General features: G+C 71.2%; 393 protein-coding genes, 3 rRNA genes, 17 pseudogenes and 3 riboswitches (1 of these 416 cut by a window edge). Of the genes and pseudogenes, 219 read left to right on the forward strand and 194 right to left on the reverse strand.

The features are described from left to right. Window positions 1–117: 117 nt before the first annotated feature. The 6 genes from OIB37_RS04785 (at window position 118) to OIB37_RS04810 (ending at window position 6748) form a co-directional block, all read left to right on the forward strand. Window positions 118–708: a hypothetical protein gene (locus OIB37_RS04785; RefSeq protein WP_330456254.1), complete on the forward strand. Its 591-nt coding sequence runs from the start codon at window positions 118–120 to the stop codon at window positions 706–708. A gap of 98 nt (window positions 709–806) precedes the next feature. Further along, window positions 807–2159, forward strand: coding sequence for a Dyp-type peroxidase (locus OIB37_RS04790; protein ID WP_330456255.1), 1353 nt, complete (start codon window positions 807–809; stop codon window positions 2157–2159). Window positions 2160–2211: 52 nt separating this feature from the next. Then, window positions 2212–3348, forward strand: a complete 1137-nt coding sequence (locus OIB37_RS04795; RefSeq protein ID WP_330456256.1) for a catalase family protein — start codon at window positions 2212–2214, stop codon at window positions 3346–3348. A 361-nt stretch (window positions 3349–3709) separates the two neighbouring features. Beyond that, window positions 3710–4897 (forward strand): cytochrome P450, encoded by a 1188-nt coding sequence (locus tag OIB37_RS04800; RefSeq protein ID WP_330456257.1) that lies wholly within the window; start codon window positions 3710–3712, stop codon window positions 4895–4897. 39 nt (window positions 4898–4936) lie between these two features. Next, window positions 4937–5695, forward strand: a complete 759-nt coding sequence (locus OIB37_RS04805) for a crotonase/enoyl-CoA hydratase family protein (RefSeq protein WP_330456258.1) — start codon at window positions 4937–4939, stop codon at window positions 5693–5695. Between the two features lie 159 nt (window positions 5696–5854). Next, window positions 5855–6748, forward strand: a complete 894-nt coding sequence (locus tag OIB37_RS04810) for a phosphorothioated DNA-binding restriction endonuclease (RefSeq protein WP_330456259.1) — start codon at window positions 5855–5857, stop codon at window positions 6746–6748. Window positions 6749–6807: 59 nt separating this feature from the next. On the opposite strand, the pseudogene OIB37_RS04815 reads toward OIB37_RS04810, so the two are convergent. Together OIB37_RS04815 and OIB37_RS04820 are read right to left on the reverse strand one after the other, a co-directional pair. Continuing rightward, window positions 6808–7014 (reverse strand): annotated as a pseudogene (locus tag OIB37_RS04815) (hypothetical protein); the annotation flags it as partial. A 25-nt stretch (window positions 7015–7039) separates the two neighbouring features. Next, window positions 7040–9280 (reverse strand): serine/threonine-protein kinase, encoded by a 2241-nt coding sequence (locus OIB37_RS04820; protein WP_330456260.1) that lies wholly within the window; start codon window positions 9278–9280, stop codon window positions 7040–7042. A 353-nt stretch (window positions 9281–9633) separates the two neighbouring features. Between OIB37_RS04820 and OIB37_RS04825 the strand changes: the two genes are divergently transcribed. The 3 genes from OIB37_RS04825 (at window position 9634) to OIB37_RS04835 (ending at window position 13257) form a co-directional block, all read left to right on the forward strand. Beyond that, window positions 9634–10053 carry a hypothetical protein gene (locus OIB37_RS04825; RefSeq protein ID WP_330456261.1) on the forward strand — a complete coding sequence of 140 codons (420 nt, stop codon included), beginning with the start codon at window positions 9634–9636 and terminating at the stop codon, window positions 10051–10053. Further along, a complete protein-coding gene (fxsT, locus tag OIB37_RS04830; protein ID WP_330456262.1) occupies window positions 10050–12416 on the forward strand; it encodes an FxSxx-COOH system tetratricopeptide repeat protein in 2367 nt (788 codons plus the stop codon). The genes OIB37_RS04825 and fxsT overlap by 4 nt, the downstream gene beginning before the upstream one ends. Before the next feature lie 412 nt (window positions 12417–12828). Continuing rightward, window positions 12829–13257 carry a VOC family protein gene (locus OIB37_RS04835; protein WP_330456263.1) on the forward strand — a complete coding sequence of 143 codons (429 nt, stop codon included), beginning with the start codon at window positions 12829–12831 and terminating at the stop codon, window positions 13255–13257. Between the two features lie 233 nt (window positions 13258–13490). Here OIB37_RS04835 and OIB37_RS04840 read toward each other — a convergent pair whose 3' ends face one another. The 4 genes from OIB37_RS04840 to OIB37_RS04855 form a co-directional block, all read right to left on the reverse strand. Further along, complete coding sequence (locus OIB37_RS04840; RefSeq protein WP_330456264.1) at window positions 13491–14174, reverse strand: class I SAM-dependent methyltransferase; 684 nt, start codon at window positions 14172–14174, stop codon at window positions 13491–13493. A 12-nt stretch (window positions 14175–14186) separates the two neighbouring features. Beyond that, on the reverse strand, window positions 14187–15311 hold the full coding sequence (locus OIB37_RS04845; protein WP_330456265.1) for a hypothetical protein: 1125 nt from the start codon (window positions 15309–15311) through the stop codon (window positions 14187–14189). A gap of 92 nt (window positions 15312–15403) precedes the next feature. Next, window positions 15404–15571, reverse strand: a complete 168-nt coding sequence (locus OIB37_RS04850) for a hypothetical protein (protein ID WP_330456266.1) — start codon at window positions 15569–15571, stop codon at window positions 15404–15406. A gap of 163 nt (window positions 15572–15734) precedes the next feature. Then, complete coding sequence (locus OIB37_RS04855) at window positions 15735–16982, reverse strand: MFS transporter (RefSeq protein WP_330456267.1); 1248 nt, start codon at window positions 16980–16982, stop codon at window positions 15735–15737. A gap of 80 nt (window positions 16983–17062) precedes the next feature. Here OIB37_RS04855 and OIB37_RS04860 point away from each other — a divergent pair, with 80 nt between their 5' ends. After that, on the forward strand, window positions 17063–18052 hold the full coding sequence (locus OIB37_RS04860) for an ArsR/SmtB family transcription factor (RefSeq protein ID WP_330456268.1): 990 nt from the start codon (window positions 17063–17065) through the stop codon (window positions 18050–18052). A gap of 33 nt (window positions 18053–18085) precedes the next feature. Here the strand turns inward: OIB37_RS04860 and OIB37_RS04865 are convergent, their stop codons facing one another. Both OIB37_RS04865 and OIB37_RS04870 read right to left on the reverse strand, forming a co-directional pair. Then, window positions 18086–18370 carry a hypothetical protein gene (locus OIB37_RS04865; protein WP_330456269.1) on the reverse strand — a complete coding sequence of 95 codons (285 nt, stop codon included), beginning with the start codon at window positions 18368–18370 and terminating at the stop codon, window positions 18086–18088. Between the two features lie 343 nt (window positions 18371–18713). Beyond that, entirely contained in the window at window positions 18714–18941 is a 228-nt protein-coding gene (locus tag OIB37_RS04870; protein ID WP_330456270.1) for a hypothetical protein, read from the reverse strand. A 186-nt stretch (window positions 18942–19127) separates the two neighbouring features. On the opposite strand from OIB37_RS04870, the pseudogene OIB37_RS04875 reads away from it, so the two are divergent. Then, window positions 19128–19869 (forward strand): annotated as a pseudogene (locus OIB37_RS04875) (IS5 family transposase); the annotation flags it as partial. Between the two features lie 16 nt (window positions 19870–19885). On the opposite strand, the gene OIB37_RS04880 reads toward OIB37_RS04875, so the two are convergent. From OIB37_RS04880 to OIB37_RS04910, 8 genes are all read right to left on the reverse strand, one after another. Further along, entirely contained in the window at window positions 19886–20437 is a 552-nt protein-coding gene (locus OIB37_RS04880; RefSeq protein WP_330456271.1) for a hypothetical protein, read from the reverse strand. Window positions 20438–20447: 10 nt separating this feature from the next. Beyond that, entirely contained in the window at window positions 20448–20792 is a 345-nt protein-coding gene (locus tag OIB37_RS36260) for a polymorphic toxin type 17 domain-containing protein (protein WP_443058112.1), read from the reverse strand. A gap of 308 nt (window positions 20793–21100) precedes the next feature. Continuing rightward, window positions 21101–21760 carry a histidine phosphatase family protein gene (locus OIB37_RS04885; protein ID WP_330456272.1) on the reverse strand — a complete coding sequence of 220 codons (660 nt, stop codon included), beginning with the start codon at window positions 21758–21760 and terminating at the stop codon, window positions 21101–21103. 17 nt (window positions 21761–21777) lie between these two features. Further along, on the reverse strand, window positions 21778–22872 hold the full coding sequence (locus OIB37_RS04890) for a phosphotransferase family protein (RefSeq protein WP_330456273.1): 1095 nt from the start codon (window positions 22870–22872) through the stop codon (window positions 21778–21780). Continuing rightward, entirely contained in the window at window positions 22872–23630 is a 759-nt protein-coding gene (locus OIB37_RS04895) for an SDR family oxidoreductase (protein WP_330456274.1), read from the reverse strand. Before OIB37_RS04895 ends, OIB37_RS04890 begins: the two co-directional genes overlap by 1 nt. Beyond that, on the reverse strand, window positions 23627–24463 hold the full coding sequence (locus OIB37_RS04900; protein ID WP_330456275.1) for an SDR family oxidoreductase: 837 nt from the start codon (window positions 24461–24463) through the stop codon (window positions 23627–23629). Before OIB37_RS04900 ends, OIB37_RS04895 begins: the two co-directional genes overlap by 4 nt. Continuing rightward, entirely contained in the window at window positions 24460–25683 is a 1224-nt protein-coding gene (locus OIB37_RS04905) for an acyl-CoA dehydrogenase family protein (protein ID WP_330456276.1), read from the reverse strand. The genes OIB37_RS04900 and OIB37_RS04905 overlap by 4 nt, the downstream gene beginning before the upstream one ends. Before the next feature lie 72 nt (window positions 25684–25755). Beyond that, complete coding sequence (locus tag OIB37_RS04910) at window positions 25756–26355, reverse strand: TetR/AcrR family transcriptional regulator (protein WP_330456277.1); 600 nt, start codon at window positions 26353–26355, stop codon at window positions 25756–25758. Between the two features lie 117 nt (window positions 26356–26472). Between OIB37_RS04910 and OIB37_RS04915 the strand changes: the two genes are divergently transcribed. Together OIB37_RS04915 and OIB37_RS04920 are read left to right on the forward strand one after the other, a co-directional pair. Next, window positions 26473–27297, forward strand: a complete 825-nt coding sequence (locus tag OIB37_RS04915; RefSeq protein WP_330456278.1) for an alpha/beta fold hydrolase — start codon at window positions 26473–26475, stop codon at window positions 27295–27297. A gap of 921 nt (window positions 27298–28218) precedes the next feature. Next, complete coding sequence (locus OIB37_RS04920) at window positions 28219–29472, forward strand: hypothetical protein (RefSeq protein WP_330456279.1); 1254 nt, start codon at window positions 28219–28221, stop codon at window positions 29470–29472. Here the strand turns inward: OIB37_RS04920 and OIB37_RS04925 are convergent. Next, window positions 29402–30244: a PE-PGRS family protein gene (locus OIB37_RS04925; RefSeq protein WP_330456280.1), complete on the reverse strand. Its 843-nt coding sequence runs from the start codon at window positions 30242–30244 to the stop codon at window positions 29402–29404. The genes OIB37_RS04920 and OIB37_RS04925 overlap by 71 nt on opposite strands. Before the next feature lie 622 nt (window positions 30245–30866). Between OIB37_RS04925 and OIB37_RS04930 the strand changes: the two genes are divergently transcribed. The 8 genes and pseudogenes from OIB37_RS04930 to OIB37_RS04965 all read left to right on the forward strand — a co-directional run bounded on the left by OIB37_RS04930 (window position 30867) and on the right by OIB37_RS04965 (window position 43795). Continuing rightward, entirely contained in the window at window positions 30867–32315 is a 1449-nt protein-coding gene (locus OIB37_RS04930; RefSeq protein ID WP_330456281.1) for a DUF4041 domain-containing protein, read from the forward strand. Between the two features lie 31 nt (window positions 32316–32346). Continuing rightward, a pseudogene (locus tag OIB37_RS04935) lies at window positions 32347–32847 on the forward strand (phosphorothioated DNA-binding restriction endonuclease); the annotation flags it as partial. Between the two features lie 173 nt (window positions 32848–33020). Further along, window positions 33021–34661, forward strand: a complete 1641-nt coding sequence (locus OIB37_RS04940; protein ID WP_330456282.1) for a TIGR02677 family protein — start codon at window positions 33021–33023, stop codon at window positions 34659–34661. Next, window positions 34658–35983 (forward strand): TIGR02678 family protein, encoded by a 1326-nt coding sequence (locus tag OIB37_RS04945; protein WP_330456283.1) that lies wholly within the window; start codon window positions 34658–34660, stop codon window positions 35981–35983. Before OIB37_RS04940 ends, OIB37_RS04945 begins: the two co-directional genes overlap by 4 nt. Beyond that, complete coding sequence (locus OIB37_RS04950) at window positions 35980–40218, forward strand: TIGR02680 family protein (protein WP_330456284.1); 4239 nt, start codon at window positions 35980–35982, stop codon at window positions 40216–40218. The genes OIB37_RS04945 and OIB37_RS04950 overlap by 4 nt, the downstream gene beginning before the upstream one ends. Continuing rightward, window positions 40215–41486, forward strand: a complete 1272-nt coding sequence (locus OIB37_RS04955; RefSeq protein ID WP_330456285.1) for a TIGR02679 family protein — start codon at window positions 40215–40217, stop codon at window positions 41484–41486. Before OIB37_RS04950 ends, OIB37_RS04955 begins: the two co-directional genes overlap by 4 nt. Before the next feature lie 276 nt (window positions 41487–41762). Beyond that, complete coding sequence (locus tag OIB37_RS04960; RefSeq protein WP_330456286.1) at window positions 41763–43640, forward strand: hypothetical protein; 1878 nt, start codon at window positions 41763–41765, stop codon at window positions 43638–43640. Between the two features lie 8 nt (window positions 43641–43648). Further along, window positions 43649–43795 (forward strand): hypothetical protein, encoded by a 147-nt coding sequence (locus OIB37_RS04965; protein WP_330456287.1) that lies wholly within the window; start codon window positions 43649–43651, stop codon window positions 43793–43795. Window positions 43796–44579: 784 nt separating this feature from the next. Here OIB37_RS04965 and OIB37_RS04970 read toward each other — a convergent pair. Together OIB37_RS04970 and OIB37_RS04975 are read right to left on the reverse strand one after the other, a co-directional pair. Continuing rightward, window positions 44580–45071 carry a hypothetical protein gene (locus OIB37_RS04970; protein ID WP_330456288.1) on the reverse strand — a complete coding sequence of 164 codons (492 nt, stop codon included), beginning with the start codon at window positions 45069–45071 and terminating at the stop codon, window positions 44580–44582. Continuing rightward, on the reverse strand, window positions 45059–45565 hold the full coding sequence (locus OIB37_RS04975) for an RNA polymerase sigma factor (RefSeq protein ID WP_330456289.1): 507 nt from the start codon (window positions 45563–45565) through the stop codon (window positions 45059–45061). The genes OIB37_RS04970 and OIB37_RS04975 overlap by 13 nt, the downstream gene beginning before the upstream one ends. Window positions 45566–45736: 171 nt before the next feature. Here OIB37_RS04975 and OIB37_RS04980 point away from each other — a divergent pair, with 171 nt between their 5' ends. Further along, window positions 45737–46237 carry a DUF3995 domain-containing protein gene (locus OIB37_RS04980; protein ID WP_330456290.1) on the forward strand — a complete coding sequence of 167 codons (501 nt, stop codon included), beginning with the start codon at window positions 45737–45739 and terminating at the stop codon, window positions 46235–46237. Between the two features lie 347 nt (window positions 46238–46584). Here the strand turns inward: OIB37_RS04980 and OIB37_RS04985 are convergent, their stop codons facing one another. Beyond that, on the reverse strand, window positions 46585–47214 hold the full coding sequence (locus OIB37_RS04985) for a TetR/AcrR family transcriptional regulator (protein ID WP_330456291.1): 630 nt from the start codon (window positions 47212–47214) through the stop codon (window positions 46585–46587). A 90-nt stretch (window positions 47215–47304) separates the two neighbouring features. Between OIB37_RS04985 and OIB37_RS04990 the strand changes: the two genes are divergently transcribed. Continuing rightward, entirely contained in the window at window positions 47305–47718 is a 414-nt protein-coding gene (locus OIB37_RS04990; RefSeq protein WP_330456292.1) for a DUF4345 domain-containing protein, read from the forward strand. A 111-nt stretch (window positions 47719–47829) separates the two neighbouring features. Next, window positions 47830–48084: pseudogene (locus OIB37_RS04995) on the forward strand (transposase); the annotation flags it as partial. Between the two features lie 94 nt (window positions 48085–48178). Here OIB37_RS04995 and OIB37_RS05000 read toward each other — a convergent pair. From OIB37_RS05000 to OIB37_RS05010, 3 genes are all read right to left on the reverse strand, one after another. Next, complete coding sequence (locus OIB37_RS05000) at window positions 48179–48601, reverse strand: hypothetical protein (RefSeq protein ID WP_330456293.1); 423 nt, start codon at window positions 48599–48601, stop codon at window positions 48179–48181. Between the two features lie 128 nt (window positions 48602–48729). Further along, entirely contained in the window at window positions 48730–49074 is a 345-nt protein-coding gene (locus OIB37_RS05005; RefSeq protein WP_330456294.1) for a recombinase family protein, read from the reverse strand. A 147-nt stretch (window positions 49075–49221) separates the two neighbouring features. Then, window positions 49222–49644: a YjbQ family protein gene (locus OIB37_RS05010; protein WP_330456295.1), complete on the reverse strand. Its 423-nt coding sequence runs from the start codon at window positions 49642–49644 to the stop codon at window positions 49222–49224. Window positions 49645–49767: 123 nt separating this feature from the next. Between OIB37_RS05010 and OIB37_RS36265 the strand changes: the two genes are divergently transcribed. The 5 genes from OIB37_RS36265 to OIB37_RS05030 all read left to right on the forward strand — a co-directional run bounded on the left by OIB37_RS36265 (window position 49768) and on the right by OIB37_RS05030 (window position 53912). After that, window positions 49768–49851, forward strand: a complete 84-nt coding sequence (locus tag OIB37_RS36265; RefSeq protein ID WP_313884353.1) for a putative leader peptide — start codon at window positions 49768–49770, stop codon at window positions 49849–49851. A 148-nt stretch (window positions 49852–49999) separates the two neighbouring features. Beyond that, entirely contained in the window at window positions 50000–50902 is a 903-nt protein-coding gene (locus OIB37_RS05015) for an ABC transporter permease (RefSeq protein WP_330456296.1), read from the forward strand. Continuing rightward, window positions 50875–51630: an ABC transporter ATP-binding protein gene (locus tag OIB37_RS05020; RefSeq protein ID WP_330456297.1), complete on the forward strand. Its 756-nt coding sequence runs from the start codon at window positions 50875–50877 to the stop codon at window positions 51628–51630. Before OIB37_RS05015 ends, OIB37_RS05020 begins: the two co-directional genes overlap by 28 nt. 76 nt (window positions 51631–51706) lie before the next feature. Continuing rightward, window positions 51707–52720, forward strand: coding sequence for an ABC transporter substrate-binding protein (locus OIB37_RS05025; protein ID WP_330456298.1), 1014 nt, complete (start codon window positions 51707–51709; stop codon window positions 52718–52720). Window positions 52721–52793: 73 nt separating this feature from the next. Then, window positions 52794–53912: an NAD(P)-binding domain-containing protein gene (locus OIB37_RS05030; RefSeq protein ID WP_330456299.1), complete on the forward strand. Its 1119-nt coding sequence runs from the start codon at window positions 52794–52796 to the stop codon at window positions 53910–53912. 42 nt (window positions 53913–53954) lie between these two features. Here the strand turns inward: OIB37_RS05030 and mltG are convergent, their stop codons facing one another. Together mltG and OIB37_RS05040 are read right to left on the reverse strand one after the other, a co-directional pair. Continuing rightward, window positions 53955–54929: an endolytic transglycosylase MltG gene (gene mltG / locus OIB37_RS05035; RefSeq protein WP_330456300.1), complete on the reverse strand. Its 975-nt coding sequence runs from the start codon at window positions 54927–54929 to the stop codon at window positions 53955–53957. Between the two features lie 68 nt (window positions 54930–54997). Next, complete coding sequence (locus tag OIB37_RS05040; protein ID WP_443058113.1) at window positions 54998–56800, reverse strand: ABC transporter ATP-binding protein; 1803 nt, start codon at window positions 56798–56800, stop codon at window positions 54998–55000. 114 nt (window positions 56801–56914) lie between these two features. On the opposite strand from OIB37_RS05040, the gene OIB37_RS05045 reads away from it, so the two are divergent. Beyond that, a complete protein-coding gene (locus OIB37_RS05045) occupies window positions 56915–57370 on the forward strand; it encodes a MarR family winged helix-turn-helix transcriptional regulator (protein WP_330456301.1) in 456 nt (151 codons plus the stop codon). A 219-nt stretch (window positions 57371–57589) separates the two neighbouring features. Here OIB37_RS05045 and OIB37_RS05050 read toward each other — a convergent pair whose 3' ends face one another. Then, window positions 57590–59215 carry a peptide-N4-asparagine amidase gene (locus OIB37_RS05050; RefSeq protein ID WP_330456302.1) on the reverse strand — a complete coding sequence of 542 codons (1626 nt, stop codon included), beginning with the start codon at window positions 59213–59215 and terminating at the stop codon, window positions 57590–57592. 50 nt (window positions 59216–59265) lie between these two features. Beyond that, window positions 59266–59973: a hypothetical protein gene (locus OIB37_RS05055; RefSeq protein WP_443058114.1), complete on the reverse strand. Its 708-nt coding sequence runs from the start codon at window positions 59971–59973 to the stop codon at window positions 59266–59268. A gap of 387 nt (window positions 59974–60360) precedes the next feature. Between OIB37_RS05055 and OIB37_RS05060 the strand changes: the two genes are divergently transcribed. The 4 genes from OIB37_RS05060 to OIB37_RS05075 all read left to right on the forward strand — a co-directional run bounded on the left by OIB37_RS05060 (window position 60361) and on the right by OIB37_RS05075 (window position 65507). Next, on the forward strand, window positions 60361–62544 hold the full coding sequence (locus tag OIB37_RS05060; protein WP_330456304.1) for an ABC transporter ATP-binding protein: 2184 nt from the start codon (window positions 60361–60363) through the stop codon (window positions 62542–62544). Next, window positions 62541–64358: an ABC transporter ATP-binding protein gene (locus OIB37_RS05065; protein ID WP_330456305.1), complete on the forward strand. Its 1818-nt coding sequence runs from the start codon at window positions 62541–62543 to the stop codon at window positions 64356–64358. The genes OIB37_RS05060 and OIB37_RS05065 overlap by 4 nt, the downstream gene beginning before the upstream one ends. A gap of 284 nt (window positions 64359–64642) precedes the next feature. Continuing rightward, window positions 64643–65113: a DUF5709 domain-containing protein gene (locus OIB37_RS05070; protein WP_330456306.1), complete on the forward strand. Its 471-nt coding sequence runs from the start codon at window positions 64643–64645 to the stop codon at window positions 65111–65113. Between the two features lie 85 nt (window positions 65114–65198). Next, window positions 65199–65507 carry a type B 50S ribosomal protein L31 gene (locus tag OIB37_RS05075; RefSeq protein ID WP_330456307.1) on the forward strand — a complete coding sequence of 103 codons (309 nt, stop codon included), beginning with the start codon at window positions 65199–65201 and terminating at the stop codon, window positions 65505–65507. A gap of 142 nt (window positions 65508–65649) precedes the next feature. On the opposite strand, the gene OIB37_RS05080 is transcribed toward OIB37_RS05075, so the two are convergent. Further along, window positions 65650–66444 (reverse strand): metal-dependent hydrolase, encoded by a 795-nt coding sequence (locus tag OIB37_RS05080; protein ID WP_330456308.1) that lies wholly within the window; start codon window positions 66442–66444, stop codon window positions 65650–65652. A gap of 145 nt (window positions 66445–66589) precedes the next feature. On the opposite strand from OIB37_RS05080, the gene OIB37_RS05085 reads away from it, so the two are divergent. Continuing rightward, window positions 66590–69103 carry a DEAD/DEAH box helicase gene (locus tag OIB37_RS05085; protein ID WP_330456309.1) on the forward strand — a complete coding sequence of 838 codons (2514 nt, stop codon included), beginning with the start codon at window positions 66590–66592 and terminating at the stop codon, window positions 69101–69103. A 20-nt stretch (window positions 69104–69123) separates the two neighbouring features. Next, a complete protein-coding gene (locus OIB37_RS05090; protein ID WP_330456310.1) occupies window positions 69124–69993 on the forward strand; it encodes an acyl-CoA thioesterase in 870 nt (289 codons plus the stop codon). Window positions 69994–70156: 163 nt separating this feature from the next. Here the strand turns inward: OIB37_RS05090 and OIB37_RS05095 are convergent, their stop codons facing one another. Together OIB37_RS05095 and OIB37_RS05100 are read right to left on the reverse strand one after the other, a co-directional pair. Next, window positions 70157–70813, reverse strand: a complete 657-nt coding sequence (locus OIB37_RS05095; RefSeq protein ID WP_330456311.1) for a maleylpyruvate isomerase N-terminal domain-containing protein — start codon at window positions 70811–70813, stop codon at window positions 70157–70159. A 109-nt stretch (window positions 70814–70922) separates the two neighbouring features. Next, window positions 70923–71108, reverse strand: coding sequence for a hypothetical protein (locus OIB37_RS05100; RefSeq protein ID WP_330456312.1), 186 nt, complete (start codon window positions 71106–71108; stop codon window positions 70923–70925). Window positions 71109–71146: 38 nt separating this feature from the next. Here OIB37_RS05100 and OIB37_RS05105 point away from each other — a divergent pair, with 38 nt between their 5' ends. Continuing rightward, the gene (locus OIB37_RS05105) at window positions 71147–71464 is read left to right on the forward strand and encodes a hypothetical protein (protein WP_330456313.1); all 318 of its coding nucleotides are present in this window, start codon (window positions 71147–71149) and stop codon (window positions 71462–71464) included. Window positions 71465–71600: 136 nt separating this feature from the next. Here the strand turns inward: OIB37_RS05105 and OIB37_RS05110 are convergent. Next, window positions 71601–72542, reverse strand: a pseudogene (locus tag OIB37_RS05110) (DUF6397 family protein); the annotation flags it as partial. A 273-nt stretch (window positions 72543–72815) separates the two neighbouring features. Continuing rightward, window positions 72816–73229: a roadblock/LC7 domain-containing protein gene (locus OIB37_RS05115; protein ID WP_330456314.1), complete on the reverse strand. Its 414-nt coding sequence runs from the start codon at window positions 73227–73229 to the stop codon at window positions 72816–72818. A 92-nt stretch (window positions 73230–73321) separates the two neighbouring features. Between OIB37_RS05115 and OIB37_RS05120 the strand changes: the two genes are divergently transcribed. Continuing rightward, the gene (locus tag OIB37_RS05120; protein WP_330456315.1) at window positions 73322–73750 is read left to right on the forward strand and encodes a PPOX class F420-dependent oxidoreductase; all 429 of its coding nucleotides are present in this window, start codon (window positions 73322–73324) and stop codon (window positions 73748–73750) included. Window positions 73751–73760: 10 nt separating this feature from the next. Here the strand turns inward: OIB37_RS05120 and OIB37_RS05125 are convergent, their stop codons facing one another. The 5 genes from OIB37_RS05125 to OIB37_RS05145 form a co-directional block, all read right to left on the reverse strand. Then, complete coding sequence (locus OIB37_RS05125; protein ID WP_330456316.1) at window positions 73761–74363, reverse strand: GTP-binding protein; 603 nt, start codon at window positions 74361–74363, stop codon at window positions 73761–73763. Window positions 74364–74553: 190 nt separating this feature from the next. Next, window positions 74554–74967 carry a DUF742 domain-containing protein gene (locus OIB37_RS05130; RefSeq protein WP_330456317.1) on the reverse strand — a complete coding sequence of 138 codons (414 nt, stop codon included), beginning with the start codon at window positions 74965–74967 and terminating at the stop codon, window positions 74554–74556. Window positions 74968–74987: 20 nt separating this feature from the next. Further along, complete coding sequence (locus OIB37_RS05135; protein ID WP_330456318.1) at window positions 74988–75425, reverse strand: roadblock/LC7 domain-containing protein; 438 nt, start codon at window positions 75423–75425, stop codon at window positions 74988–74990. Beyond that, on the reverse strand, window positions 75422–77971 hold the full coding sequence (locus OIB37_RS05140) for a sensor histidine kinase (protein WP_330456319.1): 2550 nt from the start codon (window positions 77969–77971) through the stop codon (window positions 75422–75424). The genes OIB37_RS05135 and OIB37_RS05140 overlap by 4 nt, the downstream gene beginning before the upstream one ends. 48 nt (window positions 77972–78019) lie before the next feature. Further along, window positions 78020–78793, reverse strand: a complete 774-nt coding sequence (locus OIB37_RS05145) for an MHYT domain-containing protein (protein WP_330456320.1) — start codon at window positions 78791–78793, stop codon at window positions 78020–78022. 152 nt (window positions 78794–78945) lie between these two features. On the opposite strand from OIB37_RS05145, the gene OIB37_RS05150 reads away from it, so the two are divergent. Continuing rightward, window positions 78946–79545 carry a class I SAM-dependent methyltransferase gene (locus OIB37_RS05150; RefSeq protein WP_330456321.1) on the forward strand — a complete coding sequence of 200 codons (600 nt, stop codon included), beginning with the start codon at window positions 78946–78948 and terminating at the stop codon, window positions 79543–79545. A 62-nt stretch (window positions 79546–79607) separates the two neighbouring features. On the opposite strand, the gene OIB37_RS05155 is transcribed toward OIB37_RS05150, so the two are convergent. Continuing rightward, window positions 79608–80363 (reverse strand): alpha/beta fold hydrolase, encoded by a 756-nt coding sequence (locus OIB37_RS05155; protein ID WP_330456322.1) that lies wholly within the window; start codon window positions 80361–80363, stop codon window positions 79608–79610. A 117-nt stretch (window positions 80364–80480) separates the two neighbouring features. Here OIB37_RS05155 and OIB37_RS05160 point away from each other — a divergent pair, with 117 nt between their 5' ends. Next, window positions 80481–81017 (forward strand): PadR family transcriptional regulator, encoded by a 537-nt coding sequence (locus OIB37_RS05160; RefSeq protein ID WP_330456323.1) that lies wholly within the window; start codon window positions 80481–80483, stop codon window positions 81015–81017. Here the strand turns inward: OIB37_RS05160 and OIB37_RS05165 are convergent. Beyond that, window positions 80994–81899 carry an oxygenase MpaB family protein gene (locus OIB37_RS05165; protein ID WP_330456324.1) on the reverse strand — a complete coding sequence of 302 codons (906 nt, stop codon included), beginning with the start codon at window positions 81897–81899 and terminating at the stop codon, window positions 80994–80996. The two genes, OIB37_RS05160 and OIB37_RS05165, sit on opposite strands and share 24 nt — an antisense overlap. 98 nt (window positions 81900–81997) lie before the next feature. On the opposite strand from OIB37_RS05165, the gene OIB37_RS05170 reads away from it, so the two are divergent. Together OIB37_RS05170 and OIB37_RS05175 are read left to right on the forward strand one after the other, a co-directional pair. Next, a complete protein-coding gene (locus OIB37_RS05170) occupies window positions 81998–82294 on the forward strand; it encodes a hypothetical protein (RefSeq protein WP_330456325.1) in 297 nt (98 codons plus the stop codon). 142 nt (window positions 82295–82436) lie between these two features. Beyond that, window positions 82437–83444: a hypothetical protein gene (locus OIB37_RS05175; protein WP_330456326.1), complete on the forward strand. Its 1008-nt coding sequence runs from the start codon at window positions 82437–82439 to the stop codon at window positions 83442–83444. 92 nt (window positions 83445–83536) lie between these two features. On the opposite strand, the gene OIB37_RS05180 is transcribed toward OIB37_RS05175, so the two are convergent. From OIB37_RS05180 to xylA, 3 genes are all read right to left on the reverse strand, one after another. Beyond that, on the reverse strand, window positions 83537–83719 hold the full coding sequence (locus tag OIB37_RS05180) for a hypothetical protein (RefSeq protein WP_330456327.1): 183 nt from the start codon (window positions 83717–83719) through the stop codon (window positions 83537–83539). A 287-nt stretch (window positions 83720–84006) separates the two neighbouring features. Next, entirely contained in the window at window positions 84007–84387 is a 381-nt protein-coding gene (locus OIB37_RS05185; protein ID WP_330456328.1) for a hypothetical protein, read from the reverse strand. Between the two features lie 277 nt (window positions 84388–84664). Next, window positions 84665–85831, reverse strand: a complete 1167-nt coding sequence (xylA, locus tag OIB37_RS05190) for a xylose isomerase (RefSeq protein WP_330456329.1) — start codon at window positions 85829–85831, stop codon at window positions 84665–84667. A 145-nt stretch (window positions 85832–85976) separates the two neighbouring features. On the opposite strand from xylA, the gene xylB reads away from it, so the two are divergent. The 7 genes from xylB (at window position 85977) to exaC (ending at window position 95493) form a co-directional block, all read left to right on the forward strand. Then, the gene (gene xylB / locus OIB37_RS05195) at window positions 85977–87422 is read left to right on the forward strand and encodes a xylulokinase (RefSeq protein WP_330456330.1); all 1446 of its coding nucleotides are present in this window, start codon (window positions 85977–85979) and stop codon (window positions 87420–87422) included. 244 nt (window positions 87423–87666) lie between these two features. Next, window positions 87667–88875 carry an ROK family transcriptional regulator gene (locus OIB37_RS05200; protein WP_330456331.1) on the forward strand — a complete coding sequence of 403 codons (1209 nt, stop codon included), beginning with the start codon at window positions 87667–87669 and terminating at the stop codon, window positions 88873–88875. Between the two features lie 338 nt (window positions 88876–89213). Beyond that, window positions 89214–90698, forward strand: coding sequence for an APC family permease (locus OIB37_RS05205; RefSeq protein WP_330456332.1), 1485 nt, complete (start codon window positions 89214–89216; stop codon window positions 90696–90698). A gap of 122 nt (window positions 90699–90820) precedes the next feature. Beyond that, complete coding sequence (locus OIB37_RS05210) at window positions 90821–91834, forward strand: acetamidase/formamidase family protein (RefSeq protein WP_330456333.1); 1014 nt, start codon at window positions 90821–90823, stop codon at window positions 91832–91834. Window positions 91835–91895: 61 nt separating this feature from the next. Further along, a complete protein-coding gene (locus tag OIB37_RS05215) occupies window positions 91896–92498 on the forward strand; it encodes an N-acetylmuramoyl-L-alanine amidase (RefSeq protein ID WP_330456334.1) in 603 nt (200 codons plus the stop codon). A gap of 79 nt (window positions 92499–92577) precedes the next feature. Then, on the forward strand, window positions 92578–93912 hold the full coding sequence (locus OIB37_RS05220) for a GAF domain-containing protein (RefSeq protein ID WP_330456335.1): 1335 nt from the start codon (window positions 92578–92580) through the stop codon (window positions 93910–93912). Between the two features lie 57 nt (window positions 93913–93969). Next, window positions 93970–95493 carry an acetaldehyde dehydrogenase ExaC gene (gene exaC, locus OIB37_RS05225; protein WP_330456336.1) on the forward strand — a complete coding sequence of 508 codons (1524 nt, stop codon included), beginning with the start codon at window positions 93970–93972 and terminating at the stop codon, window positions 95491–95493. Window positions 95494–95554: 61 nt separating this feature from the next. Here the strand turns inward: exaC and OIB37_RS05230 are convergent, their stop codons facing one another. Next, window positions 95555–96238 (reverse strand): hypothetical protein, encoded by a 684-nt coding sequence (locus OIB37_RS05230; RefSeq protein WP_330456337.1) that lies wholly within the window; start codon window positions 96236–96238, stop codon window positions 95555–95557. Continuing rightward, window positions 96220–97095 carry a hypothetical protein gene (locus OIB37_RS05235; protein WP_330456338.1) on the reverse strand — a complete coding sequence of 292 codons (876 nt, stop codon included), beginning with the start codon at window positions 97093–97095 and terminating at the stop codon, window positions 96220–96222. The genes OIB37_RS05230 and OIB37_RS05235 overlap by 19 nt, the downstream gene beginning before the upstream one ends. A gap of 145 nt (window positions 97096–97240) precedes the next feature. Here OIB37_RS05235 and OIB37_RS05240 point away from each other — a divergent pair, with 145 nt between their 5' ends. Next, the gene (locus OIB37_RS05240) at window positions 97241–98665 is read left to right on the forward strand and encodes an IS701 family transposase (RefSeq protein WP_330456339.1); all 1425 of its coding nucleotides are present in this window, start codon (window positions 97241–97243) and stop codon (window positions 98663–98665) included. Between the two features lie 2673 nt (window positions 98666–101338). Here OIB37_RS05240 and OIB37_RS05245 read toward each other — a convergent pair. Both OIB37_RS05245 and OIB37_RS05250 read right to left on the reverse strand, forming a co-directional pair. After that, the gene (locus OIB37_RS05245) at window positions 101339–101902 is read right to left on the reverse strand and encodes a hemerythrin domain-containing protein (RefSeq protein WP_330461770.1); all 564 of its coding nucleotides are present in this window, start codon (window positions 101900–101902) and stop codon (window positions 101339–101341) included. Window positions 101903–102208: 306 nt separating this feature from the next. Next, a complete protein-coding gene (locus tag OIB37_RS05250; RefSeq protein ID WP_330456340.1) occupies window positions 102209–103000 on the reverse strand; it encodes a hypothetical protein in 792 nt (263 codons plus the stop codon). 825 nt (window positions 103001–103825) lie between these two features. On the opposite strand from OIB37_RS05250, the gene OIB37_RS05255 reads away from it, so the two are divergent. Then, window positions 103826–104020, forward strand: coding sequence for a CsbD family protein (locus OIB37_RS05255; protein ID WP_330456341.1), 195 nt, complete (start codon window positions 103826–103828; stop codon window positions 104018–104020). A 241-nt stretch (window positions 104021–104261) separates the two neighbouring features. On the opposite strand, the gene OIB37_RS05260 is transcribed toward OIB37_RS05255, so the two are convergent. The 8 genes from OIB37_RS05260 to OIB37_RS05295 are packed head-to-tail and all read right to left on the reverse strand — an operon-like array spanning window position 104262 to window position 108004. Further along, window positions 104262–104669: a gas vesicle protein K gene (locus OIB37_RS05260; protein WP_330456342.1), complete on the reverse strand. Its 408-nt coding sequence runs from the start codon at window positions 104667–104669 to the stop codon at window positions 104262–104264. Window positions 104670–104671: 2 nt separating this feature from the next. Continuing rightward, window positions 104672–104896 carry a gas vesicle protein gene (locus OIB37_RS05265; RefSeq protein WP_330456343.1) on the reverse strand — a complete coding sequence of 75 codons (225 nt, stop codon included), beginning with the start codon at window positions 104894–104896 and terminating at the stop codon, window positions 104672–104674. Continuing rightward, window positions 104893–105693, reverse strand: coding sequence for a GvpL/GvpF family gas vesicle protein (locus OIB37_RS05270; RefSeq protein WP_330456344.1), 801 nt, complete (start codon window positions 105691–105693; stop codon window positions 104893–104895). The genes OIB37_RS05265 and OIB37_RS05270 overlap by 4 nt, the downstream gene beginning before the upstream one ends. Window positions 105694–105697: 4 nt before the next feature. Further along, window positions 105698–106099 (reverse strand): gas vesicle protein, encoded by a 402-nt coding sequence (gvpJ, locus tag OIB37_RS05275; RefSeq protein ID WP_330456345.1) that lies wholly within the window; start codon window positions 106097–106099, stop codon window positions 105698–105700. Window positions 106100–106129: 30 nt separating this feature from the next. Beyond that, window positions 106130–106381 (reverse strand): gas vesicle protein GvpG, encoded by a 252-nt coding sequence (locus tag OIB37_RS05280; RefSeq protein ID WP_330456346.1) that lies wholly within the window; start codon window positions 106379–106381, stop codon window positions 106130–106132. Window positions 106382–106400: 19 nt separating this feature from the next. Further along, a complete protein-coding gene (locus tag OIB37_RS05285; protein WP_330456347.1) occupies window positions 106401–107114 on the reverse strand; it encodes a GvpL/GvpF family gas vesicle protein in 714 nt (237 codons plus the stop codon). 3 nt (window positions 107115–107117) lie between these two features. Further along, window positions 107118–107615 carry a gas vesicle protein GvpJ gene (gene gvpJ, locus OIB37_RS05290; RefSeq protein ID WP_330456348.1) on the reverse strand — a complete coding sequence of 166 codons (498 nt, stop codon included), beginning with the start codon at window positions 107613–107615 and terminating at the stop codon, window positions 107118–107120. A 35-nt stretch (window positions 107616–107650) separates the two neighbouring features. Next, on the reverse strand, window positions 107651–108004 hold the full coding sequence (locus OIB37_RS05295; protein ID WP_330456349.1) for a gas vesicle protein GvpO: 354 nt from the start codon (window positions 108002–108004) through the stop codon (window positions 107651–107653). Between the two features lie 248 nt (window positions 108005–108252). Between OIB37_RS05295 and OIB37_RS05300 the strand changes: the two genes are divergently transcribed. The 13 genes and pseudogenes from OIB37_RS05300 to OIB37_RS05360 all read left to right on the forward strand — a co-directional run. Then, window positions 108253–109077, forward strand: coding sequence for a histone protein (locus tag OIB37_RS05300; RefSeq protein WP_330456350.1), 825 nt, complete (start codon window positions 108253–108255; stop codon window positions 109075–109077). A 3-nt stretch (window positions 109078–109080) separates the two neighbouring features. Then, window positions 109081–110049, forward strand: a complete 969-nt coding sequence (locus OIB37_RS05305) for an SRPBCC family protein (protein WP_330456351.1) — start codon at window positions 109081–109083, stop codon at window positions 110047–110049. 102 nt (window positions 110050–110151) lie between these two features. Continuing rightward, window positions 110152–110367, forward strand: a complete 216-nt coding sequence (locus tag OIB37_RS05310; protein ID WP_330456352.1) for a hypothetical protein — start codon at window positions 110152–110154, stop codon at window positions 110365–110367. 293 nt (window positions 110368–110660) lie between these two features. Next, on the forward strand, window positions 110661–111167 hold the full coding sequence (locus OIB37_RS05315; RefSeq protein ID WP_443058115.1) for a methyltransferase: 507 nt from the start codon (window positions 110661–110663) through the stop codon (window positions 111165–111167). Then, window positions 111050–111484: pseudogene (locus OIB37_RS05320) on the forward strand (hypothetical protein); the annotation flags it as partial. The gene OIB37_RS05315 and the pseudogene OIB37_RS05320, both read left to right, overlap by 118 nt. Before the next feature lie 694 nt (window positions 111485–112178). Then, entirely contained in the window at window positions 112179–112655 is a 477-nt protein-coding gene (locus tag OIB37_RS05325; protein WP_330456353.1) for an Asp23/Gls24 family envelope stress response protein, read from the forward strand. 74 nt (window positions 112656–112729) lie between these two features. Beyond that, complete coding sequence (locus tag OIB37_RS05330) at window positions 112730–112897, forward strand: hypothetical protein (RefSeq protein ID WP_330456354.1); 168 nt, start codon at window positions 112730–112732, stop codon at window positions 112895–112897. After that, a complete protein-coding gene (locus OIB37_RS05335; RefSeq protein ID WP_330456355.1) occupies window positions 112894–113313 on the forward strand; it encodes an Asp23/Gls24 family envelope stress response protein in 420 nt (139 codons plus the stop codon). Before OIB37_RS05330 ends, OIB37_RS05335 begins: the two co-directional genes overlap by 4 nt. Window positions 113314–113566: 253 nt before the next feature. Continuing rightward, window positions 113567–114070, forward strand: coding sequence for a DUF6286 domain-containing protein (locus OIB37_RS05340; protein WP_330456356.1), 504 nt, complete (start codon window positions 113567–113569; stop codon window positions 114068–114070). A gap of 97 nt (window positions 114071–114167) precedes the next feature. Then, window positions 114168–114776 carry an alkaline shock response membrane anchor protein AmaP gene (locus tag OIB37_RS05345; RefSeq protein ID WP_330456357.1) on the forward strand — a complete coding sequence of 203 codons (609 nt, stop codon included), beginning with the start codon at window positions 114168–114170 and terminating at the stop codon, window positions 114774–114776. A gap of 721 nt (window positions 114777–115497) precedes the next feature. Further along, complete coding sequence (locus tag OIB37_RS05350) at window positions 115498–116016, forward strand: SRPBCC family protein (protein ID WP_330456358.1); 519 nt, start codon at window positions 115498–115500, stop codon at window positions 116014–116016. A 3-nt stretch (window positions 116017–116019) separates the two neighbouring features. After that, the gene (locus tag OIB37_RS05355) at window positions 116020–117624 is read left to right on the forward strand and encodes a phytoene desaturase family protein (RefSeq protein ID WP_330456359.1); all 1605 of its coding nucleotides are present in this window, start codon (window positions 116020–116022) and stop codon (window positions 117622–117624) included. Window positions 117625–118017: 393 nt separating this feature from the next. Next, a pseudogene (locus OIB37_RS05360) lies at window positions 118018–118497 on the forward strand (O-methyltransferase); the annotation flags it as partial. A gap of 231 nt (window positions 118498–118728) precedes the next feature. Here OIB37_RS05360 and OIB37_RS05365 read toward each other — a convergent pair. Next, window positions 118729–119523 (reverse strand): SGNH/GDSL hydrolase family protein, encoded by a 795-nt coding sequence (locus tag OIB37_RS05365; RefSeq protein WP_443058116.1) that lies wholly within the window; start codon window positions 119521–119523, stop codon window positions 118729–118731. A 1324-nt stretch (window positions 119524–120847) separates the two neighbouring features. Here OIB37_RS05365 and OIB37_RS05370 point away from each other — a divergent pair. Continuing rightward, a pseudogene (locus tag OIB37_RS05370) lies at window positions 120848–120970 on the forward strand (ATP-binding protein); the annotation flags it as partial. A 1-nt stretch (window position 120971) separates the two neighbouring features. On the opposite strand, the gene OIB37_RS05375 reads toward OIB37_RS05370, so the two are convergent. Further along, entirely contained in the window at window positions 120972–121100 is a 129-nt protein-coding gene (locus OIB37_RS05375; protein ID WP_330456361.1) for a hypothetical protein, read from the reverse strand. Between the two features lie 111 nt (window positions 121101–121211). Continuing rightward, window positions 121212–121700, reverse strand: a complete 489-nt coding sequence (locus OIB37_RS05380) for a GNAT family N-acetyltransferase (RefSeq protein WP_330456362.1) — start codon at window positions 121698–121700, stop codon at window positions 121212–121214. Between the two features lie 263 nt (window positions 121701–121963). Between OIB37_RS05380 and OIB37_RS05385 the strand changes: the two are divergent. The 3 genes and pseudogenes from OIB37_RS05385 to OIB37_RS05395 form a co-directional block, all read left to right on the forward strand. Further along, window positions 121964–122221: pseudogene (locus OIB37_RS05385) on the forward strand (DNA cytosine methyltransferase); the annotation flags it as partial. Window positions 122222–122332: 111 nt separating this feature from the next. Further along, the gene (locus OIB37_RS05390; RefSeq protein ID WP_443058254.1) at window positions 122333–122812 is read left to right on the forward strand and encodes an IS3 family transposase; all 480 of its coding nucleotides are present in this window, start codon (window positions 122333–122335) and stop codon (window positions 122810–122812) included. A 516-nt stretch (window positions 122813–123328) separates the two neighbouring features. After that, window positions 123329–124162 carry a PIG-L family deacetylase gene (locus OIB37_RS05395; protein WP_330456363.1) on the forward strand — a complete coding sequence of 278 codons (834 nt, stop codon included), beginning with the start codon at window positions 123329–123331 and terminating at the stop codon, window positions 124160–124162. Between the two features lie 753 nt (window positions 124163–124915). On the opposite strand, the pseudogene OIB37_RS05400 reads toward OIB37_RS05395, so the two are convergent. Beyond that, window positions 124916–125128: pseudogene (locus OIB37_RS05400) on the reverse strand (barstar family protein); the annotation flags it as partial. 306 nt (window positions 125129–125434) lie between these two features. Here OIB37_RS05400 and OIB37_RS05405 point away from each other — a divergent pair. Further along, complete coding sequence (locus OIB37_RS05405; protein ID WP_330456364.1) at window positions 125435–126886, forward strand: amidase; 1452 nt, start codon at window positions 125435–125437, stop codon at window positions 126884–126886. A 447-nt stretch (window positions 126887–127333) separates the two neighbouring features. Next, complete coding sequence (locus OIB37_RS05410) at window positions 127334–128251, forward strand: NADP-dependent oxidoreductase (protein ID WP_330456365.1); 918 nt, start codon at window positions 127334–127336, stop codon at window positions 128249–128251. A gap of 194 nt (window positions 128252–128445) precedes the next feature. Here OIB37_RS05410 and OIB37_RS05415 read toward each other — a convergent pair whose 3' ends face one another. After that, a complete protein-coding gene (locus OIB37_RS05415) occupies window positions 128446–129066 on the reverse strand; it encodes a restriction endonuclease (protein ID WP_330456366.1) in 621 nt (206 codons plus the stop codon). 321 nt (window positions 129067–129387) lie between these two features. Further along, window positions 129388–130284 (reverse strand): UbiA family prenyltransferase, encoded by an 897-nt coding sequence (locus tag OIB37_RS05420; protein WP_330456367.1) that lies wholly within the window; start codon window positions 130282–130284, stop codon window positions 129388–129390. A 144-nt stretch (window positions 130285–130428) separates the two neighbouring features. Between OIB37_RS05420 and OIB37_RS05425 the strand changes: the two genes are divergently transcribed. From OIB37_RS05425 to OIB37_RS05455, 6 genes are all read left to right on the forward strand, one after another. Continuing rightward, window positions 130429–131499 (forward strand): type III polyketide synthase, encoded by a 1071-nt coding sequence (locus OIB37_RS05425; protein ID WP_330456368.1) that lies wholly within the window; start codon window positions 130429–130431, stop codon window positions 131497–131499. 95 nt (window positions 131500–131594) lie between these two features. Beyond that, the gene (locus OIB37_RS05430) at window positions 131595–132152 is read left to right on the forward strand and encodes an isoprenylcysteine carboxyl methyltransferase family protein (protein WP_330456369.1); all 558 of its coding nucleotides are present in this window, start codon (window positions 131595–131597) and stop codon (window positions 132150–132152) included. Next, window positions 132149–133162, forward strand: a complete 1014-nt coding sequence (locus OIB37_RS05435; RefSeq protein ID WP_330456370.1) for an NAD(P)/FAD-dependent oxidoreductase — start codon at window positions 132149–132151, stop codon at window positions 133160–133162. Before OIB37_RS05430 ends, OIB37_RS05435 begins: the two co-directional genes overlap by 4 nt. Before the next feature lie 453 nt (window positions 133163–133615). Next, the gene (locus tag OIB37_RS05440) at window positions 133616–134278 is read left to right on the forward strand and encodes a deoxynucleoside kinase (protein ID WP_330456371.1); all 663 of its coding nucleotides are present in this window, start codon (window positions 133616–133618) and stop codon (window positions 134276–134278) included. Between the two features lie 583 nt (window positions 134279–134861). Beyond that, complete coding sequence (locus OIB37_RS05450) at window positions 134862–135851, forward strand: NADP-dependent oxidoreductase (RefSeq protein ID WP_330456372.1); 990 nt, start codon at window positions 134862–134864, stop codon at window positions 135849–135851. After that, the gene (locus OIB37_RS05455; protein ID WP_330456373.1) at window positions 135848–136972 is read left to right on the forward strand and encodes a winged helix DNA-binding domain-containing protein; all 1125 of its coding nucleotides are present in this window, start codon (window positions 135848–135850) and stop codon (window positions 136970–136972) included. Before OIB37_RS05450 ends, OIB37_RS05455 begins: the two co-directional genes overlap by 4 nt. A gap of 167 nt (window positions 136973–137139) precedes the next feature. Here the strand turns inward: OIB37_RS05455 and OIB37_RS05460 are convergent, their stop codons facing one another. The 3 genes from OIB37_RS05460 to OIB37_RS05470 form a co-directional block, all read right to left on the reverse strand. Further along, window positions 137140–138201 carry a threonine aldolase family protein gene (locus tag OIB37_RS05460; RefSeq protein ID WP_330456374.1) on the reverse strand — a complete coding sequence of 354 codons (1062 nt, stop codon included), beginning with the start codon at window positions 138199–138201 and terminating at the stop codon, window positions 137140–137142. Between the two features lie 21 nt (window positions 138202–138222). Beyond that, complete coding sequence (locus tag OIB37_RS05465; protein WP_330456375.1) at window positions 138223–138798, reverse strand: helix-turn-helix domain-containing protein; 576 nt, start codon at window positions 138796–138798, stop codon at window positions 138223–138225. 246 nt (window positions 138799–139044) lie between these two features. Further along, window positions 139045–140361 (reverse strand): cation:proton antiporter, encoded by a 1317-nt coding sequence (locus OIB37_RS05470; protein WP_330456376.1) that lies wholly within the window; start codon window positions 140359–140361, stop codon window positions 139045–139047. Between the two features lie 240 nt (window positions 140362–140601). On the opposite strand from OIB37_RS05470, the gene OIB37_RS05475 reads away from it, so the two are divergent. Then, a complete protein-coding gene (locus OIB37_RS05475) occupies window positions 140602–141093 on the forward strand; it encodes a VOC family protein (protein WP_330456377.1) in 492 nt (163 codons plus the stop codon). Window positions 141094–141388: 295 nt separating this feature from the next. On the opposite strand, the gene OIB37_RS05480 is transcribed toward OIB37_RS05475, so the two are convergent. Next, window positions 141389–143482: a radical SAM protein gene (locus tag OIB37_RS05480; protein ID WP_330456378.1), complete on the reverse strand. Its 2094-nt coding sequence runs from the start codon at window positions 143480–143482 to the stop codon at window positions 141389–141391. Window positions 143483–143490: 8 nt separating this feature from the next. After that, window positions 143491–145044 (reverse strand): NAD(P)/FAD-dependent oxidoreductase, encoded by a 1554-nt coding sequence (locus OIB37_RS05485; protein WP_330456379.1) that lies wholly within the window; start codon window positions 145042–145044, stop codon window positions 143491–143493. Between the two features lie 331 nt (window positions 145045–145375). On the opposite strand from OIB37_RS05485, the gene OIB37_RS05490 reads away from it, so the two are divergent. Then, window positions 145376–145837, forward strand: a complete 462-nt coding sequence (locus OIB37_RS05490; protein ID WP_330456380.1) for a hypothetical protein — start codon at window positions 145376–145378, stop codon at window positions 145835–145837. A gap of 242 nt (window positions 145838–146079) precedes the next feature. Here the strand turns inward: OIB37_RS05490 and OIB37_RS05495 are convergent, their stop codons facing one another. From OIB37_RS05495 to OIB37_RS05520, 6 genes are all read right to left on the reverse strand, one after another. Beyond that, window positions 146080–146787, reverse strand: a complete 708-nt coding sequence (locus OIB37_RS05495) for a class I SAM-dependent methyltransferase (RefSeq protein WP_330456381.1) — start codon at window positions 146785–146787, stop codon at window positions 146080–146082. 84 nt (window positions 146788–146871) lie between these two features. Further along, window positions 146872–147621: a thioesterase II family protein gene (locus tag OIB37_RS05500; RefSeq protein ID WP_330456382.1), complete on the reverse strand. Its 750-nt coding sequence runs from the start codon at window positions 147619–147621 to the stop codon at window positions 146872–146874. A 46-nt stretch (window positions 147622–147667) separates the two neighbouring features. Next, window positions 147668–148819, reverse strand: coding sequence for a Gfo/Idh/MocA family oxidoreductase (locus tag OIB37_RS05505; protein WP_330456383.1), 1152 nt, complete (start codon window positions 148817–148819; stop codon window positions 147668–147670). Further along, window positions 148816–150111: a saccharopine dehydrogenase NADP-binding domain-containing protein gene (locus tag OIB37_RS05510; RefSeq protein ID WP_330456384.1), complete on the reverse strand. Its 1296-nt coding sequence runs from the start codon at window positions 150109–150111 to the stop codon at window positions 148816–148818. The genes OIB37_RS05505 and OIB37_RS05510 overlap by 4 nt, the downstream gene beginning before the upstream one ends. Further along, on the reverse strand, window positions 150108–155690 hold the full coding sequence (locus OIB37_RS05515; RefSeq protein WP_330456385.1) for a non-ribosomal peptide synthetase: 5583 nt from the start codon (window positions 155688–155690) through the stop codon (window positions 150108–150110). The genes OIB37_RS05510 and OIB37_RS05515 overlap by 4 nt, the downstream gene beginning before the upstream one ends. Next, window positions 155687–166786 carry an amino acid adenylation domain-containing protein gene (locus OIB37_RS05520; RefSeq protein ID WP_330456386.1) on the reverse strand — a complete coding sequence of 3700 codons (11100 nt, stop codon included), beginning with the start codon at window positions 166784–166786 and terminating at the stop codon, window positions 155687–155689. Before OIB37_RS05520 ends, OIB37_RS05515 begins: the two co-directional genes overlap by 4 nt. Before the next feature lie 281 nt (window positions 166787–167067). Here OIB37_RS05520 and OIB37_RS05525 point away from each other — a divergent pair, with 281 nt between their 5' ends. The 4 genes from OIB37_RS05525 to OIB37_RS05540 all read left to right on the forward strand — a co-directional run bounded on the left by OIB37_RS05525 (window position 167068) and on the right by OIB37_RS05540 (window position 172645). Next, the gene (locus OIB37_RS05525; protein WP_330456387.1) at window positions 167068–168717 is read left to right on the forward strand and encodes a (2,3-dihydroxybenzoyl)adenylate synthase; all 1650 of its coding nucleotides are present in this window, start codon (window positions 167068–167070) and stop codon (window positions 168715–168717) included. An 18-nt stretch (window positions 168718–168735) separates the two neighbouring features. Then, on the forward strand, window positions 168736–170106 hold the full coding sequence (locus tag OIB37_RS05530) for a salicylate synthase (protein ID WP_330456388.1): 1371 nt from the start codon (window positions 168736–168738) through the stop codon (window positions 170104–170106). Window positions 170107–170401: 295 nt separating this feature from the next. Beyond that, complete coding sequence (locus OIB37_RS05535; RefSeq protein WP_330456389.1) at window positions 170402–170662, forward strand: hypothetical protein; 261 nt, start codon at window positions 170402–170404, stop codon at window positions 170660–170662. 171 nt (window positions 170663–170833) lie between these two features. After that, entirely contained in the window at window positions 170834–172645 is a 1812-nt protein-coding gene (locus tag OIB37_RS05540; RefSeq protein ID WP_330456390.1) for an L-lactate permease, read from the forward strand. A gap of 190 nt (window positions 172646–172835) precedes the next feature. On the opposite strand, the gene pdxR is transcribed toward OIB37_RS05540, so the two are convergent. Next, complete coding sequence (pdxR, locus tag OIB37_RS05545) at window positions 172836–174263, reverse strand: MocR-like pyridoxine biosynthesis transcription factor PdxR (RefSeq protein WP_330456391.1); 1428 nt, start codon at window positions 174261–174263, stop codon at window positions 172836–172838. Between the two features lie 242 nt (window positions 174264–174505). Here pdxR and OIB37_RS05550 point away from each other — a divergent pair, with 242 nt between their 5' ends. Further along, window positions 174506–175261, forward strand: a complete 756-nt coding sequence (locus OIB37_RS05550; protein ID WP_330456392.1) for a metallophosphoesterase — start codon at window positions 174506–174508, stop codon at window positions 175259–175261. 106 nt (window positions 175262–175367) lie between these two features. On the opposite strand, the gene OIB37_RS05555 is transcribed toward OIB37_RS05550, so the two are convergent. Further along, on the reverse strand, window positions 175368–175994 hold the full coding sequence (locus OIB37_RS05555) for an SMI1/KNR4 family protein (RefSeq protein ID WP_330456393.1): 627 nt from the start codon (window positions 175992–175994) through the stop codon (window positions 175368–175370). Window positions 175995–176546: 552 nt separating this feature from the next. On the opposite strand from OIB37_RS05555, the gene OIB37_RS05560 reads away from it, so the two are divergent. Next, window positions 176547–177419: an LLM class F420-dependent oxidoreductase gene (locus tag OIB37_RS05560; RefSeq protein ID WP_330456394.1), complete on the forward strand. Its 873-nt coding sequence runs from the start codon at window positions 176547–176549 to the stop codon at window positions 177417–177419. 156 nt (window positions 177420–177575) lie between these two features. Here the strand turns inward: OIB37_RS05560 and OIB37_RS05565 are convergent, their stop codons facing one another. From OIB37_RS05565 to OIB37_RS05580, 4 genes are all read right to left on the reverse strand, one after another. Next, window positions 177576–179150, reverse strand: a complete 1575-nt coding sequence (locus tag OIB37_RS05565) for an N-acetylmuramoyl-L-alanine amidase (protein ID WP_330456395.1) — start codon at window positions 179148–179150, stop codon at window positions 177576–177578. A 222-nt stretch (window positions 179151–179372) separates the two neighbouring features. Further along, a complete protein-coding gene (locus tag OIB37_RS05570; protein WP_330456396.1) occupies window positions 179373–180113 on the reverse strand; it encodes a D-Ala-D-Ala carboxypeptidase family metallohydrolase in 741 nt (246 codons plus the stop codon). 45 nt (window positions 180114–180158) lie between these two features. Beyond that, the gene (locus tag OIB37_RS05575) at window positions 180159–180578 is read right to left on the reverse strand and encodes a hypothetical protein (protein WP_330456397.1); all 420 of its coding nucleotides are present in this window, start codon (window positions 180576–180578) and stop codon (window positions 180159–180161) included. A 69-nt stretch (window positions 180579–180647) separates the two neighbouring features. After that, window positions 180648–181067: a hypothetical protein gene (locus tag OIB37_RS05580; RefSeq protein ID WP_330456398.1), complete on the reverse strand. Its 420-nt coding sequence runs from the start codon at window positions 181065–181067 to the stop codon at window positions 180648–180650. 207 nt (window positions 181068–181274) lie between these two features. Here OIB37_RS05580 and OIB37_RS05585 point away from each other — a divergent pair, with 207 nt between their 5' ends. Continuing rightward, window positions 181275–182291: a helix-turn-helix domain-containing protein gene (locus OIB37_RS05585; RefSeq protein WP_330456399.1), complete on the forward strand. Its 1017-nt coding sequence runs from the start codon at window positions 181275–181277 to the stop codon at window positions 182289–182291. 65 nt (window positions 182292–182356) lie between these two features. Here the strand turns inward: OIB37_RS05585 and OIB37_RS05590 are convergent, their stop codons facing one another. Next, window positions 182357–182926, reverse strand: a complete 570-nt coding sequence (locus tag OIB37_RS05590; protein WP_330456400.1) for a suppressor of fused domain protein — start codon at window positions 182924–182926, stop codon at window positions 182357–182359. Window positions 182927–183299: 373 nt separating this feature from the next. Here OIB37_RS05590 and OIB37_RS05595 point away from each other — a divergent pair, with 373 nt between their 5' ends. From OIB37_RS05595 to OIB37_RS05630, 8 genes are all read left to right on the forward strand, one after another. Further along, window positions 183300–184643, forward strand: a complete 1344-nt coding sequence (locus OIB37_RS05595; protein WP_330456401.1) for an alpha/beta hydrolase family protein — start codon at window positions 183300–183302, stop codon at window positions 184641–184643. Window positions 184644–184881: 238 nt separating this feature from the next. Further along, a complete protein-coding gene (locus OIB37_RS05600) occupies window positions 184882–187155 on the forward strand; it encodes a cache and HAMP domain-containing protein (protein ID WP_330456402.1) in 2274 nt (757 codons plus the stop codon). Between the two features lie 15 nt (window positions 187156–187170). Further along, window positions 187171–188628: a poly-gamma-glutamate synthase PgsB gene (pgsB, locus tag OIB37_RS05605; protein WP_330456403.1), complete on the forward strand. Its 1458-nt coding sequence runs from the start codon at window positions 187171–187173 to the stop codon at window positions 188626–188628. Then, window positions 188628–189110, forward strand: a complete 483-nt coding sequence (locus OIB37_RS05610) for a poly-gamma-glutamate biosynthesis protein PgsC/CapC (RefSeq protein ID WP_330456404.1) — start codon at window positions 188628–188630, stop codon at window positions 189108–189110. The genes pgsB and OIB37_RS05610 overlap by 1 nt, the downstream gene beginning before the upstream one ends. Window positions 189111–189154: 44 nt before the next feature. Beyond that, a complete protein-coding gene (locus OIB37_RS05615; protein WP_330456405.1) occupies window positions 189155–190234 on the forward strand; it encodes an NlpC/P60 family protein in 1080 nt (359 codons plus the stop codon). A gap of 41 nt (window positions 190235–190275) precedes the next feature. Continuing rightward, complete coding sequence (locus OIB37_RS05620) at window positions 190276–192180, forward strand: ArnT family glycosyltransferase (protein WP_330456406.1); 1905 nt, start codon at window positions 190276–190278, stop codon at window positions 192178–192180. A 1044-nt stretch (window positions 192181–193224) separates the two neighbouring features. Further along, window positions 193225–193656, forward strand: coding sequence for a DUF485 domain-containing protein (locus OIB37_RS05625; protein WP_330456407.1), 432 nt, complete (start codon window positions 193225–193227; stop codon window positions 193654–193656). Continuing rightward, window positions 193653–195269, forward strand: a complete 1617-nt coding sequence (locus tag OIB37_RS05630; protein WP_330456408.1) for a sodium/solute symporter — start codon at window positions 193653–193655, stop codon at window positions 195267–195269. Before OIB37_RS05625 ends, OIB37_RS05630 begins: the two co-directional genes overlap by 4 nt. 69 nt (window positions 195270–195338) lie before the next feature. Here OIB37_RS05630 and OIB37_RS05635 read toward each other — a convergent pair whose 3' ends face one another. The 4 genes from OIB37_RS05635 to OIB37_RS05650 form a co-directional block, all read right to left on the reverse strand. Beyond that, a complete protein-coding gene (locus OIB37_RS05635) occupies window positions 195339–196076 on the reverse strand; it encodes a flavodoxin family protein (RefSeq protein WP_443058117.1) in 738 nt (245 codons plus the stop codon). A gap of 151 nt (window positions 196077–196227) precedes the next feature. After that, a complete protein-coding gene (locus OIB37_RS05640; RefSeq protein ID WP_330456409.1) occupies window positions 196228–196905 on the reverse strand; it encodes a methyltransferase domain-containing protein in 678 nt (225 codons plus the stop codon). Window positions 196906–197248: 343 nt separating this feature from the next. Next, entirely contained in the window at window positions 197249–197626 is a 378-nt protein-coding gene (locus OIB37_RS05645; RefSeq protein ID WP_330456410.1) for an SRPBCC family protein, read from the reverse strand. A gap of 263 nt (window positions 197627–197889) precedes the next feature. Continuing rightward, window positions 197890–200304: a GH32 C-terminal domain-containing protein gene (locus OIB37_RS05650; protein ID WP_330456411.1), complete on the reverse strand. Its 2415-nt coding sequence runs from the start codon at window positions 200302–200304 to the stop codon at window positions 197890–197892. Between the two features lie 717 nt (window positions 200305–201021). Here OIB37_RS05650 and OIB37_RS05655 point away from each other — a divergent pair. After that, the gene (locus tag OIB37_RS05655) at window positions 201022–205011 is read left to right on the forward strand and encodes a DNRLRE domain-containing protein (protein ID WP_330456412.1); all 3990 of its coding nucleotides are present in this window, start codon (window positions 201022–201024) and stop codon (window positions 205009–205011) included. 1 nt (window position 205012) lies between these two features. Beyond that, entirely contained in the window at window positions 205013–205483 is a 471-nt protein-coding gene (locus tag OIB37_RS05660) for a hypothetical protein (RefSeq protein ID WP_330456413.1), read from the forward strand. 124 nt (window positions 205484–205607) lie between these two features. Here OIB37_RS05660 and OIB37_RS05665 read toward each other — a convergent pair whose 3' ends face one another. After that, window positions 205608–206990 carry a purine-cytosine permease family protein gene (locus OIB37_RS05665; RefSeq protein WP_330456414.1) on the reverse strand — a complete coding sequence of 461 codons (1383 nt, stop codon included), beginning with the start codon at window positions 206988–206990 and terminating at the stop codon, window positions 205608–205610. A 177-nt stretch (window positions 206991–207167) separates the two neighbouring features. Then, a riboswitch (TPP riboswitch) is annotated at window positions 207168–207262 on the forward strand. Here OIB37_RS05665 and thiM point away from each other — a divergent pair. Further along, on the forward strand, window positions 207254–208078 hold the full coding sequence (thiM, locus tag OIB37_RS05670; RefSeq protein WP_330456415.1) for a hydroxyethylthiazole kinase: 825 nt from the start codon (window positions 207254–207256) through the stop codon (window positions 208076–208078). Its footprint overlaps the riboswitch before it by 9 nt. After that, complete coding sequence (gene thiE / locus OIB37_RS05675; protein ID WP_330456416.1) at window positions 208075–208752, forward strand: thiamine phosphate synthase; 678 nt, start codon at window positions 208075–208077, stop codon at window positions 208750–208752. Before thiM ends, thiE begins: the two co-directional genes overlap by 4 nt. A 12-nt stretch (window positions 208753–208764) precedes the next feature. Here thiE and OIB37_RS05680 read toward each other — a convergent pair whose 3' ends face one another. Then, window positions 208765–209937, reverse strand: coding sequence for a SpoIIE family protein phosphatase (locus OIB37_RS05680; protein ID WP_330456417.1), 1173 nt, complete (start codon window positions 209935–209937; stop codon window positions 208765–208767). Between the two features lie 251 nt (window positions 209938–210188). Here OIB37_RS05680 and OIB37_RS05685 point away from each other — a divergent pair, with 251 nt between their 5' ends. Next, the gene (locus OIB37_RS05685; RefSeq protein WP_330461773.1) at window positions 210189–210503 is read left to right on the forward strand and encodes a hypothetical protein; all 315 of its coding nucleotides are present in this window, start codon (window positions 210189–210191) and stop codon (window positions 210501–210503) included. Window positions 210504–210751: 248 nt separating this feature from the next. Then, a complete protein-coding gene (locus OIB37_RS05690; RefSeq protein ID WP_330456418.1) occupies window positions 210752–211309 on the forward strand; it encodes a hypothetical protein in 558 nt (185 codons plus the stop codon). Window positions 211310–211327: 18 nt separating this feature from the next. Here OIB37_RS05690 and dhaK read toward each other — a convergent pair whose 3' ends face one another. The 4 genes from dhaK to OIB37_RS05710 form a co-directional block, all read right to left on the reverse strand. Beyond that, window positions 211328–212323 carry a dihydroxyacetone kinase subunit DhaK gene (dhaK, locus tag OIB37_RS05695; protein ID WP_330456419.1) on the reverse strand — a complete coding sequence of 332 codons (996 nt, stop codon included), beginning with the start codon at window positions 212321–212323 and terminating at the stop codon, window positions 211328–211330. A 69-nt stretch (window positions 212324–212392) separates the two neighbouring features. Then, window positions 212393–213049, reverse strand: a complete 657-nt coding sequence (gene dhaL, locus OIB37_RS05700; protein ID WP_330456420.1) for a dihydroxyacetone kinase subunit DhaL — start codon at window positions 213047–213049, stop codon at window positions 212393–212395. A gap of 22 nt (window positions 213050–213071) precedes the next feature. Continuing rightward, the gene (locus OIB37_RS05705) at window positions 213072–213983 is read right to left on the reverse strand and encodes an HAD-IA family hydrolase (RefSeq protein WP_330456421.1); all 912 of its coding nucleotides are present in this window, start codon (window positions 213981–213983) and stop codon (window positions 213072–213074) included. Window positions 213984–213987: 4 nt separating this feature from the next. Beyond that, the gene (locus tag OIB37_RS05710) at window positions 213988–214848 is read right to left on the reverse strand and encodes a class II fructose-bisphosphate aldolase (protein ID WP_330456422.1); all 861 of its coding nucleotides are present in this window, start codon (window positions 214846–214848) and stop codon (window positions 213988–213990) included. Window positions 214849–215091: 243 nt separating this feature from the next. Between OIB37_RS05710 and OIB37_RS05715 the strand changes: the two genes are divergently transcribed. Further along, complete coding sequence (locus tag OIB37_RS05715) at window positions 215092–216579, forward strand: bifunctional phosphatase PAP2/diacylglycerol kinase family protein (RefSeq protein ID WP_330456423.1); 1488 nt, start codon at window positions 215092–215094, stop codon at window positions 216577–216579. Window positions 216580–216773: 194 nt separating this feature from the next. On the opposite strand, the gene OIB37_RS05720 is transcribed toward OIB37_RS05715, so the two are convergent. Continuing rightward, window positions 216774–216929 carry a DUF6131 family protein gene (locus OIB37_RS05720; RefSeq protein WP_330456424.1) on the reverse strand — a complete coding sequence of 52 codons (156 nt, stop codon included), beginning with the start codon at window positions 216927–216929 and terminating at the stop codon, window positions 216774–216776. Between the two features lie 445 nt (window positions 216930–217374). On the opposite strand from OIB37_RS05720, the gene OIB37_RS05725 reads away from it, so the two are divergent. The 3 genes from OIB37_RS05725 to OIB37_RS05735 are packed head-to-tail and all read left to right on the forward strand — an operon-like array spanning window position 217375 to window position 221219. Next, the gene (locus tag OIB37_RS05725; protein WP_330456425.1) at window positions 217375–218664 is read left to right on the forward strand and encodes an esterase/lipase family protein; all 1290 of its coding nucleotides are present in this window, start codon (window positions 217375–217377) and stop codon (window positions 218662–218664) included. Window positions 218665–218679: 15 nt separating this feature from the next. Beyond that, window positions 218680–219768, forward strand: a complete 1089-nt coding sequence (locus OIB37_RS05730) for an alpha/beta fold hydrolase (RefSeq protein WP_330456426.1) — start codon at window positions 218680–218682, stop codon at window positions 219766–219768. Next, on the forward strand, window positions 219765–221219 hold the full coding sequence (locus OIB37_RS05735; RefSeq protein WP_330456427.1) for a carboxylesterase/lipase family protein: 1455 nt from the start codon (window positions 219765–219767) through the stop codon (window positions 221217–221219). The genes OIB37_RS05730 and OIB37_RS05735 overlap by 4 nt, the downstream gene beginning before the upstream one ends. Before the next feature lie 61 nt (window positions 221220–221280). Here the strand turns inward: OIB37_RS05735 and OIB37_RS05740 are convergent, their stop codons facing one another. Continuing rightward, window positions 221281–222156 carry a universal stress protein gene (locus tag OIB37_RS05740; RefSeq protein ID WP_330456428.1) on the reverse strand — a complete coding sequence of 292 codons (876 nt, stop codon included), beginning with the start codon at window positions 222154–222156 and terminating at the stop codon, window positions 221281–221283. Window positions 222157–222306: 150 nt separating this feature from the next. Between OIB37_RS05740 and OIB37_RS05745 the strand changes: the two genes are divergently transcribed. The 5 genes from OIB37_RS05745 (at window position 222307) to OIB37_RS05765 (ending at window position 229638) form a co-directional block, all read left to right on the forward strand. Then, the gene (locus OIB37_RS05745) at window positions 222307–223896 is read left to right on the forward strand and encodes a M1 family metallopeptidase (RefSeq protein ID WP_330456429.1); all 1590 of its coding nucleotides are present in this window, start codon (window positions 222307–222309) and stop codon (window positions 223894–223896) included. 195 nt (window positions 223897–224091) lie between these two features. Further along, entirely contained in the window at window positions 224092–226089 is a 1998-nt protein-coding gene (locus OIB37_RS05750; RefSeq protein WP_330456430.1) for an N-acetylmuramoyl-L-alanine amidase, read from the forward strand. Between the two features lie 145 nt (window positions 226090–226234). Then, window positions 226235–226594: a DUF779 domain-containing protein gene (locus OIB37_RS05755; protein ID WP_330456431.1), complete on the forward strand. Its 360-nt coding sequence runs from the start codon at window positions 226235–226237 to the stop codon at window positions 226592–226594. Window positions 226595–226669: 75 nt separating this feature from the next. Then, entirely contained in the window at window positions 226670–227908 is a 1239-nt protein-coding gene (locus OIB37_RS05760; RefSeq protein ID WP_330456432.1) for a phosphodiester glycosidase family protein, read from the forward strand. Window positions 227909–228483: 575 nt separating this feature from the next. Beyond that, entirely contained in the window at window positions 228484–229638 is a 1155-nt protein-coding gene (locus OIB37_RS05765) for a hypothetical protein (RefSeq protein WP_330456433.1), read from the forward strand. Window positions 229639–229966: 328 nt separating this feature from the next. Here the strand turns inward: OIB37_RS05765 and OIB37_RS05770 are convergent, their stop codons facing one another. Continuing rightward, window positions 229967–231307, reverse strand: a complete 1341-nt coding sequence (locus OIB37_RS05770) for a hypothetical protein (RefSeq protein ID WP_330456434.1) — start codon at window positions 231305–231307, stop codon at window positions 229967–229969. 285 nt (window positions 231308–231592) lie between these two features. Between OIB37_RS05770 and OIB37_RS05775 the strand changes: the two genes are divergently transcribed. Further along, window positions 231593–231745 carry a hypothetical protein gene (locus OIB37_RS05775; protein ID WP_330456435.1) on the forward strand — a complete coding sequence of 51 codons (153 nt, stop codon included), beginning with the start codon at window positions 231593–231595 and terminating at the stop codon, window positions 231743–231745. A gap of 42 nt (window positions 231746–231787) precedes the next feature. Here the strand turns inward: OIB37_RS05775 and OIB37_RS05780 are convergent, their stop codons facing one another. The 7 genes from OIB37_RS05780 to OIB37_RS05810 all read right to left on the reverse strand — a co-directional run bounded on the left by OIB37_RS05780 (window position 231788) and on the right by OIB37_RS05810 (window position 237878). After that, window positions 231788–232414, reverse strand: coding sequence for a response regulator transcription factor (locus OIB37_RS05780; RefSeq protein ID WP_330456436.1), 627 nt, complete (start codon window positions 232412–232414; stop codon window positions 231788–231790). A 152-nt stretch (window positions 232415–232566) separates the two neighbouring features. After that, the gene (locus OIB37_RS05785) at window positions 232567–232761 is read right to left on the reverse strand and encodes a hypothetical protein (RefSeq protein WP_330456437.1); all 195 of its coding nucleotides are present in this window, start codon (window positions 232759–232761) and stop codon (window positions 232567–232569) included. Between the two features lie 103 nt (window positions 232762–232864). Next, a complete protein-coding gene (locus tag OIB37_RS05790) occupies window positions 232865–233728 on the reverse strand; it encodes a phosphatidylinositol-specific phospholipase C/glycerophosphodiester phosphodiesterase family protein (RefSeq protein WP_330456438.1) in 864 nt (287 codons plus the stop codon). 172 nt (window positions 233729–233900) lie between these two features. Continuing rightward, window positions 233901–235040 carry an acyl-CoA dehydrogenase family protein gene (locus OIB37_RS05795; RefSeq protein WP_330456439.1) on the reverse strand — a complete coding sequence of 380 codons (1140 nt, stop codon included), beginning with the start codon at window positions 235038–235040 and terminating at the stop codon, window positions 233901–233903. Further along, window positions 235037–236218: an acyl-CoA dehydrogenase family protein gene (locus OIB37_RS05800; RefSeq protein ID WP_330456440.1), complete on the reverse strand. Its 1182-nt coding sequence runs from the start codon at window positions 236216–236218 to the stop codon at window positions 235037–235039. Before OIB37_RS05800 ends, OIB37_RS05795 begins: the two co-directional genes overlap by 4 nt. Continuing rightward, window positions 236215–237186, reverse strand: coding sequence for an NADPH:quinone oxidoreductase family protein (locus OIB37_RS05805; protein WP_330456441.1), 972 nt, complete (start codon window positions 237184–237186; stop codon window positions 236215–236217). The genes OIB37_RS05800 and OIB37_RS05805 overlap by 4 nt, the downstream gene beginning before the upstream one ends. An 83-nt stretch (window positions 237187–237269) precedes the next feature. After that, window positions 237270–237878, reverse strand: coding sequence for a helix-turn-helix domain-containing protein (locus tag OIB37_RS05810; RefSeq protein ID WP_330456442.1), 609 nt, complete (start codon window positions 237876–237878; stop codon window positions 237270–237272). Between the two features lie 63 nt (window positions 237879–237941). On the opposite strand from OIB37_RS05810, the pseudogene OIB37_RS05815 reads away from it, so the two are divergent. The 8 genes and pseudogenes from OIB37_RS05815 to OIB37_RS05850 form a co-directional block, all read left to right on the forward strand. After that, window positions 237942–238253: pseudogene (locus tag OIB37_RS05815) on the forward strand (FAD-binding protein); the annotation flags it as partial. A gap of 52 nt (window positions 238254–238305) precedes the next feature. Beyond that, on the forward strand, window positions 238306–239844 hold the full coding sequence (locus OIB37_RS05820; protein WP_330456443.1) for an ATP-dependent DNA ligase: 1539 nt from the start codon (window positions 238306–238308) through the stop codon (window positions 239842–239844). Next, window positions 239841–240314, forward strand: a complete 474-nt coding sequence (locus OIB37_RS05825; RefSeq protein WP_330456444.1) for an NUDIX domain-containing protein — start codon at window positions 239841–239843, stop codon at window positions 240312–240314. The genes OIB37_RS05820 and OIB37_RS05825 overlap by 4 nt, the downstream gene beginning before the upstream one ends. Window positions 240315–240411: 97 nt before the next feature. Continuing rightward, window positions 240412–241797, forward strand: a complete 1386-nt coding sequence (locus tag OIB37_RS05830; protein WP_330456445.1) for an NADP-dependent succinic semialdehyde dehydrogenase — start codon at window positions 240412–240414, stop codon at window positions 241795–241797. Between the two features lie 102 nt (window positions 241798–241899). Next, window positions 241900–242133 carry a DUF6213 family protein gene (locus OIB37_RS05835; protein ID WP_330456446.1) on the forward strand — a complete coding sequence of 78 codons (234 nt, stop codon included), beginning with the start codon at window positions 241900–241902 and terminating at the stop codon, window positions 242131–242133. 269 nt (window positions 242134–242402) lie between these two features. Next, a complete protein-coding gene (locus tag OIB37_RS05840; RefSeq protein ID WP_330456447.1) occupies window positions 242403–243455 on the forward strand; it encodes a type III polyketide synthase in 1053 nt (350 codons plus the stop codon). A 9-nt stretch (window positions 243456–243464) separates the two neighbouring features. Then, a complete protein-coding gene (locus tag OIB37_RS05845; RefSeq protein WP_330456448.1) occupies window positions 243465–244679 on the forward strand; it encodes a cytochrome P450 in 1215 nt (404 codons plus the stop codon). Between the two features lie 7 nt (window positions 244680–244686). Beyond that, entirely contained in the window at window positions 244687–245208 is a 522-nt protein-coding gene (locus tag OIB37_RS05850; RefSeq protein ID WP_330456449.1) for a cupin domain-containing protein, read from the forward strand. An 84-nt stretch (window positions 245209–245292) separates the two neighbouring features. Here OIB37_RS05850 and OIB37_RS05855 read toward each other — a convergent pair whose 3' ends face one another. Then, a complete protein-coding gene (locus OIB37_RS05855; protein WP_330456450.1) occupies window positions 245293–246522 on the reverse strand; it encodes an acyl-CoA dehydrogenase family protein in 1230 nt (409 codons plus the stop codon). Window positions 246523–246692: 170 nt separating this feature from the next. Here OIB37_RS05855 and OIB37_RS05860 point away from each other — a divergent pair, with 170 nt between their 5' ends. Continuing rightward, window positions 246693–247337 (forward strand): TetR family transcriptional regulator, encoded by a 645-nt coding sequence (locus OIB37_RS05860; RefSeq protein WP_330456451.1) that lies wholly within the window; start codon window positions 246693–246695, stop codon window positions 247335–247337. Between the two features lie 77 nt (window positions 247338–247414). Here the strand turns inward: OIB37_RS05860 and def are convergent, their stop codons facing one another. Continuing rightward, the gene (def, locus tag OIB37_RS05865; RefSeq protein WP_330456452.1) at window positions 247415–247969 is read right to left on the reverse strand and encodes a peptide deformylase; all 555 of its coding nucleotides are present in this window, start codon (window positions 247967–247969) and stop codon (window positions 247415–247417) included. A gap of 151 nt (window positions 247970–248120) precedes the next feature. On the opposite strand from def, the gene OIB37_RS05870 reads away from it, so the two are divergent. The 15 genes from OIB37_RS05870 to OIB37_RS05940 all read left to right on the forward strand — a co-directional run bounded on the left by OIB37_RS05870 (window position 248121) and on the right by OIB37_RS05940 (window position 264313). After that, entirely contained in the window at window positions 248121–249359 is a 1239-nt protein-coding gene (locus OIB37_RS05870; RefSeq protein WP_330456453.1) for a MurT ligase domain-containing protein, read from the forward strand. Window positions 249360–249379: 20 nt separating this feature from the next. Beyond that, entirely contained in the window at window positions 249380–250108 is a 729-nt protein-coding gene (locus OIB37_RS05875) for a type 1 glutamine amidotransferase (protein WP_330456454.1), read from the forward strand. Between the two features lie 200 nt (window positions 250109–250308). Then, window positions 250309–251334 (forward strand): 6-phosphofructokinase, encoded by a 1026-nt coding sequence (locus tag OIB37_RS05880; RefSeq protein WP_330456455.1) that lies wholly within the window; start codon window positions 250309–250311, stop codon window positions 251332–251334. A gap of 123 nt (window positions 251335–251457) precedes the next feature. Then, window positions 251458–252408 (forward strand): cytochrome c oxidase assembly protein, encoded by a 951-nt coding sequence (locus tag OIB37_RS05885; protein WP_330456456.1) that lies wholly within the window; start codon window positions 251458–251460, stop codon window positions 252406–252408. A gap of 136 nt (window positions 252409–252544) precedes the next feature. Beyond that, window positions 252545–252712 carry a hypothetical protein gene (locus OIB37_RS05890; protein WP_330456457.1) on the forward strand — a complete coding sequence of 56 codons (168 nt, stop codon included), beginning with the start codon at window positions 252545–252547 and terminating at the stop codon, window positions 252710–252712. A gap of 90 nt (window positions 252713–252802) precedes the next feature. After that, window positions 252803–253288, forward strand: coding sequence for an Lrp/AsnC family transcriptional regulator (locus tag OIB37_RS05895; protein WP_330456458.1), 486 nt, complete (start codon window positions 252803–252805; stop codon window positions 253286–253288). A 163-nt stretch (window positions 253289–253451) separates the two neighbouring features. After that, entirely contained in the window at window positions 253452–254264 is an 813-nt protein-coding gene (gene ddaH, locus OIB37_RS05900) for a dimethylargininase (RefSeq protein WP_330456459.1), read from the forward strand. Beyond that, window positions 254261–255487 (forward strand): ornithine--oxo-acid transaminase, encoded by a 1227-nt coding sequence (gene rocD, locus OIB37_RS05905; protein ID WP_330456460.1) that lies wholly within the window; start codon window positions 254261–254263, stop codon window positions 255485–255487. The genes ddaH and rocD overlap by 4 nt, the downstream gene beginning before the upstream one ends. 236 nt (window positions 255488–255723) lie before the next feature. Continuing rightward, window positions 255724–256944 (forward strand): MFS transporter, encoded by a 1221-nt coding sequence (locus OIB37_RS05910; protein WP_330456461.1) that lies wholly within the window; start codon window positions 255724–255726, stop codon window positions 256942–256944. 540 nt (window positions 256945–257484) lie between these two features. Then, window positions 257485–258759 (forward strand): ice-binding family protein, encoded by a 1275-nt coding sequence (locus OIB37_RS05915; protein WP_330456462.1) that lies wholly within the window; start codon window positions 257485–257487, stop codon window positions 258757–258759. 299 nt (window positions 258760–259058) lie between these two features. Then, the gene (locus tag OIB37_RS05920) at window positions 259059–259613 is read left to right on the forward strand and encodes a DUF5819 family protein (RefSeq protein WP_330456463.1); all 555 of its coding nucleotides are present in this window, start codon (window positions 259059–259061) and stop codon (window positions 259611–259613) included. Then, window positions 259603–260781 (forward strand): HTTM domain-containing protein, encoded by a 1179-nt coding sequence (locus OIB37_RS05925; protein WP_330456464.1) that lies wholly within the window; start codon window positions 259603–259605, stop codon window positions 260779–260781. Before OIB37_RS05920 ends, OIB37_RS05925 begins: the two co-directional genes overlap by 11 nt. Before the next feature lie 288 nt (window positions 260782–261069). Further along, window positions 261070–261939, forward strand: coding sequence for a slipin family protein (locus tag OIB37_RS05930; RefSeq protein WP_330456465.1), 870 nt, complete (start codon window positions 261070–261072; stop codon window positions 261937–261939). Between the two features lie 561 nt (window positions 261940–262500). Beyond that, a complete protein-coding gene (locus OIB37_RS05935) occupies window positions 262501–263226 on the forward strand; it encodes a lysophospholipid acyltransferase family protein (protein ID WP_330456466.1) in 726 nt (241 codons plus the stop codon). A gap of 70 nt (window positions 263227–263296) precedes the next feature. Further along, a complete protein-coding gene (locus OIB37_RS05940; protein ID WP_330461774.1) occupies window positions 263297–264313 on the forward strand; it encodes an NAD-dependent epimerase/dehydratase family protein in 1017 nt (338 codons plus the stop codon). Window positions 264314–264387: 74 nt separating this feature from the next. On the opposite strand, the gene OIB37_RS05945 is transcribed toward OIB37_RS05940, so the two are convergent. The 8 genes from OIB37_RS05945 to OIB37_RS05980 form a co-directional block, all read right to left on the reverse strand. Continuing rightward, on the reverse strand, window positions 264388–265983 hold the full coding sequence (locus OIB37_RS05945; protein ID WP_330456467.1) for an alpha/beta hydrolase: 1596 nt from the start codon (window positions 265981–265983) through the stop codon (window positions 264388–264390). 151 nt (window positions 265984–266134) lie between these two features. Beyond that, complete coding sequence (locus OIB37_RS05950) at window positions 266135–266911, reverse strand: urease accessory protein UreD (protein WP_443058255.1); 777 nt, start codon at window positions 266909–266911, stop codon at window positions 266135–266137. After that, window positions 266908–267594, reverse strand: a complete 687-nt coding sequence (gene ureG, locus OIB37_RS05955) for an urease accessory protein UreG (RefSeq protein ID WP_330456469.1) — start codon at window positions 267592–267594, stop codon at window positions 266908–266910. The genes OIB37_RS05950 and ureG overlap by 4 nt, the downstream gene beginning before the upstream one ends. Before the next feature lie 197 nt (window positions 267595–267791). Beyond that, window positions 267792–268466 (reverse strand): urease accessory protein UreF, encoded by a 675-nt coding sequence (locus tag OIB37_RS05960; RefSeq protein ID WP_330456470.1) that lies wholly within the window; start codon window positions 268464–268466, stop codon window positions 267792–267794. Then, a complete protein-coding gene (locus tag OIB37_RS05965) occupies window positions 268466–270187 on the reverse strand; it encodes an urease subunit alpha (protein ID WP_330456471.1) in 1722 nt (573 codons plus the stop codon). The genes OIB37_RS05960 and OIB37_RS05965 overlap by 1 nt, the downstream gene beginning before the upstream one ends. Beyond that, window positions 270180–270491, reverse strand: a complete 312-nt coding sequence (locus tag OIB37_RS05970; RefSeq protein ID WP_330456472.1) for an urease subunit beta — start codon at window positions 270489–270491, stop codon at window positions 270180–270182. The genes OIB37_RS05965 and OIB37_RS05970 overlap by 8 nt, the downstream gene beginning before the upstream one ends. Window positions 270492–270501: 10 nt before the next feature. Further along, entirely contained in the window at window positions 270502–270804 is a 303-nt protein-coding gene (locus OIB37_RS05975; protein ID WP_330456473.1) for an urease subunit gamma, read from the reverse strand. A gap of 299 nt (window positions 270805–271103) precedes the next feature. Beyond that, window positions 271104–271361, reverse strand: a complete 258-nt coding sequence (locus tag OIB37_RS05980) for a type II toxin-antitoxin system Phd/YefM family antitoxin (protein ID WP_330456474.1) — start codon at window positions 271359–271361, stop codon at window positions 271104–271106. An 86-nt stretch (window positions 271362–271447) separates the two neighbouring features. Here OIB37_RS05980 and OIB37_RS05985 point away from each other — a divergent pair, with 86 nt between their 5' ends. The 3 genes and pseudogenes from OIB37_RS05985 (at window position 271448) to OIB37_RS05995 (ending at window position 273647) form a co-directional block, all read left to right on the forward strand. Then, the gene (locus tag OIB37_RS05985; RefSeq protein ID WP_330456475.1) at window positions 271448–272125 is read left to right on the forward strand and encodes an ATP-dependent Clp protease proteolytic subunit; all 678 of its coding nucleotides are present in this window, start codon (window positions 271448–271450) and stop codon (window positions 272123–272125) included. A gap of 246 nt (window positions 272126–272371) precedes the next feature. Continuing rightward, window positions 272372–272590, forward strand: a pseudogene (locus OIB37_RS05990) (hypothetical protein); the annotation flags it as partial. Window positions 272591–273039: 449 nt separating this feature from the next. After that, a riboswitch (cyclic di-AMP (ydaO/yuaA leader) is annotated at window positions 273040–273170 on the forward strand. Window positions 273171–273173: 3 nt separating this feature from the next. Next, complete coding sequence (locus OIB37_RS05995) at window positions 273174–273647, forward strand: C40 family peptidase (RefSeq protein ID WP_330456476.1); 474 nt, start codon at window positions 273174–273176, stop codon at window positions 273645–273647. A 228-nt stretch (window positions 273648–273875) separates the two neighbouring features. On the opposite strand, the gene OIB37_RS06000 is transcribed toward OIB37_RS05995, so the two are convergent. Next, on the reverse strand, window positions 273876–274334 hold the full coding sequence (locus OIB37_RS06000; RefSeq protein WP_330456477.1) for an ATP-binding protein: 459 nt from the start codon (window positions 274332–274334) through the stop codon (window positions 273876–273878). A gap of 215 nt (window positions 274335–274549) precedes the next feature. Here OIB37_RS06000 and OIB37_RS06005 point away from each other — a divergent pair, with 215 nt between their 5' ends. Together OIB37_RS06005 and OIB37_RS06010 are read left to right on the forward strand one after the other, a co-directional pair. Further along, window positions 274550–275410, forward strand: a complete 861-nt coding sequence (locus OIB37_RS06005) for a helix-turn-helix domain-containing protein (protein WP_330456478.1) — start codon at window positions 274550–274552, stop codon at window positions 275408–275410. A 9-nt stretch (window positions 275411–275419) separates the two neighbouring features. After that, window positions 275420–275644, forward strand: coding sequence for a DUF397 domain-containing protein (locus OIB37_RS06010; RefSeq protein ID WP_330456479.1), 225 nt, complete (start codon window positions 275420–275422; stop codon window positions 275642–275644). Between the two features lie 141 nt (window positions 275645–275785). Here OIB37_RS06010 and OIB37_RS06015 read toward each other — a convergent pair whose 3' ends face one another. Continuing rightward, on the reverse strand, window positions 275786–276913 hold the full coding sequence (locus OIB37_RS06015) for an 8-amino-7-oxononanoate synthase (RefSeq protein WP_330456480.1): 1128 nt from the start codon (window positions 276911–276913) through the stop codon (window positions 275786–275788). A gap of 148 nt (window positions 276914–277061) precedes the next feature. Here OIB37_RS06015 and bioB point away from each other — a divergent pair, with 148 nt between their 5' ends. The 11 genes from bioB to OIB37_RS06070 all read left to right on the forward strand — a co-directional run bounded on the left by bioB (window position 277062) and on the right by OIB37_RS06070 (window position 291497). After that, window positions 277062–278303: a biotin synthase BioB gene (gene bioB, locus OIB37_RS06020; protein ID WP_330456481.1), complete on the forward strand. Its 1242-nt coding sequence runs from the start codon at window positions 277062–277064 to the stop codon at window positions 278301–278303. After that, a complete protein-coding gene (locus tag OIB37_RS06025; protein ID WP_330456482.1) occupies window positions 278296–279585 on the forward strand; it encodes an adenosylmethionine--8-amino-7-oxononanoate transaminase in 1290 nt (429 codons plus the stop codon). The genes bioB and OIB37_RS06025 overlap by 8 nt, the downstream gene beginning before the upstream one ends. 1 nt (window position 279586) lies before the next feature. Then, entirely contained in the window at window positions 279587–280303 is a 717-nt protein-coding gene (bioD, locus tag OIB37_RS06030; protein WP_330456483.1) for a dethiobiotin synthase, read from the forward strand. 254 nt (window positions 280304–280557) lie between these two features. Continuing rightward, a complete protein-coding gene (locus OIB37_RS06035; RefSeq protein WP_443058118.1) occupies window positions 280558–281547 on the forward strand; it encodes an ABC transporter ATP-binding protein in 990 nt (329 codons plus the stop codon). A gap of 4 nt (window positions 281548–281551) precedes the next feature. Beyond that, window positions 281552–284125: an ABC transporter permease gene (locus OIB37_RS06040; protein WP_330456485.1), complete on the forward strand. Its 2574-nt coding sequence runs from the start codon at window positions 281552–281554 to the stop codon at window positions 284123–284125. 56 nt (window positions 284126–284181) lie between these two features. Beyond that, window positions 284182–285114, forward strand: a complete 933-nt coding sequence (locus OIB37_RS06045; RefSeq protein WP_330456486.1) for an LLM class F420-dependent oxidoreductase — start codon at window positions 284182–284184, stop codon at window positions 285112–285114. A gap of 383 nt (window positions 285115–285497) precedes the next feature. After that, entirely contained in the window at window positions 285498–287186 is a 1689-nt protein-coding gene (locus OIB37_RS06050) for a DEAD/DEAH box helicase (RefSeq protein WP_330456487.1), read from the forward strand. Window positions 287187–287417: 231 nt separating this feature from the next. Then, window positions 287418–287873 carry a GNAT family N-acetyltransferase gene (locus OIB37_RS06055; RefSeq protein WP_330456488.1) on the forward strand — a complete coding sequence of 152 codons (456 nt, stop codon included), beginning with the start codon at window positions 287418–287420 and terminating at the stop codon, window positions 287871–287873. A gap of 165 nt (window positions 287874–288038) precedes the next feature. Continuing rightward, window positions 288039–289520, forward strand: a complete 1482-nt coding sequence (locus OIB37_RS06060; RefSeq protein ID WP_330456489.1) for a hemolysin family protein — start codon at window positions 288039–288041, stop codon at window positions 289518–289520. After that, a complete protein-coding gene (locus OIB37_RS06065; RefSeq protein WP_330456490.1) occupies window positions 289517–290530 on the forward strand; it encodes a hemolysin family protein in 1014 nt (337 codons plus the stop codon). Before OIB37_RS06060 ends, OIB37_RS06065 begins: the two co-directional genes overlap by 4 nt. 118 nt (window positions 290531–290648) lie before the next feature. Continuing rightward, complete coding sequence (locus tag OIB37_RS06070; RefSeq protein WP_330456491.1) at window positions 290649–291497, forward strand: SGNH/GDSL hydrolase family protein; 849 nt, start codon at window positions 290649–290651, stop codon at window positions 291495–291497. Window positions 291498–291696: 199 nt separating this feature from the next. Here OIB37_RS06070 and OIB37_RS06075 read toward each other — a convergent pair whose 3' ends face one another. Then, a complete protein-coding gene (locus tag OIB37_RS06075; protein ID WP_330456492.1) occupies window positions 291697–292182 on the reverse strand; it encodes a hypothetical protein in 486 nt (161 codons plus the stop codon). Between the two features lie 284 nt (window positions 292183–292466). On the opposite strand from OIB37_RS06075, the gene OIB37_RS06080 reads away from it, so the two are divergent. Together OIB37_RS06080 and OIB37_RS06085 are read left to right on the forward strand one after the other, a co-directional pair. Next, window positions 292467–292682 carry a hypothetical protein gene (locus tag OIB37_RS06080; RefSeq protein WP_330456493.1) on the forward strand — a complete coding sequence of 72 codons (216 nt, stop codon included), beginning with the start codon at window positions 292467–292469 and terminating at the stop codon, window positions 292680–292682. Window positions 292683–292717: 35 nt separating this feature from the next. Continuing rightward, complete coding sequence (locus tag OIB37_RS06085; RefSeq protein WP_330456494.1) at window positions 292718–293851, forward strand: UbiA prenyltransferase family protein; 1134 nt, start codon at window positions 292718–292720, stop codon at window positions 293849–293851. Window positions 293852–294026: 175 nt separating this feature from the next. On the opposite strand, the gene OIB37_RS06090 is transcribed toward OIB37_RS06085, so the two are convergent. Both OIB37_RS06090 and OIB37_RS06095 read right to left on the reverse strand, forming a co-directional pair. After that, a complete protein-coding gene (locus tag OIB37_RS06090; protein WP_330456495.1) occupies window positions 294027–294893 on the reverse strand; it encodes an AraC family transcriptional regulator in 867 nt (288 codons plus the stop codon). A 130-nt stretch (window positions 294894–295023) separates the two neighbouring features. Next, window positions 295024–296847: a hypothetical protein gene (locus tag OIB37_RS06095; protein ID WP_330456496.1), complete on the reverse strand. Its 1824-nt coding sequence runs from the start codon at window positions 296845–296847 to the stop codon at window positions 295024–295026. Window positions 296848–297305: 458 nt separating this feature from the next. Here OIB37_RS06095 and purB point away from each other — a divergent pair, with 458 nt between their 5' ends. Beyond that, the gene (gene purB / locus OIB37_RS06100) at window positions 297306–298748 is read left to right on the forward strand and encodes an adenylosuccinate lyase (protein ID WP_330456497.1); all 1443 of its coding nucleotides are present in this window, start codon (window positions 297306–297308) and stop codon (window positions 298746–298748) included. Between the two features lie 20 nt (window positions 298749–298768). Beyond that, a complete protein-coding gene (mug, locus tag OIB37_RS06105; protein WP_330456498.1) occupies window positions 298769–299332 on the forward strand; it encodes a G/U mismatch-specific DNA glycosylase in 564 nt (187 codons plus the stop codon). Here mug and OIB37_RS06110 read toward each other — a convergent pair. The 3 genes and pseudogenes from OIB37_RS06110 to OIB37_RS06120 form a co-directional block, all read right to left on the reverse strand. Beyond that, complete coding sequence (locus tag OIB37_RS06110; protein ID WP_330456499.1) at window positions 299293–299736, reverse strand: hypothetical protein; 444 nt, start codon at window positions 299734–299736, stop codon at window positions 299293–299295. The genes mug and OIB37_RS06110 overlap by 40 nt on opposite strands. Before the next feature lie 41 nt (window positions 299737–299777). Continuing rightward, entirely contained in the window at window positions 299778–300488 is a 711-nt protein-coding gene (locus OIB37_RS06115; RefSeq protein WP_330456500.1) for an ABC transporter permease, read from the reverse strand. Between the two features lie 2 nt (window positions 300489–300490). Beyond that, window positions 300491–301416: pseudogene (locus OIB37_RS06120) on the reverse strand (ABC transporter ATP-binding protein). A gap of 108 nt (window positions 301417–301524) precedes the next feature. Here OIB37_RS06120 and OIB37_RS06125 point away from each other — a divergent pair. The 3 genes from OIB37_RS06125 (at window position 301525) to OIB37_RS06135 (ending at window position 304636) form a co-directional block, all read left to right on the forward strand. Then, window positions 301525–302691: a sensor histidine kinase gene (locus OIB37_RS06125; RefSeq protein ID WP_330456501.1), complete on the forward strand. Its 1167-nt coding sequence runs from the start codon at window positions 301525–301527 to the stop codon at window positions 302689–302691. A gap of 14 nt (window positions 302692–302705) precedes the next feature. Then, window positions 302706–303377 carry a response regulator transcription factor gene (locus OIB37_RS06130; RefSeq protein WP_330456502.1) on the forward strand — a complete coding sequence of 224 codons (672 nt, stop codon included), beginning with the start codon at window positions 302706–302708 and terminating at the stop codon, window positions 303375–303377. 101 nt (window positions 303378–303478) lie between these two features. Beyond that, window positions 303479–304636 carry an ROK family transcriptional regulator gene (locus OIB37_RS06135; RefSeq protein ID WP_330456503.1) on the forward strand — a complete coding sequence of 386 codons (1158 nt, stop codon included), beginning with the start codon at window positions 303479–303481 and terminating at the stop codon, window positions 304634–304636. A gap of 393 nt (window positions 304637–305029) precedes the next feature. Here the strand turns inward: OIB37_RS06135 and OIB37_RS06140 are convergent, their stop codons facing one another. Both OIB37_RS06140 and OIB37_RS06145 read right to left on the reverse strand, forming a co-directional pair. Further along, window positions 305030–305788, reverse strand: a complete 759-nt coding sequence (locus OIB37_RS06140; RefSeq protein ID WP_330456504.1) for a GntR family transcriptional regulator — start codon at window positions 305786–305788, stop codon at window positions 305030–305032. Between the two features lie 266 nt (window positions 305789–306054). Beyond that, window positions 306055–306939, reverse strand: coding sequence for an RNA polymerase sigma-70 factor (locus tag OIB37_RS06145; RefSeq protein WP_330456505.1), 885 nt, complete (start codon window positions 306937–306939; stop codon window positions 306055–306057). Between the two features lie 344 nt (window positions 306940–307283). Here OIB37_RS06145 and OIB37_RS06150 point away from each other — a divergent pair, with 344 nt between their 5' ends. From OIB37_RS06150 to OIB37_RS06165, 4 genes and pseudogenes are all read left to right on the forward strand, one after another. Further along, the gene (locus OIB37_RS06150; RefSeq protein WP_330456506.1) at window positions 307284–308114 is read left to right on the forward strand and encodes an alpha/beta fold hydrolase; all 831 of its coding nucleotides are present in this window, start codon (window positions 307284–307286) and stop codon (window positions 308112–308114) included. Window positions 308115–308443: 329 nt separating this feature from the next. Further along, window positions 308444–309840, forward strand: a pseudogene (locus OIB37_RS06155) (SWIM zinc finger family protein). Then, window positions 309837–312617, forward strand: coding sequence for a DUF7825 domain-containing protein (locus OIB37_RS06160; RefSeq protein WP_330456507.1), 2781 nt, complete (start codon window positions 309837–309839; stop codon window positions 312615–312617). Before OIB37_RS06155 ends, OIB37_RS06160 begins: the two are co-directional and overlap by 4 nt. Before the next feature lie 168 nt (window positions 312618–312785). Continuing rightward, complete coding sequence (locus OIB37_RS06165) at window positions 312786–314261, forward strand: GNAT family N-acetyltransferase (RefSeq protein ID WP_330456508.1); 1476 nt, start codon at window positions 312786–312788, stop codon at window positions 314259–314261. Between the two features lie 33 nt (window positions 314262–314294). Here the strand turns inward: OIB37_RS06165 and OIB37_RS06170 are convergent, their stop codons facing one another. Next, the gene (locus OIB37_RS06170) at window positions 314295–315542 is read right to left on the reverse strand and encodes a trans-sulfuration enzyme family protein (RefSeq protein ID WP_330456509.1); all 1248 of its coding nucleotides are present in this window, start codon (window positions 315540–315542) and stop codon (window positions 314295–314297) included. 60 nt (window positions 315543–315602) lie between these two features. On the opposite strand from OIB37_RS06170, the gene OIB37_RS06175 reads away from it, so the two are divergent. After that, window positions 315603–316106, forward strand: a complete 504-nt coding sequence (locus OIB37_RS06175) for an Lrp/AsnC family transcriptional regulator (RefSeq protein WP_330456510.1) — start codon at window positions 315603–315605, stop codon at window positions 316104–316106. A gap of 33 nt (window positions 316107–316139) precedes the next feature. Further along, entirely contained in the window at window positions 316140–317831 is a 1692-nt protein-coding gene (locus OIB37_RS06180; RefSeq protein ID WP_330456511.1) for a DUF885 domain-containing protein, read from the forward strand. A gap of 194 nt (window positions 317832–318025) precedes the next feature. Here OIB37_RS06180 and OIB37_RS06185 read toward each other — a convergent pair whose 3' ends face one another. Further along, entirely contained in the window at window positions 318026–318868 is an 843-nt protein-coding gene (locus OIB37_RS06185; RefSeq protein WP_330456512.1) for an SDR family oxidoreductase, read from the reverse strand. 238 nt (window positions 318869–319106) lie between these two features. Between OIB37_RS06185 and OIB37_RS06190 the strand changes: the two genes are divergently transcribed. The 4 genes from OIB37_RS06190 to OIB37_RS06205 all read left to right on the forward strand — a co-directional run bounded on the left by OIB37_RS06190 (window position 319107) and on the right by OIB37_RS06205 (window position 322958). Then, window positions 319107–319784 carry a hypothetical protein gene (locus tag OIB37_RS06190; protein WP_330456513.1) on the forward strand — a complete coding sequence of 226 codons (678 nt, stop codon included), beginning with the start codon at window positions 319107–319109 and terminating at the stop codon, window positions 319782–319784. A gap of 255 nt (window positions 319785–320039) precedes the next feature. Beyond that, a complete protein-coding gene (locus tag OIB37_RS06195; protein WP_330456514.1) occupies window positions 320040–320303 on the forward strand; it encodes a ferredoxin in 264 nt (87 codons plus the stop codon). Further along, complete coding sequence (locus OIB37_RS06200) at window positions 320293–321684, forward strand: NAD(P)/FAD-dependent oxidoreductase (RefSeq protein ID WP_330456515.1); 1392 nt, start codon at window positions 320293–320295, stop codon at window positions 321682–321684. Before OIB37_RS06195 ends, OIB37_RS06200 begins: the two co-directional genes overlap by 11 nt. A gap of 35 nt (window positions 321685–321719) precedes the next feature. Next, window positions 321720–322958, forward strand: a complete 1239-nt coding sequence (locus tag OIB37_RS06205; RefSeq protein WP_330456516.1) for a cytochrome P450 — start codon at window positions 321720–321722, stop codon at window positions 322956–322958. A 22-nt stretch (window positions 322959–322980) separates the two neighbouring features. On the opposite strand, the gene OIB37_RS06210 is transcribed toward OIB37_RS06205, so the two are convergent. The 6 genes from OIB37_RS06210 to OIB37_RS06235 all read right to left on the reverse strand — a co-directional run bounded on the left by OIB37_RS06210 (window position 322981) and on the right by OIB37_RS06235 (window position 331500). After that, window positions 322981–323496: an immunity 21 family protein gene (locus tag OIB37_RS06210; RefSeq protein ID WP_330456517.1), complete on the reverse strand. Its 516-nt coding sequence runs from the start codon at window positions 323494–323496 to the stop codon at window positions 322981–322983. Between the two features lie 171 nt (window positions 323497–323667). Next, window positions 323668–326658, reverse strand: coding sequence for an SMC family ATPase (locus OIB37_RS06215; protein WP_330456518.1), 2991 nt, complete (start codon window positions 326656–326658; stop codon window positions 323668–323670). Then, window positions 326655–327818: an exonuclease SbcCD subunit D gene (locus OIB37_RS06220; protein ID WP_330456519.1), complete on the reverse strand. Its 1164-nt coding sequence runs from the start codon at window positions 327816–327818 to the stop codon at window positions 326655–326657. The genes OIB37_RS06215 and OIB37_RS06220 overlap by 4 nt, the downstream gene beginning before the upstream one ends. A gap of 270 nt (window positions 327819–328088) precedes the next feature. After that, window positions 328089–328883, reverse strand: a complete 795-nt coding sequence (locus OIB37_RS06225; protein ID WP_443058119.1) for a phosphatidate cytidylyltransferase — start codon at window positions 328881–328883, stop codon at window positions 328089–328091. Between the two features lie 5 nt (window positions 328884–328888). Beyond that, a complete protein-coding gene (locus OIB37_RS06230) occupies window positions 328889–330676 on the reverse strand; it encodes a histidinol-phosphate aminotransferase family protein (RefSeq protein ID WP_330456521.1) in 1788 nt (595 codons plus the stop codon). 197 nt (window positions 330677–330873) lie between these two features. Further along, the gene (locus OIB37_RS06235; protein WP_330456522.1) at window positions 330874–331500 is read right to left on the reverse strand and encodes a YigZ family protein; all 627 of its coding nucleotides are present in this window, start codon (window positions 331498–331500) and stop codon (window positions 330874–330876) included. Window positions 331501–331743: 243 nt separating this feature from the next. Between OIB37_RS06235 and OIB37_RS06240 the strand changes: the two genes are divergently transcribed. Continuing rightward, window positions 331744–333726 (forward strand): amino acid transporter, encoded by a 1983-nt coding sequence (locus OIB37_RS06240; RefSeq protein WP_330456523.1) that lies wholly within the window; start codon window positions 331744–331746, stop codon window positions 333724–333726. A 10-nt stretch (window positions 333727–333736) separates the two neighbouring features. Here OIB37_RS06240 and OIB37_RS06245 read toward each other — a convergent pair whose 3' ends face one another. Together OIB37_RS06245 and OIB37_RS06250 are read right to left on the reverse strand one after the other, a co-directional pair. After that, the gene (locus OIB37_RS06245) at window positions 333737–334282 is read right to left on the reverse strand and encodes a SixA phosphatase family protein (protein WP_330456524.1); all 546 of its coding nucleotides are present in this window, start codon (window positions 334280–334282) and stop codon (window positions 333737–333739) included. Beyond that, window positions 334279–335049, reverse strand: a complete 771-nt coding sequence (locus tag OIB37_RS06250) for a hypothetical protein (protein ID WP_330456525.1) — start codon at window positions 335047–335049, stop codon at window positions 334279–334281. The genes OIB37_RS06245 and OIB37_RS06250 overlap by 4 nt, the downstream gene beginning before the upstream one ends. 170 nt (window positions 335050–335219) lie before the next feature. Here OIB37_RS06250 and OIB37_RS06255 point away from each other — a divergent pair, with 170 nt between their 5' ends. From OIB37_RS06255 to OIB37_RS06265, 3 genes and pseudogenes are all read left to right on the forward strand, one after another. Further along, complete coding sequence (locus OIB37_RS06255; protein WP_330456526.1) at window positions 335220–335654, forward strand: CoA-binding protein; 435 nt, start codon at window positions 335220–335222, stop codon at window positions 335652–335654. 39 nt (window positions 335655–335693) lie between these two features. After that, window positions 335694–336146, forward strand: a pseudogene (locus tag OIB37_RS06260) (APC family permease); the annotation flags it as partial. 78 nt (window positions 336147–336224) lie between these two features. Beyond that, window positions 336225–337448, forward strand: a complete 1224-nt coding sequence (locus OIB37_RS06265) for a 4-hydroxybenzoate 3-monooxygenase (RefSeq protein WP_330456527.1) — start codon at window positions 336225–336227, stop codon at window positions 337446–337448. A gap of 45 nt (window positions 337449–337493) precedes the next feature. Here OIB37_RS06265 and OIB37_RS06270 read toward each other — a convergent pair whose 3' ends face one another. After that, entirely contained in the window at window positions 337494–337847 is a 354-nt protein-coding gene (locus OIB37_RS06270) for an ArsR/SmtB family transcription factor (RefSeq protein WP_330456528.1), read from the reverse strand. Window positions 337848–337919: 72 nt separating this feature from the next. Here OIB37_RS06270 and OIB37_RS06275 point away from each other — a divergent pair, with 72 nt between their 5' ends. Next, window positions 337920–339122, forward strand: a complete 1203-nt coding sequence (locus tag OIB37_RS06275; protein ID WP_330456529.1) for a cation diffusion facilitator family transporter — start codon at window positions 337920–337922, stop codon at window positions 339120–339122. A 24-nt stretch (window positions 339123–339146) separates the two neighbouring features. Here OIB37_RS06275 and OIB37_RS06280 read toward each other — a convergent pair whose 3' ends face one another. Continuing rightward, on the reverse strand, window positions 339147–339704 hold the full coding sequence (locus tag OIB37_RS06280) for a YbaK/EbsC family protein (RefSeq protein ID WP_330456530.1): 558 nt from the start codon (window positions 339702–339704) through the stop codon (window positions 339147–339149). A 42-nt stretch (window positions 339705–339746) separates the two neighbouring features. Next, window positions 339747–340319, reverse strand: coding sequence for a helix-turn-helix domain-containing protein (locus tag OIB37_RS06285; protein ID WP_330456531.1), 573 nt, complete (start codon window positions 340317–340319; stop codon window positions 339747–339749). A 105-nt stretch (window positions 340320–340424) separates the two neighbouring features. On the opposite strand from OIB37_RS06285, the pseudogene OIB37_RS06290 reads away from it, so the two are divergent. After that, window positions 340425–340646: pseudogene (locus OIB37_RS06290) on the forward strand (hypothetical protein); the annotation flags it as partial. A 123-nt stretch (window positions 340647–340769) separates the two neighbouring features. Here OIB37_RS06290 and OIB37_RS06295 read toward each other — a convergent pair. Beyond that, on the reverse strand, window positions 340770–341534 hold the full coding sequence (locus OIB37_RS06295; protein ID WP_330456532.1) for an acyltransferase: 765 nt from the start codon (window positions 341532–341534) through the stop codon (window positions 340770–340772). Between the two features lie 107 nt (window positions 341535–341641). Here OIB37_RS06295 and OIB37_RS06300 point away from each other — a divergent pair, with 107 nt between their 5' ends. Continuing rightward, window positions 341642–342169 carry a gamma carbonic anhydrase family protein gene (locus OIB37_RS06300; protein WP_330456533.1) on the forward strand — a complete coding sequence of 176 codons (528 nt, stop codon included), beginning with the start codon at window positions 341642–341644 and terminating at the stop codon, window positions 342167–342169. An 88-nt stretch (window positions 342170–342257) separates the two neighbouring features. On the opposite strand, the gene OIB37_RS06305 is transcribed toward OIB37_RS06300, so the two are convergent. Beyond that, entirely contained in the window at window positions 342258–342902 is a 645-nt protein-coding gene (locus OIB37_RS06305; RefSeq protein ID WP_330456534.1) for a DedA family protein, read from the reverse strand. 526 nt (window positions 342903–343428) lie between these two features. Here OIB37_RS06305 and OIB37_RS06310 point away from each other — a divergent pair. After that, window positions 343429–344361 (forward strand): lysylphosphatidylglycerol synthase transmembrane domain-containing protein, encoded by a 933-nt coding sequence (locus OIB37_RS06310; RefSeq protein ID WP_330456535.1) that lies wholly within the window; start codon window positions 343429–343431, stop codon window positions 344359–344361. Here the strand turns inward: OIB37_RS06310 and OIB37_RS06315 are convergent. Continuing rightward, entirely contained in the window at window positions 344280–346322 is a 2043-nt protein-coding gene (locus OIB37_RS06315) for a ricin-type beta-trefoil lectin domain protein (protein ID WP_330456536.1), read from the reverse strand. The two genes, OIB37_RS06310 and OIB37_RS06315, sit on opposite strands and share 82 nt — an antisense overlap. Before the next feature lie 234 nt (window positions 346323–346556). Continuing rightward, window positions 346557–347009, reverse strand: coding sequence for a DUF4442 domain-containing protein (locus tag OIB37_RS06320; RefSeq protein ID WP_330456537.1), 453 nt, complete (start codon window positions 347007–347009; stop codon window positions 346557–346559). Between the two features lie 117 nt (window positions 347010–347126). Here OIB37_RS06320 and OIB37_RS06325 point away from each other — a divergent pair, with 117 nt between their 5' ends. From OIB37_RS06325 to OIB37_RS06335, 3 genes are read left to right on the forward strand one after another with little or no spacing between them, the layout of a single operon-like run. Beyond that, the gene (locus OIB37_RS06325; protein ID WP_330456538.1) at window positions 347127–348164 is read left to right on the forward strand and encodes a hypothetical protein; all 1038 of its coding nucleotides are present in this window, start codon (window positions 347127–347129) and stop codon (window positions 348162–348164) included. A gap of 53 nt (window positions 348165–348217) precedes the next feature. Further along, window positions 348218–348532 carry a hypothetical protein gene (locus tag OIB37_RS06330; protein ID WP_330456539.1) on the forward strand — a complete coding sequence of 105 codons (315 nt, stop codon included), beginning with the start codon at window positions 348218–348220 and terminating at the stop codon, window positions 348530–348532. A 57-nt stretch (window positions 348533–348589) separates the two neighbouring features. Further along, window positions 348590–349885, forward strand: a complete 1296-nt coding sequence (locus OIB37_RS06335) for an MFS transporter (RefSeq protein WP_330456540.1) — start codon at window positions 348590–348592, stop codon at window positions 349883–349885. A gap of 81 nt (window positions 349886–349966) precedes the next feature. Here the strand turns inward: OIB37_RS06335 and OIB37_RS06340 are convergent, their stop codons facing one another. The 3 genes from OIB37_RS06340 to tuf form a co-directional block, all read right to left on the reverse strand. After that, on the reverse strand, window positions 349967–350497 hold the full coding sequence (locus OIB37_RS06340; RefSeq protein WP_330456541.1) for a hypothetical protein: 531 nt from the start codon (window positions 350495–350497) through the stop codon (window positions 349967–349969). A 206-nt stretch (window positions 350498–350703) separates the two neighbouring features. Continuing rightward, entirely contained in the window at window positions 350704–351549 is an 846-nt protein-coding gene (locus tag OIB37_RS06345; protein WP_330456542.1) for a spermidine synthase, read from the reverse strand. Window positions 351550–351680: 131 nt separating this feature from the next. Beyond that, window positions 351681–352859, reverse strand: coding sequence for an elongation factor Tu (gene tuf / locus OIB37_RS06350; protein WP_330456543.1), 1179 nt, complete (start codon window positions 352857–352859; stop codon window positions 351681–351683). 317 nt (window positions 352860–353176) lie between these two features. On the opposite strand from tuf, the gene OIB37_RS06355 reads away from it, so the two are divergent. Then, window positions 353177–353956, forward strand: a complete 780-nt coding sequence (locus tag OIB37_RS06355) for a TVP38/TMEM64 family protein (RefSeq protein ID WP_330456544.1) — start codon at window positions 353177–353179, stop codon at window positions 353954–353956. A gap of 33 nt (window positions 353957–353989) precedes the next feature. Here OIB37_RS06355 and OIB37_RS06360 read toward each other — a convergent pair whose 3' ends face one another. Further along, window positions 353990–355159 (reverse strand): thiolase family protein, encoded by a 1170-nt coding sequence (locus OIB37_RS06360; RefSeq protein ID WP_330456545.1) that lies wholly within the window; start codon window positions 355157–355159, stop codon window positions 353990–353992. 95 nt (window positions 355160–355254) lie between these two features. Between OIB37_RS06360 and OIB37_RS06365 the strand changes: the two genes are divergently transcribed. The 3 genes from OIB37_RS06365 to OIB37_RS06375 all read left to right on the forward strand — a co-directional run bounded on the left by OIB37_RS06365 (window position 355255) and on the right by OIB37_RS06375 (window position 357700). Continuing rightward, on the forward strand, window positions 355255–355719 hold the full coding sequence (locus OIB37_RS06365; protein WP_330456546.1) for a winged helix-turn-helix transcriptional regulator: 465 nt from the start codon (window positions 355255–355257) through the stop codon (window positions 355717–355719). A 431-nt stretch (window positions 355720–356150) separates the two neighbouring features. Next, on the forward strand, window positions 356151–357029 hold the full coding sequence (locus OIB37_RS06370; RefSeq protein WP_330456547.1) for an undecaprenyl-diphosphate phosphatase: 879 nt from the start codon (window positions 356151–356153) through the stop codon (window positions 357027–357029). A gap of 491 nt (window positions 357030–357520) precedes the next feature. Continuing rightward, entirely contained in the window at window positions 357521–357700 is a 180-nt protein-coding gene (locus OIB37_RS06375) for a hypothetical protein (protein WP_330456548.1), read from the forward strand. Between the two features lie 137 nt (window positions 357701–357837). Here OIB37_RS06375 and OIB37_RS06380 read toward each other — a convergent pair whose 3' ends face one another. From OIB37_RS06380 to OIB37_RS06390, 3 genes are all read right to left on the reverse strand, one after another. Continuing rightward, the gene (locus tag OIB37_RS06380; RefSeq protein ID WP_330456549.1) at window positions 357838–358578 is read right to left on the reverse strand and encodes an SDR family NAD(P)-dependent oxidoreductase; all 741 of its coding nucleotides are present in this window, start codon (window positions 358576–358578) and stop codon (window positions 357838–357840) included. Window positions 358579–358620: 42 nt separating this feature from the next. Further along, a complete protein-coding gene (locus OIB37_RS06385) occupies window positions 358621–359274 on the reverse strand; it encodes a hypothetical protein (protein WP_330456550.1) in 654 nt (217 codons plus the stop codon). A 141-nt stretch (window positions 359275–359415) separates the two neighbouring features. Next, window positions 359416–359724, reverse strand: coding sequence for a hypothetical protein (locus tag OIB37_RS06390; protein WP_330456551.1), 309 nt, complete (start codon window positions 359722–359724; stop codon window positions 359416–359418). Window positions 359725–359941: 217 nt separating this feature from the next. On the opposite strand from OIB37_RS06390, the gene OIB37_RS06395 reads away from it, so the two are divergent. Both OIB37_RS06395 and lnt read left to right on the forward strand, forming a co-directional pair. Beyond that, entirely contained in the window at window positions 359942–360412 is a 471-nt protein-coding gene (locus OIB37_RS06395) for a nuclear transport factor 2 family protein (protein ID WP_330456552.1), read from the forward strand. An 82-nt stretch (window positions 360413–360494) separates the two neighbouring features. After that, the gene (gene lnt / locus OIB37_RS06400) at window positions 360495–362069 is read left to right on the forward strand and encodes an apolipoprotein N-acyltransferase (protein ID WP_330456553.1); all 1575 of its coding nucleotides are present in this window, start codon (window positions 360495–360497) and stop codon (window positions 362067–362069) included. Here lnt and OIB37_RS06405 read toward each other — a convergent pair. Beyond that, a complete protein-coding gene (locus OIB37_RS06405) occupies window positions 361987–362898 on the reverse strand; it encodes a Gfo/Idh/MocA family protein (RefSeq protein WP_330456554.1) in 912 nt (303 codons plus the stop codon). The genes lnt and OIB37_RS06405 overlap by 83 nt on opposite strands. A 364-nt stretch (window positions 362899–363262) precedes the next feature. Then, complete coding sequence (locus tag OIB37_RS06410; protein WP_330455968.1) at window positions 363263–364720, reverse strand: NF041680 family putative transposase; 1458 nt, start codon at window positions 364718–364720, stop codon at window positions 363263–363265. 218 nt (window positions 364721–364938) lie between these two features. Between OIB37_RS06410 and OIB37_RS06415 the strand changes: the two genes are divergently transcribed. Continuing rightward, a complete protein-coding gene (locus tag OIB37_RS06415) occupies window positions 364939–365451 on the forward strand; it encodes a DinB family protein (protein ID WP_330456555.1) in 513 nt (170 codons plus the stop codon). A gap of 115 nt (window positions 365452–365566) precedes the next feature. Further along, the gene (locus OIB37_RS06420) at window positions 365567–366043 is read left to right on the forward strand and encodes a hypothetical protein (RefSeq protein ID WP_330456556.1); all 477 of its coding nucleotides are present in this window, start codon (window positions 365567–365569) and stop codon (window positions 366041–366043) included. A 324-nt stretch (window positions 366044–366367) separates the two neighbouring features. Here OIB37_RS06420 and OIB37_RS06425 read toward each other — a convergent pair whose 3' ends face one another. The 7 genes from OIB37_RS06425 to OIB37_RS06455 form a co-directional block, all read right to left on the reverse strand. After that, the gene (locus tag OIB37_RS06425; protein ID WP_330461775.1) at window positions 366368–366892 is read right to left on the reverse strand and encodes a hypothetical protein; all 525 of its coding nucleotides are present in this window, start codon (window positions 366890–366892) and stop codon (window positions 366368–366370) included. 216 nt (window positions 366893–367108) lie between these two features. After that, the gene (gene ung / locus OIB37_RS06430; RefSeq protein WP_330461776.1) at window positions 367109–367792 is read right to left on the reverse strand and encodes a uracil-DNA glycosylase; all 684 of its coding nucleotides are present in this window, start codon (window positions 367790–367792) and stop codon (window positions 367109–367111) included. Window positions 367793–367874: 82 nt separating this feature from the next. Beyond that, complete coding sequence (locus tag OIB37_RS06435; protein ID WP_330456557.1) at window positions 367875–369449, reverse strand: ABC transporter substrate-binding protein; 1575 nt, start codon at window positions 369447–369449, stop codon at window positions 367875–367877. Between the two features lie 218 nt (window positions 369450–369667). After that, window positions 369668–370429 (reverse strand): SDR family oxidoreductase, encoded by a 762-nt coding sequence (locus OIB37_RS06440; protein ID WP_330456558.1) that lies wholly within the window; start codon window positions 370427–370429, stop codon window positions 369668–369670. A 37-nt stretch (window positions 370430–370466) separates the two neighbouring features. Next, a complete protein-coding gene (gene fabG, locus OIB37_RS06445; protein WP_330456559.1) occupies window positions 370467–371228 on the reverse strand; it encodes a 3-oxoacyl-ACP reductase FabG in 762 nt (253 codons plus the stop codon). 125 nt (window positions 371229–371353) lie between these two features. Further along, the gene (locus OIB37_RS06450; RefSeq protein ID WP_330456560.1) at window positions 371354–371803 is read right to left on the reverse strand and encodes a DUF3037 domain-containing protein; all 450 of its coding nucleotides are present in this window, start codon (window positions 371801–371803) and stop codon (window positions 371354–371356) included. Then, window positions 371800–372564, reverse strand: coding sequence for a HipA family kinase (locus OIB37_RS06455; RefSeq protein WP_330456561.1), 765 nt, complete (start codon window positions 372562–372564; stop codon window positions 371800–371802). The genes OIB37_RS06450 and OIB37_RS06455 overlap by 4 nt, the downstream gene beginning before the upstream one ends. 719 nt (window positions 372565–373283) lie before the next feature. Here OIB37_RS06455 and OIB37_RS06460 point away from each other — a divergent pair. The 4 genes from OIB37_RS06460 to OIB37_RS06475 all read left to right on the forward strand — a co-directional run bounded on the left by OIB37_RS06460 (window position 373284) and on the right by OIB37_RS06475 (window position 377268). Next, window positions 373284–375278, forward strand: a complete 1995-nt coding sequence (locus tag OIB37_RS06460) for an ATP-binding cassette domain-containing protein (protein ID WP_330456562.1) — start codon at window positions 373284–373286, stop codon at window positions 375276–375278. A 382-nt stretch (window positions 375279–375660) separates the two neighbouring features. Next, window positions 375661–375969: a DUF7677 family protein gene (locus tag OIB37_RS06465; protein ID WP_330456563.1), complete on the forward strand. Its 309-nt coding sequence runs from the start codon at window positions 375661–375663 to the stop codon at window positions 375967–375969. 134 nt (window positions 375970–376103) lie between these two features. After that, window positions 376104–376547 carry a Rieske (2Fe-2S) protein gene (locus tag OIB37_RS06470; RefSeq protein WP_330456564.1) on the forward strand — a complete coding sequence of 148 codons (444 nt, stop codon included), beginning with the start codon at window positions 376104–376106 and terminating at the stop codon, window positions 376545–376547. 250 nt (window positions 376548–376797) lie between these two features. Next, a complete protein-coding gene (locus tag OIB37_RS06475; protein WP_330456565.1) occupies window positions 376798–377268 on the forward strand; it encodes a pyridoxamine 5'-phosphate oxidase family protein in 471 nt (156 codons plus the stop codon). 71 nt (window positions 377269–377339) lie between these two features. Here OIB37_RS06475 and OIB37_RS06480 read toward each other — a convergent pair whose 3' ends face one another. Beyond that, a complete protein-coding gene (locus tag OIB37_RS06480) occupies window positions 377340–378248 on the reverse strand; it encodes a LysR family transcriptional regulator (RefSeq protein WP_330456566.1) in 909 nt (302 codons plus the stop codon). 74 nt (window positions 378249–378322) lie between these two features. Between OIB37_RS06480 and OIB37_RS06485 the strand changes: the two genes are divergently transcribed. Continuing rightward, the gene (locus OIB37_RS06485; RefSeq protein WP_330456567.1) at window positions 378323–379333 is read left to right on the forward strand and encodes a DMT family transporter; all 1011 of its coding nucleotides are present in this window, start codon (window positions 378323–378325) and stop codon (window positions 379331–379333) included. A 504-nt stretch (window positions 379334–379837) separates the two neighbouring features. On the opposite strand, the gene OIB37_RS06490 is transcribed toward OIB37_RS06485, so the two are convergent. Continuing rightward, the gene (locus OIB37_RS06490; RefSeq protein WP_330456568.1) at window positions 379838–381169 is read right to left on the reverse strand and encodes an aminotransferase class I/II-fold pyridoxal phosphate-dependent enzyme; all 1332 of its coding nucleotides are present in this window, start codon (window positions 381167–381169) and stop codon (window positions 379838–379840) included. Window positions 381170–381232: 63 nt separating this feature from the next. On the opposite strand from OIB37_RS06490, the gene OIB37_RS06495 reads away from it, so the two are divergent. Next, window positions 381233–381913 (forward strand): pyridoxamine 5'-phosphate oxidase family protein, encoded by a 681-nt coding sequence (locus OIB37_RS06495; protein WP_330456569.1) that lies wholly within the window; start codon window positions 381233–381235, stop codon window positions 381911–381913. A gap of 18 nt (window positions 381914–381931) precedes the next feature. Here OIB37_RS06495 and OIB37_RS06500 read toward each other — a convergent pair whose 3' ends face one another. Then, complete coding sequence (locus OIB37_RS06500) at window positions 381932–382876, reverse strand: DMT family transporter (protein ID WP_330456570.1); 945 nt, start codon at window positions 382874–382876, stop codon at window positions 381932–381934. A gap of 195 nt (window positions 382877–383071) precedes the next feature. Continuing rightward, window positions 383072–384076 carry an EamA family transporter gene (locus OIB37_RS06505; RefSeq protein ID WP_443058120.1) on the reverse strand — a complete coding sequence of 335 codons (1005 nt, stop codon included), beginning with the start codon at window positions 384074–384076 and terminating at the stop codon, window positions 383072–383074. A gap of 221 nt (window positions 384077–384297) precedes the next feature. On the opposite strand from OIB37_RS06505, the gene OIB37_RS06510 reads away from it, so the two are divergent. Next, window positions 384298–384573: a hypothetical protein gene (locus tag OIB37_RS06510; protein WP_330456571.1), complete on the forward strand. Its 276-nt coding sequence runs from the start codon at window positions 384298–384300 to the stop codon at window positions 384571–384573. A 222-nt stretch (window positions 384574–384795) separates the two neighbouring features. On the opposite strand, the gene OIB37_RS06515 is transcribed toward OIB37_RS06510, so the two are convergent. The 4 genes from OIB37_RS06515 to OIB37_RS06530 form a co-directional block, all read right to left on the reverse strand. Continuing rightward, window positions 384796–385221: a DUF4267 domain-containing protein gene (locus tag OIB37_RS06515; protein ID WP_330456572.1), complete on the reverse strand. Its 426-nt coding sequence runs from the start codon at window positions 385219–385221 to the stop codon at window positions 384796–384798. Window positions 385222–385283: 62 nt separating this feature from the next. After that, the gene (locus tag OIB37_RS06520) at window positions 385284–385457 is read right to left on the reverse strand and encodes a hypothetical protein (RefSeq protein ID WP_330456573.1); all 174 of its coding nucleotides are present in this window, start codon (window positions 385455–385457) and stop codon (window positions 385284–385286) included. 132 nt (window positions 385458–385589) lie between these two features. Then, window positions 385590–385940 (reverse strand): antibiotic biosynthesis monooxygenase family protein, encoded by a 351-nt coding sequence (locus OIB37_RS06525; protein WP_330456574.1) that lies wholly within the window; start codon window positions 385938–385940, stop codon window positions 385590–385592. Between the two features lie 45 nt (window positions 385941–385985). Further along, window positions 385986–386432, reverse strand: a complete 447-nt coding sequence (locus tag OIB37_RS06530) for a DUF1772 domain-containing protein (protein ID WP_330456575.1) — start codon at window positions 386430–386432, stop codon at window positions 385986–385988. A gap of 90 nt (window positions 386433–386522) precedes the next feature. Here OIB37_RS06530 and OIB37_RS06535 point away from each other — a divergent pair, with 90 nt between their 5' ends. Beyond that, entirely contained in the window at window positions 386523–387101 is a 579-nt protein-coding gene (locus OIB37_RS06535; protein WP_330456576.1) for a TetR/AcrR family transcriptional regulator, read from the forward strand. 630 nt (window positions 387102–387731) lie between these two features. Here the strand turns inward: OIB37_RS06535 and OIB37_RS06540 are convergent. Then, window positions 387732–388316: a Clp protease N-terminal domain-containing protein gene (locus tag OIB37_RS06540; protein ID WP_330456577.1), complete on the reverse strand. Its 585-nt coding sequence runs from the start codon at window positions 388314–388316 to the stop codon at window positions 387732–387734. A gap of 199 nt (window positions 388317–388515) precedes the next feature. On the opposite strand from OIB37_RS06540, the gene OIB37_RS06545 reads away from it, so the two are divergent. Next, window positions 388516–388719 carry a hypothetical protein gene (locus OIB37_RS06545; RefSeq protein ID WP_330462096.1) on the forward strand — a complete coding sequence of 68 codons (204 nt, stop codon included), beginning with the start codon at window positions 388516–388518 and terminating at the stop codon, window positions 388717–388719. 171 nt (window positions 388720–388890) lie between these two features. Here OIB37_RS06545 and OIB37_RS06550 read toward each other — a convergent pair whose 3' ends face one another. Next, window positions 388891–389556: a PadR family transcriptional regulator gene (locus OIB37_RS06550; RefSeq protein WP_330456578.1), complete on the reverse strand. Its 666-nt coding sequence runs from the start codon at window positions 389554–389556 to the stop codon at window positions 388891–388893. A gap of 194 nt (window positions 389557–389750) precedes the next feature. On the opposite strand from OIB37_RS06550, the gene OIB37_RS06555 reads away from it, so the two are divergent. Continuing rightward, complete coding sequence (locus OIB37_RS06555; protein WP_330456579.1) at window positions 389751–390218, forward strand: hypothetical protein; 468 nt, start codon at window positions 389751–389753, stop codon at window positions 390216–390218. A gap of 218 nt (window positions 390219–390436) precedes the next feature. Here the strand turns inward: OIB37_RS06555 and OIB37_RS06560 are convergent, their stop codons facing one another. Together OIB37_RS06560 and OIB37_RS06565 are read right to left on the reverse strand one after the other, a co-directional pair. Continuing rightward, complete coding sequence (locus OIB37_RS06560) at window positions 390437–390865, reverse strand: VOC family protein (protein WP_330456580.1); 429 nt, start codon at window positions 390863–390865, stop codon at window positions 390437–390439. Window positions 390866–391065: 200 nt separating this feature from the next. After that, on the reverse strand, window positions 391066–391632 hold the full coding sequence (locus OIB37_RS06565) for a TetR/AcrR family transcriptional regulator (protein ID WP_330456581.1): 567 nt from the start codon (window positions 391630–391632) through the stop codon (window positions 391066–391068). A 101-nt stretch (window positions 391633–391733) separates the two neighbouring features. Between OIB37_RS06565 and OIB37_RS06570 the strand changes: the two genes are divergently transcribed. Together OIB37_RS06570 and OIB37_RS06575 are read left to right on the forward strand one after the other, a co-directional pair. Beyond that, window positions 391734–392165: a nuclear transport factor 2 family protein gene (locus tag OIB37_RS06570; RefSeq protein WP_330456582.1), complete on the forward strand. Its 432-nt coding sequence runs from the start codon at window positions 391734–391736 to the stop codon at window positions 392163–392165. Window positions 392166–392338: 173 nt separating this feature from the next. Next, window positions 392339–393151 carry a PhzF family phenazine biosynthesis protein gene (locus OIB37_RS06575; RefSeq protein ID WP_330456583.1) on the forward strand — a complete coding sequence of 271 codons (813 nt, stop codon included), beginning with the start codon at window positions 392339–392341 and terminating at the stop codon, window positions 393149–393151. 80 nt (window positions 393152–393231) lie between these two features. Here OIB37_RS06575 and OIB37_RS06580 read toward each other — a convergent pair whose 3' ends face one another. Continuing rightward, window positions 393232–394059, reverse strand: a complete 828-nt coding sequence (locus tag OIB37_RS06580) for a CPBP family intramembrane glutamic endopeptidase (RefSeq protein ID WP_443058121.1) — start codon at window positions 394057–394059, stop codon at window positions 393232–393234. Window positions 394060–394254: 195 nt separating this feature from the next. Next, on the reverse strand, window positions 394255–395772 hold the full coding sequence (locus OIB37_RS06585) for a glutamate--cysteine ligase (RefSeq protein ID WP_330456584.1): 1518 nt from the start codon (window positions 395770–395772) through the stop codon (window positions 394255–394257). Window positions 395773–396353: 581 nt separating this feature from the next. On the opposite strand from OIB37_RS06585, the gene OIB37_RS06590 reads away from it, so the two are divergent. Beyond that, window positions 396354–396938: a hypothetical protein gene (locus tag OIB37_RS06590; RefSeq protein WP_330456585.1), complete on the forward strand. Its 585-nt coding sequence runs from the start codon at window positions 396354–396356 to the stop codon at window positions 396936–396938. 411 nt (window positions 396939–397349) lie between these two features. Continuing rightward, the gene (locus OIB37_RS06595; protein WP_330461779.1) at window positions 397350–397556 is read left to right on the forward strand and encodes a DUF5999 family protein; all 207 of its coding nucleotides are present in this window, start codon (window positions 397350–397352) and stop codon (window positions 397554–397556) included. 149 nt (window positions 397557–397705) lie between these two features. Here the strand turns inward: OIB37_RS06595 and OIB37_RS06600 are convergent, their stop codons facing one another. From OIB37_RS06600 to OIB37_RS06610, 3 genes are all read right to left on the reverse strand, one after another. Next, window positions 397706–398470, reverse strand: a complete 765-nt coding sequence (locus tag OIB37_RS06600) for a carbohydrate ABC transporter permease (RefSeq protein WP_330461780.1) — start codon at window positions 398468–398470, stop codon at window positions 397706–397708. 128 nt (window positions 398471–398598) lie between these two features. Next, window positions 398599–399660 (reverse strand): carbohydrate ABC transporter permease, encoded by a 1062-nt coding sequence (locus OIB37_RS06605; protein ID WP_330456586.1) that lies wholly within the window; start codon window positions 399658–399660, stop codon window positions 398599–398601. Window positions 399661–399668: 8 nt separating this feature from the next. Then, the gene (locus OIB37_RS06610) at window positions 399669–400961 is read right to left on the reverse strand and encodes an extracellular solute-binding protein (protein ID WP_330456587.1); all 1293 of its coding nucleotides are present in this window, start codon (window positions 400959–400961) and stop codon (window positions 399669–399671) included. Between the two features lie 441 nt (window positions 400962–401402). Between OIB37_RS06610 and OIB37_RS06615 the strand changes: the two genes are divergently transcribed. The 4 genes from OIB37_RS06615 to OIB37_RS06630 all read left to right on the forward strand — a co-directional run bounded on the left by OIB37_RS06615 (window position 401403) and on the right by OIB37_RS06630 (window position 405514). Continuing rightward, window positions 401403–401930: a universal stress protein gene (locus OIB37_RS06615; RefSeq protein ID WP_330456588.1), complete on the forward strand. Its 528-nt coding sequence runs from the start codon at window positions 401403–401405 to the stop codon at window positions 401928–401930. Between the two features lie 109 nt (window positions 401931–402039). Next, window positions 402040–402597 carry a hypothetical protein gene (locus tag OIB37_RS06620; protein ID WP_330456589.1) on the forward strand — a complete coding sequence of 186 codons (558 nt, stop codon included), beginning with the start codon at window positions 402040–402042 and terminating at the stop codon, window positions 402595–402597. 432 nt (window positions 402598–403029) lie between these two features. Further along, on the forward strand, window positions 403030–404982 hold the full coding sequence (locus tag OIB37_RS06625; RefSeq protein ID WP_330456590.1) for an APC family permease: 1953 nt from the start codon (window positions 403030–403032) through the stop codon (window positions 404980–404982). A 136-nt stretch (window positions 404983–405118) separates the two neighbouring features. Beyond that, complete coding sequence (locus OIB37_RS06630; protein ID WP_330456591.1) at window positions 405119–405514, forward strand: TOBE domain-containing protein; 396 nt, start codon at window positions 405119–405121, stop codon at window positions 405512–405514. A gap of 685 nt (window positions 405515–406199) precedes the next feature. On the opposite strand, the pseudogene OIB37_RS06635 reads toward OIB37_RS06630, so the two are convergent. Continuing rightward, window positions 406200–406685, reverse strand: a pseudogene (locus tag OIB37_RS06635) (hypothetical protein); the annotation flags it as partial. Between the two features lie 150 nt (window positions 406686–406835). On the opposite strand from OIB37_RS06635, the gene modA reads away from it, so the two are divergent. Genes modA through OIB37_RS06655 form a run of 4 tightly spaced genes read left to right on the forward strand, consistent with a single transcriptional unit; the run spans window position 406836 to window position 410126 of the window. After that, window positions 406836–407669, forward strand: a complete 834-nt coding sequence (modA, locus tag OIB37_RS06640) for a molybdate ABC transporter substrate-binding protein (RefSeq protein ID WP_330456592.1) — start codon at window positions 406836–406838, stop codon at window positions 407667–407669. Continuing rightward, entirely contained in the window at window positions 407666–408523 is an 858-nt protein-coding gene (locus tag OIB37_RS06645) for an ABC transporter permease (RefSeq protein WP_330456593.1), read from the forward strand. Before modA ends, OIB37_RS06645 begins: the two co-directional genes overlap by 4 nt. A 59-nt stretch (window positions 408524–408582) precedes the next feature. After that, a complete protein-coding gene (locus tag OIB37_RS06650) occupies window positions 408583–409668 on the forward strand; it encodes an ABC transporter ATP-binding protein (RefSeq protein WP_330456594.1) in 1086 nt (361 codons plus the stop codon). 38 nt (window positions 409669–409706) lie between these two features. Further along, entirely contained in the window at window positions 409707–410126 is a 420-nt protein-coding gene (locus tag OIB37_RS06655) for a TOBE domain-containing protein (protein ID WP_330456595.1), read from the forward strand. Between the two features lie 109 nt (window positions 410127–410235). On the opposite strand, the gene gcvP is transcribed toward OIB37_RS06655, so the two are convergent. Beyond that, window positions 410236–413121, reverse strand: coding sequence for an aminomethyl-transferring glycine dehydrogenase (gcvP, locus tag OIB37_RS06660; RefSeq protein ID WP_330456596.1), 2886 nt, complete (start codon window positions 413119–413121; stop codon window positions 410236–410238). Between the two features lie 176 nt (window positions 413122–413297). Further along, window positions 413298–413391, reverse strand: a riboswitch (glycine riboswitch). A gap of 119 nt (window positions 413392–413510) precedes the next feature. Between gcvP and OIB37_RS06665 the strand changes: the two genes are divergently transcribed. Beyond that, a complete protein-coding gene (locus OIB37_RS06665) occupies window positions 413511–413882 on the forward strand; it encodes a PRC-barrel domain-containing protein (protein ID WP_330456597.1) in 372 nt (123 codons plus the stop codon). A 160-nt stretch (window positions 413883–414042) separates the two neighbouring features. Here the strand turns inward: OIB37_RS06665 and OIB37_RS06670 are convergent, their stop codons facing one another. The 13 genes from OIB37_RS06670 to OIB37_RS06730 form a co-directional block, all read right to left on the reverse strand. Continuing rightward, window positions 414043–415398, reverse strand: a complete 1356-nt coding sequence (locus tag OIB37_RS06670) for a DNA polymerase IV (RefSeq protein ID WP_330456598.1) — start codon at window positions 415396–415398, stop codon at window positions 414043–414045. Between the two features lie 189 nt (window positions 415399–415587). Beyond that, window positions 415588–416232 carry a MerR family transcriptional regulator gene (locus OIB37_RS06675; RefSeq protein ID WP_330456599.1) on the reverse strand — a complete coding sequence of 215 codons (645 nt, stop codon included), beginning with the start codon at window positions 416230–416232 and terminating at the stop codon, window positions 415588–415590. A 283-nt stretch (window positions 416233–416515) separates the two neighbouring features. Beyond that, window positions 416516–416989: a bifunctional nuclease family protein gene (locus OIB37_RS06680; protein ID WP_037684412.1), complete on the reverse strand. Its 474-nt coding sequence runs from the start codon at window positions 416987–416989 to the stop codon at window positions 416516–416518. 85 nt (window positions 416990–417074) lie between these two features. Beyond that, window positions 417075–417815, reverse strand: coding sequence for a transcriptional regulator FtsR (gene ftsR, locus OIB37_RS06685; RefSeq protein WP_330456600.1), 741 nt, complete (start codon window positions 417813–417815; stop codon window positions 417075–417077). Window positions 417816–417854: 39 nt separating this feature from the next. Beyond that, window positions 417855–418685: an FHA domain-containing protein gene (locus OIB37_RS06690; RefSeq protein ID WP_330456601.1), complete on the reverse strand. Its 831-nt coding sequence runs from the start codon at window positions 418683–418685 to the stop codon at window positions 417855–417857. 190 nt (window positions 418686–418875) lie between these two features. Continuing rightward, window positions 418876–419727, reverse strand: a complete 852-nt coding sequence (locus OIB37_RS06695) for a DUF881 domain-containing protein (protein ID WP_330456602.1) — start codon at window positions 419725–419727, stop codon at window positions 418876–418878. A gap of 5 nt (window positions 419728–419732) precedes the next feature. Further along, complete coding sequence (locus tag OIB37_RS06700; RefSeq protein WP_116152339.1) at window positions 419733–420065, reverse strand: small basic family protein; 333 nt, start codon at window positions 420063–420065, stop codon at window positions 419733–419735. Continuing rightward, entirely contained in the window at window positions 420062–421006 is a 945-nt protein-coding gene (locus tag OIB37_RS06705) for a DUF881 domain-containing protein (RefSeq protein ID WP_443058122.1), read from the reverse strand. Before OIB37_RS06705 ends, OIB37_RS06700 begins: the two co-directional genes overlap by 4 nt. A gap of 223 nt (window positions 421007–421229) precedes the next feature. Beyond that, entirely contained in the window at window positions 421230–423725 is a 2496-nt protein-coding gene (locus OIB37_RS06710; protein WP_330461781.1) for a mannose-1-phosphate guanyltransferase, read from the reverse strand. Between the two features lie 114 nt (window positions 423726–423839). After that, on the reverse strand, window positions 423840–424448 hold the full coding sequence (locus tag OIB37_RS06715; RefSeq protein WP_330456604.1) for a CDP-alcohol phosphatidyltransferase family protein: 609 nt from the start codon (window positions 424446–424448) through the stop codon (window positions 423840–423842). 111 nt (window positions 424449–424559) lie between these two features. Continuing rightward, window positions 424560–424676 (reverse strand): 5S ribosomal RNA (gene rrf, locus OIB37_RS06720). 87 nt (window positions 424677–424763) lie between these two features. Beyond that, window positions 424764–427900: ribosomal RNA gene (locus tag OIB37_RS06725) — 23S ribosomal RNA — on the reverse strand. A gap of 312 nt (window positions 427901–428212) precedes the next feature. Next, window positions 428213–429738, reverse strand: a 16S ribosomal RNA gene (locus OIB37_RS06730). The 16S, 23S and 5S rRNA genes sit together here, the layout of an rRNA operon. A 750-nt stretch (window positions 429739–430488) precedes the next feature. Here OIB37_RS06730 and OIB37_RS06735 point away from each other — a divergent pair. Then, window positions 430489–430938, forward strand: a complete 450-nt coding sequence (locus OIB37_RS06735; RefSeq protein WP_330456605.1) for a PTS sugar transporter subunit IIA — start codon at window positions 430489–430491, stop codon at window positions 430936–430938. An 86-nt stretch (window positions 430939–431024) separates the two neighbouring features. Beyond that, window positions 431025–432695: a phosphoenolpyruvate--protein phosphotransferase gene (gene ptsP, locus OIB37_RS06740; RefSeq protein ID WP_330456606.1), complete on the forward strand. Its 1671-nt coding sequence runs from the start codon at window positions 431025–431027 to the stop codon at window positions 432693–432695. An 86-nt stretch (window positions 432696–432781) separates the two neighbouring features. Here ptsP and OIB37_RS06745 read toward each other — a convergent pair whose 3' ends face one another. Then, entirely contained in the window at window positions 432782–433675 is an 894-nt protein-coding gene (locus tag OIB37_RS06745; RefSeq protein WP_330456607.1) for a hypothetical protein, read from the reverse strand. Between the two features lie 22 nt (window positions 433676–433697). Next, window positions 433698–434906, reverse strand: a complete 1209-nt coding sequence (locus OIB37_RS06750) for an MFS transporter (RefSeq protein WP_330456608.1) — start codon at window positions 434904–434906, stop codon at window positions 433698–433700. A 130-nt stretch (window positions 434907–435036) separates the two neighbouring features. Here OIB37_RS06750 and OIB37_RS06755 point away from each other — a divergent pair, with 130 nt between their 5' ends. Next, a complete protein-coding gene (locus OIB37_RS06755) occupies window positions 435037–436356 on the forward strand; it encodes an aminotransferase class I/II-fold pyridoxal phosphate-dependent enzyme (protein ID WP_330456609.1) in 1320 nt (439 codons plus the stop codon). 12 nt (window positions 436357–436368) lie between these two features. Here the strand turns inward: OIB37_RS06755 and OIB37_RS06760 are convergent, their stop codons facing one another. Further along, window positions 436369–438336 (reverse strand): acetoacetate--CoA ligase, encoded by a 1968-nt coding sequence (locus tag OIB37_RS06760; protein WP_330456610.1) that lies wholly within the window; start codon window positions 438334–438336, stop codon window positions 436369–436371. A gap of 213 nt (window positions 438337–438549) precedes the next feature. Between OIB37_RS06760 and OIB37_RS06765 the strand changes: the two genes are divergently transcribed. Continuing rightward, window positions 438550–440913 carry a glycoside hydrolase family 31 protein gene (locus OIB37_RS06765; protein ID WP_330456611.1) on the forward strand — a complete coding sequence of 788 codons (2364 nt, stop codon included), beginning with the start codon at window positions 438550–438552 and terminating at the stop codon, window positions 440911–440913. Between the two features lie 9 nt (window positions 440914–440922). Here OIB37_RS06765 and OIB37_RS06770 read toward each other — a convergent pair whose 3' ends face one another. After that, window positions 440923–441459: an NUDIX domain-containing protein gene (locus OIB37_RS06770; protein WP_330456612.1), complete on the reverse strand. Its 537-nt coding sequence runs from the start codon at window positions 441457–441459 to the stop codon at window positions 440923–440925. Between the two features lie 628 nt (window positions 441460–442087). Between OIB37_RS06770 and OIB37_RS06775 the strand changes: the two genes are divergently transcribed. Both OIB37_RS06775 and glpK read left to right on the forward strand, forming a co-directional pair. Continuing rightward, on the forward strand, window positions 442088–442837 hold the full coding sequence (locus OIB37_RS06775) for an MIP/aquaporin family protein (RefSeq protein ID WP_330456613.1): 750 nt from the start codon (window positions 442088–442090) through the stop codon (window positions 442835–442837). Between the two features lie 124 nt (window positions 442838–442961). Next, on the forward strand, window positions 442962–444482 hold the full coding sequence (gene glpK / locus OIB37_RS06780) for a glycerol kinase GlpK (RefSeq protein WP_330456614.1): 1521 nt from the start codon (window positions 442962–442964) through the stop codon (window positions 444480–444482). A gap of 142 nt (window positions 444483–444624) precedes the next feature. Here the strand turns inward: glpK and OIB37_RS06785 are convergent, their stop codons facing one another. Genes OIB37_RS06785 through OIB37_RS06805 form a run of 5 tightly spaced genes read right to left on the reverse strand, consistent with a single transcriptional unit; the run spans window position 444625 to window position 452583 of the window. Then, window positions 444625–445230, reverse strand: a complete 606-nt coding sequence (locus OIB37_RS06785) for a GTP-binding protein (RefSeq protein WP_330456615.1) — start codon at window positions 445228–445230, stop codon at window positions 444625–444627. Further along, complete coding sequence (locus OIB37_RS06790; RefSeq protein ID WP_330456616.1) at window positions 445211–448846, reverse strand: hydantoinase B/oxoprolinase family protein; 3636 nt, start codon at window positions 448844–448846, stop codon at window positions 445211–445213. Before OIB37_RS06790 ends, OIB37_RS06785 begins: the two co-directional genes overlap by 20 nt. Window positions 448847–448870: 24 nt before the next feature. Continuing rightward, complete coding sequence (locus OIB37_RS06795; RefSeq protein ID WP_330456617.1) at window positions 448871–449266, reverse strand: DUF742 domain-containing protein; 396 nt, start codon at window positions 449264–449266, stop codon at window positions 448871–448873. 9 nt (window positions 449267–449275) lie between these two features. Next, a complete protein-coding gene (locus tag OIB37_RS06800; RefSeq protein ID WP_330456618.1) occupies window positions 449276–449710 on the reverse strand; it encodes a roadblock/LC7 domain-containing protein in 435 nt (144 codons plus the stop codon). Further along, window positions 449707–452583, reverse strand: a complete 2877-nt coding sequence (locus OIB37_RS06805; protein WP_330456619.1) for a sensor histidine kinase — start codon at window positions 452581–452583, stop codon at window positions 449707–449709. Before OIB37_RS06805 ends, OIB37_RS06800 begins: the two co-directional genes overlap by 4 nt. A 420-nt stretch (window positions 452584–453003) precedes the next feature. Between OIB37_RS06805 and OIB37_RS06810 the strand changes: the two genes are divergently transcribed. Then, entirely contained in the window at window positions 453004–453534 is a 531-nt protein-coding gene (locus OIB37_RS06810; RefSeq protein WP_330456620.1) for a hypothetical protein, read from the forward strand. Between the two features lie 123 nt (window positions 453535–453657). Here the strand turns inward: OIB37_RS06810 and OIB37_RS06815 are convergent, their stop codons facing one another. Beyond that, window positions 453658–454842, reverse strand: a complete 1185-nt coding sequence (locus OIB37_RS06815; RefSeq protein ID WP_330456621.1) for an NAD(P)/FAD-dependent oxidoreductase — start codon at window positions 454840–454842, stop codon at window positions 453658–453660. A 226-nt stretch (window positions 454843–455068) separates the two neighbouring features. After that, window positions 455069–455392, reverse strand: a complete 324-nt coding sequence (locus OIB37_RS06820; RefSeq protein ID WP_330456622.1) for a bifunctional 3-phenylpropionate/cinnamic acid dioxygenase ferredoxin subunit — start codon at window positions 455390–455392, stop codon at window positions 455069–455071. Between the two features lie 315 nt (window positions 455393–455707). Between OIB37_RS06820 and OIB37_RS06825 the strand changes: the two genes are divergently transcribed. The 4 genes from OIB37_RS06825 to solA form a co-directional block, all read left to right on the forward strand. Continuing rightward, window positions 455708–456547: an IclR family transcriptional regulator gene (locus OIB37_RS06825; RefSeq protein ID WP_443058123.1), complete on the forward strand. Its 840-nt coding sequence runs from the start codon at window positions 455708–455710 to the stop codon at window positions 456545–456547. Window positions 456548–456784: 237 nt separating this feature from the next. Then, complete coding sequence (locus tag OIB37_RS06830; protein WP_330456623.1) at window positions 456785–457870, forward strand: S-(hydroxymethyl)mycothiol dehydrogenase; 1086 nt, start codon at window positions 456785–456787, stop codon at window positions 457868–457870. Window positions 457871–458076: 206 nt separating this feature from the next. Next, window positions 458077–460656: a GcvT family protein gene (locus OIB37_RS06835; protein ID WP_330456624.1), complete on the forward strand. Its 2580-nt coding sequence runs from the start codon at window positions 458077–458079 to the stop codon at window positions 460654–460656. Window positions 460657–460678: 22 nt separating this feature from the next. Next, a protein-coding gene (gene solA / locus OIB37_RS06840; RefSeq protein WP_330456625.1) for an N-methyl-L-tryptophan oxidase crosses the window boundary here: on the forward strand, window positions 460679–461373 show its 5' portion. The gene runs 478 nt beyond the window's last position; the window shows 695 of its 1173 coding nt (coding positions 1–695); the start codon lies at window positions 460679–460681; its stop codon lies off the right edge, out of view.

A 461373-nucleotide genomic window follows, 5' to 3' on the forward strand; every position in this document is an offset into this window, starting at 1 on the left:
CTGACCGGGGATGCGAGGCGGCGCGTATGCGGCCAAGATGAAGAGGTGAGGGCGATGGCGCCCCATGTCGGGGCGCTTGGCGCCCCTCGCACTGATCCGTGGCAGGGGAATCTCACGATGACCGCAACGACAGGTGCACCCCAGTCGACTCCCCCCGAGCGCCCGGGCAGGTCGGACGGGGTCTGTAACGAATTCACCGTCTTCACCGAGATCAAGCCGGGCCATGCCGACGCGCTGCGTGAGGATCTCGCCGCGATGGCCGACGCGGAGGCTGCCGAGAACGTTCACGCGGCGGTGCGCCAGATCGGCACCCTCCATGACGCCCGGCACGTGATCTTCGACAACGACACCCGGTTCATGTTCGCCAGCGTCTTCGACGGCTCCTGGGACGCCTACATCGACGACTTCGCCCAGACGGTGGTCGGGGAGCGCTTCGACAAGGTCTTCTCGCACAGCAAAGGGTTCCCCGGCGTCAAGGATCCGAACGCGAAGGAGTGGTTCGTCGCCCACCAGGAGCCCGCGGGCGTCTTCGTCAGCGCCTATCCCGATCTGACCGTTCAGCAGATCTACAAGGACCAGCGCGTGGACGACGCGTTCCAAGAGGTCCTGGACACCGACGAGTTCCGGGCGGCGCTGGACGATCCGGCCAACGCGGGGCTGGTGGCCACGCCGGCCTTCCAGAGGCTGCTGGAGGAAGCCTCGGCGTAGGCCCTGTCGTCAAACTCCCGCCTGCCTCCGGGCGGACGACGGGAGTTTGACGACAGGACCTGGACGCCGGGCACAGCCGACCTGGAGGCAGAGCGCCTATGAACACGACGGCAAGCGGCGGCACGGCCGACGTGCACGTCGAGATCGACGACGTCCAGAGCGGGGCACTGCGTCCCCGACCGGTGCCGTACGAGGGGAAGTTCATCTTCCTGCACGTCGACGACCGCCACGCCGGACGCGCCCTGCTGCGACGGCTGCTCCCGTTGACCTCGGGTGGTCTGCCCGACGTGGATCCGGGTCAGGACGCCTGGGTCGCTGTGGCGTTCACCTACCAGGGGCTGCGGGCCCTGGGGGTGCCTCAGGAGTCGCTGGACAGCTTTCCGCAGGCATTCCGTGAGGGCATGGCCGCTCGGGCGGAGCGGATCGGTGACGTGGGCGCGAGCGGACCGGACCGCTGGGAGACGCCGTTCGGCACAGGCGACGTCCATATCGCGCTCAGCGCCCTGTCCTCCGACGCGGCGCAGCTGGAGAAGGAGCTGGAGCGGGCCCGCGTCGTCCTCCGGGACACCCCCGGTGTCCGGGTGATCTGGGAGCAGGACGTCCACCAGCTGCCGACCGGCCGCACCACCTTCGGCTTCCGCGACGGCATCAGCCATCCGAACATCGAGGGCGTCGGACTGCCCGGCTCCAACCCGCAAGAAGCCCCCATCAAGGCCGGCGAGTTCATCCTCGGCTACCCCGACGAAACCGGCGGCGTGCCGCCCATGCCCAGTCCCGACGTGCTGGGACGCAACGGCACCTACGTGGCCGTACGCAAGGTCCACACCGACGTGGCGGCCTGGCGCCGGTTCCTGCGCGCGAACAGCTCCGGCGCCGAGGAGGAGGAACTCCTGGCGGCGAAGATGGTCGGACGCTGGCCCAGCGGAGCCCCGCTGGAGCTGGCGCCGGAGCACGACGATCCGGAGCTGGCGGCCGATCCGCACCGCGTCAACGACTTCCTGTACCGGGAGAACGACGACCGGGGCCTCCGCTGCCCCGCCGGTGCGCACATCCGGCGCACCAACCCCCGCGACGCCACCATCGTCGGCGACGCACGGATGCACCGCCTCATCCGGCGCGGCACCACCTACGGCCCGCCGCTGCCCGAGGGGGTGCTGGAGGACGACGGCGCCGACCGGGGTCTGGTCGGAGTCTTCATCGGAGCCCATCTGGAGCGGCAGTTCGAGTTCATCAAGGCGCAGTGGGTCAACGACGGCAACTTCATCGGATACCCCGGCGAGCAGGACCCGGTGGCCGGGCATCACGACGGAACCGGCAGCATCACCATCCCGGAGAAGCCGGTCCGGCGCCGCCTGCGGAACCTGCCCAGCTTCGTGGCCACCCGCGGCGGTGAGTACTGCTTCCTGCCGGGCCTGCGCGCCCTGCGCTGGCTCGCGGAACTGGAGGACTGACGGCAGCTTCCGCCCCCGAGTCCGTCACGCTCTCCGAGGAGAGGTCGAAGTCATGGCAGCGCAGTTCGTCCCCTACACGCCGGACGTCGAAGTCGACGACCCGCACTTCGACCAGAACCTGCGGACGGTGATCGAGAAGACCGAGCGCTACATCGCCGAGTCGGTCCAGGCCGGCGGCACCGGCCAGGCCCTCCGCGACGCCCACGCCAAGGGCTACGGACTGGTCCGGGGGGAAGTGGAGATCCTGGACGGCCTTCCCCCCGAGTACGCCCAGGGCATCTACGCGACTCCGGGAACCCACGACGCGCTCATCCGCTTCTCCAACGGCTCGCCGCACGCCGGAGCCGACGCACGACTGGGCGCCGCCACCGGACTGGCCCTGAAGATGTTCGGCATCGACGGTCCGACCCTGCTGGAGGACGAACCGGACACCGGCACCTTCGACTACGCCAACATCAACGCACCGGTCTTCTTCTGCAACACGGTCGAGCACTACCTGTTCATCCAGGAGCTGTTCCTGGACGCCCCGGCCTACTTCGCCCAGGGCCGCCCCGGCGCACACCGTTTCTACGCCGACTTCGTGACCGGAAAGGGCACGCTGGGCCAGGACGACTGGGCGTGGGACGAGTTCCTCGCCTTCGTCCGCCTGTCGAAGATTCCCCCGGTCAACATACTGCTGTCGAGCTACTGGACCATGGGCGCGGTCCGGCACGGGGACTACATCGCCAAGGTGCGCATCACCCCCGACCCGGACTGCGCAGCCGCGGTGGTCCGGCGCGTCATCGACCCGGCTTCCGCGCCGGAGGTCTTCCGGCCGGCCCTGCAGGCCGAGCTGCAGGAGCGCCCCTACGCCTTCGACATCCAGATCCAGCTCTGCACCGACCTGGAGCGCATGCCAGTGGAGGACACCACCGTGGAGTGGCCCGAGCAACTGTCGCCGCCGGTCACCGTAGCCAGGCTGCGGCTGCCGCAGCAGGACATCTCCGGCCCGGAGAACCTGGAGAAGATGGACGCGCTGTCCTTCACGCCCTGGCGGGTCACCGCCGAGCACGCGCCCCTGGGCAACATCATGCGGGCCCGCAAGGAGGTCTACCGGCACTCCTCCATCGAGCGCCACAAGCTCAACCAGCAGCCACGCACTGAGCCGCGCAGCGCCGACGAGGTGTTCGGCCCAGCCCCACCACAGTGACGGTGCGTCGACCGACCCGACGGGTCGCCCAGCCCCCGGCCCCCGTCCAGCGTCCTGCGTCCTGCGCGTCGGAACCGGCGTGATGAGGGCATGTCGTCCCGGTAGCTGTGCTCCAGGTAGCCCGCACCACGTGGGACGCGGCACTCGCCGACTGCGAAGTGTTCCGCCCCGCCGTCAGCGCGCGAGGTGCACAGCGGAGCCTGGAAGCCGAGCCGTCCCGTACGCCGCGACACACGAACACCACAGCGCCACAGCACCACCCCGCACGAGGCGGCACACCGTTTGCCGCAGTGATCCGCATCCTCGCCCACGGTGGGTCGTTGACGCGGTGTCCGCCCCGCCGCCCGACCGGAGTTCCGCTGTGCCCACCGATGTCGTCTCCGGCCCGCCGGCCGGTCTCGTGCGCGCTCGCGTGCACGATCCCTACCCCTACTTCGCGTGGCTGCGCCGCAACGCACCGGCCTTCGAGGAGCGCAGGCCCGGCCGGCCGAGCGTGTGGCAGATCTCCCGTTACGACGACGTGCGCTCCCTGCTCGCCGACCCGCGGCTGAGCAAGGACCCCGCCCGGGTACCCGGCTACGTTCCCGGGCCCGCCGGACTCAACCGGCACCTGGTGCACGCCGACCCGCCCGATCACACCCGGCTGCGGACCCTGGTCAACGCGGCGTTCATCCCCCGGCGCATCGCCGGACTGGCCCCGGTCGTCACCGACACCGCCACCCGCCTGCTCGACGAGCTGGAAGCGGCCGCGCACATCGACGTGATCGCGGACTTCGCCGCGCCTTTGACCTTCCGCCTGATCTGCACCATCCTCGGCGTCCCCGACCACCTGGACACCGCCGCCACCCGCGACACCCTCATGGCCTCTCTCACGCACGACACGCGCGGCCACGAGGGCGACCTGCATCCGCTGCTGGACGCGCTGATCACGGACAAGCGCGCCCACGGCCCGACGGAGGGCTCCGACCTGCTCGGCGCGCTCGTCCACGCCCGCGACCACGGCAGCGCGATGACCGAGGAGGAACTGCGCTCCACCGCCTACCTCCTGCTGCTGGTCGGCCACGACACCACGATGAACCTCATCGGCAACGGCACCCTGGCGCTGCTGCGACACCCGGACCAGCTCGATCGCCTCGCCGCCGACCCCGCCCTCACCACCACCGCCGTCGAGGAACTCCTGCGCTACGACTCACCGGTGCGCGACGCCACCTTCCGCTGCGCCGCCGAACCGATCCGCCTCCACGGGCGGACCATCGCCGTGGGCGACATCGTCAGCCTGCTGATCGGCTCGGCGAACCGGGACGAAGCCCGGTTCCCCGACGCCGACCGCCTTGACCTGGCACGGCGCCCCAACGAGCATCTCGCGCTCGGCTACGGCCCGCACTTCTGTATCGGCGCGGCGCTGGCCCGCCTCGAAGCAGCACTCGCCCTGCCCCTGCTGATCGAACGTCTGGGGCCGGTCCGGCTCGCCAAGCCGCTCGACGAACTTCCCTGGCGCCCGGCCCGGGTGATGCGCGGCCTGGCCGCACTGCCCGTCGTCCGCTGCTGACCGTCCGCCACATTCGCCCCACCCCCCGAGGAGCCCAGCATGGACGTGGTTCTGACCGAACGACGCGCCGGTGTCCTGGTCATCACCCTGAACCGGCCCGAGGTCCGCAACGCCATCGACCGGCGCCTGGCCACCGCCCTGGACGACGCGGTGACCACCCTGGAGACGGACCCGGCCCTCCAGGTGGGCGTCCTGACCGGAGCCGGAACGCATTTCTGCTCCGGGATGGACCTCAAGGCGTTCCCCACCGAGGGTGTGCCGGTGGTCGGCGACCGCGGCCTCGCGGGTCTGGCCCGTGCCCGCCTGACCAAGCCCGTGATCGCCGCAGTCGAGGGCGCCGCCGTCGCGGGCGGGTTCGAACTGGTTCTGGCCTGCGACCTGGTGGTCGCCGCCGACACCGCGTTCTTCGGTCTGCCCGAGGTGGCCCGCGGCCTGGTCGCGTCCCAGGGCGGGGCCATCCGCCTCCCGGCCCGCCTGCCCTACCACCTGGCCATGGAGATGCTGCTGACCGCGGACCCCATGCCCGCCGCCGAAGCCGCCCGCCACGGCCTGGTCAACCAACTGACCGCCCCTGGAAAGGCAATGGCGGGCGCACTCGACCTCGCCGACCGCGTCCGCGCCCACTCCCCGCTCGCGGTCCAGGCCACCAAGCGGATCGTCCAGGCCACCCGCGGCCTGGACGACACCACCGCCTTCACCGTCCAGGACCCCCTCAGCGACCCCGTCTTCACCACCACCTCCGCAACCGAGGGCACCCGCGCCTTCTGCGAAAAACGCCCTGCCGTCTGGACCGGCTGACCCACCGTCTACGGCAGGAGTTCTTCACCGAGGAACCCCAGGCGCTGGAATGGCGGGCCGGCAGACGCATGGGCGAAGCCGGTGCGCCCGTCGCAGGCGCAGGAGGAGTTGCAGCCCGGACAGCATGATGTGCGACCGAGCATCACTACGATCACGGTCATGGATTGGCTGGAGCGTGCCGCGAAACTGAGGCAGTGGAGCCGGGACGGGGTGCGGGCGCCGCACAAGCCGTTGCTGCTGCTGTACGCGCTGGGCCGTTTTCAGGCGGATGCCGCGGACGAGTTGCCGTACAGCGCGGTGGAGGCGGATCTGAAGCAACTGCTGGTGGAGTACGGTCCGCCGCGCGGGACCACGCCCGCCTATCCCTTCCACCATCTGGTCAGCGACGGGGTGTGGGAAGTGCGGACCGAGCACGGCGTCGGCAGCCCAGGCACCGGTGTGCGGGAACTGCGGGCAAGCCGGGCCACTGGGCGGCTGGCCCCGGACCTTCAAGTGGCGCTCCGGCGGGAACCGTCGCTGCTGGGCCGCATGGCCAGGGTGCTGCTGGATCTGCACTTCCCGGCGTCGCTGCACCAGGACCTGCGCGACACGGTGGGCCTGGAACTGGAACTGGCGGAGACCGACGCTCTGCAGGCGCCCGAAAGGCGGCAGCGGGACCGCCGGATGCGGGCGATGGTGCTGACCGCGTACGAGTACCAATGCGCCTTCTGCGGCTACGACGGCATGATCGGCTCGGCGCCCGTCGGGCTGGAGGCCGCGCACGTGCGCTGGTGGGCGTTCGACGGCCCGGACGACGTCGACAACGGACTGTGCCTGTGCTCGCTGCACCACAAGCTCTTCGACAAGGGCGTCCTCGGCATAGGCGACGGCCACCGCATCCTGGTCTCGCAGCAGTTCATCGGCCGCAGCCAGACTGCCCGCGAGCATGTCACGGCTCTCGCGGGCCGTCCGCTCATAGGCCCTCAACCCGGCATCCCGCCCATCGCGGCAGCCCACCGTTCCTGGCACACCAGCCAGGTGTTCCAGGGCAGCCCACGCCCGACCGCCGCCTGACCCGGTGTTCGATGCGGGATTCCAAGGGACTGAGCGCACCGAGCATCCCTGATCGCTCCTCATGCTGCTTCCAGCACCCGCAGGTGTCCCCCGGTCCGTCGGCTCAGGCAACGCTCGGCCTCCCCGCCCGGTCGGACACTCACCGGCGAGCGAGGGCTCATTGCCAGGCGGGCATCGAGCGCTGCCTCCCACTGCTCGGTCAGCCCGGCCATGAGGCGCTCGCTCAGGCCAGGGACGACGTGGGCATAGCGTGCCGAGACGGAACCCGGCGTCCGGTGGCCCCCGCCGGGGTCAGCCCGCCTTCGGCGGCTTCTGCGTGTCGAAGGCGAAGAGCGTGTTCTTGTCCGCGGCCACGACCACCACACGCCCCACAACGGTCACGCGCGGACTCGCGCCCTGCTCGCCCGTCAGACCGTCGACCCGCGGATCCGTCGTCCACAGGGATTTGCCGTCGTACGGCGACAGCGCGACCACCCGGCCGGTGGCCGAGCTGAAATACAGCGCGCCGGCTCCTGCCACGGGACCTGACGCGCCCTCCACGCTCGTCTGCCGCGACCACTTCTTCCGGCCGGTCGCGGGGTCGATCGCCGTGACGAGACCGGTCTGCCCGCTCACGTAGACGGTGCCGTCCACCATGCCGGGCGTCCCCGCGTAAGTCCGGGCCAGTCGGGAGTACGTGACCTTCCGTGAGGTCGGGTCGACCCGCACCACACAGTCGTACCCGGCAGGCGCCGTTCCCTCCATGTGCACGTGAAGGAGTACGAGCCTGCCGTCGGCGACGCCCATCGGCACTGCGGGGCCGTCGACCGCGATGGGTGAGCCCAGTGTCCCCGAGGCCCGGTCGACCGGGTACAGGGTGGAGTGGCGCACCTCTGAGGCATCCATCTCACCGTCCGTCGCGCACATCGCGAAGAGCCGTGGTCCCACCGGGACGGGAGCGCACTGCGTGCCCGCGGGAAACGACGTCGTCCAGATGACCGCACCGCTGTGCGCGTCCCGAGCCTCGAGGCGGGAGTTGGAAGCGTCGACCGTCACGACGGAGGAGCCGACCACAAGGGCGTCCTGAGTCCGGCCCGTGACGGCCTGCGACTGGGCGCCGGACGGCACGGACCACAGCTCCCGGCCGTTTTTCGCGTCGATGGCCACCACCTCGCTGGGAGGGTCCTGCGGGGTGTCCTGGGCGGCGAAGCGGTAGCCGAGCACCGTGTCGTCGGTGGCGCCCACCAGGTACATGCCCTGGACGGGGACGCCCGGGCTCTTCGCCGTCCACACCTGCGAGCCGTCCACGGCCCTGATACGGGTCGCGACAACGCTGCCACCCCCGCAGTACAGCGCGTCGCCGCGTGCGACGCAACGCACTTCGTCGGGGATGTCCTCGCGGCCGCCCCGCACGGTCTTGCGCCACGGCTTGAAGCCGTCCGGAAGCGCGACTCCCGACGCCGCGACGCCGTCGCCCTTGTCGCCGCCGTTTCCCCCGAAGCGGCCCGCATTCAGCGCGGCGACTCCCCCGCCGATCGCCGCCACCGCTACCGCGGCCGCGAGCACGGGCCGCCATCTGCCGTGCAGGCGGCGGCCGATGAGGGTGCCGGCGCTCTCCGCGTCGGGACCGGCCGGGTCGGTGGTCGGGGCAGTCGGCACCGGAGTGGCCCGCGGCGCGGAGTGCTGCTGGGTGATCATGTCGCGAGTGCGGCCCGCGGCGACTCCGTTCGCGGCGGTCCCGCCCAGGTCGGCCGGCAGGTCCCGCAGCAGTACGAGGAGTTCGTCCGCCGAGGGGCGCCCGCTCGGCTCCTTGTCCAGGCACGTCTCGACGACCGCGCGCAACGCCGCCGGCACGTCACCGAGCGACGGCTCCCCGTGCACCACCTGATACGCCGTCATATAGCTGCTGTCCGCGTCGAAGGGCCCGTGGCCCGTCGCCGCGTACACCAGCAGGGTGCCCAGCGAGAAGACGTCCGACCCCGGCCCCACACCACGCGGTGTCTGCAACTGCTCCGGCGACATGAAGGGCGGCGTACCGATGACCCGCCCCGTCATCGTCAGCGTCTCCTGGTCCGCGGCGCGCGAAATGCCGAAGTCGATGACGCGCGGCCCCTCGGGCGAGAGCACGACGTTCGAGGGCTTCAGGTCACGGTGGACGACCCCCACCCGGTGGATGTCGCGCAGCGCCTCCGCCAGCCCGATGGCGAGCCGCCTCAACTCCACCCCGCTCAACGGGCCCTTCGTGGCGACGTGCTGGGCGAGCGTGCGCCCCTCGATGTAGGTCGTCGCCATCCACGGCTGCTCGGCCTCAGGGGCAGCGTCCACCACGGCGGCGGTGAACGCGCCGCTCACCCGCCTCGCCGCAGCCACCTCCTGACGGAAACGGATGCGGAACTCGTCGTCCTCCGCGAACTGCTGGTGGATCAGTTTGACCGCGACAGGCCGCCCCGAACCCGTACGGGCCAGGAAGACCGTGCCCATGCCACCCGAGCCGAGCCGCGCCTCCAGTGGGTAACCGCCGATCTCGGCTGGATCACCTTCGCGCAGCGACACCGTTCCCGACCTCCCGTTACCCCGTGCGTCTCTGTCACCACGGGCCTGCGTACCTGTCCTGCACACAAACTAGCCGCAAGGTCGTACGGCACAGCGAAGCGGGTGACGAACAGGGAGCCCAGAGCTGCTCCCCTGCCGCGCACGTCGAAGCCCTGCCAAGGGGAGCATGGCGGGACTTCGTCGCGTCGTGGGACACCGCACCGTGCGGGACCGGGCGTGCGCACACGCCTCACACGGGCCAGTTGGACCGCACAAAACCCTCTTCCGTACGACTCGTTCAGTGCGCCGGCCCGTGACGCGACTTATGCTGCCTCACAACGGCCATGAGGGCCGGGCGTGCGGGGAGCGATGAAGTGGGCGCAGAGATCGTTCAGTTGGTGCAGCAGGCCGGTCCGTATCTGACCGCCGCGCTGGGCGCGTACGGCGGCACTGTGCTCAGCCGGGCGGAGGAGGCGGCCGCCGACGCCACCGCCGACCTGGGACGCAGGATCTTGCGGGCCGTCTGGTCCCGGGGCGACGAGAGTGAGCAGGCGACGCTGGAGGTCGCGGTCGACGAAGCGCTGCAGGACGCCGAAGACCCGGATGCCATGGCCGCCCTACGCCAGTTGATCAAGCGAGCGCTCCGGGACGACGAGGAGCTGCGCCGGGAACTGGCCGAACTACTGCCCGCTCCTTCCGGGACGGTGGTCATCACCGCGTCGGGCACCCGGTCGATCGCCGCCCAGCACATCGGCACCGCTGTGACCGGTGATGACGCGCGGGTCGGGGAGTGACCGCGGCCGAAGGAAGTGCCGCACAGGCCCACATCGAGGCATCGGGCCCCAGGTCCATCGCCGCGGGCACCATCGGCACCGCCATCACCGGCGATGTCGTACTGACCGCGGACGCCCTGAACGCGGCGCGTGACATCCAGGCCGCCCCCGGGTCCGGCAACCTCCCTCCGCGCCGGCTGTGCCTGGGGCGGGAGGACGAACTCGCCTGGGTCCGCGAGACGCTGGCGGACGGTGACGAGAACGCCGACGCGCACACGGCGGCGCTGTGCGGCCTGGGCGGCATCGGCAAAAGCACCGTGGCCCTCGCCTACGCCCACCAGTACCGTTCCGCGTACACGCTCGTCTGGTGGATCACGGCCGATTCACCGGCCCGCATCGAGCAGTCCCTCGCCGGCATCGCACTTCGCCTCTTCCCCACGTGGGCTGCGCGAGCATCGGACCAGGAGCGGATGCACTGGGCGCTCAACTGGCTGCAATGGCACCCGGGCTGGCTCCTGGTGTACGACAACGTCGAGAACCCGCAGGACCTGGCGCCCTGCACCGGCGCGCTCAACAGGGGGCATCACCTGGCGACCAGCCGGCGCGCCGTGGGCTGGCCGCGCACGGTTTCCACGCGGCCGCTGGGTGTTCTGTCCGCCGACGAGGCGGCAGACGTCCTGTGCGCTCACGCGCTGGACGGCGACGCGCCCACGGCCGGTCAGCGCCAGGAGGCTCGCGCACTGGCCGATGAACTGGGCTTCCTGCCACTGGCGTTGGAACAAGCCGGTGCTTACCTCCACCAGAATCCCACCATCGGCATCAGCGCCTTTCGCCGGCGTCTGGCCAAGAAGCTCGACAAGGCCGCCGACGGCATCGACCCTGAACGCACCATCGCGCGCGTCTGGACCCACACCCTGAGTGCGATAAAGGGGCGAAACCCCTTGGCCGTAAGGGTCTTGCGTACGCTGGCCTGGCTGGCCCCCGACAGCATTCCCGTGGCCCTGCTGGAGACGCCCGGAAATGATCCGGACGAGGTTGCCGAAGCCTTGGGCCTGCTGCGCGCCTACAGCATGGTCAGCCTGTCGCGAAACGGCGACAGCGTCAGCATGCACCGTCTCGTCCAGACAGTGCTCCGCCGCTCGACCACCACCGGCGCCGACGGCCGGCCGGAGGGCCGCGCCGAAGCGGAGGACGCGCTGCTCTATGCGCTGCCGATCCCCTCGGGGCCCGGGCTGCCGGTTCAATGGCACATATTGATGCCCCATTTGACAGCCCTCGCGGGCACTGCCCCGGCGAGCAGACAGAAGCGACAGGCCGTCAGCGCCTACCTCATCGCCGATCGCCATCTCAGCGATCAGGGGCTCGTCGCGCGCACGATTCCCCTTCGGGCAGCGGTCCTCTCGTACCGTGAGCAGTCCGAAGGGATCTCACACGAGAACACGATCTCCGCCCGTTGCGCACTGGCTCACGCACACGAATCGGCGGGAGACACGTCTCGCGCCATCTCGCTCTACAAAGACGCCCTCGGCGCGTGCGAAGAGGCGCTCGGGCACGAGCATCCCCACACACTGATGACTCGCGGAAACCTGGCCGGCGCTTATGAGACCGCGGGAGACCTGGCGCTCGCCACCACGTTGTACGAAGAAGTCCATGACCAGTGCAAGCGAGTGCTCGGCGAAAACCATTCCGAAACACTGACGATCCGGAACAATCTGGCGTACACCTACAGAGTATCCGGACAGGCGGGGCGGGCCGTCCCCATGTACGAGGACATCCTCGCCGAGAAGGTGAAACTGTTCGGGGAGGATCATGCCAGCACGCTCAATACGCGCAACAACCTCGCGACGGCGTATCAGTCGGCTGGGCGTCTGGACCGGGCCCTCCCTCTGCTGGAAGCCGTCGTGGCCCAGAGCGAGCGGGTCCTCGGGGAGACGCATCCCGTGACTCTGACCTTCCGGAACAATGTGGCATTCGGCTACGCGGAGATGGGCGACCTGGCGAGTGCCCTCCCGGTTCTGGAGACCGTGCTCGCACAGCGGGAGCAACTGCTCGGGGACCTGCATCCCGACACCCTGCAGAGCCGCAACAACCTCGCCATCATCTACCAGACGGCAGGCGATGTGACACGATCCGTTCCCTTGCTCGAGACGGTCGTCGCGCAGTACGAACAGGTGCTCGGTCCCGCCAATCCGAACACGCTCATCGGTCGAAGCAATCTGGCGGGCGGCTACATGCTGGCGGGACGACTGAACGAGGCCATCCGGGCCTGGGAGGTGACCGTCTCCCACGCGGAGCAGGTCCTCGGTCCCCTCAATCCCGACACCGTGCTTTTCCGGAACAATCTCGCCGACGCCTACCGCCGACGCGACGGCGGCAGCGCCTGAAGGTCCTCTCGCGCGACTGTCCCCCGGTCGGGAGCACGCGCTCAACGGCGGGACGTGTTCTGACGGAAGTGGTCGGCGTGCCGGTGGCGGGCGGGGACACGTCCACCTCGGCACCGTCACAGCCGCCGCCCTCGTCATCTGGCTCGGCTCGTGACCGAAACGACGGAATCCAACGGCGGCTGACCTGCCGGCGGAGGGCAGCCGAGGAACGGCGTTGCCTCAGTCCGCGGTGGTCATTAAGGTCGGCCGGGTGACTGCCGGGTCGGCCATGGGCCATGCACGAGTGAGGTTCCCGGCCTCGGCGTGAGCGCGAGGCGGGCAAGAAGCCCGCCCCCTTCTCCGTGCCCTTGCTCCCGGCGCCCGCGCGCGGCGCCCCTCCCAGCGGATCCCAAGCCCCGGAGACACACCACTGATGTCCTACGACTCGCCGTACCCGCACGAATCCGAACTGCCGGCGACCGCCGTCCAGCTGAACCACACCGCCGTCTACGCCGCCGACCGGCGCCTGTCCGCCGATTTCATCGCCGCGATCCTGGGCCTGAAGGTCGGCGCCCCGTTCGGGCCGTTCCTGCCCGTCGACCTCGGCAACGGCGTGACGCTCGACTACTACGAGAAGCGCGACGAGCCGATCCAGTCGCAGCACTACGCCTTCCTCGTGCCCGACGAGCAGTTCGACGCCGTGATCGCCCGCCTGGAGGCGATCGGGGTCACCTACTACGCCGATCCCAGCCACACCGAACCCGGCCGGATCAACCGTCTGTTCGGCGGTCGCGGCGCCTACTTCGACGACCCGGACCGCCACAACATGGAGATCATGACCAGGCCCTACGTCCGCCCCTAGCAGGACGCTTGGCAGTAATCCGCACGGCCCTCCCCGCCAAGCGGCTCGCCGACTTCCCGGCCTGGGGCCGCGAGGTGAGTCGCTTGGCGGCGCGGCAGAGTCCGGTCACCCCGGACGGTGCCACTGGTGCGCTGACCCGCCGGGCCTGCCGCCCAGCGCCGACGGCTGGGCGGTCTGGACGCGCGGGTACACGTTGCGGCGGGGCCTTCACAGCATTACCAGGGTGTACGGGTTCAGGCCGGAGACGCGGTTCCGGGCCGGGCACTGACCCAGGACCGGCTCGGGTTCAGGAAGCTGCCGATCTCCAGGTCCGCCAACGCCAGTTCGTGCTCCAGGGAGTCGTCGTCGACGGGCCTGGTGACCACCGATTGCGACCACTTCGAGCCGTCGATCTCGTAGTCGAGGGTGAAGGTCAGCATCTCGGACGACGCCTGGCGCAGGTCGCGCATGCTGATCGTGCACCCGTCCGCCACCTGCCGTACGAACGGCGGCTCGTCGACGTAGTTCCGCTCCGGCGGGTCCCGCTGGATGAGCACCTGCCCCTGGTCTTTCACGTGGGCCCGACAGATTCTGAGAAATGCCCGGGCCTGCTCGACATCCGGTTTCTCGATCAAATGCGACATCAGGAGAACCACGTCGAATCGGCGACCGAGCGCCAGGTCTTCGATCCTGGCTTCGACGGTCTCCGCACCTTTGATGTACGCCAGCATGGCGGGCGATTCGTCGACCGCGACCACTTCGTGGCCCAATTCCAGAAGGGGATGGGTGATTCTCCCCGCGCCCGCCCCCAGCTCCAGGATGCTCGCGCCCGCCGGAATCGAATCGTGGATCAGGCGCGGGCTCGAGCCGGCCGGCAGGCGGGCGTAGAACTCCACCGGAGAGCCGTCGGGGGAGAGGGAAAATTCAGTCTGTGTCATTGCCCCTGCCACCTAGGTAAGGCATTGGCTGTTGTTGTGCGGCGAGAAGAGACCGCAGCAATCTCCGTCCAGGTCCTCGTCGAACACGCCTTCCTCGATGGCTGGATGCTCTCCGGTCAGATCCTTGAAGTCCTGACTTCTCAGCGGTGGCCGGCCGGCGATCTCGATCACGCAGTCGGAGGTGATGAAATCGACGTGCACGTCGCAGGAGTGGACCAGGCCTCGTACCTGATTGCTCTGCCCGAAGCCTATATGCACGCTCGGGAATCGCTCGTTGAGGTGCGAGTTCAGGGAGATGAACCGCTCGATGCCGACGTTCGTGCCGAATCCCAGTTCGCCGACCCGATCGGCGTTCGGCAGCCGCAGGCAGCGTTCGATCAACTTGTTGACGGAAGGGTTGTCGCACTTGTAGTCCATCATGATGCCGTTTTCGATCTCGAACACGGCGGGGTGTTCGTGCAGTCGTGCGTCGAGCGTGGTGTACGCGGTCGAATTGAACGCACCGTCCGCGACGAGCGTGCCGCTTATCCGCGCGGGGTAGGTCGCCACCTCACCTGCGGGCAGGAGAACGAAGGCTCCCTCCCGGTGGAGCCCGCGGTTGCTCACCCAGCGGTAGCGCGCGGGGTCGAGCACGACATCCAGCTCGGATCCGGAGGACGTCCTGACCTTGAACCGCTCGGCGGACCGGAGACCGTGCAGGAGTCCGGCGTTGATGTTGTTCAAGGTGGCCGGCGACGTCGTCACGGCCTGCTTGAAGAATTCCGCACCGGTCATCACCGTCCGGAAGACTTCGATCCTCTTCCCGGAGAACGGCTCCAGTGCGTCGCGAATCGAGTCCGACGGCGCGACAATGTCGTATTCGATGCAGAGCACGACAAGCCGGTCCGTGATCTGGTCGAGGTCGAATTTCGCACTGCTGAGCGACTGTTCGATCGCGGCGGCGGACAGGCCTTCCAGGTCCATGACCATGGCGGGAATGCCGCGGATGTCCAGCTCAGTCGCGACCCAGGCGGCCGGTTCACGAGCGCTGCGCGCGTACAGCAGGAGTACTCGATCGTGATCCTCGAGATGGATGTACTGATCAAGCATCAGCGAGACGCCGCGCCAGACCTGTTCGTCGGGCCCACTATTTTCCATAGTATGAAAGCATCCCCAGGAAATAGACTCCAGCGCGGTGTGCGTGGCGCGCGCGAAGGGCTTTCAGTTTTCGCGCGCACCGCCGAGCAAGATCAGTCTTCGGTCTCCCACGCCGAGGTGAAGTTGACCGCTTCATTGTCGCTTCCCGAAAGAATGTCCACCGGAGCTGTCGCAGCGACCGGCGCCTCCCGGGTCAGCAAAGCGTTCAGCGTTGTCGCCACTCGCGCATTGCGGGTAGCTTCCAAAGTTTCGGTTGCCATCGAAACATCGCCTCCCAGCTAGTTTGACTGAGCACGCAAATTAACAACTGCCCATATTCCAGTCAAGATGGCCGCCCTTTTCGGTCCACTGCACAGGGTGGCATCAAGCCATCCTCAAGTGTCGCCAATATCCGTTTTGTGAATCGATGTCCCGGAGAGAGGTTCAGTCAGTGGGACAGCCGGGACCAGGGTGCGGAGGACGGCGAAGCACGGGCACGAGCACAAGTAGGACGGCGAGTGTCCCGGCGCCGGCGAGGACGAAAGTGGCGCGTGCGCCGACCAGGTTCACCGACAGGCCACCGGCGAGATAGGCGAAGCCCGCACCCAGTTGGGCGGCGGTCCCGAGGGTGCCGAACACGCGGCCGAGCATCGGGCGGGGCACGACGTCCTGGATGACGGTGTCGTAGCCGATGTTCTCCCCGGCGTTCCCCGCGCCGGCGAGCAACTGTGCCACCAGCGCGACGGCGAGGGCGGGAGCCAAACCGGTGAGCACCGTGCCGGCGCCACTCGCGGCGATGGCGACAACCAGCAGAGTCACTGCTGAACGCCCGCGGGCCAGTCGTGTGCACGCGACCGACGCCAGCAGCATTCCCGAGCCGAACGCGCTGGCGGCGAGGCCGTACCCGGCCGGGCCGCCGGCGAGCTGATCGCCGGCGAGGAACACCAGCGCCACGTTGTCCACGCCGGCGAAGGCGACGATGACGAACAGGGTGAGGATCAGGGTCCTGACCTGTCTGTCCGCCGCGACATAACGAAGACCCGCGGTCGCTTCGGCCCAGACTCCGGTGACTGCGGCGGGGTCGCGAGTCGGCTCCAGCACCGGGAGTCCGGTGAGCAGCAGTGCCGAGACGGCGAAGGTCGCGGCGTCGACTGCCAGCGCGGTGCGAATGCCTCCGGGTCCGGCCGCCAGCAGTCCGCCGAGGCCGGGACCGACAGCGAGTTGCAGGGTCCGGGCGAGCCCGAACAGGGCGTTGGCCGGGGCGCGATCGGGGGCGTCGACCAGGACCGGGACGAGACTGCGTCCGGCCGGGTTCCGGATGGTGGCCAGCGCCCCGGCGAACACGACGAGCGGGATCAGGATCGGCAGCGGCGGCAGGGTGGCGGCGATCACGCCGATGACGAGCGCCGAGGCCAGTTCGCAGCGCACCATCAACCGGCGGGTCGGGACGCGGTCGGCGAGCACCCCGGCCAGGGGGCCGGCAAGTCTCGGCAGCGCGTTCGCGAGCAGAAGCAGGCTCACCCCGACCGGCCCGTCCTGCCGGGCGGCGAGCAACACGAGCACCGTGGTGGTGATTCCGTCGCCGACGAACGACACCGCCCGCGAGGCACACAGTGCCCGAAAAGCCGGATTTCCCCGCAGCAGAGGGGTTCGTGGTGGAGACGCCACCGGTACCGGCGAAGGTTCGACCATGACCGTCAGGGTGCCGTACCCGGCGACGGGAGGACGTGGATTCGGTGCACACCGAATCCAGGCCTGCGATCGTGAGCCGTATGACGCTGGTGCTGAGGTTCGGGTCGGGTGACGCCGCGCGGTGCCGGTTCGCGGTGTCACCGCTGCAGGAAACGATGTCCGCGCTGCTGGTGCTGAACGCGCCGAGCCGTCACGCCTGGTACCTGCCATGGCTGCGTGACGTCCAGGACGTCGTCGCCGAGCTCGACCTGGGACTGCTCGGCGTCGCGGTGCCGGTGCGCGGGCACGGGCCGGATTTCCTGTGGCCGAGCCCGACCGGCCCGCTCACCACCATCGAGGACGATCTCGCCCAGGTCCAGGCCACCGATCCGGACGTCGTCGCCGCCGAACTCGCCGAGCACGCCCGCCGCCTCGACCCCCGTACGGTGCCCGCGCACCTGTACCGCGCCCTCACCGGGGACCCCGTGGAAGCCCGGGACAAGCTGGTCGCGCACCAGCGAGAGGCCTGGCGGACCCTGGTCGCACCGCTGTGGGACCGCGTCCGTGGCCTGCTCGACGCGGACATCACCACGCGCGCCCGGCAGCTGGCCGACGGCGGCCTGGAGGGGCTGTTCGCCAACCTGCACCGGCGGGCCAGGTGGGAGAGCGACGCCTTGCACCTGATCGGTCTCCGCCGCGGGCGTCTCGACCTGCGCGGCCGCGGCCTGGTCCTCGTCCCGACCGCCTTCGGCTGGCCGAACCTGGGCATCGGACCCACCAGCACCACTTCGGCCACACCCCCGGCCCTCGTCTACCCGATGCTCGGCGCCGCGCGGCTGTGGGACCCCGCCGCGCGGTCACCGGCGATCGCGCGGCTGCTGGGCGCCGGGCGCGCGGCCGTACTGGTGGAGACGGTCATCCCCAGCACGACCGGCGGCCTCGCCCGTCGGGTGGACCTGGCCCCGGCGACCGTTTCCCAGCACCTCGCCGTTCTCCGCGACGCCGGCCTTGTCACTGCTGAACGTCGCGGCCGCGAAGTGTTCTACCAGCAGACCCCGCTCGCGGCGGCACTGACTCGGGCATGCGCCTGAATTCGCCCACGGTCGGCTGGCCGGAGTTCTGTGCTACCCGGCAGCAACAACCCGGCCGGCCGTGACCTGAGGAGTGCCGGGAAGCAGTGTCGCAAGGTTGTCCCGTACGAATTCCGCCGCCCTCTTGACCGACTCTTCGGCCCCGGCCTGGTCTTCGAAGACGCTTGTGGAGACCATCACCCCATCCCCCGCGTCCACCCAGTAGTAGGCCACGAATCCGGAGACTTGGCGGAGCAGAGGAACGAATCCGTCGGCCACTCGGCGTCCCGCCTCGGCCGGATCGGTCACCCCTTCGTACCGCCGGACTACTGCATACATGGCTGATCTCCTCACGGATCCCAAGGTCACCTCACGCGAAGCGACATACCCCCACCACTCGTTTCTCGCTCGCGTGACGTTCGGGACACACCCGGATAGGCGCATGGGTGATCCAGCGGAACCATGCCGTGCCCTCTGGCCGTGGTCATACGCATCCCCGAAGAGCGGGCCTGTGGGGTACCACGGTCCGGAATTGTGGCCCGGGCCAGTTCCTGCACTTCCATCCGGCCCAACCAGCAAGGCACCTCGTAGGTGAGATCCCCCCACAGCTCCTCGGTGACGTTCACGCATCACCACAGACCCGCGTCGTTGACCGTGATGTCCAGACCATCGGCGACCGCCGTCAGTAGTAGTCCTCCCGCTTTCGCATATGCCCCGTGGGCTCGATCTCCTCACGGAGGAATGTGTACACCTCCTCCTCTCCGTCGATCAGCACGCCGTAGGCAGGAGGAGTCGCGTCGTCGGGCGGATCTGTAATGCCGAGGATGCCCCCGAGCTTGCCCTCCAGATCCGGCCCGTCGGAGGCCCGGAGCACGCGCACTTCCCCGTAGAACGGAAGAGTGTCCGACATCTTGAAGCCAGTCCTTTCTGATCACTTATGGGTTATCTCGCCGTCGAGAGACACATTTGAGGCGGCTACCATCCCTGCTGAGCCACCCCATCTTGGCCGGCGTTGCCTGGAACGTGTCTGATAGGTCGGTGACGGACCAGAAGGTCGCTCGTCCAGGGTTGGTGTGGGCGGGGTGATGTCAGTGATGGGGAGTGGCAGACGATGTACGACCGGCATCGCCGCTGGTCAGCGGACGGAACATGGGAGATGGTGTTTCGAGCCGTCCAGGCGGAGGCTGATGCCGAGGGGCGGATCGACTGGTCCGTGGTGAGCGTGGACTCCACCGTCTGCCGCGCCCACCAACACGCCGCCGGGGCCCCGTAGGAGGGCGCCGTTCGTGCCGGGCAGACGACGCCGTCCGGCCCAGCACCGGTCGGATGAGGCCCTGGGGAGGTCGCGCGGCGGCTTCACCTCGAGGTCGCGCGGCGGCTTCACCTCGAAGATCCATCTGGCCGGTGAGGGCGGTCGCGGTCCGCTCGCCTTCGTCATCACCCCGGGCCAGTGGGGCGACGCCCCACAGATGCTCGAGGTCCTGGCCCGCATCCGCGTGTCCCGGCCAGGTGGCGGGCACCCGCGCACCCGGCCCGAACACCTCTGCGCCGATCGGGCCTACAGTTCCCGCCGCAACCGCCGCTACCTGCGCCGACGCCAGATCAAGCACACCATCCCGGAGCCAGCCAACCAGAAGGCCAACCGCCGGCGCCGCGGAAGCAGCGGCGGGAGACCCACCGGCTTTGACCGTGGGCGGTATGCCCGCCGCAATGAAGTGGAACGAACGAACGACACGCTCAAGGCATTCCGCGCTGTGGCGATGCGGTTCGACAAGCGGGCGTACGTCTTTCACGGCACCGTCACCGTCGCAGCGATCCGGCTGTGGCTTCGGTCATGACCCTTGAGGGCAGTGTTCAGTTCTGCCAGAGGAACGCGGCCTCACCACAGGGTTGGCAGCTGAAGAGGTAACCGCGGCCCCCGCCGCCGAAGTTCGCCTTGGTGGCGAAGTCGTGGCCCTCTTCGAGCTCGGCCGTGAACGTCTTGCGGTTGGCGCAGGTCGGACAGTCGGGGGTCTCGTCGTCCTGGATCCAGTCGGGTTCACCGCCCAGCCGGCCCAGCACCGGCTGTTCAGTCGGCGTGTCAGCGGGATGGCCTCGTAGCGCGGTGACCGCACCGAGCAGTGTCGTGCCCTCGGCAGGGACAGCGGCTGGGGAGAGGTCGCCGTTGAACAGGAAGGCGCCGTTGGCACCGGCCGTGGCATCCCAGTCGTCACACAGGCCGGGGTCGTTCTGGCAGACGAACACCGAGAACACGCCGGTGCCGAGCGGCAGATGGGCGAGGAACTGCATGCTCCCACCACACTCACGGCACCCCGGCCAGACGAACTCATCCGGTACCAGCGGGACACCACCGGTACGCAGCACGGGCGCGTCAGCGGCGGCTTCTCCGTCGTAGATCAACAGCATGGCTACATGCCTAGGGCCGGCCCTGCAGCCAGAAGACCAGGGGCTGGGTTCCCGACATGACCCGTCGAACAGGCCCTAGCTTGCTCAGAGGAACGTCCCACTCGAACGGCTGCCCGGCGGTCCTGGACGGCCCCTTGATCCATTCAGTACCGAACCGATCCACACAACCCTTCCGAGCGCCACGGGGCAGGCCCGTGCTGACCGTCACTCTCTTGTCCGGGACGAAGCGGATGCGTCTCGCGTGGGGGCGCCCTGAGCCGCGAGCTCGGTCCTGAGGGGGTCGGCGCGCGCCTACCTGGAACGGAAGTCGGCCTACCTGCCGCCCTGGCTTGCAGTGCCGAGCCCATGTGGGCACTGTGCTCTCCCGCTCCGTTCAGGGAATCGGCGCGTTGATCGCGTTCCTGAGCAACATGCCACCCCGGCTACAAAAACCCGGCGGGAAAGCGTGGTTCGCCAGCGACCCAATGAACCGGACCGAGTTGAGCCCTTGGGTCAGGGGCCTGATCCGCTGAAGCGGGTAGGGCCCCTGAGTGGATTCGGGGGCCGTTGTCGGGGCCGTTGTCGGGGCCGTTCGATCGGGCGCCTCGATCACGAGAGGAACGGCCGGACCCCGGGTCCTCAGCCGTGCTTTGCCGACTGAGGACTCCCGTGCGTTCGGCGCGCTCAGCGGTACGTGAGCAGTCGGCGCCGTTCACCCGTGAAGTGGGTGTGGTCGTTGAAGGTGAGGAGGCTGGTGCCGGAGCTGCCGACGACGAGGGTGGTGACGGCGGCGTTGACCGTGACCCGGTTGAGGGCGACGACCCCTGTGGGCGGCAGGGACAGCAGGGCGCCGCAGAGGGCGGCGAGGACACCTCCCGAGGTGACGACGATCGCGTCGCGGCCCTTGGCGAGCGTGGTGGTCAGCTCGGTCAGCGCGGCTGTGATCCCGTTCTCGAAGGTGGCCCATCCGGCGGGGCCGGTCTCCTCCGTGTCCTCCATCCACGCCTCCAGCGCCCGGTCGAGCAATCCCTGCACGGCGCGGGAGTCCGCCTGGCCCGCCGGAACGGGGTCGGTGTAGCGAGCCAGGAGGGCGAGGTGGTCGTACTCGTTCCAGCGCGGATCTTCGCGCACGGGATCCGTGAATCCGGCTGCCTCCGCGAGGAGTTGGGCCGTGTCGCGTTGGCGGGTGAGGGTGCCGGTCATGAGGTGCGGGTCGCGCAGGCCGCGACGGGCGAGTTCCCGGCCGGCGGCGGTGGCCTGTTCGCGGCCGAGGTCGGACAGGGCGTCGTAGTCCTGTGCTCCGAAGGACGCCTGGCCGTGCCGGACCAGGGAGATGAGTGGCATGCGGGTGTCCCCTCTTGTCAGCTGCCGGCGCGGCGGATCGTCGAACGGCAGCGGCGGTCCAGGTAGTTGACCGCGAGCCAGAGGTGACGGAAGGCCGGGTTGCGGGTCTGCTTGTGGTGGTAGCGGTAGTAGATCTGCTGGACGATCACGGCGAGCCGGAACAGGCCGAAGACTTCGTAGAAGGCCCAGTTGTCGGCCGGCAGACCCATCCGGTCGCAGTACCGTTCGACGATCTCGGCGCGGGTGAGCATGCCGGGCAGGTGGCTGGGCTGGCGGCGGGTGGCGCGGGCCATGCGGTCGTCGTCGGCCTGCACCCAGTACGCGAGGGCGCTGCCGAGGTCCATCAGCGGGTCGCCGAGGGTGGCCATCTCCCAGTCCAGAACACCGGTGACGCGCAGGTCCGTCTCGTCGAGGACGAGGTTGTCCAGGCGCCAGTCATTGTGGATGACGCAGGTGGCCACGTCGTCGGGCTGGTGGTCGGCGAGCCAGGCCGTCACGCGCCGGAAGCTCGGCGTGTTCCAGGTGCGGGCCTGATCGTAGCGGCGGGTCCAGCCCTCGACCTGGCGGCGGACATAGCCGGTTCCCTTGCCCAGGTCTGCCAGTCCCGCGGCGACCGGCTCGACCTGGTGCAGGTCGACGAGCGTGTCGACGTAGGCTTCCGACAGGGCGCGGGCCCTGTCCGGGGGCAGGGTCATGCCGTGCGGGAGGCGGCCACGGAGGATCAGTCCGGGCACCTTGTCCATCACGTAGAAGTCGCCGCCGACGACCGACGGATCCTGGCACAGGGCGCGAACGGTGGGGACGTGCGGGAAGGCGGGCTTCAGCGCCTGCTGTACGCGGTACTCGCGGGCCATGTCGTGGGCGGATGACGCCTTCTTGCCGACCGGTGGGCGGCGCAGGATCAGCTCACGGTCGGTGTCCGGGTAGCGCAGCAGGTACGTGAGGTTCGACGCGCCGCCCGTGAACTGGGTGACCTCGGGCAGCCTATCGGGGAGCCCGTCCATCCGTTCCGTCAGCCAGGTGTGCACGCGTTCGACGTCGAAGGCGTCCTCGGCACGGACCGCGCTCCGGTTCTTGTCGTTAGCAATGTCGGGGTGGTTCGTGTGGTTCATCAGCTCGCCTTGGTCACGAGTCGCAGGGGCAGGTGGCGCATGAGGAAGCCCACGGGGACCCAGGGCCACGCCGGGACCTTCGCGTCGGCACCCTCGCGTTCGATGGCCTTCACCATGGCCCGTACGCCCTTCTCCGAGGAGGTCATCAGCGGCGTCTTCGCCGCGCCCGCGCTGAGGTCGGTGGCGATGTAGCCGGGGTGGAGGGTGGTGACGGCGATCGGGGTGCGGGTCGCGGCCATCTCGGCACGGATGCCCTCGGCGAGCGCGGAGAGGCCGGCCTTACTGGCCGCGTACGTGGTGAGGTTGCGGGGCATGCCGCGCATCGCGCTCATCGAGGAGATGACCACGAGGTGGCCCGCCCGCTGGTCGCGGAAGATCTCCATCGCCGCCTCGCACTGGGCGAGCGCGGCGGTGAAGTTGGTCTGGGCGGTCTGCAGGTTGGCGTCGAAACGGCCGGTGCCGATCGGCTGGCCCTTGCCGAGGCCGGCGTTGACGATCACCCGGTCCAGGCCGCCCAGGTCGGTGCGGAAGCCGCGGAAGACCTCGAAGACCTGGTCGTGGTCGTTCACGTCGAGCTCCCGCACGGTCACCTTGATGCCGGGGTGAGTGGCGAGCAGTTCTTCGCGCAGAACGTGCAGACGGTCGGTGCGCCGGGCGCACAGGGCCAGGTCCCGCCCCCGGGCGGCGAAGGCGCGGGCCATGCCCTCGCCGAGTCCCGAACTCGCCCCGGTGATCAGGATCTTCTTCCGGACGGTCATACCGTTCCCGCCTCCTGCCGGTCCTGTGCGTCGAGTTCCTGCCGGTCCTGTGCGTCGAGCTTCGCCGCGGTGCGCCGCCAGACCTTGGCGATCTGGCCGTCCACCAGCCGGGGCAGGAACCGCTTGAGGCGTGCGGCACGTCGGCCCTCCGGGTGGGTGAGGACCAGGAAGCGGCCCCCCGCCACCGCAGCGGCGACCCGCTCGGCCACCTGGTCCGCGCTCAGCTTGCCGCCCTGGATCATGCGGTCGGCGAGCTTGGCCAGCACGGGGTCGGGGCTGCGCATCCCGGCGCCGAGGTTGGTGCGGACGAAGCCCGGGCAGACCACGGTGGTGTGAATGCCGTAGGGGGCGAGTTCCTGGCGCAGGGTCTCCGAGAGGGAGACCACGGCGGCCTTGGAGACGTTGTACGAGGCCATGCCGGGCAGGTTCAACAGCCCAGCCATGGACGCGACGTTGACGACGTGCCCGCTGCCCTGCCGCTTGAACAGCGGGACGAAGGCGCGGCATCCGTTGACCGTGCCCTTGAGGTTGATGTCGAGGATCCAGTCCCAGTCTTCGGGTTGCAGGCGTTCGACCCGCCCGGCCGCCGCGACTCCGGCGTTGTTCACCAGGATGTCGAGGCCGCCCCATGTGGTCTCGCACCACCGCCGGGCCTGCTCCCAGTCGTCCGGCACGCGTACGTCCAGGCGGATGAACGACACATCGCCGGAAGGGAGTTCACTCGGCGCGTGCAGGTCCGCGATCAGGACTCGGCGCCCGGCGGCGGCGTACCGCTGGGCCAGGGCCCGGCCGAGGCCGGAGGCACCGCCGGTGATCAAGATGCGCTCGGTCATGACGTCTCCCGGTTTCGGTGGCGGGCGAGTTCGGTGCGGGCCACGACGCCGAGGTGCACCTCGTCGGGGCCGTCGGCCAGGCGCAGGGAGCGGGCGGTGGCCATGGCTCCGGCGAGCGGGAAGTCGTCGGACAGGCCGGCGCCGCCGTGGAGTTGGATCGCCATGTCGATCACCTCGCAGGCCATCGTCGGGACCGCGGCCTTGACCTGGGACAGCTCGCTGATCGCACCGATGGCTCCGGCGGTGTCGAGTAGCCACGCGGCGTGCAGGACCTGAAGCCGGGCCTGGTTGATCGCGATCCGGGCCTTCGCGATGCGTTCGCGGTTGCCGCCCAGGTTGGCCAGCGGCTTGCCGAAGGCGGTACGCGACAGCGAGCGGCGGCAGGCCAGTTCGAGGGCGTGCTCGGCGAGCCCGATCAGTCGCATGCAGTGGTGAATGCGGCCGGGGCCGAGCCTGCCCTGGGCTATCTCGAAGCCGCGGCCGGGCCCGGCGATCACCGCGTCGAGCGGCAGCCGGACGTCGGTGAAGGAGACTTCGCCATGGCCGTAGGGCTCGTCGAGGTAGCCGTACACCGGGAGCATCCGCTCGATGCGCACGCCGGGGGTGTCGAGCGGGACCAGCACCATGGAGTGGCGGGCGTGGCGGGGCGCCTCCGGGTCGGTCAGCCCCATGAAGATGACGAACCGGCAGTCGGGGTGCCCGATCCCGGTGCTCCACCACTTGCGTCCGTTGAGCACGACCGTGTCCCCGTCGACGACGGCGGTCGCGGCCATGTTCGCGGCGTCCGACGAGGCCACCTCGGGCTCGGTCATGCAGAACGCCGAGCGGATCTCGCCGCGCAGCAGCGGTTCCATCCAGCGGCGGCGCTGTGCGTCGCTGCCGTAGTGGAGGAGGACTTCGGCGTTGCCGGTGTCGGGGGCGTTGCAGTTGAAGATCTCGGGTGCGATGAGCGAGCGGCCCATCAGCTCGGCGAGCGGTGCGTATTCGACGTTGGTGAGTCCCGCGCCGTACGTGGTGTCGGGCAGGAACAGGTTCCACAGCCCTGCCGCCCGCGCCTTCGCCTTCAGTTCGCCGATCACCGGCAGGACGGCCGACCAGCGGTCCTCCTGGGCATGCAGTGCCGTGAGGTACTCCCGCTCGCGCGGCAGGATTTCCGACTCCATGAAGGCGCTTACGCGTTCGGCGTACTCGCGCGCCTTGGGTGAGTGGGCGAAGTCCATGTGCTTCCCATTCTTATCGAGCAATGCTCAGTAATTGCGACAGGGGTCTGTTACGCGACGGCCGACAGGCGCTCAGTGAGGTGTGCCGGCGAACTGCTCCACGACCCGCTCCAGGCTGCCCACGAGCAGCTCGACCAGGTCGGCCGTGGTGACCACCTCGTCGGTGGCGTCGACGGCCATCTCCTCGGCCATGGCCAGCCAGCCGCGCACAGCCAGCCGCAGCAGCGGCGTGGGGTCGGTCACGCCCGCCGCCTCCAGGACACGGTCGACGAGCGTGTTGCGGGTGTCCTCGAAGACCTCCAGGACCAGTTCGTCGCCGCCCGCGCCAGCCCGTACGAGCGCCACGTAGTTGCCCTTCCGGCGCTGCACGAACGACACGAAGCCGTCGACGATACCCCGCATCCGCTCCGTCGCGGCACCCTCCGCCGGAGCCTCGGCGTGCGACAGCACCCGACGTGCGGCCGCCTGTACGACCGCGACGTAGTAATCCCGCTTGGTCGGGAAGTAGCGGAAGAGCAGACCACGGGAGATCCCCGCCTCGGCGGCCACCTCGTCGATCGACATCTCGTGGATGGGGCGGGTCACCAGCAGGCGCAGGCCGATGTTGATCAGCTGCGTCCGGCGCTCCTCGGGCTTCAGTCGCACGCGGGTCGGTACGGACTTGGCGGTCATGGCGCGACCCTAACTTGTTGAGCAATGCTCGACAAGACTATTGAGCATCGCTCAGTGCATCCCTATGCTCAGCTGCCACCCGCAGGCGAAGACGCCTCCGCCGTGAAGGAGCTGCACGTGCCCACTGCCGACGTCAACGGCGCATCGATCTCCTACACCGACACCGGGGCACCCCCCGGAAAGCCCGACGCCCCCGCCGTCGTCTTCGGTCATGGACTGCTCTTCAGCGGCTGGATGTTCCACCCGCAGGTCGAGGCGCTCCGCCACGAGTACCGGTGTGTGACGGTGGACTGGCGCGGCCAGGGCGACACGCCGGCGACACCCTCCGGCTACGACATGGACACCCTCACCGGCGACGCCGTCGCCCTGATCGAACGGCTCGGCCTCGGGCCCGTCCACTACGTCGGCCTCTCCATGGGCGGCTTCGTCGGCCAGCGCATCGCGGCCCGCCACGGAGAACTGCTCCGCTCGCTCACGCTGCTCGACACGAGCGCGGACGAGGAAAACCCCGCCAAGCTCGGCCAGTACCGCCTTCTGGCCAACGTCTACCGGCTGACCGGAGCCCGGCCGGTCCTGGGGAAGGTGAAGGCCATGATGTTCGGCCCCACCTTCCTCGCCTCCCCCACGAGCAAGCCTGTCATCGACGAGTGGGTACGACGCCTGCGGCGCTGCGACCGGGCAGGCATACGCAAGGCCGTGTTCGGCGTCGCCGACCGGCCCCCTGTCCACGATGAGCTCGACCGCGTGTCAGCGCCCACCTTGGTCGTCGTCGGCGCCGACGACGTCGCCACACCGCCCGCCCGGGCGGAGCGCATCGCGGCCGCCATCGCCGGGGCCCGGCTGGAGGTGGTGCAGGGCTCAGGGCACAGCAGCACTCTCGAACAGCCCGCGGTCCTGACCACCTTGATCCGCGACTTCCTGGCCTCGGTCGACCACGACTGAGCACGCCGAGACGCCGACGGGTCCCCGGGGCGAGCTCTGCCACTCGCGCACAGCCGCCCCGCCGCCTTCACCCCTCCCCAGCCTCGAACTCCCCGCCACCCCTCGGACCGCTGCCCTCGACCAGGAAGAGCAGCAGGAAACCGCACCCCTGGTCGGGCCCGTCAAGTGGCAGACGCTCGGGAGCCATCCGGGAGCCGAACCACTCCCCAACCCCTTCCGGCGCCACACGAGACCACCCGGAATCATGCCCCTGACCAGCGCAGACGCGATGCGTACCGGCATGGTCGGCAACCGAACCTCATTCGGGACCAAGAGGTCGTGGGTTCAAATCCCGCCACCCCGACAGAGAAACACCAGGTCAGGCCCAGTGCTGAGAGATCAGCGCCGGGCCTGATTTGCTTTGCGGCCCTGTTTTGGGAGCCGACTTCGGGGAGCGGCTCCCAGCGAGAGGTGCTCCGCCTTCGAGTACACCGTGCGCTCCGCAAGAGTCACCCCACGGCTTGTGCCGAGGAGAGAACAGACGGTACGACGATCGACATGCACCGATGGTCTCCGTTAAATGACCGGCAACTCGCGCTCCTCACCCGCATCGGGGACGGAGCTGACCCTGTCACGTCGGACAGCCCCGAGTTCGCTCTCACCGCCCGCGCGCTCAAGGAGCGGCGCCTGATCACCCTGCCCAAGCAGGATGGGAAGTGGCAGGCGGAGATCACTGACGCGGGGCGCTTCTACCTGGAACACGGCCATCACCCGGACCGGCCTGAAACAGCTCAGCGCAGGCAGCGGTCAACAGACTCCGGCCAACGGACACGACTGGCCCCTCCCCCGCAGAAGCAAGTTACAGCCCCGTCCCCGACGAGGCCTGCGCCGCAGCGCGCCGCCAAGCCCCCACAGCCGTCGCCGGCGGAAATCGGAGCCGCCTTGATCGCGGAGGTACAGCAGGCTGGGCGGTTCCTCCGGATCCCCAACCCCAGCGACCAGGAGCGAGCCCGCTACCGCAGGGCGTTCGACGCGGCCCGGCAGTGTGCCCCCGAGGCATACAGCCTGAAGTACAGCGGGCGGGCGAAGGGGGACTTCTTCCTCGGCCTGCTCCGGGTGACCGGCGAAGACGAGACCGAGTGGAACCGTATCCGGCTGGCGCGCAGCCGTGTGATCACCGATGTCGAGGACGTGATCGCCGCAGTCAGCGCGGACCACAGCGCCTTCGAGATCTCGGAGGAGGCCCTCCCCCGGGTGCTCTCGCTGCTCCGGCTCCTCGCCGAGGAAGCCCTCGCACGCCACGGCGAGATCGCGGTGTCGAAGAAGCGCAGGCAGCCGAGGCCGCTGCTCACCGTCCACGGCAGGACGTACGAGGTCGGCTTCCGAGAACGGCAGAAGCCGGTCCGGTACGTCCCCAAGCAGCCGGGCCGCCGTACGTACGACTGGCAGCGTGTCACCCCAGCCCAGAAGTTCGAGCCGTCCGGCGAACTGGAGCTGCTGGTCAGCCAGCAATCGGGCTACAGCGACGGCTGGAAGAAGGAATGGGCCGACACGGCCAAGAAGCCGTTGGAGGATCAGATCGGTTCCGTCTTGCGGGCGTTGAAGGCTCGTGCGGAGGAGCAGGAGCGGGCTCGGCTGGAACGTGAGGCGGAGCAGCAGCGCCTGCGAGAGGAGCGGGAGCGGCAGGAGGCAGAGCATCGGCGCCTAGAAGCTGAGCGGGAGGAACGCGAGCGGCGCGAGTGGGAGGCCGCCGTCAGCGTGGCTTCGATCAAGGCGGTTCACGCAGTACGGGCCGAACACTTCGGTACGGCCCTTGAGCGGTGGCAGGCGGCAGGGGAGATCCGGACGTTCTGTGCCGCTCTGGATGAAGCCGCCGCGGCGTCGGAAGACAGCCTCGAAGCCGAGAGGCTGCGAGAGTGGTCGGCTTGGGGGAAGACGGAGGCCGACCGACTCGACCCCACCCTCAGCGGCAAGGGCTTGGCTTCCCTCAACTTCTATGCGGAGCCGACGGGAGATCAACTGCGGCCGTTCCTCGACGGCTGGCACCCACACCGGCCGGAGAAGGAGAAGAAGCCCGCTACACAGCCGGCACCGGCCAAGGTGGATCCAGATCCGTGGCGCGGTCTCATCGACGCACGTCAGGATCAAGGCTGGCGATATGGACGCCAAGGTCGCGCTCAATGGTGGAGGCGATGACGCCGTGACCGCGGTCGCGTAGGGCCTTGACCGCCTTCTCGACCAGCTCTCCGAGCCGGATGACCTCGGCGCGTAGGGCAACCAACTCGTCGTAGCGGTCGGCCTTGTCCTGGCCGCACCACGCCCGGACGGTTCGCAGGACGGCCGCCTCCGCGTCCAACTTGCGCTCGTCCCGCCGGCTGTAGGAGTACCAGGAGGGCTGCGCACGCTCCTGCTCGATGTCCTGCTGCTTGCGGTCCACCTCCGGAAGGATCTCGTCGGCGAGGCGGCCGGCCAAGTGGCGGGCGATGCGCTCGGTGACCGGCCACCCGGCCAGGCACATGCCGTGGCGGTTCTCGAACACCATGGTGTCACCGCGGAGTTCGGCGGCGTCCATGCCGATGAGCGGTGCAGTCTCGTCGAGGCGGCTCAGCTCCAGAACGCCTGCGTCCGCCACCGTTCGGCGCAGGCGCAGCCTGTTCTTTGGGCGAACGAATCCGAGAACCATGCGGGCGGCCTCAAAATCCGTGCTGCCCCGGACGTGGCGAGAGGACTCCACCAGTGTCAACTCCGCCGCGTCGTCCGCGCGGAACGTATCGACATCCGCCCACGGTGCTACGAGAGAGCCGGAACTGACCCACTCCTGCAGGCCGGCGGCATCGCCTTCGAGGAACCGCACGTGGATCCAGCCAGACCTGCCAGGGCCGCCCACTCGAACGACCTCCACCTGGCGCACCGCGCTACCCAGATCCTTCGGCCTCGCGCGGTACGCCCAGCGCTCGCCAATCTCCATGTACCTATTGAGCCAGGTCTGTTGGACCCATCACTGGGCGTTTGCCATAACTACAGGCGCAAGCTCCTCATCACCAAGGTGACGCCGCTCTGCGAAGCATCGCGCGAAATAGCTTCCCGGCAGGGACGCAAGGAGGCACAGGGGCACGTCCGGCCATCCGCGCTGTCCCTCGCAGCGTTTCTCACCGGACGACGCTCCCTCCACGTACGAGACTCAGTGGCTCGTCGACGAGTTCACCGGTCGGGGACTTGGTCGCGTTCCACCTGGAACCCGTGGCCCTCCTCCAGAGAGACCCTCACACATAGTCACAGGATGGTCACGAGGTGGAATATGCGGGTGATCAAGTGGCTGATCACCAAGAAAATGTCACTCTACGTTTGCCGGGAATATCCGGCGCCCTGTGTGCTGGGGAGCCTCAGTGGCGAGGGGGTGGGGAATGACTACTTACCGTTTCAATCCGCCGCCGGGTTGGCCTGTGCCACCCGCGGGATGGATGCCGCCGCCGGACTGGCGGCCCGACCCCTCGTGGCCCCCGATGCCGGCGGGATGGCAGCTATGGGTTCCTGAGGCCGAGTCCACCACTGACGCCCTCGCTGTCGGCCCTGCCACGGGAGCCTCTGCAGTGCCGGCCACGGCCGCCGCCGGGAGCACGACCGCGGTGCCGGCGCCTCGAAAAGGAGGGCTGTTCGGGCGTCGGCGTTCGGATGCCGAAGAACTGCGGGCGTGGATCGCAAGGACACAGGGGCTGGATGCCGCGCAGGTCGCCGGCCTCGTACGGCAGGTCGAAGCGGAGGCCGCTGCACTGCGTGAGCGGACGTCCGCCGAAGCCGCCGAGGAAGCCGAGGAGATCCTCAAGGACGCCCGTGAGACGGCGAAGGAGATTCTCGGCGATGCGCGCCGGGCGGCGAAGGAGACCGAGCGGGTCCGCAAGGAGGCCGACCGACACCGCAAGGACGTCTTCGACGCCGAGCGGCGGCTAGCTGAACTGCAGGACCGGATCGTCAACGCCGACGAGACCGCCATGCTGCAGGAGGCCGGGATCTATGCCTACCGGCATGCGCTGCACGACGCGATTGCCTACCGAAGCCGGCTCGACACGCTGCAGAACGAGATCAAGGCGCTCGCCCGTGCGGGCCGCGCTGTCCAGGCTGCCACGGACTGGACGGTCAACGGCTCCAAACGTGAGGGCCAGAAGATGGTCCGCGACTTCTCCAAGCTCATGCTGCGCGCCTACAACGCCGAAGCCGAATACGCCGTGCGGTCCATGCGGCCGCACCGGCTGAGCTCCCTCGTCGACCGGCTCTACAAGAGCCGCGAAACAATCGCCCGGCTCGGTGCCACCATGCATATCCGGATCACCGACGAGTACCACAACGCGCGCGTACGGGAGTTGGAACTCACCGCCGACTTCCTGCAGAAGAAGGAAGAGGAGAAGGAGGCTCAACGCGAGGTACGCGCCCGGGAGCGTGAGGAGGCAGCGGTCCAGCGGGAACTCGACCGGCAGCATGAGAAGCTGAACAAGGAACTCGGCCACTATCAAACAGCACTTGACCGCCTGCGCGAGCGCGGTGACGAGGCGGCTGTGGCGGAGATGCAGGCCAAACTGACCGAGATCGAGAACGCTCTACAGGACGTCGAGTCCCGCGCGGCGAACGTCCGCGCCGGCTATGTGTACGTCATCTCGAACATCGGCGCCTTCGGCGATCGCATGGTGAAGATCGGCATGACGCGTCGACTCGAACCTTTGGAGCGTGTCTACGAGTTGAGTGGCGCGGCTGTGCCCTTCCGTTTCGATGTACACGCGTTGATCTTCAGCAAGGACGCGGTCGGCCTGGAGACGGAACTCCACCGGCAGTTCGCCTCGCAGCGGGTCAACCAGGTCAACAGCCGGAAGGAGTTCTTCTATGCCACCCCGGCGGAGGTGCGCAACGCGCTGCAACGTTTCGCCGGACAGCATCTGATCGAGTTCACCGAGGAACCCCAGGCGCTGGAATGGCGGGCCGGCAGACGCATGGGCGAAGCCGGTGCGCCCGTCGCAGGCGCAGGAGGAGTTGCAGCCCGGACAGCATGATGTGCGACCGAGCATCACTACGATCACGGTCATGGATTGGCTGGAGCGTGCCGCGAAACTGAGGCAGTGGAGCCGGGACGGGGTGCGGGCGCCGCACAAGCCGTTGCTGCTGCTGTACGCGCTGGGCCGTTTTCAGGCGGATGCCGCGGACGAGTTGCCGTACAGCGCGGTGGAGGCGGATCTGAAGCAACTGCTGGTGGAGTACGGTCCGCCGCGCGGGACCACGCCCGCCTATCCCTTCCACCATCTGGTCAGCGACGGGGTGTGGGAAGTGCGGACCGAGCACGGCGTCGGCAGCCCAGGCACCGGTGTGCGGGAACTGCGGGCAAGCCGGGCCACTGGGCGGCTGGCCCCGGATCTCCAGGTGGCGCTCCGGCGGGAACCGTCACTGCTGGGCCGCATGGCCAGGGTGCTGCTGGATCTGCACTTCCCGGCGTCGCTGCACCAGGACCTGCGCGACACGGTGGGCCTGGAACTGGAACTGGCGGAGACCGACGCCCTGAAAGCGCCCGACAGGCGGCAGCGGGACCGGTCGGCGGCGCCGCGTCATTTCCCAGCATCGCTTCCCATGGGGAACGTACCCCATTCTCCTGGAAGCCACTCGGCGCAGAAGCCGAGGGATCCATTCAGGGGGCCTGGCACACGTCCGTGGCATTTTCGGCCACTCGCCGGCGGCACCCGGCTGCGCCGCGTAACCTCACGGACATGGGGGCATCAGCATCCGGTGCAGGTCAGGGCGTCGGCGAGGGGGCGCGACGGCGGCTGGACGCGTACACGTACCTCAGCGCGCCCGAGCGACTGGAGCACCTCGCGATCATGCGGGTCTTCTGCGGAACGCTGCTGGCGGACCTTGCCGTCCCGGACATCATGGCGAAGCTACGCCAGAGCGGTGGTTCCGCCGCAAGGCTCGACGCCGACAGTCTCACGGTCCGGCTGGAACAGCTGGTGACCTGGGGAAACCTACTGCGCAGCAGCCACACTGTGAAGGCGTCCAGCATCAGCGAGTACCAGCGTTCTCGCTCGCGCTACCAGCTGTCGAAACTGGGCGAACGCATCCAGCGGGATGCCGACGGGGTCCTTGCCGAGGCCGACGCCGCCCGCGAGGTGAGCAACGAACTGCTGGCCCTGGTCGAACGCGGGCTGCGGGAGCTGGCCGGCCTCGTGACCGCGCCGGGGGGCATCCAGCCGCAGGACGGGCTGGAGCGGATCAGCACGCTGTTCGTGCAGTTCAGCGAGTTCGCGGACTCCATACGCGACTTCTACGCCTATCTCGGCCAGGTGTTGTCCCGCTACGACCTGGACAGCGCCGAGTACCAGGGCTTCAAGGAGCTGCTCCTGGACTACGTCGAGGCGATCACGGAGGACGTGGCGTTCCGCGCGCCCCGGATCTCGGCCGCGCTGGACACCCTGTGGCCACACATACCGGCTCTGCTGGATCGGCTGGACGCCCACGTCCAGGGGCTCACCGGGCTGTCGGCGCAGGGCGAAGGACGCCCGGAGGTCCGGGTCCAGCGCAGCCGGGGCCGCGAGCTCGCGGACTGGGAGGGCCTGCGCGGCTGGTTCAGGGACACCGACGGCCAGGGCAGCCAGGTCGATCAGCTGCGGGACGCCACGCTGCGCGCGTTGCAGTCGCTGCTCGCCAACGCCAAGCGGATGCTGCGGTCGGCCACCGGGGAGATGTCCCGGCGTAAGGATCTGCTGCGGCTGGCCCGCTGGTTCGAGGAAGCGGCGCCGCAGGACGCGCACGACATCGCCGTCGCCGCTTTCGGTCTGTACGGCGCCCGCCATCTGGGCATACCCCCGGCGACCGACGAGGTGGTGCCCGCCTACACGAGCTGGTGGACCGGTCCGGTGGTCGAAGTGCCGGTGGCCCTGCGGGAGAGGGGCAGCCGTGCCCAGCGGGGCCGGGCCTCCGCGGTGGAGGACCACTCCGCGCAGAAGGAGCGACTACGGGAGGCCGCCCGGCAGCAGGCGGCGGCCAGGGCAGCGGCGGCGGACGAACTGCGCAGCGCGTCGGGCCGGTTCGCCGACGTACGGCTCACCTCGGCGGCGCTCGGGTTGCTCTTGGAACTGCTGGCCACGGCACTCGGAAACGCTCAGCTCAGGAGACTCGCCGATACGGACGGGGAGGGGCCTGCGGGCTTCGGCCTCGACTCGGCGCGCAGCGAGGACGCCGAACTGGGCATCCGGCTCACCGTGCTCCGGACGGCGGGCGCGCGGACGGTGCTGTACTCGGCCGACGGTGACCTGCTGCTGGACGACCTGGAGCTGGACATCAGCCGTATCGCCGCCGCGGTCGACGGTGAAAGCGTTGTCGACGGCGAGGCTGAGGTGAGCGTGTCATGACCCTTCCCTCGACTCACGACGTGGCCTTGGCGGCCGAACGCCGTACCGCCGCCCGGCTGCTGCTCGCGCACCCCCTGGTCGCGTCCGACGGCCCGCATGCCGACCTCTTCCCGCTGATCCGCCGGCACGCCGACTGGCTGGGCAAACGGTTCCAGCAGGTGCTCGGCTACCGCCTGCTGGTCGACAGCTCCTTCGCCCGGCTGTTCAAGGCGGGGCTGGGGGCGAGATCGGGTCACCGCCTGGAACGCTCCACCGGCACCCCCTTCACCCCGCACACGTACGCCTGCCTCGCGCTGGCCCTGTCCGTGCTGGTCACCGCGCCCGAGCAGATGCTGCTGTCGCACCTGGTCGCCGACATCAGGGCCGCTGCCGCCGACGCGGGGATCGAGCTGGGGGAGACGGGCCGGGCGGCCGGGAAGCGGACCCTGGTAGCGGCACTGCGCCGGCTCGTCGAGTGGGGCGTCCTCGTCGAGACCGAGGGCCAGGTGGCTGCGATCGCGCAGGAGGCGGGCGGAGAAGCCCTGATCACGGTGGACCGGGAGCTGGCACGCGTGGTCGTCGCCGGCCCGCTCGCGCAGGCCCGGGACGGCGCCGACCTGGTCCGACGGGCAGCAGACCCGGGGTTCAGCGGGCCGCGCACCTACGTGCGCCGGATGCTCGTAGAGACACCTGTCGTCCACCTCGACGAGCTGACCGACGCCGAGCGCGACTGGCTGCGCACCCGGCAGCGCCGGGAAGCCCAGGCATTCTCCGAACTCCTGGGTCTGGAGATGGAGATCCGCGCCGAGGGCGTGGCGCTGGTTGACCCCGAGGAGGAGTTGACGGATCTGCACCTGCCGGGCACCGGGACCATCGCACAGGCCGCGCTGCTGTTGGTGGAACGGCTCGTGGAACGGCTTCGGCCGCAGGAACCGGGGCATCCGGCGACCGGCGGGACGCTCGTCATCGGGGTGGCCGTCCCGGACGGCCTGGTGGACGAGGTGCTCGCCGAGCTCATCGCCGAGTACGGGCAGCGCAGCAACTGGCAACGCGGCTATCTGGAGGACCTTCCCTCCCTGCGAGAGGCCGTGCTGGACTTGCTGGTCCGCATGCGGCTGATGACCCGCACCGGGCGACTGCGCGCCGAGGGAGAAGGTCTGCCGGAGGGATACGCCGAAGAGGCGCCGGAAGGACGCACGGTGACCGATGTCCATGGCGCACGGCCCGGCGGCGAGGGCTGGGTGCTGCTGGCCGCGGCGGCGCGCTACGCCACCCTCGTGACCGTGCGACCGGCTGCCAAAGCTCGCCAAGGAACCGATGTGCAAGAGGAGTTGCCGCTATGACCACCGACGCGCGTGGCCTCGTTCCGCTGCCGCGTTCCGGCCCCGCGACGACCACCGGCACCCGCTTCCGACTGCACCGGGCAGGCATCCAGAACGTCTGGCAGTACGACGCTCAGGAGTTCTCCTTCGGCGACGGACGGCTGCTCCTGCGCGGCAAGAACGGCGCGGGCAAGTCCAAGGCCCTGGAGATGCTGCTCCCATATCTTCTGGACGGCGACTCCCGGGCGCTGGACGCGACCGGCACCGGCCGCACCACGCTCCCCTGGCTGATGCTGGACGGGTTCGAGCAGACCAATCGTCTCGGGTACCTGTGGGTGGAGTTCCAGGGCACGGCCGAAGACGGCGGCCACCGTTTCCTGACGCTCGGTGTCGCCATCCGTGCCTCGAAGTCGACGCAGAAGGCGCTGCCGACGTTCTTCGTCACTCCGCTACGGATCGGCGAGGACCTGCACCTGGTCGAAGGCGGAAAGCCGCTGCCGGTCGACCGACTCAAGGAGCTCGTCGGCTCCGACAACACGACCGAGCGTGCCGTCATGCACCGCTCCCGGGTAGCCCGAGACCTGTTCGGCATCACCGACGCGACGCGCTACCGCAACCTCACCCAGCTCCTCCACCGGCTGCGGCGCCCCACGGTCGGGGACCGCATCGAGCACGGGGGCCTGGCCTCCCTGCTGAGCGAGACCCTGCCGGGGCTCGACGAGGACGTGGTCGAGAAGGTGGCACGCAACCTCCACGACCTCGACGCCGTACGCGACGAACTCGGCCGCCTGGAACGCACCGACACGGCACTGCGCACGTTCCTCACCAGTTACCGCGGCTACCTGGCCGGAGTCCTGCGTACCTCCGCGCAGCGAGTCAGCCACGAGCTGGGCGTCCTCACGCAGCGGCGCCGGGCGGCCGGAGACGCCGCACAGCGGACGAGCGACCTGCGGACGCAGGAGGAGGAGTCGGAGGGCCGGCTGGAGACCCTGCGCGAGGAGGAACAGGCAGCCCGGACCGACCTGGCCGCCCTGCACGCCAGTCACGCCTACCGCAGCCTGCGCGAACTGTCGGAACGCCGCGGCACGGTGGAGGCGCTGCACACCGCCGCCGAGGCCGCCTTCACCACCCTGCACAACGCACATGACGCGGAGGAGAGTACGGCGGAGCGGCTGGCCGAAGGGGTCGAACACCTAGGGAGTCGGCTGGCCGAGCTTGGAACCGAACACCGCGAGCTGCTGACGCAGGCGGAGAAAGCCGGGCTCCCCACCGGCCATCTCGGCGAGGCGGTGGCTCTGTCACGCACCGTTCTGTCCCAGTCCACCGAGACGGAGTCGACGACTCCAGATGGGGGGACGCGCACCGTACGGCATCGGTCGGCAGCCCGCGCGGACACAGCCACCACGCGGGAAGCACTGCGGTCCTGGCAGCACCAGCTGGAGGACGCCGAGAGGGTCGCGAAAAACCGGGCCCGGATGGTCCAGGAAGTTAACCGCCTCATCTCACGGGCGGATGCGGCCCGCGCCGGAGCGGCTCAGGCCGATGCCGAGCGGGAACGGCTGGAGGGCGAGGCGGAAGAGGCCGCCGGCCGTCTTGACCTCAGCCGCCAGAACGTGGCCGAGGAGAGCAGCATCTATGCGGGCAGTGTCGCCGAGTGGACAGCGCACACGCGGACCGTGCTGGGGCCCGACTGCCCGCCGCTGGACGCCGTCCATGCCACGGTCGGCCACGAGACCTCCACCGACGCACCGTTCGCGGACCGCACGCTGCCGCCCGACATCGACAGCCAGGCGTGGCGAACCGCTCAGGCCGCGCTCGAACCGTACGGCGAAGAACTCACCAGACGCCGGGACGCACTGGCGCTCGGCGTCGGCCGACTCGATGAGGAACTCGACCGCCTGACGGAGCAGAAGCGGGACTGGGAGCAACGTACCGACCCTGAGCCGTCGGCCCCGCACCATCGCGTCGCCGAGAGGAGGTTGGGCAGCGGAGCCCCCTTCTACCGGCTCGTGGACTTCGCGGACGACCTGGCACCGGTCGACCGGGCCGGTCTCGAAGGGGCGCTGGAAGCGAGCGGAATCCTGGACGCGTGGGTAGGCGCGGACGGCGTCCTTCTCGACCCTCGCACCCGGGACACCCTCCTCCAGCCCGGTCCCGCTCTGTCCGACGGACCGACTCTCGCTTCGGCCCTGCGCCCGGCCCCTGAACCGGGGTGCGGTGTGACGTCCGAGCGCGTGGAGGGTCTGCTGGCCGCTATCGCGCTCACACCGGCAGCACAGACCGCCACACACAACGCGGTGTACTACGACGGCAGTTGGCGTCTGGGCGTGCTCAGCGGGCGTCACGACAAGGGCGACACCGAGTACGTGGGGGCCGCCGTACGCGCCGAGACCCGGCGGCGCATCCTCGCCGAGCTGGAGGAGCGGATCGCGCTGACGGAACAGCGGCTGGCTGGCGTCCGCGAGGAACTCGCCGTAACCGATGCCATGCGTCGGGCACTCACACTCGCGGAACGGGACTTCCCCCGGGCGCAAAATCTCGCGAACGCATGGAGCAGGGCCGAATCAGCCGACAAGACCCTGCGTGACCTGACCGTCAAGGCGACCCGGGCGGCACGGCAGGCCGAGGAGGCCCGCGCTCTCGCGGTGTCGGCGCGTGCCGAGGCGGACGCCACCGCGACCGCCCACGACCTGCCCGGCGACCCTGACGCATTGGACCGCGTACGCACCGCACTGGCTGCCCTGCTCAGCGGTGTGGGACATCTACGCAGGGCAGTCGGCGGCACGGGCGAGCGGCTCGGCGCGAATCAGACGGATGCCGAACGGTACGAGCGTGCCCGTGAGGATCGCCTGGCCGCGGAGGAGAGCTACCGGATTCATCTCAACGGACTGCGCACCGCGGAGCAGGACCTGCGGACCCGCGAGGAGGCCATCGGGTCGTCCGAGGAGGAAATCCTCACCCGCGAGCAAGAGACCAAGCAGCGCATTGCGAGCGCCGTCCGCGCCTTGCCTGGGGCGCAACGAGCCCGCGACGACCTCCACGACCTGCGCGTGCGGGCGGAAGAGGACGAGAAGCGTCTGCGCGGGACCCTGGCGGACCAGGAGACGGAGGTCATCGACACCGGCAGCGCTCTTCGCGGTGCTCTCGGCCGACCGGAGGTGGTGCTCGGCGCCGGCCTTGATCGGTCCTCGCTGCCCGAGTACGTGTCGGATGATCCGAGCGTGGACGTCCGCAGCCGTCTGCGAGCGCTGCGGGCCCTCGCCGACGCCGTGGAACAGGCCCTCGGCCGCCCGAGGGGCGAGGTGTCGGACAGCGCCCTGCTCATCCGGCACACCGCGCTGCGAGACCAACTGGCCGGCGGATACGACGCACAGCTGGAGGAACGCAACGGGATCAAGGTGTGCCGCCTGGTCGACGACCACGGGTCTCATGACGTCGCGGCCGTGGGCGAGCGGATCGCAGTCCAGGCCGCGGAGGCCCGAGGACGACTCACCGAACGCGAACGCGAGGTGTTCCAGCGGTTCCTGACCGGCGAGCTCGGCGACCATCTCTCGACACAGGTCATCACCGCGGCGAACCTGGTCGCGGCTCTCAACGACACCCTGCGGACCGTGCGCACCTCCCACGGTCTCGGCGTCGAGCTGCTGTGGAAGCTGGACGAAGACGTGGACGCGGACGTCCGGGCAGCCGTGGATCTGCTGCGCAGTCCGTCGAGCCTCCGGACGCGCGAGGAAACCGAGCAGCTCCGCGAAGTCCTGCAACGCCGGATCGAGGACGCCCGACGGGCCGATCCTTCAGCCGGTTACGCCGCCCATCTTCGGACCGCGCTGGACTACCGCGACTGGTTCCGCTTCCACACCTTCGTGGTCGAGGACGCGGCTCCGGGCCGCCGTAGGAAGCTGACCGGCCGGACCGGGCTCAGCCAGGGCGAACAACGGGTGCTCTCCTACCTCGTGCTCTTCGCCGCAGCCGCCGCCCACTTCACCAGCCTCGCCGAGTCGGCACCGCACGCGCCACGGCTGATCCTCCTGGACGACGCCTTCGCGAAGGTCGACGAACCCACCCATGGGCGGCTGGGCCGTATCCTCGTCGACCTCGATCTCGACTTCGTCCTCACCAGCGAGCGGCTCATGGGCAACTGGCCCGAGGTTCCGTCTCTGCACATCTACGAGTGCCTCCGTGATCCCCACGTACGGGGGGTGGCCACCCTGCACTACACCTGGAACGGTCGGCACCGGCGTCTGGTGTCCGTATGAGCGGGCTGCCCTCCGCAACGCGCGAATGGCTGACGGGCCCCGGGCTCACCCGGCTCTGGGAGAGCGTACGCAAACGCCTGGAGAGCAACGGCGTACAGGCCACCGGCTCCCTCCGGCTCACCGCGATGAACCCCCAAGAACGCAACGACCTGTCACTCCTGCTGGGCAAACCCCTCACCGGTGCCGCCGTGACGGTACAGCTCGACGTGCTCGACGCACGACTTCGCGCTTCGGCCGCCGGACTCGGACTCAGGCAAACCCTGGAGGAACTCGGCCCGCCCCTCACCGACCGTCGTGCCGCCCGCGCGAATGCAACGGCACGGCGGGAGCAAGTGTGGTCGTCCCTCTCTTCGTCACTGGACGCCTCCCCGCTAGCCGATCAGGAATGGCCCCGGCAGTGGTACGACCTGTTGCGGCGGGCCGGCGTTCCGCGAGGAGTGACGCCTGAAGCGGCGGTGTGGACACTTCAGCAGGCGGTCCAGATCCTCACTACCCTCCTCGGACCCGAGCGGGGCGGTGCACGCGGCCGAGGTGAACTCGCCGCAATGGCGACCGGCTCCGCGCACGGCCTGGACGACGGCACCTGGCTCGCACGCCTCGTCCAACGGGGTGTCGCCCTCGCCCATGGCACCGAGTTCCCCGACGACGCGGCCGGTCGACGCGCTCTGTGGCGGCTGGTCTCCGTCACCCCGGACGAGGTCTCCAGCACGGTGCTGGCGTACGGACTGCGACCCGACGGCGAGGGCTGGCGGGAGCGCGCCCTGCGGGAGCGGGCCGAGCATCACGCCGAAGCCCACGTCACACCACGCGACCTGCATGACCTTCGGCTGCAACTGCCCGCCGGAACGCTCATCCACATCTGTGAGAATCCGCGCGTGGTAGAAGCCGCGGCAGACGCGGCCTGCGTCCGGCCCCTCGTGTGCACGTCCGGCAGCGCCGCCACGGTGGTCTTCAGGCTTCTCGACGCCCTCGCCGCCACAGGCTGTCGCTTCACCTACCACGGCGACTTCGACTGGCCAGGGATCGCTCTGGCCAACCGGGTCATCCGCCGCTACGACGCCGTGCCGTGGCGTATGGGCACGGCGGATTACGAGCATCTGGCCGCTCGCAGCCAGGCTGAAGGCATACCTCAACTGGCGCTCGACGGCCGTCCGGTCAGCGCGGACTGGGACCCGGATCTCGCCCCTGCCATGACCGCCCTCGGCGTCGCGCTCCACGAGGAGGCGACCCTCGAGCTCCTGGTGGACGACCTGTCACGCCAGGCGTAGAGACATTGGCGCCGTGCTGAACTCCGGGAGCCAATCTGCTCCGCAAGCCCCCTCCAGACCCGTATGTCCTTAACCGCTCGCACTGTCAGTCCCTTTCGACATGATTGACGCCCACACCTGGTACATCACCGCGCCCGGGTGGGTCCGATCAGAGGCCAGGGGTGCGGTGTCGGAGATTGGAGCCCGATGGCCGCGGCGGAATCACGTACGTCCCTACCTTTCGGTTTCCTGCGTACGGTCATCGCACAGGCGTCCGACGACTCCCCGCCCACGCGCATGGCTGTCGAGGCGATACGCACGGCACCCCAGGGCACGGACCGGGACGGCCTGCTCATGGCCCTGCTCACGGGACCGCTCGCGCAGTCGGCACCCGAGTGGCTGTTGGCCACGGCGGTGGAGAGCGATCTGAATCGCGAATCGCAGCCGTACATGACGACCGACGGAATGGAGTTGACCCGCGTCGCCCTGTCGCACCCCGCCTGCCCGGACGCACACAGGGTGCGGTTTCTGCGGGAGTACGCTGAGGCGCGACTCGGTGTGCTTGGCCGGAGAGACGGTGGGGCAGCGCTCATCCGCGCCGTCGTTGCTGAGCTCCACCGCCGCTCGGCAACGGGCCTGAGCATCACCCCCGAGCTGCTGACGGCTCCGACACCCGCCCAGCTCGTACTCGGTGAACACGGCCTGCACGAGGACGTATTCGTCGCAGCCCTCGACTGCCTCCCATTCGGGCCGGACAAGCATGACGGCGAAGAAGACGTTGAGGCGTGGCTGGAGCGCCACCGTGCCGCATCCGACGCTTGGGACAACATGTGGTCCGGCATCCTCCGGGCGCAGACGGAGCATCACCGCCCCCTGCTGGCCTGGTCCGCGCGGCACCCCGCCGCCGATCGCGTGGTGCGCGAGCACCTGCTGGGCTCCTTGCCGTGGCACGTCGAACCGGCCTTGTTGGAGGAAGTCGCCGCACACGACCTGGAGTACTTCGGTCGAGCGGTCCTCCTCACCCGGATCTCCCGGTCCTGCCGGGACGGGCTGACGCCCGCGCAGGCACGGGAGCGCTACGCCGAGGAGCTGGCGGCTGCGTCCCAGGAAGAGCGGGACTACGTGGAGCGATTCCTCGACGAGGAGATGCAGTCCGGGTACCTCCAGACCATGGCCTGCCGCTCTGCTGTCGCCTGGGTGGAGCGCGCAAGCAGGCAAACCTGGCGGTTCCTCCTCAACCCCAGCGAGGCCCGGCGTCTCGGACGGCCCCGGGAATGGCTGGCGTCCGAAGAACTCGTCGCCGCCCTCGGCACCCGGTTCGCGACCATCTCCCTTACTGCCTTGAGCCTCTGGGAGCCGGACCCCGATTCGCGCTATCCGGTCGTGCGTGATCTCGGCTGGTTGCACGCACTCCTCGCGCATCTCCCCGAAGTCCCGGACGAGGCGCGGCAGAAAGCACGTCTCATGGTGCAGGAAACCCGGCGGGCTCTGTCCGCCCGGTCCGGTGCGCACGGCTACTCCTCCTCCGGCCATTCCGCGTGGGAGGAGAACCGACGGGCCAATGAACTGATCGCCACCATCATGCCGCTCATCACCGATCCCGTCCCCGCCTTGCCGGGCCGACGCACGGCCTCCCTCGGCGACCCGCAGGGCATCGGTTTCAAGAAGCTGGCGGACGCCGACGAGAACGTTCTCGTCGCCTACCTCGACCGGCACACGGGCAACGACACGCTCGTCGAGGAGGCCCTGCTCTCCTTCGCCGCCCGCTCCTACCGGAAGTCCCTCACCTTTGACGACGTGCTGGCCCGCCACTCCGCCCCACAGCAGACCCTGCTCGATCTCACGCTGCACCTGCGCAGGCGCCTGGGCGGCGGACCAGACCTTCGTGGGAGCTGGGCCGAGATCATGCTGGCCCGGCCCGAGTGTCCTGCGGAGTTGCTCCGGCTGCTGCCTGCCTGGTCAGCGCTGAAGGCCCGCGGCCCGCACTACGACACCACACATCCCGCAGTCGCCGCCTACGTCACCGAGGCCCTCGGCGACAGTGACGCGGCGTGGCAGCGGTTCGCGGCGAGTCCCATGTCGCACGCCGGCCCGGGCGCCTGGCATCGGCTCGGCGACCTCCTCGACGCGGCAGTCAAAGGGACCGCGTGGCCGACGCCTCCGCCGGGACGATGACAGCAGCCATGTCGATCGGCCTCAGTCTCGTGGGCATGATCCCCGAATGCCTCGCCACGTATATGGAGAACGTCAACGGCGGGGTCCGGACGAGTGGCTCCTCGGGAGCCATCTGGGAGCCGACCCGCTCCCCGAGCCCCTTCGAGGCCACCTGAGACCACGACAGCCCGACTCTCTGAACAGGTAAAACGCCATCCGCACTGGCAAGATCACCACGCGAACCTCATTCGGGACGAAGAGGTCGTGGGTTCAAGCGTCACCACCCGACCGCGCAGAGTCCTCGCCCGCCACTCGCGTTCGAGTGCACGATGACGTCCGCCTCAAGACGGACACTCCTCACCGCTCCACGGGTCGTTCGGCGCGGCCGGACCTCGCCCGTACAGTCCCACCGAAGCGAATCCCTAGCCAAAGAAGCTCAGCCGCACCTGACGGTTGGGATTGTCCGTGTTCGTGTCCGCCGAACTCCGCAAAGACAACCCTCGGCGTAGATGCGCACTTGCGTGGCGAGAGAGCCACCGACTGCTCTTGGCGGGCCTGCCCACGACTACCTTCCACCTGCCTGAACGCTGGCCCTGGCAGGACGCCTTCGAGGCACTGTGGACAGCGGTCGGCTGCCGCCGCGGAACCTGACCCGGGCCGCCCCGCGGACTGCCGGGCGGCGCCTGGATCGGCGTTGGAGTGGCCGTCGCGTTCGCCGTCGCCGCCGCGGGTTACGCCGTGCGCCGTCGGTCTTCGTCCCGGCAGTGACGACTCGGGACGGCAGACGACACAACGGCCCCTCCGCTCCAAGACAATCGCAAGAGTGTGGCGCGAGGTGGAGGGGTCACCGCACTCACTGGCGCGCCTGGCCAGGCTGATCGCGGGCCGCTCGAGTCCGGACGGAATGACGCTGCAGGGCGGCCACCACCGTACGGTGGTGGCCGCCCCGCAGCGTCTCTGCTACTCCTCGTCGAGGAGGGCGGCGAACCGCGCCAGAGGGTTCCCGGTGAACGGGCGCAGCGCGGGGGCGAGGAGGCGCGCGCCGGGGAAGCGCAGGCCGCCGAGGAAGGCGAAGCGGGTCGTACGGTCAGTCTCGGGGCGGGCCGCCATTCCGCCGAGGACGAGGCGGCTCTGCATCAGGCACCAGCCGGGGGCGAGGTCGATGGCGAAGGTCGCACGGAGCCGGGTGTGGCCGTGGATCCGGGCCTGGAGCGGAGAACCGGTCGACTCGGGGGTGAGGAGACGGACCGTGCGGACATCGGGGATCCAGAGTGGCATCGTGCGTTCCAGGTCCTGGGCGATCGACCAAACCCGCTCGAACGGTGCGTCGAGAACGGCCTCGCCGATCCGCGCCGCTCCGGGCGTGGTCGCGGCGATCACGTGCAGGCTGCGGACCGGGTCGAAGTCGGCGACGGGCCACTGCGGCATCGGGGTCTCGGTCACTGCTGCCACGCCTTTCGGAAGCTGAGTCGGGCCCGGGAGAGCCGGGACTTGACCGTCCCGGGCGCGATCGCGAGCACTGCCGCGGTCTGCCGTTCGTCCAGCCCCTCCAGGTCGCGCAGGAGCAGCACGGCGCGGTGCTCCGGGGAGAGCCGGGACAGCACGTCGCGGATGTCCGCGGCGAGTTGGGGGTCGCCGGGCGCGGGGAGTTCACCGAGCTCGGCCGGCTGCGAGCGCGCCGATCGGGTGGCGTACCGCACCGCCTCCCGCACCGCGATGGCCCGGACCCAGCCGAACAGTGCGTCGGGATACTGGAGTTGGTGCAGCTTGCGGAAGACCACGATGAGCGCCTCCTGGGTCGCGTCCGCGCCGTCGTCCAGCGCGATCGGGCCGCAGAGCCGGCGGACGTACGGGGTGATCAGGTTCAGCAGCCGGCCGACCGCGAGTTGGTCGCCGCCCTGGGCGGCCCGGACCAGCTCGGCAAGGCCGGGCGGTGGCTCCTGCATGGCGCCTTCTCCGTCGATCGGTGACAGGGGTCCGTGGATGGAGGCCCCGAGACGGCGAAAGGTTCCCTGCGATTTCCGCCCGGCCGCAGTGTTCCTCGTCACAGGAACGGATCGACGGGCGGGGCGCTCCTTCGGGTGTCCGAGCGTCCTGACACTCCGTGAGGTGACGACATGAAGCCGGTGAAGTCGGCGAACACCCGCAGCAAGGCCATCGCGATCGGCGCGGTGCTGGCGGTGGACGGTCTGATCCACCTGTACTGGGCCACCGGGCGGACCTGGCCGGTGCACAGCACCACCCGGCTCTCGCAGCTGGTGCTCAACACCCAAGTGCCGTTCACCCCGCAAGGGCTGGTCCCGCTCGCGGGACTGCTTTTCTCGGGCGCGACGTTGGTGCTGGTCCACGGCGGACGGCTGCCGGCCCTGGGCCGCCGGCTGCCCGCCGTGCTGCCGCGCTGGGGGAGCCGGGCGGTGGCCGCCGGACTGCTGGCCCGCGGCGCGGTCGGACTGGTCTGGGTGGCGGGGGCCTGGGCGGACCCTGGCGACACGTTCTACTGGCTCAACCTGCTGCTCTACACCCCGCTGTGTCTGCTGCTGGGCCAGGCGGCCTGGCAGGTGTCAGCGGCGAGCGTGCAGGCGGGTGGGGTGAGGCGGGCGCGGTCCCTGCGGGCCTGAGCGTCCGCTGGCGGAACCGCAGCAGCACAGGAAGGCGGCCCGGCCGACTTCCCGCGTTGTGGCGCGAGGGACCGCGGCTCGGGCGGGTGGGGCAGGGGTGTCCCGGTGTCCTGATTCAGCCCCGCGGCTTGCCTGGCTAGGGGTCGACGATGCAGCCAGCGTAGTCGGCTCTGGAGTCCTGACTCAGACACCAGCCGCAACGTAGCAGTAAGGATTTCGTGACCGCGGCCTTCTTCTGTGGAACATCACGTAATTCCCCGCCGACCGCGTCAACTTCCCCTCCAAAGGTTCGAGCCCGACCCGCCGGCGGCGTATCGGGCTCCCTGCGCGTTGTGATACGGGAGGCCCTAGATGCCCGGGTCGGCCCCTTGTCGTGGCCAGTCGGGGGCGGGGTCCTCGGCGAGCAGCGGCCGGAGGGCGCCGAGGACCGCGCCGATGCAGACGTCGCGCAACTGGGTGCGGGTACACATCTCGTGGGTGAGCCAGTCGACGCAGAGGACCTGGACGAAGACCAGCCAGCTTTTCAGGACGCCGGACACGGCCTCGCGGGCACTCTCGCCCGCGAGTGGGAGTACGCCCATCAGCCGCGCACGGAGCACGTCCAGCTCGTTCGTCATGATCGTCTGGATCACCGGATCGCCCGCGAGGACCCGGTTCGCCGCGAGGACGGCGTTGCGGTTCGCCACGAAGTAGTCGAGATGGACATCCATACCCTGGATGAGCTGTTCCACCAGGGAGTCGGCGGGGTCGAGCCGCGTCTCGGCGAGCAGCTGGTCAGCCGCCTGCTGGTAGACGGCTGCGAAGAGGGTGTGCTTGCTGGGGAAGTGACGGTAGAGCAAGGCTCGGGAGACACCGGCCTCTTCGGCGACCTCCTCCATCAGCACGTCGGCATACGAGTGTGCGGCGAAGAGCCGTGCGCCGACGGCGAGGAGCTGCGTGCGGCGGTCGGCGGGGGTGAGTCGCTGGCGGGGAGGCACGAATGAAGTCTAGTTGACATGTGTCTACTAGAGCCTCACCGTAGTAGACCCGTGTCAACTAGGCTCCGCCAAGACGGCTTGGAGAGAATTATGGCCAGGGTTCTGCGCATACTGACTCAGCTGATGGGCTGGTCCTCTGTAGCGATCGGCCTGTTCCACGTGGCGCTCGGCAACGCGGCGATTCCCGGGGCTGGTTCCGCCGGCACGACGGTCGACAGTTGGGGCCGATTCATGGGGGCCGGCTTCGTCGGCTATGGACTGGCGTGGCTCTGGGCCGCGCGGCAGCGTCCGATCCCGGCTCGGGCGGTGCGGTGGCTGGCCGGCGTTTTCCTGCTGGGTGGCGTGGGCCGGCTGCTCTCGCTCGCTGTGCACGGCTGGCCGCAGTGGTTCCAGATCGCGTTGGCGGTGATCGAGCTCAGCCTGCCGCTGGTCTTCTTCTGGCTGGCCGACTCAGAGGAGCAGACCCTGCGCAGCGACGTGGAGGCCATGCCTGCTGGGCGGTGAATGCGCGCGAGCTCGTCCAGATCGAAGCTGCAAACGTCGGACCGGTGCAGCTTGCACCGGTGTACCGGGCACTGCGCAAGGCGTTCGAGGACAGCACGCCGCCTTCGCCGACTTCCCCAGCAGCACTGGAAAGAGATCCAGTCCACCAACCCGCTGGAACGGATCAACCGCGAGATCAAACGCCTCACCGACGTCGTCCAGGCCTTCCCCAACCCCGAGGCCGTCCTACGACTGGCCACCGCAGTGCCGGCCGAAATGCACGACGAATGGATCGCATTCCCCCGCCGCTACCTCTCCGAAGAGAGCCTGGCCACCGTCTACGCCACCGTCGACACCGAGGCCCTCCCCGGCATTACCGAGGGCTGATCCCCTGCATCACGGCAGGGGACACGATGGACTGGGAACCGCGCTTTTGCGATGTCTGACCATGTGCAGCTCACCCGGCCGCGCGGCAGCCGGGTCAGCTCGCCGGGCTGGTCAGGACGCAGTTCGGATAATCGTTGTCCGGATCGCCGACGGCGACCCAGAGCATCAGGGCCTTGCCTCGCCTCAAGGCGGCGTAGGGGTCGGGCTCCCGCTCACCCGTTTCGGGGTGAGCGGCGTCGAAGGAGTGAGCGGCGCCGAAGGTCACACCGACGAAGCTTTGCTTCTTGTTGGAGCCTTGCTCCCAGGTGCCTGTTCCGGACCAGGTCAAACTGTCGTACCAGCCGACGGCGATGCAGACCTTATCGGCGATGAACGTCCCGTCCTGCCTCAGCGTGAGGGTGCCGCCGTCGGCATCGGTCCACGTGGTCGCAAGTTCGGCCGGCTTCAGAACGACCGGTTCGCCGTCGGGCGGCGGCATGACCGTGAACCTGCCGCAGGCCGTGAGAGCAAAGGCCATGGCGAGCAAGATCAGCGCAGTACGACAGTAACGCAACACACTCCACCCCTAGTGGGTTCCGCGGGCCGCGTGCGCGACCGGTGGACCCAAGAACCCACGCCGCACCCTGGCACAGGGTTTGAACATGTTCAAGTCTCAGTCGTCGGCGGCCACTCTTCACGAGGCGTGAGGCGGTACGGCAGCGAAGTACGGCCGTAGGTGACGAGCAGCTTCCCCTCGTCCCGCATCTTGCAGCCAGTGTTGAGGCAGTCCACGACGTTGCGGCCGAGTCGGTCGACGGCCGCAGCCACCAGTCCGTCGTCCGGGCCTCTCTCGTCGCGAAGCCACGGGCCCAGCTTCGGCCGGGTCACCGGGTCGGTGGCGCCCGACACCTCCCAGTCGTCGGCCCAGCCGATGATGTGGCCGCCGACAGACGCCGCGACGGTGAGTACGTCCTCCCTCTGCCGCTCCGGGGACGACGTGGCGAGCTTCATCCACGACAGCCGGCGCACGCCGAACAGGCACTTCCCGCATCCGTCTTAGGGGCGTTCGATCATGTTCAGGTCCGTACCGCGCAACGCTTCTCCGTTTCGAGCACGCAAGGTACGGAGATGTGGCGGCCACACCCAGGATGATCTTGGTTAGCCCATGAAACTCAGCCGCACCTGACGGTTGACATTGTCCCTGTTGGTGTCCACCAGGCACACCGACTGCCAAGTCCCCAGTTCCAGGCGGCCGGCGATGACGGGGAGGGTCGCGTGGGGTGGGACGATCGCGGGGAGGACGTGATCGCGGCCGTGGCCGGGGCTGCCGTGGCGGTGTTGCCAGCGGTCGTCGGAGGGGAGCAGGACGTGCAGGGCGGCGAGGAGATCGTCGTCGCTGCCGGCGCCCGTCTCGATGACGGCGATGCCGCAGGTCGCATGGGGGACGAAGACGTTGAGCAGGCCGTCGCGGCCGGCCGCCGCCTCGGCCAGGAAGTCCTCGCAGTCGCCGGTGATGTCGACGACTCGCTCGCGACTACCGGTGGCCACGTGCAGCATTCGCGTGGTGAAAGCATCTGACATGCCCCCATCCTGACCCATACGCCGGGTTTCACGCGTCCTGGCGCGACCGTTTCCCCCGCGCCGGCGGTCCACTGGACGAGACACCGTTGACCGGCGGGCGGCCATCTGGCTACTTTCACCCGCATGTTGCGTTCAGCACTGCTCACCACGCGCGGTCACATCGACCTGCTGCGGGTGGCCTCCGCCGCGTGTCGCCGCGGCCGCTGACGCCTCTTCCCGCCTCTGACCGGCGTTTTCCCACGCCCTGCCGCATGCCCGCGCCCGCGCCGCCTCTCCAGTGATGCACGTCCGAGGCGGGGTGGCGGCGGTTGCGGCATTCCCTCGCTCTCTCGCTCTCGTGTCCCGTGGAGCATCCATGCGCATCAGCCATGCCCCGCCCAGCTCGCCCGAACCCGATATCTCCGGTATATCCAAGTCCGCAAGTGCCGGAGCGGGGCAGGCTCACCACGCCTCCCCCGACCTTCAACCCCTCACCCCCGCCACCACCCGTCACGTCCGCGTCCCCCGCTGGCTGCGCCGAACCGCCGGTCCCCTGATCCTGCTGGCGTTGTGGCAACTTCTCAGCGTCACCGGCCTGTTGCCCTCGGACGTGCTCGCCTCTCCGGGCCGGATCGCACAGGTCGGCGGTGATCTGATCGGTGACGGTTCGCTGCCGTCGGCGATGGGCACCTCGCTCCGGCGCGTCGCGGCGGGGCTGGTGTTCGGCACGGTCACCGGGACCGGACTCGCCCTGGTCTCGGGGCTGTTCCGGGTCGGCGAGGACCTGGTGGACGCGCCGGTGCAGATGCTGCGAACGGTGCCGTTCGTCGGCCTCATCCCGCTGTTCATCATCTGGTTCGGCATCGGCGAGGCCCCGAAGATCGCGATCATCACGCTCGGGGTGACCTTCCCGCTGTACCTCAACGTGTACGCCGGGATTCGCGGCGTCGACTCTCAACTCATTGAAGCGGGAGAGTCGTTGGGGCTGTCCCGGTGGGGACTGGTGCGCCATGTCGTGCTGCCGGGCGCGCTGCCCGGGGCGCTCACCGGGCTGCGTTACTCGCTCGGTATCGCCTGGCTCGCGCTGGTCTTCGCCGAACAGGTCAACGCCGACGCCGGGATCGGCTTCCTGATGGTGCAGGCGCGGGACTTCCTGCGGACCGACGTGATCGTCGTGTGCCTGATCGTCTACGCCTTCCTCGGCCTGATCGCCGATTTCGTCGTCCGCTCCCTCGAAAGGCTGCTGCTGCAATGGCGACCGACGTTCACGGGCCGCTGAGCCCCGGCGCGAGCCGTATCACCCGGGTCGTGCACGCCGAGGGGCTCACTCGCTCCTTCGACGGCCGTGCCGTCATCGACGACCTCCGACTCGACATCGAGCGGGGGGAGTTCGTCGCCCTGCTCGGCCGCAGCGGCTGCGGCAAGTCCACACTGCTGCGCATCCTCGCCGGCCTCGACCGGGACATCGAGGGCACCGCCCTGGTCCCGCGCCGCAGGGCCGTCGCCTTCCAGGCGCCCCGGCTGATGCCGTGGAAGAGGGTGTGGCGCAACGTTCTGCTCGGCCTGCCCGGCAGACCCGAACGTGCCGTAGCCCAGCGGGCGTTGGACGAGGTGGGGCTCGGCAACCGGATCGACGCCTGGCCCAGGACCCTGTCCGGTGGTGAGGCCCAGCGCGCCTCCCTGGCCCGCGCCCTGGTGCGCGAGCCCGATCTGCTGCTGCTCGACGAGCCGTTCGGCGCGCTCGACGCGCTCACCCGGATCAAGGCGCAGCGTCTGGTCGGGGAGCTGTGGCAGCGGCGCGGGTGTGCCGTGCTGCTGGTCACCCACGACGTCGAGGAGGCCGTGCTGCTCGCCGACCGTGTCCTGGTGATGGACGGTGGCCGGATCGCCCACGAGCAGCGCGTCGACCTCGACCGGCCACGGGACATCACTGATCCCCGGTTCGCCTCGCTCCGCGCCGGGCTGCTGGAACGGCTCGGCGTGAACACGGCTGCCGAAGCCGCCTGACGCACCACCCTTCCCGGCATCCCCGCCTTCCGGATTTCCCAGCCATCTCCCCTCTCGCACACGAACGGAAACCACCATGCGACGACGCCTCGTCCCGGCCGCACTGCTGCTCCCCTTCGCCCTCCTGCTCACGGCGTGCGGCGGCAACTCGTCCGCCAGTACGGGCACCGACACCGACGGCTCGGGATCCGTCACGCTCGACGTCGGTGACCAGAAGGGCGGTTCGGAAGCCATCCTCCGGGCCGCCGGTGAGCTGAAGAACCTCCACTACAAGATCAAGTGGTCGACGTTCACCTCCGGACCACCCCTGCTGGAGGCCGTCAACGCCAAGGCCGTCGACATCGGCGGCGTCGGCAACACCCCGCCCGTCTTCGCGGCCGGCGCGGGCTCGAAGATCGCCGTGGTGGCGGCCTGGCACGGCGCCTCCAAGGGCGACGCCATCCTCGTACCGAGCGGCTCCAGGCTGACCAGGCCCGACCAGCTCAAGGGCAGGTCGATCGCCGTGGCGCAGGGATCCTCCGCGCACTACCAGCTGGTCGCCTCTCTGAAGGCGGCCGGGCTGAGTCTGGGCGACGTCGAGGTCAAGTACCTTCAGCCGGCCGACGCGCTCGCCGCGTTCACCTCCGGCAAGGTCGACGCGTGGGCGGTCTGGGATCCGTACACCTCCCAGATCCTCCGGACCCGGCAGGGCCGCGTGCTCACCACCGGCGACGGCATCACCAACGGGCTCAGCTTCCAGGTGGCCGGGCCGGCCGCGCTGAAGGACCCGGCGAAGACACGCGCCATCCGTGACTACCTCGCCCGGCTGCGGCGCGCCCAGACCTGGGTGTACGACCATAAGGAGGAGTGGGCCAAGGTGTGGGCCAAGGAGACCGGACTGCCGTACGACGTGGCGCTGGCGTCCGTGAGGCGCACCAACGCCACCCGAGTCCCGGTCGCCGTCGACAAACCGCTCATCGCCTCCGAGCAGCAGATCGCCGACACCTTCACCGCGCTGAAGCTCATCCCGGGGAAGGTGGACTTCGGCGACTTCGTGGACAGGCGCTTCAACGGCGACCTCCCGCCGTCCACGACACCGGCCAAGAGCTGAGGGGACGAGGTGGCGGGAGGCTGCGGGGTGGCCGCGCGGGAAGACCGGCGGCCGGTCCGCTGTTAGTGGAATCGTGAACGATGTACGTGAGGTCGAGGTGGTCGTCGTAGGCGCCGGACAGGCCGGTCTGTCCAGCGCCTATCACCTGCGGCGTGCCGGTTTCGAGCCGGACCGTGACTTCGTGGTCCTGGACCACTCCCCCGGCCCGGGCGGCGCCTGGCAGTTCCGCTGGCCGTCGCTGACGTACGGCAAGGTGCACGGGATGCACGCGCTGCCCGGCATGGAGCTGACGGACGCCGATCCGGCGCGGCCTTCGGCGGAGGTGATCGGCGAGTACTTCGACCGGTACGAGCGGGCCTTCGGGCTGCGGGTACGGCGCCCTGTCGAGGTGCGCTCCGTCCGCGCGGGCGAGGAAGGTCCTGCCGGGACGGAGGCCGCCGGAGGTCCCGGGGCGGGGCGGCTGCTCGTGGAGACGTCGGACGGCACCTGGTCGGCGCGGGCGCTGATCAACGCGACCGGCACCTGGGACCGGCCCTTCTGGCCGCGCTACCCGGGCCAGGAGACCTTCCGGGGACGGCAGTTGCACACCGCGCGGTACGCGGGTCCGGAGGAGTTCGCCGGATCCCGGGTCGTGGTCGTGGGCGGCGGGGCGTCCGGCACCCAGCACCTGCTGGAGCTGGCCCCGTACGCGGCCGCGACCACCTGGGTCACCCGGCGGCCACCGGTCTTCCGCGAGGGCCCGTTCGACCAGGAGGCGGGCCGGGCCGCCGTGGCTCTGGTGGAGGAGCGCGTGCGGCAGGGGCTGCCGCCGAGGAGCGTGGTCTCCGTCACCGGCCTGCCTCTCAACGACGCCGTCCGGCGGGGTCTGGCCGACGGCGTGCTCGACCGGCTGCCGATGTTCGACCGGATCACCCCGGACGGGGTGGAGTGGCAGGACGGGCGGCATGTGGCGGCCGACGTCATCCTGTGGGCGACCGGCTTCCGGCCCGCCCTCGACCACCTCACGCCCCTGCGGCTGCGCGAGCCGGGCGGCGGCATCCGGGTCGAGGGGACCCGGGCGATCGCCGATCCGCGGATCCACCTCGTCGGCTACGGCCCCTCGGCCAGCACCATCGGCGCCAACCGGGCGGGGCGTGCGGCCGTACAGGACATCAGGCGCCTGCTCGCGGCCGAGGATCCGATCGCCGCCTGAGACGCCGCTCGCCGCCTCCGACGGTCCCACGGTCGGCCGGCGCTATCGCGCGTCGCCCGGGCTCTGCCCGGGATCCTGAGCCTCGCTCGGGCTTTGGCTCTGGTCCTGACTCTCGCTCGGGCTTTGGCCCTGGTCTTGGCCCTGGTCTTGGCCCTCACTCGGGCTCCCGCTCGGGCTCTGCGATCGGGTCGTGGCGGCGTGCGCGGCGTTGAAGTCGGCCACGTTGCGCATGTGCACGGTGTAGTCGGAGGTGAAGCGGGTGTCGCCCGGCTTCACGGTGACGAAGTACAGCCAGTCGCCCGCCGCCGGATGAAGCGTGGCGTTCATGGCGTCCTCGCCGGGATTGTCGATCGGGGTGGGCGGCAGGCCCATGCGCTGGTAGGAGTTGTAGGGGCTGTCGATCCTGAGGTCGTCCATGCTGGTGCGCAGGGTGCTGCGGTTGAGCGCGTAGTTGATGGTGGAGTCCATCTGCAGCGGCATGCCACGCTGGAGGCGGTTGAGGACGACCCGGGCCACCTTCGCCATGTCGGTCTTCGTCGCCGCCTCGGCCTGGACGATGCTCGCGACGGTGACGGCCTGGTAGGCGTTCATCGTGTCGCGCTGGGCCCCCGCCGCGACGGGCACCGCGTCGAACCTCTTGTTGGCGGTGTCGACCATGAACCGCAGCAGCGACTCGGGGGTGGCGCCCTTGGCCAGCGGGTAGGTCGCCGGGAAGAGGTAGCCCTCCGGGTTGCCCCCGGCGTCGTTCGGCAGTTTCAGCCCGGCCTTGCCGACGGACTTGCGGGTACTGCCGGCGGGCAGGGTGAGGGCCTTGTCGACGGCGTCGTAGATCTGGCCGGCGCGCCAGCCCTCCGGGATGAGCAGGGTGGGGGGCTTCGCCTCCCCGAAACCGCCGGCCAGGCTCAGCAGCGGCACCGCCACGGCGGTAGCGGCCACAACGGCGCCGGCCGCGACGAGGGCGAGCTTGCCCCGGCGCGTCAGTCTCATCGCGTTCCGTGACGGAGTGTTCATCTGCATGCGGGCACGGTAATACGTATATCGCCGCAAGCCCGACATATCGTCAGGTTGTCGGCTCCGCTCGTGTGTCAGCGTGCCGGTTCCAGGCGCGCGTCCCGTCGCACGAGGGCCGCGTACCGCCCGTTGCGCTCCAGCAGTTCCTCGTGCGTACCCTGCTCGGCGATCCGGCCGGAGTCCAGGACGACGATCTGGTCGGCGTCGCGGACCGTGGACAGGCGGTGGGCGATCGTGATGGTCGTCCGGTTGACCGAGAGGGCGTCGATGGCGGCCTGGACGGCGGCTTCGGTGCGGGTGTCCAGAGCGCTGGTCGCCTCATCGAGGATGAGGACCGGCGGATCGCGCAGGATGGTCCGGGCGAGTGCCAGGCGCTGCTTCTCGCCGCCGGAGAAGCGGTGGCCGCGTTCACCGACGACGGTGCCGTACCCGTCGGGCAGCGCGGCTATGTGGTCGTGGATCTGGGCGGCGCGGGCCGCCGCGTGCAGCTCCTCGTCGGTGGCGTCCGGCCTGGCGAAGCGGAGGTTGTCGGCGACCGAGGCGTGGAAGAGGTACGTCTCCTGCGAGACCACTCCGACCGCGCGCGCGAGGGTGTCGAAGTCGAGGTCGCGGACGTCCACGCCGTCCAGGGTGACGCGGCCGCCGGTGACGTCGTAGAGCCGGGGCACCAGGTAGCCGAGAGAGGACTTGCCGGCGCCTGTCGGACCCACGACGGCCAGGCTGCCGCCCGCGGGCACGGTGAGGTCGACGCCGTCGAGCACCGGGCCGCCCCTGTCGTCGTAGCGGAACTCGACACCCTCGAAGCGGACCTCGCCCTTCACCTGGTCGAGGTGGACCGGGCGTTCGCGTTCCGTGATGTCGATGGGGAGATCCAGGTACTCGAAGATGCGCTGGAAGAGCGCGAGCGAGGTCTGGATCTGGACGCCGGTCGCCAGCAGGCTCACGGCCGGCCGGAACAGGCCCTGCTGGAGCGAGACGAAGGCGACGATCGTGCCGAGCGAGACCTTGGGGCCGCCGAACTGGAGGGCGAGGCCCGCGCTCCAGTAGATGACGGCGGGCATGGCGGCCATCACGATCGTGATCACGGCCATGCGCCAGCGCCCGGCCATGCTCGACCTGACCTCCAGGTCGACCAGGCGCTCGGACTCCGCCGCGAAGCCCTCGGTGAGCGAACCGGCGCGGCCCATGGTGCGGCCGAGCAGGATTCCGCTGACGGACAGGGACTCGGTGACGGTGGCGGCCATCGCGGCCATCTGCTTCTGCCGCTGGGTGGCGATCTTCTTGCGCTCGTTGCCGACACGGCGGCTTATCCACACGAATGCCGGGAGCAGGAGCAGTGAGACGACCGTCAGGCGCCAGTCGAGGGCGACCATCGCGACGATCGTGGCGACGACGCTGGTGGCGTTGGAGACCAGGGAGGTCGCGGTGGAGGTGACGGTGGCCTGCATGCCGCCGATGTCGTTGGCGATGCGGGACTGCACCTCGCCGGTGCGGGTGCGGGTGAAGAAGGCCAGCGACATGCGCTGCAGGCGGCCGTAGACGGCCGTGCGCAGATCGTGCATGACGCGCTGGCCGACGGTGGTCGAGATCAGCGTCTGCAGCACGCCGAAGACGCTGGAGAGGACGGCGCTGAGGATCATGCCGAGCGCGAGCAGGCTCAGCAGGCCTGTGCGGCCCTGCGGGATCGCGACGTCGAGGGTCTCCTTGAGCAGGAACGGCGTGGCCACCGAGACCAGCGAGGCGGCGCCGACCAGCAGGCCGACGACAGTGAGCCGCGCGCGATAGGGGCGGAAGAGGTTCAGGATGCGCCGCACCTGCCGGGGCTGTTCACCGGCGTCGGCGGGCGGGGTCCAGGAGGGTTCTCGATCGGGGTGCATGGGCTCCTACGAGGTGGGTGGGCGGCAGGCCCGGGGCCGGCCGCCGACGAGAAACGGATCGCAGCCCATTGTTACCTGTACTCACAATGAACGGCATCCTGATATTGTTCCCGCATGACCACCCCGGATCCCGACGGCCTGCTCGCCGAGCAGCTGCTGCGGCTCACCCGCCGCGTGCACCGCATCCAGAAGCGCCATCTGGAGAGGTACGACCTGGGGGTCACGCCGGCGCAGTCCCGGCTGTTGCGCACCCTCGCGCACTACGGGTCGCCGCCGCGCATGACCGACCTCGCCGAGCGCCTCGAGGTGGTGCCGCGGGCGGTGACGACGCTGGTCGACGGGCTGGAGGCGAGCGGCCAGGTGCGCCGGGCGCCGGATCCGACGAACCGCAGGGTCACCCGGATCGAGCTGACGGACGAGGGCCGGGCGACCCTGCGCGAGCTGCGCGGCGCACGCCGTTCGGCGGCCGAGGAGATCCTGGCTCCGCTGACGGAGAAGGAGCGGGCGGTCCTCGGCGTGCTGCTGGACACCCTGGTCGACGGCGGCGAGTCGGCGGCCAAGGGCTGCTGAACGGCGGCGAGCCCCCGCAGTGTTGCCGCCGCACGCCGGCGCGTGCTCCGCGTGCGGGCCGGCCGCAGGTCCGCCAACGTGCCCCGTGCGCGCACCGGCCGCGGACCGGCAATCTACCCCGTGTGCGGGCCGGTCACGGTCCGCCCATGTGCCCCGTGTGCGAGCCGGCCGCGGACCGGCCTGGGCCCGCACACGGGCATCGGTGTGCCGGAAGGCGGTTCAGCAGCGGCTGCGGTCCTTCGTCAGCACGCCCTGGACGACGGTCAGGGACCGGTCGTAGCAGCCGTCCGAGCCGGTCACGCGGTAGCGCTCACCGGACGTGCCGACCGCGTGCCGCTGGTCGCGCGGAACGCCCAGCGTGTACGACGCGTCGCCGCTGTAGGTGTCGTCGAGCCGTGACCAGGCGGTGCGCCGGTCACCCTGCCGATTCTCCGTCGACGCCCGGTCACCGAGGGTCAGTTCGGTGCGCAGCCGGTCGTCCGCGCCGATGGTCGTGACGCCGTTCATCGTGTAGGTCCGGTGCGTCCGGATCGTGTGCGCCGGGCCGTGTGCGCCGCGGGTGGTGACGGTCTCGTCGTCCGTCCAGGTCGCGTCGAGTCCGTCCGTGTTCTCGCCGTCGGTCCAGCGGTGCGCCGAGGTGTTCGCGAGCGTGCGGGTGACGGTGGTGGTCACGCGGCCGTGCGAGGTGTCGAGGTACCCGGAGACGGTGAGCGCGTGCCCGGCGCGGGTGTCCACGCGGTTCTCCGTACCGGGCGTGTACACGGAGGAGTTCACGACATCGGTCGCCCGGTCCGAGGTGAGCGCGCCGGTGAGCTGGGCGCGGTGCGCGTCCTGCCAGACCAGGACGTTGACCGGGGCGCTCCAGCCGGACTGACCGGTGGGCACACCGGCCACCGAGACCTCGACGCGGTGCGGGCGGCCGTCGTCGAGGATTCCGGCGAAGGGCGTCAGATCGTATGTGAGGGGCTTGACGTCGAAGGCGCGCGGGGCCGGGACCACGTACCAGAGGAACGGGTTGGACCACCCGCCGGTCCAGACGTTCGGGAACGGCGAGGCGATGCCCGCCAGTCGACCGTCGACGGTGACCCGCACCTCGCGGTACGGCCCGTGGTCGGCCTTGCAGGAGTACGACGCCGGGTCGGCCACCGTCAGGTACCAGAACTCCTCGCAGCCACCCCCGGATCCTGTCGCGTACACCTCCGCCACGATGCGCTCACTGTTGCGCGGGGTGGTGAGGGTGGCGCCGTCGGGGGTGTCGGTGAGGGTGAGGACGCGGTCGGGGGCGGGGGTCTCGGGGCGGCCGGCGTAGAAGGTGAGCGTCACCTTGACGTCGATCACACCGGTGTAGGTGTCGTCGACGACGTTGCCGATGAGCATCTCGACGTCCTGCGGGCCGCGGAAGGTGTCGCTGTAGCGGGTGACGTCCTTCTCCACATGCCACTCGATACCGTCCGGCGACGGCTCGGGGGTCGAGGTGCGCAGGATCTCGACCCCGCCGACGTCCAGCTGGCCGAGGCGGTCGAACTGGCGCCCCTTCACCTTGCCGTCGAGGCGCAGTACGACCTTGCTCCAGCGGTCGCCGCAGTCCCGGGGTGGCGCGTACGTTCCGCGGTAGGGGGTGTAGCCGCGGAACTGGGCCTCGGCGAGGGTGACTCGGCAGGACGCGGTGTGCGGCCGGGCGACGGGCGGGGCGGCGGTCAACGGGTCGTGCCAGTCGGTGCCGAACTCGGCGGGTACGTCGGCGGTACGACCGCCCGCCTGGGCGGCGGCCGGACCGGCGCCGAAGAGCGCGCTCGCGAGGAGGGTCGCCCCGGCGAACATGGACATGACTATCCGTCTTCTCATGGCCGGTGTTCTACGGGGCGACGGCCCGCCCCGCAATGAGGCCTCCGCCATCAGGTGCGCAGTTCCGCCCGGTCGCCCATGACCACCACGGGGTGCCGGGCGGGGTCGAGGGTCCGCAGGAGGTACCTCATCGCGCTTCTGGGCACGCTGACGCAGGCCGAGGTACCGCTGCCGTGGTCGAGGTGCAGCCAGATTCCACCGCCCTTCGCCACGCCTTCAGGGCGGGTGGTGTCGTGCGGCGGAGTCCCTCTGACGCGGTTGTAGTCGATGGCGATGACGTAGTCGAAGTCGTGCCGCCGCGAGGCCCCCCACTCCTCCGGGGTGGCGTAGGCGCCGTCGTCCTCGTCGTACGGCAGCCTGGCGCCCGGGTCAGGAAGGACACCGCCGGCGTCGGAGAGGGTGAACACGCCCACCGGGCTGCGTTCATCACCCATCCAGTGGTCAGTGGTCCAGCCGCCGCGGCCGTTGTGAGCGGGCCAGCTGTCCACCCGACGCCAGCCGTCGCCGTGACGGGTGTACAGCACGAGCGTGGAGCGGGGCGAGTTCCTCCCTTCCCCGTAGACGGCCACGACCTGGCGTGTATCGGCGGGAATCCGCTGGTACAGGTGGTCACCGACGCCCGGGACGCGGGCCGGGTCGGCGGGTGCGCCCTCCACGCCGGAGGGACCCTGCGCGCCGGGCCTGACCGGAACGCCGCACGCGGAGAGCGCGCCAAGGGGGACGAGAAGGGTTCCGAAGACCGCCAACAGGACCGTCACACGCCGTACTCCATCGATCTGCACCCGGTCATGGTGACACCACGATCCGGCCGATCGGGCAGTTTCCGGACACTCGGGGCATTGGCCACGGATCTACCGAACGCCCGTGTCAGCGGGCTGCGGCGACCGGCTCGAAGCCAGTGAATTCGGTACGTCGGCGGAAAAACCGTTTGAGAATCACCGCCGCGCGACGCGACCCTTTCAGCGCGCCCCTTTCAGCGCGACGCGACATGACATGGCCTGCCGCAACCTGCCCGCCTCCCTCCCCCCGGGCCCTGATTCCCCTGACCCCGCTGCCTCCATCGCCTCCACTCCCTCCACCCATCCCACCGATTCCACGATTCCGCTGATCCCCTCGATATCCCCGATTTGAGCCGCTGGGACGTCATGCAGATTCAAGACCTTCCGTACTCCGACCCGGGCGTCCCGGACGCGCGTTCGGGCCCTCATCTCTTGTGGTGGCTCTGGCGCAACCAGTTGGGCGGCCAGCTCAAGGCACTGGCCTGGGGTGTGCTCCACTTCGTCTCCGTGTCCGCGCTGCCGTTCTGCGTCGGGCTCGCCGTGGACGCGGTCGTCGAACGTTCGGGCGCGCAGCTCGCCCTGACGGGCGCTCTGATGCTGCTGTGCGGCGTGGGCATCACCGTGGGCGACACCTTCCTGCACCGCTCCGCGGTCACCAACTGGATCACGGCCGCCGCCCGGGTCCAGCAGCTGCTGGCGCGCAAGGCGGTCGTACTGGGTTCCGCGCTGACCCGGCGGGTGGCGGCGGGCGAGGTGGTGGCCGTGTCCACCGGCGACGTGGAGAAGATCGGCTGGTTCGTGGAGGCCGTCTCACGGTTCACCGCGGCCGCGCTGACGGTCGTCGTGGTCTGCGTGGGTCTGCTCGTCTACCAGCCGGCCCTCGGGTTGGTCGTCGCCGCGGGCCTTCCCTTCGTGGCGCTCGCGGTGCTGCCGCTGCTGCCCCGGTCCACCCGCCGCGCCGACGTCCAGCGCGAGAAGGCGGGCCGGGCCACCGAGCTGGCCTCGGACACCGTCGCCGGTCTGCGGGTGCTGCGCGGCATCGGCGGCGAGGAGTTGTTCCTGGACCGCTACCGCCGCGCCTCCCAGGAGGTACGGCAGGCTGCCGTGCGCAGCGCCCGCATGTGGTCGCTGATCTCCGCGATCCAGGTGCTGGTGCCCGGGATGCTGCTGATCGCGGTTGTCTGGCACGGCGTCCGGCTGGCGGACCAGGGCCGGATCGAGGTCGGTGAACTCGTCACCGTCTACAGCGCGGTGATGGTGCTCAATTATCCGTTGAGGCACTTCGAGGAGATCGCGATGGCGTACTCCTTCTCGCGCCCGTCGGCGAAACGGGCGGCGCGGGTGCTTTCGTTGCGGCGGGCGACGGGCGACGAGGAGACGCGAGGGACCGGAGCGCCGGGCCGCGAACGGGCACGACCGGCCGAAGTGCAGGACCACGACCAGGTACGACCGGCCGAAGTACCGGACTGCGAACAGGCACGACCAGCCGAAGTACCGGACTGCGGCGACGTGACAGCCGTGTCGAACAGCGATCTGTCGGCGCTCCCGCGAAGTCACCGGCCAGCCGTGCCCCACGGCGGCCTGGCGACGCCGGCGAGCAGTGATCCGACGGCAGCGCTGCCGCACGGTGACCTGTACGACCCCGCCACCGGGCTGCTCGCGCCTGCCCGCCGGTTCACCGCCGTGGTCTGCGGAGACCCGGACGCGGCCGGGCGGCTCGCGGAACGCCTGGGCGGCCACCCCGCCGAGCCCGGACCCTCGGTGCGGCTCGGCGGCGTGACGCTCGACGACCTCACGCTGGACGACGCCCGCACCGCCGTACTCGTACAGGACAAGGAACCGGTGCTGCTGTCCGGCACGCTGCGCGAGCTGCTCGATGTCCCCGCCTCCGGTGCCGTACGGGCGAAGGACGCGCTGGCGGCCGCGCAGTGCGAGGACGTCCTCGATGCCCTGGTGCAGGGGTCCGTGGACGCCCCCGACCCGATGGACGCACGGATCACCGAGCGCGGGCGGTCCCTGTCGGGGGGCCAGCGGCAGCGGCTCGCGCTGGCCCGGTCGCTGATCACGGACCCGGAGGTGCTGGTGCTGGACGAGCCGACCTCCGCCGTCGACTCGCACACCGAGGCGCGGATCGCGGACGGGCTGCGGCGGCTGCGGTCGGGGCGCACGACGGTGGTGTTCACCTCCTCACCGCTGCTGCTGGACCGCGCGGACGGGGTCGCCCTCGTCCACGAGGGCAAGGTCGTGGCCGTCGGGGAGCACCGCGAACTGATCGAGACCGAGCCGCGCTACCGGGCCGTGGTGACCCGGGAGACCGAGGAAGAGCAGGCGGCGACAGGTCTCGGGGGCGAGCGGACGGCGACCGGTCTCGGCGACAAGCGGACGGTGACCGGTCTCGGCAACGAGCAGGCGGCGGGCCGTCTCGAGAACACCGCGGACCGGTCGGAGACCGCCGACGGAGGCCCCGTGCTGGGCGCGCTCGGCCAGCCGGAAGGGCTGGACGAGCTGGAAGAGCTGGACGAATTGGAAGAGATCGAGGAGAGCGCATGATCGGCGTAGCGCCCCCGGCGTACGACCCGGCGGCCCCGACGACCGCGACCACCCTGCCCGTCGGCGCGGCCGCGACCGTGCGCGCCTATGTCGGCGAGCTGCTGCGCCGCCACCGTCACGCCTTCCTGCTGCTCGTCACCGTCAACACGGTGGCCGTCATCGCCTCCATGGTGGGCCCGTACCTGCTCGGTGGACTCGTCGAGCGGGTGTCCGACCGGGCGCGGGACCTGCACCTGGGCGAGACGGTCGCGTTCTTCCTGCTCGCGCTGGTCGTGCAGGCCGTGTTCGTCCAGCAGGTGCGGTTGCGCGGCGCGATGCTCGGTGAGCGGATGCTGGCCGACCTGCGCGAGGACTTCCTCGTCCGCTCGGTGGGGCTGCCGCCGGGCGTGCTGGAGCGGGCCGGCACCGGCGACCTGCTCTCCCGCGTCACCACGGACATCGACCGCCTGGCCAACGCCATGCGGGAGGCCGTACCACAGCTGGCGATCGGGTTCGTATGGGCGCTGCTGCTGCTCGGGGGGCTCGTCGTGACGGCTCCGCCGCTGGCGGCCGCCGTCCTGCTCGCGGTCCCGGTGCTGGTGCTGGGGTGCCGCTGGTACTTCAAGCGGGCGCCCGCCGGCTACCGGTCCGAGTCCGCTGGGTACGCCGCGGTGGCCGCGGCCCTCGCCGAGACCGTGGACGCGGGCCGGACCATCGAGGCGCACCGCCTCGGCGCGCGTCGCATCGCCCTGTCGGAGCGGCGGATCAAGGAGTGGACCGCCTGGGAGCGCTACACCCTATGGCTGCGCTCGGTGCTCTTCCCGGTCATCAACGCCGTCCACCTCATCGTGCTCGGCTCGGCCCTCATGGTCGGCGGTGTCTGCGTTCTGCGGGGCTGGATCGACGTCGGCCAGCTGACCACGGGTGCCCTCGTCGCCCAGATGCTGGTCGACCCGATCAACCTGATCCTGCGCTGGTACGACGAGGTGCAGGTGGCCCAGGTCTCGCTGGCACGGCTGGTCGGGGTACGGGACATCGAGCCCGACGCCGGGGACGGCTCCCTGGCCCCGGACGGCCGGGACGTGCACGCCGACCGGGTCCACTTCGGCTACCGCGAGGGCGTCGACGTGCTGCGCGAGGTGTCCCTGGAGGTCCCGCCGGGCACCCGGCTCGCCCTGGTCGGCCCTTCGGGCGCCGGCAAGTCCACGCTGGGCAGGCTGCTCGCCGGCATCTACGCGCCCCGGACCGGGCGCGTCACCCTGGGCGGCGCCGAACTGTCCCGGATGCCCGCCGAACGCGTCCGCTCGCACGTCGCCCTCGTGAACCAGGAGCACCACGTCTTCGTCGGTCCCCTGCGCGACAACCTCCTGCTGGCCCTCCCCCACTCCCGGCTGAGCTCGAGCGGGGGGACCCCCATCGGGGCGCGGGACGCCGAGCTGTGGGCGGCGCTCGGCGCGGTGGACGCCGACGGCTGGGCGCGGGCGCTGGACGACGGCCTCGACACCGAGGTGGGCTCGGGCGGCGTCGCTCTCACGCCGGCCCAGGCCCAGCAGATCGCCCTGGCCCGGCTCGTCCTGGCCGACCCGCACACCCTGGTCCTCGACGAGGCGACCTCTCTCCTCGACCCCCGGGCTGCCCGCCATCTGGAACGCTCCCTGGGGCGCGTCCTCGACGGGCGCACGGTCGTCGCCATCGCCCACCGTCTGCACACCGCCCACGACGCGGATGTCATCGCGGTCGTGGAGAACGGCCGTATCAAGGAGCTGGGGAGCCATGACGAGCTGGTCTCCGCGGGCGGGGCGTACGCGGCGCTCTGGCGGTCCTGGCACGGGTGAGGCCGTGGCGGTCGGTCCTCGCACCGGCACTCGGCCCCACCCCTGCCGTCCGGGCGCCCGTCCCTCCGAACACTCAGCCGCTGGGCCGCTCAGCGCTCAGCCGCAGGCCAGGTGCCGTGCCGTTGCGCAGTGCCGAACTGGGGTGGAAGGCTGGATAGCGGCACCGGTTCGGGGAGCACCGCGGGACCTTTCGGTCCCCGCCGCGTGTGACCCGTGCCCAGCGTGCCGGCGGCCCGCCGCCGCTCGCGGCGGCATCCGGCCGTGCTCACCACCTGGAGGTTCCCGTGGACAGCTCCGACGGATGGGGGGATGACGTCTACCAGCCCGACTCGGCAGAGATCCGGGAGGACTCCGGAGTCCTCGACGTCGAGGACACGCTGGACTTCGACGGCGTCGGTGACCCTCTCGACCGGGGCTGGTCCCCGCCCGAGCGGCCGTGGGCGGTGGAGCACGACGGTGTGACGGCGGCGGAACGCAGCGCCGGGGAGACGCTCGACCAGCGGCTCGCCGAGGAGGTGCCCGACGTCGCCACGCCGGACGGCGACGGCATCGGCGACTGCTCCGGCACCGACGGGGAACTGCTGGACGACGAGGTCGGCGACCGGCGCTCCGGCCGGCTGGTCGCCCCCGACGAGGGAGCGCACGAGGACGAGGAGAGCGCGCTCGTGGCCACCGACGTCGGCATCGACGGCGCCGCCGCCTCCGCCGAGGAGGCAGCGATGCACGTCGTCGACGAGGACTCGCTCCCCGGCTGAACCGGACCCCCACCCCGGGCCCCTCGGCCCCGGCCCCCGGACTCCCCTGCCGCCCCACCGCAATCGCCCCGAGCGAGGAGCCGTCATGCAGCAGGACAAGCACCCCGACTACCGTTCCGTCGTCTTCCGCGACCGCGCCGCCGGCTACGCCTTCCTCACCCGGTCCACCGCGACCAGCGAGGAGACCATCGAATGGGACGACGGCGAGACCTACCCGGTGGTCGACGTGGAGATCTCCTCCGAGAGCCACCCCTTCTACACGGGCAAGGCCCGCACGGTGGACACCGAGGGGCGCGTCGCCCGGTTCGAGCGCCGGTACGGCGGGGCGGAGCCAGGAGGCAGCGGGGCGGAGCCGGGCGACGGGACGGGGGCGGAGCCGGGCGGCGTGGCCTGACGAGGACGGCCGTGCCGTACGCACGACAGGGCGCCGCCGCAGGCACGACCAGGCACCGTACACAGAACAGGGCGCCGCACGCCTGGTGGCGAGCGGCGCCCCGATGCGGGAAGCGGTGTCCCGGGCAACGTTCAAACGATGATCAGATGAAGTTGAGGGCGGCCGCGCAGCCCACTCCCCCGAGCACCATGAACACGGGCATCAGCACCTTCAGCTCGACCCAGCTGCCTGCCCGGAACCGCATCGCCTTCGGCGGCCCGAGCGGGTACCAGCGCCTGCGGCCCAGCGGGATGGGCCACAGGATCGGGCAGCCGGAGACGGTGAGCGCGTCCCCGAGGCAGTGCACCAGCGCGCCGAGCACGATCGGCAGCCCCAGCCACAGGTACTGCTGCCCCGGCTCTTCGAACAGCCAGTGGGAGCCGTTGCCGGGCTTGTCCAGTATGCCGGCGAGGATCCAGGCGCTGGTCGCGGCGAGCAGCCAGACCAGGACGTCGCTGCTGGAGCCCCGCGCCGCCCGCCACAGCAGGCCCTCTATCGCCAGCACCATGTGCACGAACAGGATCGCCAGGACCGCCCAGCGGCCCCCCGCGATGGCCAGGGCCGAACTGCCCGCGCCGATGAGGACGGCCCACACCCAGGTGTGCGTGAGCGTGCGGTGGCCGCCCGAGCGGCGCGGGTCGCCCGGCTTCCTCGTCGCCTTGTAGACGGCGTACGACAGTTTGTCCACGATCTCGCAGAACCACCGGGACACGGGTCCGAAGGCCCGCGAGATGGTGGCCGCCTTGTGGTCGAGGTCCGGGGCGAGCGCGGCGCCCGCGCAGATCAGGGCGCCGACCAGGACGACGGGCCAGGGCATCGGGTGTCCGGCCGCGGCTGCGGCCGCTCCGACGCCGAGCCAGGCCGCGGCCCCCGACAGTGAGTGTGCTGGTCCCATCATGGCCGCTTTACGCCCCATTCCTCTTGTGCCGTTGTCCAGTTGACCTGGTGCGCTGACGTTTCGTCGGCGCCACAGCGTAGCGGCCGTGATCTTCCTGCCCACAGCCGATTCCCCGCTCGGCGCCCGGGCCAGGCAAGATGGGTGCGTGACCCTCATCGATCAGCTGCCGGCGACCGCCGATCCCGACGCCCTTTACGAAGCCTTCGAGTCGTGGACTCAGGAGCGCGGCCTCACCCTGTACCCGCATCAGGAGGAGGCGCTGATCGAGGTGGTCTCCGGGGCGAACGTGATCGTCTCGACGCCCACCGGCTCCGGTAAGAGCATGATCGCCGCGGCCGCCCACTTCGCGGCGCTGGCCCGGGACGAGGTCACCTTCTACACGGCGCCGATCAAGGCGCTGGTGTCGGAGAAGTTCTTCGAGCTGTGCAAGATCTTCGGTACCGAGAACGTGGGCATGCTCACCGGCGACGCCTCGGTGAACGCCGACGCGCCCGTGATCTGCTGCACCGCCGAGGTGCTCGCGTCCATCGCGCTGCGCGACGGCAAGAACGCGGACGTCGGCCAGGTCGTGATGGACGAGTTCCACTACTACTCGGAGGGCGACCGCGGCTGGGCCTGGCAGATCCCGCTGCTGGAACTCCCCCAGGCGCAGTTCATCCTGATGTCGGCCACTCTGGGCGACGTGGCGTTCTTCGAGAAGGACCTCACGCGTCGCACCGGCCGTCCCACCTCGGTGGTCCGCTCCGCGACCCGGCCGGTCCCGCTGTCGTACGAGTACCGGCTCACGCCCCTCACCGAGACGCTCACCGACCTGCTGGATACCCGGCAGGCCCCGGTGTACATCGTGCACTTCACGCAGGCGCAGGCCGTGGAGCGGGCACAGGCTCTGATGAGCATCAACATGTGCACGCGCGAGGAGAAGGACCGGATCGCCGAGCTGATCGGCAATTTCCGCTTCACCACCAAGTTCGGCCGCAACCTCTCCCGTTACGTCCGGCACGGCATCGGCGTCCACCACGCCGGCATGCTGCCCAAGTACCGGCGCCTGGTGGAGAAGCTCGCGCAGGCCGGTCTGCTGAAGGTCATCTGCGGCACCGACACCCTCGGCGTGGGCGTCAACGTGCCCATCCGCACCGTGCTGTTCACCGCCCTGACCAAGTACGACGGCAGCCGCGTGCGCACGCTGCGGGCCCGGGAGTTCCACCAGATCGCGGGCCGGGCCGGCCGTGCGGGCTTCGACACCGCGGGGCTCGTCGTCGCGCAGGCGCCGGAGCACGTCGTCGAGAACGAGAAGGCGCTCGCGAAGGCCGGCGACGACCCGAAGAAGCGCCGCAAGGTGGTGCGCAAGAAGGCGCCGGAAGGCTTCGTCGGCTGGACGGAGAACACCTTCGACAAGCTGATCGCCTCCGAGCCGGAGCCTCTGATGTCCCGGTTCCGCGTGACGCACACCATGCTGCTGTCGGTGATCGCCCGGCCGGGCAACGCCTTCGAGGCGATGCGCCACCTCCTGGAGGACAACCACGAGCCGCGCAAGCAGCAGCTCAGGCACATCCGGCGGGCGATCGCGATCTACCGCTCCCTGCTGGACGGCGGGATCGTCGAGAAGCTCGACACTCCGGACGCCGAGGGCCGCATCGTCCGGCTCACGGTCGACCTCCAGCAGGACTTCGCGCTCAACCAGCCGCTGTCCACGTTCGCACTCGCCTCGTTCGAACTCCTCGACCCCGAGTCGCCGTCCTACGCCCTTGACATGGTGTCCGTGGTCGAGTCCACGCTGGACGACCCCCGGCAGATCCTCGTCGCGCAGCAGAACAAGGCGCGTGGCGAGGCCGTGGCCGCGATGAAGGCCGACGGCGTCGAGTACGAGGAGCGCATGGAGCGCCTCCAGGACATCAGCTACCCGAAGCCGCTGGAGGAGCTGCTCTTCCACGCGTACGACACCTACCGCAAGAGCCACCCCTGGGTCGGCGACCACCCGCTGTCGCCGAAGTCGGTCGTCCGGGACATGTACGAACGAGCCATGTCCTTCACGGAGTTGGTGTCCCACTACGAGCTGGCCCGCACCGAGGGCATCGTGCTGCGCTACCTCGCCAGCGCCTACAAGACCCTCGACCACACGATCCCGGACGACCTGAAGTCCGAGGACCTCCAGGACCTGATCGAGTGGCTCGGCGAGATGGTGCGCCAGGTGGACTCCAGCCTGCTGGACGAGTGGGAGCAGCTGGCCAACCCGGAGGAGATGACGGCCGAGCAGGCCCAGGAGAAGGCCGACGAGGTCAAGCCGGTCACGACGAACGCGCGCGCCTTCCGGGTCCTGGTCCGCAACGCCCTGTTCCGCCGTGTGGAGCTGGCCGCGCTGGACCAGGTCGGCGAACTGGGCGAGATGGACGCCGAGTCCGGCTGGGACGCGGACGCGTGGGGCGAGGCCATGGACAAGTACTGGGACGAGTACGACGACCTCGGCACCGGCCCCAACGCCCGCGGCCCCAAGCTGCTGGTCATCAAGGAAGAGCCGGCGAACGGTCTGTGGCGGGTCCGCCAGATCTTCGACGACCCGAACGGCGACCACGACTGGGGCATCAGCGCCGAGATCGACCTGGCCGCCTCCGACGCCGAGGGCCGTGCCGTCGTCCGCGTCACCGAGGTCGGCCAGCTGTGAACACAGGAGAGAACCACCCCATGACGAACCCGGCCGAGCGACTGGTCGACCTCCTCGACCTGGAGCAGATCGAGGTCAACATCTTCCGCGGCCTGAGCCCCGAGGAGTCCCTGCAGCGGGTCTTCGGCGGGCAGGTGGCGGGCCAGGCGCTGGTCGCCGCCGGCCGCACCACGGAGGGCGACCGGCCCGTGCACTCGCTGCACGCGTACTTCCTGCGCCCGGGACGCCCGGGCGTGCCGATCGTGTACCAGGTGGAGCGCGTCCGCGACGGGCGCTCGTTCACCACGCGCCGGGTCACGGCCGTGCAGCAGGGCCGCACGATCTTCAATCTGACCGCTTCCTTCCACAAGCCCGAGGAGGGGCCGTTCGAGCACCAGCTGCCGCCGGCCCGCGAGGTCCCGGACCCGGAGTCGCTGCCGACGGTCTCCGACGAGATCCGCGCGCATCTCGGCAAGCTGCCCGAGCAGTTGGAGCGGATGGCGCGCCGCCAGCCCTTCGACATCCGGTACGTCGACCGGCTGCGCTGGAACGCCGACGACATCCAGGGCGCCGAGCCGCGCAGCGCGGTGTGGATGCGCGCGGTCGGGCCGCTCGGCGACGACCCGCTGGTGCACACCTGCGCGCTGACCTACGCGAGCGACATGACGCTCCTGGACGCGGTGCGCATCCCCGTCGAACCCCTTTGGGGCCCGCGGAACTTCGACCTGGCCTCGCTGGACCACGCCATGTGGTTCCACCGGCCCTTCCGCGCGGACGAGTGGTTCCTGTACGACCAGGAGTCCCCGATCGCGATCGGCGGCCGTGGACTGGCCCGGGGCCGCATCTACAACCGCGAGGGCCAGCTGATCGTGTCCGTGGTGCAGGAGGGACTGTTCCGCAAGCTCGACTGACCTGACCTGACCCGACCTGACCCACCGGTGCCGGTCGGAGCGGCCGGCCGGGAACGGCTGTACCGGCCGGCACAGCCGTTCCACAAACACCGCGGCCGGCCCGCGGTGCTGGCCCGCGGCCGCCACTGCCGCCGTTCAGCCGTGTCAGCCGTGGTCACCCGTGTCAGCCGAGGTAGACCGGCAGTCTCGTGGCCGCGCCGCCGAGTTCGGCCGTCTCCGCGCCGGTCGGTTCCCGGCGGCCGGTCCCGACCAGCAGCGCGTCCTTGTCGGTGAACGACGCGGGGAACGCGACGCCTGCGATCCGCTCCAGCATCCCGCGGGATCGTGCCAGGCCCTCGGCGGGCGGTTCCGGCACGTCCGGGAGGTGCGCCAGCAGGTCGAGGTGGTGCAGCGTCCATTCGAGGACGTACGCGGTGAGGTATTCACCCGCGGTGAGGACCTCACCACGGGTACTCACCAGGGCTACGGGGTCGGCCAGTGCGGCGGCGCGTCCGGCGGCGCCGCCGACGTCGTCCAGGTGGAACCTGAGCAGGCGTGGCTCCCCGTACGCGGCGGCCAGCCGGACGGTGAGCGCGTCGAGCGGGTCCTGCCCGGTCGGCGGCTGGTCCTCGATCTGCCAGTAGGCCACCGCGTCGACGGTCGGTTCCGCATCGGCGGGAGTGACGAGGGTGATCAGGACATCCTGGGCGTCGATGATCAGGTGGCACACCAGGTCCCGCACGAGCCAGCCGCCGCAGCCGGAGGGCCGCTCGAAATCCTTGTCCGGGAGTGCGGCGACGACCGCGCGCAACGCCGCCCAGGACACCGAGAAGAGATCCACCCCGGCACCGTAGTGCGGTGCCGCAACGACGGACAAGCACCCGCGGGCCCGCGCGCTCACCGCTCCGCGCCCCACGTCCAGCGCCGGCACGAGTCCTCTGAACCGTGTCTCAGTGAGCCCCTGCCGCGGCCGGGGAGCAGGTGAGGATCTCGTCCACCAGCCCTCGGGCGTAGGCGCCGTCGGTCGGCTCGACGCCGAACAGGACGCGGAAGTGCCGGGGTGCGAGGACGTGGTCCATGACCTGGGCGGTCGTCGGCCCGCTCTCACCCCGGGCCCGGGCACTCGCCGTACTCACCGAGCCAGTACACGTCACCGAAGACGAACTTCGACGGTGTGCGGCACAAGGGCGCCTACACCGGAGGCAAGTGGAAGGTGCTCGTGATCGCGGCCGCGGAGCGGTACGTACTGGTGGAGAACGAGAAGATGTTCTCCACGGGCAACCACCCGGTCGAGATGCTCCTTCCGGCTCACCACATGATGGAGGCGGGCTTCGACGTCGACGTCGCCACCGTGGGCGGCTACCCGGCGAAGCTCGAACTGTGGGCCCTGCCGGAAGAAGACGAAGCGGTCATGGCGAGGTACGAAGCCCTCCCTGCCGTGGCTCGTCGCCGGCCTGTTGCGAGAGCAAGGGCTGAAGGTCATCAACGATGACATGACAGGCAGGACGCACCAGGACCGGAGGCTCCTCACCGGTGACAGTCCACTCGCCTCCAACAGTCTCGGACTTCTCGCGGCGGACGCCCTGGTCGAAGCGGTCAAGGCCGCGGACTGAGAATCCGTCGCCGGTTCAGGAACGCACCGGTGCGGCCGACGAAACCGACACCGCCGGATACCTGGGCGCGGACGTCCGACAACGTCCAGCTCGAACTGATCGCGCTCGGCCGACGGGACGAAAGCGCCACCAGTCGCGCAGCCCGCGGCGCTCCCGAGGCACATCGCGTGGGGGTGCGTGGTCGCCGTCCGCGGTCGGTGCCGGCAGGCGGGTGCGGGCCTCCTCCACCGCCTGCGCCAAGTCGGCACGGAGCCAGCGGATTTCGTCCGCGTCCTGTGCCGTCATGAGGTCCTCGGCGAGGCGCGCGGTGGGTGAGCCCGGGGCGCCGTGCGCGGGCGGAGCGGTCCGCGACCGGTTCAACCGGGCCCGTTCACCTGGATCCCTGACGATGTCCTCGACCTCGCCGGGTTCGAGGAAGGCGGCCACGGCCCCGGCTCGCGCCCAGGGGTCCTCGGCCTCCCGGAGCAGGAATCCGAGATATCGTCCCCGCCAGTTGCGGGCGCGCAGATCCACGCCCGCGGCCACCTGGCTCCTCAGGGTTTCAGGGGTGCGCCCCTGCAGCAGGTGCGCGTTCTCGCCGCCGGCCGTGAACTGGCTCAGTTCCTCGGCCAGATAGAGCCAGACCACGGCCCGGTAGCGGTTCAGGTAGAAGCGCACGGGCACCAGCAGGCCGAGGCGGGCGAGCCGCGTGAACCTGCCCGCGGAGATACCCATGAGCGCGGCGCCCTCCGCCGTCCCCACGATCCGCACGCGCTGCCGGAGCGTCTCCGGGAAGCCGTCCTCGGCGCGTAGCCGGTCGATCTCGGACCGCGCGACCCTGCGGCTCCCTGTGCCGCCCTCGTCGGGCACCGTGCGGATGCGGCCGAGGCGAACGGCCAGATCGAAGTCGCTCCGCCTGAGCCCCAGTTCCCGAGCCGCGCGGCCCGGCGTGCTGGTGACGGCGCGAGATGGCGGGGCGCCGGTGCGGGACGCGACGCCGGCGCGAGATGGCGGGGCGCCGGTACGAAGTGGAGTGCCGGTACGAAGTAGGACCTCGGCACGAAGTGGGGCATCGGTGTGGAGCGGTTCGTCGGTGCGGAGTGGGCCGACAGTGCTTCCCTGCATGCTCGTACTCCCCCGTGGAGTGGGTGGCTCACGCCCTGTGCGATCGCCGTACACACACGGTAGCCGGATCGGCGCATCTCGTGGCGAGCCTGTGGATAACTCCACCGAGCGGGAGGAACACGCAGGTCAGAGATCCATCATCGGAGTACGTTCGGGCTGGCGGGCGTCCACACCGAGGTGTTCGCCGACGCGGTTGACGAGCAGGGTCATCTCGTAGGCGATCTGGCCGATGTCGGCGTCCGCCGCGCTCAGCACGCACAGGCAGCTGCCCGCGCCCGCGGCGGTGACGAACAGTACGGCGTCGTCGTACTCGATCATCGTCTGCCGCACCCGGCCCGCGCTGAAGTGGCGTCCCGAGCCCTTGGCCAGGCTGTGCAGTCCGGACGCGACGGCGGCAAGATGCTCCGCGTCCTCGCGGCGGAGTCCGGTGCTCGCTCCGGTGACCAGTCCGTCGTTCGACAGGACCAGCGCGTGCCGTACGTGGTCCACCCGCTCTGTCAGATCGTCCAGGAGCCAGCCAAGTCCCTGGTTCTGCGCCATGTTCCGTCTCCCCGTGTGACGTCTCCCCCAGGCCGGAGGATCTCTCCGCCAGCCTTCCCCACCTCCGGCGCCCGGGCAAGCAGGATGGACGTATGGCACAGAAGATGACCGACGAGGAATGGCGGGCGTTCGTCTCGTACGGCACCCGAACCGGCAAGCTGGCGACCGTACGGGCCGATGGGAGCCCTCATATCGCACCGATCTGGTTTCTGCTGGACGGCGACGAGCTGGTCTTCAACACCGGCGCCGATACAGTGAAAGGGCGCAATATCGCCCGTGACGGCCGGATCGCCCTGTGTGTGGACGACGACCGGCCACCGTTCTCCTTCGTGACGCTGAACGGCCACGCCCGGCTGTCGGAGGATCTGGACGAGGTACGCCACTGGGCCACCCGGATCGCCGCACGGTACATGGGCGAGGAGCGCGCCGAGGAGTTCGGCGCCCGCAACGGCGTGCCGGGCGAACTGCTGGTCAGAGCCACCATCGACCGTGTGGTGGCGCTGAAGGACATGACGGACTGAAGGGCGGGGCTCAGCCGACCGAGTCGAGGAGCCGGGCGGTGTGCATCCGCCCGGCGTACTCGACGAGGCTGATGAGCACTTCCTTGCCGGAGTCCCGGTCGCGCGCGTCGCACAGGACCACGGGTGTGCCCTGGTCCAGGTCGAGGGCGCGGTTGACGTCGCGGGCACCGTAGGAGCGCGCCCCGGGGAAGCAGTTGACGGCCACGACGAACGGGATGCGCCGGTGTTCGAAGTAGTCGACCGCCGGAAAGCAGTCCTCCAGCCGCCGGGTGTCCGCCAGGACCACGGCGCCGAGGGCGCCCTGCGACAGCTCGTCCCACAGGAACCAGAAGCGGTCCTGGCCCGGCGTCCCGAAGAGGTACAGGGAGAGGCCGGAGCGGATGGTGATGCGTCCGAAGTCCATGGCCACGGTCGTGGTGACCTTGTGGTCCACGCCGTCCGTGTCGTCCACCGACTGACCTGCTTCGCTGAGCAGTTCCTCGGTGCGCAGCGGCCGGATCTCGCTGACGGCCCCGACCAGGGTCGTCTTGCCGACGCCGAATCCGCCGGCGACAAGTATCTTCAGCGCCAGGGCGGACGTGTCGCCGGCGGCGTCGGAGTGCTCAGAGGCCATGATCACTTCTCTCGGGAGGGCCGGCTGCGGTCGATGGACCCGGGGACGAAGTCAGCATGATGACAACTCCGGCGCCACGGCGCGGGCTCGGACTGAATTGCATCTGATGTGACCGACTCGCGCCCGGATGGTTGCCGAATACGTGCGGATCGGCGTGTGGGGCGACGCCCGTTCGGGCGCGAACGTTCATCTACAGAGCCCGCAATCCGGCGATGACCTCGCGCAGAATCCGTTCGTCGGGCAGGTGCGCCGGAGGGACCGGGCGGCTGACGGTGACACGGCCCATCTCCAGGAGGTCGCCGAGGAGCACCCTGACCACGCCGACGGGGAGGTCCGCGTCCGCCGCGAGTTCGGCGACCGACTGTGTCTCCGTGCGGCACAGGTCGATCAGTGTTCGGTGTTCGGGGCCGAGCGCGGTGTCGTCGTCCGCCGCCGCTGCGACGGGGTCGAGGGCGACGAGCGCGATCAGGTCGAAGCGCACTCCGGTGGGGCCCGGCTGGGTGCGCCCGCCGGTCATGGCGTAGGGGCGGACCAGCGGCCCGGCCTCGCCGTCGTACCACTGGCTGCCCTGCTCACGCGGGCCGTCGATCGGGATGTCGGTCATCCGTGCCGGTTCTTTCCGGCTCATCCGGCCGCGGGCGGCTGGGCACCCACGCGGGGTGCCGTGTAGAGGTGCTCGCCCACCCGCTTGACCAGACGTGCCATCTCGTAGGCGACCAGGCCGATGTCGGCGGTGACCGCGGTCAGGAGGGCGAGGCAGGAGCCGTCGCCGGCGGCGGCCACGAAGAGGAAGGCGTCGTCCATCTCCACCATCGTCTGGCGCACGCCGCCCGCCCCGAAGTGCCGGCCGGCACCCTTGGCGAGGCTGTTGAAGCCGGAGGCCACGGCGGCGAGATGTTCCGCGTCCTCGCGCGCGAGGCCGGTGGATGCGCCGACGGCCAGGCCGTCGTTGGACAGCACGACGGCGTGTCGTACCTCGCTCACCCGCATCACCAGGTCGTCCAGCAGCCAGTCGAGTTCACCGGGCCGCTGGGCACCTCTCATGTTCGGGTCCTGGATCATGCCGGGTCTCCTTCATCACTGTCACTGCCCGTTCCGGGTTCCGGGGCGGCGCCGCGACCGGGCCGTCTGCCCCCGCCGCGTGCCCAGCCGTCGCGGTAGGCCGCCATGCGGTCCCGTACGAGTTCGGGGGTGCGCCGGTCGTCGTCGCGCGAAGCGTGTTCGGGCGCCGGTTCGTCGGGGCGCTGCCGGCGGAGCTGGGGGACGAGGCTCGCCTGGCGCACGCGGCGCGGGAGGTCCTCGGAGGACTCGGGATCGTCCGGGGGCCGGTGCAGCCTCAGCGTGGTGACTCCCGGAGGCGGGGGCTCGTGCGCCGGGGCCGAAGGGGCCGGAACCGAGGGAGTGGGGGCCGATGGGGCCGAGGCGGTGACCGTCAGGGCGGGCCGGCCTGCCTGTGCCCTGACCGCGGCCGGCGGCGGGGGTATGTCGGGTACGCGCGCGTACCCGTCTTCCCGCTCCGGGTGTTCCCGCGCTTCCTGGGCGGGGCGTTCCGCGGACCCGTTGTGCAGCAGGGCGGTGGGCAGCAGTACGACGGCGGTGGTGCCCCCGTAGGGGGAGGTACGCAGGTGCACCCTGATGCCGTGCCGGGCAGCGAGCCTGCTGACCACGAACAGTCCGAGACGGTCGCTGTCGAACAGGTCAAGGGCCTCGGACTGTTCGATGCGCCGATTGGCCTCCGCGAGGGTTTCGGCGCCCATGCCGAGGCCTCTGTCCTCGACTTCGAGCACGTAGCCGTTACCGACGGGTTCACCGGTGACCCGCACACGCGTGTGGGGTGGGGAGAACTGGGCGGCGTTCTCGACCAGCTCGGCGAGCAGGTGGGTGAGGTCGGCGACAGCGGTGCCGATGACGGCGGCCGCGGGGAACTGACGTACCTCCACGCGCGCGTAGTCCTCGACTTCGGACACGGCGGCGCGTACGACGTTGGTGAGGGACACCGGCATGCGCCAGGCGCGGCCGGGTGCCGCCCCGGAGAGGATGATCAGGCTCTCCGCGTGGCGGCGCATGCGGGTGGTGAGGTGGTCGAGCCGGAACAGGTCGCTCAGCTCGTCGGGGTCGTCGGAGCGCCGCTCCATGCTGTCCAGGAGGTTGAGCTGGCGGTGGACCAGGACCTGGCTGCGGCGGGCGAGGTTGACGAAGACCCCGGAGATGCCGCTGGCGAGCTCGGCACGCTCCACGGCGGCGAGCAGGGCCGCACGGTGCACGGTCGTCAGGGCTTCCGCCACCTGGCCGGTCTCGTCCTCCGCGGGTGGTCCGGCAGGCGCCTCCGCCTGGATGTCGATCTCCTGGCCGGCGCGCAGTTTCCGCATGGCCGCGGGGAGTTTGCGGCGGGCGATGCCCAGAGCGTCGTTGCGCAGGCTCACCAGCTCGACCACCAGGCCGCGGCCGATGCGCACGGAGATGACGAGCGACGCGATGACGGCGGCCAGTCCGAAGAGCACGGCCGCGCCCGCCGGGGTGAGCAGTCCACGCGTGAAGGGGTCGGCGCGGCCGGCGACGGCACGGCCGGCGTCCGCCGCTACGCCGCTCATGCCGTCGCGCACGCGCGCGTGGGCGGTGGTCCAGGGGGCCGCGGGTGACGTGTCGACCGCCTTGGCGCCGGGTGCGGCGGCGAGGATCCTGTCCTCGGTGGCCGTGAGGGTGGCGTAGGCGTTGGTGTCGGTAAGCCGGTGCCAGGTGGCGCGCTGCGACTCCGGCAGGTCGGCGACGGCCGCGTCGGTGAGGGCGCGGCGCGTGGCGACGGCGGCGTCGAACAGCCTCAGTCGGTCGGCGGGTATCCGGCCGGTGGGGTGCGTACTGCCGAGGACGGCGTCCTCCTGGGCCAGCGCCTCCGCGGCACGGGAGAATTCGAGCAGTACGCGCGCGTCGGATCCGACGTCGTGCTGCTGGATGGCGGTGAGCGCGCCGTCCACCGCGAAGGCGTCCGCGATGGTCTTCGTGTACTGCGTGTAGGCCGTGTCCCAGCCGGTCTCGCGGTCGAGTACGGCCGTTCGCAGCGTGCGCAGGTGTGCGGCGCCGGCGACGAAGGCTTCCAGGCGCCCGGCGACGGCGGCAGGCAGTTCCTGGCTGTCGGCGACGGTGTGGTCGCCGCCGAGCCGTAGTTCGGCCACGGCCCGGTCGGTGCGGTCGGCGAGGCTTTCGAGGTCGTCCCCGCGTGCCGGGCCCGGGTCGGTGGCATAGCGCACGGCTGCGGCCCGCTCGGTCTGAAGGGCGGTCACGGCCGCGGCCACCGGGGTGCGCAGTTCGGCGTCGACGCGCTGGGACTGACGCAGCCGGGCGACGTCCTGGGCGGTGGTGACGGTGGCGTACGCCCACAGGGCGAGCAGGGAGACGACGGGCACCATCAGCAGGCAGACCACCTTGGCGCGCACGGTCCGGGGACGCATGCGCCAGCGTCCGGCGGCGGGCGGCGCCTGGTCCGGCGCGGTGCCGAGGAGCGGGTCCACGACCTCGTCGGCCGGGGGTCCGGCGTGCGCGCGGCGGCCGCGCCGAGGGGGCGGGGACTGTGCCGGGGGGCCGGCCTTCGGTGTGCTTCGGGGTGGGCGCATGGCCTCCTCGCTCGGTACGTGGTTCGGGGCTCTCGGACCGGGCCTGCGCTAGTGGGCGGCGCTCTCGACGGACCGTGTGGCCGAGGCGGACGCCTCGCGCTCGTCCGCCGTGGGTGAGAGGGCGACGAAGGCCGAGGTGATGAACAGATAGGACCCGAGGCCGACGGCGAGGGGGAAGATGAACTGCATCGCGGTGGCCCCGGGCAGCGCCCCGCCGGCGGGGATGACGCGGACGCTCACCGCGAACATGCCGGTGTAGTGCATGCTGCTGACCGCCGCGCCCATGACGAGGGACGCGAGGGTGACCGCGACGGGCGACTTGATGTTGAGACCCGCCCACAGGGCCGCGGTCGCGGCGACCACCGCGATGAGCACCGACACGCCGACGAGGACGGGGTCGTAGCTCACGTGGCCGTGCAGCCTGACCGCCGCCATGCCGAGGTAGTGCATGCTGGCGACGCCCAGTCCGGTGGCGACACCGCCGAGGAGGAGCGCCCGGTTGCGGTCCCGGCTGTAGCCGACGGCGAAGACGCCGCCGCAGACGACGACCATGGCGACGACGAGGCTGAGGATGGTCAACGGCACGTCGTAGCGGATGTCGGTGCCGCTGACGCGGAAGCCGAGCATGGCCACGAAGTGCATGGTCCAGATGCCGGTGCCGATCGCGGAGGCGGCGGTGACGAGCCAGTTGCGGCGCGAGCGGCCGGTGGCGGTGAGCGCGCGCATGGTGCAGCGCAGTCCCAGTGCGGCGCCTATGCAGGCCATCACGTACGACAGTGCGGGGGTCAGCCAGCCGAAGGCGGCGTGGTCCAGGTGTCCCATGACCCCGGGACGCTAGCCGGGGCATGGGTGCACAAAGGGGGCGCATTCCGAAAGGTGTCACAATATGACACAGCGGTGTGACAGAGTGATCGCGTTTTGTGCGAACGTGCACACAGCCGCATCACTCGTGACGGTGAGAGATCATGCGGAGTATGAGCGACGACCACACACACGTCCAGGAGTTCTTCGGCGCCCGGGCGGCGGGCTGGGAAAGCCGGTTCCCCGACGACGGTCCGGCCTACGCCGCCGCCGTGGCCGAGCTGGGCCTGCGCGCGGGCGACCGCGTGCTCGACGCGGGCTGCGGCACGGGCCGCGCCCTGCCACCCCTGCGTGCCGCCGTGGGGCCCTCGGGAGTGGTGATCGGGGCCGACCTCACCCCGGAGATGATCCGGACCGCCACGGAGGCCGGCAGGGACCGCGACGGGCTGCTGCTGCTCGCCGACGTCGCCGCGCTGCCCCTGCGGCCGGACTGCCTGGACGCCGTATTCGCCGCGGGCCTGATCGCGCACCTCGCGCAGCCCGTGGAGAACCTGCGGGAGCTGGCCCGCGTGGTGCGCCCCGGCGGCGTGCTCGCGCTGTTCCACCCCATCGGCCGGGCGGCCCTGGCCGCACGCCACGGACGCCGGCTCACCCCTGAGGACCTGCGGGACGAGGCCAACCTGGGCCCTCTTCTGGCCCGTTCGGGATGGCGCATGACGTCGTACGTCGACGAGGACGACCGCTTCCTCGCGCTGGCGGTGCGCGAGGGCTGAGGAACTGACGGGCTGAGGGGCGATCGCGCGGACGGGCCGGCGGGCCGGCGGGCCGGCGGGGCTCAGTACCGTCCCGCGACGGCCGCCGCGAAGGCGTCGGGGTTGTCGAACATGATGTTGTGCCCCGCGCCGGGCACCGTCACCACGCGGACCCCGGCGGCTTCCAGCTGCTCTCTGCCGCGCAGTTCACCGCTGTGCTCACCCTGAAGGTAGACGCGCTCGATCTCCAGGCCTTCCAGAATGGTCCGCATCACCGGGTCCGATCCCTGCCGGAGGCCGACGGCACTGCGGTGCAGCGCACGGGGATCGGCGAGCCGCATGGTGGCCGCCCACAGCGGGCCCACGGCTTCCAGCACGCGTGCGTGCCCGCTTTCCACGAACTCCTCCTCCTCGTAGGCGGCGATTCCGCTGCTGCCCGCCGTGGGCCGGGGGAACGCGTCGAGATTCGCCTCCGACAGCACCAGCCGGGAGACGAGGTCGGGCCGCCGGCGCGCGAGGACGACGGCGACGGCGCCGCCCATGCTGTGGGCGATCAGCTCGGCGCCGGTGACTTCCGCATGGTCCAACGCGACCGCCACGGCGTCCGCGTGTTCCTCCAGCGTGTAGCCGAAGTGCTCGGGCCGGTCACTGACCCCGTGCCCGGGGAGATCCACCAGCAGGCTGCGCCTGCCCGCCAGTTCCGGCCGCGCCACGATGTGCGCGTGGTACACGGCGGACATCGATCCGAGCCCGTGCAGATACACGCGCGCGGGCTGCGCGCCGGGAACCTCCGTCCAGCGGATCCGGCTCCCCTTGTCATCGAACTCGGCCTGCTGCACCGTGCCCCTCCTCCGTGTGTGCGGTGACGCGCACAGCACAATACATCGGTGCCGATGTATTACGTCAACACACTACTCCGGGATGGATGTACAGCGTTGCTGCGAGAGAATGCGGTCATGCTGGAACTCGCCATCCTCGGATTCCTTTACGACACCCCGCTGCACGGGTACGTCCTGCGCCGGCACATCGCCGCGCTCACAGGGCACGTACGGCCCGTCGCCGAAAGCACGCTGTACCCGGCGATCAAGCGACTGGAGAAGGCAGGTCTGCTGGCCAGGGCCACCGAGCCCGGCGCCGTGGCCGCACCGCGCCATGTCCTCACCCTCACGGACGACGGCAGGCGGGAGCTGAGGCGGCGTCTGTCCGAGCCCGCGCAGCGCGAGATCACCGACGAGAACCAGTGGTTCACTCTGCTCGCGTTCCTGCGGCACCTGGACGACGCCCCCGCGGCCCAGGCGGCCGTACTGCGGCGCAGGCTGACCTTCCTGGAGGAGCCCGCGAGTTTCTTCTACGACGGTGACCGGCCGCTGCCCGCCGAGGAACTGGACGACCCGTTCCGGCGCGGCATCCTCACGATCGCGCGTGCCACGAGCCGGGCCGAACTGACCTGGCTGCGCGACACACTCACCTCACTCGAGAGCGTCGGCCGATGAGGCGTCCCGGTGCCGCGCCGGGCACCCACCCAGGCCCGGGACCGGACGGGTGCCCAGGCCGGCCACCTGGTAGCCGTTCGGATAGCCCTTGACCTCCCAGTTCTGCCGGGCGAAATGCGGGGCGCTGCGCGGCGGCAGCAGCCGGACGACACGGCCCCGGGCTCGCACCGCGCGGCGCACGAGGGACGCGGTGGCCGCGCCCGGCGCCTGGTAGCGGAAGGCCCGCAGCAGGGGTTCGTCGAGCAGCGCGAGTGTCGCCGTGCGCAGCAGGGGGGCCACCGGTCGCGGATACCAGGACGCCATCAGGCCGAGTGTGGCGTCGGAGACCTGCCGCGCGCGTTCGTCCCAGGCGAAGTGGGCCTGTTCGTAGGCGTCGAGGAGGGCTTCGAACTCCTCGTAGGTCTCGGGGATGTCGGGGATGCCCATGTGGCGGCCGAGGGTGCGGTAGTACTCGGTGGTGGCGACGATCTCGTGCCGTGACAGGCGCCGCCAGCCGTAGGCGTCGATCCAGCGCCTGGGCATCACGACGAAGGTGGACAGCACGTAACGCATGTCGTCGTCGCTGATGTCGTAACTGCGGTGCATCTGATTGATGCGGCGGATCGCCGTACGGCCTTCCTCCGCGGCGAAGCCGTGCTCCACAACGGTGTCCAGCAGGAGCACGGTGTCGTCGTACCGCTTCTGCGTACGGTCGGTCAGCTCCGCCGTCTCCGCGAGCAGCCGCCCGATACTGGGGACGGCGTAGGTGCGGTAGAGGGCCAGCTCCAGGGCTCGTGCGTAGTCCCAGGGGAATTCGAACGCCGCGCTGAGCCGGTAGATCTCCGGGGCGTCCCTCACCGGGTCCATCCGACGGATCCGCTCGAGCCGGTCGAAGCGCTTCACCGCTGCGTCCCCCTTCTGCTGCCGAAACTCCAACTCTACGTTGAACAGGAACAGATGGGCGATCGGTAACGACCCCGTTCGGGCGGAAGGTGGTTCTCGTGTTCGACGCGATTCGCAAGTACGCCGTCAGGTTTCGCATCTCCCCACGTACGGAGGCCGCGGAGGGCCCGAAAAGGCGTGCGCACAACTTGTTCGAAGCGGCGGCCGCCTATGTGGCGGCCTGCGCGGAGGACGATCAGGACGGGATCGACGAAGCGTCGGCCTGGGTGTCGCCGGAGGCGCTGTCGTTCGGCGTGAGTGAGCTGGCGTGCCGGGCCGTCATCGCGCTCGCCCGGGAGCGCGACACCTCGCCGCACTCGGTGGCGCGGGACCTGCTCGGGCTGCCGGCGGCCTGAGGGAGGCACTTCTTTCGGAAGGAGGTGTTTCGCCCCCGTCCAGGTGGAAACCTGCAGCTCCACGCGGTGTGCGGAGTCGTGACAAGCGCCATCCGGTCGCACTAGGGTGCGCGCCGTTGGACGAACCACTGGGGAGGCTGGGATGGCCGGGACGGACGACGAGGCCGCCGCCGCGGACGAGGCGTTGTACGTACTCACCGCGGTGCTGCTGACGCCGGCGCAGTTCCCGAGCGTGCTCGGGGACGACTATCCGGAGGCCTGCGCGGCGCTGGAACTCGCGCCGCGCGCCGACGGGTACGGGCTGGTCATCGGCCAGGACGGTGAGGGCGCACGGTGGACGGTCGTCATCGACGACGTCTCGCTGGTCGCCGTGGCGATCGCCTCCTGGGACTGCGGCATGGAGTACGAACTGTCGCCGGACGAGCGCACGGTAGTGGCCGCCCTGCCCGGGTGGCCGCTGGCCGTCGCCGTAGCCGCACCCGGCGTGCCCGCGCCCCACGATCCCGGCCCGGACACCGCGGACCAGCCCCCGCTGGCCCCGCCGGACACCAGCTCCTGGGGGCCCGCGCAGCGGCGCCTGGGCGCCGACGAGATCGCCCTGCAGTGGGCGGCTTGGCGCGGGCAGATCACCGACGACGACTTCTCCACCAACGGGGCGACGCCAGGGGCGGCGGAGGCGAAGGCAGAGGCGAAGGAGGCTGCGGAAACCGTAGAGGCCACTGAGCCCTCCGAGATTTCCGAGCTCTCTGAGTCCCCTGCGGCCGACAAGGCCACTGATGCCGTGTCTTCCGAGGCTGCTGCGGTCGTCGCTCCCGCCGAGGCCGCAGCCGCGACGGTCGCTCCGGCCACGGCCGAGGCCAAGGAGGGCCCGTCGAAGAGCGGCCACAGGGGGGTTCGCCGCGTGCTCGCGGAGGTGCGCGCGTACCTCGACTCGCCACCGCCACTGGGACGAGTGCGCTCGTCGTTCGCCCCCGGCGACGCCCGCACCCTGCGCGCCGACGGACCCGGCTGGTCGATGGTGGCTCGCACCGACGACATCGCGTTCGTCCTGCTCGACGAGGAGCCCGGCGAGGTATTGCCCGTGGGCCGGGGCCCTGAGCTGCCGGGCCTGCTGGAGGCACTCGACAAGATGGCGGTACGACCCAGCTGAGCCGCGAGGCCGCGCCTCCTCCGGAGGCGCGGCTCGCCATGCTCCGTCACGCGGCCGGGCTCACCGCGGCGAGCCGCTCCCGGCCGCAGGCCTCAGCGGCCGAGTTCCTTGCGCGTGGCCCGGCGGAGCCTGCGTCGCTGCGAGGGGTCCAGCGCCAGGTACGCGGCGACCGGGACTCCCACCACGATCAGGAAGGACACCCACCAGGGAAGCCACAGCAGCAGGATCAGCCCGACCGCCACACCCCCGACGGCGATCTTCGCGTTCTTGGACATGTGCGTCGCCTCCTTCGCGGCCCACCGCCGCTCTCTGCACTGAGAACGGCCTCGCGTGCCCCACGGTTCCAGACGCCGACCCTGAGACATCCCTGAGGCGCACCCCTAGTGGTCCAGGTCACAGAGTAAGCGCTGGAACGACAACCGTGCCGTACGTCCGGCGTCCGGCATCTGGCATCCGGCATCCGGCATCCGGCCGTCGACGTCCGGCGCCCGGCCTGCGACGTCAGGCCTGCGACGCCGGCTTGCGGACCGCGCGGCCGGACCGAGGTCCTGCGAAGGCCCTCTCAGAGCATCTCGTCCGGGAAGGGCGACACGAGCGGCCGGCTCTCACTGGGCAGCGCACTCGAAGAACCCGGCGGCAGCCCGGTCGGCGGCTGTGACGTCATCGGGTCGGGCGCCTCGGCGGGGAGACCGGCCGAAGGCCACGGAGAGCCGCCCGCGCTCGCGCCGCTTCCTTCCGGGGATCTGCCGTCGGGCGAGCCGGGATGCCCGGCGGCCGTGAGCACCACCACGACGACGGCCGCCGTGGCCACCAGCCACGCCAGGACGGCGAGCAGTGAGCCACGGACCCGCCAGGGCGGCTCCGGAAGGCGCGGCCGGACCGGCTCACCCCACGCACCACCCGGCGGTTCGGGCGGCGGAGGCTGTACGGGCAGCAGGGACATGCCGTCCAGCCTCGCGGCCGCCCGGCCGCAGGGCGACCCGCGCGCGGAAGCTGATACCGGCTCGCACCGACGGCCGCACGCTCACTTCGCACCCCACGCGAAGGACTTCGTTCGTTGCGGGAGGAAGCGCGTGTTCGCACTCCCGCGCGGGCGTCGCCGTTCACACTCCCACGAGGGAGTCGGCGGACCGGCGCCACGCCGACAGCACCCCCGGAGACGGCGATCGGTGCGCGTGCGCGCCGCCGCCGGGGGGAATGCGTCTCGCGCGCGTGGCCACTCAGTCCCGTGCGCCCAACAGGTGGTCCATCGCCAGCTGGTCGAGCTGCTCGAAGGCCATTCCGCGGGCGGCGGCGGCCTCGATGTCGAACTCCTCGAAGGCCGCGCGGTCGGCAAGCAGGGCCTGCAGGCCGTCCGCCGCCGTCGGCTGGACCAGTTGGTCCAACCGCGAGGCGCGCAGGGCCTCCTGGACCTCCGGATCGGCACGGAAGGCGGCCGAACGCTCCTTCAGGATGAGGTAGTTGCGCATGCAGCCGGCAGCCGACGCCCACACGCCGTCGAGGTCCTCGGTCCGCGGCGGCTTGAAGTCGAAGTGGCGCGGCCCGTCGTAACCGGCGCTCTCCAACAGGTCGACGAGCCAGAAGGCGGCCCGCAGGTCGCCGGCGCCGAAGCGGAGATCCTGGTCGTACTTGATGCCGGACTGGCCGTTGAGGTCGATGTGGAAGAGCTTGCCCGCCCAGAGGGCCTGCGCGATGCCGTGCGGGAAGTTCAGTCCGGCCATCTGCTCGTGCCCCACCTCGGGGTTGACGCCGTACAACTCGGGGCGTTCGAGGCGCTCGATGAAGGCCAGGGCGTGGCCGACGGTGGGCAGCAGGATGTCGCCGCGGGGCTCGTTCGGCTTGGGCTCGATGGCGAAGCGGATGTCGTAACCCTGGGAGGTGACGTACTCGCCGAGGAGGTCGAAGGCCTCCTTCATGCGGTCCAGGGCGGCGCGCACGTCCTTGGCCGCGCCGGACTCGGCGCCCTCACGACCACCCCAGGCGACGTACGTCTCGGCACCCAGCTCCACGGCGAGATCGATGTTGCGGATGGTCTTGCGCAGCGCGTAACGGCGCACGTCACGGTCGTTGGCGGTGAACGCGCCGTCCTTGAAGACGGGGTGCGTGAACAGGTTCGTGGTGGCCATCGGGACCCTCATGCCGGTCGCGTCGAGGGCCTGCCGGAAGCGCTTGACGTGCGACTCGCGCTCGGTGTCCGAGGCGCCGAAGGGGATCAGGTCGTCGTCATGGAAGGTGACGCCGTGGGCGCCGAGTGCGGCCAGACGCCGCACCGTCTCGACCGGGTCGAGGGCACGGCGGGTGGCGTCGCCGAACGGGTCCCTTCCCTGCCAGCCGACGGTCCACAGGCCGAAGGTGAACCTGTCCTCGGGGGTGGGCTGGTAGCTCATACCGCGGCTCCTTGGTGCGTACGACTATTTCGTCATGGCCGTTTACAAATTAGTATGCGGACGCACCTCTGGGAAGAGTGAAGGTGTGCCGAAGACGTCGGGAGCGGCTTCGGCCGGTGTCCGTCCGTGAGAGAGGGAGAGCCCGATGTCAGCAGCCGAGGGTCCACTCGTCGTCGGTGTGGACTCGTCCACGCAGTCCACGAAGGCGCTGGTCGTCGACGTGGCCACCGGGCAGGTCGTGGCGAGTGGCCACGCGCCGCACACGGTGACCTCCAGAACGGGCCGGGAAAGCGATCCCCGCCAGTGGTGGGATGCCCTGTGCGAGGCGCTCCGCCAGTGCGGGGACGCGGCGCACGAGGCGGCTGCGGTGTCGGTCGGCGGTCAGCAGCACGGCCTGGTCACCCTGGACGGGCGGGGCGAACCGGTGCGTCCGGCGCTGCTGTGGAACGACGTCCGCTCGGCGCCGCAGGCCCGTCGACTCGTCGAGGAACTGGGCGGCCCGAAGGCCTGGGCCGAGCGCACCGGCAGTGTGCCCGGCGCGTCGTTCACGGTGACGAAGTGGGCGTGGCTGGCCGAGCACGAGCCGGAGGCCGTCCGCGCGACCAGGTCGGTGCGGCTCCCCCACGACTACCTCACCGAACGCCTCACCGGCCAGGGCACCACGGACCGCGGCGATGTCTCCGGCACCGGCTGGTGGGCGTCCGGGACGGAGTCGTACGACGAGGAGATCCTGGCGCACGTGGGGCTCGACCCGGCCCTGCTCCCCCGCGTGGTGCGGCCGGGCGAGGTGGCCGGCACCGTGCGCGACAGTCACGACCTGCCCTTCTCCAGGGGCACCCTGGTGGCCCCGGGCACGGGCGACAACGCGGCAGCGGCGCTCGGCCTCGGCCTGCGCGCGGGCACCCCCGTGCTCAGCCTCGGCACATCCGGCACCGTGTACGCCGTCTCCCGGCACCGCCCCGCCGACCCGACCGGCACGGTGGCGGGTTTCGCCGACGCGCACGGGGACTGGCTGCCCCTGGCCTGCACCCTGAACTGCACGCTCGCAGTGGACCGGATCGCGGCCCTGCTGGGCCTGGACCGGGAGGCCGTCGAACCCGGAACGTCCGTCACGCTCCTGCCGTATCTGGACGGCGAGCGCACCCCGAACCTGCCGAACGCCTCCGGGTTGCTGCACGGACTGCGACACGACACCACGGCCAGCCAGGTGTTGCAGGCGGCCTACGACGGGGCGGTCCACTCGCTGCTCGGCGCGCTCGGCCTTGTCCTCGACGAGGACGCGGACCGCGACACTCCGCTGCTCCTCATCGGCGGTGGCGCTCGCGGCTCGGCCTGGCAGCAGACGGTACGACGGCTGTCGGGGCGTCCCGTTCAGGTGCCCGAGGCGAAGGAGCTGGTCGCCCTCGGCGCCGCGGCACAGGCGGCCGGCCTGCTGACCGGCGAGGACCCGGGGGCCGTGGCTCGCCGCTGGAACACGGCCGCGGGACCGGTGCTGGAAGCGGTGGAGCGGGACGAGGCGGCGCTGGCGCGTATCTCCGGGGTACTCTCCGACGCGGGGCCGCTGCTGGAGCGGGGGCCGGAAATCCGTTGAGCCGTACGGCGGATGCCTTGGGTGGACACCTGAGCGGCTACCTGGGCGGACCCCTTGAGCGGGTACCTGGACGGGTGGAGCACCGAGTCCGGCCGTGGGCACCGAGGACGGGCAGATGGCCGGGCCGACCTCGCGCGCCGAGGACGGACGGGACACTCGCCCCGCCCGCACGTATCCGGGACGGCCCTGAGAACGAGCCGCCGGCCGTGTTCACCCACAGACGACACCGAGGATTGACGGAGGCATGACCGCACCGCTGCACGAGGGGCGCCCGACCGGTACGGGACGCATCCTGCCGGACACCCAGCAGGGCATGCGCCGCCGCAATCTGGCTCGGGTCATGCATGCCGTCAGCGGGGAAGGTCCGCTGTCGCGAGCCGCCATCGCCTCGACGATCGGCCTGACCAGGGCGGCGGTGTCGACCCTCGTGGAGGAGCTGATCCGCTGGGGTCTGCTGGAGGAGCTGGGCCCCGAACGGCCGGGCCGGGTGGGGCGGCCCGGGTCGGCGCTCGCGGTGAGCGGCCGCGGTCCCGCCGGCATCGGCGCGGAGATCGGCGTCGACCACCTCGCGGTGTGCGCCGTCGACCTGCGCGGCGCCGTCCGTGCACGGGCCGTGCGCCACGGCGCGAACCGCGGCCGTGCCCCCGGGGCCGTGACCGAGGAACTGACGACGCTGGTACGCCAGGTCGTGTCCGAGGTGGAGCGGGAGGGCCTGTGGGCCGCCGGGCTCGCGGTCGCCGTGCCCGGTCTGGTGGCCCGGGACGGCCGCACGGTCGTACGCGCCCCGAACCTCGACTGGCACGACGCGGACCTGGGCGGCCTGCTGCCCGACATCCTGCCGCTGACCGTGGACAACGAGGCCAACTTCGGCGCCCTGGCCGAGCTGTGGCTCGGTGCCGGCACGCCGCGCGACTTCCTGCACGTGTCGGCGGAAATCGGCATCGGCGCCGCGGTGGTCGTGGACGGACAGGTGCTGCGCGGCACGCGGGGGTTCGCGGGCGAACTGGGCCACGTGCCCGTACGGCCCGACGGGCCCGCGTGCCCGTGTGGCGGGCGCGGCTGCCTTGAGCAGTACGCCGGTGAGGAGGCGGTGCTCCGCGCCGCCGGGCTCGAACCGGACGAGGACCTGGTCGGGCTGCTCGCGGCACGTGCTGAAAAAGGCGACGAGGCCGTGCGCGCGGCCCTGCGGGATGCCGGTACGGCCCTCGGTATCGCCTTGACCGGGGCGGTCAATCTGCTCGACCCCGAGACGGTCGTCCTCGGCGGGGCCCTGGCCGGTCTCGCCCCGTGGTTGCTGCCGCCCCTGGAAGCCGAGTTGCGCGGGCGTACGGCGGGTCCCGCCTGCCCGGTGACCGTCTCCGGGCTGGGCCCGGAGGGCCCGCTCCTGGGCGCCGCCCACTCGGTCGTCCGGGCCGTCCTGGACGATCCGGCATCGGTGGCGGAACGGTCCTGAGAACCGGGAGCACAGCACCCGTCCCACCCCCGTCTCCCCATCTCCCGGCCCCCGCCCCCGCCCCTCGCCCCCGTCTCCCAGCTCCCAACCCGGTCCGCCGGTAGCCGGAGCACGGCCCGCCGGGTGACCGGACCCCGCTCGATCGGGTGACCGAGTTGTCCACAGCCCCTCGGTTGTCCACGGATCCGTGGCGCACCCTTCTGCCCAACTCGTCAGCGCCGTAACGTGAATCACGCGAGGCGCAGCCGTCGGCCATCGGCCGTGCGAGACGGCGCGCTCGCGGGACGAAGGAGCGCGCACACGTCGAGGACGGCAGGCTGACACGTATCGGGGGACGCATGCACAAGGAGACGACCGGGACGCTGCGGCGTGATGCCATCGGGCTGCGCGAGGTCCTGTTCCAGAGCATCACGGCGATGGCGCCGGCCGCCGCGGTGGCGGCGTCGATTCCGGCGGGTGCCGCGTTCGCGGGCGGCAGTCTGCCCCTGGCGGTGCTGGTCGCCCTGGTGGCGTGCCTGTTCACCGCGTCCTGTGTGGCGGAGTTGGCACGCGAGTTACCGGCCGCCGGCTCGGTGGCCGTCTACACCGCGCGGGGACTCCATCCGGCGATCGGCTTCCTCGTGGGCTGGGGCTACGTCTTCGTCGAGATGCTCGTCCCGCCACTGCTGCTGCTCCAGCTCGGGTTCACCACCGCGGGCACGCTGCACGAGGAGTGGTCCTCGTACCCGGCGGACCTGTGGTGGCCGTGGTCACTGGCGGGCGCGGCCGTGATCGCGGTCGCCGGTTACCTGGGGGTGCGTGCCTCGGCCCGCTTCGGCACCGTCCTCGGGGTCTTCGAGATCCTTGTGTTCCTGGTGTTCGCCGGCTGGCTCATCGGCAAGGCCGGCGACGCCAACACGCTGTCGGTGTTCGGCACGTCGCACACCGCGGACGGGTACGCCGGGGTCGGCGGTGTCTTCGCCGGATCCGTCTACACCGTGCTGGCGTTCGCCGGCTTCGAAGCGGCGGCCCCGCTCGCCGAGGAGACGCGCGATCCCCGGCGGACCATGCATCGCGCGGTCCTCGGAGCGGCTCTGGGTATCGGTGTGTTCTACGTGATCACGACGTACGCGATGACCGTGTACTTCGACCCGGACCGGTTCGCCGGCTTCGGCGCGTCGGGCGCCGGGTCCTGGGAGGGCGTCGCCCGGGCCTCGTTCGGTCTCTTCTGGGTTCTGGTCTTCCTCGCGGTGGTCAACTCCACGATCGCCAACGCCAACGCGTGCGCCAACGTCTCGACCCGCACGGCCTTCGCGCTCGCCCGTATCCGGGTGCTGCCCGGCCTGCTCGCCGCCCTCCATCCCCGGCACCGCTCCCCCGTGGCGGGCATCGCCCTGCAGACCGTCGTCGCGGTCGGCGCCGTCCTGGGGCTCGGCTTCGCCTACGACCCGGTGACCGCGTTCCTCCTTCTCGCCACGGTCATCGTCACGGTCGTCGTGGGTGTCTACATCGTGGTCAACCTCGCCTGCGCGGGTTACTTCCTGCGGGGTGGCAGGGAGCGGCTCAAGCCGGTACGGCATCTGCTGTTCCCGCTGCTCGGCATCGCCGCCTTCGTCCCGGCGCTCCTGACGGCCGCCGGTCTCCCGGTGTTCGACTTCGTGACCGAGCTGACGGCGCCGGTGTCGTACGCCGGTCCGGTCGTCGGAGTCTGGATGGCGGCCGGCGTGGTGGTCCTGGTCGTGCTGATACGACGTCATCCCGAGCGGATAGCCGCCACCTCGCGGGTGCACGTCGCCGAAGCCGGCGCGGTCGAGGACCGGCAGGACGGAGCCGTACCGCGCTGACCGACGGCCGGCGTCCCGTCCCCTCCCCTCCCCCAAGGCACCGCCGCATCACCGCATCCCCGCTGGTCACCGTCTCGCCGGTCCCGGCTGACGACCGCCCGAGCAGAAAGGCCGATGTGACCATGACCGATCCCCGGATCCTGACCGTCCGTCCGGAGCCGGACGCCTACGCCTGGACGTTCGGCGGCGCTCCTGCGGTGGCGCGGATCCCGCCCGGTACGGTCCTCGATCTGTACACCGAGGACTGCTTCAACGGCCGGGTGCGCTCCGAGAAGGATCTCGTGTCCGAGGTCTGCGAGTTCCCCTTCCTCAATCCGCAGACGGGTCCCTTCCACATCGAGGGCGCCGAGCCCGGTGACACGGTGGCCGTGCACTTCGTGTCCGTCGAACCGGCCCGGGACTGGGCCGCGTCGACCACGGTGCCGCTCTTCGGGGCGCTGACCTCCACCCACACCACGGCGACGCTGCAGCCTCCCCTCGCCGAGCGGGTGTGGATCTGGCAGCTGGACCGCAGTCGTCGCACGGCCCTGTTCCGGGCGCGGGACAGTGACATCGAGGTGGAGCTGCCCCTCGACCCCATGCACGGCACGGTGGGCGTGGCACCGGCCAATCTGGAGGTGCGCTCCGCCCTGGTCCCGGACGCGCACGGCGGGAACATGGACACGCCGGAGATGCGGGCGGGTGTGACCTGCTACCTGGGGGTCAACGTCGAGGGTGCGCTGCTCAGCCTCGGCGACGGGCATGCCCGGCAGGGCGAGGGCGAGACCTGCGGGGTGGCCGTGGAGTGCGCGATGAACACCGTGGTGATCGTCGAACTCCTCAAGGACGTCGCCACTCCCTGGCCGCGGCTGGAGTCGGACACGCATCTGATGTCGACCGGCTCGGCACGCCCCTTGGAGGACGCGTTCCGGATATCGCAACTCGACCTGGTGCAGTGGCTGGTGCGCGACTACGGATTCAGTGCGCCGGACGCGTACCAGTTCGCAACCCAGACGGTCGAATCACCGTTGGCCAACGTGTGCGACACCAACTACACATGCGTGGCCAAGCTCCGCAAGGAGTGGCTGCCCGCGCGGGACACGTACCGCGGCATGCACACACGGCTGCGGGAGACGGTCCGGATGCTGGGCCTCTGACCGTACCTCAGCAGCCCAGTCTGGTGGACGCCCCATCCCCCACCCCGAAAGGCACCCGCCGATGGACGACAACCGGGACCGCCCGCGCCTCAGCAGGCGACGGCTCCTGACGGGAGCGGCCCTCGCGGCCGTCCCCTACGCACTGCTCCCCGACTCGCGTGCGGCCGCGCGGGCGGCCGTCGACTTCCCCACCGCCGAGTGGCGGCCGGCGAGCACGAGCAACTACACCGTCTCCAACCGCCCCTCGACGTACACGGTCGACCGTGTGATCATCCACATCACGCAGGAGACGTACGCCAACACCGTGGCCATCTTCCAGAACCCGCAGAAGAAGGTGTCCGCGCACTACCTGGTCCGCTCGGCCGACGGGCACATCGCCCAGTGCGTGCGGGAGACCGATATCGCCTGGCACGCCGGGAACTGGGACTACAACACCCGCAGCATCGGCATCGAGCACGAGGGCTGGGTGGACCAGCCCGCCTATCTCACCGACGCCCTCTACCAGCAGTCCGCGAGGCTGACCGCGGCGATCTGCGACAGCCACGGCATCCCCAAGGACCGGGAGCACATCCTCGGCCATTACCAGGTGCCTGGCACCGATCACACCGATCCCGGTCCGAACTGGGACTGGGTCCGCTACATCAGAATGGTCAATTTCGCCTAGCCGGACGTCGAACCGGTTGTCCGAGCGAACACGGCGCGTGACGATGGGGTCCGTCGTTTCACCGTCCGGGGAGGCCGAGTTGACCGATCCGTGGGTGGCCCTGGAGCCGGGGGCCGACCCCGCCGAGCGGGCCCGGGTGCTGCGCCGGGCGCACGAGACGTTCACCACGGGCGGCACGGTGCCGCGGCCGGTGCGGTCGGTGGTGGCGGAGTCGTGGCGGCGCAGCGCGCGGGCCGGCGTGGGGCCCGACGGCAGCGCGTGCGTGGAGCTGACCGAGGGCGACCTCGGCACCTACCGCGCCGAGCACCCGCTGGCCCGGGTGATGCCGCTGTTCCGGGAGCTGATGGGCACGTTCGCCGCAGACGGCGAGCATCTGCTCGCGGTCTGTGACGCGCACGGCAGACTCCTGTGGGTCGAAGGGCATCCGACGACCCGGCGCCGGGCGGACCGGATGAACTTCGTGCCGGGGGCGCGCTGGTCGGAGGCCGCGATGGGCACCAACGCGCCCGGCACCGCGATGGCGGTGGACCGGCCGGTACAGGTGTTCGCCGCGGAACACTTCATCCGGCGGGTCCAGCCGTGGACCTGCGCGGCAGCGCCCGTGCACGATCCACGCACCGGCCGGGTCCTCGGTGCCGTCGACATCACCGGCGGGAACGGGCTGGCGCACCCGCACAGCCTGGGTTTCGTGCAGGCCGTGGCGCGGGCCGCGGAGTCACAACTGGCGCTGCTCACCCCGCCGGCTGGGGCCGAGGCGACACACTTGCTGTGCGCGCTGGGACGTGACGAGGCGGAACTGCGTCTGGACGACGGCAGGCGGATCAGACTCAGCCGCCGGCACAGCGAGATCCTCGTCCTCCTGGCCCGCCATCCCGAGGGCATGACCGGCGACGAGCTGCTGTGCGCGCTGTACGCGGACGAAGCGGTGACGCCGGTGACGCTGCGCGCCGAACTGTCCCGACTGCGGCGCCTCTTGGGGCCGGGGCTACTGGCCTCACGGCCGTACCGCCTGACGGCGGCGATCGATTCCGACGCCACGTTGGTGGAGCGGCGGCTGGAGACGGGTGCGCTCACGACGGCGGCGGAAGCGTACGACGGACCGCTGCTGCCGGGATCCCAGGCGCCCGCGGTCGTACGGCTCCGGCGCCGACTGGCGGACGCCCTGCGTGGGGCGCTGATCGCCCACGGCGACCCGGACCTGCTGGCGAACTGGGCGCACGCGCCCTGGGGCGAGACCGACCTGGAGGTGTGGCGGGCGCTCGCGGCCGTGCGGCCGACGCCACCCGTGCGAGCGCGGCTCGCGGCGCTGGAGGCGGAGCTGGCCGTGCCCGGCGGGCCGCGGCACCGGGTGGCAGTGGGGTGCGGCCCCCTGACGACCAGCGGTGCAACGTACCTGCAACGTCCCCCTGTCTAGCCTCGCGCCGAAAGCTGCCCAACGGCGGGCAGCGGCTTCACCGGGAGGCAGACCAGCATGACCCGTTACGCGGCGCCCGGCACCGAGGGCGCGATCGTCTCCTACCAGGCGCGCTACGACCACTTCATCGGCGGTGAGTACGTGCCGCCGGTCCGGGGGCAGTACTTCGAGAATCCGTCGCCGGTCAACGGACAGCCGTTCACGGAGATCGCGCGCGGCACCGCGGAGGACGTCGAGCGGGCGCTGGACGCGGCGCACGCGGCCGCACCCGGGTGGGGCCGTACGTCGGTGACGGAGCGCTCGGACATCCTGCTGAAGATCGCCGAGCGCATGGAGGCCCATCTCGAACCGCTCGCGGTGGCGGAGAGCTGGGAGAACGGCAAGCCGGTACGCGAGACCCTGGCGGCCGACATCCCGCTGGCCATCGACCACTTCCGCTACTTCGCGGGCGCGATCCGCGCGCAGGAGGGGTCGCTGGGCGAGATCGACGACGACACCGTGGCGTACCACTTCCACGAGCCGCTCGGGGTCGTGGCCCAGATCATCCCGTGGAACTTCCCGATCCTCATGGCGACGTGGAAGCTCGCACCGGCCCTCGCCGCGGGCAACGCCGTCGTCATCAAGCCCGCGGAGCAGACCCCGGCCTCCATCCACTACTGGATGAGCCTCATCGCCGACCTGCTGCCGCCGGGCGTGGTGAACATCGTCAACGGCTTCGGCGTGGAGGCGGGCAAACCGCTGGCCTCCAGCCCGCGGGTGGCGAAGGTGGCGTTCACCGGGGAGACCACCACCGGGCGGCTGATCATGCAGTACGCCTCGGAGAACATCAAGCCGGTCACGCTGGAGCTGGGCGGCAAGTCGCCGAACATCTTCTTCGACGACGTCTGGGCGCACGACGACGACTTCCGCGACAAGGCCCTCGAGGGCTTCACGATGTTCGCGCTCAACCAGGGCGAGGTGTGCACCTGCCCCTCCCGGGCGCTCGTCCAGCGCGGTCACTACGCCGACTTCGTCGAGGCGGCCGTGGCCCGTACCCGCCAGATCAAGCCGGGGCACCCGCTCGACACGGACACGATGATCGGCGCCCAGGCGTCCAACGACCAGCTGGAGAAGATCCTCTCCTACCTGGACATCGGCCGGCAGGAGGGCGCCAAGCTCCTCACCGGCGGCGAACGCGTCGAGTACGACGGCGAGCTGAAGGGCGGCTACTACGTCCAGCCGACCATCTTCGAGGGCGACAACCGCATGCGGATCTTCCAGGAGGAGATCTTCGGCCCGGTCGTCTCGGTGACCTCCTTCGACGACTTCGACGACGCCATCAAGATCGCCAACGACTCGCTGTACGGCCTCGGCGCCGGCGTGTGGACCCGCGACATCAACACCGCCTACCGCGCGGGCCGTTCCATCCAGGCAGGCCGCGTCTGGACCAACTGCTACCACGCCTACCCCGCCCACGCGGCGTTCGGCGGCTACAAGCAGTCGGGCATCGGCCGCGAGACGCACAAGATGATGCTGGAGCACTACCAGCAGACGAAGAACCTCCTGGTCTCGTACTCGCCGAAAAAGCTGGGCTTCTTCTAGACACAGAAAAGGGGCGCCTGACCAGGGCAGATGCCCGGCAGGCGCCCTTCTCGGTGCACATCTAAGCAGCGAGTCGAAACACGCCCTTACTCCCGATATCTCCCACCCGTATCCCGGCTCTGACCAGCAGTTCCGGGGCATTTCCGGGCCAAGATCCCGCTAAGGCGCTCTCCGCGTCATCATCGTCCGTCGCCTCCTCCCATCGCCGCATGGAGTCTTCGATCAGGGTGTTGGCGTGGTTCCGCGCATCAGCCAGGAACTTGGCGTAGTAGCGGAAGAGGACCTGGATGCTCTGACCAGCCCGGCGCGCACACTCCGCGGGGTCGACGCCGGAGGCCAACCAGAACGAGATGCCGGCGTGGCGCAGGTCGTAGGGACGCTTCGCCAGGTCAAGGGCGTGCTCGTCAATCGTAAGAACAGTCTCACGTGCTCGCCCCCAGGTGATGCCGTACGCCGAGGCGTCGATGTAGTTCCCCGCTGCGTTGCGGAACAGGCGTCCGTCGGGTGCAACACCGAAGCTTCGTATGTGTTCGCGCAACATACGGACGAGCACTGGAGGAATCGGCACCGGGCGTGTCGCCTTGGCTGCCCGCCGTTTCAGGGAGTGGATCTCGTGGACGGCGCCGTCATCCGTCCACTCCTTACCGGCAGTCACGACGCCGCCCTTCAGGTTCAGAAGGCCCCAGCCACTCGCTGGCAGACGGCACTGGGATTTCTGCAGATGGATCACCTCGGCTGGGCGCATGGAGGCGTAGTACAGCAGCCGAAGAAGGCATACAGGTGAGGGCCACGGCCGGGTAGAGCTCTCACTGCGGAAAGCAATCGGGCAACCTGAGCCGGGTTCGGAACGCAGTCAGGATCGACTTCATCGGCGACTTCCGGCGCCGTCCAGCGAAGACCGCTCAGCGGGTTCTGCGCGAAGTATCCGCGTTCAACGGCTACACCAAACACCTCGTTGACCGCAGCCCTCTTTCGCTTCACGGTCTTCGCGGCAGCGGCCGTTCCGTCGACCTTCCGGCACAGTGCGTCGAGGCCACGCCGCAGCACATCGGGATCATCCAACTCGCCTACAGACAGGGAGTGGCGCTGCAGCCAGTCCAATGCCGTCTGCCACTCTTCTGACGAATCGGCCTTCCAGGCGTTCTTGTTGAAGGCCCACGAGTAGAGGGCTCGCCGCAGCACGCGGGGCTCCCGGTAGCTGGCTCCTGGTTCAACGAAGGCTGGCGTGATGGTCGCCAACGCATCTGCCAGCGTGCGTCGCGTGTTCCCTGGTGTTCGGTCCCACCGTTGCTCGATGTACTCCCGGGCCAGGACGTACCAAGTGGTCCGCTGCTTCAGGGCTCGGAGTTCGGAGGCCGGCAGACCCATCCGGGTATCGAAGGGTTCGCCTTCGCGAGCGGCGGTCATGAGCTTGGCGCGACGGCTCTCCGCCAGTCCCTTGGTGAGGAAGGACTCGGACTTCTCACGCCCGTTGACCGTCCAACGAACCTCAAATCCCTTGCGGCGGTCGGGCCGCTCGCGCATATCCCTTTCGCACACATCCCGCCATGCATCCAAGTCGGCGCGGCGACAGCGCAGTTCACCATTGGGCAGCTTGATCATTCGGGGTGCCTGACCGCGAGCGCGTAGGCGGTAGAAGGCCGATGGGCTCATCCGGATTTCCGCTAGCGGTGGTTTGTTGACGGCGGCTCAGGTCCGCAGTAGGCCGGTAGCAGAGGAACGTTGCCTCGCCGCCTGGGAGCTCGTGATGACCCGTCGTGTGCCGTGTCCGCCTGCTCCGGGCCCGCTGGAAGCCTACGCCGCACGCTTCGATGACCTCTTCTCCACACTGGCACAGCGCCGCGGGTTCCGGGAGTACCTCGCGGGGCTGCTGCTGCCGCGGGACCGCAACAAGACGCTGACCTGCCTGGCAGGCACCGAGCCGGTGGTCGGTGCCCAGCACCCGGCGGTGCAGCGGCTCCAGTTCTTCCTGTCCGAGTCGACGTGGGACCACGAGCGGGTCAATTCCCGCAGGGTGGAGTTGCTGCTGGCCGATCCAGCGACCGCGCCGCACCCGGGCGGGGTGCTGGTGATCGACGACTCGGGGGACCGCAAGGACGGGAAGGCGACGGCGTACATCGGCCGGCAGTGGCTGGGCCGGCTGGGCAAGACCGACAACGGCATCGTCACGGTGACCACCTGTTGGGCCGACGAGAACCTCTACTACCCGCTTCACGCCGTGCCCTACAGCCCCGCCCATCACTTCCCCAAGGGCAAGAGCGACCCTGACTTCCGCACGAAGCTGCAGATCGCCGCAGAGCTGGCCCGCACCGCGAAGGCTGCCGGGGTGGCCTTCCGAGCCGTGGCCGCCGACTGCGCCTACGGCGACCAGGACGGCTTCCGCAGGCAACTCGACGCGGCGGGGCTGCCGTTCGTCATGGCCCTCAAACCGAGCCACGGCACCTGGGCCTACGGCAAGGACACCTACACCCCCGCCGACGCCGCCCGCGCCCTGACCTGGACGGACCCCGAACATCCCGGCGACTGGACCCCGGTCGAGCGCACCTTCCGCGACGGGCACACCGAGAACTGGTGGGCCGCCGATGCCCACCTCGGCTGGTGGGGACCCGACGGAAACGTCCGCCTGGTCGTGACGACCTCAGACCCGACCACGTTGCCCGCACAAGCCACCTGGTACCTGGCCACCGACCTGCCCCGCCCCGGCGGCCCACGCGAGGCCGACAGCCCCGAACCTGCCGCTGACCTGCACGAAGTCGTCCGGATCTACGGCATCCGGCACTGGATCGAGCAAAGCTACAAGCAGGTCAAGGACGAACTCGGCTGGGCCGACTTCCAGGTCCGCTCTGACACCGCCATCCGCCGCCACCAGACCCTGGTCACCTGCGCCTTCTCGTTCTGCTGGGACACCTGGTTCGCTCAACTACCGGACCGGGAACTCGCCCTTGTCCCCGCGGCCCCGCCGGCCGCAACTCCGGCGGGACCGGCTGAGAGGGGGCCAAGGCAGACCCCACCAGCCCCAAACGGCCAGCTGGCCCAAGGCGATCCGCGCCGTCCGGGCCTGGCTCGACCCCTGGACCACCCTCCAACGCTGCTGGCGAGCCTGGACCAACGCACCCCCGCCACCCGAACTCCAAGCCCTGATCAACGCCGTCGGCGCAGGCCACCCACTTGATCTCTACACCCCCGTTTAACAAACCACCGCTAGGACCCCTTGGTCCGCTCTTTCGCGCCCCGCATCATGCCCCGTGCTTCGAGTGCGGCGCCTTTCGCTTCGAGGGTTCTTTTGTGCACCGCGTGGGCCGCCTTCCGCACGGTCTTCCCAACGACCTGTTCGGCCTTTGCCTTGGCTCTTTCTCCGGCACTCATCTCGGTACCTCCACGGAGTCTTACTGGTCGTGTGCCCTTGAGGCGGGGGGCAAAACCACCCTGCGCGGTGCGGCGATCGTGGACGGACGAGGTCCCGCGGGTCTCGAGGATCACGGCGGGGCCGGAACCCCGGCGGTCGTGCGCCGTGGCAGGGCAGCGCCGAGCGCTTTCGTTGAGCCGCTACTCCCTATCCAGGCGACCGCCAAGCGCCCCACTGATGCCTGAACCAGCGGCTGACACCAACAGCAGCGGACGAAGACAGCTCGAGGCGGCCTCCAGGGACCACCCTCACGCCGCAGGACAGCCGAGGTTCAGTGTCGAGAGCTCGGGGTGCGGCCGACCTCCAAGCCTGTCCGCGGCCGTGCCCCATCCGTGCCCGATATACCGGGAACTCACGGGGAATCGCGGTCGTCAACGGGGATCGCGCACGGCGAAGGCCCCTGACCTACGTTTGCTGGTCAGGGGCCTTCCACCTGCGCTGAAGGCGTGGGATTTGAACCCACGGTGACTCGCGCCACGGCGGCTTTCAAGATCGCGGACTAAGGGCTTGCCGGGAATCAACACGCTGATTTGATCTTTGGGTCTTCGATGATGTCTGAGTTCCGGGGCAGAGTGAGACCCGCGATTGGTGAAGGTGTGCATGCTGGGCAGATTGTCAGTGCGGACCGCAGCCGTTCGGTCCATCGGTTGTGTCGACGGGTCAGCCCCGGGACCTGCTCGGCGAAAGTCCGCCGCTCACACGAGGCTTCCGCGCAAGCGAAACGCCGACATGCAAGCAGAGCACCACGTGCCGTGCCTCGCTGGGGAGATCGGCAGGAAGCCGCAGACAGGCGCCGTGCACCCGGCTGGACCAGGCTCCACAGCGCGGGCACGGTAATCGTTGATCTTGGTAATGGCTCTCAGGAGGTCGCCCGAACAGCTGTCCACGACCACGTCGTGGCTGACAGTCCTGGGCCGTGAACGAGGAATGTCTCCCGCCGACCTGTTGGTGGACTCCGGACAGCGCCTGCTCGATCTCGGCGAGCCCGAGCGTGCCCATGTGCTGGTCCGAGCTCATGGACTGCCTCATCCCGGGTGCCGGGCAGATGATTGTTACCTCGCAGCAGAGGGTGCCAGGTGTACCGAGTCCAGATGCGTTGGAAAGCGGTCTGGGTGAGGCTGGGGGCCAGGGCACCCTGCGTGCCGACAGGTCGCCCTGCGCGGGTCGGCGGCGAGATGCTCCGTTATGCGCCCAGTCAGCGGGATCCTGCTGAATTCGAGCCCGACGCCGGTACACCGTAGGCGGCTGACGCCAGCCGAGAGAGGGCTCACGACGGTGCATCGCCACATGCTCAGCATCTATATGAACGACCATCTGGCCGTAGCCACCTCTGGTGTCGTTCTGGCCCGACACCTGGCTCGACGGCATCGACGTACTCCCCACGGTCCCGACCTTAAGCGCATTGCAGGCGAGATCGCCGAGGACCGAAGGATACTTCTCCGCATCATGGACGGAGCTGGTGTGCCCATCCGCCGCCGCAAGATCTACGCAGGGTGGGCGGCAGAGAGGGCACGGCGGGCACGACGTGTGAAGCCGAGTGGTGTCCTTCACCGGAGCACTGGCCTGGATGCGGTGGAGGAGCTCGAGACCCTGCGGTTGGGAGTAGAGGGAAAGACACTGCTGTGGCAGACGTTGCTCGTGCTGGCTCCGGGGAACGCTCGGCTGGATGAGGCACAGCTGAGGGACCTGCTGGTCCGCGCACGGAACCAGGTTGAGACGCTCGAAACGCTGCGCCGCACGGCAGCGGCGAATGCCTTCACTCAGGGGTGCAGGCCCGCTCGGATGTCATGAGCCACAAGACTGGCACGACTCGAACCGATCGCTGACGTCGTCGGTTCGGTGACCGACGTGACGCGCTGTATGTGTCCTGGGGGTCCCCCTGCTACCGGTGTGCCGTCCCTCTTGGAGGGGTAGCTGCCACGTAGGAGGGGCTCATCGCCCTGGAGGTCATCATGATCATTCTCAGGATCATCCAGCTAGTCGTCAGATTCTTCGGCGGAATCGGCATCCTACGGACGATAGGAATCGTCCTCCTGATCATCGGGCTCATCCTCTGGGTCCTGGGCGCAGTGGGGCACGCGGCCAGAGGGCACCACACTGCTGGTGAGAGTCCAGACCCCGGTTCAGTGCGCCGGAAGCGCCCTGTCGCACAGTGATGCGGCGCCCGGTGATGCTGTGGGGATCGTTGCATATCCACAGTCGCCTTGTCCGCCGTCGTCGAGGGCGGCACGGAGGCGGCGCTGCAGACGCCAGGATGCCCCCACCAGAACACTCCAGCCCTGACTGAACGCCCCGTCGATGCGCTCGACCTCGAATGCGACCTGACCGAAACCAGCCGGCTGCGTCTGGCACGATGCCTCTGCGGCGGGCTGCCGAACGCGGTTGAGACCTGGCCGGCCGCTCGCCCTGGGAATCCTCGTACCCGCGAGCGCCTCGACCTCAGTCTTGCTTGCCGCGGCCCGTGAGCGCGCAGAGCATCCGGTCGATCGGCCCCGTATCCGGGGCCAGCAGCTTGTTCCCAGGGGAGGCGCCTGGTGCCGATGGATGCGAACGAATCAGGGCGGCCTCCTTCGCGCGCCGGGCCTTGTCGCCCAGTTCGTCGAGGGTGTCCTCGGAGCACGCGGCACGCAGCCTCGGGAAGAGCCTGCCCTCCTCGTCCGCCATGTGCGCACGGATCTCGATTATCACCACGCTGATGAGCCGGTCGAATTGCGCCTCGACGGCCTCGTGGCTCGCGAGATCCTCCATGATCTGTTCCGCCCTGGCGTGGTCCTTCAGCTCCTCGTCGGCGAGGGCGCCCCCGTTCGCTACGTAGTCACGCACGGCCGGAGAGAGGTATTCCTCTTCAGCGACACAGTGCCGTATGAGTTCCATCGTGGCCAGATCGGCGTACGTCTTGCGCTCCTTGTCGCCGGGCGGCAGCGCTGCAATGCGCCGGAAGATCTCCTCGACTTCTTGGTGGTCAGTGACCAGCTCGTCGATGACGTTCCCACCGTGACCTATTGTCACACCTGCAGCAGAAGTCCGATGGCGGCTCCGAGCCGGTCCGCCGCGCAGCTCGAGTGCCCCTCCCGCGAAGGATCGAACCGGGTCCGGCGGGGGTGCGGAACCATGCCTCGCAGCCGCAGCAGAACGGTTTCACGTGCCGGCAGCCAGGTACCCGCCGGCGTCAAGCACTCACCGACCGGCTGGGAGCTGCGGTGGCCGACTTCGGATACTCCCTTTCGTGCGAGGAACACGACCCGACCGAGCTGATGGAACAGGCCCGCAAAGCCGCCGACTTTGTGTTCCTCTCGCCGCTCAGGTTCGTCAGCCCTTGGCCGCTTCTACTGCCGTGACGAGGATGGCGACGGTCACCGGACCAGGCGCGTCGGCCGCCGCTGCCGTGGTCACGGCTGTACGGACGGCGAGGGCGACATCCAGAGCACGATGAGTCTCGTCGGTAGCCAGCTCGACCTGGACGTGTCTGCCTGGGGGGTCGTTGCTGTCTTCGATGCGGACTGAGTGAGCGGGTCTTGCCCCGGTGTGGGGCATGGGCGGTGAAACGGTGGCCAGGCGTGTCACGCCGGGCACGGCCGCCGCCACATTGGCCAGCAACGCGGCCGGTCCTCGTACCGACCCCTGGCCCGGTGACGGCTGCACGGGGTCGGGAGCTGCGACTTGAGATGCTCCGGTTCCGGCACCTGCGACGGGGGACGGATGCTGTGGCGTAACCTCGGCTGCCGGGGCTCGGTCGTCCAGCAGATCCGTCACGTGCAGGTCAATCGAAGCCGTCACCAGCCCGAGGCGCTCGTGGGCCGCTATGAGCAGTGCCTGGCGGAGCTGCTCCGCGGAGTCAGGCAGGGGTTGCAAGGATCGAGCCGAGAAATCCGCTTCGATGCGCAGCGGTCCTGGAGGCAATGCGGACCAGGGTGCCGGAACAGAGGGCTCCGCCGCCGCTTCCGGGTTGGCCAGGCGAACGCGCACCGTGCCCAGCTGAATCCCCGACACTCGGCAAGCCGCGCGGCTCAGCACCTCGTCAACCGCGCGCTCGGTGATCCAAGCACCGTCCTCGGGTCCGCCGAGTGGGAGGAGACGGCCCAGGCCAATCTGCTGCCGCACGGTCGCCGCCACCCTGCCAGATGCCATCGGTGATCACCCTTGATTTCCGTATCGCGCACTGTGTCCAGACCGCTGAAACCAACTCTCATCCGACCGCGCACGCCATCCGCTGAGCAGAATAGAGACGAAGCCCCCGACTTGCCTCACTTACCGATCAATCGATCTTAACGCTGGAAGTCGAACAAACGGTTCGCCTGCGAAGAGGTGAAGACCATGACCGAGCTACGAGGGCGTGCTGGGGCAGACTGTCAGGTGCCGTCAGCGGCATGGACCGACAGGCGCCAAGAGAATGCCTGGTGAGAGAGGGCGACGAGGACCTCGATCACCTGGTCGACGGTGGCTACGAGTGACAGCCTGCTCCAGCTGGGCGACCTCTTCCCTCCCCCCCGGAAAGCGCTGACGGATCCACTGCCCGCCGCGCGGAGCCATCGACCCCAAGCGCCGCTCTCGTCGACAGCGGGTGCCTCGCGCCACCACGATTCACCTCGGGCGAGTCGGGCGTGAGCCGACACACGACACCCTCAGGAACCAGCGCCATCGGCTGTGGGTCGACGGGTGCAAGGCCGACGGCCAGCCATTTTGGCCGCACACAATCTGCCATAAGTAACCGAATTAGAGATGCAGAATTACGGCCTTCACCTACATGGGTTACGCCGTCGGGGTTCGGCGCCCTGTTGCAGTCGTCCCACCGCAGCGCAAGTTTCCATCAACGCGACAGTCAAAGCCAAGATGTCTCATACCGGACAGGTGGCTCTCTCCTGACTTTTCGCGGAGGATGAGGGAGACTGGACAGCGTCGGGATCCTACAGATGGGGCGTATCCGAGATGAGTACGAGCAAGCGGATTAAGGCCAAGGCAGAGCAGACCAAGGGGAAGATCAAGGAAGAAACCGGCCGTGCACTCGGAAATGAGGAGATGACGGCGAAGGGTCATGTCGAGAAATCCAAGGGAGATCTGCGCGAAGCCGGCGAGAAGGCAAAGGGCAGTGCGCGCAAGGCGAAGGACGTCTTCAAGCCGTAGTCGAAGGCGGGCGCCGTCAGATCACGATCACTCTACGTGCACGCCGAGATGCTTTCTACGCATGCTCCGACTCAATACCTATGCCGGCCGAAACGAACCCATTCGGCCGTGCGTTCCGCGTCAATTACGCCTCCGTGGCGGCGGCAGTGCCGGTGCTGACGACCCGGGGAAGTCTTCCCCAAAGTAGGGCTCGTCACCGCCAACCTACCGGGCACGGGACGGGCCCCATGGCGCGACCGCATCAGTCGGCCGGCGGTAGCAGCGTGCCGAGCGGACCGAGGTCGAGATTGAGGTCGTCCATGCTCAGCCCGTACTGGGCGCACAGGTCGTTCATTCGGTCATGCAGGACCATCAGCGTCGTTCCCAGGCGTTCTTCCTCCTCCTCGGTGAGATCTCCCTGGTCGACCCTGTGCAGCGCCTGACGCTCCATGAGCTGACGTAGGAGCTCCACCAGGGTGAGGACCAGCCTGATGAGGTCCCGCTCGACGGTGTCGGGATCGCAGCTGATCCGCCGGCTCGGTGAATGCGATCGACCGCCCGGCGGCGGTAGATCGCCAGGCGCGGCAGGCAGCAGGCGGAAAGCCCTCTCAGCGGCCTGCGCGATCTCTTCGTAGCGGCGTTCCGGTCGCCCCGTCTCTTCAGCCGCCATGTTCACCTCGCGTCGTCGTCGCGGCGAAAAGGTGAGGGGTTCTGCGCGCTGATGGAGACGATCAATGCCCGCAGCGAGATACGCACGAGATCGATGTCGGCAATCGAGAGCACCACGTCACCGGTGAGGACGACCCCACCGCTCAGCAGGCGGTCCAGCAGATCGATGAGAGCCACCTGCCGCTGCGGCAACGGATCTACCGAGGACGACGGGCCGGGCGCGGTCATGGCCCCGTGCCCGTCGACGCGTCGTCCGTCTCGGCGGGCGACAAGACGAAAGAGTACGGCGCCCATGGCCCGGTAACTTCCACCCGAACGCCCTGCAGCCCATCGGCAGCATGCGTGACCTCGGCGCGGAACTCCTCGCAGTTCTCCCTCGGTACGAGGTATGCATCGTTGACGACGTTCTCACCCGACGGGCCGGCGAGGGCGCCCTGCTGCACCCGGTGGCACGCCCTCTCGGTGGCCAGCCTGCGCCCCGCCGCCTCGATCGTCTCGGCGGCCTGCTGGGCCGCCTGGTAGACGCTGTCGCGCAGACTCCGCTGGTGCCTGCGGTCGCGCAGGTATGAGCGCCCCGGGGTGAGATCCGCCATCCGGCTGGGTTCGGGCGCAGCTGGGGCCGCCGACGGCTCCACATAGATCTTCACCCCCCATTCGACGTGATCGACCAGTCGGGCAAGCCGTTGCGCGAACTGTGCCCGCCCGGCATCCAGGACGTCCCGCGCCCTGGCGTCGTCGAGGTACACGGTTGCCAGACGCAGGGGAAGCAGGGTCGTGTGCATGGCGAGGGCCTCGACGACTCCGTGGTGCGCGCGGGCGATCGCCTCGAGCCAGTCAAGGTCCTCGAGATGTCGCTTGAGGGCCTCCTCCTGGAAGTCCTCAGCGGGAACGTGACTCACCACGAACGCCAAGGTGCCGTGGCTGTCGGGCACCAGGCGGACCGGAGCACCGGCCACGCCCTCAAGTGAGGCGGAGAACTCCTCCAAGCCATCGGTGGCGCGCGCCACGGCATACACGTAGGTCATGAGGTCATTCATCGCGGGCACGTCCCCGGCGGCTGTCGCGCGGCTCCTCCTCGTATCGGGGGAGTGCCTCCGTGTGCCGCAGTGCATCCAGTTCGGCCCTCAACCGCCGATTCTCCTCGGTGAGTGCCCGCTCGCCCTCCCCCTTGCTCCCTGACGACAGGTAGCGATCGTGCTCCCACCAGTCGATGCCCATTTCCTTCGCCTTGTCGACCGAGGCGACCAGCAGACGGAGTTTGATCGTCAACAGTTCGATGTCGAGGAGGTTGATCTGGATGTCGCCCGCGATCACGATGCCCTTGTCAAGCACCCGCTCCAGAATGTCGGCAAGGTTGGCGGAGGAGCCCTGCGCATACGGCGGCGCCGCCCTTGAAGGGGAGCCGAGCCTGCCGGCGAATGGATCAGTCACTGTGGTGGCCTCGTGTTCCCTCGTGCCGGATCAGGGCTGTTCGCCCTGCCGGTAGGCCCGGATCTCCTCCAGTCGGTCGAGCAGTTCGTCCTCGCGCTGGTCGAACGTCTCCTCGTCGATCTCACCGGCGAGCAGCCGTTGCTCGAGGTCGGCGAGGGCTCGATGGACAGGTGCCGGGTCGTAGTACTCGTCCTCGGCCGCTTCCAGAACGCGCTCCACCACCCATCCGACGCCGCGCACCGGTGCCAGAGGAAGAGTGACGAGCTGTGTGAAGAGTCCCATGAGGTTTTCCTCAGACGAATCAGACGAAGCTGTAGGGAGGAAGAGGACCGTGGAGCCGAAGGTCGAAATCCGCCCCCAGCTGGTGGGCGACGCTCAACTCCGTGGTCAGGAAGCCTTCTTCCTGGTCATCAGGCACCAGGAACGACACGCTGAGGAAGTCCGGTCCGGTCGGCTGGGAGGTGTCGATGTCCCGGGCGAACGGGCGCAGCGCCTCGATCACACCCGTGGCCAGCGCCTCCTGACGGACCTGCACTTCCCGTGCTACCAGTTCACCGAGGCGGACAGGGGCGCCGGGGTCCGCCGCACCAGCGCGGATCTCCTCGTTGAGCTGCCGCGCCTCACTCGACTCCTCGAGGATCTGACGCAGGAGAGCCTCCTCGTCCTGGGACCCCTTCAGGTGGTACTCACTGCAACCTGCGAGTGCCCGAAGCCTGTCCGTGTAGTCATCGACACACTCCTCCAGAGCGGTCCGGACCGCGTCGTCGTCCGCCGCCAGAAGGCCGAATCTCAGAGGCAGCACGGTGCCGTCGGCCATGAGCCGATCCTGCACCTCCTCGTGCGCTCTGATGTCCCGGCGCTTGGGGCGAAGATCCTCAGGCGCATCACTGACCACGGCGCACAGCGGCCCGGCAGTCACCACGCGCAATTCGGCCGCAGACTCACCGACGCCGTGCAGACCGTCCAGGCGCAACGGGTGCTGCTTGCCGGTAATGGTGTAGACGTATACGGCCATGGCTCATTCCTTCTCACGGGTCGATCCCCGCTCCCGTCGGGCGGAGGTGGCGCGCCGGGCCGGCCGCCGTCTCCTCTCCACGGGCTCCTTCTCCGCTTCCTCTTCCTCCGCCTCGCCCTCATCCTCGGCGTCACGGTCGGTTACGCCCTTGAGGGAATCGGTGACTGCTTCCACGGCGCCGGAGATGGCCCCCTTGGACTTCCCCCTGGCGCCACTCTCCAGCGAATCACCGACGATGTCGGTCAGCTGAGCCGGAGCCTTTCTCCCGGTTTCGAGATCAAGCCGGTTGCACGCCTCGGCGAAGCGCAGATACGTATCGACGCTGGCCACGACAATGCGAGCGTCGATCTTCAGTATCTCGATCCCCACCAATGACACGCGGACGAAGACATCGATCACGAGTCCGCGGTCAAGAATGAGTTCCAGGACGTCGTAGAGACTGCTACTGCTGCCGCCACCACCGCGGGTGACAGCACCTCCACTTTGCGGCACCAAGGTCATGGTGCCTCCCTTCACCGGCCGCCGAACGACGTCGCTCAGCCTCGCCGGTCGATCTGTCCTCGGGTGTAGCGGCGGACCCTCTCGTACGCCACGAGATCGCCCTCCTTGTCCAAGGTGACTCGGTAGCTGGCCATCACGCTGGTGGTTTCGGGGACTCGTTCCAGTTCGAGCACCTCTACGTCGGCCTCCCATCCGTCATCCGTCGGTTTCAACGCCGAGACCGACTCGGGGGGCCGCCCGAGCAGTTCCTTCAGCTGATCGGCGGCACTGCGCATGGCCCAGGCGGCGTGCCCCTTACCGGGGCCTCGCCGGGAGTCGCCGGTTGCGCGCCGACCTGTGACTCGACTGCTGCTGGAGCGCCGCCCAGCTGGTTCTTCTGCTGCGGCCATGATCTCTCCGGTGGTCGGAGCGGACGCCAGATTCCACGCGCGAACATACCATTTCATCATATAGGGTTATAAGCAGCACTAGCGCCAGTGGGCTCCATCTGAACCGTCCCCGACGCGCATGTGCGACCAAAGAGGGCGCTGCGCGCTGCGTGACACGCCGCGAGCGATCCCTCCTCTCTCAATCGCGTTCTGGGCCGAAGGTGTTGGCCCGGCTCGCCGCCCGCGCCCTTTTCGAAGGGAACCGCTTCATGAATGACACGACCAAGATCGCTCTCGCCGCCGCGGTCGCAGGTGGCTACGTACTCGGACGCACGAAGAAGGCACGTCTTGCCTTCGCTCTGGCGACGTATCTCGCCGGCCGCCGTTTCGGGCTCAATCCTCAGCAGCTCCTGGTCGAGGGCCTCGACAGAGTCAAAGAACTTCCAGGGGTCGCCGAGCTGAACGAGCAGGTCCGCGGCGAATTGCTGAGCGCGGGACGCAAGGCGCTCGTCGCCACCGCCGATCGGCGCCTTGCCGATCTCGCCGGTTCCCTCCATGAGCGGACCCTGCACTTCGGCGAGAAGTCGGAGGAGGAAGAGCCCGAGGAGGAGTTCGAGGAGGAGTTCGAGGAGGAGTTCGAGGAGGAAGAGGAAGAGCCCGAGGAAGAGGCCGAGGAGGAGGAAGAGGAAGAGCCCGAGGAAGAGGCCGAGGAGGAGTTCGAGGAGGAGGAAGAGGAAGAGCCGGAGGAGGAGGAACCGGAGGAGGAGGAACCGGAGGAGGAGGAACCGCCACGCCGCCGCCCAGCGCGAGCCGCCGCGAAGAAACAGGCGGCCGAACCCCGCCCGCGCAAGGCGCCCGCAAAAAAGGCGTCTCCCACCAAGACGAGGGAACCGGCGAAGAAGACCTCGCCCAGGAAGACCGCTGCGAAGGCGGCACCGGCCAAGAAGACTGCGCAGAAGCGCGCAGCGAAGAAGTCGCCGGCCCCCGCGAAGAAGGCCGCCTCCAAGAAGACAGCAGCGAAGAAGACCCCCTCCAAGAGGGCGGCTCCCGCAAGGAAGTCAACTGCCAAGAAGACCGCTGCGCGGCGGAGGTAGGTCATGGGAGGCAACGACCGAACCGCCGACCGCGGAGTGGATTCGGGCCTGGACATGCTGCGCGACGAGCTCGTCGACTATCTCGGCGCCCAGGCAGAGCATCTCGTCGACAAGGCCGGTGAAAAACTGACGGATCTGACCGACCAACTCCTCGACACAGCCGAGGGCGGTGGCGGCGGGTTCCTCGCCGGTGTCGGCGGACGCATGCTCCACGGGGACTCCCCGCTGAAGGCGATCGTCAGTGAGAAGGCCAAGGGCATCAAGGACAGCGTGCTCGGCAAAGTCAAGGGCGTTTTCGGCGGCGGCAAGAGCGGGTCCGGCAGCACGAAGGTGATGAACATCGTCGAAGTGCTGGATGTGGGCGTGCCGATTCGCACTGCTTACGACTACTGGACCCAGTACGACAAGTTCAGCGGGTTCACCAAGGGGGTCCGCAGTGTCTCCCAGAGCGATGAGGTCACCAGCGACTGGAAGGTGAAGGTCGGTCCCTCGACACGTGGCTGGAAAGCCACCGTTCAGGAACAAGTGCCGGACGAACGGATCGTGTGGACCTCCGAGGGCGCGAAGGGCACCACCCACGGCTGCGTCAGCTTCCATGAACTCACGCCCAACCTGACACGCATCGTACTCGTCGTCGAGTACTACCCCTCGGGCTTCTTTGAGAAGACCGGCAACATCTGGCGTGCCCAAGGACGGCGCATGCGGCTGGACTTCAAGAACTTCCAGCGGTATGTCACCTTCGCCGACGAGGACGTCGAAGGATGGCGCGGGGAAATTCGCGACGGCGAGGTAGTCCTGTCCCACGAGGAAGCAATGGAGGAAGAGGAAGCGGCGAACGGGAGCGAAGAGGTCGAGGAAAACGGAGAGGAAGAAGACGAGGAAGAAGACGAGGAAGAAGAGCGCGACGAAGAGGAAAACCCCGACGAAGATGAGTACGAGGAAGAGGAAGACGAGGAAGAGGAAGACGAGTGACTGCGCGGGAGCCACCGTGCGGCAAGTCCCTTTGCCCCGCGCCTTCGCCGGGCGGGGAGTGCGGCTAGCGTCCTCGGCCTGGAGAAGCCGTCACTGAACGCGGTGGCGGCCTCTCTTCCCGGGCTGGCGCTGGACCTCAGAGGCGAGGTCGCCTGCCTGGACATCCAGATCAGCAGGCTGGGCGCCCCCAACTTCGGCCAGCCTGGCCGAAGTATTCCGGCACGGCAGCGCCTTGAGCGGCTGGGTCGCGCGGACGAGGCGCTCGAAGCGGCGGGCATCGCGCTGCTGGACGCTCCCGGCGTGGTGACCGCGACCTGACCGACTTAATCTCGCGCCGACGGACCTGGAGCTGCTCAGCTCGCTCTCCACGAGTCCGCTGACGTACCCCTCAGGTGGCATGGCGGCCATGTGAAGTCCCGTCCCGTCCCGGCCCCCGCTACGTCTGTCACCTGCGGGTACTCGTGCGACGTGTCCGTTCCGTGCCGACACGCCGTTCGTACGTCCCTCGTGTCCGGAGCAACCGTGAAGACCAGCTTCATCGACCACCCTCTCGAGAACACCCCCACGGGCGCGGCCGGGGTCATGACTGCGTTGGCTGCGAAGGCATTGCGATGACGGCCGGAACCCTCACCGCCTTCCCGCGGCTCCGCTGCTGGGTCCCTTGGGGCGTGTACGCTCCCCAGGCTGACACCCGGCTCCTGGGGCGGGCGATGCGACGTGAGGGGATCACGAGCCGGACGGATGTGCTGGACCTGGGCACCGGCAGCGGCGTGCTCGCGGTGGAGGCAGCCCGGCTCGGCGGCCGTGTCACCGCGGTGGACATCTCCTGGGGAGCGGTCGCCACCGCCTGGTTCAACGCGCTGCTCAACGGACAGACCGTCCGCGTGCACCACGGTGACCTGGCATCGGCCGTCCCGGGGTGCCGGTTCGACCTCGTGGTCACGAACCCGCCCTACGTGCCGACTCCTGCCCACGTTGCGCCCCGGGGCCGGTCCAGGGCATGGGACGCCGGAGCGGACGGCCGCCTGTTGATCGACCGCATCTGCGACACCGCACCGGCCGTCCTGCGGCCGACGGGGACCTCTACGAGCTGCATTACCAGGGCTTCGAGGGTGTGAACGACGACCTCGAGTGGAACAACGACCTGCTGGCCCGCCGCGGCGCGCTCGAGTCCCGTTTCCTCGGCGCGTTGCGCGCTGACGTGCCGGTCGGCGGCACGACGACGGCCACGCAGGCACTGGACGAACTCCAGCTCGAACCGGTCGGCGACGACGGCAGCGTCTCCCACTTCCTCCGGGACCGGGGCAGTCTCGGACAGCTGCGTAAATACGCGGCGCTGCGCTCGCTTTACCACCTCAAGGAGGCGGATCCGCACGCCTGGGTCATCCCCCGGCTGCGCGGACGGGCCAAAGCCGCCATGGTCGCGGTGGAGTTCGCTGTACCTGCCGACGTAGCCGGGCGATACCAGCCATCGCCGCGTACGGGGCCGCGCGTGCGCGTGGAACCGGACTCGGTCTTCGACGTCGTGCCCCTGCTGCCTGCGCACGACCGGTCATGGCGGCCCCGCTGTTCCACGATGCCGTTGGGGAGCCGTCGGGGAGGTGGTGCCGGAGGACAGATGGTGGAGCAGATCCGGAAACCCGAAACGGAGCCGGGCCCCGGCGCCGCGCGGCAGCGGGTGTTGCGTCTGGCCGGTCTGTCGGCCACCTCCGATACCGGGATGGACCGATTCGCCCAGCTGGTGACGCGGGTACTCCGCGTGCCCCGCCGCTTACACCGCGGCACTCGATCTGGCTGGCCGGATCGACTGGAGCACCGTCAGCCGAGGTCGACGGCAAGCCCTGTTCCGTCGTGTGGGCGGGCGCACTCCGGCGCGTCGCCCGTCGCGGGTTCGGCGACGGTATCCCCGGGACGAGGCGACGCGTCCTGCACCAAAGGCGGGAAGCCGGTTTGTTTGCCTTCGTTCATGCGTTCCTGTTCGCGGCTCGGAATGCGTGGGTACCCGTACCTTGCTAGGTGCGCGTCACGTCGCATGCGTGTGGATGAGTCGGCCCTCAGGGCCCCGAGGGGGTGCCAAGTTTTTCGACGGGCATCATCCGGTGCCCGGCCTACCGATCGAGGCGACCGCCATGACGGAGAACAGCACCAGCATCGGCAACCGGCCCAATGCGGGCGTGAGCGCGCTGAAGGGCCGAACCGGAGCCGGGGCTCCGGCGGAGACCAGGGGGAGGACCACCATCGCGGACGGCGTGGTGGCCAAGATCGCGGGCATGGCCGCCCGAGAGGTACCGGGCATCCACACCCTGGGCGGGGCTATGGGGCGCGCTTTCGGTGCCGTGCGGGACCGTGTCCCCGGCACCGGCAGCAGCGTCACCCAGGGAGTCAAGGTCGAGGTCGGGGAGCGGCAGACCGCCGTCGACCTCGACCTTGTCGTCGAGTACGGCGTTTCGATCGTCGACGTGGCAGGTGACGTGCGGTCCAACGTGATCGGCGCGGTGGAGCGGATGACGGGCCTGGAGGTCGTCGAGGTGAACATCGCCGTTGACGACGTTCACCTGCCCGACGAGGAGGACGAGTCCGCATCTGGTGAGGGCCGCGTGAAGTGATCCGCCGGCACACCGCCGCATCAGCACGTAAGCGGTGATCAGCAGGCGGCTCTGACGAGTTGGGAGCATGCGAGATGAATGCAGCGACTGCGGGCCTCGGGGCCGGCATGGCCCTGGGTTTCGCCGCCTATTTCGGCGGCTTCTGGGCGTTTCTCCTGGTCCTTGTCCTGGGCGCGGTGGGGTTGACAGTCGGCCTCGTCGTGCAGGGCGACCTCGACCTCCACAGCCGGAGGCGGCAGTGACCACCGGCCCGGGCTCGGTCACGTTCACCGACGGCGACGCCGACCCGCCGGCGCAACGCATCGAGCTGCCGCCCCCGGCCGAGCGGGGCGCCACCGTGATCCGCGACAAGGCGGTCGGCCGGATCGCCGCCAGGGCGGCGCGCGTGGCCCAGTCCCAGCGCGCTGCCCTCCCGCCCGACCCGGGCGGATCGGCGCCGCCAAGCGCCTCCGCGGCCGTCCACCACACTGGATCGGTCCGCGTGCACCTGGACCTGGACCTTCCCTACCCCATCGACATTCCCCTGGTCTGCGAGCGGATACAGCACGATGTCGCCGAACAGGTGGCGCGGCTGACCGGTCTGCGCGTGGGCGAGGTCACCCTCACGGTCCGGCGACTGGTGCCGTCCTCCGACGCGCGCCGGGGACGGGTCCGGTAACCACCCGGCACTCCCCCCGGGCCGCCGGACACATTGATGATCAAGGAGGACTGGCATGACACCCGAACCAGGCCCTCCCGGCCACGGCAGCGCGTCCTGGGCGCCCCAGGACCCGGTGTCTCCGACTCAGGAGCCGTCAGAGCCCGAGCCATCCGACCCCGCCACTCCTCCGGCACAGCCGGCGGCGGACGATCCTGACGCACGGCGCCGGACCCACCGCCCGTGGTCCGCGCGCCGCCTGCCGGCTGCGCTGGTGGCCTCGGTGATACTCGTGGCGGCAGGCGCGGCACTGTTCGATGTCGTCGCCGTACGGGCGGGAAGCCGGGCGGCGGGCTGGCGCCGGCACCTGGCCGACGAGCTGGCCACGCGTCCGGTGGACGACGTGTGGATGCTCACCGGTGCCGCTGTGGCCGCTGCCGTCGGTCTCTGGCTGATCGTTCTGGCACTCAGCCCCGGGCTGCGCCATCAACTGCCCCTGCGCTCCCCTGCCGGCTGTCCGCCGCCCCGGCTGCGGGCCGCACTGGACCGTGACGCCGCCGCCGCTCTGCTGCGCGACGCCGCCATGCGGGTCCCGGGCGTCGGCGCGGCTCGTGTCCGGGTCCGCCGGCACCGAGTCAAGGTCAGGGCGGACGTCCGCTTCCGCGGCGCGCAGGAGGTGAAGAGCGACCTCACCGCCGTCCTGGACGAGGAGCGCGACCAGCTCGCTCTCGCCCGCCCTCCCCGAATCGTCGTACGCGTACGGCAACGCACACCGTGATCGATACCGGACACCCGCCACCGGGCCCCGGCGCCCGATCCCTTCACCGCACTCGATCTCGTGTCAGCAACCAGCCCAGACGCACCGGAGCCCGCACATGACGCCGCGACCCGTACTCAACCGCATTCTGCTGGCCCTCGCCGGTCTGGTGTTGCTCGGCGGCGGCTTGCTGGTCCTCGCGGCCGGCCTCGACGTCTACCGGAGCAACCACCTGACGCCACCCACCGGCTGGCCCCTGACCCTCCCCGGCGACGTCCTGCTCGGCTCCGCCGACCGTGCCCGCTGGAGCAGCCAGGGCTGGTGGTGGTGGCCCGCGGTCATCGCCGCCCTCGCCCTTGTGACCCTGCTCGCGCTGTGGTGGCTGCTCACCCAACTGCACCGGCATCGCCCCGGCACTATGCCGGTCGGCGGTACACCACCGCAGGCAGGCATCGAACTGCGCGGCCAGGCGCTCGGCGACGCGATCGCCGCGGAAGCAAGCACTCTTCCAGGCGTCCATCGAGCCCACGTGCGCATCACCGGACGTGCGGCCCACCCTCGCACCCGTGTCGACCTCATCCTCACCCCGCAGGGGTCACCGAAGGCCGCCCTGCAAGCACTCTGCGACGGTCCGCTGCGCACCGCCGGCCAGTCCACGGGCCGGCCGGACATGGGCACCGACGCCCGACTGCGTGTCGCCCATCACAAGGCGCGCCGTACGCAATAGCCCCCTGGGGGCCTTGGAGCGGGCCAGGCCCGGGATGACCACCGCCGGACGTCGGCCGCCCGGTCAACTGGGCCGAGCAGGTGGCAGCCCACACGGATCCGACCGGAGCCGTGATCATGCCTGGCATATGCGCCGCGACGGCACCTCACAGCACGCGCGCCGGGGCAGCACGGCCGCCAGGTCGAGATGCCGCTGCGGCTGACCGCGCCCCGTTCACCGAAGGGGCCCTCGGCGTCCAGGGCAACCCACGCCGCCCTTGAGCACGTACGGCGATCTCGCCGCGAAGCGCGTGAGCCTCGCTCACCGGGTTACTCGTAGGGCTGGAAGAAGCACGTCACGCCGCTCGCGGTCAGGGTTCGGGCGGATCGGACCGGCCGGTCCTGACACGGGACACCACGGTGGTGCAGGCGGTGGAACCGGGGAGACCCATGCCACGAGGATCGAGCGCGCAAAGAGGACGCCGGTACGAGCACATCGAAGAGTCGACCGAGGGACTCGGCCGGTCACCAGCCGCGCCGAGCAGACCGCGGCTCGCGCGGTCGGCAAGGCACACACAACGGGGCACAGGCCCGACGGCCGGCTGTACGAAGAAGCGCGGAAGCGCGACATCGAGGGCGGCTCCACCATGGCCACGGACAGCTCGCTCGCGCGCTCGGTCGCTGAACCGACGAGGAAACCGACGGCCGCCGTCGCATACGGCGGCGTCCGTGAGGAGGAGACCATGGCTGTCCGGCATCAGCTCATCGAGCGCGCACCGACCGCGCTCTGGACCGTGCTGAAGGACCCGTCACGCTTCGCGGACTGGGTCGTCGGAACATCAAACTCCGCACCCCGCGAGGGCCGATGGCCCGAACTCGGTTCGTCTCTCACCTACACGGTCAAACTCGGCCGCAAGAAAGCCGAGGGGTTCACCGTGGTCCGCCGCTACGAGCCGCCCCGGTACCTGGAACTGGAGGCACACGCCGGCGAGGAGAGCGCTCGCATCGCCTTCGACATCCTTCCCTGGGGCGACGACACCCTCGTCATCGTGGACGAGCATCCGCTGCGCGGGCTGAGCGGCTCGCTGCACAACACCGTCCTCGACGCTCTGATCCAGATCCGTCATCGCAAGATGCTCAGCCGCCTCGCACAACTGGTCGAAGAAGAGGCCGCGGCTTCCCGGCCCGCGAACGCCGGTCAACGGGGCGATGCCCCTCCACCGTCCGCGGTCACCGGGAATCCGCAGTCGCGGAAGAGGTGAGCCATGAGCGACGCACTGGTGATCGGCGCCGGACCGAACGGCCTGGTGGCGGCGAACATCCTCGCCGACCACGGCTGGACCGTCGAAGTACTGGAGGCGCAGGACACCCCCGGCGGGGCCGTACGCAGCGACCGCGCCCTCCACCCCGACTACGTCAACGACCTGTTCAGCTCCTTCTATCCCCTGGCCGCCGCCTCTCCGGTCATCGCAGCTCTCCACCTCGAACAGGAGGGACTGCGCTGGTCCCACGCGCCCCGGGTGCTGGCCCACCCGCTGCCCGACGGGCGCTGCGCGGTCCTCGACCGGGACCGGGAGGTCACCGCGGACGGTCTGGAAGCCTTCGCCGCCGGTGACGGGCAGTCGTGGAGGGATCTGTGCGAGACATGGGACCAGGCAGGCAGAGACCTCCTCAACGCGGTCTTCGCGACCATGCCTCCGGTGAGAGCCCTCGTGGCGCTGGCGCTGCGGCTGCGGGGCGGCGGAACCCTGCGGCTGGCCCGCAGCATGCTCTTGCCCGTACGGCGCCTCGGCGAGGAGGAGTTCGCCGGCGAGGCAGGGCGCCTTCTGCTCGCGGGCACCGCCCTGCACGCCGACCTCGGCCCGGAATCCGCCGGCGGCGGAGGCTTCGGCTGGATGATGACCATGCTCGGGCAGGAGTACGGCTTCCCCGTACCGGTCGGCGGCGCGGGCGCCCTCACCGACGCACTCGTACACCGTCTGGAGCGTCGGGGCGGCACTGTCCGCTGCAACGTGCGGGTGACCGAGGTCGTCATCAGAGGCGGCAGGGCCATCGGCGTCCGCACGGCCGACGGCGACGCGATCCCGGCTCGGCGGGCCGTCCTCGCGGACGTGTCCGCGCCCGCTCTCTACGGTCGGCTCGTCGCCCCGGAGCACCTGCCGCAGCGCCTGCACGAGGACATGCGGCGCTTCCAGTGGGACTTCGCCACCTTCAAGGTCGACTGGGCCCTCGACGGCCCCATCCCCTGGAAGGCCGGTGAGGCGGCGGGGGCCGGCACGGTCCATCTCGCCGACAGTGTTGACGAACTCACCCGGTTCGCCGCGCAGATCGCCATGGGGCTCGTCCCCGACCGGCCGTTCCTCCTGCTGGGACAGATGACGACCGCCGACCCCACGCGTTCACCGGCGGGCACCGAGTCCGCCTGGGCCTACACCCATCTGCCCCGCGACATCCGGGGTGACGCCGGGGACGACCACCTCACCGGCACCTGGGACCGGACGGAACGCGAGATTATGGCGGACCGGATCGAGCAGCAGGTCGAGCGGTACGCCCCTGGCTTCCGCGACCGCGTTCTGAGCCGGCGCATCCTGGCACCGCCCACCCTGCAGGACGCCGACGCCAACCTGGACGAGGGAGCCATCAACGGCGGCACCACCAGCCTCCACCAGCAGGCAGTCTTCCGCCCGATCCCCGGCACCGGCCGCCCCGAGACACCGATTCACGGCCTCTACCTGGCCTCGGCCTCCGCGCACCCCGGCGGCGGCGTCCACGGCGCTCCCGGCGCCAACGCCGCCCAGGCAGCCCTCGGAACGCACCGTCCTCTCGCATACGCCGTCACCGCTCTCGAGCGTGCACTGGCGAGGCGATGACATGGGAAACGATGCGGTCGCGCACGGGCGAGCCGCGGGGTGCACTCGTCCAAAGGCACGATACGGCAGCCCGGTCAGTCAACTCGGCGCGACTGGTTCATCGGCGAAAGGCGCAATGTCCATGCCCGCGTGCTCGCGGAGTCCGTCGAGGAAGTCAGGCCAGCCCGCACCCGGCATGCCACGTGGGCTTTCTTCCCTGCCGCCTCATGCCACTCCCCTGAGGGGTTGCCGGACCTTCGGCTGTGCGGCTCGGGCGAAGCGAGGCCAGCGGCGCCCCGGCCGTGCCACGGCGAAGACTGTCCGGGCCGAGCCGTCCGAGCTGCGATCATCCGCAGGGAAGCGCCAAGGACTCGGGAAGAGCGCCGGACGGCACTCGGGAAAGGCAGCAGACGCATGAGCGGGTCGCAGCTCTGGGACGACGTCGACTTCTACTTCAGCAGCCACCTCACGCCGGACGACGAGGCACTCCAGGCGGCGCTGCGCGAGAGCGAGGCGGCCGGGCTGCCGCACATCGCCGTCTCGGCCCCCCAGGGCAAGTTCCTCCAGCTGCTCGCCGAGATCCAGGGCACCCGCACCATCCTGGAGATCGGCACGCTGGGCGGCTACAGCACCATCTGGCTGGCCCGCGCCCTCCCGGACGACGGCAGGCTGGTCTCGCTGGAGTACAACGCCCGGCACGCCGAGGTGGCCACCCGCAACATCGCCCGCGCCGGCCTGGACCGGATCGTGGACGTGCGGGTGGGGCCGGCCCTGGAGTCGCTGCCCAAGCCCGCCGACGAGAACCCGGCCCCCTTCGACCTGGTCTTCATCGACGCCGACAAGGCGAACAACGCCCACTACGTGGAGTGGGCGCTCAAGCTGGCCCGTGCGGGCATCGTGCGTCACAAGTACGGCTCCGGTGTGCGAGTCGGGGCTGTCCGGCGGGCTGTCCGGCGCCGCGCATGGCCTGCGGCAGTGGGGATAGTCGTGCCGGCTGCCGGATGTGTGTCCTGTCTGTTCTTCTGTGACAGCTCCTGGACACTGTCCGGGGGAGGTGTGGGGGGGATGGGCGGGCCCCCGTGCGCGGTGTGGCGCACACAGGGGCCCTGGAGGGAAGGAGGGGGGTCAGCTGTTGGCGTTGAGGACGGGATAGTAGCCGGAGGCGTGGCCGGTGGCGGTGGGGTGGTAGGACTCCCAGCTCGGCGAGACGACGAGGGAGTGCAGCCAGTCGTCGCCGGAGCACAGCTCGTGCCCGTTGAAGGTGGTGCGGACGTCACCGAAGACGAAGCCGTGTGCGGCGGCTTTGGTCTTGATGACGTTGTCGAGGACGTCGGAGGCCTCGTCGATCTTGCGGTGCTTGGTGTCGCTGAGCCCGACGCAGAAGACGTTGAGGGTGTACATGTGCGGGTAACCCAGCACGACGACCTTTGCGTTGGGGGCCTTGGCCCGGATCGCGTTGTAGGTGGCTTCGAGGCGTGCGGGCAGCGTGTTCTGCGCGTAGCTCTCTGCCTGGTTGACCCGGTTGACGCAGTCGGAGTCCGAACCCGTCACGCAGGTCGTCATGACGTCGGAGAAGCCGGCGTCATTGCCGCCGATGGTGATGGAGACCAGGGTGGTGGAGGAGTTCAGGGGCCCGAGCTGGGAGTTCGTCACGTCCGTGGTGACCGCGCCCGAACAGGACGTGTCCGCGAAGGAGGACGGGGCGTGTGCGTTCTTCCACAGGTAGGGGTAGGCGCTGAAGCTGCGGTGGCAACCGCCGCTCGCGCTGTCGTAGTTGCCCGCGCCGTTGCCGGCGGAGTAGGAGTCGCCGAGCGCAACGTACACGGGGCCGGCGGCTTGGGCCGGAGCGGCCAGGCCCAGGCTGAGCAGCACTGCGGCGCCGAACGCTGCGAGTAATGACAGCGTCTTGGTCGATCTCACGAGACCTCCAGAAATGGAATGTCGGATTCCGTCGAATGGCGGACGGCAGCACTGCACCTTGAGGTGGACATGACAGATCAGCCTTCTTGCTGGACTCCGCGTTCGCGTCCTGGTCTCACGGGGATGGGGCCAGGGTGGGCTGAATGCGCAGGGACGCCGCGAGAAGGCGGTGGGATGCCCCGGCGGTCCGGTGGGGGCGACATGGGTGCCGCGGAGGTGTAGCCGACGGATCGTCAGCGCGTGCCGATATCGCGCGTATTCGGCGTACCGGTCACGAGCCTGGATGCGGTGTCGCAGGGGCGCGCGCCGCGGCGGATTCGGGTTCGGCGGACGTCGAGCGGGTCCTCGGTGAGGGGCCGGCCGTGGAGGTGGCCCAAATGGTGGGAGCGGTGAAGCTGGTGGGTGCGGTTGCCGCGAACGGGCCGGACACTGCGGCAGTCGGTTCCGTGCGTCTCGCGGTGCTGGGCTTCGTGATCCGCACGCGTTCCTCCTGTGGGGGGATGCGGGTCAGAGGTGCGAGTGGGTACAGCGCGAGCTCACCTACAGAGGGGTTGGGCGTGCCCCTGACAAGTCCACTATTGAAGTGTCGTGAGTTTGGGGGGAGTCGGCAAGCCATTGGCGGCAGAAAATTACGCGCGTAGCACCTCGCTCTCCGCCCGCCGCCTGCCACCTCCGCAAACTGGACGGCAGGGCGGCTGCGGCCAAGACGGCTCGACGCATCCGAAGGTCCTCGCCCGCCCCCAGGCGAGTTCATGACGAACGTCACCGGCTCGCCTTCGCGGCAGCGGAGACGTCGATCTCTCCGATCCGTCTCGGTCGGCGGTCACCGCCGAGGGCCACGGTGTCGCGTCGTCGCACCTCATGTGCCCGCGGACCTGTGCTCTTTGCACCGCCGAGGGTGAGGGCATCGACTCCGCTCCCGAGCTCCTGGCCACCTCCGCGCCGACATCCGTACGAGTGCCCGCACGCCAGCCCTGGCCTGCCCACGACCGAGATCCGGACCATACACGGGCCGATGGCTCCGACGCTGGGCTCACGAGCCCTCATTCGCGCTGGTCAGAGCCGCGCGAGCAGATGTACTACCAGCAGACGAAGAATCTTCTGGTGTCGTACTCGCCGAAGAAGCCCGGGTTCTTCTAGGAGCACGTGAAGGGGCGCCCGACCAGGCATGTTGCCCGGTCGGGTGCCCATCGCCGCATGGAGAACCGGCACGGCTCTCTTCGGGGAGGCCACGCCGGGCGCCGGGGGCTGTCCGAGGTACAAGAAGAAGGTGCGCACGTGGGCGCTGGGGAGAGACCCTCTTCGATGATTCGATGACGTCGTCGCTGCCGCGGTGATCGACCGCGTGGTCCACCACGCCGAGGTCCTCACCCCTTCGGGAGACTCCTACCGCACCCGCCGGCGACGCGAAGTGCTGGGCAAGGACAACGGCCACCGACGCCGGTGAGTCACAGGGCCCACCAGCAATACAGCCGCTGGTCGGCAGCCTGAGCACGCTGCGCCAGTCCGGCCACGGCTTCCAGGGCATCGGCCGCGTCCTCGACTCTGATCCCGATCTGCCGGAGTTCGTCGGTCATCGACCACGGCTCGGCGAAGCGGACGAGGTGGTCGCATGCGCAGTGGCCAGGGGGACCCTACTCGCTGCCCCTTGCAGACAAAGCCGGTGCCCCGTGAGTCGGCACACCGCGTCATTCCGAGGGAATGCGAAACTCGAATTCGGGACGGTCCCACGGCACGGCGGGTGGGTTCGCGAACGCGGTCCCGGTCCGCACCGCACCAACGCGGTGGTAGAAGTCCGCGGCGGGAATATGCGACACGACCTTGAGACGGTCGAGCCCGGCGGCACGGGCCTCGGACTGCATGTGCGCGACGAGCAGCCGACCAATACCCCGCCCCTGCGCTTCGTCGGCGACGAACAGCAGGTCGAGCTCCGGTGGAACGAGGACGAGCGAGTAGAACCCGAGGACCCGGCCTCCAGGATCGTCGGCGTCGACGGCCACAAAGACGCGATGGGCCTCGATGTAATCAGGACCGACCCGGTAGCCCGCGACAGCGGCTGCGTACTTACCCTCGTAGGCGCCCGAGCCACGCACGAGCCGCGTGAGCCGCTTGGCATCCCGCGCGACGGCCCTGCGTATCGTGATCGGCTGGCTGGTCGGGGAAGTACGTGACCTCATCGGGAGAGTATTTCGCACCGGCGAGTACCTTCGTGCTGCGGGTCGACTGCTCGGGCAGGCGTTCCTGCACCGCTCCCGGGAACCACCCAGGTCCCGATCGGCCACGTCACTGCCACCGAATCGGCCGCCCGCCAGCAGCAACTGGACGCCCGAGCCGCTGCGGAGGAGCTGGAGAACGCGGTGGTCGACGGCTGCTTTCCCTGGGCCTGCCGTGGCGAAGCCGAGCCGGTACAGGAAAACTCCGAGCCAGCCTCGTGAGGCGGATCACCCTCGACCTGTTCGCCGGCCCCGGCAACTGGAGCCATGCCCTCACCGTCCCCGGGGCCCCGCACATCGGCCGGGAGTGGGATAGCTGGGCCTGCCATCCCGTATGGATCTTCCCCGGTCGGTTTCTCGGGCTGATCGCCTCCCCGCCGTGCCAGGCGTGGTCGATGGCGGGCAAGCGTCTTGGCCTGGTCGACCAGCCACTCGTCCACCAGGCAGTCTCCGATCTCGCCGCCGGCCGCGGTGGACGCCGGCGAGCGGGACGGCCCGACCAGGGACGAGCGGGTGAGCTGCTCAAGGTCTCCCGTGCCGCCTTCTACGCCCGCCGCAGTGGCGAGCCCGGCCCCCGCGCAGTCGGCGACGCCGCCCTGACAGAGAAGATCACCGAGATCCACGCGGAGTCGCGGGGAAACTACGGAGCCCCGCGCGTCCACGCCGCCCTCCGACAGCGCGGTGACCGGTGCGGCCGTCGCCGCGTCGCCCGGCTGATACGCCAGGCCGGCCTGCAGGGCCATCACCGAAGCCGGCGACACCGCACGACGATCCCCGACCCGTACGATCGACACGGATTGAGGAGAGAGATGAGGAACTGGGAGACGCGGGTCAGGGCGCTGGTGGACCAGCTGGAGAATCGCCTCGACGCCGAGACCCGCCGAGCCGTCTTCACGGACCTGCGGGAAGGCGAGGACGCTCTGGTCGTCACATGGCTTGGCGACTGGTTCGGCGACCGCCCAGAGCTGCACCTGTCCGATGAAGAACGCGCGGAGCTGATAGCCCTGGCGGAGGCGGTGGACCCGGACGTCCTTGCTCGCGTCAGCGATGCCGTTGCACCATCCGAGCCGGACTGACCACTGCACAGTTGGTGTCCGTCACCGGGGAGCACACTCACGCCGGGCAGGTAGCGGATCCGTGACAGCGCCGCCGACACCTCCCGTGCCGAATCCAGGCGCCGGGCCGGGCCCTTCTGCGGCAGCGCGGCCACGAGCCGGTCCAGTTCGAAGGGGACGTCGGCGCGCAGGCGCCGCAACAGCGGAGGTGCCGTGTCCTCGCAGTGCCGGTACATCAGGACGTGCTGGTCACCACTGAAGGGCGGAGACCCGGCAAGCAGTATCCGCGCGTCGATCCGGGCCTCGCTGCGGAACCGGGCCACAGCCTCCTCGTCCCTCACCTCGTCGAAGGCCAAGCGGCCGCGCCGGGAACAGCCGGGCCGCCCCGCGCGGTTGCATCGATCGAAGGACCGGCGCCGCACGGGCGGGGAGCACGGAGACACAAGGTCGTCCGCCCCACCAGGATCCGGGCCCCGAGATCGCGGTACGCCCGCCGTGCACTCGGACCAAGACGTATTCCTACAGGAGGACTGTTTCATGACTGACCGGCCCTTGACGCTCATGGCAGTACACGCCCACCCCGACGACGAGGCCACCGGAACCGGAGGAGTCCTCGCGCGATACGCGGCGGAAGGCATCCGCACGGTTCTGGTGACGTGTACCGACGGCGGTTGCGGTGACGGACCGGGGGGTGTCAAGCCGGGCGGTCCCGGGCACGATCCGGCGGCGGTCGCCTTGATGCGTCGTCAGGAACTTGAGGCGAGTTGTGACGTCCTGAAGATCAGCGATCTGGAGATGCTGGACTATGCCGACTCCGGGATGGCGGGCTGGCCGGGCAACGACGCCCCCGGATCCTTCTGGCAGACCCCCGTACAGGAAGGCGCGGCCCGACTCGCGGAACTCATGCGGCACTACCGACCCGATGTGGTCGTCACCTACGACGAGAACGGCTTCTACGGCCACCCCGACCACATCCAGGCCCACCGCATCACGATGGCGGCGCTGGAGATGACCGGGCTGACACCGAAGGTGTACTGGACGACGATGCCCCGCTCGGGGATGCAGCGGTTCGGCGAGATCATGCGCGAGTTCCATGAGGACATGCCGGAGCCCGATCCCGCCGAGGCCGCGGCGCTGGCCGAGATCGGCCTCCCCGACGACGAGATCACCACGTGGGTGGACACCACCGCGTTCAGCGGTCAGAAGTTCGACGCGCTGGCCGCGCACGCCAGTCAGGGCGAGAACATCTTCTTCCTCAAGATGGGCAAGGAGAGGTTCGGCGAGTTGATGGGCATGGAGACCTTCGTACGCGTCCAGGACGCCACCGGCGCGGCCATACCCGAGAACGATCTCTTCGCCGGACTGCGCTGATCCGCCCGCCCGACCGGGGCCCGGAAAAACTCGTCTGCCGCACGGCGCGATCGAGTGGGGCACACACCCGGAGGCCTGTCCACGCGACTTCCGCTCCGGCAGCCCGCGTCCAGGCCCTCGCCGGCGGCGTCGACGCGTGCCCGCACTGCCGACCCGACACCGCGCTCGTCTCCCAACCACCTGCCAACCGCGCAAGTGGGAGACCTGCGGGCTGCTGACTCGGAAGGTGCGCGACAGCCCAGGTCACAAGCCCGGCCAGGGGCGACTGAGTTCGCTGTCAAGGCGGACGCCGGGGGCGTCCCGGCGTCCGCCCGGCGCTGAACTGCTCCGTGTCGGGCGGCTCGTGGGGAAACACGAGGGCGTCGATGCTGCCGCTTCCGGCCGCGCCGTACTCAGTGCCGGTGCCTGAAAAGGCTGGTCTGCCGTTCCCCTCAACTCCGTTGCACCCCGTAGGTAGTTGCCGGACTGGGTGCCTGCTGAGAGCTCGTAACACGATCACGTGGTGGCTTTCTTGAGGCGTCTCCAGCAGATTCGACTGCAGGCAAGAGAGCTGAAGGCGTCGTGGAGTTCGGTGCGGCGCTCCAAGCGGACGGCAAGGTCGAAGGCCCCGGCTTTCTGCCACCGTTTCAGCCGCCGCCAGCAGGTCTGTCCTGAGCCGAACCCTAGTTCCAGGACGGCAGTTGTCAGGCGATGTCGTGGTGCAGCACGTACCGAATGACCTTCCCCGGACTCATGGCTGGTGGCGACCATCTGTCACCGAAGGACGCTCACACCCCGGTCCTCGAAGATCTCCAGGAGCAGGTCGAACAGCGAAACGTCGCGATCGCCGCCGGGCACGCGCTCCGCCAACCGCGCCCGAGCCCCGGCCGAGGATTCCCAGTGCAAGGTGAATGGCCTGGAGGCGCCCCAGCCGCCGATCAGGCAGTCATCCAGAGCATCCAGGTTCCAGCCGAAATATCCGCCGAGCCCAAGAGACCGCCCGCAAGGCGATCAGCAAGATGCGGACCACACCCGGGCCAGCATTCTCCGATTTCCCCTCTCTCCCCTCATTTGCGCTGGCCAGACCCATTCCGGCGATGTACCACCAGCAGACGAGGAACCTCCTGGTGCCGTACCCCCCGAACAAGCCCGGATTCTTCCAGAGGTACAAGAGGAGGCGCCTGACCTGGAGTTTTACCGGTGAGGCGCCTTCGCCTTCCGTCATTCGGAGCTGGACCCCTTGTACCAAGCGGCATTTCGTGGCCTCTTTCGGTGGCCTATACGGTCGGATTCATGGACTGGAATTTACTGGCGGCCGAAGAACTCGCGGCTGCATTGCGTGCCGGTGAAGTGACCTCGGCGGAACTGACCGACGAGGCGATCGCCCGTATCGAGCGGGACGACAAGGCGATCAACGCGATCTGTGTGCCGGACTTCGACCGTGCACGGGTCGCCGCGCGCCGCGCCGACCAGGCGCGCGCCCACGGTGAGGACCGGCCGTTGCTCGGCATTCCGGTGACGGTCAAAGAGTCCTACAACGTCGCAGGGCTGCCCACTACTTGGGGTATGTCACCGCACCGGAACTACATGCCGGCCGAGGACGCGGTGCAGGTGACACGGCTCAGGGCCGCGGGCGCGGTGGTGCTCGGCAAGACCAATGTGCCCGTGGGGCTCCAAGACGTGCAGAGCTTCAACGAGATCTACGGCACCACCAACAACCCCTGGGATCACGGTCGCACGCCGGGTGGATCCTCCGGCGGATCGGCGGCGGCCCTGGCGTCCGGATTCGGCGCGTTGTCCATCGGCTCCGACATAGGCGGTTCGTTGCGCACCCCCGCACATTTCTGCGGTGTCTACGCGCACAAGCCGACGCTCGGGCTGGCGGCGAACCGTGGCATGGTCCCGCCGGACGCGCCGGCGTGGCCGGCCGAACCCGACCTCGCGGTCGTCGGTCCGATGGCGCGCACCGCCCGCGACCTCACGCTCCTGCTCGACGTGATGGCCGGACCGGACCCGCTGACGCTCGGTGTGGCGCACGACTTGACGCTGCCGCCCGCGCGCCATGACCGGCTCTGCGACTTCCGGGTCCTGGTCCTCGACGAGCATCCGCTCATTCCGACCGGGTCCGCTGTGCGGGCGGGCGTGCACCGGGTGGCCGACGCGCTTGTCGGCGGTGGCGCCCGCGTCGAATGGCACAGTCCGCTGCTGCCCGATCTGGCCGAAGCCGCTCTGATCTACACGCAGTTGCTGTTTTCGAGCTCCGTCGCACGTTTTCCCATCGAAGCGTACGAGCAACTGCAGGCCCGTGCCGCCGGACTGGGCGCGGACGACCGGAGTCTCGACGCGGCGCGGCTGCGCGGCATGGTGCTCAGCCACCGCGACTGGATCGAGGCCAACAGCCGTCGCGAGTTCCACCGCCACGGCTGGCGGCAGTTCTTCGCCGAGTTCGACGCCGTGGTGTGCCCCATCACCCCCACTCCCGCGTTCCCGCACGACCACCACCCCGATCCGAGGGAACGCCGGATCGACATCGACGGCGTCGAGTACCCGTACTTCGACCAGCTCGTCTGGGCCGGTCTGGCCACCATGCCCGGTCTGCCCGCCACCGCCGTGCCCGCGGGCCGGTCCCCCGACAATCTGCCGGTCGGGGTTCAGCTCATCGGTCCGATGTTCGAGGACCGCACCCCGCTACGGCTGGCCGAACTGCTCGAGCAGCGGATCGGCGGCTTCCAGACACCGAAGTAGGCCGTATTGCCTGGGTGTCCGTCGAGAGCGACACGCGGACCACGCCGAGATCCTCCGCATGCGCACCATCGCTGCCCGGCACGCGGATCTCACCCGCCTCCCGCAACACGACAGAAGGTCGTCACCACAGGTCAACGGCGCGCACTTTCATCGGTGGCCTGGCGAACTGGCGGCGGCCATAGGGAATTTTCGGCGTACGGTCACCGATGCCTGCCGTGACTGACCGTCAACTTCCCGCGTGCTCGGGTTGCCCGGTGCAGGTCACACCGCAGGTGCGTTGTCGGCACCGCCGATGTCGGTGCGGACGTCATCGCTTTCGGCGGCACTCCTGGGAAGACAGCTCCGTTCCCGAGCCGTTGAGGGCGGTGGAGTGGAACGGTCGATGTGTGACATCCGGCGCGTGGCCGTCCAGGGCTTGTCCGAACGACGAAACGAGGTGTGCACGCCATGAAGGCAGTGCGGTTCCACGAGTACGGCGAGATCGACGTGCTGCGGGTGGAGGAGGTGAAGCGCCCGGGACCGGGCCCCGGGCAGGTGCTGGTCGAGGTCCGTTCGGCCGGGATCCAGCCCGGTGAGGTGATGATCCGCAAGGGCGCACGGCACGAACGCTGGCCGGCTGCGTTCCCCTCCGGGCAGGGCAGTGACCTGGCCGGTGTCGCGGTGGAGGTCGGCACGCAGGTGCGCGGCTTCGCGGTGGGCGACGAGGTCCTGGGATTCACCCATGACAGAGCGAGCCATGCGGAGTTCGTCGTGGTCGACGACGTGAACCTGGTGTCCCGTCCGCAGGGGCTGTCCTGGGACGTGGCCGGGTCGCTGTACGTGGCCGGCACGACCGCGTACGCCTCCGTGTTCGCGGTGGACCCCGGACCGGCCGACACGGTCGTGGTGTCCGGTGCGGCGGGCGGTGTCGGGTCGCTCGCCGTGCAACTCGCGCGGCGGCACGGCGCCACGGTGATAGGGCTGGCGAGCGAGCGAAACCATGCCTGGCTGAAGGACCGTGGTGTCGTCCCGGTCAAGTACGGGGAAGGCGTGGCCGAGCGGATCGAACAGGCCGCCGGCGGGAACGTCGACGCGTTCATCGACACGTTCGGCGACGGCTACGTGGAGCTGGCGGTTGAGTTGGGCGTGCGGCCGGAACGAATCAACACGATCCGTGATTGGCAGGCCGCGGCCAGAGTCGGTGCGCGGACCTACGGAGAAGGCTCGGCGGCATGCGCGGTCGTGCTGGGCAAGCTGGCGCGGCTCGCCGCGTGCGGGGAGTTGGAGGTGCCGATCGCCCGCACCTACCCGCTGGAGCGGGTGCGAGACGCGTTCCGCGAGCTGGAACAGGGGCACACCCACGGCAAGATCGTGCTCCGCCCGTAGCCCGGGGCGACTGAGGCGACCGGGGCGACCGGGGCGACCGGGGCGACCATCGAGCAGGTGCCCCAGAACATCAACGCAGTGTCACCGTTGGCGGCCAGACGGCTTACCGTCAAGTGGCCGACAACGGGGGCATCGCAACTGTCCATTGAGAGCGAACTCCCTGCGGCAGCCGAACTGCCTCGCCTGCGGCCGGATCACATCCACGGGGCCGGGCCGGTGCGGGTGGCCCATGCGGCCAGCGCACTGCCATCGACGATACGGATTCCCTGCTGGTGGCCGTAGTTGACCGCGGGCCGCGTGAAGACCGAGGTGGTGACGACCACGGCGACATGGGCGCCGTGGACGCTGTAGCAGGTGCCGCCGAAGCGCTGCATGTCCGGGGAGCCGACCTTGGTGGTCGGACCGTAGCGCTTGCACTGGACCACGATCCGCCGGCCGTCCGGGCCGGTCGCGATGACATCCGCGCCGAGGTCGCCCGCGCCGCCGACCACGCTGACGTCGGTGCAGCCGTCTCGCTGGCACAGGAACGCGACCGCGTGCTCGAACTCGTTCGGATTCATGGCGTGGTAGCGGGCGATCTCCGTGGACTGGATCGACCGGATCCGGTACAACTCGGCGGCTCGGACCTGCTGTTCGGCTGCTTGGCGCGCCCTGTACTGGCCGACCAGCAAAGCCACTACGGCGGTGACCGTCAGCCAGAGGATGCCGACGGCGTCGCCGGCGAGCAGCAGAATGACGCCGATGAGGCCAGGAAGGATGACCCAGCCGGGGGCGTGGGCCAAAGAATGGGCTATCTGGCGCGTGGGCGCGGTCACGGTCCCCCCATGATCTGAATTGTTCCGACAGGGCATCTTGCCTGGCCACCGGGCCCGTGTGTGCACCGGGTGGTGATTCTGTGATCAGGTGGTGCGGCTGGGGAGTATCAGGCCACCGCAAGACCACCGCACCACCACCGCACCACCACCGCACGACCACGGCGCGCCTGGCGTGGACGACAAGGCAGGGTCGCACCTGGGCCGCCCAACTACGGTGCGGCGGAGGATGGTTTGCCGGCCGGAGCATCCGGAAGCTGGTGGCACGCCGCGCCGGACGGTCCGCGGACGATGGCGATCCCCGTGCCGGCCGGGTCGATCAGGTCAGCTGCCCCCGGCCCCGATACCGCTCCCGCTCGCGATAGCGCTCCCGCTCAGCAACAGCGCCACGTCCAGCACCGCCACCACGACCGCCGTCGCGAACGCCGTCCGCTCCCATCGGCGTCCCAGCAGCGTTCCGGTCACCGCGACCAGGCCGGCCACGACCAGCGCCGTCGCCTGTCGCCTGCCGGGCGGTCCTGCGGGACCGAGCGCCAGCAGCGCGGACGCGGTCACCAGTGGCACGGGCAGCAGCAGCCGCACGCGATCCGGACCCAGTCGTTGCGGCCAGCCCCGTACTCCGGTCGCCAGATCCCCGCGGATGTCCGGCAGTACGTCACCCAGATGAGCCCCGATCCCCAGAAGCGCCCCGGCGAGGACGACCCACCAGGCGGGCCACGGCCGGCCCGGCAGCCCCAGTGCCACGAACGCCGGAAGCGCGCCGAAGGCCACCGCGTACGGCGCCCAGGACCAGCCGGTGGCCTTGAGCCCCAGGTCGTACGCCCAGGCCGCCGCGACAGCGGTCAGGTGGACGGCGCCCGCCCACAAGCCGCAGGCGAACGAGAGCGGAACGCACAGGGCCAGCGCGGCGTACGCGGCCGCCCATACCTCCGTGGTGCCGATCGCGCCGTCGGCGACGGGTTTGCCCCGGCGGCCCGTGGCCAGGTCCCTGCGCGCGTCGAACGCGTCGTTGCACCAGCCGATGGACAGCTGCCCGGCCAGCACGGCCCCGGTGGTCAGCAGACAACTCCCCTTGTCCTGACCGGCGGTCACGGCCAGCGCCGCCGTCAGCCCGGTGACCGCCACGAGGGGACCGGGGTGGCACGCGCGGGCCAGAGCGGACACCCGGCGGGCCCGCCTCCCCGGCGAGCGGACGGTCGTCGACTGCTCGGGGGTGGTCATCCGCCGATCGTAGGAGCATCCTGCCACCCGGCTGAAGCGCGCCACGGATCGAACGGCCGGACGGGCGATCTGTGGTGCCGGAGTACCGGTCGAGGGAAGACCTGCTGGGCCGCCCACCCCAGGTCTGTCCTCGACGGGAGCCACATGACGCGGATCGCCGCCGTTCACGGTGCCCTCGCGCCGCACCGCCACACCCAGTCCGAGATCACGGAGATGGTGGCCCGCGCATGTCTGCCCCGGGGCGCCGACCGTCGGGCGCTGGACCGGCTGCACCACAACTCCGGGGTCCGCGCGCGCCACATGACCTTGCCGCTCGACCAGTACGAGGCGCTGGACGGCTTCGGTGCCGCGAACGACATCTTCATCGACGTCGCCACCGGCCTGGGCGCGAGGGCCGTGCGGGAAGCGCTTCGCGTGGCGGGGCTGTCGGCGGCCGACGTGGACCTGCTGGTCTTCACGTCGGTCACCGGTATCGCCGCCCCGTCGATCGACGCGCGCGTGGCCGGGCGCCTCGGAATGCGGCCGGACATCAGGCGGCTGCCCCTGTTCGGTCTGGGCTGCGCCGGGGGCGCCGCCGGTCTGGCCCGTACGCACGACTATCTGCTCGGCCACCCCGACCAGGTGGCGGTGCTGCTGTCGGTCGAGCTGTGCACGCTCACGTTCCAGCGCGACGACGCCTCCGTCGCCAACCTCGTCGCCACCGGCCTGTTCGGCGACGGTGCCGCCGCGGTCGTGGCCTGCGGAGCGAACCGCGCGGGTGCGGTCGCGGCCACGGCCGCGGGGCCCACGATCGTGGACTCGCGCAGCCACCTGTATCCGGACACCGGCCACGTCATGGGCTGGGACATCGGGGACTCCGGTTTCAAGGTCGTCCTCGATCCGGAGATCCCGCGGCTGCTGCGGCACCACCTCGGCGACGACGTCGAGGCGTTTCTGGGCGACCACGGCCTGAAGCCCAAGGACGTGACCGCCTGGGTGTGTCACCCCGGCGGCCCCCGGATTCTGGAGGCCGTCGCCGATGCCCTCGGCCTGCCGGAAGGGGCGACCGACGTGAGCCGGCGTCATCTGGCCGAGGTGGGCAACCTCTCCTCGTCCTCCGTGCTCCATGTGCTCCGCGACACGCTGACCGAACGCCGCCCGCCGCCCGGTACACCGGGCGTCCTGCTCGCCGTCGGACCCGGTCTCGCCTGCGAGTTGGTGCTTCTGCGCTGGTAGGCGCGCTCCGGAGCGGGAGGCGAGGAGACGATCGGACCGGTACGCCGGGCACAGGACACGGGGAACACGGGACACGGACACGGGATTCGGGGCACATGATCTGGTACGCACTGCTGGTGGCCGCCGTAGCGGCCGAGCGGCTCGCCGAACTCGTCGTCGCCCGCCGCAACGAGCGGTGGAGCGTCGCCCGCCACGCGATCGTGGCGGGGCAGGGCCACTACCCGGCCATGGTCGCCCTGCACGCGAGTCTGCTGATCGGCTGCCCGGTCGAGGTGTGGCTCGGCGGCCGGCCCTTCGTTCCGGCCCTCGCCTGGCCCATGCTCGCCGTGCTGGTGGGCGCCCAGGCTTTGCGCTGGTGGTGCATCGGCACACTCGGACCCCGCTGGAACACCCGGGTGATCGTCGTACCCGGCCTGCCGCTGGTGGCACGGGGTCCGTACCGCCTCCTGCGGCATCCGAACTACGTCGCCGTCGTGGCCGAAGGCGTGGCACTGCCCCTGGTGCACACCGCCTGGGTGACCGCGCTCGTCTTCACGGTGCTCGACGCCGTCGTGCTGACGGTGCGCATCCGCTGCGAGAACCGGGCGCTGGCCGCCGCGACCGCCATGCCCACGCCCGCAGCCGCACCCGCATCCGCATCCGCACCGGCGTGATCGACATCCTGGTGGCCGGCGGCGGGCCGGCCGGTCTCGCTGCCGCCGTCCACGCCACGCTCGCCGGCCTGGAGGCCGTGGTGGTCGAACCGCGCGCCGCGCCCCTGGACAAGGCCTGCGGAGAGGGCGTCATGCCCGGCGGTGTCGCCGCGTTGCGGGCGCTGGGTGCCGAGGCCGCCGGCCGGGAACTGCGCGGGATCCGCTACGTGGACGGCACCTCCATGGCCGAGGCGCCCTTCCGTGACGGCCCGGGGCTGGGCGTCCGCCGCACGGTGCTGCACCGCGCACTGCACGAGCGCGCGCTGGGCCTGGGTGTGCGGATCGTGCCGGGCAAGGTCGGCGAGGTGCGGCAGACCGCCGACACCGTCACCGCCGCGGGCATCACGGCGCGTTGGCTGATCGCCGCCGACGGCCTGCACTCCACCGTGCGCCGCGGGCTGGCCCTGGAGCTGCCCGGCAGCGCGCGCGGCCGCTACGGACTGCGCCGGCACTACCGCGTCGAACCGTGGACGGACTTCGTGGAGGTCCACTGGTCCGGACAGGGCGAGGCGTACGTGACACCGGTCGCCGACGACCTGGTGGGGGTCGCGGTCCTCAGCCGCGTCCGGCGTGGATACGACGAGCATCTGGCCGGCTTCCCCGCTCTCACCGCGACGCTGCGCGGGGCCACCGCGACGGCGGTGCGCGGCGCCGGACCGCTGCTCCAGCGGGTACGGCGCCGTGTCGCCGGCCGTGTCCTGCTCGTCGGCGACGCGGCGGGCTACGTGGACGCCCTGACCGGGGAGGGCATCGCCCTCGCCCTGGCAACGGCCGAGGCCGCCGTGCGCTGCGTCGCGGCCGGACAGCCGGAAAGGTACGAGCGGGCCTGGACTCTGCTGACTCGGCGCCATCGTCTCCTGACCCGGGCGCTGCTGACCGTGAGCAGCCGTCCCGGGACCGCCCGGCTCATCGTTCCCGCGGCCTCCCGGCTGCCGCCGGTCTTCGCGGCAGCGGTCCGCGCGCTGCGGTAGCGCTCCGGCATTCGAGTCAGCTGATGCTCCCAGCAGCTGATGCCTCCCGGCACAGGACAACGACAGATCTGCTGGGGCCGCGTCACCCCGGCACCCGGAGCCGCCCCGCACCGCCCGGGTGGGTACGTGGCGCGGGCCCCGATCACCGGCCCACGCGTCCGGCGCCGCAGAGCAAGCTGAGGCGAGTTCCGGTGCTCCGGCAGGCGTGAGGCGAAACGTCATTTATGATTCAGGGCGGCCGCGGAGCTGCGGCTCGCACCTATGCGCGGCGACTGCGGAACGGTCTGGCCGGTCGGGGAAACGGCCTGTGTCGGATGCCTTGGTCCGGACGAGGGCCGCATAACGCTGATCATGAGGATCCCGGGGAATCGCGTGACTGCCGGCCTGCATCTCAGCGGTGTGGGGCGCCCAGCCCAGCCGCACACGGACAGAAGCCCCCAGGGAGAATGAGGTATGCCAGTGATCTGCGTCGGAGGCATGATCGGCATCGGCAAGACGAGTGTGGCCGAACTGCTCGCCAAGGAGCTGGGCAGCACCGTCTTCTACGAGAGCGTGGCCGACAACCCGATCCTTCCGCTCTTCTACACGGCGAGCCCCGAAGAGATCCAGGCGAAGCGCTACCCCTTCCTGCTCCAGCTCTACTTCCTGCAGACGCGGTTCGCCGCGATCAAGGAGGCGTACAAGCAGGGCGACAACGTCCTCGACCGGTCCATCTACGAGGACTGGTACTTCGCCAAGGTCAATCACGACCTGGGCCGGATCAGCTCCCTCGAGATGCAGGTGTACGAGGGTCTGCTCGACGAGATGATGCGCGAGATCGACGGCCTGCCGTACCGCAAGGCACCCGATCTCATGGTCTATCTCAAGGCGGACTTCGAGACGGTGCAGTACCGTATCGGGCTGCGGGGCCGCGATTTCGAACAGGACGAGAGCCTCGTCGAGTACTACCGGACGCTGTGGTCCGGCTATGACGACTGGGTGCACAAGCACTACTCGGCCAGCGAGGTCCTCGTCATCGACATGAACCACACCGATGTGGTGAACAACCCCGAGGACGCGGCCCGCGTGGCACAGGAGGTCAAGGACGCCCTGGCAACGGTCGAGCGTCGAGCCTGAGCCTGTCGCCCACGGTCCACCCTCGAACGCGGCTCGTGCCCGTTCGGGGGTTTCTCCGTTTCACCGCACGTCCGGGAAGCCGGGCAGCCGGGGCCCGACCCTGTGGACAGAGTTCGCCGCGGCACGGAGACCGGGCGCGTGGGACCGGTCGAGCACGGCGTGCGACGGGGTGCGACGGGATGCGTTCGTGGCGGTGACGACGTTCCGGTCGGCGCCGGGGGCGAGCCGGTAGCCGCCGCAGCTGCCGTCCGCGCACCGGGCCACGCCGACCGGATGGCCGAGCTCGCGCAGCCGGTCGGGTGGCCGAGCTCGCGCAGCCGGTCGGGTGGCCGAGCTCGCGCAGCCGGTCGGCGTCGCCGCGCACGGTCCGCTCGGGCACCCCGAGCCGGCCGGCCGGTTCCAGGCCGGGCCGGTGCCGGTGGGTCCGCGGCGCGGCAGGGAGAAGCAGCCTGAGGGCCAGTGAAGGTCCGTGAGCTGGTGTCCGCCATGCCGGAACACTGCCCCGGTTCCGGTCAGGAAGTGGCCGGAAGCCTCCCTAGGGTCGACATCGAAGGCCGTACCGGACCGATGTGAGGACCACGAAATGATCACCCGTGAGATCCGGCTGACCGCGCAGATCACCGGCGTCCCGACGCTCGGCCACTTCACCGTCGCCGAGACCGAGGTGGACGGCGAGGTCCTGGTGCGCACCGACCAGGTGGGGCTCGCCGCGACGTACCTGGAGCTGATGCGGGCCGACTGCACCCTCCCGGTGCCGGCCTGGCAGCCGGGCCGGCGGGTGGGAGTGGCCACCATCGGTACGGTCGTCCGGTCGGACAGCCCCGAACTCGCGGTCGGCGACCTGGTCCAGTCGATGACCGGCTGGAGCGAGTACTCGGCGGGTCCGGCCGCCGGGTACGTCAAGCTCGACCGCGGGCTCTTCGCCGACCCCGGCTTTCACCTGGGCCAGGGGCCGACCGCCTACTACGGGATGGCCGACGTGGCGGCCGTCGGTGAGGGCGACGTGGTGTTCGTCTCCGGTGCGGCGGGCGGGGTCGGCTCGCTGGCCGGGCAGATCGCCAGGTGTCTCGGCGCGGCGCGCGTGATCGGCAGTGCCGGAAGCCCGGCAAAGGCCGAGTACCTGGTGAACGAACTCGGCTACGACGCCGCGTTCGACTACCACGACGGCGCCCCGGCCGACCGGCTGGGGGAGCTCGCGCCCGAGGGCATCTCGGTGTTCTTCGACGTCGTGGGCGGCGAGCAGTACGACGCCGCGCTGCGGGCGGCCCGGCCCGGGGCGCGCTTCGCCCTGTGCGGCTCACTGTCGAGCCAGCTCGGCGGCGCGGCGGAGCGCTTCCCGAAGCCCGACCGCGCGGCGGCCGAGGCCAAGGGCGTCGAGCTGCTGCCGTTCTCCTGCTACCACACACCCGATCAGATCGCGGCCTGGCGGGAGCACTTCAGCACGTGGCTGGGCGAGGGCCGCTTCGTCTACCCGCAGACGGTCGTCGAGGGTGGGATCGAGGACGTGCCGCGGGCGTTCCTCTCGCTGCTTCAGGGTTCCTACCAGGGCAATGTCTCGGTGCTTCTGCCGTGACCGCGCTCTCCCTCCGGGCCCTGAACAGATCGCTGTTGGAACGGCAGTTCCTGCTGGCGCGCACCGATCGCACTGCGCTGGAGGTGATCGGGCGACTGGTCGCACTGCAGGCTCAGGAGCCCAACTGGCCCTACGTAGGCCTGTGGAGCAGGATCCACGGCTTCACGCAGTCCCAGCTCACCGCACTGCTGGAGGACCGGCAGGTGGTCCGTTCCGGCCTGCTCCGCAGCACCCAACACCTCGCCACGGCCGACGACTTCCGCCGGCTGCGGCCGCTGCTGCAGCCCGTGCTCGACCGCACCGCCGGCTCGGCCCACTTCACCCGGAACAGCACAGGCCTGGACCCGGCCTCCTTGGTGGCCGAGGGACTCGGCCTGCTCGGAGGCGGAACGCTGTCGCGCAGGGAGCTGGCCCGGCGGCTGGCCGAACGTCACCCGGGACGCGACGGGCGCATCCTGGCCGGGGAGGTTGAACTACGCACTCCGCTCGTCCACGGCGCGGCCACCGGCGCCTGGGGTTCCTGGGGCAACCGGTCGGCGGTCTCCGTCACATCCGCCGAGGCGTGGTTGGGACAGCCGATGGTGACCGCAGCGACGGCGACCGGTGCCAAGGACTCCGCCAAGGAGCTGATCCGCCGCTATCTGGCCGCTTTCGGACCGGCCGGGGTGAAGGACGTCCAGGCCTGGTGCGGACTGACCCGCCTGGGCGAAGTCGTCGCGGAGATGCGTGCCGAACTGCGCCGCTACCGCGGCCCCGACGGCGGGGAACTGCTCGATCTCGCCGACGCGGAGATGCCCGACCCCGAGGCCCCCGCCCCCGTACGGCTGCTGCCCGCGTTCGACAACGCCCTGCTCGGCCACGCTGACCGGACCCGCGTCATCAGCGACGAGGACCGTAAACGCGTGATGCCCGGCCAGGCGCGGGTACGGCCCACCTTCCTGGTGGACGGCCGTGTGCACGGCACGTGGTCCCTCGACGCCGGGACGCTGCGGCTCACCCCGTTCCGGCCGCTCCGTCCCGCCGATCGGGCGGCCCTGGAACAGGAGGCCGAGCGACTGCTGCCGTTCGTGGGAGGCAGGCTGCTGTCCTGCGGCGACATGGCCGCGGCCCGGCCGTCTTGAGCTTCCGCCCCGGTGTCCGCCCAGGCCGCCGCTGCCGGTGACGCCGCCGCTGCGGGTGCCGGTGCCGGTGCCGGTGCCGGTGACGCGTACGCCTGGAAAACCCTGTGCCACGCGGATCCCCGTGTCCGTGGCGCCGGTGCGACCGCGGCCTTTCTCCCGGCCGCCGGTCAGCGGGTGTGGCGGCGGACCGCGTCGAGGAGCTGGTCGATGTCGTCGGCGCTGTGGGAGAAGGCGGTGACGAACCGGACGATGCCCGGTTCCCAGCGGTCGTGGTAGAAGGCGTAGCCCTCGGCGAGGAGTCCTTCGGTGACGTGCTGGGGCAGGCGGCAGAAGAGGATGTTGGCCTGCGGCGTGGCCAGCAGACCGGTACCGGGGATGGCCTTGAGACCGTCGCCGAGCCGGGTGGCCATCGCGTTGGCCTGGCGGGCGTTGCGCAGCCACAGGCCGTCGGTGAGGTACGCGTCGATCTGGGCCGAGTGGAAGCGCATCTTGGAGGCGAGCTGGCCGGCGCGCTTGGCGCGGAAGGCGAGCTCGGTGGAGAGTGCGGGGTCGAAGGAGACGATGGCGTCGGCGGTCATCGCGCCGTTCTTGGTGGCGCCGAAGGACAGGACGTCGACGCCGGCCTTCCAGGTCATCTCGGCCGGGTCGGCACCGAGATGGTCCAGGGCGTTGGCGAAGCGCGCGCCGTCCATGTGGACGCGCAGTCCCGCGTCCTTGGCGATGGCGGACAGGCGGCGGATCTCCTCCAGGGTGTAGACGCTGCCGCTCTCGGTGGCCTGGCTGATGCTCACCGCGGACGGCTGCACTCTGTGCACGTCACCGGCCCGGCGGCGCACGACGGCCCGCAGTGCGTCGGGGTCGATCTTGCTGTCGTCGCCGGGAACGCCGACCAGCTTGGCGCCGTTCGTGAAGAACTCCGGAGCGCCGCACTCGTCGTGGTTGATGTGGCTGTCGGGGTGGGAGAGCACGCTGCCCCACGGCGGGGTGACGGCGGCCAGGCTCAGGGCGTTGGCGGCGGACCCGGTGGAGACCAGGAAGACGTCGACGTCCCGCTCGAAGATCTCGCCGAGCCTGCGCCGGGCGCTGGCGGTGAAGGGGTCGTTGCCGTACGGCAGGACCTGCCCGACGGCCGCGTCGGCGACGGCCTGCGCTATCTGCGGGGACGCCCCGGCCATGTTGTCGCTGATGAAGGCACGGCTGGCGGGGGTGGCGGCGATGGCGGTGTTCATGGGAGGGGGTCTTCCTCGGTCTCAGGTGCTGATCGGGGAGGCGAAGACGACGGTGATGTCCACTTCCTCGGCGCCGGTGCGGTAGAAGTGCGGGGCGTCCCCGGCGAAGGCGAGCATGTCGCCGGGACCCAGGTCCTGCGGGGCGTCGACGGGGCCGGCGGTGACGTGCCCGGAGGCGATGAGCAGGTGCTCGATCGTGCCGGTGGCGTGCGGGACGCCGGGCAGCTCCGTTTCCGGGGGGATACGCAGCCGCCAGATCTCCAGGCTGTTGCCACTGCTGATGCGGCGCAGCAGTTCCCGGGAGACCTCGCCGGGCTCGACGTCCGTGGCCGGCCGGAAGACCGGCCCGGTGTCGGCGTCACGCGCCAGCAGGTCGGCGATCGGGATGCGCAGGGCGATCGCGATCGCGTCCAGGGTGTCGATCGTCGGATTGCCGTTGCCGGCCTCCAGCTGCGACAGCGTGGCCTTGCTCAGCCCGGCGCGCCGGGCCATCTCCGCGGCACTCATGCCGCGCTGCTGACGGCGCAGGCGGATCTTCGCGCCGACCGCTGCCGCGGTACTGCTCACCGGCTGACGGCCGGACGGTGGGGGCGTCATCAGCGACTCCTGTACGTCGCGGTGCGGGACAGGACAGGCCCGATTGAATGAACCATGCGTTCACTATACCAAACGACCCCATGCGATGAACCATACGTTCGTTTTAGTGAACGTCATGGGCGATGCCGACCGCCGTCGGCATGTCGCACGGGGGAACGGCCCGGCCCTTGGTACGGGCGGGGAGACACCCCGAGGGCGCGCGCCTCCAGGCGGACGCCGGCGGGGCCGGTCCCGGGGGCGGAGGGGTCAGGCGTGTTCCTCGGTGCCTTCCCGGGGAAGGGCCGCCGGAGGCGTCTCCTCGTGGGGGCCGAGGCGGTCGAGCAGCGGCCCGGTCATGAAGGTGGTGACCAGCGCCATCACGACCATGCAGCTGAACAGCCGCCTGTCCAGCACGCCCAGCCCGAGACCCACGTTGAGGATCACCAGTTCGGTCAGCCCCCGGGCGTTCAGAAGCACGCCCAGTACCGCCGACTCACGCCTCGACGCTCCCGAGAGACGGGCGGCGGCGGAGGCCCCGATGAACTTTCCCGCGCAAGCCACCACGATCACCGCGACGGTCATGATCACGCCGTGTGTGCCGAGCCGCCCAAGGTCGACCGAGAGCCCCGTCACGGTGAAGAAGACCGGCAGCAGAAGCAGGCTGGTCTGTTCGATGCGCCCGGCGACCTGGGGGGCGGCCGCATCGACGCGGTCGCGCGGCACGGCGGCGCCGAAGGCGAAGGCCCCGAAGACGGCGTGCAGCCCGATCTCCGTGGTGGCCCACGCGGACAGCAGCAGTCCGCAGACGAGAACGACCTGGACGACAGAGCCGCCGGCCGTCCACCGCCGCTCCTGGCGCAACAGCCCGCGCAGCCCCGGCCGTACGACGAAGAGCAGCAGAAGCACGAACAGACCCGACTCCAGGACCATCCGTGCCAGTGACCACAGGTCGCTCGCGCTGACGACGACCACGATCACGGCCAGGACGCACCAGGCGAGAAAGTCCTGTACGGCGGCGCACGCGAGGGCCAGAGCGCCGATACGGCTGCGCCGCATCCCGCCTTCGGCGATGATCCGGGCCAGCACCGGGAAGGCGGTGATCGACATCGCCGCCCCCAGGAACAGCGCCGGCGCGAGCACGCCGTCCGTGCCGAGCTGCGTCGTGTCGTACCAGGGGAACAGCAGCACCGCCAGTCCGGCGCCCATGGCGAACGGCAGTGCCATGGAACCGAGGGACACCACGGTCACCTGACAGCTGCTCCCCCGCAGATGGGCGAAGTCCAGCTCGTAGCCGATGCCGAACATGAAGAGCACCAGCCCGAACTGGGAGAGCGCCTGGAGGACGGGGCGCGTGTCCGCCGGGAAGACGGCATCGGTCAGGTGGCCGGGCAAGAGTCCCAACAGACTGGGACCCAGGGCGACTCCGGCGACGATCTCTCCCATCACCATCGGCTGCCGGATCGACTTGGCGAGCCGGGCGAAGACGAACGCCGCGGCGAGTATGACGGCGAGTCCGGCGAGCACGTGTCCGGTCGCGGCGTCACCGGAGCCCGCGGCGAGTTGACGAAGGTCCAGGACAATCACCTCTTCCCGTCAGCGGTGACCGTCACAGAACGGGACTTGCCGTTCGTACTGGCCCGGGCTTGTTCCCCGTCGATTGCAGCGCCGAACCGCCCGACGCGCAACAGGGCGGCGTAGCCGGAACGTTCTTCCCGGGGTGCTGGTGCGCGACGGCGGTTGACCGGGGCACTCCTTCGTGTCATAGCGCCCCGGACCTGCGCGTCGCGTGGTCGCGGGCCACGGGACCCTCGCGACGATGGCGGGGTGACAGAAACCAGCGATGTGAAGACGGTTCGCGGACAGGCGAGTTGTCCACGGATCACCCCGCATCTCTTCGTGGACGCCCCGGACGAGGCGATCGAGTTCTACCGCACCGTGTTCGGTGCCACCGTGCGCCTGCGGATGTGCGAACCCGACGGCCGGGTCGGCCACGTCCAACTGGAGGTCGGCGACTCGCTGATCATGCTCGCCGAGGAGTTCCCCGAACACGACATGCGCGGTCCGAAGTCGGTCGGCGGCACGCCGGTGGCCATCAGCATCTACATGGACGACGTCGACGAGGTCTTCGAGCTCGCCCTCGCGGCCGGGGCCCGGGTCGTACTCCCCGTCTCCGACCAGCTCTACGGCGACAGGGTCGGCATGCTGGAAGACCCGTTCGGCCACCGGTGGATCGTCGCCACGCCCGTGGAGGACGTCCCGCTCGACGAGCTGACCCGCCGCATGGCGGCCTCCGCGCACGGTCATACGGCTTGTTGAACGAGTCCGGTACGTCCGCCGGCCGCGACCACGGCGAAGGGGCGCCCGCCCGGCCATGCGTGAAGGCGAGCCCGGCGCCCCCTCCGGCGGCACGGTGCGTGTTCACTGATCCCCGGGTGGCGCCTTGTCGCCGGATCGCTCGGAACGCCGGGCCCGTTTTCATCGCGCATGCCCTCCGGACCCAGCTCGATCGAGGAACCGGCGCCGCCAGGTGCGGACCGTCCCGGGAGCGGCCCCGGGACGGCGCGACCGTCACTTCGCGCGGCGGCCCCCTCGACCCCGCGCGGCAGCCCCCTCATCCCCGCGCGTGGCTCACTTCGCGGTCGTGAGCGCGAGGGCGGGGAACGTCCCACTCGACCACGGCCTCGCGCAGCGGCGCGACCATCCCGCGCCAGACCAGGCCCACGAAGCGGCTGAAGCGGTGGCTCGACGCAAGGCCCTCCAGGTGGGCGGCTGGTGCGCTGATGCGTCCGGCCACCTCGGCTCCCGGCGGACAGACCAGGTCGGACGGAAGGTCGCCGGCGTCCCGGAGCAGCTCCAGCAGCCCGGGACGGGCGCGGAACGGGGCCGGCTCCGCCTCGCCGGTGATGACGGACCGGAAGACGGCGCCGGCGGCCCGGTCCAGCTCTCGTGCGGCCCGCAGCGCTTCGTCGTCGGGCCAGGAGTCACGCGGGATCGACCGGAGGAGTACGGTGACCGCCTCGTCGACGTAGTGCTCCAGGACCGCGGGGTCCCGCACCAGGCGGTGTACGGCCGCTTCGTAGTGGATCTCATGGCGGCCGTAGATCTCGCCGCTGCCGACCTTGACGCCCAGCTCCTCCTCGATCAGCGCGCAGTCGATCGTGCCTGGCTCCCGCCAGGCCTGGCGGTAGTTGCGGGCGAGGGCTCCGGCCACGGCGTCGGGCGACCGCTCGAACAGGAGCTCCCGCAGTTGCTCGCACAGGTCCACGATGCGCACTCCGCAGGCCGCGTGCAGGAGGCGGAGGGTGCAGCGCAGCAGGGACTTCTGGAAGAGGTAGAGGCAGAGCCTGAACTCCAGGCCGCGCAGCCAGTCCTCCTCGGTCATCGTGGAGTGTGCGACCACCATGTCGCCGGTCAGTTCGGGATCGCTGACGTCCACCGGGAGGTGCCGGACGACCAGCCGCTGTTCCCGCCGGAACTTCTCCCGGGTGTAGTCCGTGTTGTTGAGCAGCAGCAGGGGGAAGACCAGCGGCGTGCCGCCGGCGGCCAGCACTTCCTCGGTGCCGCTCAGGAAACTCTCGTACGTCTCGCCGGGCATGCCCCAGATGAGGTCGGTGTACGTGGGGATGCCGAGGTCACGGAACTCCGCCTGCAGCTTGCGGAAGTTGTCGACGCGGATGTTGGAGCGATTCGCCAGGTTGAGCGCGGTCGGGTCGAAGGACTGGGTGGACAGCGTCACCGGGGAGAGCAGTCCGCCGTCGCGCAGCAGCGTGGCCGTCTCGATGATCCGCTTGTTGCAGTTCTTCGCCCAGGTGACGAAGAAGTCCACCTTCTTCCCGTGCCGGTCGCACAGGTCCACCAGGAGCCGGGCGATCTCGACGTCTCTCGGCAGGATTCCGAAGTTGGCGTCCGCGAGGGCGAACATCATGTGCGGCTGTGCGTGCTTGACGATGCGTTCGAAGTCGGCGGCGATCCGCTCCATCGGGAACTGCCGGACCTTGGAGTTGACGGCACCGCCCCAGTAGCAGAAGGCGCAGCTGTAGGGGCAGCCCCGGTTGGTCTCGTACACCAGCAGGCTGGTGCGGGCCAGTTCGGCGTCGGAGTACGCGGTGAGCGGCGACGGCACGGTGGCCAGGTCCGCGATCCGTGCGGCCGGTTCGGTGGTGACCAGGGTCCGGCCCGTGCCACCGCCGGTCCAGTAGCTGACGCCGTCGATGGCGCGGATGCCTTCGCGGTCGTCCAGGAGGCAGCGGAGCAGTTCCACGAAGCGGAGTTCGCCCTCGCCGTGCACGAGGACGTCCGTCCAGGGCGCCTCGGCGAAGAGGGCGTCCTGCTGGTGGCTCACGTCGTTGCCGCCCATGACGATGTGGCAGCGCGGCCACGCGGCCTTGACGCGCCGGGCGAGCTCGACGGAGTTCGCCCGGTTCCAGAAGTAGACCGTGAAGGCCACGACCAGAGGGTCGTCCAGCGAGGCGAGGACCTGCTCGCACGCCTCCTCGAAGAAGGGGCCCCGCGACATGAGGGCATGGCGTGTGAAGGTGCAGCGGGCCGCCACGTCGGGAGCGGCCTCGGCCGCCGCCTGGAGATAGCCGAGTGTGGGGCTGTACTCGGCGCCCGCGATCGTGGTCAGGTCCACGAGGTGCACCTGACGGCGTCCGGTGGCCGGGAGCACGGCATCCCGGTCCGCGCGTTGGGGCTGGAAGGACATGGCCCGCGTCACCTGCCGGCCGTCAGGTCGACCTGCTCGACCGACGCGGCCGGCCTCGGGGGCCGCACCGTGGCGCCGCCCGGCGCGGGCTGCTCCCGTCGCAGGCCGAGGCGCGGCGAGGTGATCAGGCGCAGCCGCGAGCCGGTGTCGTAGAGGTCGCGTGGCAGGATCTTCACGATGGCCAGGGAGTCGTCGTCGGGCCCCTGCGCTCCTGCGGGGACGGTGTCCGCGGGGGCTCCGGCGTCCGTACGGTCGCCGGTGACGGTTGCGGTTGCCGTGGCGGTGAGGGCGTCCGCGGCGGCCGCTGCCGGGTCGTCGTGCGGGTCCTTGCCGTGGATGGCGTCGAAGAGGTCGGAGATGCCACCGACGATCTCCACGAAGGCCGAGTTGGGGCGGATGGCCTTGTCGGCGGAGGTGCCGGTCAGCCGCTGCGCGAGCCAGAAGTAGTTGGCCTGTCCCTGGTATTGGTCGTACATGCGCGCCACCATGGCGAGCATGCGTTCGTACGCGTTGCGGTACAACGACTCGTAGAAGCCGCTCGCCTCGTCCTCGGTCACGTCCCCGTCCTGCACGGCGACGATCGACGCGGCTGCCAGCAGCGCGCTGTACGAGGCGAGGTGGACCCCGCTGGAGAGCAGCGGGTCGAGGAAGCAGGCGGCGTCGCCCGCCACGAAGTAGCCGGGGCCGCAGAAGCCCTTGGAGACATAGGAGTAGTCCTGCTCGACCCGCGCCCCGGAGATCCGCCGGTCGCCCTCGATCAGGGAGCTGACCGTGTCCGACTCCCCCACCAGAGCGGTGAGCATGTCCTCCAGTGACTCATGCGCCCGGCGCCGCTCCCGGAACGTGCTCTCGTGCATGACGAATCCGACGCTGCGGCGGGCGCCGCGCAGCGGGATGACCCAGTACCAGCCGTCCGGCGAGGAGATGATGTTGCTGCCGCCCCGGGGGGTGTCCGGCAGCAGCTTGTCGCCGTCCCAGTAGCCCCAGATCGCGACGTTGCGGAACACCTCGTGCCGGGTGCGGCTCCTGAAGTGCTGCGCGGTGAGCACGCCGGCCCGGCCGGAGGCGTCGATCAGGAAGTCGAACCGGGTGGTGCGGAGCCGGTCCGGGGCTGCGCCGTCCACCCACTCGGCCGCGACGGGCCGCTCGCCGTCGAAGACGACGCGCTTGACCGTGGCGTTCTGGATGACCCGTGCGCCCTGTTCCCCGGCGTTCTGCAGAAGCAGGTGGTCGAATTCGGACCGGTCCACGGACCAGGACCGCACATCGGGGCCGAAGATCTCGGTCCAGTCGGCGGCCCAGTTCTCCTCCGCACCCCAGGCGAAGAGGCCGCCGTGCTTGTCCACGAAGCCGAATTCATCCACCTTCTCGGCGGCTCCGGCGAGCTCCAGGACGGATCGACAGGACGAAGCCAACGCTTCGCCGATGTGGTAGCGGGGAAATACTTCTTTTTCGAGCAGGAGAACATCGACGCCCGATCGGGCGAGCAGCGCGGCGGACAGCGAGCCGGCCGGTCCACCACCGATCACGAGCACCTTTACCTTGCCTGATTCCACCGTCACTCGAATCTCTCTTTCGGGAATCTTCCGCCGTGGACGAGCACACCATAGAGGTCGGCAAGCACGTGCGCACACACGGAGTTGACCTGTTCGAGTGACGAAACGTTTCATTTCAAAAAATCCAGAAGAATGCATTCTGCATTGCCTCGCAGGCGTGCTGGAGACCGATTTTTTCCGGCTTCACACGAATGGACCAGATGGTTTATTGCCGCCCGCTTTTCTTGATCGCTATAGTCCTGAAAGCTCCCGACCTTGCGCGCATCCCCGTTCTTCATCCGGGCAGCCCGCACGGCCGGTAGTTTCATGTGTCATTCACCGGAAAGGTGTTCCCCCCATGATGTCCACACGACGGCTGTCAGTGGCCGTTCTCTGCGCCGCCTCGCTCACCACCGCGGTAGTGGCGGCCTCCCCCGCGGTGGCGGTCCAGTCCACCACCGAGCGTGCCGCGGCCTGCGGCGCCAACGTCGCGGACTACAACGGCACGTTCCAGGGCCTGTTCGACAGGGCGCCCGGCGACACCGTCAAGGTCACCTTCGACGCGCCCGGCTCGGTCAGGACGGAATGGTCCGTCGAAGGCTGGAAGGGCAAGGGCATTGGCGACTACACACTCACGTCCAGCGGTGTGCAGTGGACCAACGCCAACACGGTCACCGGCGTCCTCAACGGCGTCGACTCCGAGCTGTACCGCAGCGTCTCCGTCACGTGTGCCGCCGGCACGCATGAGGTAGTGACGATCAACGGCTTCGTCGAGTCGGGCGACTCGACGATCCCGTTCGCGGTCACGCGCACCGCCTAGTCTCCACCAGCCGTTCACACTGACGGGCTGTGATGCCGCCCCGGCATCACAGCCCGTCGTGGTCGTGGCCCTTCGGCCACTAGGGGGTGTCGTTTGGATCAGGTCGGATCAGGCCGCGGCGTCCGGTCGGTGCCTCGCAAGGCGGAGGATCTGCCGCGTACCGGACGTACTCGGCTGATCCGACAACGCGGCGAGGTGCCGTGCCGGGCGCCGCGGACCCGAGCTGATCCAAACGACACCCCCTAGCGGATCAGTACCCCGAGTTCGGGTGTGAGCTGCTTGGCGGTGAGGCCCGTCTCCGCCGCGAGGTCCTCGATCCCGAAGGTGTACCACTCGTGGCTGACGTCGACCTCCCGCACCAGTTCGCCGTTCCGCAGCACCCTCCAGGTGGCCGACCAGCGCATGCGGTCGGCGCCGCACGGCTCACCGGTGAGCCACGCCTCGTATTCCTGCTCGCCCAGCCGCTGCCGGGCGATCCGCATCGGCGCGACCGGTTGCGGGGTCCTCAGCGCCATGAGTTCCACGATGATGGGCGCGCCGGCGGGAAGCCGCCGCAGGAGACGCCCCCACAGCTCGCCCCGCTCCTCCCGGTCGAGGTATCCGGCCACTCCGCAGATCACGGCGGCCGAGAGCCGCTCCGGCAGGTCGACCTCCTGTGCGGTGGCCGCGATCACCGTGACCCTCGGGCGCAGATCCTCACTGCGCACGACCCTGCTGGTCAGCGCGGTGCGCATGGCCGGCGAGGGTTCCACGGCGAGGATGTGCGCGTCGGGCAGCGCCCTGGCGATCACTTCGGTGGCGCGGCCGGTGCCCGCCCCGAGGTCGAGGACCGGGCCGTGCCCGGTGTCGATTCCGGTGAGCGCGGAGGCCAGGGCGGGGTCGCTGTGCGCCCAGTGCTGGCCGCCGACAAGGTCGTAGAACTCGGCGGTGGGGGTGTAGTAGTCGATCATCTGCCAGGTGCTCCTCGATGAGCTGTGCCAGGGGCGGGTTGCGCTGCGTGGGCGGGCGGAAAGGCCTTTTGGGGGGACGGGAGTTCAGCGGCCGGCCAGTACCGGGAGCAGGCAGTCCGCGAGCGTGCGCACCACCTGTTCCCGGTGCGGGATCAGATAGAAGTGGTCTCCGGGGAACGTCCGCAGGCCGAAGGGGCCGTCGGTGACGTGCGCCCAGGCGGCGGCCTGGCCGGCGGTCAGTTCCGTGTCCTCCTCGGCGGCGAAGGCGGTCACGGGACAGCTCAACCGGCGGTCGAGGGCGGGCCGGTAGGTCTCGATGAGCTGGTAGTCGGCGCGGATCACAGGCGCCATGAGCTGCCACAGCTCGGGGTCCTCGAACAGCAGCCGGCTGGTGCCGCCCAGGCGGGTCAGTTCGGCGCGCAGCGCGGCGTCACCGCCGAGGTGCACCGTCCCGCCGACGACGTGCTCGGGCGCCTCACGGGCGGACACCACCAGGTGAGCGGGCTCGGGAAGTCCCAGGCGGCGAAGGCGCAGGGCGACCTCGTGGGCCACGGCGCCACCCATGCTGTGCCCGAAGAGGACGAGCGGTGTGCCGTCGAGCCGGGCGATCTCGTCGGCGACGCCCTCGGCCATGGCGGACATCTCGGTGACCAGCGGCTCCCCGAAGCGGTCCTCCCGGCCCGGGTACTGCACCGTCAGCTGTTCGAGCCATGGTGGGAGCAGGTCCGGCCACGCGCGGAACGCGCCCGCGCCGCTGCCAGCGTGCGGGAAGCAGACCAGCCGCAGGGCCGCCCCCGGGCGCGGCCGGGGACAGCGCAGCCATGTGCCGGTCATCGGGGCACCTCTGCGGTCGGACCGGTCGCCCGCGCGGATGATGCGGTCATGGGGATGCCTCCAGGGTCAGAGCGGAGAGAGCCAGGGGTGAGGGTGCGCCGCCCGTGATCAGTTCCGGTCGTCCCAGCCGCGTGGTCAGGTCGAGCCACATGCGGCTGACCGTCAGCGAGTACTGGGCGTCAGCGGACCGCCCGCGGGGGTCGTCCACGGCCGCCCTCAGCTCGGCGAGCGCATGGCGGACTCCGTCCGGCCACAGGGCGGCGAAGGTGTGCCGGAAGGAGCGCGGGGACCCGGGGCCGAGGACGGCGGTGCTGAGCTGGTCGAGCGGCTCCGTACCCGGACCGTCCAGGGCGAGCCGTCCGCCGGGCTCGCGGCGGACGTGCAGCCGGGGGCTCCACAGAACGGGGCCGTGGGTGTCGGCGAGGGTCAGCGCCCCGGCGTCGGTGCCGAGGGTGACGCGGTGCAGCAGGTGGGCGTTGTTGTCCGGGTCGCCCGGATCGAGCTGGTTCTGCACCCGGAGCGTGAGCGGTACCCCCGCGACGGCGCCGTGCAGCAGCCGGAACGGCACCGCCGCGCCCGTCGCCGCCCGGACGGCCGGTACGGGGGCGGGGTCGGCGAACGCCCAGGGGCCGAGGCCGCCCAGGGCGCGCCCGAGGATGTCCAGCAGCGGGAAGAGCACCTGGCCGGAGCAGGCGGCGTCGACGTAGAGGCTGTCGCGCAGGGACCGCAGTTTCCGGGCCCGTGTCAGGAAGTCCCGCACCGGGGGCACATGTGGATAGAAGGAGTTGAGCCGGTACTGCACACCGTGTGCCCGGGCCAGCCGCAGGCAGGCGGCCAACTCGTCGGGATGCGCGGGCTGTTCCTGCAGCACGTGCACTCCGCGCGCGAGGAGGGCACGCGCCAGTTCGCTGCCCGCTCCGCCCGCCACCGCGGAACGCACCACCACGCAGGCGGCGTCGATGTCGTCCGGTAGCTGGTCGGTGCCGGTGTAGTACGGCACGCCGTACTCCTCGGCGCACGCGCGTGACCGGGCGCCGCCGGACGCGAGCACGCCGGCCAGTTCGAAACCGGGCGGGGCGGGGCGCAGGGCGTCGAGGTAGAACCGGCCGAAGACCGTACCGCAGACGATGGTGCGCAGGGGGCGGCCGGTGGGGCCGTCGGCACGGCCGGCGGCGCTCGGCGCGGCGGAGCCGTTCACAGGGCGCCCACCGCGGTGCCCAGTTCGATCGGGGCGTGTGACACGTCGAGGGTGACTCCGGGAATCGAGCCGAGCAGGCGGACCGTCTCGGCGGGGTCGAGTACCTCCGCCGCGTAGTGCAGTCCGGGTGGTACGCGGCCCGCGAGGCAGGAGGCGACGGCGAGGGCGCCGACGGTGGCGGTGAGCCGGTAGCTGTCGCCGGTGCCGAGCACCGCGGTGGTGGTGGCACCGGAGGCGGATTCCAGGGCGAACACCATGCGGTAGTAGGCGCGGCGGCCGACGAGGTCCAGTTCGCAGGCGCGGGCCAGCCGCTCGGCGGCGGCGTCCAACGCCCGTCCCGGACCGCCCGCGCTCTCCCCCTCGGCCCGCCCGGCCCGCCCGGCGCGCTCGGCGAGGAAGCCGCCGAGGGCGCCGAGCGCGTCCCGGACGCGGTGGCCGGGAAAGACGTTGAACCAGTCGAGTCCGTCCAGGTCCAGCGCCCGGGCCAGCCGCTCCGCCTCGCCGCTGAGATAGGGCCGCACCGCCACCGCCCCGGGAAAGAAGGGCAGTTCGGCGTCGTCCTCGGCGGACAGGGCCCGGCTGACGCGGCGGCCGTCGCGCCAGGCCGCGAGGGACTCCCCGTACGACGGCACGGGTCCGGCGCTCGCTGCGGCCCGCCCGGGCCCACCGGTGCCGATGGACAGGAGCAGGTCGGCGGCCACGGTGCGACTGCACCGTTCCAGCCCGCCCGTCCATGCAGTGAGCCGTCCGCCGGCGGCTTCCCCGTGGCTGGTCCCGGGAGGTGTCGCGCGGTCCGCGCCGGTGCCCCGCTCCGCCAGCCAGCGGGGCAGCAGCGCGGACAGCCCCGGCAGCATGCCGGCCGACAGCACCGCACTGCGGCCGAGGACGGCCACGTCGATGGTGGACAGCTCGGCGTGGGCGGGCTCGTCCCCGGCCACGTCGACGTAGTCGGCCCCGACGGCGAGGGCCGCCCTGGCCACCCGCCCCCGTACCTGGTACGAGGGGCCCGCGCAGTTCAGTACGACCCTACAGCCGGCGCAGAACTCCGCGAGCCGGTCCGGGTCGTCCAGGTCGACCGCCCAGGTCTCCGCGGCACCGTGCGGGAGGCGGTGGGCGACCTCCGCGACCGCGCCGGGCCGTCGTGCGCCGAGCCGGAACGTCTCGACGCCGAGGGCGCTCAGCGCCCGGACGGCGGCCGCGCCGACGACACCCGAGGCGCCCAGCACGCCGACCACCGGTCGGTCACCGGCGTGGCCGGCGCCGCCGCAGTCGCACAGCGGGCAGCCGTTCACCGGGCACCGTCGCCGAGCAGATCGCGCACCGCGGCCGCCCGTGGTCCGGCGACACAGCCGAAGTGGTCGCCGTCGATGTCGTGGACGCGCAGGTCGCCGAGGCAGACGTCCTGCCAGTAGGCGGTCATGTCCTGCTGGAGGCCGGGCAGGAAACCGTACTGTCCGGTGTGCCGCAGGAACGTGATGTCGCCGGCGTAGGGCTGGGGCCGGTAGCGGGTCACCGCGAAGAGGCTGTGCCTGAAGACGTCGTAGCGCCGGGCGAGCCGGTCGCGGTCCAGCGGGCCGGTGAACTGCTCGGCGGCACGGGCGAGGATGTCGAGGCGTTCCGCGGGGTGTTGTCCGGCGAGGTCCTGGAAGTGCCGCGCGACCTTGTCGAAGGGGGCGCCGAGCCTGGCCAGGGCGCCGTTGCCCAGGCGGCCCGGGGTGGTTTCGAGCACGGCTGCGATGGCCTCGCCCAGGGTGTACGAGTCGGCCGGGAAGCCGACCGTGGCCGGATCGACTCCCAGGGACAGCGCGAAGGTGTACTCGGCGATCAGGTCGTCATACACCTCGAAGGGCGGCCGGTAGCAGCTGATCACGGTCAGGTCGGTCACCTCGGCCCCGCCCTCGGCGAGAGCCCTGGCGACCTCGGTGGCGATCAGACCGCCCATGCAGTAGCCGATCACCCGCAGGCGCCGCCGGCCGTCGGCGAGCAGCGTCCGCGCGTACTCGCCGCCCAGGCGGCTGATGAGCAGGGCCGGTTCCACCTCCAGATACCGGTCGGACGAGCCCGCCTCCAGGCCGATGAGCGCACCCCGCGCCGGTCGGCGCCGGTACTCGTCCAGCAGGGCCTGGTAGGGCAGCAGGGTGCCACTGCCGTCGTGCACCAGTACCGTCGCGGGGCGGTCCTCGGGGCCGTCGGCGAGCAGTGTCGGCGTCATCCGGGCGCCGCCGGTGCCGGGCCGCGGACTCGGCTCGGGCGAAGTCCGGGCTTCGCGAAGGAAGTTCGCGAGAGCGGCGATCGTCGGGCACTGGAGCATCTGCCGCAGCAGGTGCTCCCAGTCGATGCCGGCCGCCGCGGGTTCCTCCTCGCGCAGGCGCCCGACCAGCCGGGCCACCAGCAGTGAGTCGCCGCCGAGGCGGAAGAAGTCGTCGTCGCGGCCCACGTGGGGGCGTTCCAGCACCTGGGCCCAGAGCGCGGCCAGTCGGCGTTCGAGCTCGTCGGCGGGCCGCTGAGCGGCGGCGGTGCCCATGTCGGTCCGGCCGGACGCGGGCAGTCTGCGGCGCAGCCGGGCGCGGTCGGTCTTGCCGTTCGGGGTGAGCGGGAAGTCGTCGAGGATCTCCAGGTGGGACGGCAGCAGGTAGTCGGGCAGCCGCTGGGCGAGGTGGCGGGTGAGTTCCGCGTGGGTCAGCGCGGCGCGGTCGGTCTTCAGCCGGGTGAAGAACACCTGCTGCCCGGCGAGCGCCAGTGCGTCGTCCGGTGCGGGGAAGCACAGCTCCGGCTCGGCACCGGCCTGCGCCAGCAGGTCCGTCCACTGGCGGTGCGTCAGGAAGGTCTGGTCCCCGCTTCGTCGTACGTCGTCGAAGCCGGAGCTGAGTCCGTCGATGAACTCCATCGACACCAGCAGCGGATGACGCTCCAGCGTGGCCTCCATGAAGACCAGCCAGCCGCCCGGCGCGAGCAGTTCGCGCAGACGACGCAGGGTCTGCGCGGCGTCCTTGGAGTTGTGCAGGACGTTGGCGCACAGGACGACGTCGAAGGAGTTCGCGCCGAGCCCCTGCTCCGCGGCGTCCACGTTGATGTCGAAGAGCCCGTAGCGCACCCACGGGTACCGCTCGAAGCGTCTGCGCGCCTCTCCCAGGAAGAACCGGGAGATGTCGGTGAAGAGGTAGTCGACCTCGAACCCGGCCAGTTCGGGGATGAGGTCGATGCTGGTGCCGCCGACACCCGCGCCGACCTCCAGCACGCGCAGCGGTTCGCCGCCCTCGTGCCGGGCGGCCAGGGCGCGCAGCCCTGCCACGGCGACCCGGTTCAGTGAGCGGCTGACCAGGTTGTCGCGGTAGGTGGCCTCCGCCACGTCCAGGTTGCCCTGCGGGAAGAGAAGAGCCAGGGGGTCCTCCTCGCCGCGCAGCAGTTCGGGCAGGTGCTCGCTGCTGGTGCGCACCAGCCTCAACAGGTCGGCGCCGTAGTCCAGGCGCTCTCCGAGTTCCTCCAGCCGCCGCCAGCCCTCGTGCGGGTCGGTGAATCCGTCGGTGGACAGGCCGGCGTACCGGTCGGCGGCCGCATCGTGGCGCAGTCGGCCGGCGCCGGTCAGGGCGCGCAGCCAGCGGCGGACGGCGCGCGTGTGCCGGGTGTGCGCGCCCAGGGCTGCGGCCGCCTCGTGGACGGTGTGTGCGGCGTCCGGACCGGCGAACAGGCCTGCCGCGCGCAGGGTTTGGGCGATCGCCGAGAGGGCGACCTCGTCCGCCAGGTCCAGGAAGGCGGTGAGCAGGGCGGGGTCGACGGCCGCGCCGATCTCGGCCCCGGCCGCGGCCGCCGCGTCGAGCGCGGCCCTGTCGGCGGGCAGGAGCGGCCGCGATCCGGGGGCGGTGGTGGCGAATGCCGCCAGGCGGCGGGCGGTGGGGTCGTCACCCGTCACGAGGGCCACCGCGGAGGCCACCGCCGGGTGCGTCTCGATGGCCGCGGCGAGTTCTCCGGGTTCGACGCGGTGGCCGCGGATCTTCACCTGGTCGTCGACGCGGCCGAGCAGTTCGATGGAGCCGTCGCGCAGGTACCGGCCGACGTCGCCGGTGCGGTACATCCGCTGCCCGGTGCCGGGGTGGGTCACGAATCGCTCGGCGGTGCGCGCCGGGTCGCCGAGATAGCCGAGCGCCAGCCCGGCCCCGGTGATGTACAGCTCGCCGGGCACGAGGTCGGGGCAGTCCCGCAGCGCGGTGTCCAGCACGCGCCAGCCCTGGTTCGTCAGCGGGGTCCCGTAGGGCACGCTCGGTCCGGTCAGCGCCTTGGGGGCGATGGGGTGGACGATCGACCAGATGGCCGCCTCGGTGGCCCCGCCGAGGCTGGTCAGCGCGCAGCCGGGCAGCCGCGCGGCGATCCGGTGGACCAGGGGAACCGGGATCCAGTCGCCGGACAGCAGCGCGACGCGCAGCGAGGACAGCCGTTGCCCGGTGTCACCGGCCAGGTAGCTGTCGACCATCTGGAGCTGGGCCGGAACGGAGTTCCAGAGGGTGACGCCGTGCCGGTCCACCAGCTCCGCCCAGTGCGCGGGGTCGGCGTGACGGCCGGCGTCCGGCAGGACGAGGCAGCCGCCGTGGGCGAGCGGTCCGAAGACGTCGTAGACGGAGAGGTCGAAGCCGAGGCCGGACAGTCCGAGCACCCGGTCGTCCGGGCCCACCGCGAACCGCTCGTTGACGTCCGCCACGGTGTTCCACGCGGCCCGGTGGCTGATCACCACTCCCTTGGGAGTGCCCGTCGAGCCGGAGGTGTAGATCACGTAGGCAGGGTCGTCCGGGGTGGCCCGGGACAGCGGGGGCGCCTGCGTGTCCGCGCCCGGTACGGCGTCGACCGTCAGGGTCCGGACACCGGGCAGGTCGACGGTGAGCCACGGCTGGGTGAGCACCGCGCTCACCCCGGCGTCGGTCAGCACGGTGGTGCGTCGGGCGGCCGGCTGGTCCGTGTCGACCGGCAGGTAGGCCGCGCCGGCCAGCAGAGTGCCGAGGACGGCGGCGATCTGCTCCCAGCCCTTGTCCATCACGATGCCGACGAGCCGGCCGGCCGGGTCGCCGTCGGCGGCCAGGCCGGCGGCCACCGAACGTGCCGCCGCCGCGAGTTGACCGTACGTCAGCTGCCTGTCGCCCGCGATGACGGCGGGACGGTCCGGGGTGGTCAGGGCCTGGGCGAAGACGGCGTCGTGCAGCAGCCGTTCGGCCCGCGGACGCTCCGTTCGGCTGACCCGCTCGCGGCGCTCGCGCTGAGCTTCCGGCAGATCCACGACCGACGCCTGGCCCCAGGCCGCGTCGGAGTCGGCCAGCCGGCGCACTGCCGCCTCGAACGCGGCGAAGGCCTCCTCGGCGACACCCTCCGCGAGGACGTCGCAGCGCACGTCCCAGCCGAGCAGCAGGGCGTCACGGTGCTCCATCACCTGGCAGTCGATCCACACGTGGGGGGTACGGCTGTGGCCGAGGACGATCTCGCCCTCGCGCAGCCGCGGCGGATCGGTGTCGGCGCCGTCACCGAGTCCGACCGTGCTGGTGAACACGACGGGCATGAGCGCCGCGTCGCGGCCGCGGCGGCGGCCGAGTTCGCGCAGTACCTCGACGCCGGAGCACATGCCGTGGTCCAGGTCCTGCCACAGCCGGGCCTGCACCGCCTGCGCGCGAGCGGCGAAGGAACCGCCTGCGGACCCGTCGACGGTCAGCAGTTCCACCGAGGTGAAGTCGCCTACGAGAAGGGGGACTTCCGGGTGCAGGGGAAGCCGGTTGAACAGGGGCAGATCCAGGGTGAACGCGCTCTGCCCGCTCCATCGTCCGACCACCTCGGCGTACGCGGAGAGCAGTGCGACGGTCGGGGTGACTCCGTGTCCGGCGGCCCGTTGCCGCAGCTTCTGCCAGAGATCGGGGGGAAGTTGGCTCTGAAGCCGTTCGAATCGTGGGGTGTCCTCAGCCGGGGCGCCACGGTCCGCCGCCTCGTCGTCGGGCAGTGGGCCGCCGCCCCGTGCCTGGCCGGAGGGGGCGGCAAGCGGCAGTGCCGGGGCGGGTGCGAGCGGCACCGCTTCGGCGTCGGGGCTGTCCGCGTCGCCCCGGTCCGCCGCGTCCAGCCTGTTCCACCAGTAGGCGCGGTCGCGTTCGAACGTCTCGTCGCGCAGGCCGCGTTCGGCTGTGAGGTAGTCGCGGTAGCGGATCTCCGGTTCGGGCAGGCCGAGGTCCGGACGCAGGCACAGCTGCTCCAGTTCGCCCAGCAGCAGCTGGACGCTGGCGTAGTCACAGATCAGCAGGTCGATCGCGAGGTGGACCACCACCTCCCGCTCCCCCGCGGTGACACGCAGTTCGTGGAGCGGCCACTCCTCGGGGCGGAAGTCACGCGCGGACAGCTCGGTCCGGGCGCGTCCGGCCGCTTCCCGGCACTCGCCGGCGGGGGCGTCGCGCAGGTCCGCGATCTCGACGCGCTGCTCGGGGACCTCGCGCAGCACCTGCTGGTAGCCGTCGGGATGGATGACGGTCCGAAGGGCGTCGTGGCGTTCCACCAGTGTGCGCCAGGCCTCACGCACCCGGCTCGGTTCGAACCGCGGAAACCGCACTTCGAGGTAGGCCTGGCAACCGACGCCGCCGTACTCGTAGGCGCGGCTGCGCCCGAGCAGATAGGAGGACTGGACGTCAGTGAGCGGGAAGGGTTCGTACCGGCTGCCGGGGTCGGCGGTGAGCCGGGGACCGGCGCCGGAGCGGCGCAGTTCCGCCAGGACGGCCTGTTTGTGTTCGCGGAGTTGTTCCAGCCGCTCCGGCGTCATCACGTGACGGGGTGCCCGGTAGCGCAGCAGGCCGTTCTCCTCCCACAGCCGTACGCCGACGTTGTGAAGGTCATCGATGAGCTGGCTGGTGTTCAAAGCGTCCCGTCCTCTGTGTCTTCGTCCTCGATGGCGAGGTGTTGGGGCTCGATGAGCTTCGCGAGGCCCGCGATGGTCGGCTCGCCCAGCAGTTGGCGCAGGGAGATGTCGCCGCCGAACTCATGGCGCAGTCGCTGTACCAGCCTGGTGGCCCGCAGGCTGTCACCGCCGAGCGCGAAGAAGGTGGCGTCGCGTGGTACCTCGGGCAGTCCGAGGACGCTGCTCCACAGCGCGGCGAGTGCGGTCTCGACGGGGCCGCGTGGCGCGTCGCCCGGCGGCAGGGTGGCCGGTCCGTCGGGGACCAGGGGGACGAGCGCGGCGCGGTCGACCTTCCCGTTGGCGGTGAGGGGCAGTTCGTCGAGCGGGGTGTACCCGGCCGGGCGGGCGTGGGCGGGGAGCCGGTCGGCCACGAAGAGGTCGAAGTCCGGCGTGAGGGCGGACGGCCGGATGGTCACGAAGGCGTGCAGGCGGCGGTCGTCACGTTCACCGACCGGCATCACGACGGCGTGGTGGACGGCGGGGTGGGTCTCCAGGACGGACTCGATCTCCCCGAGCTCGACCCGATGACCACTGACCTTCAACTGATGGTCCCTGCGCCCCAGGAACTCCAGCGTCCCGTCCGCCCAGTACCGGCCCACATCACCCGTGCGATACCACCGGCCACCATCCGCGCCGACAACGAACTTACGAGCCGTCAGCTCCGGCTCACCCCGATACCCCAACGCCAGACTCGCCCCACCGATCCACAACTCCCCCGCCACCAGATCAGGACAGTCCCGACCCTCACCATCCACCACCCGAAACCGCTGATTCCCGAGCGGCAACCCATACGGAACCGACACCCAATGCGCCGGAACCTCGGCCACCTCCCACCAGTTCGACCAGATCCCCGCCTCCGTCGCCCCACCCAAAGCCACCAGACGACACCCCGAACCCACCCGCACCAACCGCGACTTCAGATCCAGCCCCACCCAGTCACCCGACACCAACGCCAACCGCAACGAAGACGCCAACACACCAGCCGAACCCACCGCCGCCACCAACATCTCCAGCAACATCGGCACGCTGTTCCACACCGTCACCCCGTGCTCGGCCACCAACCGCACCCAGCACTCCGCATCACGCCGCTCCCCCTCCCCCACCAACACCAACGCCCCACCCACACCCAACAACCCGAACACATCGAAAACCGACAGATCGAAATCAAGCGCCGACACCGCCAACACCCGATCCCCCACACCCACCCCGAACCGACGACACACATCCACCACCGTGTTCATCGCCGCCCCATGCGACACCTCCACACCCTTCGGCACCCCCGTCGAACCCGACGTGAAAATCACATACGCCACCGCATCCACACCCACTCCCACCAACCCCACCAAAGGCTCGAACGCGTCTGCCGCGTGCACCGTGGTGATGGTGTGCCGGACGCCGGCGGCGGCCAGCATCCGCTCGCGGCGCACCGCCGGCTGGTCGACGCCGACCGGGACGTACGCGGCACCGGCCGCGAGCACTCCGAGTACGGCGGCGATCTGCGCGGGCCCCTTCGGCAGCGTCACCGCCACCAGGTCGCCGGGCCGGACGCCCTCGGCCCGGAGCATCGCGGCGACGCGCAGGGCGCGGTCGGCCAGTTCCCCGTACGTCATGCGGCCGTCCTTGTCCCAGAGCAGCGCGGGACGGTCCGGCTCGGCGGCGGCACGGGTGAAGAAGGCGGCGTGCAGGAGCTGGTCGGGGAGCGGGCCGGTGGTGGCGTTGACGGCGTCCCGTACGGCCGATTGCCGGGACGGCAGCAGGGCGGGCGTCCGCTCGGACCAGTCGGCCCGGACGATCCAGTCGAGCAGTTCGCCGTGCGCCGCGAACATCGCGTCGAGCACTCCGGCGGGGAACAGTTCGTCCACGGCGTCCCAGGTGAGCTGAAGACCGCCGTCGCGCATCATCACCTGTTCGTCCAGCCAGACCTGCGGGGTCTGCGACACGCTCCAGACCGGCTTGCGCAGACCGTCGCTGAGGGTGTCGTTCACGCCGAGCGCGCTGGTGAACACCACGGGCAGCGCGCCCTCGGCTCCCCCGGCGGCCCCGGCGGACTCACGGAGCAGCCCGAGTACGGGAGCGCCTCGGTGGTCGAGGTCCTGCCACATCCGTTCCTGGAGACGGCGGACCCGGCTCTCGAAGGACTCCCCCGCCAGGGGCTGGTGCGCCACGGGGAGCAGCGAGGTGAAGTCGCCCAGCACCCGGTCGATGTGCGGGTGCGCGGCCCGGCGGTCGAACAGGGTCAGTCCCACGGTCAGTTCGAGATCGGCGCTCCACGTGCTCAGCACTTCCGCGTAGGCAGCCAGGAGGACCGCCGACGGCGTGAGCCCGCACTGCTTGGCACGGTCCTGGAGAGTGCTCCAACGCGCGGGGTCGAGCCATGTCTCACGGCGTGCGAAGCGGGGGCGGGCGATCGACGCGGGGTCGGCGGCGAGCGGCAGGGCCGGGGCCGGGGGCAGCTCCGGGACCCGTCGGCGCCAGTGGTCCAGCGCCGCCTCCGACTCCGTCCGGCTGGGCTTCGCCTGGCACACGTAGTCGCGGAACGAGAAGTCCACGGGCGGGAGTTCGGCTGCCGGGTCGCGGTACAGCGTGTCCAGCTCGGCGAAGAGGATCATCATGCTCAGTCCGTCGACGAGCAGGTAGTCCAGTCCGATTCCGACGCGGGCGCGTCCCCCGCCGAGACGGACCGCGCGTACGTCGAAGAGCGGCCAGGTGCCAGGGTCGAGAACCTGGTGGGACATCTCTTCGCGCAGCCGCTCCAAAGCCTCCTCGGCCGCGCCGTCGGGGGCGTCGGTCACGGGGACGCGGAGGCGGGGCACTTCCGGCAGGATGCGCTGGTCACCGTCTTCGTCGAAGACGGCACGCAGCATCTCGTGCCGGGCGATCAGCCGGTTCCAGGCGGCTTCGAGACGCTCCAGGTCGAAGCCGGACTCGTCGAACTCGCAGTAGTAGTAGGAGCCGACGCCACCGAGGGTGAAGCCGGGCGAGCGGCCGACCCAGTAGGCGCGTTGCAGTTCGGTGGGGGCGAAAGGCTGATGGCGGTTCGCCGGGTCCGGCGCGATGGTGGGGAGTCGTTCCGCGTCCGGTGCCGGGCCGAGCGTCAGTGGTGCGGCGAAGTCGGCGAGTACCGGGGTGGTGAACAGCCCGCTGATCGCGGCGCCGTTCACGCCGGCCGCACGTAGCAGGGCGACCACCTTGGTGGCGAGCAGCGAGTCACCGCCGAGGAGGAAGAAGTTGCCGTCGCGCGGCGGTCGGGGCACGTCCAGAACCTCGGACCACACGTCGCTCACAAGGCGCTCGACGGGGGTGCGCGGGGCCTCGCCGCCGTCCGTCACCGGGGCCGCGGGTGCGGCGGCCGCCAGTGCGGCGCGGTCGACCTTCCCGTTGGCGGTGAGGGGCAGTTCGTCGAGCAGTCCGATCGCCGCGGGCACCGCGTGTCCGGGCAGCCGGTCGCGGAGGAACGCGGTCAGTTCCGCTTCGGGGAGCGTGTGCCCGGAGACGACGTGGGCCACCAGCCGCCGTCGCGCGCCGGTGTCGTCGACGGTCACGACGGCGTGGTGGACGGAGGGGTGGGTCTCCAGGACGGACTCGATCTCCCCGAGCTCGACCCGATGACCACTGACCTTCAGCTGATGGTCCCTGCGCCCCAGGAACTCCAGCGTCCCGTCCGCCCAGTACCGGCCCACATCACCCGTGCGATACCAGCGGCCACCATCCGCGCCGACAACGAACTTACGAGCCGTCAGCTCCGGCTCACCCCGATACCCCAACGCCAGACTCGCCCCACCGATCCACAACTCCCCCGCCACCAGATCAGGACAGTCCCGACCCTCACCATCCACCACCCGAAACCGCTGATTCCCGAGCGGCAACCCATACGGAACCGACACCCAATGCGCCGGAACCTCGGCCACCTCCCACCAGTTCGACCAGATCCCCGCCTCCGTCGCCCCACCCAAAGCCACCAGACGACACCCCGAACCCACCCGCACCAACCGCGACTTCAGATCCAGCCCCACCCAGTCACCCGACACCAACGCCAACCGCAACGAAGACGCCAACACACCAGCCGAACCCACCGCCGCCACCAACATCTCCAGCAACATCGGCACGCTGTTCCACACCGTCACCCCGTGCTCGGCCACCAACCGCACCCAGCACTCCGCATCACGCCGCTCCCCCTCCCCCACCAACACCAACGCCCCACCCACACCCAACAACCCGAACACATCGAAAACCGACAGATCGAAATCAAGCGCCGACACCGCCAACACCCGATCCCCCACACCCACCCCGAACCGACGACACACATCCACCACCGTGTTCATCGCCGCCCCATGCGACACCTCCACACCCTTCGGCACCCCCGTCGAACCCGACGTGAAAATCACATACGCCACCGCATCCACACCCACCCCCACCAACCCCACCAAAGGCTCGGAGTCGGAGCAGTCCTCGACGGACAGGACGGTGACGCCTTCCGGCGCGGCTTCGGCGTGTGCCGCCGCGCCCGTCGCGGCGAGTACGCAGCCGACGCCCGCCGACCGGTACAACTCCGTACGGCGAAGGGGTGGTTGGTCGAGGCCAACCGGGACGTACGCCGCCCCCGCGGCCAGTACGCCCAGCACGCAGGCCAGTTGGTCCGGTCCCTTGGGCAGGTGCAGGGCGACCGAGTCGCCCTCGCGAACGCCGCTCGCGCGCAGCTTCCCGGCGACCCGCCGTGCCCTCAGGGCGAGTTCGCCGTAGCTGAGCCGGCCGAAGTCACCCACGCAGGCGGTGAGATGGGGCTCCTTCGCCGCACGCTCGAAGAACGGCTCGTGCAGGGTCAGGGACGGCAGCGGTCCGTCCGTGGCGTTGACGCGCTCCCGCACCCGGCGCTGGCCGGCGGGCAGCAGGTCGGAGAGCGGGGCGCTCCAGTCGGTTTCACCGAGCCGGTCCAGCAGGTGGCCGTACGCGTCGAACATCGGGTCCAGCACCGTGTCGGGGAGCAGTTGCTCCACCGCGTCCCAGTCGTAGTGCAGGCCGCGTGGGGAGTCGTACACCTGGTTGTCGAGCCAGGTCTGCGGGGTCTGGGAGATGCCCCAGACCTTGGGCAGCAGCCAGTCCGAGAGGTCGAGCGAGAGATCGCGCCGGGTGCCCAGGGCGCTGGTGAACACGACCGGCAGGGCCGCTTCCGCCGTGCCCTGTGCCCTGGCCAGCTCACGGCTCACCCGTACGGCCGACCAGGCCCGGTGGTCCAGGTCCTGCCCGAGGCGGCGCTGCAGGGCCTGGGCCCGGGCCAGAAACCCGGTGCCGGCCTCGGGCCGGTAGGCGAGCGGCAGCAGCGAGGTGAAGTCGCCCACGATGTCGTCCACGGCCGGGTGGACGTCCTGCCGGTCGAACAGCGTGAGGTTGACCGTGAGTTCGGGTCGGCCGCTCCAGCGGGCCAGCACCTCCGCGTATGCGGTCAGGAGCACGACCGACGGGGTGAGACCGTGTCGCGCGGCCCGCTCGGTGAGCGCCCGCCAGCGGTCCGCCGGGAGCAGTCCCGAGCGCCGGACGAAGCGCGGGGTGCCCACGGCGGAGGGGTGGGCCGCGAGCGGGAGGGCCGGGGCCGGAGGCAGGTCGGCCAGGCGCTCGGTCCAGTACCGCCGCGCCGCCTTCGTCTCCTCTTCCGAAGGCGTGACCTGGATCAGGTAGTCGCGGAAGGACAGGCCTGCCACCGGCGGCAGGACGGCGTCCGGCGCGTGGTAGAGCTGTTCCAGCTCGGACAGCACGATCATCATGCTGCGGCCGTCCAGCACGATGTTCTCCAGGCTCACCCCGAGCCGTACGCGCTGCTCGCCGTCCTGCTCGTACACCACGGCACGCAGGTCGTTCAGCGGCCACCGCGCCGGGTCACGGACCTGGTGGGACATGCCCGCGCGCAGGTCCGCGAGGGCCTGTGCGGCACGGTCGGCGGCCGCGTGCTCGACGGGGATCGTCGCCCTCGGCACCTCGGCCAGGATGCGCTGGCCGCCGTCCTCGTCGAAGACGGCGCGCAGCATCTCGTGGCGGGCGACGAGCTGGTTCCAGGCCCGCTCCAGGCGCTCCAGGTCGAGGCCGGTGCCGTCGAACTCCGTGTAGTAGTGAGCTCCCACCCCGCCGAGGGGCAATCCGGTGGCCCGGCCGGTCCAGTAGGCGCGCTGCACGTCGGTCGGCGGGAACGGGTCGTGGCGGTGGCCGGGGTCCGCACTGACGGTGAGGGGCGGGCGGCTGGGGGTTTCCTCAGCTTGTCGGGGCGACGACGCGTCGGGGCCCGAGCCGGCGTCCGGCTTCGCGCCCTGGGCCGGGCCCACGTTCCCGTACACCGCCTGTCCGCCGACGACGTGCGGTGCGAGGTGGGGTGCGAGGTCCTTCAGCACGGGCGTGGCGAACACGGCGGACAGATCGAGGGGCAGGCCGGCCTTCCGCAGGTGGCCGACCAGCCGGGTGGCCAGCAGCGAGTCGCCGCCGAGGCCGAAGAAGTTGTCGTCACGGCCCACTCGGGCCACTCCCAGCACCGCGCACCAGGCGGAGGCGAGCACGGATTCGGACGGACCGCGCGGCGGTTCTCCGGCCGCCCCGGTGTCCTCGGGGTCCGGCAGCAGACGCGCCAGGGCCGTGCGGTCCAGTTTGCCGTTGGCGGTGACGGGCAGCGCGGGTACGCCGTAGACGCGGTCGGGGAGCATCGCGGCCGGCAGCCTGTCCGCCAGCCAGTCGCGCATCTCCGGGCCGGAGGGCAGGCCCGCGTCGGCGGTGCGATGTGCGCGCAGCAGTACCTCGGCTCCGGGAGGGCAGTCGTCGGTGGCCGGACACGTCAGACCGTGGGCGGTCAGCAGACGCGACCACTCCTCCACCGGCAGGAGCGTTGTCCGGCGATCGCGGCGGACGGCGTCGAGTGTGGTGAAGCCGCGGGTGGGCAGGGCGGCGGCGATCAGGGCGAACGGTGGGAGTTCCGTCCGCTCCAGGGCGAGCAGCCGCCCCCCGGGAGCCAGCAGGAGCGCGGCGAGGCCGATGCCGGTGGTGGGGTCGGGGAAGGCGTGCAGGGCGTTGTCGGCCACGACCACGTCGAAGGCGGCCAGCAGGTCGTCGGGCAGCAGCCCGCCGCTCGTGCGGCACATCCGGATCCGGTCCTCGGGCAGCCGGCCGGCGACGTCCCGGGCGGCGGCGAGGCGTGCGGTGGACTCGTCGATCAGGGTGAGGCGGTGCCGCTGTCCGGGCGCGGTCAGGCGCGTGAGGGTGCGCGCGCCCACGGCGCCGAGCACGGCGATGTCCGAAGGTGCGGGGGCGTCCTGGATCTCCCGGACCAGTGCGTCGAGCGCGGTCGTGTTCCGGTCCGGTACGGCGTCCGCGAGTGCCGTGGGCGCGAGGACGGAGTCGTCGAGCAGGACGAGCGGGTCGAGCGCGCCCCGTACGATGGCGGCGATGTCGTCCATGCGCCCGTTCAACCGAGCGCTGATGCGTGCGAGTTCGCGGCCGGCATCATCCTGACCGGTGCCCCGCCCGAAGCCCGGACCGCTGCCCCCTGCGAAGCTCCGGCCGGTGTCCCCTACGGCCTCACCTCGATCGGCGCCCGCCGCGTCGCGGCACACCTCCGTCAATCGCGGACCGGCGGCGTAGCCGTGCCGGTCGCCGGTGAGGACTTCACGCGAGGTCAGCCAGTCGAACCAGAGCCGGAGCAGGGGGTGCCACTCGGCCGGAGCACCCCAGCGCCGTGCCAGCTCGGGCAGTGAGGTGGCCGTGCCGGTGATGCCCGCCTCACGCACGGCGAGGCGGGCGAGCAGGGACTCCACGGCCCGGGCCTCGGGGTCGGTTTCGCCGCGTACGGCCCAGTGGCCCGTCCCTGGCCCGCGATCCGTGCCGCCACCTGCCGCCCGGCCCGGCGATCCGCCGGGTGCGGGGAGGTTCGGGGCCGTCGCGTGCCTCGGGGTCGCGACCGCGACCAGGCGTTTGGCCCGGTCGGCGCCCACGGTGGTCACCACGCAGCCGCCGACGGCCGGGTGGGAGCCGAGCGCGGCCTCGATCTCGCCCGGTTCGGTACGTACGCCTCGGATCTTGACCTGCTGGTCGATCCGGCCGAGGAACTCCAGGGTGCCGTCCGGACGGTACCGTCCGCGGTCACCCGTCCGGTACCAGCGTCCTCCCTGACGGACGGGGAACCTCTCCGCCGTGAGTCCGGGGTCTCCCAGGTAACCGAGGGCGACACCGGCACCGCCGATCCACAGCTCGCCGGGGACCCAGTCCGGACGGTCTGCGCCGTCCGGGCCCACCACGCGGAACTCCTGGTTGGCGAGCGGGAAACCGTAGGGAATCGACGCCCAGCCGGCCGGAACCTCGGTCACCTCGTACAGGTTCGACCAGATGGCGGCTTCGGTGGCGCCCCCGAGGGCGAGGAAGCGGCAGGACCCGCCGCTCTGACCGGCGAGCCGGCCGGGCAGGTCGAGGCCGATCCAGTCACCCGACAGGAGCGCCACGCGCAGCCCTTCCAACGGGGTGCCCCGGCCGGTCGCCTCGGTGAGCAGCATGTCGAGCAGAAGCGGCACCGAGTTCCACACGGTCACCCGGTGACGGACGATCAGGTCGGCCCACGCCCGCGGGTCGCGTCGTTCGGCCTCGGCCACCAGAACCAGCGCGCCGCCGGTCGACAGCAGGCCGAAGACGTCGTACACCGACAGGTCGAAGTCCATGGCGGAGACGGCCAGCACACGGTCGGAGCCCGCGAGCGACAGGCGCGTGTTGATGTCGTCGACGGTGTTGGCCGCGGCGGCGTGCGCGACGGCGACGCCCTTGGGCTCTCCCGTCGTGCCCGAGGTGTAGATCACGTAGGCGGGGGTGCCGGGGTCGACGGACACCGGCGCGGCGAGCGGTCGCCGTGCGCAGGTGGTGGCGACGTCGAGTACGGCGACGTCCGCCGGGAGCCGTCCGGGCGCGTCGCCCGGCCGGCTCGCCGCGTCGCTCAGCATGAGCCGGGAGCCGGCACGGCGCAGGATGCGCCGCATGCGCTCGGCGGGCTGGTCGGCGCCGATCGGGACGTACGCCCCTCCGGCCGCGAGGACGCCGAGCACCGCAGCGATCTGGTCCGGGCCCCGCCGCACGGAGACGGCGACCGGCTCGCCCGGCCGCAGGCCGCCCTCGACGAGGGCTCCGGCCACGCCGAGTGCGCGCCGCGCCAACTCGCCGTAGGTCATGGCCGACTGGCCCAAACCGCTGCCCCACAGCAGGGCGGGACGGTCCGGTTGCCGTCGTGCGCGGGCGAAGAAGGAGTCGTGCAGTGTCCTCGGGGTGAGCGGCCGCTGCGTGGAGTTGACCTTCTCCCGCACCACCCGCTGCGGTGCGGGCAGTGGCACCGACGCCGACGTGGTCCAGTCGGAGTCCTCCGCCGACAGACCGTCGACGAGCGTCCGGTAGGCGTCGAACATGTCGTCCATCAGACGCGGCGGGAACAGGTCGTCGACCGAGTCCCAGCACAGGTCGACCCCCTCGTCCGACTCGTACACCTGGTGGTCCAGCCAGACCTGGGGCGTCTGCGAGATCATCCAGTGGAGTTCTCCGAGCACCGTCCGCACAGGTGGCGGGACCAGTTCGGTGCCCAGGTTGCACGCGAACACCACGGGGGCGCGGCGGGGGCGGTCCGGGTCCGTTCGGGCCAGATCGCGCAGCACCTCCACGCCGGAGCAGGCTCGGTGGGCGACGTTGGCCCGGAACTCGGCCTGGAGGGCGTGAACGCGCTCGGCGAAGGACGCGCCGGCGGACAGGTCGACGGGAAGCAGCAGCAGATCGGTGAAGTCGGCCACCATGCCGTCGACGTCCGCGTGGGCCGGGTCACGGTCGAACATCGGCAGGCTGAGCAGGAACCGGCTGCTCTCGCTCCACGCTCCGAGCACCTGCGCGTACGCGGCGGCGAGGGCCATCGCCGGTGTCGTGCCGCCCTGCCGCGCGCGACGGCGGAACCGCTCCCAGGCCTGCGGTGCCACCCGGTACCTGCGCCGGGTGAAGCGCGGCGCGCCCAGGGTGCTCGGATCGGTGGCGAGCGGGAGGGCGGGCCCGTCGGGAAGGTCCGTCAGACGTTCACGCCAGTACCGGCGGGCCCGTTCGCGCGCGTCGGTCCGGTCGAGGTCGTGTTCGCGGTCGGCGAGATAACGCGGGAACCCGGATTCGCTCCCGGGCGGCGAGGTCCGCGAGGCCGTCTCGGCACCGGGGGCGCGTGCCTCGATACCGGGGGCGCCTACCTCGGTGCCGGGGTCGTCGAGGCACGCGCGGGCGAGGTCGGCCAGCAGGATCCTGATGCTCTCGACGTCCGCGACGAGGAGGTCGATCCCGAGATGGATCCGGGACGTCCCTCCGGGCAGGAGGGAGAGCTGGACGTCGAACACCTCGCCGTGTTCGACGCGCAGCCGGCGGTGCGACAGCGCTTCGCGTACGGCCGCCAGCCGGGGCCGCGGATCCTGTTCCGCGCAAAGGTCGTGGACGGTCAGGCCGCGCCACGGGCTCGTCGGCATGATCTGCTGCGTACCGTCGTCGAGGAACCGGGCGCGCAGCATGCCGTGGCGCGCGATGACAGCGTGCACCGCGTGTTCCAGTCGCCGCGGGGCCAGCCGGGCGCCGTCGAACTCGAAGTACGCGTGGCAGCCGACCCCGCCGAGCACCTGGTCGTCGCGGCGGCCGATCCAGTAGGCGTGCTGCATGGCCGTCAGCGGGAAGGGAGCGCCGGAGTCCGGGCTCCGGGCTCCACTCGGCTCTGCCCGCTCCTGCGGGGGTGCCTCGGCCGACGGATGCGGGAGAGCCGGTGCGACGGCCGGCTGCCGTTCCCGGCGGGTGTGCGGCACGTGCGGTGGCCGGGTGGCGAGCAGAGCCGTCCAGGCCGCCAGGGTCGGACGCTCGGCCAGATCGAGGAAGTCGACGAACACGCCGTGCCGGCGCAGTCGGCCGGCCAGGCTCATGAACCGGATGGAGTCCATGCCGCACTCGGTCAGATCGTCGTCGTGCGGTACGTCCCGAGGCTCGCAGCCGAGCAGGCCGGCCACCTCGTTCCTGATGACGTCCTCGGTGAGTGCTCTGTACACGGACGACGACGGCTCGCATCCGGTCGCCGAAACCCCATGACCCGGTGAATTCATTCCACAACCCATCGCCGACTGATTGTGCCTCGGAATTGATACACCAAAGTTCTCGCCAACGGCAAAGCGTTGCAGATGGCGGACGGCGTCTCACCCGCTGCTATGGTTGCGCACGTCGCAGAGCCCTGGGCATACCCGGTCACGGGACGAGCTCAAGCACACTCGCTCCACACATCGACCGGCACTCGACCTAGAAAGTCCATCCATAAAATGTTCGGATTATCGGGATGAAATTCAGCGCCGACACGTTGGACTCCGTGCTGCACGAACGGGCCCGGCTGCACCCGGACCGGCCGGCCCTCGTCTCACCCGCCGGAGACGTCGTTACATACGACGAACTGCGCATTCTTGCCGAGCAGTTGACGTCACAGCTGCGCCGCATCGGCGTCACCGCCGGGGATCGGATCGTGGTCCAGCTCCCCAACCTTATGGAATTCACACTTCTGATCTTCGCGCTGGTGCGGATGCGGGCCATTCCGGTTCTGGCCCTCCCGGCACACCGGAAGAACGAAGTCAGCCACTTGTGCCGCATGACGGATGCCGTCGGTTACGTCATCCCGGACCGGCACATGGGTTTTGAATTCTCGGAACTCGCCGATTCCGTACGGGCAGAGAATCCGAATCTGCGTCACGTACTGATTGCCACCGGGGGGAACAGGCCGTGGCACAGCCTCGACGAAACATTTCTTCTACGGGACGGCACCCCTCTTTCCGAAGCCGCCGGGAATTGGCCGGACAATGCCTCCGAAGCACCCGGATCCTCGCGTCCCGACGGGGCGGAAACGGCCCTGCTCCTGCTGTCCGGCGGAACGACCGGACTGCCCAAACTGATCGCCAGGACCCATCGGGACTACGCGTACAACATCCGGCACAGCGCGGCGGTGTGCGGGCTCGACCAGGACAGCGTGTACCTGACGGCCCTGCCGGCCGCTCATAATTTCGCCCTCGGCTGCCCCGGTGTGCTGGGCACCCTGGCGGCCGGCGGCAAGGTCGTCCTGGCCGAGGACGCCACACCCGCCAGGACCTTCCCCCTGATCGAGCGCGAACGGGTGACGGTCACCGCGCTCACCCCTCCTCTGCTGAAGCTCTGGCTGGACGAGGCGGCCTGGACCGAGCACGACCTGTCGAGCCTCGCCCTGCTGCAGGTGGGAGGCGCCCGGCTGAGCCGGGCGGACGCCGAACGGGTCGGGCCCGAACTGGGCTGCCGGCTCCAGCAGGTGTTCGGCATGGCCGAGGGACTGCTCTGCTTCACCCGGGCCGACGACCCGGAGGACATCGTGCTCTCCACCCAGGGCCGTCCGCTCTCCGGGGACGACGAGCTGCGTGTGGTGGACGGCGACGAGCGCGAGGTCGCCCCCGGCGAGGTGGGGCACCTGCTGGTGCGCGGCCCCTACACGGTGCGCGGCTACTACCGGGCGCCCGAGTACGACGCCATCGCCTTCACCTCCGACGGTTTCTACCGGACCGGCGACCTCGTCCGGATCACCCCGACCGGCCACGTGATCGTCGAGGGCCGGATCAAGGACGTCATCAACCGCGGCGGCGAGAAGGTTCCGGCCACGGAGGTGGAGAGCCATCTGGCCGAGCACACCCGGGTGGCCGAGGTCGCGGTCGTCGGGATGCCGGATCCGCTGCTCGGTGAACGCACGTGTACGTATGTGGTACCGCGGGCCGAACCACCCACGCTGAGGGAGCTGAACGGCTTCCTGCGCGAGCGGGGACTGGCCGCGCACAAGCTGCCCGACCGGCTGGAGATCGTGGCCACGCTGCCGCGTACCGGCGCGGGCAAGGTGGACAAGCGTGAGCTCGCCGAAGACGTCGCCGCGCGGCTGTGCGCGGAACGCGACGCGCGCCGGCGTACGGCAGCGAGCCTGTAGAGCAGTGAGGGAGAAGCCATGACGTCGCGTCCGTGTTACCGGGAGACCGAAGCCGACGCACCGCACGACCCGCTGCTCACCGTGGCGAACCTCGCCGCGGCCCATCGCGGCGAGACCCACTTCGTGTACGAGCGCGGTGAGACCTGGACCTTCTGCGCCGGAGCGCTGGCGGAGCTCACCGTCGACGCTCACCATGTCCACTACGTCTGCGGGAGCGAACGGCGCAGTGTCGCCTGGCGCGACCAGCCGCTGCGGACCGTGGCCGAACTGCTAGGCACCCTGCCGACGCGTTCCTGGCGCGCCTACGGCTGGGCCGCCTTCGAGCTGGCCGCGCGGTTCGCACACCCGGCAGGCGAGGTCCTTCCGGCGGCGCGCACCCCCCACGACACGCGAGGCCCGCTGCTGAAGCTGGTCGTGCCGCGCGACGAGATCCGGATCACCGCCGGACGTGCGCTGCTGAACTGCGTGGACGAGGCCAGGTCGGCCGAGCTGACCGCCCTGCTCGGTGCCCTGCCGATGCGCTCCGAACCAGCCCGTGGAACGGTCGAGTCGGACCTCGCCGTCACGGGTGGCCAGTACCGCGAGCGGGTGAGCGAGGCCGTGGCCGAGATCGCCGCGGGGCTGCTGGACAAGGTCGTCCTGAGCCGGGTCGTACCGGTGCCCCACGAGATCGACCTGATCGACTCCTTCGTGCTGGGCCGCCGCCACAACACGCCCGCACGCTCGTTCCTGCTCCATATGGGCGGGTTGCGCGCGGCCGGCTTCAGCCCGGAGGTGGTGCTCTCGGTCTGCGCCGACGGACGGGTACGGACCCAGCCGCTGGCCGGGACCAGGGCGCTGACGCCGTCCGCCGTCGAGAACCGGCGACTGCGCGCCGAACTGCTCGGTGACGCCAAGGAGATCCACGAACACGAGATCTCGGTGACCGCCGCGCTGGAGGAGATGCGCACGGTCTGCGAGGCGGCCGGGGTCGGTGTCGACGAGTACATGGCCGTCAAGGAACGCGGCAGCGTGCAGCACCTGGCCTCCCAGGTCTCCGGCCGGCTCGCACCCGGTCGCGACCGCTGGGACGCCTTCGCCGCCCTGTTCCCGGCGATCACCGCGTCCGGGGTGCCCAAGTCCGCCGCCATGGAGGCGATCCGACGGCACGAGCAGGAGGCGCGCGGGATGTACGGGGGTGCGGTGCTGACCCTCGGCAGCGACGGTTCGCTCGATGCCGGCCTGGTGCTCCGCGCGGTCTTCGCGCAGGCCGGACGCGTATGGCTGCGGGCCGGGGCGGGGGTCGTACGGGACTCGGTGCCGGCACGTGAGTTGGAGGAGACCTGCGAGAAGCTGCGCAGCGTCGCGGCCTATCTGGTCCCGGCGCGAGCCCTCGCGGAGGTGCCGTGACCCGCGGCCGGCCGCGCGTTCCGGCCCGCCACCCCGAGATCGAGCGGAGGCCGCACACCGAGGTCGGCACCGTCCGGCGCGAAGTCCTCAGGTAGGCGCGGTCACTTGGGGTGGGGAGCCGGTCCAGCGGCGGGATCAGGCACATGCACCGGACTCCCCCGCCAAGAGTTCGACTGTGACACAGGCCACTCGTGACCCTTGACATGGATCAGACACCACTGCACTCTTCCACCATTCGGTTGGTGTCTACCGAGTAGCGGAATCGACCTCGTCGCCAATACCCCGGAGTACCCGCATGGGACGCCGCATCAGATCCCGCACAGCCGCCAGGGGAACAGGCTCCGGAACGTGCGGCCTGCCGCATCCCGAGTCTGCCCGCGAACTCGGCGCGCACACGGCGATGTCGGGGCCGGCCACCGGCGACGAGGTCGTGGCGGCCGCCGGCCCCGGGTGCCGGCTGCGGGTCGCGACGCCCCTCGCCCGCCTGGGCAAGGACATGCCCCTCGCCCACACCGTGCGGGCACTCGACGCCGCCTTCCGCGCGGCGCCCCCATAAGGCGGTCGCTCGGACCGGCGCCCGTCCGCCACTGCACCGTCGTCACGCACACCGTCGTCACGCACACGGTCGTCGCGCACACCGTCGTCATGCACACCGCCCCACAGCCCGCCACGGTGCCGGCCCGTGGCACGGCCCCCTCCTCTCCGGCGCCGCAGGAAAGGGTGCTAGATGATCCTCGCCAACTACCAGCAGAACTACAGTCCGGTGGGGCATTCGCTCGGGCTGTCGTCCATCGTCGCGATCCTTCCGCTGCTCGTCCTGTTCGTGCTGCTCGGCGCGGTGCGGATGAAGGCGTGGCTCGCCTCGCTGATCTCCCTCGTCGTCGCCGTGGTGCTCGCGGTCGCCGTGTACTCGATGCCGCTCGCCGACGCGCTCAACAGCGGGCTGCTGGGAGCCGCGTTCGGTTTCTTCCCGATCATGTGGATCGTCATCAACGCGATCTGGGTCTACAACCTCACCGTCGAAACCGGTCACTTCGACGTCCTGCGCAGGTCGTTCGCGTCCATCAGCGACGACCAGCGGGTGCAAGCGATCATCATCGCCTTCTCCTTCGGTGCACTCATGGAGGCGCTGGCCGGCTTCGGCACGCCCGTCGCGATCAGTTCGGTCATGCTGATCGCCCTGGGCTTCAAGCCGCTCAAGGCGGCCACCGTCGCCCTGGTCGCCAACACCGCGCCCGTGGCGTTCGGCGCGATAGCCGTGCCGATCACCACACTGGCGGGCGTCACCGGCCTGCCCGTGGAGGATCTCGGCGCGATGGTCGGCCGGCAGACGCCGATCCTGGCGCTGTTCGTGCCGCTGGCCCTGGTGTTCATCGTGGACGGCCGAAGAGGGCTGCGGCAGGCGTGGCCGCCGGCGGTGGTGTGCGGTGTGTCCTTCGGGGTCTTCCAGTACCTGTCCTCGAACTTCTGGTCCGTGCAGCTCGCCGACATCATCGCCGCGCTCGCCTCCGCGCTGGCGGTCCTGGCATTCACCCGGGTGTGGCACGCCGAGGAGACGTACCAGGAGAACAACGAGAACAACAAGGACGCCGAGGACGACGGCCTCGACGGCGACCTCGGCGACGCCGACGACGGCTCCCGCCGGTCACGGACCCCCGGCCAACCGGCCTCCGCCGGCGGCGAGTTCGTGGACACCCGGGTGGTGGCCCGGGCCCGCGCGGACGCCGACCGCGACACGCGCGACTCGCCTCTGGACGTCTTCAAGGCGTACGCGCCCTACCTGGCCGTCATCGTGGTCTTCGTGCTGGCCACACGGGTACCGGCGATCACCGGAAAGGCTCCGGCCAAGGTCGGCGCGACGGGTACCGGCCTGGAGTCGGTGACGCATATCGTCAACTGGCCGGGGCTGCATGTCCTCAGACCGAACGGTGACCCGGTCGCCACCACCTTCAAACTCAACTACCTCTCGGCGGCCGGGAGTCTGCTGCTGATAGCCGGCCTGATCAGCGTGGTCCTGCTCCAGGTCGCCCCGCGCCGTGCACTGCGCGCCTACGGACGCACCCTCGACCAGCTGAAGTTCGCGGTGCTCACCGTCATGCTGGTGATAGGGCTCGGCTACATCATGAACGAGTCCGGGCAGACCACCACGCTGGGTCTGTGGGTGGCCGGTGCCGGCGGGGCCTTCGCCTTCCTCTCCCCGATCCTCGGCTGGCTGGGCGTCGCCGTCACCGGATCCGACACCTCCTCCAACTCCCTGTTCGGCGCCCTCCAGATCACCGCCGCCCACCAGGCGGGCCTGTCGCCCACCCTCATGGCCGCGGCCAACTCCTCCGGTGGAGTGCTCGGCAAGATGATCTCCCCGCAGAACCTCGCCATCGCCGCGGCCGCGGTCGGTTTCGAGGGCCGCGAGGGGATCCTCTTCCGCCGGGTCATCGTGTGGAGCGTGGTCTTCATGCTCTTCATGTGCGTACTGGTCTACCTGCAGAGCACCCCCGTGCTCGACTGGATGGTCGTGCGCACGTCGGCAACCACCCCCTGACATCTGCGCGGCCCGGCTCCGTCAATCCACAAGGAGCCGGCTCCGTAACTCCACAGGAGAGCCAGCCTCGTTCAGTCGGTCGACGCAGCAAGTCGCCGTCGGTTGCGCAGTGTTTGTCGGCGTACCACGCGATGATCGCCCTGAACCCCGGGCAGTCAGCGGTGCGTTCCGCCGCGCCCGACCTGGGCGATCACCCGGTCGGGCGCCTTCCGGCGCTGCCTCGGCCGTCGGCGGCCAGGGCGGTGAACAGGGCGTCGAGGGCGGCGGGGTAGGCGCGTTCGGAAGGGGCTGCGAAGCCGATCAGCAGCCCCTGCGGACGGTCGGCGGGGTCGTGGTGGAGTTCGGTGAGGCCACGCAGGGCGACACCGTGACGGGCGCACCTGGCCAGGAGTCGGTCCTCGCCGGGGCCGTCGGCGGGGAGGGTGACGAGGGTATGGAGGCCGGCGGGTACTCCGTGGGCGGTGAGGCCGGGTCGGGCGGTCAGGCGGTCGAGGAGGAGTTCGCGGCGCCGGCGGTAGCGCAGGCGGGCGGCGCGGATGTGGCGGTCGTAGGCGTGCGTGGTGATCAGGTCGGCGAGGACGAGCTGGCCCAGCGTCTCGGTGTACAGGTCGGCTTGCTGTCTGGCCCGCGTCACCGGCCGCACCAGAGGCGACGGCAGGACCATCCAGGCCAGTCGGAGGGCGGGGCCGAGGGTCTTGGACGCGGTACCGCAGTAGACGACATGGTCGGGTGCCATGCCCTGGAGGGCGCCGACGGGTTGGCGGTCGTAGCGGTACTCGCCGTCGTAGTCGTCCTCGACGATCAGGCCGCCTGTGGAGCGCGCCCAGGCGCACAGTGTCCGGCGGCGGCCCGGATGCAGCGGAACGCCGGTCGGGTACTGGTGCGAGGGGGTGAGGAACACCGCGCCTGTGCGCTGTGTCAGCGCTTCCACGCGGGCGCCGTGGGCGTCGACGGGCAGGGCGACGGTGTTCAGTCCGGCACGCCGGACGACATCGCGGAAGACGTTGTGACCGGGGTCCTCCACGGCCGCGGTGCGGATGCCGCTCGTGGCCAGTACCCCGCTGAGCAGGCCGAGTCCCTGGTAGTAGCCGGAGGTGATCACGATTCGGTCCGGGTCCGTGATCACGCCGCGCGTGCGGCCCAGGTAGTCGGCGAGGGCGACGCGCAGTTCGATCCGGCCCTGCGGGTCTCCGCTGCCGAAGACCTCGGGGCGGGCGTGTGTGAGCACACGGCGGGTGGAGGCGAGCCAGGCCCGGGTCGGGAAGGCGCTGACGTCGGGGCGCCCGGGGCGAAGGTCGTGGCGGGGAGTGGCGGGAGCGGGTGCGGGGCCCGCGGGGGCCTGGGCGCGTTGTGCCGCGTCGGCCACTTTGGTGCCCGAACCCGGGCGCGTGGTGAGGTAACCCTCCTCGACGAGTTGGCCGTAGGCGGCGCTGACGGTGCCCCGCGAGAGTCCGAGTTCCTGGGCCAGCCCGCGGGTGGACGGCAGGAGCGTCCCGGTGGGCAGACGTCCCTGTCGGATCGCCGTCCGCAGCGCGGACTCCAGGCCGGCGCGCCGTCCGCCCGCGGTATCGAGAGCGATGTGCAGGTCGAGTCGGGAACTGGACCAGGAATTCGGCATGGAACTGGATCTTATTCCTGGTCCGGTGTCCCTCTACGTTCGATACCGAAGGCCCGGACGAAGGGGGTCGTGGGCGTGAAACGGGTTGCCGCGAACGGACCCGGCGCACCGACCGCTGCGGTCCGGCACCGGTTCACCAGGGCCGGGCGCGCTGGGCGCGTCTGGCACACCTGGCACACGGGCCAGGGCTGCCCGGCCGTCCTCGGCCACATCCTGCACACCGCGACGAAAGGACCCCAGCGGTGATCGTGATCGCTCACCTCAGCGACATCCACATCGACGACGGGCACCGCAGCTCCGCGCGCACCCGGGCTGTCATGGACTACCTCGAAGACCTCCCCTACGACCTGGACGCGGTCCTGGTCACCGGAGACATCGCCGACCACGCGCTGCCCGCCGAGTACGAGCAGGCACGCCGGCTACTGGCCTCCCGGCACCCGGTCCTGGTCTGCCCCGGCAACCACGACGACCGTGCGGCATTCCGGCAGTCCCTGCTGGGGCAGCCGCCGTCGACGGCACCGGTCAACCAGGTGCTACGCACCGACGACTTCGTCATCGCCCTGTGCGACTCCTCGGTGCCCGGCAAGAACGAGGGCTTCCTCGAGGACGAGACCCTGGCGTGGCTGGAGGACGTCCTGGCGCAGGCCCCGGCCGGGGTGCCGGTGCTCGTCGGCTTCCACCACCCGCCGGCCGTGCTGCATCAACCCTTCGTCGACGGCATCCGCCAGTTCGGCGTGGAACGACTCGCCGACCTGACGGCCCGTCACCCCAACCTCACCGCCTTCCTGTGCGGACACGCCCACACCTCGGCGGCGACCACCTTCGCCGGACGGCCCCTGCTGGTGGCACCCGGAGTGGTCTCCACGCTCCGGTTCCCCTGGGAGCATCACGCACACCCCGAGGACTACGTCCACCTCGACCAGCAGCCCGCGCTCGCCTTCCACGTCCTGGACGACGAGGGCCGGCTGACCACCCATTTCCGCTGCGTCACCACCTGATCACGCGGCCACGGCAGAACGCAGGGGCCCACGTCGTCACGGTCCTCCTCACCGGAAGCCGGCAGGAGCAGTCGGTGAGTTGCTCCCGGCGTCGGCCCCTCGGCGTTCACCAGCCGACCAGGTCCATGGACTTTCGAGCGAGCCAGTCCATGAACGACACGGGCCGGCCGGCCAGGTTCAGGGGAAGGATCCGGTCGCAGGTGGCACGGCCGTCGAACCACAGGGAGCCCTGGTGCGGACCCGTGACAACGAGCAGGGTCGAGAAACCACAGCCGTTCTCCTGGATGAACACGGCGCCAGAGGTCTTGCGCTCCTGGAACACCTCGCACTCGGCGTCCCACTGCTTCCACGCCGCCCGGTAGGCGTCGTGGTCCGGGAAGTCCTCCGCCAACGGCTCGCGTGCGTCCAGCTCGTCCTCATCAGCACGGTAGGAGTCGGGATGCGGGAAGGCAGTGGTGAGCAGGCCGTAGTTGGTGCTCGTATCCCCATGCCAGCCCCAGCCCGCCGTGGATCGGCACAGGCGGTTCACCGCACCGCCGGCGCTCTGCCGGAGCAGGTAATCCCGGTACTGGTGCGGGAACACGATGCCCAGCTCCGCCTCCGCTTCGAGGATCTCCGCTTCGGACAGCGGCGGCGCCGGACAGGCGTCTCGCCCCGAGGGCGGACAGCCGCATTCGTCAAAGCGCCGCCCCCGGGCCACGCGTTGGGCTTCCGCTGTCCAGTCGGTCGTCATACGGGGGAGGGTAGACGCGAGTGCCGCGGGGAGGACGGCGTTGTCGCCCCGGGCACGGCGCCGCCCCCAGCCCACAGCTCTGGACGCGGCATGTGCGACCCAACCGGCCGGCCCCTGCAAGCCCTGCCTGGAGCGACCGCGCTTCGGTCGGCAGCGTTTCGACACTCCGAAGACACCCGACGCCGATGGCCTCCTGTTCCAGTACGGGCCCCACTCCTTCGGCGGTCGTTCGTGACCTCAGTCCGATGCAGATCAGCATCTGTCGAGAGCAGGTGTGACGGCTGCTCGAACAGCGTCCTGTCGAGCGAGGGAAGACTGGATCGCGTGCCTGGCCCACGGGAATTGCGGGCCCGGGGGCACGGTCGGTCCGGGGGCGCTCCGTCCGGGTACGTCTGTCCGGTGCATCCGTCCGGGGTGTGAGCGGTGTCCGGTATGGCGGCTGTTGGCAGGTCGCGCAGGTGGGGGCGCGTGGCGCTGTTACGGTCGGCCGGTCCTCTCTCTTCCGGTCCTGTCGGGGGCCGCAGACCTCGCGGCGGTTTCAGGAGGCGGCGTATGCGGGTGGGACTGCATGCTCTGGGTATCGCGAACGGTGCTCGCCCGGAGATCGTCCGGGCGGTGGCACGGGCAGCCGAGGCCCACGGGTTCAGCAGGTTGTGGGCGGGCGAGCATGTCGTGCTGGTCGACGCCCCGGTCTCGCGTTACCCGTACTCCGACGACGGCCGGATCGCCGTACCGGCCGACGCCGACTGGCTCGATCCGCTGCTCGCGCTGAGTTTCGCGGCGGGTGTGACGGATGAGATCGGGCTCGCCACGGGAGTGCTGCTGCTTCCTGAGCACAATCCGGTGGTGGTGGCCAAGCAGGTGGCGACCCTGGACGTCCTTTCGGCGGGGCGGTTCACGCTCGGGGTCGGAATCGGCTGGTCTGCCGACGAGTTCGCCGCGCTCGGTGTTCCGTTCGCACGACGTGGGCGGCGGACCGAGGAGTACCTCGCCGCGATGCGTACGTTGTGGCGGGAGGACGTGGCCACGTTCGAGGGGCACTTCACACACTTCCGGAACGCGCGCGTCAACCCCAAGCCGGTGCGCGACCGCTCGATCCCCGTCGTGATGGGCGGCAACGGTGACGAGGCGCTGCGCCGGGCCGCGACGGTCGCGGACGGATGGTACGGCTTCAACCTCCCGGCCGCGGAGGCGGTGGAGCGTGTCTCCGTGCTGGCCGGGCTCTGCGCGGAGCACGACCGCCCGATGGAGGAGCTCACCGTGGCGGTCGCGCTGACCGACGCGTCCCCGGAGATGCTGCCGGAGCTGGCCAGGGCGGGGGTGACCGAACTGGTCGTCGTCGACGCACCGCCCGCGACGCCGGACGAGGCCGGTGACTGGGTCGCCGCCCTCGCCGGCCGATGGCTGGCGCCCGCTGGTTCCTGAGCGACCGTCTCCGGCCGGTCCCTGGCAGAGCCGCACCCAGGAACCGGCCGATGTGGACGGGCTCGCGTGCACAGGCCGGCGTGGACGGGCTCGCATGGACGGGCTCGCATGGACGGGCTCGCATGGACGGACTGCTTTCGCGGTCCGGCCCTGCGATCAGCGGCCGGCCTGCAACGCGCTCCAGGTCGCGGGACCGACCTGGCCGTCTACGCCCAGGGCGCGACTGCTCTGGTAGTCCCGGACGGCCTGGTCGGTGCCGGGTCCGAACTCGCCGTCCGCGGAGACGGTGCGTCCCAGGGCGGCGGTGAGAGCCCTCTGCAGGCGCTCGACGTCGGAGCCCGTGCTGCCCTGGCGGAGCCCCGGCGTGCTGCCGGCCGAGAGCAGCGCGGTCCAGGTGCGGGCGCCCACCACTCCGTCGGCGCCGAGTCCGCGGTCCCGCTGGAAGGCGGTCACGGCGGCGGTGGTCTTCGAGCCGAAGCTGCCGTCCACGGTGCCCGCGTCGAACCCCTGCTGGTTGAGGAGCGACTGCGCGGCCGACACCTGGGGGCCGGTGGAACCGGAGCGCAGGGTGTCGTACGACGGGAAGGACAGCTGGACACCGCCGCCCCCGGTGCTGCCGCCCACCAGCTGCATGTAGTAGGTCCAGTTCCAGTTCGGCCCCGGGTCCGTGTGGTCGTTGCCGGGTACCTCGGAGTGGCCGACGATGTGGGCGCGGTCCTTGGGGATTCCGTAGCGGTCGCAGAGATACGCCGTCAACGCCGCGGAGGAGCGGTACATCGCGTCGGTGAACCAGCTCGGATTGTCGATGTACCCCTCGTGCTCGATGCCGATGCCGGACGCGTTGCCCGAACGGGCGTGCCAGGCGGTGTCCTTGTCGCGCACCATCTGGGTGATCTGGCCGTCGGAGGAGCGCACCACGTAGTGGGCGCTGACCTCGGCCGACGGGTTCTGGAACCAGCTGATCGTCCCCGCGTACGAGCCCTGGGTGACGTGGATGACGACCTTGCTGATCGACGCCGTGCGGCCGACGGCGTAGTTGGCGGGGTCGGCCGGGACCCAGAGGGCGGACGGGTAGTCCGGGCTCTGGGCCACCGGTGCCGCGGCGGCCTCGTAGCGGCCGCGTTCGGGTGCGACCGGGCGGGCGGGGACGGTCAGCCTCTCGCCGTCCCGGGTGCGGGCCGTGACGCCCTCGGCCAGGAAGGTGTAGACGGTGTCGGCGTAGAGCCGCGCGCTGGAGGGATCGGCAGCGCCCCCGTACTGGGCGATCAGGGGGTACCAGGCGTCGGTGTCGCGCCGCTGGGCCCGGCCGAGTCCGGCGTCGTCGGCGTAGGCGCGCAGGAGGGCCGCGCCACCGCGGATGTTCGCCGCGGTGTCCGTGCGCAGCTCGCGTGGCGTCTCACCGGTGAGCCGGGCCGCCAGTTCCAGGGTGTGCCGGTCGGGGTTGCTCACCAGGTGCATCACCCCGTAGCCGCCTGCCTGGCTGAGCTGACCGGCGTGGTCGTCGAGGTGGGTCTCGGCGTATCCGAGGGCGACCAGGATGTCGCGCGGCACTCCGTACTCGGCCGCCGCGCCGCTGAAGGCGTGGCTGACGGGGCCCGGGGCCGGGGAGCCCGCGGAGCGGGGCGCTGCTGCGGCGGGCTGCACGGTGGCGACCAGTACGGCGAGGAGGCCGAGACCGGACAGGGCCGCGCGCCCCAGGGGAACGCGGGGCAGGTGAGCTGTGCGGGGCATGTGGGGGGATCTGCGGAACATCGGTGTGGCCTCCGGGGTGCTGGACGGTGACGTCGTGCCTCGGTCGCGAGGTGGCCGGCCCGGGACGGGGAGCCGGGCCGGGCCGAGCCGCGCCGCGCCGGCACGAGTTGGAGCGCCCCGGCGGGGACGAGTCGGGGGACCCTCCGGTACGGGCGGCGGAGCTTCTCGCCGGCCCGGAGGGCTGCCCGTGCCGGCGGTCGGTCAGACGGTGCCGTTCTCCCACCACCAGGCGCGGCCGAGGTCCGCGCGGCTGTCGACGTGCTGGTGGTCGGCGGTGTACGTCTCCAGACCGGAGAACCCGCAGGTCTCCGCCTTCTGGTAGACCGTGCGGTTGCTGACCCCGGGGACATTCAGGTCGGCCGCGGTGCCGTACAGGTGCATGCTGTCGCTGGCCCCGCCGATCTCGGCGTTGTGCGCGATGCTGCGGAAGCCGGAGTTGACGGTGATGGCGGTGTTGCCGAGCTTCTTGCGCAGGGCCTCCAGCTTGTACATGGCCCGGCGGACGTTCTCCTTGACGGCTGTCGCGCTCACCTTGCCACCGTCGAAGTTGCCACTGGAACGGTCGGTGAACTCACTCCAGTTGAAGTGGACCGTCGAACCGTCGGACTGCTCGAGGGCGTTGAGCTGCGCCTGAGTGGCGGGTCCGGCACTGCCGTCGGCCGACAGGCCGTAGGCCGCCTGGAACCGGCGGACGGCGGCGGCCGTACCGGGCCCGAAGTCGCCGTCTATGCTCACCCGCGACTGGGAGGCGGAGTCCGCGGCCCAGCCGGCGACGCGGATCTGGAGCTCCGTCACATCCGCGCCGGTCGCACCCTGGTTCATGGTGCGCGTCCAGTTGTAGGCATGCGCGGTGCCCGTCAGGAGCAGGGGGCCGGCGAAGGCGCCCACGGTCGCGGCGAGGGTTCCGCGCAGGATCGCGCGGCGGTTCAAAGAAGCGGTCACGGTGACTCCCTGGGGATGTGGGCGGGCGCTCGGGCGAGGGGGGTGTCAGTAGGCGAGCTGGAACGGCACGACCTGGGCGTCGGTGTCGTAGGCGTGCACGCGCAGCTTGAAGTGGGTGCCGTCCTTGACGTCGGTGGCGACGGTCGCCCACTGGGGGCCGAACGTCGAGTAGGTGTTGTCGTGGTTGCACAGCGAGGTGTGGTCGACGAAGACGACGCAGGCGTCCAGGTAGCCGGTGGCCGAGCTGCTGAGCTTGATGTTGATGTCGGAGCACCGCGAACTGGTCGTGTAGGTGCCGAACTCCACCGCGGCGGTCGAGTAGTGGTACGTGTGCGACGTGGCGCCGTCGTAGCAGGAGGTGGCGGCAGCCGTGGTGGACTGTGCGAGGGCCGGTGCGGTGGCGCCGCCGGTGAGGAGCGCGGTCGCGGCCGCGAGGACAGCCGCCGTTCGCCGGGTGCGGGTCATCTGAACTCTCCGATCGTTGGAGTGGGCAGAGCGGTGGCCCTGGCCGTGGTCCGGTGGATCCCGCTGGGTTCAGAAGGCGATCTGGACGTGCGCGGTGGCACCTTCCAGGTCGACGCCGAGGGGAACGGTGAACTCGCTGCCGTCCTTGACGTCGGTCGCGATGGTCTTCCAGCTCCAGCCGATGGTGGTCCAGTAGTTGCACCGGCCGTAACGGGTGAACTTCACGCACGCGTTCACCGAGCCGGCGTCTCCGCCGATGATGCGGACGTTGATGTCGGCGCAGCGGGACGATGCCGTGTAGGGCCCGAATTCGAGGGAGTCGCCGGTGTTCACGGTGACGGCGCCGCCGTAGCAACTGGTGGCGGCCGCCGAGGCCGTGGACACCGGTGCGGGAGCCGCCGACGCGGTGGTGGGTGGCGTGACGGCGAGGGCGAGGGGGAGGGCGACGAGCAGGGCCGCCGCGGCCCGGTGGGCGAGGATCTTCACCATCGACTTCCTTCTCCGTGCGGGAGCATGCGGAAGGTGCGGGGTTCGCGGGCCGAGTCGCCGTAGTGCCGTAGTGCCGTAAGTGGTCCCTGGAAACGGGGATGCCACGGGGATCGCTGTGACGGCGCGAGTTCATGCTCCGTGGAACGCCCCCGCCTGTCATGCTCATTTGAACTGAGTGAAATGTCGCAGGCGGAAGGGGTGTTGGCCGTGCTTCGCATCCATTTCTCGGCCGAGGATCTGGCCAGGACGAGGGTCGCCTCCGCTCCGCACCCGCTGTGGGAGATCGCCGCCAGCCTTCACCGTTTCCAGACCCCCGCCGGCCGCTGGGCATACGCGCACTGGTACCGCACGGCGCGTGAGCGGCTCCGGGAGGCGGGGCTCGAGGGCGTGGTGCGACAGGTCCTGCTGCCTCTCTTCCCGCGCGCGTCGTACTGGCCCGACTTCCTGACACCGCTGGAGGGGGCGGACGGGCTGGAAGCCGGGCTGGAGGCGATCCTCGCCACGCCCCCGGACCGGGTGGCGGCGGAACTCGCCGCCCTCACGCGGGTCAGCCGGGTGCCGGCCCGGCTCGGCCGGCTGCCGGGGAGGGAGGCCCGCGGCGAACTGGTCGGCATTCTGCGCGCCTACCACCGGACCGTCATCGAACCCCATGAGGAGTGGGTGCACGAGAGCGTGCACACCGAACGGATGCGACTGGCCCGGCATCTGCTCGACGGCGGCGCCGAGGGCCTCCTCGAAGGGCTCGGCCCGGCGATGCGCTGGCGACACCCGCGCCTGGAGATCGACACGTACCCGACGGAACACGACATCCGGCTGAGGGGCCGCGGGCTGCTGCTCATACCGTCGTACTTCTGCTGGAAGGGGCCGGTCTCCCTCGCCGATCCAGGATTACCCCCCGTCCTCGTCTACTCGCTCCACCACAAGGTGCCCACCGGGCCGGCCCGGACCGCCGCGGAGGCCGCCGGCTCACCGTCTCTGGAGGCCCTGCTGGGCCGGGCCCGAGCCGCCGTCCTGCGCGCCACGGCGGCCGGGGCGACCACCACCGAAGCCGCCCGCCGGGCCGGAGTCACCCCGGCGACCGCCACCCATCACACCGCGGCGCTGCGCGACGCCGGCCTGATCACCAGCCACCGCCATGCCAACACGGTCGTCCACACGCTGACGCTGCTGGGGGCGACGATGCTGAGCAGGAACCTGAGGGGCGCCCCGCCGGGGATCGAATAGAGCCCAGCCGGGGATCGGACAGAGGAGCCGCATGGAAAGCGGCCGGATCCGCCGCGGCCCCGGGGTCAGACGGCGGGGCGGCGCGAGACGTCGGTCGGTTCCCAGTCGCGATTCCAGAAGGCTTCGAGCCCCTGCTCGTCGATGAACCGCCGTTCCACCTCGTGGATGGGGTAAATCCCCTGAATGTTGATCACGTCGTGCCCTTCGTCTCCCGGAACGCCGACGTCGATTCCCAGGTGGTCGTCCCTGTCGAGGACGATCGGCGCGAAAACACAGAAAGCGGTCATCTCCGATGCGGGCGTGATGCGTTCGCCGAAGTCGATGGTGTTGCCGTAAGCGAACGGGACGGTGCCGCGGAGCTGTTCGGCGAGGTAGCCCACGGCGTGGGCCCAGATCACGTCGGCCGAGTTCACGCTGATGCAGAGTTCCGGCGAGCCGTGCCGCCAGTCCGGGTGCTCCGCCAGGGACAGGCCGTAGGTGAGCGTCGTGGAGAGTCCGTCCGGCAGGTCGTCGTACACGATCTCCGTCACACCGTTCAGGCCCTGTTTCGTCGACTCGACCGGGAAGAAGCGGGGTTCCCTTCCCCTGGACAGCCGGTCAAGGTGGGCGAGGTACTTCTCTATGCGACTGACCATGCCGTCAGCCTGCACGATCACTCACCCGTGGACGCCGCCGGGGTCCCTCCGGGGCCCTCCTCGACGGGTCCGTGGGAAACAGGTCTGTAACAGGCCCCCACAGAAATCGAGCCAGATGCCGGGCGGCGTACGGCCGTGCACGGAGCCGGGCCGGCGCCGCCGGCGGGGACCACCGGGGACCGGCGTCGTCACCGGCCGGACCAGCGCCTCGGGCCCTGCGCGCGGCCCCTGCCGGCGGACCGGGGACGAGCGTGACCGTCCGCCCCGCCGGGCGGCCTGTGCGGGGTGCGCCGGTTCATCGTCCCCACAACGGCGATACCGTGTGCGGCAGTCGATCGTCTGTTCTGCGATCACTGACCCACTAGGGGGTTCCATGAAACACCGACGCCCGCGCGAACGTCGCAGAGCCATCGCCAAAGCGGCAGGTACGGCGAGTGCGGTCGCTGTCGCGCTGGCCGCGGGGATGACGCCGGCGATGGCCGCCGGGACGACACAGGGCAAGCCCACGGCCACCGAGGGCTCGCCCACTCCGAAGGCGCCCTGGGCGCCCGAGAACGACGAGCTGACCGGCAGGCGCAACGCCGCCCACGCCGCGACCGCCGCGCCCAACAGCCTGCGCTCGTCGTCCCCGCTCAAGCTCACCATGCCCGCGCCGACCGGGCGCTCCAGCGTGGGCATGGTCGGCCTGCACCTCGTCGACAAGTCCCGTACGGACCCGTACGTGTCCGGCAAGAAGTCCCGCGAGCTGATGGTCTCGCTCTGGTACCCGACCGCCGCGCCGTCCGGGCACTACCAGGCGCCGTGGATGCCGTCGCTCTCGGGCGCCCACTTCCTCGCCACGCGCGGCCTGTCGCCGCAGCAGGTGACCCTGCCGACGACGGCGGGCCACGTGCTCGCCCCGGTGGACACCAAGCTCGGCAAGCTGCCCGTCCTGCTGTACTCGACCGGGCTGCACTCCGACCGCGCGATGGGCACCGTGCTCGCCCAGGACCTCGCCAGCCGCGGCTACCTCGTCGTCACCGTGGACCACACCCACGACGCCAACGAGGTGCAGTTCCCGGGCAACCGGGTCGAGGTGAACACGATGCCGGCGGGCTCGCACTCCTCGGACACGCTGAACGTGCGCGCGGCCGACATGCGGTTCGTCATCGACCAGCTCGGCACGCTCAGCAAGGGCGGCAACCCGGACGCCGGTCACGCCACGCTCCCCACCGGTCTGACGAAGTCCGTGGACATGTCCCGGATCGGCATGTTCGGCTGGTCGCTGGGCGGCGCCGCGGTCGACACCGCCATGCAGCTCGACCACCGCATCGCCGCCGGGGCCAACCTGGACGGGCAGTTCTTCGGCTCGGCGCCCAGCAAGAACCTGGACCGCCCCTTCATGCTGTTCAGCTCCGGCACCCACAACCGCAACACCGACGGCTCGTGGCGCACCCTGTGGTCACACCTCAAGGGCTACCGGGTCGACATCCAGCTGCACGGCGCGGCGCACCTGTCGTTCAGCGACAACGAGTGGATGGTGGCGCAGGAGGCCAACCTGCTCGGGCTCTCCAAGAGCCAGCTCCAGCAGCAGTACGGGACGATCGACCCGAACCGCGCGATCGAGATCCAGCGCGTCTACCTCGCCGCCTTCTTCGACCAGACGCTGCGCAAGCAGCACAGCACCCTGCTCGACGGGCCCTCCAAGAAGTACTCGGAGATCTCCTTCGTCCGCTGACCGGGCGTTCGAAGGGCGGGCCCCGTCTCGCGGGGCCGCCCTTCGATGTGGCCGGAAAACGCACCTCGCCCGGACAACGCCGGTACGAAAGTGTGATGGACATGTGATCGGATGCGACTAAAGTGTTCGTTCGCCCTATCGAACGTTTTTGCGCTAGGCGACCTTCGAGAGAGGAACCGCTGTCCTGCCCACCGAGTCCCGGGCGCCGCGCCGACACCGCATTCGCCGCCGCGCCGACATGCCGCTGCTCGGCGGTGTACGCCCGCCGATCGCCTCGCTCATCCTGCTGCTGCTCCTGGTCGCCGCCCTGACCGTCGTCGGCCTCGGCGGCATCCATGCCGAGCACGTGCCGCAGGCCGTGCGGACTTCGGAACAGCGGATCGCCGCGGACACCGCGCTGTCGGTGCGCACCACGATCGACGCCGAGGCCGGCGCGGTCCGCCGTACGGCCGCCGCCTACACCGCGACGAGCACATCGACCCCCGCGAGCACCCTCAAGGCGCTGACCGCCGCGAGCAAGGCGGACCGCGGCGCCGTGCTGCTCGACGCGCACACCGGCCGACTGCTGGCGTCCGGTGGCGGGCCGGTGACGCTGGCCGGCGTGAAGGCCGCCGAAATGACGTCCGGACACGGTCCGATCCCGCCCCGGCTGGTGACCTCGGCCGGCGCGCGGCAGCTGCTGTACTTCGCCAGGGTCACGCTGCCCGCGCAGAAGGTGGACGCCAACCAGGACCAGAACCAGGTCCCGAGCGGGACCGAGCGGCAGTGGCTGCTGGCGGTCTCCGAGGCGCTCCCCGCCGTCACCACCTACGGTGACGGGCGCACGGCCGTGGTACTGGACGCGAGCGGCAAGGCCCTCGTCACCGCGTCCCACGGCACGCCGTCACCCGACGCGGCCGGCGGCGCTCTGCCCATGGCGACGGCCCGCGCGGTGAGCGCGTCGGGGCAGGGCACCGACGCCTCCGGAAACCTGCTGGGCGCCGCCACGGGCGCTCGGCGCACCGTGGCCGGCTGGGCCCAGGTCGCCTCGGCGACCGGTCCGGGCGACACCGACGGCCTCGGCCTGGTGGTGCTCACCTCCCGCGCGGTGCCCACCACGACCGCGGACGCCGCCGACTACTGGAGCTTCGCGCTCGCGGCCGCCGCGGCCCTGGTCGTGGTCGTGCTGCTGCTCTGGTCGGCGCTGCACTTCCTCGTGCAGCGTCCGCTGCTGCGGCTGTACCTGTCCGCCGGCCGGCTGGCCAGGGGCGCGAGCGAGAGCGGCCCGGCCGCGGCGGCGGAGCTCGCCCGGCCCGTGCCCGTGCACGGCTTCGGGGAACTCGCCCGGATCGGAAGGCTGCTGGAGTCGCTGCGCCGGCAGTTGCTGGGCGAGAGCGGCCCGCAGGAGTTCCCGGCCCGCCGCGGACCGGGCTACCGGGCGCTGGCCGCGCTCGGCGTGCTGCTGGTGGCCTGCTGGGCGGTCCCGATGATCTTCATGCTGAACCGGGCGGACACCGCGACCGCGGTGCCCGCTCCGGTCCTCGCCGACCAGCAGACGCGCGCCGAACTCGCGGCGAACCGCGTCCGGCAGTCGCTCGACCAGTCGTACGCCGACCTGAGCGACGTGGCCGGAAACCTGCCGGGCCGGAGCCGGGACGCGCAGACCGAGCTCCTGCGGCACACCCTCGCCGAGCACAAGCAGTACCGCTCGCTGTATCTCCTGGACCGCTCCGGTGCCATCACGCTGCGGGTCGGGGACACGCCGCTGCGGACCCTCGTCCACGTGCCCGGCGGCGGTGGGGTCACCACCGTCAACACCTCGGGCCGCATCCCGGCCATCGCCTCCTACACCCAGGTCCGCGCGGTCAAGGGCGCGTCCCCGGCCGCCGGGGTGGTCCTGTTCGGCGAGATCGACGTGAAATCGCTCAACTCCATCCTGAACAGGCCCGATCTGGGCAGCGTCTGGGTGACGGACGCCGACTGCAAGGTGCTGGCGGCGAGCGTGGGCTACCGCGCCTTCCAGTCGCTGCCCGACGCCGGTCTGACCCGTCTCGCCCGCGCCGCCCAGAGCGCGCCGGGCACCGCGGGCACCGCGACCTCGACGGTGCTCTCCTCGTCGTCCGGTCCGTCGGTGGACGCCGCCGCGCCGCTGGCACAGAGCGGCCCGACGGCGCACCTCGGCTGGCGTGTGGTGACCGCGGAGCCCGCGGCGGCGCTCCGGCTCCCCGCGGTGCAGGCCCAGCAGCGCACCATGCTCGCCGGGATCCTGGCCCTCGCGTTCAGCACCGCCTGCCTGGGCTGGCTGCACGTCGTGGTGATCCGGCCGCTGCGCGCGGTCGCCGTGCTCGGCGAGAAGCTCGCGAGCGGGGACCGCCGTACCGTGCTGCACCCGGTCAACCACGACGAGGTCGGCTCGGTCACCCGCGGCCTGGAGCTGATGCGCCAGGCCCTCGCCGAACGCGGCCGGGCGGGCAGGTCCGGACAGACCGCCGATCCCGGCCGGTCGCGGCGCGAGAACACACTCCAGCGGTAGAAGGACGGATTCGGCGTGCTCTTCCTCTATGTCATTGTCCTGCTGTGCTGCGCCGCACTGTGGGTCGCCGGAATCCTGGAGCAGAAGCGGCACTTCGCTTCGCTGGACCAGATACCGACGCGGGTGCTGGTCAACGGCATCCGCGGCAAGAGCTCGATCACCAGGCTGTGCGCGGGCGCGCTGCGCGGCGGCGGCCTGGTCACGGTGGGCAAGACCACCGGCACCGCGGCCAGGTTCATCCATCCGGACGCCACCGAGGAGCCGGTGTACCGCAAGTTCGGACTGGCCAACGTCGTCGAGCAGATCGGCATCGTGCGCCGGGCGGCGACCTACCGTCCGGACGCGCTGGTGATCGAGTGCATGGCGGTGATGCCCGCGCTGCAGGAGATCAACCAGGAGAAACTGATCCGCTCCACCATCGGCGTCCTGTGCAACGTCCGCGAGGACCACCTGGAGGAGATGGGGCCGACGCTGGACGACGTGGCCCGCTCGCTCTCCCGCTCGATGCCGGTCGGCGGGGTGTGTGTGACGGCGGAGAAGGACCGTCTGCACATCCTCCAGAAGGAGGCCGACAAGCGGAACTGCCGTCTGATCGCGGTCGATCCGGAGTCGGTGAGCGACGCCGAACTGCGCGGCTTCAGCTGGTTCACCTTCAAGGAGAACGTGGCGATCGCGCTCGCCGTCGCCGAACTGCTCGGTGTGGAGCGGCAGACCGCGCTGCAGGGCATGTGGGACGCGCCGCCCGACCCGGGCGTGCTGTCGGTGGAGCGGTACGTCACCCCCGAGGGCAAGCGGCTGCGCTTCGCCAACGTCTTCGCGGCCAACGACCCCGAGTCGACGCTGATGAACGTCAAGCAGCTGGAGGACCTGGGCGCGATCAAGCGGCCGCTCAACGTGCTCATCAACTGCCGCCCGGACCGGGTGGAACGCAACGGTCAGATGGGCGCGATCATCCCCGACCTCGCCCCCGAGGGGGTCTTCCTGATCGGCCACCCGACCAAGAGCGCCCGCGACGCCATTCCGGCGGCCTTCACCGGGCGGGTGGTGGATCTCGGCGGCGACCGCCGGGACCCCGAGGAGCTGACCGAGGCGATCCTCGCGGAACTCGGCCCCACCTCCTCGCTGGTGGCGATCGGCAACATCCACGGCCAGGGCGAGCTGTTCCTGGAGTGCCTCGCCGAACTGCCGCTGGACGTCTCCGAGGAGGAACTCGTCGCCGTTCCCGCCGGGGACGGCCTGGACCAGGAGACGATGCAGATCGCGGTGCCCCGGCAGATGGCGGTGTCCCCGCCCCCCGCTCCCGAGCCCTACAGCTGGGTGGCGCCGCTGGAGACGCCGGCGAACGGCTTCCACGTCCCGGGACAGCGCGAGCTCGCCCGCCGGCTCGCCGCCCGCCACGACCGGCTCGACGGCCGGCGAACCGAAGACGACTACCAGTCGTACGATCCCCACCAGTCCCCGAGGAACCGTTAGTGATCCCCGCTCACCTCACCGCACAGACCGCCGCGCTCGGGATCGCCCTCGGGCTGGTCTTCTCGCTCGTCTGCTACCTGACCACCAACCTCTCGCCCGGAGGGATGATCACCCCCGGCTGGATCGCCCTCACGCTCGTCACCGACGTGCAGATGGCGGCGCTGATGGTCGGTGTCGCGGCGGTCACCTACTTCATGACGAAGCTGCTGCAGCGCACGGTGATCCTCTACGGCAAGCGGCTGTTCGCCGCCGTGGTGCTGTGCGCGGTACTCATACAGACCACCGTGATGCTCGCCCTCAACCACGAGTTCCCGCTGCTGTACACGTCGCAGACGCTCGGCTTCATCGTCCCCGGCCTGGTCTCCTACCAGATGGTCCGCCAGCCGCTGGGGGCCACGCTCATCTCGACCACCGCGGTGACGCTGGCCACGTACGTGGTGCTGGTCGTCGGGCTGCTGCTCGGCGCGCTGCCCGTCGCCTGATCCGCTCCCCGCCCTTCACCCCGCATCCTCAAGGAGTACCCGCCATGCATTCTGAACCCGTCGGCAGGCGCAACCGCCCCAATCGCCGTGCCGTGCTCGGGACGATCGCGGGCGTGGCGGTCGCCGGGGTGGCCGGCGGTTACGCCTGGAACCGCCACGAGCACGGCGGCGGCAGTGGCAGCGGCGGCGACGACCTCGGCGGCGGCGCGGGCACCGGGTCCGGGTCCGGGGCCCACACCTTCGAGCGGCTGTCCGAGCCCGGCCGTACCGTCGTCCGCGGCTCCGACGGCGACACTCTCGCGACCTTCACCGACGGCGCCCGTACCGCCGTGCTCGCCGGGCCCACCCGCAGCTTCAGCGAGCCGCGGACCACCACCGCCACGGTGACCACGAACGCGTGGGTGCGGGTGCTGCCGCACGCGTGGCAGGCGGGCATGGAGAAGTCCGCCTGGTTCAAGAGCTGGTTCGGCAAGGCGCTCGGCGACACCAAGCCGGACGTCTTCGCGGTGGCGTTCCAGTACAGCAGCGCCGGGGCGCCCGACAAGCGCGACGGATCGGGCGTGCGCTACGCGGGCACCGCGCACTTCGGACCGCGCAACCAGGAGGTCGACAACCCCCTGGACTTCGCCTACCACGACGAACAGTCCGACTTCTACGACTATCTGGGCACCCCCTGGACCTTCTCGGACGGCACGCGCGCGCAGCCGGAGCAGGCCCGCTACGGTGACGTCGACTGCTCCGGCTTCCAGCGCCTGGTGTGGGGCTACCGCATGGGTCTCCCCCTGCACAACACCAACACCAAGGGCGCCGGCATGCCGCGCCGTGCCTTCGCCATCGCCGACTACGGTCCCGGCCGTCTGGTGATCCCCCACACCAACCAGCAGCCCACCGAGCTGGGCGTCCTGCAGCCCGGGGACCTGGTCTTCTTCGCCATCATCAAGGACCGGCCGAACTTCATCGACCACTGCGGGATGTACCTGGGTCTCGACGACCAGGGCCGGCACCGCTTCTACTCCAGCCGCTCCGCCGCCAACGGGCCGACCATGGGCGACATGTCGGGCCGCTCGCTGCTGGACGGAACCGACTTCTACGCCCGCGGGTTCAGGGCTGCCCGCCGCCTGTGAACACGCCGCCTCACCCGTCCGCTGATCCGAGGACCACTGCCATGGCCGCCATCCCCGATTCCCAGTTCACCAGCACCCTCCAGATCCGACGGGTGGACGACCGTCCCTCCGGCCGGCCTGAGGCCGTCCAGCGCTGGGAGCGCCCGGCGCTCGCCGCGGTGCTGGCCGTCGCCGCGGTGCTGTACTCCTGGGGCATCGGGACCGCCGCGCTCCACCCCTTCTACGGCGCGGCGATACGGTCGATGGCCGGCAGCTGGCGTGCCTTCTTCTACGGCGGGCTCGACACCGCCGGCTCGATCACCCTGGACAAGCTTCCCGGTGCCTTCTGGCCCGAGGCCGCCTCCGTCTGGCTCTTCGGCCCGCACACGTGGGCGGCCGTGCTGCCCCAGGTCGTCGAGGGCGTCCTCACCGTGTGGCTGCTGCACCGGATCGTACGGGTCTGGGCCGGGCCGTTCGCCGCGCTGATCGCCGCGCTGGCCCTCACCGTCACCCCGGTCACCGTGGCCCTCAACCGGGCCACCATCCCGGACACCGCGCTCACGCTGCTGCTGGTCGCGGCCGCCGGAGCGCTGCAGAAGGCGGTGCGCACCGAGCGGCTGCTGCCGCTGATCACCTGCGGGATCTGGGTCGGGCTCGCTTTCCAGGCGAAGATGCTGCAGGCGTGGCTGGTGCTGCCGGTCTTCGCCCTGGTGTACCAGATCGCCGCGCCCGGAACCCCGTTGAAGAGGTTCCTGCGGTCCCTGTCCGCCGGTGCGGTCGCCCTGGTGGTCTCCTGTTCCTGGGTGCTGATCGCCTGGGCGACACCGGCCGGCTCCCGCCCGTACCTCGACGGTACGTCCAACAACAGCCCGTTCACCCTGGTCTTCGGCTACAACGGCATGAGCCGCTTCAGCGGCGACGCCACCGCGTTCGGCGCCGTCGCGGGAACCGCCGCCAGCCGCACCTCCGGCAACACCGGCTGGACGATGCTGATCAACCACACGGTCGGTCCCCAGATCGCCTGGTTCCTGCCGCTCGCCGTGCTCGCCGCGGTGCTGGGCGTCCTGTGGCGCTCCGGGAAGCCGCGGACCGACCCGCTGCGCACGGGGTTCCTGCTGTGGGGCGGCTGGCTGGCCGTGCACACCCTGGTGTTCAGCTCCTCCAACGGCAACCACGCCTACTACACCGCCGTCATCGCCCCGGCACTCGCCGCGCTGGCCGGCGGCGGCCTCGCGGTCTTCCGTACGGAGTACGAGGCGTGCGGCCCGCGGCGCCTGGTGCTGCCGGCGTCGATCGCGCTGACGGTGGTGTGGGCGCTCGTGCTCGACTGGCCCACCCGCTTCGTCTCCTGGCTGCTGCCGGTCGCCGTGATGCTCGCGGTGTGCGGCGCGGTGGGTCTGTGGGTCAGCGGGCCCCGCACCTCCCCACGCAGGGTCCACAGCGCCCTCGCCGCCGGGATCGCGGCCACGCTGGTCCTCCCGGCCGGCTGGGCCTTCGCCTGCTTCGACCCGCTGTACGCGGGCGCCTCCACCTCGCCGCAGGCCGGTCCGGTCGGCCTCGCGTACGAGGCGGCCGTCCGGGACCACCACTCCATCGCCAGGGTGGGGCTCGACCGGCCGAGCACCCGTGACACCGCTCTGCTGCGTTACCTCACCGCGCACCGCCACGGCGAGAAGTACCTGCTGGCCACCCAGGCCGCCTACGCCGCCGAGCCCCTGCTGCGCGCGAAGTCCGAGCCCATGTTCGTCATGGGCGGCTTCACCGGTCTCACCCCCTACCCGTCGGCCCAGCAGATGGGCACCCTCGTCGCCACCCACCAGGTGCGCTACGCGCTGCTCACCACGCGGCGTCCCACCACCGCCGCCACCACCTGGGTGAAGTCCCACTGCACCCGCGTCCGTCCGGCCGCCTACGGCCGCCGCGCCGACGGCAGCCTCTCCCTGTACGACTGCGCTCCGAAGAAGTGAGGCCGGGGCCGTCCCGTGGTCGCCGATCGTGTCCCGGCGGCATGGGTGGAGGCCCCGCTCGTTCGCGCGGGCACAGCGCTGTGCCGAGGTGACACGCGCCGACCCCGTCGTCCACAGACGCCCCCTTTCCCGGGGGGCGTCCGGATGCCGGGGTCGCCCGCTTTTCCGGGAGGCGTCGTCAGGATGCCGGGGGCTCCGGCACTCCCCGGCCGTCCGGATGCCGGGGTCGCACCGCTCACACAGGCGGCGGGAAGCGCCGGGGTCCTGCGTGCGCGAAAGCGCCGGGCGGGTGACTCCCTCGGCCGCCTCTGAACAACTGCCTCCGCGATACAGGGGCATCACGCCGGAGTGCGACGGCGCACGTGCCGGAGTTTCCGCACCACCCCGCACGCCCCCAAAGCTTCGTTTGCCCATCGGCTCGACGAATCACGGACAGCGCCGTCCCCGGCAGGACGCTCCGGTGTCCCCGACGGCTGCGCTGCGCCGTCGCGGCGCCTCCACCTGCGGCGGAACACCGCCGGCGAGCCGAAACGCCAACTGGGCCTGCGATACACAAAGTTCAGAAGGCAACCCGAGTGGCGTCCGCTCTCCCGGCCGGGCCGCCCGCGCCGGTGGCCCTCTGGCGGAGAACCGCCGTCGGCGGGGACCATGGCGGAGACCGGTCGGGTGAAACCCTGCCCAACGGTCCGCTCACTCGTGTCACGACCTGACCCGGCCACCGACGACCCGCTCGCACGGCGCAGTGCCGTCCGAGAAGCATCCGCCCCCTGACGGTCCCGTCCCCCGCCCACCGGACATCGGCGCTCCCGGCCACCCGCACGGGACGCGTGCGGCCACTCGACGACCCCGATCCCACCGGCACCGCGGCCCCGCACCACCACGCCTCGCGCGTCGAACGGGGCCGGAAACGGCACAGCGCGCGACCAGGAAGTCCCGCGGAAGTCCCTTCGTACGGTTCCCCACCCGCGCGGCGGCGGCCCTCGTACCGCTTCCCGCACCCGGGGGTCCGGCCGTTTCGGGTCAGGTCCTCTCAGGAGATCCGGTATGCCGCACGAAAGTCCCGAGTCACCGCACGGCCGCCACGCCGCGAACGGGGAGAGCCGCCGCCCCGCCCCCGCGTGGTCGACCGGCCACGAGCCGCCGGACGCCCACCCACCCCATGCGCGCTCCGGCCCGAACCGCACGCTGCGCCTGCTGCGGCGCGCCCACCGGTGGCAGCGGCGCGTGGCGACGTTCACCGCGCTCGGCTACTTCGCCGCCTTCCTCACGCTGACGGTGAAGGCTCCCGGGTTCATGACCCGCCCCGGCCCCGGCGGTCTTCCGACCGGCCTGGTCCTGGCCCTCGTCCAGATCCCCGTCACCTGGGTGGCCGTCGTACTCTACGAGGCCACCGCGCACCGCCTCGTCGACCCGCTGGCACGCCGCGCCCGTCGTCAGGCGCACCCGGCCGCCGCGACCGGGGAGCGGGCATCGTGACGGTGTTCAGCGGACCCGCGCAGTCCTGGTCCCTCGTCGCCTTCTGTTCCGTCGTGGCCCTGACCCTGCTGCTGTGCGTGATCACCGGCCCCGAGGGAGACGACCTGGCCGAGTTCTACACCGGCTACAGATCCCTCTCGCCGCTGCGCAACGGGCTGGCCGTCGCCGGCGACTACATCTCCGCCGCCACCGTCCTGACCATCGGCGGGATCATCGCCCTGTGCGGTTACGACGGCGTCGTCCTGGCGCTCAGCGCGCTGCTGTCGCTGCTCCTGCTGATGTTCCTGCTCGCCGAACCCCTGCACAACACCGGCCGCTACACCATGGGCGACGTCCTCGCCCGGCGCCACCCCTCACGTTCCGTACGGGTCACCGCCTGTGCCGTCACCCTCGTCGCACTGGTCCCGATGATGGTCGTGCAGCTCGCCGGCGTCGGTGAACTCCTCGCCTACGTCCTCGGTTTCAGCGATGCCGCCATGAAGAGCGGCTGCGTGGCCGGGGCCGGAATCCTCATGATCAGTTACGCGGCCCTCGGCGGGATGCGGGGCACCGCGCTGGTCCAGATCCTCAAGACCGTCATGCTCCTCGCCTCGGGACTGGTCGTCAGCGTCCTGATCCTGCGTACCTTCGGCTGGAGCCCCGAGACCCTGTTCCGCACCGCGGCACGGCAGAGCGGCGCGGGACCCGGCTATCTGAGCTGGGGTCTGCAGTACTCCAGCAGCCCCCACCCCGCCCTGGACATGGCCAGCACACAGTGCGCCATCGTGCTGGGCGGCGCCTGCCTGCCGCACGTGACCATGCGGATGTACACCGCCGGCACACCGCGCCAGGTGCGCCGTGCCATGTCCTGGGCGGTCTCGTCGGTGACCCTGTTCATCCTGATGCTCACGCTGGTCTGCACGGGCGCCACCGCCCTCCTCGGCAGCGCCCGCGTCTCCGCCGCCGACCGCCACGGCTCCACGGCGTATCTCCTCGGCGCCCGCGCCGCGTTCGGGACCGATCTCTCCCGGCCCGAGAGCCTGCTCTTCGCCGCCGTCACCACGGCTGTCTTCCTCACCCTCCTCGCCTCCGTCGCGAGCATGACGCTCGCCTGCGCCAACGCCCTCGCCCACGACCTGACGGCCTCCCGCCCCACTCCCCCGGCGCCGGGACGCGAACTCACGCTGGCCCGCGCGAGCGCCCTCGCGGTCGGTGTCCCGGTCATCCTCCTGGCCGCCCTCGCGCAGCACCGCAGTCTTCAGCCGCTGGCCACCGTCTCCTTCACCCTCGGTGCCTCCGCCATCGCCCCCGCGCTGCTCTACACGCTCTTCTGGCGCCGCTACACCCGCGCGGCGCTCCTCGCCACGCTCATCGTGGGCACGCTGAGCGTCCTCGCGCTGACCCCGGGCACCACCCTTGTCTCCGGAACGCCGTTGTCGGCCTTCCCCGAAGCCGACTTCGCCTGGTTCCCCTACAACACGCCCGCCCTCGCCTCCGTCCCCGCGGGCTTCATCGCGGGGTGGATCACGACGCTGCTGTCGGGCAGGCGCGCCGGTGAGAGGGAGCGCGCCCGCTACGAGACGCACGAGCGGCGTCTCCTCACCGGCCCTCCGCCCCCGAACCAAGCACCCTGAGCGGCAAAGGACGTGGCCCAGGGGGAAGGGCCGGTTGCGGGCGGCGCGTCGTCCGTGGCTCCGTGGTCCCTACCGGTGTTCGGGGTTCTCGTAGTCGCGGCGGCAGCCGGCGTCCCAGGCGGTGCGCTGGTTGCCGTAGGCGGGAAAGCCGCCGAGGTCCTTCAGCGCCCGGGCCATGTGCAGCAGGTTCCAGGTCATGAAGGTGGTGTTGCGGTTGGTGAAGTCGTTCTCCGGACCGCCGGAGCCGGGATCGAGGTACGAGGCACCGGGGCCCGCCTCGCCGATCCACCCGGCGTCCGCCTGGGGCGGGACGGTGTAGCCCAGGTGCTGCAGGCTGTAGAGGACGTTCATGGCGCAGTGCTTGACGCCGTCCTCGTTGCCGGTGATCAGACAGCCGCCCACCCGGCCGTAATAGGTGTACTGCCCCTCTTCGTTGAGCAGGCTGGAGCAGGCGTAGAGGCGTTCGATCACCCGCTTCATCACCGAGCTGTTGTCGCCCAGCCAGATGGGGCCGGCCAGTACCAGGATGTCGGCCGCCAGGACCTGCCGGTACAGGTCGGGCCAGGCGTCCCGCTCCCAGCCGTGCTCCGTCATGTCGGGCCACACGCCGGTGGCGATGTCGTGATCCACCGCCCGTACGACGTCGACGTGCACGCCCTGGGCGTCCATGATGGCGGTGCTGCGGTCGATCAGCCCCTGGGTGTTGCTCGTCTGCGGCGAGCGCTTGAGGGTGCAGTTGATCACCATGGCCCGCAGGTCGTCGTACCTGGCCGGCGGTGCGTCGGTGGCGGGCGACGAAGCAGTCACACGGTCCTCCCAGAGCCCCTGCCGCCGCACGGATCACGGCGGTGCGTCCACATCCGGACCCAGCGTGCGAGCCGACCGCGGCAGCTGCCACCGCACGCCTCCGAATGGCCCCGGAGGTGCGGCTGCGGCTGCGCCGCACGGTGGGACGCGCTCAGGAGCGGGCGCGCAGGACCACGAAGTGGCGGTCCGCCGGGGAGGTGGTCCACTCCTCGACGGCCGTCCAGCCCGACAGCCGACCGTGCCGAATCAGGGCGCGGGTGCCGACGACGGCCCAGGAGAAGACGGGGCTCGCGGCCCGCTGCCCGACGTGGATACGGACGCGCCGGCGTTCGTCCACGTCGTCGCGGGAGGTTTCCACGATCAGCAGCCCATGCTCATGCACGAGGTCCCGGACCCGTCGCAGGAGCCGGCGCGGTTCGCCGCCGATGCCGATGTTCCCGTCCATGAGCAGCGCCGTGTCCCACCTGCCCTCCTCCGGCAGCGGACCGAACACCGACCCGCTGCGTGCGGCCCCGCCCCGGGAGACCGTCGCGACGACGGCCGAGGGACACACGTCGATCCCCAGCGCGCTGTGCCCGCGCAGGGTCAGGGCCTCGACGATCCGCCCGGCCCCGCAGCCGATGTCCAGCACCCGGCCCTCGCACCGCTCCACGACCGACCGGTCCCCGGTGTCCGCCCGCCGGCACCACCTCCCGACGTCGAGAGGCAGGCACCACCCCTCCCCGTCGCGCAGTGACAGATCGCCCTCCCGCGCGTCGACCGCCTGCGCGTAGAGGCCGCTGTTCCAGGGCTCCGGGGGGCTTGCCCCGGCCGAACCGGCAATGCTCACACGCGCTCCCCGCTGCCCCGGCCCGACAGGCCACGTCTTCTCCCACATCCTGACCGACTCGCACGCGCCAGGAGATCAGCTCGGCTCCCGTTGTACTGCGACCGGCCGACCGAGCGGTGCGTACGACACCGGGCGCCCCCTGTTCCGGGCTGACCCGGCGCCGCGCCGCCCGCCACGCCGTCGCGGCGGACACGGGGAATCCGCTCCCGCCCCGGCCGCGGATGGGTGAAGCCCCTCCCGTTCGCCCGAAAGGAGCAGGGTGGGTCGAACGCGTGTCGCCCCGAGTACGACGACCAGGCGATGCCGAGCGTTGCCGAGCCCGAGCGATGCCGAGCCCGGGCGGTCAGGGCTGGACGAGGCGGTGGAGGGCGAGGCGCGCGAGGGGGGCGTAGGCGGCGAGCAGGGGCGCGGGTCCCTGCAGGACGAGGCTCGTCTCGCTTCCTTCGGCATGGGCGCGCACGTCGTGTCGCAGCCGAAGCCGGGCCGGGCCCAGGCGCACGCGCCAGGTCCAGCTGCGCTCTTCCTCGTCGACATCCTCGACGAGGAAGGCGATGCGGATGCCCGCGAAGGTCTGGACCGTGCCGCTCAGCCCGGGAGACACCTCCCGGCGGTCCGCGTGCACGGCCCTGATCTGCGGCGACCACGACGCCCACTGGTCGAGGCACGTGTAGCGACGCCAGACGGTGTCCGGCCGAGCCGGTCCGACGGCTCGGAGGGTCATGCGGCCCATGGCCGACTGGTGTCCTCGGTGGCGCGGCGAACGGTCGTCTCGACGTGTCGCGGCTGCTCCATGACGGCACTCCCACCCGTCGCGTCGGCTCGGCGGTGCCCCACCCCCTTCCACCATCACGGCAGACCGCACCGCCCGCATCCTCAAGGCGCTTGCCCGGTACGGGCCGGACGGCGTGCGGCGCGTACCGGGCACGCGCCGTACGCCGCGTCCGACCGTGCGCTCCGGGCCGTCGCGCGGAGCCGCGGCGGCGCTCAGCCGACGGTCAGGTTCTGCGCCACCGTGTTCCCCGCGAAGGCGTTCACGCCGAACAGGCCGCTCGGGTAGGTGTCGTCGGTGGCGTCGATGACCGGGTCGGCGCCGTTGCCGAGCCAGACCCGGATGCGGTCGCCGGCCGTCTGCACCTTCAGGTGGTAGGTGCGGCCCTCGACGACGGTCGTCCTGAACACCGCTATGTCCCTGCCGGGACGCCAGAGTTTCACCACGCCACTGGTGTCGATGTTCGCCGTGTAGCCCGCGCCACCGGACTCGGCGCGGAAGGTGAGACCGGTGGCGGTGCCGTTGGTGACCGACAGGTCGCCCTGGTAGGTGAAGTCCGTGCCGGTGCGGTCGCTGAGGTAGAAGCCGTCCTGCGCGCCGCTGCCGTGCAGCCCGTCGGGCTCGACCGTCCAGGTGCCGCCCCGCGGGGTCCACCGTCCCGCGGGGAACGCCGCGAAGCCGCCGGATCCGGTGTCGAGGTTCCGCACCGTCGCCGTACCGTTGTAGACGTTGGCGCCGAACAGGCCGCTCGGGTAGGTGGCGTCGGTCGCGTCGATGACCGGATCCGTACCGTTGTCGAGCCAGACCCGGATGCGGTCACCGGCCGTCTGCACCTTCAGGTGGTGGGTGCTGCCCGCCGCGATGGGTGTGGCGTACGTGGCGATGTCCTTGCCGGGACGCCACAGTTTGACGACGCCGCCGGTGTCGATGTTCGCCGTGTACCCGGCGCCCGCCGCGTTCGCGCGGAAGGTGAGACCGCCGGCCCGCGCGGAGTCGAGGCTGATGTCGCCCTGGTAGGTCGCGTCGCTCCCGCCGGTCGCGCTGAGGTAGAAGGCGTCACCGGAGGCGGAGACCCGCTTCCCGCCGCTGACGTCGCTCCAGGTCCCGCCCGAGGCGTGCCAGGGGCCCTTCAGGTTGCTCGACAGCGTCGACTGGCCGGTGCCCCAGCTGGTGTTGAGGCGTGTGAAGGTCGCGCTGTCCAGCCTCACCCTGCCCCCGAGGGAGAAGAGTCCGATTCCCTGGCTGTCGGCGGAGGAGTCGAAGTCGGCGTTGTCGGACAGGGAGTACAGACCGCCGTCGGCGAAGATCTCCAGCTGTCCCCGGTCCACGAGGACGCGCATCGTGACCTTGCCGTTCCTCGGCTTGAGCGGCTTGCCCTGGAGCGTCTGGGCCTTGGTGTCGTAGACCACCCTGCGGTCGGCGGTGCCGTCCGAGCGCAGATGCAGGTCGAAGCCGAACTGCGCGGCCGTGGCGCCCGTGACGTCGAACTGCGCGTTCAGTTCGTAGGTGTCGGCCCTGACCCCGGACAGGAGGTTGCCCGTCCCGGCGGTGTCGAGCGTCCGGTCCTTCCAGGTCTGGCTGTCCGAGGCGAGGGATTCCAGCTCGGCGACGGGCGTACGGGTGACGCGGGGGCCGTCGGGGGTGGTCACCAGGGCGAGGGCCGCCGGGAAGGTGGCGTTGCCCGTCCAGGTGCTGCCGTGGTTTCCGCCCTGCCAGGCCATCTGCACGGTACGCCCGTCGGGCATGCCGGTGAACGTCTCGGCCGCGTAGAAGCCGCCGCCCGCGTAGGTGGTGCCGAGGTCCATCTGCCGCGGCTGCGTCCAGTCCGTGGCGAAGGTATTGCCGTCGAAGGAACCGACGACGTACTGGCTGGACGCGGACGTCATGACCCACTTCTGCCGGCCGGCGTCGCCGTCCAGGGCGAGGGGGTACAGGTCGGGGCACTCGAAGAGCCACGGCGCGGCGAAACGGCTGGCGAAGGTCCAGTCCAGCAGGTTCGCCGAGGTGTAGATGTTCACCCCGTTGCCGCCCTGGGAGGACCACACCACCATCGCCCAGCGGTGCCTGGCCGCGTCCCAGAAGACCTTCGGGTCACGGCTCTCGTCCGGGATGTCGATGACCTTGCGTCCTTTGTCGTACGCCTGGAAGGTCCGCCCGTCGTCGTTGCTGTAGAAGACGCTCACGCCGTCGGTGTTGGAGAACACGACGATCGGGTCGAGCGAACCGGTCCTGAGGCCTGAGGTGTTGTCCTTGTCGACGACGCCGCCGCCGGAGAACAGCGTGCCCGGATGGACTCCGGGTTCCAGGGCCACCGGCTTCTGCGTCCAGTGGACCAGGTCGGGGCTGGTGGCGTGGCCCCAGTGCATGGTGTCCCAGGCCAGGCCGTGCGGGTTGTGCTGGTAGAAGAAGTGATAGAGCCCGTTGGCGTGGACGAGGCCGTTGGGATCGTTCATCCAGCCGGACCGGGAACTGAAGTGGAACTGGCCCCGGTACGGCTCGCTGTAGGTGGTCGGCGGGTAGGGGAACTCCGGATAGTCCTGCACGGTCCCGGCGACCGCCGGCGTGCTCGGAACGATCGCGGCCAGGACCGCGGCCAGGGAGACGAGCAGGGCCCAGGCTCTTCGACGCATGCGAACCCACTCTCGGCGCTTGGGCGGACGGGCAGGACGGCAGTGACGGCAGGACGGGCAGGACGGACGGGCACCGACAGATGAGTCAGGGACATGACATCCATGACAACGTTATCGCCCGCGACCGCCCGATGTCCGATGATGGGACCGCACGCCCGACTCGTCAACGCCGCGCGGTTCGCGCCGACCGGCCAAGGGCGCCGGGCATTGAGCCGCGGGCCCGTCGGCGCATGGCCTGACGAGGAACGACGCGGCAAGTGGGAGACGGTGAGCCGGGTGTCCACGCTCGAACGCCTCCTGGTGGTGCGTACCTCGGACATCGACGAGTTCCGGGTGAACTTCGCCCAGCACCTCACCCGCACAAGCTGACGCCGGTCGGCCCCTCGGGTGTCGTACACACCGGCCTGTCCGTGGTCGACCTCGGGCCGGTACGCCTGATCCACGGGAGCAACGCCGGGCCCGATCCGGTTCCGCGCCGGTATGGACCCGCGTCGCCGTTGCCGAAGGCGGCCTTGCGCTCCTCGGTGAGGCCGGTCCGCGTGTCGACGACGTCCGCCCCCTCCACCTCTCGACGGGACCGACCGTGCGCGGGCAGCCTTCACGGCAGGGCCCTCGTGACCAGGTAAAGAAGAGGTACTTTCGGCCGCCGGCCCTTGAAGAGAGAGTGAAGTTCCTGTGAGCATCCACTGGACTCCACACTTTGATCAAGGAATGCACTTGCCCGCTCTCAGAGCTGCGAGACGCACGGCGGTCCTGGCCGCCGCGGCGCTCACGCTGAACATCACGCTCGCCGCCGGGATCGCCGGCTCCGCGGTGGCCGCCCCGGCCCTGTCACGGTCCGACGCGCAGGCGGACGGCACGACGGGGGACGGCACGGCGGGGGACGCGGCATCCGCCCTGTCCGAGGCCTCGGACACCGGCGAACCGGTCCACATCACCGGACTGGACGACGAGTTCTCGACCACCTACGCCAACCCCGACGGCACGCTCACCACGCAGCTGTCCGAGGGCCAGCAGCGCATCGCGCACGCGGACGGCACCTACGCCCCCGTCGACCTCACCCTCCGACGCGTCGGCAAGCACGGCTGGATGCCGAGGAACTCGCCGGTCCCCGTGGTGATATCCGGCGGCGGTTCGCGCACCGCCGCCACCATGACCAAGAGCGACGGCTCGAAGGTCGGCGTCGGCTGGCCCTCGCGGCTGCCGGCGCCCAAGGTCCACGGCGGTGTGGCGACCTACCGGGTGTCCGCCGCCGAGAACCTGGTGGTGTCGACCACCGCGAGCGGCTTCACGGCCCATGTCGTGCTCACCGCCCGGCCGTCCAGGAACCTCGCGCTCAAGCTTCCGCTCGTCCTCGGCGGCAAGGTCGGCGTCCGCCAGACCAGGAACGGCGCGCTCGCCATGCGCAGCGGCACGTCCGGCGTCACCGTGGCATCGGCCCACCAGTTCACGATGTGGGACTCCGCGCACGGAGCCGAGGCCGTCCCGGACGACGAGCACAAGGTCGCCACCACGCTGGCCAAGGGCCCGGACGGCAGCACCCTGATGCAGCTGCGCCCGTCCATGAAGTTCCTGACCAGCCCCCGCACGGTCTACCCGGTCACCATCGACCCGGACATCTCCTCGCTCAGCCGCGTCGGCGACACGTACGTCTACACCGGCAACACCACGCCCGAGATCAGCAGTTACCGCCTGATGGTCGGAACGTGGGACAGCGGCACCACGAACTACCGCTCGTACCTGAACTGGAAGCTCGACGCGATCCTCGGCAAGCACGTGGTCAGCGCCCAGCTGAAGCTCTACCAGTACGACGCCAACACCTGCACGCCGCAGCCGATATCCATCCATCCGCTCGACTCCGGCTTCTCCTCGTCGACCGTGTGGGCCAACAAGCCGGTCTCCGACTACACCGCGAGCTGGTGGGTCAGCGACAGCTTCAACCACGGTGACGAGACCGACGGGTGCGCCAACGCCTCCGAGACCGTCGACATCACCAAGATCATCAAGGGCTGGGTGGACGGCACCCACGACCAGCACGGCATCGTGATGAACAACGCCGGCGACGACCTCACCTACGGCAAGCGCTTCTGCTCGATGAACCCGGATTCGTCGCACAGCTCCTGCAACACCGCCACGCGTGAGCCCACTCTCGCCGTCACCTACAACACCCTGCCCGCCAAGCCTTCCGGCCTCCAGGCCACCCCGGGCAGCACCTCCGGCAGCGCCGCCTACGTCACCTCCACCACCCCGGCACTGGCCGCCCTGGTCAAGGACGCCGACGCCAACAGCCTCACCACGCAGTTCTCCCTCGCCACCAGCGCCGGCACCGTCGTCGCCACGGGCTCCGGAGCCTCGGTGGCGTCCGGCGCCAAGGCCGCCTGGTCGGTCCCCGCGGGTGTCCTCTCCGACCGTACGGCGTACAAGTTCCAGGTCCGCAGCAGTGACGGCACCGACTACTCGGCCTGGTCCAGCTGGCTGAACTTCACCGTGGACACGTCCAAGGCGCCCAAGCCCCCCGCCGACCTTCCCACCGCGCTCCAGAGCGGCGCGACCCAGACGCTCACCCCCATCCTGTCCGGCGTGGCCTCCGCTCCGTCCGGCAACACCGTCCAGGCCGACTTCCTGCTCTACGACTCCACCGGCGCGGCCCTCGGCGGCAGCCCGCTGGCCACGATCGGCACGGGCAACGGCGAACGGGCCGCGGTGCAGGTCCCCGCGGGTCTGCTCAACGACGGGTCCACGTACACCTGGAAGATGCGGGCCTGCTCCAACAGCCGCTGCTCCGGCTACACCGACCCGCAGAGCTTCACCGTCCACCTCCCGGGTGCGCCGGCCACGCCCACCACCACCACGACGGTGATCGGCAGCTCGGCAATGACCCAGGCGACCGTGGACACGGGAGCCACCGACTGCTCCGGTTCCGCGTGCACCGGCACGAAGGCGAGCACGCTGAAGGTCGGCGCCTCCGGCACCACGCACTGGCGCGGTTACGTCCTGCCCGACCTGTCCTCGATCCCCTCCGGCGCCCAGGTCACCTCGGCGACCCTGAGCATGGGCACCGCCGGCTGCATGGGCGGCTGCGAGGCACACGACATCGAGGTCCATCCCCTCAACGCCGACTGGGCCACCGACGGCACCGGCACCGACCTGGTCGCCGCGGCCAGCGGCGACACGCTGGACGTGAGCGCCGCCGACCCGGCCGCGCTCGACGTCACCTCAGCCGTCCAGCTCTGGCTCGACGGCTCGAATCCCGATGAGGGACTCGCGCTGCAGGCCGCGGACGAGGGCTCCGACACCACCACCGGCGCCACCTACCCGGCCTCCGGCACCAAGCTCACCGTCACCTACCTCGTACCCGGTGCCCCCGACGCGCCCACCGCCGTCACCGCCACGCCGGCCTCCTCCGGACTGCTGGTCCACTGGAACGCCCCGGAGAACACCGGCTACTCCGGCGACATCACCTCGTACACCGTGACCGCCTACACGGCCGGCACCACGCAGGCCGCGCAGACCACGGTCGACGCCGCGACCGTCGGCACCACGGCCGTGCTCTCCGGTCTCGTCAACGGCGGCGGATACACCGTCACGGTCACCGCGACCACCTCCCACGGCACCAGCGCCCCCGCGACGTCCGCGCTGACCAGGCCCGCCGCGACCCACTCCGCGAGCGGCACCACCTACCAGTCGATCCTCCAGCAGTACCTCGACGCGCGGAGCGGGCTGCTCACCGGCACCTACGCGAGCGCGGACGCCGCCGTCGCCGGCAGCGCCAACGGGGCGTCGTTCAGCACCCAGTTGCACACCGACGAGGACGACCTGCTCGCAGAGAAGGCCCGTTTCGCCGGTGACGGACTCGGCTACTCCACCATCACCACGACCCTGGCCGGCACCACCGCCGGACCACTGAGCAGCACCTCCGACCTGGTGTACACCCACCACACGGGCACCAGCACCATGACCGACGGCAGCGACCAGAACGAAGAGGACGCGTACGAGGTCTACACCTTCGACACCAGCGGTCCGGCGCCCGTCCTCACCCAGCGGCTGTCCGCCGACGACTTCCTGACGAACCTGTCCGCCTCCGACACCGCGGCCGCGCAGGTCCCGCTCGACAGCGACGACACCGACACCACGGCGCCCGGCATGGACGCCTTCTACACCGACGGAGACGCCCTCCCCGCGGACAGCGCGCCCTCGGGCGTCGCCAAGCGCGCTTCCTTCAGCCACGGCGGCACCGCCTCCTGGGCCGCGCAGCACTACAAGGACAAGGACGAACTGCGCACCGACTGCACCAACTTCGCCTCCAAGTCCCTGAACAGGGGAGGCGGCGCGCACATGGAGTACGGATCGGTCGTCGACATCAAGCGCAGCCCGTACGAATGGTGGCGCAAGTCGAAGTCGGACATGACCTACTCCTGGTCGGCCGCCAACAACTTCGCCAACTTCATGGGCAAGGAGAACAGCGTCACCTGGGTCAAGAAGCTCAGCAGCGTCTCGGCCGGCGACATCATGCTGCTCGAGTACGCGGGCGACGGGGACTCCAACCTCGACCACGCCGGAGTGATCTACGCCGCCGGCTCCTCGACCGGCTCCATCAAGGTCTACCAGCACTCGAGCCACTACCGTAAGACGAACCTCGCCGCCATCATCAAGCGCCGTCCGGGCGTCACGGTCTACATCGCCCACATCACACCCCACTGGTACTGACATGACACGAACACGCACGACCACTCCGTGGGTCGCTCTCGGGGTCGCCGTCCTGCTGGCCGGAGGTGCCGGACTGGCCTGGGGCGCGCCTCGCGACCAGTGGGACTACCGCGGGGCGAGCCGGTCCGGGCTGCCCGCCGTGACGTACACGGGCGACCGCGGCGCCCCCGGCGCGCTCAAGCTGTATCTCCGGCTCTATGTGCGGGGTCTGCGCGACGGTGAGGCGGACCGGCTGACGGACCTGTCCTGGCACCGCCGCTGGTTCGCCCGCCGTGCCGAGGACGCGGCCGCCCACCGGGTCATCGACACCTACGGCAAGGGGGCGGCGGGACCGGTCTCCGTCGACCTGACTCCCGAGGACCCGTACGACGTGCGCGGCGGCACGATCCACTTCCGCCGCACCGGACAGCAGCAGGCCTTCACCGTCTTCAAGCGCGACGGGCTGTGGCTGTTCGTCATCGGGTCGGACTAGGTCCTGTCGTCAGGCTCCCGTCCGGACGCGACGAGGGCGCCCCGGCTCGCTGCCGGGGCGCCCGGCCGGCCTTCGGTCGGCGTGCCGTCGTACGGTCGCGCCCCTCGAAGGTGAGAACGCGTTGTCAGGCCGCTGCCGGAGCGCCGCTTCGGCGCAGGCGCAGCGGGGCGTACACGGCGACCGAGGCCACGAACGCGGCGTAGTAGGCCAGGTCGCCGCCGTGCAGAGCGGTGGCGACCGGCCCGACGTACAGCGTGGTGTTCATGAACGGCACCGCCGCGGCGAACGCGGCCGCGAAGGCGAGCACGGCCGGCCACCACGGCCGCGGACGGTCCAGTTCGGCCCGCAGGTCCAGCGGGCGGCCGCCGCGTGAGCGGGCCCGGGCGAGCCAGTCGACCAGGACGACGCCGACGAAGCCGGGGATCCAGTACCCCACGAACAGAAGCACGTTCTGGAAGCGGGCCGTGGTGTCGGCGGCGTGCATCCACAGCACGAGCGCGAAGCCGAGCACGGCCGCGACGGCCGCGGCGAGCGGCCGGGGCAGGCGCACCCCGGCGGTCTGCAGGGCGAGCGAACCGCTGTAGTCGTTCATCGCGTTGCTGCACACCGAGGAGACCACGACGGCCAGCAGGCCGAACGCGCCGGCCGCCCCGCCGCCCAGCAGTCGCTGCACGCCCGCCGCGGTCTGGTCGGTCAGCAGCCGCCCGGCCCACAGGCCCAGCGTCTCCACCCCCACGTAGGCGGCGGTGAGGCCGAGCAGCGTGTACCAGAACATCCGCGGCCGGGAGGAGCCGGTGGGCAGGTAGCGGCTGAAGTCGGAGGCGTACGGCGCCCACGACAGCGACAGGCTCAGCGCGACGGTGCTGGTCAGCAGGAACGCCCCGACCTGGTCCGGGCCGTGGACAGTGCCGGAGACGGGCAGCGGCACCCCGCGCAGGAGGGCTACGCCAAGGGCGGCGAACGCGGCCCCCAGCACGAACGTCATCACGCTCTGGAGCCGGTGGATGACCTCGTACCCGAAGATGCCGACCACGCCCTGCAGCACCAGCACCCCGAGCACGCCCGCCCAGAACGGCCAGCCCAGCAGCCGGGCGAGCGCGTCCCCGCCGAACAGCCCGATCAGCGCGTCCCAGGCGATGGACGACAGCCACTGCAGCACCCCGGGGAGCGCGACCGCCCGGCCGAACGCGAGCCGTGACAGCGGGAGTTGGCCGGCTCCGGTGAGACTGCCCCACGTGCCCAGGTAGGCGGCCGGCAGCGCGCCGAGCACGGTGCCCAGCGCCATGGCGGTGAAGGCCGGCCAGAAGCCGAGGCCCAGCGCGATCCCGATGGTGCCGGAGAACACCCCGGTCATGGTCAGGTTCGGTGCGAACCAGACGGTGAACAGCCGCGCGGGCCGGCCGTACCGGTTGTCCTCGGGCACCGGGCCGATGCCGTGCCGTTCGACGGAAAGGTCGCGGGAGCCCGTGGGCATGCGCCCGTCGAACACGGCGTGGTCGATGGTCATGAACGCTTCCTGGGATCGGGGACAGGACCGGCGGGACAGGTGCCCGCAGGTTCCACAGTGCCATCGCACGGCACACGGCATTGTCGTCGTACGGAAGGCGGCCGCCGCCACCGGGTCGCCGCGGCCACGGCCCGGAGGTCCGCGTCCACCACCGTCCCACCAGGGCGTTAGCATGTTCGACGAGACACGGGGTGCCCCCGCCGGGGGCTGAGATCACACCCGTCGAACCTGATCTGGCTCGTACCAGCGAAGGGATGTCGCGCATGACGCGCCCTGCCGACGATCTGTCCGCCCTCTGTGCCGAGGCGCTCACGCGACTGCGGGAGACCGGCCCGCTGGTGCAGTGCCTCACCAACAACGTGGTCACCAATTTCACCGCCAACGTGCTGCTCGCGCTCGGCGCGACCCCGGCGATGGTGGACATCCCCCAGGAGGCGGGACCGTTCGCGAAGGTGGCCTCCGGGGTGCTGGTGAACCTCGGCACCCCGCACGCCGAGCAGCGGGCGGCGATGACGGAGGCGGCCGGGGCCGCGGCCGGCTCCGGCACGCCCTGGGTCCTCGACCCGGTGGCCGTCGGATCGCTGCCGGTGCGCACCGCGCTCGCCCGGGACCTGCTCGCGTTCGCCCCGACCGTGGTGCGCGGCAACGCCTCGGAGATCATCGCGGTGGCCGGGAACGGCTCCGGCGGGCGCGGCGTGGACACGACCGACGACGTCGAGGCCGCCGCGTCCGCCGCGGCCTCCCTGGCCCGGTCCACCGGCGGCGTCGTCGCCGTCTCGGGCCCCGTCGACCTGCTCACCGACGGGCGCCGGACCGTGCGGGTCGCCAACGGCGACGCCCTGCTGACGCGGGTGACCGGCGGCGGGTGCGCCCTGGGGGCGGTCATGGCCGCCTTCGCGTCGCTCGTTCCCGCGGACGGCGACCGGCTCGCCGCCACCGCCGCGGCCGTCACCGTCTACACCGTCGCCGCCGAAGTGGCCGCGGCGCGCGCCACGGGGCCCGGCAGCTTCGCCGTCGCCTTCCTCGACGCGCTCGCCGGTCTCGACGAGGCCGCGCTCACCGCCCGGGCCGCGGTCTCGTGGGCGTGACCCCCGCCGGTCCGGGCCGGCCGGACTACTCCGTCTACCTGGTCACCGACACCGCGCAGTGCGCCGCCCGGGGCCGGGATGCGGTGGCGACGGTCGCCGAGGCCGTGGCCGGTGGCGCCACCGCCGTCCAGGTGCGCGAGAAGGACACCTCCGCCCGCGCCTTCCTCGACACGGTGCTGCGGATCTCCGTGGTGCTTCCGGAGCGGGTCGCGCTGTTCGTCAACGACCGGGTGGACGTCTTCCTCGCCGCCCGCGCGGCAGGCGCCCGCGTCACCGGCGTCCATGTCGGGCAGTCCGACCTGCCGCCCGGTGCCGTCCGCGCGCTGATCGGAGCGGACGCCGTGCTCGGTCTGAGCGCCGCGACCCCGGCCGAGCTGCGGGCCGCCGCCGAGGACCCGGCCCGGGTGGACTACGTGGGCATCGGGGCCCTGCACGCGACGCGCACCAAGACCGACGCGCCGCCCGCCCTGGGGCACGAGGGGTTCGCCGCGCTGGTGCGCGCCACGCCTCTGCCCGCCGTCGCGATCGGCGGGGTCCTCGTGGCCGACATGCCGTCATTGCGCGCGTCCGGTGCGGCGGGGGGCGCGATCGTCTCCGGCATCTGCGCCGCCGCCGACCCGCGCGCCGCCGCACGGTCCTACGCGGACGCGTGGGCCTCGGGAGTGCGGGCCTGAGCCTCGGCTCCCCTACGGGGCGTTGCCGGGGCCGTACCAGTCCAGGCACAGCACGGTGGCGTCGTCGGCCAGGCGCCCTTCGCAGGCTTCGGTGACCGCTGCGGTCAGGGTGCGCACGACCTCGCGGGGGTGGTCGGTGGCGGTGTCATGGATCAGGCCGGGCAGGTCGACGGCCGCCGCCCGGCGTTCCCGCATCCCGTCGGTGTGCAGTACGAGGCGGTCGCCGGGCCGCAGGTCGAGGTTCTGCACCCGGTAGGGGCCGGGCGCCGGGACGCCGAAGGGCAGGTCGACGTTCAGGCCCACCTCGCCGACCGTGCCGTCGCGCAGGCGCAGCGGCCAGGGATGGCCCGCGTTGACGACCTGTGCGCCCCGGCCGTCGAGGGCGATGCGCAGCAGCTGGCCGGTGGCGTGGGTGCCGTGTCCGTGGTCGAGGAGGGCCTGGTGGGTGCGGCGGGCCTGTTCGGCCAGGTCGGTCCCTTCGCGGCGGGCGCCGCGTGAGGCGTTGACCAGGAGGGTGGCCATGAGGGACGCGGCGACGTCGTGGCCCATGGCGTCCGTGACGGACAGATGCAGGGTGCCGGGGTCGAGGGAGTAGTCGTAGGTGTCACCGGCGACGCTCTCGGCCGGCACCAGGGCCGCGGCGAGCGCGAACTCGGCCGCCTCGTGGGACGCCGCCGACGGCAGGAGCTGGTGCTGGATCTCGGCGGCCAGGGTCAGCGGGGCGGTGCGCCGGCTCCACTGGTAGACGTCGGTGAAGCGGCGGTCGGTCACGATGACGTACGCCAGCGCGTGCGCGGTCTCCTCGATCTGCTCCAGCACGTCCTGCGGCGCGTGCGGGAGGAAGAGTTCGAGCACGCCGATGGTGTCGCCCCGGTGGCTGACGGGTACGAGCACCCGCTCCGCCCGCTCGCCGTCCGGCACCCGCAGCGGTCTCTGGGTGCGCAGGACCTCGTCGTAGGCGCTGCCGGCCAGCGGGGTCTCGCCGGCGCGCCTGTCCTGGTCCGGGGTGGCCTCCTCGCTGATCCGCACCACCCGGCGGCCGGCCACGTCGAGGAGCAGGAACGACACGTACCACGCGCCGAACCGGTCACGCAGACCACGCGCGACGACGTCGAGGGACCTCATCGGGGCGACCGCCTCCGCCCTCGCCAGCACCCCGGCCAGTCCGATCCGATCACGCGCCACGACAGCCTCCCTGGGTCTCACCGACTCTTTCTCACAGCCGGCCGGGGCATCGGCGGTACGACACGCCTCCTCACGGGAGAACCGGATCGGCACGCCTGTCACGCAGAGTCACTTTCGGTCCTGTTTTGCCGGGGATCGGCGCAGGTAGGACGCGTATGCGGGGCGAGTAGCCGCCGCGGACACGACTCGACGAGACAACACACATGGAGTCGAAGGTGAACCACAGGAGCCACCTCTCCCGGGCCGTCACCGTGACGGCCGTCCTCCTCCTCGGTCCGGGCCTCCCGGGCACCCAGGCGCTGGCCGCCCCGTCGCGGGCCGCGGCCGCCACCCCGCCCGGCCTGTCCTGCACCACCGGGAAGCACAACAACGACGAATACACCGGCTTCGCCCTGTGCGAGAACCGGGGGTCCCAGACCCAGACCTTCTGGGTGCACCTCGTGTGCGGCTGGTCACCCGACGTCGACGGCGACCATGTCACGGTCCCGCCCGGCGGCGTCAACCAGTCCACCGCCCACTGTTCCGTCCTCGGTTCGGGCATCGGGGAGATCAGCGTGCAGCCGTAGTCCGCGGGGCCGCCGTACCGGCTGTACTCGCCGTACCTGCCGAGGCCGCCATGGCCGGCAACGCCCGGCCCGACGGCACCTTTTGGCCGATACAGCGCATTAGCGAGGATCCGGGTGAGCCCGGACGTTACGGTGGACCCGGATCTTTCCCAGGAGCGCCGCCGGGCCGAAGTCCGGCTGCGCTCCTGAGAGTTGTCGCGGGTCCGCGTCCGTCGCCGTACGCCTCCGTTCGCTGGAAAGGTGTCGCCATGACCGGAAAGAAGCGGCTCACCACTCTGGTCGGCCTGCTCGCGCTCGCTCTGGGAAACGTCGCCCTCGTCTCCACCCCCGCGCACGCCGCGGCCGGCACCATCTCCTGCACCGGCTGGAGCCATACGACCTACAGCCCCGGCCTGACCAACACCGTGCGCCCCACGACGGTGACCGTGGCCGGCCGGCTGAACGTCATCGACGAGCACAGCCCGACCGGCAGTTGCCTGGCGCTCGGCTCCAGCGCCTCGGCCGGCGTACGGAACGTGACCGCGCTGCTGAACCTGAGCTGCAACGCCGTCCTGACCGAGACGGGCACGGAGACGATCGAGTGGAACGACGGGCGGTCCACGTCCTTCTCCTTCACCGCGACCGCCGCGCACGTCGGCTCCAACACCGTGCTGACCGAGACCGGCACGGTCACCTCCGGCGAGTTCCTCGGCGAGAAGGTGGTGGAGACGTTCACCGCGGCCAACCTGGCCTTCACCGACTGCGCCACCGAGACCGGGGTCACCAGCCTCGACTACGCGACGGTGCTCACCGTCCTGCCGCTGTAGGGGAGTTCGTCACGCCGGTCAGAACACGCGGATCGGGATCTCCGCCGGGTCGGCGAGCAGTTCGGTGATCTCGTCGTCCAGCCGGACCAGCGTGACGGAGGCACCGGCCATGTCGAGCGAGGTGCAGTACTCCCCCACGTAGCTGCGCCAGATCTCGATGCCTCGCTCGGCCAGTTGCCTGTGGACCCGCCCGTACACGAGGTAGAGCTCACCGATGGGTGTGCCGCCGAGGCCGTTGACCATCAGCGCGACACGGTCACCGGCCGAGAACGGCAGGTCGTCCACCACCGCCTCGACGAGTTCGCCCACCATCTCGTCCGCCGACCGCAGCTCCTCCCGTCTGCGGCCCGGCTCCCCGTGGATGCCGACGCCCATCTCGACCGCGTCGTCGGGAAGTTCGAAGAGCGGCGAACCCTTCGCGGGCGGGGTGCAGGCGGTGAGCGCCATGCCCATCGTCCGGGTGACGGAGTTGACCTTCTCCCCGATCCGGTACACCTCGTCGAGGTCCGCGCCCCGCTCGGCGGCCGCGCCGACGGCCTTCATCACGAAGAAGTTGCCGGCGACCCCGCGTCTGCCGACGGTGTACGTCGAGTCCTGTACGGCCACGTCGTCGTCGATGAACAGCGTCCGCACGCTCACCCCGTCGGCCTGGGACAGCTCCTCGGCCATCTCGAAGGCCATCCGGTCGCCGGTGTAGTTGTTGACCAGCAGCAGGACACCCTTCGGGGAGGCGACCAGTCTGACCGTCTCGTAGACCGACTCGGCCGGCGGGGCGGAGAACACGTCGCCGGGGCAGGCGGCGTCGAGCATCCCCTTGCCGACGGTCATCACATGCGCCGGCTCGTGACCGGACCCGGACCCCTGGACGATGGAGACCTTGTCCTCCCGCGGGGCGTCGGCACGCATGATCAGGTTGTACTCGGGGACGTACCTCAGCGTGTCGGGGTTGGCCAGGGCGAGCCCCTCCAGCATCTGCGCCACGTAGTCCCGCGGGTCGTTGACGAACTTCTTCATCCCGTCGCTCCTTCGTGGTACCGGTCCGGGTGCCGGAGGCGGCCCGGGAACCAGGCCCGGCGTCAGCCGTCAGTCGCGGGCGTCCCAGTCCGCCGCGACCCGCTCCGCCATGACGGCGACCGCCACCGCGCCCGGGTCCGGCGAGCCGATGCTGCGCTCGCCGGTGTAGCTCTGGCGCCCGCGCCGGGCCTGCATGGATGTCGTCGCGTCGGCCGCGGCACGGGCCGAAGTGGCGGCCAGCCGGGCCAGTTCCGCCGCGCTGTCCCCCTGTTCGCCGTCGGCCAGCCGCTGCTCCAGGGCGTCGGTCATCGGTATCAGCGCGTCCAGCAGCGTCTTGTCTCCCAGGCCGGACTTTCCCCGCGTCCCTATTCCCTCGGCCGCGGCCCGCAGCATGGCCACCGCGTCCCGGGCGTCCGGTTCCGGCCGGTCCTTCACGGCCCCGGACGCCCGCAGGAACGCCGTGCCCCACAGCGGCCCCGACGTGCCGCCCACCCGCTTGGAGATCACCAGAGCGACGTTCTTGAGGAGGTCGGCCGGCGTGCCCGTCGCGAGGGTGTCCCAGTCGGCGAGCACGATCTCGAAGCCGCGGGCGAGCGAGAACCCGAAGTCCCCGTCGCCCGCGACGGCGTCGAGGTCGCTGAAGGCCTTCTCGTTGTCGACCGCCGTCCGGGCCATGGTCCGGACGACGAAGGCGAGGTCGTCGGCGGGGGTCGATGGCGATGACATGACTCTCCTGACTGCGGCGGCTTCAGCGGGAACGCGGATCGGCACCGGGCGGAGCGGAGTCGGATGAACCGGCCGCGGACACTCCCGACGGAGTGGTCACCGAGCGGCCGTCGCCGGTGGTTCCCGAGCGGCCGCCGGCAGTGGCCCCCGCGCGGGCGCCGGCGTCGAGCAGCGCGGCCAGGTCCGCGAGCACCACCCACGGCCCCGGGTGGACGCCGGCCGGATCGCTCAGCACCCGGCTGACGGTCTCCCGCGGCGGCGGGTCGCCGAGCGAGGTGACCACCAGGGAGGCCCCGGTGAAGTCCTCCTCCTCGGTGTAGGCGCTGGTCGTGACGGCACAGGTCAGCCCGGCGCCGAGCGCGGCCAGCATTCCGTTGCGGCTGTCCTCGATCGCGACGGCGTCCGACGGATCGACACCCAGCCGGTCCACGGCGAGGGCGTATATGTCGGGAGCGGGCTTCTTCCGTCGGACCACGTCCCCGGCGAACACGCCGAAGTGAGCGGCCAGTTCCGGGCCCATGGCCAGTTCGAGCACGGCGCGGACGGACGCCTCCGCGGAGGTGGAGGCTACCGCGAGCGTCCACCCGGCCTCGTACGCCTGCGCCGCGACCCGTCGCACGCCGGGCCTGGGCGGTATGCGCCCGCCGCGGATGATCCCGGTGTAGATCTCGGTCTTGCGCCGGTGCCAGCCGGCAAGTTGCTCCTCCAGCGCGGCAGGGTCGGCGGGGAGACCGGCGGCAGCGACGAAGTCCGGGGTCAGCAGTGTCCGCATCCGCTCCTTGCCGCCGCCGACCTTCAGCTTCTCCGCGTACTCCGCGTCGGTCCACCGTACGGGGAGGCCGAATTCCGCGAACGTCTCGTTGAACGCGGGCAGGTGTCCGTCGCGTTCGGTGTCGGCGAGGACGCCGTCGCAGTCGAAGACGAGCGCGGGCATGGTCTCAGCCCGCCCGCCCGGCGCTGCCGAAGAGCCGCATCAGGGAACCGGCCAGGTCGACGACGTCCTGGCGTACGGCCCGGAAGAGCGACGGCGGGTCCCACTTCTGCCGCTCCGCCGCCGTTTCGAGGAAGGCCAGGTTCGACTTCATGTACGTCTCCTTGAGGGCGGTCGAGATGTTGACCTTCGCGCACCCCCGGGAGATCAGGTCGCGGAACTGCTCGTCGGACAGTCCGCTGCCGCCGTGCAGCGCGATGGGCACCGGATGCGCGGCCACGATGTCGGACACGCGCTGGGCGTCGAGCACCGGCGCCTGTCTGTACGATCCGTGGGCGTTGCCGATCGCCGGTGCGAAGACGTCGACCCCCGTGGTCCGCAGGAAGTCCAGGGCGACCGCGAGGTCCTGCTGCGGGGCGGCGGCGTCGCTGCCGATGCCGTCCTCCACGCCGGTGATCGATTCGATCTCGCCCTCGACCGCCGCCCCGTACCCACGGGCCTCCGCGACGACCTCGACCGTCTGCCGCATGTTCTCCTCGACCGGCAGCTCGGAGGCGTCGAAGAGCACGGAGTTCCATCCCCGCCGCAGGCACTCGGTGATGACCTCGCGATCCGGACAGTGGTCCAGGTGCAGGGTCACCGGGACCTCGATGCCGGCGGTCATGGCGGTCCACATGGCGTAGAGAACGTCGCTGCCGATGGACTTCACCGTCTTCACCGACGTCTGCACGATCAGCGGTGACTCGTTCTCCACCGCAGCCGCCAGCACGGCCTCCATCGTCAGGTCGTTGAACACGTTGATGGCGGGTACGGCGTAGCGCTCGTCGAAGGGCCCGGAGAGGATCTCGGTCAGCGGCTTCACACCCACGGCGCCTCCACGTCTGCGCCCCCACCTTCCTATTCCACGCCCGCGCATCGCACCCTGCCACTTTTGGCATGCCACGGGCAGGGTCCGGCGGTGCCACACCTTGAGCCGGGACTTAGGAAGGGGCTCAGCAGGAGTCCGTCAGGCCACCGGTCCAGGTGGCGTCAGGCCACCGGTTCAGCAGTCGGTCAGGCCATCGGCCTAGGAAGAGCACAAGAAACGGCGGCGACAGGGTAACCGGATCACATGAGCCCAGACGTCGATCTCACTGCTGCCCCCGGCGCCGGCCGCGGCGCCCTGCGCCGGCTGCTCTCCCTCGACTCACGGATGTTCGAAGTCGCCGCCGAGCGGCACTGGCCGGGTGCCGAGGCGGTGCTGCCGAGGCTGAGCCGGAGCGCGAACCACGGAGTGCTGTGGTTCGCTGCGGCTGCCGCGATCGCCGCGAGCCGTACTCCGCGGGCTCGGCGGGCCGCCGTCCGCGGGGTGGCCTCGCTGAGCCTGGCCTCGCTGACCATCAACACCCTCGGCAAGTGGTCGGTGCGGCGCGCCCGGCCGGTACTGGAGGCGGTGCCGCTCGCCCGGCAGCTGAAGCGGCAGCCGATCACCACGTCCTTCCCCTCGGGGCACGCCGCGTCGGCGGCGGCCTTCGCGACGGGTGTCGCCCTCGAGTCGCCGGGGTGGGGGGCGGCGGTGGCGCCCGTGGCGTTCTCCGTGGCCGCGTCCCGTGTCTACACGGGGGTGCACTTCCCGAGCGACGTGCTCGCGGGGGCCGCGCTGGGCGCGGGCGTCGCTTTCGCCGTACGACGTCTGGTGCCGACGCGTGCCCAGGTGGTGCCGCCGGCGCGACCGCTGGCGCAGGCACCGGCTCTGCCCGAGGGCGACGGTCTGGTGATGGTCGCCAACCGCGCCTCGGGCACCTCCGACCGGGTGCGGGTCCTGCGGGAGGCGCTACCGAAGGCGGAGATCGTGGAGTGCGAACCCGAGGAAGTGCAGGCCGAGTTGGAGAAGGCAGCCACGCGGGCGCGAGCGCTCGGGGTGTGCGGTGGCGACGGGACGGTGAACTCGGCGGCCGCGGTGGCCCTGCGCTACGGCCTGCCCCTGGCGGTACTGCCCGGGGGCACGCTCAACCACTTCGCCTACGACTTGCAGGTGGAGGACGAGAACGGGCTCGCCGACGCCGTACGCGAGGGCGAGGCGGTGCGGGTGGACGTCGGACGGTTCGTCGCCGACAACCGGGAGGGCATCTTCCTCAACGCGCTGAGTCTGGGCGTCTATCCGGAACTCGTGCGCACGCGGGAGCACTGGTCGTCCCGGATCGGCGGCTGGTCGGCCGGTGTGCTCGGAGCGTGGCAGGTGCTGCGCGCCGACCGGCATCCCGTGGTGGTCGAACTGGAAGGACAGCGCCATCCCTTGTGGTTGCTGTTCGTGGGCAACGGCATGTACCACCGCATGGGTCTCGCCTCCGGCCGGCGGACCGACCTGGCGGACGGGGTGCTCGACGTGCGGGTGGTGCACGGCAGCAGGAAACCCGCGCTGCCCCTGCTGGGCGCCGCGATCGCGGGCCCGCTGACCCGTTCCCCCGCGCATGCGGCCGTACGGCGGCAACGGCTGCGGCTCACCGGCCTCGCCCCGGGCACGCCCCTGGCGTACGACGGGGAGATCGCCGAGGTGCGGGGCGACCTGCTGCTGGAGAAACTGCCCGCGGCCCTGACCGTCTACCGCCCGCTGTCCTGACCGACCGGTACGGACACCGGCACGGACACCAGTACGGGAACCAGTACGGGAACCAGTACGGGGACCGATGCGGACACCGGACCGATGCGGACACGTTCGTCGGCACCCCGTCGCGGGTGCGCTCCTTCACACACGGTGCGCACCCGCTGCGAGGTGCCGTGATGGAGTTGAGGGGCCGCGTCCGCGAGCGGGCGTCACCAGTAGTGGCGACGGCCGCCGACGGCGTGACCGACCGAGCCGAGAATCCAGAGGATGAGTCCGATCACCACGAGGATGATTCCGATTGTCCAGAGGATGCCTATTCCCGTGAGGAATCCGACGATCAGCAGGATGATCCCGAGGATGATCATTTTGGCCTCCGGCGCCTTGTCCTGAGGAGGGGGACTGCCCTCCGTGTGCCTCTGCGCTCGCGTGACGCGCGCGTACGGACGTTCCCGCCTCGGGCACTGACCGCGAGGCGTGGCCGCTCCTCCTTCCCGGCTTTCCGATTCCTGCGCGAACGCCGAGTACCCCGATCGGCACGACGCATACAGCCTCACCCGTGCCCCGATCCCGACCGGCACGGACGGGGCCCGCGGGAGGCGGCTGAGCGGGCGCCCGGGCCGCCACCCCCATACAGCCCGCCCTCCTTGTGTGGCCCGCACACATGCCCCCTCCCACCCCCCGGTGCCTAACGTGTGCGCCGCGAGGTCACCGTGTCCGGACCACCGAGACCACCGGGAACACCGGGAACACCGGGAACACCGGACGCGTGTGAACCGAGGACACCGATCGCGTGGACAGGGGGGCCGGAACATGCGGTACGGAAGAGGCCATGGAGGCCGGTGGCGTCTGCTGCTCGCCCTCCTGATCGCGGTGGTGGCCGGAGTACCGGCCGCCGGGGGCACTGCTTCCGCCGCCGCGCCACCGTCCTACCTCACCTTGGAGGCGAGCTACGGCGCCGGCACCGTCACCAACGGCTGGGAACGTGTGGAGCGTTATCTCGACACCACCTCGGGCTTCCGCACGGAGGGCTTCCCGCCGGACGGTCGCGGGGACCAGGACGGCAAGCGGGTGACGTACTTCGGTGGTGTCGCACGCCCGTACTCCGGCCGCTTCCTGCTCTACTCGGCACCCGGCTGGAACACCGGCGCCCAGAGCACACCCGTCCTCCTCGTCCACGGCGCGAACGACACCGCCGACCGTGCCTGGGCCAACCCGGGAGAGGCCGGCGGCTACGGCTGCGGGGCCCTGTCGTGCCCGTCCACCGGGCTGATGCAGTACCTCGCCGGGCGCGGCCACCGTGTCTTCGCCGTCGGCTTCGCGCACAAGCAGGGCGACAACCTGATGCAGGCCCAGGTCGTCGGCGACGCCATCGCCGTCATCAAGGCGAAACTGGGCGTCGGCAAGGTCGACCTCGTCGGCTGGAGCAAGGGCGAGATGTCGGCGCGGGCGTACGTGTCGTCGCTGAAGCCGAGCTGGGGGCGTCCGTACGCCGGTGACGTGCGCAGGCTGATCACCGTCGGCGGTCCGAACGGCGGTTACGACTACCCGTACGCGCACGGCTGGGCGCACGACTTCTCGATCTGGCCCGAGTGCGGAGGGACGGTCAACGCGCCCTCCCCGCACTCCTCCATGACCTGCTACGGCCAGTACACCTCGCACCCCGAGTTCTCGATGACACCCTCCGGCGGCTACGACGACTACCCCGGTCAGCGGCAGATGCTGGCCCGCTGGGACGGGGTGTACGGCGTCGACGGTTCCGCGCAGGACTGGTACACGACGTACTACGGCGGTCAGGGCTTCTACACGGCGGGCAGCGGCATCCAGGCCGCCGTCGACGCGGGTTCGCTGATCGCGCCCCTGCACAACGCCGGGGTTCCCGCGTCCGTCACCACCTATCTGCTGGCCGGCGGATCACCCGACGTGGTCGGCATCTTCAACGAGAACCGCGGGCCCAGCGACGGCGTCGTGTTCATCGCCAGCGCGCTCGACACCACCGGCGTCCCCACGGTCGGCGGCACCGCCACCATCGCCGGCGCCAACCACCTGGAACTGGGCTGGAACAGCTCGGCCGCCGACCGGATCGACACCTGGCTCTCGTAAAGGACACCACGGACCATGACCGCGAACCCGACCCCGACCCCGAATACGGCGGCGAACCCGACCACGAACGGCCTGCGCACCCGGCGCGTGACCACCGACCGCCTCGCCCTCCACATCACCGACCTCCGGGACGAAGGCGAACCGGTCGTCTTCGTCCACGGCAACGTCTCCTCCGGCGCCTTCTGGCGCACCACCCTCCCCCTCCTCCCCGACCGGTACCGCCCCATCGCACCGGACCTGCGCGGTTTCGGTGACAGCGACCCGCTGCCGGTCGACGCGACGCGCGGTCTGCGCGACTACGCCGACGACCTGCACGCGCTGCTCACCGAAATCGGGGTCGAGCGGGCGCATCTGGTGGGCTGGTCCATGGGCGGCGGGGTCGTCATGCAGTACCTGCGCGACCGTCCCGCCGCCGTGCGCTCGGTGACGCTGGTCAACCCGGTCTCCCCGTACGGCTTCGGGGGCACGCACGGCGTCGAGGGGACCCTCAACTCCGAGGACGGGTCCGGTTCGGGCGGCGCCACCGCCAACCCGGAGTTCGTGACGCGGCTCGCCAAGGGGGACCGCGGCAAGGACTCGCCCGTCTCCCCCCGCTCCGTCCTGGCGAGTTGCTACGTCAAGCCCCCGTGGCGCCCCGCTCCCGGCGACGAGGAGGCGTACGTCGAGTCCATGCTGACCACGCGGACCGGCGACGACCACTACCCGGGCGACAGCACGGTCTCGCCGGTCTGGCCGGGTGTCGCGCCGGGCACCCGGGGAGTCCTCAACTGCCTTTCCCCGCTGTACTTCCGGATCGACGAGCTGCATCTGATCGAGCCGAAGCCGCCGGTTCTGTGGATCCGTGGCGAGGACGATGTCATCGTCTCGGACACCTCGCTGTTCGACCTGGCGCACCTGGGCGCGCTCGGCGCGGTGCCGGGCTGGGACGGGACCCCCGCCCAGCCGATGGTGGCGCAGACCCGTCATGTCCTGGACCGCTACGCGGCGCGGGGCGGCGCGGTACGGGAGGTCGCCGTGCCCGGCGCCGGGCACGCGGTGCACCTGGAACGGCCCGGGGAGTTCACCGCGGCGCTGCTGGAACTGCTGGAGGTCCGGTCGGCATGACGGTGTGCGTCACCACCCGGCAGGGCGTCGTCCGGGGCCGTGTCGCCCCGGACGGCGTGGCGTCCTTCCTGGGCATCCCGTACGCCGCGCCGCCGTTCGGGCCCCGCCGCTTCCGCGCGCCGTGCCCGACGGACCCCTGGACGGGCGTGCGCGACGCCACGGCCCACGGCCCGACCGCGCCGCACGCGCCCTACGCGCCGCCCTTCGACGCCCTCGTCCCGGAGGACAGCGTCCCGGGCGAGGAGTGCCTGAACCTCAACATCTGGACGCCCTCCGCGGACCGGGGCGCCGGACTGCCGGTGATGGTGTGGCTGCACGGCGGGGCGTTCTCCAACGGCTCGGGATCGGCGCGGGGTTACGACGGGGGTGCCTTCGCCCGTGACGGGGTGGTGTGCGTCACGCTCAACTACCGCCTGGGCGCGGACGGTTTCCTCCGGCTGCCCGGCGTCCCCGACAACCGGGGCCTCCTGGACCAGGTGGCCGCCCTGCGCTGGATCCACGCCGAGATCGCCTCCTTCGGCGGCGACCCGGACCGGGTGACGGTCTTCGGGGAGTCGGCGGGCGCGATGAGCATCGGCGTCCTGCTGGCCACCGGCGGGGCACGTGGGCTGTTCCGCCGCGCGATCCTGCAGAGCGGCGCCTGCCACCACTTCCTGCGGCCCTCCACCGCCGACCTGATCACCGCCCGCCTCGCCGCGAACCTGGGCATCGAGCCGACCGCGGAGGCCTTCGCCGCGCTCCCTCTGGATACGCTGCTGCCCGCCCAGGCGGAGCTCCGCGCCGAGATGAACGCGCGGCCCGACCCCGCCCTGTGGGGTGAGGCGGCGCTCAATCTGATGCCCTTCGAGCCTGTGGCCGCCGGCCTGTCCCTCCCCGGTCCCGATTGCGGTGTCGACCTCCTGGTCGGCAGCAACCGCGAGGAGTACCGGCTCTTCCTGGTCCCCACGGACCGCCTGGACGCCGTCTCCGAAGCACACCTGCGTGCGGCGACGGCCGGCTACGGCGTCGACCCGGACAAGGCGCTCCCCGTCTACCGCGCGGGCCGCCCGGCCGCCACCCCGGGCGAGCTCTTCGACGCGGTGGCGACGGACTGGTTCTACCGCATCCCCGCCATCCGTCTCGCCGAGTCCGTACCGGGGTCGTACATGTACGAATTCGCCTGGCGCTCACCTCGGTTCACCGGCCGTCTCGGCGCGTGCCACGCCCTGGAGCTGCCGTTCGTCTTCGACCGCCTCGACGACCCGTCGTACGCCCCGCTCCTGGGCCCCCGTCCGCCCCAGGCCCTCGCGGACGCGATGCACTCCGCGTGGGTGTCGTTCGCGAAGTCCGGTGATCCCGGCTGGCCCGCGTACGACACCGACACCCGTACGACCATGGTGTTCCACGAGGACGCGGCCCTGGAGGCCGACCCCCGCGGGGAGGCGCGGCTGCTCTGGGAAGGGGTGCGCTGAGGCCTCCCCGCGGACGGGACGCAGGCGATACGCCGTGCGCTGCCGGTGTCGCGACGAGCCGTCACATCCGGTGGGGCACGATCGCGACCGGGCATCGCGCGTGGTGCAGGAGCCTGTGGCTCACCCGGCCGAGCTGGAGTCCGAAGTGGCCTGTCCTGCGCCGCGCGCCGACGATCACGAGGTCGGCGTCCGCGGACCGGTCCACGAGGATCCTGCCCGCCGGGCCCTCGGCCGCCGTACGCCGTGTCCGTACCCGCGGGTGGGCGGCGCTCGCGTCGCCGAGTGCCTCGTCGAGCACCGCGAAGGCGTGCCGCCCGGGAGAGTGCGCCGGCCCCTCGGGTCCTGCGCCCTCGCCGGGTGCGAGGTGGGCGGGGCTGCGCCAGGCATGGACGACGTCCAGAACGCAGCCGCGCGCCTCGGCCTCACGGAAGGCGAAGCGCACGGCCTCGGCGGACGTGCCGGGGTCCCCCAGGCCGAGCAGGATCCGCCCGCGCGTCCCGCCGACGGCCGCCGGATCGCCCCGTACGACCACCACGGGGCACCGCGCACGGGCCGCCACGGCCAGACCGACCGAACCGAGCAGCAGCTCTCCCAGCTCACCGCGCCCGCGCGACCCCGTCACCAGGGCGTACGCGTGGTCGCCCGCGCTGACGAGGGCGGCCGCGGCATCCTCCGCGACGATGTCGGCGGTGACCGGTACCTCGGGGTCGCGCAGCCTCGCCCGCTCCACCGCGGAGGCCAGGATGTGCCGGCCCAGCAGCCGTTCGTCCGTGAGTTCCGATCCGGTCGGCGGCAGCGCGGCCTCGTAACGCACCCACAGGGAGGCGTAGACGAACCTCAGCGGGACACCGTGGCGGGCAGCCTCGTCCACGGCCCAGTCGACCGCCGCGCCGTTCGGCTCCGATCCGTCGACGCCGACCACCAGAGGGAGTGTCATCTCCCCCACCGCCTTCCCGGGGCTCCGGTCACCCTTGTGCCGTTCATGAGGCGAGGCAGGCGCCACGCGCCTCAAGTGAGCCAGTAAGCCAGATAATAGACATTCATGATTAATATCGCATTGGTCAACTCTTGCTGACATAGTGCCGCCATGACCACCACGACCGCCGGAACCCAGGCACGTGTCCGACGCCGTCTCCGTACCCGTCGCACGGCCCTCGTTGTCACCGGAGCCCTCGGCCTCACGGGTGCGGCCGTCGTCGCCGCGGCCACCCTGGGCGGGCGCGGCGCCGTGGACCGGCGGCACCTCGGCGCCACGGACCGTGCCGGGCATGCCGCACCCGGTGCCTCCGCCCACGCGCCCGGCGACACGCCGTCCCCCGGCGCCCGGGGCATCGGCGACCCGCTCATGCCGCTCGCCGGGAACGGCGGGTACACGGTCCGCCGCTACACGCTCGCGTTCGACTGGCGGGCGCCCCGCACACCGTTCCCCGCCGAAGCCACCATCCGCGCCACCGCCACACAGGCGCTGTCCCGGTTCGACCTCGACTTCGCGGGCAACACGCTCCACACGGTCACCGTCGACGGCGCCCCCGCCAGGGCCGTGCGTGAGGGTGACGAGCTGGTCGTCACCCCGGCGAAGCCGCTCCCGCGCGGGCGGACGTTCACCGTCCGGGTCACCTATACCGCCGATCCGGCACAACACCGGCACAGGGACGACGCGATCCAGGACTACGGCTGGGTGCCCACCGCCGACGGCACCCTGCTGTCGCCCCAGCCCGACGGCGCCAGGATGGTCTTCCCGGTCGACGACCACCCCAGCCTGCGGGCGCCCGTCACCTTCCGGATCACCACACCGCCGGGCCTGACCGCGGTGGCGAACGGCCGGCTCGTCGAACGGGTCCGGCAGGGCGACGGCCGGACCAGATGGACGTACGACTCGGAGCAGCCGCTGGCGGCGCAGCTGGTCCAGCTGGCCATCGGGAAGTTCGACCTCGCGGAGAGCGAAGGCCCGGGCGGCCTGCCCGTGCGGGACGTGGTCCCCCAGGGCCTGGTGGCCGACACCGAGAAGTACCGTTCACTCACCCCGGACCATCTGGCCTGGCTGGAGCAGCGGCTCGGGCCGTACCCCTTCCGCCGGTACGGCGTGCTGGTCGGGGACACCGACATGCCGGTGGCGCTGGAGACGCAGTCGCTGTCCGTCGTACCGAGCGCCGACCTGCTGGGGGATCAGGTCGACGCCGAGCGGAACCTCGTACACGAGCTGACACACCATTGGACCGGCGACAGCGTGGCCATCCGGCAGTGGTCCGACCTGTGGCTGAGCGAGGGTCACGCCCGTTTCTACGAACGCCTGTACTCCGACACGCATCGCGGCCCCTCCATGGAGGACGCGATGCGCGCCGCGTACGAGCAGCACGACCAGTGGCGGCACGACGACGGGGCACCCGCCGAGCCCGGTGCGGGGACGCTGTTCCGTCAGATGCGTTACGACGGCTCGGCGCTGGTGCTCTACGCGCTCAGGGAGAAGGTGGGCGAGGACACCTTCGAGCGGATCGAGCGGTCCTGGGTGACGACCTACCGGGGGCGCGTCGCCGGCACCCGAGACTTCGTCAGACTCGCCTCCGACGTGGCGAAAGAGGACCTCGCACCCTTCCTGGACCCCTGGCTGTACGGGGCGCACACGCCGCCGATGCCGGGCCGTCCCGACTGGCGGCCCGACCCGGTCGAGGAGGACTGAGACCTCCCCCCGCCGGCGGGGACGGCCTGCCGCCGACCGGGTGGCCTGCGTCCGCAGGCTGGTCCACGCGGTTGACGCTCGGCGCGACGCAGCGCGCGAGGCAAGGAAACGTACGAGGGGTGACGTGATTCGGACGCCCGCCTCGCGCCCGGTCGCATTTCTCTGGCCACGCCGACCCTCGTTGGAGACAACCGTATGAGAAAACGCGTCGCCCCCCGCGTCTCCAGTGCCGTACGCGGACACCGGCGGATCATCTGTGTGACCGCTTCGGCGGCGCTCCTGGTGCCGTTGCTGATCGACCGTTCGATCGATACCGGCGGACCCGCCGACCAGCGCCTGCAGGACGACTACACCGCCGCCGCGGACGAGTACCACGTACCGCGGAGCATCGTCCTGGGCGTGTCCTATCTGCAGTCGAGGTGGGACTCCCATCCGGGCACACCGAGTGTCGTCGGCGGCTACGGGCCGATGCACCTGGTGGACACCCGCGCGCTCCAGGACCGGCGGACGCCGCGCCGCTCCGCCAGTCCCCTGCCGGGCGCGGCGACGGCGGAGCCGCCCGCCCCCTACGCCGCCGGCGCCCCGGCCGACCGCACCGGCCAACCCGCCGACCTGCGCCGGGCCGCGAGCCTGATCGGGCTGCCGGCCGAGCGGCTGCGCGCGGACGACGCCGCCAACGTGCGCGGCGGCGCGGCCCTCCTCGCGGCGGCCCAGCGCAGCCTCGGCAAGCCGCTCAGCGCCAACCCGGCCGACTGGTGGGACGCCGTGGCCCGCTTCCCTGGCACGACCGACTCCGCGGCGGCGGCGACGTACGCGAACGACGTCTTCGAGGTCATCCACCGCGGCGCGCACCGCACCACCGACGCCGGACAGCGCGTCGCCCTCGCCGCGAACCCCCGGGTACGGCCGCACGCTCCCCGTACGTCGGGCGCGCAGGGGGCGCAGGGCGTCGAGTGCCCGGCCGGGGTGGCCTGCTCCTGGCTGAGCGCGCCGTACGTCAGGATCGACGAGGACGCGTACGGCAATCACGACCTGGCCGACCGGCCCAAGGACCAGCGCATCGAGTACATCGTCATCCACGACACCGAGGCGCCCCTGTCCTCGATGCTCCAGACCATCCAGGATCCGGAGGAGGCCTCCTGGCACTACTCCATCCGCTCCAGCGACGGTCACATCACCCAGCACATCAAGACCAAGGACGCGGCCTGGCACTCCGGGAACCAGTTCGTCAACGGCCGCTCGATCGGCGTCGAGCACGAGGGGTTCCTCCGGCACCCCGACGCCTGGTACACGGAGGAGATGTACCGGTCCTCGGCCCGGCTGGTCCGGTACCTGGCGAAGAAGTACCAGGTCCCGCTGGACCGGCAGCACATCTTCGGCCACGACAACGTGCCGTCCCCGACCGAGGAGTCGATCCCGGACATGCACGACGATCCGGGCCCGTTCTGGGACTGGCGGCACTACTTCGACCTGCTCGGCGCGCCCCTGCGGGGCACGGCGGGGCCGGACAGCGACGTGGTGATGATCCTTCCGGACTACGCCCGCAACACGCCGCGGTTCACGGGATGCTCCTCGAGCGGGGTGCCGTGCGCGCCGCACGGCTCCAGCGCCGTGCACCTGCACACCGAACCGGCCGACAACGCCCCGCTGATCCAGGACCCGGGCCGGCGTCCCGACGGTGACGACTCCACCGAGGACGTCAACGATCTCGGGTCGCGGGTCTCCGCGGGGCAGACCTTCGCGGTCGCCGACCGCAGCGGCGAGTGGACGGCGATCTGGTTCCAGGGCCACAAGGGCTGGTTCAGGAACCCGCCGAGCAACCCGGTGGCCGTCGGCACGCGCGGGCGGACGGTGACCCCGAAGGCCGGACTGAGCGAGATCCCCGTGTTCGGCCGCGCCCTCCCGGAGGGGGCCGCGTACCCGGACGGCGTGGACGAGCAGTCCGAGTCGCCGCTCCCCTACACCATCAGCGCGGGCCAGCGGTACGTGACGCAGTCCCGCGTGCTCGGCACCTACGTCGACCGGTCGTCGTTCGGGGAGTCACCGGCCCCCGTGGTCAAGGGCGAGGAGGCGTACTACGAGATCCAGCTCGACCACCGGCTCGCCTACGTCCGCGCCGGCGACGTGGACGTGGTGAACCCGCCGGCCGCGGCGGGCCCGAACGTGGCCCCTCCGCAGGCTCCGAAGCCCTGACCCGGCCGAGGCCGGCCCCGCTCGCGCGTGGGGCCGGCCTCGCACGTGTCTCTTCCACGGAGGAAGCCGTACGTCTCCTGGACGCCTCGACGACGAGCCGTGAGACTGGACGCGCCCCACACCCCCGCTCGCCAGGACGGTGACCATGGAAGAGGAAATCCCGCGCGTCGAACTCACCCCGCAGGCGGCCGAACTGGTGCGGCGTCTGCGAGCCGAGCACGGTCCGCTGATGTTCCATCAGTCGGGCGGCTGCTGCGACGGCAGCGCGCCGATGTGCTATCCCGACGGCGAGTTCCGCACCGGCGGCTCGGACGTGCTGCTGGCCGAGCTGACGGTGGAGGGCGTCGGGGAACCGGTGACGTTCTGGATGTCGAGGAGCCAGTACGAGGTGTGGAGCCACACCCGGCTCATCGTCGACGTGGTGCCCGGTCGAGGCAGCGGATTCTCGCTGGAGGCACCCGAGGGGGTACGTTTTCTCACTCGTTCTCGCGTAGTCGACGCCTAGCCACCCCGCGAGCCGCCGCCGTCTGGTGCACTTCCCCTGATTCCTGGGACAGTTGACGAGACATCAGGGGGCGTAGTGACGCGACGTCGGCGGCGTTCGGCAGCGGGCAGATCGGTTCTCACGGTTCTCACGGCGTTCGGCGTACTGGCCGGTGCGGCCCTCGCGGGGGCGGCACCGGCCAGCGCCGCACAGGCGGGCGGACGGCTCGCGCCGGGCGTCACCTACCGGCAGTTCGACGTGCCGGCGGCGGCGGGGACGGCCCACGCCCATCTGCTCACCGTCGAGCTGGACAATCCGCACGTCCACCTCGACCTGTTGTATCCGGGTGCGGTGGCCGCCCGCGCGACCGTCTCACGGCTGGCCGACTCGGCCGGCGCGATCGCGGGCGTGAACGGTGACTTCTTCAACATCAGCGAGACCCAGCACCCGGGCGTCGAGGCAACCGGCGCGCCCGTGGGCCCGGCCGTCGCGGACGGTCGGGTGCTGAAGGCGGCGGTGCCGAAGGGGCAGCGGTTCGGGCCCGCGCTGCCGCCGGGCACGACGACACAGGACGTTCTCGGTGTCGGCACCGACCGGCGGGCCCGGATGGACCGCCTCGGACTCGTCGGGTCCGTGGTCACTCCGGTGGAGCGGCTGCCGCTCCAGGGTCTCAACCAGTACGCGCTGCCGCAGAATTCCGTCGGTGCCTTCACCGCGAGCTGGGGCAGCGCCTCCCGCGTACGCGCCACCTGCGGCACCGACACCGACCGGGCGGCGGCGTGCAGCCCGGACACGTACGAGGTGACGGTGCGGGACGGCCGGGTGGTGTCCGCCGCCGACACACCGGGCAGCGGGTCGATCGGCGCCGGCACCACGGTCCTGGTCGGGCGCGAGGCCGGCGCGCAGCGGTTGCGCAAGCTGTCGGTCGGCGATCCGGTGACCGTCACGCACGACCTGGTGGCGGCGTCCGCCCGGGCCCCGTTCGAGTTCGCGATCGGGGGCTACCCCGTGCTGCGCGACGGCAAGCCGCTGTCCGGACTGGACGACAGCACCTCGGCCGTGCGCACCGTCGTGGGCTTCGCGGGCGACGGGCACCGGATGCTGATCCTCGCTCTGGACGGGGCGGTCGCCTACCGGAGCGGGATGACCATCGCGGAGGAGGCGTCCACTCTGCGCACGCTGGGCGCGACGGACGCTTTCAACCTCGACGGCGGCGGATCCTCGGAGATGGTCACTCGGGCGTCCGGTGAGCAGGCAGTGACCGTGCGCAACCACCCGAGCGGTGGCGCCGAGCGGCCCGTCGCGAACGGCGTCGGGGTCTTCTCGACCCCTTGACACCGGCCGGCTCGACACCGCCCGCCGATATCGGTTCGGCTCGATACCCGCCGGCTCGATACTCGTCCGCCTTGACACCCGGCGACCTTGATACCCGTCGGGTGTTCCCGGTGGGCGTTCCCCGTAGGCGTTCCCGGTGGGCGTTTTCGTGCCGTCCCCGGCTTCCGTCCGGAGGCCGGGGACGGCACGAGGATCGTGTAGCCAATGTCGCACTCCGCGTGTAGCCGATTCCGACGACAAGCCCACTCCCCGTTCACGAGTGAATTTCACCGGCACCCGCTCGGCGCGGTAAATGAACGGCGGCCGACACCGCCGCCGCACCGGCTCACTCCCTTCCGCGTGTGGGTACTTCTAGCGACACGGGAGGTCGGTCGGATTTTCCCCTCCCTACGATTCGAGTTGACTCCACCGATGCGCAAGACCAGTATCGGGACTGAGTCGCTTCGTCGACCGTGCGAGTTTCCAGGTCCAATGATGCGGATTTACGGCGCGTCGCACTTTCCCCCCGACTTGGATTGAGTTTCCGACGCATGGGCGAGACGAATCGGACCCGCTCCGCAGGAGGAGGGAAATCGATGAAAAAAGGAATTCTGGCGGCCGCGATAACGGCGGTGGTTTCCGCAGGATCGACCGTCTGCCTCATTCCAGCCTCCCAGGCTTCCGCCGTTCCCACCGTAGTCCCCGCGGCGTCATGCCGTGTCCAGGGTGGGACGGTAAGCGGTAGCGGCTTCACTCCCAATCAGTCGTACAACGTCACGCGTAACGGCGCTTCCGTCAGCCGCATCTCCGCGGGGTCGAAGGGCGACATTCAGGTCCCGGTTTCCGGCGACGGCCCGGTTTCCGTAGGCACCGTCAAGTGCGGTTCGTCGGGTGCGGGTTCGGGCTCGGGCGCGACAGGCGGCGCCGCAGAGGCAACCGCGAAAGGCACAGCCGCGGCACAGCAGGCTGTACGCAGTGGCGCTTCCCAGGCGCAGGCCACCGCAATAGGACGGCAGGCCGCACAGGCGGAGGCGCAGAGGCTCGGGTTGCCGCCCTCCGTGGTGAACCAGGTGACGAACAACGTCACGAACATCGTCAACAACACCATCAACGGAGGTCAGGGCAACACCATCGGTGGCACTCAGATCGGCGGCCAGGGGAACACCCAGGGCGGCACGCAGGGCGGAACCGGGAACACTCAGGGCGGGACGCAGGGCGGGACCGGGAACACCCAGGGCGGCACGCAAGGCGGTGGCACCGGCAGCACCCAGGGCGGGACCCAGGGTGGCGGGACCGGCAGCACCCAAGGCGGCACGCAAGGCGGCGGGACCGGCAGCACCCAAGGCGGGACGCAGGGTGGCGGGACCGGCAGCACCCAGGGCGGGACCCAGGGCGGCGGAACCGGCAGCACCCAAGGCGGCACGCAAGGCGGCGGCACGGGCAGCACGCAAGGCGGGACGCAGGGTGGCGGGACCGGCAGCACCCAGGGCGGGACCCAGGGCGGCGGAACCGGCAGCACCCAAGGCGGCACGCAAGGCGGCGGCACGGGCAGCACCCAGGGCGGGACCCAGGGCGGCGGAACCGGCAGCACCCAAGGCGGCACGCAAGGCGGCGGCACGGGCAGCACCCAGGGCGGGACCCAGGGCGGCGGAACCGGCAGCACCCAAGGCGGAACCCAGGGCGGCGGCACGGGCAGCACCCAGGGCGGCACGCAAGGCGGCGCCACCGACACCACCAAGCCCATGCCTTGAGGTGCGGGACGACCAGCGAAACCGCGGTAATGCGCTGCACTTTCACACATGGCCGGTCCCGATTCCAGAGACCGAGACGCCACGATGAGGGCCGCGCTCCGCGACTGCACATCACTAGATGCCGAGCAATCGGTGCTTTGTACGAAGAGGAAGGGAGCACGTCGTGCGGCTCAGTCGGAAGCAGCAGACAGCCACAGCAATCGTGTCGGTGGTCCTCGCGGGAGGACTCGTCTCCGTCGGATCCCCTGCAACAGCGGCGCCTGCACCGAGCAGCACAGCCTCCAACGCTCAACTGCAGGCCGGCAACAGCTTGTCGAAGGGGCTGAAGCTAGTCCCGGAGAAGCCGAATTGCACGCGGGACAACCAGGGCCGCACGATCTGCAAGCCCAGCAAGCCGCGGGGAAACACCCAGGGCGGAACGCAGGGTGGCGGCCGGGGTAACACCCAGGGCGGGACCCAGGGCGGTGGCCGGGGTAACACCCAGGGCGGGACGCAGGGTGGCGGCGGCGGCAACACCCAGGGCGGAACGCAGGGTGGCGGCGGCAACACCCAAGGCGGGACGCAGGGCGGCGGCACTGGCAACACCCAGGGCGGGACCCAGGGTGGCGGCCGGGGTAACACCCAGGGCGGCACGCAGGGTGGCGGCGGCGGTAACACCCAGGGCGGGACGCAGGGTGGCGGCGGCGGAAACACCCAAGGCGGCACCCAGGGCGGCGGCGGCGGAAACACCCAAGGCGGCACCCAGGGCGGCGGCGGCGGCAACACCCAAGGCGGGACGCAGGGTGGCGGCCGGGGTAACACCCAGGGCGGGACGCAGGGTGGCGGCGGCGGAAACACCCAAGGCGGCACCCAGGGCGGCGGCGGCGGAAACACCCAAGGCGGCACCCAGGGCGGCGGCGGAAACACCCAGGGCGGGACCCAGGGTGGCGGCCGGGGTAACACCCAGGGCGGCACGCAGGGTGGCGGCACTGGTAACACCCAGGGCGGGACGCAGGGTGGCGGCGGCGGCAACACCCAAGGCGGCACGCAAGGTGGCGGCGGCGGCAACACCCAAGGCGGCACCCAGGGTGGCGGCGGCGGCAACACCCAAGGCGGCACGCAAGGTGGCGGCCGGGGTAACACCCAGGGCGGCACGCAGGGTGGCGGCACTGGTAACACCCAGGGCGGGACGCAGGGTGGCGGCGGCGGCAACACCCAAGGCGGCACGCAGGGCGGTGGCGGCGGCGGAAACACCCAGGGCGGCACCCAGGGCGGCGGCGGCGGAAACACCCAGGGCGGCACCCAGGGCGGCGGCACTGGCAACACCCAAGGCGGCACGCAGGGTGGCGGCCGGGGTAACACCCAGGGCGGAACGCAGGGTGGCGGCGGCGGCAACACCCAAGGCGGAACCCAGGGCGGCGGCACTGGCAACACCCAAGGCGGAACCCAGGGCGGCGGCACTGGCAACACCCAAGGCGGAACCCAGGGCGGCGGCACTGGCAACACCCAAGGCGGAACCCAGGGCGGCGGCACTGGCAACACCCAAGGCGGCACGCAAGGTGGCGGCGGCGGCAACACCCAAGGCGGCACGCAAGGTGGCGGCGGCGGCAACACCCAAGGCGGCACGCAAGGTGGCGGCGGCGGCAACACCCAAGGCGGCACGCAAGGTGGCGGCGGCGGCAACACCCAAGGCGGGACCCAGGGTTGATCGTTCCTTCGGATGAGGTCAGCACCTCGCGGAGCCAAGCGCTCCGCGAGGTGCGCCGAGCTGCTGGGAGTGAGGAAAACGGTGCGAAGCGCGCGTCCTGTGGCTGCGGCCTGTGTCTGCCTGTCGACCATCGGCGTCGGCAGCGCGGCGGGGGTCGCACCTGCCCAAAGTTCCCCCGCCCCGCAGCACAGCACATCGCAGGCCGGGGCCGCACCTGCCAAGTCGACGCTTCGGTGCTACGCGACGCGGAGCGATCCCGGGACGGTCGTGTGCTACCGCGTCTCGGCGAAGACCGAGTTCAGGCACGGCGCGCTGGTCTACGTCCCCATCCTCATCCAGGTGCCCACGCCCGCGGCTCCGCCGTCGGTGACCGTCGTCGACAGCCTGAGCGACATCCGCCCGAACGCGGGGCCCGGGTGACACGGGCGGCAGCGGCCGGAAGTGCCCGGGCCGGGCCGGCGCTCACTCCATGGTGAGGTTGTCCAGTACGCCGCACTTCATGGCAAGGCGGGTGAGGTCGGCCCTCCGGCGGGAGCCGCTCTTCCTGCGCAGACGCTCCAGGTGCGTGTGAACCGTGTTTTCCGTGATGTTCAGCCTGGTGGCGATCTCGCGATCCGTCGCCCCGCCGGCGACCAGCTGCAGGATCTGCTTCTCACGGTCGGTGATGTGAGGCGGCGGCGTCGGCAGACTTCGGCCGGCGAGACTGGCACCGAAGTAGCTCCGCCCCGAGGCGACGGCGCGGATGGCTCTCACCAGCTCCGAGCCCTCGGTCTGCCGGCTCACATAGCCGCGGGCACCGGCCTTGATGCAGAGGACGGCGTCGGTCTGCGCCTTCGAGGTGGACAGCACGATGACCGCGTACCCCTTGCGATGCAACTGGGCCACTTCGTCGGAGGCCACCTGGCCGGACGCCTGCAGGTTGATGAGCACGACGATCTCGACGTCATGCGCCTGCCGGATCAGCTCCTTCACGTTTTTGATGAAGAACGTGATCCGCAGGTCCGGTTGTGTGTTGATCGCCTGCGCGAGACCGAGCTGAAGCAACGGCCAGTCGCAGACAACGGCCATGGACGTCACAGAAGAGCTCATCAGAAGCTCCAGCGTAGGCGGGGCCACCGGCCGAATGACGAGCGGATCGGACGGTGGGTGGGCTCCCGCCGTCTGCTCCCAGACTCACCCCTGCCGTGCGAAGCGGCACCCCTGGATAACCCATACGGGGGACAGCGCGGCGGGCCCGCGGCTCACGGCCGCAGGCCGCTGACCAGCTCCGCGGTCGCGGTGAGCCCGCTGTGGATGGTGGGCGCCATGCTCGTGCTGGCCAGGAAGAAACCGAGCAGCATGCAGACCAGGGCGTGCGAGAACTTCAGTGCGCCGTTGCGCATGAAGACCACGGCCAGGATCAGGAGCAGCAGCACCACAGAGATGGAAACGGCCATCGGGAACCTCCTCCGCCACGCCCCCTTGAGCGGCGTTCGGCCGTAAGTGTGGCGTAGCGGAGGGTTGGTCCGGGCGGCTGACATGTCCCCCGTTCGTGTGATGTCAGGTGGACGGATGTGCGGCGAGGAAGGCCTCCAGGCCGGCGAGGTCGTCGGTGTTGAGGTAGTCGACCCCGCCGGCGAGGAGTTCCGCCCACAGCGCGTCCCTGGCCGGGCTGGCGGCGTCCGGTGTCTCCCAGAACCGGATCTGCTGCCCGCGCGCGTGGGCGGCGCCGGTGATGCTCCGCAGCTTTCGCCGCTCCGCTCCGGGGAAGGGGCCGGTGCCCAGCCAGGTGAAGTTCAGGGCCCAGTTGTCGCTGATCAGCGGGACGAAGGCGGCGGGGGCCGAGGTGCCGAGGTCGGTGAGCCGTCCGTCGTAGAAGGCGCGGCGCTCGGGCTGGGCCTCCATGGGGCCGCGGGCGGCGCGGTCGCCGGAGACGACGGCGGTGACCGGGCCCGGATGCACGCGGCCGTGCGCGTACCGGGTGAACAGGTGCGGGTGGCGCCTGAGGTGGCGGTCGAGTTCGAGGTACGTCGAGGAGCCCTCGGTCTTGATGTCGATGAGGAGTTGTAGGGGCTGTCGCCAACCGCGGTAGACGGAACCCCGGTTGGCTCGCACGCGGGCGGCGAGCGGGTCGAGGTAGAGGGATTCGAGTGTGCGGGACGGGTCCAGCTCGGAGGTGTCGTGGCCGATGAGCAGTTGGTCGCCGACGAGGAAGATGTCGGCCTCGACGCTGCCGAAGCGGTGGTCGAGGGCGTCGGCCAGGGGCCGTGGGTGCGCGTAGTCGTTGTGGGCGTGCGCGTGCCACAGCGGCCGGGGACCGCGGTGACCGCCTGCCGCCAGGGCCTGGCCCGCGGGCAGGGCGATCGCGCCCGCGAGGGACGCGCCGAGGGTGGTGAGGGCTCTGCGACGGGTGGTGAGGGCCATGTGCTGCCTCCCTTGAGGGCCGGACGGGACCGGGGAGAGTATGCGTGCGTTCGCCCTCGATCACGCCTGTCCTGCGCGTAGTTGGCCGGACCGCTGCCCTCTGTTCACTTCGGCGGGAGCGCGGACACGCGAAGGCCCGCCCCTGGTGGGGCGGGCCTTCGCGTGCCGTGGATCAGGGCGCCTGGAGGTCGACCAGCCGGGCCAGTGCCTCGCGATGGGCACCCGCGGTGCCGTAGGCGATCGAGTCGGCCTTGGCCCGCTTGAGGTACAGGTGGATCGGGTGCTCCCAGGTCATGCCGATCCCCGCGTGCAACTGGAGCGCCTCCTCTGCCGCGTGGACGGCGACGGGCGCCGCGTACGCCTGCGCGACGGCGACCGCGACGTCGATGTCCTCGCCGCCGGGGTCACCCGGCGTGGCCGAGAGCTCGGCGGACAGCGCGTCGGCGGCGTTGCGGGCGGCAGCCCGGAGGCTGACGACTTCCAGCCACAGCTGGGCGAGCCGGTGCTTGATCGCCTGGAAGCCGCCGACGGGCCGGTTGAACTGCTTGCGTTCCTTCAGGTACCGGACCGTCTCGGTCAACGTCCAGTCCGCCAGGCCGAGTTGCTCGGAGGCGAGCAGTCCGGCAGCGGCTCGCAGGGCCCGTCGTACGGCCGGTTCGGCGTCGCCGAGGCGGCGGCCGGGGGTGCCGTCGAGGGTGACGGTGGCGAGGGGGCGGGTCAGGTCCAGGGAGGGCTGCGGGGTGATCGTCACCGCGTCGGCGGCGACCGCGTACAGTCCGCCGTCGTCGGCCGGGACGAGCAGGACGTCGGCGGCGGCCGCGTCCGCGATGCCGGTCAACTCGCCGTGCAGGGACCCGCCTTCGAGGCGCGCGGCCGGGAAGGCGGCGCCGGGTGCGAGATGCAGGGCGACCGCGAGCGCGCCGATGGTGCGCCCGGAGGCCAGGCGGCCCAGCAGTTCCTCGTCCGCGCAGGCGAGCAGGGCCTCGGTGGCCACGACCGCGCTGGTGAGGTACGGCACGGGTGCCACGGCGCGGCCCAGTTCCTCCAGCACCACGGCGACTTCGCGGTGCGTGGCGCCCTGGCCGCCCAGCGCCTCGGGGACCAGCAGCCCGGCGAGGCCCATGCTGTCGGCGAGGGACTTCCACAGGGCGAGGTCGTGCGGGGCGTCGGACTCGGTGCGGGCGATCACACCGGCGGCGTCACAGTGGTCGCCGAGCAGGTCACGGACGGCGGCGCGGAGCGCCTCTTCCTCCTCCGAGTACAGCAGGTCGGGCTCGGCGCTCGGTGTACCCGTCGCGTTCGTCGTGCTCATCGGGCGAGGTCCTTCCAGGCGACGTCCTTGTCGGTGCGCGGTTCGGCGGGCAGACCGAGGACGCGCTCGGCGACGATGTTCAGCAGGACCTCGCTGGTCCCGCCCTCGATGCTGTTGCCCTTGGAGCGCAGGTAGCGGTAGCCGGCGTCGCGGCCGGTGAAGTCGACCAGCTCGGGGCGGCGCATGGTCCAGTCGTCGTACAGCAGGCCTTCCTCGCCCCGGAGTTCGACCTCCAGGCCGCTGATCTCCTGGTTGAGGCGGGCGAAGGCGAGCTTCATGCCGGAGCCCTCGTAGCCGGGCTGGCCGGCGACGAGCTGCTGGCGCAGGCGTTCGGCGGTGAGACGGGAGACCTCGGAGTCGACCCAGAGCCGCAGCAGCCGCTGATGCAGGTCGTGGGTGCGCAGTTCGGGGCGCTCCCGCCAGGTCCTGGCGATCGGGCCGATCATGCCGCCCTCGCGGGGCAGCCGCATGCCGCCGATGGAGACGCGCTCGTTCATCAGCGTGGTCTGCGCGACCCGCCAGCCGTCGCCGACCTCGCCGAGGCGGTGGGCGTCGGGGATGCGGACGCCGGTGAGGAAGACCTCGTTGAACTCGGCCTCGCCGGTGATCTGGCGCAGCGGCCGCACCTCGACCCCGGGGTCGGTCATGTCGCAGATGAAGTAGGTGATGCCGGCGTGCTTGGGCACGCTCGGGTCGGTGCGGGCGATGAGGATGGCCCAGCGGGCGAGGTGGGCGCTGGAGGTCCACACCTTCTGCCCGTCGACGATCCAGTCGTCGCCCTCACGGACGGCCCGCGTACCGAGCGCCGCGAGGTCGGAGCCGGCGCCCGGCTCGCTGAACAGCTGGCACCAGACCTCCTCGCCGGTCCACAGCGGGCGCAGGAAGCGCCGCTTCTGCTCCTCGGTGCCGTAGCGCAGGATGGTCGGGGCGGCCATGCCTAGGCCGATGCCGATGCGCCGGGGGTCGTTGTCGGGGGCGTCCGCGGCCGCGAGTTCGGCGTCCACGACGGCCTGGAGCGCGCGCGGCGCACCGAGTCCGCCGAGGCCCTCCGGGTAGTGCACCCAGGCGAGGCCGGCGTCGAAGCGGGCCCTGAGGAACTCCACACCACTCGTGGTCGCCGGCGGGTGTGCGGCCAGCAAGTCCGCTGTACGGCGCTTGAGTTCGGCTGCGTCGGTCATGCCGTGTCTCCCTTCCCCACCAGCACGGCCACGCGGCCGGTGGTGACCCCGTCGGCGACGCGCTGCACGGCGGCGGCGGCCCCGTCCAGCGGCACCCGCTCGCTCACCAGCGGCTTGATCGCGCCGCGCGCGGCCAGCTCGGTCAGCTGCTCGTGGCAGTGCTGGACCAGCTTCGGGTTCTTGGTGTTGTACAGGCCCCAGTGCAGGCCCATGATCGAGTAGTTCTTCACCAGCGCGTGGTTGAGCGCGGGGGCCGGGATGGTGCCGCCGGCGAAGCCGACGACCACGATCCGGCCCTCGAAGGCGACCAGCTTGGCGGACTGCGTGTAGGCCTCGCCGCCGACGGGGTCGTACACGACGTCCGCGCCGCGCCCGCCAGTGGCTTCCTTGACGGCCGCGACGACGTCCTCGGAGTGGCGGTCGACGACGACGTCGCAGCCCAGGTCCCGGGCGACGGCGGCCTTGCCGGCGCCGCCCACGACGCCGACGACCCGTGCTCCGGCCGCCTTGCCGAGCTGCACGGCCGCGCTGCCGACGCCACCGGCGGCGGCGTGCACGAGGAGGGTCTCCCCCGCCTGGAGGTTGGCCCTGCGGTGCAGACCGAACCAGCCCGTCTGGTAGCCGATGTGCAGCGCGGCGGCCTCGGCGTCGTCCAGCGACTCGGGCGCGGGCAGCAGGGCGCGGGCGTCGGCGACGGCGTACTCGGCGAAGCCGCCGTACGGCAGGGCCGGGTTGGCGATCACCCGGCGGCCGTCCTCGGTCTCGGCGCAGATCTCCACACCGGGCGTGAAGGGCAGCGGCGGACGGATCTGGTACTGGCCCCGGCACAGCAGCGCGTCCGGGAAGTTGATGTTGGCGGCCCGCACGCGCAGCAGCACCTGGCCGTCGCCGGGCGTGGGCCGCTCCACCTCCGCCAGGCGCATCACCTCGCTGGGCTCGCCGTTCTCGTGCACTTGCCATGCCTGCATGCGGGGCCTCCACGGGACTGCTTCGTCTGACCGGGTCCGACGGCATACTAAGCGGTCGCTTCTCGATCAGGGAACAGCGGAAGTCAGTCCACTTGGCCGCGCGCGGCGGGCCGCGCCCGCACATGCATCCGCTCCCCCTGCGGCCCGAACAGGCTCAGGAACTCCACGGGCCCCTCCCCGGCGGACCCGAACCAGTGCGGGACACGGGTGTCGAACTCGGCCGCCTCCCCCGCGGACAGCACCACGTCGTGTTCGCCGAGCACCAGCCGCAGCCGCCCCGCCAGCACGTACAGCCACTCGTAGCCCTCGTGGGTGCGCGGGTCCGGCGCCTGATCGCGCCGCGGTTCGACGACCTTGTACGCCTGCAGGCCGCCCGGCTGCCGGGTCAGCGGCCAGAACGTGCGGCCGTCGCGCCGCATGGGCTTGGCCCGTACCCGGGGGTCACCGACCGACGGGGCCCCGACCAGTTCGTCCAGCGGGACCTGGTGCGCCCGGGCGATGGGCAGCAGCAGTTCCAGACTGGGTCTGCGCAGGCCGGACTCCAGCCGCGACAGGGTGCTGACGGAGATACCCGTGGTCTCGGACAGGGCCGCGAGGGTCACCTCCCGCTCCTTCCGGATCCGCCGCAGGCGCGGGCCGACCCCCGCCAGGACCTCGTCGGTGCTCTCGGCGCCGTCACTCGTATCAGCCATACCGATATTGCAGAATCGGCAAAGCTGTTTGTCAATGCGGCAGGCCGTGGGTGACCGTCGGGCATGGAGGTGGTCGTCTTGACCGAGAGTCCCGGCAAGGAATTCGCATTCGCGTCCGAGAGTTTCGAAGCGGTCGTCGCCGGAGGCGGCGCGGCCGGCCTGTCCGCCGCGCTGGTGCTGGGCCGGGCCCGGCGCCGCACCCTGGTCGTCGACGCGGGCGAGCCGCGCAACGCGCCGTCCGCGCACATGCGGGGCTATCTGTCCCGGGACGGCATGTCACCCGCCGAGTTCCTGGCCGCGGGGCGCGAGGAGATCGCGCGGTACGGCGTGGAGCTGGTCCGGGACCGCGTGGTGGACGCGGCACGGCGGGAGGACGCGGCACGGCCGTGCGGGTGTAGTCCGCGCGGCTCCGGTGCACCATGACTGCATGCTGCTGACCCGGCTGGCGGAGGTGTCCCGGGAGGTCGCCGCGACGGCGGCCCGGAACCGTAAGACCGCGCTGCTCGCGGAGCTGTTCCAAGACGCGGAGGCGGACGACGTACCGATCGTCATCCCGTATCTCGCGGGGCGGCTGCCCCAGGGGCGGCTCGGCGTCGGCTGGAAGGTGCTGAGCCGTCCGGTGCCGCCTGCCGCCGAGCCCTCCCTCACCGTGCGGGAGGTCGACGCCCGGCTCACCGAGCTGGGCAACGTGTCCGGGCCCGGCTCCCAGGCGGAACGGGCCCGGATCGTCGGCGAGCTGATGGGCGCGGCCACCGAGGGCGAGCAGCACTTCCTGCTCGGTCTGCTCACCGGCGAGGTCCGCCAGGGCGCGCTGGACGCGGTCGCGGTGGAGGGCCTGGCGCAGGCGACCGGAGCGGACGCGTCGGACGTACGCCGGGCGGTGATGCTCGCCGGGTCGCTCCAGACGGTGGCCCGGGCCCTGCTCGCCGACGGGCCCGCCTCGCTCGACGGGTTCCGGCTCACCGTCGGCCGCCCGGTGCTGCCGATGCTGGCGCAGAGCGCCTCCTCGGTCGCCGAGGCGGTCGGGAAGCTGGGCGCGTGCGCGGTCGAGGAGAAGCTGGACGGTATCCGGGTCCAGGTCCACCGGGACGGCGACACGGTGCGGATCCACACCCGCACGCTGGACGACATCACCGACCGGCTGCCCGAAGTGCGCACCGCCGCGCTGGAACTGCCGGGCGAACGGTTCATCCTGGACGGCGAGGTGATCTCCCTCGGCCCGGACGGCCGGCCCCGCTCCTTCCAGGAGACGGCGGGCCGGGTCGGCTCCCGGGTGGACGTGGCGAGGGCCGCCGGGGCGGTCCCGGTCTCGCCCGTGTTCTTCGACGCGCTGTCCGTGGACGGCCGGGACCTGCTGGACCTCCCCTTCACCGAGCGGCACGCGGAGCTGGCCGGGCTGGTGCCCGAGCCGATGCGGGTGCGCCGGACGCTGGTGTCCGGTCCGGAGGACGTCACGGAGGCGGAGCGCTTCCTCGCCGACACCCTGGCGCGCGGCCACGAGGGGGTGGTCGTCAAGGGCCTGGACGCCCCCTACAGCGCGGGCCGGCGGGGCGCCTCCTGGCTGAAGGTCAAGCCCGTGCACACGCTCGACCTCGTGGTGCTGGCCGCCGAGTGGGGGCACGGCCGCCGCACCGGGAAGCTGTCCAACCTCCACCTTGGCGCCCGCACCCCGGACGGCGGCTTCGCGATGCTCGGAAAGACCTTCAAGGGCATGACCGACTCGATGCTCGCCTGGCAGACGGAGAAGCTCCGGGAGCTGGCCGTCGAGGATCACGGCTGGGGCGTGACCGTACGCCCCGAACTCGTCGTGGAGATCGCCTACGACGGCCTCCAGCGCTCCTCCCGCTACCCGGCCGGTGTCACCCTGCGCTTCGCGCGCGTGGTCCGCTACCGCGAGGACAAGCGGCCCGAGGAGGCCGATACGGTGGAGGCCCTGCTGGCGGCCCACCCGGAGGTCACACCGTGACGGTGCGTGCGACGAAGCGGAGTGCGGGACTGCTGTTGTTCCGGCACACCGACGACGGGCTGGAGGTGTTGCTCGGCCATATGGGAGGCCCGTTCTTCGCGAAGAAGGACGCGGGGGCGTGGACCGTGCCCAAGGGCGAGTACGAGCCGGACGAGCCCGCCTGGGAGGCGGCCCGGCGGGAGTTCCAGGAGGAACTGGGGCTGGCCCCGCCCGACGGGGAGGCCGTACCGCTGGGCGAGATCGCGCAGGCCAACGGCAAGATCGTCACTGCGTGGGCGGTCGAGGCCGACCTGGACCCGGCGACGATCACCCCGGGAACCTTCACGATGGAGTGGCCCCCGCGCTCGGGCCGGACGCAGGAGTTCCCCGAGCTGGACCGGGTGGAGTGGCTCGGCCTCGGCCGCGCCCGCGCGGTGCTGGTCAAGGGGCAGAGCGCGTTCCTCGACCGGCTGGCGGAGCATACCGGCTGAACAGCGCAACGCGGCGGCTGAACAGGGGACCACGCGTTGCGACGGCCCGTGCCGCGCGCGAAGGTCGAGACACAGCCCGTTTCCAGGGAGGTCGGCCATGCCCATCGCGACGGTGAACCCGGCGGACGGCGAGACACTCAAGACGTACGAGCCCATGGGCGAGGAGGAGCTGGAGCGGCGCCTCCAGCTCGCCGAGGCCACCTTCCGCACCTATCGCACGTCCCCGTTCGCCGAGCGCGCCCGCCGGATGAACAAGGCCGCCGACCTGCTGGACGAGGACCAGCAGGAGGTCGCCTGGGTCATGTCCATCGAGATGGGCAAGCCGGTCACGCAGGCGCGCGCGGAGGTCGCCAAGTGCGCCAAGGCCATGCGCTGGTACGCCGAACGGGCCGAGGGCCTGCTGGCCGACGTGGTACCGCCCGAGTCGGACGTCCGGGCTTCCGGGGCCTCCCGGGTACGCATCACCTACCGCCCGCTGGGCCCCGTGCTCGCGGTGATGCCCTGGAACTTCCCGCTCTGGCAGGTGGTCCGCTTCGCCGCGCCCGCGCTGATGGCGGGCAACGTGGGCCTGCTCAAGCACGCCTCGAACGTCCCCCGGACCGCCCTGTACCTGGAGGACCTCTTCCACCGGGCGGGCTTCCCCGAGGGCTGCTTCCAGACCCTGCTGATCGGCGCGGGGGCGGTCGACGACATCCTGCGCGACGAGCGGGTCAAGGCGGCGACCCTTACCGGCAGCGAGCCGGCCGGGCGCGCGGTCGCCTCCACCGCCGGCGAGATGATCAAGAAGACGGTGCTGGAGCTGGGCGGCAGCGATCCGTTCCTCGTCATGCCCTCCGCCGACCTCGACCGGGCGGCCGAGGTCGCGGTGACCGCGCGGGTGCAGAACAACGGGCAGTCGTGCATCGCCGCCAAGCGGTTCATCGTGCACACCGACGTGTACGACGCCTTCGTGGAGAGGTTCGTCGCGGGGATGAAGGCGCTCACGGTCGGCGACCCGCTGGAGGAGGACACCGACGTCGGGCCGCTCGCCACCGCGCAGGGGCGCGCCGATGTGGAGGAACTGGTCGACGACGCGAAGCGGAGCGGGGCCGAGGTGCTGTGCGGCGGCGAGCGCCCCGACGGACCGGGCTGGTACTACCCGCCGACCGTGCTCGCGGGGATCACCCGGGAGATGCGCATCCACCGGGAGGAGGCGTTCGGGCCGGTCGCCACGGTGTACCGGGCCGCCGACCTGGACGAGGCGCTGCTCATCGCCAACGACTCGCCGTTCGGGCTGAGTTCGAACGTGTGGACGCGGGACGAGCACGAAGTCGAGCGGTGTGCACGGGATCTGGAGGCCGGCGGGGTGTACGTCAACGGGATGACGGCCTCGTACCCGGGGTTCCCGTTCGGCGGGGTGAAGCGGTCGGGCTACGGGCGTGAGCTGTCGGCCGAGGGGATCCGGGAGTTCTGCAACATCACCACGGTCTGGCAGGGCGCCTGAGGACCGCGTGACCAGGGCCTGTGCGACGGATCGGCCCGAGGATGGGCGTGCCGGGCCCGGCGATTCCGCGGGATCGCACGGACAGGGCCTAGCATCCGTTTTGTGAACCGCGAAGTGACTCTGCCTCTGATCGTCGACGACCGTGGAACCCTGCAGGTGGCTGCCGCCGATGTGAGCGGGCTGCTGCGGACCCTGGGGGCGCGGTGGCTGCATCTCGTCGAGGCCGGGGAGCGGGGGCTGGACGAGGACACGGTCGCCGCGCTGACCATCGAGCTGGCGAAGCTGGCGGACCGTATCGACGTGGCGTGCATCGCCCACAGCAGTGGGGCGCCGTAGCCGGGAGAGGGGCGCCGCGGGGGGAACGGCCGCCGCGGCCCGGGGTGATCTCGGCGCGGTTCCGGGCCTGTTGGGCTGGTGCCGTTCAGGGTGTCTCCCACACACGCTGGCCTGCGGGAAGAGCCACCGTCGGCCAAAGCTGTCACTGTCCGCCGTCCCCGATTCGGAGTAACCCGGCGCGAGATCGTAGCCCTCTCGGGTGAGTCTGAATGGACCACCTTCTGACCGGTGGGCAAAGGCCCGCCGGACGGCGAAAGCAGGGACGGCTCATGGCGACTTTGTGCAGACCCTCGGTGTCCGTGCCGGAATACGTGATCACGATGGAGGACACGCTGCGGCTGGCGCGTGAGCGGCACGCGGACCACCCGCAGCTTGCCCTGGCCCTCCGGCTGATCGAGAACACCGGAGTGCGCACCCGGCACATCGTGCAGCCCATCGAAGAGACCCTGAAGCACCCCGGTTTCCAGCAGCGCAACAAGCTGTACGAGGCGGAGGCGAAGGCCCGTGTTCCCGCGGTGATCCAGCGGGCGCTCGACGACGCCGAGGTCCTCACCTCCGACATCGACGTCATCATCTACGTGTCGTGCACGGGCTTCATGATGCCCTCGCTCACCGCGTGGCTGATCAACGAGATGGACTTCCCGAGCAACACCCGGCAGCTCCCCATGGCCCAGCTGGGCTGTGCGGCCGGCGGCGCGGCCATCAACCGGGCGCACGACTTCTGTTCGGCCTACCCCGAGGCCAACGCCCTCATCGTGGCCTGCGAGTTCTGCTCGCTGTGCTACCAGCCCCTCGACCTCGGCGTCGGCTCGCTGCTCTCCAACGGCCTGTTCGGCGACGGCATCGCGGCCGCCGTGGTCCGCGGCCAGGGCGGCACGGGCGTGCGGCTGGAGCGCAACGGCTCGTACCTGATCCCCAAGACCGAGGACTGGATCGCGTACGACGTCCGGGACACCGGCTTCCACTTCCTGCTGGACAAGCGGGTGCCGACCACGATGGAGCCGCTCGCCCCGGCGCTCCACGAGCTCGCGGGCAACCACGGCTGGAACGCCTCCGAGCTGGACTTCTACATCATCCACGCCGGCGGCCCCCGAATACTCGACGACCTCAGCAAGTTCCTCAAGGTCGAGCCGCACGCCTTCCGGTTCAGCCGCTCCACGCTGACCGAGTACGGCAACATCGCCAGCGCCGTCGTCCTCGACGCGCTGCGCCGGATGTTCGACGAGGGCGGTGCCGAGAACGGGGCGCGCGGCCTGCTGGCCGGCTTCGGGCCCGGCATCACCGCCGAGATGACCGTGGGCCGTTGGGTCAACGAGGACTGAGGCGACACCATGACCGAAGAAACGCTCATCGAGCCCCCGGCCTCGGTCCGGGAGTGGCCGGCACTCGACCTGACCGGGACGGACTTCGACCCGGTACTGAGCGAGCTGATGCGCGAGGGCCCGGTCACCCGCGTCCGGCTGCCCAACGGCGAGGGCTGGGCCTGGCTGGTCACCCGGTACGACGACGTACGCATGGTGGCCAACGACCCCCGCTTCAGCCGCGAGGCGGTCATGGACCATCCGGTCACCCGGCTCGCGCCGCACTTCATCCCGGACCGGGGCGCGGTCGGCTTCCTCGACCCGCCCGACCACACGCGGCTGCGCCGCGCGGTCGCCCCCGCGTTCACCGCGAAGGGGGTGGAACGGATCCGGGACAGGGCGCGCGGCATGCTGGACGAACTGGTGGACGAACTCCTGCAGGACGGCCCGCCCGCCGATCTCACGGCGGCGGTGCTCAGCCCCTTCCCCATCGCGGTGATCTGCGAGTTGATGGGGGTGCCGGCCGCCGACCGGCACGCCATGCACGACTGGACGCAGCTGATCCTGTCCTCCGCGCACGGCAAGGAGGTCAGCGAGCAGGCCAAGCGCGAGATGAGCGGCTACTTCGCCGACCTCGTCGCCGTGCGCGCGGACAGCACGTCCGAGGACGTCACCTCGCTGCTCGGCGCCGCCGTGGGCCGGGGCGAGGTCACCATGGAGGAGGCCGTCGGTCTCTCCGTCCTCCTCCAGATCGGCGGCGAGGCGGTCACGAACAACAGCGGGCAGATGTTCTACCTGCTGCTGACCCGCCCCGACCTGGCCGAACGGCTGCGCGACGACCCCGCGATCCGGCCCAGGGGCATCGACGAACTGCTGCGCTACATCCCGCACCGCAACGCCGTCGGCCTCTCCCGGATCGCGCGGGAGGACGTGGAGCTCGGTGGCCACCGCATTCGCGCCGGCGACCCGGTCTACGTGTCCTACCTGGCCGCCAACCGCGACCCGGACGTCTTCCCCGACCCGGAGACCATCGACCTCTCCCGCAGCCCCAACCCGCACGTGTCGTTCGGCTTCGGCCCGCACTACTGTCCGGGCGGCCAGCTCGCCCGCATGGAGTCGGAGCTGCTGGTCGACGCGCTGCTGGACCGGGTGCCCGGGCTGAGGCTGGCCGTCCCGCCCGACCAGGTGCCCTTCAGGAAGGGCGCGTTGATCCGCGGGCCCGAGGCCCTGCCGGTGACGTGGTGAGCGGCCCATGACGGCGACCGAGGGACTGCTCGTACCGCCCGGGCACGGCCGCGTCGTGGAGACGCCGGCCCAGCGGGTCACGTTCAAGGTCACCGGCACCCACTCGCGGATGGCCTCCACCTTCGAGGTGGAGGTCCCGCCGGGTTTCGACGTCGGCGCCCATGTGCACACGCACAGCGAGGAGTTGTTCTACGTCCTCGAAGGCGAGCTGGACGTCCTCGCCTTCGAGCCCCGCATCCGCACCCCTGACAACTGGCGGAAGTGGGAGTCGTGTTCGGGCAGCCGCGTGGTGCGCGCCACGCCGGGCACGGTCATCGCCGTACCCCCCGGCTGCCCCCACGCCTTCGCGAACCCGACGGACACGCCGGCGAGGATGTTCTTCCAGGCGTCCCCACCGCCCGATCACGAACGCTACTTCGAGGAACTGCTGGAGATCCTGGGAAACGGAGGACCCCCGGACCAGGAAGCCATCGAGGCCCTGAGGGCCAAGTACGACATCGAGCAACTGACCCCTCTGCGACACAGGTGAGTATCCCCACCCAGGGGCGCGGGGAACTGCGCGACCGGCCACGACGAACCCGCGGCCCGGATCGCGCAGATACCCCCCACGGCGCTACCGGATCGGCATCCCGGCCAACGTCCGCGCGATGACCAGCCGCTGGATCTCGCTCGTCCCCTCGAAGATCGTGTAAATGGCGGCGTCGCGGTGCATCCGCTCGACGGGGTACTCCCGCGTGTACCCGTTCCCGCCGAGGATCTGGATCGCCTGCGCGGTCACCTTCTTCGCCGTCTCACTGGCGAACAGCTTCGACATCGACCCCTCGGCCGCGGTGAACGGCTTCCCGTTGACCGCCATCCACGAGGCCCGCCACACCAGCAGCCGCGCCGCGTCGATCTGCGTCCGCATGTCGGCGAGCTGGAAGGCGACGCCCTGGTTGTCGATGATCGGGCGCCCGAACTGCTCACGGGTCCTGGCGTAGTCGAGGGCGACCTCGTAGGCGGCCCGGGCGGTACCGACCGCCATCGCGCCCACGGCCGGCCGCGAAGCCTCGAACGTGGCCATCGCCGCGTTCTTGACCCTCTCACCGCCTGAAGCCTTCGCCTTCTCCCGGGCGCGGGCGAGCCGCTCGTCCAGCTTCTCCTTGCCGCCGAGCAGACAGGAGCCGGGCACGCGGACATTGTCGAGGACGACCTCGGCGGTGTGCGAGGCGCGGATACCGTGCTTCTTGAACTTCTGGCCCTGCGCGAGGCCCGGTGTGCCCGGCGGGACGATGAAGGAGGCGTGGCCCTTGGAGCCCAGCTCCGGGTCGACGCAGGCGACGACGACGTGGACCTCGGCGATGCCGCCGTTGGTCGCCCAGGTCTTCGTGCCGTTGATCACCCACTCGTCCTTGGCCTCGTCGTACACCGCGCGCGTCCGCAGGGAGGCCACGTCGGAGCCGGCGTCGGGCTCGGAGGAGCAGAAGGCCGCGACCTTGACGTCGGTCGGGTCGCCGTACATCTGCGGGATCCAGGTGCCGATCTGCTCCTCGGTCCCGTTGGCGAGAACGCCCACGGCGGCGAGGCCGGTGCCCACGATGGAGAGGGCGATGCCCGCGTCGCCCCAGAACAGTTCCTCCATGGCCATGGGTATGCCGAGGCCGGTGGGGTCGAAGTACTGCTGTGCGTAGAAGTCGAGGGAGTAGATGCCGACCTTCGCGGCCTCCTGGATGACCGGCCAGGGAGTCTCCTCACGCTCGTCCCATTCGGCGGCCGCGGGGCGGATCACATCGGCGGCGAAGCCGTGCAGCCAGTCCCGGACCTCCTTCTGTTCGTCGTTGAGCTCCATGGTGAACTCGGCCATGTCCCCTCCAGCGGCGCACGTACGGTGTTACTAGCGGTAACCCGAGTGTGTTACCGGTCGGTAGGAAAAGTCAACCACCGAGGTCGCCCGCATAACCCGTTCGATGTCAGGGGGGCCGCGAGTGTTACTTTGCGCAGGCGTCACCAAAACAGCACGGGTGGGGAGAGCACATGGACACCACGCAGCGGACCGATCAGCAGCGGTCCGCCGACCGCCGACGGCGCGAGCTGCTGGAGGCCGCCGACCGGGTGGTGCTGCGCGACGGCCCCCAGGCGTCGATGAACGCCATCGCCGCGGAAGCGGGCATCACGAAGCCGATCCTCTACCGGCACTTCGGCGACAAGGGCGGCCTTTACGCGGCCCTGGCCACGCGGCACACCGACGCGCTGCTCGCCTCGCTGCGGGCGGCGCTGGACGCTCCCGCGGACCGGCGGGAGCGGGTCGAGGCCACGCTGGACACGTACCTCGCGGCGATCGAGGCCGCGCCCCAGGTGTACCGGTTCCTGATGCACCCCGCCGAGGGCAGCCAGGGCGGCGACCACGGCTTCGACGTCGGCAAGCACAGCGTTCCGCTGCTGCGGCGGATGGGCGAGGAGCTGGCCCAGGTCATCGAGGAGCGCGTGGATCTCGGACCGGGGAGCCAGCAGCTGGCACGGGTCTGGGGACACGGGATCGTCGGGATGATGCACGCGGCCGGAGACTGGTGGCTGGGAGAACAGCCCTGCTCCCGGGCCGAGTTGGTGCGGTCCCTCGCGGATCTCCTGTGGGGGCGGCTCGCGGCGGCCGGGAACCGGGTCGGAGGACCCGGGTTCTGACGGCCACCCGCCGGACACGGGTGCGCGGAGGGTCGTCACGCACCCGCGGCGGAGCCGCACGGCGGCCCCTTCGCCCTTCAGGCCGTACCGGCCGCCCGGCGCCATGAGGCCCGCCCGATCTGCCGTTCCAGCCTGCGCTTGCGCCAGCCCGTCACATGGTCGGCGTACACGCCGCCCTCCAGGTGGTCGCACTCGTGCTGCAGGCACCTGGCGAAGAAGCCCGTGCCGTGGACGGTGACGGGCTCGCCCTTCACCGTGAAGCCCTCGACCACCGCGTGGTCGTGGCGTTCCGTGCCCGCCTCCAGGCCCGGGAGGGAAAGACAGCCCTCCGGTCCGCGGATCACCACGCCGTCCGCCTCCACGAGACGCGGATTCACGACATGGCCCAGGTGGCGCACATCGTCATCATCGGGACAGTCGTACACGAACACCCGCAAAGGGACGCCGATCTGGTTCGCGGCGAGACCCACGCCGTCGGCGGCGTACATGGTCGCGAACAAATCCTCCACAAGTGTTGCGAGTTCGGGACCGAAGTCCGTAACATCCCGGCACATTTCGGACAGAACGGGCTCGCCTAGCAGGGTGAGGGGCCGGACGCGCCCGCGGGCGCCCGGGATCGATCCGTGTCGCATGGCGGCAAGGGTACGGTTCGTTCGGCCCATCTCCGCCGCGCAGGTGTGGGCCGGGATTCGGGTGTGCGAATGGATCTCGATAGGCTGAGGTCCACACCACGTTGCCGGATGGGCCAAGTCGCGGCGCGTACGCAAGGAGGATCGAGAACTGATGGCAGGCAACTCGGACCCGCTCTCGCCGCGGGCCAAGCTGGCCGTGACCGCGGGCAAGGCCGTCGCCGCGGCGTCGCGGGCCGCCGGACGAGGCAGCGGGTCGGTGATCGGCGGCAAGGTCGCGCTGAAGCTGGACCCCGATCTGCTCGCCCGGCTCGCCCAGCACCTGGACGTCGTCCTGGTGTCGGCGACCAACGGCAAGACCACGACCACCCGGCTCATCGCCGAGGCGCTGCGCGCCGCAGGCCCCGTCGTGTCGAACGCGCTCGGCGCCAACATGCCGGCCGGTATCACCTCGGCACTGGCGGGCGGCTCGGACGCGAAGTTCGGCGTCATCGAGGTCGACGAGAAGTACCTGGCCGGTGTGGCCCGGGACACGAGCCCGAAGTGCATCGCGCTGCTGAACCTCTCCCGCGACCAGCTGGACCGCGCGGCCGAGACCCGCATGCTGGCGGAGAACTGGCGCGAGGGCCTGTCCGGCTCCAAGGCCGTGATCGTCGCCAACTGTGACGACCCGCTGGTGGTGTGGGCCGCCTCCTCCTCCCAGAATGTGATCTGGGTCGCAGCGGGGCAGATGTGGAAGGACGACGCCTGGTCCTGCCCGTCGTGCGGTGGGGTCATGCAGCGCCCCGGCGACGACTGGTTCTGCGGCGAGTGCGGCTTCCGCCGGCCGACGCCGAGCTGGGCCCTGTCCGGGGACCACGTGCTGGACCCGCACGGTTCCGCGTGGCCGATCCACCTGCAGCTGCCCGGCCGCGCCAACAAGGCGAACGCGACCAGCTCCGCGGCCGTCGCGGCCGTCTTCGGGGTGCCCCCGCAGGTCGGCCTGGAGCGGATGTACCAGGTGCAGGCCGTCGCCGGACGCTACGACGTCGTCCAGTTCGAGGGCCGTGACCTGCGGCTGCTGCTGGCCAAGAACCCGGCCGGCTGGCTGGAGACGTTCTCCCTGATCGACCCGCCGCCCACTCCGGTGATCCTCTCCGTGAACGCGCGCGGTGCCGACGGCACCGACACCTCCTGGCTGTGGGACGTCGACTACACGCGGCTGACCGGCCACCCGATCTTCGTGCTCGGCGACCGGAAGCTGGACCTCGCCGTCCGCCTGGAGGTCGCGAACCAGCACTTCCAGGTCTGTGACAACCTCGACCAGGCCGTACAGATGGCCCCTCCGGGACGCATCGAGGTCATCGCGAACTACACCGCGTTCCAGGACCTGCGCCGCCGCGTCGGCAACTGATCAGGAAGGGCGATCACTTCATGAGCGACAACCAACTGCGGCTGGTGTGGATCTACCCGGACCTGCTGAGCACCTACGGCGACCAGGGCAACGCGCTTGTCGTGGAGCGCCGGGCGCGCCAGCGTGGTCTGGACGTGGCACGGCTGGACGTGCGCAGCGACCAGCCGATCCCGACCTCCGGCGACATCTACCTGATCGGCGGCGGTGAGGACCGGCCCCAGCGGCTCGCGGCCGAGCGGCTGCGGCGCGACGGCCAGCTCTACCGCGCGGTGGAGAACGGCGCGATCGTGTTCTCCGTGTGCGCCGGCTACCAGATCCTCGGCCACGAGTTCATCAACGACCTCGGCCAGCGTGAGCCCGGCCTCGGCCTGCTCGACGTGGTGTCGGTGCGCGGCGAGGGCGAGCGGTGCGTCGGCGACGTCCTCGGGGACATCGACCCGCAGCTCGGCCTGCCCCAGCTGACCGGCTTCGAGAACCACCAGGGCGTCACCCACCTCGGCGCCACCGCCCGCCCCTTCGCCAAGGTCCAGCTGGGCCGGGGCAACGGCACCGGGGACGGCACGGAGGGCGCGTACAACGGGACCGTCTTCGGCACGTACATGCACGGGCCGGTCCTCGCCCGCAACCCGCTCGTCGCCGACCTGCTGCTGAAGCTGGCGCTGGACGTCAACGCCCTGCCGCCGATCGACGACCGGTGGTACGAGGCGCTGCGCAACGAGCGCATCGCCTCCGCCCAGCAGTCGGCGTAGGCGTTTCCCGGGGGCTCTTCGACGGGTTCCGGCGCTTCCGTAGCGGGCCCGCCTGACGGTCCGTCCGCTCACATGTGCGGGCGCGTCCAGCAGGCGGACGCCCGCTACGGAAGCACCCCCTGACGCCGGTAGGGTGACCGGGAATCCGCCGGACAACGCGGTCCGGTCTCCCGGCCCACGTCGAGAAGGTAATTCGGGCTATGCGCATTGGTGTCCTCACCTCCGGCGGCGACTGCCCCGGCCTGAACGCCGTCATCCGGTCTGTAGTCCACCGCGCCGTCGCCGACCACGGCGACGAGGTCATCGGTTTCCGGGACGGCTGGAAGGGCCTCCTGGAAGCGGACTGCGTCAAGCTCGACCTCGACGCCGTGGGCGGCATCCTCGCCCGCGGCGGCACCATCCTCGGCTCCTCCCGGGTACGTCCGGAGCATCTGCGCGACGGTGTCGAGCGTGCCAGGGGCCATGTCGCGGAGCTCGGCCTGGACGCGATCATCCCGATCGGCGGCGAGGGCACGCTCAAGGCGGCCCGGCTGCTGTCGGACAACGGCCTGCCCATCGTGGGCGTGCCCAAGACCATCGACAACGACATCGCCGTCACGGACGTCACCTTCGGCTTCGACACGGCCGTCGGCGTCGCCACCGAGGCGCTGGACCGGCTGAAGACCACCGCCGAGTCCCACCAGCGCGTGCTGATCGTCGAGGTCATGGGCCGGCACACCGGCTGGATCGCGCTGCACTCCGGCATGGCGGCCGGCGCCCACGCCGTCGTCGTACCCGAACGGCCCTTCGAAATCGAGGAGTTGGCCAAGAAGGTCGGCGCGCGGTTCGAGGCGGGCAAGCGGTTCGCCATCGTGGTCGCCGCGGAGGGTGCCAAGCCGCGGCCGGGTTCGATGGAGTTCGACGAGGGCGGCAAGGACGTCTACGGCCACGAGCGCTTCGCGGGCATCGCCCGGCAGCTGTCGGTCGAGCTGGAGCGGCGGCTCGGCAAGGAGGCCCGCCCGGTGATCCTCGGGCATGTGCAGCGGGGCGGGACACCGACGGCGTACGACCGGGTGCTGGCGACGCGGTTCGGGTGGCACGCCGTGGAGGCGGTGCACCGCGGGGAGTTCGGGACGATGGCCGCGCTGCGGGGGAACGACATCGTGATGGTGCCCCTGGCCGCCGCGGTGGAGAGCCTCAAGACCGTTCCCGCCGAGCGGTACGACGAGGCGGAGTGCGTTCTCTGAGGTCGCGCCGAACCGCCGGTGCGGGCGCCGTGCGCGGCCGGACCCGGTCGAGGAGGTGAGTGGGGGCCACTCTAGTCTGGTCCGGACAGACTTGCACAACCCCCACGAATCAGGAGCTGCCGGATGGATCACAGCGGGCACGGCATGATGATGGATCTGCCGCCGTTCACGCTGGGCAGGGGGCTCGAGTGGTCGGCGGATCCCTTCTTTCTCGTCGCCTGCGTCGCCGGGCTCGCGCTGTACGGCTGGGGCGTCGTGCGGCTGCGGCGGCGGGGGGACTCCTGGCCGGTGGCGCGGACGGTGTCGTACGTCCTCGGTGTGCTGAGCATCGGGCTGGTGATGTGCACCAGGCTGAACGACTACGGCATGATCATGTTCAGCGTGCACATGGTGCAGCACATGGTGATCAGCATGGTGTCCCCGATCCTGGTCCTGCTGGGCGCCCCGGTCACACTGGCGCTGCGCGCGCTGCCGGTCGCCGGGAAGGGCCGCAAGGGGCCGCGTGAGCTGCTGCTGGCGCTGCTGCACAGCCGGTACATGCGGATCATCACGCACCCGGCGTTCACCATCCCGCTGTTCATCTCGAGCCTGTACGCGCTGTACTTCACCCCGATCTTCGACTTCCTGATGGGGTCCAGGCTCGGCCACATCGGGATGATGGTGCACTTCCTCGCGGTGGGCGTGGCGTTCTTCTGGCCGATCATCGGTGTCGACCCCGGGCCGCGCCGTCCGGGCCATCTGATGCGGATGCTGGAGCTGTTCGCCGGCATGCCGTTCCACGCGTTCTTCGGCATCGCGCTGATGATGGCGTCGTCGCCCATGGTGGAGACGTTCAAGAACCCGCCCGCCTCGCTCGGCATCGACGCGTTCACCGACCAGAGCGCGGCCGGCGGCATCGCCTGGGGCTTCAGCGAGGTCCCCTCCGTGCTGGTGCTGATCGCGCTGCTGTTCCAGTGGTACGGCTCCGAGCAGCGGCAGGCCAAGCGCTCGGACCGGGCCGCCGACCGGGACGGCGACAAGGAGTTGGAGGCGTACAACGCCTACCTGGCGTCGCTGAGCGCGCGCAAGGGCTGAGTCCGCACTGCGGACACACGACACCGAACTTCCCCGGGGCCGGCATCGCGGTATCGCGAAGCCGGCCCCGCGCTGTGTCCTGTCGGGCCGTGCCGGGGCACCATGGTGAGGGACGTCCCACGAGGAGGGTGCCGCGATGCCCGGTTCCGCGAAGGGTTCCACCAAGGCGATGGGGGCGCTGACCGTCGGCGGACTCGTCGTCGTCACGGCGTACACGGTCGCGCTCGGCAGCAACGGCTGGCTCTGGTTCGGATGGGTGGTCCTCGGCCTGCTGACGCTCGCCATGGTCGTCACCCAGTCCTAGGGGTGCTCGGTCCGGGTGGGGGTGATTGCCGCATGTCCTGGGCAGGGGTGATTGCCGCTCGTCCCGGTCAGAGGTGATTACAGTTCCCGCATGAACAGCAGGGCCGCGTCCTTCGACGACCTCGACCGGAAGATCATCACCGCGCTGATGGCCAACGCCAGGAGCAGCTTCGCCGAGATCGGCGGGGCGGTCGGGCTGTCGGCCACCGCGGTCAAGCGGCGCGTGGACCGGCTGCGGGAGACCGGGGTGATCACCGGTTTCACGGCGACCGTGCAGCCCTCCGCGCTCGGCTGGCGCACGGAGGCGTACGTCGAGGTGTACTGCGAGGGCGCGGCCCCGCCCCGCCGGCTGGCCGAGGTGGTGCGCAACCATCCGGAGATCACGGCGGCCATGACGGTGACCGGCGGCGCGGACGCGCTGCTGCATGTGCGGGCGCGGGATGTGGAGCACTTCGAGGGCGTGCTGGAGCGCATCCGTGCCGAACCGTTCATCCGGAAGACGATCAGCGTGATGGTGCTGTCCCACCTCCTCCCGGAAAGCCCGGAAGCGGGCGCCACCCAAGTCGCGCCCGAGTGATCGCTCCCAAACCTCAGACACGCGCAGGTGTCCTGCGTTCTCCCTGGTGAGAACGCAGCGATACTGCGCGGACGCGCAGCTTTTGTTGCTTGTCGACCGTCTCGGTCACTTCTTACCTTGGTGTAACCCCAAGTGACACACAGGAAAGCGGAGGGAACCCTCTGTGCTCGAGAGTCGTGTGGCGCGCCCGCGGCGCTTCCTTGTCTGCGAACCCAGACACTTCGCCGTGCAGTACGCGATCAACCCCTGGATGCACCCCGACACGCCCGTCGACGTGGATCTGGCCCAAGAGCAGTGGCAGGCACTGATGCACGCCTACCGCACCCACGGCCACACCGTCGAGTCGGTCGAGCCGGTGCCGGGCCTGCCCGACATGGTCTTCGCCGCGAACGCGGCGTTCGTGGTCGGCGGCCGGGTCTTCGGCTCCCTGTTCCACGCGCCGGAGCGGCGCCCCGAGTCCGAGCACTTCGACGGCTGGTTCAAGTCGGCCGGTTACGACGTGTACCGGCCCCTGTCGGTGACCGAGGGCGAGGGCGACCTGGTGTGGACGGGCCGTTACGTGCTCGCAGGCACCGGCTTCCGCACCACCCGCGAGGCCCATCACGAGCTCCAGGAGTTCCTCGGGCACCCGGTGATCGCGCTGACCCTGGTGGACCCGTACTTCTACCACCTGGACACGGCCCTGTTCGTCCTGGACGACGACAACGTCGCCTACTACCCGGAGGCGTTCTCGGCGGGCAGCCTGGAGGTGCTGGGGCGCCTGTACCCGGACGCGGTGCTCGCCACCCGCGAGGACGCGATGGCCTTCGGCCTGAACTCCGTGTCCGACGGCCACCACGTCTTCATCGCCCCGCAGGCCGAGGCGCTCGCCGAGCGCCTGGCCGCCCACGGATACGACCCCGTCCCCGTCGACCTGTCCGAGTTCCACAAGGCCGGCGGCGGCATCAAGTGCTGCACCCAGGAGATCCGCTCATGACCGCACTCGCGCACGCGCGCACGTCCGCCGACCTGATCCGGGCGGAGGAGCCGGTCCTCGCGCACAACTACCACCCCCTGCCCGTCGTCGTGGCGCGGGCCGAGGGGGCCTGGGTGGAGGACGTCGAGGGCAAGCGTTACCTCGACATGCTGGCCGGCTACTCGGCCCTCAACTTCGGCCACCGCCACCCGGCCCTGATCGAGGCCGCGCACCGCCAGCTGGACCGCCTCACGCTCACCTCCCGCGCCTTCCACAACGACCGGCTCGCCGAGTTCGCCGAGCGGCTCGCGGAGCTGACCGGGCTGGACATGGTGCTGCCGATGAACACCGGCGCCGAGGCGGTGGAGAGCGGCATCAAGGTGGCCCGCAAGTGGGCGTACGACGTGAAGGGCGTCCCGGACGGCCGGGCGACGATCGTGGTCGCGGCGGACAACTTCCACGGCCGTACGACCACGATCGTCAGCTTCTCCACGGACGAGACGGCGCGGGCGGGCTTCGGCCCCTTCACGCCCGGCTTCAAGGTCGTGCCGTACAACGACCTCGCGGCACTGGAGGAGGCGGTCGACGACACGACGGCCGCGGTGCTGCTGGAGCCCATCCAGGGCGAGGCCGGGGTCGTCATCCCGGACGAGGGGTACCTGGCGGGCGTCCGGGAGCTGACCCGGCGCAAGGGCTGCCTGTTCATGGCGGACGAGATCCAGTCCGGGCTGGGCCGCACGGGCCGTACCCTCGCCGTGCAGCACGAGGACGTGGTCCCGGACGTGCTGCTGCTCGGCAAGGCTCTCGGCGGTGGCATCGTGCCCGTCTCGGCGGTGGTGGCGCGGCGCGAGGTGCTGGGCGTGCTGCACCCGGGCGAGCACGGCTCCACGTTCGGCGGCAACCCGCTGGCGGCGGCCGTGGGCATCGCGGTGCTGGAACTGCTGGAGACCGGTGAGTTCCAGCGCCGGGCCGCGGAGCTGGGCGTCGTCCTGCGCGACGGTCTGGCCGAGCTGGTCGGCAAGGGCGTGACCGGATTCCGGGCGCGCGGGTTGTGGGCGGGCGTCGACATCGATCCCGCGCTGGGCACGGGGCGCGAGATCAGCGAGCGTCTGATGCGGGAGGGGGTGCTGGTCAAGGACACCCACGGTTCCACGATCCGGCTGGCTCCCCCGCTGACCGTCACGGCCGGCGAACTGCGCTCCGCGCTCGCCGCGCTGGAGAGGGTGCTCGGTCAGGGCCACTGAGCGCGGCCCCGCAGGGGGCATGGAGACGGGGCGGGGGCCGGCGGTGCCGGCCCCCGCCCGCTCGGCATGCGGCCGGACGTCCGGCGTTCGTATCGGCGTGGCCGGTCCCTGGGGGCGGTCCCTGGGGGCGGTCCCGCACGAAGTCGGCGTCGAGCGCCTTGGGCAACATGCGGGCGGGCGTGGGAGCGGTCGGGTAGACCGGACGCAGGACAAGTCCCTGCCCCGCGAGGAGTCCGATGTCCGCAGTGCCTGGACCCGATGCGCTGTCAGCCCCCCGTCCGCCGTTCACCGCCGTGGCGATCGCGGCTTCCTGCGTGGGGTTCGTGCTGGTGGGGGCACTCCAGGCGCTGTACGGACCCGTGATGCCCACCCTGCAAAGGGAGTACGGCATCAGCCCGGCTGTCGCCGGGCTCAGCCTGAGCGCGCAGTTCGCCGCCGCCGCGCTCGGTGTGCTCGTCTACCGTCTGCTGAACGGCCGGCTGGGCCACCGGACGCTGCTCGGCGCCTCTTACGTCCTCATGGCTCTCGGAGCGTCGGCGTTCGCTCTCGCGCCGGTCTGGCCCGTCGCCCTGGCCGGCGCTTTCGTCATCGGTCTCGGCTTCGGGGGCGTCGTCTACGGCCTCAACCATCTGTTCACCGTCGGCTTCGGCCGGCGCGGCTCCGCGATGCTCAATCTGCTCAACGGCCACTTCGGTGTCGGCGCTGTCGCGGGGCCCGCCCTGGTGGGGTGGCTCGGTGCGAAGAACTATCCGGGCATCTTCATCGGTGTCGCCGTCGTCTGCGTGGTCGTCCTCCTCACCCTCGGCGGGGTGACCGCCCAGGAGCGGGAGACGGTTCTCGAAGTCACGTCGCGCCGGGATGTGCGCGTCGCGCCCGTCATCGCCGCGTTCATCGGCGTCTATGTGCTGCACGTGGCCATCGAGACCGGGGTCGGCGGATGGGAACCCACCCATCTGGAGAGCGTGGGCTACTCCGCCGCGACCGCCACGACCGCCACGTCGGCGTACTGGAGCGCCATGACCGTCGGCCGCTTCATCGTGGTCCCGCTCAGCCTGCGTTTCTCCGCGCCCGCGATTCTCACCGCCTGCTGCGCCGGCATGGCGGGCTCCCTGCTGCTCGCGACCCTGCCCATGGCGGCCCCCTACGCCTACGTCGGGGTGGGCCTCGCCATCGCACCGATCTTTCCCACGTGTCTGCCCTGGCTCAACCGCGCGGTTCCAGGCGTGGCCGCGGCGGGTGCGTATGTCATGGCCGCATCGATGCTCGGCGGCGTCACCTTCCCGCCCCTGCTGGGCGTGGTCATCGACGGCCTGGATGTCACAGCGCTCCCCCTCACACTCTTCGCGCTGGCCCTCGCGTGCATGCTGCTCGGCACAGGGCTGCGCAGGAACGCCCCCGATCCGGACGCGGAACCGAGATCCGCCCGGCCGGCCGCACCGCCGGAGATGCAGACGTGAGGGGCCAGTTGAAGAGCGCTCCCACGCAACTCTCGGACGGCAACGTAACCGTGAGCGAGGTGGGGGCGATCGTCGGGATGGCGTAGTTCGGCGGTGGGTCGGCACCGGGATCGCGCCGCGGCGACGCTTGACCTCCGGGGTACCTCGCGGCGTCGCGCGCGTAGTACCCCGGAGGTGATCGCCATGTCCAGCGCCTCGAGAAGGGCGTCGCATGACTCCTGCCGTCCCGCGTTCACCACTCCCTCGGAAGCCCGGACAGAATTAATTATATTTCCCACATTTTCGCCCGAGAGCCCTACGCGAGAGCTGGGCATCGGGTCGGAAATGTCAATCACATGATTTCCGTAACGCCGTACGCCGTTCGAATGAGCAACAATTCGCCGCACGTCGCATATGCCAAGGTGCAGATATTTCTGCGTAATATGCGGCATCAGCAACAAGGCTTCCCGGGTGATCGGTAGGGCCCGGTACGCCTCGGCCCCCACAGGAAATGGCCTTTCCATGAAGCTGAAGATCTCTCCAGCGACCCACCGCCGTACCATGTCCGGCTTGCTGGCCTCGGCCCTCGCCGCGACGGTCTCCGCCGCAATGGTCGTCATGACGCCGACGTCGGCGTCGGCGATCGCATTGCCCGTACCCCTGGGCACAGCCGCCGGCTACTCCGTTCTGGCGGGTCAGGGAGTCACCAACACCGGCAATTCGGTGCTCGCCCACGACCTCGGGACGCACCCGAACCCGGCCATCTCCGGATTCCCGCCCGGCCAGGTGGGTGGCGCCGTGCACCGCGCGGACGCTGCGGCCCTCCAGGCCAAGAGCGACCTGCTCGTGGCATACAACAACGCCGCCGGCCAGCCCCAGGACTTCCCGCTTCCCCCGGGAATCGGCGGAGGCCCTCCGCTGCTGCCCGGCGTCTACCACGCCACGGCCGGTCTCGGCATCACCGGCGACCTGGTCCTGGACGGCCAGGGAAGCTCGGACGGGGTCTGGGTCTTCCAGATTCCCGAAGCCCTGACGACGGCGACCTCCAGCCGGATTCTCCTCACGAACGGCGCTTCGGCGTGCAACGTGTACTGGGAGATCGGCAGTTCGGCGACGCTCGGCGTCACCTCCAGCTTCGTGGGCACCCTCATGACCGGGATCTCCATCACCGCGAACCAGGGGGCGAACATCGAGGGCCGGCTGCTGGCCCAGGTGGGGGCCGTGACCCTCAACAACAACAGGGTCTTCCTCAACGGGTGCGCGAGTTCCACCACGGGTGGAACGACGACGGGCACCACCACCGGCACCACCACCGGCACCACCACCGGCACGACGACCGGAACCACCACCGGCACGACCGCGGGCACGAGCGGAGGGCTCCTCGGCGGCGGCCTCGTCACCGGCGGCCTGCTCGGCGGCCCCATCGTCGGCACCGGCGGCACCTCGGGCAACACCGCCGGCAACACGTCCGGCAACACCGCGGGCAACACCGCGGGGAACACCACCTCCGGGAACACCTCGGGCAACACCGCCGGGAACACCACCGGCGGAATCACCACGGGCGGGAACACCACAGGCGGGAACACCACGGGCGGGAACACCACGGGCGGCAACGGCCACGGGCCGGGCAAGCCGGACCACGGTGGCAAGCCTGGAAAGCCGGCCCACGGCAGCAAGCCCGACCACGGGCAGCACATCCCTCCCGGCAAGCCCGAGGGCGAGGACGAGCACGGCCAGCAGGAGGACCACGGCCAGCAGTCCGACGAGGACTACGGCTACGCGGAGGCGCCCAAGGGCTACAAGGGCGACGACCACTCCGAGAGCTACGAGGGCTAAGCAGCGCACTGCGGGTCGGTCCGCACACCGAATGACGGCACGCGGCGGAATTCTCATCGAGTCCGCCGCGCGCCGTCGGTTTCGGCCGGCGAAAAAACGCCCGGCGCAAGCAGTTCACAGAGAAAGACAGGTAGGCGGTGTCGAGCGGAATTGACTCAGCGGACACGGAGAAAGTCCAGCAACCCGACTCCAGTCCGGCCACGCAGGAATGTCCCGACGCCACACCTGTTCCCACTGGGGTGTCGAGAGGTGTCCGGGCACTGCAGATCGGGCTGCGCGGCACCGTGCTCCTGTGCCTGGTGACGACCGTCTTCCACGTGATTCTGGTGTTCCTTCACGTGGCACCGGCCAACACCGCCTCCAAGAGATACACCCCGCTGATCAATGCGTGGGTGTACCCCTTCTTCGAACAGAATTGGCGGCTCTTCGCCCCGGACCCCGAATCCGTCAACCGGAAGATTCTGGCGAGAACCGCGCACACCGGCCCCGGCGGATCGGTTCAGGTGAGCTCCTGGTTCGACCTGACCGCCATCGACAGTTCCGCGGTCAGGCATCAGGCGTTCCCGAGCCACACGGCACAGAACATGTTGCGCCGCGCGTGGGCCGGCTATGTCGACTCCCACGGAGGAGACGACAAGGCACGCACGGAACGCGCCCTGATGATGCAGAAGTACCTGCGGAACATCGCCGCGGACCGCGCCACCGCCCGCCACAGGGGCACCTTCGACTTCATTCAGCTCCGCGTCGTCACACTGCCCATCGCCGCACCCGGCCCCGCCGCCGGCAATCGCCCGCCGACGCCGGTCGAGAACCGGCTTCTGCCCTGGTGGAAGGTGACCCGCCATGGAAAATGAGGCCCAGAGGACCGCGTCCGCCGGCGTCGAGCAGTGGGTCCACGACCGCATCACCGCCGCGTGGAACCTCCTGACCCGCCGCCCGGTCTCCCTGTACGCCGCATCGGTGCTGCGCATCGGCTACGGACTGCTCTACCTGATCTTTCTGCTGCGTGAGTTCCCGCACCGGGACGAGATCTGGGGCCCAGCCTCCCCGTGGACGCCCGCACTGGCCCACCAGCTCTTCGAGCAGACGGGATGGAACAGCGTTCTGGCGCTGTCCGACAGCCGTGTCTACTTCGATCTCTGCTACGCGCTGGCCCTCGTCGCGTCCGCCCTGTTCATGCTGGGCTGGCGGACCCGCGTCACGTCCGTCCTCTTCGCCGTTGTGGTGACCTCGTTCCACGCGCGGGCGATCTTCATGACGGACGGGGGCGACAACCTGGTCCTGCTGATGGCCCTCTACCTGCCCCTCACCGCCTGTGGCCGCCGCTGGTCCCTGGACGCACGCGGACACCGGCTGAAGGCAGCTCGTGCGGGTGACGCGGCGGAACGGGCCGGCGGCCTCTTGGCGCGGGAATTCCGCGATGCCCGCACCAGCCTGACCACGGTGGTGCACAACTGCGGCATGTTCCTCATCGCGGCACAGGTCTGCTTCCTCTACGGATCGGCCGGCCTGTACAAGGTCCAGGGTGCTTCCTGGGGCAGTGGCACCGCTCTCCACTACGTCCTGAACCTCGAACTCTTCCGGCCCTGGCCCGCGCTCTCCCACTTCGTGGACGAACACACGCTCGTGGTCGCCGTCGCCGGCTACATGACCGTGCTGCTACAGGTGGCCTTCCCGTTCGTGCTGTTCGGCAGGCTCAAGTATCCCGTTCTCATCATGCTGCTGGGCATGCACACCGGTATCGCCGTGCTCATGGGGCTGCCTCTCTTCTCCGGCGCGATGATCGTCGCGGACGCGGTGTTCCTCCCCGACCGCTTCTACACCCTCGTGCCCCGTCTCTGCCGACGCGCCGCACAGCGGACGGACCGGCGGCGAACGGCGACCGGACGAGCGGCAAGACTTGGAGCCGTACCCGCACAGAGCGGGCCCGGCAGCGCACTCGGCTCGATCCGTCGAGTCGCGTTTTCGGCGGAGCGGAAGGACAGTCCGGCCAAGCGGCACGATCAGGGCACAGGGCACTGAGGAGTGCCCTTCCGATTCCGATCGTTGGGTGTGTCCTGCGCGTCCACATCGCTGGTCGTGCCGCCGCGCAGGGCATCGGTGGAGCCGTCGGTGGACTCCGGGCCGACGAGGTCGTCACCGATCTCCGCCTCCCCCAGGGCCACGGCCTGGGGGAGGCCGTGATCATCCGTCTGGACCTGAATCCGCTCCCGGCGTTTCGCGTTTACATGGAGCCCGCAGGATCACGCGGTACAGCGATCGGACCGGCGCGTCCTCGAAGCACGCGGCGCGTGTCCTGAGGAGCACCCCATGCAGATCCTGATAATTCTCGTCATCGTGTTCGGCATCCTGGTCCTGCTGGCCCTTGCCCTGTCCGTGAAGGTCGTCAAGCAGTACGAGCAAGGGGTGCTGTTCCGCTTCGGCCGGCTCGCCGGAACCCGTGCCCCCGGGCTGCGGTTCATCATCCCTGTCGTCGACGTCCTGCACCGGGTGTCGCTGCGGGTCGTCACGATGCCGATCCAGTCCCAGGGCATCATCACCCGGGACAACGTGAGCGTCGACGTGTCGGCGGTCGCCTACTACCGGGTCGTCGATGCCGTGAAGTCGGTCGTGGCGGTCGAGAACGTCCAGGCGGCGATCAACCAGATCGCCCAGACCACCCTGCGGAAGGTGGTCGGCCAGCACACTCTGGACGAGACGCTGTCCGAGACGGATCGGATCAATCTGGTCATCCGGCAGATCCTCGACGTCACCACCGTCGAGTGGGGCGTGCAGGTCACACTGGTCGAGCTGAAGGACATCCAGCTGCCCGAGACCATGAAGCGCGCGATGGCCCGTCAGGCCGAGGCCGAGCGGGAGAAGCGAGCCAAGATCATCAGCGCGGAGGGCGAGTCGCTGGCCGCCGCCGCGCTCGGCGATGCCTCGGACACCATGATGGCCCACCCGCTGGCCCTCCAGCTGCGCAACCTGCAGAGTCTGGTGGAGATCGGAGTCGACAAGAACACCACCGTCGTCTTCCCCGCCCCGCTCATGAGCACCATCGGTGAACTCGGCTCCTTCCTCGCACGGGAGACCACGGCCGCCGCACCTCCCGCGGTCGCCGCGCCTCCACCGGCCGACACCCGCCGCGCCGAGACCCCTCTACGGCCGGCCGGCGACATGCCCGGCAGCGCGGCATGAGCCGGCTGCGGCCCGCCGATGGCCGACCGCCGCCATCACGCGGCCGGCCGTCACGTCCTGACGACGGCCGTCGCGTCCTGACGACGGCCGCCCCGCCCTCGGACGCGGACGTACCGCTACCCCAGGCGCCGAGCTGGGCCGAACAGTCGCCGGCGGGGCGGGCCGGGGCCCCGCCCGGAGTGCCGCCCGGCACGAGGCATACGCAGGCGCCCAGGGCGCCGCACTCAACAGCCTGATCGCCGTGTCCGGGCGTTCCAAGAGTGCTTGACCACGACCGTCTCCCGACAGGCCCTGGTCTCCACCGGCCGGCCGGGCTCTCGCCCGGACCGGCCGTGGTCGGCTCAGGCAGCCGGCCACCGACGATTCATCGCTGCGGGCGTCGTCCTTGACAGCGGGCGATCTGCTGATGCCCTGTCAGCCGACTCGCCGAAGGTGCAGCATGAGTCCTGCCGAACATGGTTACAGATGACTGCAGACGCACACAGGCACAATTCCGCAATCACCGCCTTGACCTGCGGAGACCCTGGTCAACAGCGGACCTGACAGAGGGAAGGGCGAGCCGTGTTCTACCACCTGCTGAAGTACGTGCTGCTGGGGCCGCTGCTGAGGCTGTTCTTCCGGCCCCGCATCGAGGGTCCGGAGAACGTACCGGCGTCGGGACCGGCGATCATCGCGGGGAACCATCTGTCCTTCTCCGACCACTTCCTGATGCCGACCATACTGAAACGGCGCATCACCTTCCTCGCCAAGGCGGAGTACTTCACCGGGCCGGGCGTCAAAGGGCGTCTGACCGCGTTCTTCTTCCGCAGCGCGGGGCAGATCCCGGTGGACCGGTCCGGCAAGGAGGCGGGGCAGGCCGCGATCCGCGAGGGCCTCGGCGTCCTGGCCGGGGGCGAGCTGCTGGGGGTCTACCCGGAGGGCACCCGGTCGCACGACGGCCGGCTCTACAAGGGCAAGGTCGGGGTGGCCGTGATGGCGCTGAAGGCCGGCGCGCCCGTCGTGCCGTGCGCGATGATCGGCACGTTCGAGGCACAGCCGCCCGGCAAGAAGATCCCCAGCTTCCACCCGGTCGTCATCCGCTTCGGCGAGCCGCTCGACTTCTCCCGCTACGCCGGCATGGAGAACGAGAAGACCGTCCTGCGGGCGGTCACCGACGAGATCATGTACGCGATCCTGTCGCTGTCCGGGCAGGAGTACGTCGATCAGTACGCGGCTGTCGTGAAGGCGGAGCAGGCGGCGACTCTGGGCACGAAGGAGCGCAGGTTCCCCCGCGTGCCGCTCAGTTGACCTCTGCCGTCGGCAGAAGCGTCTGCCCGCGGGCGTGCGGCGTGCCTAGGCTCGCCGCATGAGAAACGCTTTGGTGATCGGTGCGAGCGGGCAGATCGGCCGTCCGGCGGTGGCGGCGCTGGCCCGGGACGGCTGGCAGGTGACGGCCGCCTCGCGTGGCGGCGGCCGGGACGGGTCGTGGGGAGAGGACGTGCGGACGGTCCGGCTGGACCGGTCCGACGACGGCGCGCTCGCGGCCGTCGTCGGCGACGGCTGTGACGTGGTCGTCGATCTGGTGGCCTACGACGCCGCGCACGCACGGCAGTTGACGGCACTCGCGGACCGGATCGGCTCCGCGGTGGTCGTCTCCAGCGTGTCGGTGTACGAGGACGGCGAGGGGCGGGGCTTCGACACGCAGGACCGGCCGGACGGCTTCCCCGTCTACCCGGTGCCGGTCCCGGAGAGCCAGCCGACCGTGGCCCCGGGCGAAACGTCGTACAGCACCCGCAAGGCGGCGCTGGAGTCCGAACTCGGCTCCGCCGACGGCACGTTGCCGACTACCGTGCTGCGTCCGGGCGCGGTGCACGGCCCCCACAGCCCGCTCCCCCGCGAGCTGTACTTCGTGAAGCGCAACCTGGACGGACGGACCGGCCGGGTGCTCGCGTACCGCGGGGAGAGCCGGTTCCATCCGTCGAGCGCGCGGAACATCGCCGAACTGATCCGGCTGGCCGCGGCCCGGCCCGGTTCCCGGGTGCTCAACGCCTGTGATCCGCAGGCGCCGACGACCGCGGAGATCGGGGCGGCGATCGACGCGGTCATGGGCGTGAAGACGGAGACCGAGCTCGTCGACGGGGTGCCGCCCGGCGACTCGGTGGGCCGCACGCCCTGGTCGGTCCCGCTGCCGGTGGTGTGCGACATGGCGGCCGCCGAGCGGGAGTTGGGCTACCGGCCGGTGGTGTCGTACGAGGAGAGCCTGCCGGAGACGGTGGAGTGGCTGCGTCGCCGGCTGTCGCGGGGAGACTGGCGGGAGGCCTTCCCGCTGCTCGCGCGCGCGTATCCCGGCCTGTTCGACTACGCGGCCGAGGACGCCTGGCGGGCGGGCGTGTGACGGAGGGCGTGTGACGGAGGGGCGGCCGGAGACTCCGGCCGCCCCTCGTCGTCGTGCCGCCGTGACTGGCCTGCTTACGGCTTGGGAGTCGCGTGCGGGGCGCAGGTCACGTCGGAGGTGTCCATCCTGCCGGTCAGCAGGTAGGTGTCGACCCGCTCGTTGATGCACGGGTTGACCAGGCTGGTCACGCCATGGGAGCCGGCGTCCTTCTCGGTGATCAGGCGCGAGCCCTTGAAGCGCTTGTGCAGGTCGACGGCGCCCGGGTAGGGGGTCGCCGCGTCCCGCGTGGACTGCACGATGAGCACCCCGGGCAGACCCTTGTGGGTCCTGACCTCGACCGGCGTGCCCTGCTTGCCGGACCAGGTGGCACAGGGCAGGTTCATCCAGGCGTTGGCCCAGGTCATGAACGGGTAGTCCTTGTTGAGCCGGGTGTTGTCCCGGTCCCAGGTCCGCCAGCTGGTGGGCCACTTGGTGTCGGAGCACTCGACGGCCGTGTAGACGGCGTTGCTGTTCTCCGACGCGATGTTGCCCGCGGTGTCGGACAGGTCGGGGGCGGCCGCGTCGACGAGCGCCTGGGTGTCGCCGGCGACGTACTTGCCGAACACCGAGGCGACCGGCACCCACGAGGAGTCGTAGTACGGGGCGCTCTGGAAGAAGGCGATCAGCTCGGCCGGTCCGACGACCCCGCCGATGGGGCTCTTCTTGGCGGTGGCACGCAGCTTGAGCCACTCGGCCTGGACGGCGGCGCGGGTGGTGCCGAGGTGGAAGGCGGCGTCGTTGGCGGCGACCCAGTCCTCCCAGTCCTTCCAGCGGCCCTCGAAGGCGATGTCCTGGTTGAGGTTCGCCTCGTACCAGATGTTCTCGCGGGACGGGTCGACCACGCTGTCCACGACCATCCGGCGCAGGTGGCCCGGGAAGAGGGTGCCGTAGACGGCGCCGAGGTAGGTGCCGTAGGAGACGCCCAGGTAGTTGAGCTTCTTCTCGCCCAGCGCGGCCCGGATGACGTCGAGGTCGCGGGCGGTGTTGAGCGTGGTCATGTACGACAGCATGCCGCCGCTGCGCTCGGCACAGCCCTTGGCGTACGCGCGGGCGAGCTTGCGCTGGGCGGTCTTGTCGGCCTCGGTGTCCGGGACCGGGTCTGCCTTGGGCGCCTTGACGAACTCCTGCGGGTCGGCACAGGAGATGGGCGCCGAGTGGCCGACGCCGCGGGGGTCGAAGCCGACGAAGTCGTAGGCCTTGGCGACGTCGGCCCAGACGGCGGCGTTCGTCGTGACCCGGCGCGGGAAGCGCATGCCGGATCCGCCGGGGCCGCCCGGGTTGTAGACGAGGGCGCCCTGACGCTCCCGCGGGGTGCCCGTGTTGCCGATGCGGTCGACGGCCAGCTCGATCTGCTTGCCGTGCGGCCTGGCGTAGTCGACCGGTACGGAGACCCAGCCGCACTGGATGGGCTTCTCCAGACCCCAGTCGGCGGGGCAGTCCTTCCAGTCCACGCCGGCCTTGGCGGCGCGGGCTGCGGCGATCTCGGCGCCGCGGGCCTCACGGTTGTGCGTGTGGCGGCTGTCGGCGCTGGCCGCGGGCGCCGACACCGCGCCGGCGATCAGGGTCGCGGTGACGAGCGCTCCGGCGGAACCGAGTGCCAGCAGGCGGCTCTTCGGTCTGATGTCCCTCAAGTGGGCCCCTCCCCGTGCATAGCTGCGACATGTCAGGCGGGGATCCTTTCGGCTGTGAACCGGCTGAGAACAGGGGGATCGCACCATCTTTACCAATCCGATAAACGGATCGTCGCGTATCGCTGAGCGGGACGTCGCCGAAGCGGCGGGTTCAGTTCGCGGACAACTGCGCGGACAGCCAGGTCAGGGCCTCGTCCAACGTCCGCCGCAGGCTGAGCGCGTCGGGGGCGACCGCGCTGACGAGGACGGCGGGCCCGGCGAGCGGCATCAGCGCGGCCCGTTCCCCCAGCATCCGCGCGGCGACCGGGTTCCCGGCGAACTCGGGTCGCGCAACCACCAGTTGCCCCACCGACCGGTACTCACCGAGCACGGCGGGGCCGTCCCATCCGCCGGGCGCTCCAGGACCGCAGGACAGCTCCTGGTCCAGCACGGCATGCCCCGCGACCCGCACGGTGAGCCGGCTGGTGAGCCGGCCGGGCTCCTCCCCGGCCCGCCCCAGCACCTGCTCCTCACGCAGCACCAGCCGTGCGCCGGGGCCGAGTTCGGCCCGCGTGGTGACGTGCAGGTCGCTGCCGCGGGCCGAGATCAACTGCTCCGGCATCCAGTGCAGTTCGGCCCCGTCGGCGACGTCGAGCCGTACGCCGTAACGGGCTTCATCCTTGCCCTGCCCCGGCAGCGCGAGGGTGGCGGCGGCCGATCCGACGTGCAGCCGGGCCCCCTCCTCCACCCGCACCTCGACGGAGAAGCGGTCACCGCCGTGCGGTCCGCTCATCGCGCCGACCATCATGACCCGCGCCTCGGCGCCGCTCGCGCGGGTGCGGCGCGGCGCGAGCGGGCCCTCGCCGTCCAGCACGGGCAGCGCCGTACCGCCGCGCCCGTCGGGGCGGGCCGTGATCCGGGCGTGCGCACGGACGCCGGACGCCGTCACGCCGCCCACGCGGCGATCCGCTCCCGGACCCAGGCGGCCACCTCGGCGACCCCGGCCTCTCCGCGCAACGACTGGAATACGACGGGGAGTTCGGCGCGTTGCGCCTTCGCGTCCGCGCCCATCCGGGCGAGGTCGGAGCCGACGTGGGGCGCGAGGTCGGTCTTGTTGACGACGAGCAGGTCGGCCGTGGTGACACCCGGACCGCCCTTGCGCGGGATGTCGTCCCCGCCGGCGACGTCGATCACGAAGATCTGCGCGTCCACGAGCCCCCTGGAGAAGGTGGCGGTCAGGTTGTCGCCACCGGACTCGACGAGGATCAGGTCCAGCGGCCCCACCTCGTCCTCCAGGTCCTCCACGGCTTCGAGGTTGGCGGAGATGTCGTCACGGATCGCGGTGTGCGGGCAGGCGCCGGTCTCCACGGCCGTGATCCGCTCGGGCGGCAACACCGCCTCACGGAGGAGGAATTCGGCGTCCTCGCGGGTGTAGATGTCGTTGGTGACGACGGCCAGGGACAGCTCGTCGCGCAGCGTCCGGCAGAGCGCGGCGACCGTGGCGGTCTTCCCCGAGCCGACCGGGCCGCCGAGCCCGATGCGCAGGGCCCGCCGGGTCCCGTCGGGGCGACGCGCGTCGGCGCTCACGGCGGAGGCACCGTGCTGGGGGTGGTGGGGGTGGTCGAGGTGCATGTACGGCTCCTTCGTGCGAGGTCTGCTGTGGCGGGTGCCGTTGTCGGCGGGTGCTGCTGTCGGCGGGTGCTGCTGTCGGTCCGTCCGGCGTTCGAGGACGAGGCCGCTCAGGCCGATCGGGGGTCCGGGGAGCGGAGCCCCGGCGGGTCGCAGGGGCGGGCCCCTGGAGCAGGGGAAGGGCGCGGGCGGCGGGACCCTTATGAGGCGAACAACCGCACGGCCCACCCCGCATGCCACTGCGCCCCGATCTCCAGCAGGGGTCCCGACCCGGCCGGCACCGCGTCGGTCCCGTCCGCGGCCACCCGCCGGGCCGCCTCGACCGCCGCACCCGCGACTCGGTCCACCTCCGGGGCCAGCCGGGCCAGAACTCCGGTCGCCTCGAAGGGATCGAGGCTCAGCAGTCGCACGGTGGCCGTGGCCGGACCGCTCACGCTGTCGTACGCCGCGCAGTACGCCGCGTCCTCGGGCGCCAGCCCGGCGGCCCGGGCCACCACCCCGAGGACCACCGGCTGATGAGCCCCCTTGGGGAACTCCCGGGCCAGGTCCTCCAGTTCGCCGGACGGCCAACTCGCCCGCGCGGCCCGCGTCAGCTGCCGGCCGAGCCTGCGCGCGGCGCCGCGCAGCGCGGGCGACGGCGTTCGGGCGTCGGCCGCCGCGTCCAGCTCGCGGGGGTCCACACCGAGGACGGCGGCGGCCGCCAGCGCCCCGGCGACCAGCCCGGCGGTGTGCAGCCGTCCGCGGCAGAAGTCCTCCAGGCTCGCGGCCGAGGTGATCCGTCCCGCCTTGACGGCGGCTTCCGCCCCGCCGGAGTGCGCGTGCCCTCCGGCGGGGAAGCGGCCGTCGGCCAGGACGAGCAGTGCGGCCCTGGACATCAGAAGAGGAAGTAGCGCTGGGCCATGGGCAGTTCGACGGCAGGCGCCGCCTCGACCAGCTCGCCGTCGATGTACACCGCGAAGCTGTCGGGGTCGATCCGCACGTCCGGCCGGGCGTCGTTCTCGCGCATGTCGGCCTTGGTGACCGCCCGCGTGGACTCGATCGCCACGAACCTTTTGCCCAGCCCCAGCCGTTCGGGCAGGCCGTCCTCGATCGCCAGCGGGGCGGCGAAGTTGACGGAGTTGGCCGCCGGAGCCCGTCCGATCGCGCCGTACATCGGCCGGGGCAGGATCGGCTGCGGGGTGGGGATGGAGGCGTTGGCATCGCCCATCTGCGCGTACGCGATCTGCCCTCCCTTGAGGACGAGAAGCGGTTTGACCCCGAAGAACGCAGGCTCCCACAGCACCAGGTCGGCGAGCTTGCCGGCCTCGACGGAGCCGATCTCGGCGGCGAGACCCTGGGCGAGCGCGGGATTGATCGTGTACTTGGCCACGTACCGCCGCACCCGCCGGTTGTCCGCCCGCCCGTCGCCCGGGAGCGCGCCCCGGCGTCCCTTCATCACATGGGCCGTCTGCCAGGTGCGCAGGACGACCTCGCCTACGCGGCCCATCGCCTGGGAGTCGGAGGAGATGATCGAGATGGCGCCGAGGTCGTGGAGGATGTCCTCGGCACCGATGGTGGACGGCCGGATGCGGGACTCGGCGAAGGCCAGGTCCTCGGGGACCGCCGGATTGAGGTGGTGGCACACCATCAGCATGTCGAGGTGTTCCTCGGTGGTGTTGACGGTGAACGGCCGCGTGGGGTTGGTCGAACTGGGCAGCACGTGCGGCTGGGAGACCACGCTCATGATGTCCGGCGCGTGCCCGCCGCCCGCACCCTCGGTGTGGTACGAGTGGATGCCCCGCCCCGCGATCGCGGCGAGCGTGTCACCGACGAAGCCGGCCTCGTTCAGGGTGTCGGTGTGGATGGCGACCTGGACACCGGTGCGGTCGGCCACGGTGAGCGCCGCGTCGATGACGGCCGGGGTGGAACCCCAGTCCTCGTGCAGCTTCAGACCGACGGCGCCGCCGCGGATCTGCGACAGCATCGCCTCGTGCGAGACGGTGTTGCCCTTGCCGAGGAAGCCGACGTTGACCGGGTAGGCCTCCATCGCCTCCAGCATGCGGGCCAGGTGCCAGGGCCCCGGGGTCACGGTGGTCGCCTTGGAGCCCTCGGCCGGGCCCGTGCCGCCGCCGACCAGTGTGGTGACGCCCGAGGCCAGCGCCTCGTCGGCGATCTGCGGGCAGATGAAGTGGACGTGCGCGTCGATGGCGCCGGCGGTGAGGATCCGCCCGTTGCCCGCGATGACCTCGGTCTCGGGACCGATGACCAGGTCGGGGTGGACGCCGTCCATGGTGTCCGGGTTGCCGGCCTTGCCGATTCCGGTGATCCGCCCGTCGCGGATGCCGACATCGGCCTTGACGACGCCCCAGTGGTCGACGATGACGGCACCGGTGATCACGGTGTCGGGGGTGCCGTCCGCGCGGGTGGCCCGTGACTGGCCCATGGACTCGCGGATGACCTTGCCGCCGCCGAAGACCGCCTCGTCGCCCGAGGTGCCGGGGCCGCCGGAGCGGTCCTCCTCGATCTCGATCAGCAGGTCGGTGTCGGCGAGCCGGATGCGGTCGCCGGTGGTGGGGCCGAACAGGTCGGCGTAGGCGGCGCGGGAGATGTCAGGCATCGAGGGCACCTCCGGTCTCGCCGCGCAGGCCGGGCACGATCCGGGCGCCGGCGAGGGGGACGAGTTCGACGTCGACGGGGATACCGGGCTCGAAGCGCACGGCGGTGCCGGCAGCGACGTTCAGCCGCTTGCCGCGGGCCGCGGCGCGGTCGAAGTCCAGGCCGGGGTTGGCCTCGGCGAAGTGGTAGTGGGAGCCGACCTGGACCGGCCGGTCGGCGGAGTTGAGCACGGTGAGCCGGGTGACCTCGCGCCCCTCGTTGAAGGCGACCGGGCCGTCCGCGAACAGCACCTCTCCGGGAATCATCGCGGCCCCCTCAGAGGATCGGCTCGTGAACGGTGACCAGCTTGGTGCCGTCCGGGAAGGTCGCCTCGACCTGCACGTCGTGGATCATCTCGGGGATCCCGTCCATCACGTCGTCCCGGGTGAGGACCTTGCGGCCGGAGGACATCAGCTCGGCGACGGTACGGCCGTCCCGCGCGCCCTCCAGGATGTGCGACGTGATGAGGGCGACCGCTTCCGGGTGGTTGAGCCGGAGCCCGCGGGCCCTGCGCTTCTCGGCCACGTCGGCCGCCACGTGGATCAGCAGCCTCTCCTGCTCATGCGGGGTCAGTTGCACGTCCCACCTCACATCCTCGCTCCGGACCGTGCGGGATCCGGTTGCCGCGGCCACCACGACGGGACAGATGTAACACACGGACAAGACGCCCGACCGCGATCAACTCGGCCGGAAGTAACCCCTGGTGGCGTGGAGGGGCAGGTTAGTTCGCCGGAGTTTCGGCGACGTTAACCAGACCTTGATCGCACCATGACCACCCGATGGTCCGCGCGATACCGGCCACGGGCGCAGCCTGCCGGTCACGGGCGCGGGTCACCGGCCGGCCGAGAGCCCCGCCGCACCGAGGCGCGCCGCGCCGGTTACGAGACACCGGTCCCCCGGTGTTCGGCGGCGATCCCGAAACGCCGCCGCTCACGCGCCGCGGAGTCGATCTCCCGGACGTCGGACACGCTGCTGATGACCTGCTCCCCGGCCGGCTCGTCGAGCGCGTCCAGCCGCTCCGGATCGGCGGCCGAGACCAGCGCGACGAGGGGCTTGCCGCGCCGTGTGACCACGACGCGCTCACCGCCGTACACCACGCGGTTGATCAGGTCGGCCAGTCCTTGACGACGCGTCACCTCACACCCCCAAGAGAACGTACGTCCTGTACATTTTCCGCAGAAGCGAGGTCGTCAACGACCCTGTCGCGAGGAGGGGTACGCCCATGAGCCGTCTGTCCGCCCGTCACGTACTGCCCGAGTTCAGCGAGCGCGCGAGCACGGGCCTGCGCACACTCGATCCCTACTCGAAGCTGTTCGAGAGCCGGGTCGTCTTCCTCGGGACACCGCTCGACAACACCGCGGCCACGGACGTGATCGCGCAGTTCATGCAGCTCGAGCACGCGGCCCCGGACCGGGACATCACGCTGTACGTCAACTGCCCGGGCGGCTCGTTCCAGGCGATGACGGCGGTGTACGACACGATGCGGTACGTCACCTGCGACGTGCAGACCTACTGCCTCGGCAAGGCCGTCGCGGGCGCGGCGGTGCTGCTCGCGGCCGGGACACCGGGCAAGCGGTTCATGCTGCCCGGCGCCCGTGTGGTGCTCGAACAGCCCTCGCTGCCCGAGCCCGCGTACGGACAGCCCAGCGATCTCGCCATCCAGGCGGCGGAGTTGGTCCGGACGCGCGCGGTGATGGAGGAGATGCTGGTCAGGCACACCGGGCGCGACGCCGAACAGGTCCACCGGGACCTGGAGCGCGAGCTGGTGCTGGAGGCGGCCGACGCACGGGAGTTCGGGCTGGTGGACGGAATCGTCACGACCCGCGGGATCGCACCCGCGTCCGGTGCGTCCGGTACATCCGGTGCGCCCGGCACTTCGGACGCTCTGGACGGGAGGTGAGGCGGCGATGCCGCCGGAGGAACTCCCGCCGCTGCCCGCGCTGACCCGCGCCGAGGGCGAGGTGATCGACCGTTACCTCCAGGGGGTGTCGTTTGGATCAGGTCGGATCAGGGCGCGGCGTCCGGTGCGGTGCCTCGCAAGGCGGAGGATCTGCCGCGTACCGGACGTACTCGGCTGATCCGACAACGCGGCGAGGTGCCGTGCCGGGCGTCGCGGACCCGAGCTGATCCAAACGACACCCCCTAGGTGGCCGACCTGCTGGGCCGGATCAACCCGGCGCGCGAGGGCGACACCTATCGGGGGCTGCGCGCGGCGCAGGCCCTCGTGCGCAAGGCGACAGAACTGCGTGACGCGCTCGCGTTGATGCATCGGCGGGGCGAGACGGAGCTGCACGGGGACACGCCGGCACGGGCGTTGCGGATCCTGGACGGCGAGCGCCGTACCGCGCGCGTCGTGCTCCCGCCCGACTGCGTCCGCCGACCCGGACACGCGGTCCGGTCCGAGGGGCCCCTCGTGTCGAGGGGCCGGCCCGACCGGGTCCGAAACGGCCCGAACGACGGACCGCCGACCGGTGTATCTCCAGAACGTTTTCCGGGCCTTCCGACTTGCGCACCGAGGGGGATCAGGGCCCGCGCGGGGCCGCTCCACCGCAGGTCGGGGGCTACGCAAGCGATCTGATGACGCCTCGAAAGCACCACTGTCCACCCGAACGGGCGAGTGGTGAGCAACACCACAAATCCCCGATTCCATTGGGATTTTCGCACCGCCGTGAGTGAAGATCCCTGTCTGACGACAAGCCCCCGCCACAACGGCGGGGCGGTCCGGGCGGACGCCGAGTCCTGCCGCCGCCCGGATGACCGGTCGACAGGAGTGGATCGGCAGGAGTGGAGGACCCGAGCAAGACGGGTCGCCGGGACGAACGTTCGCCGTGAGGCGGGCGGGCGTACCGAGCAGCCCTTGGGGTGAAGCCGCGAGAACGCGGCCGGGCAACTTCGCCAGCCCGAATCCGACAGGTCATCCTTCACAGGCGGCTGACGAAGGGTTGCGCATGACTGCGCTCAATCGTGTCCCGTCGCTGATGGCCAGGGCCGGTACGGCCTCGGCCCTCACTCTCGCCGCCGTGGGCGGCTCGATCGCGGTGCCCGGCCTCTCCGCCGACGCCTCGGCCGCGACCATGGCGACGAAAGCACTCCAGGTCGCGGCCTCCAAGAAGGGCTCCCCGTACCGTTACGGGGCCACCGGTCCACGCAGGTTCGACTGCTCGGGGCTGACGCTGTACTCGTTCAAGAGGGTGGGCAAGAGCCTGCCACGCACGGCAGCCCAGCAGTACAACAAGACCCACCACGTCTCCGCCGGCCGCCGCAAGGCGGGGGACCTGGTCTTCTTCCACTCGGGCTCCAGCGTCTACCACGTCGGCATCTACGCCGGTAAGGGCAGGATCTGGCACGCCCCCAAGACCGGGACGGTGGTTCGCCTGGAGAAGATCTGGACCAAGAGCGTCTGGTACGGCCGGGTCAGCTGACCTCGGCTCAGGACCGGAGCGGCTCCCGCCACCGAGCCGCTCCGAGCGCCGTCAGCGCCGCCCCGGTGCCCGCCCGCCTGCCGCGGGCGGCCCGGGGCCGACGCGCCCGCCCACGCACCCGCCCACGCGCCCGAGACCCTCAGCGCACCCGCCTGCCCCGCTCCCGCTCCCGCTCCCGCTCCCGCCGGGCTACGGCTCCTGTCGGGCCGGGGCACGGCTCCCGTCGGGTTACGGCTCCTGCTGCCCCGCGGCCGTGAGCGGCTCTGCCGGGACGGTCCAGGGCAGTTCGATGGAGACCGTCTTGCCGCCCTCCCGGGTGGGGCGGATGCGCAGCCTGCCACCGCATTCGGCGGTGAGGCAGCGGATGATGACCATGCCGCGCCCGTTGTCCTGCTGAACCGCGGCGGGCAGTCTCTTCGGGAGGCGTGGATGGCTGTCCGTCACACCGACGCGCAGGCGTTCGTCGCGGTCGAGGGCGATGTCGACGGTGAAGGTGGGTGACTGGCCGAAGGTGTGCTGTACGGCGTTGGTGGCGAGTTCCGAGACGATGAGCCGCACCGTGTCGGCCGTTTCGCTGCCCGACGGCAGACCCCACTCCGCGAGGATGCCCATGACGTAGGAACGGGCCGCGGAGACCGAGGCGGGATCGCTCGGCAGAGTGACGGATGCTTCCAGGTGATCTGCCATGGCGACGTCGTCCCTTTCCACGGAACCGCGGTCCGGCGAGGAGCGGAAGGTTCGAGTACGGTCCCGCACTGGTGGTTCCTCGTCAGACTGCCATCATCGGCGCCGGTCAGGGGACCGATCCACCAGGATGTGCATATATCTGTCGCTCGAAGCGGTGAACTCTGCGACCGGAGACCGCATTTGGGCGGCCTTCAGGGAGTATGAAGGAGGAGCCCATGCAGAACGGCCCCGCGGTACGACGCCGCAAACTCGGAGCCGAACTGCGCGCGCTGCGCGCCGGGGCGGGACTCACCAGCGGTGACGCGGCCCGTCTGGTGGGCTGGCACCAGTCGAAGGTCAGCCGCATCGAGACCGGTTCCAGTGGCGTGAAACCGGCGGACGTGCGGTTACTCCTGGACGCCTACGAGGTGCGGGACGGGCAGCTGTGCGAGCTGTTGCTGATGCTGGCGGGCGCGGAGGACGCGGGCGGCCGGCACCGCTGGTGGCACGCGTACCGCGGGGTACTGCCGCCGACGTACCGGGACTTCATCAGCCTGGAGTCGCAGGCGAGCGGGATGCGCACCCTGGAGACGTCGGTGGTCCCGGGCCTGTTGCAGACCCCGGAGTACGCCCGGGCGGTGACCCGGGCGGCGGTGGAGGGCGTGCCCGGGGAGCGCCTGGACGCGCTGGTGGAGGTGCGCCTGGCCAGGCAGGACGTGCTGCGCGCCGACCCGCCGCTGAGGCTGGACGCCGTACTGGACGAGGCGGTGCTGCGGCGTGAGGTCGGCGGCCCGGAGGTGATGGAGCGCCAGCTGGAACGACTGCTGGAGGCCGCGCGTCTGCCGCAAGTACGTCTGCAGGTACTGCCGTTCGGTGCGGGGGCACATGTCGGCCTCACCGGGCCTTTCGTTATTTTCTCATTTCCGAGCACTTCTGATCTAGACGTGGTTGTTCTCGACCAGTTGACGAGTAGCCTCTACCTGGAACGGAAAGAAGACCTCCAGGCCTATGCGGAGGCCTTCGACACCCTCAGGATCCGCGCTCTCTCGCCCGAGGATTCGCTGGATTACATCGCCGGAATAGGTGACGGCGCGTAAGGAGGCACGATGACTGCACTGCCTCGGAACGTCCCTGTCAGTACCGATCTGCACGACGTGCGCTGGCTGCGTAGCAGCTACAGCACGGGAGCGAACAACTGCGTGGAGACGGCCCGGCCGCGCTCCGGCCCCTGGGCCGGGGGGCTCGCCGTGCGCGACTCCAAGAACACGGCCGGACCCGCGCTGCTCCTCTCCCCCGGGAGCTGGGCGGGTTTCGTCGCCGGGCTCCGGTAAGCGGAACCATCGCCGGCCCCGGTGGATCGAGGGTTCTCCCGCATATCGACCGCCGGTCAGGCGACCTCGACCGCTAGAGGATCAACCTCAACCGATCAGATTCGATCACTTTCGCGCGATGCCCGGCCGTGTTCCGCCGACTCATGGTCGTGTCTCGCCGATCACCCGTACAGCGCGTTCGATCTCGGCCCCGGAGAGGTCCGCACGGGCGGTCAGCCTCAGCCGTGAGACGCCGTCGGGCACGGAAGGAGGGCGGAAGCAGCCCACGGCCAGGCCCGCCGTACGGCAGTCGGCGGCCCAGCGCACGGCCTGCTCCGGGGAGGGGGCCCGCACGGAGACCACCGCCGCGTCCGGCCGTACCGCCTCCAGGCCCGCGGCGGTCAGACGTGCGTGCAGTTCGGCGGCGACCGCGCGGGCGCGCACCGCCCGCCCGGGTTCGCGCCGCAGCAGCCGCAGCGCCGCCAGTGCCGCGCCGGCCGCCGCGGGAGCCAGTCCGGTGTCGAAGATGAACGTACGGGCCGCGTTGACCAGATGGCCGATCACCCGCGCCGGTCCGAGCACCACCCCGCCCTGGCTGCCCAGGGACTTGGACAGGGTGGCCGTGACGACCACGTCCTGCGCGCCCGCAAGCCCGGCCGCGTGCGGCGCGCCCCGGCCGCCGTCGCCCAGCACGCCGAGCCCGTGGGCGTCGTCGACGACCAGACCGGCGCCGTGCTCCCGGCACGCCTCGGCCAGCGCGCCCAGCGGGGCCGCGTCGCCGTCGACGGAGAACACCGTGTCGGAGACGACGATCGCCGCTCCCCCGTGGGTGCCCAGCGCCTTGTCCACGGCGTGCGGATCGGCGTGCCCGACGACTTGTGTGGTGCCCCGGGCGAGCCGGCAGCCGTCGATGAGCGAGGCGTGGTTGCCCGCGTCGGACACGATCAGGGAGCCGTGCGGGCCGAGTGCGGTGACCGCGGCCAGGTTGGCGGCGTACCCGGAGGAGAGGACCAGTGCCGCCTCGAAGCCGCAGAAGTCCGCCAGCTCGCGCTCCAGCTCGGCGTGCAGCTCGGTGCTGCCGGTGACCAGGCGGGAGCCGGTGGCGCCGCCGCCCCAGGTGCGGGCGGCCCCGGCCGCCCCCTCGGCGACCTCGGGATGCCGGGCGAGGCCCAGGTAGTCGTTGCTCGCCAGATCCAGCAGCGGGGAGTCGGCCGGGCGTGGGCGCAGGGTCCGCAGGAGTCCGGCGCGGCGCCGCGCCTCGGCCTGCTCGTCGATCCAGCCGAACGCCATGGCTCCTCCGGAGGAATTTGTAGGTTGCGGACAGACCATAGCGGGCCGGCCGGGCACCCATGATGTGGCAATACCCACACGGTGAACCGCCTCTGTTGTCCGATGTCTCCTTGGCCGGGAGCGGTCCCGTAGGACAGGATCGGGCCTCATGGACCTGCTGAACACGCTGGTGGACAAGGGGCTTCGGCGCGAGCTGCCGACCCGCGAGGAAGCGCTCGCCGTACTCGCCACTTCCGACGACGACCTGCTCGACGTGGTGGCCGCGGCCGGCAAGGTGCGCCGGCAGTGGTTCGGGCGGCGCGTGAAACTCAACTACCTGGTCAACCTCAAGTCGGGCCTGTGCCCGGAGGACTGCTCCTACTGCTCCCAGCGGCTCGGCTCCACGGCCGGGATCCTGAAGTACACCTGGCTCAAGCCCGACGAGGCCTCCGAGGCCGCCGCCGCCGGCCTGGCGGGAGGCGCCAAGCGGGTGTGTCTGGTGGCGTCCGGGCGCGGCCCGACGGACCGGGACGTCGACCGGGTCTCCGAGACCATCAAGGCCATCAAGGACCAGAACGAGGCCGTCGAGGTGTGCGCCTGTCTGGGGCTGCTCTCCGACGGCCAGGCCGAGCGGCTGCGCGAGGCGGGCGCCGACGCCTACAACCACAACCTCAACACCTCCGAGGCGACCTACGGGGACATCACCACCACCCACACGTACGCCGATCGGGTGGACACGGTGCGCAAGGCGCACGAGGCCGGCCTGTCCGCCTGCTCGGGTCTCATCGCGGGCATGGGTGAGAGCGACGAGGACCTCGTCGACGTGGTCTTCTCGCTGCGCGAGCTGGACCCCGACTCCGTTCCGGTGAACTTCCTGATCCCCTTCGAGGGCACCCCGCTGGCCAAGGAGTGGAACCTCACCCCGCAGCGCTGTCTGCGCATCCTCGCGATGGTCCGCTTCGTCTGCCCGGACGTGGAGGTGCGCATCGCGGGCGGCCGCGAGGTCCACCTGCGCACGATGCAGCCCCTCGCGCTCAACCTGGCCAACTCCATCTTCCTCGGCGACTACCTGACCAGCGAGGGCCAGGCCGGCAAGGCCGACCTGGAGATGATCGCCGACGCCGGGTTCGAGGTGGAGGGCGCCGACCAGGTGACGCTGCCCGGGCACCGGGCGGCCGGCGAGACCGGGTGCGGTACGCGGGCGGAGACCGGGTGCGGCGATCAGGCGGAGGCCGGGTGCGGCGGGCACGGGGACGCGGGCTGCGGCGGACATGCCGAGGCCGGCTGCGGTTCCCACGCGGGCGGCGGGGTGTGCGGTACGACGCCCGCGCCGGCCGCCGCCGAGGCGCGCACCGACCTCGTCGCCGTCCGCCGCCGGGGTGCCGGAACGGATCTCGCGCCCAATGCCTGACCTGCCCGGCCTGAGCGTCCCCGAACTGCTGGAACTGGACCGCCGGCACGTGTGGCACCCGTACGGCCCGATGCCCGGACGCGTGGAACCGCTCGTCGTGGAGTCGGCGAGCGGGGTCCGGCTGAAGCTCGCGGACGGCTCGGGCGAACTGGTCGACGGCATGTCGTCCTGGTGGTCGGCGATCCACGGCTACAACCACCCCGTCCTCAACGAGGCGGCGCACGCGCAGCTGGGGCGGATGAGCCATGTGATGTTCGGCGGGCTCACGCACGAGCCCGCCGTGCGGCTGGCGAAGCTCCTTGTCGACATGTCACCTGACGGCCTGGACCATGTGTTCCTCGCCGACTCGGGGTCGGTGTCGGTCGAGGTCGCGGTGAAGATGTGCCTGCAGTACTGGCGTTCGCTCGGCCGGCCCGGCAAGCAGCGCCTGCTGACCTGGCGCGGCGGCTACCACGGCGACACCTGGCAGCCGATGTCGGTGTGCGACCCCGAGGGCGGAATGCACGAGCTGTGGACCGGGGTGCTCCCGCTCCAGGTGTTCGCGGACGCGCCGCCCGCGGAGTACGAGGAGTCGTACGCGGAGCACCTGCGGTCGACGGTCGAACGGCACGCGGACGAACTGGCCGCGGTCATCGTCGAGCCGGTGGTGCAGGGCGCGGGCGGGATGCGCTTCCACTCCCCCGCCTATCTGCGGGCGCTGCGCGAGGCGTGCGACGCGCACGACGTGCTGCTGGTGTTCGACGAGATCGCGACCGGATTCGGGCGCACGGGCGAACTGTTCGCGGCCGGGCACGCGGGCGTGAGCCCGGATGTCATGTGCGTGGGCAAGGCGCTGACCGGCGGCTATCTGACGATGGCGGCGACGCTGTGCACCTCGCGGGTGGCCGACGGGATCTCGCGCGGCAAGGTGCCGGTCCTTGCCCACGGTCCGACGTTCATGGGCAACCCCCTGGCCGCGGCCGTGGCCTGCGCCTCCGTCGAGCTGCTGCTCGGGCAGGACTGGCGCGCGGAGGTCGGACGGATCGAGGCGGGCCTGCGGGAGGGCCTCGCCCCGGCCGCCGGACTTCCCGGTGTGCGGGACGTACGGGTCCTGGGCGCCATCGGGGTCGTCCAGCTCGACCACGAGGTGGACATGACCGCGGCCACCCGGGCCGCGGTGCGGGAGGGCGTGTGGCTGCGCCCGTTCCGCGATCTGGTCTACACGATGCCGCCGTACGTCACGGACGACGCGGACGTGGCACGGATCGCGCGCGCGGTGTGCGCCGCGGCGCGGGAGGGATGACATGCCGGTACTGGTGATCACGGGAACGGGCACGGAGATCGGCAAGACGGTCACCACCGCGGCCGTGGCCGCGGCGGCGCTCGCGGCCGGTCGTTCGGTGGCCGTGCTGAAGGCCGCGCAGACGGGGGTACGACCGGACGAGCGCGGGGACGCCGACGAGGTCGCCCGGCTCGCGGGCGGGGTGACTGCTGCCGAACTGGCCCGCTATCCCGAGCCGTTGGCGCCGGGTACGGCGGCCCGGCGGGCCGGGATGCCCCCGGTGCACCCGCACGAGGTGGCCGAGGCCGCGGCCAAGCTGGCCACCGAGCACGACCTGGTGCTGGTCGAGGGCGCGGGCGGCCTGCTCGTACGGTTCGACGACGCGGGCGGCACGCTGGCGGACGCGGCGGCGCTGCTCGGCGCGCCCGTGCTGCTCGTCGCCCCGGCCGGCCTGGGCACCCTCAACTCCACCGAACTGACGTCCCGCGAACTGCGCTCCCGTGACGTGGAGTTGGCGGGCGTTGTGATCGGCAGCTGGCCCGACTCCCCCGATCTGGCCGCCCGTTGCAATGTCGCCGACCTGCCGGAGGTCGCGGCAGCTCCCCTCCTCGGCGCCATCCCGGCGGGCGCGGGCACCCTGCCACCGGCCGACTTCCGCGCCGCGGCGCCGGGTTGGCTGGCAGCGCGGCTGGACGGGACCTGGGACGCGGGGGCGTTCCGGGCGCGGGAAGCGCGGTAGGCGCGGCAGGCGGGCTCTCCGTCGCGGACGTGCCGACGCCGGAGTCTCGGCCTCACATCCCGGATCCCGGATCCCTGTTCGCGGGGATCCGGGATCCGGGATTCGGGGGCTCGGGCTCGGGGCTCAAGGCGCTGATCTCGGCCGCCGTGGCTCGGGCCTCGCCAAAAGGGCGCTCTCGACAGGGTGTTCGGGTCCTCGGAGCCGGAAAACGTTTCGAATGTGGGTCGGGTCACACTAGGCTCGGCCCGTTCGGGATGTCGGGGCGTCAAGGCGACGGGGAGGCAGTCTTGTTGACTTCTGCTGCGGAGAACGTGCCGGGCGGTGTGCCCGGTGGCGGGATCGCGGCCCGAGCCCGCGGTCTGACCAAGGCGTACGGTTCGGGCGAGACCGCCGTACTCGCCCTGGACTCGGTGGACGTGGACATCGCGCGCGGTCGTTTCACCGCCGTGATGGGTCCCTCCGGCTCGGGGAAGTCCACGCTGATGCACTGCCTGGCGGGCCTCGACAGCGTCTCGGCGGGTCAGGTGTGGCTCGGCGACAGCGAGATCACGGGGCTGAAAGAACGGGAGCTGACTCGGCTGAGGCGGGACCGGATCGGGTTCATGTTCCAGTCGTTCAACCTCATCCCCACGCTGAACGCCGCCGAGAACATCACGCTGCCCATGGACATCGCGGGCCGCAAGCCCGACCAGCAGTGGCTGGACCAGGTCATCGACACGCTGGGCCTGCGCGGGCGGCTCAAGCACCGCCCGGCACAGCTGTCGGGCGGTCAGCAGCAACGGGTCGCGTGCGCGCGGGCGCTGGCCTCCCGGCCGGAGCTGATCTTCGCGGACGAGCCCACCGGCAACCTGGACTCACGGGCGGGGCTCGAGGTGCTGGGTTTCCTGCGCAGCGCCGTGGACGACCTGGGGCAGACCGTGGTGATGGTCACCCACGATCCGGGCGCCGCCGCCCACTCCGACCTGGTGCTCTTCCTCGCCGACGGCCGGATCGTGGACCAGATCGAACGGCCGTCGGCAGAGGCCGTGCTGGAGCGGATGAAGGCGTTCGACGTGGTGCGCGGCCGCAGCGGTGACGAGGCGAGCGCGCCGGACGGCGAGAAGGCACTGGGCGGCGAGCAGGCAGTGGGCGAGAAGAAGACGCTGGACGGCAAGAAGGCGCTGGGCGGCAAGAAGGCGCAGGACGACGTGGACGGCCAGGACGAAGTGATCGTGCGGGACGACGCGATCGTGCGGGAGGACTGACCCGGTGTTCAAGGCGACCCTGAGGAGTTTCCTCGCGCACAAGGGACGGCTGGCGCTGTCCGCGCTCGCCGTCGTGCTGTCCGTGGCGTTCGTCGCGGGCAGCCTGATCTTCTCCGACACCGTCACCCGCACCTTCGACCGGCTGTTCGCCTCGACCTCCGCGGACGTGACGGTCGAGCCGAAGGAGGACCTGAAGTCCCCGGTGCCGACCGGCACGGTCCAGACCGTGCCCGCCACCCTGCTGGACCAGGTCGTGAGGGTGAGCGGGGTCGCGGCGGCCCACGCGGACGTGTCGGTGCAGAACGTCGTGGTGATCGACAGTCACGACAACTCCGTCGGCCCGACCACCGGTGCCCCCACCATCGCCACCTCCTGGTACGTGACCCACCGCAGTCCGGTGAAGCTGACCTCGGGCCATGCGCCGCGAGGAGCCGGCGAGGCGCTGCTCGACGCGGACACGGCCGCCAAGAAGCACGTGCGGATCGGCGACACGCTGACGGTGCAGGCGCAGCCGGGCACGTTCCGGGTGAAGGTCGTCGGCATCGCGACGTTCACCACCACCAACCCGGGCGCCGCGCTGGTCTTCCTCGATCCGGCGGAGGCCGGGCGTCAGTTGCTCGGCTCCGCCGCCCGGGCCACCAGCATCTCGGTGGAAGCGGCCCAGGGCGTGTCCGACACGGAACTCAAGCACCGCGTCGCCACAGCGATCGGCACCGGCGACGGCACCTACGAGCTGAAGACCGCCGACGAACAGGCCAAGTCGGCCGCGGCCGACCTCGGCGGGTTCCTCGACGTCATCAAGTACGTGATGCTGGGATTCGCCGGGATCGCCGTCCTGGTCGGCATCTTCCTGATCGTCAACACCTTCTCCATGCTGATCGCCCAGCGCACCCGTGAACTGGGGCTGCTGCGGGCGCTGGGAGCCGACCGGCGCCAGGTGCGGCGGTCGGTGCTCCTGGAGGCGCTGCTGCTCGGGTTCACCGGCTCGACGCTCGGTCTCGCGGCCGGCATCGCGATGGCGTTCGGGCTGATCCGGCTGATGGGCGCGTTCGGGATGAACCTGAAGGCCGCGGAGATGGTCATCGGCTGGGGCACGCCGGTCGCGGCGTACGTCGTCGGCGTGGGCGTCACCTTCGTCGCCGCCTACCTGCCCGCGCGGCGGGCGGCGGGCGTCTCGCCGATGGCGGCGCTCGCCGATGCCGAAATCGCCGGTGTGGGCAAGCCGTTGAAGGCTCGGGCGATCGTCGGCGCCGTGATCGGGGCACTCGGCGCGGCCGCGCTGGCCGGGTGCGCGGCGGCCACCGAGTCCGCCTCGGCGGGTTCGCTGCTGGGCCTGGGCGTGGTCCTGACGCTGGTCGCGACCGTCGTCGCCGGTCCCCTGCTGGTACGGCCGGTGATCCGCGTTCTGGGCGGCGCCTTCCCGGCGCTGTTCGGGTCGGTCGGCCGGATGAGCCAGCGCAACGCTCTGCGCAATCCCCGCCGCACCGGCGCCACCGCGGCCGCGCTGATGGTCGGACTGGCGCTGGTCGGCGGGATGTCGGTGGCGAGCGCGTCCATGTCCGCCTCCTTCGACCAGGAGATCGACCAGACACTCGGCGCCGACTACGTCCTCCAGAGCTCCAACTTCACGCCGTTCGCCAAGGAACTCACCGACACCGTGGCCGCGACGCCGGGCGTCGGGCTCGTCGTACGGACGCGGATCACGGCGATCGCCGTACGGCTGCCGGACGGCGAGCGCGTGAAGACGGCCGCCGCCGGGTACGGGCCCCACCTCGACGACGTCGCCCATCTCACCTACTCCGGGGGCGACTCGGCGGCCGCGCTGGCCGACGGGAACCTCGCCATGGACGCGGCCTTCGCCAAGGACCACCGGGTGCGGGTCGGCAGCGTCGTCCCGGTCGAGTTCCCGGGCGGACGCCGGGCCGAACTGACGGTCGGCGCCCTCACCGACCAGGGCGCGTCCAACGGCTTCGGCCCGCAGGGCGGCATCTTCCTCGGGATGGCGACGCTGGAGAAGTACCAACCCGACGGGCAGGACTCGGCGCTCTACGTCAACGCGTCCTCCGGCACCGACGCCAAGCAGCTGCGCCCGCGCCTGGAACGGGCACTGAAGCCGTTCCCGCAGGTGCAGGTCCGCGACCAGGCCGACTACAAGAAGCTGGTGCACGACCAGATCTCCGTGCTGCTGTACCTCGTGTACGCGCTGCTCGGGCTCGCGATCGTCATCGCCGTGCTCGGCGTGGTCAACACCCTGGCGCTGTCGGTGGTGGAGCGCACCCGGGAGATCGGGCTGCTGCGCGCGATCGGGCTCGGCCGGCGGCAGTTGCGCCGGATGATCCGGCTGGAGTCGGTGGTGATCGCGGTGTTCGGCGCGGTGCTGGGGCTGGGGCTGGGGCTCGTGTGGGGTGTGTGCACCCAGCAGGTGCTGGCTCTGAACGGCATGACGGCGCTCGCGATCCCCTGGGGCACCATCGTGTCGGTCGTGATCGGTTCGGCGGTCGTCGGCATCGTGGCGGCCATGCTTCCGGCGTTCCGGGCGTCGCGGATGAACGTCCTGGCGGCGATCGCACACGAGTGACGCGTCAAGTCCCATGTCCAGCAGGTGAGTTCGCGTTCGAGCCGTCGGGAGAGTCGATGCCGCGCACGTTCCGCTTCGGGGTCGTCCTGATGGCCGCCGCGCCCGCCGCCGAGTGGCGCGCCAAGTGCCGTCGCGCGGAGGAGCTGGGGTACGACGTGATCCTGGTCCCGGACCATCTGGGCGTGATCGCGCCGTTCCCGGCACTGGTGGCGGCCGCCGAGGCGACGGAGCGGCCCCGGCTCGGCACGTTCGTGCTCAACGCGGGGTTCTGGAACCCCGCCCTGCTGGCCCGGGAGGTCGCGACCACGGACGCGCTGACCGGCGGCCGGCTGGAACTCGGCCTCGGCACCGGGTACGTCCAGGCCGAGCACAAGGCCGCCGGGCTGCCGTACGGCAGTCCGCGCGAGCGGGTGGACCACCTGCGCCGCACGGTGGCGGAACTGGACCGGCTGCTCGGTGACGAGGAGTACCGGCCGCGGCCGGCGCAGCGCCGGGTGCCGCTGCTGATCGGCGGCGACGGGGAGCGGACGCTGCGGCTGAGCGCCGGGCACGCGGACGTCGTCGGCTTCACCGGCCTGCGGATGACGCCCGGGACCACGACCGGGAAGCTGGAGCCCGTGCCCGCCGGGGAACTGGACCGGCGCGTGGCCCGCTACCGGGAGCTGTCGGCGGACCGGCCCGAGCCGGCGGAGCTGAACCTGCTCCTCCAGCTCGTGGCCGTCACCGACGACACCGCGACCGCGCTGCAGCCGCTGCTGGACCGCCGGCCGGAGCTGTCCGCGGAGGACGCGCTGGCTCTGCCGGTCGTGCTGGCCGGCTCCCTGGACGAGACCGTGGAGCGGGTACGGGCACTGCGCGAGCGGTACGGGATCACGTACCTGTGCGTCCTGGAGCCGTTCATGGAGGCGTTCGCGCCGGTGATGCGACGGCTGCGGGAGGACTCCGTCCGAGGCCACGGAAAGGTGCCCGCACCTCAGGGAACCGGCTGAGCGGCGGCCTCGGCGACGGAGGCCGGAGGTCGGGAAGCCACCGAGGCTGGAGGCCCGGAAGCCGCAGAGGCTGGGCCCGGAAGCCGCCGGGGCTGGGTGCGCGCAGGCGCCCGGAGGCCGCGACCACGGCGGTCAGGACGCGGGCCCGGAGAGCCTCGTCGGGGAGCCGGTGGCTCTCGTGGTCAACTGTTACGTTCCGGGCCGGCACGGTATACATGGTCCAGTACTGCGTGATCTGCACGGGGGCGCATCCCGGCGCAGACCTTGGGCCTGCACGGCGGGCTCGCGCCGCCGGGGGCCCGCGAGCCAGGTGGCCGGTTGCCCCATGAACACCGCGTCCGGGATACCGCGCCCGCGCAGACCTTCCGGAAGAAGGATGCGCCATGACAACAGACGCCACCGCCGAGCCCGTGACCTTCGCCGATCTCGAGCTGGCCCCCGAGATCCTGCGGGCTCTGTCCGGGCTGGGCTACGAGGAACCGACCCCGATCCAGCGGGAGGCCATCCCACCTCTGCTGGCGGGCCATGACCTACTGGGACAGGCCGCCACAGGCACCGGGAAGACCGCCGCGTTCGCGCTCCCGATCATCGAGCGCATCCACCGTGGGCGCGAGGGGAAGGGACCGGCCGCCCTGGTGCTGGTACCCACCCGGGAGCTGGCCATCCAGGTGTCGGAGGCGGTCCATCGCTACGGCACCGACCTGGGCGTCCGTGTCCTGCCCGTGTACGGCGGTCAGCCCATCGGACGGCAGTTGCGCGCTCTGGAGCGTGGCGTGGACGTGGTCGTGGCGACGCCGGGCCGAGCCCTGGACCACATCTCGCGGGGGACGCTGCGCCTGGACGATCTGCGGACGGTCGTCCTGGACGAGGCCGACGAGATGCTCGACATGGGCTTCTCCGAGGACATCGACACGATCCTGGAGAACGTTCCGGAAGAGCGCCAGACCGTGCTGTTCTCGGCGACGATGCCCTCCCGGATCGACGCCATGGCCCGGCGCCATCTGCGGGAGCCGGTCCGGGTGGAGATCGAACGGGAGGCGACGGCCCCGGGCGAGGCCCCGCGGGTGCGGGAGTCCGCCTACATCGTGGCGCGGGGGCAGAAGCCGGCCGCGCTCGGCAGGGTCCTCGACGTGGAGTCCCCGGACGCCGCCATCGTGTTCTGCCGGACGCGCGACCAGGTCGACACGCTCACCGAGACCCTCAACGGCCGCGGCTACCGGGCCGAGGCGCTGCACGGCGGGCTGAGCCAGGAACAGCGGGACCGGGTCATGGGGCGCCTGCGCGGCGGCACGGCGGACCTGCTGGTCGCCACGGACGTCGCCGCCCGGGGCATCGACGTCGAGCACCTCACCCACGTGATCAACTACGACGTTCCCTCCGCGTCGGAGTCGTACGTGCACCGCAGCGGCCGGGTCGGGCGCGCCGGGCGCGAGGGCGTGGCGATCACGCTCGCGGAGCCGCGGGAGCACCGGATGCTCAAGTCGATCGAGCGTGCCACCGGGCGCTCGATCCCGGTGGAGAAGGTGCCGTCCGTCGCCGACCTGCGGGCCAGGCGGCTGGAACTGACGCGGGCCTCGCTGCAGGAGAGCCTCATCGAGGACGAGGACCTGGACCGGTTCCGGGTGGTGGTGGAGACCCTCAGTGACGAGTTCGACGTGATGGACGTGGCGCTGGCGGCGGTGAAGCTGGCGCACGAGTCGAGCGGTGCCGCGTTCGACGAGGAGGAGATCCCCGAGGTGGCACCCCGGGACCGTGACCGGGACCGGGATCGCGGCGGCCGGGACCGCGGTCCGCGCGGGCGCAAGGGAGGCAACCGGCTCTCGCCGGGCATGACGCGTCTGTTCGTCGGGGCCGGGCGCAGCACCGGTATCCGGCCGCAGGACCTGGTGGGCGCCATCGCCGGGGAGACGCGGCTGAGCGGCCGGGACATCGGGTCGATCGAGATCGCCGACCGTTTCTCGCTGGTGGAGGTGCCGGAGAACGCGGCCGAGGACGTGATCCGCTCTCTGCGCGGGGCCTCGATCAAGGGGCGCAAGGCGCACATCCGACGGGAGCGGGACCAGGTCCGCTGACCGGGGCTGCCGAGCGAGGCTGCTGACGGGGGCTGCTGACGGGGTCGTCGGCGCTGTCGGACCCTCGGAGCTGTCCGGACGGTGCCGTCGGCCCCCGTCGGCCCCTTCGGCTCGGACCGTCCGGACAGCTCCGGCCGGCTCCGGACAGCTCCGGACAGCTCCGGACCGGTGGTTCCGTCCACAGTGCGGAATTCGTTCGCGGGCAGTCCGGCGCTCTGCTTGGCTCGCCCCATGAGTGATCTGCGCATCCGGCACGCCACCCGCGCCGACATCGACACCGTGCTGGGGTTCTGGCGCGACGCCGCCGAGGGAACGAGCATCAGCGACGACCACGAAGGAGTGTCCCGGCTCCTCACCACGGACCCCGAAGCCCTGCTTCTGGCGGAGCGCGACGGGGTCCTGGCGGGGACCGTGATAGCCGCCTTCGACGGCTGGCGCTGCTCGGCCTACCGGCTGGCCGTGCATCCGGACCACCGTCGGCGGGGCATCGCCACCGCGCTGCTGCGCGCGGCGGAGGAACGGTTCGCGGTGCTGGGCGGCCGGCGCGTCGACGCGATGGTCCTGGAGGCCAACGAGCATGCCCACCACACCTGGTCCGCGACGGGCTACCGGCGCGAGGACCACTGGCGACGCTGGGTGAAGCCCCTCGCCGAGCGCACGCACGACAGGAGCCGAGCGGCCGACTGAGCCCTCCGCCGGCCCACACCCGAGGGCTCTTTGCCTTTCCTTTACCATTGGGGGCACCCGGCCCTCCGTGAAAGGTTGTGAGCGTCCCGCCATGGGCGACCCTCCCCGTCCACGACACCGCGCGATCCGCCCCGCATTGCCCGATCATGGGACGGGGGTGACCCGATGACCGAAGTACTGCTCCTCCTGGTGGCGATCCTGCTGTCGCTCGCCTGCGGCGCCTTCGTGGCGGCGGAGTTCTCGCTCACCACGGTCGAGCGCGGTGAACTGGAGCGGGCCGCCGCGCGCGGCGAGCGCGGCGCGGCGGGCGCGCTGAAAGCCGTACGGAACCTGACCTTCCAGCTCTCGGGCGCCCAGCTCGGGATCACCGTCACCAACCTGGTGGTCGGCATGCTCGCCGAGCCGTCGATCGCCAAGCTGCTCGCCGGTCCGTTCCGGGCCATGGGCCTCTCCACGGCCACGGCCGGTTCGGTGGCGCTGATCCTGGGCACCGCCCTGTCGACGGTGTTCCTGATGGTCGTCGGCGAGCTGGTGCCCAAGAACTGGGCGATCTCCGCACCGCTGGCCGTGGCCACCTGGGTGGGCACCCCGCAACGCTGGTTCAGCGCCGCCTTCCGCCCCTTCATCACGCACCTCAACAACACCGCCAACCGTGTCGTACGACGGTTCGGCCTCACGCCCACCGAGGAGCTGACGTCCGCGCGCGGGCCGCAGGAGCTGGTGGCCCTCGCGCGGCACTCCGCGAAGGCGGGGGCGCTGGAGCAGGACACGGCCGAGCTGTTCGTGCGCACCCTGAACCTCGCCGACCTGACGGCGGAGAACGTGATGACCCCGCGCGTCCAGGTCGTCGCCCTCGACACGCAGGCGACCTGCGCGGACGTGGCGAACGCGACCCGGGCGACCGGCCTGTCCCGGTTCCCGGTCCACCGCGGGGGCCTCGACGCGGTGGTCGGCGTCGCCCACGTCAAGGACGTCCTGGCGCTGCCCGCCGACGAGCGCCCCTTCCGCTCGGTCACCCAGGTGATGCGCGAACCCTTGCTGGTGCCGGAGTCCCTCACGGTCGACCGGCTGCTGGACCGGCTGTCCGGCCGGCGCACGATGGCCGTCGTCATCGACGAGTACGGCGGTACGGCGGGCGTCGCGACCCTGGAGGACATCGTCGAGGAGGTCGTCGGCGAGGTGCGTGACGAGCACGACCCGCACGAGACGCCCGACCTCGCCCCGGCCGGGGCCGACGCCGAGGGCCGGGCCCTGTACTCGGCCGACGGCGCCGCCCGCATGGACGAGCTGGCGCGGGTGGGCCTGCGCGTGCCCGAGGGGCCGTACGAGACGCTGGCCGGTCTCGTGGCCACCGAGCTGGGCCGCATACCGGCCGTCGGGGACCGCGTGGAGGTCGCCGGCTGGCGGCTGGACGTGGTGGACTCCTCCGGGCACCGGGCGGCCCGGGTGCTGATGCACGCACCCCTGCCGACCGAACCCCGCGACGGGCCTGGACGGGAACGGACGGGCCGGAGCGACAGACAGACGGGGCGGAGCGACAAACGAACGGCCCGGGGCGACAAACGAACGGGCCGGGGCGGCAGACGGACAGGCCGGGGGGACGAGCAGACCGGCCGGGGCGACGAGCGGACGGAGGGGGCGCGATGACCGCCGTACAGCTGCTGATCGGTCTGGCGACCCTCGTCGTCAACGCGTTCTTCGTCGGCGCCGAGTTCGCGCTGATCTCGGTGCGCCGCTCGCAGGTCGAGCCGCTGGCCCAGGAGGGCGACCGGCGCGCCCGGAGCGTGCTGTGGGGCCTGGAGCACGTGTCCGCGCTGCTGGCCGCGGCCCAGCTCGGCATCACGCTGTGCACGCTGGTCCTGGGTGTGGTGGCCGAGCCGGCCATCGCGCATCTGCTGGAGCCGGTGTTCCACGCGACCGGCGTGTCCACGGGCGTGGGCCACGCGGTGTCGTTCGTGATCGCGCTGACCCTGGCGACGTACCTGCACATGCTGTTCGGCGAGATGGTGCCCAAGAACATCGCGCTCGCCGAACCGGTGCGCAGCGCGCTGCTGCTCGGCCCTCCCCTGGTCGCGCTGTCACGAGGGCTGCGGCCGGTGATCTTCACGATCAACGCCTTCGCGAACGGCCTGCTGAAGCTGCTCAGGGTGGACGCCAAGGGGGAGGTCGCGGCGACGTTCTCGGACACCGAACTCGCCGAGATCGTCAAGGACGCCGGCGCCGCCGGCCTGATCGACGACCGGGCACGCGAGCGGCTGCACGACGCCCTGGAACTGGGCCGCCGGCCGGTGCGGGACGTGGTGGTGCCGCTGGAGCACGTGGTCTACGCGCGCGTGGGCGTCACCCCCGAGGAGCTGGAGGGGCTGTCGGCCGACTCGGGCTTCTCGCGGTTCCCCGTGGTCGACGTGGGCCGCCGGATCGTGGGCTATCTGCACGTCAAGGACGCCCTGGACGCCTCGCCCCGGGACGCGCCGTTCCGGCTGCGGGACATGCGGTCGATCGCGCGCGTGCGCGAGAGCACACCGATGGACGACGTGCTCAGCGCGATGCGGAGCAGCCGTACGCACCTGGCGGCCGTGCTGGGGGACGACGGGCGGCTGGCCGGTCTGGTGACGATGGAGGACGTGCTCCGGGAACTGTTCGGACAGCCCGCGTGAGCCGTGCGGGGGGGGCGGAGGGCGGGCACGATCCGCGCAGGTCGCCCCGCCCCCCTTCCCTCTCCTCCCGGGGGCACCAAACCGCCGGTTTCCGGGCCGGGATACCATCGCTCCCGCCATGCAGACGAATTCCACATCCCCCGCGCACACCAGCCTCGTCGCCATCGGCGACTCCTTCACCGAGGGGATGTCGGACCTCCTGCCCGACGGCTCCTACCGCGGCTGGGCCGACGTTCTCGCCTCGCGGATGGCCGCCCACACCCCCGGCTTCCGCTACGCCAACCTCGCCGTACGCGGGAAGCTGATCGGACAGATCGTCGACGAGCAGGTCGACGCGGCGGCAGCGATGAACCCCGACGTCATCACGCTGGTCGGCGGCCTCAACGACACTCTGCGACCCAAGTGCGACATGGGCAGGGTGCGGGGGCTGCTGACCGAGGCCGTGGAGCGGCTGGCGCCCAGCTGCAAGCAGCTCGTGCTGATGCGCAGCCCCGGCCGGCAGGGCCCGGTGCTGGAGCGGTTCCGTCCGCGCATGGAGGAGCTGTTCGCCTGCGTCGACGAGCTGGCCGAGAAGCACGGCGCCGTGGTGGTCGACCTGTACGCCGCGCCGTCGCTGGCCGACCCGCGGCTGTGGGACGTGGACCGGCTGCACCTGACGCCCGAGGGGCACCGCCGTATCGCGGAGGCGGTGTGGCAGTCACTCGGCTACGAGGCCGAGGACACCGAGTGGCGCACCCCGATGGCCGCCACCCCGCCGCCGGGCTGGGTCTCGCGCCGGGCCGCGGACGCGCAGTTCGCCCGGCAGTACCTGCTGCCCTGGATAGGCCGCCGCCTCACCGGCCGCTCCTCCGGCGACGGCCGGACAGGCGCCCACTTCAGCGCCGAGCTGGGCAAACCCTTCTGGGTCACCCCCGCGGACCACACGAACCCGGGCCCGGTGACGGACTGGCGACAGGTGAATCCCTGACCTGGAGCGCCGCCCGGCTGCCGAGGGCCTGAACGGCGGAGAAGATTACGGGGCGTGCGTCCCGAAACGCACGCATCTCCTCGTACTCGTCGAAAAAACCCTCACCGTAGTGGCGTTCCCCAAGAGCAACGCACTCGTCGTCGGCGTCAGTCGTCAATGGGCCCCACCAGGCAAGTCTGGCTCCAGCCGTCGGCCTCGGTCACCTGACCCGCGGCTCAGTGAGGAGAACGACTCGATCAGCCTCCACGTCGAAGCCGAGCACCGGATGGCCATAGTCGCCCTCCGGGTCCATCAGCACCGGCTTGCCCAACCGCCGCCCGATCTCCCGAAGGAAGCCGCAGAACGCATCGAGTCGTTCCTGGCCCTGCAACTCCCGCAGGTCGACGTCGAAGTCGACTTCATCATCAGCGTGGAACCGGAAGATCGCCAACACATCGGTGGTCGGCCAGACCCGCAGGTGCGGGCATTCGGCATCCGCCGGGCGTGAGAGCGCGGCCTCCGCCCGTGGCATCGGAAGCACCGTCTCGCCTTCGGAGTACTGGCACTTCCAGCCCCTCTCCGCGACAAGATCGAGGACCCCCTGCCAGTCCTCCACCGAGGCATCGGGCACACGCACGTCCGGCAGCGGCCCCATCAGGTCCGGGTCGAAGAAGCACTGCACGTCATCCCACAGCAGATCAGCCACCCCGCCATGCTGCCCGGCTCCCCGACCCAATGCACCCCCGGCCCCGGCCCCGCTGCGCCGCCTTCGGCAAGTCATCGCACGCAACTGCCGTTGATTGCACGACAATTGACCAGGTGCTGAGAGCTGAGCAGATGTGGAAGGCAGCCGAGGGCACATGGGTGCGGTGTGAGTACGGGTACTCATGCGTACGAACCGGAGGGCGCCGCATGATGTCCGGGACGTGATCGGCAAGTCACGTCGGCAGAAGGGTGTTGAAGGTGGGAGCAGGATCGTCGCCTGGCCCGGTGGATCAGCCGGATGAGCCGGGCCGGCCGAACGGGGCGCGCGGGTCGGACAAGTTGAGCCAGGCCGGACCACGCCGGCGAAGCTCGCCCCTGCAGCGGATCGTCACGGTGCTGGGCTGTGTGCTGGGCGGCGTCCTGATGCTCAGCGGTCTGCTGGTCGTCGGCGTGATGGTGCTGCTGTGGACGGGCTCCATCCAGCTGTTTCCGAACAAGTGAGGAGGGGAGATCACGTGAGGAGGGAACGGCCGTACATGTCGCTGCTCGCTCGTACCGCGGTCCGGATCCGCGTGCTGGTCACACTGTGCCGCCCGGCCGTGGCGGTGCTGTTCGCTCTCTACACGGCGCTCGGCCTCGCCCAGGCCGGCCAGGCGGAGCGTCCGCTGCTGCTGGCCCGGTGTCTGGTACCGGTGGTGGCGTTCCTGCTGTGCTCGGTGTGCGTGAACGACCTCTCGGACCAGGCCGTCGACCAGGTCAACCTGGCCGGTGACCGAAGCCGCCCGCTCGTCACCGGCATGGCCGGCGCCCGCGACCTCGTCGTCACCGCCGTGACGGCCGGGGGCATCGCGCTCGGAACGGCTTTCCTGCTGGGCACGCGCCCGGGGCTGGTCATGGCCGCCGCGCTCGCACTCAGCGCGGGCTACTCGGTGCGCCCCGTCCGCTTCGCCGACCGCGGAGCCGTCGCGGCGCTGGTCCTGCCGGCCTGCTACGTCGCGTTGCCGTACCTGCTGGCCCTGACAGCCGCCGGCCACCGGATCGGCCCCCGCGACCTGCTCATGCTCGCCGGCCTCTACGCGGGCTTCGTCGGCCGCATCGTGCTCAAGGACTTCCGCGACGTGCGCGGCGACGCGCTCTTCGGCAAGCGCACCTTCCTGGTCCGGCACGGTCGGCGCGCGACCTGCCTGTTCAGCGCCTGCTTCTGGAGCGTCGGCTGCGGCGTCATCCTGCTCGCCACACCGTCCCGCTCGCCGGTCCTGATCGCCTCTTACGCCCTGTGCCTGGGCACCGTCGTACTGATCCTGCGCACCCTCGCGGGCGAGGTGGGGCACCGCGAGGAGGAAGCGCTGATCACCGGCGTGGCAGCGGTCGGCCGGGGACTGCTCACGCTCCAGCTGACCCACCTGGCGGCCGGGCAGGCCGACTGGAGCACGCCGGCGCGCTCCGCGGCGGTGGGCGCGCTGACGCTGCTGACCCTGGCACAGGCGTTCAGCCTGGTGCGGAACGGCCCGAGGACGAATCTCACGCTCGCCTCGCTGCCCCGCGACACCGATGCCCTCCCGGCTCACGCGGCGGCGGCCGACACCGATGCCCTCCTCGCCTGTGCCACGGCCACTGGCGCCGATGGCCTGCCGCCCCACGCCCCCGCCCCCACCCCTCGACACGGCTGACCTCCCGTCCATACCCCGCCCCCAGCTGCCGGCCCCGGAAGTCGACGGGCGATTCCCGACCTGCCCGGTCTTCGCCTCACAGCCGCGAACCCGGCGGTGATCTGCATCGTTTCTCTGCTTCGGCCAACTCACCGGCGTGCGGCGGTGCCCCAGGGCCGCCTCCGCACGCCGGCGTTCAGAGCGCGGCCCGCTCCACGGGGATCCACAGCTCCGCGTCCGACTGTGTGGCGTCCTGCGACAGCCGGGTCCGCAGGATCTCGGGTCCCGGTCGGCTCCGGTACGGGTTGGACGGGAACCACTGCGTGAACACGTCGCGCCAGAGGTACTGCAGCGCCTGCGGAAACGGCCCGGAGCTCTCGAAGACGGCCCACGTCCCGGCCGGCACGGTGAGCGCGTCCATGCCCTCGGGTACGGCCGCTCGGGTCACCACCCCGTGGTAGTAGTCGAGTTCGGTTCCCTCCGCCCGACTCGGGTCGAGGTTCACACTCACCCCTACGATCCCCTGCGGCTCCTGATCGGAGAGGCTCTGCACGCGCTGGAGCGTCTCCTTGCCGATGCTCCGGATGAAGTCGGCGATGGCGGAGTTCATCCCCTCGTGCACGAGGGGGACGCGGGCCATCCTGCCGACCACCCGGAACTCGTCCTTCTCCACGATCCGGTATCGCATACTGCTGCTCCCTTCGACGGTGAGGCGGAAGGACAGCCGTGGCTGGGACTGGAGACTCGCACCGGTCCGTCTGGCCTCGCCGGGACCGACGCCGTGCATGCCACGGAACGCGCGCGCGAACGCCTCCCCCGACGTGTAGCCGTAGCGCACCGCGATCTCCAACAGCGTCCGGTCCCCGGCCAGCACCTCGGCGCCGGCGATGGTGAGCCGCCTGCGCCGGATGTACTCCGACAGCGGCATTCCCGCCAGCGCGGAGAACAGCCGCCGGAAGTGGTAGTCCGAAGTCACCACGATCCGCGCCAGATCGGCCACCTCGACCCGCCGGTCGAGGTGGCGCTCGATGTGCTCCATGGCCTGGTTCAGCCGCTCCAGCACCCCGGCCTCCTTCCCTTTCGGTCACTCACGTTAGGAAGGGCCCACCCTGCCGGACCCGACATCCTGTGCCCGATCCGGTCGGGTGCGGCAGGCCACCGACGCCCCGCGCACGTCACGGGGAGGGGGCCGGTCAGGCGCTGTCGGGCCACGTGAACCCGAGCTCCTCGGCGCGCTCACGGCTCCCACCGCACACCTGCGCGTACGACTTCGGGTCCTCTTCGGCGAGCCGGCGCAAGGCGGCCGCGGCCTGTTCCTCGGGTGGTGTGCCGTCGTCCGCGACGACCCAGCGGAACTGGAGCGGACTGTCCGCTCGTTCCGGGCTGCCGGATTCCAAACCCGGCAGGTACCAGAAGGTCACCACGGCGGTGTCGGGGTCGGCGAAGCCACTGCCGATCCAGCTTCGGCTCGCGTCCCATCGGCTCAGCAGATCCGGCTTCTCGATCAACCCCGCTCTGATCAGGCGGGCGACGGTGCGGGTCCGCCAGGACCAGGCGCGGTCGGTCTCGGCTCTGGTGATCTCCGCGTCGTAGGCGGAGGCGTCGAACCGGTGGGCGGGCGGGTACGGCACGGTGTCGCGGGAGCCCGGCATGGTCTGCCGCCAGTTCTCCCAGACCACCTGGTCCGCGTCGCGCCTGATGGTGACGTAGAGCGCACCACAGCACCCCTCGGTGCAGTGAGCCTCCGCGAGTTGCACCTCTCGGGGCTCCGCTCCGGCCCGCAGCCGACCATCGTCCAGCAGGCACTCGGGGCTGTGGGCGGGCCCGCGGCCGAACATCGCGGGAACCACCGGGCAGCCGTCGATGAGCACACGTGCCTCGACGGGTTCCCGGTCCGCGGGGTCACCGGCCACCACTTCGACGCGGAACCTGTCGGACGTGGCTGAGCGGCGCTCAAACGGCCGCCGTCCGGTGCGCCGGATCCAGTCGGTTCGCGGCCGCTGGTCCGCCGTGCCGCCGGTGGCGCCCGCCACCGCCCATCGGGGCTCGGCCAGCAACCGCCCGATCAATTCCAGCAGCACCGCGCGCCGCTCGGGCGGCCAGTCCAGCAGCACACCGGTGCCGCTGCTCAGATCCAGCGCGAGCGACAGCAGCATGGCCGCGTTGTCGAGGGTGGGCGGCAGCAGACCGGCTCGGCCGACGACGCCGTCGTACACGCGGACGGCATCGCGGTAGGCAAGGAGGTCGGACGGGTCGTCGCGTGAGCACCCCATCCGGACGAGCAGCCTGCCCGCCTGGGCGAGGAGGCCGGTGTCGGAGGGACGGTGGTCGAGGAGGTCGGACAACCGCGCGGCCTCCGCGATCCGGCGGGCGACCGCGCTCCCGACGAATTGGGGTGTGGTGGGCAGCGCGACCAGTTCCGGGCGGACGGCCTGCCGGTCACCCGTCCACAGGGTGTGGACGAGCGACTGCAGTCCGTCACGGCGAGCATGCACGGCGAGCCACAGGACGGCCGCGGATCGGCGGTCGAGAACGTCGAGCGCGCCGACCGCTGGGCCGGTGAGTGCCCGGAACAGGCCGAGAACGCGGAGATACGGGACGTCCTCGGGACCGCCCAGGCGGCCCAGCAGGGCGATGCCCGCGGTGACGGTGGACGTGGTCGTACCGGTCCGGACCAGCCTCCGGCCCAGGGTGCGTGCCGCATCCACCTGCTCGGCGGGCAGTGGCAGCGCGGCGACGGCAGACCTGATCAGGTGTCTGTGGCGATCCTGGATGCCGAGTCGTTCGAAGCGGCGACGCAGGGTGTCGGAGTCGTCCGGAAGTGGGCTGAGCGCTGCGTGGACGGCGCTCTTCGCCTCTTCGTGAGAGAGCGGATCGTCGCCCGCAGCGGCCTTCCGGGGCGGGGAGTAACCGCGCTGGGGCGGGACCCCGTCCGGGGACGCGCGCAGCAGGCGCAGGGCGTGGTCGTACAGAGCGGTCGGAGGAGTGAGCGCGCCGCGCTCTTCCTGGGCGCTCACCGGGTGAAGCGGTACTCGATTCCATAAGTCATGCGCGCAGCATGCCAGCCGGTCGGCACCGTGTCGAAGGAATTGGCGGGGCCGCGGCAGGTTCCGACAGCCACCCCGAGATCCCCCGCGCTCCCCCGAGATCCCCCGGCCCGCCCGTGCGGTGCTGTCCAGCGCCGAGAAGTCGATCACGCGCGGGCGTGTGTGCCGGAACACGGCATCGTCGCGGACCAGGCGGGTCCGGGCAGGCCGGACAGGGCCGGGCAGGAGCTCCCCGAGCGCCGCGCGCGCAAGGGCGGAAGTCCGAAGGGGCTGCCCTCGGCGGACAGTTGAGCATCGGGCGGGACGTCGTCCCGCGCCCACCTCGCGGGCGGCCGGGCGCGCACCCGTGCGGGAACCCGCGACCTGTGGGTTCCTACACCCCATGGACAGGTCAGACCCTGTATGGACGGACGGTAAACTCTGGACACGTGACTTCAGCGCCCGCCAAGCCCCGCATCCCGAACGTCCTCGCCGGACGTTACGCCTCCGCCGAGCTCGCCACGCTCTGGTCGCCCGAGCAGAAGGTGAAACTGGAGCGACAGCTCTGGCTCGCCGTGCTGCGGGCCCAGAAGGACCTCGGCATCGAGGTGCCGGACGAGGCGATCGCCGACTACGAGCGCGTCCTCGACACCGTCGACCTGGCCTCCATCGCCGAGCGCGAGAAGGTCACCCGGCACGACGTGAAGGCGCGGATCGAGGAGTTCAACGACCTCGCCGGGCACGAGCACGTGCACAAGGGCATGACCTCCCGCGACCTGACGGAGAACGTCGAGCAGCTCCAGATCCGGCTCTCGCTGGAGCTGATGCGCGACCGCGCGGTCGCCGTGCTGGCCCGCCTGGGCAAGCTGTCCGGTGAGTACGCCGAGCTGGTCATGGCCGGCCGCTCGCACAACGTCGCCGCGCAGGCCACCACCCTCGGCAAGCGCTTCGCGACCGCCGCCGACGAGCTGCTCGTGGCGTACGGCCGGGTCGAGGAGCTGCTGGGCCGCTACCCGCTGCGCGGTATCAAGGGCCCGGTCGGCACCGCGCAGGACATGCTGGACCTGCTCGGCGGGGACGCGGCCAAGCTCGCGGAGCTGGAGCAGCGGATCGCGCACCACCTGGGCTTCTCGCAGGCGTTCACCTCGGTCGGCCAGGTCTACCCGCGCTCGCTGGACTACGAGGTCGTCACCGCCCTGGTGCAGCTGGCGGCGGCGCCGTCCTCGCTGGCCAAGACGGTCCGGCTGATGGCCGGGCACGAGCTGGTCACCGAGGGCTTCAAGCCGGGCCAGGTCGGCTCGTCCGCGATGCCGCACAAGATGAACACCCGCTCCTGCGAGCGCGTCAACGGCCTGATGGTCATCCTGCGCGGCTACGCCTCGATGACCGGTGAGCTGGCGGGCGACCAATGGAACGAGGGCGACGTCTCCTGCTCGGTGGTGCGCCGGGTCGCGCTGCCGGACGCGTTCTTCGCGCTGGACGGTCTGCTGGAGACCTTCCTGACGGTGCTGGACGAGTTCGGCGCGTTCCCCGCCGTGGTCGCCCGTGAGCTGGACCGCTACCTGCCGTTCCTCGCCACCACCAAGGTGCTGATGGGCGCGGTGCGCGCAGGCGTCGGCCGCGAGGTCGCGCACGAGGCGATCAAGGAGAACGCCGTCGCCACCGCGCTCGCCATGCGCGAGCAGGGCGCCGAGCGCAACGACCTGCTCGACAAGCTCGCCGCCGACGAGCGTCTCCCGCTCGACCGTGAGCAGCTGGCCGCGCTGATGGCCGACAAGCTGTCCTTCACCGGCGCCGCCGCCGACCAGGTCGGCGTGGTCGTGGGCCGGATCGAGGAGATCGCCAAGCAGCACCCGGAGGCCGCCGGTTACACCCCCGGAGCGATCCTCTGACCCGCTTCACCTCGGCGGACATGGAGGCCGCCCGCGACCGTCTCGTCCCGGACGTGATCGCGGACGGCCTCCATGTCCTGTTCTGCGGCATCAACCCGGGCCTGATGTCGGCGGCGACGGGCCACCACTTCGCCCGCCCGGGCAACCGCTTCTGGCCGGTGCTGCATCTGTCCGGGTTCACGCCGAGGCAGTTGAGGCCGGCCGAGCAGGGTGAACTGCTGTCGTACGGGCTGGGCATCACGAACGTCGTGGAGCGGGCGACCGCGCGGGCCGACGAGCTGAGCACCGAGGAGTACGTCGAGGGCGGGCGGCTCCTGACGGCGAAGGTGGCGCTTCGGCGGCCGAAGTGGCTCGCGGTCGTGGGAGTGACCGCGTACCGGACCGCCTTCGGCGAGCGCAAGGCTCAAGTGGGGCCGCAGGAGCGGACCATCGGAGACACCCGCGTGTGGGTGCTGCCCAACCCCAGCGGGCTGAACGCGCATTGGACGGCGGCGACGATGGCCGAGGAGTTCGCGCGGCTGCGGGTGGCCGCGGGGGTCGCGGATCAGGGAGGATCTGTGTCGGTCACCACCCCGAGGAGCTGAAAGGGCAGCTCCTTGTACCCGTAGGACACGCCGAGGGTGACCCATCTGCCGGAGGCTGGGGCCTTCCAGAGATGGATGTCCGGCACATGCTCGCTCAGGGCGGCCCAGGGCTCCGCGATGGTCTCACCCTCCATCACCCGGTCAAGAACTCCGCGCAGACTGAAGTGCTGGGACGGACCCCAGTGCGCGGTGAGCCGCTCCACGAGGGCGTCCCGCTCGGCCTCGTACTGTGCCGCCGTCTCCTCCCACCCCGTACCGTCGTCCTCCCAGAAGTCGCCGCTGGTCAGCAGTATGGCCATGTGGTAGCCGGGCCCGCTCTCACCGCACTCCGTCCGGCTCTCCGCCGCGGGGAACTCCCGGGCGCAGAGCCGGTCGACGAGGGCGAGCCGCTTCGCGATGTCCATGCGATCCAGTAAAGCGGGACCCACTGACAATTGGCTGCCCGTCAGGTGTCCCGGCGCCGCACGCACCACGCTCCCGCGCACAGGGCGGCCGCCGTCCACAGCGCGGTGACCGCGAGTCCGCTCCAGGGGCCGAGGGCGCCGTCCCAGCCGCTGTGCAGGGCGACTTGACCGGCCCGGTCGGGCAGGAAGTCGGCGGCGCCGGCGGACACGTCGCCGATGACGAAGGACACGATCAGCAGGAACGGGATCAGCAGGCCGAGCGTCGCGGCACCGCTGCGCAGGACGGCCGTGAGTCCCGCGGCGAACAGGGCCATCAGCGTCAGGTACAGGGCGCAGCCCACCGCTCCGCGCAACCCCTGTGCCCACGTGGGGCCGGACGCGCCGAGGAGGGCCCTGCCCATCGCGAGCGTCGCCAGACCGGTGACGAGGCCGACGGCCAGCACCGGCAGCGCCACGGCCGCGGCCTTCGCGGCGAACCAGCGCGCCCGGTCCGGCACCGCCGCGAGTGTCAGCCGCAGCGCACCGCCCCGGTACTCGCCGGACACCGCCGTGGCGCCGAAGGCGACGGCGGCGATCTGTCCGAGGCTGACGCCGAAGAACGCCGAGAACAGCGGATCGGAGCGGTCGGAGTCGGCGGCGGCGATCGCCGAGAACGCCAGGGTGACGACGAGGATCGCGGCCAGGCCGGCGACGAGCGGACGCAGGGTGCGGATCTTGATCCACTCGGCGTGCAGAGCGGGGACGAACGGCATGGTCAGACCTCCTGGGGCTGTGCGGTGAACTCGGTCTCAGCGGCCGTCAGATCGAGGTACGCCTCTTCCAGGCTCGCTTCCCGAGCCGCCAGTTCGAGTACGGGCAGGCCCGCCTCGGACAGGAGACGGCCCAGGTCGTCCACGCGCGCGTGCCGCACGATCCACCCCCGTCCGCATCCCGGGCGGCCTCATGGCCGTGCCGGTCGAGCAGCGCGCCGAGGGCGTCGGTGTCGGCGGCGTCGGTACGGACCCTCACCTGAGGGCGAACGCGCGCGTCGATGAACTCCCGTACCGGGGTGTCGGCGAGGAGGCGGCCCCGGCCGAGGATCACGAGGTGGTCCGCGAAGGCCGCGGTCTCGCCCATCAGATGGCTGGACACCAGGACGGTACGGCCCTCTGCGGCCAGCCCGCGCAGCAGCGAGCGGACCCAGACGATGCCCTCGGGGTCGAGGCCGTTGGCGGGCTCGTCGAGGAGGATCACCTCGGGGTCGCCGAGCAGCGCGGCGGCGATCCCGAGCCGCTGCCGCATGCCCAGGGAGAACGTCCGCAGCCGGTGCCGGGCCACCGGCGTGAGCCCGGTTCGCTCCAGGACCGCGCCGACCCGGCCGGTGGCGATGCGGTTGCTCGCGGCGAGGGCCCTGAGGTGGTCGTACGCGGTGCGGGAGCCGTGGGCGGCCCGCGCGTCCAGCAGGGAGCCCACGCGGCGCAGCGGTTCCCGCAGTTCGGCGTAGGGGCGGCCGCCGATGGTGGCGGTGCCCGAGGTCGGGCGGTCGAGGCCGAGGACGAGCCGCATGGTGGTGGACTTCCCGGCGCCGTTGGGGCCGAGGAATCCGGTGACCTGGCCGGGGCGGACGGTGAGGCAGAGGCCGTCCACGGCGCGCCTGCCGCCGTACTCCTTGGTGAGGTCGCGAAGTTCGATGCTGGTCATGGCCAAGAGCCTCGCCGGGCGGGCGGTCCGGCGCCTCCCCCGTGGGCGGGGGCCCTCTCCCCCGTGCGGGGGAGGTCCGGTGTCGGTGCGACCTGTGAGGATGGCGTCATGGTCCGCCTTCTGCGCCCGATGCTGCGCCCGCTGGCACGCGGGACGACGTACACGCGCGTGCTGCATCTGTGGGTACCGATGCTGATCGTCAGCTTCTGGCTGTTCATCGATCCCAGGACGCCCTGGATGCCCGCGCTGTTCGTCGCACCGGCAGGCCTCGTCCCGGCCGTGCGGATGGGCGAGGGGGTGCAGGCACGCCTGCTGCTGACGCCCGGTGAGCGGGAGCCGGGCATCTCCGCGACACCGGCGGCGTCCTGGCGGGACCGCTGGCGCACGGTGCTGTGGCTGGAGGTGCGGATGCTCCTCGGGTCGGCGGCCGTGTTCGCCACCGTGCAACTGCTGGTACTCGCGTACGAGTTGGCGAAGTGCGCCTGGGGGCTGCCGCCTTCCGGGGTCCCGCTGCTGGAACACCTGCCGCCGCAGCGGGCGTACGCCCTGCTGGCGCCGCTTCCCCTGTTCGCTCTGTACGGCGCCGTGGTCGGGCTCGGTGAGCTGGTCACGGCGTGCGCGCGCCGGCTGCTCGGACCGTCGGCCGCCGAGCGGCTCGCCGCGCTGGAGGAGCGCACCGAACGGCTGCTGGAACGCACCCGAATCGCGCGGGAGTTGCACGACTCGATCGGGCACGCGCTCACGGTGGCCGTGGTCCAGGCGGGCGCGGCGCGGGCGGCGGGCGATCCGGAGTTCACCGACCGCGCGCTGGGCGCCATCGAGGAGACCGGCCGGGCCGCCCTGGAGGATCTGGAGCGTGTGCTGGGGGTGTTGCGCGAGTCGGAGCGTCCGGTGGGCACTCGGCCCACGCTGGCCGACGCGGGCCGGCTGCTGGAGTCCGCGCGCGCTTCGGGTGCCACGGTGGACGCCGAGGTGACGGGTGCGGTGGAGGCGGTGCCTGGGCCGGTGTCCCGCGAGGGCTATCGCATTCTCCAGGAGTCCCTGACCAACGTGCTGCGGCACGCGGGAGCGGTGCCTGTCCGGGTGCGGGTCGCCGTCGGGGACGGCACGCTCGCCCTCGACGTCCGCAATCGCCTTCCGGACTCGATGCCCGGACCCGGGCGGGGCAGCGGGCTGCGCGGCATACGCGAGCGCGCCGCCCTGCTCGGAGGGAACGCCCGTACCGGACCGGACGGCGGCGACTGGCGGGTGCGTGCGGAACTGCCGTTGGGCTGATCTAGGCTGGCCGGATGCCGGTGACCGTGCTCCTCGTGGATGACGAACCCCTGGTCCGCGCCGGTCTGCGGGCCGTGCTGACGGCGCAGCCCGGCATCGAGGTGGTGGGCGAGGCGGCCGACGGGGCGGCGGTCATTCCGCTGGTGCGCCGACTGCGGCCGGACGTCGTCGTGATGGACGTCCGGATGCCGCTGCTGGACGGGATCGAGGCCACGCGCGCGGTGCTGCGCACCATCGACGCCCCGCCCAAGATCCTGGTGGTGACCACCTTCGAGGACGACGAGTACGTGTACGAGGCACTGCGCGCGGGTGCCGACGGGTTCCTGCTGAAGCGGGCCCGTCCTGCCGAGTTCGTGCACGCGGTGCGGCTGGTCGCTGAGGGCGAGTCGCTGCTCTTCCCCGCGTCCGTACGGCGGCTCGCGGCACGGTACGGCGGCCGGGACGCGGTCGCGGGCCGCGGCGCGGCCGGCGCCCCGCTCGCGGCGGCCCGGCTCACGGAGCGGGAGGCGGAGGTACTGCGGCTCATGGCGCGGGGCCTGACGAACGGGGAGATCGCGGCGCGGCTGGTGGTGGGGACGGAGACGGTGAAGTCGCATGTGAGCGCGGTACTGGCCAAGCTCGGGGCACGCGATCGCACTCAGGCGGTGATCGCCGCGTACGAGTCGGGGTTCGTCGCGCCGGGGTGAGTCGCGGCGGCCGTCGGACCGTCGGGGAGCCCGGCACTCGCCGGGGTGGGCCGGGCCGAGTACGATCCGCCCCACACGCGCGCGAGCTGGGAGGACTGACGGTGGGGCAGCTGACCGGCGGCGATCCCTCGCTGCTGCGAAGGATCAATTCCGCGGTGGTGCTGCACGCGTTGCGTGCCACGGACTGCGCGACGCTCACCGAGATCACCCGCCTCACCGGCCTGTCCCGGCCGACCGTCGAGGGGGTCGTGGAGGGGCTGGCCGAGGCGGGGCTCGTGGTGGAGAAGGCGGCCGAGGAGGGCACGGCACGCCGTCAGGGCCGGCCCGCGCGCCGCTTCAGGTTCCGGGCCGAGGCGGGGCATCTGCTGGGTCTGGAGATCGGCCCGCACCGGGTCGCCGCGCTTCTGTCCGACCTCGACGGGCGGGTGCTCGGCACGCAGGCCAGGGAGGTCGCCGAGACGGCTCCGGCGGACGAACGGCTGGAGCGGCTGCGTGGCGCGGTCGCCGAACTGCTGCGCCGGACCGGGGTCGCACGCGGTTCGCTGCGGGCCGTGGGGGTGGGCACGCCGGGCATCGTGGAGGCAGACGGTACGGTCCGGCTGGGCACCGCGCTGCCGCAGTGGACGGGCCTGCGGCTCGGCGAGCGGCTCAGCCGCTCCTTCAAGTGCCCGGTGCTGGTGGAGAACGACGCGAACGCGGCGGCCGTGGCCGAGCACTGGAAGGGAGCGGCGACGGAGACGGACGACGTGGTGTTCGTCCTCGCCGGGCTGAGTCCGGGGGCGGGTTCGCTGATCGGCGGGCGGTTGCACCGGGGGTACGGCGGGGCGGCCGGGGAGATCGGCGCGCTGCATCTGCTGGGCCGGGGGGCGACTCCGGAGACGCTGCTGTCCACCACCGACAAGCCGTTGCATCCGCTGGACGAGCAGGCGGTCGCCGAGGTGTTCACGCTCGCCCGGAAGGGCGACCGGCGGGCGCGGGAGGCCGTCGAGCGCTTCATCCAGCGGCTCGTTCACGACGTGGCCGCGCTCGTGCTGGCCCTCGACCCGGAACTGGTCGTGATCGGCGGCTGGGCGGCCGGTCTGGACGGCGTCCTCGACCCGCTGCGCGACGAACTGGCCCGCTACTGTCTGCGGCCGCCCCGGGTGACCCTGTCCCTGCTCGGCGAGGCCGCCGTGACCACGGGCGCGCTGCGGCTGGCCCTGGACCATGTCGAGGAGCAACTGTTCGCGGTGGAGAGCACGGTGACGGCACGCCGGTGAGGCGGTGAGGCTTCGGAGCTGTGAGGCTTCGGAGCTGTGAGGCTGCGCGGCTGAAACGCGGGCGGCGGTGCGACGGGGGCGTTGACGCGGGCAGGTCCGGCGGGAGGCGCTCTCGTCACCGTGGCCGCACGCGGCTTCCGGCTTCCGCGCCGATGCGCACACCGGGGCAGGCGCCGTACGACCGGCCCCTGCCTCGTGCGCGCGGAGTTGGCGGCCCGGAGGAGGCGTGGATCGTCGTACTCGTCCGGCGGGCGGTGAGGCGACGCCGGCCGGCAGGCCGCCGCCGAGAGGCGGCACGGCGCCGCGGATCGCCCGACGGCTGCTCCCCCGCTCCGTCGAACGCCGTGCGCCCCGGTGGAGTTCCGGGGCGCGGCGGACGAGAACGAGCGACCCTCAGGAGGCGCACTGCTCCGGATCGTGGTGTATCTCCACGTCGGGCGAGTCGCCGAAGGTCAGCCGGCAGGTGTCGGCACGGTAGGTGGCCACGGAGAGCGCGGCGGTGCGGCCGGCGGCGTAGAAGCGAGTCGTGACGACCAGGACGGGCGAGCCGGGCAGCCGGTCGAGCTCCTTGGCGTCGTCCGCGCGGGCCGAGCCCAGTTCGACGGCACGGTCCTGGCCTTCGAGTTCCAGGCGCTGCAGTTCGCGGAGCACCGCACGCGCGCGTGCCGGGCCGGACGGTGCGTCGATGGCGGTGAGGTCGGGCACCGACGAGGCGGCGACGTAGAGCAGCTCGGTGGCGACGGGCCGGCCGTGGGACATCCGGGAGCGGCGGACCGTGTGCACCTCGGCGGAGCCGCTCTCCAGGGCCGTCGCGACGACGGCGGGCGGCGTGGCCCCGGCGCAGTCGACGGGCTGCCAGGCGTCGTCGCCCGCGCCCGGCCAGACGTGCCGCTCGGTGCCGACGGCCACGCCCACACGCGGCGGCGCGACGGTCGTACCGACGCCGCGGCGGCGCTGCAGCCGGCCTTCCAGCTCCAGTTGCTCCAGTGCCTGGCGGAGCGTGGCCCGTGCGACGCCGTAGCGGGCGGCGAGGTCACGCTCGTTGGGCAGGATCTCGCCGACGGTGAATTCGGAATCCAATGCCTCGCTGAGCACGGTCTTGAGGTGCCAGTACTTCGGTTCCGGCACCTTTTCCAGCTGCGTGGTCCCCACCCTGTCCTCCGCAAGTGCCGTGGTCCGGCGGTATTTTTGCGCCTTGTTTATTAAAGGTTGTTGCAGTTCTCTGCGACCATAGGGCGGCACTCACCCTTGGTCAATACCAATCCTCGTTCCCCCGAGTGCCCCGTGGAGGCCGTGCCACGAAGCGTTCACGAGGCGTTCGTACGACGCCGCGCGCGTGGAGCGACTCGGTGGATGACGCGTCGGATCGTTCGGCGGACGACTTGGCGGACCATTCGGTGAACGACTCGGTAGGTGACTCAGTCGCCGGCGAGCGACCGGATCTTGTCGGGGTTGCGGATGATGTACACGGTGGTGACGCGGCCGTCGGCGATGTCCACCTGGAACACACCGTCGGGCTTGCCGTCGGCCAGCGTGAGCACCGCGAGGGCACCGTTGACCTCGATGAACCGGAAGGACAGACCGGGCACGCCCTTGCGGGCGACACCGGCGAGGAAGCGGCCGACCTTGTCGGCGGAGTGCAGGACGCGCACCGGCGCCTTCGCCTTGCCGCCGCTGTCGCCGACGAGGCGGGCATCCGGAGCGAGCAGGGACATCAGGCCGTTCAGGTCGCCTTCGACCGCGGCGGCGAGGAAACGCTCCGTCAGGTCCCTGCGCTGCGCGGGGTCGACCTCGTAACGCGGCCGCTTCTCGTCGACGTGCCGACGGGCCCGGCCGGCGAGCTGCCGCACCGCGGCCTCGCCGCGGTCGAGCAGCGCGGCGATCTCGGCGTAGGGGTAGCCGAACGCCTCCCGCAGGACGAAGACCGCGCGCTCCAGCGGGGACAGCGACTCCAGGACGACGAGTACGGCGAGGGAGACGGAGTCGGCGAGCAGCGCGCGTTCGGCGGTGTCGGGGACGATGTCGCCGAAGTCGGTGACGTACGGCTCGGGCAGCCACGGGCCGACGTACGCCTCGTCGCGCGCCCGGACCTGGCGCAGCCGGTCGATGGTCAGCCGGGTGGTGACGCGCACGAGGTAGGCACGTGGTTCACGGACCTCCGTACGCTCTGCGCGGGACCAGCGCAACCAGGCGTCCTGGACCACGTCCTCGGCGTCGGCGACGCGGCCGAGCATGCGATAGGCGACCCCCATGAGAAGGGGGCGGTTCTCTTCGAAAAGGTCGATCGCGGTGTCCGTGGTCACCGTCCCATCCCAGCCGACACGCCTGCCCGTGTCCAGACGGAATCAGCCCGTATCCGATCACAATGATCGCGGACCGTGGGCGGTCGGCAGTCGATGATCGACGGTCGACGGCCGGGACCCGGAGGTGAGCGGTGCGGTACGCGGTGCTGCGCTCGTTCGAGTACACGCGCTCCAACCTCTGGGTGCACCCGGCCCGTTGAGACACACGCGGCCGCACGGCAGCATGGGGCTACCCGCCGGTAGCAATTGCTGACAAGCTGTCTACGGCGTCCGCACGTCGCCCGCCCCACCACTCACCCGCCACCAGCAACCCACCCGCCGGCCGCCCACCCGAGGAGCACATCATGGCCGCCACCGTCTCCTTCACGGTCCCCAGCCCGCACGGCCCGAAGGACGTGACCGTCTCCTACGCGCGCGTGGGACGCGGCGAACCCCTGGTCCTGCTGCACGGCATCGGCCATCACCTGCAGGCCTGGGACCCGGTGATGGACATCCTCGCGACCGAGCGCGAGGTGATCGCCGTGGACCTGCCGGGGTTCGGCGCGTCCCCGGCCCTGCCCGGCGGTCTCGACTACGACCTGGCCACGACGAACACCGTGCTCGGCGCCCTGTTCGAGGCGCTGGAGCTGGACCGCCCGCACGTGGCCGGTAATTCACTGGGCGGCCTGCTGGCCCTGGAACTGGGCCGCGAGAAGCTCGTGCGGTCCGTCACGGCCCTCTCCCCGGCAGGCTTCTGGACGCAGACCGAACGGCGCTACGCCTTCGGTCTGCTGCTCGCGATGCGGGGCGTCGCCCAGCGGCTGCCCGTCCCCCTGGTGGAGCGGCTGTCGCACAGCGCGGCCGGCCGCACCGCGCTGACCAGCACCATCTACGCCCGACCGGGCCGCCGTTCCCCCGACGCGGTGGTCGCCGAGACGCTCGCGCTGGTCGGGGCCACCGGGTTCGACGCGACCCTGCGGGCCGGGGCGGCCGTCCAGTTCACCGACGACCTGCCGGGCATGCCCGTCACCGTGGCCTGGGGAACCCAGGACCGGCTGCTCGTCCGCCGGCAGGGCATCCGCGCCAAGCGGATCATCCCGCACGCCCGGCTGGTACGGCTGCCCGGCTGCGGACACTGCCCGATGAACGACGACCCCGCCCTGGTCGCCCGGGTCATCCTCGACGGGAGCCGCTGACAGCGGCACGCGGCCGCTCGTCGGGGGCGGGGTGGGCCGGGGCGGGGAGGGACGAGTCGGGGGCGTCTCGCTTCCACACGCCGTCACCCCAGGCCCCCGGCCCTCCGGTCCTCCGGTCTCCTGGTCCTCCGGTCGCCCGGTCGCCTGTACGGGCCGCGCCGGCAAGGAAGTCACGAGCAAGGGCCCCGGTCCCGTAGGCTCGGGGGCGTGCCGCGCGCCGGCGTCATCCCCCGGCGCGCGGCACTGCCGCGGCACCGTCAACTTCCCTGCGGGCCTGGCGTTTGCGCAGGTCAGGCCGATTGTCAGTGGTCGCCTCTACCGTTTTTCCCATGACGCGATCACTGCAGACCGTGGCCTATCGTCGACCCTCCGCACTGGACTGCGGCACGGACGGGCGCCGGCTCGGGCTGGAAACGTCCCAGGGGGCGACACCCACGGGCGTCGAGGACCATCCGCGGTTCTTCGCAGGCTTTCTGACCTCACCTCAGATCGCCGCCGCCGCGCTGCTGGCGGTGGCCGACGTGGCGGCCGCGCGCTACTACCAGCCGCAGCTGCGCGCCTCGCTGGACCCGGTGGTGACCGGCAACGGGGACCGGCTGCGCTTCGAGTCCTTCTCCGGCTGCGGCGGGGTGTACGCGCGGCTGGACGTCCTCGCACCGGGCCTCGACGGCGGCGAGGTGGGGCACGGCACGACGAACGTCGACGTCAACGACCCGCTGCGCGAGGCGCTTTCCCGCATCGGCACCGACGAACCGCTCCATCTACGCGTCGGCCCCGACGAGTTGGCGGTCACCACGCTGGACGGCCCGGTCGTGGAGAAGAAGGTCCCGCTGCCCGACCGGTGGCTGCGCGGCTTCGCCGAGGCCCAGGTGATCGCGGCCGGGTTCGACCTGCGGGCGGAACTTCCGGCGGACGAGGCGGTGCGGTTCCTGCGCACACTGCCGAGGTCGGGCGGGGCTCGGGCGGTCCGCGCTGGGTGGTACCGGCGGGCAGGGGCCTGCGGCCGACGACCCGGCCGGTACCGGGCGCCGTGTGCCTCCCCGGTCCGGAGCGGCTGGGCGCACTGCAGCGGGTACTGCGGCATGCGACGGCACTGCGCGTGTACGGCCCGGCCCTGAACGGCACGGCGAGCACGGCCGCCGCCTGGGAGGTCGTACTGCCCGGCATGCGGCTCACGCTGACCCTGTCGCCGGACGCCGCTCGCGGCTTCTCCGGCGAGGGCGGCGTGCTGGAGGCGCTCGCCACCGAGGAGGCCGCCGCGGACGCCGAACTGATCGCCGTGCTGCTGGCCTGGGAACCCCGCATAGACGTGGCCGACCTCGCGGCCTCCTCGGGCCTCACGCCCGAGCGGGTGCGCGCGGCCCTCGTCCGCCTCGGCACCTCGGGCCGCGTCGGCTACGACACGGCGGAGGCCGCGTACTTCCACCGCGAACTGCCGTACGACGCCGAGCGCGTCGAGAGGCACAAACCGCGACTTGGCGCGGCCCGCGAGCTGGTGGCGGCCGGTGCGGTGGCGCTGGAGGGCTCCCTCGCCTCGGTCACCGCCGAGGACGGTCACCAGCACCGGGTGCGGGACGAGGCGGGGGTGCTCAGCTGCAGCTGTCTGTGGTGGGCGAAGTACCGGGGCGGACGCGGGCCGTGCAAGCACGCGCTGGCGGTGCGCATGGTGCGGCGGGGAACCGCCGCGGGCCGGAAGCCGGCGGGAATCGACGGGGGTGTGCGATGAGTGCGACGAGCGCGCTGATGGATGCGGTACAGGACGGGAACACGACGGGGACGCTGCGGCTGGTGACGAAGATGACGCCTGCCGAACGGCGTTCCTGTGTAACCGGGTTGCAGGCCCTGCGCAAGGAACTGCGCGCTACCTCACCCTGGTCGGACCGGTCCCGGCAGGTGGGTCCGGCGCTCCAACTGGCGGGAGCGGCCTGTCACACGGGGGCGGCCTCGGCGGCCACCTGGCTCGCGGCGGCCGACCTGCGTTGGCGGCAGGCTCCCGCCGAGCTGCTGCTGGAGGCCCTGGCGGACCGGGACACCGGCTGGCTGGCGGATGTGGTGCTCCGGCTGGCACTCCGCCCGGTGTCGGCGAGGGTTCCGTATGCCCTGATGGCGGACCTGGTGAGCCGGTCCGGGTGCGAGGTGCCGGCGACGGACGCCTACCTGATCGGCTGGGTCCGGCACATCAGTGGTGGTTGGGGCCAGGGCGACGGTGTCCTGGAACGGCTGCGCGGTGAGCCGCGTCTCGCCGCACTGGTCGGCGGGCTCTTCACGCTCACGGATCTGTCCGAGGTCCGCTGGCCGCTGACCGATGGAGGCGCGTGGCCGAACGCCCTGGCGACGCTGGCCCGTGAGCGGGTGCTGGACCGCGCGTTCCTGGCCGACGCGTGCGTCGCCCGGCTGCTGCGCACGCGTTCCAGTGGTCAGCCCACGGACCACCGGGTCTTCCTGCCGCTGCTGGTCGCGCTCGGACTCACCCGCGAGGAGGAGCGGGCGCGGGTCGCCGACTGGACGGCACTGGCCCGTGACGCGGTGGTACCGGTCGCCTCGCACGCGCAGAAAGCGCTCGCCGGCCTGGCGCTGGACGGTGACAGTGACCGGGACGGAGACGGAGGCGGAGACGGGCCCGGAGAGGCAGCCCTGACCGTACGTCAGCTGGCCGAGGCGTCCGAAGGGCTGCTCTTCCGCGCCGAGACGAAGCTCGTCCGCGCCCAGCTGATCCTGCTCGGCAAGGTCCTCGCCCGCGATCCCGGGACCGCCGTGGACCTGCTGCCGGCGGTGGCGGTGGCGTTCGGGCACGAGGACACCCAGGTGCAGGAGCGGGCGCTCAAGCTCCTGGAACGGCACGCGAAGGTCATCGCACCTGAGGAGGTCCGCGCCGGACTGGCGCGTGCCGCCGAGCAGTTGACGCCGGTGCTGCGTCCGCGTGCGGCCCGGGCCCTGGGCATCGCCGTGCCCGACGCGGAAATCGAGGTGTGCGACGAGGTGCTGCCGCCTGCCCCTGAGCCGTTCCGGCTCGCCCCCGCGCCGCGCACGGCGGAGGAGCTGGCCGAGGAAGTGGGGGCGCTGCTGGCGTCCGAAGGCGACGTGGCCGCGTTCGAGCGCGCGCTCGACGGCCTGGTACGGCACGCGTACCGAGACCCGGACGCGCTGCGCGAGGCGCTCGCGCCGGTGGTCACGGACCGCTGGTGGACGACGCGGGACTACCCGAACTGGCCGCGCCGGGACGCCTTGTTCCGCGACTCCGTCGGCCTGGTCGTGCCGCACCAGGGGCTCGACCTGGTCCTGGCGGTGCTGCACGGGAAGGTGGACACGGCCACGCTTCTCGACGCGGTTCGACTCGGGCCGCTGGAGCGCGAGTGCGCGCACAGCGGCCTCGCCCGGGTCTTCGACGCCCGGCTGCGCGATCTGGCGTACCGCCTGCGCACGGATCCGCCGCCGCTGCTGCTAGCCACGCCCACCTGGAGCACCGGGCTGCTCGAACCGGGCGACCTGGTGGACCGGCTCGCGGAGTACCGGCGTCTGGGCGCCCGGGTCTGCGCCACCGACTTCGCGCAGGCCCTGCTGCGGGTGCGCCGGGGAGACCGTGCGGCGGCCGAGGAGGACGCCCGGCGCGCCTCGGAACTCGGCACCGCGGAGGGCGCACGGCTGGCCCGCCGACTGCGCACCGCGGACGCCCTCCCCGCGGCACGGCGTCGCGTCAAGGGCGTGCGCGTGCTCATGGAGCTGGCCGAACTCCCCGAGTCGCGGGAGGGGTTCCCGAGGGAGTTCCGGTGGCTCGGCCAACCGCTGTCGGTCTTCATCGACCGCAGGCGCTGCCACCACTTCAGCCACGCGATACGTGCGCACTGGCTCGCCGTGCTCCCCGAGCACCGGGAGCTGGTCGCGGCACGGTTGCTGCACGACGTGGCGGACACGGCGGTGGACGACGAGCGGGGTGCCGCCGTGCTCGCGCTGCTCGCCGAGTCCGGTGGCGAGGCGGGCGAGGCCGTGCACCTGTGTGTGGCCTACGGACTCGGCGCCCGGCATCACGAGGACCGTCTCGCCGCCGTCGACGCTCTGTTGGTGCTCGCCGCGCGGGGGCAGCTGGACCCGGTGCGGCTGGGCACGGACCTGGGCGAACTGATGGGGCGCGGGGCGGTGAAGCCGCAGCGGCTGGCCGACTCGGCGCGTACGGCGGCGGCCACGGGAGCGAACGCGACGATCTGGGAGATGCTCCGGCACTCCCTGACCGTCCCGCTCGCCGAACTCGCCGGAGCCCGCCCGGAGGCCGCGGCCGTACTGGCCCGGGGGCTCGGGGAGCTGCTGGCCGTGGCGGCGGACTGCGCCGAACGTTCGGGCGCGGCCGGGCGACCGGGCGGGGCCGAGACCTCCGGGGCTTCCGGGGCTTCCGGGGCTTCCGGGACGGTGCCGCACCTGGCGGAGACAGCGGCGCGCGGCGGCTCGTCGCGGCTGGTCGCCCAGGCACGTCGGCTGCGGGACCTCCTCTCCGGGGAGGTGGCCGCCTGAGCCGTCCGGAACGGCTGGGCCGGCGGGCGCGCTCGCAGGGGAACTCGCGGAAGGATCAGCCGCTCACCTCGACTGTAGAAACAGCAACAAAAAGGGGCGTATGCATGCTTTACCGATCGGTCACACATCGTTCGTGATCACGCAACACCGCTCCTCCACAGTGGCTGCATGACTTCCGACATGTCTCATGCGACCCGGTCGCGGCACGGCCGCCCGGTGCACCACTGGCGGCGGGATCTCGTCGAGCTCGCCGCGCTGTTCACGGCCGTCGCGGTGGCGGACGGGGTGGCCAACCTGATCGGGCACGGGCCCGGCGGTCCGCCGCTGCTGGTGATCTCGGCGATCGCGCTGGCGGCGACCGCCGGCTTCCACACGTGGTGGGCACGGCGCCACGGTCACGCACCCCCGACCGGTGATACCGGCGCCCGGCCGGCCGCGGCAGCGCGGTCGGCCGGGCAGGCGGGGCTCACCGGGCGGCCCGGGGCGGCCGGGCAGCACGCCGCGGCTTCCTCGGGGGCGGACGGACCGAGCACGCTCTGGCGGATGCGGACCACGGTGCGGGACGAGCCCGGCTCGCTGGCCACGCTGTGCACGGCGCTGGCCGGCCGGCGGGTCGACATCCTGAGCCTGCAGACGCACCCCCTGGCCGAGGGCACGGTGGACGAGTTCCTGCTGCGGGCGCCGGACGCGCTGGCGGCGGCCGAGCTGACCCGGGCGGTCGCGCTGGCCGGCGGCCACTCCACCTGGATCGAGCGGGCCGACGCGCACGACCTGGTGGACGCCCCCACCCGGATCCTCGGCCTCGCCACCCGCACCGCGCTGGACGCGGCGGAACTTCCGCTGGCACTACGGCAGTTGCTCGGCCGGTGCACGATCCGCTCGCTGCCGGCCGTCCCGGTGGGCGGCGGACGCGGGCCGGAGCCCGTGCCGGTCGAGGGGGTGCTGGAGGACACGAGGATGCGGCTGCGCGCGCCGGAGGGCGGCGTGCTGACCGTGGAGCGGCCGTATCTGCCGTTCACGCCCACGGAGTTCGCGCGGGCGCGGGCCCTGGTCGAGCTGGACAGCCGGCTCGGTCCCCGGATCCCGCGCGGCGAGCAGGTGCTGACGCTGCCCGAGGGCAACGACATCACGGTGCGCCGGATCGACACCGGCGACCTGGAGGCGGCCCGGGCGATGCACGAGCGGTGCTCGCCGCGCACCCTCGGCATGCGCTACCACGGGCCGGTCAGCAACGCGGACCGCTATCTGAACCACCTGCTCAGCCCCCGCTTCGGACGGACCGTGGCGGCGCGGACCGCCTCCGGCCGCGTCGTCGGCCTCGGGCACCTGCTGTGGGACGGCGACGAGACCGAGGTCGCGCTGCTCGTCGAGGACGAGTGGCAGCGGCGCGGGATCGGCGCCGAACTCCTCGGCCGCCTGGTGTCGATGGCGGTGGAGGCCGGCTGCGAGAGCGTGTACGCGGTGACGCGGGCCGCCAACACCGGGATGGTCGCGGCGATGCGCGGCCTCGGGTTGCCCCTGGACTACCAGGTCGAGGAGGGCACTCTGGTCATCACGGCCCGCCTGGACGCCACTCCGGTCGTCTCCCGGCCGCCGTACGACACCGTCCGGAGCGCGCCCGGCGGCCCCGCGCACCGCGACTGACCCCGCCCCGTGCCGGGGCGGCCCGCGCCCCCGTCAGCCCACCGCCTCGCGCAGCGCCTCACCCACAGCCGCGCCGACCCCGTCGCCCACCGCGTCGCCCAGCGTCTCGGGCCTCCGCGCCGTCGTACCCAAGGCCTGCGTCAGGTCCGCCCACAGGTCGTCGACGTCCTCCAGGCCCACCGACATCCGCAGCAGCCGGTCGCTCACCCCGGCGCCGCGCCGGTCGTCGGCGTCGACGATGCGGTGGCTGATGGAGGCGGGGTGCTGGATGAGGGTGTCCACGCTGCCGAGGCTGACCGCCGGGGTGATCAGCCGGACCCGGGAGATCACCCCGTGCGGGTCGCCGTGCACCTCGAAGGCGACCATCGCGCCGCCCAGACGCGGATAGCGGACGCGGGCCACGCGCGGGTCGGCGGCGAGCCGGCGGGCCAGTTCGGCGGCGGTCGCGGAGGCGGCCCGGACCCGCACCGGGAGCGTGGACAGTCCCCTGAGCAGCAGATAGCCGGCCAGCGGATGCAGGACGCCACCGGTGGCGAAGCGTATCTGCCGCAGGCGTCCCGCGAACTCCTCGTCGCACGCCACCACTCCGGCCAGGACGTCGCCGTGCCCGCCGAGGTACTTGGTGGCACTGTGCAGCACCAGCCGGGCGCCGTGCTCGGCGGGGCGTTGCAGGACGGGCGTGGCGAAGGTGTTGTCGGCGAGCAGCGGGACGGAGCCGCAGGCGTGGGCGACGGCCCGCAGGTCGACCTCGGCGAGGGTGGGGTTGGCCGGGGACTCGACCATCACCAGGCCGGTGTCGGGGCGCAGCGCGTCGGCGATGCCGGCCGGGTCGGTCCAGGTCACCTCGGTGCCGAGGAGGCCGGCGGTCAGCAGATGGTCGCTGCAGCCGTACAGGGGCCGTACCGCGACCACATGGCGCAGGCCCGCCGCCGACCGGGCGAGGAGGACGGCGCTGAGCGCGGCCATGCCGCTGGCGAACGCGACGGCCGACTCGGTGCCTTCGAGCCGGGCGAGCGCGGTCTCGAAGCGGGCCACGGTCGGGTTGCCGAGGCGGCCGTAGACGGGCGGTCCGACGGGGTCGGCGCCGTCGGTGGCGAAGGCGTCGATGCGGGCGGCCTCGGCGCGGCTGTCGTAGGAGGGGTAGGTGGTCGACAGGTCGATCGGCGGGGCGTGCAGGCCCTGGCGGGCGAGGTCGTCGCGGCCGGCGTGCACGGCCTCGGTGGCCAGTGCTCTCGATGCGGTGCGTACGGCGTCGTACGCACCCGTGCTCGCTGAGTCCATGGCGGAAAGGGTGAACACCGGACGGGTCCTCGGCGCGGAACACCGTGTTACGTTCGGCGCATGGCTGAATCCGTCGTACTGGATCCGGTGGATCTTCATCTGCTGAGGCTGCTGCAGAACGACGCCCGGACCACGTACCGCGACCTCGCCGCGCAGGTGGGCGTGGCGCCGTCGACCTGTCTGGACCGGGTGACCCGGCTGCGCCGCTCGGGCGTGATCCTCGGCCACGAGCTGCGGCTGGACCCGGCGAAGCTGGGGCGGGGGCTCCAGGCGCTGCTGTCGGTTCAGGTCAGGCCGCACCGGCGGGAGCTGGTGGGGCCGTTCGTCGAGCGGATCCGGGCGCTGCCGGAGTCGCGCACGGTGTTCCATCTGACCGGGCCCGACGACTACCTCGTGCATGTGGCCGTGGCGGACATGGCCGATCTGCAGCGGCTGGTGCTGGACGAGTTCACCTCGCGGCGCGAAGTGGCCCGGGTGGAGACCCGGTTGATCTTCCAGCAGTGGGACTGCGGGCCCCTGCTGCCACCGGTCACGCCCAGAGCCGAATCGGGAACGCCGGGGTGACGTGAGCGTGCCCGGAGTATGAGGATGGGCGGCATGCCTGAGACGAAGATCCCGCTGCCCCGAGAGGTAGCCGACGCCTACGTCGACGAGTACATCGCCCTCGACCCCGTCACCGGTACGTATCTGGGCGTGAAGGAGAGTTCGAGCCGGCTGCCCGACTACTCCCCCGCGGGCCGGCAGGCCGTCGCGGACCTGGCGCGCGCCACGCTCGCGAAGCTCGCGGAGGCCGAGCGGCAGCCCGGCGCGGACAGTGACGCGGAGCGGCGCTGCGCGCGGCTGCTGCGCGAGCGCCTCACCGCCGAACTCGGCGTCCACGAAGGCGAGGAGGACCTGCGCGCGGTCGGCAACCTGCACACGCCGGGGCACGCCGTGCGCGACGTGTTCACGATCACTCCGGCGGACACCGAGGAGGACTGGGCGGCGATCGCGGAGCGGCTGCGCGCGGTCCCGGCCGCCCTGGCGGGCTACCAGGAGTCCCTGGCGCTCGGTATGGAACGCAAGCTGTACGCGGGTCCGCGTCCCACCGCCACGTTCGTGGAGCAGCTCACCGAGTGGTCGGACACGGACGGCGACGGCCGCGGCTGGTACGAGGACTTCGCCTCCGCCGGTCCGGACGCGCTGCGCGCGGAGCTGGACGAGGCGGGCCGTACGGCGACGGCCGCCGTGGTCGCCCTGCGGGACTGGATGCGGGACGTGTACGCGCCGGCCGTCGAGGGTGCCCCGGACGCGGTGGGCCGCGAGCGGTACGCGCGCCTGGCCCGCTACTTCAACGGCACCGACCTCGATCTGGACGAGGCGTACGCCTACGGCTGGTCGGAGTTCCACCGCCTGCTCGGCGAGATGAAGAAGGAGGCCGGGAAGGTCCTGCCCGGCGCGGAGACCCCGTGGGTGGCGCTCGCGCACCTGGACGAGCACGGCCGGCACATCGAGGGCGTGGAGGAGGTGCGCGCGTGGCTCCAGGGCCTGATGGACAAGGCCATCGAGGAACTGGACGGCACCCACTTCGAACTCGCCGAGCGGGTAAGGAAGGTGGAGTCCCGGATCGCCCCGCCCGGCGGTGCGGCGGCCCCGTACTACACGGCCCCGTCGGAGGACTTCTCGCGCCCCGGCCGCACCTGGCTGCCGACGATGGGCCAGACCAGGTTCCCGGTGTACGACCTGGTGTCGACCTGGTACCACGAGGGCGTGCCCGGCCATCATCTCCAGCTGGCGCAGTGGGCGCACGTGGCCGGGAACCTCTCGCGCTACCAGGCCACGCTCGGCGGGGTCAGCGCCAACGCGGAGGGCTGGGCGCTGTACGCGGAGCGCCTGATGGACGAGCTGGGCTACCTGACGGAGCCGGACGAGCGGCTCGGCTATCTGGACGCGCAGATGATGCGCGCGGTCCGGGTGATCATCGACATCGGCATGCACCTGGAGCTGGAGATCCCGGCGGACTCGCCGTTCCACCCGGGTGAGCGCTGGACGCCGGACCTGGCCCAGGAGTTCTTCGCGGCGCACAGCAGCCGTCCGGCGGACTTCGTGGAGAGCGAGCTGACCCGCTACCTGACCATGCCGGGGCAGGCCATCGGCTACAAGCTGGGCGAGCGGGCGTGGCTGCTGGGCCGGGAGAGGGCGCGCGAGCGGCACGGTGACGGCTTCGACCTGAAGGCCTGGCACATGGCCGCGCTGTCGCAGGGGTCGCTCGGTCTGGACGACCTGCTCGACGAGCTGTCGCGGCTCTGAGCCTCGCGGGGCGGCGCACGGGCCCGACGCCGGTGCACCGCCCGCGCGGTCGTCTGCCGTCGCACATGGCGGAGGCGCGTTGATCGTCGCGCATGGCGGAGGTGCGCTGACGTCGAGCATCGCGGAGGCGCGTTGATCAACGCAGCGCTCCACCAGGCTGGTTTTTCAACAGCGCCTCGCGCCGGGTGGGTTGGTCAACGTCGCCAGCCGCCCTCGGAGTTGATGACCTCGCCGGTGATCCAGCCCGCCTCGTCGGTGGCCAGCCAGGCGATGAGGCGGGCCGGGTCGTCGGGCAGGCCCCAGCGGCCGGCGGGGAACCGCGTGGCCACGGCCGCGTGGTCCTCGCCGGTGGCGTAACCGGTGTCGACGGGGCCCGGGTTGACGGTGTTCACCGTGATCCCCCGCTCGGCGAGGTCCGCGGACAGGGAGCGGGTGACGGAGGCGAGGGCACCCTTCTGGAGGGCGTAGGCGATCTCGCCGGGCATGCCGCCGCCCATGTCCTGTCCGGACGTCATCATCATCACGCGGCCGCCCGGGGTGCCCTCGGGGAGGGTGGCGCGGTGGCGGGCGTACGCCTGGATCAGCAGCAGTACCGAGCGGGTGTCCACCGCCCAGTGGGCGTCCAGCATCGCGGCGTCGATCTCGTCCAGGGTGCCGTCGGATCCGCTGAGGGCGTGGTTGGCGACGAGGATGTCGAGCCGGCCGAACTCCGCCACGACGGTGTCGACCAGCCGGGCCGGTCCGGCGGGGTCCGCCAGGTCACCCGGCCCCTCGGTCACCCGCGCCGCCGGGTCGGCGAGGGCCGCGCGCACCGAGTCGACGACCACCTCGGGACGGTCGGCGCCCCAGGGCATCGCCGCGTCGTGCGGTACATGGTGATGGACGTGGACGCTGGCGCCGTACGCGGCCAGCCGGCGGGCCACCGCGTACCCGATGCCGGCCCGGCGCCCGGCTCCGGTGACGAGCGCGGTGCGTCCGCGCAGGGGCAGGGGGTCCCGGCGGAGTTCTTCGGCGGTGGGGTGCGCGAGGCTCGTCATGGACGGTCACGGTACGGAGCGCGGGGCCGGGAGGCGAGCGAATTGGCCGGACCCACGCCATCCCGGTCGCGGCCCGCACCGCACCACCTCGGACACACCCCGCGCCACACCTCCGCACACACTCCCCCGCCCGGCCGGGCCCGGCACCGCTCGGCCGGACGGCCCCGTCCCGGTGGCGCGCCCGGTACCGAGGCCGCTTGCTGGTGCGAGGGGTGACGCGAAGGAGGCGGGCCGCTTTATGCAGGGCAACAGGCCGGGGCAGCAGACGCTGGAGACTCCTCGGGCCGCCGGGCTGGCCGGAATCGTGTTCGCGCTGTTGCTCGCCGCGGCGATCGTACTGATCCGACTCGGCATTCCCGAGGGCGCCGACGCGGCCACCGCTCAGGGGTTCACCGACTCCGCGCGGCGTGACGCGGTACGGGCGGCCCTCGCGCTGGTGCCGTTCGCCGGCATCTTCTTCCTGTGGTTCGTGGGCGCCCTGCGGTCCCATGTCGGCCAGGCGGAGGACAAGTTCCTCGCCACCGTCCTCCTCGGCAGCGGACTGGTCTTCACGGCCACCATGTTCGGCGCCGCCGCTGCGGCCGGTTCCGTGCTCGCGCTCGCGCACCCCACCGGTACCTCTCCCGGGCTGTCCGCCTGGGACTTCGGCCGGGATTTCGCCTACACGCTGATGACGGGTTACGCGATGCGGATGGCGGCCGTCTTCGTGTGTTCCATGTCGGTGATCGGACACCGCATGGGCGTGCTGCCGCGCTGGATGTCGGTCGTGGGCTTCCTGACCGCCCTGACCCTGCTCTTCGTCTCGTCGAACGTGCCGTGGGCGGAGCTGGTCTTCCCGGCCTGGTCGCTGGTGGTCAGCGTGCACATCCTCCTGGCGAGCGGCCGCACCCGCCGCCGTACCGGCGCGCCCGCATGACCCGTACCAGCGCGCGCCGCGTGACCCATGCCGACGCGCCGCATGACCCGTACCAGCGCGCGCCGCGTGACCCGCGGCTGCGCGTCCGCGTGACGAGGCGGTGTCCCCGGACGGGTCACCCGATCGGCGTGGCCCGGCTCGCGGGTCCCGAGCCGCGCCTCGCATGCTGGCGGACGGGGATGACCGCCGTCCGGGGATGCCCACGCCGCCTGGGTGGTGCCGCACCGGACCTGGCCACCGAAGGGCGGAGCGCCGATGAGGCTCGTCGTCGATCTGAACAAATGCCAGGGGTACGCCCAGTGCGCGTTCCTCGCGCCCGACATCTTCGCCATGCACGGTGAGGAGTCGCTGATCTACGACCCGCTGGCGCACGAGGAACAGCTGGAGCGGCTGGAGCGGGCCGTCGCCGCCTGTCCCGTGCAGGCGATCACGGCGGACGGTCTGGACCCGAGGGACGGCTTCCTGGCCGGTTCCGACTTCGTGGCCGGCACCGGGCGGGAGTCGTCCGATGGCCGCTGACTACGTGGACTGGCTGCGGCGCGAGGGCCGGATCGCGATCGTCGGCGCCTCGCTGGCCGGGCTGCGCGCCGCCGAGACCCTGCGTGCGGAGGGTTTCGCCGGATCGCTGACCATGATCGGCGACGAGCCGTACGAGCCGTACGACCGCCCGCCGCTGTCGAAGGCCGTCCTGCTGGGCAAGGCTTCTCCGGACCACACCGATCTGCCGCAGCGCCGGGACATCGACGCGAAGTGGCGGCTCGGCGTCGCCGCGACCGGTCTCGACATCACGGCGAAGCGGGTGCGGCTGTCCGACGGGGACGAGGTCGAATACGACCGGCTGCTCATCGCGACCGGTGTCCGCGCCCGGCCCTGGCCGAACGAGGCGGAGGCGGGGCTGGACGGCGTGTTCGTGCTGCGCACCCGGGACGACGCGGTCGGGCTGTGCCGGCGGCTGGGGGCGGGGGCGCGCCGGGTGTTCGTCGTCGGTGCCGGTTTCGCCGGTTCCGAGGTCGCCTCGGCCTGCCGGGAGCATGGCATGGAGGTCACCGTCGCGGAACGCGCCGGGGGCCCGCTGGTGGGCGCTCTCGGCGGGGTCATCGGCGCGGTCGCGATGGATCTGCAGCTCGAGAACGGCGTGGACCTGCGCACCCATGTCACGGTGACGGCGCTGGAGGGCGACTCGGGCGGCAAGGTCAGGGCGGTCCATCTGTCCGACGAGAGCGTCGTGGAGACGGACGTCGTGGTGGTGTCGCTGGGCTCGATCCGCAACACCGACTGGCTGGCCGGGTCGGGGCTCGGCGCGGGGCCGCGCGGCATCGCCACGGACGCGGGCTGCCGGGCCTTCGACTTCCGGGGCATCGTCACGGACGACGTCTTCGCGGCGGGTGACGTCGCCCGTTCCCCGCACCCGCTGTTCGGCTACCAGTTCCTGTCGCTGGAGCACTGGGGCAACGCCGTCGCGCAGGGTGAGACGGCCGCCCACAACATGATCTGCCCGGCCACCGACCGCCGCCCGCACATGTGGATGCCGGCGTTCTGGTCGTCCCAGTTCGGCGTGAACATCAAGTCGGTCGGTGTGCCGCCGATGGCCGACGAGATCATGATCACGCAGGGGTCGCTGACCGAGCGCCGGTTCGCGGGCGTCTACGGGTACAAGGGCCGGATCGTGGCCGCCGTGACCTTCAACAACGCGAAGTGGCTGGAGTACTACCAGCGGCAGATCGAGCAAGGCGCGCCGTTCCCCGTCGGGTATCCCACGATGGACCGGCGTCCCGAGGGCCGGCAGCCGATGCCCGCCGACTTCCCCGACCCGTCGCTGCCCACCCACGGCCCGACCGTGACCCTCAGCGGTTACTCGCCGGCCGACCGCAGGATGGTCTTCACCCCGGCCCACCACTGACCCGCCGCCCGGCCCCGACGCCCCTAGGACCCCTCATGTCGCAAGTCTCGCTGGTGCGCCAGATCCTGGACCACGCCAACCGCGCCAATCCGTATCCGCTGTACGCGGAGCTGCTCAAGACGCCGGTGGTGCACGACGGAGAGTACGGCCCGTACGTCATCAGCTCGTACTGGGACATCGAGAGCCTCCTGCACGACCCCCGGATCAGCTCCGACTCCGCCAACCTGGCCGCCGCCGGGCCGGACGCGATGCCCCAGGCGGAGGACGACACGGGGCTGCCGCCGTCCTTCATCCGGCTCGACCCGGCCGAGCACGACCGGCTGCGGCGCATCACCAACAGCGCCTTCGGGCCGCCGAACAAGCCGCACCGGGTGTACGACATGCAGCCGGAGATGCACCGCATCGTCAACGAGCTGATCGACGGCTTCGGGGACGCGCGGCAGATCGACCTGGTGGACCAGTTCGCCTACCCCTTCCCGGTCACCGTGATCTGCCGGATGCTCGGCGTGCCCCGCGAGGACGAGCCGCACTTCCGGGACCTGGTGGACCCGATCGTCGCCGGGCTCGACCCCGCCACCCGGCTGGCGGGCGGCGCCGAGTTCCAGAAGAAGTGGCAGGAGGCGCGGACGCAGCTCGGCATGTACCTGGCCGGGCTGGTGGAAGAGCGCAAGAAGCATCCGCGGGACGACATGCTGTCCGACCTGGCGAACAGCCACGGCCCGGACGGGTCCATGTCGACGATGGAGGTGCTGGCGACCTCCGTGCTGCTGCTGATCGCCGGCCACGAGACGACGGTCAACCTGATCACCAACGGCATGCTGACCCTGCTGCGGCACCCGGAGATCTTCCAGCGGCTGCGGGAGGACCCCGAACTGTCGATCAAGATCGTGGAGGAGCTGCTGCGCTACGAACCGCCGGTCCAGATCGTCCCGCAGCGCACCAACATCACGGACATCGAGGTCCGCGGGGTCACGATCCCGAAGGGCTCGATGCTCTGGCTGGTCATCGCCGCGGGCAACCGCGACCCCGAGCGGTTCGCCGATCCCGACCGCTTCGACCCTGACCGCCAGGACATCGAGCACCTCGGTTTCGGCAGCGGCATCCACAGCTGCTTCGGCGCGCCGCTGGCCCGGCTGGAGACCCAGATCGCGCTGTCCGAGCTGGCCCGTCGGCTGGAGAACCCCCGTCTGGTCGACGACCCGCCGCCGTACCGGGAGAACGCGGTGCTGCGCGGGCCGCGCCATCTGAACATCGCGATCGACGGGGTGCGTTGACCCTTACAGCTACAGCTACAGCTCAGGGAGTGAGCAGCCTGAGCTGTACGAGTCCGATCCAGGTCTCCGGTTCCGGCTGGGCGTAGGCCGCCCGTACCCCGTAGGTGCCCGCTTCCAGCGGGACGCGGAGGTGTCCGGTGTCGTCCACCCCGTTGCCCGGCCAGGCCGAGTCGAACAGGACGACCGGGCCGGGCACGTGCCAGCGCAGCTCGCTCTCCCAGGCGGCGGTGGCGAGGGCGGCGCGGGCGGCGGCCAGCAGCTCCTCCTCGGAGTTCGCGGCGGACCAGCGCACGAAGGTGCCGTGGTCCGCCAGGTAGGAGGTGGAGGCGGGTTCGTCGCCGAGGACGAGGGCCGCGCTGTCCCCGACCGGGAGCAGGGCGGCGTACCCGTCGACCTCGCACGCGCGGTCGTAGTCGGTGGCCAGCTCCTCGCTGTCGGCACCCGCCCAGAACGGCAGCACCGTCTCCGGAACCGCTATCAGCGGGCCACCGCCCGACTCCACCCACTCCAGCTCGCCTGGATCCGCGTATCGCACCATGGTGCGAGAACCTACACGCACGGCACCGGGACCCCGGACGTCAGCACCCGCACTCGCCCCGCAGCGACGCGGTGCGGGGGTTTCGCGGGGCGCCGCCCCGGCTGTTCGTGACCAACGGCACCTGGGCGGCGGGGAGTTGTCCGGCCCGCCGGCTGTCCGAGCGCCGGCCGGTCACACCCCGCGCTGCCGCAGCGCCGACCCCGACCTGCCCTTCACGACCTCCAGTTGGGCGTGGACGCGGCGACGCAGGTCGGCCACGTGACTCACGATGCCGACGCTGCGGTCGCGTGCGCGCAGGGAGTCGAGGACGTCGAGGACCTCGTCCAGGGTCTGGTCGTCCAGGCTGCCGAACCCCTCGTCGATGAAGAGCGTGTCCAGCCGGACACCGCCCGCCTCGTCGGTGACGACGTCGGCGAGGCCGAGGGCGAGGGCGAGGGAGGCGAAGAAGGTCTCGCCGCCGGACAGGGTCGCGGTGTCCCGTTCCCGGCCGGTCCAGGCGTCCACGACGTGCAGCCCGAGCCCGCTGCGGCCGCGTCCGGCGCGGTCGGCGAAGTGCACGAGCGTGTAGCGGCCCGAGGACATGCGCTGGAGCCGCATGGTCGCGGCCGCGGCGACCTGTTCCAGGCGGGCGGCCAGGACGTACGACTCCAAGCGCATTCTGCGCTCGTTGTCGGCGGAGGTGCCGGCCGTGAGGGCGGCCAGGCCGGCCACCCGGTCGTACTCCTCGCGCAGCGGGCCGAGCCGTCGTACGCCGTCCGCGGCGCGGTCGGAGAGGCGGTCCAGTTCAGTGGTGCGGCGGGCGGCCGCGTCGTGGGCGGAGGCGGCCTCGCGCAGCCGCAGGTCCGCCTCGGCCGCGGCACGCTCCGCGGCTACGGGGTCGGCGGGCGGGCGCTGGGCGGCGGCCGCGGTGTCGGCCTCCGCGAGCACGGCGCGTACGGCGGACTCCTCGGACTGCCAGGCGTCCAGGCGGTGTTGGAGGGTGCGGTGGGCGGCGTCGTCCAGGAGGGCGTCGGCGGCGGCCTGCGGGGTGTCGAAGCCGGCGCGGTAGGCGGCGTCGGCGAGACGGGCGTCGGCGTCCTTGAGCCGCTGGGCGGCGTCCTCGGCGGCGCGCGCCGCGTCGGCGGCGTCGGTGAGCAGGACCGCGCGCCGCTCCAGCTGGGCCGCACGGGCGCCCACGCTGTCGGCAGCTCCGCGCGCCTGCGTCAACTCCGCTTCGAGGGCGGCCTGTTCACGTTCCAGGGTGTCGCGGCGGGTGAGCCGGGAAGCGGTCCGCACGGCCGCCTGCTGGCGGGCCGCGAAGCGCTGTTCGCGCTCGTGTTCGGCCTTGCGCAGTTCCTCGTGCGCGGCGTGCAGGGCGGAGGCGGTACGGCGGGCGCGCGTGTACTCCTGCTCCAACTCCGCGGTCTCGGCGGCGAGTCGGGCGGTGGCGGTGTCGCCGGCCTCGGCGGTGGCGGCGGCCAGGGCCTCGCGGACCGCGCCGAGGCGCCGCTCGTGCTCGGTGCGCTGTTCGTCGGCCTTCTGGAAGGCGGTGAGGGCGCGCTCCTCGGCCTCGCGGTCGACGTGTCCGGCGACCCTGCGGGCCGGGGCGGGGTGTTCGGTGGCTCCGCAGACGGCGCACGGCGCGCCGTCGGTGAGGTGTGCGGCAAGTTCGGCGGCGATGCCGTTCAGGCGCTGTTCCTTGAGGTCCAGCCAGTGGCCGCGGGCGTCCAGGGCGCGCTGTTCGGAGGCGAGTGCGCGGCTGCGCGCCTCCTCCAGGTCCGCGGTCAGCCTGTCCCGGGTCCGTGCCGCGTCGAGGCGGCGGCGCGCGGGTTCGCGCTGGACGGCGAGCTGTTCGGCGCGGGTGGCCGCCTCCTGGGCGGTCTCGATGCGGGACTGCAGGCCGGCGCGTGTGGCTTCCCAGCCGTCCAGCCAGGCGTCGGCCTCGCGCTGCACGTCCTCGTCGGTGCGCTCCTGCCGGTCCAGTTCCGCGCGCTCCACGGCCAGTCGGGCGAGCCGCTGTTCGGCGCGCCGGGCCGATTCGAGGCCGCCCAGTTCCTCGGCGGCGCGGCGGGCGGCGGCCGCGAGGCCGGTCACGCCGGCGTCGGTGTCGGAGTCGGGGAGCAGCCCGCGCGCGTGGGTCTCGGCGGCCGCGGCCTGCCGGTGCGCGCTCTCCGCGTCCTCGCGCAGCTCCAGCGCGGGCGTCACGGCCTCCGCCTTGCGGCCGCGGTCCATGCGCTCCTGCGTCGCGTGATGCTCGCCGGCCCGCTCCCGGAGGCGCTCGGCGCGCTGCCGGGCCTCGGCGAACCGGCTCTGCAGCCGGGCGAGTTCGCGTGCGTCGGCCAGGGCGTGCCGGGCCGTGGCGTGCGCGTCCTCGGCGGCGGTCAGGCGGCCGTGGGCGATGGTGAGGTGTTCGCGGGCGGTGGTGCGGGCGACGGCGGCGGCGCCGAGGACGGCTTCGGCGAGGCCGGGCTCGCCCGGGGCCAGTTCGGGCAGTTCCATGGCGTCGCCCGCGGCCTGCTGCATGCGGTGCGCGTCGGCGAGCAGCGCGGTGTCACCTTCGCGCACCCGGGCCTCGGTGGTGCGCCGGCGTTCGGCGAGCCGCTTCTCGACGTCGGCGAAGCGCTGGGTGTCGAAGAGGCGGCCCAGGAGACGGCCGCGGGCTTCGGCGTCGGCGCGCAGGAAGCGGGCGAAGTCGCCCTGGGGCAGCAGGACGACCTGGCAGAACTGCTCGCGGCTCATGCCGAGCAGCTGGGTGATCTCCTCGCCGATCTCCTGGTGGGAGCGGCTGAGGTCTTTCCAGGCTCCGGCCGGGGCGTCGTACTCGCGCAGCCAGGTCTGCGCCTTGTCGAGGGTCGTGCCCGTGCCGCGCTTCTTGGGGCGCTCCCACGGCGGCTGCCGGGTGATCTCCAGCCGGCGTCCGGCGACGGTGAGTTCGAGGCGGACCTCGGTGCGGACGGCCGAGTCGGCGTGGTCGCTGCGCAGGTTCGTGCCCTGGCCGCTCTGGCGGGCGCCGGGCACGGAGCCGTACAGGGCGTAGCAGACGGCGTCGAGGACGGAGGTCTTGCCGGCGCCGGTGGGGCCGTGCAGCAGGAAGAGTCCGGCGGTCGAGAGCGCGTCGAAGTCGACGCTCTGGCAGTCGCCGAAGGGGCCGAAGGCGGTGAGGTCGAGCCGGTGCAGCCTCATCGTGCCACCTCCCGTGCGGCGTCGTCGGCACGTACGGCGTCGAAGGCCTCGCGGAGCACGGCCGCCTCCCGCTCGTCGGGCTCGGTGCCGCGCACATGGGCGACGAAGTCCTGGGCGATCTGCTGTTCGCTGCGGCCCGCGAGCCGGCGGGCGTAGGACACCTCGGGGTCGTCCGGGGCCCGTTCGGGGGCGAAGACGAGGCTGAGGGTGTGCGGGAATCGCTCGCTGACGCGGGCCATGGGGTCGGCCGGGCGGACGGCGTCGGTGAGGGTGGCCTCCACCCAGGAGCCTTCGTGGCGGGTCAGCTCGGGGTCGGCGAGCAGGTCCTCCAGGGTGCCCCGGACGCGGGCCAGCGGGCGCGGCACGGGGCAGTCGAGGCGCTCGGCGGTGACCGAGCCGTCGGCGGCCAGGTCGACGAGCCACATGCTCTTGCGGTGCTCGGTCTCGGAGAAGGAGTACGCGAGCGGCGAGCCGGAGTAGCGCACGCGCTCGGTCAGGGTCTGGCAGCCGTGCAGGTGCCCGAGGGCGACGTAGTCGACGCCGTCGAACACCCCGGCCGGAACGGCGGCCACGCCGCCCACCGTGATGTCCCGTTCGCTGTCGCTGGGCCGCCCGCCCGTGACGAAGGCGTGTGCGAGCACGACGGAACGGGTGCCCCGCGCGCGCGTGGCGAGGTCGGCGCGGACGCGGTCCATGGCGGCCGCGAGCACCGCCTCGTGGCCCGCCTTGCCCACCGCGAACTCGTCCTTGACCAGAGCCGGTTCGAGGTACGGCAGGCCGTAGAAGGCGATGTCGCCGTGGGCGTCCGCCAGCATCACCGGCGTGCCCACGGCGGACGGCTCGGTGCGCAGGTGGATGCCCGCGCGGTCGATGAGTCCGGCGCCCACGCCGAGGCGGCGGGCCGAGTCGTGGTTCCCGGAGATCATCACCGTGGGCACGCCGAGGTCCGCGAGGCGGTGCAGCGCGTCGTCGAACAGTTCGACCGCGGCGAGCGGGGGCACGGCACGGTCGTAGACGTCTCCCGACACGACCACGGCGTCCACGGCGTGCTCACGCACGGTGGTGACGAGATGGCCGATGAACTCGGCCTGGGCCTCGAGCATGTTCACGCGGTGGAAGGCACGGCCGAGGTGCCAGTCGGACGTGTGCAGCAATCTCAAGAAACCGCTCCGACCTGCACCGCTTCCCCCTACTACCGCTCCGAGACCAGCCTGGACCGGCGCGGGCCCCGCCGGTCGGCATCTACCACGCTAACGCCTTCGGGTACCTGATCCGCCACGAATCTCAGGTTGTCACGTCACATCCGGCACCGGATTGAAGGTGGATTTACCTTTTTACCCCCATTTGCACCCCTTAGTCGATGCTGTCGCGCCCTCCTGGTCCTGCCCCGGGCCGGGGCCTGGTCCTGCCCCGGGCCGGGCCGCGGCGGCTCAGCTCAGGACGAGCAGCACGGCCAGCGCGATGAGCAGCGAGTCGATCCGGTCCAGCAGCCCGCCGGAGCCGGGCAGCCAGGAGCCGGCGTCCTTGGCCCCCGCGCCTCTCTTGATCATGGATTCGAGGAGGTCGCCGGCCGGGCCGCCGACCGCCACCGCGACCGCCGTCGGCCAGCTCAGCACGGACAGCGCGGCCAGCGCGCCGATTCCGGCCGCGGCCCCGGCCAGCGTCCCGCTCCACCGCTTCGCCGGTGACAGGGGCGACAGCCGCGGACCGCCCAGCCGCCGGCCCGCGAAGTACGCCGCGATGTCGGCGACCGAGACCGCCACGAACAGCGCGAGCCCGGTCGCGCCGAGCGGCACCAGCGCGGCCGTCACGCTCAGCCAGGCCAGCCCCAGCAGGCCGGCGCCGAGCCGCCGCTGACCGTCGTCGGCGTCGCCGGCCAGGAGCGGCACCGCGGCCACCGCGAGCGCGCCGATCGCGAGCACCCGGAACACCTGTCCGGGCGCCAGCCACGCGGCCAGCACCACGCCCGTCACCGCCGCGGCCAGCACCACGCGGTCCACGCGGCCGAGCCGCATCAGCCCGCCGAACTCCAGCACCGCGATCACCCCGACCGCGACGGCGACGGCCGCGGCGCCGGGACGGCCCAGCCAGAAGGCGCCGGCGACCAGGGGCACCCCGACCGCCCAGGCACACCACCGGATCAGCAGCTCACGGCGCCGGGACGCGGCCACCGCGACACCGCTCAGCGCCAGCGCCCCGCCGAGGAAGGGCGCCAGGGAGGCCATGGTGATCACCGGGCGGATCCGGCGGTCGCGACACCCGAGGCCACCGGGGCCGGCGCCTCGGGTCCGGCCGCCCCCGGTCGCAGCGCGGCCAGGGCTGCCTGACACGCCGTCACGATGCGCGCGTTCTCGGCGCTGTCCCTGACCGCGATACGCACGGTGCGTCCCTCGTACTCGGGCGACAACGGCGACAGGTCGCGCAGGTACACGTCGTATCGACGGCACTCCTGGACCAGTTGCGCGGCGCTCGGGCCGTCGGGCGGCAGGATCACGCCGAGGAAGTTCGCCACGGACTCCTCGACCGTCACGACCCCGTCCAGCCCGGCCAGATCGGCGGCCAGCCGGCGCCGCAGCTCGTGGGTGCGCTGCCAACGCTCGCCGTAGTACGCCGGGTCGCGCAGGGCCGCGACCGCGGCCAGCTGCGCCGGAAGGCTGACCGGCCAGGGCGGTGTCCACCGGCGCAGCCGTGCCGCGGTGACCGGCTCGGCCACCAGGAAGGCGGCCCGCATCCCGGAGAGCGCGTACATCTTGGAGAGCGAGGTGCAGACCACGACGCGGGGGTCCGTCGCGGCGAGGTCCGCGAGCGACTCGGCCAGGCCCACGTAGCCCAGGTACGCCTCGTCGATCCACCAGCGGGTCCGGGCCGGCGCGGCGGCGATCACCGAGCGCAGCTCGGCGGCCGGCGCGTGGCGGCCGGTCGGGTTGTTCGGGTTGACCACCACCACGAGGTCGTAACGCCCGGACCCGACGACGGCGGACAGCCGGGCCGGGTCGATCCGCCAGCCGTCCTCACGGCGCAGCCGGAACCGGTCCACCCGGCAGCCGATCACCTTCTCCGTGACGTGCGCGTATTCGCCGTACCCGGGGTCCATGAGGAGCACTCTGCTCTCGGGGGTCAGCCACTGGCCGAAGGCTCTGAAGATCAGGTCGGACGATCCGGCACCGACCGCGAGCGCCTCGACCGGCAGCGCGCGGGCCGCGGCGATCTCCGCCAGCAGACCCTCGGCGGCGGCCGGCGGGGAGGTCCGGGCCGCCCAGTCCGGATCCTCCGCGAGCGCCGCCCCGACCCCGGGCGCGGGCGGGAACCAGGCGTCCAGGACGTCGGCCGCGACGACCTGGTGGCGCCGTTGCAGGGTGCGGAAGTCCGTCCCGATGGCGGTGAACGAGGCGCCGCCGTGTTCGCAGCCGTCGGGTGCGGGGGCGAACGGCACGTCCAGCCGCCAGTCCACCTGGGCCGCCAGACGCCCCAACGTGGTGCGGTAACGGTCCGTCGTGGCCTTCGTCAGCCCGGACACGCTGCCGGTCAGCACCTCGAAGGTCAGCGCACCGCTGCGGACGGTACGGCCGACCGGGCGCAGGCCGGCGGCCCGGTACATGTCGAGCAGCTCGGTGCGCCCCATGGCCACCACCTGGCGACCACCCCGGGCGGCGATCCAGCGCAGTGCCGCGTACATCAGCAAGGGCGCCGCGGCGGTGGTCCGCCAGCGCGGTTCGACGGTGAGGATGCGCACCTCGAACACACCGCCCTCGTCCAGCAGCGGCAGCTCCTCGCGGGTCAGGTACTTGTCCAGCGCGTACCGGCCCAGCCAGGGCGGCGTCAGGCTGACGAAGCCGATACGGGCCGCTCCGCGCGCCGCGACCAGGTAGACGTTGTCGCCGTCCAGTCCGTCGCGGAGCCGGCCGCCCGGATCCGGCGCGTGCTGGCCCAGCTCCTCGGCGTACACCCGGTGACGCAGTTCGTGGATCCACTCGAGATCCTCCGGTGTGGCGACGCGCACCTGCAGCTCACGGCCCATGACTACCTCTCTCGATACGGAGAAGCTCATCGTGCTGGGCGCGGACCGGCCGTATCAGGGCCATGCGACGCAGTCGGCCTGAGTACGGGTACTCAGGCGCGGCGCGGTGATCCCCGTACGCCGGTCGGCCGGGCGTCAGAGACCCCGTCCTGGCGCCGGCGGCGATCACCCGGGTGATCGCTCACGCGTCAGATCGCTCACGCGTCCCCGTAGGCCTCCCCGCCGAGTTCGAAGGCGGCCGTACCGGCCGTCGCGTCGGCCAGCCACGAGCGGAAGGCCTCGACGTCGGCGTCCGGCAGGCCGATCTCGATGCTGACCGCCTCGCCGTAGCGGACGTCGCGCACCTCGCGGCCGCTGGAGCGCAGGTCGTTCTGGAGCCTGCCCGCGCGCTGGTGGTCGACGGTGACCGTGGCCAGCCGGAAGCGGCGCCGGGTGAGGGTGCCGAGCGCGTCGAGTGCCTCGCCGACAGAGCCGCCGTAGGCGCGGATGAGGCCGCCCGCACCGAGCTTGACGCCGCCGTAGTAGCGGGTGACGACGGCGACGACGTACCGCATGTCGCGGCGCAGCAGCATCTGGAGCATGGGGACGCCGGCGGTGCCGGACGGTTCTCCGTCGTCGCCGGCCTTCTGTACGGCGGCGCCGGCGCCGATGACGTAGGCCCAGCAGTTGTGCGTGGCGTCGGCGTGCTCCTTGCGAACGGAGGCGATGAACTCCTGGGCCTCTCGTTCGGTGGCCGCGGGGGCGAGGGCGCACAGGAAGCGGGAACGGTTGATCTCGGTCTCGTGCACGCCCGTGCGGGCGACTGTGCGGTACTCGTCCTGCATCCCGCAAGCCTATGCGGAGCGGCGCGGCGGTCCGCGCCGGGTGTGCGGGTGAGGATGCGGGGCATGGACGCCCGGCGCTCCGGCGGACGGCGTTCACGACGGCCGTTCCGGCTATCCGGCTATCCGGCTATCCGGCTATCCGGATTCGGGCTGCCGGGCTGACGGGCCCTCGGACTCCCCGACTCCCCGACGCCCGGACTTCAGTACTTCACGACTCCCGGACTTTCAAGGAGGCAGCACCGCATGACCGGCGCCCCCGTGCAGGGTGCGGCAACCCGCGCACCCGGCCCGTCCACCCTGCGGTCCCGCTGCCGTAGCTGGCTCCTGGAGGGCCTGAGCGAGCAGACGGCCCGGCATCCGGGCCCGCACCGCACCCCGCGGCCGGAGCAGCAGGGCCGGCCGTGGTGGCGCGTGATGTGCCTGACCGGTGTCGACTACTTCTCCACCCTGGGCTACCAGCCCGGCATCGCCGCCCTCGCGGCCGGCCTGCTGTCGCCGCTGGCCACCCTGGTCCTGATCGCGCTCACCCTGCTGGGGGCGCTGCCGGTGTACCGCAGGGTGGCGTACGAGAGTCCGCACGGCGAGGGTTCGATCGCCATGCTGGAGCGGCTGCTGTCGTGGTGGACCGGGAAGATCCTCGTCCTGGTCCTGCTGGGCTTCGCGGCCACCGACTTCATGATCACGATCACGCTGTCGGCGGCGGACGCGGCCGCGCACGTGGTGGAGAACCCGTTCGCCCCGACCTGGCTCCAGCACGGCAACACCTGGATCACGCTCACGCTGGTGGGCCTGCTCGGCGCGGTCTTCCTGAAGGGCTTCCGGGAGGCCATGGGTATCGCCTTCGTGCTGGTGACCACCTATCTCACGCTCAACGTGGTCGTCCTCGCGGTCTGCGCCGACGACATCCTGAGCCGGCCCGTGCGGATCAGCGACTGGGTGGACGGGCTGACGGCGCAGCACTCGTCCCCGCTGGCCATGGTCGGCGTGGCGCTGCTGGTCTTTCCGAAGCTGGCGCTCGGTATGTCCGGGTTCGAGACGGGCGTGGCGGTGATGCCGCAGATCAAGGGCGATCCGTCGGACGGCGACGCGCATCCGGCCGGGCGCATCCGGGACACCCGCAAGCTGCTCACCACGGCCGCGCTGATCATGAGCTGTCTGCTGCTGCTGTCCAGCCTGGCGACGACGATGCTGATCCCGCAGGCCGACTTCAAGGCGGGCGGGCCGGCCAACGGGCGCGCGCTCGCCTATCTGGCGCACGAGAAGCTGGGCGAGGTCTTCGGCACGGTGTACGACGTCTCGACCATCACCATCCTGTGGTTCGCGGGCGCCTCCGCGCTGGCGGGGCTGCTGAACCTCGTACCGCGCTATCTCCCCCGTTACGGCATGGCCCCGGAGTGGACGCGGGCCGTGCGGCCGCTGGTGCTCGTGTTCATGGTGGCCGCGGTCCTGATCACGCTCTGGTTCCACGCGAGCGTGGACGCGCAGAGCGGCGCGTACGCCACCGGCGTGCTGGTGCTGATGCTGTCGGCGGCCTTCGCCTGCACGGTCGCCGCGCACCGGCGAAGGCACCGGGCGGCCACGGCGGGCTTCGGGGTGATCACCCTCGTGTTCGTGTACACGCTGGTGACCAACGTGATCGAGCGGCCCGACGGCATCAAGATCGCGTCGATCTTCATCGTGGCGATCATGGTCACCTCGTTCGGTTCGCGCGTGCGCCGGGCGTTCGAGCTGCGCGCCGCCGACGTCGTCTTCGACGAGGCGGCCCTGCGGATCGTGGACGAGGCGGCCCGCAGCGGCCCGCTCCAGCTGATCGCGAACGCACCGCAGGAGCACTCCAAGGGGGAGTACCGGGCCAAGGAGGACGAGCAGCGGGCGCACACCCTCATCCCCGCGGGCAAGCCCGTGATCTTCCTGGAGGTGTTCGTGCCGGACTCCTCCGACTTCACGACCGAGATCAAGGTGCGCGGCGACGAGAAGCACGGGGTGCGGCGGCTGCGTGCGACGGGCCCCACGGTGCCCAACACCATCGCGGCGGTCCTGCTGGCGCTGCGCGACCGCACCGGCGTGCCGCCGCACGTCTACTTCAACTGGACCGAGGGCAACCCGGTCACCCATCTGCTGCGCTTCCTGGTCTTCGGCAACGGCGAGGCGGCGCCGGTCACCCGCGAGGTGCTGCGCCGGGCCGAACCCGATCCGGCACGGCGCCCGATGGTGCACGTCGGCTGAGCCGGCCGGGCTACTTCTTCGCTCCGCGCGGCACGGTGAACGCGGTCAGCAGGGCCTTGCCGGTGGTGAGCGCCGGCCATCCGGTGCCGTGCCAGGTCAGCAGGGCGATCGCGGAGGTCGGGAACTTCACGCGCACCCGCTCCAGCGTGTCGTCCAGGCCGTCGCCCGCCAGCTCCAGGACCAGCCGCATCGCCCCGGGGTTGTGCCCGACCAGCAGCAGGGTCTCCACCTCCGACGGTGTCTCGTGCACGACCTCCAGCAGGTCGGGTACGGAGGCCGCGTAGAGCCGGGGGTCGTAGCGCACCGGGGGCGGTGTGCCCCACTGGGCGGAGGCCAGCTCCCAGGTGCGGCGGGCCCGTACGGCGGTGGAGCACAGCGCCAGGTCGGGCAGCCAGTCCGCCTCGGCGAGGACGCGTCCGGCGGCCGGCGCGTCCCGTGTGCCGCGCGGCGCGAGCGGGCGCCGGGCGTCCTGGACGCCGTCGGGCCACGCGGACTTGGCGTGCCGCAGTACGACCAGCCGGCGCAGCGGGCCGGTGCCGCCCGCCCGTTCGCTCACGCGGGGCTCCCCAGGTCTCGGGCGAGTTCGAGTCCCAGGAGGCGGTCGGCGTACACGTAGGTCTCGAAGCGGGCGCCGTCCGTGAGGTCCGGGTCGTGCGCCACGTCCCGCAGCACCGCCAGCACCGCCGGCAGGTCCAGGTCGTCCTCCCAGGCGGCGCGCAGTCTCGTCCGCACGCCCTCCGGCACCGGCCGCGAGGGCTCCCGCGCCCAGCGGGCGACGGCGGACCGATCGCGCGCGAGGGTGTGCGCGGCCTCGTCCAGCGTCGCGGCGTCCAGCCGCACCGGCGTGTTCCGGGGCCGGGAGAGCAGGGCGAGACGCAGGACGGCGCCCCGCGCCGCCTCCTCCGCCGCCCGGCCGGCATCCGTCGCACCGGCGTCCCCGGCCTCGGCATCCCCAGGCCCGGCCACCACCGGTGCCACGGTCACCACCGCACCGCCGGCGGCGGTTCGCTCCCCCTCGCGCACCACGTGCACGACCTGGTCCTCCCCCAGCCCCGACCCGAGGTCCCGGCTCTCCTCGAAGGGGCGGATGCCCAAGGCCGTCGCGGCGGCGCGGAGTTCCGCGTGTTCGCGGGGCGCGGTGAGGATCGTCCAGACGGGGGTGCCGCCGATCTCCAGGGCGCGGACGAGGAGGTCGGCGGTGAGCAGCACGCGCAGGGACGTCAGGTCGAGGCCGCAGGCGTAGGCCTCGACACGGGTCAGGCCACGGCGGGCGGGGACGGCGGCGACGGGCTCACCGGTTCGGGCGTCGAGGATGCGCAGCACGGCCCGAGCGTAGGCGTGCGGACGGCCGCGCGCAGGTACCTTGCGCCGATTCGGGGCCCCGTGGCGGGACACCGAACCGCACGCCCTGCTCCCCCGCGACCCGGGAATCGGCGTCCCGCGCCCGCTGTTTGCCCCCACGACAGTTCTCCGCAGTCCGAGAAGAGGCGGCCGTGTACGGCGACGAAGCGACGATCCGCAGGATCCTGACCGAGCTGGGCGACACCTGGGCGGTGGTCGGCCTGTCCACGAATCCGGACCGGGCCGCGTACGCAGTGGCGCGGGTGCTGCAGCGGTTCGGCAAGCGGATCGTGCCGGTGCACCCGAAGGCGGAGACGGTGCACGGCGAGCGGGGCTACGCCTCCCTGGCGGACATTCCCTTCGACGTCGACGTGGTGGACGTGTTCGTCAACGGGGAGCTGGCGGGCGCGGTCGCCGACGACGCGGTGGCCCGGGGCGCGAAGGCGGTCTGGTTCCAGCTCGGGGTCGTGGACGAGGCCGCGTTCGAGCGGACGCGAGACGCCGGACTGGAGATGGTGATGGACCGCTGCCCGGCGATCGAAATTCCCCTTCTGGGGCAGACTGTCTCACCGCATTCTCACAATTAGCCACTGAATATCGACATTCGACCCGGCCTCTGACCTGTGTACGGCGTCTTCGCCGACCGCCTGCCGAACCACGAGCGTCCCTACCGACTGCCCGCCGGCAAGATCGTCGCGCCGCTGTCGTTCGTGGTCGCCAACCTGATCATCTACTGGACGCCCTGGGACACCGTGTGGCGCCTCGGCTTCGCGATCCTGCTCGGCTACGTGTTGCTCGGCTCGTACGCCTGGTACGCGATCCGCAAGGGGCTGCCCGACGCGCCCCGCCTGGACTTCAAGGCCGCGCAGTGGCTGCCCGCTTACCTGGTCGGCATGGGCGTGATCTCCTGGCTCGGCGGCTTCGGCGGAAAGGGCACCCTCCCCCTGTGGTGGGACATGCTCATCGTCTCGGTGTTCTCGCTCGGCATCTACTACTGGGCCATGGCCACCGCGTCGAAGTCCGAGGAGATCGAGCGCAGCATCGAGGAGGTCGTGGTCACCGACGCTCCGGCGCACTGACCCCGCCCCCGCTTTGCCCGGTGTCCCGTCAGCCGTAGCCCGGTTGACGGGACACCGTCACGATGATCTTGTGATCCCGTGATTCCCCCCTCCCCCCACCCCAACTCGGCGCCCGAGGAAGACCGTACGGTCGTCATCGTGGGCGCCGGACCCGCCGGACTCGCCATCGCCAACATCCTGCGGGCCGCCTCCGTCGACTGCGTGGTCCTGGAGACCGAGAGCAGACAGTTCGTCGAGAACCGGCCGCGGGCCGGCGTCATCGAGGAATGGGCGGTGCGCGAGCTCCATCGCCGCGGCCTGGGCGAGAACCTGACGGCCAGGGCCGAGGCGCACGACACATGCGAGTTCCGCTTCGAGGGCGAACGGTTCCGGTTCGCCTACGGCGACCTGACCGGCCTTCGCCACTACTTCTACCCGCAGCCGCTGCTGGTGACGGACCTGGTGCGGGAGTACGCCGACGTACGCGGCGGCGACATCCGCTTCGGCGTGCGCGACGTACGCCTGCACGACGTGGACTCGGACCGGCCGGCGGTGTCGTACCTCTGCCCCGAGACCGGTGAACGGCGCGTGCTGCACTGTGCCTTCGTCGCCGGCTGCGACGGCGCCCGGGGAGTGACGCGGGACGCGGTCCCGGCGGCGCGCAGGCGGATCGCGCGGCAGGACGGCGGCATCGGCTGGCTGGCCCTGCTCGCCGAGGCGCCGCCCTCCGCCGACTGCGCCGTGTTCGGCATCCATCCGCGCGGATTCGCCGGTCACATGGCCCGCAGCCCCGACGTCACCCGCTACTACCTCCAGTGCGCGCCCGGCGACGACCCGGAGAACTGGACGCACGACAGGGTCTGGGTCGAGCTGCGCACCCGGCTGGGTGCGGCCGGGGCACCCCCGTTGCGGGAGGGCCGGCTGATCGAGAAGCGGGTCCTGGACCTGCACCACTACGTCGTCGAACCCCTCACCCACGGCCGGCTGCTGCTGGCCGGGGACGCCGGCCACCTCACGCCGCCCATCGCCGCGAAGGGCATGAACCTCGCCCTGCACGACGCCTTCCTGCTCGGCGACGCGCTGGTCGCGTACGTCACGCTGGGCGACGGCAGCGGCCTGGACGGCTACTCGGACGCGTCCCTGCGCCGCGTGTGGGACTACCAGGAGTTCTCTCAGTGGCTGTCGGACGTCTACCACGGCGTCGCCTCCGGTGACCCCTTCCGTGCGGGCGTCACCCGGGCCCGGCTGCGCCGAGTGTTCACCTCACCGACGGCGGCGGCCACGTTCGCCGAGCAGTACCTGGGCGCGACCGCCGGGTTCTGAGGGCACCACGGGCCGCTGCGGCGGTGCGGGCCTCGCCGGTGCGGCTCAGCGCTCGGTCGCGGTGAGCCGCTCGGCGAGGCGGTGGTCGGCCGCCTTCAGCGTCTCGTCGACCAGGCGGCGCAGATGGTCGTCGCGGAGCGAGTAGACCACCCGGCGGCCCTCCTTGCGCGTGGTCACCAGACCCGCGAGACGCAGGCGGGCCAGATGCTGGCTGACCGCCGGGCGGGCGGCTCCGCACGCCTCGGTGAGCGTGCCGACGTCGGCCTCGCCCGCCGTGAGGGCGTGCAGCAGGACGAGGCGGGTGCGGTCGCCGAGCAGGGCGAGGAGGTCGGCGGCGACGGCGAACTGCTCGTCGCCCGGAGTGCGTGGCTGCGCATGATGCGCAGGTGATAGGTGCATGCGTGCGCTCATACGCACATAATGGCCGTGTGGGCGCCTCGCGTCCACTCCCGCACACGGAAGGGGAACCACGTGAGCGAGCGGCACACACACCGGCACGGGCGTCCGGAGGACGGGCACCCGGGCGGGCACCCTCACGGGCACGACGAGGATCCCGCTGACCTCGGAGACCAACAAGGTCACGGGCACAGTCACGGTCACGGGCACAGTCACGGCCACGAATGCGGTGACGACCGCGAACACGGCCACAGCCACCACAACAAGCAACGCCACAGCCACGACCACGGCCGCGCACTCCGCTCCCGCTGGCGTCACCTCCTCACCCCCCACTCCCACGAGAGCGCCGACAAGCTCGACCCCGCCCTGGAGTCCTCGGCGCGGGGGATGCGCGCGTTGTGGGTGTCGCTGGCGGTGCTCGGGGTGACCGCGCTGGCGCAGGCGGCGGTGGTGGCCGTCTCCGGGTCGGTGGCACTGCTCGGGGACACGGTGCACAACGCGGCGGACGCGCTCACGGCGGTACCGCTGGGCATCGCCTTCGTGGTGGGGCGGCGGGCGGCGACCCGGCGGTTCACCTACGGCTACGGGCGCGCCGAGGATCTGGCGGGTCTCGCGATCGTGCTGACCATCGCCGCGTCCGCCGCGTTCGCGGCCTGGGTGGCGGTCGGCCGGCTGCTCGACCCGCGTCCGGTCGAGCACGTCGCGGCGGTCGCGGTGGCCGCGCTGGTGGGCTTCGTCGGCAACGAGTGGGTCGCCCGCTACCGGATGCGGGTGGGCCGGGAGATCGGCTCGGCCGCACTGGTCGCGGACGGGCTGCACGCCCGGACCGACGGATTCACCTCACTGGCCGTGCTGTTGGGCGCCGGGGGCTCGGCGCTTGGCTGGCAGTCGGCCGACCCCGTCGTCGGGTTGGCGATCACCGCCGCGATCGCGCTGGTGCTGCGGGACGCGGCGCGGGAGGTGTTCCGGCGGGTACTGGACGCCGTCGACCCGACACTGGTGGACCGGGCCGAGCAGGCGGTACGCGCGGTGCCGGGGGTGCGCGGGGTGGACGAGCTGCGGCTGCGGTGGATCGGGCACCGGCTGCGGGCCGAGCTGGCGATCGTGGTGGACGGCGATGCGACGGTACGGCAGGCACACGCGATCGCCGTCGAGGCCGAACACGCCCTGCTGCACGCCGTACCGAGGCTGACGGCGGCCCTGGTGCACGCCGATCCGGCGTCCGGACCCGGCGAGAGCGACCCGCACCTGGCGCTGGCCCACCATCGGCCGGCCTGACCCCGCACGCGCACCGGCGCGGCCTCAGGCGACGCCGAGGCCCTCCAGGACGACCGCGCCGGGGAGTTCGGCGAGCGCCTTGCCCGGCATCAGCAGTTTGCCGCGCCGACGGCCGCTGCCGACCAGGACGTACGGCAGGTCGGCCACCGCCGCGTCCACGAACACCGGCCAGTCGGCGGGCAGTCCGACCGGGGTGATGCCGCCGTACTCCATGCCGGTCTCGCCGGTCGCCATGTCCATCGAGGCGAACGACGCCTTGCGGGCGCCGAGTTGACGGCGTACGACGCCGTTGACGTCGACCCGGGTGGTGGAGAGCACCAGACACGCGGCGAGCGTGGTCTCGCCGCCCCGCTTGCCCGCGACCACCACGCAGTTCGCGGACCGTTCCAGCAGGTCGCGTCCGTAGTGCTCGACGAAGACCGCGGTGTCGGCCCAGTCCGGGTCGGTGTCCACGTACAGGATCTTGTCGGCGGTGACGCCGCCCTGCCAGTGGCGTACGGCGTCGGCGACCGGGGCCGTCAGCTCGTCGAGGCAGTCGGGAGCGGGGGTCGCGGTGTCGAAGTCACCGATGGGTGCGCGCATGGCGGCACGCTAACAAGACCCGGCCCCGTCGGTGCGCCCGTCTCAGATCACGGGCGGCACCGAGACGGCCATCACCATCTCCATCGGCACGTCGCCGGTGTTGCCGTACACGTGCGGGGTGTTGGCCTCGAAGGACGCGCTCGCGCCGGCCGGGACGCGGTACTCCTCGCCGTCCACGGTGAGCGTCAGCTCGCCCGCGGTGACGTGGACCAGCTCGACCGTGCCGGCGGGATGGGGTTCGGAGGGGCTGCGGTCGCCCGGCATCAGCCGCCAGTCCCACATCTCCAGCGGGCCGGGCGCCTCGGTGCCGGCGAGGAGCCGGTTGTAGCTGCCCGCCTCGGTGTGCCACAGCCGTACGGCCCGGTCGGCGGGGACGACGCGGACCTTCGGGCCCCGCTCGTAGTCGAGGAGGGTCGTGACACTGATGCCGAGCGCGTCCCCGATCTTGACGACGGTGCCGATGCTCGGGTTGGTGCGGGCCTGCTCGATCTGGATGAGCATGCCGCGGCTGACGCCGGACCGGGCGGCGAGCACGTCCAGGGTGAAGCCGCGCACCGAGCGCCAGTGCTTGACGTTGCGCGCCAGGGACTGGGTCAGGAGTTCGAGGTCCGACACGTTCCGTCCAATATCCGGGGTCAGAGGGCCAGGGGGTCAGCGGGCCAGTGGCCACAGGAGCGAGGGGTCAGGCATTTTGGATGCCATGGTTCAGTGAACCGAACCATGGTGAGCTGCACACACTCGTTCACCGCACTGTACTGCGAGGCATCAGGGGCAGCGTTCTTCGCCCTGACCACCAGCCTCCTGCGGGGCCCGGCCGACTTCGGCGGCGGGCTGCTGACGCGGCGCACGCCCGCGCCGACCGGGGTCGTCGTCTCTCGGGCCGTCGCGGCGGCGGTGCGGGCGGTGTCAGCGGTGATCGCGATCGGCACCGGCGGCTGGACCCCGACCCTGGCCCTCGTCGGCCGCGCCGACATGGATCAGCCCTCCGGCTCCGGCTCCGGCTCCGGCTCCGGCTCCGGCTCCGGCTCCGGCTCCGGCGTAGTCAGCCCTCCGGCTCCGGCAGAGTCAGGCCTCCGGCTCCAGCCGGGCCAGCGCCTCCACCGCCTCCTCGTCGAGTTCGGCGAGCGCGCGCAACTGCTCGGGCGTGATCCCGTCCGTGGGCGGCACGGGCGCCGGGGTGCGGAGCGGGGGCTGCCAGCCGTCCTCGGGGGTCCAGCGCCGTACGACCCGGGCGGGCGCACCCGCCACCACGGAGTGGTCGGGAACCGTTCCCCGCACCACCGCACCGGCCGCGACCACCACGTTCCGGCCGACCCTCGCCCCCGGCAGGATGACCGCGCCGGTGCCGATCCAGCAGCCGGGGCCGATCTCCACGGGCTCCATCCGCGGCCACTGCCGGCCGATGGGCTCGTGCGGGTCGTCGTAGGAGTGGTTGGTGGAGGTGACGTAGACGTACGGCCCGAAGTAGCAGTCGCGGCCGATGGTGACGGAGGTGTCGGCGATGACGTGGCTGCCGCGGCCGAGGACGACCCCGTCACCGATGCGCAGGATCGGGTCGGGCCCGAGGTCCAGGTCCGGCATCAGCCCGGCGGTGAGGGTGACCTGCTCGCCGATGATGCAGCAGGCGCCCAGCTCGATCCAGGGCTCGCCGAAGACCGTGCCGAGCGGGAAGGCCAGTCTGGTACCCGTTCCCATCGCGCCGAAGCGGAACCCCGCAGGGTGCTCGGCCGTGACGGACCCCTTGCGCTGCACCCAGGACCAGGCCGCGTGGACGGCGCGCTGGGCAAGCCGCTGCCGCCAGGATGAGAACGTGTTCTTGCGCTTCGGCACCCGCTCACGGTACTCAGCGGTGACCCCCGGCAAGAGGGCGGACCGCTGTGATCTTCACCCCACCCGATGAAATACCGTGCGGGTACTACGGATACGAGGAGACGGTGATGACGCACAAGGCGCTGATCGTGGGCATCGGTGGCAGGGAACCGCGGATCGAGGCGGGGACGTTCGTGGCGCCGACCGCCTCGCTGATCGGTGAGGTCACGCTGAGCGCGGGCGCGAGCGTCTGGTACGGCGCGGTGGTGCGGGCCGACGTCGAGCGGATCACCGTGGGCGCCGACGCGAACGTGCAGGACAACGCCACCCTGCACGCCGATCCCGGATTTCCGGTGACCGTCGGGGAGCGGGTGTCCATCGGGCACAACGCCGTGGTGCACGGGGCGACCGTGGAGGACGACTGCCTGATCGGGATGGGGGCCACCGTGCTCAACGGGGCCGTGATCGGGGCCGGCTCGCTGGTCGCCGCTCAGGCGCTGGTGCCGCAGGGAATGGTCGTGCCGCCGGGATCACTGGTCGCGGGGGTGCCGGCCAAGGTGCGGCGGGAACTGTCGGAGGAGGAGCGACAGGGGGTCACCCTGAACGGAACCCTGTACGCCGAGCTGGCGAAGGCGCACCGCGGGGTGCACGAGTAGGCCTTCCGATCCGGACCGGACCGGCCGCAGGTCGGCGGCGGCGGGCGGAACCGCGTGCCCGCACGGCCCCGCATCCCTTCGGGCGGGGTCAGTCCCCGGCGCTCACCGGTTCCGCTTCCCGCTGCTCCAGCTGGACCTTCTTGGCACGGCGCTTGATGATCAGCATCGAGGCCAGGCCGATCAGGAGCGCCACCACCAGGCCGAGGTAGGAGAACCTCTTCAGCCAGTCCTCGGCCACGACGCCGACGTAGTAGATGACGGCCGTGGTGCCGCCGGCCCAGCAGATGCCGCCGAGGACATTGGCGATCAGGAACTTCCAATACGGCATGTGCAGCACGCCCGCCAGCGGGCCGGCGAAGATGCGCAGGAGGGCGACGAAGCGGCCGAAGAAGACGGCCCACATGCCCCACTTCTCGAAGGACCGCTCGGCGGTGGCGACATGGGCCTCGCTGAAGTGTCTCGGCAGTTTCGCGCCCAGCCAGGCCAGCAACGGCCGTCCGCCCTTGCGGCCGATCGCGTAGCCGATGGAGTCCCCGATCACGGCACCCGCGGTCGCGCAGGCACCCAGGACGACCGGGTTGACGCCCGAGTGCTGAGAGGACATCAGCGCCGCCGAGACCAGGACGATCTCGCCCGGCAGCGGGATGCCCAGACTTTCCAGACCGATGACCAGGGCCACCACGGCGTAGACCGCGACCGCGGGCACCGAGTCGAGCCATTCCTGCACGTGCACCGCCGGTTCCTCCCCGGATCGCTGTCCCTGCCTGCGGGGACGTCGCATACGCGGCGCGCCCTGTGGGAAGGCTACCTGGTCGGCTGTGACCGGCGGCTCCCCCGAGCGCACGGCGGCACCGTCCTGCCCTCGGCCCTTCCCTTTTCGGACATCCCGGTGTCATGCGGGACGGGAAGGCTCACCGCGGTCTCGCCGCCCCGCCTCCCCTGGTCCCCCGCCCCGGGGCCCGCTGTGGAAGGACGACGTCCCCGTGTCCTCACTGCCCCCGCTCTCCTCGCTCTCTCCACTGGCCGCGCGCTCGCAGCACGCGCCGCACTCACCGGGCTCGACGCAGCCCTCACCGCCCCCACCTCCCTCACCGTCCTCGCAGCCACCGCGGCCCTCGCGGACCTCGCGGCGATCACAACCCCCACAGCCCCCGCAGCCCCCAAGGCCCGCGCAGCCACCGCAGCCCGCACTCCCCGACCCCTCCCCTCCGGCACCGCCCCGGCCGGAGTCCCCGGTCCCGGAACGCCGTCCCTCGCTCATGGCGGCCCGGCCCGTCCGCCTCGCCCTGTGCCTGTCTCCCCTCCTGCTGGCCGTGGCCTGGGCGGTGGGCAACCAGTCCGTCGCGTACGAGGGCGCGGCCCGGCTGGCCGCGGCCGACCCCTGGTGGCTGCTGGCCGGGGCCGGGTTCGTCTGCCTGAACTGTGCCGCGGCCTCCTGCGTCCGGCAGGGCGCGCTGCCGGACCGGCTGCCGCCGGGGCTGCTGCTCGCCTCGCAGTTCGCCGCCGGCGCCGCGAACCACGTCCTCCCCGGCGGCCTCGGCGCGCACGCCGTCACGCTCCGTTTCCTGCGCACCCGGGGCGTGCCACCCGCCCGGGCCACCGCTTCCATCGCCCTGTACTCACTGGTCAGGTCCACCGCGAAGACGCTGCTCCTCCTGGTGTTCCTCGCGTTCTCCCCGGCCTGGCGAAGACTCGGGGAGCTGGTGCCGGACGAGCGTCCGCTGCTGCCGGCCCTCGCCGTGGCGGCCGGCGTCCTCGCGTCGGCGGGCGCGCTGCTGACGGCCGTACGACCGCTACGGCGCCCGGTTGTGGGCCTCGTCCGCTCCGCGCTCGCCGACGCGCGGGAGGTGCACTCCCGGCCCGGCCGGGTGCTGGCCCTGTGGGGCGGGGCCGCGGCGATGCCGCTGGCGCAGGGAGCCACGCTGGTCTGTGTCGGGGCGGCGCTCGGGCTGGAGCTGCCCTGGGTGCAGGTGGTCCTCGCCTTCCTGGCGGCCGGAACCGCCGTCGGAGTCGTACCGGCGCCCGGGGGCCTAGCCGTGGACGCGGCCCTCGTGTGGACCCTGGTGGCGTTCGGCTCCCCGCCGGCGACGGCCACGGCGACCGTCATCGGCTACCGGGTGCTGACCGACTGGCTTCCGCTGCTACCGGGGGCGCTGGTGCTGTCGGCGCTGTTCCGCGCGAAGGTGCTGTGAGCGCTCGCCGCCGTGTCCGCCGGTACGGACACGAGGATGCCGATCACCGGGGAACCGGCGACGACCGGTGGGACCACCGAGTCCGGAAGCGCCACGGAGCCCGGCGAGACCGGAGGGACCACCGAGTCCGGGGAGACCGGGGAGCCCGGAACGGCGGCCCCGCCCACCGGCCCTTCGGGAGCCGCCCCTCGCGGGGCGTGCTCGACACGGACCTGGGCGATCCGCGGCCAAGCCTCCCCTCGGTACAGCCCGCTTCCCTCCCCCGGTTTTCCGCCCGGCCCGTCCATGCCCGCCCCACCGCCGGAAGGCGATCCCGCGCCCCCCTCGAAGGGTCCCGGCCGCGCTGAGGACAGGCCCGGGGAGCCGGGCCGCTCCGGCGACCGCGCCGTCGCGCGCTCCAGGACCCACCGCTGCTCCGCCGAGCCGTCACGGGCACCCACCACCAGGCGCCCGGAGTCCAGAACGACGGCGAGTCCCCCGCCCTGCCGGCGGAACGACAGCACGTACCGGCCCACGACGTCGTACGACACCCCGCGCGCGCCCGTCACACAGCCGGACAGCACCAGGCTCCCCGTCCCGGGGTCGGCCGCGAGACAGCGGGTGGGGTCGGCGGCGCCGCGCACCGCACCGTCGTACCCGTACGACCACTGCTGCGAGGCGGCGGCCGAGCATGCCGCCGACCGCACGGCCGCGCCCGTGGCCGCGGCTTCGCCGCTCACCTCCAGACAGCGGCCGGAGACGAGCCCGCGCAGCCTGCCGTGGGTGACCGTCATGCCTTCGCCCGGCGTGGCGGCGGGCAGTAAGGCGACCGGGGGCCGCGGCTCCGGCGCGGCGACGGGCCGACCGGTACCGCTGTCGGACCCGGCGCTCCAGATGACGCCGGTCCGGTGGACAGCGTTGTCATAGGTCCAGCCCCTGTTCACGAACACGCCGCCGAGCAGCGCGAGCGAGGCGAGGCCGGCGCCGAGGAGCACCGTCCTGCGGCGCCGCCCCCCGGCCGGGCTCCGGTACCGGTCGCCGGCCGGGTCGAGTGCCGCCTCCGGCCCGTGCGCACACTCCTCGTGGGCGCCGCGGCGGGGCCGGGAGTCGAGGTAGCGGCGGGCGCCCCAGCCGAGCACGGCCTCGGCGAGCAGGACGTCCAGTCCGCCGTCGAAGTGGCTCAACTGGTCCGCCGCGTACCGGCAGTGAGCGCAGACGGTCAGATGCCGGCGCACGTCGGGAGGGAGGTCCTCGGCGCGGCGCCCGGGGGCGTCGAGGAGGCGGTCGAAGGAGTGGCACGCGTCGGAGGGCGCGAGTTCCCGGTGGGCGCGTACGCAGCCGGCCCGGAATCGCTCGCGGGCCTGTTCCAGGGCAGCCGGGGCGGTGGCCAGGTCCACTCCTGACAGGCCGGCGGGTATGTCCGGGGTTTCCGCTTCGACCTCGGTGTGCCAGAGCAGGCACTGGGCGGCGGCGGGCAGCGCGAGGAACGCGCGTTCGGCGATGCGGCGCCGTTCGGGTGTGCCGGGCATCGTCGCGCGCAGGCCGCGGCCGCCGGTGGTCTTGCGCAGTTCCGGAATGACCACGCAGGCTCCGTCGTCGGCGGCCCAGGCGCGGACGGATTCACGTACGGCGACCAGCAGTTGCGGACGCAGGGCGCCACCGACCGGGCCACCGACCGGGCCACCTGCGATGCCACCGACGGGGCCGTCGACCGCGACACCTGCCGTTCCGGCCGTCAGCCGGCCGAGCACGTCGTGGAAGGCGGCGGTGGCGACGAGTTGGGCCGAGGGTCCGGCGGCGGTCAGGCAGACGGCCGCGTAGTCACGGGTGGCACGCCAGTGCCGGGCCAGCAGCAGGGCGACGGCGCGGTGCCGGCGGGCGTGGGGGCCGCCGAGCTGGGCGAGGAGATCGCCGTCGGACTCGCCCGGTTCCGGGCCGGGGCGCGGCGGCAACGGGGGGTGTGGGGGGTGGGAGGACTGCACGGAGCCATTTCCTTTCCCGCCGCAGGACGGCATGTGAAATGGCGCCCTGCCGGAAGCGGTGCCTTGTCGATGCACCCGAAGGGCATGCCTCGTCGGTCCCGGCCTCTGCCCTCTCAGGGGAAGGCTCACCCTGGCACACACGCCTCACGGGAAACAAGGCGCGCGAAGGGCCTGGCCGGTGAACGCGGAAAGAGGGGCCCGCAAGGACCCCTCTTCGCAAAGCCTTCCGGCGTTCTAGCTGTTGGGCCGCAGCGTCCAGACGACCTGCATCTCGCCCGTGACGGCGCCGTCAGCGCGGCGGATCTCGACGGTCACCGGGAACTCGGGGCGCTCCCCCGCGTCCAGTTCGGCCACCACGTCGACGGCCGGGCGGCCCAGCGTCGCGGTCGCGGTGACGGCGCCCATCGCCAGTTTCTTGTAGGCGATCTCGGCCCGCACGGCGAGCGGCACGGCACGCGAGAGCTGGTCCCCGAACGCGGCCAGCACGATGGCACCGCTGGCCGACTCCCCGAGCGTGAACATCGCGCCGGCGTGCGGTCCGCCGACGTGGTTGTGGAAGTCGCCCTGGTCCGGCAGGGACAGGACGGCCCGCTCCGGCGAGGTCTCCAGGAACTCCAGGTTCAGCGTCCGGGCCATCGGCACGGTGGCGGCGAGCATCTCGCCGATCGACATCTGGTCTGCGCTCATGTCCGTCATGTTACTCATGGGTAGCAGGCGCTGGCCAGGGCTGATCCCGGCTTTGTCACGGCTCCGGGAAGGGGCCGTGACCGAATCGCGTCCCCGGCGGCGCTAATGTGGGCGCCCATGTGGCCAGGACAGCAGCCGTCCGGGGGCGAGCAGAACCCGCAGAACAACCCGCACCAGCAGCCGAATCCGTACCAGCAACCGGGGTACCAGCAACCGAATCCGTACCAGCAGCCCGGTTATCAGCAGCCGGGCCCCTACGCGCAGCAGCCGCAGTGGGGGGCCACGGCGCCCATGGGTGCCCCGCAGCCCCCGCCGGGCGGCGGTGGCGGTGGCGGGAACCGGACGAAGCTCGTCGCGATCGTGGCGGCCGCGGCCGTGCTGGTGGCCGCCGGGGTGACCGGGTTCCTGGTCCTCGGCGGGAACAACGACGACAAGGCCGACGGCGGCGGGAACGACGGCAAGTCCCGTTCCGCGTCGCCCTCCACGGATCCGAGTGCCACCGGCTCCGGTGCGGACGAGAACCCGCGCGGCACGGAGACCGAGAAGCCGACCGTCGCCGGCTGGAAGGTCGTGGTGAACCCCAAGTGGGGCGTCGCCTTTGACGTTCCGTCGGACTGGGAGGTGCAGTCCCCGACTCTCGAGGTCGGCTTCGAGGACAAGAAGTCCGACGACCTCAAGCCGCTCATCGCGATGTCGGGAACGGCCGAGTACCGCTCGAAGTGGTGCTCGTCCGACGACGACAAGGACGGCAGGGTCGACGACACCCCGCTGGCCGTGACCGGTACCAAGGGGGCCGGCGGCGCCGCGAACACGGGCGAGGTGGCCGTCAACCAGGTGGCCTGGTGGGTCTACGGCGGCTACACGCAGCCCGACAAGAAGAGCCTCACCTTCGACAAGAAGGCCAAGGAGTTCAAGACGGACTCCGGCATCGTCGGCAGCTACGCGTGGGCCCGGTCGCACAACAGTCCCCAGAAGGGGAAGTCCAAGTGCGCGAGCGACGGCAAGGCCATCACGTTCGGCTTCAAGAACTCCCAGGGCGACTTCGTGGCCTGGAACCTCTACGGTGCGGCCGGCGTCCATGAGGAAGTGCCGGACAGCACCATGATCAAGATCATGCGTACCGTGCGCCTGCACGGCGACCCGACCGGGTCGTGACGAGCGCCCCCCGCTCCCGCACGAGGCAGCGGGGTACCTACTGAGGGAGACGGATGAAGCGTCAAGTCACCGCGATGCTCACGGCACTGGCCCTGGGAGGAGCCGTGTCACTGCTGGCAACGCCTTCGGCCATGGCCACCCCGGTCACGAAGTGCAAGGCGGCGAGCGCGCAGATGGTCACGAAGCACACCCTGAACCCGATCCGGGTCAACTACTACGCGAGCTCGCGGCTCATCACCAACCTCGGCCAAGGCTACAAGGTGCGCCTGACGCAGCAGTGCGTCAACAGCTACGGCAACCTCTGGTACTTCACCGACTCCCCCTACAGCCACGGCTGGATCTACTCGGGCGACCTGAGCGTCGGCTGAGACCACGCGCCGGCGGTCCGGTTGGCTTGCGGACGGACTCCGCGCGATAGTTCCGCGGTGACCGAACGCCTTGCCTCACCGGCGACCGCACCCGCCTGGGCCGGCCGCAACTACACCCTGCTGACCACCGCGGCCATCGTGACCGGCCTCGGTGCGAACGGCTCGCTCATCGCCGCCGCCTTCGCCGTCCTGGACACGGGCGGCGACGGCGGCGACGTGGGTCTGGTGGCCGCCTCCCGCACCGTGCCGCTGGTGGTGTTCCTGCTCATCGGCGGCGCGGTCGCGGACCGGCTGCCCCGGCACCGGGTGATGGTGGCCGCCAACATCCTCAACTTCCTCTCCCAGGCGGCCTTCGCGGTGCTCGTGCTCACCGGCGAGCCCCGGCTGTGGCAGATGATGCTGCTCACCGCGCTCGGCGGCACCGGGCAGGCGTTCTTCAGCCCGGCGGCCGAGGGCATGCTGATGTCCTCGGTGCAGGGGGCGCAGGCGGGCCGGGCGTTCGCCTTCTTCCGTATGGCCACCCAGGGCGCGGCGCTCGGCGGAGCGGCCCTGGGTGGTGCCCTGGTCGCCGCGGTCGGCCCCGGCTGGGTGCTCGCCTTCGACGCGGCGGCCTTCGCCGTCGCCGGTTCGCTGCGCGCGTTCCTCGACGTCGGGCACATACCGCCGCGCGCTCCGGGCGAGGGCATGCTGGCCGATCTCCGGGAGGGCTGGCGGGAGTTCACGGGCCGGCCCTGGCTGTGGGGCGTGGTCGTGCAGTTCTCCCTCGCCAACGCGGTGGTCGGCGCGGCCGACGCCGTCTACGGCCCGCTCGTCGCCCGCGACAGCCTGGGCGGCGCGGGACCCTGGGGCCTGGCGCTGGGCGCGTTCGGCGCGGGCACGGTGGCCGGCGCCCTGCTGATGACCCGCTGGAAACCCCGCCGCCTGCTCTTCGCCGGCACGCTGTGCGTCTTCCCGCTGGCCCTGCCCTCGGCCGCGCTGGCCGTACCGGTTCCGGTGGGCGTGCTGTACGCGGTGATGTTCGTCGCCGGTACGACGGTGGAGGTGTTCGGCGTGTCCTGGATGACCGCGCTGCACCAGGAGATACCCGAGGACAAGCTCTCCCGCGTCTCGGCCTACGACTGGTTCGGGTCGGTCTCCCTGATGCCCCTGGCCACCGCGCTCGCCGGCCCCGCCGAGTCGGCCTTCGGCCGGACCCAGGCGCTGTGGGGCTGCGCGGTCCTGGTCGTCGTCGTCACGGCGATGGTCCTGCTCATCCCCGACATCCGCACCCTGACCCGCCGCGGCGAGTCCGTCGCCGCCGGGTCGCCGGCCGTGCCGGCCGATGCCGAACGCCCCGTCGGGGGGCTCGGGTGACGGTTCGGCTTCCGTGCCGTCCCCGTCCTCGACAGCGACGCCGTGTGACGACGCGAGCCCTTTCGCGCTGCCCTTTCGCGCTCAGTCGACGCCCGTCGATTCCTCCCGTGCCGGTGCCTCACGGCCGATGGTCATGGACCAGCGCACGGTCGCGGGCGCCGCGACGGACGCCACTCCTTCACGGTCCGCCCCTTTCACCGCCAGCTGGTTGTGGATGGTGCTGACCTCATCGGCGGCACATTCCAGCGGGAAGGAGACGTGAACGGTCCGCAGCACGACCTCGAGCTTTCCGGCGCCCTGGCAGCGCACCTCGACGAAGAGCGCGTCGCCCTTGCGGCCCTCGCCGTAGGCCAGGGCCGCGTTCCCGGCGGTCACCTTCCGGCGGCCCGCGAGGGCTTCGCCGCCGGCCGGCTCCGGCGGTGTCAGCGACGAGGGCCGTGTGGCGCCGGGGGCGGCCGGGGCAGGGGCTGAGACCGGGGCCGTAGCCGGGGCGGAGGGCCTCGGGTGCCGCGTGGGCTCCTTGGCGTCCGCATGGCCTGCCGAGCACGCGGCGACGGCGGAGAGCATCGCCGCGCACACGATCCCTGTTCCCGCACGGGTCAGATGAGACATGTCGGTTCCCCCCCACACGCCGGCCGGCACGTCGGAGTCGCCCCTCGCGGGAGATCCCGGTCGTGTCGGACACCAGCTCGTTCGCCGTGACGGGATCGTGTCAGTGTCTCCGCGCGGACCGCGAGCCTGTGACGAATTCCCTGAGCAAGACCTGAGGTCCCCGGTGAACGTCACCGACTCCCGCCGGAGTTCGGAACCTCGCCAGGTCAGCCGATGCCGAACGCGCCGTCGGGGGGCTGGGGCGACGGGACCGCGTCCCGGTCGTCGACCGGGCGCGCACGGCCGGTGAACTCCCGCAGTGCCGGGCCGTGTTCGACCCGTGCGGGGAAGACGTCGGCGGCGGTGCGGCGGGCCAGGGCCGCCGTGTCGAGCGGGCGATGCGAGGCCACGAGCACCGCGTTGCCGAACCGCCGCCCGCGCAGCACCCCCGGCTCGGCGATCAGCGCCAGCTCCTCGAACACGGCGGCGAAGGTGGCCAGTTGGGAGCGCAGGAAGCCGAACGGCGCCGCGTCGGCGAGGTTGGCCAGGTAGACGCCGTCCGGGCGCAGCACCCGCTCGGCCTCGACCGCGTAGCCGAGCGAGGTGAGGTGGGCCGGGACACGGGAGCCGCCGAAGACGTCGGCGATCAGCACGTCGGCCGAGTCGCCCGGGGCCTCCTCCAGCCAGGCCCGGGCGTCACCGGCGTGCAGCGCGACGCCCGAGTCCGCCGGCAGCGGCATGTGCTCGACGACCAGCTCCAGCAGGGCCCGGTCGGCCTCCACGACGTCCTGCCGGGAGCCGGGCCGGGTCGCGGCGACGTAGCGGGGCAGCGTGAGAGCTCCCCCGCCCAGGTGCACCACGTCCAGCGGCCGGCCCGCCTCACCCACCGTGTCGAGCACGTACCCGAGCCGGCGCGCGTACTCGAACTCCAGGTACGCGGGGTCGTCCAGGTCGACGTACGACTGCGGTGCTCCGTCGACCGTGAGCAGCCAGGCCCTCTCACGGTCGACGTCGGGCATCAGCTTGGCGGTGCCGTGGTCGACGGTCCGGGTGACGGGTATGGCTTCACTCACGAACCCATTGTCGCCGGTGCTGGAAGGCACCGGGTACGAGGCCCGACCTCAGGGGCGCGGGGAACTGCGCGACCAGCCGCGAACCGGCCCGCAGCCCCCACGCACCTCAGCCCCCTACGGTCTCGGGACCCTCACCAGACGGACGTGACGGTCCCGGCCCCCACCGTCCGTCCACCCTCCCGGACGGCGAACCCGAGCCCGACTTCCAACGGCACCTCCCGCCCCAGCTCAACGGTCATCTCCACCGTCTCACCAGGCCGGGCGACCGCCGCCTCCCCCAGGTCGACGTCCCCGACCACGTCCGCCGTACGGATGTAGAACTGCGGCCGGTACCCGGTGGACACCGGCGTCGTACGGCCGCCCTCGCGCCCGGCGAGCACGTACACCCGCGCCGCGAACCGCCGGCTGGGCACCACGCTCCCCGGCGCCGCGACGACGTGCCCGCGCCGCACGGCGTCCCGCGGCACCCCGCGCAGCAGCACGGCCACGTTGTCCCCGGCCTGCGCCTCCTGCATCGGCTTGCCGAAGGTCTCCAGCCCGGTGACGACGCTCTCCAGGCCGGCTCCGAGCACCTCCACCCGGTCCCCCACGCGGAGGGTCCCGCGCTCCACGGCGCCGGTGACGACGGTCCCGCGCCCGGTGATGGTGAGCACGTTCTCCACCGGCAGCAGGAACGGCGCGTCCAGGTACCGCTCGGGCATGGGCACGTACGTGTCCACCGCGTCCAGCAGCGCCTCGACGGACGCCGTCCAGCGCGGGTCGCCCTCCAGCGCCTTCAGCCCGGAGACCCGTACGACGGGTACGGCGTCGCCCGGATACCCCTGCGAGGTGAGCAGGTCACGGACCTCCAGCTCGACCAGGTCGGTCAGCTCCTCGTCACCCGCGTCGGCCTTGTTGAGCGCCACCACGATGTGGTCGACGCCCACCTGCCGGGCGAGCAGCACGTGTTCGGCGGTCTGCGGCATGATCCCGTCGAGCGCGGAGACGACGAGGATCGCCCCGTCGAGCTGCGCGGCGCCGGTGACCATGTTCTTGACGTAGTCGGCGTGGCCCGGCATGTCGACGTGGGCGTAGTGCCGGGTGTCGGTCTCGTACTCGACGTGCGCGATGTTGATGGTGATGCCGCGGGCGGCCTCCTCCGGGGCGCGGTCGATGCGGTCGAACGACACGTACCGGGTGGTGCCGGCGCTGTCGCGCTCGGCCAGGACCTTGGTGATGGCAGCGGTCAGGGTGGTCTTGCCGTGGTCGACGTGGCCCATCGTGCCGATGTTCAGGTGCGGCTTGGTGCGCACGTATGCCGTCTTGGGCATGGCTGTACCTCGAAGTCTCTCCGGAACGTACGGAAAAGTGGGACCCCGAGGACTGGCCGACCCTCCCCCTGCGGGGTCCGCCGGACTTTCCGGAGAGGGTCAGCTTCGGGCGCCGTCGACAGCGGCCACGAGGATCGGCACGGCAGCCTTCGGCGCATCCGCGACGGCGGATGCTGCGAGGAGGAAGGCGTACCGGAACATGAGCCAGATCATCGCGGACCCGTCGTCCCACGTCGAATGGTTTTTCGCGGCGAACGTCCCGGAAAAGGGCGATGACCGTACGCCGATCACACACGTTCGTCGGTTAGTGTCACCGAATGCTCGATGCCACCACCCGCTCTGGGGGCACCGCCACGGCCTCTCCCCGGGCCGCCGCCACGGAGCTCGCCGTCCCCGCCCCCGTCCCGCCCCTGCCGCACCCGGGCCCCGCCGCCCGTTGCACGCGCGCGCTGCTGTCCCCGTACGCCCGGTTGTCGCTGCTGCTCGCGCTGCTCGCGGGCGCCGGAGCATGTGTGCTGCTGTTCGATCCGCAGCGGCTCCTGACCCACGGCTGGCCGCCGCAGCTCGGTGGCGCCGCGGCGGCCGTGGTGTTCGCCGCGGCGTACGGGCTGTGCACGGTGGCGTTCGTGCCGCGCCCCCTGCTCAACCTGGCGGCGGGCGCGCTGTTCGGCTCCCCGCTGGGGCTGACCACCGCGCTGGCCGGCACAGTGCTCGGTGCCGGGCTGGCCTTCGGACTGGGCCGGCTGCTCGGCCAGGACGCGCTGCGGCCGCTGCTGCGCGGCCGCTGGCTGAAGGCTGCCGACGGCCAGCTCAGCCGGCACGGCTTCCGCTCGATGCTGGCGGCGCGGCTCTTTCCCGGTGTGCCGTTCTGGGCGGCGAACTACTGTGCCGCCGTCTCCCGGATGCGCTGGCTGCCCTTCCTGCTGGCCACGGCGCTCGGCTCGGTCCCGAACACGGCCGCCTACGCGGTCGCCGGCGCCCGCGCCTCGGCGCCGACCTCCCCGGCCTTCCTGATCGCGATGGCCGCCATCACCCTCCCCGCTCTGGCGGGCACCGTGGTGGCCTGGCGCAAGCGCCACCACCTGCGCGGCCGCTGAACCGGCAGGGGCCGCACCGGTCCCGCACCGGCCTCACATCCCTTCCAGGACCATCGCGTTGGCGAGGCCGCCCGCCTCGCACATGGTCTGCAGGGCATAGCGGGCGCCGCGCTCGCGCATCGCGTGGACCAGGGTGGTGGTCAGGCGCGTGCCGCTGGCTCCCAGCGGGTGGCCGAGGGCGATGGCGCCGCCGTGCACGTTGACCTTGGCGAGGTCGGCGCCGGTCTCCTGCTGCCAGGCGAGGACCACGCTGGAGAACGCCTCGTTGACCTCGAACAGGTCGATGTCGGCGAGGCTCAGGGAGGCCCTGCGCAGCACCTTCTCGGTCGCCGGGACGACGCCGGTGAGCATGAGCAGCGGGTCGGAGCCGGTGACGGCGAAGCTGTGCAGGCGGGCGAGGGGGCGCAGGCCGAGCCGGGCCGCGGTCTCGCTGGAGGTGATCAGGACGGCGGAGGCGCCGTCGTTGACCGGGCTGGCGTTGCCCGCGGTGACGTTCCACTCGATCTGCGGGAAGCGCTCGGCGAAGCCGGGGTCGTAGTAGGCGGGCTTGAGGCCGGCGAGGATCTCCGGGGTGCTGCCGGGCCGTACGCACTCGTCGCGGGTGACGCCGTCCAGAGGCGCCACCTCGGCGTCGAACAGCCCGGCCTGCCACGCGGCGGCGGCCTTCTGGTGCGAGGAGATGGCGAACGCGTCCATCCGCTCGCGGGTGAGGGACCACTTGGCGGCGACGAGTTCGGCGCTGACGCCCTGCGGGACCAGGCCCTCGGGGTAGCGCTCGGCGACGCCCGGACCGAAGGGGTCCTTGCCGGCGGGGACGTTGGACCACATCGGCACCCGGCTCATGGACTCCACACCACAGGCGACGACGAGGTCGTACGCGCCGGAGATGACGCCCTGCGCGGCGAAGTGCACGGCCTGCTGGGAGGAGCCGCACTGACGGTCCACCGTGGTCGCCGGGACCGCCTCGGGGAATCCGGCCGCGAGGACCGCGTACCGGGTGGTGTTCATGGCCTGCTCGCCGACCTGGTCGACGGTGCCGCCGATGACGTCGTCGATGAGCGCCGGGTCGACACCGGAGCGCTCGACCAGGGTGCGCAGGGTGTGCGCGAGGAGTTGCACGGGGTGGACGTGGGCGAGCGAACCGTTCGGCTTGCCCTTGCCGATGGGGGTGCGTACAGCTTCGACGATGACTGCGTCTCGCATGGTGCGGGCCTCCCGCGGCTACCGGTGAGTAGGACATCCGAACTCACCATAACTCCGTAGGTTGGAAAATCAAACCCTCCCGTAGACTGGCACCCATGGCCGCCCCGAAAGACCCGCGCCCCTGCTCCATCGCCGACGCCCTCGCGCTCGTGGGCGAGAAGTACTCCCTGCTCGTCCTGCGGGAGGTGTGCCTGGGCAACGGCCGCTTCGACCGGCTGGTGCGCAACATCGGCGCCCCGCGCGACATCCTGGCCACCCGGCTGCGCCGGCTCGTCGACGCCGGGATCCTCACCAAGCACGCCTACAGCGAGCGCCCGCAGCGCTTCGAGTACCGGCCCACGCAGGCGGGCCTGGAGCTGGAGCCGGTCCTGATGACGCTCATGGAGTGGGGCGACCGCCATCTGCGGACGGGCGACCGCCCCATGGTGATCGAGCACAGCTGCGGAAACGAACTGGTCCCGCAGGTCACCTGCCGCGCCTGCGGCGACGAGGTACGGCACGCGGACCTGACGGCCCACCCACAGGTCACCGGCTGGACGGTCACCGGCCCGGCGGCGTGAGGGACGCGACGGCAGGGGGGTGCGACGGGGCGGAGGCGTGACCGGGCAGCCGACGCGGGAGGTGCGACGGGGCGGACGCGTGACCGGACAGCGGACGCGGAGGCGTGACCGGACGGACACCTGACCCGGAAGCCGACGCAGAGGCACGACCGACGGACACCTGACCCGGAAGCCGACGCGGAGACGCGACCGACGGACGCGTGACGCGTGCCCCGGCGGCAACCCGCGACCGCCGCGAGACGCCGCGTGGAACTGCAGCCCCCGGAAGGCCCGTTGACGGCGGCGGGAATCCCGAGCCGCGCCCGCGCGCCCGTCTCCACGCGGGCGCCTCCCGCACAACCCCTGTGAGTTTCCTGTGGACCGCGCCCGCTACGCTGCCCCTGGTCACATGATCACCCCACCTCCTCTCAGCACTTGGACCTCACACCTCCATGTCTTGGCTCGAATCCCTCGTCCTCGGACTCGTCCAGGGGCTGACCGAGTTCCTGCCCGTGTCCTCCAGCGCGCACCTGCGGCTCACCGCGGCCTTCTCCGGCTGGGAGGACCCCGGGGCGGCCTTCACGGCGATCACCCAGATCGGCACGGAGTCGGCTGTGCTGATCTACTTCCGCAAGGACATCGGGCGGATCGTCTCGGCGTGGTTCCGGTCCCTCTTCGACAAGGCGGTACGCCGTGACCACGACGCCCAGATGGGCTGGCTGGTCATCGTCGGATCGATCCCGATCGGCGTGCTCGGTGTGACGCTCAAGGACCAGATCGAGGGGCCGTTCCGTGATCTGCGGGTCACGGCCACGATGCTCATCGTCGTCGGCGTGGTGATCGGCATCGCCGACCGCATGGCGGCCCGCGACGAGACGGGCCGCCGGCACCGCAGCCCCAAGCAGCGCAAGACACTGGCGGACCTGAGCGTCAAGGACGGGCTGGTCTTCGGCCTCTGCCAGGCCTGCGCCCTCGTCCCCGGCGTCTCCCGCTCGGGCGCCACCATCAGCGGCGGCCTCTTCATGGGCTACAAGCGTGAGGACGCGGCCCGCTACTCCTTCCTGCTCGCCATCCCCGCGGTGCTCGCCTCCGGCGTGTTCGAGGTGAAGGACTCGGTGGACGGCGACACGCCCGTGGCCTGGGGGCCGACCCTGTTCGCCACGGTCATCGCGTTCGCCTCCGGGTACGCCGTCATCACCTGGTTCATGAAGTGGATCTCCAACAAGAGCTTCATGCCGTTCGTCTGGTACCGCGTCGCCCTCGGCATCGTCATCATCGCCCTGGTCGGCGCGGGTGTGTTGAGCCCGCACGCCGCGGAGTCGGCGAGCTGACGCTCCCGGCCACCGGCCGGGGTTCCCGCCCCCCTACGGCCCCGGCGGTCGGTGGCCGGTGGCCGGTGGCCGGTGGCCGGTGGCCGACGAGGATCCCACCACGTGGCCCTGGCACAGCGATTCATCACCGTCCACGACGGCATCACCGACCCGCCCCGGCTCCTGGTTCGCCCCGCGGTTTCGGCCATCTCCCGCAGCCTGGACGAGGTCGACCTCGACACCGCCCTCGCCGGCCTCCCGACGACGCCCGCCGAAGCGGCCGCCGCCTGCGGGTTCCGTGGTTTCTCCGGTGACCTGCGGAATACCTGCCCCGGCACTTCGCCCTCCCGCGGGCTTTCTTCCGCACCGCCGCCCACCAGGGCATATGCGTGCCGGTCCGGGGCGGCCGAGCGTCACCCTCGCCTCCGGCCGGCCCGACCGGTGACCAGCTCCCGCCTTCTGCGTAGCCGAGCGGTAGCGCAGTGTCAGTGCCTGCCCCTACGCTTGCCCGCATGTCCCCCGATTCGATGCCCCCTGGTTACGCGCGGTCTGCCGCCGAAGTCAACGAGCAGATCCGGGCGTTGTGGCTGCGGACGAGCGGCTACCTGTCGGCCGGAGAGCGCGCGGAGTACGAGCTGCTGGTGGTCGAGTGGGCGGCGGCCATCCGAGGGGAGATCATCGAGGCGGCCTGAGCCCGCAAGCGGTGACCGGCAGGCGGACGCCCGGCCCACGAGCCCCGACGTCCCCGGCCGGCACCCATCCGGCGACGACCGGCAACGATGGGCACCCACCCGGCAACTGCCGGCGGTCACCAGGCAGGCCACCCCGGTCAGCGGCCGCCCGCCACCCGCAGCACCGTCCCCGTCGTGTACGAGGCCTCCGGCGACAACAGCCAGGAGACGGCCGCGGCGATCTCCTCGGCCCGGCCGGGACGCCGCAGAGGGATGGCGGAGGCCAGGCGGTGCGCGCGTTCCGGGTCGCCGCCCGTCGCGTGGATCTCGGTGTCAATGACCCCGGGAGCGATCGCGTTCACCCGGACGCCGTCGGGGCCGAGTTCCTTGGCGAGACCCAGGGTCAGGGCGTCGACGGCCGCCTTGGTCGCCGCGTAGTGGACGTACTCGCCCGGACTGCCGAGGGTGGCCGCGGCGGAGGAGACGTTCACGATCGCCCCGCCGCCGCGGGCCGTCATCAGTTGCGCGGCACGGCGTGAACACAGCAGCGTGCCCAGCAGGTTGACGTCCACGACCCGGCGCAGGACGTCGGTCCCGGTGTCGGTCAGCCGTCCGAGCCGCCCCGTGACCCCGGCGTTGTTCACCAGCCCCGTGACCGGGCCCAGTTGTTCTTCCGCGACCTCGAACAGCCGCTCCACGTCGGCCTCCACGGAGGTGTCGGCGCGCACGGCGACACACCGCGCGCCCGCCTCGCGCACCTCCCGCGCGACGCCCTCCGCCGCCTCCGTGTCCCGGACGTACCCGAGGACCAGGTCATGCCCGTCCGCCGCGAGCCGTCGGCAGGTCGCGGCGCCGATTCCCCGGCTGCCGCCCGTGACGACGGTGATGGCACGGCTCATCCTGTCCCCTCCAAAGCTCCGACGCTCCCAGGCCCCGGCAGCCTACGCCCGGCTCCGGTGACCGGTCGGGCGGGTCCACAGGGAGAGATCACTGCTCGTCGCGACGGCGATGGTTCGCCCCGAGGGAGAGAAACCGACCGCTCGCAGTTCGGAGTAGTGGGAGTGGAAGATGTGCCACCAACGCTCTCCGTGGGGACCGGAGTGGGGCAACCCACCGTCGCCGGACAGCAACACACGTTCGTTGGGCCACGCCGGGGTGACGACCTCCAGGGTCCAGCCGTCCTCGGTGGTGGTGTGCAGCCCTCCGCCGAAGAGCCCGGCGATGTGCACCCTGCTGCCGGCGACCGGGCCCAGCCCGGGGCATGTCAGATCGTCGGCAGCGTCGGGAGTGCTTTCCTCCGGGTCGGGATCGCGGTCCCGGGCGATCTTCTCCCCCGTGACGGCGTCGAAGAGACCATGACCGTCGCGCGAGACGACCATCACCAGGTCGTGGCCGCTGCCAGGGTGCGTCGCGAAGCCGATACCGAGAAGTCCGCCGACCGGGACGCGGCGCTCGGAAACAGGCTGCCAGGGCTCCGGCGCGGGTGTCACAGGGGCGGCGAGAAGCCGGTCCCGCAGAGCCTTTTGGTACGCGGAGAGCTTCGTTTCACAGCCTGGCTGCTCGGTCTGAGGCACTTTCCTGGTCCTGTTCGTCATCGCCGCATGATCCACGCACGGGCCTGTGGCCGCTTGCCGGTGCTCCATGCCCGCCTGCCGGTGGATCATCCGGTGAACTCCCGCGTTCGCCCGTGCCACCGGCGACGCTCCCGCCCCGGACGCGCACGAAGACCCCGCCGCTCACAGCAGGCTCTCGTCCCAGACCACCCAGCCCTCGCCCAGCTCACGGCGGAGCTCCTCCAGGGCCGCGTGCGCCTGCTCCTTGAAGAGCCGTAGCTCCTCGTCGGACCACGGCGACGGATTCGGCGGGTAGTCCCAGTCGATCGAACCCTGATACCACTCGGACAGCCTGGCCAGCTCGGCCATGACCGCCGGGCTTATCGGCAGCCGCTCCAGCACGCAGGGATGGCCGTACGGACTGCCCATGTCCTGCGGCCACAACGGAGTGTCCACTCCGGCCTCGAAGAAGAATCGCAGGTAGTGGGTCACACGGCATCCTCTCAGGCGTTCACCGGATCCGGTGCGGGCAGGGGCCGGGAACGCACCCGGACGACCCGGACCGTCCGGGTGCGGACGCGGTACTCCGGCTCCGGTGCGGCGAATTGATCGTTCACGGGGACCAGGTTCGGGGCCTGCGGCGCCCCGCGCCATCGAATATCGCGGCGCGCCTCTTGGCTCCGGGCTCCCGGTGCCCAACACTGTGCCGATGACGCAGCGTGTGGTGCTCGCGACCGTAATGGACCGACTGGCAGTGGACGAGCTGGTCACCGCGTACGCGGTGACCGCGGACGACGGTGACTGGACGGCGTTCCGGGGGTTGTTCACGGCGGACGGGCGGGCCGACTACCGTTCCGCCGGAGGTATCGAGGGCGACGCGGACCGGGTGACCGCGTGGCTCTCCGGGAGCCTGGCGCCGTTCGTGATGCGCCAGCACCTCATCGTCAACCGCCAACTGCGGTTCGGCGTACTGGACCACGACACCGGGGACACCGCCCGGGTGCGGGCCGACTACCTCAGCCCCCGGCGCCTGTCCGGCCCGGACGGTCCGGGCGCGCCCGACCTGGAGTGCGGCGGCCGGTACGACTTCGGGCTGCTGCGCACGACGGACGGCTGGCGCCTGAACGAGGTGATCGTGCACGAGAGCTGGCGCCGCGGAGCGGAGTCCGACCCGGCCTAGGGGCGCGTCCACGATGAACCCGCCCCCTGTCGGAGATCGTCCGCGGCGCGCACACTGGAGGCAGGCTGGGTAGGGAGCCCGTATGAGGACGATCAACCGCTGGCTGACCTCTCCCTGGCGGCGCTCGTGCGCCGCCGCCCTCGCGGGTGCGCTGCCCGTCCTCGCGTTCCCGGCGCCCTCGCTGTGGTGGTTCGCCTACGTCGCCCTGGTCCCGTGGCTCCTGCTGGCGCGCTCGGCGCCGACCGGACGGCGGGCGGCGTACGACGGCTGGTGCGGCGGTTTCGGGTTCATGCTGGCGGTACACCACTGGCTGCTGCCGAGCCTGCACGTGTTCATCTTCCTGATAGCGGCGCTGCTGAGCCTGCTGTGGGCGCCATGGGGGTGGCTGGCCCGCCGGTACCTGGGCGGGAGACCCTCACCGGGGCGGGGCGCGGCCGCGCTGCTGGTGCTGCCGTCGGCGTGGCTCGCGGTGGAACTGGTCCGCTCCTGGCAGGGGCTGGGCGGCCCCTGGGGCATGCTGGGCGCCAGTCAGTGGCAGGTGGGCCCGGCGCTGCGGCTGGCCTCGGTGGGCGGGGTGTGGCTGCTGAGCTTCCTGGTGGTCGCCGTGAACGTGGCGGTGACGGTGCTGGTGTCGGTGCGCGAGGCGCGGGTGCCGGCGGTGGCGTCGCTGGTGGCCACGGCCGCCGCGACCTCGGCGACGTGGCTGTGGGCACCTCGTCCGCACGTCGACGGCGGGGTCCGGATCGCCGTCGTACAGCCGGGCGTCGTGGACGGGCCGCACAGCGCGGCGAGACGCTTCGACCTGGAGGAGCGGCTGACCCGGCGACTGGCCGGGCGGCACATCGACCTGGTCGTGTGGGGCGAGTCCAGTGTCGGCCACGACCTGGCGGACCGGCCGGACCTGTCCCGGCGGCTCGCCGCGCTGTCCCGGGACACGGGCGCCGACCTCCTGGTCAACGTGGACGCCCGCCGCTCCGACCGCCCCGGCATCTACAAGAGTTCGGTCCTCGTGGGGCCCGGCGGGCCGACGGGCGACCGGTACGACAAGATGCGGCTGGTCCCGTTCGGCGAGTACGTTCCGGCGCGTTCCCTGCTCGGCTGGGCCACCTCGGTCGGCAAGGCGGCCGGCGAGGACCGGCGGCGCGGCGGCGAGCAGGTCGTGATGAACGTCGGGCACGGGCTGCGGATCGGCCCGCTGGTGTGCTTCGAGACCGCGTTCCCGGACATGAGCCGCCACCTCGCCGAGGACGGCGCGGACGTGCTGCTGGGCCAGTCCGCCACCTCGAGCTTCCAGGACAGCTGGGCCCCGGAGCAGCACGCGTCGCTCGCCGCGCTGCGCGCCGCCGAGACCGGCCGCCCGATGGTGCACGCCACGCTGACCGGGGTCTCCGCCGTCTACGGCCCCGGCGGGCAGCGTCTCGGCCCGTGGCTCGGCACCGACGAGAGTGCCGTCCACGTGTACGACGTCCCGCTCGCGCACGGGGTCACCCCGTACGTCCGCCACGGCGACTGGCCTGCGGACGGCGCGGTGCTGGTGCTCGCCGCGCTGTGTGCGACGGAGGGTGTGCGGGCGCTCAGGCTGCGCCGGAGCGGTCGAGAACCTCTCGCACCACCCGCTCGCAGAGTTCGTGAGTCGCCAGTGCGTCCCTGGCGCTGAGCACCTGGCCCGCGCGGACGGTGTCGAGGAAGGCGAGGACCGCCTGTTCGATGCCGCGCTGGCGGGACACCGGCACCCAGTCGCCGCGCCGGCGGACCGTCGGCTGTCCCTTGTGGTCGATGACCTCGGCGAGGTTGATCACCTGCCGCTTGGTGTCCTGCCCGGAGACCTCGAGGATCTCCTCGGCCGAGCCGCTGAGCCGGTTCATCACGCCGAGCGCGGTGAAGCCGTCACCGGCGAGCTGGAGCACGACGTGGTGGAGCAGGCCGCCCTCCGTGCGGGCGCGCACGCTGACGTCGTCGACGGGTCCGGGCACCAGGAAGCGCAGGGTGTCGACGACGTGGATGAAGTCGTCCAGGATCATGGAGCGCGGTTCCTCGGGCAGCCCGATCCGGTTCTTCTGCAGGAGGATCAGGTCGCGGGCGTGCTCCTGGCACTGGGCGTACCCGGGGGCGTAACGGCGGTTGAAGCCGACGAAGAGCGAGACGTCCCGCTGCTCGGCGAGGGCCACCAGCCGCTCGGAATCGGCGAGTTCGTAGGCGAGCGGCTTGTCCACGTAGGTGGGCACGCCCGCCTCCAGGAGCCGGGTGACGATCTCGGGGTGGACGGCGGTGGGCGCGTGCACGAAGGCCGCGTCGAGGCCGGCGTCCAGCAGGGAGTCCAACGTGGTGTGGCGCTGCGGGCCGGGCACGCGCAGCGTGTCCGCGACGCGCTCGAGAGTGGCGGGGGTACGGGTCTGGAGGTGCAGCTCGATCCCCGGCTGGGTGCCGAGCACCGGGAGGTAGGCCTTCTGCGCGATGTCCCCGAGTCCGATACAGCCGACCTTCACGTGCTCTCTCCTGCCGCTCTCCCACCGGGTTCTCCCGCCGGTTCCTCCCTCGCAGGATACGGGGGCCGCCGGTCGGCGATGCCGTCGAAGCCGCGCAGGAGGAGCGCGGGACCGGCCTTGGACGGCGGGTTCCTCCGGTGCCGCGGCGCCGAGTTGGGGGGAGATCCGCGAGGGGCTAGGTCCTGTCGTCAAACTCCCGTCGTCCGCCCGGAGGGCGGGCCTCGCGGCGTCAGGTGCGTTCTCTCGGCGTGCTGGGCCCTGGCCCGCGTACTGGATGTACGTGGGCCAGGGCCCGGTGCGGCGAGAGGACGTGCATGGCGTCGCGAGGCAGGCAGGAGTTTGACGACAGGGCCTAGCTTGATCTTTAACCTGTGCGGCGTGGTCGTGGGGTGGTTAACTTCTTCGTTTGCCGTTTCGCTGGCTGTGTTTTGCGGGGTGTGTGCACGTCGTGGCGGGGTGTGGGCCGGGTGTTCTTTCGGCCCGGTGGTCGTCCGGGACCGGGTCGGGAGGATTTCGGTGCTTGGGCTGGGCAGGCGGCTTGTGGGCGGATGTGCCGGAAGTCGCGGCGGACGCGGGCGGGTGTGAGTCGGTCTGGAGAACTGGGTTTCTCCCAGGGACGACGCAGGTCGGCTGCGAGCGGGCGAGCGAGACGGAGTTGCGCGTAGGCGGCGAGGATCAACCAGGTCCATCGGTCCGCCGCCTCGGGGGTGCGGATCTTCGGACAGGTCCAGCCGAGAGTCTGCTTGAACAGGCGGAACGTGTGCTCGATATCGAATCGCCGCAGGTAGGTCTGCCAGAGACGGTCGGTGTCCGCCGGGGTGGCGTCGGTGCCTGACCACCAGAGCCAGACCGGCTTGGGAGTTGCGCCGCTGGGCAGTTGGTCGATGTCCAGGCGGATCACGCTGCCCTCGACGATGGGGAGCGTGCCGTCGGCTGCGGCCCAGGAGGAACGGTGAGTCAGCTTGGGGTGCAGTCGGTCCCAGGAGCGGGCGGTGGCCTGGCCGTAGAGGCGTGTGTCGGTGACGGTTTTGGTGTCCGGGGTGCCCCAGGTGTCGGGCTGGCCGAAGACGAACTCGCTGCCGTGTCGGGGCGGGCGGCCCAGGATGTGAGGCTGGCGCTGCGGGACGGCCCGGCGCAGAACCCGGTCCGAGCGCATCCGGGCCAGCACCTGGACCGGCAGGTCTCTCAGCAGGAAGGCCAGGCGGGGCGCGTCGTATCCGGCGTCCGCGACGATGAGGATGTCCGGCGAGCCCGCGTGCCACTGCCCGGCTGTGATCAGTCGCTGGACCAGGTCACGCAGTTGTCGGGCGGTGACGGTGGCGGTGTCGTCGCCGGGTGCCAGTCGCAACGCGTCCAGGGGTGCAGTCCATGAGCTGCGGCCGGGCTCGAGCGCGCAGATGATCGAGTACGGCCAGCCGGGGATCGGGATGTGCTGGTCCTTGCCCCGGCCATAGGTGTGACACAGGATCCGCTGCGGTGAGGTGTGGGCATCGGGCCGCAGCCAGCAGGTGACATCGACAGCCAGGACGAGCCGGCCGTCGGCAGCACGCGGCAGCGGCACCGCGGCCAGCGCCTGCCGCAGCCGGTCGGCATCGATGCCTCCCCGGGAAACTGCTGCATAGAGCCCTCCGTGTCCGCGGCGGTGTTCGCCCACCAGTGACAGCTCGGCCAGCGACCTCACCGGTCCGTCACCGCACAGAACAGCGTCGGCCAGCTCGAACAGCGCATCCGAACGAGCGGTCAGGCAGGAGTAGAACTCGCCCCGGAAGCATGACAGTTGCGTCAGCGGTTCTTGTCGGGCACCACGATGCAGCAGACTCATCTTCACGGCCTTCGTGCTGGACGTGTGTGTTCCTTGGTCGGAGCACATGTTCAGACGAAGGCCGCTTTGACGTACGGCGATTACCGGACCGAGTGATCAAGTTCGACGCGCCATTCGACGCGGCACGTTAAAGATCAAGCTAGGGGAGTTGCTCGCGGAGACTTCCGGGCGACCCAAAACTCCTGGCCACTGCACGGGACTTGAAGCATGATGCGGGCATGACGATCACACGGGAAGAACCCGCCACCGACGCCGGGGAACGCGCCATGCTGGAAGGCTGGCTCGACTACCACCGCCAGACCCTGATCACGAAGTGCGAGGGGCTGACCGACCCGCAGCTGCGCACCGCCTCGGTGGAGCCGTCCGGACTGACGCTCCTGGGCCTGGTCCGGCATCTGACCGAGGTGGAGCGCTACTGGTTCCACGAGGTGCTGCTCGGCGAGGACCAGGGGCTGCTGTACTCGTCGGAGGAGGACCCGGACGGCGACTTCCGCGTCACCGAGTCCGACACCTGGCAGGAGACGTACGCCACCTGGCAGACCGAGGTGGCCGCGGCCCGGCGCGACGCCGCGGCCTTCGCGCTCGACGACTTCTCCAAGGGCCTCAGCAGGCGTACGGGCCGGCCGTTCAACCTCCGCTGGATCTACACCCACATGATCGAGGAGTACGCCCGGCACAACGGCCACGCCGACCTCGTCCGCGAGCGGATCGACGGCAGCACCGGCGACTGAGCGTCACCCTCGGTACCGCGGGTCACTCCCTGCGGGGCAGGAGATCACCCGTGCGGGGGCATCGGGCTCCCGTCCGCGGTGCCAAGACGGGGACCGAACCAGCAGAGTTGCGCGGGTGCATCGAAGGACGACCACCGCAGCGCTCCTGCTCACCGTCGCCGTCTCGGCCCTCTCCGGCTGCGTGACGGTCCAGCGGCAGGCGGCACCCGGCCCCCCGCCGGACACCGCGCCCTCACAGCCGGCGGCGCCCAGGACGGACGGCAGCGCCGAGCCCCGGGTCGTCCAGGCGCCGGCCCGGGAGGCACTGGAGATGGTCGGGCCGTCCCGCCACCCTCACCGACCCGGGCCCGGGGCCTCGCACCGTCCGCCGGCCCCTCCGGCCCCGCACCCTCCCCCGGCGCCGCCCGCCGCCCCACGCACCGCGCCGCGCCCGGACCGCCCCGACCACCCCCGGCACGCGCGCACCGGCGTCCCGGACGTCACCCGGGCGGTCCCGAAGGCGCCGGACGTGTGCGCCCTCGGCAAGCGGTACGGCGGCTGGCACAAGGACAGCCCCGAGGCGGTGATCTGCGGTCGGGCGTACGGCCGTTGACCGGCACGCGGCACCGCCCCGGAGGCCGGCACCCCGCCCGCACGCAGCCCGGCACCCCGGCACCCCGCCCGTACGGCTGCCCGGCTGCCCGGCTGCCCGGCTGCCCGGCTGCCCGGCTGCCCGGCTGCCGCAAGGCTCGGTGCCGCGGCCGTATCGGCGCCACCCGCCGCCGCGGAGTTCCGTGGCGTTCGAGCCGGCCGGCCTCAAAGGCCCCTGCGAGGCACTGCCGCGACCCGCACCACACACCGCGCACCGCATACCGTGTTCGCCCGGTGCCGCGCCCGCCCCGTACCGCGCGTGTCCGGCCGCGGCCCGCCGTACGACTCAGCTCGTGGGCCGCTGTCGAGGCGGTCCCCACCCCTCCCCGCCGGCGGGCCCGTCGTCGCCCAGGCGCAGTTCCAGACGGCTGATGGCCGCGCGGACCCCGGCGCCGTAGCCGTCGTCGGCGAGGGTGCCGGAGGCGCGGCGGGCCAGGGTGAGGTGGGTGCGGGCGGCCTCGGAGCGGCCGAGCTTCAGATAGTCGGCGGCGAGGTTGAGGTACAGGGAGGGATAGAAGCCGCGCACCGACGACGGGTCGGCTCCGGGGCGGCCGTCGGTCAGTTCCCCCGCCGCCGCCAACGCCCGCAGGTCCCAGGCCAGTTCGTCGGCCGGATCGTCCTGGGTGTCGGCGAGATAGTGCGCCAGTGTGCAGCGGTGCAACGGATCTCCGGCCGCACCCGTCTCGACCCAGAGTTCCAGGAGACGGCGCCTGGCCTCCTCGCGGTCGCCTCCGTGGTGCAGCATCACGACCTGCCCGATCCGCGTCAGCACGGCGTCCGGGGCCGCCGCCTGCTCCTGTCGCTCCGCCACCGCGTCCTCCGGACCGTCGCCGGCCGTGTCGACGGCCGTCACTCGGCAGCCGTGCCGGCAGCCGTCTCCTCGGCCGTCTCGCCGGCCCTCTGCACCGACGCTAACCGCAGGCGCCGGCAATCCCGGGCAGGCGGCCCCGTAACGACCCGGCGCCGCGCCCGGTCGGCGGGCGGGGGCGCGCACCGGATCCGGCCCGGGGCCGCGCCCCGTCGCCGGTCAGCCGAGGTCCGGGATCCGCCAGTCGATCGGCTCGTGGCCCTGCCCGGCGACGGCCTCGTTGATCTGCGTGAAGGGGCGGGAGCCGAAGAACTTCTTCGCGGACAGCGGGGAGGGGTGTGCGCCCTTGACCACGACGTGCCGGCTCTCGTCGATCAGCGGGAGCTTCTTCTGCGCGTAGTTGCCCCACAGCACGAAGACGGCCGGGTCGGGCCGGGACGCCACCGCGCGGATCACCGCGTCCGTGAACTTCTCCCAGCCCTTGCCCTTGTGCGAGTTGGCCTCGCCGGCCCGGACGGTGAGCACCGCGTTGAGCAGCAGCACGCCCTGCTCGGCCCACGGCATCAGGTAGCCGTTGTCCGGGATCGGCAGGTCCAGCTCCGCGTGCATCTCCTTGTAGATGTTCCGCAGGGAGGGCGGCGTCCTCACTCCGGGACGGACCGAGAAGCACAGCCCGTGGCCCTGGCCCTCGCCGTGGTAGGGGTCCTGGCCGAGGACAAGGACCTTGACCCGCTCGTACGGCGTCGCCTCCAGCGCGGCGAAGACCTGATCGCGCGGCGGATAGACGGGACCCTTCGCCCGCTCCTCCTCGACGAACTCGGTCAGCTCCTTGAAGTAGGGCTGGTCCAGCTCGTCGCCCAGAGCCCCGCGCCAGGACTCGGGCAGCATGGCGATGTCGGTCACGTCAACGTCCTCACGATGTGCGGTCACTTCCCGTTCCTCAGAACCTACAGGCGACCACTGACAATCGGGCAAGCGAGGACGCTCACCAGCTGGTCTTGCGGTGCAGCTCCCACATCATCATGATCGTCGACGGGTCCAGGGACCGCTCGCCGCCGGCGATGTCGTCGCTGGCGGCGAGGAACTGCCGGCCCTGCCACAGCGGGACGAGGCGGGTGTCGTTCACGATGATCTGCTGGGCCGCCCCCAGGTCCTTCACCACCTTGCCGCGGTCGGTCTCGGTGCGTGAATGGGGCAGCAGGACCGTGGTGATCGTCTTGGCCGGGTACGGCGTACCGAGCGCGTTCTTCTCGCCGACGAAGGGCGCGATGAAGTTGTCCGCGTCGGGGAAGTCGGGGAACCAGCCGCGGCCGAACACCGGGTACTCGCCCTTCTGGTAGCCGACCACGTAGGTCTTCCAGGGGCGGCTGCGGAGAGTGATCGTGAACAGGCCGGAGTTCTCCAGCTGCCGCTTCAGCTCCTGGAACATCACGGCCGTCTCGGAGCCGTAGCGGTCGGTGGTGTACCAGAAGGTGAGCGGGACGCGCTGGTGGATGCCCGCTCCGTCGAGGATCTTGCGCGCCTTGGCCACGCTCGGGTCGCCGAAGTCGTCGAAGTAGGAGGTGGTGTGGCCGGTCAGGCCCTTGGGGACCATGGAGTACAGCGGGTCCACGGTGTCCTTGTAGACCTTGTGCGCGATCGCGCCGCGGTCCACGATCTGGGCGACGGCCTTGCGCACCGCGGGCTGCTTGGCCCAGGAGTCCTTGGGGTTGAACACCAGGTAGCTGATGTCCGTGCCGGCGCCGTCGACCAGCTGCAGGTCGGAGCCGCCCTGCTTCTGCAGGTCGATGATGTCGTCGGCGGTGAGTCCCCGGTAGGTGACGTCGATCTGCTTGTCGCGCAGCGCCTTGACCATGGTGGCGGAGTCCTGGAAGTACCGGATGGTCACTTCGTTGTTCTGCCGGTCGGCGAAGCCGCGGTAGTGGTCGTTACGGACCAGGACGGCTTCCTTGCCCTCCTCGTAGGACTCCAGACGGTACGGCCCGGAGCCGTTGACCTGGCTGTCCTTGCGCAGTGAGCGGGAGGGGTAGTCGCTGGGGTCGACGATCGACATGGCCGGGGTGGCCAGCACGAACGGGAAGGTGGCGTCGGCCTTGTTGAGGTGGAAGACCACCTCACGGTCACCGACGGCTTCCACGCTCTCCAGGCTGCCGAGGAGTCCGGCGGGGCCGCTGGGGGCGTTGATGCTGCGGATGCGGTCTATGGAGTGCTGGACGGCCTTCGCGTTCAGCGGGTCGCCGTCGGCGAACTCCATGCCGTCGCGCAGCCTGCAGCTGTAGGTGCGGTTGCCGCTGTCGGTGAAGGCGCAGCTCTCGGCGGCGTCCGGCTGGGGCGTGGTGGCACCGTTCGGGTAGGCGAGGAGCGTCTGGTAGATGTTGCGGAACATCTCCCACGAACCGTCCCAGGCGCCTGCCGGGTCCAGCGTGCTGGGGGAACTCGTCGTCCCGACGACGATCGGTCCCTGGCTGTTCGGGTCGCTGGACAAAAGCCCGCAGCCGGTCGCCAGGGACAGGGACGCGATCGCCGCGACCCTCCGCAGGAATCGGTTCCGGTTGAACACGCGCACGCTCCTCGATCTGCCATACCAAGGGTCGGGTCGGCAGACCATACCGCAGCGCAGGGCCCCTTGAACCTCCCCTGAAACAGGGCTTGTTGATCAAACGGACGATGACGACGTTGTCATTGCGGCACCCGGACCGCAGTACGCGTTTCGGGCGCCGTTCCGCTGGGGAACGGCGCCCGGACGAGACGACCTGCGCGAAGGGACCGGGGTATCGGTCAGGCCACCCCGGCGTTGAGGAAGATGCCGCCGTCCACGACGAGCGTCTGACCGGTGACCCAGTCGGACTGCGTGGAGGTGAGGAACGCGGCCGCGCCGCCGATGTCGGAGGGCACGCCGAGCCGGCCGAGCGGGTAGGCGGCGGCCGCCTCCGCCTCACGGCCCTCGTACAGGGCCGCCGCGAACTTGGTCTTCACGACGGCCGGGGCGATCGCGTTGACCCGCACCTTGGGCGCGAACTCGTGCGCCAGCTGCTGGGTCAGGTTGATCATCGCGGCCTTGCTGACGCCGTAGGCGCCGATGAACGGCGAGGGCGCGAGGCCCGCGACCGAGGCGATGTTGACGATCGCGCCGCCGTTGTCCTTCTGCCAGGCGTGCCAGGTCTTCTGGGCGAAGCCGAGCGCCGAGACCACGTTGGTCTCGAACACCTTGCGGGCGACGTCCAGGTCGAGGTCGGCGATCGGGCCGAAGACCGGGTTGGTGCCCGCGTTGTTGACCAGGAAGTCGACGCGGCCGAAGGCCTCCATGGCGCGGCCGACGGCCTCGGCCTGGTGGTCGAGGTCGTGGGCCTTGCCGGCGACGCCGATGACGCGCTCGGCGCCGAGCCGCTCGACGGCCTCCTTCAGGGCGTCCTCGCCCCGGCCGGTGATGACCACGCGGTCACCGCGGGCGACGAACGCCTCGGCGACGCCGTAGCCGATGCCGCGGCTCGCGCCGGTGACGAGCGCGACCTTGCCGGAAAGCTCCGGGAGTTCAGTCATGTCCGTGTACTCCGATGTTCCCGAGTTCCCGAGTTGCCTAGTTCAGCGGTCCGCCGGCCACGTACAGCACCTGGCCGGAGACGAAGCCCGCCGCCTCGCCGGTGAAGAACGCGATGGCGTTGGCGATGTCCTCGGGCTCGCCGACACGCTGCACCGGGATCTGGGTGGCGGCGGCCTTCTTGAAGTCCTCGAAGCCCATGCCGACGCGGTCGGCGGTGGCCTTGGTCATCTCGGTGGCGATGAAGCCGGGAGCGACGGCGTTGGCGGTGATGCCGAACTTGCCCAGCTCGATGGCGAGGGTCTTGGTGAAGCCCTGCAGACCCGCCTTGGCGGCCGAGTAGTTGGCCTGGCCGCGGTTGCCGAGCGCCGAGGAGGAGGACAGGTTGACGATCCGGCCGAAGCCCGCGTCCACCATGTGCTTCTGGACGGCCTTGGTCATCAGGAACGAGCCGCGCAGGTGCACGTTCAGGACGGTGTCCCAGTCGGAGACGCTCATCTTGAACAGCAGGTTGTCGCGGAGCACGCCCGCGTTGTTGACCAGGATGACCGGGGCGCCGAGCTCCTCGGCGATCCGGGCGACGGCGGCCTCGACCTGGGCCTCGTCGGAGACGTCCGCGCCGACCGCGATGGCCTTGCCGCCGGCCGAGGTGATCTTCTCGACCGTGTCCTTGCAGGCGGCCTCGTCCAGGTCGATCACGGCGACCGCGTGACCCTCGGCGGCCAGTCGTACGGCGGTGGCGGCGCCGATGCCGCGCGCCGCGCCGGTGACTACCGCGACCCGCTGCTCAGTGGTGGACATTGCTGCTTCTCCTCGCCCTTGAGTGAACCTGCGGCGCGGTGAGCGACCGCTTAGTACCTTCAGCACACGTGACGCTAGAAGCCCTGGCACCCGGTGTCAACGGGACACCCGCCGGGTGTGATCCATTACCTCACCAGGAGGTCCAGCAGACGCTCGGTTTCGGCCGCGGGATCAGTGGTCAGTCCGGTGTGCACCGGGCCGGGCTGCACGATGGTGGAGCGCGGCGCGATCAGCCAGCGGTAGCGCCGTCCCGCGTCGTCCCGGGCCGCCTGTCCGGCCTCCTCGCCGCCCGCGCAGTGACGCTCGATCGCGGCGAGCGCGGCCCGGACCCCGCTCACGTCGGCCTCCGGGTCGAGGGCGAGCAGTCGCGCCTCGTCGAGGTGGGTGCGGGCACCGACGTAGCCCTGCGCACGGCAGTAGACGACGACGCCCGCGTTGATGCACTCGCCGCGCTCGACGCGGGGGACGACGCGCAGCAGGGCGTACTCGAACACGTCCCGGTCGCCGCCCTGGCCGGCTCGGGTGATGTGACGCTCGGTCACATGTCCGGCCATGTGGATGTGGCGCTCGCTCACTTGCCCTCCTGGAGGCCGTCGATGCGCTCGTGGACGACGGCCGCCCGGGCGAGCAGGGGCCGGGCATAGGCCCGGCGCAGGTCGTCCGGGGTGTCGAAGCCGGGTTCGTCCGCGAGCCAGGCGTCGGGGATCTGCGCGGTGACCTCGGCGAGCAGGTCCTCGGTGACCCGGGGGGCCAGCTCGGCCGCGGCGGCGGCCACGTCGGGGGCGAAGCGGGCGAGGGCGTGGTCGCAGGCGTCGTAGGGGCGGGCCGCGGAGGTCTCGACGGAGGGCCAGTTGTGGTGCCAGATCATGGTGGCGCCGTGGTCGATGAGCCACAGCTCGCCGCGGTGCACGAGGAGGTTGGGGTTGCGCCAGGAGCGGTCGACGTTGTTGACCAGCGCGTCGAACCAGACGATGCGCCCGGCCTCCTCGGGGCTCACCGCGAAGGCGAGCGGGTCGTAACCGAGGGCGCCGGAGAGGAAGTCCATGCCCAGGTTGACGCCGCCGCTGGACCGCAGCAGCTCCTGCACCTGCTGCTCGGGCTCGCCGAGCCCCAGTACGGGGTCCAGCCGGACGGTCACCAGCCGGGGCATCCGGAATCCGAGCCGGCGGGCGAGTTCCCCGCAGACGACCTCGGCGACCAGCGTCTTGCGGCCCTGTCCGGCGCCGGTGAACTTCATGACGTACGTCCCGAAGTCGTCGCCCTCGACGAGTCCCGGCAGCGAACCACCTTCACGCAGAGGCGTGATGTAGCGGGTCGCGGTGACCTCGGTCAACATATTCCCAGGCACTCCCAGTCACTAGCCTTACGATCCATGATCGCCTCCCATGGTGCGCACATCGGAGGATCTGCCGCACCCAACCCCGGGGAGAACCCGGGAAGTTCCCGCCGGCACCCTGGCCGACACCCTGGCCGGAACCCTGGCCGGAACCCTGGCCGACGCCTCTCCCCGGCGGTCCGTCGATGGCGACGCGCCCCTCGCTTCCGGCCTCCGGCGTGAAGTGAGCATAGTAACCGAGCGTAATAGTTGGTTCGGAATGCCCGAACCGTCGCGCCGGACCCGTCACCCTCCCCTCCGGCGCCACGGCCTACTTCCCGGCTCCCGTCGGGGTTCTTCCCGGGTCCGGCCGCGGTTCGGCCCGCCCGTCGCCGCCCGTACGGATGCGGCATCGGCGTTTCGGCCAAGTCCGCGGAAGACGGCACCCCGCGCCCGGCAACGGTCGGTGTAAACGACACGGACGCCTCCCCGCCCCGCCGAGCGGTTCGGAGCACGTCCGAAATACGTGTGTTCGATATCGATGCCGCCTCGTTGACCTGGGTGACAGCACCGGACGCCACCCAGCCGGAGAGAGCCATGCACTCCTCGCCCGTCCGCCCAGCCGCTCCCCCAACCACCGAGCATCTCAGGAGGATCGCCGGCACCCCGGCCAGAACGTTCCCCTCCCCCGGCGCGGTCCATGGGCCCCGCGTGGCCCACCGCGCTTCGGGGTGGCCGGCATGACCGAGCCCACCGCCGCAGCGGCCGGCGACGTCCCGCGTCCGCGTACCGCGCCTTTGTCCCCGCCGCCCGCCGCGGTGCCCGCCGGGCCGCAGGACGACAACCTGACCGACGAAATGGAGGAGACGTACTGGTCGGTCCACGACGGTGCCGCCGCCGGCGCCAGTGTGGGCCGGCTCCTGACGCGACTGCCGCGGATCACGGCTCTGATCGGCCGGCTCGCCTGGCGGGCCGACCCTCGTGCCACCGGCTGTGTCGTCGTGTGCCAGCTGGCTTCGGCGGTGATGACCGCCTTCGGTCTGCTCGCCTCCGTCTCGGTCCTGCAGCACTTGTTCGCGGAGGGTCCCACGCCCGACCGGGTGCGTGCGGCCGTTCCCCGGCTCCTGCTGGTCGTCGGCTTCCTGGCCGCCCGGGCGGTGCTCGACGCCGTCGTCGCGGTCGCACAGGCACGCGTCACTCCCAGGATCCGCACCTCGCTGGAGTGCGAGTTCCTCCGTCTCACCGGGCACGTACGGCTGGAGGCGGTCGAGGACGCCGACTGGCACGACGAGGTCCACCGGGCCAACGACCGGGGTCTTTTCTACGCACGGGCCATCGTCGGCCAGGTCGTCGCCCTCGCGTCCGCCGCGCTCGCGCTCGTCGGAACCGCCGGTGTGCTCGGCGTCCTGCATCCCGCGCTTCTTCCGCTGCTCCTGCTGTCCGTGCTGCCCGTCGGCGTCGCGGCCGTGCGCAGCGCACGCGCCAGGTTCGCCTCCTTCAAGCGGTGGAACGCCCTGCAGAGGCGCATCCGGGTCTTCTCCTGGCTGCTGCTGGACGTGGACGCCGCCGCCGAACTGCGCTCGGACACGGCCCAGGGAGCCCTGCTGCACGAGCACCGGGGGCTGACCTCGAAGATCGCGGCGGAGGACACCCGGCTGGGCGTGCACTCGGCGCTGCTCAACCTCGCGGGACGTGCCATCGGCGGACTCGGTACGGGCATCACCTACACCGCGCTCGCCGGCATGCTGACGGCCGGCTGGCTGCCGCTGGCCGCCGGCGCCGGCGCGGTCCTCGCCATCCAGTCCGGACAGGCCGCGCTCACGCGGCTCGTCGAGGTCTCCCACCTCGTCTACGAGCACGCCATGTGGGTGGACGACCTCCTCGCCGTACAGGAGCACAGCCGTCGGCTCCTCCCGCGGACGACGGAGGTGGCCGCTCCCTCGACCGTGCGGACGATCACCGTGACCGACGTGCACTTCACCTACCCCGGCAAGAGCACTCCCGCCCTGGACGGGATCAGCATGACCCTCCACGCCGGGCAGACGGTGGCGTTCGTCGGCCTCAACGGGTCGGGGAAGAGCACCTGCGCCAAGCTGCTGGCCGGCCTGTACGAGCCGCGCAAGGGCACGGTGTGCTGGGACGGCACCGACGTACGGAAGATGGACGCGCAGTCGCTGCAACGCCAGGTCGCCTGTGTGCTGCAGGAGCCGGTGCGCTATCCGTTCAGTGCCCTGGCCAACATCACCGCCGCGACCGGCACTCTGACGCAGGCCGATCCGGAACGCGCTCTGGCCGCCGCCCGCGCCTCCGGAGCCGACAGCGTCATCGCCTCCCTCCCTCAGACCTGGGCAACGCTGCTGTCCAAGCGGTTCAAGGGTGGACAGGAACTGTCCGGCGGCCAATGGGCGAAGATCGCGGTGGGGCGTGGGCTGTACAAGAACGCGCCCCTGCTCCTCCTCGACGAGCCGACCGCCAGCATGGATCCGCCCTCCGAACACGCCGTCTACGAGTCCGTGTTGCGCAGGCGTATGCGCGACGACCAGATCACGGTCCTCATCTCGCACCGGCTCGCCAGCGTCGTCGACTGCGACACGGTCTACGTCTTCGACAACGGCCGCATCACCGAGAGCGGCTCCCACCGGGACCTGATGGCCCTCGGCGGCACCTACGCCCAGATGTTCACCCTCCAGGCCGCCGGCTACCAGATCCACGACACCTCCGAAGAGGCCCTGTAGGGAACCCGGTTCACTGCGGGCCCCGCCCATTCCCGCGGCGTGAGGCCTGAGTTGCCCCGGTCCGCGGGCCAACTCGGAGGACATCGCCCCCTTCAGTGCACTGGGTGCCCGCCAGGAGGTCCTCCCCCCTGGCGGGCACCGGGCCGGCGTCCGGTCCCGGGAAATCCCCATCAACGCGAAGCCGGCGACATGTCCCGTTCCGGCTGGACCTAGGGGGTGTCGTTTGGATCAGGTCGGATCAGGTCGCGGCGTCCGGTGCGGTGCCTCGCAAGGCGGAGGATCTGCCGCGTACCGGACATACTCGGCTGATCCGACAACGCGGCGAGGTGCCGTGCCGGGCGGACCCCGAGCTGATCCAAACGACACCCCCTAGATTCCTCGCATGACCTCACACCTCAGTCACGGCGCCTCGGGAGCCATCCGACGCTTCGCCGGATGGGTCGCCCGCGGCTCGGCAGGCCACCCGATACTGGAGGGGATCGACTACTGGGAGGACCTCAGGGACTCGCCCTCTCAGATGGAGACCTGTTTCGCCGTCTTCGCCAACGTCCTGGAACTCGACAAGCGGGGAGAGCCCGTCAACGAGAAGTACGCCGAGCGCCGCGCCGCGACGTGGCTCCACCGCTACTGCACGGGGTCGCTTCCCCCGGGCGAGAAGGACATCGAGCCGTGGGAATGCGCGCTCTACTGAGAGCCGGCCACGTCGGACACGGAAGTCGACACATGTACGGCCGCCCTGTGAACGGGTGGCGCCCCGGGGCCGTACCCCTCTATGGATCACGCGTGCATCGATCACGAACAGGCCCCGCGGAAGGGAACGCCCACATGACCAGCGCATCGTTCAAACCCGAAGCGGGACCGGGCCGCCGTACCGTCATGGCGGCGGCAGGAGCGGCCGGTCTCGCCGCCGCGCTGACCGCCTGCGGTTCGGACGACAAGTCGTCCGACGCCGCCGACACCGTGTCCGGCGGTGGGGATGGGGGCGCGGCACTGGCCAAGACCGCGGACATCCCCGAGGGCGGCGGCAAGATCTTCAAGGACCAGAGCGTCGTGGTGACGCAGCCGACAGCGGGCACCTACAAGGCCTTCTCGTCGAAGTGCACCCACCAGGGCTGCGCGGTCAGCAGCATCGCGAACGGCGTGATCGTCTGTCCGTGCCACGGCAGTCACTTCTCGGTCGAGGACGGCAGCGTCAAGCACGGGCCGGCGACCCAGCCCCTGCCCGCCCAGAAGATCACCGTCTCCGGCGACGACATCAAGCTGGCCTGAGCCGACGCCCGTCCCCGTGGCCTCCACCACGACTTCCACCGCGACCTCCTCCGTGGTCTCCTCCGTGACCGCCGCGGTCGCGGCCGCGGGGAAGCAACGGTGGAAGCCGTGGAAGAGGCCGCGGAGAGATCGGGGAGAGGTCGCGGAAGGGCCATGGGGCGGCCCTGAGTCGGCTGCGGAAAGGCCACGGAGTGGCCGCGGAGAGGCTGCGGAAGACTCGGGCATGACGAGGGAGAAAAAAGGGGGCCGCATGTCCGATGCTCAGCAGCGCCGGGGCCGGAAGATCATGATGACGCCCGGCGAGCTGGACGTTTTCCTCACCGCTCAGCGCACCTGCCGGGTCGCCAGCGTCTCGGCGGACGGCGCGCCGCACGTGAGCGCGCTGTGGTTCGCCTGGGACGGCACCTCGCTGTGGCTGTACTCCGTGGTGCGCAGCAGGCGTTGGACCCAACTGCGCCGCGACCCGCGGGTGGCGGTGGTGATCGACTCGGGTGAGGAGTACGACCAGTTGCGCGGCGCCGAGCTGTCCGGGCGGGCGGAGTTCGTGGGCGAGGCACCCCGGACCGGCGAGCTGTGCGCCGAACTCGACCTGCCGGAAACGCTGTTCGCGCGCAAGTACTTCGGCCTGAACGAGCTGCCGCACGACGGCCGGCACGCCTGGGCCCGGCTCACCCCGGAGAAGGTCGTGTCCTGGGACTTCCGGAAGCTGGGCGCGCGATAGGAAACGGTGGCGGTCCGTACGGCGTCGACACGCACTCCGGGTGAGCCGACCCCGACGGGCCGTGCGCGCGCTCAGTCCGACGCGATCCGGCGTGCCACCGCCCCCAGCGCCCCGACCGCCGCCCGGATCGACGGGCGGCGGTCCGCGTCCGCGCGCCAGACGACGTAGACGTGCCGGCGAACGCGCTGCCTGAGCGGAACCAGCACCACGTTCGCGGGCACCGGGTCACGCCCCAGCAGCGGTGCGATGCACACCCCCAACCCGGCTGCCACCAGGTTGAGTTGGGTGTGCGTCTCGCCCGCACGGTGGCCGACGATCGGCTCGATGCCCTTCGAGCGCAGCGTGAAGATCAGCCACTCGTGGCAGAACTCGCCCTCGCCCCAGGTGATCCACTCGTCCTCCGCGAACTCGGCGAGGTCGACCTCGTCGCGGTGTGCGAGCCGGTGCCCGACGGGCAGGGCGACGTCCGCGGGATCGTCCAGCAGCGGCGCCTTGACCAGACCGTCCGGCACCGGCATCGGCTTGTTGTACCAGTCGAGGACGACGGCGAGATCGAGGTCGCCGCGCAGGACACCGGCGATGCCCCGTTCGGGTTCCAGTTCGCTGGAGCGCACCCGCAGTCCCGGATGCTCGGCGCGCAGGGCGGCGAGGGCGGCCGGGAACAGACCGCGGGCGGCGGTCGGGAACGCCGACAGCCGCAGCTCGCCGACGACCTGCCCCCGGTGTGCCTCCAGGTCGGACTGGGCCAGCTCGACCTGGGAGAGGATGCGCGCCGCGTGCTCGGACAGCCGCCGGCCGGCGTCCGTGAGCCGTACCCCTCGCCCGTTCTTGGCGAGCAGCCGCTGACCGACCTCCCGCTCCAGCTTGCCCAGCTGCTGCGAGACGGCGGACGTGGTGACGTGCAGCGCGTCCGCGGCGGCGCTGACGGAGCCGTGGCGGGCGAGGGCGTCCAGGGTGCGCAGGCGCTCCAGGTTCAACATGTAAGCAATCCTAAGAGGTACCGTGCGAGAAGTCTCGATTGTGCTACGAGGTTGCGCCCAGCATCCTTGGCGGCATGAGCACGGTCACCACTCCCCGGACCCAGTCCCCCGCCGCCACTCCGCCCCGCTCCGACCCACATCCCCACCCCGAACCCCGCCCGCGCCTCGACTGGCGCCTGCGCTTCGGTGCCCTGTCCCTGATCTGGGGATTCAGCTTTCTGCTGATCAAGGTGGGCACCGCCGGCTACGCGCCCTTCCAGGTCACCCTGGGCCGACTGGTGTTCGGCACGGCGGTCCTGGCGGCGGCGATGGCCGTGAAGCGGGAGCGGCTGCCGCGCGGGGCGCGCGTGTGGGGGCACATGGCGGTCGCCGCGTTCTTCCTGAACGCCCTGCCGTTCTCCCTCTTCGCCTACGCGGAGCTGACGATCCCGTCGACCCTGGCCGGGATCTGCAACGCCACCTCACCCCTGTGGGGCATGATCCTTTCCCTGGTCGCCCTCTCCGAGGACCGGCCGACCCGGGTGCGCATCGCCGGCCTCGGCCTGGGCTTCCTCGGGGTGCTGACGGTGCTCGGCGCGTGGCAGGGCTTCCACGGCCTCGACGCCACCGGCACGGCGTTGGCGCTGCTGGCCTCGCTGAGCTACCCGATAGGCTGGATCTACGTACGCCGGACCCTGGCAGGTACGGGCAACTCCCATCTGTCCCTGACCGGCGCGCAGTTGCTGCTGGCGACGGTCCAACTGGCCGTGGTCACCCCTGCCTTCACCAGCCTCCCCACACACTTCCCGCTCGTCCCGCTGCTGGCGACAGCCGCGCTGGGCGCCCTCGGCACAGGGCTGGCGGTCCTCATCCAGTACGGCCTGGTCGCCGAAGTGGGGCCCACGACGGGCCAGATGGTCACGTACTTCATCCCGGTCATCGCCACGGCCGCCGGCGTGGCGATCCTCGGGGAGTCGCTCCGCTGGACCACGCCGGTCGGCGCGGTGATCGTCATCGCGGGGGCGGCTCTGACCCAGGTACGCCGGCGCTCCGGAAGCGCGGAGCCCCGGACCCCGAGGCTCACCCGCCTCCGCGGCCGCGCGTAACCACCGCGACCGGCGCCGCGCAGACCGGCCTCGAATGGCGCCGCGTCGACCAGCCTCGACCGGACACCGTGCAGACCTGCCTCGACCGGCGCCGCGTCGTCCGGCCCCGACCGGCGCCGCGGCGAACGCCCTTGAGTCGCATCGCGCCAATCGCTCCGCCGCGCCCCGGCTGTTCGGCCGCCCAGCCGTGGCGCGCTCCGGTGCCTTCCGCCCCGCTTCCCCAGCGGTCGCGCGTTCCGGTGACGTCCGCCCCACTCCCCCAGCCGCACGCACCGGACCCCGCTCGCACCCGCCGGAACCCTCGGCACACCGGAGCCGGCCAGACCCGGAAGACGGGCCCTTAGGGGGTGTCGTTTGGATCAGCTCGGGTCCGCGACGCCCGGCACGGCACCTCGCCGCGTTGTCGGATCAGCCGAGTACGTCCAGTACGCGGCAGATCCTCCGCCTTGCGAGGCACCGCACCGGACGCCGCGGCCTGATCCGACCTGATCCAAACGACACCCCCTAGCTGTACGCGCGCGCTGGCACCGGACCCGCCGCCGCCGCGATCGCGTCCGCCAAGGGATCGACCTCGGCCGGAGTCAGTGTGGACACCGTGATGCGGATTCCCGGTGGCGTGTTCAGGCGGTAGCGGGCGCCAGGGGAGACCGCCCAGCCCGCGTGCAGCAGGCGGGCGACCGTCGCGGTCTCGTCGCGGACCGGCACCCACACGTTCAAGCCGCTCCTGCCGTGGGCGACGACACCGCGCCGGGCGAGGGCGTCGACCAGCCGGCCCCGGCGGCTGCCGTACGCCTCGGCCACCGCCGCCCCGTCCACCGCGCCCTCGGTCCACAGCCGGACCACGGCCCGCTGGAGCAGCAGACTCACCCAGCCCGGACCCAGCCGCTGGCGCCCCCGCACCCGGTCCACCGTGACGGGGTCGCCGGTGAGGACGGCGAGGCGCAGGTCGGGGCCGTAGGCCTTGGCCACGGAGCGGACGAAGGCCCAGTGGCGGGTGACGCCGGCCAGCGGGTGCAGCGGGAGGTCCACGATGCCGTGCCCGTGGTCGTCCTCGACGAGGAGGGTCTCCGGATGATCGCGCAGCACCGCGCGCAGGGCACGCGCGCGCGTGGCGCTCACCGAGGCCCCGGTCGGATTCTGCGCGCGGTCGGTGACGAGCAGGGCGCGCGCCCCGGCGTCCAGGGCGCGGCGCAGGTCCTCCTCGCGCGGGCCGTCGTCGTCCACGCCCACCGGCACCGTGCGCAGCCCCAGCGCCGGGACGAGGTCGAGGGTGCGACCCCAGCCGGGGTCCTCCACGGCGACCGCGTCGCCGGGCTTGAGGTGTGCGGACAGGACGCGTTCGACGGCGTCGAGCGAGCCCGAGGTGACGGTGAGCGGTCCTTCGGGGACGCCGTCGGCGGCGAGTCCGGCCCGGGCGAGGCGCGCCAGGTCCGGGTCCACGGGGTCGGCGCCGTACAGGACGGGCGCCCGGTCCGCGTCCGCCGCCGCGGCCGCGAACGCGGGGGCGAGGGGCGGGAGCAGTGCCGGGTCGGGGTTGCCGCTGGAGAGGTCCCGTACCCCGGCGGGCACCTCCACCCGCAGGTCCTCGCGCCCCGTCGTGGCCGGCTTGGGCCGGACCCGGCTGCCCCGGCGCCCGGCGGTCTCGATCACCCCGCGCTCGCGCAGGGTGCGGTAGGCGGCCGCGACCGTGTTCGGGTTCACCCCGAGCGCGGTCGCCAACTCCCGCATGGGAGGCAGCGGTTGGCCCGGTTCCAGCTCTCCGGCGCCGACCGCGCGCTCGACACTGGCCGCGATCTCCGCAGCACCCCGACCCTGAATCGGATACTCTCCTAGCACAAACTCCATTATGCACTAGTGCAATACCTCAGGCCAGCCACCGCCACCTTGGAGGGAACACCCATGCACGGGGAAACGGCACCGCAGTCCACCGCCTACACGCCGACCGACCGCACCGTGCCCACGCGCTCCGCACAGCGGGCGTCGTACGACAGGGACCTGGTGCACGCGATACTCGACGAGGGCTACGTCTGCCATCTCGGGTTCGTCCGCGACGGCGCCCCGGTGGTACTGCCGACGCTGTACGCCCGGGTCGGCGAGCGCCTCTACGTCCACGGGTCCACCGGTTCGCGCCCGCTGCGGATGAGCGGTGCGGCCGACCCGGGGCTGCCGGTGTGCCTGACGGTCACCCACGTCGACGGGCTGGTGCTGGCCCGCTCCGCCTTCCACCACTCCGTCAACTACCGCTCGGTGATGGTGCACGGCACCGCCCACGAGGTCACCGACCCCGAGGAGCGGCGCCTCGCCCTGGACGCGCTGGTGGATCACGTGGTCCCGGGCCGGGCGGCCGACTCCCGGCCCGCGAACAAGAAGGAGCTGGCCGCCACCGCGGTCATCCGCCTCGACCTCGACGAGGTCTCGGCCAAGACGCGCACGGGCGACGCCAACGACGAACCCGAGGACCTCTCCCTGCCGCACTGGGCCGGCGTCCTGCCGCTCCGCAAGGGGTACGACACCCCCGTCGCCAACGCCGACCTGGCGCCCGGCGTCGAACTGCCGGACTACCTGTCGGCACCGGCGTAAGGTCCGGCCCGGCCCCGGTCAGACCGTGACCGGCTCCCGCTGTCCGCCCCCTCGCACCTCGCTCACCGCGAGCCCCGCGACCGCGCCGAGCATCAGCAGGGTGCCGGTCACGGTGGCCGCCGTAAGGCGCTCACCGAGCAGGACGACGGCGAGCACGGCCGCGGTCACGGGCTCCAGCAGCATGATCACGGAGACGGTGGCGGACCGTACGACGGCCGCGCCCGCGAAGTAGAGGGCGTAGGCGAGGGCCGTCGGGACGGACGCGATGTAGGCAAGCAGGACCAGCAGGCGCACCGGATGGACCGTGTGCGGGAGCAGCCCCTCGTGCAGGGCGAACGGCAGCAGGCACAGGGTGGTGACCGCGAAGGCCCAGATCGTGGTGCCGGAGGAGTCGGCGGCGCCGTCACGCCCCCACCACCGGGTCAGCAGGGTCATCGCGCTGTAGCCGGCGGCCGACACGAGCGCGAGGAGCACGCCCGCCGGGCGGACCGTGGCGGCGGAGCCGCCGAGGGTGAGCACGGCCAGCCCGGCGAGCGCCCCGGCGATCGCGAGGACACCGCCGGCGCCCAGCCGCTCCCCCAGGACCAGCCGGGCACCGAGCGCGATGAGGACCGGGCCGGCGCCGAGGGTGACCACGGTGCCCACGGCCAGACCGGTCGACTGCACGGCCGCGAAGTAGGCGGTCTGGAACACGGCCAGGCCGATGCCGGTGGCGACGGACCTCCTCACCCGCAGGCGCAGGGGTTCGGACGCGGCCGGTGCGACCGGACGACGCGTCAGGCGGCCCGCCAGCAGCAGGGCGAGTCCGACGGCGCAGCGCCAGAAGGAGAGGGTGAAGGGGCCCATGTCAGCCGCGCGGTAGACCAGCGAGGCGGCGGCGCCCGCGGTGCCCCAGGTGGCACCGGTGACGATCAGATAGAGCAGGCCACGTCCGACGGACAGGCCGGAGACAGTGTTCGACACGAGTTTTTCTCCGCAGAAGCGCACTCGGGAGTGCGGAAGACGAAAGGCGTCCCGCGGCGGCGGGGCGCACGGACTTCATCTGCGGGCAGCACCGTCCCGCCCGGCGCTGTGCGCGTCGGGCGCGTTCTTCCCGGAGGCCCGCCTCAGGCGGCCGGGGGCGGAAGGACGAGTGCGTTCGAAGGCATGATCGTCACCTTACGCAGCCGTGCCCCGGGCGGACAACTCCCTTTCCGCGCCGCTGCCCGCGACCGTTGCCGGGGTGCCCTTGGCGGGCGCCGAGGACTGCGCGATGAACGCGCCGACGAGTACGACGGCACCACCGGCGACCTGCGGCGCGGACAGGTGCTCCCCGAGGAGCACCCAGGCCAGCACGGTCGCGATGACCGCCTCCAGGCACGCGACGACCCCCGCGACCTGCGGTGACAGCCGCCGTACCGACAGCACGCCGGTGACGTACGCGACGACCGTGGCGACGAGCACGATCCAGCCGATCAGTACGACCGCCGGAACCTCGGTGCCGTCCATGTGCACGGAGCCGGTCAGCACCGCCCGGTTCATCGTCCACGGACGGGCCACGACGGTGAGCACGGCGGCGCCGACCAGCAGCCCGTAGGCGATCACGCCCAGCGGGTCGGGCGCCTGCTCACCCGCGTCGCCGCCCTGGTCGGAGAGGATGAAGTAGCCGACCTGGCAGCAGGCGGCACCGAGTGCGAACAGCAGGCCGAGCACGTCGAACCGGAGCCCCGACCACACCTCCACGACGCAGGCGAGCCCGCCGGCGGCGAGGACCACGCCGAGCGCGGCGGCCCGCGTCACCGGCCGCCGCTGCACGAACCGCACCCAGCCGAGCACCAGCGCGGGCGCCAGGTACTCCACGAGCAGCGCGACCCCGACCGGGATGCGGGAGAGCGCGGCGAAGTAGCAGGCCTGGACACCGGCGACGGCGAGCAGTCCGAAGCCGACGAGCAGCGCGGGGCGCCGGCGTACCAGGCCGCGGTGGCGCACGGCGAGCGGCAGCATGACCAGCGCGGCCCCGGTCACCCGCAGCCACACCACGTGCAGCGGTTCGAGTCCCGCCTCGATCAGCGGCTTCGCCGCCACCCCCGACCCTCCGAAGGCCAGCGCCGACAGCAGCGCGAGCCCTGTACCGACTCCCTTGCCGTGGCCGCCCCGGCCGCTCTCAGACATATGCACGGGCACATGATGACAGGGGACGACATGAGCGTCACCCCTGTTGACACCTGTCTCAGGGGGTGGACGGACGAAGCGGGCGAACTCGTCCGCGCAGGCCTGGGGACTCTCTTACGGATCTTGTTACTTCAGTCCTCGGGCCTGCCGATTTGCGACAGCTGACAGGTGGAGTGCATGCGAGGGCGTAATCCGATGGCAGCCGTCTCTGCTGAGTCCGTACGGTCGGTGGAATGACACAGAGCACTGTGGACCCGGCGAAAATCACGCCCGAGATGGCCGCGCAGATCCGCACCTGGCGGGTGGATGAAGACCTCACCTGGCGCTCCGTGGCCCAGGCCGCGACCGACCTGTGGGGGTCCGAGTGGGGCAGCAACCAGATCTACGGCCGTGACCTCTGTGTGGCCGCAGCGAAGGTGATGGGTGAGGACCCCGACCAGGAACCGTGGAACCGACCCCGCCAGACGCTTCCCTGGATCAGCGGGGGGACCACGGATGGCCCGGGATGAGTTGGATCAGCGCGGGATGCAATGTCCCGCAGAGGCGGGTGTTCGTGTGTCTCTGCAGGGCTACTGGAGGCCGCCCCCCTGGGTGACGTGCGAACCGGCGCGCTGTCACCTGCAGTTGCAGCTGGATGCGCTGCCTGGCCTTTCCCGGCGGACGCTGACACGCGAATACCGGCGCGCGCCAAGGTGGCCCGGCCGGGGTCGGGCCACCTTGGACCGATGGGTTCAGGCGGGCTGCGGGGCGGGCGTCGCCGGAACGGCCGCGACCCTGCGGGTCTCGCGCATCATCAGCAGGCCGTTGACCACCATCAGCGTCGCGGTCAGGCCGTGGACGCCGAGCGCGGTGGCCACGGAGCCGTGGTGGGCCAGCACGTTGCTCATGTCGCCGTACGCGGCGAGGGCCTCCACCAGCAGCACCCAGCCCAGCGCCCGGCGGTGGCCCGTCACCAGCAGGATGCCCAGGACCAGGGCCAAGACGACGTCGCGGATTCCCTTGATGATCAGGAAGCCGTCACCGTCGCCGGACGGCCAGCTCGGCAGGCCGTAGCCCGGCACCGTCGTCTCCGGGCTCAGGATGAACTCGGTCCCGAACCAGAGGATGAAGAGGATGAAGGCGGCGGCCAGGACGGTGTTGATCTTCTTCAGCGACATTGTTCTTCTCCATGCGAGTCTTCGCGAGTCTGGTGGAGCCTGGTGTGTCGTATGGGGCCTGGTCAGACGGCGCGGACGCGGCTGATGTGGCGGGCGTAGCGAGGGCGACCGATGACGTGCCAGATGTCGCGTACCGGCGCGGGGAGAGCGGACGGGGGCGTGCGCCCTAGGTGTTCTGTCCACGCCGGGACCGCGGCGTCCAGCGTGGTCTCAACGCGCTCGTGCTGGGCCTGCATACGCAGGAGGATGTCCGCCTCCGGATCGACCGGGCAGGAGCGGCGGCCACAGTATTTCGGGCCGGCCGCGCACCCGCCCGGACCATGCTGGGCGACGAGGGCTACAGCAGCCGTGCTGCTACAGCTGTCGTGTCATCCGTCGATCTGCTCGAAGATGTGCGGGTACGACACGATGTCGTCGGGGAAGTCGGCTGCCATGCGCTGGAACTCCGGGTTGGCGAACGCCGTGGCGAGAGCCTCGGTCGAGTCCCAGACCGCGACGTTCATCAGAAGCTGACTGTCCGCCGTTCCCTTGTGCATCTGCAGTGAGACGAATCCCGGCTGAGCCTTCATGAACTCGGCCTGCCTCCGAAAGAGGGCCAGGAACGCTTCAGTCCTCTCCTTCGGGACGAAGAAGGTGTTGGCCAGGACGATGGGCCCGGTCTTCTCCTTGAACTGCGCGAACATCGGCGTGTGCGGGTCGAGACTCTGCAGCTTGGCCATTTTCGGTACTTCCTCTCCGCTGTCGGTCAGTGGGTGGTGGGTGGCTCAGGTGAGGGCGGCGACCAGCAGGGCGAAGGCGGCGATGATGACCGCGACGCGGACGTAGTGGAAGCGGTCCCAGCGGTTCATCTGCTCCTTCCAGTCCTCAGGCCGGTTGTCTGGGGTCCACGCCTTGCCCCGGTTGTTGATCGGGACGAGCAGCAGGATCGACATGACCACGCTGACGACCAGCAGCGCGCCGGCTGTGACGACGAGGCCGGCGCCGTGGTGGTGCCATCCGGCGACGGCCCAGACCGCGACGAGGACGAGCGATCCGATGTACCAGAACGGCATCACGGCGCCGAGCATCCGGCCCCCGTGGGCACGGCCGAGTTGGCCACTGTCCTCCGGGAGTGCGTTGAAGATCCGGTTCATGACGAAGGCGACGGAGAACTCCACCCCCACCATCACGCCGACGACCACGGTGGTGACGATCTCAAGTGCGTTGAGCATGACTACCCCTCTGGCGTCTAGCATCGCTAGGTGATGAGGCAACGCTAGTACTGCTGCCGCTTGATTGTCTAGCGGTGCTAGGATCGAATCATGTCGGTAAAAGAACGCAAGGAGCGCGAACGGGCGAGCCGGGAGCGCCTCATCGTGGCCACCGCCCGCGAACTCGCCGAGCAGCAGGGCTGGGACGCAGTCACCACCCGCCAGCTCGCCGAGCGCATCGAATACAGCCAGCCCGTCCTCTACAGCCACTTCCGCGGCAAACGGGAGATCATCGGCGCCGTCGCCCTGGAGGGCGCCGCCGAGCTAGCCGCGGCGGTGCGCGCCGCGACCGCCGCCGCAGACGGCCCGCGCGAGCGGGTGTACGCCCTCGCCCGCGCCTACCTCGACTTCGCCGCACGCAACCCGGCGGTCTACGACGCCATCTTCCAGCTCGACGGCGGCCTGCCGTACGCACAGGAGGACACCCCGGAACCCCTCAAGGACGCCTTCGCCGCACTGCTGGAGAGCCTCGACGAGGTCGCCGGGGACGGCGTCGCCCCGGGGCTGTTCACCGAGGTGTTCTGGGCGTCCCTGCACGGACTGGCGACCCTGACCAGGTCGGGACGACTGCCGCCAGAGGACGCCGAGCCGAGGGTGGAGCTGCTGGTGGACCGGCTCGCCATGGTCTGACACACCATCCCGGCGGGCACGCAGCCGGGGCCCTCGGGCCCCGCCGCGCCTGCCTGCGGCATCGCTTCCGGTCGCACGCGCCCACACGGCGCAGCCACAGATCGACGGGCCCCGCACCCCGAACAGTCGCCCGCCCAGGAAGCTGCGATGCTCATTGATCACGGCCCGATACACGCCCTGACGCCGCGTCTTTCGCCGGTGCCCTCGTCATCCTCGCCGAGGTGGACGGTCGCCGGGTCACGCAGTGGGCGCAGGCCCTCGACCGTACAGACAAGACAAGGCCCAAGACAAAGCTCACCGCACCCCACAAACGCGTTCGACCCCTGGCTCCCACGCCCCTTACGAGACACGGCAGCTGTGCCTGAACAACCGGCGCCCTGGAGAGAGTCGTACCAGGACTGGGCGAGCTCCAGGTCGTCCGTCGCGCTCACGGCCTGAATGGGCGACGATGCCGGCAATCCGTCCACAAGGTCCAGCAGGGCGGCGCGACGCCATGAGTACGGCCGTGCCCGGACGCCCCCGGTCGGCAGTGCGAGAACATCCCACACGGAAGCGCGCAGGTTCGTGGATTCCTGGAGGCGTACGAATCTGAACCCGCCCTGACGGCGGGTGATTTGACGACTTCACCGCTTAGGTGAACTCCCCCGTACCGGTCTCGATGAACTCCCCCGCGCCGGCCTCGATCCGGGCACGCAGGCCGGGCACGGGGATACCGGCACGCTCCAGCACCTCCACGGCTCGGGAGGCCGGATCCACCACGAGCGAGGCGAGCAGATCGATGCCGTTGGCCCGGGGCTCGCCGCGGTGCCGGGCGCGCAGCCGGGCGTCCTCCATGGCGGCTGCCGCGGCGGGCGACCAGTCCCCGGTGTCCTTGGACTCACCGCCGTACCGGGCAGGGCGGGGCAGCGCGGCGGCAGTGCCGGAGTTCTCCACGCCGCTCTGCCAGCGCAGCCCGTAGCCGATGCTGCGCTGCACGAGATAGCCGAGCAGGCGGGCGAGTTGCTGGGGGGTGCCGACGACGGCACGGGTCTCGGGGTCGGACTCCAGGAGCGAGTGGAGCAGATGAGCGGTGTCGATCTGCCGGTCCCCGTCCCGCAGGGCCCGGCGACGGGCACCGGCGGTCACCGCCGCCAGCTCCGCGCTGAGCCCGGCATCGTCCTCCGCGGGCGGTCCGCCCTCGTCATGAGCGGCCTGGCGGGTTATACGGGGTTGCACACCCCTACCTCACCAGCCTCCACGGCCCGGGGCATCCGCGAGGGGAACCATTCTCACGTCCCACGCGGAGTGGACATCCCTGGCCGAAATCTCATCCTCACGGAGGAGATCAGGCCGAATTCCGCCGCCGGAGCGCGCGCGGCATCGCCCCGCGCCCTGAACGCAACCGCACCTGCGTGCCGGTACGTCACTCACGTATATGGAGCACGGGTACGGGTGCGAGTGCTGGCTGGTGGCGCTTCCGGCGGTCGACGGCAAGCAGTACGTGTACCGGGTGTACGCCCCCGGGGACGCGCTGCCCGCCGACCTGTTCTGGGAGGCCTGGCACTGCCACGACGAAAGCGCCTTCCCGCGCGCGTGGGACCTGTTCGACGCGGCGGTGATCCGACGGATGGGAGCGTGACGAACTCATCGGCACCCGAAGCCGCTTCGCCCTTCCGGCACCGGAGGATCCCGAACGACGAGGGCACCCCGCGGAGTTCCGCGAGGTGCCCTCGTCGCCGTACGACCGCGAGACCCGCCGGCGCTCGTCGGCTCAGCGCTCGTCGGCCCAATACCCGTCGGCCACGTCGGCTCAGTGCTCGTCGGCGAGGATGAGGTAGAGCTTCTTGCGGGCGTCGTTGATGACGGCCAGCGCCTTCTCGCGCTGCTCCTTGGTGCCGGTCTTCCAGACCTGACCGAAGGCCTCCATCAGGCCGAACCCGGCCTGGCGGATCTCCGTGAGGGCCTCCCAGTCGACGCCTCGCGAGGCCTCTTCCCAGGGGGCGTCGGGGCCCTCGTCGGCAGCGCCGCGACCGCTCTCGGTGAGGGAGAACAGCTTCTTGCCGCCCTCGCTCGCGCTGACGATCAGCCCCTCGTCCTCCAGCAGTTGGAGGGTGGGGTAGACCGAGCCGGGGCTGGGCTTCCACGCGCCCCCGCTGCGCTCGGCGATCTCCTGGATCATCTCGTAGCCGTGCATGGGCCGGTCCTTCAGCAGAGCCAGGATCGAGGCACGCACGTCACCCCGCCGCGCCCTCCCCCTCGGGCCGCCACGCCCGCGCGGCCCCCAGGGCCCGAACCCGGGACCTCCCGGACCACCGTGCCCGAACCCCGGCCCACCGGGACCGCCCGGCCCGAACGGCCCGAAGGCGGCCCGCCGCCCCTCGAACCCACCGAAACCGCTGAACCCCCCGAACCCACCCCGGCCGTGCGGGCCCGGACCGCCCTGGTGATGCCCGTGCTCGAATCCGTGACTGTGCATCGCGATCACTCCATCCCCTCGTCGACCTGTCACGTACCGCTCGCGTTCATTACGCGATACCTCAACGATATATCGGAACCGATCGCCTGACAATGCCCTTCCCAAGGCGGGGCTTGCTGTCCCGCCCCGGGCGCCGGCACCTACGTCGCCCGATACCGTCGGGAGGTCATGTTCCGGTTCTTAGACTGAGCCTCGTGACGACATCGAGCACCTTCGGGCATCCCCGCTGGGGACTTCAGTTCCATTGGTGGGCCGTGGACCCGTCCGGGCAGGTGGGACTGTTCTACTCCGCTTTCGGACCTGTCCCGACCGCTGCCAACACCCACGTGGCGGCCATGGACGGTGCGACCGGTCAAGCGAGGGCGCGGCATCCCGAGTGGTTCGACTGGATCTGCCACGAGGATTCGGAGGAGTGCCCGCAGACGCACTGCCCGATCACGCTGGACCGAGGGCCTTACCTGTTCACCTGGGACGAGGAGACCGACGACCGGTACACGCGGTTCGGTATCCCGAAGGAGCCGCTGCTCGCTTCCGAATCGCCGGAATGGCTGGCGCGGGCCGCGTCGCTGATCGAGACCGACTTCCTCTTCGAGCGAGCCGCCCGGGTCGATCTCGGTTATCCCGCGGGCCAAGAGCTTCTGTCAGGCAGCGACCCGCACTGACACCCGACCCGTCGCCGTAGGCCCACCGGTCACCGGCGACCGCGACGACTGCGAGGTGTGGGAACCGTCCGGTGCGAAGGCCGGCGGCGTTCGCACCGCGACGCCCGGCAGCACCCGACTTCACGACGTCGCCCTCACGGGATGACTCCCGCCTCTGGGGCTGCCTTTGAGGCACGCCCCAGGAGGACGGCTCCCCACCTTGCCGTCTCGGAGGATGCTCAGTCGAGACAGAACTCGTTGCCCTCGATGTCCTGCATCACGATGCACGAGTCGTATTCGTCGAGCAGTAGCTGCACGCGCACCGCGCCGAGCGGGACCAGACGTGCGCACTCGGCCTCGAGCGCGGCCAGGCGCTCCTCACCCACGAGCCCGGTGCCGACCCGCACGTCAAGATGGACCCGGTTCTTGACGACCTTGCCTTCGGGAACCCGCTGAAAGTAAAGCCGCGGGCCCACACCCGAGGGATCACTGCAGGCGAACCACGAACCCCGGTCCTCAGGCGGCCGCGAGCTGTCGTAATCGTCCCAAGTGGCAAACCCCTTCGGCGGCGGCGGTACGACGTACCCCAACACCTCGCACCAGAATCGAGCGACGCGCTCGGGATCCGCGCAGTCGAAGGTGACTTGGAACTGCTTGATCGATGACATCGGCGCACCATAACAGAGGGATTCCCGTCGCTCATCTCCCTTTATCCATATGCGCGTTGACGAGGCGCGACGGCCCTTGAGAGCCACTGCCGCGTCGCGCGGTCGCACGGGGTGACCCCATGCCGCTGCCCCCAAGGGGCCGTTCGTCGTCGCGGACCGGACCCGCTCCACGCACCGGCCACCGGCGGCGTCGGCCTGCTTCACTCCGGCGGGTCCGCCAGGGCCTTGATGGCCGGCCGGAGCAGGGCGGCGATGTGGTCGGTCGGGGCGTCGCGAAGAGCGGCCAGGCCGAGGAGCTGGTGGCCGATGGTGACGCCCAGCAACGCGGTCACGGCCAGTGCGGCGCGCAGTTCGGGGTCCTCGGCGGCGGGCAGGGCGGCACCGAGGCCGTCGATCTGCCGGCCGAGGGCGACACGTACGTGATCCGCCGCCGCCGGGTCGGTGAGCATGGAGCGCATCATCGCCAGCGCGCCCTCGGGAAGGCCGCCTAGCTTCAGGCCGAGCGTGGCCAGCAGTTGGTCGACGAGGGCGTCGGTGTCCGTGGCCGTCGGCGGGGCGGGGAATGCCTGCACGGCCTGGGAGAACAACTCGCGCTTCGAGCCGAAGTACTGCATGACCAGAGCCGGGTCGACGCTCGCCGCGGCCGCGACGGCGCGAATGGTGGTGCGATCGAACCCCTTCTCGGCGAACAACTCCCGGGCGCTGGCGAGGATGCGCGCCTCGGTGGCTCGACGGCGGTCGGCGCGGGACTGGTGAGGGGTGGTCACCGGTTCACTCTACGACCCTTCGCTCTACGGACGTTGACCGAACCTTCCGGCCGACCTTACGGTGAGTGGGTCAACAACCGTTGAGTGAAGGGAGTGCCCCCGTGCCGGATCCGGAGACGCCCGTACCCGCTGTCCTCGGCCCTCGCGAGGTACTGGCCCGCTACTACCAGGCCATGCTCGACAAGTCCGCGGACGATCTCGCCGACCTGTACGCCGAGGACGCGGTGCACGAGTTCCCGTTCGCCTTCCCCGGCTTTCCCCCGCGCTTCGAGGGGCGCGAGGCCGTGCGCGCGGGATACCGGGCGGCGTGGGGCGCCGGCACCGCTCGGGTGGAGGAGATCAAGGAGATCGCGATCTACGAGACCGCCGATCCGGAGGTCGTCATCGCCGAGCAGGTCGTGACGGGATCGCTTCCGGCCGCCGGCCTCTCCTTCGGCATCCCCGGCCTCCTGATACTCCGCGTCCATGACGGACTGCTCACGCGGGTCCGCGACTACATGGACGCGTCGGGGGTCGCCGGCGCCAGGGGGTGAAGCCGGACCGGTGCGGCGGCACGCGCCCGCAGACCGTTCCGGCACGCGACCCGGCACAGCGGCGCCGGCCGGACGCGCTGAGCGACTCCCAGGACGGGGACCCGTCCGCGAAGAGGGCCGCCATTCGCGAATTGGCCTTGGCCGCGCGCCCGCCGGGGCCCTAGCGTCGGTTCATGCGCATACGAATCGTGGACGCCTTCACCGACCGCCCCTTCGCCGGCAACCCTGCCGGGGTGCTCCTCCTGGACGACGTCTTCCCGGACGAGGACTGGCTCCAGAACGTCGCCCTGGAGGTCAACCACGCCGAGACGGCGTTCGCGCACCGGCTGCCCGAGGGCGGCGAGGCGGACTGGGCCCTGCGCTGGTTCACGCCCGTCACGGAGGTGGCGATGTGCGGGCACGCCACGCTCGCCACGGCGCACGTACTGCAGAGCACCGGCGCCCACGAGGGACCGGTGCGGTTCGCCACGCGCAGCGGAGTCCTGGTCGCCACGCCCGGTGCGGACGGCTGGATCACCCTGGACTTCCCGACCGCCCCGCTCACCCCCGTCGAGATCCCGGCCGGGGTCACCGAGGCGTTGGGTGCCGCACCGGTGGTCGCCTACGACACCGGCCCCGGCGTGGGCGATCTGCTGGTGGAGCTGGCCGACGAGAAGACCGTCCTGGGCCTCGCCCCCGACCTCCGGGCTCTGAGCGCCTACTCGTCCCGCGGCATCATCGCCACCGCCCGGGCCGCGGACCCCACCCTGGGCTACGACTTCGTCTCCCGCTGTTTCTTCCCCAACGTCGGTATCGACGAGGACCCGGTCACCGGCAGCGCCCACACCGCGCTGGCCCCGCACTGGGCCGCCCGCCTCGGCCGGAACGACCTGACCGGGCTGCAGGCCTCGCGCCGTACCGGCCTGGTCCGCACGGAACTGCGCGGTGAGCGCACTCTGCTCGTCGGCCGCGCGGTCACCGTCATCGAGGGCGAGCTGCTCGCCTGACCGGGCGCAGCCCGCTCCGGGTACGGCTCGCTCCCCCGGGCCGTCGGCGTCCTTCTCGTCCGACGGGCGGGACCCGTTCCTCAGGCCGTCGGCAGCCAGCTCACCTGGCCCGCCAGCAGGGCGTAACCGACGAAGGCGCCGATGTCCAGGAGGGAGTGCGCGACGACCAGCGGGCCGACCCTGCCCCAGCGGCGGTAGAGCCAGACGAACACCACGCCCATGACCATGTTGCCGACGAAGCCGCCGATGCCCTGGTAGAGGTGGTACGAGCCGCGCAGGACCGCGCTGGCCGCCAGCGCGGCCACCGGGCTCCAGCCCAACTGCCGCAGCCTGCGCAGCAGATATCCGACGACGATCACCTCTTCGAGGACCGCGTTCTGCACCGCGGAGAGGACCAGCACCGGGTATTTCCACCACACACCGGGCAGCGCCTCGGGCACCACGGTGAGGTTGAAGCCGAGGCTGCGGGCGGCCAGGTAGAAGGCGATACCGGTGCTGCCGATCACGGCGGCCACCGCCGCGCCCCGGCTCAGATCGAACCAGGGTCGGGTACGGTCGAAGCCCAGCGTCCGCAGGCTCGCGCCCTCGCGCGTCAGCAGGTGGGCGACCAGGACGACGGGCACCAGCGCGGTGGCGATGCCGAAGAGCTGCCAGGCGAGGTCGAGCCACGGCCGGCCGGGCGCGGCGGAGGCGTTGAGGGTGGCCGCCTGGTCCTTCAGGCCGCCCGGTTTGGTGACCGAGCCGATGAAGCTGATGAGAGCGGACACCCCGCTCGCGCCGAGCGAGAGCGCCAGGACGAGCAGTGTCTCGTCCCGCAGCCACCGCCGGGGGATCCGCTCCCGCTCCATGGAGGGAACGGACGGGACGGACGGAACGGACTCGGCCACCGGGTCAGCCTCCACCTGCACTCCAACTGTCAGGCGGCTCACCCGCCCCTGCCTCACCTTCGTCCCGCAAGGATCGCAGAAGCACGGCACGGCGCAGGGCACCGGGCCGACAGGAGGCTCTGTCCCGTCACCCGCCCCTGTCGCGCATCCCTGTCACCCGTTCATGTCAGTCACCCGCAGTGTCACCCGCCCCTGCCACTTCCAGGGGCGCTGCCCTCACCCCAGGGCCACGGCCTCCGGTGATCCCACCGGCCAGGTGTGCACCGGTTCGCCCGCCTGCATCAGCTCGGCGTACCGGCGCGTCGTCGCGGCCAGCGCGGCCTCCCGGCTCGCCCCCTGTTCCAGGGCCCGGTGGAAGGTCGCCGCCTGCCAGGACGCCCCGTTGACCCGGCGGCGGCACCGCTCCTCGATGACGCCGAGGTAGAGGTCGCGGTCGGCCGGCTCGACGCCCCACGCGTCCAGCCCCGCCGAGGCCAGCGGCAGCAGTTCGTCGCGGACTAGGGTGACCGCGTCGACCTCACCCGTGCCGCCGTACCGTCCGCGCCGGGGCCAGACGAACCGGGCGTCGATCCCGTGGCGGCAGGCCGCGTCGAAGTTGGCCTCGGCCGCCTCGAACGGCAGCCGGGTCCACACCGGGCGCGCGTCCTCGGCGAGGGCGCGCACCAGGCCGTAGTAGAAGGCCGCGTTGGCGATCACGTCGGTGACGGTGGGTCCGGCCGGCAGCACCCTGTTCTCCACGCGCAGGTGCGGGACGCCGTCCGCGATGTCGTATACGGGCCGGTTCCAGCGGTACACCGTGCCGTTGTGCAGGACGAGTTCGGCGAGCCGGGGGATGCCGCCCGCGTCCAGGACCTCCAGCGGATCCTCGTCGTCGCAGATCGGCAGCAGCGCCGGGAAGTAGCGCAGGTTCTCCTCGAACAACTCGTACGCGGAGGTGATCCAGCGCTCGCCGAACCAGGTGCGCGGCCGGACACCCTGGGCCTGGAGTTCTGGCGGGCGGGTGTCGGTGGCCTGGAGGAACAGCGGTGGCCGGGACTCGCGCCACAGTTCGTGCCCGAACAGGAACGGCGAGTTGGCGCCGACGGCGATCTGTGCCGCGCAGGCCACCTGCGCGGCGTTCCACACGTCGGCGAACCGGGCCGGTGTGACCTGGAGATGGAGTTGTACGGAGGTGCAGGCGGCCTCCGGGACGATGGATTTCGAGGTGCAGTACAGGTGCTCGACGCCGTCGATGTCGAGCCGGAACTCCTCTCCGCGGGCGGCCACGATCTGGTCGTTGAGGAGGGCGTAGCGGTCGACCGCGGAGAGGTTGCCGGAGACCAGGTCGTCACGGCCGAGCGTGGGCAGAATGCCGATCATCACGATTCCGGCGTCCACCTCGCCGGCCTTGCGGTCGGCGTACGCGAGGGACGTGCGCAGTTCCTCGCTGAGCCGGTCGAAAACCCGGCCGCCGAGGCGGTGCGGGGCGATGTTCACTTCCAGATTGAACATGGCGAGTTCCGTTTGGAAATCGCGACTCGCGATGCGTTCGAGTACTTGACCGTTCAGCATTTTCGGCAGCCCGTCACGGCCGGCGAGATTCAACTCGATCTCCAGGCCCATGAGGTTCTTCGCACGGTCGAACCGCTTCTCGGTCAGCAGTCGCTCCAGTCCCATCAGACACTTCTGGAGCTTTTCTCGGTACCGTCGGCGATCGGACAGGTCGAACTCCACGGCCTCGACCTTCTCCCCCATCGACGTGTCCCTCCTCGCTTGGGCGGGCCGGGGAATCCGGCCGCCGGGTCCCGGGTCAGGTGGGATGATGCCCAGCGGAAGCGATCGATAACGCCCCGCCGGGCACCACCGCCCGCTACATTGTCGGAATGTGTCCAGGGGCACATTCACGAGGCATGCGGCATCACACTTCTCCGGGTGCCCTGATCGCCTCGTGAAAAACGCCGACGACAATCGGCCGACCGCGTCGGTGGCGTATTTCGAGGTCAGCGGTGTCACGTGGACCGGAAATCGGGATGACCCGCGCAAAACAGTGACTGAATAGCCCCTTGCGCGGCCCACCGGAACCCGATAGACGAAACAACGTCTGAACACGTCTCGTATAAACTTCGCGAAACAAGGCCGAAGTGGCTGGCGCCCCGGTACCGGTTCTGCCGTGTTCCTGCCGTGATCCGACCGTCAAGGTGACGGGCGGCAGGCCTCAGCCGCACCCGTGCACACCGACCGGGCCCCCTCCCCCCAGGCCGTACCCGTGAGCAGACAGCGCCGTCCGCCACACCCTCCTCGCGCCGCCGCGCCTGTCGAACGAGAGGCGACCCACCATGCCGCTGCACGTGCCCCCTGCCCCCGCGCCCGCACTTCGCTCCGTCCTCACGGCCCTCGGTTCCCCCACCGCGGTCCGTGAGGCCCGAACCCCGTCCCTGCGAGCCGCACAGGGACCCGTGAACGCCGAACTTCCGCTTGCCGTACACACGTTGGACCGGATCACTCCACAGGGTCTGTCCGCGACCCGGCTGACCGGCTGGCGTTTCCTGATCCGCTGCGGTGAACGCGCGGTGGCCGCCGCCGACACCATGCTCACACCCGACGGCTGGGCCTTCTCGCACTTCTTCGAGGGCCCTTACATCACGTCCACCGAGCGCGCCCTGGAGCAGGCCGAGGCCGTACAACAGCCTTATCAGCCGCGCCTGCTCTCCGTGCCCGGCCTCTACATGCTCACGCTGTGGCTGCACGGGGACGCCACCGCCGATCCCGCCGAGGGCCACCCGGCCGACACCGACCTGCTGATCCCGCTCGCCCCGGCACCGCCGGGCATCTTCGCGCACCGGCCGCACCGCGTCTCCGAGTTGCTCCCCGTGCTGACCCACCGGGCGACCCGCCTGCCGCTGCTCGGCTCACCCGCCTGACCGACACCCGCGCACCTCACCCACCTCGCGTACCCCCGGGCGCCATGCGCGACCCGCGCACCACGCGCGCCCCTCGTCCGCGACGCGTACCCCGCTTCCGTGAAAAGAGGCGGGGTACGCGTGTTCCCGGGGCCGTGAAGAGAAGCGGGGCACGCGTGGTCCCCGGGGCCGCGGAGGGAGGCGGGGCACGCGTGGTCCCCGGGCGGACTAGCCCTATCCGACCACTCCGAACCACCCAAAGGGACAGGCCAGTTGGACTGAACCGCCCGCCCGGGTGATGCGTCATCAACCAGTGACGAAGCGGTGCCCTGAAATCCCTGCGGAATGACGCCCGGAGGGCAACACTGGGTTCCGACCGACTCATCACCACGGGGGACGGACATGACCACAACAGAGCGAGAGATCCCACCCATGTGCCAGCACCAGCCACCGTGCCCGCCAGCCGAGTCCGCCGACCGGGAGTCCGCCCGCCACGTGGCGCACCACCCGGAACAGGGGTGGAGCCTGCTGTGCAACGGCGTCCTCCTCTTCGAGGACACGGGTGAACTTCTGCCCGACGGCCGGGTCATCGCCCCGCACCGCCCGCTCGGTGCGAACCACGTGATGACCGCCGCCTGAGCAAGCCCCGGGCGGCCCACGGCGCCACCCGGTGACCTGAGGGGCCGGCCGCACACCCACGGTGCGCACCGGCCCCGACGCGTGTCCGGCGACCGCGCCCTCACGCGTCCGGAACCACTCCCCCTCCGTCGGCCGCCCGCGGCACCGCCTCACCCCTTCGTCGCACCCGCGGTGAGACCGCCGACGAGCTGGCGCTCGGCGACCGCGTAGAAGGCGAGGGCGGGGACCATGGCGAGCACCAAGTAGGCGAAGACCCGCGCGTAGTCGGTGGCGTACTGGCCCTGGAACTGCTGTACGCCGACGGGGACGGTCCACCAGGTGGAGTCGGTGAACACCAGCAGCGGCAGGAAGAAGTTGTTCCAGCTGGCGACGACCGCGAGCACGCAGACCGTGCCGAGCGCGGGCCGGGCCATCGGCAGCAGCACCCGCCAGAAGAAGCCGAGCGGTCCACAGCCGTCGAGGGTGGCCGCCTCCTCCAGCTCGCCCGGGATCTGCCGGAAGAAGCCCCGCAGGATGACGATCGTCATCGGCAGCCCGAACGCGGCCTGCGGAAGGATCACGCCCAGCGGGTTGTCCAGCAGGCCCAGCGAACGCAGCAGCAGGAACAGGGGCAGCGCCGCCACCGCGAACGGGAACATCAGCCCCATCGTGAACAGTGTGAACAGCAGCTCCCGGCCGCGGAAGGCGAACCGCGCGAAGGAGAACGCGGCGAGCGCGGAGACCGAGACCACGAGAACCGTCGTACCGGCCGCGACGAGAGTGCTGTTGCCGACCAGCCGCCAGAAGGAGCCCGACCCCAGGATGCCGGTGTAGTGCGAGAACACCCAGGGGCGGGGCAGCCCGACCGGGTTGCGGGAGAGCTGCCCGGTGGACTTGAAGCCGGACAGCACGGCGTAGAGCAGGGGTGCGGCCATCACCGCGCCGACGGCGACCAGGACGACGTGCACAGGTACGGCCCTCGTCCGGCTCCGACGGGTTCCACGTGTCCGGCTGGTCCCGCGTATCCGGCTGGTCCCGCGAGTGCCGCGTGTCCGGCGTGTGCTCACGTCCCCGCTCCCCTCATGGTCGTGGTGGCCCCCGCGAGGTCGCGGCGCAGGACGAACCGCTGGTAGGCGAGGGCGAAGACGAGGCTGATGGCGAACATGACCACGCTGATCGCGCTCGCGTAGCCGACCTGGTAGCGCTTGAAGCCGTACTGGAAGAGGGTCACGGCCATCGTCTCGGAGTGGTGGTCGGGGCCTCCGCCGGTGACCACCCACACCAGGTCGAACAGCTGGATCGATCCGATCACGGACAGGAAGACGCTGATCCGCAGCGTGGGCGCGAGCAGCGGCAGGGTGACGTGCCGAAAGCGCTGCCAGGGCCCGGCGCCGTCCACGGTCGCGGCCTCCGTCAACTCGGCCGGGATCGCCTGGAGTCCGGCCAGGTACAGCATCATGTGGAAGCCGAAGTACTTCCACGTCATCACCAGGAACAGGGTGGCCAGCACGGTGGAGGTGCCGGAGAACCACTCGCCGCCGAGACCGCCGAACCCGTCGCGACCACCGAACCCGTCGAGGCCGACGCCGCCGAGAAGGTGGTCGGCCAGGCCGTCCCCGGGAGCGAAGACCATGCCGAACAGCACTCCCGTGATGGCCTCGGAGAGCACGTACGGCGCGAAGAACAGCATCCGGTAGACCGCGCGGCCACGCACCTTCCGGCCGAGCAGCACCGCCATGGCAAGCGCGAACGGCAGTTGCAGCGCCAGTGACAGCACGACCAGGAGCAGACAGCGCCACAGGTCCCCCAGGAACACGGGATCCCGGAGCAGGCGGCTGAAGTTGCCGGTGCCGGTGTAGTCGGAGGGCATACCGAAGCCGCCCCAGCGGAAGAAGGACGCGTACAGCGCGAACAGGATCGGCAGCAGGACGAGGACGCCGAAGAGCACCAGCGCGGGCAGCTGGAGTCCGACGGCGGTCAGCCAGTGGAGCACCCGCCGCCGCCCGCGGGTCCGGGCCGCACCGGACGGCGGGAGCGGGTACGGGTGCTGGTGCGGATGCGGGTGCGGGTGCGGCGGACGGGTGCCGGCTCCGCGCCGCCCGTCCGAGCGGAAGGGGGAGGTCATCGTCCGCCCTACTGCTCTTCCTTCGCGGTCCTCGTGATCGCGTCCGCCACCTGCCGCGGCGAGGTGGATCCGGCGATCAGCCCGGCCACGCTGTCGTTGACCTGCTGCCCGAGGGCGGGGGCGTACGCCTGGTCGAGATAGAGCTGGAAGCCGGTGGCACCCCTCAACCGGGCCTGGACGGCCTTGAGGTTGTCGTCGCCGAGGGCACTCTCCGCCGCCGGCACGACCGGCAGGACGCCGGTCGTGCGCACCAGCTCCCGGTCGGTGGCCTCTGAGGCGAAGAACCGCAGGAAGTCCACGGCCGCCTGCGGCGCTCCCTTGCGCAGCGCGTGGCCGCCGCCCCCGCCGAACACCTCGGTGATCACGCCCTTGCCGCCCTCGACCGCGGGGAACGGGAAGAAGCCGAGGTCGTCGCCGAGCCCCTTGCCCGCGTCCGCCTCCACGACGGGCGCCCACTGGCCCATCAGCTCCATGGCCGCCCTGCCGTTGCCGACGGTCGCGGCCTGCCCGGTCGGAGTGGAGTAGGCGGCACCGAGGAAGCCCCGCTGGAAGGGCCGGAGCCCGACGAGGTCCTTCAGATGCTCTCCCGCCCGGACGAAGCCGTCCCCGGTGAAGTCCTTGTCCTCGCCGGCCTTGCGCAGGGCGTCGACACCCGCGGTGCGCATGGCGAGGTACGCCCAGTAGTACATGCCGGTCCAGCTCTCCTTGCCGGCCAGGGCGAGCGGGGTGATCCCGGCGGACTTCAGCTTCCGCACGGCGTCCAGGAATCCGCTCCAGGTGGTCGGGGGCGAGCCGATGCCGGCCTTCCTGAACAGGGACTTGTTGAACCAGAAGCCGACCATGCCGATGTCGAACGGGATGCCGTACAACTCGCCGTCCAGCAGATACGGCTGCTTGGCGACGGGGAGCAGGCCTTTGGCGAACGCCGCCGTGCGGCCGGTGAGGTCCTCGACCAGTCCCGCCTCGGCCTGTTGCCGGAGCACGCCGCCACCCCAGGTGTGGAAGATGTCCGGCAGTTTCCCGGAGGCGGTCAGCGCGGTCATCTTCGACTTGTAGGCGTCGTTCTCCAGCTGGACGACCTTCACCTTGACCCTGGGGTTGCGCGCCTCGAACTTCCTGGCCAGACCGGCCCATACGGTCTTGGTCGGTTCCGTGGTGGAGATGTTCCACCACTCGACCGTGGTCGTCCCCGAGGACGACCCCCCGTCCGAGCCGCCGCAGCCGCTGAGCGCGCTCACGCCGAGACCGGCCGCGACGGAGGCCGTCAGGAAACCGCGGCGGGACAGTGCGGGGTCACCCATCATGCGCTCCTTCGAAACTTTCGGAGTTGCTTCGGAACGGGTCCCGACCGAGGAGGGCAAGGCCCCTCGGCTTCCTCCGGATCCGCTGTCAGGTCAAGGTGCGCCGAAACATTCGATGATTTCCCCGAACGTTCCGAACCGGGACTCTAGGAACGGGTGCGGGGAGCGTCAAGGTGTCGCGCAGGAGCGGGTGGAGAGCGGGCCGGCGCCGATGAGGGACGGACCGCCGGCGAGAACAGCGCGCCGGTGAAGGCCGGCCCGCCGACGAGCGCCGAGCACGCCCGCGGCCGCGCGCGCGTCCGGCATGTGGGAGAGCACCCCGCCGGCTGGTCGAATCGCCCGCGCGGGAGTGGGATGGAGGAAGGAAGCCACGCGAGCGGACCCGCCCGCGGGAGATGCCCGCGGGCGCCCGTGAGGAACGGCGGATGGAGCGGTGGAGTCATGTCCGGTTACGACGCCTCGTCGACCGTCCGGGTACTGGTCGGAGTGAGCGGCTCCCTGGGCAGCGTCACCGCCCTGCGCCGGGCCGCTGCGCTGGCCCGGAGCCTGCGGGCCGAACTGTGGCCGGTGCTGGCGTGGGAGCCGCCCGGTGGCGATCCGGCCGCGCGCCGATCCGCCGTCGGACTGATGGCCGAGGAGTGGCAGCGGCAGGCCGGTCAGCGGCTGACCGCGGTGCTCGACGAGATCTTCGGCGAGGAGGGCCCGGGCGTGCCCCTGCACGGTCTCGTCGTCCGCGGCTCTCCCGGCAGGGCCCTGGTGGCGGTCGCGGACCGCGAGAACGACCTCCTCGTCGTGGGTGCCGGCCGGCGCGGCCTGCACCGCGCCTTCTCCGGCCGGGTCTCCCGGCACTGCCTCGCGCACGCCGGCTGCCCGGTCCTGGCCGTACCGCCGTCGCCGCTGGAGTCCGACCTGGTGGCCGTCCACCGGCGCAACACCTGGCATCTGCGCATGGACACCCGGGGCCTGTGAGGAGCGGCGTCAGACCCGCGCCAGGAAACGCCGGAACACCGTCAGATTGCTGTCAAGGTCCACTGCGGCCGGATCCCGCCGGCCCCCGGTCCCCTCTACCGTCGTACATATGGAGCACCACGACGACACACGCCTGGAGGCGGCGGACACCCACCGGTTCGACACCGGTTCCGTGGTGTACGACCGCGAGTGGACCCGCGGCCTGCGCGGCTCGGTCCGTTGCGCGGCCGGACTGCTCGGCATGCTCCTGCTCATCGACCGGGCGGCCGGCACCCTGACCTGGTGGCGCTGCGCCCTGTGGGTCACGCTGGCCCTGCTCCTCTTCCTGGTGCTGCTCCCCGCCCGCGTCTCGGCCGGTGCGGACTGGCTGGCCTCCCGCCGCCTGCTGCGCACTCGGCGCGTGCGCACCGACCTACTGGTCGCGGCACGCCCGCTGGACGGCGTCTCCCCGCGCCTGATCCTGCGCGACACGCTCGGCGCGCGGGTCGAGATCGACCCCGACGTCCTGGTCCGCAACCCCGCTCTGTGGCACCGCCTCGACGAGGGGGCCCGCCGCTCCGAGGCGGCCGGCACCCTGCGATGCGGCACGACCGCCCTGCACCGGCTCGCGCGGCGCATCGACCGGGAGACGGCGCTGGAGGTGTTCCGGACATCGGGGCTGGATTGACTCGCTCCTCGGGCTGAAGCCCGACGCACCGCGAACGAACCCCGGCGAGCGAATCCCGGCAGCCGGGAGCCAGGCCACGTGTCGGCCCTTGCGGCCAAGTGGCCGGACAGGCCCCTCAGCGGCTGCGGATCGGCCCTGCCCAAGGCAGCATGGAGATGCCGTACGAGATGACGCTCGGTGTCCGCACCCTGATCCGGAGCCGCCCCCTCCCCCTCATGCCCCTCTCACCACCTCTCCCCGTTCGACACCGCACATCAGGCTCCGGGCCTCAGCTTCTGGATGCCGCACCCCCGTCCGCCGGGCCATTCTTAACGCAAGATTGACGCCCGTGGACCCTTGATGCGTGAGCCAGGGCGTCACTCTCCGCTTACGCTGAGGCGGCCGTCCGCGTGATGGCCGGAAACAGCTGAGCCGCACCCCGGGAGCACGCAGATGGCCACGACCGAACACCCCCCCAGTCGCCTGCGCGCCTGGATGCTGGAGGGGCTGTCCGACATGGGCAAGGGCGGCGGCCACAACGGCTCGCAGACCGAGCAGGAGCCCGTGCACAAGGGCCAGCGCTGGTGGCGGGTGATGTGCCTGACCGGTGTCGACTACTTCTCCACCCTCGGCTACCAGCCCGGCATCGCCGCCCTGGCGGCCGGGCTGCTGTCCCCCATCGCGACCATCGTGCTCGTCATCGTCACCCTCGCCGGTGCCCTTCCGGTCTACCGGCGCGTGGCCGAGGAGAGCCCGCACGGCGAGGGTTCCATCTCCATGCTGGAACGGCTGCTGTCCTTCTGGAAGGGCAAGCTGTTCGTCCTCACCCTGCTGGGCTTCGCCGCGACCGACTTCCTCATCACCATCACCCTGTCGGCCGCCGACGCCTCCACCCACATGGTGGAGAACCCTCACCTGACCAGCACGCTCCACTCCCACCAGATGCTGATCACACTGATCCTGGTGGCCCTGCTGGGCGCGGTCTTCCTCAAGGGCTTCCTGGAGGCGATCGGTGTCGCGGTGGCACTGGTCGGCATCTATCTCGGGCTGAACGTCGTCGTGGTGATCGTCGGCCTGTGGCACGTCCTCACCGCCGAGCACGTGGTGACCGACTGGACCACCGCCCTGACCGCACAGCACGGCAACGTCTTCGTGATGATCGGCGTGGCCCTGATCGTCTTCCCGAAACTCGCCCTCGGTCTGTCCGGCTTCGAGACCGGCGTCGCCGTGATGCCGCACGTCCGGGGCGACGACAGCGACACGGAGGAGCGGCCGACCGGCCGGATCCGGGACACCAAGAAGCTGCTGACCACCGCCGCGCTGATCATGAGCTGCTTCCTGATCGCCACCAGCTTCATCACCACGCTGCTGATCCCGGCCCAGGAGTTCAAGCCCGGTGGCCAGGCCAACGGCCGCGCGCTCGCCTACCTCGCGCACGAATACCTGGGCAACGTCTTCGGCACGGTCTACGACGTCTCGACGATCGCGATCCTGTGGTTCGCCGGCGCCTCCGCGATGGCCGGACTGCTCAACCTGATGCCGCGCTATCTCCCGCGCTACGGCATGGCCCCGCACTGGGCCCGCGCCGTCCGCCCGATGGTCATCGTCTTCACCCTGATCGCCTTCCTGGTCACCTGGCTCTTCGACGCCAACGTCGACAAGCAGGGCGGCGCGTACGCCACCGGTGTGCTGGTGCTGATCAGCTCCGCGGCGATCGCCGTGACCATCGCCGCGCGCAAGGCGGGACAGCGCGGCTGGACCATCGGCTTCGCCGTCATCGCGGCCGTGTTCCTCTACACGACCGTCGTGAACGTCATCGAACGTCCCGACGGTGTCAAGATCGGCGCCTGCTTCATCGCGGGCATCATGCTGGTCTCGCTGCTGTCCCGGCTGGCCCGCGCCTTCGAGCTGCGGGTGACGAGCGTGACGCTCGACCCGATGGCGGAACGATTCGTCAGGGACATGGCCAGCCGCAAGATACGGTTCATCGCCAACGAGCCCGACCAGCGCGACAAGGCCGAGTACCGCGACAAGATCGAGCAGATCCGCGCCGACAACGACATGCCCGAGCAGGAGGACTTCGTCTTCGTCGAGGTCACGGTCACCGACCCCTCCGAGTTCGAGACCGGTCTGAAGGTGCACGGGGACGTGCTGCACAACCGCTACCGGGTCCTGACGGTGGAGTCGTCTTCCATCCCGAACGCCCTCGCCGCGCTCCTCCTGCACGTCCGGGACGTGACGCGCTGCACCCCGCACATCTACTTCGAGTGGACCGAGGGCAACCCGTTCGCCAACTTCCTGCGCTTCTTCCTCTTCGGCCAGGGCGAGGTCGCCCCGGTCACCCGTGAAGTCCTCCGCGAGGCCGAACCGGACCGGAAGCGGCGCCCCCGCGTCCACACCGGCTGAGGCCACACGGCGTAGCGGGACCGGCCCCCGGGGCACGCTCCGGGACCGGTTCACCGGCAGGCTGACGCACTGTCGCGTCAGACCCGCCACCACCCCATGTCCACAGTTCCTGACCGTTAGTTTTATGGTGGCCAGCATGCAGTCCTACACGATCGGCCAGGCCGCACGGTTGCTCGGCGTCAGCCCGGACACCGCCCGGCGCTGGGCCGATGCCGGCCGGATGGCCACGCATCGCGACGAGTCCGGGCGGCGCCTCATCGCCGGCCAGGATCTCGCCGCGTTCTCCGTCGAGCTGGCCCAGAGCGGCGGAGGCGAGGAGGACCCCTCCTACACCTCCGTCCGCAACGCCTTCCCCGGCATCGTCACCGCCATCAAGATCGGCGACGTCGCGGCCCAGGTGGAGATCCAGGCCGGCCCGCACCGGCTGGTCTCCCTGCTGACCCGCGAGGCCGTCGAGGAGCTGGGCCTGGAGGTCGGCATGGAGGCGACGGCCCGCGTGAAGTCCACGAACGTGCACATCGACCGGTTCTGACGGGGGCCGGCGCGGCGAGGCAGTCTGTCCGGACTCGGGGTCCGCGCCGCGCCAGCTCCACCCGTGGGAGCCGCTGGCGCCCCCGCTCCCCCAGGGAGCCCGGAGCCGCGCCCCGGCTCGGCGACCCCTGAGGGGACCAGAACCACGCCCCCACCACGTCTGCGGACCTCCGGGGCCACCAGCCCACGCCCGTCGCCTCCGCGAAGCTCCGGAGTCACGAGGCCCGCCCCACCGCATCCGCGAATCTCCGGGGCCGCGAAGCCGCCCCACAGCCTCCGTGAGTCTCCGGACCCACCGAGCCGCACCCGTCGCCTCCGCGAGCGTCCGAGGCCGCCCGCACCGCGCGCCCGCGACAGGTCCGAGGGGCGCGCCCTGACGTCCGGTGCCGTCCGCGTCACACCCAGGCCCGCCTCCTGGTGACGGCCTGCGCCGTCACCGGCAAGGCCGCGGCGCCCACGCCGGGTTCACGCAAGGACCGCCCCGCCGAAGGCACCGGCAGCGGTCAGGAAGCCGTCGCTGTCGCCCGGTCCGCGACAACCGTAGCCGTAGTGGGAGCGGGAGCCGAAGCGGGAGCCGTAGCCGTAGCCGTAGTGGGAGCGGGAGCCGAAGCGGGAGCCGAAGCGGGAGCCGTAGCCGTAGCCGTAGCCGTAGCCGTAGCCGTAGCCGTAGCCGTAGCCGCGAAACGGTAGCCCCCGTCCACCCGGATTCCGGTGATCCCGCTGATGTGCCGGGCACCGCACCGGTCCTGCGGTACCACCAGCTGAGGGCCCGCCGCGTCCAGCGGATTCCCGTCGATCGTGACGCCGAGCAGCACGGGGGCATCGCCGAAATCGGGGTCGATCTCGGCCCAGGACAGCAGGGCGTGGTGGCCGTCGACACCCATGACGGCGATGAGGAAGCGCAGCCGGTCCTTGCGCCGGGCGGGGTCGAACCCGGGGCCCGCGTCCACCAGTACGTCGTACAGGCGCGGTCCGGTGAACCGGTGCCGCTGGATGCCACTGGTGGAGCAGTCGAAGCTGACGTCCGCCCTGTGCTGCGGCCAGCGGAAAAGGTCCGGAACGGCCAGCCGCGCGGGCCGGGCCAGATCGCCGTTCAGGTCGAGTTGCGCGAGCTTCACCTGCGACCACCTCCCGTGATTGCCTACCCGCGCAATGGCCCTGCACAAACGCATATGCCAGCCCTAAACCACAACCTTCCAGCTCATGCGATGCGACAGAGGGATTACGTCTGGCAAATGCGGCAGTATTATCGTCACGTGGCCGACCCCCGGCCCTGGAAGGGCGAGCCAGCTGTTCCATACGTTTCGAGGAGTAGATACGTGATGACCCGTTCCACGCGCCGGACCCGCCTGATGCAGCTGACCGGCGTGGGAGCCATCGCCCTGATGGCGCTGAGCGCTTGCTCCTCCTCCAGCGACTCGTCCACCCCCAAGTCGGACCAGTCCGACTCCGCGGCGGCCGGTTCCGCCTCCCCCAAGCTCTCGGGCACCGTCACCGTGTTCGCGGCCGCCTCGCTGAAGGAGAGCTTCACTACGCTCGGCAAGGAGTTCGAGCAGCAGCACCCGGGCACCAGGGTGAGCTTCAACTTCGGCGGCAGCGACAGCCTCGCCGCGAGCATCACCAGCGGCGCCCCGGCGGACGTCTTCGCCGCCGCCAGCCCCAAGACGATGAAGATCGTGACGGACAAGAGCGACGCCGTCGGCACCCCGGCCACCTTCGTCCGCAACCAGCTGGAGATCGCCACCCTGCCGGGAAACCCCGACAAGGTGTCCTCGCTGAAGGACCTCACCAAGTCCGGCATGAAGGTTGTCCTGTGCGACAAGACAGTGCCGTGCGGCGCCGCCGCGCAGAAGGCGCTGGACGCCAGCCACCTCAAGCTCACCCCGGTCTCCTACGAGCAGGACGTCAAGGCCGCCCTGAACAAGGTGGAGCTGAAGGAGGCCGACGCCGCGGTCGTCTACAAGACCGACGTGAAGGCCGCCGGCGACAAGGTGGAGGGCGTGGAATTCCCCGAGTCGGCGAACGCGATCAACGACTACCCGATCGCGCTGCTGAAGGACTCGAAGAACGCGGATGCCGCCAAGGCGTTCATCGCCCTCGTGCAGTCCGCCGATGGTCAGAAGGTGCTCAACCAGGCCGGGTTCCTCAAGCCGTGACCTCACTCGACAAGGCCCGCGCCGCGGCCGGCCCCCGCACAGGTCGGCCGCGGCGCGGCCGCGTCGGCAGGGGCCGGCGCGGTGTCCCGCTCCCCCTGCTCGTGCCGGGCCTGATGGCCCTGGCGTTCCTCCTGCTGCCGCTCGCCGCGCTGCTCATCCGCGCACCCTGGGGCAGCATGCCGGAGCAGCTGACCAGCACCGAGGTGTGGCAGGCGCTCCAGCTGTCCCTGATCAGCGCCACCCTGGCCACCGCGGTGGCGCTGGTGCTGGGCGTACCGCTGGCATGGCTGCTGGCGCGCACGCACTTCCCCGGCCGCGGGTTCGTCCGCGCCCTGGTGACGCTGCCCCTGGTCCTGCCGCCGGTGGTCGGCGGTGTGGCACTGCTGCTCGCCCTCGGCCGCAACGGGGTCGTCGGCCAGTGGCTCGACGCCTGGTTCGGTATCACCCTGCCGTTCACGACCACCGGAGTCGTGATCGCCGAGGCGTTCGTCGCGATGCCGTTCCTGGTCATCAGCGTCGAGGGCACCCTGCGGGCCGCCGACCCGCGCTTCGAGGAGGCGGCCACCACGCTCGGCGCCTCCCGCTTCACCGCGTTCCGCCGGGTCACCCTGCCGCTCATCGCCCCCGGCATCGCCGCGGGCGCCGTCCTGGCCTGGGCACGCGCGCTCGGCGAGTTCGGCGCGACGATCACCTTCGCCGGCAACTTTCCCGGCCGTACCCAGACGATGCCGCTCGCGGTCTACCTCGCCATGCAGAACGACCCCGAGGCCGCCATCGCCCTCAGCCTGGTCCTGCTGACCGTGTCGATCGCGGTGCTGGCGGGGCTGCGGGACCGCTGGATGACAGGAGCGTGACGGTGCGGCGAGGATGGAGGACGCCCGTTGCGACCGTGCCGTTGGAGGACACCCGCTTCATGACCGACACCGACGCGCCCACGGCCGGCCTGGAGACCACGGGCGAGCAGGGGCTCGACGCCCGTCTGGTCGTCGACCGCGGCGCCTTCCGGCTGGACGTGGCCCTGTCCGCCGCGCCCGGGGACGTCGTGGCGCTGCTCGGCCCCAACGGTGCCGGCAAGACCACCGCCCTGCGCGCGCTGGCGGGCCTGGTCCCGCTCGGCGACGGGCACCTGCGGCTGGACGGCGACTCACTGGAGCGCACCCCGCCGGAGGACCGTCCGGTCGGCGTGGTCTTCCAGGACTATCTGCTCTTCCCGCACCTGTCCGCGCTGGACAACGTGGCCTTCGGGCCGCGCTGCCAGGGCGTCCGCAAGGGCGAGGCGCGGGCGCAGGCCGCCGTCTGGCTGGACCGGATGGGGCTCGCCGACCATGCCGGCGCCAAGCCCCGCCGTCTCTCCGGCGGTCAGGCCCAGCGCGTCGCCCTGGCCCGCGCGCTGGCCACCCGGCCCCGGCTGCTGCTCCTGGACGAGCCGCTCGCGGCCCTGGACGCCCGTACCCGCCTGGAGGTCCGCGCCCAGCTGCGCCGGCACCTCGCCGAGTTCGAGGCCGTCGCCGTACTGGTCACGCACGATCCGCTGGACGCCATGGTGCTCGCCGACCGGCTCGTGGTCATCGAGAACGGCCGGATCGTGCAGGAGGGCACCCCCTCCGACATCGCCCGCCGTCCGCGCACGGACTACATCGCGCAGCTCGTCGGCCTCAACCTGTACCGCGGCCAGGCCGAGGGGCACACCGTACGGCTGGACGCCGGGCCCTCGATCACGACCACGGAAGACCTGTCCGGACCGGCGTTCGTGGCCTTCCCGCCGGTCGCGGTCACCCTCTTCCAGGAGCGGCCCACCGGCGCCAGCGCACGCAATGTGTGGCGCTGCGAGGTCGCCGGCCTGGAGACCCACGGCGACCAGATCCGCGTCGACCTGGCCGGCGAGCTCTCCCTGGCCGCCGACCTCACCACGGTCGCCGCCGCCGAACTGGACCTGCACCCTGGTACGCCGGTCTGGGCGACCGTCAAGGCGACGCAGACCCACGCGTATCCCGCCTGAGCCATGTGACGGCCTGCCGCACACTACGGTGTGCGTTCATGACCATGAGCATCCGTAATCAGCTGCCCGGCACCGTCACGGCGATCCAGTCGGGCGAGGCCATGGCGACCGTCAGGATCCGGCTCACCGGCGGCCGGCACCTGACCGCGGCGATCACCCTGGACGCCGTCAAGGACCTCGGGCTGTCCGAGGGCTCCCGCGTGCGTGCCCTGGTGAAGTCGACCGAGGTGTCGCTCGCCACGGAGCCGCTGGAGCACGTCTCGATCCGCAACCAGCTGCCCGGCACCGTCAGCGACGTCTCCTGCGGCGCGGCCATGGCCACGGTCAAGGTCACGGTCGACGGCGGCGAACTCACCTCCGCCATCACCCAGGAGTCCGCGCAGGACCTGGGCCTGAAGGCCGGTGACCCGGTGGTGGCCCTGATCAAGTCGACCGAGGTGTCACTGGCGACCGACTGAACCGAGGTGTCACCGGCGAGCGACTGATACGGGTGAGGCCCCGCCCGGGTGTCCGGGCGGGGCCTCACCTCTGCCGTCATCCGGTCCCTGCGGGACCGCGCGCAGCCGGTCAGTCCTCGTACGCGTCCAGGGGCGGGCAGGAGCACACCAGGTTGCGGTCGCCGAAGGCCTGGTCGATGCGGCGCACCGGCGGCCAGTACTTGTCGGCGGCCGAGACACCGGCCGGGAAGACGGCCTCGTCACGGGTGTAGGCGTGCGTCCACTCGCCACCGAGCGCGGCGGCGGTGTGCGGGGCGCCCCGCAGCGGGTTGTCCTCCGCGGGCCACACACCGGAACCGACCTTGTCGATCTCGGCGCGGATGGCGATCATCGCGTCGCAGAACCGGTCCAGCTCGCCGAGGTCCTCCGACTCGGTCGGCTCGATCATCAGCGTGCCGGCCACCGGGAAGGACATGGTCGGCGCGTGGAAGCCGTAGTCGATCAGGCGCTTGGCCACGTCGTCCACGCTCACGCCGGTCGCCTTGGTCAGCGGGCGCAGGTCGACGATGCACTCGTGCGCGACGAGGCCGGCGGGACCGGTGTAGAGCACCGGGTAGTGCGGCTCCAGGCGCTTGGCGATGTAGTTGGCGGAGAGCACGGCGACCTGGGTGGCCCGCTTCAGACCCTCGCCGCCCATCAGGCGGACGTACGCCCACGAGATCGGCAGGATGCCCGCGCTGCCCCACGGCGCCGCGGAGATCGGGCCGACGCCCGTCTCCGGGCCTGCGGCCGGCTGGAGCGGGTGGTTCGGCAGGTACGGCGCCAGGTGCGCGCGGACCGCGACCGGGCCGACGCCGGGGCCGCCGCCGCCGTGCGGGATGCAGAAGGTCTTGTGCAGGTTGAGGTGGGAGACGTCGCCGCCGAAGTGGCCGGGCTTGGCGAGGCCGACCAGGGCGTTGAGGTTGGCGCCGTCGACGTACACCTGGCCGCCCGCGTCGTGGACCTGGGCGCAGATGTCGGCGACGTGCTCCTCGAAGACGCCGTGCGTCGAGGGGTAGGTGATCATCAGCACGGCGAGCTCGTCGCGGTGCTGCTCGATCTTGGCGCGCAGGTCCTCGACGTCGATCTCGCCGTCCTCGGCGGTCTTCACGACGACGACCTTCATGCCGGCCATCACCGCGCTGGCCGCGTTGGTGCCGTGCGCGGAGGAGGGGATGAGGCAGACGGTGCGCTGCTCGTCACCGTTGCCACGGTGGTAGCCCCGTACGGCCAGCAGCCCGGCCAGCTCGCCCTGCGAACCGGCGTTCGGCTGGAGGGAGACCTTGTCGTAGCCGGTGACCTCGGCGAGGCGCTCCTCCAGCTCGCGGATGAGCGTGAGGTAGCCCTCGGCCTGCTCGGCGGGCACGAAGGGGTGCAGCTGGCCGAACTCGGGCCAGGTGACCGGCTCCATCTCGGTGGTCGCGTTGAGCTTCATGGTGCAGGAGCCCAGCGGGATCATGCCGCGGTCGAGCGCGTAGTCGCGGTCGGACAGCTTGCGCAGGTAGCGCAGCATGGCCGTCTCGGAGCGGTGCTCGTGGAAGACGGGGTGCGTCAGGTAGTCGTCGGTGCGCAGCAGCGCCTCGGGCAGCGCCTCACCGGCGGCCGCGTCCAGCGCCGCCACGTCGCCCTCGATGCCGAACGCGGAGAGGACGGCGCCCAGCTGGGCCCGGTTGGTGGTCTCGTCGCAGGCCATGGAGACGTGGTCGGCGTCGACGAGACGCAGGTTGACCCCGTTCTCACGGGCCGCTGCGACGACTTCGCCGGCCTTGCCGGGCACGCGCGCGGTGAGGGTGTCGAAGTAGGCGCCGTGGACGATCTCGACGCCGGCCTGCCTGAGGCCCTCGGCGAGGATCGCGGCGTAGCGGTGGGTGCGGCGGGCGATCGTCCGCAGGCCCTCGGGGCCGTGGTAGACGGCGTACATGCCGGCCATCACGGCGAGCAGCACCTGCGCGGTGCAGATGTTACTGGTGGCCTTCTCCCGGCGGATGTGCTGCTCACGGGTCTGCAGGGCCAGGCGGTAGGCGCGGTGCCCGTCGGCGTCGACGGAGACGCCCACGAGCCGGCCGGGCAGGCTGCGCGCGAACTTCTCGTGCACCGCCATGTAGCCGGCGTGCGGCCCGCCGAAGCCCATCGGCACGCCGAAGCGCTGGGTCGTACCGATCGCGATGTCAGCGCCCAGCTCGCCCGGCGAGGTGAGCAGGGTGAGGGCGAGCAGGTCGGCGGCGACGGTGACGAGGGCGCCCAGCTCGTGCGCCTGGTCGATGACCGGCTTCAGGTCGCGTACGGCACCGGAGGCGCCCGGGTACTGCAGGAGCACGCCGTTGATGTCCCGCTCGGCGATGCCGGCCGGGATGCCGTCGCTGAGGTCGGCGACGACGACCTCGACGCCGGTCGGCTCGGCACGCGTCTCGATGACGGCAATGGTCTGCGGCAGCGTGTCCGCGTCGACCAGGAACAGGCCCTTCTTGTTCTTGCCCATGCGGCGGGAGAGCGCCATCGCCTCGGCGGCGGCGGTGCCCTCGTCGAGGAGGGAGGCGCCGGAGGTGGGCAGGCCGGTCAGTTCGGCGACCGTCGTCTGGAAGTTCAGCAGGGCCTCCAGACGGCCCTGGGAGATCTCCGGCTGGTACGGCGTGTAGGCCGTGTACCAGGCGGGGTTCTCCATGACGTTGCGCAGGATCACGGGCGGGGTGAAGGTGCCGTGGTAGCCGAGCCCGATCATGGAGCCGAGGACCTGGTTGCGGTCGGCGAGCGAGCGCAGCTCGGCGAGCACCTCGGCCTCGGTGCGGGCGCCCGGGAGGTCCAGGGCGTCGGCGTTCTTGATCACATCCGGGACCGCGGCGGCGGTCAGCTCGTCGAGGGAGCCGTAACCGACCTGCGCGAGCATCTTGGCCCGCGACTCCTGGTCGGGGCCGATGTGGCGCTGCTCGAAGGGGATGCCCGCTTCGAGCTCGGAGAGCGGAATGCGATGGGCGGTCATGTACGGAGGCCTCCTGGTCTGACGCGACCTGCGAGGGGCACCTCGGCGCGGGTGCCCGGACGGCCTCCCCCTCTGTCATCTCGAACCTGAGAGCTTCACCGGGCGCCCGAGGGTCCCGGCTTTCACCGTCGGTGAGGACGGGAGTTGTCGACGCCCGCCCTGCTTTCCAGAGTGACCTCGTCCGTGCGGTACGGGGGCCTGAGAGATTCCGGGGAGGAGTTGCTCCTTCGGCGCCTCCGAGTGCTCGGAGGACTCTCCCGCACGGGGTCAGCAGCCGTTGTCAGACTACCAGCGAGGTCAACGCCGCAGGCCTCGAGTGGCCGCCTCCTTCAATGTGCTCTTTCGTAGTGCTTACGGATGAGTTGCGACCACGTGGAGGGAGAGGGACCGTGCAGACCGACATCGATCCGCGCAACCTGATCGGCCGCAGGGCGTTCGACCGCAACGGCACCAAGATCGGCACCATCGACGAGGTGTATCTCGACGACGCGACGGGCGTGCCGGAGTGGGCGGCCATACGCACCGGTCTGTTCTCCCGGGACGCCTTCGTCCCGCTGGAGCCCAGCGAACTGGTCGAGGGCACCCTCAGAGTCCCCTTCGACCGCGCGCTCATCAAGGACGCCCCCGACTTCGGCGTCGGCCGCCACCTCTCCCCCGACCAGGAACTGCAGCTCTACCACCACTACGGCCTGGACGTGGCCGCGGCGCCCGGCGTACCCGACCGCGACTTCGGCAAACTGGCGGGCACCGAGGAGACCTGAGCCGACCGCCTCCGCCCACAGCGCCTCCCGAGCGGTACGGGGAAGGCGCTCTGAGCCACGACCCGGCCACACCCGGCACACCCCGGCCACGGACCGCCACGGACCGCTGCAGACCGCTCCACATCGGTCACCCTTCGATCCCCCACGGGTCACCCACCGGTCACCCCTCGGTGCTCACCTCGTCCGGCACCAGCACCAGCGGCAGCGGATCCGCCGGCTCCAGACCCGGATCGTCGACCCGGAAGGTACGGATCCGCCCCGGCGGCGACTGCGGTGTCTCGAAGCGCACGGTGACCCGGCCCAGGCCGCTGCCCTGCACCCAGCCGTGTCCGTACTCCGTGTGCCGGACGTCGTGCCCGGCACGCCATTGCCGCTCGGCCTCCTCCGGCGGCTCCTGCGCCGTCTCCGGCACCGTCTCCTGCGGCTCGGTGGCCCTGAGGTCACCCGCCGCCTGGGCGAACAGGTCCTCCTGGGTGTAGTCGGCGAGCCCGGAGACGCCCACGCCGAGCAGCCGTACCCCGCCGGTGGTGTCGACGGACTCCAGCAGCCGCGCGGCCGCCTCGCGGATCACGGCCGGATCGTCCGTGGGGCCCCGGAGCGTCTCGGAGCGCGTCAGCGTCGAGAAGTCGTAGCGGCGCACCTTCAGCACGATGGTCCGTCCCGACAGGCCTGCCCCGCGCAGCCGGCCCACGCACCGGTCGGCGAGCCGCTGCACCTCCAGGCCCACTCGCAGCCGGTCGTGGATGTCGACGTCGTAGGTGTCCTCGACCGACACCGACTTGGCCTCGCGCTCGGCCACCACGGGCCGGTCGTCGCGCGCCAGCGCCATGGCGTACAGGGCGTGCCCGTGGGCCTTGCCGACGATCCGGACGAGTTCGTCCTCACCCGCCTCGGCGAGTTCCTGGACCGTGGTGATCCCGGCCCGCCGCAGATGGTCCCCGGTGGCCGGCCCCACCCCGGGCAGCGTACGCACCGACATCGGGCCCAGCAGCGCCCGCTCGGTCCCGGGCTCGATGAGCACGAGTCCGTCGGGCTTGGCCTGCTCCGAGGCGATCTTGGCGAGCATCTTGCAGGCGGCCAGCCCCACGGACCCGGTCAGCCCCGTGGCCGCCCGTATGTCCGCGCGCAGCGTGATCCCGGCCCGCCGCGCCGACTCCTCGTCCGAGGCCGCGTGCCCGGCCTCCAGATCCACGAACGCCTCGTCCAGGCTCAGCGGCTCCACCAGCGGGGACAGCTCCCGCAGCAGGGCCATCACGCGCTCGCTGACCGACCGGTACAGGGAGAAGCGCGGCACGAGGTACGCGGCGTTGGGCGCGAGCCTGCGCGCCTGGGCCATGGGCATCGCCGAGTGCACCCCGAACACCCGTGCCTCGTACGACGCGGTGGCCACCACACCGCGCGGTCCGAGCCCGCCCACGACGACGGCCTTCCCGCGCAGACTCGGCTTGGACGCCTGCTCCACCGAGGCGAAGAAGGCATCCATGTCGAGATGCAGGATCGTGGGCGTGTTTCTCACATGTCCGATGCTGCACCACACCACTGACAATGCCGCGGCGCGGGACACCCGGAGCGGCGCCGCGGCCGGGCCGATCGCCCGGCCGGCCCCGCGATCAAGGGACCTCCTGGTCGAGACAGCCCACGCTCAGGCACCTGGCCGTCAGGGCAGCTCGCCGTCAGGGCACCTGGCCGTCACAGCACCCCGTGCTCAGACCGCCCGGTTGCGCCGCCGCGCCAGTTCGTCCGCGGGGTTCTGCCCGACCAGCGTCTCCCCGGTGTCGACGCGCTCACCGTGCAGCTGCGAGAGCGCGCTCTCCACGTCCCGCCACACCACGCCCACCGCGATCCCGAAGATGCCCTGGCCGCCCTGGAGCAGGGCGTGGACCTCGTCCGGGGAAGTGCACTCGTAGACCGTGGCACCGTCGCTCATGAGCGTCATCCGCTCGAGATCACGGAATCCGCGTTCCCTGAGGTGCTGCACGGTCGTACGGATGTTCTGCAACGAGACACCCGTGTCGAGGAAGCGCTTGACGATCTTCAGGACCACGACGTCCCGGAAGCTGTACAGACGCTGCGTGCCCGACCCGTGGGCGGGCCGCACGCTCGGCTCGACCAGCCCCGTGCGGGCCCAGTAGTCGAGTTGCCTGTAGGTGATCCCCGCGGCCGCGCAGGCCGTGGGACCGCGATAGCCGATCTCCTCGGACACCATGGACGCCGCCCCTTCGCCGTCGGGCACCGCCGTCGGCCGCTGCGGAGCGGGATCGGCCGCGCCGCCCTGAAGCCGGTACGGCCCGCTCGCCCCGAAACCGGGTCCGGGGGCACCCCCAGCCGTACCGTCGCCGCTGGTTCTCACGCCGACCTCCGTCCTTGACCTGCCTGCTCGACGGTAGGCAGTCACCAGGGGTGCGTCAACGATCGCCACACTCGGCACGCCGAGTGATAATCACCCTAGGAGTGGTTTCCCGTGTCCCACCGCGGGGAAAGGCTAGCCGAATGCCGTCGCGGGAGGACGTAGGACTCTCTCACGGTCCGGTGGCAATTGCCATCCCGCAGGCCCCGCCGACAGCCCGCCCAGGCCGCCGGCATGTCGCGCTCGTCCCGGTCCGGTCCGGTCCGGTCCGCACGGCCGGCCCGGCTCACTGGCTGCTGGTGCCGAAGTCCTCGGGCGAGATCTGGTCGAGGAACTCGCGGAACTTCTCCACCTCGTCCTCCTGCTCGTCCGGAATGGCGATGCCCGCGTCGTCGAGCACCGTGTCACTGCCGAAGATGGGGGTTCCGGTGCGCAGGGCCAGCGCTATGGCGTCGGACGGACGGGCGCTCACCTCGACCCCGCTGGCGAAGACCAGCTCCGCGTAGAAGACGCCCTCACGCAGATCGGTGATGCGCACTTCGGTCAGCTCCTGGCCGACGGCCTCCAGCACGTCCTTGAACAGGTCGTGGGTCAGCGGTCGCGCGGGGGCCATGCCCTGCTGGGCGAAGGCGATCGCCGTCGCCTCACCCGGCCCGATCCAGATGGGGAGGTAACGGTCGCCCCCCACTTCGCGCAGGAGCACGATCGGTTGGTTGGAGGGCATCTCGACCCGGACACCTACGACATCGAGCTCGTTCACACAGCAACCCTAGGCCGTGCTCGGGACGTTTGGGTAGTCGGGCCGGGAACAGGTGCCCGATCCGGGCCGTCGGCAGGCCCGCCGGTCAGGGCAGCCGCACCCCGAGAGCGGTCTTCACCATCGCCGCGTGCAGCCGCACCGTGAGCTGGGCCAGCTCCTTGGTACGAGCCTCGGCGTGTGCCCTGGTCTGCGGGTTGCGGTGGCGCTTGAGTGGGGCCACCACCTGGTCGACCAGCCCCGCCTCACGGTCGGCGGCCGCCTTCATCACCCGCAGGTGGCGCGGCTCGATCCCGAACCGGCCCAGTTCGGCCACGAGAGCGGCCACGGTGACGGCCTCGGCGTCGTACGCCCCGTCCTCCAGCGGAGCGATGATCCCGTAGGACTCCCACTCCTTCAGCTCACCCTCACCGATGTCCGCCGCCGCCATCAGCTCGGCGCGGCCCACCCGGGCGACCGTGGGCCCCTCGGCCGGCCGCGGCGCGTCGTCCTCCCAGGTGCGCTGGCGACCCACCACGGGCAGCTGCACGGCCTCACCGCGCTCCATGGCGTCCAGATGCTCACGGATCACCTTGAGCGGCAGATAGTGGTCCCGCTGCATCCTCAGGACATGACCGAGGCGCTCGACGTCCCCGGCGCTGAACTTGCGGTACCCCGAGGGGGTCCGCTGCGGCTCGATGAGCCCCTCCGCCTCCAGAAAACGGATCTTGGAGATGGTGACTTCGGGGAACTCGTCGCGCAGCGCGTTCAGCACCGTGCCGATGCTCATCAGCCCACCGTCCCTGGCGGCGGTACCGCTTCCGGCACCGCCGCTCGGTGTTTGAAGCATGGACCTTCCCTGGGGTCCCCCGGACGGAGTCCGGGGAGGTCAGATGCCCTGCCGGCTCGAGTAGAAGACCAGCCGGTACTTGCCGATCTGCACCTCGTCACCGTTCGACAGAGCGACCTGGTCGATCGGCTCACGGTTGACGTACGTACCGTTCAGGCTGCCGACGTCGGCCACCGTGAACGAACCGTCCGGAGAGCGCCGGAACTCCACGTGCCGGCGCGAGACCGTCACGTCGTCCAGGAAGATGTCGCTCTGCGGATGACGGCCGGCCGTGGTCAGGTCGCCGTCCAGCAGGAAGCGGCTGCCCGAGTTCGGTCCCCGGCGCACCACCAGCAGCGCCGAGCCCTGCGGCAGCGCGTCGACGGCCGCCTGCGCCTCGGGCGAGAGCATCGGCACCGCCGTCTGGCCGGTGACCTCCGCGTCGTAGGCCTCGATGCCGGAGATGGAGATCGTGGACGTGGTCTCCGAGGCACGCTCGGGCGCCACTCCGGCCCGCAGCGGCGCACCACAGTGGGAGCAGAAACGCGCGTTCTCCGCGTTGCGGTTACCGCACCTCGTACACACCAGGACCGACATGGACGGATCCTCCTGCCGCGGAAGCCCCGCGGGGGCGTTGGACGCATGCGGGTCGGGGGCGAACCCTCCACCCGCACCTGAGGTCGACGGTTGCCCGAAACCTATGCCGCCGGACTGGGCAGGGTCAACAGACGCCGCGCCCTGACCACCGGAAATGTCACCGCCCGGACCAGCCACCTGGTCCCGGAACAGCGGGCGCCGGCCCTCTGCGTCAGGCTGTGCACGATGAAGAGCGGTCGCGTTGTCGCTGCCCTCTCGCGCGCTCTTGCCGAACAACTTCGCAAACAACTTCACGGGCGATTCCCCTTGACCGAAACAGACCCGCCCGTGGGGCAGGACGAACCCTGATTGCCGACACCGGCCGACCCGGACATTCTCACAACGTCCGTATCCACCAGACAGTTTCCACCACGCACCTCCCCATCGGTGCGCCGACCCCCCGCAACCTCATGCCCCTGCCGGACGTCCCCCATGCACCACCGGTTCACTGGGAGGACGACCGAGCGTAGTCAGGCTGCTTCGCCCGTCGCAAGGCATCCACGGCGATCTTGTTCGACTGCTCGACAGTCACCGTGGCCTGCTCCTTCTCCAGGGTCTGCACCACGCCTCCAGGAATGTTCAACGCCGGCTCGAGATCTTGCGGCTTGCCGATGACCTGGAAACGATAGGGGGCGTTGATCTTGTTCCCGTCGACGCTGACGCTCTTGCCGGAATCGGTGAAGTAGCTGTTGGCGACCACCCGTGCTCCGTTGACCTGGATCGCCTCCGCGCCGGCGGCGCGCAACTCCTGGATCGCGTCGAGCAGCATGTCCGACTTGACCGTCCCCTTCGTATCCTCGATGGTCATGGTGATGCCGGGACCCTGCGCCGCCACGGTGCCCGCCAGAATGCCGAGTTGCTTCGCCTTCTCGGCGGTCTGCCGGCGAGCCTCCGCGGCCTGGTCGGAACTGCTCTGCAGCTCCTGGCGCTGTTTCTCGAGTCCCTGCTTCTCGTCCTCAAGACGCTGAGTACGGTCATCCAGTTCATCGAGGATGCGCACAAGATCTTCCTGCCGGGCACCGCGCAGCGCGCTGTCGCTGTCGCTGTTCGACGCGACCTGCACGGCGAGCCCGAAACCGAGCCCGAACAGCAACAGCGCGACGATGAGTTGAGCCCGGGTCACCCGCGGCGGCCAGATCCCCTTGATCAGCCTCTCACGCCCGGTGAGCTGCGGCTCGGCGCTCTCGGGCGCCTCCGGCTCCGGCTCGGGCTCGGGGGCGGGGGCGGGCGAGGCCGGTACCTCGTCGGGCAGTTCCTTGCGCAGCCTGTTCTCCGGCTGCTCGTCCTGGTCGCTCATCGCCCTCACGCCCGGAAGACGTGTCGCCGGATGGCGGCCGCGTTGGAGAAGATCCGGATACCCAGAACCACCACGACGCCCGTGGACAGCTGCGCGCCCACGCCCAACTTGTCGCCGAGGAAAACGATCAGCGCGGCGACGACCACGTTCGACAGGAACGACACCACGAAGACCTTGTCGTCGAAGATGCCGTCGAGCATGGCGCGCAGACCACCGAAGACGGCGTCCAGGGCCGCCACGACGGCGATGGGCAGATAAGGCTCGACGACCGCCGGAATCTCGGGCCGGACCAACAGGCCGGCCACGACTCCCACGACGAGGCCCAGTACGGCGATCACGATGTGCCCTTCTCAGTCTTCTCGGTCTGCTCGGTCTTCCCGGCCCGCCCGTCGGTCGGCCGTGCTGTTCGTACGATCACACTCGGCGCGGCGGGCAACAGGACGTCGCCCTGCGTGGAGATGGTGGCGCGGATGCCGAAGTTCTGCTCCAGGGCATGCAGATACAGCCCGTCCGGGCCGTTCTGGAACCTGGTGCTCAGCCTTTCCCCGTCCCCCACGGCCAGCACCGTGTACGGCGGCACCAGCGGCTTGTTGTCGACCAGTATCGCGTCACCGGCGGCCCTGATCGCCGACAGGGCGGTCAGCCGCTGTCCGTTGATGGACACGGCCTCGGCCCCGGACTCCCACAGCCCGTTGACCACACGCTGCATGTCCCGGTCCCGCACCCGTCCGGTGTCGGAGAACCCGGACGTCTCCCGCGGGTTGGTGCCGTCGCCGCCGGTGCTGGCTTCCTTGGCGTCGTCCACGACGAGTTTCACCCCGGGGCCGTGCACCGCCGTGGCGCCCGACAGGACGTCCACCAGGTCCGCCTCGGTGCTGCCGCCGCTGTCCCGCAGCGCGGCCCGCTGCTGGGCGCCGACATCGTCACGGAGTCCGTCGACGTCCTTCTCCAGCCGGTCCGCGGCCGTGGACTCACGGTCGATACGGTCGATCAGCTCCTGGCGTTCCTTGGCCACCACGGGCGCAGCCACACGCGCCTGCGCAGCGCCGACGGTCACCACCAGCGCGGCGAGGACCAGGCCGCCCGCGAGGCCCAGCTTGGCCCTGAGGGTCCTCGGCAGCCCGCCCTCGCCCAGGGACATCTTCCGGGCGGCGGCCTCGGCGTACCCGTCGTCGAGGCTGTGGTCCATGACGTTGGTGATCAACGACATGGACGCGTCCGGACGCGACGGCGGCGCGGGGCTGCTCCGAACGGGGGGTTGCTGCGGCATGCCGCACATAGTCGCATGTCGCGACCGGTACCTCCGAATGGCCCCACCGACGTGCCGGACAGGCCCCCTTGGGGGCACTTGTCCGGCACGCGCGCGTGCGGTGGTTTCCGCCGTCCGCTACCCTGCCGTCCGCCCGCCGGCGAACCGCCCGGCAGAGCCCGGTCCAGCGTCCGGTACGACTCCGGCACCTCGTCCGGTACGGCTTCGTCGCCGCGTCCGGTACGGCCCCGTACTAACGTCCGGCGCTGTCGACGACCGCCGACCACTCGTCGAGCAGGGCCTGCGCGGAGGCGTCGTCCGGGCCCTCCGCCCACAGGTGCGTGACCGCCTCGGCCGGGTCGGGCAGCACCATCACCCAGCGGCCGTCGGTCTCCACGACCCGCACACCGTCCGTCGTGTCGACGAAACGGTCTCCGGCCTCCTCGACGACGCGCCGCATCACCAGTCCCTTGACCGCCCAGGGCGTCGCCAGGTCCCGCTTGAGGACGTGGGCCCGCGGAATCCGCGCGTCGATCTGGCTCAGCGTGAGCTGTGTGCGCGCCACCAGACCGATCAGCCTGACGAACGCCGCCGTGCCGTCGTAGACCCTGCTGAACTCGGGGACGATGAACCCGCCCTTGCCGTCACCGCCGAAGATGGTGCCTTCCTCGCCGCCCACGCGCGTGAGGTCGTCCGGGGACGTGGTCGTCCATTCGACCTGCGTGCCGTGGTAGGCGGCCACCTGCTCGGCGATGCGGGTGGTGGTCACCGGCAGTGCCACCCGGCCGCTGCGCCGCTCGGCCGCGACCAGGTCGAGCATCACCAGCAGCGCCCGGTCGTCCTCGATGATCCGGCCCTTCTCGTCCACGAGCGACAGCCGCTCGCCCACGGGGTCGAACCGGACACCGAACGCGGCCCTGGAGGACGCGACTATCTCGCCGAGCCGCTTCAGCCCGTTCCTGCGCACCTCGGCGGTCTCGGTGGGCCTGGACTCGTCGAGACCGGGGTTGATCGTCAGCGAGTCCACGCCGAGCTTGCCGAGCAGGCTGGGCAGGACGAGGCCGGCGCTGCCGTTGGAGGCGTCCACGACGACCTTCAGGCCGGCCTCCGCGATCCCGGTGGTGTCGACGTTGCGCAGCAGCGAGCCGGTGTACGAGTCGAAGACGCTGGACGGGAAGTACAGGTCGCCGATCTCGCCCGGGAACGCCCTGCGGTACTCCTGCCGGGCGAAAACGCGGTCGAGCTTGCGCTGGCTGCCCTGCGACAGATCCGCTCCCTGCCCGTCGAAGAACATGATGTCGACGGAGTCAGGCACACCGGGCGACGTACGGATCATGATGCCGCCGGCGCTGCCTCGCGCGGTCTGCTGGCGGGCCACGGGCAGGGGCACGTTCTCCAGATCACGCACGTCGATGGCGCTGGCCTGAAGCGCCGAGATCACCGCCCGCTTGAGCGCTCGGGCGCCCCGGGAGTGATCGCGCGCCGTGGTGACGGTGGAGCCCTTCTTCAGGGTGGTGGCGTAGGCGCCCGCCAGCCGTACGGCCAGCTCGGGGGTGATCTCCACGTTGAGGATTCCGGAGACGCCCCGGGCGCCGAACAGGTTCGCGTGGCCCCTGGACTCCCAGATGACCGAGGTGTTGACGAAGGCGCCGGCCTCGATGGTCTTGAACGGGTAGACCCGGACGTTGCCCTGGACGATCGATTCCTCGCCGATCAGGCACTCGTCACCGATGACCGCGCCGTCCTCGATCCGCGCGGCCCGCATGATGTCGGTGTTCTTGCCGACGACGCAGCCGCGCAGATTGCTCTGCTGGCCGATGTACACGTTGTCGTGGACGACGGCCTTGTGCAGGAAGGCCCCGCTCTTGACGACCACGTTCGAGCCGACGACGGTGTCCTCGCGGATTTCCGCGCCGGCCTCGACCTTGGCGTAGTCGCCGATGTAGAGGGGGCCGCGGAGCACCGCGTCGGGGTGGACGTCGGCGCCTTCGGCCACCCATACGCCGGGCGAGATCTCGAATCCGTCGATGTCGACGTCGACCTTGCGCTCGAGAACGTCGGCCTGGGCCTTCACATAGCTCTCGTGGGTGCCCACGTCCTCCCAGTAGCCCTCGGCGACATAGCCGTAGATCGGCTTGCCTTCCTTCATCAGCTGCGGAAAGACATCGCCGGACCAGTCGACGGGAACGTCGGGTTCGACGTAGTTGAAGACCTCGGGCTCCATGACGTAGATGCCCGTGTTGACCGTGTCGGAGAAGACCTGCCCCCAGGTCGGCTTCTCCAGGAAGCGCTCGACCTTGCCTTCTTCGTCGACGATGGTGATGCCGAACTCCAGCGGATTGGGCACCCGGGTCAGGCAGACCGTGACCAGGGCGCCCTTCTCCTTGTGGAAATTGATCAGATCCGTGAGGTCGAAGTCGGTCAGGGCATCGCCGGAGATGACGAGGAAAGCATCGTCCTTCAACGCCTCTTCGGCGTTCTTGACGCTTCCGGCGGTACCGAGTGGCTTCTCCTCATTGGCATAGGTGAGCTCCATTCCGAGCTCTTCGCCATCACCGAAATAGTTCTTGACGAGCGATGCCAGGAACTGCACGGTGACCACGGTCTCGGTGAGCCCGTGCCTTTTGAGCAGCCGTAGCACGTGCTCCATGATCGGCCGGTTCACCACCGGCAGGAGCGGCTTGGGCATGCTCGAGGTCATGGGGCGCAGGCGTGTGCCTTCGCCCCCAGCCATCACGACGGCCTTCATGTCGGAAGCGTCCTCCTCCAAGAGACGACGGTCTAGCCGACTTCACCCGTCCAGATTGTCCCGCACTTTTCCACGGCGGGCCATCGAAGCGCTACGTACGGGCAATCGCCGAGCTCAATCGGCCATGGCGTCCGCACGCACCAGACGGCGGACTTGAACCATGTAGAGCACTCCTGCCCACCAATACAGCGTTGTACCCCATCCTGCGAACGCCCATCCGAAAACAGCGGCCAGTGACGCGATCCAACCGCTTCCGTCGCTGAGCAGGAGCAGCGGGAAGGCGTACATCAGGTTGAACGTGGCCGCCTTACCGAGGAAGTTCACCTGCGGCGGCGGATAGCCGTGGCGCCGGAGGATTCCCACCATCACCAGGAGAACCAGCTCTCGCAGCAGCAGGAGGGCGGTCAGCCAGAGCGGCAGGATCTCGCGCCAGGTGAGGCCCACCAGGGTGGACAGCACGTACAGCCGGTCGGCCGCGGGATCGAGGAGCCGGCCGAGGCTGCTGACCTGGTTCCAGCGCCTGGCGAGCTTGCCGTCCAGATAGTCACTGACCCCGCTGAACGCGAGTACCAGGAGAGCCCAGCCGTCGCTCTTCGGACCTCCGAACTCCGGCCTGAGGATCAACCAGAGGAAGAGCGGTACGCCGACGAGCCGCGCCATGCTGAGGATGTTGGGGATGGTGAGGACCCGGTCTGTCTGGACACGGGTCTCCTGGACCTCCACCCGGGGGCCTCCTGTTACGAAATGAACCAACAATGCCCCCTGACCTTACCTCAACGCAAAAAAGCTCCGGCCCCTGGGCGGTATGCCCAAGAGCCGGAGCTTTTAAAGGTAGTTCGGCGGCGTCCTACTCTCCCACAGGGTCCCCCCTGCAGTACCATCGGCGCTATGAGGCTTAGCTTCCGGGTTCGGAATGTAACCGGGCGTTTCCCTCATGCTATGACCACCGAAACACTATGAAACTGTTGAACTGCCGCACCGCCTTTTACAGCGGGGCTGTTCGTGGTTTCAGAACCAACACAGTGAACGCGAGCAACTGAGGACAAGCCCTCGGCCTATTAGTACCAGTCACCTCCACCCGTTACCGGGCTTCCAGATCTGGCCTATCAACCCAGTCGTCTACTGGGAGCCTTACCCTCTCAAGGAGGTGGGAATACTCATCTCGAAGCAGGCTTCCCGCTTAGATGCTTTCAGCGGTTATCCCTCCCGAACGTAGCCAACCAGCCATGCCCTTGGCAGGACAACTGGCACACCAGAGGTTCGTCCGTCCCGGTCCTCTCGTACTAGGGACAGCCCTTCTCAATATTCCTACGCGCACAGCGGATAGGGACCGAACTGTCTCACGACGTTCTAAACCCAGCTCGCGTACCGCTTTAATGGGCGAACAGCCCAACCCTTGGGACCGACTCCAGCCCCAGGATGCGACGAGCCGACATCGAGGTGCCAAACCATCCCGTCGATATGGACTCTTGGGGAAGATCAGCCTGTTATCCCCGGGGTACCTTTTATCCGTTGAGCGACGGCGCTTCCACAAGCCACCGCCGGATCACTAGTCCCGACTTTCGTCCCTGCTCGACCCGTCGGTCTCACAGTCAAGCTCCCTTGTGCACTTACACTCAACACCTGATTACCAACCAGGCTGAGGGAACCTTTGGGCGCCTCCGTTACTCTTTAGGAGGCAACCGCCCCAGTTAAACTACCCATCAGACACTGTCCCTGATCCGGATCACGGACCTAGGTTAGACATCCAGCACGACCAGACTGGTATTTCAACGACGACTCCACACACACTGGCGTGCATGCTTCAAAGTCTCCCAGCTATCCTACACAAGCCGAACCGAACACCAATATCAAACTGTAGTAAAGGTCCCGGGGTCTTTCCGTCCTGCTGCGCGAAACGAGCATCTTTACTCGTAGTGCAATTTCACCGGGCCTATGGTTGAGACAGTCGAGAAGTCGTTACGCCATTCGTGCAGGTCGGAACTTACCCGACAAGGAATTTCGCTACCTTAGGATGGTTATAGTTACCACCGCCGTTTACTGGCGCTTAAGTTCTCAGCTTCGCACGCCCGAAAGCGCACTAACCGGTCCCCTTAACGTTCCAGCACCGGGCAGGCGTCAGTCCGTATACATCGCCTTACGGCTTCGCACGGACCTGTGTTTTTAGTAAACAGTCGCTTCTCGCTGGTCTCTGCGGCCACCCCCAGCTCATGGAGTAAATCCAATCACCGGTGATGGCCCCCCTTCTCCCGAAGTTACGGGGGCATTTTGCCGAGTTCCTTAACCATAGTTCACCCGAACGCCTCGGTATTCTCTACCTGACTACCTGAGTCGGTTTAGGGTACGGGCCGCCATGAAACTCGCTAGAGGCTTTTCTCGACAGCATAGGATCATCCACTTCGCCACAATCGGCTCGGCATCAGGTCTCAGACTATGTGTGCGACGGATTTACCTATCGCACGTCCTACACCCTTACCCCGGGACTACCATCGCCCGGGATGGACTACCTTCCTGCGTCACCCCATCACTCACCTACTGCAGATCTGGTTCAGCGGCTCCACCACTTTCCTTTCCCCGAAGGGTCCGGAACGGCTTCACGGCCTTAGCATCGTCTGGTTCGATGTTTGACGCTTCACAGCGGGTACCGGAATATCAACCGGTTATCCATCGACTACGCCTGTCGGCCTCGCCTTAGGTCCCGACTTACCCTGGGCAGATCAGCTTGACCCAGGAACCCTTAGTCAATCGGCGCAAACGTTTCTCACGTTTGTATCGCTACTCATGCCTGCATTCTCACTCGTGAACCGTCCACAACTCGCTTCCGCGGCTGCTTCACCCGGCACACGACGCTCCCCTACCCATCACAGCACCCGTTGGGGCTATACGCTGCAATGACACGACTTCGGCGGTACGCTTGAGCCCCGCTACATTGTCGGCGCGGAATCACTAGACCAGTGAGCTATTACGCACTCTTTCAAGGGTGGCTGCTTCTAAGCCAACCTCCTGGTTGTCTCTGCGACTCCACATCCTTTCCCACTTAGCGTACGCTTAGGGGCCTTAGTCGATGCTCTGGGCTGTTTCCCTCTCGACCATGGAGCTTATCCCCCACAGTCTCACTGCCGTGCTCTCACTTACCGGCATTCGGAGTTTGGCTAAGGTCAGTAACCCGGTAGGGCCCATCGCCTATCCAGTGCTCTACCTCCGGCAAGAAACACACGACGCTGCACCTAAATGCATTTCGGGGAGAACCAGCTATCACGGAGTTTGATTGGCCTTTCACCCCTAACCACAGGTCATCCCCCAGGTTTTCAACCCTGGTGGGTTCGGTCCTCCACGAAGTCTTACCTCCGCTTCAACCTGCCCATGGCTAGATCACTCCGCTTCGGGTCTTGAGCGTGCTACTACGTATCTAAATTAGACACAGCGCCCTATTCGGACTCGCTTTCGCTACGGCTTCCCCACACGGGTTAACCTCGCAACACACCGCAAACTCGCAGGCTCATTCTTCAAAAGGCACGCAGTCACGAGATGCAGCAAGCTGCATCCGACGCTCCCACGGCTTGTAGGCACACGGTTTCAGGTACTATTTCACTCCGCTCCCGCGGTACTTTTCACCATTCCCTCACGGTACTATCCGCTATCGGTCACCAGGGAATATTTAGGCTTAGCGGGTGGTCCCGCCAGATTCACACGGGATTTCTCGGGCCCCGTGCTACTTGGGTGTCTCTCAAACGAGCCGCTAATGTTTCGACTACGGGGGTCTTACCCTCTACGCCGGACCTTTCGCATGTCCTTCGTCTACATCAACGGTTTCTGACTCGTCCTGTCGCCGGCAGACGACAGAAGAGAGATCCCACAACCCCGCATGCGCAACCCCTGCCGGGTATCACACGCATACGGTTTGGCCTCATCCGGTTTCGCTCGCCACTACTCCCGGAATCACGGTTGTTTTCTCTTCCTGAGGGTACTGAGATGTTTCACTTCCCCTCGTTCCCTCCACACTGCCTATGTGTTCAGCAGTGGGTGACAGCCCATGACGACTGCCGGGTTTCCCCATTCGGAAACCCCCGGATCAAAGCCTGGTTGACGGCTCCCCGGGGACTATCGTGGCCTCCCACGTCCTTCATCGGTTCCTGGTGCCAAGGCATCCACCGTGCGCCCTTAAAAACTTGGCCACAGATGCTCGCGTTCACTGTGCAGTTCTCAAACAACGACCAGCCACCCATCACCCCACCAAGAAACTCGGTGAGTGCACTGGGGCCGGCACTGAAGGCAGCCTTTCGGCCGTACCTTCAGATACCCAACAGCGTGCCCGACCAGACTCCCGTCCGGAGACCATGCGTTCCACGCTCCTAAGAGCAGTACTAGCAGCCTCCGACCCGAGGTACCGGCCGAATAATCAACGTTCCACCCATGAGCAACCAGCATCGAACATTCGCCGATGTACTGGCCTCTGGACCGCTAGGCGGCCTAGAAATGCTCCTTAGAAAGGAGGTGATCCAGCCGCACCTTCCGGTACGGCTACCTTGTTACGACTTCGTCCCAATCGCCAGTCCCACCTTCGACAGCTCCCTCCCACAAGGGGTTGGGCCACCGGCTTCGGGTGTTACCGACTTTCGTGACGTGACGGGCGGTGTGTACAAGGCCCGGGAACGTATTCACCGCAGCAATGCTGATCTGCGATTACTAGCAACTCCGACTTCATGGGGTCGAGTTGCAGACCCCAATCCGAACTGAGACAGGCTTTTTGAGATTCGCTCCACCTCACGGTTTCGCAGCTCATTGTACCTGCCATTGTAGCACGTGTGCAGCCCAAGACATAAGGGGCATGATGACTTGACGTCGTCCCCACCTTCCTCCGAGTTGACCCCGGCAGTCTCCTGTGAGTCCCCATCACCCCGAAGGGCATGCTGGCAACACAGAACAAGGGTTGCGCTCGTTGCGGGACTTAACCCAACATCTCACGACACGAGCTGACGACAGCCATGCACCACCTGTATACCGACCACAAGGGGGGCACCATCTCTGATGCTTTCCGGTATATGTCAAGCCTTGGTAAGGTTCTTCGCGTTGCGTCGAATTAAGCCACATGCTCCGCTGCTTGTGCGGGCCCCCGTCAATTCCTTTGAGTTTTAGCCTTGCGGCCGTACTCCCCAGGCGGGGAACTTAATGCGTTAGCTGCGGCACCGACGACGTGGAATGTCGCCAACACCTAGTTCCCACCGTTTACGGCGTGGACTACCAGGGTATCTAATCCTGTTCGCTCCCCACGCTTTCGCTCCTCAGCGTCAGTAATGGCCCAGAGATCCGCCTTCGCCACCGGTGTTCCTCCTGATATCTGCGCATTTCACCGCTACACCAGGAATTCCGATCTCCCCTACCACACTCTAGCTAGCCCGTATCGACTGCAGACTCGGGGTTAAGCCCCGAGCTTTCACAATCGACGTGACAAGCCGCCTACGAGCTCTTTACGCCCAATAATTCCGGACAACGCTTGCGCCCTACGTATTACCGCGGCTGCTGGCACGTAGTTAGCCGGCGCTTCTTCTGCAGGTACCGTCACTTTCGCTTCTTCCCTGCTGAAAGAGGTTTACAACCCGAAGGCCGTCATCCCTCACGCGGCGTCGCTGCATCAGGCTTTCGCCCATTGTGCAATATTCCCCACTGCTGCCTCCCGTAGGAGTCTGGGCCGTGTCTCAGTCCCAGTGTGGCCGGTCGCCCTCTCAGGCCGGCTACCCGTCGTCGCCTTGGTGAGCCATTACCTCACCAACAAGCTGATAGGCCGCGGGCTCATCCTTCACCGCCGGAGCTTTTAACCACAGACCATGAGATCCGTAGTGTTATCCGGTATTAGACCCCGTTTCCAGGGCTTGTCCCAGAGTGAAGGGCAGATTGCCCACGTGTTACTCACCCGTTCGCCACTAATCCCCACCGAAGTGGTTCATCGTTCGACTTGCATGTGTTAAGCACGCCGCCAGCGTTCGTCCTGAGCCAGGATCAAACTCTCCGTGAATGTTTTCCCGTAATCGGGATGAACACCACGAGAGCGGAACAGTCGGGCGGAATAGGCCCGACCGTTCACAGCGTCCTCGCTGTGTTTGTTTCAAAGGAACCTCGTCCCGATCGTGATGACCGGAGACGGGGTATCAACTAATCTGGCGTTGATTTTTGGCACGCTGTTGAGTTCTCAAGGAACGGACGCTTCCTTTGTACTCACCCTCTCGGGCTTTCCTCCGGGCGCTTCCCTTCGGTCTTGCGTTTCCGACTCTATCAGATCCTTTCGGCGTCTGATTCCCCGTCAGAAGGGGTTGTCTTCCCGGCCCTTCGGCCGTTCCGACGTCCCAAACCTTAGCGGATCCTTGCGGCAGCTCCTAATCGGGGCCACCGGGCTCCGACGGAATTTCATTCGGGCACACCGAATGACATCCCGATCGGGAGATCGTGCTGGTGGTTGGGGGTGCTGCTCTCGCAGCGAGGTGCCACCACAGAACCGTACGGCTCCGGGGCAGACAGAGAACATTACGGATCAGGCAGACTCGCGTCAACCCCCACTGTCAAGATTTTTTCGACGGGGGTGAGGGAGGAGGGTGGGGGCGGGACCCGAGGCCGCTCTGCGGGTGGTCCGGCACGTCCGGCACGACGGCCGACGGCTTCCCTGCGGAACCACCACTTCATCAGGCACTGGCATACGCTGCTGATCAGTGCGCCGTCCGGGACAGGCAGTGACGGCTCGTGTGCAGCTCCACACCTTGGGAGGCTTCCCATGACCACCGTGACGTCCCCGCTCGCCGGACGCGCCATCGGACTGGCCGCTGTGCCGGATCCGGTCTTCTCCGGGGCCATGGTCGGCCCAGGCACCGCGATCGACCCCTTGCGCGAGATCTGCGAGGCGGTGGCTCCGGTGGACGGCGTCATCGTCTCCCTTCACCCGCACGCCTTCGTCGTGGTCGACGAGAACGGGCGCGGCGTGCTCATCCACCTCGGTATCGACACGGTCCAGCTCAATGGCGAGGGCTTCGAGCTGCTCGTCAGCAAGGGTGACAGGGTGACGCGTGGACAGGGCATCGTGCGCTGGAACCCCGCGGGAGTAGAGGCCGCCGGCAAGTCCGCGGTGTGCCCCGTGGTGGCGCTGGAGGCGACGGCGGCCTCCCTCTCCGGGCTGCGCGACAGCGGCGACGTGAAGGCGGGCGACAGTCTCTTCTCGTGGAACTGATGAAGGTGCCGTCGTAAGACGGAGCAGACGGAGCAGAGGTCAACCATCGCGGCGGCGGAGCCGCCGCACTATCGGGGACGGGTGAGATGGAGTCAACACTGCGAGGCGTCGGGGTGAGCCACGGTGTCGCGATCGGCGAGGTCAGGCACATGGGTACGGCGGTGCTCGAACCGCCGGCCAAGCGGATACCGGCGCAGGAGGCTGAGCGCGAGCAGGGGCGGGCGCGCCAGGCCGTGGACGCCGTGGCGGCGGACCTGACAGCGCGCGGGACTCTGGCGGGGGGTGACGCCCAGGCCGTGCTGGAGGCGCAGGCCATGATGGCGCAGGACCCCGAACTGATGGCGGACGTGGACCGGCGTATCGCCGTCGGCAGTACGGCGGAGCGGGCGGTGTACGACGCGTTCGCGTCCTACCGCGAGCTGCTGGCCGGCGCCGGTGAGTACCTGGCCGGCCGTGTGGCGGATCTCGATGACGTGCGGAACCGTATCGTCGCCCGGCTGCTGGGTGTCCCGATGCCGGGTTTGCCGGACAGTGACAAGCCCTACGTGCTCGTGGCCAGGGATCTGGCCCCCGCCGACACGGCGCTGCTCGACCCTTCCCTGGTGCTGGGTTTCGTGACCGAGGAGGGCGGGCCGACCAGCCACAGCGCGATTCTGGCGCGGGCGCTGGGTGTGCCCGCCGTGGTGGCCCTGCCGGGTGCGGTCGAGCTGACCGAGGGTGCGGTGATCGCCGTCGACGGCAGCACCGGGGAGGTCTTCGTGGACCCCGGTGAGGAGACGAAGGCGCGGTTGGAGGCCGCGGCCGCCGAGCGGAGGGCCGCGCTGGCGGCCACGACGGGTCCGGGTGCCACGGCCGACGGGCACAAGGTGCCGCTGCTGGCCAACATCGGTGGGCCTGCGGACGTGCCGGCGGCCGTGGACGCCGGTGCGGAGGGCGTCGGTCTGTTCCGTACCGAGTTCCTGTTCCTGGACGACAGTGAGAACGCTCCGTCCGAGGCGAAGCAGGTGGAGGCCTACCGGCAGGTGCTGGAGGCGTTTCCCGAGGGCCGTGTCGTCGTGCGGGTGCTGGACGCGGGTGCGGACAAGCCGCTGGCGTTCCTGACGCCCGCCGACGAGCCGAACCCCGCGCTGGGTGTGCGGGGCCTGCGGGCCCTGCTCGGTCACCCCGGGATTCTGCGCACGCAGCTGACGGCGCTGGCCAGGGCGGCCGAGGGGCTTCCCGTCCACCTCGAGGTCATGGCACCCATGGTCGCGGACCGGGCCGATGCCAGGGCGTTCGCGGAGGCCTGCCGTGAGGCGGGGCTGCGGGCGAAGGTCGGGGTGATGGTGGAGGTTCCGTCGGCCGCGCTGCGGGCGCGGTCGGTCCTGCGGGAGGTCGAGTTCCTGTCGCTGGGCACGAACGACCTCGCGCAGTACACGTTCGCCGCGGACCGGCAGGTGGGTGCGGTGTCGCGGTTCCAGGACCCGTGGCAGCCCGCGCTGCTCGACCTGGTGGCGCTGTCCGCCGAGGCGGCCGGGGCCGAGGGCAAGGGCTGTGGTGTGTGCGGTGAGGCCGCGTCCGATCCGCTGCTGGCCTGTGTGCTGACGGGTCTGGGTGTCACCTCCCTGTCCATGGGGCCGGCGTCGATTCCTTATGTCCGGGCGGCTCTGGCGAAGCACACGCTGGCGCAGTGCGAGCGGGCCGCCGCGGCCGCGCGTGCGGCGGACGGTGCCGAGGAGGCGCGGGCCGCGGCCCGCGCGGTGCTCTCCGGGGAGTAGTCGCGAGCGGCGGCCGGGCGCCGGCCGTGTGCCGGCACGCCGGTCTCAGGGGCGTCCCGCCTTCGGGTGGGGCGCCCCTGGCGCGTTCAGTGGCGGTGTCCCGGTCCGGTGGGCTCCTCTCCGAGGTCGGGCGGTACGCAGTAGTCGACGCCGGATTCGGGTGGGATGGGTTCGCCGGATTCGATGTCGGTGCAGTACGCGTCGAAGACCTCGGCCGCGGTGAGGGGTTCGAGTCCGCCGGCGCGCAGTCGCCAGCCGTGTACGCGGTCGGCCGTGCCGGGGGCGCTGGTGCGCATGACGAGGCCGCCGGGGCTGCGGGTGGCGAGGCCGAGGGCGAGGACGCTGGTGAACTCGAGTGCTTCGGCCTCGTCCAGTTCGATGCCGTCCTCGGTGTCCTCGTCGGCGTGCAGGACGGAGACGAGTGATTCGGGTGGTGCGGCGACGCTGCAGACGAGGTGCCGGTTGCCGGGCGGGGCGGTGTCGAGGATGCGGACCAGGAGGTCGGCGGCGCGGATGAAGGCCGCGCGGCCGATGTCCTCGCCGCAGGTGGGGCAGGGGCCGAGGCGGGTCAGGAGGGCGGCGGCGTAATCCCAGGTCGCCTGGCGTACGGCCTCGTCGACGAGGGCGGGCAGGAGCGTGGTGAGGGGGCGGCCGTCGTAGGGGATGGTGGGGCCTTCGGCCGCGAGTTCGGCGGTGAACCGGCTGCGGCTGGCTGGTGCCTCGGGGTCGAGGCCGGTGTGCGTGCAGAACGCGGCGTACTCCTCGGGGTCGAAGAGGGCGAGCGTGGTGTGGCTGCCTTGTGCGGCACGGGTCTTGAGGAGGGACTCGATGTGCCGGAGGTAGGTGGTGTGGTCGTCGAAGGTGAAGCTGCGGTAGCGCCGCATGGCGCGGAAGTCGTGTTCGTCGGTGAGCAGGCCGATGGTGCCGGCGATTTCGCGGCGCAGGACGCGTCGCATGGTCTGCTGGTCGGTGTGCGCCATGTTTCCCCCTATGCGCGGTCGATCAATGCTCACTCAGCGTAACCAGCGGCACTGACAATGGGGCCTGTTGGATGCGGTCGCGGACCAGGCGGTGCTGGATCGCGCAGGTCAGGGCGATGACGGTGCCGAAGAGGGTCCAGCCGAGGGGGCCGGTGGCGATGGCCGCGGTGACGGCGAGGGGGCCGATGCTGCGCTGGGCGGCCTGGGCGAGTCCGTGGACGCCGAGGTAGGCGCCCTGGGCGGTGTCGGGGGCGAGGGCGACCGACAGTTCCCAGGAGACGGTGGCGTGGAGCATCTCGGCGAGGGTGAAGGCGGCGGCCGAGGCGGAGAGCAGGCAGACGGCCTGGACTGTGCCGCCGGTGGCGGACAGTGCCAGGGCGACGCCGCCGAGGGCGAAGGCGGCGGAGAGCGGGATCAGGAGGCGGCGGGCGGCCGCGGCGGTGGTTCCGTAGCGGGCCAGCGGCACTTGGAGGCCGACGACCAGGGCGTTGTTGAGGACGAGCAGCAGGGGTGCCAGGCCGTGCGGTACGCCGTGGCGGTGTGCGATCCACAGGGGCAGTCCGACCTTGAAGACGGTGTCGTCGAGGAAGAGGACCGTCTCGGTGGCGACGTAGGCGAGGTAGGTGCGGTCGCGCCAGGGGTTGGCCGGGCGGCGGGTGCGGAGTGGGTCCCCGGCGGTGGCGGCGAGGTGGGTGGAGCTCCGGGGTTCGGCGCAGGTCAGGGTGAGGAGTGCGACCGTGACGAAGGAGATGCCGTCGCCGGTGAGGAGCCAGCGGTAGGCCGTGGTGGTGCCGAGGGTGAGGGCGGCCGCGGCGGCGAGGCCACCGAGGGCCCAGCCGGCGTTGGCGGCGGTGCGGTTGAACGCTTGGTAGCGGGCGCGGTCGGGGCCGGCGACGCGGGTGGCGTAGAGCCTGGTCAGCAGGTTCGAGGCGCGGTCGCCGAGTGCGCCGACGGCGGAGAGCGCGAGCAGGGGCAGGTAGTGGTCGGTGGTGAGCAGCGCGAAGGAGGCGAGGGCGCGCAGGAGTTGGATCGCGATCATGATCCGTGTCAGGGGGAAGCGGTCGGCCAGGCGGCCGGCGAGGGGGGCGCCCGCGATGCCGATGGCGCCGGATACCGCGGCGAGGGTGCCGACCTGGGCGATGGAGAGGCCTGAGACATAGGTGAAGTAGAGGACGGAGACGGATGACCACAGGCCGCTGCCGATGCGGTCGAGGAAGGAGATGAGAAGCATGCGGTGTCCGTCGCGGCCTCCTGGTACGCGCGGCGGTCGGCCGGTGGTGCCGGACTCGGTCTCCACGGTTCCCCCTTGTTCCACTGCTCCCCCTTGTATTCGATTTATGTACTGATACATAATCAGCAACGTGGTAACACAATATGAGATCGATGGCACGACGGCCAAGGGCATCGCCGGGTCCGTCGAACGGGCAGTGGCTGAAGGGGCGTTGGCACCGGGCGCCGCGCTGCCGCCCGTGCGGCGGCTCGCGGACCGGCTGGGGGTGAGTCCCGGTACGGTCGCGACGGCCTACAAGGAGCTGCGGGGGCGGGGCATCGTCGTCACGCGCGGACGCGGCGGCACGGTGGTCGCCCCGGCGCCGGCGGTCGCGTCACGCCGTCCGCCCAAAGTGCCCGAGGGACTACGGGACTTGGCCGGCGGGCATCCCGATCCGGCGCTGCTGCCCGCTCTGGTGCCGCCCTCACGCCTCTCCCCCGGCGCCCGCTCACACCGCTCCGCTCCCCGGCTCGCGCGGCTCGAGGACGCCGTACGCGACTGGCTGGGGCGGGACGGCGTACCCGTGGAACACGTGACGTTCGCTCACGGGGCGCTGGACCTGATCGGACGGGTGCTGTCCGTCGAGCTGCGTCCCGGGGACGCCGTGGCGATGGAGGATCCGGGCTATCACCATCTGCTGGACCTGGTCGCGGCGTTGGGGCTGCGGATCGTCCCGGTGACGGTGGACGACGAGGGGATGCGTCCGGATTCCCTGCGGGAGGCGCTGCGGGCCGGCGCGAGGGCCGTGCTGCTCAGTCCGCGGGCGCAGAATCCGTACGGCGGCGGTTTCTCGGTGGCGCGCCGTGACGCACTGGCCGGCGTGCTGCGTGCGTCACCCGATGTGCTCGTGGTGGAGAACGACCACGCCTCCGAGGTGGCCGGTGCCGCGCTGCACACCCTGACCGCAGCGGGGCTCGCCCGCTGGGTGCACGTACGGACGGTCAGCAAGTTCCTGGGGACCGACCTGCGGTGGGCGGCGGCCGCGTGCGACCCGGTCACGCTGGCCCGGCACGATGGACGGATGCTGCTGACCTCGGGGTGGGTCAGTCATCTGCTGCAGGAGACGGTGCTCGGCCTGATGACGGACGAGGGCACGCGCGCGCTGGTAGCACGCGCGCGTGAGGCGTACGCGGTCCGTCGTACGGCCCTGGGCCGGGAGCTGGCCGAGCGGGGCGTCGCCTCGCACGGGGTGAGCGGGGTGAACCTGTGGGTTCCGGTGCGGGACGAGTCGGCGGTGGTGAACGGGCTGCGGTCGTACGGCTGGTGGGTGGCCTCCGGGGCGAGGTTCCGGCTGGCCTCGGGGCCGGGGGTGCGGATCTCGTGCGCGAGTCTGGCGCCGGCCGGGGCCGAGCGGCTGGCCTCGGATTTCGCGGCCGTGCTCGGCGAATCCGAGGCCACCTACGGAGGGTGAGGTTCCGGTGCGTCAGGCGCGCTTACGGGCCAGCTCCTCGTAGAAGCCGAGCAGGGCGAGATCGTCGATGGAACCGGGATTGACCGCCTTCTCCAGAGCGGTGCCCTGCAGGAGGCGTTTCACGGGGACCTCGATGCGCTTCCCGGTGAGGGTGTGCGGGACGCCGGGGACCTCGATGATCTCGTCGGGCACGTGGCGTGGCGAGAGCTGTTCCCGGATGGCCTGCTTGATCCGGTCCTGGAGCCCCGCGTCGAGGACGGCACCGGGCGCCAGGTGGACGAACAGGGGCATCCAGTAGCCGCCGTCCGGCTGCTCGAGGCCGATGACGAGGGACTCCTTGATCTCGGGGAGCCGCTCGACCACCTCGTAGATGTCGGCCGAGCCCATGCGGACGCCCTGCCGGTTGAGGGTGGAGTCGGAACGGCCGTGGATGATCACGGATCCCCGTGAGGTGACGGTGATCCAGTCACCGTGGCGCCACACCCCGGGGTAGGTGTCGAAGTAGCTGCCTCGGTAGCGGCTGCCGTCGGGGTCGTTCCAGAAGCGGATCGGCATCGACGGCATGGGGTTGGTGACGACCAGCTCGCCCACCTCGTCGACCAGGGGCTTGCCGCTCGGGTCCCAGGACTGCAGATCGGTGCCGAGGCCGGGCGCCTGGAGTTCGCCGGTGTACACCGGCAGGGTCGGTACGGCGCCCGCGAAGCAGGAGCAGACGTCGGTGCCGCCGCTGACGGAGGCGATCCACAGGTCGTCGCGGACCTCGTCGTGCAGCCAGCGGAACCCGTCGGGAGGCAGCGGCGAACCCGTGGTGGCGACGCACTTGACCCTGGAGAGGTCGAAGTCACGCGAGGGGTGCACGCCGGCCTTGCGGCAGGCCATCACGTAGGCGGCCGAGGTGCCGTACAGGGTGGCTCCGGTGCGTTCGGCGACCCGCCACTGGGCGCCGGTGTCGGGGTAGCCGGGGCTGCCGTCGTACAGGACGATCGTCGTTCCGGTGAGCAGGCCGGAGACGAGGAAGTTCCACATCATCCAGCCGGTCGAGGTGTACCAGAAGAAACGATCCTCGGGCCCGAGGTCGCAGTGCAGGCCGAGCTGCTTGAGGTGCTCGACGAGGATGCCGCCCTGGGACTGGACGAGGGCCTTGGGCAGGCCGGTCGTGCCGGAGGAGTACAGCACCCACAACGGGTGGTCGAACGGGACCTGTTCGAAGACGGGCTCGGCGTCGGCCGCCGTCAGCGCCGACCACTCCAGAGCACCCTCGGGTGTCTCGGTGCCGAGGAGCGGGATGTGGACGACCGCGCGGAGGGTGGGCAGTTCGCGGCGCAGCTCGGCGACGATCTCGCGGCGGTCGTGTTCCTTGCCGCCGTAGCGGTAGCCGTCGACGGTGAACAGGACGACGGGTTCGACCTGCTGGAAGCGGTCGAGGACGCTGCGGGCACCGAAGTCGGGGGCGCAGGAGGTCCACACGGCGCCCACGGCCGCCGTGGCGAGGAGCGCAACGACGGCCTCGGGGATGTTCGGGAGGTAGCCGCTGACGCGATCGCCGGGGCGTACGCCGAGGGCGCGGAGCTCGGCGGCCAGGGAACCCACCTGGCGGCTCAGCTCGGCCCAGCTCACCGGGCGCGGTTCATGGGTCTCGTCGACGTACAGCAGGGCGGGCTCGTCCGCGCGGTCGGCGGTGGCGCGCAGGGCGTGCTCGGCGTAGTTGAGGGTGGCTCCCGGGAACCACTGGGCGCCGGGCATCGAGCGGTCGCCGAGCACGCGCGCGTAGGGCGCCGAGAACCGCACGCCGAAGAACTCCGTGACGGCCTTCCAGAAGGTGTCCAGTTCGTCGACGGACCACCGGTGCAGGGCCGGGTAGCCTCCCTCGGCCGGCGCTCCGTGGTGTTCGGCGGCCCATGTCTGGAACTCGGTGATGCGGGCCTCGGCGATCCGCTCGGGAGCGGGCTGCCAGAGCGGCTGGGGGTTCGCGTGCGACATGGGGCGTCTCCCGGGCTGTGCGCGTCGTGTGCGTCGGTCCGCGCACGGGCTGGGGTGTGCGCGTGACGCGGCTGACAGGGACGATGCCATGTGATCGACTTCTGCACCAGGGTTCGCCCCACACACTCCGTGTCGTGACGATGTGGTCCCAGCACGGATGAACGGCAGTTGAACGACACGCGCGCGTGGGGCACGGAATGACAGGGTGACAGCATGGACGGTCGTGACCTGGTGCGTTCGGTGAGTGGGGTCGGTTCGGGGCGAGCGGCTCAGGGGTTGCGTACCGTGCGGTCCGCGTGGCGCAGACGGCGTATCGACGCCGCGGGGCTGCCGCCGCGGGGCGCGGAGCGGGCGCGGGTTCCGGGGCAGGTGCTGAGTGCGGAACCGGGTCCCGGGGGCGGTGTGATCCGGTTCGGCCGGTCCGAGTTGCGGATCACCGTCGCGGTCGGCGGGGCCGTCTTCTGGGGCTGGGACGGGGCGGCTCCGTTGCCGTCGTACGCGCTGGCCGGGGGCTGTCCCGAGCCGGATCCGCGCGCGGTGCTGGAGCCGGACAAGGACGGCGGCTGGCGGGTGGTGGCCGAGCGGGTGACCGTCGTCGTCTCCCGCCACGGGGCGGTGCAGGTGTGCACGCCCGGCGGGGTGATGCTGCGGCGGGATCTGCCGCCGCGCTGGTGGGAGCCGGTCGGCGGGGGCACGGCGCGGTGGATGCAGCGGTCCGAGGTGGCGGCGGACGCCCGGTTCTTCGGCCTGGGAGCCCGCGCGTCCGGGCCGCTGCTGCGGGACGGCGCGTACCGGCTGTGGAACTCCGACCCGGGCCGCGCGTTCGGCCCGGGCGACGACCCGCTGTACCTGACCATGCCGGTCCAGCTGGTCGTGGCCGACGCGGCGGCGCATCTGGTGTTCCACGACACCACGTGGGACGGCACGGTGATCCTGCGGGAGGGTGCGGAGGGCGCCGGCTCGGGGCACGACCGGCTGGGGCGCTCGGAGCTGCGGATGGACGGCGGTCCGCTGCGCTGCTGGGTGATGGTGGGCACTCCCGCGCGCGTGCTGCACGCGTGGGCGTCGCTGACGGGGGCGCCCGCGCTGCCGCCGGCGTGGGCGCTGGGCCACCAGCACGCGCGGTGGGGTTTCGACGGCGAGCAGGAGGTGCGGCAGATCGTCGGCGGGTACCAGGAGCGCGGACTGCCGCTGGACGCCGTCCATCTGGACATCGACCACCACCAGGACCACCGGGTGTTCACGGTCGACCAGGACCGCTTCCCCAAGCTGCGCGGGCTCGCCGAGGAACTGCGCCAGGACGGGGTCCGGCTGGTGTCGGCCGTCGAGCCGGCGGTGCGGGCGGCGCCGGGCAACGCGGTGTACGACGCGGGGTCGGCCGTGGACGCCTTCGTGCGGGACGCCTCGGGGCGGACCGTGCGCGGCGAGGTACGGGCCGGGGAGTCGGTCTTCCCGGACTTCACCCACGCGCGCGTGCGTGGGTGGTGGGGCGGCCTCTACCAGGAGCGGCTGGAGCAGGGCTTCGCGGGTTTCTGGCACGGCATGAACGAACCGACATCGTTGAGTGCCTTCGGCGAGCCGACCCTGCCGCGCTCGGCCCGGCACGCCCTGGAGGGACGCGGCGGCGACCACCGGGAAGCGCACAACGTGTACGCCCTCTGCATGGCGAGGGCGGGCTACGAGGGGCTGCGCGAGCTGTCGCCCCAGGAGCGGCCGTTCGTGTTCTCGCGGTCCGGCTGGGCGGGGATGCAGCGCTACGGCGGCGCCTGGTCGGGGGACGTGGCGACGGGCTGGCCGGGACTGCGCGCCTCGCTGTCGCTGGTGCTCGGGCTCGGTCTGTGCGGGGTGCCGTACTCGGGACCGGACGTGGGCGGTTTCGACGGGAGTCCGTCCCCGGAGCTGTATCTGCGGTGGTTCCAGCTCGGCGCCTACCTGCCGTTGTTCCGGACGCACGCGGGTCCCCGGGCGGGGCACAGGGAGCCCTGGGAGTTCGGTCCGCGGGTGCTGGAGCACGCGCGCGCGGCGCTGCTCGAACGCCGGCGGCTGCTTCCGTACTTCGTCACGCTCGCGCACCTGGCCCGGCGCACCGGCGCACCCTATGTGCGGCCGCTGTGGTGGGGTGCGCCGGAGGACCGCGCGCTGCGCGACTGCGGGGACGCGTTCCTGCTCGGCGACAGCCTCCTGGTGGCGCCGGTCATGGACCCGGGAGCCGACCGGCGTGCGGTGCGGCTGCCGCGGGGCCGCTGGTACGACACGGTGACCGGGCAGGCGTACGAGGGTCCGGCGCAGATCCTGATGGACGCGCCGCTCTCGCGGATTCCGGTGCTCGCGCGCGCGGGTGCCGTCGTACCGGTGCGCGGCTCGGACGGCGGGCTCGAACTGGAGGTGTGGGCGCCCGCCCGGGGACGGACCGGGGGCGGGCTGGTGGTGGCGGACGCGGGCGACGGCTGGGCCGAACCGGAGATCGAGCGCTACGTCGCCCGCCTGCGGGGCGGCGAGGTGGTGGTCACCCGGGAACGGGAGGGCGGCGAAGACACCGAGCCGTCCCGTCAGGTGCGCATACGGGGCCTGGGCTGAGCGCGGGGATCAGACGTACCGGCCCTCGAAGAACGCACGCACCGCCAGGGTGTGCAGCGGGAAGGCGAGTTCCTCGGGCCGGCGCAGCAGGTGCCAGCCCTCGGTCTCGTCCGTCGCGACGGACGCCGGAAGCCCCTCGGCCGGGCGTTCCGGCAGGACTCCGAAGAGCAGCAGATGCCCGTCGGGCGAACTCATGGCGTCCATGAGCCGCACATCGCGGGCGGCCGCCTCGATGCCCGTCTCCTCCCTGAGTTCGCGGACGACGGCCTGCCGCCAGTCCTCGCGGTCGTCGACGTAGCCGCCGGGCAGTGCGGTGCCTCCGCGCGCGGGAGCGACGGTGCGGGTGATGACGACCAGGGCGGTGCCCCTGGTGTCGTAGACCGGCTGCAGCGCGACCGCGACGGGCAGCGGGTTGCGGTAGGCGACGGCGCCACAGGACGGGCAGGTGCGCGGCCAGCCGGAGATGCCCTCCCCGTACAACGCCCCGCAGCTCGAACAGTGGGTGCCAGACGCAGAGTTGGAAGTTGAGTGCTGAGTATCGGACACGCGCGGACTGTATCCGATCGGAGGAGGGCCGTGTTCCGCCACGGGTGGACTCGGGTGGGACCGGATCGGAACGTGCGCGACAGCCTGGGCCGCGGGGCGGTGCGGCGGCTGGACCGGAGGGGTGCCCGGAACCACCCCCGTCGGCCCCGGGCACCCCTCCTGTCACCATGACGCGAGACGGGGCCGTACGGTTCACCGCCACGGTCCGCCCGTGCCGCGGGTCGCGTGGGGCGGGAGTGACGCACGAGGGCCTGCGGCGTAGGACCGTTGACTCCCTCCCCCGCGCAGGTCGGCTCCCTCCCCCGCGCAAGGAGCCGTGCCGGCCCGGGTTCGGACAACTCCCGGCATCGTTGCCGTCATCGACCTTGACGGCCCCCGGGCGCCGGTGAACACTTCCGGGTGTCAGTCGACATCGCCGTACATTTCGGCGTCATCAGGCACTGCGCCACGGGCCTTTCCCCTGCTCAACGACCTGTTCCCAGGGGCGATCCGGCTGCGACGGCACGCGCTCGTCACGAACGCCGGGCCGGGTGCGGGACGCGCTCTGCCTTCGGCTGAAGCGTCAAGGAACCGTTCCTGCACGGAGGGCCCGGGCCGATCGTCCCGGGGCGACGCCTAGGGAGCCGCCATGAGCAACGGAGACATATTCGTCGGCGAGGTCATCGGCACAGCGATCCTGATCCTGTTCGGTGCCGGTGTCTGCGCCGCCGTCACCCTCAGATACTCCAAGGCGCGCGCCTCGGGGTGGGTCGTCATCGCGTTCGGCTGGGGATTCGGCGTGCTGGCGGGCGCGTACACCGCCGCTCCCCTCTCCGGGGGCCAGCTCAACCCCGCCGTCACCATCGGAATCGCCGTCGACACCGGCAAGTGGGACAAGGTCTGGGTCTATCTGCTGGGCCAGATGGTGGGCGCGATGCTGGGCGCCGTCCTCGCCTACCTGGTGTATCTCGCCCAGTTCCAGGCCAACGTCCGCAAGGAGGGCGAGGCGGCGGACAGCGCCGACGGGCCGGTGCCGACCCTCGGCGTCTTCTCCACCATCCCGGAGATCCGCAACCCCGTCGCCAACCTCGTCACGGAGATCGTGGCGACGATGGCGCTCGTTGTGCCGATCCTCGCCTTCGGGCTGACGAAGGGCCTCGGCGAATCCGGTACCACCGTGCTGGTCGTCTCCCTGCTCGTCGTCGGGATCGGGCTCTCCCTCGGCGGGCCCACGGGCTACGCCATCAACCCGGCGCGTGACCTCGGCCCGCGCATCGTGCACACCTTCCTGCCGATCCCCAACAAGGGCACGTCCGACTGGGGCTACGCGTGGATCCCGGTTGTCGGCCCGCTGATCGGCGCGGTGCTCGCGGGTCTCGTCTACAACCTGGCCTTCTGACCCGGGCGGCCCGCCCCGGCGGCGCGCCCCGGCGGCGCGCCCCATCGACCCAGCCGAACTCGTCGATCCGAGCGACCCCAGTGAGCCCAGCGGCCCCAGTGAGCCCAGCGACCCAGGGACAGCCATGACGGACACAGCCCAGAAGTACGTCGCCGCCATCGACCAGGGCACCACGTCCAGCCGCTGCATCATCTTCGACCACGGCGGCGCGATCGTCGCCGTGGACCAGCGCGAGCACCGTCAGATCTTCCCCAAGCCGGGCTGGGTGGAGCACGACGCCACCGAGATCTGGGCCAAGGTGCAGGCCGTGGTGGACGGGGCGCTGGCCAGGGCCGGGCTGCGCGCGGACCAGCTCAGCGCGCTCGGCATCACCAACCAGCGGGAGACCACCGTCCTGTGGGACCGCGCCACCGGCAAGCCCGTGCACAACGCGATCGTCTGGCAGGACACCCGTACGGCCGCTCTGTGCCGCGAACTGGGCGGCGCCGACGGCCAGGACCGCTTCCGCGACCGGACCGGACTTCCGCTGGCCAGCTACTTCTCCGGGCCCAAGGCGGCCTGGCTGCTGGACACCGTACCCGGCCTGCGCGAGCGCGCCGAACGCGGCGAGATCGCCTTCGGCACCATCGACTCCTGGCTGATCTGGAACCTCACCGGCGGTACGGCCGGCGGCCGCCACGTCACCGACGTCACGAACGCCGGACGCACCATGCTGATGAACCTGGCCACCCTCCAGTGGGATCCCGCCATCCTCTCCGCGATGAACGTGCCGGCGGCGATCCTGCCCGAGATCAGGTCCTCCGCCGAGGTGTACGGCACCGCCGTCGGCCGGCTGGCGGGTGTCCCCGTGGCGTCGGCGCTCGGCGACCAGCAGGCCGCCGTGTTCGGGCAGGCCTGCTACGACGTCGGCACCGCGAAGAACACCTACGGCACCGGCAGCTTCCTGCTGCTCAACACCGGCGACCGGCCGGTGCCGTCCAAGAACGGGCTGCTGACGACCGTGGGCTACCGGATCGGCGACGAGGCGCCGGTGTACTGCCTGGAGGGGTCCATCGCGATAACGGGCGCGCTGGTCCAGTGGTTCCGCGACCAGCTCGGCATCATCCGCGACGCGGACGAGATCGAGACCCTCGCGGCGAGCGTCGAGGACAACGGCGGTGCCTATATCGTGCCCGCCTTCTCGGGCCTGTTCGCGCCCTACTGGCGCTCCGACGCGCGCGGGGTCGTCACCGGGCTCACCCGGTACGTCACGAAGGCACACCTCGCGCGCGCGGTGCTGGAGGCGACGAGCTGGCAGACGCGCGAGGTCGTCGACGCCATGTACCAGGACTCCGGGGTGCGGATCACGACCCTGAAGGTCGACGGCGGCATGACGAAGAACAACCTGCTCATGCAGCACCAGGCCGACGTTCTCGGGGTACCGGTGATCCGGCCCCGGGTGTCCGAGACGACCTGCCTGGGCGCCGCCTACGCGGCCGGCCTCGCGACCGGCGTGTGGAGCGGCCTCGACGAGCTGAAGTCGCACTGGCAGCGGGACGTGGAGTGGACACCGTCGATGGAGGCGTCGGCGCGCGAGCGGGAGTACGGCAACTGGCGCAAGGCCGTGGAGAAGAGCCTCGGCTGGCTGGAGGACGACGAGGCATAGGCGCCGCGCGGAGCACGCGCGCGCGTGCGCACGCGGGTGCGGCTCTGCGCGAGGACCACGGCCCGTACCCCGGTCGGCGAGGGTGCGGGCCGTGCCCGTCCGGCCCGTCGTACGGTCGGGTGCGGCGGGCGCTACGGGGCGGTCAGGTGGAGACGGCCTGGCGGCGGCCGGCCGCGTACTCCATGGCGTGCCGCACGACTCCGATGAGGACTTCCTTGACCGACTCCCGGTCGCGGGCGTCGCACAGCAGCACGGGCACGTCCTCGTCCAGGTCGAGGGCCTTGCGGACCGTCTCGATGGGGTACCGGGCGGCGCCCGCGAAGCAGTTGACGCCGACGAGGAAGGGTATGGAGCGCCGCTCGAAGTAGTCGACGGCCGCGAAACAGTCCTCCAGGCGGCGTGTGTCGGCGAGGACCACGGCGCCGAGCGCGCCCTCGGACAGCTCGTCCCACATGAACCAGAACCGTTCCTGTCCGGGCGTGCCGAACAGGTACAGGACGAGGTCCTCGCGCAGGGTGATCCGGCCGAAGTCCATGGCCACGGTGGTCGTGTGCTTGCCCTCCACACCGCTGATGTCGTCGACCGGACGCCCGGCCTCGGTCAGCAGCTCCTCGGTGCGCAGCGGCCTGATCTCGCTGACGGCGCCGACGAGGGTCGTCTTGCCCACGCCGAAGCCGCCGGCCACCAGGATCTTGAGCGTGACGGGCTCGACCGGGGGCTTGCCGCGCTCAGATCGCTCGAAGACCATCGCTCTCTTCTCCTGCTCGGTGGGGGTCGGGGGACGGCCGGCCGTAGCCGCCGCCACCGGGGGTTTCGATGACGAGTACGTCTCCGGGAGCGACGTCCGTCGTGCCGCTCCCGCCGAGTTCGGTGACCGTTCCGTCGGCCCACTCCACCCGGTTGGCGCCGAGTGCGCCGGGTTCGCCGCCCGCCATGCCGTAGGGCGGCACGCGGCGGTGCTGGGAGAGCGTGGAGACGGTCATGGGTTCGAGGAAGCGGATGCGGCGCACGGCACCGTCTCCGCCCCGCCGGCGTCCGGCGCCGCCGCTGCCCCGCCGGACGGCGAACTCGTCGAGCCTGACTGGCAGCCGCCATTCCAGGATCTCGGGGTCGGTGAGCCGTGAGTTGGTCATGTGGGTCTGCACGACGTCGGCCCCGGCGAAGTCGTCGCCCGCGCCGGATCCGGAGGCGACGGTTTCGTAGTACTGGTGGCGGTCGTTGCCGAAGGTGACGTTGTTCATGGTCCCGGAGCCCTCGGCCTGGACGCGCAGCGCGGCGTAGAGGGCGCCGGTGATGGCCTGGGAGGTCTCGACGTTGCCCGCGACGACGGCGGCGGGCGGCTCGGGGGCGAGCATCGAGCCGGGCGGCACGACGATGTCCAGGGGGCGCAGGCAGCCGTCGTTGAGCGGGATGTCGTCGGCGACGAGGGTGCGGAAGACGTACAGGACGGCCGCGTTGACGACCGAGAAGGGGGCGTTGAAGTTGGTGTCGAGCTGCGCGGAGGTGCCGGTGAAGTCGATGGTGGCGCGGCGCTCGGCCCGGTCGACGCGCACGCGGACCCGGATGACCGCGCCCGCGTCGGTCTCGTAGGCGTACTCCCCGTCGTCCAGGGCGTCGATGACGCGGCGTACCGCCTCCTCGGCGTTGTCCTGCACGTGCCGCATGTACGCCTGGACGACGTCGAGGCCGAACTCGTCGATCATGCGGCCCACTTCGTCGACGCCCTTGCGGTTGGCGGCGATCTGGGCGCGCAGGTCGGCGAGGTTGGTGGGGACGTTGCGGGAGGGGTAGGGCGCCTCGGTGAGCAGGCGGCGGGTCTCCTCCTCGCGGAAGCGGCCGTTCTCGGCGAGCAGCCAGTTGTCGAAGAGGACGCCCTCCTCGTCGATGGTGCGGCTGTCGGCCGGCATGGAGCCGGGGGCGATGCCGCCGATCTCGGCGTGGTGGCCGCGTGAGGCGACGTAGAAGAGGATCTCCGGCTCACGCTCCGTGTCCGTCGGGGAGTCGTTCTCGAAGACGGGGGTGATCACGGTGACGTCGGGCAGGTGGGTGCCGCCGTGGTACGGGTCGTTGACGGCGTAGGTGTCGCCGGGGCGCATCGCGGTGCCGCGGCGGCGGATGACCTCTTTGACGCTGGTGCCCATGGATCCCAGGTGGACGGGGATGTGGGGGGCGTTGGCCACCAGGTTTCCGTCCGGGTCGAACAGGGCGCAGGAGAAGTCCAGGCGTTCCTTGATGTTGACGGACTGGGCCGTGGACTCCAGCCGGGCGCCCATCTGCTCGGCGATCGACATGAAGAGGTTGTTGAAGACCTCGAGCAGAACGGGGTCGACTTGTGTGCCGAGTTCGGAACTCTCCGTGATCGCCGTGCGTTCCATGAGCAGATGCCCGTCGTCGTTCGCCGCGGCCCGCCAGCCGTCGTCGACGACGGTCGTGGCCCCGGCCTCGGCGATGATCGCGGGGCCGGTGACGGTGTCGCCGGGAGGCAGGGCCTCGCGGCGGTGGAGGGGTACCTCGCGCCAGGCGTCTCCGGTGTGGAGGCGGACGGTTTCGGGGGCGGCGGGACGACCCTCGTAGGGGGCGAGGGCGGAGAGGTCGGGGGGTGCGGTGATGCCGGTGGCTTCGACGGAGAGGGCTTCGACGACGATCGGGCGGTCGAGGGTGAAGGAGTACGTGGCGCGATGACGTTCTTCGAAGGCGCGCTTCATGGCGTCGGGCTCGGTCAGCTCGACGGTGAGTGTGGTGTCGGTGCCGTCGTAGCGCAGCTGGGCGCGGCGGACGACCTCGACGCGGTCCTGCGGTACGTCCTCGGCGAGGAGTTCGGCGCGGGCGGCGTCCTCCAGTTCGTCGGCCGTGTCGCGGAGGCCGGGCATCGAGTCGGCTTCCAGGGGGACTTCGGCGGACTGTTCCCGCATCGCCGTGGTGTCGGCGAGGCCGATGCCGAGTGCGGAGAGCACACCGGCCATGGGGGGTACGAGGACGGTGCGGATGCCGAGCGAGTCGGCGACCTTGCACGCGTGCTGGCCGCCCGCGCCGCCGAAGGTGGTGAGGGCGTAGCGGGTGACGTCGTGGCCCTTCTGGACGGAGATCCGTTTCACGGCGTTGCCGATGTTGGCGACGGCGATCCTCAGGTACCCCTCGGCCACCTGTTCCGGGGTGCGGTCGTCACCGGTGCGTTCGCGGATCTCGCGCGCGAGGGCGGTGAAGCGGTCACGGACGAGGGCGGCGTCGAGGGGCTGGTCGCCGTCGGGGCCGAACACCGCGGGGAAGTGGGCGGGCTGGATCCGTCCGAGCATCACGTTGGCGTCGGTGACGGTGAGCGGGCCGCCCGCGCGGTAGCAGGCCGGGCCGGGGTCGGCGCCGGCGGAGTCGGGGCCCACGCGGTAGCGGGAGCCGTCGAAGTGCAGGACGGAGCCGCCGCCCGCCGCGACGGTGTGGATGTCCAGCATGGGGGCGCGCAGGCGGACGCCCGCGATCTGAGTGGTGAAGACGCGCTCGTACGCGCCGGCGAAATGGGAGACGTCGGTGGAGGTGCCGCCCATGTCGAAGCCGATGACCCGGTCGAGACCGGCGCGCTGCGACATGCGGGCCATGCCGACGATGCCGCCGGCCGGTCCGGAGAGGATGGCGTCCTTGCCGCGGAACTGTCCGGCTTCGGTGAGCCCGCCGTTGGACTGCATGAACATCAGCCGCACGTCGCGCAGTTCATCGGCGATGTGGCTCACGTACCGGCACAGCACGGGCGACAGGTAGGCGTCGACGACGGCGGTGTCCCCGCGCGGGACGAGTTTCATCAGCGGGCTGACCTCGCTGGACAGCGAGATCTGCGAGAAGCCGGTGCGCTCGGCGAGTTCGCCGACCGCACGTTCGTGCGCGGGGTGGAGGTGGCTGTGCAGGCAGACGACGGCGACCGCGCGGATCCCGTCGTCGTATGCCTGCCGCAGCGGGCCCTCCAGGGCGGCCAGATCGGGGGCGCGCAGCACGGTGCCGTCGGCGGCGATGCGCTCGTCGACCTCGATCACCCGTTCATAGAGCAGCTCGGGCAGTTCGATGTGGCGGGCGAAGATGTCGGGGCGGTTCTGATAGGCGATCCGCAGGGCGTCCCGGAAGCCGCGGGTGATCACCAGGAGGGTGCGCTCCCCCTTGCGTTCCAGCAGCGCGTTGGTGGCCACCGTGGTACCCATGCGGACGGCGTCGACGGGCTCCTGGGAGCCGTCGAGGATCTCGCGTACGCCGGCGACGGCCGCGTCGGCGTACGCGGGGCTCTCGGAGAGCAGTTTGTGCGTGAGCAGGCGGCCGTCCGGGCGGCGCGCGACGATGTCGGTGAAGGTCCCGCCTCGGTCGACCCAGAACTGCCAGCCAGTCACGTCATCGCTCCGCTTCCGCGCCGGTCACAGCGCCCGAAGGCCGTTGATCACGTCGCGCAGAATACTCTCGTCCGGCAGCTCGGCCGGGGGCACCGGGCGCGTCACATGGACGAGTTCCGCGTGCACGAGGTCGCCGACGAGGACGCGCACCACCCCGACGGGCAGATCGAGCTCCGCGGCGAGTTCGGCGACGGACAGCGGTTCCGCACGGCAGAGCCCGACGATCTCCACGTGTTCCGGGCCCAGTGTCGGTTCCGACTCCGGATCCCCGGCGTCGGCCTCCGTGACGACCACCGCGATCAGGTCAAGGCGGTGCTGGCCGGGACTCGTGGTACGGCCACGGGTCATGGCGTACGGCCGGACGACCGGTCCGGCCTCGTCGTCGAACCAGTGGCTGTTTCCCTGACCGTCGCCCTTCATGCCGTCGCACTACCCGCCCGCGGGCAGATCGGTGCGCGGAGCGGCGCCCAGGTGGACACCGACCCGCTTGACCAGGAGCGTCATCTCGTAGGCGACCTGGCCGACGTCGGAGTCGGCGTCCGAGAGGACCGCGAGGCAGCTGCCGTCGCCCGCCGCGGTCACGAACAGGAAGGCGTCGTCGAGTTCGACGACGGTCTGCCGGACGCTGCCCGCCTCGAAGTGGCGGCCGACACCCTTGGCGAGGCTGTGGAAGCCGGACGCGACCGCGGCCAGGTGCTCGCTGTCCTCCCGGGTCAGGTCCTTGGACACCCCGGTGGCCAGGCCGTCACCGGAGAGCACGACGGCTTTGCGGATGCTGGCGACCCGGTCGACCAGTTCGTCGAGGAGCCAGTTCAGCTCCAGCTTCTTCGTGTCCGTGTGGTCGGTCGCCTTTGGTGCGGTCATCGACCGTCCCCCTTATTGGTTCCTTGTGCTGTGCCGTTGCGGGCTCGGTCGCCCGTGGCGTTCTCCTCGCGGCCGCGCTGCCAGCCGCGCTGGAGCGAGGCCATACGGCTGCGGACCTCGTCTGCGTCGCGGTCGGCGGCCCGGTCCGCGGGTTCGGGGCGCCGCGCCGGCTGCTGCTTGAGCTGCGGGGCGAGGCTGGCCTGTCGTACGCGCCGGGGCAACGACCCGGTGCCCGGTCCGGGCTCCGGAGGCGTGCCGTCGACGGTGGGCGACGTGTCCCCGGTGGGCGGGGTGCCGCCGGTGAGTGGGGTGCCGTCGTTCTCGTCGGCTGCCGTGGACGTGGCCGGGGGCCGGGTCCGTCGGGGCAGTACCGGGACCTCGGAGATCTCGTACGCGCGGGCGACCGGGGTCTTCGGGTCTTCGTCGGTGTGGTGGACGGGGCCGGTCGCTCCCCGGACCGTCTCACCGCGGCGTCGTGCGGGCAGCGGAGCCAGTCCTTCCGTGTCGGAGTGGAGCGGGCCTTCGGTGGTCGGTCCGTCCGGGGTGCCGCGCCGGGTGCGCTGGTCGGTGACGGGCTTGCCGTGCGAGCTGACCAGCTTGGGCGCCTGCCGCCGGGGCAGCGGGACCAGGCCGCCCACGCGGTCGTCGGCCTCGACGTCGTCGCGGCGCTGGGAGACCGGCCGGTGGGACCGTTCGACGGGCCGGGCGGTGTCGTGGTCGTCGGCGGGGGCGAGGGAACGGCGGGGGCTGAACAGGCCGCCTCGCTCGCTCTCCTCGTCCGGCAGGGCGCCCGGGAAGTCGTCGAGGTCGTCGAGGTCCACGGGGGGCTGCAGCTCGACCGGCCCGTCGAGCAGGGAGGTCGCCAGGCCGGCCGCCTGCGGCGAGGTCTGCGAGCGTCCGGTGGACCGTCCCGTCTGCTGCTCGGCCTCCTTCGCGGGGCGGACCCGGTCGAGGCGGAAGCCGATGCCGTTGGTGTCCGGGACGTCGTCGGTCAGCAGGGCGTCGGGGATGAAGACGATGGCGGTGGTACCGCCGTAGGGGGACGGCTGCAGGGAGACACGGACGTGCTGCCGCTGGGCGAGTCGGCTGACGACGAAGAGGCCGAGCCGGTCGGTGTCGGAGAGCTCGAACTCGGGCGTCTCGGCGAGCCGGAGGTTGGCGTCGAGCAGGGCCTCGGCCGTCATGCCGAGACCGCGGTCGTGGATCTCCAGGGTGAAGCCGTTGGCGACGCGCTCGCCGAGGACCTGGACGGCGGTGTGCGGGGGCGAGAACACGGTGGCGTTCTCGAGGAGTTCGGCCACGAGGTGGGTGAGGTCGGCGACGGCCGGTCCGGTGACGGCGACGCGGGGCAGGCGCCGGACCTCGACACGCTCGTAGTCCTCGACCTCGGCGACGGAGGCGCGGACGACGTCCATCAGCTGCACGGGACGGCGCCACTGCCGCGACGGCACGGCGCCGGAGAGGATCACCAGGCCCTCGGCGTGCCGGCGCATGCGGGTGGTGAGGTGGTCCAGGCGGAAGAGGTCGGCGAGTTCGTCGGTGTCCTCGGTCCTGCGCTCCATGGTGTCGAGCAGGGTGAGCTGTTTGTGCAGCAGCACCTGGCTGCGGCGGGCGAGGTTGACGAAGACCTCGGAGACACCGGCCCGCAGTTCGGCCTGCTTGACGGCGGCCTCGACGGCGGCGCGCTGGAGGGTGTTGAGGGCCCGGCCGACCTCGCCCATCTCGTTCTTGTCGTACTCCAGCCGCGGCGCCTCGGTCTCGACGTCGACCTGTTCACCGGCGGACAGGCGGCGCATCACGCCGGGCAGCCGCACCCCGGACGCCTCGTGGGCCTCCAGGCGCAGCTGCCTGAGGTCGCGGACGAGACCGCGGCCGACCCGTACGGACACCACGAGGGAGAACAGGAGGGCGAGCAGTCCGAGGACGCCCGCGACGGCCGCCTGCGCGATGACGCCGACGGCGACGGGCCGCACACGGTCCTGGAAGCGGTCGCCGACCTGGTCGTCGAGGGTGCCCAGTTGATCGAGGACGCCCGCCGCGGAGGAGTCCCAGCCCTCGGCGGTGACGCGGTGGGGGGTGCCCGGACCCGAGTCGATGACGGTCTGTTCGGCCACGCGCAGCGGGGTGGTGGTGGCGTTGACCCAGAAGCGTTCGTAGCGTTCACGCTCGGCCGCGGGCAGCAGCGGCAGGTTGATGTCGTACAGGAGCGTGCGCTGGGCGACGAGGTCGGAGATGGTGTGGATCTCGCCCTGGGAGAGCCTGCCCACCACGAGCGACGAGCCGAGCAGGGCGTCTTCGCGGGCGAGCAGTTCACGGGCCCGGGTGACGTTGACCAGGGCGGCCGCCTGTTTGTCCATCTGGACGTCGTCGATGTTGTCGAGTGCGGCGAGCAGGGAGAAGCAGGGGTCGACGAGGCGGTTGTAGAGGTCGAAGGCCTGGGCGCGGGTGACGGTGCGCTGTTCGACGCTGCGGCGCAGGGGGTCGACGCCGTCGAAGGCGTCCAGGACGGCGGTGAGGCGCTCCCTGTCCTCCGCTCCCATGCCGCCGACGACGTCGCGGTCCCTGGCGTTCTGCCGGATCCTGGCGACGGCCCGGTCGGTGGCGGTGCGGGTGCGGTGCAGCGCGGAGAGCCCGTCGGCGGCGCGCGGGTCGGCGAGGTAGACGAGGGTCTGACGGCGCTCCTGCTGCAGGACGCGGACCGTGTCCTCGGTGGGATAACCGACGTTCTGGACGATGTCGGACACCTGGAAGAGCCGGGCGACGTCGCGTCCCGTGAGCACCGTGGCGAAGCCCCAGATGGCGGCCAGGGACAGCAGCGGCACGAGAAGCAGCGCCACGATCTTCCGGCGGATCGACTTCCCGCGAAAGCGCATGGCCTCCCCCAGCTCGACCCCCGCCGGCCGGGGGTTCGCGTGTCCGTCAACAAACGGCGCGAGCCTACTACCGCCTCGGAGGTAACTCGAAGACGTGTCCGGAGGGTGAACTTCCGTATCGGCGGCGAGAGATGACGAGTTGTCCGGGCATTGCGGGAGATTGTCGCCGCCTCGTGCGTGGCCGCGGGGAGGACGTCCGCAGAAGTACGGACAACCGTTGGCTGGAATTTTTCGTAAGGCGGGAATCTTGGCGGGGTGCCGTTCGTCCTTCCTCTTGGGAGATGGGGGCGGAATCGGCCACAGGAGCCGCATCCCGCACCTCGGCGGCGTAAAAGAGCGCAAGCCGGGCAGCCACTGGGGAGCCGGGGTCTTCGGACACCGGGAGCAAGCGGTCTGCCGGCGATGGGGAGTGACACGGTGATGGGCACGGGGGAGCGACGCGAGACACCCGAGAGCAGCGTGATGGAGCGCTCGGCGGCGCGGTGGGGTCACGAGCAACTCGAGCACGGCGTCCAGGTGCGTGAGGGTGCCGGAGAGTTCCGCGGTGTCCCGCGGCAGTCGTCGTACCGGCCGCTGTGGGTGGAGGAGCCGGCGTGGCGGTACCGGTTGCCCGATCCGGTGCGTACGGCGGCGGTGCGGGCGGTCCTGATCATCTCGGTGACGCTGATACAGGCCATGGTGGCGTTCCTCTGCGCGATGGCCGAGTCGTGGCTGGCGTTCCCGATGATGATCGGCAGCGTGGCCGGCACGGTGGTGGCCACCTGGGCGGCGGTCGACGTGTGGGTGACCCGCCAGGTGTGGAGCCAGCGGTACGGCGTGGTCTCCGAGCCGAGCAGCACGGCCCGTTCACTGCGCCGTGAGCGCCGTGCGGCGCGGCGGCGTGCGCGGGCCGCTCTGCGGGATCAGAAGCGGATACGCCGGGGCGGCGCCGGTCAACTGTCGCACTCGTGACATCCGGACGGCCGGAGCACGCCCTCACGGCACGACCGGAGCACATCCCCGCAGCGCGGCCGGAGCACGCCCCACACACGGCACCACCGGTGCACGACCTCACGGTGCAGTTGGCTCACGCCCTCACAGCGCGGCCGGTGCCACCGCCTTCTCCTCTCGCCCGAGTTCCCGGCGGGCGCGCATGAAGGGGCGGGGGCGGTCCACCGCGAGTACGGCGACCGTGCGGCCGTCCCTTTCGTAACGGGCGAGGAAGCCGCTCTCGCCGGGGCCGTCCTGGTCCAGGTCGCCCTCCGTGACGCGCACGGTGTCACCGTCACGGCGCCTGCCGGCGAACTGGATGCGGGAGCCGTACTGGTCGGACCAGAAGTAGGGGACGGGGCGGACTGTCTCCCGGGTGCGGCCCGCGAGCAGGTTGGCCACGGCGACGCGGGGCTGTTCCGTGGCGGAGGTCCAGTGTTCGGCCCGGGCGCCGCCGACACGGGCGACGTCGCCGACCGCGACCACCTGGGGCAGGGCGGTCACGCAGCCGTCGTCACAGAGCACACCGTCGCGCAGAGTGAGTGACGAGCCCGCCAGCCAGGCGGTGTTCGGGGTGGCCCCGATGCCGACGATCACGATGTCGGCGGGCAGGTCACGGCCGTCACCGAGGCCGACCGCGGTCACCGCGGTGGTGCCTCGCAGGCGGGCCACGCCGACGCCGGTGATCAGGTCCACTCCACCGCGGCGGTGCAGTGCGGCGCACACGGCGGCCATCTCCGCACCGAGTGGGGGCACCAGAGGCAGCGAGGCAGCTTCCACGACCGTGACCTCATGGCCGAGCGCCGCGCATGAGGAAGCGGTCTCGGCGCCGATGAACCCGCCGCCGATGACGACGACCCGGCGCGGGCCCCGGATCAGGTCGGCGCGCAGGGCGCGCGCGTCGTCCAAGGTGCGCAGGGTGTGGACCCCTGCGAGCTGGTGGCCGGGGAGGCGGCGGGCGGCGGCACCGGTGGCGATCACGACGCCGTCGGTGGACACCGTGCGGCCGTCGTCGAGGAGCACCGTGCGGCCACGGGCGTCGAGTCCACGGGCGCGGACGCCGAGCAGCCACTCGGCGTCGAGCGCGGCGGTCTCCTCGGTGTCGGTGAGGGCGAGTCGGTTCTCGTCGGCGCGGCCGGTGAGGAAGTCCTTGGAGAGAGGAGGGCGGTCGTAGGGGCGGTGAGGCTCCTCGCCGACGACGACCAGCCGGCCGTCGAAGCCCTGGGCACGCAGTTCACGAGCCGCGTACAACCCGGCGAGGGAGGCGCCGACGATGGTCACGGTCCTCATACGGTGCGGCTCCTCGCCTGAGGGTCGGGGCGGTCGGTGTGGTCGGGGCCATCGGGGCGGTCGGTGTGGTCGGGGCGGATCCGGCGCGACTCTCCGACGCCGCGTGCGACCGGCACGGAGGCGAGACGTACGGGTGCGACACGTACGGGTGCGGCAAGTGCGGGTGCGACACGCGCGGGTGCGACACGCACGGAAGGGGTCGGGGGTCGGGTGAAGGCGTCGGCGGTCATGCGGCCGTGCCCTCCTCCGCGGTGAGGTGGACGTGGACGACGCCCTCGTCGACGGTGACGCGGTGGGTGCGGACGGGGCGCCGGGCGGGGAAGCAGGTGGGCTCACCCGTGCGCAGGTCGAAGGACGCGGCGTGCAGCGGGCATTCGACCAGGCAGCCCTCCAGCCAGCCCTCGGAGAGGGACGCGTCCTGGTGGGTACAGGTGTCGTCGATGGCGTACAGCTCGCCGTCGTCCGTGCGGAACACGGCGATCGGCGGTGCGGTCCCGACGCGGACGGACTCCCCCTTGGGGAGGTCTTCGAGGCGGCAGACGGGAATCACAAGCCCCCCTCTCGGTCCGGGACGCTCGGTCCGGGACCTGCTCGATGCAGGCGGTAGGGATGCAGGCCGGCGCGCGGACCTCCATGGGTCCGGTCCGGTGCGGGCGGTGCGGAGCGATGGCGCTGCGGTGACGGACCGTCAGGGTCCGGCTGCCTCCGGCACCCTTCCGGGATCCGGACGCTTCGGTAACATGATGTTTCGCATGGCGCACGATCCAGCGCTATGCGCAACAGAATCCGCGCGGGACGACCGTCGCGTCAAGGGCTTCCCGCAGATGCGGCCCGAACCGGGCCCACAGGTGGTGAGAGTTGAGCCATGACCCGCACGCAGAAGCGGCCTGACCGCGGCGAGGACACCAGGGAGAATCCGGGGACTCAGGAGAAGCAGAACGGCCGGGGGACGGCCAGCGCGGTGCAGTCGGTGGACCGCGCGGTGAGCGTGCTGGAGATCCTCGCGCGGCACGGCGAGGTGGGCGTCACCGAGATCGCCGAGGAGCTGGACGTACACAAGTCCACGGCGTTCCGGCTGCTCGGCGTCCTGGAGAACCGCGGCCTGGTGGCCCAGGCCAAGGACCGCGGCAAGTACTACCTGGGGGCCGGCGTGCTGCGCCTGGCGGGGGCGGCGGCGGTGCGGCTGGACATCTCCCAGGAGGGCGTCCCGGTCTGCCGCGAGGTGGCGGACGAACTGGGCGAGACGGTGAACATCGCCGTGCTCGACGACGACGCGGCGGTCAACATCATGCAGGCCCGCGGCACCGCCTCGGTGACCGCGCAGAACTGGCTGGGCAGACGCACTCCGCTGCACGCCACCTCCAGCGGCAAGGTGCTGCTCGCGCACATGCCGCCGACCCTGCGCGAGGGCCTGCTCGCGCGGCCGCTGCCACGGTTCACGGACCGCACCGTCACCGGCTCCTCGATGCTGCGGGCCGAGCTGGAGGCCGTGATCGAGCAGGGGTACGGCGTCACGATCGAGGAGCTGGAGCTGGGGCTGGCCGCCGTGGCCGCGCCGGTGCGCGCGCACGACGGCAAGGTCATCGCCTCGATCAGCGTCTCCGGACCGGTGTACCGGCTGAATCCGGACCGCCTGCCGGAGGTGGCGAAGCGGACGGTGGCGGCCGGCGCCGAGCTGTCCCGTCGTATGGGCTACGGCTTCTGACACGGCGGCGGGCGAGGTCGTCACAGGGGGAACGGCGAGTAGGGCGGATTCGGAGACCACGGCGCGGTACCGGGGAGTTCCCGGTACCGCGCCGCCGTGTGTCGGGGAGGTTTCGCCCCCGCGGGTTCCCTTTGCCAAGGGGTAACGCGCACCTCTTGACGGCTCCGTGACGGCGTTCTCAATATGTTCCCCATCACGCAACCCATCGTGCAATGCGCAACAGCAGAGGAGCTTGTCGTGCCACACGAGGTCCGTGCCGTAGTCGCCGTGAAGAAGGGCGCACCCGTGGAGGTGCGGACGATCCTCGTCCCCGACCCGGGTCCGGGCGAGGTGCTCGTCGATGTGCAGGCCTGCGGGGTGTGCCACACGGATCTCCACTACCGGGAGGGCGCGATCACCGACGACTTCCCGTTCCTGCTGGGCCACGAGGCCGCCGGGACGATCGCGGCCGTCGGACCGGGCGTCACCGACCTCGTGCCCGGCGACTACGTGGTCCTCGCCTGGCGGGCGCCGTGCGGCAGCTGCCGTTCCTGCCGGCGCGGCCGGCCCTGGTACTGCTTCGACTCCCGCAACGCCGTCCAGCCGATGACCCTGAGGGACGGCACCCCGCTCAGCAACGCGCTCGGCATCGGGGCGTTCGCCGAGAAGACACTGGTCGCGGCGGGCCAGGCGGTGAAGATCGACCCGGCGGCACGCCCCGAGGCAGCCGGACTCATCGGCTGCGGGGTGATGGCCGGTTACGGCGCGGCGGCCAACACCGGCAACGTCGGCCGTGGCGACACGGTCGCCGTCATCGGCTGCGGCGGGGTCGGCGACGCGGCCATCGCCGGGGCCTGCCTCAACGGCGCGATGAAGGTCATCGCCGTCGACATCGACGACAAGAAGCTGGACCAGGCCGAGAAGTTCGGCGCGACCCACACCGTCAACTCCCGCGGCACGGACCCCGTCGAGGCCGTCCGAGCGCTCACCGACGGCTTCGGGGTCGACATCGCCATCGACGCGGTGGGCCGTCCGGAGACCTTCCGGCAGGCCTTCTACATGCGCGACCACGCGGGCCTCCTGGTCCAGGTGGGCGTCCCCTCCCCGGAGATGAAGATCGAACTCCCGCTGATCGACGTGTTCTCGCGCGGCGGCGCGATCAAGTCCTCCTGGTACGGCGACTGTCTGCCGAGCCGCGACTTCCCCTTCCTCATCGACCAGTACCTGTACGGCCTGCTCGACCTCAACGCGTTCGTGTCGGAGACGATCGCCCTGGACCAGGTCGAGGAGGCGTTCGGCAAGATGCACCGGGGTGAGGTGCTGCGCTCGGTGGTGGTCCTGTGAGCGCCGGCACCGCCCACGACGCGGGGGCGCTCCGCCGCGCCACGGCCGGCCACCGGGCCCCCGCCACCGAACGCCCCACGGCCCCCCGTGCCCACCGTGCCCACAACGCCCGCCGTGCCCGCCGTACCCGCCGCGTAGGCGCGCCGCGGCCCGGCGCAGCCTCACTCCCCCGACCCGTTGCCATCCCCGCCAGCACAAGGAGGGGCATGTCCAGCACGCCCGAAAGCCACCCCCGCACGCCCGGCAACCACCCTCCCGCCGACCAAGGCCACCCCCGCACCGCCGATAGCGGTCCACGAACCCACGAGAGCGGTCCCCGAACTCCCGGGGACGGTCCTCGAACTCCCGGGAGCGGACCTCGGGTCGTCGTCATCGGCGCCGGCATCGTCGGCTGCTCCCTCGCCGACGAGCTGACCGCCCGTGGCTGGACCGACGTCACCGTCCTCGAACAGGGTCCGCTGCCCGCACCCGGCGGCTCCACGTCCCACGCGCCCGGACTCGTCTTCCGGACCAGCCCGTCGAAGACCCTCGCGGAGTTCGCCGCCTACACGGTCGAGAAGTTCTCCTCACTCGAAGTCGACGGCGTCCCCTGCTTCCTGCCGGTCGGCGGCCTGGAGCTGGCCACCACGCCCGAACGCCTCGCCGACCTGCACCGCAGGGCCGGTTACGCGGCCTCCTGGGGCATCCGGGGAGAGATCGTCAGCGCCGCCCGCTGCAAGGAACTGTGGCCGCTGCTGGACGAGTCGGTCGTGCTCGGCGGCTTCCACACCCCCGACGACGGACTGGCCCACGCCCTCCTCGCCGCCCGCGCCCAGCTGGACCGGGCCGCCGCGCGCGGCGCCCGCTTCCTGGACCGGCACACCGTCACCGGCATCGAGCAACAGGGCGGCCGCGTCACCGGCGTCGTCACCGACCGGGGCGTCTTCCCTGCCGACCACGTGGTCTCCGCGGCCGGTTTCTGGGGCCCGGTCATCGGCCGCATGGCCGGAGTCGACGTACCGTTGCAGCCTCTCGCGCACCAGTACGCGAGGACGCGGCCGCTGTCCGAACTGGCCGGCGCCACGGCGGAGGCGACGCGGCCCATCCTCCGCTTCCAGGACCGCGACCTGTACTTCCGCGAGCACACCGACCGCATCGGCATCGGCTCGTACGCGCACCGGCCGCTGCCGGTCGACCCGTTCGCGGTCCCGGCGTATGAAGAGGCCCGTGCCCAGGGCATGGACATGCCGTCCTCCTGTCCCTTCACGCCGGAGGACTGGGCGCCGAGCTGGCAGGACTGCCTGCGTCTGCTGCCCGCCCTGGGTGGGACGGAGATCGAGACCGGCTTCAACGGGGTCTTCTCCTTCACGCCCGACGGCATGCCCCTCCTCGGGGAGACCCGGCGACTGCGCGGCTTCTGGCTGGCCGAGGCGGTCTGGGTCACCCACTCCGCGGGCGTGGCCAGGGCCGTCGCCGAGTGGATGGTCGACGGGCGGCCCTCGGCGGACGTGCACGAGTGCGACCTCACACGGTTCGAGGAGGCGCAGCGCTCACCGTCGTACGTACGTGAACGCGGTGCCCAGCAGTTCGCCGAGGTGTACGACGTTCTGCACCCCCTCCAGCCGATGGAGCAACCCCGTCCCCTGCGCGTCAGTCCCTTCTACGCCCGCCAGCGGGAACTCGGCGCGTTCTTCCTGGAGGGAGGCGGCTGGGAGCGCCCGCACTGGTACGAGACGAACGCGGCGCTCACCGACTCCCTCGGCGACCTCCCCGAGCGTGACGCCTGGTCGTCGCGGTACTGGTCCCCCGTGGCCGCCGCCGAGGCGAGGGCGACGCGCGAGAAGGTCGCCCTGTACGACATGACCCCACTGCGGCGCCTGGAGGTGACCGGCCCCGGCGCCCTCGCCTTCCTCGACCGCATGACCACCAACAACCTGCGCAAGAAGCCCGGCGCGGTCACCTACACCCTGCTCCTGGACGAGTCCGGAGGCGTCCGCTCCGACCTCACGGTCGCCCGCCTGGCCCCCGACCGCTTCCAGGTCGGCGCCAACTCCCCCGCCGACCTGGACTGGTTGCTCCGCCACGCCCCTTCCGACGTCCACATACGGGACATCACCTCCGGCACCTGCTGCGTCGGCGTCTGGGGACCCCTCGCCCGCGCCCTGGTCCAGCCGCTGACCCGCGACGACTTCTCCCACGAGGGCTTCGGCTACTTCCGGGCGAAGCGGACCCACCTCGGGCAGGTCCCGGTGACGGCGATGCGCCTGAGTTACGTCGGCGAACTCGGCTGGGAGCTGTACACCACCGCCGACCTGGGCCTCAGGCTCTGGGACACGCTGTGGGAGGCCGGACGGGACCTCGGTGTGGTCGCCGCCGGCCGCTCTGCCTTCAACTCCCTGCGTCTGGAGAAGGGGTACCGCGCCTGGGGCACCGACATGACCGACGAGCACACGCCCTTCGAGGCGGGCCTCGGCTTCGCGGTCCGTATGGACAAGGGGGACTTCGTGGGCCGGGAGGCCCTGCTCGGCCTGCCCGAGCCGGCCCGCCGGCTCACCCCGCTCCTCCTCGACGATCCCGCCACCGTCGTGCTCGGCAGGGAACCGGTCCATGTCGACGGCGCCCCGGCCGGCTACGTGACCAGCGCGTCGTACGGCTACACGCTGGGCCGGTGTGTCGCCTACGCCTGGCTGCCGGCCGGCCTCGCCCCGGGCACCGGCGCGCACATCGAGTACTTCGGCGAGAAGGTCCCCGCGACGGTCGCCGAGGAGCCGCTGTTCGACCCGGAGATGACCCGCATCCGCCGGTGACCCACCCCAGGAGGTCCGTAACGTGTCCCCCACCTACGACGTGATCGTCATCGGACTCGGCGGCATGGGCAGCGCCGCCGCCCACCATCTGTCCGCGCGCGGCGCCCGGGTCCTCGGTCTGGAGAAGTTCGGTCCGGTGCACAACCGCGGCTCCAGCCACGGTGGTTCCCGCGTCACCCGGCAGTCGTACTTCGAGGACCCGGCGTACGTGCCGCTGCTGCTGCGCGCCTACGAGCTGTACGAGGAGCTGGAGCGGGCCACCGGCCGGGACATCGCCGTCCTGTGCGGGGGCGTCATGGTCGGGCCGCCCGGCTCCCGGACCGTCTCCGGGTCCCTGCGTTCGGCGACCGAGTGGGACCTGCCGCACGAGATGCTGGACGCGAAGGAGATCAGGCGCCGCTTCCCCACCCTCGCCCCGTACGACGACGAGGTCGCCCTGTACGAGGCCAAGGCGGGCCTCGTCCGCCCGGAGAACATGGTCGCCGCCCATCTGCAGCTGGCCACGCGGCAGGGCGCCGATCTGCACTTCGAGGAACCGATGCTGCGCTGGGAGCCGTACCGGGACGGGGTGCGGGTGCACACGGCCGAGAACACCTACACGGCCGGTCAGCTGGTGATCTGCCCGGGCGCCTGGGCGCCGCAATTGCTCACCGACCTCGGGGTGCCGTTCTCGATCGAGCGGCAGATCATGTACTGGTTCCGGCCGCGGGGCGGCAC

It is taken from the genome of Streptomyces sp. NBC_00820, assembly GCF_036347055.1.
Classification (GTDB): Bacteria; Actinomycetota; Actinomycetes; order Streptomycetales; family Streptomycetaceae; genus Streptomyces.

Bases quoted from the DNA above. Each gene is read 5' to 3' on its own strand.
- OIB37_RS04785 (WP_330456254.1), top strand. From the start codon at position 118: ATGACCGCAACGACAGGTGCACCCCAGTCGACTCCCCCCGAGCGCCCG.
- OIB37_RS04790 (WP_330456255.1), top strand. From the start codon at position 807: ATGAACACGACGGCAAGCGGCGGCACGGCCGACGTGCACGTCGAGATC.
- OIB37_RS04795 (WP_330456256.1), top strand. From the start codon at position 2,212: ATGGCAGCGCAGTTCGTCCCCTACACGCCGGACGTCGAAGTCGACGAC.
- OIB37_RS04805 (WP_330456258.1), top strand. From the start codon at position 4,937: ATGGACGTGGTTCTGACCGAACGACGCGCCGGTGTCCTGGTCATCACC.
- OIB37_RS04810 (WP_330456259.1), top strand. From the start codon at position 5,855: ATGGATTGGCTGGAGCGTGCCGCGAAACTGAGGCAGTGGAGCCGGGAC.
- OIB37_RS04835 (WP_330456263.1), top strand. From the start codon at position 12,829: ATGTCCTACGACTCGCCGTACCCGCACGAATCCGAACTGCCGGCGACC.
- OIB37_RS04840 (WP_330456264.1), bottom strand. From the start codon at position 14,174: ATGACACAGACTGAATTTTCCCTCTCCCCCGACGGCTCTCCGGTGGAG.
- OIB37_RS04845 (WP_330456265.1), bottom strand. From the start codon at position 15,311: ATGGAAAATAGTGGGCCCGACGAACAGGTCTGGCGCGGCGTCTCGCTG.
- OIB37_RS04850 (WP_330456266.1), bottom strand. From the start codon at position 15,571: ATGGCAACCGAAACTTTGGAAGCTACCCGCAATGCGCGAGTGGCGACA.
- OIB37_RS04855 (WP_330456267.1), bottom strand. From the start codon at position 16,982: ATGGTCGAACCTTCGCCGGTACCGGTGGCGTCTCCACCACGAACCCCT.
- OIB37_RS04860 (WP_330456268.1), top strand. From the start codon at position 17,063: ATGACGCTGGTGCTGAGGTTCGGGTCGGGTGACGCCGCGCGGTGCCGG.
- OIB37_RS04865 (WP_330456269.1), bottom strand. From the start codon at position 18,370: ATGTATGCAGTAGTCCGGCGGTACGAAGGGGTGACCGATCCGGCCGAG.
- OIB37_RS04870 (WP_330456270.1), bottom strand. From the start codon at position 18,941: ATGTCGGACACTCTTCCGTTCTACGGGGAAGTGCGCGTGCTCCGGGCC.
- OIB37_RS04880 (WP_330456271.1), bottom strand. From the start codon at position 20,437: ATGCTGTTGATCTACGACGGAGAAGCCGCCGCTGACGCGCCCGTGCTG.
- OIB37_RS04885 (WP_330456272.1), bottom strand. From the start codon at position 21,760: ATGCCACTCATCTCCCTGGTCCGGCACGGCCAGGCGTCCTTCGGAGCA.
- OIB37_RS04890 (WP_330456273.1), bottom strand. From the start codon at position 22,872: ATGAACCACACGAACCACCCCGACATTGCTAACGACAAGAACCGGAGC.
- OIB37_RS04895 (WP_330456274.1), bottom strand. From the start codon at position 23,630: ATGACCGTCCGGAAGAAGATCCTGATCACCGGGGCGAGTTCGGGACTC.
- OIB37_RS04900 (WP_330456275.1), bottom strand. From the start codon at position 24,463: ATGACCGAGCGCATCTTGATCACCGGCGGTGCCTCCGGCCTCGGCCGG.
- OIB37_RS04905 (WP_330456276.1), bottom strand. From the start codon at position 25,683: ATGGACTTCGCCCACTCACCCAAGGCGCGCGAGTACGCCGAACGCGTA.
- OIB37_RS04910 (WP_330456277.1), bottom strand. From the start codon at position 26,355: ATGACCGCCAAGTCCGTACCGACCCGCGTGCGACTGAAGCCCGAGGAG.
- OIB37_RS04925 (WP_330456280.1), bottom strand. From the start codon at position 30,244: ATGGAGATTGGCGAGCGCTGGGCGTACCGCGCGAGGCCGAAGGATCTG.
- OIB37_RS04940 (WP_330456282.1), top strand. From the start codon at position 33,021: ATGGGGGCATCAGCATCCGGTGCAGGTCAGGGCGTCGGCGAGGGGGCG.
- OIB37_RS04945 (WP_330456283.1), top strand. From the start codon at position 34,658: ATGACCCTTCCCTCGACTCACGACGTGGCCTTGGCGGCCGAACGCCGT.
- OIB37_RS04950 (WP_330456284.1), top strand. From the start codon at position 35,980: ATGACCACCGACGCGCGTGGCCTCGTTCCGCTGCCGCGTTCCGGCCCC.
- OIB37_RS04955 (WP_330456285.1), top strand. From the start codon at position 40,215: ATGAGCGGGCTGCCCTCCGCAACGCGCGAATGGCTGACGGGCCCCGGG.
- OIB37_RS04960 (WP_330456286.1), top strand. From the start codon at position 41,763: ATGGCTGTCGAGGCGATACGCACGGCACCCCAGGGCACGGACCGGGAC.
- OIB37_RS04965 (WP_330456287.1), top strand. From the start codon at position 43,649: ATGTCGATCGGCCTCAGTCTCGTGGGCATGATCCCCGAATGCCTCGCC.
- OIB37_RS04975 (WP_330456289.1), bottom strand. From the start codon at position 45,565: ATGCAGGAGCCACCGCCCGGCCTTGCCGAGCTGGTCCGGGCCGCCCAG.
- OIB37_RS04980 (WP_330456290.1), top strand. From the start codon at position 45,737: ATGAAGCCGGTGAAGTCGGCGAACACCCGCAGCAAGGCCATCGCGATC.
- OIB37_RS04990 (WP_330456292.1), top strand. From the start codon at position 47,305: ATGGCCAGGGTTCTGCGCATACTGACTCAGCTGATGGGCTGGTCCTCT.
- OIB37_RS05000 (WP_330456293.1), bottom strand. From the start codon at position 48,601: ATGGCCTTTGCTCTCACGGCCTGCGGCAGGTTCACGGTCATGCCGCCG.
- OIB37_RS05005 (WP_330456294.1), bottom strand. From the start codon at position 49,074: ATGAAGCTCGCCACGTCGTCCCCGGAGCGGCAGAGGGAGGACGTACTC.
- OIB37_RS05010 (WP_330456295.1), bottom strand. From the start codon at position 49,644: ATGTCAGATGCTTTCACCACGCGAATGCTGCACGTGGCCACCGGTAGT.
- OIB37_RS36265 (WP_313884353.1), top strand. From the start codon at position 49,768: ATGTTGCGTTCAGCACTGCTCACCACGCGCGGTCACATCGACCTGCTG.
- OIB37_RS05015 (WP_330456296.1), top strand. From the start codon at position 50,000: ATGCGCATCAGCCATGCCCCGCCCAGCTCGCCCGAACCCGATATCTCC.
- OIB37_RS05020 (WP_330456297.1), top strand. From the start codon at position 50,875: ATGGCGACCGACGTTCACGGGCCGCTGAGCCCCGGCGCGAGCCGTATC.
- OIB37_RS05025 (WP_330456298.1), top strand. From the start codon at position 51,707: ATGCGACGACGCCTCGTCCCGGCCGCACTGCTGCTCCCCTTCGCCCTC.
- mltG (WP_330456300.1), bottom strand. From the start codon at position 54,929: ATGCAGATGAACACTCCGTCACGGAACGCGATGAGACTGACGCGCCGG.
- OIB37_RS05040 (WP_443058113.1), bottom strand. From the start codon at position 56,800: ATGCACCCCGATCGAGAACCCTCCTGGACCCCGCCCGCCGACGCCGGT.
- OIB37_RS05045 (WP_330456301.1), top strand. From the start codon at position 56,915: ATGACCACCCCGGATCCCGACGGCCTGCTCGCCGAGCAGCTGCTGCGG.
- OIB37_RS05050 (WP_330456302.1), bottom strand. From the start codon at position 59,215: ATGAGAAGACGGATAGTCATGTCCATGTTCGCCGGGGCGACCCTCCTC.
- OIB37_RS05060 (WP_330456304.1), top strand. From the start codon at position 60,361: ATGCAGATTCAAGACCTTCCGTACTCCGACCCGGGCGTCCCGGACGCG.
- OIB37_RS05065 (WP_330456305.1), top strand. From the start codon at position 62,541: ATGATCGGCGTAGCGCCCCCGGCGTACGACCCGGCGGCCCCGACGACC.
- OIB37_RS05075 (WP_330456307.1), top strand. From the start codon at position 65,199: ATGCAGCAGGACAAGCACCCCGACTACCGTTCCGTCGTCTTCCGCGAC.
- OIB37_RS05080 (WP_330456308.1), bottom strand. From the start codon at position 66,444: ATGATGGGACCAGCACACTCACTGTCGGGGGCCGCGGCCTGGCTCGGC.
- OIB37_RS05090 (WP_330456310.1), top strand. From the start codon at position 69,124: ATGACGAACCCGGCCGAGCGACTGGTCGACCTCCTCGACCTGGAGCAG.
- OIB37_RS05115 (WP_330456314.1), bottom strand. From the start codon at position 73,229: ATGGCGCAGAACCAGGGACTTGGCTGGCTCCTGGACGATCTGACAGAG.
- OIB37_RS05120 (WP_330456315.1), top strand. From the start codon at position 73,322: ATGGCACAGAAGATGACCGACGAGGAATGGCGGGCGTTCGTCTCGTAC.
- OIB37_RS05125 (WP_330456316.1), bottom strand. From the start codon at position 74,363: ATGGCCTCTGAGCACTCCGACGCCGCCGGCGACACGTCCGCCCTGGCG.
- OIB37_RS05130 (WP_330456317.1), bottom strand. From the start codon at position 74,967: ATGACCGACATCCCGATCGACGGCCCGCGTGAGCAGGGCAGCCAGTGG.
- OIB37_RS05135 (WP_330456318.1), bottom strand. From the start codon at position 75,425: ATGATCCAGGACCCGAACATGAGAGGTGCCCAGCGGCCCGGTGAACTC.
- OIB37_RS05140 (WP_330456319.1), bottom strand. From the start codon at position 77,971: ATGCGCCCACCCCGAAGCACACCGAAGGCCGGCCCCCCGGCACAGTCC.
- OIB37_RS05145 (WP_330456320.1), bottom strand. From the start codon at position 78,793: ATGGGACACCTGGACCACGCCGCCTTCGGCTGGCTGACCCCCGCACTG.
- OIB37_RS05150 (WP_330456321.1), top strand. From the start codon at position 78,946: ATGAGCGACGACCACACACACGTCCAGGAGTTCTTCGGCGCCCGGGCG.
- OIB37_RS05160 (WP_330456323.1), top strand. From the start codon at position 80,481: ATGCTGGAACTCGCCATCCTCGGATTCCTTTACGACACCCCGCTGCAC.
- OIB37_RS05175 (WP_330456326.1), top strand. From the start codon at position 82,437: ATGGCCGGGACGGACGACGAGGCCGCCGCCGCGGACGAGGCGTTGTAC.
- OIB37_RS05180 (WP_330456327.1), bottom strand. From the start codon at position 83,719: ATGTCCAAGAACGCGAAGATCGCCGTCGGGGGTGTGGCGGTCGGGCTG.
- OIB37_RS05185 (WP_330456328.1), bottom strand. From the start codon at position 84,387: ATGTCCCTGCTGCCCGTACAGCCTCCGCCGCCCGAACCGCCGGGTGGT.
- xylA (WP_330456329.1), bottom strand. From the start codon at position 85,831: ATGAGCTACCAGCCCACCCCCGAGGACAGGTTCACCTTCGGCCTGTGG.
- xylB (WP_330456330.1), top strand. From the start codon at position 85,977: ATGTCAGCAGCCGAGGGTCCACTCGTCGTCGGTGTGGACTCGTCCACG.
- OIB37_RS05200 (WP_330456331.1), top strand. From the start codon at position 87,667: ATGACCGCACCGCTGCACGAGGGGCGCCCGACCGGTACGGGACGCATC.
- OIB37_RS05205 (WP_330456332.1), top strand. From the start codon at position 89,214: ATGCACAAGGAGACGACCGGGACGCTGCGGCGTGATGCCATCGGGCTG.
- OIB37_RS05210 (WP_330456333.1), top strand. From the start codon at position 90,821: ATGACCGATCCCCGGATCCTGACCGTCCGTCCGGAGCCGGACGCCTAC.
- OIB37_RS05215 (WP_330456334.1), top strand. From the start codon at position 91,896: ATGGACGACAACCGGGACCGCCCGCGCCTCAGCAGGCGACGGCTCCTG.
- exaC (WP_330456336.1), top strand. From the start codon at position 93,970: ATGACCCGTTACGCGGCGCCCGGCACCGAGGGCGCGATCGTCTCCTAC.
- OIB37_RS05230 (WP_330456337.1), bottom strand. From the start codon at position 96,238: ATGCGCCCAGCCGAGGTGATCCATCTGCAGAAATCCCAGTGCCGTCTG.
- OIB37_RS05235 (WP_330456338.1), bottom strand. From the start codon at position 97,095: ATGATCAAGCTGCCCAATGGTGAACTGCGCTGTCGCCGCGCCGACTTG.
- OIB37_RS05240 (WP_330456339.1), top strand. From the start codon at position 97,241: ATGACCCGTCGTGTGCCGTGTCCGCCTGCTCCGGGCCCGCTGGAAGCC.
- OIB37_RS05255 (WP_330456341.1), top strand. From the start codon at position 103,826: ATGAGTACGAGCAAGCGGATTAAGGCCAAGGCAGAGCAGACCAAGGGG.
- OIB37_RS05260 (WP_330456342.1), bottom strand. From the start codon at position 104,669: ATGGCGGCTGAAGAGACGGGGCGACCGGAACGCCGCTACGAAGAGATC.
- OIB37_RS05265 (WP_330456343.1), bottom strand. From the start codon at position 104,896: ATGACCGCGCCCGGCCCGTCGTCCTCGGTAGATCCGTTGCCGCAGCGG.
- OIB37_RS05270 (WP_330456344.1), bottom strand. From the start codon at position 105,693: ATGACCTACGTGTATGCCGTGGCGCGCGCCACCGATGGCTTGGAGGAG.
- OIB37_RS05280 (WP_330456346.1), bottom strand. From the start codon at position 106,381: ATGGGACTCTTCACACAGCTCGTCACTCTTCCTCTGGCACCGGTGCGC.
- OIB37_RS05285 (WP_330456347.1), bottom strand. From the start codon at position 107,114: ATGGCCGTATACGTCTACACCATTACCGGCAAGCAGCACCCGTTGCGC.
- gvpJ (WP_330456348.1), bottom strand. From the start codon at position 107,615: ATGACCTTGGTGCCGCAAAGTGGAGGTGCTGTCACCCGCGGTGGTGGC.
- OIB37_RS05295 (WP_330456349.1), bottom strand. From the start codon at position 108,004: ATGGCCGCAGCAGAAGAACCAGCTGGGCGGCGCTCCAGCAGCAGTCGA.
- OIB37_RS05300 (WP_330456350.1), top strand. From the start codon at position 108,253: ATGAATGACACGACCAAGATCGCTCTCGCCGCCGCGGTCGCAGGTGGC.
- OIB37_RS05305 (WP_330456351.1), top strand. From the start codon at position 109,081: ATGGGAGGCAACGACCGAACCGCCGACCGCGGAGTGGATTCGGGCCTG.
- OIB37_RS05315 (WP_443058115.1), top strand. From the start codon at position 110,661: ATGACGGCCGGAACCCTCACCGCCTTCCCGCGGCTCCGCTGCTGGGTC.
- OIB37_RS05325 (WP_330456353.1), top strand. From the start codon at position 112,179: ATGACGGAGAACAGCACCAGCATCGGCAACCGGCCCAATGCGGGCGTG.
- OIB37_RS05330 (WP_330456354.1), top strand. From the start codon at position 112,730: ATGAATGCAGCGACTGCGGGCCTCGGGGCCGGCATGGCCCTGGGTTTC.
- OIB37_RS05345 (WP_330456357.1), top strand. From the start codon at position 114,168: ATGACGCCGCGACCCGTACTCAACCGCATTCTGCTGGCCCTCGCCGGT.
- OIB37_RS05350 (WP_330456358.1), top strand. From the start codon at position 115,498: ATGGCTGTCCGGCATCAGCTCATCGAGCGCGCACCGACCGCGCTCTGG.
- OIB37_RS05355 (WP_330456359.1), top strand. From the start codon at position 116,020: ATGAGCGACGCACTGGTGATCGGCGCCGGACCGAACGGCCTGGTGGCG.
- OIB37_RS05375 (WP_330456361.1), bottom strand. From the start codon at position 121,100: ATGACCGACGAACTCCGGCAGATCGGGATCAGAGTCGAGGACGCGGCC.
- OIB37_RS05380 (WP_330456362.1), bottom strand. From the start codon at position 121,700: ATGAGGTCACGTACTTCCCCGACCAGCCAGCCGATCACGATACGCAGG.
- OIB37_RS05395 (WP_330456363.1), top strand. From the start codon at position 123,329: ATGACTGACCGGCCCTTGACGCTCATGGCAGTACACGCCCACCCCGAC.
- OIB37_RS05405 (WP_330456364.1), top strand. From the start codon at position 125,435: ATGGACTGGAATTTACTGGCGGCCGAAGAACTCGCGGCTGCATTGCGT.
- OIB37_RS05410 (WP_330456365.1), top strand. From the start codon at position 127,334: ATGAAGGCAGTGCGGTTCCACGAGTACGGCGAGATCGACGTGCTGCGG.
- OIB37_RS05420 (WP_330456367.1), bottom strand. From the start codon at position 130,284: ATGACCACCCCCGAGCAGTCGACGACCGTCCGCTCGCCGGGGAGGCGG.
- OIB37_RS05425 (WP_330456368.1), top strand. From the start codon at position 130,429: ATGACGCGGATCGCCGCCGTTCACGGTGCCCTCGCGCCGCACCGCCAC.
- OIB37_RS05430 (WP_330456369.1), top strand. From the start codon at position 131,595: ATGATCTGGTACGCACTGCTGGTGGCCGCCGTAGCGGCCGAGCGGCTC.
- OIB37_RS05440 (WP_330456371.1), top strand. From the start codon at position 133,616: ATGCCAGTGATCTGCGTCGGAGGCATGATCGGCATCGGCAAGACGAGT.
- OIB37_RS05450 (WP_330456372.1), top strand. From the start codon at position 134,862: ATGATCACCCGTGAGATCCGGCTGACCGCGCAGATCACCGGCGTCCCG.
- OIB37_RS05460 (WP_330456374.1), bottom strand. From the start codon at position 138,201: ATGAACACCGCCATCGCCGCCACCCCCGCCAGCCGTGCCTTCATCAGC.
- OIB37_RS05465 (WP_330456375.1), bottom strand. From the start codon at position 138,798: ATGACGCCCCCACCGTCCGGCCGTCAGCCGGTGAGCAGTACCGCGGCA.
- OIB37_RS05480 (WP_330456378.1), bottom strand. From the start codon at position 143,482: ATGTCCTTCCAGCCCCAACGCGCGGACCGGGATGCCGTGCTCCCGGCC.
- OIB37_RS05490 (WP_330456380.1), top strand. From the start codon at position 145,376: ATGATGTCCACACGACGGCTGTCAGTGGCCGTTCTCTGCGCCGCCTCG.
- OIB37_RS05495 (WP_330456381.1), bottom strand. From the start codon at position 146,787: ATGATCGACTACTACACCCCCACCGCCGAGTTCTACGACCTTGTCGGC.
- OIB37_RS05500 (WP_330456382.1), bottom strand. From the start codon at position 147,621: ATGACCGGCACATGGCTGCGCTGTCCCCGGCCGCGCCCGGGGGCGGCC.
- OIB37_RS05525 (WP_330456387.1), top strand. From the start codon at position 167,068: ATGAAATTCAGCGCCGACACGTTGGACTCCGTGCTGCACGAACGGGCC.
- OIB37_RS05530 (WP_330456388.1), top strand. From the start codon at position 168,736: ATGACGTCGCGTCCGTGTTACCGGGAGACCGAAGCCGACGCACCGCAC.
- OIB37_RS05535 (WP_330456389.1), top strand. From the start codon at position 170,402: ATGGGACGCCGCATCAGATCCCGCACAGCCGCCAGGGGAACAGGCTCC.
- OIB37_RS05540 (WP_330456390.1), top strand. From the start codon at position 170,834: ATGATCCTCGCCAACTACCAGCAGAACTACAGTCCGGTGGGGCATTCG.
- pdxR (WP_330456391.1), bottom strand. From the start codon at position 174,263: ATGCCGAATTCCTGGTCCAGTTCCCGACTCGACCTGCACATCGCTCTC.
- OIB37_RS05555 (WP_330456393.1), bottom strand. From the start codon at position 175,994: ATGACGACCGACTGGACAGCGGAAGCCCAACGCGTGGCCCGGGGGCGG.
- OIB37_RS05560 (WP_330456394.1), top strand. From the start codon at position 176,547: ATGCGGGTGGGACTGCATGCTCTGGGTATCGCGAACGGTGCTCGCCCG.
- OIB37_RS05565 (WP_330456395.1), bottom strand. From the start codon at position 179,150: ATGCCCCGCACAGCTCACCTGCCCCGCGTTCCCCTGGGGCGCGCGGCC.
- OIB37_RS05575 (WP_330456397.1), bottom strand. From the start codon at position 180,578: ATGACCCGCACCCGGCGAACGGCGGCTGTCCTCGCGGCCGCGACCGCG.
- OIB37_RS05580 (WP_330456398.1), bottom strand. From the start codon at position 181,067: ATGGTGAAGATCCTCGCCCACCGGGCCGCGGCGGCCCTGCTCGTCGCC.
- OIB37_RS05590 (WP_330456400.1), bottom strand. From the start codon at position 182,926: ATGGTCAGTCGCATAGAGAAGTACCTCGCCCACCTTGACCGGCTGTCC.
- OIB37_RS05595 (WP_330456401.1), top strand. From the start codon at position 183,300: ATGAAACACCGACGCCCGCGCGAACGTCGCAGAGCCATCGCCAAAGCG.
- OIB37_RS05600 (WP_330456402.1), top strand. From the start codon at position 184,882: ATGCCGCTGCTCGGCGGTGTACGCCCGCCGATCGCCTCGCTCATCCTG.
- OIB37_RS05615 (WP_330456405.1), top strand. From the start codon at position 189,155: ATGCATTCTGAACCCGTCGGCAGGCGCAACCGCCCCAATCGCCGTGCC.
- OIB37_RS05620 (WP_330456406.1), top strand. From the start codon at position 190,276: ATGGCCGCCATCCCCGATTCCCAGTTCACCAGCACCCTCCAGATCCGA.
- OIB37_RS05625 (WP_330456407.1), top strand. From the start codon at position 193,225: ATGCCGCACGAAAGTCCCGAGTCACCGCACGGCCGCCACGCCGCGAAC.
- OIB37_RS05645 (WP_330456410.1), bottom strand. From the start codon at position 197,626: ATGACCCTCCGAGCCGTCGGACCGGCTCGGCCGGACACCGTCTGGCGT.
- OIB37_RS05650 (WP_330456411.1), bottom strand. From the start codon at position 200,304: ATGCGTCGAAGAGCCTGGGCCCTGCTCGTCTCCCTGGCCGCGGTCCTG.
- OIB37_RS05660 (WP_330456413.1), top strand. From the start codon at position 205,013: ATGACACGAACACGCACGACCACTCCGTGGGTCGCTCTCGGGGTCGCC.
- OIB37_RS05665 (WP_330456414.1), bottom strand. From the start codon at position 206,990: ATGACCATCGACCACGCCGTGTTCGACGGGCGCATGCCCACGGGCTCC.
- thiM (WP_330456415.1), top strand. From the start codon at position 207,254: ATGACGCGCCCTGCCGACGATCTGTCCGCCCTCTGTGCCGAGGCGCTC.
- OIB37_RS05690 (WP_330456418.1), top strand. From the start codon at position 210,752: ATGACCGGAAAGAAGCGGCTCACCACTCTGGTCGGCCTGCTCGCGCTC.
- dhaK (WP_330456419.1), bottom strand. From the start codon at position 212,323: ATGAAGAAGTTCGTCAACGACCCGCGGGACTACGTGGCGCAGATGCTG.
- dhaL (WP_330456420.1), bottom strand. From the start codon at position 213,049: ATGTCATCGCCATCGACCCCCGCCGACGACCTCGCCTTCGTCGTCCGG.
- OIB37_RS05705 (WP_330456421.1), bottom strand. From the start codon at position 213,983: ATGCCCGCGCTCGTCTTCGACTGCGACGGCGTCCTCGCCGACACCGAA.
- OIB37_RS05715 (WP_330456423.1), top strand. From the start codon at position 215,092: ATGAGCCCAGACGTCGATCTCACTGCTGCCCCCGGCGCCGGCCGCGGC.
- OIB37_RS05720 (WP_330456424.1), bottom strand. From the start codon at position 216,929: ATGATCATCCTCGGGATCATCCTGCTGATCGTCGGATTCCTCACGGGA.
- OIB37_RS05725 (WP_330456425.1), top strand. From the start codon at position 217,375: ATGCGGTACGGAAGAGGCCATGGAGGCCGGTGGCGTCTGCTGCTCGCC.
- OIB37_RS05730 (WP_330456426.1), top strand. From the start codon at position 218,680: ATGACCGCGAACCCGACCCCGACCCCGAATACGGCGGCGAACCCGACC.
- OIB37_RS05735 (WP_330456427.1), top strand. From the start codon at position 219,765: ATGACGGTGTGCGTCACCACCCGGCAGGGCGTCGTCCGGGGCCGTGTC.
- OIB37_RS05740 (WP_330456428.1), bottom strand. From the start codon at position 222,156: ATGACACTCCCTCTGGTGGTCGGCGTCGACGGATCGGAGCCGAACGGC.
- OIB37_RS05745 (WP_330456429.1), top strand. From the start codon at position 222,307: ATGACCACCACGACCGCCGGAACCCAGGCACGTGTCCGACGCCGTCTC.
- OIB37_RS05750 (WP_330456430.1), top strand. From the start codon at position 224,092: ATGAGAAAACGCGTCGCCCCCCGCGTCTCCAGTGCCGTACGCGGACAC.
- OIB37_RS05755 (WP_330456431.1), top strand. From the start codon at position 226,235: ATGGAAGAGGAAATCCCGCGCGTCGAACTCACCCCGCAGGCGGCCGAA.
- OIB37_RS05765 (WP_330456433.1), top strand. From the start codon at position 228,484: ATGAAAAAAGGAATTCTGGCGGCCGCGATAACGGCGGTGGTTTCCGCA.
- OIB37_RS05780 (WP_330456436.1), bottom strand. From the start codon at position 232,414: ATGAGCTCTTCTGTGACGTCCATGGCCGTTGTCTGCGACTGGCCGTTG.
- OIB37_RS05785 (WP_330456437.1), bottom strand. From the start codon at position 232,761: ATGGCCGTTTCCATCTCTGTGGTGCTGCTGCTCCTGATCCTGGCCGTG.
- OIB37_RS05790 (WP_330456438.1), bottom strand. From the start codon at position 233,728: ATGGCCCTCACCACCCGTCGCAGAGCCCTCACCACCCTCGGCGCGTCC.
- OIB37_RS05795 (WP_330456439.1), bottom strand. From the start codon at position 235,040: ATGAGCACGACGAACGCGACGGGTACACCGAGCGCCGAGCCCGACCTG.
- OIB37_RS05800 (WP_330456440.1), bottom strand. From the start codon at position 236,218: ATGACCGACGCAGCCGAACTCAAGCGCCGTACAGCGGACTTGCTGGCC.
- OIB37_RS05805 (WP_330456441.1), bottom strand. From the start codon at position 237,186: ATGCAGGCATGGCAAGTGCACGAGAACGGCGAGCCCAGCGAGGTGATG.
- OIB37_RS05810 (WP_330456442.1), bottom strand. From the start codon at position 237,878: ATGGCTGATACGAGTGACGGCGCCGAGAGCACCGACGAGGTCCTGGCG.
- OIB37_RS05820 (WP_330456443.1), top strand. From the start codon at position 238,306: ATGCTGCTGACCCGGCTGGCGGAGGTGTCCCGGGAGGTCGCCGCGACG.
- OIB37_RS05830 (WP_330456445.1), top strand. From the start codon at position 240,412: ATGCCCATCGCGACGGTGAACCCGGCGGACGGCGAGACACTCAAGACG.
- OIB37_RS05840 (WP_330456447.1), top strand. From the start codon at position 242,403: ATGGCGACTTTGTGCAGACCCTCGGTGTCCGTGCCGGAATACGTGATC.
- OIB37_RS05845 (WP_330456448.1), top strand. From the start codon at position 243,465: ATGACCGAAGAAACGCTCATCGAGCCCCCGGCCTCGGTCCGGGAGTGG.
- OIB37_RS05850 (WP_330456449.1), top strand. From the start codon at position 244,687: ATGACGGCGACCGAGGGACTGCTCGTACCGCCCGGGCACGGCCGCGTC.
- OIB37_RS05855 (WP_330456450.1), bottom strand. From the start codon at position 246,522: ATGGCCGAGTTCACCATGGAGCTCAACGACGAACAGAAGGAGGTCCGG.
- OIB37_RS05860 (WP_330456451.1), top strand. From the start codon at position 246,693: ATGGACACCACGCAGCGGACCGATCAGCAGCGGTCCGCCGACCGCCGA.
- def (WP_330456452.1), bottom strand. From the start codon at position 247,969: ATGCGACACGGATCGATCCCGGGCGCCCGCGGGCGCGTCCGGCCCCTC.
- OIB37_RS05870 (WP_330456453.1), top strand. From the start codon at position 248,121: ATGGCAGGCAACTCGGACCCGCTCTCGCCGCGGGCCAAGCTGGCCGTG.
- OIB37_RS05875 (WP_330456454.1), top strand. From the start codon at position 249,380: ATGAGCGACAACCAACTGCGGCTGGTGTGGATCTACCCGGACCTGCTG.
- OIB37_RS05880 (WP_330456455.1), top strand. From the start codon at position 250,309: ATGCGCATTGGTGTCCTCACCTCCGGCGGCGACTGCCCCGGCCTGAAC.
- OIB37_RS05885 (WP_330456456.1), top strand. From the start codon at position 251,458: ATGGATCACAGCGGGCACGGCATGATGATGGATCTGCCGCCGTTCACG.
- OIB37_RS05890 (WP_330456457.1), top strand. From the start codon at position 252,545: ATGCCCGGTTCCGCGAAGGGTTCCACCAAGGCGATGGGGGCGCTGACC.
- OIB37_RS05895 (WP_330456458.1), top strand. From the start codon at position 252,803: ATGAACAGCAGGGCCGCGTCCTTCGACGACCTCGACCGGAAGATCATC.
- rocD (WP_330456460.1), top strand. From the start codon at position 254,261: ATGACCGCACTCGCGCACGCGCGCACGTCCGCCGACCTGATCCGGGCG.
- OIB37_RS05910 (WP_330456461.1), top strand. From the start codon at position 255,724: ATGTCCGCAGTGCCTGGACCCGATGCGCTGTCAGCCCCCCGTCCGCCG.
- OIB37_RS05915 (WP_330456462.1), top strand. From the start codon at position 257,485: ATGTCCGGCTTGCTGGCCTCGGCCCTCGCCGCGACGGTCTCCGCCGCA.
- OIB37_RS05925 (WP_330456464.1), top strand. From the start codon at position 259,603: ATGGAAAATGAGGCCCAGAGGACCGCGTCCGCCGGCGTCGAGCAGTGG.
- OIB37_RS05930 (WP_330456465.1), top strand. From the start codon at position 261,070: ATGCAGATCCTGATAATTCTCGTCATCGTGTTCGGCATCCTGGTCCTG.
- ureG (WP_330456469.1), bottom strand. From the start codon at position 267,594: ATGCACCTCGACCACCCCCACCACCCCCAGCACGGTGCCTCCGCCGTG.
- OIB37_RS05960 (WP_330456470.1), bottom strand. From the start codon at position 268,466: ATGTCCAGGGCCGCACTGCTCGTCCTGGCCGACGGCCGCTTCCCCGCC.
- OIB37_RS05965 (WP_330456471.1), bottom strand. From the start codon at position 270,187: ATGCCTGACATCTCCCGCGCCGCCTACGCCGACCTGTTCGGCCCCACC.
- OIB37_RS05970 (WP_330456472.1), bottom strand. From the start codon at position 270,491: ATGATTCCCGGAGAGGTGCTGTTCGCGGACGGCCCGGTCGCCTTCAAC.
- OIB37_RS05985 (WP_330456475.1), top strand. From the start codon at position 271,448: ATGAGCCGTCTGTCCGCCCGTCACGTACTGCCCGAGTTCAGCGAGCGC.
- OIB37_RS05995 (WP_330456476.1), top strand. From the start codon at position 273,174: ATGACTGCGCTCAATCGTGTCCCGTCGCTGATGGCCAGGGCCGGTACG.
- OIB37_RS06000 (WP_330456477.1), bottom strand. From the start codon at position 274,334: ATGGCAGATCACCTGGAAGCATCCGTCACTCTGCCGAGCGATCCCGCC.
- OIB37_RS06005 (WP_330456478.1), top strand. From the start codon at position 274,550: ATGCAGAACGGCCCCGCGGTACGACGCCGCAAACTCGGAGCCGAACTG.
- OIB37_RS06010 (WP_330456479.1), top strand. From the start codon at position 275,420: ATGACTGCACTGCCTCGGAACGTCCCTGTCAGTACCGATCTGCACGAC.
- OIB37_RS06015 (WP_330456480.1), bottom strand. From the start codon at position 276,913: ATGGCGTTCGGCTGGATCGACGAGCAGGCCGAGGCGCGGCGCCGCGCC.
- bioB (WP_330456481.1), top strand. From the start codon at position 277,062: ATGGACCTGCTGAACACGCTGGTGGACAAGGGGCTTCGGCGCGAGCTG.
- OIB37_RS06025 (WP_330456482.1), top strand. From the start codon at position 278,296: ATGCCTGACCTGCCCGGCCTGAGCGTCCCCGAACTGCTGGAACTGGAC.
- bioD (WP_330456483.1), top strand. From the start codon at position 279,587: ATGCCGGTACTGGTGATCACGGGAACGGGCACGGAGATCGGCAAGACG.
- OIB37_RS06035 (WP_443058118.1), top strand. From the start codon at position 280,558: ATGTCGGGGCGTCAAGGCGACGGGGAGGCAGTCTTGTTGACTTCTGCT.
- OIB37_RS06045 (WP_330456486.1), top strand. From the start codon at position 284,182: ATGCCGCGCACGTTCCGCTTCGGGGTCGTCCTGATGGCCGCCGCGCCC.
- OIB37_RS06050 (WP_330456487.1), top strand. From the start codon at position 285,498: ATGACAACAGACGCCACCGCCGAGCCCGTGACCTTCGCCGATCTCGAG.
- OIB37_RS06055 (WP_330456488.1), top strand. From the start codon at position 287,418: ATGAGTGATCTGCGCATCCGGCACGCCACCCGCGCCGACATCGACACC.
- OIB37_RS06060 (WP_330456489.1), top strand. From the start codon at position 288,039: ATGACCGAAGTACTGCTCCTCCTGGTGGCGATCCTGCTGTCGCTCGCC.
- OIB37_RS06065 (WP_330456490.1), top strand. From the start codon at position 289,517: ATGACCGCCGTACAGCTGCTGATCGGTCTGGCGACCCTCGTCGTCAAC.
- OIB37_RS06070 (WP_330456491.1), top strand. From the start codon at position 290,649: ATGCAGACGAATTCCACATCCCCCGCGCACACCAGCCTCGTCGCCATC.
- OIB37_RS06085 (WP_330456494.1), top strand. From the start codon at position 292,718: ATGTCGCTGCTCGCTCGTACCGCGGTCCGGATCCGCGTGCTGGTCACA.
- mug (WP_330456498.1), top strand. From the start codon at position 298,769: ATGGAGGCCGCCCGCGACCGTCTCGTCCCGGACGTGATCGCGGACGGC.
- OIB37_RS06110 (WP_330456499.1), bottom strand. From the start codon at position 299,736: ATGGACATCGCGAAGCGGCTCGCCCTCGTCGACCGGCTCTGCGCCCGG.
- OIB37_RS06115 (WP_330456500.1), bottom strand. From the start codon at position 300,488: ATGCCGTTCGTCCCCGCTCTGCACGCCGAGTGGATCAAGATCCGCACC.
- OIB37_RS06125 (WP_330456501.1), top strand. From the start codon at position 301,525: ATGGTCCGCCTTCTGCGCCCGATGCTGCGCCCGCTGGCACGCGGGACG.
- OIB37_RS06130 (WP_330456502.1), top strand. From the start codon at position 302,706: ATGCCGGTGACCGTGCTCCTCGTGGATGACGAACCCCTGGTCCGCGCC.
- OIB37_RS06150 (WP_330456506.1), top strand. From the start codon at position 307,284: ATGGCCGCCACCGTCTCCTTCACGGTCCCCAGCCCGCACGGCCCGAAG.
- OIB37_RS06160 (WP_330456507.1), top strand. From the start codon at position 309,837: ATGAGTGCGACGAGCGCGCTGATGGATGCGGTACAGGACGGGAACACG.
- OIB37_RS06165 (WP_330456508.1), top strand. From the start codon at position 312,786: ATGACTTCCGACATGTCTCATGCGACCCGGTCGCGGCACGGCCGCCCG.
- OIB37_RS06170 (WP_330456509.1), bottom strand. From the start codon at position 315,542: ATGGACTCAGCGAGCACGGGTGCGTACGACGCCGTACGCACCGCATCG.
- OIB37_RS06175 (WP_330456510.1), top strand. From the start codon at position 315,603: ATGGCTGAATCCGTCGTACTGGATCCGGTGGATCTTCATCTGCTGAGG.
- OIB37_RS06180 (WP_330456511.1), top strand. From the start codon at position 316,140: ATGCCTGAGACGAAGATCCCGCTGCCCCGAGAGGTAGCCGACGCCTAC.
- OIB37_RS06185 (WP_330456512.1), bottom strand. From the start codon at position 318,868: ATGACGAGCCTCGCGCACCCCACCGCCGAAGAACTCCGCCGGGACCCC.
- OIB37_RS06190 (WP_330456513.1), top strand. From the start codon at position 319,107: ATGCAGGGCAACAGGCCGGGGCAGCAGACGCTGGAGACTCCTCGGGCC.
- OIB37_RS06195 (WP_330456514.1), top strand. From the start codon at position 320,040: ATGAGGCTCGTCGTCGATCTGAACAAATGCCAGGGGTACGCCCAGTGC.
- OIB37_RS06200 (WP_330456515.1), top strand. From the start codon at position 320,293: ATGGCCGCTGACTACGTGGACTGGCTGCGGCGCGAGGGCCGGATCGCG.
- OIB37_RS06205 (WP_330456516.1), top strand. From the start codon at position 321,720: ATGTCGCAAGTCTCGCTGGTGCGCCAGATCCTGGACCACGCCAACCGC.
- OIB37_RS06210 (WP_330456517.1), bottom strand. From the start codon at position 323,496: ATGGTGCGATACGCGGATCCAGGCGAGCTGGAGTGGGTGGAGTCGGGC.
- OIB37_RS06215 (WP_330456518.1), bottom strand. From the start codon at position 326,658: ATGAGGCTGCACCGGCTCGACCTCACCGCCTTCGGCCCCTTCGGCGAC.
- OIB37_RS06225 (WP_443058119.1), bottom strand. From the start codon at position 328,883: ATGGCCTCCCTGGCGCCCTTCCTCGGCGGGGCGCTGGCGCTGAGCGGT.
- OIB37_RS06230 (WP_330456521.1), bottom strand. From the start codon at position 330,676: ATGGGCCGTGAGCTGCAGGTGCGCGTCGCCACACCGGAGGATCTCGAG.
- OIB37_RS06235 (WP_330456522.1), bottom strand. From the start codon at position 331,500: ATGCAGGACGAGTACCGCACAGTCGCCCGCACGGGCGTGCACGAGACC.
- OIB37_RS06240 (WP_330456523.1), top strand. From the start codon at position 331,744: ATGACCGGCGCCCCCGTGCAGGGTGCGGCAACCCGCGCACCCGGCCCG.
- OIB37_RS06270 (WP_330456528.1), bottom strand. From the start codon at position 337,847: ATGCACCTATCACCTGCGCATCATGCGCAGCCACGCACTCCGGGCGAC.
- OIB37_RS06280 (WP_330456530.1), bottom strand. From the start codon at position 339,704: ATGCGCGCACCCATCGGTGACTTCGACACCGCGACCCCCGCTCCCGAC.
- OIB37_RS06300 (WP_330456533.1), top strand. From the start codon at position 341,642: ATGACGCACAAGGCGCTGATCGTGGGCATCGGTGGCAGGGAACCGCGG.
- OIB37_RS06310 (WP_330456535.1), top strand. From the start codon at position 343,429: ATGGCGGCCCGGCCCGTCCGCCTCGCCCTGTGCCTGTCTCCCCTCCTG.
- OIB37_RS06320 (WP_330456537.1), bottom strand. From the start codon at position 347,009: ATGAGCGCAGACCAGATGTCGATCGGCGAGATGCTCGCCGCCACCGTG.
- OIB37_RS06325 (WP_330456538.1), top strand. From the start codon at position 347,127: ATGTGGCCAGGACAGCAGCCGTCCGGGGGCGAGCAGAACCCGCAGAAC.
- OIB37_RS06330 (WP_330456539.1), top strand. From the start codon at position 348,218: ATGAAGCGTCAAGTCACCGCGATGCTCACGGCACTGGCCCTGGGAGGA.
- OIB37_RS06340 (WP_330456541.1), bottom strand. From the start codon at position 350,497: ATGTCTCATCTGACCCGTGCGGGAACAGGGATCGTGTGCGCGGCGATG.
- tuf (WP_330456543.1), bottom strand. From the start codon at position 352,859: ATGCCCAAGACGGCATACGTGCGCACCAAGCCGCACCTGAACATCGGC.
- OIB37_RS06355 (WP_330456544.1), top strand. From the start codon at position 353,177: ATGCTCGATGCCACCACCCGCTCTGGGGGCACCGCCACGGCCTCTCCC.
- OIB37_RS06360 (WP_330456545.1), bottom strand. From the start codon at position 355,159: ATGCGAGACGCAGTCATCGTCGAAGCTGTACGCACCCCCATCGGCAAG.
- OIB37_RS06365 (WP_330456546.1), top strand. From the start codon at position 355,255: ATGGCCGCCCCGAAAGACCCGCGCCCCTGCTCCATCGCCGACGCCCTC.
- OIB37_RS06370 (WP_330456547.1), top strand. From the start codon at position 356,151: ATGTCTTGGCTCGAATCCCTCGTCCTCGGACTCGTCCAGGGGCTGACC.
- OIB37_RS06375 (WP_330456548.1), top strand. From the start codon at position 357,521: ATGTCCCCCGATTCGATGCCCCCTGGTTACGCGCGGTCTGCCGCCGAA.
- OIB37_RS06380 (WP_330456549.1), bottom strand. From the start codon at position 358,578: ATGAGCCGTGCCATCACCGTCGTCACGGGCGGCAGCCGGGGAATCGGC.
- OIB37_RS06385 (WP_330456550.1), bottom strand. From the start codon at position 359,274: ATGACGAACAGGACCAGGAAAGTGCCTCAGACCGAGCAGCCAGGCTGT.
- OIB37_RS06395 (WP_330456552.1), top strand. From the start codon at position 359,942: ATGACGCAGCGTGTGGTGCTCGCGACCGTAATGGACCGACTGGCAGTG.
- lnt (WP_330456553.1), top strand. From the start codon at position 360,495: ATGAGGACGATCAACCGCTGGCTGACCTCTCCCTGGCGGCGCTCGTGC.
- OIB37_RS06410 (WP_330455968.1), bottom strand. From the start codon at position 364,720: ATGAGTCTGCTGCATCGTGGTGCCCGACAAGAACCGCTGACGCAACTG.
- OIB37_RS06415 (WP_330456555.1), top strand. From the start codon at position 364,939: ATGACGATCACACGGGAAGAACCCGCCACCGACGCCGGGGAACGCGCC.
- OIB37_RS06440 (WP_330456558.1), bottom strand. From the start codon at position 370,429: ATGACTGAACTCCCGGAGCTTTCCGGCAAGGTCGCGCTCGTCACCGGC.
- fabG (WP_330456559.1), bottom strand. From the start codon at position 371,228: ATGTCCACCACTGAGCAGCGGGTCGCGGTAGTCACCGGCGCGGCGCGC.
- OIB37_RS06455 (WP_330456561.1), bottom strand. From the start codon at position 372,564: ATGTTGACCGAGGTCACCGCGACCCGCTACATCACGCCTCTGCGTGAA.
- OIB37_RS06460 (WP_330456562.1), top strand. From the start codon at position 373,284: ATGACCGAGCCCACCGCCGCAGCGGCCGGCGACGTCCCGCGTCCGCGT.
- OIB37_RS06465 (WP_330456563.1), top strand. From the start codon at position 375,661: ATGACCTCACACCTCAGTCACGGCGCCTCGGGAGCCATCCGACGCTTC.
- OIB37_RS06470 (WP_330456564.1), top strand. From the start codon at position 376,104: ATGACCAGCGCATCGTTCAAACCCGAAGCGGGACCGGGCCGCCGTACC.
- OIB37_RS06475 (WP_330456565.1), top strand. From the start codon at position 376,798: ATGTCCGATGCTCAGCAGCGCCGGGGCCGGAAGATCATGATGACGCCC.
- OIB37_RS06480 (WP_330456566.1), bottom strand. From the start codon at position 378,248: ATGTTGAACCTGGAGCGCCTGCGCACCCTGGACGCCCTCGCCCGCCAC.
- OIB37_RS06485 (WP_330456567.1), top strand. From the start codon at position 378,323: ATGAGCACGGTCACCACTCCCCGGACCCAGTCCCCCGCCGCCACTCCG.
- OIB37_RS06495 (WP_330456569.1), top strand. From the start codon at position 381,233: ATGCACGGGGAAACGGCACCGCAGTCCACCGCCTACACGCCGACCGAC.
- OIB37_RS06510 (WP_330456571.1), top strand. From the start codon at position 384,298: ATGACACAGAGCACTGTGGACCCGGCGAAAATCACGCCCGAGATGGCC.
- OIB37_RS06515 (WP_330456572.1), bottom strand. From the start codon at position 385,221: ATGTCGCTGAAGAAGATCAACACCGTCCTGGCCGCCGCCTTCATCCTC.
- OIB37_RS06520 (WP_330456573.1), bottom strand. From the start codon at position 385,457: ATGCAGGCCCAGCACGAGCGCGTTGAGACCACGCTGGACGCCGCGGTC.
- OIB37_RS06525 (WP_330456574.1), bottom strand. From the start codon at position 385,940: ATGGCCAAGCTGCAGAGTCTCGACCCGCACACGCCGATGTTCGCGCAG.
- OIB37_RS06530 (WP_330456575.1), bottom strand. From the start codon at position 386,432: ATGCTCAACGCACTTGAGATCGTCACCACCGTGGTCGTCGGCGTGATG.
- OIB37_RS06535 (WP_330456576.1), top strand. From the start codon at position 386,523: ATGTCGGTAAAAGAACGCAAGGAGCGCGAACGGGCGAGCCGGGAGCGC.
- OIB37_RS06545 (WP_330462096.1), top strand. From the start codon at position 388,516: ATGGAGCACGGGTACGGGTGCGAGTGCTGGCTGGTGGCGCTTCCGGCG.
- OIB37_RS06550 (WP_330456578.1), bottom strand. From the start codon at position 389,556: ATGCACAGTCACGGATTCGAGCACGGGCATCACCAGGGCGGTCCGGGC.
- OIB37_RS06560 (WP_330456580.1), bottom strand. From the start codon at position 390,865: ATGTCATCGATCAAGCAGTTCCAAGTCACCTTCGACTGCGCGGATCCC.
- OIB37_RS06575 (WP_330456583.1), top strand. From the start codon at position 392,339: ATGCGCATACGAATCGTGGACGCCTTCACCGACCGCCCCTTCGCCGGC.
- OIB37_RS06585 (WP_330456584.1), bottom strand. From the start codon at position 395,772: ATGGGGGAGAAGGTCGAGGCCGTGGAGTTCGACCTGTCCGATCGCCGA.
- OIB37_RS06590 (WP_330456585.1), top strand. From the start codon at position 396,354: ATGCCGCTGCACGTGCCCCCTGCCCCCGCGCCCGCACTTCGCTCCGTC.
- OIB37_RS06595 (WP_330461779.1), top strand. From the start codon at position 397,350: ATGTGCCAGCACCAGCCACCGTGCCCGCCAGCCGAGTCCGCCGACCGG.
- OIB37_RS06600 (WP_330461780.1), bottom strand. From the start codon at position 398,470: ATGGCCGCACCCCTGCTCTACGCCGTGCTGTCCGGCTTCAAGTCCACC.
- OIB37_RS06605 (WP_330456586.1), bottom strand. From the start codon at position 399,660: ATGACCTCCCCCTTCCGCTCGGACGGGCGGCGCGGAGCCGGCACCCGT.
- OIB37_RS06610 (WP_330456587.1), bottom strand. From the start codon at position 400,961: ATGGGTGACCCCGCACTGTCCCGCCGCGGTTTCCTGACGGCCTCCGTC.
- OIB37_RS06615 (WP_330456588.1), top strand. From the start codon at position 401,403: ATGTCCGGTTACGACGCCTCGTCGACCGTCCGGGTACTGGTCGGAGTG.
- OIB37_RS06620 (WP_330456589.1), top strand. From the start codon at position 402,040: ATGGAGCACCACGACGACACACGCCTGGAGGCGGCGGACACCCACCGG.
- OIB37_RS06625 (WP_330456590.1), top strand. From the start codon at position 403,030: ATGGCCACGACCGAACACCCCCCCAGTCGCCTGCGCGCCTGGATGCTG.
- OIB37_RS06630 (WP_330456591.1), top strand. From the start codon at position 405,119: ATGCAGTCCTACACGATCGGCCAGGCCGCACGGTTGCTCGGCGTCAGC.
- modA (WP_330456592.1), top strand. From the start codon at position 406,836: ATGACCCGTTCCACGCGCCGGACCCGCCTGATGCAGCTGACCGGCGTG.
- OIB37_RS06650 (WP_330456594.1), top strand. From the start codon at position 408,583: ATGACCGACACCGACGCGCCCACGGCCGGCCTGGAGACCACGGGCGAG.
- OIB37_RS06655 (WP_330456595.1), top strand. From the start codon at position 409,707: ATGACCATGAGCATCCGTAATCAGCTGCCCGGCACCGTCACGGCGATC.
- gcvP (WP_330456596.1), bottom strand. From the start codon at position 413,121: ATGACCGCCCATCGCATTCCGCTCTCCGAGCTCGAAGCGGGCATCCCC.
- ftsR (WP_330456600.1), bottom strand. From the start codon at position 417,815: ATGCTTCAAACACCGAGCGGCGGTGCCGGAAGCGGTACCGCCGCCAGG.
- OIB37_RS06695 (WP_330456602.1), bottom strand. From the start codon at position 419,727: ATGAGCGACCAGGACGAGCAGCCGGAGAACAGGCTGCGCAAGGAACTG.
- OIB37_RS06705 (WP_443058122.1), bottom strand. From the start codon at position 421,006: ATGTGCGGCATGCCGCAGCAACCCCCCGTTCGGAGCAGCCCCGCGCCG.
- OIB37_RS06710 (WP_330461781.1), bottom strand. From the start codon at position 423,725: ATGAAGGCCGTCGTGATGGCTGGGGGCGAAGGCACACGCCTGCGCCCC.
- OIB37_RS06735 (WP_330456605.1), top strand. From the start codon at position 430,489: ATGACCACCGTGACGTCCCCGCTCGCCGGACGCGCCATCGGACTGGCC.
- ptsP (WP_330456606.1), top strand. From the start codon at position 431,025: ATGGAGTCAACACTGCGAGGCGTCGGGGTGAGCCACGGTGTCGCGATC.
- OIB37_RS06745 (WP_330456607.1), bottom strand. From the start codon at position 433,675: ATGGCGCACACCGACCAGCAGACCATGCGACGCGTCCTGCGCCGCGAA.
- OIB37_RS06750 (WP_330456608.1), bottom strand. From the start codon at position 434,906: ATGCTTCTCATCTCCTTCCTCGACCGCATCGGCAGCGGCCTGTGGTCA.
- OIB37_RS06760 (WP_330456610.1), bottom strand. From the start codon at position 438,336: ATGTCGCACGCGAACCCCCAGCCGCTCTGGCAGCCCGCTCCCGAGCGG.
- OIB37_RS06765 (WP_330456611.1), top strand. From the start codon at position 438,550: ATGGACGGTCGTGACCTGGTGCGTTCGGTGAGTGGGGTCGGTTCGGGG.
- OIB37_RS06775 (WP_330456613.1), top strand. From the start codon at position 442,088: ATGAGCAACGGAGACATATTCGTCGGCGAGGTCATCGGCACAGCGATC.
- glpK (WP_330456614.1), top strand. From the start codon at position 442,962: ATGACGGACACAGCCCAGAAGTACGTCGCCGCCATCGACCAGGGCACC.
- OIB37_RS06785 (WP_330456615.1), bottom strand. From the start codon at position 445,230: ATGGTCTTCGAGCGATCTGAGCGCGGCAAGCCCCCGGTCGAGCCCGTC.
- OIB37_RS06795 (WP_330456617.1), bottom strand. From the start codon at position 449,266: ATGAAGGGCGACGGTCAGGGAAACAGCCACTGGTTCGACGACGAGGCC.
- OIB37_RS06800 (WP_330456618.1), bottom strand. From the start codon at position 449,710: ATGACCGCACCAAAGGCGACCGACCACACGGACACGAAGAAGCTGGAG.
- OIB37_RS06805 (WP_330456619.1), bottom strand. From the start codon at position 452,583: ATGCGCTTTCGCGGGAAGTCGATCCGCCGGAAGATCGTGGCGCTGCTT.
- OIB37_RS06810 (WP_330456620.1), top strand. From the start codon at position 453,004: ATGGGCACGGGGGAGCGACGCGAGACACCCGAGAGCAGCGTGATGGAG.
- OIB37_RS06815 (WP_330456621.1), bottom strand. From the start codon at position 454,842: ATGAGGACCGTGACCATCGTCGGCGCCTCCCTCGCCGGGTTGTACGCG.
- OIB37_RS06825 (WP_443058123.1), top strand. From the start codon at position 455,708: ATGACCCGCACGCAGAAGCGGCCTGACCGCGGCGAGGACACCAGGGAG.
- OIB37_RS06835 (WP_330456624.1), top strand. From the start codon at position 458,077: ATGTCCAGCACGCCCGAAAGCCACCCCCGCACGCCCGGCAACCACCCT.